Origin of the sequence: Virgisporangium aurantiacum (assembly GCF_016863635.1) — a bacterium.
GTDB classification, from domain to species: Bacteria; Actinomycetota; Actinomycetes; order Mycobacteriales; family Micromonosporaceae; genus Virgisporangium; species Virgisporangium aurantiacum.
Genome location: NZ_BOPG01000009.1, coordinates 56,378 through 418,559, shown reverse-complemented (window position 1 = coordinate 418,559; position 362,182 = coordinate 56,378). Strand labels below are relative to the sequence as shown.

At 70.9% G+C, this 362,182-nt stretch carries 342 protein-coding genes, 3 tRNA genes, 3 pseudogenes and 1 riboswitch (1 of these 349 only partly in view); of the genes and pseudogenes, 210 read left to right on the top strand and 138 right to left on the bottom strand.

All coding sequences use genetic code 11. The annotated features are described in order from the left end of the window. Positions 1 to 101 precede the first annotated feature (101 nt). The 6 genes from Vau01_RS07760 to Vau01_RS07735 are packed head-to-tail and all read left to right on the top strand — an operon-like array spanning position 102 to position 6,116. Positions 102 to 1,004, top strand: coding sequence for a Rossmann-like and DUF2520 domain-containing protein (locus Vau01_RS07760; RefSeq protein ID WP_203988594.1), 903 nt, complete (start codon positions 102 to 104; stop codon positions 1,002 to 1,004). Beyond that, positions 1,001 to 1,825, top strand: coding sequence for a pantoate--beta-alanine ligase (gene panC, locus Vau01_RS07755; RefSeq protein ID WP_203988593.1), 825 nt, complete (start codon positions 1,001 to 1,003; stop codon positions 1,823 to 1,825). Before Vau01_RS07760 ends, panC begins: the two co-directional genes overlap by 4 nt. 59 nt (positions 1,826 to 1,884) lie before the next feature. Continuing rightward, a complete protein-coding gene (locus tag Vau01_RS07750) occupies positions 1,885 to 2,790 on the top strand; it encodes a septum formation family protein (RefSeq protein WP_203988592.1) in 906 nt (301 codons plus the stop codon). Positions 2,791 to 2,848: 58 nt separating this feature from the next. After that, on the top strand, positions 2,849 to 4,453 hold the full coding sequence (locus Vau01_RS07745; RefSeq protein WP_203988591.1) for an L-aspartate oxidase: 1,605 nt from the start codon (positions 2,849 to 2,851) through the stop codon (positions 4,451 to 4,453). Then, the gene (nadC, locus tag Vau01_RS07740; protein ID WP_203988590.1) at positions 4,450 to 5,331 is read left to right on the top strand and encodes a carboxylating nicotinate-nucleotide diphosphorylase; all 882 of its coding nucleotides are present in this window, start codon (positions 4,450 to 4,452) and stop codon (positions 5,329 to 5,331) included. The genes Vau01_RS07745 and nadC overlap by 4 nt, the downstream gene beginning before the upstream one ends. Positions 5,332 to 5,342: 11 nt before the next feature. Further along, on the top strand, positions 5,343 to 6,116 hold the full coding sequence (locus tag Vau01_RS07735; RefSeq protein ID WP_203988589.1) for a type III pantothenate kinase: 774 nt from the start codon (positions 5,343 to 5,345) through the stop codon (positions 6,114 to 6,116). Positions 6,117 to 6,142: 26 nt separating this feature from the next. Here the strand turns inward: Vau01_RS07735 and Vau01_RS63240 are convergent, their stop codons facing one another. Next, positions 6,143 to 6,826: a hypothetical protein gene (locus tag Vau01_RS63240; protein ID WP_239151391.1), complete on the bottom strand. Its 684-nt coding sequence runs from the start codon at positions 6,824 to 6,826 to the stop codon at positions 6,143 to 6,145. Positions 6,827 to 7,279: 453 nt separating this feature from the next. Here Vau01_RS63240 and Vau01_RS07725 point away from each other — a divergent pair, with 453 nt between their 5' ends. Beyond that, positions 7,280 to 7,636, top strand: a complete 357-nt coding sequence (locus Vau01_RS07725) for a histone-like nucleoid-structuring protein Lsr2 (protein WP_203988587.1) — start codon at positions 7,280 to 7,282, stop codon at positions 7,634 to 7,636. Between the two features lie 306 nt (positions 7,637 to 7,942). Beyond that, the gene (locus tag Vau01_RS07720) at positions 7,943 to 10,468 is read left to right on the top strand and encodes an ATP-dependent Clp protease ATP-binding subunit (RefSeq protein WP_203988585.1); all 2,526 of its coding nucleotides are present in this window, start codon (positions 7,943 to 7,945) and stop codon (positions 10,466 to 10,468) included. A 65-nt stretch (positions 10,469 to 10,533) separates the two neighbouring features. On the opposite strand, the gene Vau01_RS07715 is transcribed toward Vau01_RS07720, so the two are convergent. Continuing rightward, complete coding sequence (locus tag Vau01_RS07715; protein ID WP_203988583.1) at positions 10,534 to 11,418, bottom strand: HhH-GPD family protein; 885 nt, start codon at positions 11,416 to 11,418, stop codon at positions 10,534 to 10,536. A 67-nt stretch (positions 11,419 to 11,485) separates the two neighbouring features. On the opposite strand from Vau01_RS07715, the gene Vau01_RS07710 reads away from it, so the two are divergent. Beyond that, positions 11,486 to 12,166, top strand: a complete 681-nt coding sequence (locus Vau01_RS07710) for a hypothetical protein (protein ID WP_203988581.1) — start codon at positions 11,486 to 11,488, stop codon at positions 12,164 to 12,166. Positions 12,167 to 12,172: 6 nt separating this feature from the next. Here the strand turns inward: Vau01_RS07710 and disA are convergent, their stop codons facing one another. Beyond that, positions 12,173 to 13,321, bottom strand: coding sequence for a DNA integrity scanning diadenylate cyclase DisA (gene disA / locus Vau01_RS07705; RefSeq protein WP_373320194.1), 1,149 nt, complete (start codon positions 13,319 to 13,321; stop codon positions 12,173 to 12,175). Between the two features lie 62 nt (positions 13,322 to 13,383). On the opposite strand from disA, the gene Vau01_RS07700 reads away from it, so the two are divergent. Continuing rightward, entirely contained in the window at positions 13,384 to 14,088 is a 705-nt protein-coding gene (locus Vau01_RS07700) for a hypothetical protein (RefSeq protein ID WP_203988579.1), read from the top strand. Here the strand turns inward: Vau01_RS07700 and radA are convergent. From radA to Vau01_RS07685, 3 genes are all read right to left on the bottom strand, one after another. Next, on the bottom strand, positions 14,072 to 15,475 hold the full coding sequence (gene radA / locus Vau01_RS07695; protein WP_203988577.1) for a DNA repair protein RadA: 1,404 nt from the start codon (positions 15,473 to 15,475) through the stop codon (positions 14,072 to 14,074). The genes Vau01_RS07700 and radA overlap by 17 nt on opposite strands. A gap of 27 nt (positions 15,476 to 15,502) precedes the next feature. After that, entirely contained in the window at positions 15,503 to 16,198 is a 696-nt protein-coding gene (locus tag Vau01_RS07690) for a copper chaperone PCu(A)C domain-containing protein (protein WP_203988575.1), read from the bottom strand. Positions 16,199 to 16,298: 100 nt separating this feature from the next. Next, positions 16,299 to 17,138, bottom strand: a complete 840-nt coding sequence (locus tag Vau01_RS07685; protein ID WP_239151390.1) for a UbiA family prenyltransferase — start codon at positions 17,136 to 17,138, stop codon at positions 16,299 to 16,301. A gap of 46 nt (positions 17,139 to 17,184) precedes the next feature. Between Vau01_RS07685 and Vau01_RS07680 the strand changes: the two genes are divergently transcribed. From Vau01_RS07680 to Vau01_RS07670, 3 genes are read left to right on the top strand one after another with little or no spacing between them, the layout of a single operon-like run. Further along, positions 17,185 to 17,898: a methyltransferase domain-containing protein gene (locus tag Vau01_RS07680; RefSeq protein ID WP_203988573.1), complete on the top strand. Its 714-nt coding sequence runs from the start codon at positions 17,185 to 17,187 to the stop codon at positions 17,896 to 17,898. After that, entirely contained in the window at positions 17,895 to 19,067 is a 1,173-nt protein-coding gene (locus Vau01_RS07675) for an acyl-CoA dehydrogenase family protein (protein WP_203988571.1), read from the top strand. Before Vau01_RS07680 ends, Vau01_RS07675 begins: the two co-directional genes overlap by 4 nt. Further along, positions 19,061 to 20,092, top strand: coding sequence for a type III polyketide synthase (locus Vau01_RS07670; RefSeq protein WP_203988569.1), 1,032 nt, complete (start codon positions 19,061 to 19,063; stop codon positions 20,090 to 20,092). Before Vau01_RS07675 ends, Vau01_RS07670 begins: the two co-directional genes overlap by 7 nt. Here the strand turns inward: Vau01_RS07670 and Vau01_RS07665 are convergent. Further along, positions 20,081 to 20,926, bottom strand: a complete 846-nt coding sequence (locus Vau01_RS07665; RefSeq protein ID WP_203988568.1) for a hypothetical protein — start codon at positions 20,924 to 20,926, stop codon at positions 20,081 to 20,083. The genes Vau01_RS07670 and Vau01_RS07665 overlap by 12 nt on opposite strands. Positions 20,927 to 21,294: 368 nt before the next feature. On the opposite strand from Vau01_RS07665, the gene Vau01_RS07660 reads away from it, so the two are divergent. Next, complete coding sequence (locus tag Vau01_RS07660) at positions 21,295 to 21,780, top strand: CarD family transcriptional regulator (protein ID WP_203904670.1); 486 nt, start codon at positions 21,295 to 21,297, stop codon at positions 21,778 to 21,780. A gap of 36 nt (positions 21,781 to 21,816) precedes the next feature. Next, complete coding sequence (gene ispD, locus Vau01_RS07655; RefSeq protein ID WP_203988567.1) at positions 21,817 to 22,503, top strand: 2-C-methyl-D-erythritol 4-phosphate cytidylyltransferase; 687 nt, start codon at positions 21,817 to 21,819, stop codon at positions 22,501 to 22,503. On the opposite strand, the gene Vau01_RS07650 is transcribed toward ispD, so the two are convergent. Further along, the gene (locus Vau01_RS07650) at positions 22,493 to 23,272 is read right to left on the bottom strand and encodes a TVP38/TMEM64 family protein (RefSeq protein WP_203988566.1); all 780 of its coding nucleotides are present in this window, start codon (positions 23,270 to 23,272) and stop codon (positions 22,493 to 22,495) included. The genes ispD and Vau01_RS07650 overlap by 11 nt on opposite strands. A gap of 96 nt (positions 23,273 to 23,368) precedes the next feature. Here Vau01_RS07650 and ispF point away from each other — a divergent pair, with 96 nt between their 5' ends. From ispF to Vau01_RS07635, 3 genes are read left to right on the top strand one after another with little or no spacing between them, the layout of a single operon-like run. After that, the gene (gene ispF, locus Vau01_RS07645) at positions 23,369 to 23,866 is read left to right on the top strand and encodes a 2-C-methyl-D-erythritol 2,4-cyclodiphosphate synthase (protein ID WP_239151389.1); all 498 of its coding nucleotides are present in this window, start codon (positions 23,369 to 23,371) and stop codon (positions 23,864 to 23,866) included. A gap of 44 nt (positions 23,867 to 23,910) precedes the next feature. After that, positions 23,911 to 24,750, top strand: a complete 840-nt coding sequence (locus Vau01_RS07640; protein ID WP_203988552.1) for a hypothetical protein — start codon at positions 23,911 to 23,913, stop codon at positions 24,748 to 24,750. 33 nt (positions 24,751 to 24,783) lie between these two features. Further along, entirely contained in the window at positions 24,784 to 26,145 is a 1,362-nt protein-coding gene (locus tag Vau01_RS07635; RefSeq protein WP_203988550.1) for an outer membrane protein assembly factor BamB family protein, read from the top strand. Here the strand turns inward: Vau01_RS07635 and hisC are convergent. From hisC to hppD, 4 genes are read right to left on the bottom strand one after another with little or no spacing between them, the layout of a single operon-like run. Continuing rightward, positions 26,142 to 27,191 carry a histidinol-phosphate transaminase gene (hisC, locus tag Vau01_RS07630; RefSeq protein ID WP_203988548.1) on the bottom strand — a complete coding sequence of 350 codons (1,050 nt, stop codon included), beginning with the start codon at positions 27,189 to 27,191 and terminating at the stop codon, positions 26,142 to 26,144. The two genes, Vau01_RS07635 and hisC, sit on opposite strands and share 4 nt — an antisense overlap. Then, on the bottom strand, positions 27,188 to 28,471 hold the full coding sequence (locus Vau01_RS07625) for an RDD family protein (protein WP_203988546.1): 1,284 nt from the start codon (positions 28,469 to 28,471) through the stop codon (positions 27,188 to 27,190). Before Vau01_RS07625 ends, hisC begins: the two co-directional genes overlap by 4 nt. Positions 28,472 to 28,502: 31 nt before the next feature. Further along, positions 28,503 to 29,204 carry an RDD family protein gene (locus tag Vau01_RS07620; RefSeq protein ID WP_203988544.1) on the bottom strand — a complete coding sequence of 234 codons (702 nt, stop codon included), beginning with the start codon at positions 29,202 to 29,204 and terminating at the stop codon, positions 28,503 to 28,505. Between the two features lie 56 nt (positions 29,205 to 29,260). Next, positions 29,261 to 30,409, bottom strand: coding sequence for a 4-hydroxyphenylpyruvate dioxygenase (gene hppD / locus Vau01_RS07615; protein WP_203988543.1), 1,149 nt, complete (start codon positions 30,407 to 30,409; stop codon positions 29,261 to 29,263). 101 nt (positions 30,410 to 30,510) lie between these two features. Here hppD and Vau01_RS07610 point away from each other — a divergent pair, with 101 nt between their 5' ends. After that, a complete protein-coding gene (locus Vau01_RS07610) occupies positions 30,511 to 31,002 on the top strand; it encodes an Lrp/AsnC family transcriptional regulator (RefSeq protein ID WP_239151388.1) in 492 nt (163 codons plus the stop codon). On the opposite strand, the gene Vau01_RS07605 is transcribed toward Vau01_RS07610, so the two are convergent. Beyond that, positions 30,945 to 31,964 (bottom strand): helix-turn-helix transcriptional regulator, encoded by a 1,020-nt coding sequence (locus Vau01_RS07605; RefSeq protein ID WP_203988541.1) that lies wholly within the window; start codon positions 31,962 to 31,964, stop codon positions 30,945 to 30,947. The two genes, Vau01_RS07610 and Vau01_RS07605, sit on opposite strands and share 58 nt — an antisense overlap. A gap of 92 nt (positions 31,965 to 32,056) precedes the next feature. On the opposite strand from Vau01_RS07605, the gene Vau01_RS07600 reads away from it, so the two are divergent. After that, positions 32,057 to 32,428: a VOC family protein gene (locus Vau01_RS07600; RefSeq protein WP_203988540.1), complete on the top strand. Its 372-nt coding sequence runs from the start codon at positions 32,057 to 32,059 to the stop codon at positions 32,426 to 32,428. A 1-nt stretch (position 32,429) separates the two neighbouring features. Next, positions 32,430 to 32,864, top strand: a complete 435-nt coding sequence (locus Vau01_RS07595) for a DUF3224 domain-containing protein (protein ID WP_203988539.1) — start codon at positions 32,430 to 32,432, stop codon at positions 32,862 to 32,864. 29 nt (positions 32,865 to 32,893) lie between these two features. Here Vau01_RS07595 and Vau01_RS07590 read toward each other — a convergent pair whose 3' ends face one another. Beyond that, positions 32,894 to 33,754, bottom strand: coding sequence for a TetR family transcriptional regulator (locus Vau01_RS07590; protein ID WP_203988538.1), 861 nt, complete (start codon positions 33,752 to 33,754; stop codon positions 32,894 to 32,896). Between the two features lie 112 nt (positions 33,755 to 33,866). Between Vau01_RS07590 and Vau01_RS07585 the strand changes: the two genes are divergently transcribed. Then, on the top strand, positions 33,867 to 34,787 hold the full coding sequence (locus tag Vau01_RS07585; RefSeq protein ID WP_203988536.1) for an ABC transporter ATP-binding protein: 921 nt from the start codon (positions 33,867 to 33,869) through the stop codon (positions 34,785 to 34,787). Next, complete coding sequence (locus Vau01_RS07580; RefSeq protein ID WP_239151387.1) at positions 34,784 to 36,421, top strand: ABC transporter permease; 1,638 nt, start codon at positions 34,784 to 34,786, stop codon at positions 36,419 to 36,421. Before Vau01_RS07585 ends, Vau01_RS07580 begins: the two co-directional genes overlap by 4 nt. A gap of 169 nt (positions 36,422 to 36,590) precedes the next feature. Here Vau01_RS07580 and Vau01_RS07575 read toward each other — a convergent pair whose 3' ends face one another. Continuing rightward, the gene (locus Vau01_RS07575; RefSeq protein WP_203988534.1) at positions 36,591 to 37,151 is read right to left on the bottom strand and encodes a hypothetical protein; all 561 of its coding nucleotides are present in this window, start codon (positions 37,149 to 37,151) and stop codon (positions 36,591 to 36,593) included. 76 nt (positions 37,152 to 37,227) lie between these two features. After that, positions 37,228 to 39,135, bottom strand: coding sequence for a DUF4012 domain-containing protein (locus tag Vau01_RS07570; RefSeq protein WP_203988532.1), 1,908 nt, complete (start codon positions 39,133 to 39,135; stop codon positions 37,228 to 37,230). Positions 39,136 to 39,255: 120 nt separating this feature from the next. Here Vau01_RS07570 and Vau01_RS07565 point away from each other — a divergent pair, with 120 nt between their 5' ends. From Vau01_RS07565 to Vau01_RS07520, 10 genes are read left to right on the top strand one after another with little or no spacing between them, the layout of a single operon-like run. Further along, complete coding sequence (locus Vau01_RS07565) at positions 39,256 to 40,332, top strand: polysaccharide biosynthesis protein (protein ID WP_275423923.1); 1,077 nt, start codon at positions 39,256 to 39,258, stop codon at positions 40,330 to 40,332. Then, complete coding sequence (locus tag Vau01_RS07560) at positions 40,329 to 41,066, top strand: class I SAM-dependent methyltransferase (protein WP_203988530.1); 738 nt, start codon at positions 40,329 to 40,331, stop codon at positions 41,064 to 41,066. Before Vau01_RS07565 ends, Vau01_RS07560 begins: the two co-directional genes overlap by 4 nt. Next, the gene (locus Vau01_RS07555) at positions 41,059 to 42,156 is read left to right on the top strand and encodes a polysaccharide biosynthesis C-terminal domain-containing protein (protein ID WP_203988528.1); all 1,098 of its coding nucleotides are present in this window, start codon (positions 41,059 to 41,061) and stop codon (positions 42,154 to 42,156) included. Before Vau01_RS07560 ends, Vau01_RS07555 begins: the two co-directional genes overlap by 8 nt. Beyond that, positions 42,153 to 43,361, top strand: a complete 1,209-nt coding sequence (locus Vau01_RS07550) for a glycosyltransferase family 4 protein (protein ID WP_203988526.1) — start codon at positions 42,153 to 42,155, stop codon at positions 43,359 to 43,361. Before Vau01_RS07555 ends, Vau01_RS07550 begins: the two co-directional genes overlap by 4 nt. Continuing rightward, positions 43,358 to 44,479: a non-hydrolyzing UDP-N-acetylglucosamine 2-epimerase gene (gene wecB / locus Vau01_RS07545; RefSeq protein WP_203988524.1), complete on the top strand. Its 1,122-nt coding sequence runs from the start codon at positions 43,358 to 43,360 to the stop codon at positions 44,477 to 44,479. The genes Vau01_RS07550 and wecB overlap by 4 nt, the downstream gene beginning before the upstream one ends. After that, positions 44,479 to 45,606 (top strand): glycosyltransferase, encoded by a 1,128-nt coding sequence (locus Vau01_RS07540; RefSeq protein WP_203988522.1) that lies wholly within the window; start codon positions 44,479 to 44,481, stop codon positions 45,604 to 45,606. The genes wecB and Vau01_RS07540 overlap by 1 nt, the downstream gene beginning before the upstream one ends. Next, complete coding sequence (locus Vau01_RS07535) at positions 45,603 to 46,856, top strand: glycosyltransferase family 4 protein (protein WP_203988520.1); 1,254 nt, start codon at positions 45,603 to 45,605, stop codon at positions 46,854 to 46,856. Before Vau01_RS07540 ends, Vau01_RS07535 begins: the two co-directional genes overlap by 4 nt. After that, positions 46,853 to 47,995 carry a class I SAM-dependent methyltransferase gene (locus Vau01_RS07530; RefSeq protein WP_203988517.1) on the top strand — a complete coding sequence of 381 codons (1,143 nt, stop codon included), beginning with the start codon at positions 46,853 to 46,855 and terminating at the stop codon, positions 47,993 to 47,995. The genes Vau01_RS07535 and Vau01_RS07530 overlap by 4 nt, the downstream gene beginning before the upstream one ends. Before the next feature lie 3 nt (positions 47,996 to 47,998). Continuing rightward, positions 47,999 to 49,270: a hypothetical protein gene (locus tag Vau01_RS07525; RefSeq protein ID WP_203988515.1), complete on the top strand. Its 1,272-nt coding sequence runs from the start codon at positions 47,999 to 48,001 to the stop codon at positions 49,268 to 49,270. Further along, entirely contained in the window at positions 49,267 to 50,139 is an 873-nt protein-coding gene (locus Vau01_RS07520; protein ID WP_203988513.1) for a glycosyltransferase family 2 protein, read from the top strand. The genes Vau01_RS07525 and Vau01_RS07520 overlap by 4 nt, the downstream gene beginning before the upstream one ends. 1,368 nt (positions 50,140 to 51,507) lie before the next feature. Here Vau01_RS07520 and Vau01_RS07515 read toward each other — a convergent pair. Further along, on the bottom strand, positions 51,508 to 53,307 hold the full coding sequence (locus tag Vau01_RS07515) for a nucleoside-diphosphate sugar epimerase/dehydratase (RefSeq protein ID WP_203988512.1): 1,800 nt from the start codon (positions 53,305 to 53,307) through the stop codon (positions 51,508 to 51,510). A gap of 173 nt (positions 53,308 to 53,480) precedes the next feature. Between Vau01_RS07515 and Vau01_RS07510 the strand changes: the two genes are divergently transcribed. Further along, the gene (locus Vau01_RS07510) at positions 53,481 to 55,058 is read left to right on the top strand and encodes a tyrosine-protein kinase domain-containing protein (RefSeq protein ID WP_203988510.1); all 1,578 of its coding nucleotides are present in this window, start codon (positions 53,481 to 53,483) and stop codon (positions 55,056 to 55,058) included. Positions 55,059 to 55,105: 47 nt separating this feature from the next. Here the strand turns inward: Vau01_RS07510 and Vau01_RS07505 are convergent, their stop codons facing one another. After that, the gene (locus Vau01_RS07505) at positions 55,106 to 55,756 is read right to left on the bottom strand and encodes an arsenate reductase/protein-tyrosine-phosphatase family protein (RefSeq protein WP_239151386.1); all 651 of its coding nucleotides are present in this window, start codon (positions 55,754 to 55,756) and stop codon (positions 55,106 to 55,108) included. 142 nt (positions 55,757 to 55,898) lie between these two features. Between Vau01_RS07505 and Vau01_RS07500 the strand changes: the two genes are divergently transcribed. The 5 genes from Vau01_RS07500 (at position 55,899) to Vau01_RS07480 (ending at position 59,950) form a co-directional block, all read left to right on the top strand. Further along, the gene (locus tag Vau01_RS07500; RefSeq protein ID WP_308440443.1) at positions 55,899 to 57,008 is read left to right on the top strand and encodes a DegT/DnrJ/EryC1/StrS family aminotransferase; all 1,110 of its coding nucleotides are present in this window, start codon (positions 55,899 to 55,901) and stop codon (positions 57,006 to 57,008) included. Continuing rightward, positions 57,005 to 57,622 carry a sugar transferase gene (locus tag Vau01_RS07495; protein WP_203988506.1) on the top strand — a complete coding sequence of 206 codons (618 nt, stop codon included), beginning with the start codon at positions 57,005 to 57,007 and terminating at the stop codon, positions 57,620 to 57,622. Before Vau01_RS07500 ends, Vau01_RS07495 begins: the two co-directional genes overlap by 4 nt. Then, complete coding sequence (locus tag Vau01_RS07490; RefSeq protein WP_203988504.1) at positions 57,615 to 58,259, top strand: acetyltransferase; 645 nt, start codon at positions 57,615 to 57,617, stop codon at positions 58,257 to 58,259. The genes Vau01_RS07495 and Vau01_RS07490 overlap by 8 nt, the downstream gene beginning before the upstream one ends. A gap of 5 nt (positions 58,260 to 58,264) precedes the next feature. Further along, a complete protein-coding gene (locus Vau01_RS07485) occupies positions 58,265 to 59,494 on the top strand; it encodes a hypothetical protein (RefSeq protein WP_203988502.1) in 1,230 nt (409 codons plus the stop codon). Positions 59,495 to 59,746: 252 nt separating this feature from the next. Beyond that, positions 59,747 to 59,950: a DUF397 domain-containing protein gene (locus Vau01_RS07480; RefSeq protein WP_203988500.1), complete on the top strand. Its 204-nt coding sequence runs from the start codon at positions 59,747 to 59,749 to the stop codon at positions 59,948 to 59,950. Position 59,951: 1 nt separating this feature from the next. Here the strand turns inward: Vau01_RS07480 and Vau01_RS07475 are convergent, their stop codons facing one another. Next, positions 59,952 to 60,503, bottom strand: coding sequence for a DUF6082 family protein (locus Vau01_RS07475; protein WP_203988498.1), 552 nt, complete (start codon positions 60,501 to 60,503; stop codon positions 59,952 to 59,954). Positions 60,504 to 60,713: 210 nt separating this feature from the next. Beyond that, positions 60,714 to 61,166: a hypothetical protein gene (locus Vau01_RS07470; RefSeq protein ID WP_203988497.1), complete on the bottom strand. Its 453-nt coding sequence runs from the start codon at positions 61,164 to 61,166 to the stop codon at positions 60,714 to 60,716. 180 nt (positions 61,167 to 61,346) lie between these two features. Between Vau01_RS07470 and Vau01_RS07465 the strand changes: the two genes are divergently transcribed. Further along, the gene (locus tag Vau01_RS07465) at positions 61,347 to 62,669 is read left to right on the top strand and encodes a hypothetical protein (protein WP_203988496.1); all 1,323 of its coding nucleotides are present in this window, start codon (positions 61,347 to 61,349) and stop codon (positions 62,667 to 62,669) included. Here Vau01_RS07465 and Vau01_RS07460 read toward each other — a convergent pair. Beyond that, the gene (locus Vau01_RS07460) at positions 62,653 to 63,096 is read right to left on the bottom strand and encodes a DoxX family protein (RefSeq protein WP_203988495.1); all 444 of its coding nucleotides are present in this window, start codon (positions 63,094 to 63,096) and stop codon (positions 62,653 to 62,655) included. The two genes, Vau01_RS07465 and Vau01_RS07460, sit on opposite strands and share 17 nt — an antisense overlap. A gap of 87 nt (positions 63,097 to 63,183) precedes the next feature. On the opposite strand from Vau01_RS07460, the gene Vau01_RS07455 reads away from it, so the two are divergent. Genes Vau01_RS07455 through Vau01_RS07440 form a run of 4 tightly spaced genes read left to right on the top strand, consistent with a single transcriptional unit; the run spans position 63,184 to position 69,991 of the window. Continuing rightward, positions 63,184 to 64,566, top strand: coding sequence for a class II fumarate hydratase (locus Vau01_RS07455; protein ID WP_203988494.1), 1,383 nt, complete (start codon positions 63,184 to 63,186; stop codon positions 64,564 to 64,566). Positions 64,567 to 64,576: 10 nt separating this feature from the next. Then, the gene (cysS, locus tag Vau01_RS07450; protein ID WP_203988493.1) at positions 64,577 to 65,986 is read left to right on the top strand and encodes a cysteine--tRNA ligase; all 1,410 of its coding nucleotides are present in this window, start codon (positions 64,577 to 64,579) and stop codon (positions 65,984 to 65,986) included. Next, positions 65,976 to 67,196, top strand: coding sequence for a 23S rRNA (guanosine(2251)-2'-O)-methyltransferase RlmB (gene rlmB / locus Vau01_RS07445; protein WP_203988492.1), 1,221 nt, complete (start codon positions 65,976 to 65,978; stop codon positions 67,194 to 67,196). The genes cysS and rlmB overlap by 11 nt, the downstream gene beginning before the upstream one ends. Positions 67,197 to 67,219: 23 nt before the next feature. Continuing rightward, entirely contained in the window at positions 67,220 to 69,991 is a 2,772-nt protein-coding gene (locus Vau01_RS07440; RefSeq protein WP_203988491.1) for a hsp70 family protein, read from the top strand. A gap of 65 nt (positions 69,992 to 70,056) precedes the next feature. Here the strand turns inward: Vau01_RS07440 and Vau01_RS07435 are convergent, their stop codons facing one another. Both Vau01_RS07435 and Vau01_RS07430 read right to left on the bottom strand, forming a co-directional pair. Continuing rightward, complete coding sequence (locus Vau01_RS07435; RefSeq protein ID WP_203988490.1) at positions 70,057 to 71,169, bottom strand: ABC transporter ATP-binding protein; 1,113 nt, start codon at positions 71,167 to 71,169, stop codon at positions 70,057 to 70,059. 156 nt (positions 71,170 to 71,325) lie between these two features. Then, positions 71,326 to 71,901: a TerD family protein gene (locus Vau01_RS07430; RefSeq protein WP_203988489.1), complete on the bottom strand. Its 576-nt coding sequence runs from the start codon at positions 71,899 to 71,901 to the stop codon at positions 71,326 to 71,328. Between the two features lie 97 nt (positions 71,902 to 71,998). On the opposite strand from Vau01_RS07430, the gene Vau01_RS07425 reads away from it, so the two are divergent. The 5 genes from Vau01_RS07425 to Vau01_RS07405 all read left to right on the top strand — a co-directional run bounded on the left by Vau01_RS07425 (position 71,999) and on the right by Vau01_RS07405 (position 76,063). Beyond that, the gene (locus Vau01_RS07425; protein WP_308440442.1) at positions 71,999 to 72,655 is read left to right on the top strand and encodes a DUF3159 domain-containing protein; all 657 of its coding nucleotides are present in this window, start codon (positions 71,999 to 72,001) and stop codon (positions 72,653 to 72,655) included. Between the two features lie 82 nt (positions 72,656 to 72,737). After that, the gene (locus tag Vau01_RS07420; protein ID WP_203988488.1) at positions 72,738 to 73,277 is read left to right on the top strand and encodes a GNAT family N-acetyltransferase; all 540 of its coding nucleotides are present in this window, start codon (positions 72,738 to 72,740) and stop codon (positions 73,275 to 73,277) included. Positions 73,278 to 73,445: 168 nt separating this feature from the next. Beyond that, positions 73,446 to 74,618 (top strand): elongation factor Tu, encoded by a 1,173-nt coding sequence (tuf, locus tag Vau01_RS07415; protein ID WP_239151384.1) that lies wholly within the window; start codon positions 73,446 to 73,448, stop codon positions 74,616 to 74,618. 68 nt (positions 74,619 to 74,686) lie between these two features. After that, positions 74,687 to 75,922: a phospholipase D-like domain-containing protein gene (locus Vau01_RS07410; protein WP_203988484.1), complete on the top strand. Its 1,236-nt coding sequence runs from the start codon at positions 74,687 to 74,689 to the stop codon at positions 75,920 to 75,922. Between the two features lie 65 nt (positions 75,923 to 75,987). Continuing rightward, positions 75,988 to 76,063 (top strand) — tRNA-Thr (locus tag Vau01_RS07405). Positions 76,064 to 76,105: 42 nt separating this feature from the next. Here the strand turns inward: Vau01_RS07405 and Vau01_RS07400 are convergent. Both Vau01_RS07400 and Vau01_RS07395 read right to left on the bottom strand, forming a co-directional pair. Beyond that, positions 76,106 to 76,468, bottom strand: coding sequence for a hypothetical protein (locus Vau01_RS07400; RefSeq protein WP_203988483.1), 363 nt, complete (start codon positions 76,466 to 76,468; stop codon positions 76,106 to 76,108). A 52-nt stretch (positions 76,469 to 76,520) separates the two neighbouring features. Next, on the bottom strand, positions 76,521 to 78,026 hold the full coding sequence (locus Vau01_RS07395; protein ID WP_203988482.1) for a S8 family peptidase: 1,506 nt from the start codon (positions 78,024 to 78,026) through the stop codon (positions 76,521 to 76,523). 164 nt (positions 78,027 to 78,190) lie between these two features. Between Vau01_RS07395 and Vau01_RS07390 the strand changes: the two genes are divergently transcribed. Continuing rightward, the gene (locus tag Vau01_RS07390; protein WP_203988481.1) at positions 78,191 to 81,025 is read left to right on the top strand and encodes an AfsR/SARP family transcriptional regulator; all 2,835 of its coding nucleotides are present in this window, start codon (positions 78,191 to 78,193) and stop codon (positions 81,023 to 81,025) included. On the opposite strand, the gene Vau01_RS07385 is transcribed toward Vau01_RS07390, so the two are convergent. Further along, positions 81,000 to 81,197: a hypothetical protein gene (locus tag Vau01_RS07385; protein ID WP_203988480.1), complete on the bottom strand. Its 198-nt coding sequence runs from the start codon at positions 81,195 to 81,197 to the stop codon at positions 81,000 to 81,002. The genes Vau01_RS07390 and Vau01_RS07385 overlap by 26 nt on opposite strands. 121 nt (positions 81,198 to 81,318) lie before the next feature. Between Vau01_RS07385 and Vau01_RS07380 the strand changes: the two genes are divergently transcribed. Next, the gene (locus Vau01_RS07380; RefSeq protein WP_203988479.1) at positions 81,319 to 82,065 is read left to right on the top strand and encodes an SDR family NAD(P)-dependent oxidoreductase; all 747 of its coding nucleotides are present in this window, start codon (positions 81,319 to 81,321) and stop codon (positions 82,063 to 82,065) included. Here Vau01_RS07380 and Vau01_RS07375 read toward each other — a convergent pair. Then, positions 82,062 to 82,850: a S1 family peptidase gene (locus Vau01_RS07375; RefSeq protein WP_203988478.1), complete on the bottom strand. Its 789-nt coding sequence runs from the start codon at positions 82,848 to 82,850 to the stop codon at positions 82,062 to 82,064. The two genes, Vau01_RS07380 and Vau01_RS07375, sit on opposite strands and share 4 nt — an antisense overlap. Before the next feature lie 700 nt (positions 82,851 to 83,550). On the opposite strand from Vau01_RS07375, the gene Vau01_RS07370 reads away from it, so the two are divergent. Continuing rightward, positions 83,551 to 85,008: a sugar transferase gene (locus tag Vau01_RS07370; RefSeq protein WP_239151383.1), complete on the top strand. Its 1,458-nt coding sequence runs from the start codon at positions 83,551 to 83,553 to the stop codon at positions 85,006 to 85,008. A gap of 117 nt (positions 85,009 to 85,125) precedes the next feature. Next, complete coding sequence (locus Vau01_RS07365) at positions 85,126 to 85,821, top strand: 3'(2'),5'-bisphosphate nucleotidase CysQ (RefSeq protein ID WP_203988679.1); 696 nt, start codon at positions 85,126 to 85,128, stop codon at positions 85,819 to 85,821. Here the strand turns inward: Vau01_RS07365 and Vau01_RS07360 are convergent. Further along, positions 85,791 to 86,117: an STAS domain-containing protein gene (locus tag Vau01_RS07360; protein ID WP_203988475.1), complete on the bottom strand. Its 327-nt coding sequence runs from the start codon at positions 86,115 to 86,117 to the stop codon at positions 85,791 to 85,793. The genes Vau01_RS07365 and Vau01_RS07360 overlap by 31 nt on opposite strands. A 91-nt stretch (positions 86,118 to 86,208) precedes the next feature. Here Vau01_RS07360 and Vau01_RS07355 point away from each other — a divergent pair, with 91 nt between their 5' ends. Together Vau01_RS07355 and Vau01_RS07350 are read left to right on the top strand one after the other, a co-directional pair. Beyond that, positions 86,209 to 86,940: a M50 family metallopeptidase gene (locus Vau01_RS07355; RefSeq protein WP_373320193.1), complete on the top strand. Its 732-nt coding sequence runs from the start codon at positions 86,209 to 86,211 to the stop codon at positions 86,938 to 86,940. A gap of 312 nt (positions 86,941 to 87,252) precedes the next feature. Further along, positions 87,253 to 88,947: a VWA domain-containing protein gene (locus Vau01_RS07350; protein WP_239151382.1), complete on the top strand. Its 1,695-nt coding sequence runs from the start codon at positions 87,253 to 87,255 to the stop codon at positions 88,945 to 88,947. Positions 88,948 to 88,980: 33 nt separating this feature from the next. Here Vau01_RS07350 and Vau01_RS07345 read toward each other — a convergent pair whose 3' ends face one another. Then, entirely contained in the window at positions 88,981 to 91,314 is a 2,334-nt protein-coding gene (locus tag Vau01_RS07345; protein WP_203988469.1) for a DUF8508 domain-containing protein, read from the bottom strand. A 66-nt stretch (positions 91,315 to 91,380) separates the two neighbouring features. Then, a complete protein-coding gene (locus Vau01_RS07340) occupies positions 91,381 to 91,737 on the bottom strand; it encodes a CBS domain-containing protein (RefSeq protein ID WP_203988467.1) in 357 nt (118 codons plus the stop codon). A gap of 52 nt (positions 91,738 to 91,789) precedes the next feature. Between Vau01_RS07340 and Vau01_RS07335 the strand changes: the two genes are divergently transcribed. Together Vau01_RS07335 and Vau01_RS07330 are read left to right on the top strand one after the other, a co-directional pair. Then, on the top strand, positions 91,790 to 92,869 hold the full coding sequence (locus tag Vau01_RS07335; RefSeq protein ID WP_203988466.1) for an NAD-dependent epimerase/dehydratase family protein: 1,080 nt from the start codon (positions 91,790 to 91,792) through the stop codon (positions 92,867 to 92,869). Between the two features lie 130 nt (positions 92,870 to 92,999). Further along, positions 93,000 to 93,956 (top strand): type IV toxin-antitoxin system AbiEi family antitoxin domain-containing protein, encoded by a 957-nt coding sequence (locus Vau01_RS07330; protein WP_203988465.1) that lies wholly within the window; start codon positions 93,000 to 93,002, stop codon positions 93,954 to 93,956. Positions 93,957 to 93,972: 16 nt separating this feature from the next. Here the strand turns inward: Vau01_RS07330 and Vau01_RS07325 are convergent, their stop codons facing one another. After that, positions 93,973 to 95,277: a hypothetical protein gene (locus Vau01_RS07325; RefSeq protein WP_203988464.1), complete on the bottom strand. Its 1,305-nt coding sequence runs from the start codon at positions 95,275 to 95,277 to the stop codon at positions 93,973 to 93,975. A 100-nt stretch (positions 95,278 to 95,377) separates the two neighbouring features. Here Vau01_RS07325 and Vau01_RS07320 point away from each other — a divergent pair, with 100 nt between their 5' ends. From Vau01_RS07320 to Vau01_RS07290, 7 genes and pseudogenes are all read left to right on the top strand, one after another. Continuing rightward, the gene (locus tag Vau01_RS07320) at positions 95,378 to 97,090 is read left to right on the top strand and encodes an NAD-binding protein (protein ID WP_203988463.1); all 1,713 of its coding nucleotides are present in this window, start codon (positions 95,378 to 95,380) and stop codon (positions 97,088 to 97,090) included. A 56-nt stretch (positions 97,091 to 97,146) separates the two neighbouring features. Beyond that, positions 97,147 to 98,358: a trypsin-like serine peptidase gene (locus tag Vau01_RS07315; protein WP_203988462.1), complete on the top strand. Its 1,212-nt coding sequence runs from the start codon at positions 97,147 to 97,149 to the stop codon at positions 98,356 to 98,358. Between the two features lie 10 nt (positions 98,359 to 98,368). Next, positions 98,369 to 99,076 (top strand): phosphatase PAP2 family protein, encoded by a 708-nt coding sequence (locus Vau01_RS07310; RefSeq protein WP_203988460.1) that lies wholly within the window; start codon positions 98,369 to 98,371, stop codon positions 99,074 to 99,076. Between the two features lie 35 nt (positions 99,077 to 99,111). Beyond that, positions 99,112 to 99,897, top strand: a complete 786-nt coding sequence (locus Vau01_RS07305; RefSeq protein ID WP_203988678.1) for a DeoR/GlpR family DNA-binding transcription regulator — start codon at positions 99,112 to 99,114, stop codon at positions 99,895 to 99,897. Between the two features lie 50 nt (positions 99,898 to 99,947). After that, positions 99,948 to 100,184, top strand: a pseudogene (locus tag Vau01_RS07300) (DUF3263 domain-containing protein); the annotation flags it as partial. 35 nt (positions 100,185 to 100,219) lie between these two features. Beyond that, the gene (locus Vau01_RS07295; protein ID WP_373320192.1) at positions 100,220 to 103,003 is read left to right on the top strand and encodes an alpha/beta fold hydrolase; all 2,784 of its coding nucleotides are present in this window, start codon (positions 100,220 to 100,222) and stop codon (positions 103,001 to 103,003) included. Then, complete coding sequence (locus Vau01_RS07290) at positions 103,000 to 103,869, top strand: ABC transporter permease (RefSeq protein WP_203988456.1); 870 nt, start codon at positions 103,000 to 103,002, stop codon at positions 103,867 to 103,869. Before Vau01_RS07295 ends, Vau01_RS07290 begins: the two co-directional genes overlap by 4 nt. Here the strand turns inward: Vau01_RS07290 and Vau01_RS07285 are convergent. Then, positions 103,866 to 104,264, bottom strand: a complete 399-nt coding sequence (locus Vau01_RS07285; RefSeq protein ID WP_203988454.1) for a PPOX class F420-dependent oxidoreductase — start codon at positions 104,262 to 104,264, stop codon at positions 103,866 to 103,868. The genes Vau01_RS07290 and Vau01_RS07285 overlap by 4 nt on opposite strands. A gap of 100 nt (positions 104,265 to 104,364) precedes the next feature. Continuing rightward, a riboswitch (SAM riboswitch) is annotated at positions 104,365 to 104,503 on the top strand. 15 nt (positions 104,504 to 104,518) lie between these two features. On the opposite strand from Vau01_RS07285, the gene thrC reads away from it, so the two are divergent. Together thrC and Vau01_RS07275 are read left to right on the top strand one after the other, a co-directional pair. Then, positions 104,519 to 105,799 (top strand): threonine synthase, encoded by a 1,281-nt coding sequence (gene thrC, locus Vau01_RS07280; RefSeq protein ID WP_203988452.1) that lies wholly within the window; start codon positions 104,519 to 104,521, stop codon positions 105,797 to 105,799. Between the two features lie 372 nt (positions 105,800 to 106,171). Then, a complete protein-coding gene (locus Vau01_RS07275; RefSeq protein WP_203988450.1) occupies positions 106,172 to 107,206 on the top strand; it encodes a GNAT family N-acetyltransferase in 1,035 nt (344 codons plus the stop codon). On the opposite strand, the gene Vau01_RS07270 is transcribed toward Vau01_RS07275, so the two are convergent. After that, the gene (locus tag Vau01_RS07270) at positions 107,203 to 107,742 is read right to left on the bottom strand and encodes an ArsR/SmtB family transcription factor (protein WP_203988448.1); all 540 of its coding nucleotides are present in this window, start codon (positions 107,740 to 107,742) and stop codon (positions 107,203 to 107,205) included. The genes Vau01_RS07275 and Vau01_RS07270 overlap by 4 nt on opposite strands. Positions 107,743 to 107,797: 55 nt before the next feature. Between Vau01_RS07270 and Vau01_RS07265 the strand changes: the two genes are divergently transcribed. Beyond that, entirely contained in the window at positions 107,798 to 109,057 is a 1,260-nt protein-coding gene (locus tag Vau01_RS07265) for an MFS transporter (protein WP_239151380.1), read from the top strand. 42 nt (positions 109,058 to 109,099) lie between these two features. Here Vau01_RS07265 and Vau01_RS07260 read toward each other — a convergent pair whose 3' ends face one another. Then, positions 109,100 to 109,597 carry a GNAT family N-acetyltransferase gene (locus Vau01_RS07260; RefSeq protein ID WP_239151379.1) on the bottom strand — a complete coding sequence of 166 codons (498 nt, stop codon included), beginning with the start codon at positions 109,595 to 109,597 and terminating at the stop codon, positions 109,100 to 109,102. A gap of 172 nt (positions 109,598 to 109,769) precedes the next feature. Between Vau01_RS07260 and Vau01_RS07255 the strand changes: the two genes are divergently transcribed. Together Vau01_RS07255 and groL are read left to right on the top strand one after the other, a co-directional pair. After that, positions 109,770 to 109,973 carry a cold-shock protein gene (locus Vau01_RS07255; protein ID WP_203988446.1) on the top strand — a complete coding sequence of 68 codons (204 nt, stop codon included), beginning with the start codon at positions 109,770 to 109,772 and terminating at the stop codon, positions 109,971 to 109,973. Between the two features lie 561 nt (positions 109,974 to 110,534). Next, on the top strand, positions 110,535 to 112,160 hold the full coding sequence (gene groL / locus Vau01_RS07250; RefSeq protein ID WP_203988445.1) for a chaperonin GroEL: 1,626 nt from the start codon (positions 110,535 to 110,537) through the stop codon (positions 112,158 to 112,160). Between the two features lie 72 nt (positions 112,161 to 112,232). Here groL and Vau01_RS07245 read toward each other — a convergent pair whose 3' ends face one another. Continuing rightward, positions 112,233 to 112,523: a hypothetical protein gene (locus tag Vau01_RS07245; RefSeq protein ID WP_203988444.1), complete on the bottom strand. Its 291-nt coding sequence runs from the start codon at positions 112,521 to 112,523 to the stop codon at positions 112,233 to 112,235. Positions 112,524 to 112,606: 83 nt separating this feature from the next. Between Vau01_RS07245 and Vau01_RS07240 the strand changes: the two genes are divergently transcribed. Next, positions 112,607 to 113,722, top strand: coding sequence for a dipeptidase (locus Vau01_RS07240; RefSeq protein ID WP_203988443.1), 1,116 nt, complete (start codon positions 112,607 to 112,609; stop codon positions 113,720 to 113,722). 23 nt (positions 113,723 to 113,745) lie between these two features. On the opposite strand, the gene Vau01_RS07235 is transcribed toward Vau01_RS07240, so the two are convergent. The 4 genes from Vau01_RS07235 to Vau01_RS07220 form a co-directional block, all read right to left on the bottom strand. Continuing rightward, complete coding sequence (locus Vau01_RS07235) at positions 113,746 to 116,046, bottom strand: S8 family serine peptidase (RefSeq protein WP_239151378.1); 2,301 nt, start codon at positions 116,044 to 116,046, stop codon at positions 113,746 to 113,748. Further along, on the bottom strand, positions 116,043 to 117,437 hold the full coding sequence (locus Vau01_RS07230; protein WP_203988442.1) for an FAD-binding oxidoreductase: 1,395 nt from the start codon (positions 117,435 to 117,437) through the stop codon (positions 116,043 to 116,045). The genes Vau01_RS07235 and Vau01_RS07230 overlap by 4 nt, the downstream gene beginning before the upstream one ends. 2 nt (positions 117,438 to 117,439) lie before the next feature. Then, a complete protein-coding gene (locus tag Vau01_RS07225; protein ID WP_239151377.1) occupies positions 117,440 to 117,772 on the bottom strand; it encodes a hypothetical protein in 333 nt (110 codons plus the stop codon). A 222-nt stretch (positions 117,773 to 117,994) separates the two neighbouring features. Beyond that, positions 117,995 to 119,020 carry an aspartate-semialdehyde dehydrogenase gene (locus Vau01_RS07220; RefSeq protein ID WP_203988441.1) on the bottom strand — a complete coding sequence of 342 codons (1,026 nt, stop codon included), beginning with the start codon at positions 119,018 to 119,020 and terminating at the stop codon, positions 117,995 to 117,997. A 150-nt stretch (positions 119,021 to 119,170) separates the two neighbouring features. On the opposite strand from Vau01_RS07220, the gene Vau01_RS07215 reads away from it, so the two are divergent. The 6 genes from Vau01_RS07215 (at position 119,171) to Vau01_RS07190 (ending at position 125,483) form a co-directional block, all read left to right on the top strand. After that, positions 119,171 to 121,201 (top strand): DUF6351 family protein, encoded by a 2,031-nt coding sequence (locus Vau01_RS07215; protein ID WP_203988440.1) that lies wholly within the window; start codon positions 119,171 to 119,173, stop codon positions 121,199 to 121,201. 14 nt (positions 121,202 to 121,215) lie between these two features. Next, on the top strand, positions 121,216 to 121,482 hold the full coding sequence (locus Vau01_RS07210) for an acylphosphatase (RefSeq protein ID WP_203988439.1): 267 nt from the start codon (positions 121,216 to 121,218) through the stop codon (positions 121,480 to 121,482). 10 nt (positions 121,483 to 121,492) lie between these two features. Then, on the top strand, positions 121,493 to 122,254 hold the full coding sequence (locus Vau01_RS07205) for an SDR family NAD(P)-dependent oxidoreductase (protein ID WP_203988438.1): 762 nt from the start codon (positions 121,493 to 121,495) through the stop codon (positions 122,252 to 122,254). A 172-nt stretch (positions 122,255 to 122,426) separates the two neighbouring features. Next, positions 122,427 to 124,031, top strand: coding sequence for an Hsp70 family protein (locus Vau01_RS07200; RefSeq protein WP_203988436.1), 1,605 nt, complete (start codon positions 122,427 to 122,429; stop codon positions 124,029 to 124,031). Beyond that, a complete protein-coding gene (locus Vau01_RS07195; protein WP_203988434.1) occupies positions 124,031 to 124,555 on the top strand; it encodes a hypothetical protein in 525 nt (174 codons plus the stop codon). Before Vau01_RS07200 ends, Vau01_RS07195 begins: the two co-directional genes overlap by 1 nt. 61 nt (positions 124,556 to 124,616) lie before the next feature. Continuing rightward, positions 124,617 to 125,483 (top strand): SGNH/GDSL hydrolase family protein, encoded by an 867-nt coding sequence (locus tag Vau01_RS07190; protein ID WP_203988432.1) that lies wholly within the window; start codon positions 124,617 to 124,619, stop codon positions 125,481 to 125,483. A gap of 167 nt (positions 125,484 to 125,650) precedes the next feature. Here the strand turns inward: Vau01_RS07190 and Vau01_RS07185 are convergent, their stop codons facing one another. The 4 genes from Vau01_RS07185 to Vau01_RS07170 all read right to left on the bottom strand — a co-directional run bounded on the left by Vau01_RS07185 (position 125,651) and on the right by Vau01_RS07170 (position 128,931). Continuing rightward, positions 125,651 to 125,881, bottom strand: coding sequence for a hypothetical protein (locus tag Vau01_RS07185; protein ID WP_203988431.1), 231 nt, complete (start codon positions 125,879 to 125,881; stop codon positions 125,651 to 125,653). A gap of 97 nt (positions 125,882 to 125,978) precedes the next feature. Next, positions 125,979 to 126,947 (bottom strand): GNAT family N-acetyltransferase, encoded by a 969-nt coding sequence (locus Vau01_RS07180; RefSeq protein ID WP_203988430.1) that lies wholly within the window; start codon positions 126,945 to 126,947, stop codon positions 125,979 to 125,981. A gap of 32 nt (positions 126,948 to 126,979) precedes the next feature. Further along, positions 126,980 to 127,666, bottom strand: coding sequence for a response regulator (locus Vau01_RS07175; RefSeq protein ID WP_203988429.1), 687 nt, complete (start codon positions 127,664 to 127,666; stop codon positions 126,980 to 126,982). Next, a complete protein-coding gene (locus Vau01_RS07170; protein WP_203988428.1) occupies positions 127,663 to 128,931 on the bottom strand; it encodes a sensor histidine kinase in 1,269 nt (422 codons plus the stop codon). The genes Vau01_RS07175 and Vau01_RS07170 overlap by 4 nt, the downstream gene beginning before the upstream one ends. A 134-nt stretch (positions 128,932 to 129,065) precedes the next feature. Here Vau01_RS07170 and Vau01_RS07165 point away from each other — a divergent pair, with 134 nt between their 5' ends. After that, positions 129,066 to 129,701, top strand: coding sequence for a DedA family protein (locus tag Vau01_RS07165; protein ID WP_203988427.1), 636 nt, complete (start codon positions 129,066 to 129,068; stop codon positions 129,699 to 129,701). Here the strand turns inward: Vau01_RS07165 and Vau01_RS07160 are convergent. After that, positions 129,677 to 130,657 (bottom strand): GlxA family transcriptional regulator, encoded by a 981-nt coding sequence (locus tag Vau01_RS07160; protein ID WP_203988426.1) that lies wholly within the window; start codon positions 130,655 to 130,657, stop codon positions 129,677 to 129,679. The two genes, Vau01_RS07165 and Vau01_RS07160, sit on opposite strands and share 25 nt — an antisense overlap. A gap of 79 nt (positions 130,658 to 130,736) precedes the next feature. Between Vau01_RS07160 and Vau01_RS07155 the strand changes: the two genes are divergently transcribed. Beyond that, positions 130,737 to 131,825 carry an NAD(P)H-binding protein gene (locus Vau01_RS07155; RefSeq protein WP_239151400.1) on the top strand — a complete coding sequence of 363 codons (1,089 nt, stop codon included), beginning with the start codon at positions 130,737 to 130,739 and terminating at the stop codon, positions 131,823 to 131,825. Positions 131,826 to 131,877: 52 nt separating this feature from the next. Here Vau01_RS07155 and Vau01_RS07150 read toward each other — a convergent pair whose 3' ends face one another. The 3 genes from Vau01_RS07150 to Vau01_RS07140 form a co-directional block, all read right to left on the bottom strand. Further along, positions 131,878 to 132,048 carry a hypothetical protein gene (locus Vau01_RS07150; protein WP_203988422.1) on the bottom strand — a complete coding sequence of 57 codons (171 nt, stop codon included), beginning with the start codon at positions 132,046 to 132,048 and terminating at the stop codon, positions 131,878 to 131,880. Positions 132,049 to 133,280: 1,232 nt separating this feature from the next. Beyond that, the gene (locus Vau01_RS07145) at positions 133,281 to 133,640 is read right to left on the bottom strand and encodes a PIN domain-containing protein (protein WP_203988421.1); all 360 of its coding nucleotides are present in this window, start codon (positions 133,638 to 133,640) and stop codon (positions 133,281 to 133,283) included. Beyond that, positions 133,637 to 133,813 carry a hypothetical protein gene (locus Vau01_RS07140; RefSeq protein WP_203988420.1) on the bottom strand — a complete coding sequence of 59 codons (177 nt, stop codon included), beginning with the start codon at positions 133,811 to 133,813 and terminating at the stop codon, positions 133,637 to 133,639. The genes Vau01_RS07145 and Vau01_RS07140 overlap by 4 nt, the downstream gene beginning before the upstream one ends. 536 nt (positions 133,814 to 134,349) lie before the next feature. Between Vau01_RS07140 and Vau01_RS07135 the strand changes: the two genes are divergently transcribed. The 13 genes and pseudogenes from Vau01_RS07135 to Vau01_RS07075 all read left to right on the top strand — a co-directional run bounded on the left by Vau01_RS07135 (position 134,350) and on the right by Vau01_RS07075 (position 147,514). Further along, positions 134,350 to 136,131 (top strand): AAA family ATPase, encoded by a 1,782-nt coding sequence (locus Vau01_RS07135; RefSeq protein ID WP_203988419.1) that lies wholly within the window; start codon positions 134,350 to 134,352, stop codon positions 136,129 to 136,131. 90 nt (positions 136,132 to 136,221) lie between these two features. Continuing rightward, positions 136,222 to 137,433: a helix-turn-helix domain-containing protein gene (locus Vau01_RS07130; protein WP_203988418.1), complete on the top strand. Its 1,212-nt coding sequence runs from the start codon at positions 136,222 to 136,224 to the stop codon at positions 137,431 to 137,433. 5 nt (positions 137,434 to 137,438) lie between these two features. Further along, positions 137,439 to 137,990: a flavoprotein gene (locus Vau01_RS07125; protein ID WP_203988417.1), complete on the top strand. Its 552-nt coding sequence runs from the start codon at positions 137,439 to 137,441 to the stop codon at positions 137,988 to 137,990. A 346-nt stretch (positions 137,991 to 138,336) separates the two neighbouring features. Next, complete coding sequence (locus Vau01_RS64565; protein WP_203988416.1) at positions 138,337 to 139,038, top strand: helix-turn-helix domain-containing protein; 702 nt, start codon at positions 138,337 to 138,339, stop codon at positions 139,036 to 139,038. Between the two features lie 154 nt (positions 139,039 to 139,192). Further along, positions 139,193 to 139,408: a hypothetical protein gene (locus tag Vau01_RS07115; RefSeq protein ID WP_203988414.1), complete on the top strand. Its 216-nt coding sequence runs from the start codon at positions 139,193 to 139,195 to the stop codon at positions 139,406 to 139,408. A 425-nt stretch (positions 139,409 to 139,833) separates the two neighbouring features. Continuing rightward, positions 139,834 to 140,562, top strand: a complete 729-nt coding sequence (locus Vau01_RS07110; protein ID WP_203988413.1) for a GntR family transcriptional regulator — start codon at positions 139,834 to 139,836, stop codon at positions 140,560 to 140,562. A 145-nt stretch (positions 140,563 to 140,707) separates the two neighbouring features. Continuing rightward, positions 140,708 to 141,166, top strand: a complete 459-nt coding sequence (locus Vau01_RS07105; RefSeq protein ID WP_239151374.1) for a hypothetical protein — start codon at positions 140,708 to 140,710, stop codon at positions 141,164 to 141,166. Between the two features lie 112 nt (positions 141,167 to 141,278). Then, entirely contained in the window at positions 141,279 to 141,599 is a 321-nt protein-coding gene (locus Vau01_RS07100) for a hypothetical protein (protein ID WP_203988412.1), read from the top strand. Continuing rightward, positions 141,596 to 142,018, top strand: a complete 423-nt coding sequence (locus Vau01_RS07095; RefSeq protein WP_203988411.1) for a hypothetical protein — start codon at positions 141,596 to 141,598, stop codon at positions 142,016 to 142,018. Before Vau01_RS07100 ends, Vau01_RS07095 begins: the two co-directional genes overlap by 4 nt. After that, positions 142,009 to 143,421, top strand: coding sequence for an FtsK/SpoIIIE domain-containing protein (locus tag Vau01_RS07090; RefSeq protein ID WP_239151373.1), 1,413 nt, complete (start codon positions 142,009 to 142,011; stop codon positions 143,419 to 143,421). The genes Vau01_RS07095 and Vau01_RS07090 overlap by 10 nt, the downstream gene beginning before the upstream one ends. Next, positions 143,418 to 143,796: pseudogene (locus Vau01_RS63220) on the top strand (DUF2637 domain-containing protein); the annotation flags it as partial. The gene Vau01_RS07090 and the pseudogene Vau01_RS63220, both read left to right, overlap by 4 nt. 190 nt (positions 143,797 to 143,986) lie before the next feature. Continuing rightward, positions 143,987 to 145,639, top strand: coding sequence for a replication initiator (locus Vau01_RS07080; protein ID WP_239151399.1), 1,653 nt, complete (start codon positions 143,987 to 143,989; stop codon positions 145,637 to 145,639). Positions 145,640 to 145,990: 351 nt separating this feature from the next. Further along, positions 145,991 to 147,514 (top strand): LacI family DNA-binding transcriptional regulator, encoded by a 1,524-nt coding sequence (locus Vau01_RS07075; RefSeq protein WP_203988667.1) that lies wholly within the window; start codon positions 145,991 to 145,993, stop codon positions 147,512 to 147,514. Positions 147,515 to 147,612: 98 nt separating this feature from the next. On the opposite strand, the gene Vau01_RS07070 is transcribed toward Vau01_RS07075, so the two are convergent. From Vau01_RS07070 to Vau01_RS07060, 3 genes are all read right to left on the bottom strand, one after another. Further along, positions 147,613 to 147,686: transfer RNA gene (locus Vau01_RS07070), tRNA-Pro, on the bottom strand. A 37-nt stretch (positions 147,687 to 147,723) separates the two neighbouring features. After that, positions 147,724 to 148,857, bottom strand: a complete 1,134-nt coding sequence (locus Vau01_RS07065) for an alpha/beta fold hydrolase (protein WP_203988409.1) — start codon at positions 148,855 to 148,857, stop codon at positions 147,724 to 147,726. Then, a complete protein-coding gene (locus Vau01_RS07060; RefSeq protein WP_203988408.1) occupies positions 148,854 to 149,726 on the bottom strand; it encodes a metallophosphoesterase in 873 nt (290 codons plus the stop codon). The genes Vau01_RS07065 and Vau01_RS07060 overlap by 4 nt, the downstream gene beginning before the upstream one ends. A gap of 62 nt (positions 149,727 to 149,788) precedes the next feature. Here Vau01_RS07060 and Vau01_RS07055 point away from each other — a divergent pair, with 62 nt between their 5' ends. Further along, positions 149,789 to 150,244 carry a GatB/YqeY domain-containing protein gene (locus Vau01_RS07055; protein WP_203988406.1) on the top strand — a complete coding sequence of 152 codons (456 nt, stop codon included), beginning with the start codon at positions 149,789 to 149,791 and terminating at the stop codon, positions 150,242 to 150,244. A 110-nt stretch (positions 150,245 to 150,354) separates the two neighbouring features. Here Vau01_RS07055 and Vau01_RS07050 read toward each other — a convergent pair whose 3' ends face one another. Next, positions 150,355 to 152,697 (bottom strand): transglycosylase domain-containing protein, encoded by a 2,343-nt coding sequence (locus Vau01_RS07050; RefSeq protein WP_239151372.1) that lies wholly within the window; start codon positions 152,695 to 152,697, stop codon positions 150,355 to 150,357. A 549-nt stretch (positions 152,698 to 153,246) separates the two neighbouring features. On the opposite strand from Vau01_RS07050, the gene Vau01_RS07045 reads away from it, so the two are divergent. Continuing rightward, the gene (locus Vau01_RS07045) at positions 153,247 to 153,570 is read left to right on the top strand and encodes a WhiB family transcriptional regulator (protein ID WP_203988403.1); all 324 of its coding nucleotides are present in this window, start codon (positions 153,247 to 153,249) and stop codon (positions 153,568 to 153,570) included. A gap of 25 nt (positions 153,571 to 153,595) precedes the next feature. On the opposite strand, the gene bagB is transcribed toward Vau01_RS07045, so the two are convergent. The 4 genes from bagB to tnpB all read right to left on the bottom strand — a co-directional run bounded on the left by bagB (position 153,596) and on the right by tnpB (position 158,111). Then, positions 153,596 to 154,639: an ArsA family ATPase gene (gene bagB / locus Vau01_RS07040; protein WP_203988665.1), complete on the bottom strand. Its 1,044-nt coding sequence runs from the start codon at positions 154,637 to 154,639 to the stop codon at positions 153,596 to 153,598. A 123-nt stretch (positions 154,640 to 154,762) separates the two neighbouring features. Beyond that, positions 154,763 to 155,737: an ATPase BagA gene (bagA, locus tag Vau01_RS07035; RefSeq protein WP_203988402.1), complete on the bottom strand. Its 975-nt coding sequence runs from the start codon at positions 155,735 to 155,737 to the stop codon at positions 154,763 to 154,765. Between the two features lie 17 nt (positions 155,738 to 155,754). Next, positions 155,755 to 156,792, bottom strand: coding sequence for an Rv0361 family membrane protein (locus Vau01_RS07030; RefSeq protein WP_203988401.1), 1,038 nt, complete (start codon positions 156,790 to 156,792; stop codon positions 155,755 to 155,757). Positions 156,793 to 156,806: 14 nt separating this feature from the next. Continuing rightward, positions 156,807 to 158,111 carry an IS607 family element RNA-guided endonuclease TnpB gene (tnpB, locus tag Vau01_RS07025; protein ID WP_239151371.1) on the bottom strand — a complete coding sequence of 435 codons (1,305 nt, stop codon included), beginning with the start codon at positions 158,109 to 158,111 and terminating at the stop codon, positions 156,807 to 156,809. 87 nt (positions 158,112 to 158,198) lie between these two features. On the opposite strand from tnpB, the gene sp36 reads away from it, so the two are divergent. From sp36 to Vau01_RS07000, 5 genes are all read left to right on the top strand, one after another. Next, the gene (gene sp36, locus Vau01_RS07020; RefSeq protein ID WP_203988400.1) at positions 158,199 to 158,372 is read left to right on the top strand and encodes a Sp36 family protein; all 174 of its coding nucleotides are present in this window, start codon (positions 158,199 to 158,201) and stop codon (positions 158,370 to 158,372) included. Beyond that, positions 158,369 to 158,833: a RidA family protein gene (locus Vau01_RS07015; protein ID WP_203988399.1), complete on the top strand. Its 465-nt coding sequence runs from the start codon at positions 158,369 to 158,371 to the stop codon at positions 158,831 to 158,833. The genes sp36 and Vau01_RS07015 overlap by 4 nt, the downstream gene beginning before the upstream one ends. 166 nt (positions 158,834 to 158,999) lie before the next feature. Next, positions 159,000 to 159,752, top strand: a complete 753-nt coding sequence (locus tag Vau01_RS07010) for an MBL fold metallo-hydrolase (RefSeq protein ID WP_203988398.1) — start codon at positions 159,000 to 159,002, stop codon at positions 159,750 to 159,752. After that, on the top strand, positions 159,749 to 163,324 hold the full coding sequence (locus Vau01_RS07005) for an adenylate/guanylate cyclase domain-containing protein (protein ID WP_203988397.1): 3,576 nt from the start codon (positions 159,749 to 159,751) through the stop codon (positions 163,322 to 163,324). Before Vau01_RS07010 ends, Vau01_RS07005 begins: the two co-directional genes overlap by 4 nt. Positions 163,325 to 163,375: 51 nt before the next feature. Continuing rightward, positions 163,376 to 165,175: a serine/threonine-protein kinase gene (locus Vau01_RS07000; protein ID WP_203988660.1), complete on the top strand. Its 1,800-nt coding sequence runs from the start codon at positions 163,376 to 163,378 to the stop codon at positions 165,173 to 165,175. Position 165,176: 1 nt separating this feature from the next. On the opposite strand, the gene Vau01_RS06995 is transcribed toward Vau01_RS07000, so the two are convergent. The 12 genes from Vau01_RS06995 to Vau01_RS06940 all read right to left on the bottom strand — a co-directional run bounded on the left by Vau01_RS06995 (position 165,177) and on the right by Vau01_RS06940 (position 178,894). Continuing rightward, positions 165,177 to 166,337, bottom strand: a complete 1,161-nt coding sequence (locus Vau01_RS06995; protein ID WP_203988396.1) for an acyl-CoA dehydrogenase family protein — start codon at positions 166,335 to 166,337, stop codon at positions 165,177 to 165,179. A 15-nt stretch (positions 166,338 to 166,352) separates the two neighbouring features. After that, the gene (locus Vau01_RS06990; protein WP_203988395.1) at positions 166,353 to 168,365 is read right to left on the bottom strand and encodes an ATP-binding protein; all 2,013 of its coding nucleotides are present in this window, start codon (positions 168,363 to 168,365) and stop codon (positions 166,353 to 166,355) included. A 31-nt stretch (positions 168,366 to 168,396) separates the two neighbouring features. After that, complete coding sequence (locus Vau01_RS06985) at positions 168,397 to 169,983, bottom strand: acyl-CoA carboxylase subunit beta (protein WP_203988394.1); 1,587 nt, start codon at positions 169,981 to 169,983, stop codon at positions 168,397 to 168,399. 2 nt (positions 169,984 to 169,985) lie between these two features. Continuing rightward, complete coding sequence (locus Vau01_RS06980; RefSeq protein WP_203988393.1) at positions 169,986 to 171,101, bottom strand: acyl-CoA dehydrogenase family protein; 1,116 nt, start codon at positions 171,099 to 171,101, stop codon at positions 169,986 to 169,988. A gap of 103 nt (positions 171,102 to 171,204) precedes the next feature. Further along, positions 171,205 to 172,881 (bottom strand): acyclic terpene utilization AtuA family protein, encoded by a 1,677-nt coding sequence (locus Vau01_RS06975; protein ID WP_203988392.1) that lies wholly within the window; start codon positions 172,879 to 172,881, stop codon positions 171,205 to 171,207. After that, a complete protein-coding gene (locus tag Vau01_RS06970) occupies positions 172,878 to 173,651 on the bottom strand; it encodes a TIGR03084 family metal-binding protein (protein WP_239151370.1) in 774 nt (257 codons plus the stop codon). Before Vau01_RS06970 ends, Vau01_RS06975 begins: the two co-directional genes overlap by 4 nt. A gap of 8 nt (positions 173,652 to 173,659) precedes the next feature. Next, entirely contained in the window at positions 173,660 to 174,271 is a 612-nt protein-coding gene (locus tag Vau01_RS06965) for a TetR/AcrR family transcriptional regulator (RefSeq protein ID WP_203988390.1), read from the bottom strand. A gap of 87 nt (positions 174,272 to 174,358) precedes the next feature. After that, positions 174,359 to 175,543, bottom strand: coding sequence for a MarP family serine protease (locus Vau01_RS06960; protein WP_239151369.1), 1,185 nt, complete (start codon positions 175,541 to 175,543; stop codon positions 174,359 to 174,361). A gap of 4 nt (positions 175,544 to 175,547) precedes the next feature. After that, positions 175,548 to 176,195: an NUDIX hydrolase gene (locus Vau01_RS06955; RefSeq protein WP_203988388.1), complete on the bottom strand. Its 648-nt coding sequence runs from the start codon at positions 176,193 to 176,195 to the stop codon at positions 175,548 to 175,550. Positions 176,196 to 176,298: 103 nt separating this feature from the next. Then, positions 176,299 to 176,802, bottom strand: a complete 504-nt coding sequence (locus Vau01_RS06950; protein ID WP_203988386.1) for a TlpA family protein disulfide reductase — start codon at positions 176,800 to 176,802, stop codon at positions 176,299 to 176,301. 80 nt (positions 176,803 to 176,882) lie between these two features. Continuing rightward, the gene (nth, locus tag Vau01_RS06945) at positions 176,883 to 177,692 is read right to left on the bottom strand and encodes an endonuclease III (RefSeq protein ID WP_373320198.1); all 810 of its coding nucleotides are present in this window, start codon (positions 177,690 to 177,692) and stop codon (positions 176,883 to 176,885) included. After that, positions 177,689 to 178,894: a CapA family protein gene (locus Vau01_RS06940; RefSeq protein ID WP_203988652.1), complete on the bottom strand. Its 1,206-nt coding sequence runs from the start codon at positions 178,892 to 178,894 to the stop codon at positions 177,689 to 177,691. Before Vau01_RS06940 ends, nth begins: the two co-directional genes overlap by 4 nt. Positions 178,895 to 179,207: 313 nt before the next feature. Here Vau01_RS06940 and Vau01_RS06935 point away from each other — a divergent pair, with 313 nt between their 5' ends. Then, a complete protein-coding gene (locus Vau01_RS06935) occupies positions 179,208 to 179,885 on the top strand; it encodes a Crp/Fnr family transcriptional regulator (RefSeq protein WP_203988385.1) in 678 nt (225 codons plus the stop codon). A gap of 1 nt (position 179,886) precedes the next feature. Here the strand turns inward: Vau01_RS06935 and Vau01_RS06930 are convergent, their stop codons facing one another. Together Vau01_RS06930 and eccCa are read right to left on the bottom strand one after the other, a co-directional pair. After that, positions 179,887 to 181,125, bottom strand: coding sequence for a S8 family serine peptidase (locus Vau01_RS06930; RefSeq protein WP_203988650.1), 1,239 nt, complete (start codon positions 181,123 to 181,125; stop codon positions 179,887 to 179,889). Between the two features lie 232 nt (positions 181,126 to 181,357). Continuing rightward, positions 181,358 to 185,146, bottom strand: a complete 3,789-nt coding sequence (gene eccCa, locus Vau01_RS06925) for a type VII secretion protein EccCa (RefSeq protein ID WP_203988384.1) — start codon at positions 185,144 to 185,146, stop codon at positions 181,358 to 181,360. Between the two features lie 107 nt (positions 185,147 to 185,253). Between eccCa and eccD the strand changes: the two genes are divergently transcribed. Then, a complete protein-coding gene (gene eccD / locus Vau01_RS06920) occupies positions 185,254 to 186,591 on the top strand; it encodes a type VII secretion integral membrane protein EccD (protein ID WP_203988383.1) in 1,338 nt (445 codons plus the stop codon). Between the two features lie 67 nt (positions 186,592 to 186,658). On the opposite strand, the gene Vau01_RS06915 is transcribed toward eccD, so the two are convergent. Next, on the bottom strand, positions 186,659 to 187,189 hold the full coding sequence (locus tag Vau01_RS06915; RefSeq protein ID WP_203988382.1) for an inorganic diphosphatase: 531 nt from the start codon (positions 187,187 to 187,189) through the stop codon (positions 186,659 to 186,661). An 87-nt stretch (positions 187,190 to 187,276) separates the two neighbouring features. Between Vau01_RS06915 and dacB the strand changes: the two genes are divergently transcribed. The 4 genes from dacB (at position 187,277) to Vau01_RS06895 (ending at position 192,497) form a co-directional block, all read left to right on the top strand. After that, complete coding sequence (gene dacB / locus Vau01_RS06910; RefSeq protein ID WP_203988381.1) at positions 187,277 to 188,674, top strand: D-alanyl-D-alanine carboxypeptidase/D-alanyl-D-alanine endopeptidase; 1,398 nt, start codon at positions 187,277 to 187,279, stop codon at positions 188,672 to 188,674. 72 nt (positions 188,675 to 188,746) lie between these two features. Continuing rightward, positions 188,747 to 189,796, top strand: a complete 1,050-nt coding sequence (locus tag Vau01_RS06905; RefSeq protein ID WP_203988380.1) for an Rv3626c family coenzyme F420 biosynthesis-associated protein — start codon at positions 188,747 to 188,749, stop codon at positions 189,794 to 189,796. 83 nt (positions 189,797 to 189,879) lie between these two features. Next, complete coding sequence (gene tilS / locus Vau01_RS06900) at positions 189,880 to 190,860, top strand: tRNA lysidine(34) synthetase TilS (protein WP_203988378.1); 981 nt, start codon at positions 189,880 to 189,882, stop codon at positions 190,858 to 190,860. Between the two features lie 74 nt (positions 190,861 to 190,934). Then, positions 190,935 to 192,497 carry a gamma-glutamyltransferase family protein gene (locus Vau01_RS06895; RefSeq protein WP_239151367.1) on the top strand — a complete coding sequence of 521 codons (1,563 nt, stop codon included), beginning with the start codon at positions 190,935 to 190,937 and terminating at the stop codon, positions 192,495 to 192,497. A 4-nt stretch (positions 192,498 to 192,501) separates the two neighbouring features. On the opposite strand, the gene Vau01_RS06890 is transcribed toward Vau01_RS06895, so the two are convergent. Beyond that, positions 192,502 to 193,467, bottom strand: a complete 966-nt coding sequence (locus Vau01_RS06890; RefSeq protein ID WP_203988375.1) for a GlxA family transcriptional regulator — start codon at positions 193,465 to 193,467, stop codon at positions 192,502 to 192,504. A 152-nt stretch (positions 193,468 to 193,619) separates the two neighbouring features. Between Vau01_RS06890 and Vau01_RS64560 the strand changes: the two genes are divergently transcribed. The 4 genes from Vau01_RS64560 to folE all read left to right on the top strand — a co-directional run bounded on the left by Vau01_RS64560 (position 193,620) and on the right by folE (position 197,480). Then, the gene (locus tag Vau01_RS64560; RefSeq protein ID WP_275423922.1) at positions 193,620 to 193,751 is read left to right on the top strand and encodes a hypothetical protein; all 132 of its coding nucleotides are present in this window, start codon (positions 193,620 to 193,622) and stop codon (positions 193,749 to 193,751) included. Between the two features lie 122 nt (positions 193,752 to 193,873). Continuing rightward, positions 193,874 to 194,443: a hypoxanthine phosphoribosyltransferase gene (gene hpt, locus Vau01_RS06885; RefSeq protein WP_203988374.1), complete on the top strand. Its 570-nt coding sequence runs from the start codon at positions 193,874 to 193,876 to the stop codon at positions 194,441 to 194,443. A 212-nt stretch (positions 194,444 to 194,655) separates the two neighbouring features. Continuing rightward, the gene (gene ftsH / locus Vau01_RS06880; protein ID WP_203988373.1) at positions 194,656 to 196,665 is read left to right on the top strand and encodes an ATP-dependent zinc metalloprotease FtsH; all 2,010 of its coding nucleotides are present in this window, start codon (positions 194,656 to 194,658) and stop codon (positions 196,663 to 196,665) included. A gap of 197 nt (positions 196,666 to 196,862) precedes the next feature. Beyond that, entirely contained in the window at positions 196,863 to 197,480 is a 618-nt protein-coding gene (gene folE / locus Vau01_RS06875) for a GTP cyclohydrolase I FolE (protein WP_203988649.1), read from the top strand. Between the two features lie 12 nt (positions 197,481 to 197,492). On the opposite strand, the gene Vau01_RS63215 is transcribed toward folE, so the two are convergent. Genes Vau01_RS63215 through Vau01_RS06855 form a run of 3 tightly spaced genes read right to left on the bottom strand, consistent with a single transcriptional unit; the run spans position 197,493 to position 201,742 of the window. Next, complete coding sequence (locus Vau01_RS63215; protein ID WP_239151366.1) at positions 197,493 to 200,156, bottom strand: hypothetical protein; 2,664 nt, start codon at positions 200,154 to 200,156, stop codon at positions 197,493 to 197,495. Between the two features lie 60 nt (positions 200,157 to 200,216). After that, the gene (locus Vau01_RS06860; protein WP_203988371.1) at positions 200,217 to 200,585 is read right to left on the bottom strand and encodes a hypothetical protein; all 369 of its coding nucleotides are present in this window, start codon (positions 200,583 to 200,585) and stop codon (positions 200,217 to 200,219) included. 32 nt (positions 200,586 to 200,617) lie between these two features. Further along, the gene (locus Vau01_RS06855) at positions 200,618 to 201,742 is read right to left on the bottom strand and encodes a hypothetical protein (RefSeq protein ID WP_203988370.1); all 1,125 of its coding nucleotides are present in this window, start codon (positions 201,740 to 201,742) and stop codon (positions 200,618 to 200,620) included. A gap of 343 nt (positions 201,743 to 202,085) precedes the next feature. On the opposite strand from Vau01_RS06855, the gene Vau01_RS06850 reads away from it, so the two are divergent. Further along, entirely contained in the window at positions 202,086 to 202,646 is a 561-nt protein-coding gene (locus tag Vau01_RS06850) for a hypothetical protein (RefSeq protein WP_203988369.1), read from the top strand. Here Vau01_RS06850 and Vau01_RS06845 read toward each other — a convergent pair whose 3' ends face one another. The 7 genes from Vau01_RS06845 to Vau01_RS06815 all read right to left on the bottom strand — a co-directional run bounded on the left by Vau01_RS06845 (position 202,647) and on the right by Vau01_RS06815 (position 211,153). After that, the gene (locus Vau01_RS06845) at positions 202,647 to 203,183 is read right to left on the bottom strand and encodes a hypothetical protein (protein WP_203988367.1); all 537 of its coding nucleotides are present in this window, start codon (positions 203,181 to 203,183) and stop codon (positions 202,647 to 202,649) included. Then, on the bottom strand, positions 203,183 to 204,316 hold the full coding sequence (locus Vau01_RS06840) for a M23 family metallopeptidase (protein WP_203988365.1): 1,134 nt from the start codon (positions 204,314 to 204,316) through the stop codon (positions 203,183 to 203,185). The genes Vau01_RS06845 and Vau01_RS06840 overlap by 1 nt, the downstream gene beginning before the upstream one ends. Beyond that, positions 204,313 to 204,789, bottom strand: coding sequence for a hypothetical protein (locus Vau01_RS06835; protein ID WP_203988363.1), 477 nt, complete (start codon positions 204,787 to 204,789; stop codon positions 204,313 to 204,315). The genes Vau01_RS06840 and Vau01_RS06835 overlap by 4 nt, the downstream gene beginning before the upstream one ends. Before the next feature lie 72 nt (positions 204,790 to 204,861). After that, positions 204,862 to 206,673 (bottom strand): MFS transporter, encoded by a 1,812-nt coding sequence (locus tag Vau01_RS06830; RefSeq protein WP_203988360.1) that lies wholly within the window; start codon positions 206,671 to 206,673, stop codon positions 204,862 to 204,864. A 64-nt stretch (positions 206,674 to 206,737) separates the two neighbouring features. Continuing rightward, the gene (locus Vau01_RS06825) at positions 206,738 to 210,481 is read right to left on the bottom strand and encodes an ATP-binding protein (RefSeq protein WP_239151365.1); all 3,744 of its coding nucleotides are present in this window, start codon (positions 210,479 to 210,481) and stop codon (positions 206,738 to 206,740) included. Further along, positions 210,478 to 210,840 (bottom strand): hypothetical protein, encoded by a 363-nt coding sequence (locus Vau01_RS06820; protein ID WP_203988359.1) that lies wholly within the window; start codon positions 210,838 to 210,840, stop codon positions 210,478 to 210,480. Before Vau01_RS06820 ends, Vau01_RS06825 begins: the two co-directional genes overlap by 4 nt. A 7-nt stretch (positions 210,841 to 210,847) precedes the next feature. Next, positions 210,848 to 211,153 (bottom strand): hypothetical protein, encoded by a 306-nt coding sequence (locus Vau01_RS06815; RefSeq protein ID WP_373320197.1) that lies wholly within the window; start codon positions 211,151 to 211,153, stop codon positions 210,848 to 210,850. Between the two features lie 380 nt (positions 211,154 to 211,533). On the opposite strand from Vau01_RS06815, the gene folP reads away from it, so the two are divergent. From folP to Vau01_RS06780, 7 genes are all read left to right on the top strand, one after another. Then, a complete protein-coding gene (gene folP, locus Vau01_RS06810; RefSeq protein ID WP_203988357.1) occupies positions 211,534 to 212,364 on the top strand; it encodes a dihydropteroate synthase in 831 nt (276 codons plus the stop codon). Continuing rightward, entirely contained in the window at positions 212,361 to 212,729 is a 369-nt protein-coding gene (gene folB / locus Vau01_RS06805) for a dihydroneopterin aldolase (protein ID WP_203988355.1), read from the top strand. The genes folP and folB overlap by 4 nt, the downstream gene beginning before the upstream one ends. Then, the gene (gene folK, locus Vau01_RS06800; RefSeq protein WP_203988353.1) at positions 212,726 to 213,247 is read left to right on the top strand and encodes a 2-amino-4-hydroxy-6-hydroxymethyldihydropteridine diphosphokinase; all 522 of its coding nucleotides are present in this window, start codon (positions 212,726 to 212,728) and stop codon (positions 213,245 to 213,247) included. The genes folB and folK overlap by 4 nt, the downstream gene beginning before the upstream one ends. Positions 213,248 to 213,274: 27 nt before the next feature. Further along, a complete protein-coding gene (locus Vau01_RS06795) occupies positions 213,275 to 213,790 on the top strand; it encodes a DUF3180 domain-containing protein (RefSeq protein ID WP_239151364.1) in 516 nt (171 codons plus the stop codon). 124 nt (positions 213,791 to 213,914) lie between these two features. After that, positions 213,915 to 215,252, top strand: a complete 1,338-nt coding sequence (locus Vau01_RS06790; protein ID WP_203988349.1) for an ABC transporter permease — start codon at positions 213,915 to 213,917, stop codon at positions 215,250 to 215,252. Between the two features lie 9 nt (positions 215,253 to 215,261). Next, a complete protein-coding gene (locus Vau01_RS06785) occupies positions 215,262 to 215,540 on the top strand; it encodes a hypothetical protein (protein WP_203988347.1) in 279 nt (92 codons plus the stop codon). Between the two features lie 40 nt (positions 215,541 to 215,580). Further along, positions 215,581 to 216,054: a hypothetical protein gene (locus Vau01_RS06780; RefSeq protein ID WP_203988345.1), complete on the top strand. Its 474-nt coding sequence runs from the start codon at positions 215,581 to 215,583 to the stop codon at positions 216,052 to 216,054. Here Vau01_RS06780 and Vau01_RS06775 read toward each other — a convergent pair. Continuing rightward, entirely contained in the window at positions 216,017 to 217,045 is a 1,029-nt protein-coding gene (locus Vau01_RS06775) for an ABC transporter ATP-binding protein (protein ID WP_239151362.1), read from the bottom strand. The genes Vau01_RS06780 and Vau01_RS06775 overlap by 38 nt on opposite strands. 2 nt (positions 217,046 to 217,047) lie before the next feature. Here Vau01_RS06775 and Vau01_RS06770 point away from each other — a divergent pair, with 2 nt between their 5' ends. From Vau01_RS06770 to Vau01_RS06760, 3 genes are all read left to right on the top strand, one after another. Then, positions 217,048 to 217,728 carry an ABC transporter permease gene (locus Vau01_RS06770; RefSeq protein ID WP_203988343.1) on the top strand — a complete coding sequence of 227 codons (681 nt, stop codon included), beginning with the start codon at positions 217,048 to 217,050 and terminating at the stop codon, positions 217,726 to 217,728. 14 nt (positions 217,729 to 217,742) lie between these two features. Beyond that, positions 217,743 to 218,411 carry an ABC transporter permease gene (locus Vau01_RS06765; protein WP_203988641.1) on the top strand — a complete coding sequence of 223 codons (669 nt, stop codon included), beginning with the start codon at positions 217,743 to 217,745 and terminating at the stop codon, positions 218,409 to 218,411. 168 nt (positions 218,412 to 218,579) lie between these two features. Beyond that, complete coding sequence (locus Vau01_RS06760) at positions 218,580 to 219,599, top strand: glycine betaine ABC transporter substrate-binding protein (RefSeq protein WP_203988341.1); 1,020 nt, start codon at positions 218,580 to 218,582, stop codon at positions 219,597 to 219,599. A gap of 14 nt (positions 219,600 to 219,613) precedes the next feature. Here the strand turns inward: Vau01_RS06760 and Vau01_RS06755 are convergent, their stop codons facing one another. After that, positions 219,614 to 220,081, bottom strand: coding sequence for a hypothetical protein (locus tag Vau01_RS06755; protein WP_203988339.1), 468 nt, complete (start codon positions 220,079 to 220,081; stop codon positions 219,614 to 219,616). Between the two features lie 205 nt (positions 220,082 to 220,286). Between Vau01_RS06755 and Vau01_RS06750 the strand changes: the two genes are divergently transcribed. Further along, entirely contained in the window at positions 220,287 to 220,592 is a 306-nt protein-coding gene (locus Vau01_RS06750) for a hypothetical protein (protein ID WP_203988337.1), read from the top strand. On the opposite strand, the gene Vau01_RS06745 is transcribed toward Vau01_RS06750, so the two are convergent. From Vau01_RS06745 to Vau01_RS06720, 6 genes are all read right to left on the bottom strand, one after another. Further along, a complete protein-coding gene (locus tag Vau01_RS06745) occupies positions 220,562 to 222,202 on the bottom strand; it encodes a hypothetical protein (protein WP_203988335.1) in 1,641 nt (546 codons plus the stop codon). The two genes, Vau01_RS06750 and Vau01_RS06745, sit on opposite strands and share 31 nt — an antisense overlap. Before the next feature lie 154 nt (positions 222,203 to 222,356). Next, a complete protein-coding gene (locus Vau01_RS06740; RefSeq protein ID WP_203988638.1) occupies positions 222,357 to 223,442 on the bottom strand; it encodes an NADH-quinone oxidoreductase subunit D in 1,086 nt (361 codons plus the stop codon). A 62-nt stretch (positions 223,443 to 223,504) separates the two neighbouring features. Next, positions 223,505 to 223,795, bottom strand: a complete 291-nt coding sequence (locus Vau01_RS06735) for a type II toxin-antitoxin system PemK/MazF family toxin (RefSeq protein WP_203988333.1) — start codon at positions 223,793 to 223,795, stop codon at positions 223,505 to 223,507. After that, positions 223,792 to 224,031 (bottom strand): hypothetical protein, encoded by a 240-nt coding sequence (locus Vau01_RS06730; RefSeq protein ID WP_203988331.1) that lies wholly within the window; start codon positions 224,029 to 224,031, stop codon positions 223,792 to 223,794. Before Vau01_RS06730 ends, Vau01_RS06735 begins: the two co-directional genes overlap by 4 nt. Further along, on the bottom strand, positions 224,028 to 225,008 hold the full coding sequence (locus Vau01_RS06725; protein WP_203988329.1) for an SAM-dependent methyltransferase: 981 nt from the start codon (positions 225,006 to 225,008) through the stop codon (positions 224,028 to 224,030). The genes Vau01_RS06730 and Vau01_RS06725 overlap by 4 nt, the downstream gene beginning before the upstream one ends. 34 nt (positions 225,009 to 225,042) lie before the next feature. Next, complete coding sequence (locus tag Vau01_RS06720) at positions 225,043 to 226,254, bottom strand: alanine racemase (RefSeq protein ID WP_203988328.1); 1,212 nt, start codon at positions 226,252 to 226,254, stop codon at positions 225,043 to 225,045. A 125-nt stretch (positions 226,255 to 226,379) separates the two neighbouring features. On the opposite strand from Vau01_RS06720, the gene tmk reads away from it, so the two are divergent. The 5 genes from tmk (at position 226,380) to Vau01_RS06695 (ending at position 231,133) form a co-directional block, all read left to right on the top strand. Further along, on the top strand, positions 226,380 to 228,515 hold the full coding sequence (tmk, locus tag Vau01_RS06715; protein WP_203988326.1) for a dTMP kinase: 2,136 nt from the start codon (positions 226,380 to 226,382) through the stop codon (positions 228,513 to 228,515). Continuing rightward, positions 228,512 to 229,702 carry a DNA polymerase III subunit delta' gene (locus tag Vau01_RS06710; RefSeq protein ID WP_239151360.1) on the top strand — a complete coding sequence of 397 codons (1,191 nt, stop codon included), beginning with the start codon at positions 228,512 to 228,514 and terminating at the stop codon, positions 229,700 to 229,702. The genes tmk and Vau01_RS06710 overlap by 4 nt, the downstream gene beginning before the upstream one ends. Positions 229,703 to 229,806: 104 nt before the next feature. Beyond that, positions 229,807 to 230,133 (top strand): YbaB/EbfC family nucleoid-associated protein, encoded by a 327-nt coding sequence (locus Vau01_RS06705; protein WP_203988324.1) that lies wholly within the window; start codon positions 229,807 to 229,809, stop codon positions 230,131 to 230,133. Positions 230,134 to 230,135: 2 nt separating this feature from the next. Beyond that, positions 230,136 to 230,441, top strand: a complete 306-nt coding sequence (locus Vau01_RS06700) for a hypothetical protein (protein WP_203988323.1) — start codon at positions 230,136 to 230,138, stop codon at positions 230,439 to 230,441. Beyond that, positions 230,441 to 231,133 carry a hypothetical protein gene (locus tag Vau01_RS06695; RefSeq protein WP_203988322.1) on the top strand — a complete coding sequence of 231 codons (693 nt, stop codon included), beginning with the start codon at positions 230,441 to 230,443 and terminating at the stop codon, positions 231,131 to 231,133. Before Vau01_RS06700 ends, Vau01_RS06695 begins: the two co-directional genes overlap by 1 nt. Before the next feature lie 137 nt (positions 231,134 to 231,270). On the opposite strand, the gene Vau01_RS06690 is transcribed toward Vau01_RS06695, so the two are convergent. Continuing rightward, positions 231,271 to 232,977, bottom strand: a complete 1,707-nt coding sequence (locus tag Vau01_RS06690) for a hypothetical protein (protein ID WP_203988321.1) — start codon at positions 232,975 to 232,977, stop codon at positions 231,271 to 231,273. A gap of 166 nt (positions 232,978 to 233,143) precedes the next feature. Between Vau01_RS06690 and Vau01_RS06685 the strand changes: the two genes are divergently transcribed. Next, positions 233,144 to 233,977 carry a PSP1 domain-containing protein gene (locus Vau01_RS06685; RefSeq protein WP_203988320.1) on the top strand — a complete coding sequence of 278 codons (834 nt, stop codon included), beginning with the start codon at positions 233,144 to 233,146 and terminating at the stop codon, positions 233,975 to 233,977. On the opposite strand, the gene Vau01_RS06680 is transcribed toward Vau01_RS06685, so the two are convergent. After that, on the bottom strand, positions 233,974 to 235,788 hold the full coding sequence (locus tag Vau01_RS06680) for a metallophosphoesterase (protein ID WP_239151359.1): 1,815 nt from the start codon (positions 235,786 to 235,788) through the stop codon (positions 233,974 to 233,976). The genes Vau01_RS06685 and Vau01_RS06680 overlap by 4 nt on opposite strands. Before the next feature lie 77 nt (positions 235,789 to 235,865). Between Vau01_RS06680 and Vau01_RS06675 the strand changes: the two genes are divergently transcribed. The 3 genes from Vau01_RS06675 to Vau01_RS06665 all read left to right on the top strand — a co-directional run bounded on the left by Vau01_RS06675 (position 235,866) and on the right by Vau01_RS06665 (position 238,162). Then, positions 235,866 to 235,939: transfer RNA gene (locus tag Vau01_RS06675), tRNA-Thr, on the top strand. A gap of 184 nt (positions 235,940 to 236,123) precedes the next feature. Next, positions 236,124 to 236,348 carry a hypothetical protein gene (locus Vau01_RS06670; RefSeq protein WP_203988319.1) on the top strand — a complete coding sequence of 75 codons (225 nt, stop codon included), beginning with the start codon at positions 236,124 to 236,126 and terminating at the stop codon, positions 236,346 to 236,348. Between the two features lie 26 nt (positions 236,349 to 236,374). Then, positions 236,375 to 238,162, top strand: a complete 1,788-nt coding sequence (locus Vau01_RS06665; RefSeq protein ID WP_203988318.1) for an ABC transporter ATP-binding protein — start codon at positions 236,375 to 236,377, stop codon at positions 238,160 to 238,162. Here the strand turns inward: Vau01_RS06665 and Vau01_RS06660 are convergent. Further along, on the bottom strand, positions 238,159 to 240,981 hold the full coding sequence (locus Vau01_RS06660) for an AfsR/SARP family transcriptional regulator (protein WP_203988316.1): 2,823 nt from the start codon (positions 240,979 to 240,981) through the stop codon (positions 238,159 to 238,161). The genes Vau01_RS06665 and Vau01_RS06660 overlap by 4 nt on opposite strands. Before the next feature lie 107 nt (positions 240,982 to 241,088). Continuing rightward, complete coding sequence (locus Vau01_RS06655; protein WP_203988315.1) at positions 241,089 to 241,901, bottom strand: methyltransferase domain-containing protein; 813 nt, start codon at positions 241,899 to 241,901, stop codon at positions 241,089 to 241,091. A 145-nt stretch (positions 241,902 to 242,046) separates the two neighbouring features. Between Vau01_RS06655 and Vau01_RS06650 the strand changes: the two genes are divergently transcribed. Genes Vau01_RS06650 through Vau01_RS06640 form a run of 3 tightly spaced genes read left to right on the top strand, consistent with a single transcriptional unit; the run spans position 242,047 to position 244,756 of the window. Beyond that, on the top strand, positions 242,047 to 242,505 hold the full coding sequence (locus tag Vau01_RS06650) for a MarR family winged helix-turn-helix transcriptional regulator (RefSeq protein WP_203988314.1): 459 nt from the start codon (positions 242,047 to 242,049) through the stop codon (positions 242,503 to 242,505). 3 nt (positions 242,506 to 242,508) lie between these two features. Then, the gene (locus tag Vau01_RS06645; RefSeq protein ID WP_203988313.1) at positions 242,509 to 244,080 is read left to right on the top strand and encodes an MDR family MFS transporter; all 1,572 of its coding nucleotides are present in this window, start codon (positions 242,509 to 242,511) and stop codon (positions 244,078 to 244,080) included. 43 nt (positions 244,081 to 244,123) lie between these two features. Further along, positions 244,124 to 244,756 carry a hypothetical protein gene (locus Vau01_RS06640; RefSeq protein ID WP_203988312.1) on the top strand — a complete coding sequence of 211 codons (633 nt, stop codon included), beginning with the start codon at positions 244,124 to 244,126 and terminating at the stop codon, positions 244,754 to 244,756. On the opposite strand, the gene Vau01_RS06635 is transcribed toward Vau01_RS06640, so the two are convergent. From Vau01_RS06635 to ku, 3 genes are all read right to left on the bottom strand, one after another. Continuing rightward, positions 244,741 to 245,976, bottom strand: a complete 1,236-nt coding sequence (locus tag Vau01_RS06635) for a cation:proton antiporter (protein ID WP_203988311.1) — start codon at positions 245,974 to 245,976, stop codon at positions 244,741 to 244,743. The genes Vau01_RS06640 and Vau01_RS06635 overlap by 16 nt on opposite strands. An 18-nt stretch (positions 245,977 to 245,994) precedes the next feature. Then, positions 245,995 to 246,945 (bottom strand): hypothetical protein, encoded by a 951-nt coding sequence (locus Vau01_RS06630; RefSeq protein ID WP_203988310.1) that lies wholly within the window; start codon positions 246,943 to 246,945, stop codon positions 245,995 to 245,997. Between the two features lie 114 nt (positions 246,946 to 247,059). Beyond that, positions 247,060 to 248,037 carry a non-homologous end joining protein Ku gene (gene ku, locus Vau01_RS06625; RefSeq protein ID WP_203988308.1) on the bottom strand — a complete coding sequence of 326 codons (978 nt, stop codon included), beginning with the start codon at positions 248,035 to 248,037 and terminating at the stop codon, positions 247,060 to 247,062. Between the two features lie 91 nt (positions 248,038 to 248,128). Here ku and ligD (Vau01_RS06620) point away from each other — a divergent pair, with 91 nt between their 5' ends. Next, positions 248,129 to 249,067: a non-homologous end-joining DNA ligase gene (ligD, locus tag Vau01_RS06620; RefSeq protein WP_203988306.1), complete on the top strand. Its 939-nt coding sequence runs from the start codon at positions 248,129 to 248,131 to the stop codon at positions 249,065 to 249,067. Continuing rightward, positions 249,060 to 249,962 carry a non-homologous end-joining DNA ligase gene (gene ligD / locus Vau01_RS06615; protein ID WP_203988304.1) on the top strand — a complete coding sequence of 301 codons (903 nt, stop codon included), beginning with the start codon at positions 249,060 to 249,062 and terminating at the stop codon, positions 249,960 to 249,962. Before ligD (Vau01_RS06620) ends, ligD (Vau01_RS06615) begins: the two co-directional genes overlap by 8 nt. On the opposite strand, the gene sigJ is transcribed toward ligD (Vau01_RS06615), so the two are convergent. Beyond that, positions 249,933 to 250,859 (bottom strand): RNA polymerase sigma factor SigJ, encoded by a 927-nt coding sequence (gene sigJ, locus Vau01_RS06610; RefSeq protein ID WP_308440440.1) that lies wholly within the window; start codon positions 250,857 to 250,859, stop codon positions 249,933 to 249,935. The genes ligD (Vau01_RS06615) and sigJ overlap by 30 nt on opposite strands. 102 nt (positions 250,860 to 250,961) lie before the next feature. Between sigJ and Vau01_RS06605 the strand changes: the two genes are divergently transcribed. The 3 genes from Vau01_RS06605 (at position 250,962) to Vau01_RS06595 (ending at position 253,706) form a co-directional block, all read left to right on the top strand. Further along, positions 250,962 to 251,822: a PI-PLC domain-containing protein gene (locus Vau01_RS06605; RefSeq protein WP_203988300.1), complete on the top strand. Its 861-nt coding sequence runs from the start codon at positions 250,962 to 250,964 to the stop codon at positions 251,820 to 251,822. Positions 251,823 to 251,992: 170 nt separating this feature from the next. After that, a complete protein-coding gene (locus Vau01_RS06600; RefSeq protein ID WP_203988299.1) occupies positions 251,993 to 252,619 on the top strand; it encodes a DUF47 domain-containing protein in 627 nt (208 codons plus the stop codon). Between the two features lie 73 nt (positions 252,620 to 252,692). Continuing rightward, positions 252,693 to 253,706: an inorganic phosphate transporter gene (locus tag Vau01_RS06595; protein WP_203988298.1), complete on the top strand. Its 1,014-nt coding sequence runs from the start codon at positions 252,693 to 252,695 to the stop codon at positions 253,704 to 253,706. Here the strand turns inward: Vau01_RS06595 and Vau01_RS06590 are convergent. From Vau01_RS06590 to Vau01_RS06575, 4 genes are read right to left on the bottom strand one after another with little or no spacing between them, the layout of a single operon-like run. Then, positions 253,703 to 254,896 (bottom strand): ComEC/Rec2 family competence protein, encoded by a 1,194-nt coding sequence (locus Vau01_RS06590; protein ID WP_203988297.1) that lies wholly within the window; start codon positions 254,894 to 254,896, stop codon positions 253,703 to 253,705. The genes Vau01_RS06595 and Vau01_RS06590 overlap by 4 nt on opposite strands. Before the next feature lie 12 nt (positions 254,897 to 254,908). After that, entirely contained in the window at positions 254,909 to 256,723 is a 1,815-nt protein-coding gene (locus tag Vau01_RS06585) for a gluzincin family metallopeptidase (protein WP_203988296.1), read from the bottom strand. Continuing rightward, positions 256,720 to 257,127: a hypothetical protein gene (locus tag Vau01_RS06580; protein ID WP_203988295.1), complete on the bottom strand. Its 408-nt coding sequence runs from the start codon at positions 257,125 to 257,127 to the stop codon at positions 256,720 to 256,722. The genes Vau01_RS06585 and Vau01_RS06580 overlap by 4 nt, the downstream gene beginning before the upstream one ends. 34 nt (positions 257,128 to 257,161) lie before the next feature. After that, positions 257,162 to 258,367, bottom strand: coding sequence for an AI-2E family transporter (locus tag Vau01_RS06575; protein WP_239151358.1), 1,206 nt, complete (start codon positions 258,365 to 258,367; stop codon positions 257,162 to 257,164). 171 nt (positions 258,368 to 258,538) lie between these two features. On the opposite strand from Vau01_RS06575, the gene Vau01_RS06570 reads away from it, so the two are divergent. Further along, positions 258,539 to 258,880 (top strand): GroES family chaperonin, encoded by a 342-nt coding sequence (locus Vau01_RS06570; protein ID WP_203988293.1) that lies wholly within the window; start codon positions 258,539 to 258,541, stop codon positions 258,878 to 258,880. On the opposite strand, the gene Vau01_RS06565 is transcribed toward Vau01_RS06570, so the two are convergent. The 4 genes from Vau01_RS06565 to Vau01_RS06550 form a co-directional block, all read right to left on the bottom strand. Beyond that, positions 258,871 to 260,637 carry a PrsW family intramembrane metalloprotease gene (locus Vau01_RS06565; RefSeq protein ID WP_275423921.1) on the bottom strand — a complete coding sequence of 589 codons (1,767 nt, stop codon included), beginning with the start codon at positions 260,635 to 260,637 and terminating at the stop codon, positions 258,871 to 258,873. The genes Vau01_RS06570 and Vau01_RS06565 overlap by 10 nt on opposite strands. A 61-nt stretch (positions 260,638 to 260,698) precedes the next feature. Continuing rightward, a complete protein-coding gene (locus tag Vau01_RS06560) occupies positions 260,699 to 261,190 on the bottom strand; it encodes a DUF402 domain-containing protein (RefSeq protein WP_239151357.1) in 492 nt (163 codons plus the stop codon). A 17-nt stretch (positions 261,191 to 261,207) separates the two neighbouring features. Beyond that, positions 261,208 to 261,642, bottom strand: coding sequence for a hypothetical protein (locus Vau01_RS06555; RefSeq protein WP_203988290.1), 435 nt, complete (start codon positions 261,640 to 261,642; stop codon positions 261,208 to 261,210). A gap of 76 nt (positions 261,643 to 261,718) precedes the next feature. Then, complete coding sequence (locus Vau01_RS06550; protein ID WP_203988288.1) at positions 261,719 to 261,934, bottom strand: hypothetical protein; 216 nt, start codon at positions 261,932 to 261,934, stop codon at positions 261,719 to 261,721. Positions 261,935 to 262,069: 135 nt separating this feature from the next. Between Vau01_RS06550 and Vau01_RS06545 the strand changes: the two genes are divergently transcribed. The 7 genes from Vau01_RS06545 to Vau01_RS06515 all read left to right on the top strand — a co-directional run bounded on the left by Vau01_RS06545 (position 262,070) and on the right by Vau01_RS06515 (position 270,661). Further along, positions 262,070 to 264,148 (top strand): ATP-dependent DNA helicase, encoded by a 2,079-nt coding sequence (locus Vau01_RS06545; RefSeq protein ID WP_373320187.1) that lies wholly within the window; start codon positions 262,070 to 262,072, stop codon positions 264,146 to 264,148. A gap of 92 nt (positions 264,149 to 264,240) precedes the next feature. After that, entirely contained in the window at positions 264,241 to 264,918 is a 678-nt protein-coding gene (locus Vau01_RS06540; RefSeq protein WP_203988286.1) for a COG4315 family predicted lipoprotein, read from the top strand. A 315-nt stretch (positions 264,919 to 265,233) separates the two neighbouring features. After that, positions 265,234 to 265,791, top strand: a complete 558-nt coding sequence (locus Vau01_RS06535; protein ID WP_239151356.1) for a sigma-70 family RNA polymerase sigma factor — start codon at positions 265,234 to 265,236, stop codon at positions 265,789 to 265,791. Further along, positions 265,788 to 265,967, top strand: a complete 180-nt coding sequence (locus Vau01_RS06530) for an anti-sigma factor (protein ID WP_203988284.1) — start codon at positions 265,788 to 265,790, stop codon at positions 265,965 to 265,967. Before Vau01_RS06535 ends, Vau01_RS06530 begins: the two co-directional genes overlap by 4 nt. Next, positions 265,964 to 266,683 carry a DUF4142 domain-containing protein gene (locus tag Vau01_RS06525; protein WP_203988282.1) on the top strand — a complete coding sequence of 240 codons (720 nt, stop codon included), beginning with the start codon at positions 265,964 to 265,966 and terminating at the stop codon, positions 266,681 to 266,683. The genes Vau01_RS06530 and Vau01_RS06525 overlap by 4 nt, the downstream gene beginning before the upstream one ends. 21 nt (positions 266,684 to 266,704) lie before the next feature. After that, the gene (locus Vau01_RS06520) at positions 266,705 to 267,577 is read left to right on the top strand and encodes a ferredoxin (protein ID WP_203988280.1); all 873 of its coding nucleotides are present in this window, start codon (positions 266,705 to 266,707) and stop codon (positions 267,575 to 267,577) included. Between the two features lie 3 nt (positions 267,578 to 267,580). After that, positions 267,581 to 270,661: an FAD-dependent oxidoreductase gene (locus tag Vau01_RS06515; protein ID WP_203988279.1), complete on the top strand. Its 3,081-nt coding sequence runs from the start codon at positions 267,581 to 267,583 to the stop codon at positions 270,659 to 270,661. Between the two features lie 69 nt (positions 270,662 to 270,730). Here Vau01_RS06515 and Vau01_RS06510 read toward each other — a convergent pair whose 3' ends face one another. Further along, on the bottom strand, positions 270,731 to 271,702 hold the full coding sequence (locus Vau01_RS06510) for a Gfo/Idh/MocA family protein (protein WP_203988278.1): 972 nt from the start codon (positions 271,700 to 271,702) through the stop codon (positions 270,731 to 270,733). A gap of 173 nt (positions 271,703 to 271,875) precedes the next feature. On the opposite strand from Vau01_RS06510, the gene Vau01_RS06505 reads away from it, so the two are divergent. The 3 genes from Vau01_RS06505 to Vau01_RS06495 are packed head-to-tail and all read left to right on the top strand — an operon-like array spanning position 271,876 to position 273,915. Next, on the top strand, positions 271,876 to 272,496 hold the full coding sequence (locus tag Vau01_RS06505; protein ID WP_239151355.1) for a response regulator transcription factor: 621 nt from the start codon (positions 271,876 to 271,878) through the stop codon (positions 272,494 to 272,496). A gap of 39 nt (positions 272,497 to 272,535) precedes the next feature. Beyond that, positions 272,536 to 273,324, top strand: a complete 789-nt coding sequence (locus Vau01_RS06500) for an NUDIX hydrolase (RefSeq protein WP_203988627.1) — start codon at positions 272,536 to 272,538, stop codon at positions 273,322 to 273,324. A gap of 36 nt (positions 273,325 to 273,360) precedes the next feature. Further along, a complete protein-coding gene (locus tag Vau01_RS06495; protein ID WP_203988274.1) occupies positions 273,361 to 273,915 on the top strand; it encodes a hypothetical protein in 555 nt (184 codons plus the stop codon). Here the strand turns inward: Vau01_RS06495 and mshD are convergent. Beyond that, entirely contained in the window at positions 273,860 to 274,732 is an 873-nt protein-coding gene (mshD, locus tag Vau01_RS06490; RefSeq protein WP_239151354.1) for a mycothiol synthase, read from the bottom strand. The genes Vau01_RS06495 and mshD overlap by 56 nt on opposite strands. 8 nt (positions 274,733 to 274,740) lie before the next feature. Continuing rightward, positions 274,741 to 275,442: a winged helix-turn-helix transcriptional regulator gene (locus Vau01_RS06485; protein WP_203988272.1), complete on the bottom strand. Its 702-nt coding sequence runs from the start codon at positions 275,440 to 275,442 to the stop codon at positions 274,741 to 274,743. Between the two features lie 199 nt (positions 275,443 to 275,641). Between Vau01_RS06485 and Vau01_RS06480 the strand changes: the two genes are divergently transcribed. The 6 genes from Vau01_RS06480 (at position 275,642) to Vau01_RS06460 (ending at position 279,738) form a co-directional block, all read left to right on the top strand. Continuing rightward, on the top strand, positions 275,642 to 276,556 hold the full coding sequence (locus Vau01_RS06480) for a hypothetical protein (protein WP_203988271.1): 915 nt from the start codon (positions 275,642 to 275,644) through the stop codon (positions 276,554 to 276,556). Between the two features lie 83 nt (positions 276,557 to 276,639). After that, a complete protein-coding gene (locus Vau01_RS06475) occupies positions 276,640 to 277,401 on the top strand; it encodes an LmeA family phospholipid-binding protein (RefSeq protein ID WP_203988270.1) in 762 nt (253 codons plus the stop codon). 67 nt (positions 277,402 to 277,468) lie between these two features. Next, complete coding sequence (locus Vau01_RS65170; protein ID WP_373320185.1) at positions 277,469 to 277,561, top strand: putative leader peptide; 93 nt, start codon at positions 277,469 to 277,471, stop codon at positions 277,559 to 277,561. A gap of 145 nt (positions 277,562 to 277,706) precedes the next feature. Next, positions 277,707 to 278,555, top strand: coding sequence for a sulfurtransferase (locus Vau01_RS06470; protein WP_203988269.1), 849 nt, complete (start codon positions 277,707 to 277,709; stop codon positions 278,553 to 278,555). 5 nt (positions 278,556 to 278,560) lie between these two features. Then, positions 278,561 to 278,872 (top strand): DUF1416 domain-containing protein, encoded by a 312-nt coding sequence (locus Vau01_RS06465; protein ID WP_203988268.1) that lies wholly within the window; start codon positions 278,561 to 278,563, stop codon positions 278,870 to 278,872. A 74-nt stretch (positions 278,873 to 278,946) separates the two neighbouring features. Beyond that, positions 278,947 to 279,738 (top strand): hypothetical protein, encoded by a 792-nt coding sequence (locus Vau01_RS06460; protein WP_203988267.1) that lies wholly within the window; start codon positions 278,947 to 278,949, stop codon positions 279,736 to 279,738. Between the two features lie 6 nt (positions 279,739 to 279,744). Here the strand turns inward: Vau01_RS06460 and Vau01_RS06455 are convergent, their stop codons facing one another. After that, complete coding sequence (locus Vau01_RS06455) at positions 279,745 to 280,107, bottom strand: DsrE family protein (RefSeq protein WP_203988266.1); 363 nt, start codon at positions 280,105 to 280,107, stop codon at positions 279,745 to 279,747. A gap of 24 nt (positions 280,108 to 280,131) precedes the next feature. On the opposite strand from Vau01_RS06455, the gene mtfM reads away from it, so the two are divergent. Together mtfM and Vau01_RS06450 are read left to right on the top strand one after the other, a co-directional pair. Next, on the top strand, positions 280,132 to 280,236 hold the full coding sequence (gene mtfM, locus Vau01_RS64555; RefSeq protein WP_275423920.1) for a small membrane protein MtfM: 105 nt from the start codon (positions 280,132 to 280,134) through the stop codon (positions 280,234 to 280,236). Beyond that, on the top strand, positions 280,230 to 280,802 hold the full coding sequence (locus Vau01_RS06450) for a heme-binding beta-barrel domain-containing protein (RefSeq protein ID WP_203988265.1): 573 nt from the start codon (positions 280,230 to 280,232) through the stop codon (positions 280,800 to 280,802). The genes mtfM and Vau01_RS06450 overlap by 7 nt, the downstream gene beginning before the upstream one ends. 21 nt (positions 280,803 to 280,823) lie before the next feature. On the opposite strand, the gene Vau01_RS06445 is transcribed toward Vau01_RS06450, so the two are convergent. Next, positions 280,824 to 281,321 (bottom strand): winged helix-turn-helix domain-containing protein, encoded by a 498-nt coding sequence (locus Vau01_RS06445; RefSeq protein WP_203988263.1) that lies wholly within the window; start codon positions 281,319 to 281,321, stop codon positions 280,824 to 280,826. A 294-nt stretch (positions 281,322 to 281,615) separates the two neighbouring features. Between Vau01_RS06445 and Vau01_RS06440 the strand changes: the two genes are divergently transcribed. Then, positions 281,616 to 286,055, top strand: coding sequence for a S8 family serine peptidase (locus Vau01_RS06440; protein ID WP_203988261.1), 4,440 nt, complete (start codon positions 281,616 to 281,618; stop codon positions 286,053 to 286,055). Between the two features lie 68 nt (positions 286,056 to 286,123). Here the strand turns inward: Vau01_RS06440 and Vau01_RS06435 are convergent, their stop codons facing one another. The 4 genes from Vau01_RS06435 to Vau01_RS06420 form a co-directional block, all read right to left on the bottom strand. Then, complete coding sequence (locus Vau01_RS06435; protein ID WP_203988259.1) at positions 286,124 to 287,218, bottom strand: cellulose binding domain-containing protein; 1,095 nt, start codon at positions 287,216 to 287,218, stop codon at positions 286,124 to 286,126. Positions 287,219 to 287,302: 84 nt separating this feature from the next. Beyond that, on the bottom strand, positions 287,303 to 288,412 hold the full coding sequence (locus Vau01_RS06430; protein ID WP_203988258.1) for a hypothetical protein: 1,110 nt from the start codon (positions 288,410 to 288,412) through the stop codon (positions 287,303 to 287,305). After that, the gene (locus Vau01_RS06425; protein WP_203988257.1) at positions 288,412 to 288,930 is read right to left on the bottom strand and encodes a SigE family RNA polymerase sigma factor; all 519 of its coding nucleotides are present in this window, start codon (positions 288,928 to 288,930) and stop codon (positions 288,412 to 288,414) included. The genes Vau01_RS06430 and Vau01_RS06425 overlap by 1 nt, the downstream gene beginning before the upstream one ends. A gap of 30 nt (positions 288,931 to 288,960) precedes the next feature. Further along, positions 288,961 to 289,800: an aminotransferase class IV gene (locus Vau01_RS06420; protein WP_203988256.1), complete on the bottom strand. Its 840-nt coding sequence runs from the start codon at positions 289,798 to 289,800 to the stop codon at positions 288,961 to 288,963. A gap of 141 nt (positions 289,801 to 289,941) precedes the next feature. Here Vau01_RS06420 and Vau01_RS06415 point away from each other — a divergent pair, with 141 nt between their 5' ends. The 9 genes and pseudogenes from Vau01_RS06415 to Vau01_RS06375 all read left to right on the top strand — a co-directional run bounded on the left by Vau01_RS06415 (position 289,942) and on the right by Vau01_RS06375 (position 296,135). Next, on the top strand, positions 289,942 to 290,382 hold the full coding sequence (locus Vau01_RS06415; protein WP_373320184.1) for a Fur family transcriptional regulator: 441 nt from the start codon (positions 289,942 to 289,944) through the stop codon (positions 290,380 to 290,382). Between the two features lie 4 nt (positions 290,383 to 290,386). Next, a complete protein-coding gene (gene ygfZ / locus Vau01_RS06410; RefSeq protein ID WP_203988254.1) occupies positions 290,387 to 291,460 on the top strand; it encodes a CAF17-like 4Fe-4S cluster assembly/insertion protein YgfZ in 1,074 nt (357 codons plus the stop codon). Next, complete coding sequence (locus Vau01_RS06405; RefSeq protein WP_203988623.1) at positions 291,457 to 292,293, top strand: beta-keto acid cleavage family enzyme; 837 nt, start codon at positions 291,457 to 291,459, stop codon at positions 292,291 to 292,293. The genes ygfZ and Vau01_RS06405 overlap by 4 nt, the downstream gene beginning before the upstream one ends. Further along, positions 292,286 to 293,200 (top strand): asparaginase, encoded by a 915-nt coding sequence (locus Vau01_RS06400; RefSeq protein ID WP_203988253.1) that lies wholly within the window; start codon positions 292,286 to 292,288, stop codon positions 293,198 to 293,200. Before Vau01_RS06405 ends, Vau01_RS06400 begins: the two co-directional genes overlap by 8 nt. 63 nt (positions 293,201 to 293,263) lie before the next feature. Next, positions 293,264 to 293,659 (top strand): annotated as a pseudogene (locus tag Vau01_RS06395) (helix-turn-helix domain-containing protein); the annotation flags it as partial. Then, positions 293,646 to 294,122, top strand: coding sequence for a hypothetical protein (locus Vau01_RS06390; protein ID WP_203988250.1), 477 nt, complete (start codon positions 293,646 to 293,648; stop codon positions 294,120 to 294,122). The pseudogene Vau01_RS06395 and the gene Vau01_RS06390, both read left to right, overlap by 14 nt. A 73-nt stretch (positions 294,123 to 294,195) precedes the next feature. Then, positions 294,196 to 294,510, top strand: coding sequence for a DUF2516 family protein (locus Vau01_RS06385; protein ID WP_203988248.1), 315 nt, complete (start codon positions 294,196 to 294,198; stop codon positions 294,508 to 294,510). Then, on the top strand, positions 294,507 to 295,391 hold the full coding sequence (locus Vau01_RS06380; protein WP_203988246.1) for an alpha/beta fold hydrolase: 885 nt from the start codon (positions 294,507 to 294,509) through the stop codon (positions 295,389 to 295,391). Before Vau01_RS06385 ends, Vau01_RS06380 begins: the two co-directional genes overlap by 4 nt. A gap of 9 nt (positions 295,392 to 295,400) precedes the next feature. After that, positions 295,401 to 296,135 (top strand): alanyl-tRNA editing protein, encoded by a 735-nt coding sequence (locus Vau01_RS06375; RefSeq protein WP_203988244.1) that lies wholly within the window; start codon positions 295,401 to 295,403, stop codon positions 296,133 to 296,135. Here Vau01_RS06375 and Vau01_RS06370 read toward each other — a convergent pair. Beyond that, entirely contained in the window at positions 296,132 to 296,887 is a 756-nt protein-coding gene (locus tag Vau01_RS06370) for a maleylpyruvate isomerase family mycothiol-dependent enzyme (protein WP_203988242.1), read from the bottom strand. The genes Vau01_RS06375 and Vau01_RS06370 overlap by 4 nt on opposite strands. Before the next feature lie 196 nt (positions 296,888 to 297,083). On the opposite strand from Vau01_RS06370, the gene Vau01_RS06365 reads away from it, so the two are divergent. Next, on the top strand, positions 297,084 to 298,070 hold the full coding sequence (locus tag Vau01_RS06365; protein ID WP_203988621.1) for a UDP-N-acetylmuramate dehydrogenase: 987 nt from the start codon (positions 297,084 to 297,086) through the stop codon (positions 298,068 to 298,070). On the opposite strand, the gene Vau01_RS06360 is transcribed toward Vau01_RS06365, so the two are convergent. Both Vau01_RS06360 and Vau01_RS06355 read right to left on the bottom strand, forming a co-directional pair. Beyond that, positions 298,054 to 298,827 carry a class I SAM-dependent methyltransferase gene (locus Vau01_RS06360; protein WP_203988240.1) on the bottom strand — a complete coding sequence of 258 codons (774 nt, stop codon included), beginning with the start codon at positions 298,825 to 298,827 and terminating at the stop codon, positions 298,054 to 298,056. The genes Vau01_RS06365 and Vau01_RS06360 overlap by 17 nt on opposite strands. After that, positions 298,824 to 299,576, bottom strand: coding sequence for an SDR family oxidoreductase (locus Vau01_RS06355; RefSeq protein WP_203988239.1), 753 nt, complete (start codon positions 299,574 to 299,576; stop codon positions 298,824 to 298,826). Before Vau01_RS06355 ends, Vau01_RS06360 begins: the two co-directional genes overlap by 4 nt. Positions 299,577 to 299,646: 70 nt before the next feature. Between Vau01_RS06355 and mshA the strand changes: the two genes are divergently transcribed. The 6 genes from mshA (at position 299,647) to Vau01_RS06325 (ending at position 304,697) form a co-directional block, all read left to right on the top strand. After that, entirely contained in the window at positions 299,647 to 300,978 is a 1,332-nt protein-coding gene (mshA, locus tag Vau01_RS06350; protein WP_239151352.1) for a D-inositol-3-phosphate glycosyltransferase, read from the top strand. Continuing rightward, positions 300,975 to 301,481 (top strand): type III secretion system chaperone family protein, encoded by a 507-nt coding sequence (locus tag Vau01_RS06345; RefSeq protein WP_203988237.1) that lies wholly within the window; start codon positions 300,975 to 300,977, stop codon positions 301,479 to 301,481. Before mshA ends, Vau01_RS06345 begins: the two co-directional genes overlap by 4 nt. Before the next feature lie 326 nt (positions 301,482 to 301,807). After that, positions 301,808 to 302,551, top strand: coding sequence for a phosphoglyceromutase (locus Vau01_RS06340; protein WP_203988236.1), 744 nt, complete (start codon positions 301,808 to 301,810; stop codon positions 302,549 to 302,551). Positions 302,552 to 302,582: 31 nt separating this feature from the next. Beyond that, complete coding sequence (locus tag Vau01_RS06335) at positions 302,583 to 303,716, top strand: sensor histidine kinase (RefSeq protein WP_308440439.1); 1,134 nt, start codon at positions 302,583 to 302,585, stop codon at positions 303,714 to 303,716. 35 nt (positions 303,717 to 303,751) lie between these two features. Further along, a complete protein-coding gene (locus tag Vau01_RS06330) occupies positions 303,752 to 304,438 on the top strand; it encodes a response regulator transcription factor (RefSeq protein WP_203988235.1) in 687 nt (228 codons plus the stop codon). A 121-nt stretch (positions 304,439 to 304,559) separates the two neighbouring features. Continuing rightward, positions 304,560 to 304,697 (top strand): hypothetical protein, encoded by a 138-nt coding sequence (locus tag Vau01_RS06325; protein WP_203988234.1) that lies wholly within the window; start codon positions 304,560 to 304,562, stop codon positions 304,695 to 304,697. Here the strand turns inward: Vau01_RS06325 and Vau01_RS06320 are convergent. Beyond that, positions 304,681 to 305,505: a DUF3109 family protein gene (locus Vau01_RS06320; protein WP_373320183.1), complete on the bottom strand. Its 825-nt coding sequence runs from the start codon at positions 305,503 to 305,505 to the stop codon at positions 304,681 to 304,683. The two genes, Vau01_RS06325 and Vau01_RS06320, sit on opposite strands and share 17 nt — an antisense overlap. 44 nt (positions 305,506 to 305,549) lie before the next feature. Here Vau01_RS06320 and Vau01_RS06315 point away from each other — a divergent pair, with 44 nt between their 5' ends. Together Vau01_RS06315 and Vau01_RS06310 are read left to right on the top strand one after the other, a co-directional pair. Next, the gene (locus Vau01_RS06315) at positions 305,550 to 306,494 is read left to right on the top strand and encodes a Ppx/GppA phosphatase family protein (protein ID WP_203988232.1); all 945 of its coding nucleotides are present in this window, start codon (positions 305,550 to 305,552) and stop codon (positions 306,492 to 306,494) included. 35 nt (positions 306,495 to 306,529) lie between these two features. Then, positions 306,530 to 307,330, top strand: a complete 801-nt coding sequence (locus Vau01_RS06310; protein WP_203988230.1) for a sugar phosphate isomerase/epimerase family protein — start codon at positions 306,530 to 306,532, stop codon at positions 307,328 to 307,330. Between the two features lie 6 nt (positions 307,331 to 307,336). On the opposite strand, the gene Vau01_RS06305 is transcribed toward Vau01_RS06310, so the two are convergent. Further along, complete coding sequence (locus Vau01_RS06305) at positions 307,337 to 307,870, bottom strand: CGNR zinc finger domain-containing protein (RefSeq protein WP_203988228.1); 534 nt, start codon at positions 307,868 to 307,870, stop codon at positions 307,337 to 307,339. A 114-nt stretch (positions 307,871 to 307,984) separates the two neighbouring features. Here Vau01_RS06305 and Vau01_RS06300 point away from each other — a divergent pair, with 114 nt between their 5' ends. The 9 genes from Vau01_RS06300 (at position 307,985) to Vau01_RS06260 (ending at position 316,007) form a co-directional block, all read left to right on the top strand. After that, positions 307,985 to 308,905: a proline dehydrogenase family protein gene (locus Vau01_RS06300; protein WP_203988226.1), complete on the top strand. Its 921-nt coding sequence runs from the start codon at positions 307,985 to 307,987 to the stop codon at positions 308,903 to 308,905. Between the two features lie 36 nt (positions 308,906 to 308,941). Further along, a complete protein-coding gene (locus Vau01_RS06295; protein ID WP_203988224.1) occupies positions 308,942 to 310,189 on the top strand; it encodes a hypothetical protein in 1,248 nt (415 codons plus the stop codon). A 36-nt stretch (positions 310,190 to 310,225) separates the two neighbouring features. Continuing rightward, entirely contained in the window at positions 310,226 to 311,578 is a 1,353-nt protein-coding gene (locus tag Vau01_RS06290; RefSeq protein ID WP_203988222.1) for an efflux RND transporter periplasmic adaptor subunit, read from the top strand. Beyond that, on the top strand, positions 311,575 to 312,264 hold the full coding sequence (locus Vau01_RS06285; protein ID WP_203988220.1) for an ABC transporter ATP-binding protein: 690 nt from the start codon (positions 311,575 to 311,577) through the stop codon (positions 312,262 to 312,264). Before Vau01_RS06290 ends, Vau01_RS06285 begins: the two co-directional genes overlap by 4 nt. Further along, entirely contained in the window at positions 312,261 to 313,445 is a 1,185-nt protein-coding gene (locus tag Vau01_RS06280) for an ABC transporter permease (RefSeq protein WP_203988219.1), read from the top strand. Before Vau01_RS06285 ends, Vau01_RS06280 begins: the two co-directional genes overlap by 4 nt. An 83-nt stretch (positions 313,446 to 313,528) precedes the next feature. Next, positions 313,529 to 313,777: a helix-turn-helix domain-containing protein gene (locus Vau01_RS06275; protein ID WP_203988217.1), complete on the top strand. Its 249-nt coding sequence runs from the start codon at positions 313,529 to 313,531 to the stop codon at positions 313,775 to 313,777. Between the two features lie 71 nt (positions 313,778 to 313,848). Next, positions 313,849 to 313,992 carry a 30S ribosomal protein bS22 gene (locus tag Vau01_RS06270; protein ID WP_444546020.1) on the top strand — a complete coding sequence of 48 codons (144 nt, stop codon included), beginning with the start codon at positions 313,849 to 313,851 and terminating at the stop codon, positions 313,990 to 313,992. Between the two features lie 145 nt (positions 313,993 to 314,137). Further along, on the top strand, positions 314,138 to 315,178 hold the full coding sequence (locus Vau01_RS06265) for an NAD-dependent epimerase/dehydratase family protein (protein ID WP_203988614.1): 1,041 nt from the start codon (positions 314,138 to 314,140) through the stop codon (positions 315,176 to 315,178). Further along, positions 315,171 to 316,007, top strand: a complete 837-nt coding sequence (locus tag Vau01_RS06260) for a lysophospholipid acyltransferase family protein (RefSeq protein ID WP_203988216.1) — start codon at positions 315,171 to 315,173, stop codon at positions 316,005 to 316,007. The genes Vau01_RS06265 and Vau01_RS06260 overlap by 8 nt, the downstream gene beginning before the upstream one ends. On the opposite strand, the gene Vau01_RS06255 is transcribed toward Vau01_RS06260, so the two are convergent. From Vau01_RS06255 to Vau01_RS06240, 4 genes are all read right to left on the bottom strand, one after another. Further along, positions 316,004 to 317,077, bottom strand: a complete 1,074-nt coding sequence (locus Vau01_RS06255; protein WP_203988215.1) for a hypothetical protein — start codon at positions 317,075 to 317,077, stop codon at positions 316,004 to 316,006. The two genes, Vau01_RS06260 and Vau01_RS06255, sit on opposite strands and share 4 nt — an antisense overlap. A 14-nt stretch (positions 317,078 to 317,091) precedes the next feature. Continuing rightward, positions 317,092 to 318,033 (bottom strand): HAD family hydrolase, encoded by a 942-nt coding sequence (locus tag Vau01_RS06250; protein WP_203988214.1) that lies wholly within the window; start codon positions 318,031 to 318,033, stop codon positions 317,092 to 317,094. 114 nt (positions 318,034 to 318,147) lie between these two features. Further along, entirely contained in the window at positions 318,148 to 319,233 is a 1,086-nt protein-coding gene (locus Vau01_RS06245) for a DUF5667 domain-containing protein (RefSeq protein ID WP_203988213.1), read from the bottom strand. A 187-nt stretch (positions 319,234 to 319,420) separates the two neighbouring features. Further along, positions 319,421 to 320,428, bottom strand: coding sequence for a sigma-70 family RNA polymerase sigma factor (locus Vau01_RS06240; protein ID WP_373320181.1), 1,008 nt, complete (start codon positions 320,426 to 320,428; stop codon positions 319,421 to 319,423). 464 nt (positions 320,429 to 320,892) lie between these two features. On the opposite strand from Vau01_RS06240, the gene Vau01_RS06235 reads away from it, so the two are divergent. The 3 genes from Vau01_RS06235 to Vau01_RS06225 are packed head-to-tail and all read left to right on the top strand — an operon-like array spanning position 320,893 to position 323,347. Then, positions 320,893 to 322,467 carry an AMP-binding protein gene (locus Vau01_RS06235; protein WP_203988212.1) on the top strand — a complete coding sequence of 525 codons (1,575 nt, stop codon included), beginning with the start codon at positions 320,893 to 320,895 and terminating at the stop codon, positions 322,465 to 322,467. Further along, entirely contained in the window at positions 322,464 to 322,697 is a 234-nt protein-coding gene (locus Vau01_RS06230; RefSeq protein WP_203988211.1) for a glutaredoxin family protein, read from the top strand. Before Vau01_RS06235 ends, Vau01_RS06230 begins: the two co-directional genes overlap by 4 nt. Positions 322,698 to 322,708: 11 nt before the next feature. Beyond that, a complete protein-coding gene (locus Vau01_RS06225) occupies positions 322,709 to 323,347 on the top strand; it encodes an HAD family hydrolase (protein WP_239151351.1) in 639 nt (212 codons plus the stop codon). On the opposite strand, the gene Vau01_RS06220 is transcribed toward Vau01_RS06225, so the two are convergent. Both Vau01_RS06220 and Vau01_RS06215 read right to left on the bottom strand, forming a co-directional pair. Beyond that, positions 323,332 to 323,976 (bottom strand): LuxR C-terminal-related transcriptional regulator, encoded by a 645-nt coding sequence (locus tag Vau01_RS06220; RefSeq protein WP_203988209.1) that lies wholly within the window; start codon positions 323,974 to 323,976, stop codon positions 323,332 to 323,334. The genes Vau01_RS06225 and Vau01_RS06220 overlap by 16 nt on opposite strands. Then, on the bottom strand, positions 323,967 to 325,304 hold the full coding sequence (locus tag Vau01_RS06215) for a sensor histidine kinase (RefSeq protein WP_373320180.1): 1,338 nt from the start codon (positions 325,302 to 325,304) through the stop codon (positions 323,967 to 323,969). The genes Vau01_RS06220 and Vau01_RS06215 overlap by 10 nt, the downstream gene beginning before the upstream one ends. Before the next feature lie 450 nt (positions 325,305 to 325,754). Between Vau01_RS06215 and Vau01_RS06210 the strand changes: the two genes are divergently transcribed. Genes Vau01_RS06210 through Vau01_RS06185 form a run of 6 tightly spaced genes read left to right on the top strand, consistent with a single transcriptional unit; the run spans position 325,755 to position 332,179 of the window. Next, positions 325,755 to 326,462, top strand: a complete 708-nt coding sequence (locus Vau01_RS06210) for a redox-sensing transcriptional repressor Rex (protein WP_203988208.1) — start codon at positions 325,755 to 325,757, stop codon at positions 326,460 to 326,462. After that, positions 326,459 to 327,727 carry a glutamyl-tRNA reductase gene (locus tag Vau01_RS06205; protein WP_203988207.1) on the top strand — a complete coding sequence of 423 codons (1,269 nt, stop codon included), beginning with the start codon at positions 326,459 to 326,461 and terminating at the stop codon, positions 327,725 to 327,727. The genes Vau01_RS06210 and Vau01_RS06205 overlap by 4 nt, the downstream gene beginning before the upstream one ends. Next, a complete protein-coding gene (gene hemC, locus Vau01_RS06200) occupies positions 327,724 to 328,638 on the top strand; it encodes a hydroxymethylbilane synthase (protein WP_203988206.1) in 915 nt (304 codons plus the stop codon). The genes Vau01_RS06205 and hemC overlap by 4 nt, the downstream gene beginning before the upstream one ends. Next, positions 328,635 to 330,215: a bifunctional uroporphyrinogen-III C-methyltransferase/uroporphyrinogen-III synthase gene (locus tag Vau01_RS06195; RefSeq protein ID WP_203988205.1), complete on the top strand. Its 1,581-nt coding sequence runs from the start codon at positions 328,635 to 328,637 to the stop codon at positions 330,213 to 330,215. Before hemC ends, Vau01_RS06195 begins: the two co-directional genes overlap by 4 nt. Before the next feature lie 10 nt (positions 330,216 to 330,225). After that, the gene (hemB, locus tag Vau01_RS06190; protein WP_203988204.1) at positions 330,226 to 331,206 is read left to right on the top strand and encodes a porphobilinogen synthase; all 981 of its coding nucleotides are present in this window, start codon (positions 330,226 to 330,228) and stop codon (positions 331,204 to 331,206) included. Between the two features lie 19 nt (positions 331,207 to 331,225). Next, the gene (locus tag Vau01_RS06185; protein ID WP_203988203.1) at positions 331,226 to 332,179 is read left to right on the top strand and encodes a TIGR03557 family F420-dependent LLM class oxidoreductase; all 954 of its coding nucleotides are present in this window, start codon (positions 331,226 to 331,228) and stop codon (positions 332,177 to 332,179) included. Here the strand turns inward: Vau01_RS06185 and Vau01_RS06180 are convergent. Together Vau01_RS06180 and Vau01_RS06175 are read right to left on the bottom strand one after the other, a co-directional pair. Next, entirely contained in the window at positions 332,168 to 333,178 is a 1,011-nt protein-coding gene (locus Vau01_RS06180; protein WP_203988610.1) for a GNAT family N-acetyltransferase, read from the bottom strand. The two genes, Vau01_RS06185 and Vau01_RS06180, sit on opposite strands and share 12 nt — an antisense overlap. 84 nt (positions 333,179 to 333,262) lie before the next feature. Then, positions 333,263 to 334,378, bottom strand: coding sequence for a lytic transglycosylase domain-containing protein (locus Vau01_RS06175; protein WP_203988202.1), 1,116 nt, complete (start codon positions 334,376 to 334,378; stop codon positions 333,263 to 333,265). A 40-nt stretch (positions 334,379 to 334,418) separates the two neighbouring features. Here Vau01_RS06175 and Vau01_RS06170 point away from each other — a divergent pair, with 40 nt between their 5' ends. The 4 genes from Vau01_RS06170 (at position 334,419) to Vau01_RS06155 (ending at position 340,040) form a co-directional block, all read left to right on the top strand. After that, on the top strand, positions 334,419 to 334,643 hold the full coding sequence (locus Vau01_RS06170) for an FmdB family zinc ribbon protein (protein WP_203988200.1): 225 nt from the start codon (positions 334,419 to 334,421) through the stop codon (positions 334,641 to 334,643). Between the two features lie 159 nt (positions 334,644 to 334,802). Beyond that, on the top strand, positions 334,803 to 337,439 hold the full coding sequence (locus Vau01_RS06165) for an adenylate/guanylate cyclase domain-containing protein (RefSeq protein ID WP_203988198.1): 2,637 nt from the start codon (positions 334,803 to 334,805) through the stop codon (positions 337,437 to 337,439). A 30-nt stretch (positions 337,440 to 337,469) separates the two neighbouring features. Continuing rightward, positions 337,470 to 338,531: a hypothetical protein gene (locus Vau01_RS06160; RefSeq protein WP_203988196.1), complete on the top strand. Its 1,062-nt coding sequence runs from the start codon at positions 337,470 to 337,472 to the stop codon at positions 338,529 to 338,531. Positions 338,532 to 338,570: 39 nt separating this feature from the next. Beyond that, a complete protein-coding gene (locus Vau01_RS06155) occupies positions 338,571 to 340,040 on the top strand; it encodes an alkaline phosphatase PhoX (RefSeq protein WP_203988194.1) in 1,470 nt (489 codons plus the stop codon). Here Vau01_RS06155 and Vau01_RS06150 read toward each other — a convergent pair whose 3' ends face one another. The 4 genes from Vau01_RS06150 to Vau01_RS06135 form a co-directional block, all read right to left on the bottom strand. Then, on the bottom strand, positions 340,041 to 341,072 hold the full coding sequence (locus Vau01_RS06150) for a 2-oxoacid:ferredoxin oxidoreductase subunit beta (protein ID WP_203988192.1): 1,032 nt from the start codon (positions 341,070 to 341,072) through the stop codon (positions 340,041 to 340,043). Beyond that, positions 341,065 to 342,909, bottom strand: a complete 1,845-nt coding sequence (locus tag Vau01_RS06145) for a 2-oxoacid:acceptor oxidoreductase subunit alpha (RefSeq protein WP_203988190.1) — start codon at positions 342,907 to 342,909, stop codon at positions 341,065 to 341,067. Before Vau01_RS06145 ends, Vau01_RS06150 begins: the two co-directional genes overlap by 8 nt. Before the next feature lie 148 nt (positions 342,910 to 343,057). Continuing rightward, entirely contained in the window at positions 343,058 to 343,675 is a 618-nt protein-coding gene (locus Vau01_RS06140) for a hypothetical protein (protein WP_203988188.1), read from the bottom strand. 2 nt (positions 343,676 to 343,677) lie between these two features. Next, on the bottom strand, positions 343,678 to 344,235 hold the full coding sequence (locus tag Vau01_RS06135; protein ID WP_203988186.1) for a hypothetical protein: 558 nt from the start codon (positions 344,233 to 344,235) through the stop codon (positions 343,678 to 343,680). Between the two features lie 37 nt (positions 344,236 to 344,272). Here Vau01_RS06135 and Vau01_RS06130 point away from each other — a divergent pair, with 37 nt between their 5' ends. From Vau01_RS06130 to Vau01_RS06100, 7 genes are all read left to right on the top strand, one after another. After that, a complete protein-coding gene (locus tag Vau01_RS06130; protein ID WP_203988176.1) occupies positions 344,273 to 344,650 on the top strand; it encodes an NADH-quinone oxidoreductase subunit A in 378 nt (125 codons plus the stop codon). Positions 344,651 to 344,698: 48 nt separating this feature from the next. After that, positions 344,699 to 345,166 carry a DivIVA domain-containing protein gene (locus tag Vau01_RS06125; protein ID WP_203988175.1) on the top strand — a complete coding sequence of 156 codons (468 nt, stop codon included), beginning with the start codon at positions 344,699 to 344,701 and terminating at the stop codon, positions 345,164 to 345,166. 53 nt (positions 345,167 to 345,219) lie between these two features. Next, complete coding sequence (locus Vau01_RS06120) at positions 345,220 to 345,666, top strand: SRPBCC family protein (RefSeq protein ID WP_203988609.1); 447 nt, start codon at positions 345,220 to 345,222, stop codon at positions 345,664 to 345,666. 32 nt (positions 345,667 to 345,698) lie between these two features. After that, a complete protein-coding gene (locus Vau01_RS06115) occupies positions 345,699 to 346,271 on the top strand; it encodes a DNA-3-methyladenine glycosylase I (RefSeq protein WP_203988173.1) in 573 nt (190 codons plus the stop codon). Between the two features lie 7 nt (positions 346,272 to 346,278). Further along, a complete protein-coding gene (locus tag Vau01_RS06110) occupies positions 346,279 to 346,791 on the top strand; it encodes a hypothetical protein (protein ID WP_203988172.1) in 513 nt (170 codons plus the stop codon). A gap of 103 nt (positions 346,792 to 346,894) precedes the next feature. Beyond that, entirely contained in the window at positions 346,895 to 348,205 is a 1,311-nt protein-coding gene (locus tag Vau01_RS06105) for a DUF1800 domain-containing protein (RefSeq protein ID WP_203988170.1), read from the top strand. A 13-nt stretch (positions 348,206 to 348,218) separates the two neighbouring features. Further along, positions 348,219 to 349,442 (top strand): DUF1501 domain-containing protein, encoded by a 1,224-nt coding sequence (locus Vau01_RS06100; protein WP_203988168.1) that lies wholly within the window; start codon positions 348,219 to 348,221, stop codon positions 349,440 to 349,442. On the opposite strand, the gene Vau01_RS06095 is transcribed toward Vau01_RS06100, so the two are convergent. After that, positions 349,429 to 350,208 carry an enoyl-CoA hydratase-related protein gene (locus tag Vau01_RS06095; RefSeq protein WP_203988167.1) on the bottom strand — a complete coding sequence of 260 codons (780 nt, stop codon included), beginning with the start codon at positions 350,206 to 350,208 and terminating at the stop codon, positions 349,429 to 349,431. The genes Vau01_RS06100 and Vau01_RS06095 overlap by 14 nt on opposite strands. 11 nt (positions 350,209 to 350,219) lie before the next feature. Next, positions 350,220 to 351,026 carry a PaaX family transcriptional regulator gene (locus tag Vau01_RS06090; RefSeq protein ID WP_203988166.1) on the bottom strand — a complete coding sequence of 269 codons (807 nt, stop codon included), beginning with the start codon at positions 351,024 to 351,026 and terminating at the stop codon, positions 350,220 to 350,222. A 228-nt stretch (positions 351,027 to 351,254) separates the two neighbouring features. On the opposite strand from Vau01_RS06090, the gene Vau01_RS06085 reads away from it, so the two are divergent. Beyond that, positions 351,255 to 351,422 (top strand): DUF3117 domain-containing protein, encoded by a 168-nt coding sequence (locus Vau01_RS06085; RefSeq protein WP_203934190.1) that lies wholly within the window; start codon positions 351,255 to 351,257, stop codon positions 351,420 to 351,422. Between the two features lie 178 nt (positions 351,423 to 351,600). After that, positions 351,601 to 353,097 carry a leucyl aminopeptidase family protein gene (locus Vau01_RS06080; protein WP_203988165.1) on the top strand — a complete coding sequence of 499 codons (1,497 nt, stop codon included), beginning with the start codon at positions 351,601 to 351,603 and terminating at the stop codon, positions 353,095 to 353,097. Between the two features lies 1 nt (position 353,098). On the opposite strand, the gene Vau01_RS06075 is transcribed toward Vau01_RS06080, so the two are convergent. Both Vau01_RS06075 and Vau01_RS06070 read right to left on the bottom strand, forming a co-directional pair. Beyond that, positions 353,099 to 354,043 carry a DNA-3-methyladenine glycosylase family protein gene (locus tag Vau01_RS06075; RefSeq protein ID WP_203988164.1) on the bottom strand — a complete coding sequence of 315 codons (945 nt, stop codon included), beginning with the start codon at positions 354,041 to 354,043 and terminating at the stop codon, positions 353,099 to 353,101. A gap of 39 nt (positions 354,044 to 354,082) precedes the next feature. Then, positions 354,083 to 354,784 carry an O-methyltransferase gene (locus tag Vau01_RS06070; RefSeq protein ID WP_373320179.1) on the bottom strand — a complete coding sequence of 234 codons (702 nt, stop codon included), beginning with the start codon at positions 354,782 to 354,784 and terminating at the stop codon, positions 354,083 to 354,085. A 64-nt stretch (positions 354,785 to 354,848) separates the two neighbouring features. Between Vau01_RS06070 and Vau01_RS06065 the strand changes: the two genes are divergently transcribed. The 4 genes from Vau01_RS06065 (at position 354,849) to Vau01_RS06050 (ending at position 359,431) form a co-directional block, all read left to right on the top strand. Beyond that, positions 354,849 to 356,096, top strand: coding sequence for a S1C family serine protease (locus tag Vau01_RS06065; RefSeq protein ID WP_239151350.1), 1,248 nt, complete (start codon positions 354,849 to 354,851; stop codon positions 356,094 to 356,096). 17 nt (positions 356,097 to 356,113) lie between these two features. Continuing rightward, the gene (locus tag Vau01_RS06060; RefSeq protein WP_203988160.1) at positions 356,114 to 356,554 is read left to right on the top strand and encodes a twin-arginine translocase TatA/TatE family subunit; all 441 of its coding nucleotides are present in this window, start codon (positions 356,114 to 356,116) and stop codon (positions 356,552 to 356,554) included. 38 nt (positions 356,555 to 356,592) lie between these two features. Then, the gene (locus tag Vau01_RS06055) at positions 356,593 to 357,597 is read left to right on the top strand and encodes a LacI family DNA-binding transcriptional regulator (protein ID WP_203988158.1); all 1,005 of its coding nucleotides are present in this window, start codon (positions 356,593 to 356,595) and stop codon (positions 357,595 to 357,597) included. Positions 357,598 to 357,841: 244 nt separating this feature from the next. Beyond that, the gene (locus Vau01_RS06050; protein WP_239151349.1) at positions 357,842 to 359,431 is read left to right on the top strand and encodes a glycoside hydrolase family 13 protein; all 1,590 of its coding nucleotides are present in this window, start codon (positions 357,842 to 357,844) and stop codon (positions 359,429 to 359,431) included. On the opposite strand, the gene Vau01_RS06045 is transcribed toward Vau01_RS06050, so the two are convergent. The 3 genes in view from Vau01_RS06045 to Vau01_RS06035 are tightly spaced (at most 18 nt apart) and all read right to left on the bottom strand, a layout consistent with a single transcriptional unit that may run on beyond the window. After that, positions 359,428 to 360,609 (bottom strand): Mrp/NBP35 family ATP-binding protein, encoded by a 1,182-nt coding sequence (locus tag Vau01_RS06045; RefSeq protein ID WP_203988155.1) that lies wholly within the window; start codon positions 360,607 to 360,609, stop codon positions 359,428 to 359,430. The two genes, Vau01_RS06050 and Vau01_RS06045, sit on opposite strands and share 4 nt — an antisense overlap. A gap of 18 nt (positions 360,610 to 360,627) precedes the next feature. Next, positions 360,628 to 361,257 (bottom strand): DUF1003 domain-containing protein, encoded by a 630-nt coding sequence (locus Vau01_RS06040; protein ID WP_203988154.1) that lies wholly within the window; start codon positions 361,255 to 361,257, stop codon positions 360,628 to 360,630. Further along, positions 361,250 to 362,182, bottom strand: the 3' portion of a protein-coding gene (locus tag Vau01_RS06035; RefSeq protein ID WP_203988153.1) for a magnesium transporter MgtE N-terminal domain-containing protein. The gene runs 339 nt beyond the window's last position; the window shows 933 of its 1,272 coding nt (coding positions 340-1,272); its start codon lies beyond the right edge, outside the window; its stop codon occupies positions 361,250 to 361,252. The genes Vau01_RS06040 and Vau01_RS06035 overlap by 8 nt, the downstream gene beginning before the upstream one ends.

Below are 362,182 nucleotides of genomic sequence, written 5' to 3'. Positions count from 1 at the left end.
CAAGGTCACCTGAGCAATACATCACTGACCGTGCCGGTGGACGGGCGGCAGCGCGATACTGATGATCTGACCGGTACCTCCTCGGTAAGGACTGGATCATCATGAGCGCTCCGCCGCGCGTTCACCCCGGGAACGGCGACAACAACGGGGTAACCGTCAGCGTGATCGGCGCCGGCCGCGTAGGTACGGCGCTCGCTGTGGCCCTCGCTGCCGCCGGGTACGGGGTCGTCGCCGTGTCGACGGTCTCGCACCGTGACCGGGTCGGCCGGCTGCTTCCGGGCACACCCGTGCTGCCGCCCGACGAGGCGGCAGTGGGTGAGATCGTCATCATCGCCGTCCCCGACGACGTGCTCGCCGGGTTGGTACGTGGGCTCGCCGCGGCGGGCGCGTTCCGGCCCGGCCAGTTCGTGGTGCACACGTCGGGCGCGCACGGGTTGGCCCCGCTGGAACCGGCCGCCGAACAGGGTGCCGAAACGGCGGCGGTGCACCCCGTGATGACGTTCACCGGTGAAGGCGGAGAAACGCGGGACGTGACGTTCGGCGTCACCGCCGAGGGGGCACCGGCCAGACGACGCGCGGCCCGGCTGGTCGCCGACCTTGGCGGGATCCCCGAGTGGATCGCCGAACCCGACCGCACGCTGTACCACGCGGCGCTCGCGCACGGCGCGAACCACCTGGTCACGCTCGTCAACGAGGCCCGTGACCGGCTGCGTGACGCGGGCGTCCGCGACCCCGAGCGGGTGCTGCGCCCGCTGCTCCAGGCCGCGCTCGACAACAGCCTCGCGCTGGGCGACGCGGCGCTGACGGGCCCGGTGTCGCGGGGCGACGCGGGCACGGTCGCCGGGCATCTGGCCGCGCTGGGTGCCACCGCGCCCGGTTCGGTGCCGCCGTACCTCGCCCTGGCCCGGCGCACCGCCGACCGGGCGATCGCCGCCGGCCGCCTGCGCCCGGCCGACGCCGTGCCGTTGCTGGAAGTCCTCGAAACCGCGAAGGAGCGCGTGTGATCGTCGCGACCACCCGGGAAGAACTGGCCAAGGCCCGGCAGGACCTGAGCGGACGGGTGGCCGTGGTGCCGACCATGGGCGCGCTGCACGCGGGGCACGTGAGCCTGCTGAAGGCCGCAAGGTCCGGTGCCGATCACGTGATCATGACCCTGTTCGTGAACCCGCTGCAGTTCGGGCCGAACGAGGACCTCGCGACGTACCCGCGCACCTGGGCACGGGACCTGGCCATCGCCGAAGCCGAGGGCGTCGACGTGATCTTCGCGCCGGCCGAGGCGGAGATGTACCCGAACGGCGCGCCGGCGGTGCGGATCGACCCGGGGCCGCTCGGCGGGATCCTCGAGGGTGCCAGCCGTCCGGGGTTCTTCCACGGCGTGCTCACCGTCGTGCTCAAGCTGCTGCACCTCACCCGCCCCGACGCGGCGTTCTTCGGCGAGAAGGACTACCAGCAGCTCACGCTGGTCCGCGCCATGGTGCGCGACCTGGACCTCGGCGTCGACATCGTCGGCGTCCCCACCGTCCGCGAGCCCGACGGGCTGGCGCTCAGCAGCCGCAACACGTACCTGTCCGCCGAGCAGCGGGTCACCGCGCTGGCGTTGTCGCGGGCATTGGCCGCGGCCGCCGCCGTGGGTGGGCAGGGCGCCGCGGCGGCCCGCGCCGCGGCGGGGGAGGTGTTCGAGGGGACGCCCGGAGCGTCGCTCGACTACGTCGTCGTCACGGATCCGGACCTCGGGCCCGCCCCCGAGCAGGGTCCGGCACGCATGTTGATCGCTGCCCGGGTGGGCACGACCCGCCTGATCGACAACGCTGCGTTGCGTCTCTGATGCGGGGCGGTTCGTACCTGTGCGCTAGCGTCGAGGTGACTCGACCGGGAGGGGTGCAGGTGCGGAACAGGCGTCTGGGCATGAGCGCGGTGGCCGTCCTCGGGGCGGCGACGCTGCTGTTGAGCGCCTGTGGCAACCCGCCGGGAACCGACGGCAGCCTCACCAACAACTGGAAGGCGATGCCGGAGGCCGCGATCCCGACCCCCGTCGCGGGCGCCTGCTACAGCGTCACCACCGACGACCCCGCCAGCGTCACCAAGTGGCCGGCGCCGGTCGAGTGCACCGCCGCCCACAGCGTCGAGACCGTGTTCGTCGGCCGGTTCACCGGCGACGAGGCGAGCCAGGCGTCGGCGCCGTCGAGCGGGTCGGCCGGTCGCAAGACCGCCTACGAGACCTGTGCCACCGAGGCCAAGACGTACCTGGGTGACGACTGGCGCAACGGGCGGCTCGACCTCTCGGTGGTGCTGCCGATCGCGCTGCACTGGCAGGGCGGCGCCCGCTGGTTCCGCTGCGACGTGATGGAGTACAAGGATCTCAACGACTACGACGTCGTGCAGCGCACCGCCAGCCTGAAGGGCGGCCTCAGCGGCGAACGGGCCGTCGGGCTCGGTTGCCTCACGGTCACCGTCACGTCCGACAACCGGGTCGACAAGATGATCCCGATCGCCTGCACCTCCGCGCACAACGGCGAGTTCGCCGGGGTCTACGACCTGCCCGACGGGCCGTACCCCAGCGGCGAGGCGGCCCGGAAGGCCCGCCTCGACGGCTGCGCGCCGGTGATCGCCACGTACGCGGGCGTTCCCAACGACTCCGAGCTCACGTTCCGCGTCGGGTGGATCTCGTCGCCGTTCAGCGAGGTCGAGTGGGGTCTCGGCAACCGGGGCGTGCGCTGCTACGCGCACAAGGCCACCAACCTCACCAAGTCGATCAAGGGTGCCGGCCCGAGCGGGCTTCCGGCCGACTGACCGGTCGAGTGACGGACGTCGTAGCGCGTTAACAAGCGGGTAATGATTCACTGAACGGATGGGTTCAGCCAAGGCCAGACTGGCCGGGCCGCCTCCCGGATGGGCAGAGCGCACCGACGTGGTCGTGGTCGGGTCCGGGATCGCGGGCCTCACCTGCGCTCTGCACCTGCGTGAGGCGGGTCTCCACGTCACCGTGGTCACCAAGGTCAACATCGACGACGGCTCCACGCGCTGGGCGCAGGGCGGGATCGCCGCGGTGCTCGACCCGCTCGACACGCCGGCGGCGCACGCCGAGGACACGCTGGTGGCCGGCGTCGGGCTGGGCAACCCGGCGGCCGTCGACGTGCTGGTGCGCGAGGGGCCGGCCCGGGTCCGCGAGCTGATGCGCTGGGGTGCGGCGTTCGACCGGCACCCCGACGGCTCGCTGATGCTCACCCGCGAGGGCGGTCACCACGCCAACCGCATCGTGCACGCCGGCGGCGACGCCACCGGTGCCGAGGTGCAGCGGGCGCTGCATGCCGCCGTGCAGCGCGACCCGTGGATCCGGTTGATCGAGCACGCGCTGGTGCTCGACCTGCTCACCACGAAGAAGGGCCGGGCCTGCGGGGTCACCCTGCACGTGCTCGGCGAGGGCGCGGAAGACGGCGTGGGCGCCGTGCTCGCCCGCGCGGTCGTGCTTGCCACGGGCGGCATGGGCCAGATCTACTCGGTGACCACGAACCCCGCCGTGTCCACCGGCGACGGCGTGGCGCTCGCCCTGCGTGCCGGCGCCGAGGTCACCGACCTCGAGTTCGTGCAGTTCCACCCGACCGCGCTCTACACCGCCCGGGGCGGTGCCCAGCAGCCGCTCGTCAGCGAGGCGCTGCGCGGCGAGGGCGGGTACCTGCGCGACGCCGACGGCACGCGGTTCATGGTCGGGCAGCACGAACTGGCCGAACTGGCCCCGCGCGACATCGTCGCCAAGGGCATCCACCGCGTGATGGCCGCCGAGGGCTCCGACCACGTGTGGCTCGACGCCCGCCATGTGGAAGACGTCACGAGCCGGTTCCCGACGATCACCGCGTTCTGCCGGGAGGCCGGGGTCGACCCGGCGCACGACCTCATCCCGGTGGCGCCGGCGGCCCACTACGCGTCGGGCGGGGTGCGTACCGACCTGCACGGGCGCACGTCGATCAAGGGCCTGTACGCGTGCGGCGAGGTCGCCTGCACGGGTGTGCACGGCGCGAACCGGCTGGCGTCGAACTCGCTGCTGGAGGGCCTCGTGTTCGGCCGGCGGATCGCGTCGGACATCGCGGCCGACCTGCCGGAACAGGGCGAGCCGGCGGACGCGCCGACGAACACCGCCGACGCGGTCGCCGCCTCGGGGCGGTTGCCGCTGCAGCGGGGGATGAGCCGCGGTGCCGGTGTGCTGCGCAGTGCCGAGTCGCTGAAGGAGGCCGCGGTGGCGGTCGCCGCCGCCGAAGCCGCGCCGGCGGGCACCGCCGCGTGGGAGGCCGCGAACCTGTACACGGTGGCCGGTGCGCTCGTCGCGGCCGCCACGAAGCGCGAGGAGACCCGCGGCTGCCACTGGCGCGAGGACTTCCCCGAGGCCAGCGACGCCTGGCTCGGTCACCTCCTGGTGTCGCTCGACGGCAAGGCCAAGTGGGAGCAGATCAAGTCATGACTCCGGAGATCGCGGCGCAGCTACAGGCCGCCGGGATGGAACCGTCCGCCGTGGCCGAGATCGTCGACAGAGCGCTGACGGAGGACGTGGGCAGCGGCGACGTCACGAGCCTCGCCACCATCTCGGCCGAGCAGCACGACGTGGCCGACGTGGTGGCCCGCGCACCCGGTGTGGTGGCCGGGTTGGCGGTGGCCGGTGCGGTCTTCCACGCGGCCGCCGCTAAACAGCGTCCCGTTGCCTTTGAAGCGCATGTGCCCGACGGCGCCGCGGTGGCCCGCGGCGACGTACTGGCGACGGTGGCCGGGCCCACCCGGGCTCTGTTGACCGCCGAGCGGACGGCGCTGAACCTGCTCTGCCGGATGTCCGGGGTGGCGACGCACACGCGGCAGTGGGCCGCCGCCCTGGCGGGCACGAAGGCGCAGGTGCTCGACACCCGGAAGACCACGCCGGGGCTGCGGGTGCTGGAGAAGTACGCGGTGCGGGCCGGCGGCGGCACGAACAAGCGGATGGGCCTGTACGACGTCGCGATGATCAAGGACAACCACAAGATCGCGGCCGGTGGGCTCACGGCGGCGTTCCGGTCGGTGCGCTCCATGTACCCGGATGTGCCGGTTCAGGTGGAGATCACCACCGTCGACGAGGCGGTGGAGGCGGTCGAGGCCGGCGCCACGTTCCTGCTGTGCGACAACATGGCGCCGCCGTTGCTGCGCCAGGTGGTGGCGGCCGTCGGAGACCGGGCGGAGCTGGAGGCGACCGGTGGGCTCACACTTGCCGAGGTTCGTGCGTTCGCCGAGACCGGCGTCGACTACCTTTCGGTCGGGGCGCTGACCCATTCGTCGCCCATCCTGGACATCGCGCTCGACCTGCGCCCTCGCTGAGGTGGCCTGCCTTGCTCCTGTGCATCGACATCGGGAACACGAACACGGTGCTCGCCACGTTCGAGGGCGACAAGCTCGTGCACTCCTGGCGCACGAAGACCGACGCCCGATCCACCGCCGACGAACTCGGCCTGCAACTGCGGGGCCTGCTGGCCGGTGACGCCGTGGAGATCACCGGGATCGCGACGTGCTCCACCGTGCCGGCCGCGCTGCGCTCGATGCGCTCGATGCTCGCCCGCTACTACGCCGACGTGCCGGCCGTGATCGTGGAGCCGGGCGTGCGCACCGGCGTGCAGCTGGCGATCGACAACCCGAAGGAGGTGGGTGCCGACCGCGTGATGAACACGCTGGCCGCGTACACGCTCTTCGGCGGGCCGGCCATCGTGGTCGACTTCGGCACCTCGACCAACTTCGACGTCATCTCGGCCCGGGGCGAGTTCCTGGGAGGGGTTCTCGCGCCCGGAATCGAGATCTCGGTCGACGCGCTGGCGGCCCGCGCCGCCCAGCTACGGAAGATCGAACTGGTCAAGCCGCCCCGCATCATCGGCAAGAACACCGTGGAGTGCCTGCAGTCGGGCGTGGTGTACGGCTTCGCCGGCCAGGTCGACGGAGTGGTGCGCGGCATCATCTCCGAACTGGGCGCGGTGAAGGCCGTGATCGCCACCGGCGGGCTGGCGCCGGTGGTGATCGGCGAATGCGCGACCGTGACCCACCACGAGCCGTGGTTGACCCTGATCGGCCTCCGGCTGGCCTTCGAGCGGAACGCCCCGGCCAGCCGTTCCTAGCGCCGGCGTCCGTTTGGACGCCGGTGTCAGTAGCTGCTGCCGCTGTTGGCGAAGATCGAGAAGCAGCAGCAGATCAGCCCGACGACCAGGGGCACCGCCATCAGCGCGATGGTGAGCCCGATGCCGTTGTACTTCTGCGGCGGCGTGCCGAGCGAGCCGGGCGAGAACGCGAACGCGGGCGCCCGGTACTCCAGTTCGATCGGCTGACCGCCGCCGACGTTCACCGCCAGGTCGGCCTTGCCGATCTGGCTCGGGATCAGGTACGGCACGTGGACGTGCACGTGGTACTGCCCCGGCGGCAACTGGATCGGCGTCCGCTTGCTCCACGGCACCTGGTACTGCTGGCCGTTGATCGTGACGACCGGCTTGAAGAACATCAGCAGGAAGGCGAGCGGGAAGAACTTGAGGGTCAGCGCGATTCCGTCGCCCCCGCCGCCGTAGCCGCCGCCGGGCGGCCCGTAGCCACCGCCGTAGCCGGGTTGCTGAGGTTGTTCGTAGCCGGGCTGCTGGCCGCCGTAGCCGGGGCCCGAGGTGGGCTGGCCACCGCCGTAGCCGGGGCCGGACGTCGGCTGGCCGCCGTAGCCCGGCTGGCCGCCGTAACTCGGGCCGGACGTGGGTTGGCCGCCGTAGGCGGGGCCGGACGTGGGTTGGCCGTAGCCGCCCGGCCCGCCACTCGCGGGCTGGTTGGGGTACTGCGAATAAGGAGGCATGCTCACAGCTACGGCATTCTGCCCGATCAGGCGCCGGTCTGGTGCACGCGGCCCGAGGTTGCATGCCCGGGCCGGCATTTTGTAACGCATTGCAATGCCGCCGCCACCGATTTGTGCGGTCAGATCGAGGTGAAGCTATTCCGCGTGCGCGCTGCGGTACCGGACGTCGAGTGCGTTTCGTCCGATCAATCTTTAGCGTCGCGGGGGCGTGGCGTGAGTGGGTTGTGGAACCGATCCTCGTCTATCATTATCCGGTGCGACGCGGACTCTGGTCAGCGGTCGCCCTGCAGTGTGCGGTGAGTGGCCCAGTGAGTACCACCCATCGTATTCGGTGGAGTTTCGTCCCCGATGGTACGCGGCGAGTATTTATGGAACTCCGGCTACTCAATCCCACCCGGCATGCGCTAAAGTTTTGCGCAATTGCGGGGAGTCCCCATTCGGGAAGGAATTGACGTGGCCAGGCGAACGATTCAGGTGCTCACTGACGACCTCGACGGCGGCGAAGCCGAGGAGACGGTGAAGTTTGGCCTCGACGGGGTTCAGTACGAGATCGATCTGTCGCCCGGTAATGCGGCGAAGATTCGTGACGTTCTCGCGCCCTACGTCGGTGCGGGTCGCAAGATTGGTCGGGGCGGAGTGGTCCCCGGCGGTCGTGCCGCCGCCGCCCGGGTGCGTGGCGGTGCCGCCGCCGACCGTGACCAGAACCGGGCCATCCGCGAGTGGGCGCAGGCGAAGGGCATCAAGGTGTCCGACCGCGGCCGCATCAAGCAGGAGATCGTCGACCGTTACCACGCCGAGGCGGGTCGGTAACGACGTTCCCGAGGTTCACAGCCCGTCCGGTGCCTCGGCGCCGGGCGGGCTCTGCTTATCCGAATCCCGACGCCCGCCCGCCGCCGTGCTGCTCAGCCTCACATTTCGCTCTGGGCGTACCCGGGCTCTTCCTGGAACATCCGCACCTGGCCTGCGGTTGGGCCGTACACCTGGTCAGTGCACAGGTAACGCGTTTGACTTAGTGCTCGCACCCGGCGAGATCGCAGGGTCGGCGGAGATAGAGTTATGGCACGGTCACGTCGGCAGGGCACGGCGTCGACGGACACGGCATGTGAGGGAGCAGGGATGTTCGAGCGGTTCACCGACCGAGCCCGAAGGGTTGTCGTCCTGGCCCAGGAAGAGGCCCGGATGCTCAACCACAACTACATCGGCACCGAGCACATCCTGCTCGGCCTCATCCACGAGGGTGAAGGCGTCGCAGCGAAGGCCCTGGAAAGCCTGGGAATCTCGCTCGAAGGTGTCCGTCAGCAGGTCGAGGAGATCATCGGCCAGGGGCAGCAGGCACCGAGCGGGCACATTCCGTTCACGCCGCGCGCCAAGAAGGTTCTGGAGCTGTCCCTGCGGGAGGCGCTCCAACTGGGCCACAACTACATCGGTACGGAGCACATCCTGCTCGGCCTGATCCGGGAGGGTGAGGGCGTCGCCGCCCAGGTGCTGGTCAAGCTCGGCGCCGACCTCAACCGGGTCCGCCAGCAGGTCATCCAGCTCCTGTCCGGCTACCAGGGCGGCAAGGAGCCGGCGGCTGCCGGCACCGGCGCGCCCGGCGAAACGGCGCCGTCCACGAGCCTGGTGCTCGACCAGTTCGGTCGCAACCTCACGCAGGGCGCCCGCGAGGGCAAGCTCGACCCGGTCATCGGGCGTGAGAAGGAGATCGAGCGGGTCATGCAGGTGCTCTCCCGCCGTACCAAGAACAACCCGGTGCTCATCGGCGAGCCCGGCGTCGGCAAGACGGCCGTCGTCGAGGGTCTCGCCCAGCGCATCGTCAAGGGCGAGGTGCCCGAGACGCTGAAGGACAAGCAGCTCTACACCCTCGACCTCGGCGCGCTGGTCGCCGGCTCCCGCTACCGCGGTGACTTCGAGGAGCGCCTGAAGAAGGTGCTCAAGGAGATCCGTACCCGGGGCGACATCATCCTGTTCATCGACGAGATCCACACGCTCGTCGGTGCCGGTGCCGCCGAGGGCGCGATCGACGCGGCGTCCATCCTGAAGCCGATGCTGGCCCGGGGTGAGCTGCAGACGATCGGTGCCACCACGCTCGACGAGTACCGCAAGCACCTGGAGAAGGACGCCGCTCTCGAGCGCCGGTTCCAGCCGATCCAGGTGGGCGAGCCGTCGCTGGCGCACACGATCGAGATCCTCAAGGGCCTGCGTGACCGCTACGAGGCGCACCACCGCGTGTCGATCACCGACGCCGCGCTGGTCGCCGCCGCGACGCTGGCCGACCGGTACATCTCCGACCGGTACCTGCCCGACAAGGCGATCGACCTGATCGACGAGGCCGGTGCCCGCATGCGCATCCGTCGCATGACCGCTCCGCCAGACCTGCGTGACTTCGACGAGCGCATCGCACAGGTCCGCCGCGACAAGGAAGGCGCGATCGACGCGCAGGACTTCGAGCGGGCCGCCCAGCTGCGCGACAAGGAGAAGCAGCTGCTGGGTCAGAAGGCGCAGCGGGAGAAGGAGTGGAAGGCCGGCGACCTCGACGTCGTCAGCGAGGTCGACGACGAGCAGATCGCCGAGGTGCTGGCGAACTGGACCGGTATTCCGGTCTACAAACTCACCGAGGAGGAGACCTCCCGGCTGCTCCGCATGGAAGACGAGTTGCACAAGCGCATCGTCGGCCAGAAAGACGCGGTCAAGGCCGTCTCCAAGGCGATCCGCCGTACCCGCGCCGGTCTGAAGGACCCGAAGCGGCCGTCGGGTTCGTTCATCTTCGCCGGCCCCTCGGGTGTCGGTAAGACCGAGCTTTCCAAGGCGCTCGCCGAGTTCCTGTTCGGCTCGGAAGACGCGCTGATTCAGCTCGACATGTCGGAGTTCCACGACCGGTACACGGTGTCGCGTCTGGTTGGCGCGCCGCCCGGATACGTGGGTTACGACGAGGGTGGTCAGCTGACGGAGAAGGTGCGCCGGCGTCCGTTCTCGGTGGTGTTGTTCGACGAAATCGAGAAGGCCCACCCAGACGTCTTCAACACGCTGTTGCAGATTCTGGAAGATGGTCGGCTCACCGACGGTCAGGGTCGCATTGTCGACTTCAAGAACACCGTCATCATCCTCACCACGAACCTGGGCACCCGGGATGTGGCGAAGGCGGTGTCGCTGGGCTTCCAGGCATCGGAAGACAGCGAGTCGAACTACGAGCGGATGAAGCAGAAGGTCAACGATGAGTTGAAGCAGCACTTCCGTCCGGAGTTCCTCAACCGTATCGACGACACCATTGTGTTCCACCAGCTTGACGAGAACCAGATCCTGAAGATCGTCGACCTGATGATCAACCGGATCGAGGGTCAGCTGAAGAACAAGGACATGGGTCTGGAGCTCACCGACAACTCGAAGAAGTTCCTGGCGAAGAAGGGCTACGACCCGGTGCTGGGCGCGCGGCCGCTGCGGCGCACGATCCAGCGCGAGATCGAAGACTCGTTGTCGGAGAAGATCCTGTTCAACGAGCTGCGTCCGGGCCAGATCGTGGTGGTCGACTGCGAGGGTGACCCGCACGACGTCGAGCACTCGAAGCTGGTGTTCCGCGGTGCCGACAAGCCCGAGCTCGTTCCCGACGCGGTCCCCGTCGACCTGGGCAAGGCCGTCGACGAGTAGTCCGCATTAATGCTGAAGGGGCGCCGGCCATGTGGCCGGCGCCCTTTCGCGTCAGCGGCCGCATTTCAGCGGGCGCCCGGTAGGGCGTACCGGCCGGGCTCGGGGGTCACCACCAGGCCGTCGGCCAGGAGGGTGGCCAGCGCCCGGTCGCGTTGGACCGCGTCCGGCCAGACGATGTCGAGGCGGGTGGCGGGAACCGGGGTGTCGGCGTCGCGGAGTACCGCCAGCAACAGGCCGCGGACCTGGCGGTCGGTGCCGGCGTAGGTCTGGGTGCGCTGGCCGGGCACCTCCGCCGGGGGCGAGCCGGCGCGGCGCCACGCGCACGTCGTCGCGACGGGGCAGGCCGCACAGCGTGGCGACCGGGCCACGCACACCACCGCGCCCAGTTCCATGAACGCCGCGCTGGCCCGGGCGGCGTCGGCCGCGGCCTCGGGCAGGAGGGCGGCCACGGCGTCCAGGTCGCGCTGGGTGGTGGCCGGGCCGGCCTCGGCGCGACCGCCGACCGCCCGGGCCACGAAACGCCGCACGTTGGTGTCGACCACCGGGTGACGCTGCCCGAACGCGAACGCGGCCACCGCCCGGGCCGTGTACGAGCCGACCCCCGGCAACGCCAGCAGCGCGTCGAGGTCGGACGGGATCTCGCCGCCGTGCCGCTCGACCGCCGCCACCGCGCACTCGTACAGCCGGAGCGCCCGGCGCGGATAGCCGAGCCGGCCCCACATCCGGATCGCCGCGGCCGGTTGGTCGGGGTCGGCGGCCATCGCGGCCGGCGTCGGCCAGCGCGCCAACCACGAGAGCCACGCCGGCGTCACCCGGCTCACCGGGGTCTGCTGGAGCATGATCTCGCTGACGAGCACACCCCACGGGGTGGTATCAGGCGAACGCCACGGAAGATCCCGGGCGGCCGAGTCGAACCAGAGGGTCACCGCACCGGCGAGCGAAACAGACATCGTCCGCGACGGTACAACGGCGCGCCGCCACAACGGACAACCAACCCGGTACTAACGTGAATCCATCATGAGACTGACGGTTGGGCCGTTGTCCCCGAACGTTTACTGGCGCCGCCGGGCTGTGGTGCTCGCCGGGGTGCTCGTGTTCGTCCTCATAATCGCCTACTCATGTTCGGGCGACGACGAGCCGGGCAAGAAACCGACGGCCAACAACCCCACGACCACGGGCGCGCCGACGGAGACGTCGACCGCGCAGGCACTGCCCACGATCACGCCGAACGCGTCCGACCCGACGTCGGGTCGGCCGGTGACGGGCGGCGGCGGCACGGGCGTCACCGGTGAGGGTGCCAACGGCGAGACCTGCACCGACACCGAGTTGCTGGTCACCGCCGCGGCCGAGAACGCGTCGGTCCGCCAGGGCGTGCCGGTCACGTTCTTCATCCGGATCAAGAACGTCTCGACGCGGACCTGTTCGCGCGACGTCAGCGCCCAGGCGCAGGAGCTGTACCTGGAGCAGAACTCGGCGAAGCAGTGGTCGTCCGACACCTGCAGCAATGCGTCCAACGCCGCCGACGTGCGCCGGATGCAGCCGAACGACTCGCCGCTCCAGTTCAACGTGCCGTGGAACGGCCAGGGGACCGCGCAGGGCTGCACCAACCGCAAACTGCTGAACCCGGGCACCTACCAGCTCCGGGCGCGCCTCGGGAACATCGTGAGCGAACCGGTGACGGTCACCGTCAACGCCTAGCGTTCTCTAGACGTAGCGCTCCAGGATCGAGGCCTCCGCCAGGCGGGACAAACCTTCGCGGACGCCGCGCGCCCGGGCGTCGCCCACCCCGTCGACCGCCTGCAGGTCTTCGACCGTGGCGCCGAGCAGCCGCTGCAGGCTGCCGAAGTGATCGACCAGCCGGTCGATCACCGGCACCGGCAGCCGCGGCACCTTGGCCAGCAGCCGGTACCCGCGCGGCGACACGGCCGCGTCCAACGCGTCGGCCGCGCCCGGATAGCCGAGCGCCTTCGCGACCGCGACCAGGTCGATCAGCTCGGTGGGGGACAGGTCGTCGAGCGCCTCGCACGAGTCGTCGGCCTGCCGGACCCGACGGCTGGCGTCGCCCGGCAGGTAGTCGCGGATCACCAGCGTGCGGTCGGCCTCGACGCCGGCCATCAGCTCCTCGAGCTGCAGGGCGAGGAGCCGGCCGTCGGTACCCAGTTCGACCACGTAGCCGGCGATCTCGTCGGCGATGCGCCGCACCATCTCCAGCCGCTGCACCACCGCCACCGCGTCGCGGACGGTGACCAGGTCTTCGATCTCCAGCGCCGACAGCGTGCCGGACACCTCGTCGAGGCGCAGCTTGTACCGCTCCAGCGTCTGGAGAGCCTGATTCGCCTTCGACAGTATTGAGGCCGAGTCATCGAGAACGTGACGCTGCCCGCTTACGTACAAACCGATGATGCGCATCGACTGGCTCACCGAGATGACCGGGAATCCGGTCTGCTTCGCGACCCGCTCCGCCGTACGGTGGCGGGTACCCGACTCGTCGGACACGATCGTGGGGTCGGGCATCAGGTGCACCGCCGCCCGCACGATGCGCGTGCCGTCGCTGCTGAGCACCACCGCGCCGTCCATCTTGCACAGTTCACGCAGCCGGGTGGCGCTGAACTCGATGTCGAGCGGGAATCCGCTACCGGTGCAGATCGACTCGACGATCTCGTCGTGCCCGAGCACGATGAGCGCGCCGGTGCGCCCGCGGAGAATCCGCTCCAGGCCATCGCGCAACGCGGTGCCGGGCGCCATCAGGGCCAGCGTGGCGCGCATCGGGTCGCCGGTGCCTACCGGGCTGCTGGACCAGACGACATCCGCGGCAGGCGCCGCCGGCCGCTGGGGTTCGCGCTCGATCGGCACTCGCACAGTCTACGGACCTGGAGCCACCGGGTTCCGTGGCGGGCCGCGTCACAGTCCGTAGAGTGAGCGGGCACTTCGGGGGAGGCATGGGTACGGGACACATGGTCGCCGGGGAACGGATCGAGTGGCGGCGGAGTTTTCCGCGCCACCAGGTGAGAGTGCTGGGTGGTTGCGCGGCCGGCGGCGCGTTGGTGGTCGCCGCGGCCTGGATGTTCTTCGGCGCCGAACCGGCCCGGCTGAACACCGGTGCAGCCAACCCGCTCGCGGTGGTTCCACAGTGGACCCTCGGGGCGGCGGCCGCCGTGGTGCTCGCGGCCGCGGCGCCGGTGCTGCGCCGCCCGATGGTCGCGGCGAGCGAGGGGACGCTGTTCGTGCGGCCCGGCGCGTACCGGACGCTCGAACTGCCGTGGGCCACGGTTGCCGGACTCGCCGGCGTGGCCACCCGGGGCGGCGAGTTCCTCCTGATCCGATTGCGCCCGCCGCCGGGAGGCGACGGCGCGGCGCGGCCGGGAGGCGACGGCGCGGCGCGGCCGGGAGGCGACGGCGCGGCGCCGCCGGCCGGGGCCGGCGAGCCGGCTCGCACCCGGGCGGGCCGGCCGGGGTTCTTTGACCGCACGGTGCTGCGCTCGGCCGCCCGCAGTTATCCGGCCGCCGCCGGCTACGACCTCGCCGTGCGGCTGCGCGACTTCGCCGGTGCCCCCGCCGCGAAGATGACCGCGCTCGCCGCGTACGCGCCCGAAGCCGTCGACATCACGTGCCGTCTGTAGCCGCCACCCCGGCCTGCGCCGACTCCCGCAGCGCGCTCGCGATGTCGGTGACCTCGCGGACCCGGAGCCCGGACGGCGTCGACCCGTTGGCCGCCGGACCGCAACCGGGTGGCACCAGCGCGTGCCGGAACCCCAACCTGGCCGCCTCGGCCAACCGGTTGCGCACGGCGCCGACCCGACGGATCTCGCCGGTGAGCCCGACCTCGCCGATCGCCACCATGTCGGGCGCCAGCGCCACCTCGTGGTAGACCGACGCCACCGCCAGCGCCACCGCGAGGTCGGCCGCCGGTTCGATCACCCGGATGCCGCCGACGGTGGACGCGAACACGTCACGGTCGTGGACGCGCACCTTGCCCCGCCGCTGCAGCACGGCCAGCACCAGGTTGAACCGCGACATGTCGAGCCCGCTGACGGTGCGCCGCGGCGTCTGCGTCGGGAACGCTCCCACCAGCGCCTGCACCTCGGTGACGAGCGCCCGCCGGCCCTCCATGTTCACCGTGACGCAGGTGCCCGGCACCGGGTCGGCGTGCCGGTTCAGGAACAGGCCGGACGGGTCGGGCAGGCTCGTGAGCCCCCGCTCGTGCATCTCGAAGCAACCCACCTCGTCGGCCGTGCCGAACCGGTTCTTCAACCCGCGGATGAGCCGCAGCGACGAGTGCTTGTCGCCCTCGAACTGGAGCACCACGTCGACCAGGTGCTCCAGCGTGCGCGGGCCGGCCACCTGCCCGTCCTTCGTGACGTGCCCGACGAGCACGACGGCGATGCCGCGCTCCTTCGCGACCGCGACCAGCGCCGCCGTGATCGCGCGGACCTGGGTGACGCCGCCCGCGACGCCGTCGCTGCCGCTCATGCTGATCGTCTGCACCGAGTCGAGCACCATGAGGCCCGGCTTCACCGAGTCGAGATGGCCGAGCACCGCTTCCAGGTCGGTTTCGCAGGCCAGGTAGAGGTTCTCGTGCAGCGACCCGATGCGCTCGGCCCGCAGCCGCACCTGGCTGGCCGACTCTTCGCCGCTGATCACCAGTGCCGGCGTGCTCTGGCCGACCGCCCACTGCTGCGCCACCTCGAGCAACAGCGTGGACTTGCCGACCCCGGGCTCTCCGGCGAGCAGCACCACGGCGCCCGGCACGATGCCGCCGCCGAGCACGCGGTCGAACTCGCCGACGCCGGTGGCGCGCGCGTGCGCGGGCTCGGCGCTGATGCTCGCGATGGGGCGCGCCGGCTCGGCCGGAGCGCGCACGGTGACGGACTTCCCGCCGACGACAGCGGCATTGGGCTTGGCCTCGATCACCGAGCCCCACTCGCCACAGTCGGGACAGCGCCCGACCCACTTCGGCGGGCGGAACCCGCACACGTCGCACTCGTAGGCAGCGCGCTTGTTCGTCACCCGCGGAACGCTAGCCGGGGGGTACGACTATTCGTGCTCGCCCTCGTCGAATTCCATCGGGCTACGCGCTGGCGGCGACATCGGTACCGCGATCGGCACGGGCGTGGTGATGGACGTGCCGTCGTCGAAGCGGAACGTCATCTGCACCGTGTCGCCCGGCTTGAGTTCCTCGCTCAACCCGCTGATCTGCAGGTACCGGTCGAGGCTCGGGTCGAGCACGACCAGGTCGTGCGCCGCGATCTCGATGTTGATCGTCGGGTTGGTGGGCGGGCCGGACGGCGTGGCCGACGCCGACGGCGTTGTGGACGCCGAACCGGAAGCGGACGCCGAGCCCGATGCCGAGGGCGATCCGGAGGCCGAACCGGACGCCGACGGCGCGGCCGTGGTTGGCGGCGTGGTCGGAGCCGGCGGGGTGACCCCGCGCCCGGCCAGCACCACCGGACCCGCGTCACTGGTGACGCCCACCAGGCGGATCGCCTTCTCGTTGCGGTTGATGATGCGCAGGTGCAGCGGCACCGAGTCGCCGGTCTCGTAGCCGGCCGGGTCGTTGTACTGGAACGACACGTTGCGCAGTTGCACCGTGCCGTCTTCCGAGTCGACGTTCACGCCGCTGATCGGCGGGTTCTGCCCCTCGGTCTGCGTGACCTGACCGGCGCCACAGCCAGAGAGCAGCAGCCCGGCCGCCATCGCGGCGGACGCGACGAAAACCGCCGCGCTCCGCATTTTAGAGCGAGGCATCTTCGAGCGGGTCACGTTGGATCCTCCTCCAAAGCCCAGAGCCGGCCGTTGTACAGCCTAGATGGGCACCTGGCGGCATATGCGCTTACCCCAAGACCCCGCCGGCGACCAGCAGCACCACGTCTACCAGGGCCACTCCCATGACGCCGCGGAAGGCCCAGTGCCGGGCGCTGCTCCGGCGTCCGAAATACGCTCCTGCCAGCAGGACCGTGGCGGCGAACGCGCCCGCCACGGCCTGGACCGGCCCGGGCGGCCCCGGCGGCCCGAAGATCAACAGCGCCGTGACGATGAGCAGCAGCACGCCCGACGCCGCGAGCGAGCCCTGCGGCCCGAACCGGTGCGGCAGGCCGCGCACGCCGGTGCGTTCGTCGTCGGCCATGTCCGGCACGACGTTGGCGAAGTGCGCGCCCACCCCCAGCAGCCCGCCGGCCGCGATCAGCCAGACCGGCACCCGGTCGCCCGCCACCAGAACCACGAACGACGGCAGCGCCGCGAACGACACCGCGTACGGCAGCGGCGAGAACACGGTGAACTTGACCGGCCAGTTGTAGGAGAGCGCCGACAGCAGGGCCAGGATCGCCACCGGCGCCGCCGTGAGCGAGGTGACCAGGGCGATCACCACGCACGCCAGCGAGGCCACCACGGCGGCGACGGCGGCGGCGCGGCGGGTGACGCCGCCGGTGGCCACCGGCTTGTCGGCGCGGCCCACCTGCGCGTCGCGGGAGGCGTCGATGGCGTCGTTGGCCCAGCCGATCGCCAGTTGGCTGGCCAGAACCGTGGCGGTGACCCCGACGGCCCGCACCGGATCGACGCCGGCACCGACGCACAGCAACGCGGTGACGGTGGTGACGGCGGCGGCCGGTTCGGGATGACTGGCGCGCAGCATCGCCAGCGGCCGGTTCAGCTTCAGCGGGGTCGTGGACACCGGGCAAGTCTGGCTGGCGAGACGTATTCATGTCAGGCTTCATCGCATGCCCTCCGCGTTGGTCCAGGTGAAGCGGCCACGGAACGACGTGGGGCAGTACGACGACCTCGCGGCCGAGTGGTGGGATCCCGACGGCCGGTTCGCGATGCTGCACTGGCTGGCGAAGGCGCGGGCCGCAATGGTGCCGCCGGCGGCGCGGCCGGGCGCGGTGCTCGTCGACGTCGGTTGCGGCGCCGGCCTGCTCGCACCGCATCTCAGCGGGTACCGGCACATCGGCGTCGACCTGGTCGCGTCGGCGCTGAAACAGGCGGCCGAACGCGGCGTGCGGCCGGTCCGGGCCGACGCCGCCCGGCTCCCGTTCGCCGACGGCTCGGCCGACGTCGTGTGCGCCGGCGAGATTCTCGAGCACGTGCCCGATCTGTCCACAGTGGTCGCCGAGGTGTGCCGGGTGCTGCGGCCGGGCGGCACGCTCGTGCTCGACACGCTCGCCGACACGGCGCTGAGCCGGTTCGTCGCGGTGACGCTGGCCGAGTGCGTGCCGGGTGTGCCGAAGGGCATCCACGACCCGGCCCTGTTCGTCAACCGGCGCCGGCTGGTGGCGGAGTGCGCGCGGCACGGCGTCCCGTTGCGGTTGCGCGGTATCCGGCCGGCGGTTCCGTCGCTGGTCCGCTGGATTTTCAATGGCCGCAAGGGGGAGGTACCGATCGTGCCGAGCCGGTCGACAGCGATTCTTTTCCAGGGCCGCGGAGTCAAACGATGACGTCATCAGCGGTCGAGGCCGCGGCCCGGCTCGTGCCGCGGTTCGCGGCGCGGGCCGCGCAATACGACGAGACGGGCACCTTCCCCACCGAGGACTTCGCCGACCTGCGCGCCGAGGGCCTGTTCGGCCTGATGGTGCCGACCCGGCTCGGCGGTCTGGGCGCGGGCTTCGCCGAGTACGCGAAGGTGGCCTACGAACTGGCCCGCGGCAACGGCGCGACGGCCCTCGTGTTCAACATGCACGCCTCGGTCACCGGCGCCCTGGCCGGGGTGCCCGACGTGATGGTGGAGGCGCTCGGCGTCCCGGAAAGCTTCTACGCGGCGCGCGACCGGGTTCTGGCCGCGGCGGCCGGTGGGCACTGGTACGCGGTCGCGATGAGCGAACGCGGCGTCGGGTCGCGGCTGTCGCAATTGTCGACGTCCTACACGGCGGTGCCGGGCGGTGGCTGGCAGATCAAGGGCTCCAAGACGTTCTGCTCCGGAGCCGGCAACAGCGACGCGTACCTGGTGGCGGCCCGCAGCACGGCGGATCCCTCGCTGGTCTCGCAGTTCCTGGTGCCTTCAAGCGCGCCCGGGTTGACGGTCGAGCCCACCTGGAACGCGCTGGGCATGCGGGCGACGTCGTCGCACGACCTGCACATCGACGTCACCGTGCCGGAAGACGCCCTCGTGGGCGCCGTGGAGGGGCTGGCGGTGCTCGTCGCACAGCTGATGCCGCACTGGATGGTCGCGAGTTACGCGGCCGTCTACGTGGGCGTCGCGCAGGCCGCGATCGACGCGGCCGTCGCCCATGTCCGCGACCGCAAGCTGGGCGGCCTGGCGTCGGTGCGGTCGCGGATCGGGCGGGCCGACGCCGCCGTGGCCGCGGCCCGCCTGGTGGTCGACGAGGCGGCCCGCCGGGTCGACGAGGCGCCCGGCGAGGAGGACACCAACCGCTGGGTGTGGCGGGCCAAGCTGCTGGCCGGCACCACCGCGGCCGAGGTGGCGGCGAGCCTGCTGGAGGCCGCCGGCACCAGCGCGACCCGCCGCGGCCATCCGCTCGAACGGCTGTTCCGCGACGCGCGGTGCGGGTCGCTGCAACCGGCGACGTCGGACGTGTGCGCCGACTGGCTCGGCGTCGCCGCGCTGGGCGGCGATCCGGAGACCGACGGCTCGGCACCGAGATGGTGACCGTCGCCGGGATCGGCATCGCGCACCCGCCGCCGTTCTCGCAGGCCGACCTCTGGCGCGACTACTTCGACCGGCACTACACCGGCGTGCAGCGGGGCTTCGCCAAGCGCATCTTCGAGAACGCCGGCGTGGTGACCCGGCACGGCGTGATCAACCCGTCCGTCGAGGACGTGTCGGGCTGGTCGACCCGCCAACGCATGGAGCGGTACCTGGTCGAGGCGCTGCCGCTGGCCAAGGAGGCGGTCGGCCGCGCGCTGGGCGCCGCCGGCCTCGACCCGTTGGACATCGGCCTCTTCGTCGTGTGTTCGTGCACCGGGTACGTCACGCCGGGGCTCGACATCCTGCTCGCCCGCGATCTGGGCATGGCCGCCACCACGCAGCGGCTGTTCGTGGGGCACATGGGCTGCTATGCGGCGCTTCCCGGCATGGGTGCGGCCACCGACTTCGTAGCGGCCCGCGGCCGGCCGGCCCTGGTGCTGTGCTGCGAGCTGACCAGCCTGCACGTGCAGCCGGCCACCCGCGACCCGCAGCAGATCATCGCGCACTCGCTGTTCTCCGACGCGGCGGCCGCGCTGGTGCTGATGCCGTCGGGCGCCGGGTTGGCGGTGCGCGAGGTGACGGCCATGACCGACACGACCACGTCGGACCACATGACCTGGGACGTCACCGATCTCGGGTTCCGGATGGGCCTGTCGCCGAAGGTGCCCGACGCGCTCTCGCTGCACGTGGCGCCGGTGGTCGACGAGCTGCTGGCCCGGCACGGCCTGGCGCGCGGCGACGTCGACGGCTGGGTGGTGCACCCCGGCGGCCCCCGCATCCTCGACGTCGTGCGCGACGAACTCGCGCTCACCGAGGGCGATCTCGCCGCGTCACGGCGGGTGCTGGCCGAGCACGGGAACTGCTCCTCGCCGACGGTGTTGATGATCTTGGACGCGGTGCGCCGCTCCCGTCCGGGCGGCCGCCGCGTGATGATGATGGCCTTCGGCCCCGGCCTGACGCTCTACGCGGCCCTCCTAGCGGACTAGGTTCGCCAGGTCCTCTTTCAGCTGGTTGACCGGTGTCGACGTCGACACCACCCGCACCACCGCCCAGTCGGCGCTCACCAGCAGGATCGTGCCCTGCTTGGGCGGCTGGGGCCCGAGCTTGGGCAGCCCCGGGATCGACTCGCGGAGGAGGCCGGCCGGGTCGAGCAGGCGCCGCACCCCGCGCGGTGCCGACGCGCTCGGCCGCGGTGACCCGCTCGGGTCGGTGCTGGCGCTCGGCCCGCCCGGGACGCCGGGTGCCGACAGGCCCGGCTCGGCGGACGCCGACGCGTTCGGATTGGGCGTGGTGACCACCAGGACGCTGACCCGCGGGTCGACCGACCCGGCCAGGTTGGTGATCACCTTCTCGCAGTCGCAGCCGTCGACGAGCACGATGACGGCCGGCGACAACTCGCGGATCGCGACGTCGACCCCGTTGGTGTCGCGCAACCTGAGGTCGGGCAGCGACAGCGGCCGCGCGTTGGTGGTGACGCTGCCGGCGTTCGGCGAGCCGTCGGGATAGCCGCCCGGCCACGCCACGGCGAACAGGCTGATGAGCGTGGCGACGACGGCGATCGCCATGATCGCCAGGGGCACGGCGAGCGAGGCGGACTCGCGGTTGCGCGGGACCGTGAGGCGGAGGCGGCGACGCCACCGGTACCGGCGGGCATCGCGCCGGAACTGCTTGCGGATCGCGTCTGACTCGTCGCTCAGCGCCGAGACGTCGTCGGGGATGATCACCGGCCCCCATTCGGGGGGCAGGCCGGAGACACCGTCGAACGGCCCACCGCCGCCCGGCGGCTGTTCGTCGCCGTTGCCTCCCCGAGGCGTACCCATTGACCGACTCCTTGCGCCCGTACCCAAGTGTCTGGCACCCGGCCGACACACGCCAGTGGGTGAGGGGGGTCGCGGTGACGGATGTTCGAAGACCGGGGTCACAATGCTGTCCGCGCATGGTGACTCTACGTGCATTGACCTGTCATAGTCGGTAGGAGACCGGGTGGGTCGCCGAAGCGGCCGCCCATAACGCTCTGACCAGCACTCCTACCTGTGCTCTGACCTGGTGGGAGCACTGTTCGTACGCCGTGTCAAGCGGGAGAAAGGGGACTCACACCCATCCTGACCTGCGCTAATGCGGCCGCTCAGGGTAGGAAGTCGGGGCCACCCCGTGTTACCCTAGACACAGCGAAAGGGGTTTCGAACCTATGGTTTTCAGTGTCGGCGAGACCGTTGTCTACCCCCACCACGGGGCCGCACTCATCGAGGCAATCGAGACCCGCGTCGTTAAGGGCGAGGAGAAGCTTTACCTCGTCCTGAGGGTTGCTCAGGGTGACCTTACGGTGCGGGTGCCCGCCGAAAACGCCGAGATCGTCGGTGTGCGCGAGGTCGTGGGAGAAGAAGGCCTTACCAAGGTCTTCGACGTTCTGCGTGCTCCTCACACCGAAGAGCCGACCAACTGGTCGAGGCGTTACAAGGCGAATCTCGAGAAGCTTGCCTCGGGCAACCCGCTCAAGGTGGCTGAGGTCGTGCGGGACCTCTGGCGCCGTGAGCGTGAGCGCGGCCTTTCAGCAGGAGAAAAGCGCATGCTCGCCAAGGCGCGAGACATTCTTGTCGGCGAGGTGGCGCTCGCTGAGAAGAGCACGAAAGACGAGGCGGAAGTCCTGCTCGACAAGGTCCTCACCGAGGCCTGAGCACGTCTTCTTCTCTGCAGGAACAAGGACCGCGACGTGACGGCGCAGATGCTGCGTGGTGACGTCGCGGTCCTTGTTCCTGCTGCGGGTGCCGGCGTTCGGCTGGGCCCGGGCATACCCAAGGCGCTGCGTGAACTCGCCGGTGAGCCGCTGCTCGTGCACGCGGTGCGCCGGCTGGGCGCGGCGCCTTCCGTCGGTCAGATCGTCGTGGCGGCTCCGGCCGGCGACGTCGAGGCCGTCCGCGAGTTGCTGGCGCCGGTTGCGGCGGTCGACGTGGTGGCCGGTGGTGCCAGCCGCCAGGCGTCGGTCGCGGCGGCGCTGAGGGCGGCCGACGCGTCCCTCGGCATCGTCCTGGTGCACGACGCCGCCCGGGCGCTCACGCCGCCCGACATGATCGAGCGGGTCGCCGCCGCGGTGCGCTCCGGGCTGCCCGCGGTGATCCCGGTGCTTCCGGTGGTCGACACGATCAAGCAGGTCGACGACGCCGGTCGGGTGGTCGGCACGGTCGACCGGGCGGTGCTGCGGGCCGTACAGACGCCACAGGGGTTCCTGCGAGCCGTGCTGGTGGCCGCGCACGAGGCGGCCGTCGACGAGCACACCGACGACGCGGGCCTGGCCGAGAAGCTGGGTGTGCCGGTGCACACGGTTCCCGGCGACGAGGTGGCGATGAAGATCACCCGACCGCTCGACCTGCGGATCGCGGCGGCCCTGCTTACTTCGTGAGGCTCACCGCGGGCGCCGCGTGCGGGCGCCGGCGCCAGACGAGGTAGGTGCCGATCACGCCGCAGGCGCCCAGAGCGAGCACGCAGCCACCGGCGACCTTGGCGCCCAGCCAGTCGCCGTGCATGGTGGCGGAGCCGAGCGCCGAGTACGCGAACGTCGCCGGCAGGGCGCCCAGCATCGTCCCCGCGATCATCTGCCGGGGCCGCACGGACGTCGTCCCGAACGCGTAGTTGCTGATCGCGAACGGGACGATCGGGATGAGCCGGCACACGACGACCGCCCAGACCCCGCGCCGGGCCACCGACGCCTCGATGAGCGCGAACCGGCCCCGCAGCTTGGTGGAGACGAAACTGCGCCCGAGCAGCCGCCCGACGAGGAAGGCCAGCGCGGCGCCGGCCGTGACCCCGGCCAGCACGTACATCGCGCCGGCCACCGAGCCGAACAGGGCGCCACCGGCGAACGCCAGCCAGGTGCGCGGCACCATCGCGGCCACCAGCAGGGCGCTGCCGACCACGGCCGCCACCGGCGCGAACATGCTGCCGCCGCGGGCGGCGTGCAGCAGCGTCTCGCGGTCGGGCCCGGCGATCAGCGCCGTGGCCAGGAGCATGGCCACCAACGTGACCAGGATCATGAACCGCAGCGCGGGACCGGTGGGACGGCTCCACTGCCGCCGCCAGGGCGGCGTTTTCCGCACGGATGCCACCGCGCGACGGGTCATGATCAGGGCCTGCCTGATCTCGTCACGGGCGCTGGGGAGGGAGCCGGGCACGTCGACCAGGGTAGACAGGCGATGCAGCTCACGCCGAATCTCCTGGTCAGAGCGTTGCGCGTGGGTCAGATAGATACTGCCGGTACGCTCCGGAGCGTGATCGTTCCGCTCGTCGGCGTAGGCACCGACGTCCACGCCTACAGCGCCGATCGCGAGTGCTGGGTCGCCGGCCTCCGCTGGGACGACGCGCCCGGGCTCGCCGGCCACTCCGACGGCGACGTCGTCGCCCATGCCGCCTGCGACGCGCTGCTCGGCGCGGCCGGCCTCGGCGACCTCGGTCTCAACTTCGGCACCGCCCGTCCCGAGTGGGCCGGCGCGTCGGGCGTGGCGCTGCTCGTCGAGACGGCCCGCCGGGTCCGGGCCTCCGGCTTCGGGATCGGCAACGTGTCGGTGCAGGCCATCGGCCGGTCACCCAAGATCGGACCGCGCCGGGCCGAGGCCGAGAAGATCCTCGGTGACGCCGTGGGCGCGCCCGTCCGCATCGCCGCCACCACCACCGACGGGCTGGGCTTCACCGGGCGCGGCGAAGGGCTGGCCGCCGTGGCGGTCGCGTTGATCTACGAGAATCCTTCATTGTCTACTGTGGACGGTTGACGCGTTGTTGTTCGCCGATGCGGGCGTCCGTTAGGTTGCTGAACGTGCCGAACAGCGTGCCGCCGCTACTGGTGGACCTCCTCGACGACGCCGCGATGTTCCCGCCCCGCGGTGCGTCGATCAATGACGCGCTGGACGGGCACCGCGAGGCCCGCTCGTCGTGGTACGCGCCGCTGGTGGGGCCGCTGCTGGTACCCGCCGACGAGGTCGGTGCGCTGTGGTCGCGGCTGCGCGACTCCGGCGACCGGCTCTCGATCGGGCTGGTCGGCCCGCTCACCGTGGTGGCGGGTGCGCTGGCGGCCGCGGGCGACCAGGTGGACGTCAAGCACATCGAGGCGCCGGTGGCGAAGCGCGGCGAAGACCCGATGCCCGGGCTGGCCGCGTTCCGGACGATCGCCGCCGGGCGGGCCGGGTACGCGGAGGTGCCGCTCACCTGGGGCCTGCTCGCCGCGCTCGACACGCTGGCCGGTGCGCGTGCGGCCGGTGAGCGGATCGCACCGAAGTTCCGCACCGGTGGCCTGGCCGCCGAGCTGTTCCCGACGCCGGTCGAGCTGGCCGCCGTCATCTGCGCGTGCCGCGACCGCGACCTGCCGTTCAAGCTCACGGCCGGCCTGCACCACGCGTTGCGGCACACCGATCCGGAGACGGGCTTCCTGCACCACGGGTTCCTGAACGTGCTCGCCGGCTCGATCGCCGCGGCCGACGGTGCGGAGGCGGCCGACGTGGCCGAGGTGCTGGCCACCACCGACGCGGTGCCGCTGGTGGAGACCGTGCGGGGCCAGCTGGCCGCCGAGCGTCCGCTGTGGATCGGGTACGGCACGTGCAGCATCGCCGAGCCGGTCGACGACATGCGCCGGCTCGGACTGCTGCTGCCGCCGGCGTAGTCGCTCAGGCCGGCGAGTTAGAGTGCTAGCCCGATGAGTCCTGTGCTGACGAGGCCCGCCACCTGGCCGCGCTGGGCCCGGTTCTCGGTGATCGCCCTGGCGGTCGTCTGTGTGCTGGGTGCGACGGCGGTGGTCGGCTACCGCGTGCTCCGGCCCGCCGAGTCGGCGGTCGAGGCCCGCGGCCCGTATCCCGACCGGCCGGCCGCCGAGCCGGTCCGGTACGGCGAGCTGACGTCGGCGCCGCTCATCGTCGACGGGCGGCTGCGCGTTTTCGCCGACGCCCGCCGGGTGTGGGCCGACACGTCGTTGACCAGCCGCACCGAGGCGACGCCGTTCTGGTCGATCCGGCGCTGGCCGGCGGAGGTCGCCGGCGTGGTCGCCGTCGAGGGCAGCTACGAGGGCGTCGCCCTGGTGATCGTCAAATTTTCGGACGGCGTCGTGCTGGCCGTGATCCCGAAGACCGGCCGCATCGCGTGGCAGGACCAGGCCCGGGCGAGCGAGGGGGAGACGTTCGACGGCCGGCGCACCGGCGGCGCGACCGTCTGGCGGCCGGTGGGGATCTTCACCGCGCGCTCGAACACCGACGGCGGGGCCGTGCTCGTCGTGGCCGGCGGCGACGAGGTGATCGCGTACAACCCGTGGACCGGCAAGCGCCGCTGGGAGTTCACGTTCCCCGAGCACCCGGGCTGCCACGACACCGACTGGACCAGCGAGACGACGTACATCGTCAAGGACTCGTGCGCGGCGCCGGCCACCCTCCAGATCTTCGACGTGGCGTCCGGCACGCTGATGAACACCTGGATCCCGCCGGGCGCCTCGGCCGGCCCGGCCGACGCGGCCAACTGGTACGTGGAGCCGATGTCGTGCGCGCGCGGGCACTCGGAATGCGGGCTGCTGAAGGCCACCGGCGGAAAGTCGGTCATCACCCCCAAGCAGGACTACGCCGGCGTCAAGGGCACGAGCGGCGGCGTGTGGCGGGTGAACTCCGACGGCGCCGTGACCCCGGAGAAGTGGGTGTCCGGGAACCGGACGTATCTCCAGGCCGGCTTGCTGATCGAGAACGCGGGCGACACCAGCGGCGTCATCTGGGCCTACGACCGCGCGTCCGGCCATCCCGAGTGGCACAGCAAGGCGGGATTCCGGCTGGTCGCGGTGGGAACGATCGGCGTGTACGCGATCGACGACAACCTGAACCTGGTGGTGCTGCACCCGGCGAGCGGTGTCGAGTTGTCGCGCACCGATCTCAAGAAGGTGCCCGACGAGCGGTGGGTGCCCGGGCTGGTGCACGTCGCCGGCCGGTTCGTGGCGGTCGAACGGCTCACCGGGGGACCACCCGAAGAGCCGGACGACCGCTACTTCCTCGGCTCGACGCCGGTGGTGCTGGCCGGCGTCTAAAGCGCCTTGGTTGCCGCCTCCAGGAACGCGTCGTTCTCGTCGGGCGTCCCCACGGTCACCCGGACGCCGTCGCCGGCGAACGGCCGGACGATCACCTTGTGCTCCTCGCAGGCCTGCCCGAACCGTTGTGCGTCGTCGCCCAGCGGCAGCCAGACGAAGTTGGCCTGCGTCTCCGGCACACCCGGCACGAGGTCGCGGACGGCGTCGAGGAGCCGCTCGCGCTCGGCGACCACGAGGCCGGCCCGGCGGGTCATCTCGGCGTCCGCCTTGAGCGCGGCGAGCGCCGCGGCCTGTGCGGCCATGGAGGTGGAGAACGGGGTGACGACCTTGCGGACGGCGGCGGCCACCTCGGGTGCGGCCACCAGGTAGCCGATCCGCAGCCCGGCCAGCCCCCACGCCTTCGACAGCGTGCGCAGCACCACCACGTTCGGCCGGTCACCGTAGGCCGTGAGGCCGTCGGGCACGTCGGGGTCGGTGACGAACTCCCGGTACGCCTCGTCGAGCACCACGAGCACCGTGGACGGCACCGCGTCGAGGAAGCGGTCGAGCTCGGCCCGCCGCAACGCCGTCCCCGTGGGGTTGTTCGGATTGCAGACGAAGATGAGCCGCGTGCGGTCGGTGACCGCCGCGGCCATCGCGCCGAGATCGTGCCCGTGATCCTTGGTGTTGGGGACGCGCACGCTGGTGGCACCGGCCGACGCGACGATGATCGGGTACGCCTCGAACGAGCGCCAGGCGTAGATCACCTCGTCGCCCGGCAGGCAGGTGGCCTTGACCAGGTGCTCGGCGAGCGCGACCGAGCCGCAACCGGTGACGATCTTCTCCGGGTCGGCCTTCGTGCGCGCCGCGAGAGCGTCTCGCAGCGCGACGACCCCCATGTCGGGGTAACGGTGAACGTCGGCGATCGCGGCCGTGAGCGCCTCGACGACGCCGGGCAACGGCCCGTACGGGACCTCGTTGCTGGCCAGTTTGATCGCGCCCGGAATCGCCTTGCCGGGTACGTATGCGGGAAGTGCGTCCAGGTCTGCCCTGGTGAGGCGGGTCATGCGGGCCGTCCCTGTTGATCGTGGTTGGGCTGGGTCTGCTGCTCCGGGGTCGGGCGGGGTTCGGCCTGCACCACCACGGTGACCGCCGACTTGTCGTGGAGCGCCTGGTGCATCGGCCGGTCGATGGCGGCCCAGAGGCAGTCGACGAACTGCAGGACGAAACCGAGGCCGAAGCAGGTCCACAGCAGGGTCGGCAGGCCGAGCGTGTTCCATCGCCGGATCGATCTTCTGAAGCCGAGCGCCTCGTCGCTCTCCAACCGCATGACCTTGATGCCGAGGAGCCGCTTGCCGAGCGTCTGGCCGTTGTTGGCGTGTGCCGGCACCTCGTAGGCGAACCAGAGCGCGGCGGCCAGAATCAAAATGATGATCAGCAGGGTTGAACTGCGCTCGGGCGGCTCGACCCCGGCGGTCGACTCGCCGGCGTAGAACCGGCGCGAGATCTCCTGCCAGAACGGCAGATTGATCTTGTAATACTGGTACACGAAATAGCCGTTGACCAGGATGTTCAGCCCGAGGACGGCTAGCGTGTCGACGAACCGCGCCACGAACCTGGCCCCGAGGCCGGCGAGCCGGTAGCCGTGCGGCCGGGGTGCGGGCAGCACCAGGCGTGGGTACGCGGGCCAGCCGGGCATGGGACCGCCGGGTTGGATGCCGGGCGGTGGCGGGGTGCCGTAGGGCGGCGTCATCGGGCCCTGCTGCCCGGCCTGCCCGGGTGCGAACGGCTGGTAGGGGCCGCCGGGCGGATAGGGACCCGGGGGTGGGCTCTGCGGTGGGGCGCTGATCTGGGCTGGAGCGCTGTTCGCGACGCCGGCGCCGTGGGTCGATGGAGCCTGGGACTGCGGATCCTGGGTCTGGCTGCCTTGGCCGGCCTGGGCTTGGCCGCCTTGGCTGGCCTGGGTCTGGCTTCCCTGGGTCTGGCTGCCTTGGCCGGCCTGGGCTTGGCCGCCTTGGCTGGCCTGGGTCTGGCTTCCCTGGGTCTGGCTTCCCTGGGTGTGGCTTCCCTGAGTGTGGCCGGCCTGGGTCTGGCCGGTCTGCGCCGGGCTGGCCTGAGCCGGGCTTACCGGGGCTGGGCTGGCTTGGGCTGGGCTGGCTTGGGCCGGGTTGGTCTGGGTCGGGCTGGTCTGGGCCGGGGGTGGGGGTGGGGTGGCGTCGGCGGGTGGGCCGGGTGGTGGGGTGGCGTCGGCCGGTAGGGGCTCGCCGAGGTAGCCCTCGCCGTCCCAGTAGCGTTGGATCGTCGGGTCGACCGGATCTCGGTACCAGCCCGGCGCGATGCCGCTCACGGGTTCGCTCCGCTCCACTCGTAGCGCTTGCTCACGCTGGCACCTTAACCACGACGGTCTTCGCGAACTTGTCGTGGAGGCACTGCCGGTAGGGCTGGTCCCACAGGCACCACAGCGGGTTGAGCAGGCTCAGCCCCGGCACGAGCCCGCCCAGGCCGCTGACCAGCCAGCGCTTGGCCAGCACCCCGCGGTCGAGCGGCAGGTTGGGGTCGAGCGGCGTCACGCGAAGTTTCATGATCCGCTTGCCGACGGTTTGACCTGTGCGCTTGCACATCTCCACGTCGTAGACGTACTGCGCGACGAAGGCCAGCAGGAAGACGACGAGTTCGCTGACGAGGACGACGACGAGGAACGAGAGCCCGCCCGTCGTGTTGCCGTTGGCGTCGGTCTCCAGGGAACCGAGGCTCACGACGAACACGACGATCATGATGGGAATGGCGATGATCGTGAGCACCCCGCCGACGATCAGGCCGTCGACCAGACGGGCGACCAGGCGCATCCACACGTCGGCGAGTTCCTGACCATTGGGTGCGGTCGGCTGTTGTGACGCGTACCCGGCGTTCTGCTGCCCGGCGAACCCGCCCGCCGGCGGGTACCCGGCGTGCCCGTACCCCGGCGTGCCGGGCGGCACCGCGTACCCGGCCGACGGCGGCTGGGTATGGCTGGCCGGCGGGTACTGCGGCCCCTGACCGTACTGGCCAGACTCCGGGTACGGGTATCCGTGCTGCGTCACCGGTCCATCCTCCCCCACCCGCACGAGTCACCGCCGCCCCGTGCGGGCCGGGACGGTCAGAGGTTGCCGCGGCGCTCCTGCTCGCGCTCGATCGCCTCGAACAGGGCCTTGAAGTTGCCCTTGCCGAAGCCCATGGAGCCGTGGCGTTCGATCAATTCGTAGAAGACCGTCGGCCGGTCCTGCACCGGTTTGGTAAAGATCTGCAGGAGGTAACCGTCTTCGTCACGGTCGACGAGGATGCGGCGGGCCCGCAGCTCCTCGATCGGCACCCGCACGTTGCCGATGCGCTCGCGCAGGGTGTCGTCGTAGTAGGCGTCGGGCGTCTCCAGGAACTCGACGCCGGCGGCGCGCATCGCGTCGACGCTGGCGAGGATGTCGCCGGTGGCCAGGGCGATGTGCTGGGCACCCGGCCCGCCGTAGAACTCGAGGTACTCGTCGATCTGCGACTTCTTGCGGGCGATCGCGGGCTCGTTCAGCGGGAACTTGACCTTGCGGGTCCCGTTCGCGACCACCTTGCTCATCAGCGCCGAGTAGTCGGTGGCGATGTCGTCGCCGATGAACTCGGCCATGTTGGTGAAGCCCATGACGCGCCGGTAGAAGCCGACCCACTCGTCCATGTGCCCGAGTTCGACGTTGCCGACGATGTGGTCGACCGCCTGGAAGAACCGGCGCCCGGGCGGCGTGACCATCGGCGCCCGGGCGACGAACCCGGGCAGGAACGGGCCGGTGTAGCGCGACCGGTCGATCAGCGTGTGCCGTGTGTCGCCGTACGTGTCGATCGCGGCGTACCGCACCACGCCGTGCTCGTCGGACCAGTCCTCTGGGACGTCGCGACCCCGGGCGCCCTGCTCGACCGCGTGCTTGTAGGCCACGTCGACGTCGGGCACCTCCAGCGCGATGTCGACGACGCCGTCGCCGTGCCGGGCGTGGTGCTCGGCCTCGGGGGTACCGGCACGCACACTCCCGGCGAAGACGAAGCGGGACGAGCCGGACTTCAGCACGTACTCGGCGACGTCGCGGTGGCCGGTCTCCGGACCCCGGTAGGCGACGAGGGTCATCCCGAACGCGGTGGAGTAATAGTGGGCAGCCTGCTTGGCGTTACCGACCACGAAGCGCACGTGGTCGATGCCCTTTACCGGAAACGGGTCGTTGTCGATGTCGTGGTCGACGGCGCCGACGAGTTCGTCCTCGATAGCACTGGTCATGTTATGAGGATTCCGGCGCGACGAACTATGGGCAACTGTGGCTATGATTGGTGGTCACCTTGTACAAATCGTCCGCCCTCCAACCCGTTGAGGTGTACAGATTGACCAGTAATCTGGATGATCTCGATGCTCGCCTGATCGCGTTGCTGGCGGCCGAACCCCGGCTCGGCATCCTGGAGTGCGCCCGCCGCCTGCACGCCGCGCGGGGCACGGTGCAGGCCCGGCTCGACAAACTCATCTCCCGGGGAGTGGTGCGCGGCTTCGGCCCCGACGTCGCGCCGGCCGCCATCGGGTTCGGAGTCACCGCCTTCGTGACGCTCGAAATCAGCCAGCGGCTCGGCCACGAACCCGTCGCCGCCCACCTCGCCGCCATCCCCGAGGTGCTGGAGGCGTACACGATCACCGGATCCGGCGACCTGCTGTGCCGGGTGGTCGCCCGCGACAACGCCGACCTCCAGCGGGTCATCGACCAGGTGGTGGGGCACGACGGCATCGCGCGCGCGATCACCAACATCGCGCTGGCCGAACAGATCCCCTACCGCGTGCTTCCGCTCGTGCGCGCGGCGGCGTCTCGAGCCGGAGCCGTGCCGTAGTACTCGGCGAGCCGCGCCACCGTGGCCCGCAGCATGTCGCGCAGTTCCGGCGGTTCGAGCACCTCGACCTCGGCGCCCAGCCGGAGCAGTTCGCCGTGCGCGTGCCGCACCGACTCGATCGGCACCACCGCGCGTGCCCAGCCGTCGGCGTCGGGCGGCTGGATCGTGTGCTGGGTGCCGCGCGCCATCGCCCTGGTCATCAGGTACGGGATCATCTCGACGCCGTGCGGCGACAAGCGGATCACCGCCTCCCCCCGGAACAACCTCCGTTCGAAGTCTTCGGCCCACTCCGTCCAGGTGGCGGCCAGGTCGAAGTCGGCGGGCCGGGTGAACCGCTCGTCGAGCACGGTGAGGTCGACGATCGCCGCCACCCGGTACGTGCGCAGGTCGTCGCCGACCCGGGCGACGAAGTACCAGACGCCCGCCTTGAGCACGATCCCCAGCGGATCGACCACCCGCTCGACAACGCGTGGAGCGGCGTGCCGCTCGTAGGTGAGGCGGACCCGGTGCTCGTCCCAGACGGCGCCGGCCAACGCCGCCAGGTGCGGGTTCGTCTCGGTGTCTCGGAACCAGCCGGCCGCGTCGAGGTGGAAGCGGTCGCGGACCCGCCCGACCTGCCGGTTGAGGGTCGCCGGCAGGGCCGCGCGCAGTTTCAGTTCCGCGGTGGCGAGCACCGAGCCGAGGCCCAGTTCGGCGGCCGCGGCGGGCAACCCGGCGAAGAAGATCGACTCGGCTTCCTGCTCGGTGAGCCCGGTGAGCCTGGTGCGGAAGCCGTCGACCAGCCGGTACCCGCCCCCGTGACCGTGCTCCGCGTACACCGGCACACCCGTGGCGCTGAGCGCGTCGATGTCGCGGTAGACGGTGCGCACCGACACGTCGAGTTCGTCGGCGATCTGCTGCGCCGTGAGCAGGCCGCGGTTCTGCAGCAACAGGAGGACGGACAGCAGTCGGCTGGCGCGCATGACGTTCAGCCTTTCGAACTCGACTGACAGAAGGTGTCAGCCGAGACTGCCACGCTGCTCCGTGATCACTCGAACGAACACGGGAGAAAATCATGACCGCCATAGCCCGCTACGTCGGCGTCTCCATCGACTGCGACGACCCTGCCGCGCTGGCCGACTTCTACCGCCACATGCTCGACCTCGAGGTGAGCTACACCACCGACGACTTCGTGTTCCTCGGCGAGATGGGACCGAACGGTATCGGCTTCGTGCGCGTCGCGAACTACGTGCCGCCGACCTGGCCGAACCCCGACGTGCCGAAGCAGGCGCACATGGAGTTCGGTGTCGACGACCTCGACGCCGGCGAGGAGGCGCTGCTCAAGCTCGGTGCCACCAAGCCCGACGAGCAGCCGCAGCCCGACCGGTGGCGGGTGCTGCTCGACCCGGCGGGCCACCCGTTCTGCATCTCGAACGCGGGGGCCTGACATGCCGAGCAGCACGACGCCGTTCACGGTCGAGGACTGGCAGCCGCACGCCGTGGAGGAGGCCGCCACCGGGGCGGGCGCCGAAGCCACCGCCGGGGCCGGCACCGACCTGGCGCTGGGCCGGGTGGCCTTCCGCAAGACGTACAAGGGCGACGACCTCACCGGCACGGCCGTTGCCACGATGCTCAACTGCGGCCAGCTGGCCTACACCGCGATGGAGCGCGTTACCGGGACGCTCGGCGGCCGGACCGGCTCGTTCGTGCTCGTGCACGGCGCCGCGCCGGGCGGCGACCGGCCCGACGTGGCCACCGGCGTGATCGTGGCCGGCTCGGGGACCGGCGAGCTGGCCGGCCTCACCGGCCGCATGGAGATCCGGCACGACGAGGACGGCCCGAGACTGTTCCTTGAGTACGATCATTCTCACAACGTCTCATAATATTTTCGAGACGGCGAGCAATTTTGCGATCAATTGAGATAGCGATACACCGTTGCCCGTGAGACGCCCAGCTCGGCCGCGATGTCGTCGACGTTGTGCGCGCCGCTGGCGTACATCTCCTTGGCCCTGGTGATCCGCTCACCGCTCAGCACCCGGGGGCGGCCGACCCGTCGGCCGCTCCGCCGGCTGCCGCCGTAAACGACGTTGGCCGGCGGCGGATCGGCGACCTCGGGCGCCAGAACGGGCTGGAAGCCGGGGCGCGGCCACGTCATGTCCATCCGTGGGGGTGGCTCCGGCAACCGGCTCGGCGGCCCGGCGGCCAGCAGGCTCAGCGTTCCGTTGAAGATGGCGGCGCGCAGGTCGGCCGTCGGCGCCTCGGCGAAGAACAGCACGGAATCGCCGAGGGTGCCCATGAGCTGCACCGCCCACACCTTGTCTTCCAGCGGCGCCGCCGGCCCGACGATGATCGCGATGACGCGGGCGGGCATGCGCATGAACCGTTGGTACGTCTCCTCGTGCGTGAAGATCGACGCGTCGGTGCGGGCCATGAGCAGCAGTCGCTGGTGCGCGAGGTAGGTGTCGAGGATGCCTTCGAGCAGTGCCAGCCGGGACGCCGGGAACGGCAGCGCCGCGGCCCGCTCGATGGCGTCTTCGATGGCGGCCACGAACGGCTCCATCAGCGCCTGGATGATGCGGTCTTTCGCCGGGAAGTGGTAGAGGATCGCGGCCTTCGTGACGCCCAGCCGGTCGGCCAGCAGGCGCAGGGTGGTGCGGTGGTAACCGTGCCTGGTGAACATCTCGATCGCCTCGGCCAGGATCCGTTCGCGCGTGCCCTCCGCGCCGCCCTCTTGCGGGCCTCCTGTTTCCGGTTCGGCCGTGACGTCGGTCATCTCAAAACTATAGCTGTTGCGCTGACCGCTGGGCAGGCGTAGCTTCGATGCGCTGACCGCCGGTCAGTTGGAACGAGGTCTCACCGACAACGAGGGAAGACGGAGAGGGACCATGACCACCGCCATCTCGGCCACCGACCTGGTCAAGACGTTCGGCCGCACCCGCGCACTCGACGGTCTCACCCTGTCCGTCGACACCGGCGAGGTGCACGGTTTCCTCGGCCCCAACGGGGCCGGCAAGTCCACGACCATCCGGGTGCTGCTCGGTCTTCTCCGGCGCGACTCCGGCGAGGTCCGGCTGCTCGGAGGCGACCCGGTGCGCGACGCGGTGCAGTTGCACCGGCGGCTCGCGTACGTCCCGGGCGACGTGAACCTGTGGCCGAACCTGTCCGGTGGCGAGGCGATCGACCTGTTCGGGCGACTGCGCGGCGGTGTCGACGAGGCGCGCCGGCGTGACCTGCTGGAGCGGTTCGAGCTCGACCCCACGAAGAAGTGCCGCACATACTCGAAGGGCAACCGGCAGAAGGTCGCCCTGGTGGCCGCGTTCGCGTCCGATGTGGAGCTGTTCATTCTCGACGAGCCGACCTCCGGGCTCGACCCGCTGATGGAGGCGGTGTTCCGAGACTGCGTGCGCTCGGCCAAGGCCGCCGGCCGCACCGTGCTGCTGTCCAGCCACATCCTCGCCGAGGTCGAGGCGCTGTGCGACCGGCTGAGCATCATCCGGGCCGGCCGGAACGTCGAGAGCGGCACCCTCGCCGACATGCGTCACCTCACCCGCACGGCGATGACCGTCGAAACCGAGCGGCCGGTGGAGAACCTCGAGTCGGCGGCGGGCGTGCACTCGGTCAGCGTGGCCGGTACCAAGGTGTCGCTCGACGTGGAACCGGGCGCGATGGGCGAGGTGATCGCGTACCTCACGCCGTACGGCATCCGCGATCTCACGAGCCGTCCGCCGACGCTCGAGGAACTGTTCATGCGGCACTACGGCGGCTCGGAGGCGCCCGAGGAGCGGCAGGCGGTGCCGGCGCGATGAGCGATCGCATGGGCAACTTCACGGGCACCGGTGCGCTGCTGCGGCTGGCGTTGCGGCGCGACCGGATCCAGATTCCGGTGTGGCTGTTCGCGCAGGCGGCCGTGCTGGGCGGCAGCGGGTCGAGCATCGTCGGTCTCTACGACACGCCCGAGGAGCGGGTCTCCTACGCCACCACCAGCGCGTCGAGTGTGGTGACGGTCGCGTTCAACGGCCCGACCTCCGGGCCGGCGCTGGGCGCGATCATCACCAACGAGACGCTGTTGGTGTCGGTGGTGATGATCGCCCTCATGACCACGTTCATGGTCGTGCGGCACACGCGGCAGAACGAGGAGACCGGCCGGGCCGAGATGGTCGGCGCCGGTGCGGTCGGGCGGTATGCGATGGTCGCCGCCGCGCTCTGCCTCGCGGTGCTCGCCGACGTGGCGTTCTCCGCGCTGTCCTTCCTGGTGCTGCTGAGTTTCGGCCTGTCGGCGTCCGGCGCGTTGCTGTACGGGGTCGCGCTCGCGCTCACCGGGATCACGTTCGCCGGGGTGGCCGCGGTCACCGCGCAGATCGCCGAGAGCTCGCGCGCGGCGAACGGGATCGCGGCGGCGTTCGTCGGTCTCAGCTTCCTGTTGCGGGCGGTCGGTGACGCCACGGGTGAGGTGGTGCGGAACGGGCAGTACGTGGAGAGCGCCTGGCCTTCGTACCTGTCCCCGATGGGCTGGGCCCAACAGGTGCGGCCGTTCAGCGAGAACAGGACCGCCTTCCTGGTGCCGTTGGTCCTCCTGTTCGGGGTGCTGCTGTACGTCACCACGATCCTGGCGGCGCACCGTGACGTCGGCACCGGCATGCTGCCGGTACGGCCGGGGCCGGCGCGGGCGCCCCGTTCGCTCGGCAGCCCGTTCGGGCTCGTGTGGCGGCTGCAGCGCGGCTCGCTCCTCGGGTGGGCCATCGGGCTGCTGATCCTCGGTGTCTCGTTCGGCGCCGTCGCCGACGAGGTCGACGACCTGATCAGCGGCAACGAAGACCTGGCCGAGGTCATCGAGCAACTCGGCGGCACCGGGAACCTGGTCGAGGGCTACCTCTCGGCGATCATCGGCATCGGCGTCCTGGTCGCGTGCGGCTACGTGATCCAGGCCCTGCTCCGGATGCGCACGGAGGAAGCGGGCGGCACCCTCGAGCCCGTGCTCGCCACGGCCGTGAGTCGCACCCGTTGGCTGGGCGCGCACGTCGTGTGCACGTCGCTCGGGCTCGTCGCCCTGGCGCTGCTGTTCGGCGGGTCGCTCGGGTTCGCCTACGGCGTCGCCTCCGGCGACGTGGGCGGCGAAACCGTCACCGCCATCGGAGCGGCGCTGGTGCGGGTGCCCGCCGCCCTCGTGATCGGCGCGATCGTGGTCGCGGTGTTCGGGATCGCGCCGCGCCTGGCGGTGCCCGTCTCGTGGGGTGTGCTGGCGGCGGCGTTTCTGGTGATGCAGCTGGGTGCGGTGCTCGACCTGCCGCAGGTGGTGCTCGACCTGTCGCCGTTCACCCACGTGCCCAACGCGCCGGCCGCCTCGGTCGAGGCGCTGCCGCTGGTGGTTCTGGGCGTCGTTGCGGTGGGGCTGTGCGGTGCCGGCCTGGCGGTGTTCCGCCGCCGCGACCTGGCCATGTGATCAGGCGGCGCCGGCGAGGCTGGGGCGACAAGCGTGGCGACGGCTGAGGCGACAAGCGTGGCGACGGCTGAGGCGACAAGCGTGCCGGGACCGGAGACGGCCCGGGCAAACGGAACGCCCGGCCGGTTCGAGTGAACCGGCCGGGCGCAGACGCGTCCTGTGTGCGCTTTTACCAAGCGCGCCAGGAGACACCCCAGCCGGGCGAGTCGCCGGCGGACAGCCAACGACCCACCGTGTTGTGAACCGCCTGCATGCCGGGCAGGCCACCCGTGGCGCCCGGGGCACCGTGGTCGAACCAGTCGCCGTAGCCGCCCGGGCCCATGTTGCGACCGAGGACCTTGACCTTGGCCTTCTCGTCCTCACCGGAGTCGAGGCCGTGGGCGACGATGACCGTGGTGCCCGCCACGTACGTGGGCACGCGGGTCTTGAACTCGCCGTCCTTGTTGGTCCAGACCTTTTGTCGGTAGGTGGTGAAGCCCGCGAACCAGTAGCCGTCGCGGGGGCGGACCTTGGTCACGATGATCACCGGTTCCCGCGCCCCGAACCCGGAGCCGTACACGCCGATGCTGTTACCGGCGCGAACCGTACCGGAACTGAGCGTCAGATCAGCCGGCGGTGGTGGGTAGTCGGGCGCGGCACTCGCCGCGCCCGGTGCGAGCAGGACACCGACGGCGGCCAGCAGGAAGGCCCCGACTGCGGCAAGCAGTGCCTTGGTGCGTTGAGTGCGCATCAAATCCCCTTAGGAAAGGTTTCTTAGGTTCTAACACGGAGAACCCGCGCCTAACTCACGAATCCGGCAAAACGGCTCACTTATCGCAGGGCTTGCCAGGGGTGATTGCGGTGCGCCATGGCGACACACCGGGCGTGGTCCAGACGACCGGGGTGACGGGTGTGTCCACTGTGGGCAGTGTGCCGGTCAGCAGCGTGACGGAGAGCGTCTTCCGGGTCCCCGGAGGCAGGTCGATGGTCACCACCGCCACCTGCCGGCCGCGCTCGAATCCGGAGCCGATCGGCGCGGAGGCGCCGTCGATGGACGCGTCGGCGATCGACCCGCCGGTCGGGCTGAACACCATCAGGTTGGTGCGCACCGTGTACGGGTCGCCGGAAAGTCCGAGCCCCAGCACCGACTTCGACAGCCCGGAACCGGGTGCCGACGAACCCAGCGTGACCTTCACCCGGAGTTCGCGCCGCCGGTCGTCGGTGCAGTCGCCGGTGGTGATCTCGGCCGACTGGGTCAGGTAGTAGCCGAGTTTCGCGCCGCTGCCGTCGTTGAGGAACAGGCCGACGCCCGGCTTCGCCCCGTCGTCGGCGGGCAGCGTGCCCTCCAGTCGGGTGCCGGCGAGCGCCTGCTGCTCGTCGGCGTCGGCGCTCCAGAACAACAGGCGTCGCTCCGTGACGGCGCGCATCAACGGCGCGGCCAGGCCGCGCGGATCGCCGGGCCGCCTCGTGAGGGCCTCGAACGTCGCGCGCGCGGCGGTCGCGAAATAGGCGTCCTGTTGCGCGGACGTCATCGTGCCGGCGTACACCTGCGACAGCAGCAACCGGACGGCCGAGTCGGCGGTCAGCGGCGGTCCGCTCGGCATCTGTACGGGACCGATGGCCGCCAACAGATACGACAGCGCCACCGGGTCGGTGGCGATCACCCCGTCGACGAGCATCCCGGTGCGCACCCGGTACATCTCGCGGGCCAACCGCGCCGCGGTCGGGAAGTCCGGGGTCAGGTTGATGTCGGCCGGATAGGTGCCCAGGCGTTCGGAGTAGAGGTCCTCGGCGTCCGGGTCCAGCGGCAGCACCGGTTGGTCGAACACCTGCAGGGCGCCCGCGGCGCTGCCCTGGTTCACGATGCTGACCGCGCCCCGGTTCGCCTCGACCACCACGAAAGCACCGGGCATGCCGCCGGTGGCGCGCACCTCGGCGTTGTTCTGGAACAGCATCAGGTACCGCCGCGGCGCGTCGGCACCGAGCACCGCGGGGAGCAGGCGGGTGACCCGCTCGATCGGCGCGAGCATGCCGGAAAGCTTCGACAGTCCGCCGTCGAGTTGGCTGATGGCCGTCCGCACGTCGGCGGCGAGCCCGCCGGTCGGCACGGCGGCGATCCGGTCGGTGGAGCGGTTCACGACGTCGACGCCCGTGGCGAGTGACTCGGCGGCGTGCGACAGCACACCGACGTCGATCGTGCCGACCGCCGGCGTCAGCCCGCCACCGGTCAGCGCCTCGGCGGCGTCGAGCAGCGGCGGGATCCCGTTGTCGGTCAGGTCGGCCAGCGTCGCGGCCAGCGTGCGCGCGGCGACCAGGTCGTCGCCGACCCCGGGCAGCAGACCGGCCGAGCGCCACACGACGCCGCTGGTGCGCTCGTGCGCGGCGCCGGCCTCCCGCTGCAGAACGCGCAGCGTGCCGCGCGCGCCCGGAAGGTCGCCGACGAGCACCTGCTGGCGCAGCGTTCCGACGAGCGCCGCTGCGGTGCGGAGGTTGCCGGCGGCCCGCCAGCCGTCGAATCCCACCCATCCGGCGCCGGCCAGAAGCGCCAGCGTCAGCCCGGCCGCGATCGCGACGTGCCGGCGGCGCAGGGGTCTCCGGCGCCGGAGACGCCGGAGGCGACGAATGAACGTCGGCCGTTGCGGCGTCGGGTCGCTGCGGCGCGTGCGCTTGAAGGCGATGTTCGGTTCGGTCGCGGGCGGGGTGAACGCAAACGGTGTTTCTGCTGAGCTGTCCACGCCGAGAGTTTATGCGCTTTAGTACGAAAGCTACGTTTAAGTCGCTTTTGCGTGTGTAACGTGAAGCTCGTCCGATCACTCCATCCCGCCGCCGTGAAGCGGTGGCAGACGGGAGGAATCGTGGGATCCCCAACGCTTGTCGGTGGCTTGCCCGGGCCGCAGGGCGAAGCTTCGCGGGCCGGGCTTGCCGGAGGTCGCTTCCTCGTCACCGGTGGCACCGGTTCGTTCGGCCGGACCATGGTCGCGCGACTGATCGCGGCGGGCGCCGCGGAGGTCCGCGTGTTCAGCCGCGACGAGGCGAAGCAGGACGACATGCGCCGGCACCTCGGCGACGACCGGGTGCGGTTCTACGTCGGCGACGTGCGCGACCGCGAGGCACTGTTCCGCGCCACCCGCGACATCGGCTACGTGTTCCACGCCGCCGCGCTCAAGCAGGTGCCGTCGTGCGAGTTCTTCCCGCTGGAAGCCCTGCAGACCAACGTTCTCGGCAGCGCCAACGTGATCGACGCGTGCGAGCGCAACGGCGTCGGAAAGCTGGTCTTCCTGAGCACCGACAAGGCCGTGCAGCCGGTGAACGCGATGGGCATGACCAAGGCGCTGATGGAGAAGGTCGCGCAGGCACACGCCCGCAACAACCCCGGCGCCCACACGAGTGTCTGCTGCGTGCGCTACGGCAACGTGATGTGTTCGCGTGGCTCGGTGATCCCGCTGTTCATCGAGCAGTTGCGGGGTGGCCGGCCGCTCACCGTCACCGAACCGGCGATGACCCGGTTCCTCATGACGCTCGCCGAGTCGGTGCAACTGGTGGAGCACGCGTTCATGCGCGGAAGACCGGGCGACATCTTCGTGCACAAGGCACCCGCGAGCACGATCGGCGACCTGGCGGTGGCCGTGGCCACGCTGTTCGACGTCGAGCCGAAACTGAAGCTGCTCGGCGTGCGGCACGGCGAGAAGATGGCGGAGACGCTCGCCAGCCGCGAGGAACTGGCCCACGCCGACGACCTCGGCGACTTCTACCGCATCCCGATCGACAGCCGCGACCTGAACTACTCGCTCTACTTCGACGAGGGTGAGTCCACAAAGGACCGGCTGTTCGACTTCACGTCGTCGACAGCGCGGCGGTTGGGCGTCCCCGAGATCATCGATCTTCTCAGGACGCTGCCGGAGATCCGGGCGCAGTTGGAGTTGGCGGCATGATCACCGAAGCGAAGCGGTATCTCCCGGAGAGCGCGCGCAAATGGATCAACGCCCGGCGGCTGCGCTCGATGCGTAGCCGCAACAGCCGGCGCTCGGTGGAGGAGGTCTTCGCCGACGTCTACGCCAACGGCCGGTGGGGTGGCGGCGGGCCGGGCTTCAACTCCGGGACGGGCTCGCGCGGCTGGGCCGCCGAAAGCTACGCCTCCTACGTGCGGGAACTGCTCGACATCAACGGCCCGCTGTGCGTGGTCGACGTCGGATGCGGCGACTTCGAGGTGGCGTCGGCGTTCGTCGACAGCGCCTACGAGTACATCGGGCTGGACGTCGTGCCCGCGCTCATCGAGCGCAACCGCGCGTTGTACGGAAGCGACAGCGTCGACTTCCGCCGCCTCGACGCGACCGCCGCGGAACTCCCCGAGGGCGACCTGTGCCTGGTGCGGCAGGTGTTCCAGCACCTGTCGAACGAACAGATCGACCGGATCCTGTGGCAGTGCCGGCACTTCCCGGCGGTGCTCATCACCGAGCACTGGCCGGCGCCGGAGCTGGCGTCCGAACCGAACGTCGACAAGCCGCACGGGCCGGACACCCGGCTCGACAGCGGTTCCTGGGTGGACATCCGGCAGGCGCCGTTCAGCTGCCGGCACGTGACGGAGGTGCTGTGCGTCCCCGCGCCCGCCCCGCTCTACCACCGCGGCGAGACCATCCGCACGTTCCTCTGGCGTCCCTATGGGTAACTCGATCGTCCTCAGTGGAGGGTCCGGGTTCCTCGGGTGGCACACCCGCGTGCTCGCCCGCGCGCTCGGGCTCCCCGCGCCGAAGCTGTTGAGCCGTGGCGATCTCACCCAACCGGCACGGCTGGCGGGGATCCTCGACGGCGCCGACCGCGTGCTGCACGTCGCCGGGGTGAACCGGGGCACGCCGGCCGAGGTGAAAGAGGGCAACGAGACGGCCGCGCAGGCGCTCGCCACCGCGATACAGCAGTGCGCGACCCCGCCGAAGACCGTCGTGTTCGCGAACTCGACCCAGGCCGGCAACGGAACTCCCTACGGCGACTCGAAGGCCGCCGCCGCCGCGACGATGGAGGACGCCACCCGCTGGTGCGGCTCGCAGTTCGTGGACGTCAAGCTGCCGAACCTGTTCGGCGAGCACGGCCGGCCGCACTACAACTCGGTGGTCGCCACGTTCTGCCGCACCCTGGCCGACGGCGGCACCCCGCAGGTACAGGAGGACAGGATCCTGGACCTCGTGTACGTGCAGGACGCTGCGCGGGCGCTCCTCGGCCTCCCGGAGGCGGACCTCGTACCCGGCCGCCGATCGGTGCTCGACCTCAAGGACACGCTGAGCGGCTACGCGGAGACCTACCGGAGGACGGAGATCCCCGCCCTCGACGGCCCGTTCGGGCTGAAGCTGTTCAACACCTACCGCTCGCACTGCTTCCCCGCGCACTACCCGATGCCGCTGCCGAGGCACGAAGACACGCGCGGCGGGCTGGTCGAGGCGGTCAAGTCGCACGGCGGTGGCGGGCAGGCGTTCTTCTCGACGACCCGGCCGGGCGTCACGCGGGGCGAGCACTTCCATCTGTCCAAAGTGGAGCGCTTCGTGGTGGTCAAGGGTGAAGCCGAGATCCGGCTGCGGCGGGTGCTGCACGACGACGTCACGATGTTCCGCGTCACCGGCGACGAGCCCGCGGTGGTCGACATGCCGACGATGTGGGTCCACAACATCACCAACGTCGGCACCGACGACCTGCTGACGCTGTTCTGGACCAACGAGATCTTCGACCCGGCGCGGCCGGACACCTATCCCGAGCGGGTGTCGCCGTGAAGATAGGCATCGTCAGCCAGTGGTATCCGCCGGAGCCGCCGAACATTCCGGCCGACCTGGCCGCCGAACTGACCGCCCGCGGGCACACCGTCCGGGTGCTGACCGGGTTCCCGAACTACCCGGGCGGCGCGCTGTACGAGGGGTACCGGCAGCGCTGGTCCACTGTGGAGTCACATAACGGGGTGACGGTGCGGCGCGTGCCGCTGTACACCAGCCACGACTCGTCGGGGCTCAAGCGGGCGGCGAACTACCTGTCGTTCGCGGCCACCAGCGCCGTCGCCGCGACGACGTTTCTCAACGGCGCCGACGCGGTGTACGTCTACCTGACGCCGGCCACCGCGTTCGCCGCGCCCGCACTTCTCAAGGCACTGCACGGGATTCCGTCGGTGATCCACGTGCAGGACGTGTGGCCCGACTCGGTCACCGCGTCCCCGCTGGCCCCGCGCGGCCTCGCCGGCCGCGCGATCCACCGCGCGCTGACCGCCGCGACCAACCAGATCTACCGCACCGCGTCGGCGATCGCGGTGATCGCGCCGTCGATGCGCGACCTCCTGGTCGCGCGCGGCGCGCGGCCGGAAAAGATCCGGGTGGTGCTCAACTGGGCCAACGAGTCATTGTTCCGGCCGGTCACGGCAAATGCCGATATCGGACGCCGGCGGCGCTGCACGTTCATGTACGCGGGCGCGATGGGTCCGTTCCAGAACGTCGGTGACTCGGTGTGCGCCGCCGCGGCGGTGTCCGACGTCGCCGATCTCGTGCTCGTCGGGTCCGGTATCGACGAGGACGCGGCGCGCGCGATGGCCGCGGACCTCAAGGCCGACAACGTGAGATTCCTCGGCCGCCGGCCGGCCGAGGAGATGGCCGCGCTCTACGCCGCCGCCGACTTCCAACTGGTGACGCTGCGGGACCTGCCGATGTTCCGCGGCACCATCCCGTCGAAGCTGCAGGCGGCGCTCGCGTGCGGATCGCCGGTGCTGGTGTCGGTGCCGGGGGACTGCGCCGAACTGGTCGAGCGGGAGGGCGTCGGGTTGGCGTGCCCGCCGGAGGACTGGCGCGCGCTGGCCGACCGGATGCGCCAGGCGGCGAAGCTGCCGCCGGCCGAGCGGGCCGAGATGAGCCGGCGGGCCGTCGAGACCTACCGGACGCGGATGTCTCTGAAGGCCGGCGTCGATGCCATCGAGGAGATGCTGGAGGCTGTCTCGTGACCCGTGTGATGACCGTCGTCGGAACCCGGCCGGAGATCATCCGGCTGTCGCGCGTGATCGACCGGTTGGACCGCACGCTCGACCACATCCTCGTGCACACGGGCCAGAACTGGGACCCGATGCTCAGCGACGTGTTCTTCAAGGAGCTCGAAATCCGTTCCCCGGAACGGTTTCTCGGCGTCGACACCAGTTCGCTCGGGCGCGTGCTCGGCGGCGTGCTGACCGGCGTGGAGCAGGCGATCCACGACTACCGCCCGGATGCCCTGCTGGTGCTCGGCGACACGAACAGCTGCATCGCCGCGCTGATCGCCCGGCGGATGAAGGTGCCGGTGTACCACATGGAGGCCGGCAACCGGTGCTTCGACCAGAACGTGCCCGAGGAGACGAACCGGCGCCTGGTCGACCACGTCAGCGACTTCAACCTCGTCTACACCGAGCACGCGCGGCGCAACCTCCTCGCCGAGGGCATCCATCCGCGGCGGATCCTGCACACCGGCTCGCCGATGCGCGAGGTGCTCGAACACTTCCTGCCCAACATCGACGCGTCCGACGTCGTGGAGCGGCTCGACCTGACGCCCGGCGGCTACTTCCTGGTGAGCGCGCACCGCGAGGAGAACGTCGACGATCCCGCGCGGCTCGCGCTGCTCCTGGACTGCCTCAAGGCGGTGCGGACGGAGTTCGGCCTGCCGGTGCTGGTCTCGACGCATCCGCGGACGCGTCAGCGACTCGGCGGCACCTTCGAGATGGACGGCGTCGACTTCCACGAGCCGTTCGGCTTCTTCGACTACGTGCGGCTGCAGACGCAGGCCCGGTGCGTGCTGTCGGACAGCGGCACGATCAGCGAGGAGTCGGCGATCCTCGGCTTCCCCGCGCTGACCCTGCGCGACTCGATCGAACGACCGGAGTCGCTCGACACCGGTTCGATCCTGATGACCGGGCTGGACGCCGACGGCGTCGTCGAGGCGGTGTCGGTGGCCGTCGAGTCGGAACTGCACCGGGTCACGTGTTCGCCCGAGTACCAGGTACGGGACACGTCGAGCCGGGTCGCGAACTTCATCCTGTCGACGGTCCGCCGGCACCACGAGTGGGCGGGAATCCGGCCATGTATCGCGTCCTGATGACCTCGCAGGTGTTCGAGCCCGGGTTCCGCGGCGGCGGGCCGGTGCGGTCGATCGCGCGCATCGTCGACACCGTCTCCGACCGGATCGGTGTGGCGCTGGTGACGCGCGACCGCGACCACGGCGGTGTGGAACCGTATGACGGACTGAGCGGCCGGTGGCTGCGCCGCGGCGGCGCGAACGTGTTCTATCTCGGCACGCGGAGCCTGCGGCAGTGGTTCGGGCTGCTTCGCGAGTTGCGCCGGCAGCGCTTCGACCTCCTGTACGTCAACAGCCTGTTCGCGCCGATGTTCACGATCCTGCCGGTGCTCGCCGTGCGGGTCGGGCTCATCGGCGCCGACCGGGTGCTGATCGCGCCGCGCGGCGAGCTGTCGCCGGGCGCGCTCGCGTTGAAGGCGACCAAGAAGCGGCTGTTCCTGAGGTGGTGGAGCGCGGTGCTGCGGGACATGGCGGTGATCTGGCACGCGTCGACGCCGATGGAGGCCGGCGACATCAGGTCGGTGTGCCCGTGGGCGTCCGTCGAGATCAACGAGAACCAGACGGCACTGCCGGACGAGCCCGAACTACCGTCCACAGTGAACACCGGACCGATCCGGCTGGTGTTCATCAGCCGCATCACGGCGAAGAAGAACCTCGACCTCGCGCTGTGCGCGCTGAGCCGGGTGGTGTCGCCGTTCGTCTTCGACATCTACGGACCGGTCGAGGACGAGCGGTACTGGGCCGAGTGCCGGTCGATCATCCGCGACATGCCGCCCAACGCGCGGATCACCTACCACGGCGAGGTGCACCCGGACCGGGTACGGGACACGTTCGCGAGCTACGACGCGTTCGTGTTCCCCACCCGGGGCGAGAACTTCGGGCACGTCATCGCGGAGAGCCTGTCGGTGTCGTGTCCGGTGGTGTGCTCGGCCGAGACGCCGTGGACCGAAGTGTTGAAGACCGGCGGCGGCACGGTCGTGTCCGACCTCAGCGTCAACGGGTTGCGGACGGCGTTGCAGCGGCTGGCCGCCGAGGGATCCGTCGAGCGGGCCCGGCGCCGGGTCGCGGCGGGGGAGGCCTACCGCAGTTGGCGCGCCGGGACGCGCGACGTGAACATCCTCGACCACGTGGTCGGCGAGTCGTCATGAGGCGGGTCGCGATCGTCACGCACGGGTTCCACACCGGTGGCGGCGTGCCCGCGGTCGCGCGATGGTTGCGCGCCGGCCTCACCGCCACCGGTCGGTACACAGTGGACATTCACGACCTGGCGACCTGGAGCCGCGACCCGAACAGCCGCCGGCTCGCCGTGCCGGGTACCTGGCGTCGACGCGATTTACGCGTGGCGGATACTGCTGCTGATCTGTCGCCGAGTGAGGCGACGAGAGACCCGTCCACATTCCACTGGGGCGCGAATGCGGTGGAGATCGAGTTCATGCGGTACCGCCCCCGAACCGGGCTGACCCGCGTGCTGCGCGAGTACGACCTGATCCAGGTCGTGTGCGGCACCGCGGCCTGGGCGGGGGTGGCAGATCGGGTCGGTCGTCCGGTCGTGGTGCAGGTGGCCACGTGGGCGGCCTGGGAACGGGCTGTTCAACTCTCGGCGGTCGGCCGGCCGCTACGAACCTGGAGGCAGGCGATGACGGCGATCACGACCCGGCTCGAGAAGTCGGCGACGAAGAAGGCAAGTGCGGTGCTCGTCGAGAACGACGCGATGGTCGCCGCGGTCGCGGAGACCGGGCAGCAGCAGGTCGTCAAGGCGCCGCCCGGCGTCGACACCACGCGGTTCCTGCCGCCGTTCGACGGCTGGCGGAAGGACGGGTACTTACTGTCGGTGTGCCGGCTCGGCGATCCCCGGAAGGGGCTGGACCGGCTCATCCGCGCGTACGCAGTGCTGTGCGCCGAGGCGGAGCCGGCCCCGCGGTTGGTGCTCGCCGGCAAGGGCCCGCTGCTGCCCGTCAACCGGGAGCTCATCGAGGATCTGAAGCTCACCCAACGGATCGACGTCCGCACGGACGTTCCCGACGCCGGCCTCGCCGAGTTGTACCAGGGCGCGTCGGTGTTCGTGCAGACGTCGCACGAGGAGGGGCTGGGCATGTCGGTGCTGGAGGCGATGGCCAGCGGGCTGCCGGTGGTCGCCACCGACTCGGCCGGTTCCCGCGAGACCGTGGTCGACGGCGTCACCGGCTGGCGGGTTCCGCAGGGCGCCGACGAGGACGTCAGCGCCGAGGTGGCCAAGCGCGTCCGGCAACTGCTCGTCGACGGCGAGGCGGCCAGCCGCCAGGCCCGCCGCCGGTGCCTCGACCGGTTCTCCGCCGACGCGACGCTCGACCTGTACCTCGGCGTCTACGAGAAGCTGCTGGGCAGCGGCTACGAGAGCCTGAAAGCGGGAGTCGAGTGAACTGCCCCACCTGCGGGGAACCGGGCGAGGTGGTCTCGGGCCGCTTCGACGGCTACGTCGAGGGTTACCGGGTCGCGATCGTCGAATGTGGACGGTGCCGGCTGCGCTACGCCGACCGGCTCGACGTTCCGGAGACGTTGTACGAGTCCATCTACCGGCACGCGGCCGTGCTGCCGGGGTACGACCGGTACGCCCGCTACGCCGGTGCGGTCACCCGCAGCCCGGAACCGCTCGACCTCCTCGCCGGGGCCGAACTGCCGTACCGCTTCGCCGCCGACGCGGTGCGGCTGCTGCCCCGCGACGCGGTGGTGGTCGACCTCGGCTGCGGCGAGGGCTACCTGACGTACGCGCTGCGCCGGGCCGGGTACACGTGCCTCGGCGTCGACCTCTCGCAGACGGTGGTCGACCGCGCCCGCCGGCGGTTCGGCCACGACGACTGGTTCGCGACCACCGCGGAGCTGGACCTCGCCGGTGCCGACCTGGTCCTCGCCCTGGAGATCATCGAGCATGTGCCGGACCCGGTCGGGTTCCTGCGCGACGCGATGACGTATCTCCGTCCGGGCGGGTCCGTCGTCGTGACGACCCCGAACCGCGACGCCAGCCCGGCCGACGCGATCTGGGACACCGACCTCCCGCCCGTGCATCTGCTCTGGTTCGGGTCCACCGCGATCCGCGAAGTCGCGCGGCGCGCCGGATGCGACGCCACGTTCCTCGACGCACCTCGGTACGGGCGGGCGCCGGCGCGCACCTGGCAGCCGCTGCTCACCGCCGACGGCCGGCCGTCGGCGGCGGTGCGGCGGGTCCGCGGGCTCGGCTGGCGGACGCGGAACCGGGTCTGCCGGTTCCTGAACAGCGGCCTGCAGCAGCCGTTCCGGGCGCTACCGGAGCCCGCCGGGAAAGACGCGCCGACCCTCGGGGTGGCGTTCCGGCCACAACCGGTCGAGGCCGGCGCGGCCCGCTCGGCGGCCGACGGCGGCGCGGCCCGCTCGGCGGCCGACGGCGGCGCGACCCGGTCGGCGGCTGACGGCGGCGCGACCCGCTCGGCGGCCGGCGCCGGCGCGACCCGCTCGGCCGCCGTCGGCGCGCACCGTTCAGCGGCCCGTTCCGCCGCACCGGATGCCGGGCGCGTCTCCGAATAGCTCATGCACCTCAGAGGCCTGGCCGGCGGTCGCCTGCCGACGCTCGCGGCGAACGGGGCGTTGCTGCTGAGCGGCGTGCTGTCGAGCGTGTGCATCTCGCGTGCGCTCGCGCCGCAGGGGCGCGGCGAGTACGTCACCTGGCAGGCCTGGGGTGCCGGGGTGGCGATCCTGGCGATCGGCGGGCTGCCGCAGGCGCTCGTGCTCGACCGGCGGCACCGCCTTCCGGCCGTCGTCACCGCGCTCGCGTCGACGCTGACGGCCGCGCTCGTGGTGGTGGCCGTCCTGGCCGCGACGCTGCATCCCGCGCCGTTGCTGGTGGTGGCGACGGTGCTCGTCGTGGTCGCCAACCAGGTGGGTGCGATCGGGCCGGCGCTCGCCCAGCGGGCCGGCCGGATGGGCGCCCAGTTCAACCTCGCCCGGCTGGCGCCGCAGGCCGCGGCGTTCACGGCGATCGCCGCGCTGCTGGCGACCGGCGACCGCACCGCGGCACACTGGCTGCTCGCCATCGCCGGCAGCCAGGCGGTGGTCGCCGTCGGCTGGGCGGCGGTCGCGCTGCGCCGGCTCCAGGGTTCCGGTGCGCCGCGCCGGCTCCAGGGTTCCGGCGCGTCGCGCCGGGTGCGCGGTGCCAAGGGCACGGGGCTCACCGCCCGCACATGGCACCTGTTCCCGGCGAACTTCGCCACGCAGGTGCAGTACCGCTTCGACCTCATCGCGGTCGCCGCCCTGTTCCCGCACACCACCGTGGCGTTCTACGCGGTCGGCGTCGCCGCGCAGGCGGCCGTGCTGGCGATGGGCCAGGCGAGCGGCATGTACCGGTTCGCCAACCGGTCGGGCCGGCTCACTGGCGGGCAGAGCGGCGGGCAGAGCGGCCTGCGCGACGAACTCCGGCACGCGCTCACCAACGCCGGCCTGATCGCCGTGCCCCTCGGTGTGTCGAGTCTGGTGTGGGTGCCGGCGGTCTACGGGTCGACGTTCGCGCCGGCGGGGCCGATCGTCACCGTGCTGTGCCTGGCCGGGGTCGTGCAGTCGGTGGACTATCTGCTCGTCCATGAGGTGCTGCGGCGTCGCACCGCGGCCACCCTGCTGCGCGGTCGGCTCCCCGGGCTGCTGACCGTGGTGACCGGGTTCCTCGTCGTGTGGTGGCTCGCGTTGCCCGTCGCGGTGCTGGGGCTGGCGCCGCTCGCGGGTTACGCCGTCTCGTCCGTCTCGTTCCTGCGCGCGCTCCGCCGGCCGGTGCCGGCGCCCGCGCCGCCCGAGTTGGTGGGAGTCAGATGATCACGGCGGTGGTCGTGCACTACGGACCGGTCGAGCCGACCGTCGACCTCACCCGCCGCATCGACGGGTACGCCGACGAGATCGTCGTGGTGGCGAACGACGGCCGGGCCCGGCCCGCCGGCCTTCCGTCCACTGTGGACTGGATGGTGGCGGACCGGAACCTCGGCTACGGTTCGGCGTTCACGCTCGCCGTCCGGGGGCGCGCTTCGGACGCCTACCTGTTGCTCAACACCGACATCGAGTTGCCGTACGCCGCCTACCGGCGCTGCCTCGACGTCCTGCTGTCCACATCGGACACCGGGATCGTCGCGCCGGTGCTGCGGTACTCCGACGGCACGCTGCAGTCCGGTGCCGCTCGACTGTCGCGGTGGCGGCGCGCGCCGCTGGTGCTCGTCGAGCCGGGCCCGGCTCCGGTCGAGTGCGAGTGGGTCACCGGTGCGGTGATGTTCATCCGGCGCGAGGTCGTCGAGACGGTCGGCATGGACGGCTCGTTCTTCCTCGGCGGCGAGGACGCCGACCTGTGCGTGCGCGCCCGCCGCGCCGGTTGGCGCGTGGTCTGCTGCGGCGACGCGGCGGCGGTGCACCACCGGTCGCAGGTCATCACCGGTCCACGGTGGACGTACTACTCGATCCGCAACCGCGTCTGGTTGGCTCGGGCCAACTTCGGCCCCGTGTCGGCGATCCTGTCCTGGCTCGGTAGCGTGCTGGCGCTGCCGCGGCTCGCCGTGGGCGACGCCGTCCGGCGCGGGAACTTCAGCGTGTCCCGGCTGGGGGTGCTGGCCCTGGCCCACGCCTGGATCCGCAAGCCGGCCCGGGCCGAGGGCCCGCGCGCCGACGAACCGTTGGCCGGCCGCGTCATCCGCTGGTGAGCAGCACCCGAACGGACCTGAGGGCGGGCCAACAACAACGCGATCAGGATCCATACGATCGTCGCGACCCGGTTGGCGGTAAGGGCCGGCAACCCCATCGAGGCGCCAAGGAGCAAGAGTGCGAGCCCGCCCAGCAGGTCGGTGGCCGAACCGTCCGGGCCGAGTCGCCACACGACCAACAGGTAGCTGAGCACCAGCGAATAGACGACCGCGCCGACCAGGCCGCCGACCACCAGCGCCTCGACCCAGCCGTTGTCGTACGCCACCGCGAGCCCTTGCACACCGACTCCAAACGACGGCGCCGCGTCGAGCACCGACTCCACCAGTGCCCGCAGCGTCGAGTCGTCCCCCAGCCGGCCGGCGGTGTACAGGTCGACCGCGCTGCTGCCGCCTGCCGGTGGAACGAACAGTCGAGCCAGATAGGTGCCACCGGTCCAGCGGGTCTCCGACCAGACGACCGCCGCAAGTGAGCCGATCAAAACGGTCGCGCCCACCCCGACCAGCCGCAGGGCACGCCGTCCCCGGGTACGCAGCAGCTGGAACAGTCCAATCGGAAGGCCGACGAGAAGGAACACCTTCGAGACGGTGAGGACGCCACCAGCCAGGATCACCGGCGTGACGAAGGCAAGTCGCACGGTGTTGGCGCGGTAGAGGAACACCGCGACGATCAGCGCAATGCCGTAGAACAACCCCGCTTCGGCCGGCTGATTGAAGATGCCGGTGAATCGACCGAGTTGAGCCGCCCGTTCCGCGACGGCCTGCGCTGACCCGTTTTCCCAGAAGCGCGCGAGTACCGGCGTGAGATCCATCGTGATCGACATGGTCGCCGCGACCGTGTTGACGACCGCCGCCCACACCACGATCCGGCACACGACCAGCAATGACTGGTTCAGATTCGAACAGCGCGTTGTCACGAACCAGACGGCACCGATCGTCGCCACGGGGAGGAGTACGTTGTCCAGCCCCGCGATGAGGCCACCCGACACGAAACCGGTCAGGTTCGGCGCGCGGTCGACACTGCCGACGATCGCGATGAACGCGAGGGCCGCCATGAGCACCGCGGGCACGATGAGCCGGGCCGGCGCCCGGCCGCGGATCCAGTTCAGCCGCAGCAGCCCGAATCCGAACGTGGCGTAGACAGCGATCTGTTCGGTGCGGACGCCCGTGACCGGTGTGTAGGGGCCCAGCGCCGCGACGGTCAGTAAGCCGACGATGCCTGCTGCGGGTGTCACCGCACGGGCGTGTCTTTCACGATGAGCGTCGGTGCGGATCGTCCTTGCCGTAGCACCCACGCAGACATCGTCGGTCGCGGCGGTTCGGCGAACTCCCCAAAAGGTACAAGTCCCCCATTGGGGTTGTCGTCGGGCGTCAGGCGTGGACGAACGCCGAGACGTCGCACAGCGCGGCCAGGTCCACCACCAGCTGGGCCGGATCGCCGTCCGGGTCGAGGTACTCGACCTTGCCCGGGTCGAGCGGCGGCACCTCCACCTGCGAGATCAGCTGGTGCAGCGGCCGCACGTCGCGTTCGCCGGCGCCGAACAGCTCCTCGTGCAGCTTCTCGCCCGCCCGCAGCCCGGTGTAGACGATCTCGACCGGGCGCGGAGCCTGCTCGATCAGCTGCCGCGCGACGTCGGCGATCCGTACCGGCTTGCCCATCTCCAGCACCAGCGCCTCGCCGTCGCGGCCGATGGCGGCGGCCTGGATCACCAGTTGCACCGCCTCCTGGACGGTCATGAAGTAGCGGGTCACCTCGGGGTCGGTCACCGTGACCGGTCCGCCGCTGGCGATCTGCGCGGTGAACGCCGTGAGCACCGAGCCGCGGCTGCCGAGCACATTGCCGAACCGGACGTTGAGGAAGGTGCCCGTGTGGCGGGTGCTCGCGTGCGCGGTGAGCCGTTCGGTGATCCGTTTCGTGTAGCCGAGCACGCTGGTCGGGTTCGCCGCCTTGTCGGTGGAGATGTTGACGAACCGTTCCACGCCGTGCGCGTGCTCCAGCATCGTCTGCGTCCCCCAGACGTTGCTCTTCACGGCCTCGCCGGGGTGGCTCTCCAGCAGCGCGAGGTGTTTCAACGCGGCCGCGTGGAAGATCACCTGCGGGCGTCGCTCGGCGAGGATCCGGCGGATGGCCGCGGTGTCGCGGAGGTCGGCGAGGATCAGGTCGCGGCCATCGAGAAGCGCACGGCCGTGCAAAGACAATTGGACCGCGTGCAGCGCCGACTCGTCGCGGTCGAGCATCATGAGCTCGGCCGGCGCGAACCGGTGGATCTGCCGGCACAACTCGGAGCCGATCGACCCGCCCGCACCGGTCACCAGCACGCGCTTGCCGGTCAGGTAGCCCGCGATCGCGTCGAGGTCGGTCTCGATCTGGTGCCGGCCGAGGATGTCGGTGATCTGCACGTCGCGCACGTCGCCGACGCTCACCCGGCCGTCGAGGAGTTCGCTCACCGACGGCAGCACCTTGAACTTCACGCCGGCCCGCTGCGCCAGGGCCTGCACGTCGCGCACCAGGGCACCGTCGGCGTTCGAGACCGCGAAGATCACCGTCGCGGCGCCCGTCTCCGCCGCTGCTTTCGGGATGTCGTGGCGGGTACCGAGCACGCTCACACCCGCGACGCGCAGGTGGCGCTTGGCCGGATCGTCGTCGAGCACCCCGACGGGCACGTAGCGGCAGTTCGGGTCGCCGAGCATCGACCGGATGAGTTGCTGCCCGGCGTCACCGGCACCGAACAGGAGGACGGGTGCGGCCGTGCGCGCGTCGGGGCGCCGGATCCGCTGCCGGTGCAGGCGCCGCACGTACCTGATCCCGAGCATGAGGACGAGCGTGAGCGGACTGCCCACCACGACGGCGCTCAGGGGTACGGGGCGGGTGGTGGCGAGCAGGGCGACCGTCATCATCGCCGCGGCGCACACCAGGACCGTGACGGTCACCGCGCGGACCTCCTCGAACGTGCCGAAGCCGTAGCGGCCCCGGTAGAGGAAGTGCATGTGACCGAGCATCGTGTGCCCGCCGATCGCGAGCACGATCATCGCGGCGGTACCGGCGAGCCGCTGCTGGGTGAGGTCCCATTCGAAGCGGGCGAGCACCGCGACGGTCAGCCCGATGCTCCACGCGACGGCGTCCACCGCCCACGTGAGCACGACCCGGATCCGGTTTCGGTGCTGCGGCATGGTTGTCGTCGGAAGCTGCATACATCCCCCGTTGCAAGACATGAGCCCTTCGTGCGATCAGTGCTATTCAGGTCTAACCGACGCTTAGTACTCGTGAAGGGCGTTCGCGGCAGACCGCTCCCATATAGTGTTCATTCGGACAAAGCAACCGCCTTCGGGGAGAGGTGCCGCCGATGGATGTCCGTGACTACCTGCGTGCCGTACGCCGGCAGTGGTGGATGGTGGTGACGGCGGTCGTGCTCGGGATCGGCGCCGGGGTCGGCGTCACCGCGATGACGCCACCCGAATACGCCGCCTCGGTCACGTTCTTCGTGGGCACGCAGACCAAGGGCGTGTCCGACGCGTATCAGGGCAGCCTGTTCTCCCAGCAGCGCATCAAGTCCTACGCCGACCTGCTCACCAGCGACCGGTTGGCGCGGGTGGTGGTCGGCCGGGAGCCGGCCGCCCGGTCGGCGACGCGGGTGCAGAACGCGATCACCGCCACGCCCGTCCCGGACACGGTCCTGTTGCAGGCGACCGTGACCGACCGGAACCGCAACCGGGCGGTGATGCTCACCCGCGCGGTGGCCGACGCGTTCGTCGACCTCGTGCGGACGCTGGAGACGCCGCCCGGCAGCACGTCGCCGACCGTGTGGGTGGAGGTGGTCGCCGGCCCGACCCTCGCCGACGAGCCCGTGTCGCCGCAGCCGGTGCGCAACACCGCGCTCGGCCTGGCCGTCGGGCTGCTGCTCGGTGTCGGCGGGGCGGTGCTGCGCGAGGTGCTCGACACCAGCGTGAAGACCGCCAGCGCGCTCGCCGAGCTCACCGGGTCACCGGTGCTCTCGTCGGTGCCGGCCGACAGCCGGGCCCGGCGGGCGCCGCTGATCGTCGCCGGCAGCGCCGGGTCCGTCCGGGCCGAGGCCCTCCGGCAGCTGCGCACCAACCTGCAGTTCGTGAACGTCGACGAGCCGGCGCGCACGCTGGTCGTCACCAGCGCGGTGCCGGGCGAGGGCAAGTCGACCACCGCCTGCAACCTGGCGATCGTGTTCGCCGAGGCGGGCAAGCGGGTGGTGCTGGTCGACGCCGACCTGCGCCGGCCGCGGCTGGCCGAGTACCTCGGGGTCGACGGCACGATCGGGGTCACCAACGTGCTGGCCGGGCAGGCCACGATCGGTGACGCGCTGCAGGAGTGGGGCACGAGCGGCGTCTACGTGCTGCCGAGCGGCTCCGTGCCACCGAACCCGAGCGAGCTGCTCGGATCCCGGAACATGGCCGCCCTGCTCGGATCGCTGCGGGACGGCTTCGACATGGTCATCGTCGACACGCCGCCGCTGCTGCCGGTCACCGACGGGGCGCTGGCCGCCACCCTGGTCGACGGCACGGTGCTGGTGTTCCGGTGCGGGAAGACGTCGGCGAACCAGGTGCGGTCGGCCACCGAGGCGCTGGCCGCGGTCGACGCCAAGGTGCTGGGCTGCGTCCTGAACATGACGCCGCGCAAGGGCGAGGCCGGGTACGCCTACTACGGGTACGAGCCGCTGGGCCGGCCCTGGTACTCGAAGGCCGCCGCCGCGGCGCGGTCGCCGCTGGCGGTCGTCTACCGCTCGTCGGAGGACGGCCCGGGTCCGGAGCCGGAGGCGGGTGCCCGCCCGCCGCAGCCGGTCGAGTCACCGGTGAGCCCCGCACCGGTAGCGGACCCGGACGACCCGACCCCGGTGACCGGCCCGCCGGCCGGTATCGGCCGCGCGAAGGTCCGGTCCTTCAACGCCGATTGATATAAACGACGCTCGATCCGTGCGCGTCGTATATACAAAACCGGCTGTCAGCCGGTCGCCGCCAGATCGGGGGCGGGCGTGGCGATCACCTCGGTCAGGGTGTCGATGGTGCGCTGGATCTCGTCGGCGCACTCGCGGAACTCCTCGATCGGGCCGCGCACCGGGTCGGCGAGGTCGTCCTCGGCGGGCGGCACCGACGGGAGCCGGTTGCGCACCGAGGCGATCTCGTCGAGCAGCGCCTGCAGGCGACGGGTCGACGAGTCCCGGGCGATGCCACCGGTCGCGAACGTCGTGCTGCGCCGGGGCCAGGTGCTGAGCGTCCCGACCGTGGTGGCCAGGCGGGCGAACTGGCGCAGCGTGAACGTCCGCCGGGCCACGCTGGGCAGCAGGTTCATGCAGGCGGCGCGCTGGTCGCGGGTCGCGGTGAGGATCAGGTCGGGCGTCGCGAGGATCGGCGGGGTCAGCAGCCGGCTGCTGAAGCGGTCGGCGTAGGCGCGTCGCTCGCGCAGCACGCCGGCAGCCGTCTCGTGCATCGGCAGGTCGGCCCGCGCGTGGGTGCCGGCGCTCGACACGGTCAACCGGGACCCGCGAACCCCGATCCGGTCGGCGAACGTGCGGTTGGCCAACCGCTCCGCCATCGCCGACCGGCACAGGTTGGCATGGCAGACGAAGAGCACCTCGAACCGGTCCTGCGTCACGGTTGCCACCTTCCTGCCGTTTGTCAGCCGAATCCGCGAGAAGTAGTCATGTGAGGGCATTTTGCCCTATTTGGTAGTTCAACGCGCCACCGCGTCAGACGATGTCCCCGTTGGTGTCTGCGCTGGAGAGGGCATAGAAAACGTGATCTTCCTGTCCGCACCGGACGTCGGAGCACTCGAGCAGGCCTACGTCGCGGAGGCGCTCGCCTCGGGCTGGGTCGCTCCCGCGGGTCCCGACCTCGACGCGTTCGAGCGGGACCTGGCCGACCGCGCCGGCGTGCCGCACGCCGTGGCGCTGTCATCCGGAACCGCGGCGCTGCACCTGGGCCTGCTCGCGCTCGGCGCCGGACCGGGAACGGCAGTGATCGTGCCGACGCTGACGTTCGCGGCCACCGCGAACGCCGCCGTCTACACCGGTGCCGAACCGGTCTTCGTCGACTGCGACCCGGCGACCGGCAACCTCGACCCCGCGCTGCTCGCCAAGGCCCTGAAAGAGCACGACGTGTCGGCGGTGGTTCCGGTCGACCTCTTCGGCCGCTGCGCCGACTACGACGCGATCCTGCCGATCTGCGACCGGTACGGCGTGCCGGTTCTGGAGGACGCCGCGGAGGCGCTCGGCGCCGTCTACGGCGACCGGCCGGCCGGGTCCTTCGGCTCGGCGGCGGTGTTCTCGTTCAACGGCAACAAGATCATGACGACGTCGGGCGGCGGCGCGCTGCTCTCGGAGTCGAAGCACCTGGTGGACCGCTGCCGGTACCTGTCGACGCAGGCGCGCCAGCCCGTCGTCCACTACGAACACACCGACGTCGGCTACAACTACCGCCTCAGCAACGTGCTCGCCGCCCTCGGCCGCGCCCAGCTGAAGCGCCTCGGCGAGATGATCGACCGCCGTCGCGCGATCCGCGAACGCTACGCGAAACTGTTCGACGGTGTGCCCGGCGTGACCCTGCTCGGCGCCGACGACCTCGGCTCGAACTGCTGGCTCACCACGGTCGTGGTGGATCCGGACGAGTCCGGCTGGTCGGCGCGGGAACTCGCCGCGTCGCTCGCCGGGCTCGACATCGAGACCCGCCCGATCTGGAAACCCATGCACCTGCAACCGGTGTTCGCGAAGGCGCGTTCGTACGTCACCGGTGCGGCGCAGCGGCTGTTCGAGACCGGGCTGGCCCTGCCGAGCGGGTCGTCGCTCGGGCCGGTCGACGTGGATCGGGTGCTCACCGCGGTCCAAAATTTTTTGGACGCGCGGCAGTGAGCTGGCCTACGGCAAAGCGCGCGATCGACGCCGTGCTCGCCGCCATCGCGTTGGCGGCGCTGGCGCCCGTACTGCTCGTGGTCGCGGCCGCGGTGGCAATCGCGCTGGGACGCCCGGTGCTGTTCCGCCAGAACCGGGCGGGCCGCGGCGGCGAGCCGTTCTCCGTGCTGAAGTTCCGCTCGATGCGCGAGCCCGACCCGGCGCGCGGCATCCTCAGCGACGCCGACCGGCTCACCCCGTTCGGCCGGTTCCTCCGCTCGACGAGCCTCGACGAACTGCCGTCGCTGTGGAACGTGCTGCGCGGCGACATGAGCATCGTCGGCCCGCGCCCGCTGCCGGTCGCCTACCTGCCGCGGTACTCCGCCGAGCAGGCGCGCCGGCACGACGTGCGGCCCGGAATCACCGGCCTGGCCCAGGTGTGCGGCCGCAACTCGCTCTCGTGGGAGGAGAAGTTCGCCCTCGACGTCGAGTACGTCGAGGACGCGTCGTTCGCCCTGGACCTGCGCATCCTCTGCGCCACCGTCGGCGTGGTGCTCCGCCGCGACGGAATCTCCGCGGCCGGTGAGGCGACGGCCGCCGAGTTCCGGGGAAGCCGGATGGCGGCCGATGTCTGATCCGCTGGTGATCATCGGCTGCGGCGGGCACGGCCGGGAGGTCTTCGGGATCGTCGAGGCCATCAACAGCGGTCCCGGCGGCGAACGCTGGAAGGTGCTCGGGTTCGTCGACGACTACCCGCGGGCGCAGGACATGGCCCGGGTCGGCCGGCTCGGCAGCACCTACCTCGGCACCACGGCCTGGCTGGCCTCGCTGGAGCGCGGCACCCACTACACCCTCGGCATCGGCGACCCCCAGGTGCGCTCGACCGTCGACCGGAAGATCGAGATCCACAACCTCACCCCGGCCACCCTGATCCACCCGGACTCGACCATCGGCGAGGACAACAGCCTCGATCCCGGCGTGGTGGTCTTCGCCGGCGCCCGGGTGACCACCGACGTGCGGTTGGGCCGGCACGTCCACCTCAACCAGAACTGCACCGTCGGCCACGACTGCGTGTTCGGCGCCTACGCGTCGGTGCACCCGCAGGCCGCGGTGTCGGGCTCGTGCACGATCGGCGAGCGGGCGATGATCGGGGCGAACGCCGTGGTGCTGCAGGGGCTTTCGGTCTGTCCCGGCGCGAGCGTCGGGGCGGGGGCGTGCGTCGTGCGCGATGTGCCGGCCGATCTCACGGTGAAGGGCGTGCCCGCACGGTGACCCGTGTGCTCGCGGTATGGCTCTTCGTGCTGCCCTCGATGGTCGGCTACGTGCGCCTGCCCACCGGCGGCAACGTGTACCTGCACACCGGCGAACTGGCGCTGCTCGGCACCGCGTTCCTGGCCCTGCCGGTGCTGGTTTCGCGAACCCGCGGCGGATCCCTGGGCGTCGGGACGGTGCTCACGCCCGTCGTGGCCCTGGCGCTGCCGGTGCTGTACCTGCTGGTGTGGCCGTGGCTCGGCGGCTCGCCGCTCGCACAGCCGTCGCTGGCCCTCGGGGTGTCGGCGGCCCTGTACGTGATCTGGGCGATCATGTACGCGCACCTGTTCCACGATGATCATCTGCTGGTCGAGACGTTCCTCCGGGTGCTGGTCGTCGCGTTGGCGGTGGCGTTTCTCGCGTACCTCGCCTGTATGACGGTGGGCCTGCGGTGGCTGGTACACACCCAGTACGGCACGCCCCGGCTGCAGGGGCTGCTGTCCGAGCCGTCCGGCTGGGGTCCGTTCCTGGGGGCGGCGATCCTGCTGGGCATGGACCGCCGTCGCTGGTGGCTGGTCGTCACCGGCGCCGTGGCCGCGGTGCTGACGAAGAGCCCGACCACCATCGCCTGCGTAGGCCTGGCCGTGCCGGCGTACCTGCTGCTGGCCCACCGCTGGCGCAAGCGGCGGGCGGCGATCATCATCGCCGTCACGGGTGTCGGCTGGTGGGCGTGGCTGGAGATCACGTCTGTGCGGGTCACCGACTCGGTGTCGACCGGCCTCAAGGACCAGATCGTCGCGCGGTTGGCGTCCGGGATCGCCAATATCCAGTCGGGCCAGACGCAGGGCCGCAACGACCGCTGGACGAGCCTCCAGGCAATCCTCGACGCGATGACCGGCCACGGCTGGTGGTGGACGGGGATCGGCCCCGGTTCCGAAAGCTACTGGCGCGACACGCTGGACGGGGTGCTGCCGAACTCGTTGCCGGTGTACGTGGCGGGCAGCTTCGGGGTCTTCGGGGTGGCGGCGCTCGGGGTGCTGCTGGTGCTCGCCGTGGTGCGGCTGCGCCGATCGGCGCTGTTCCCGCTGATACTGCCGTTCATGGTGGCGTCTTTGATCAATTCCGCGGGTGGGTGGGAGTCCTACAAGTACGCGGTGCTGGCAATGGCCCTCGCCTGTGGCACCCGCAGCGGCGACAGGCACAGCAATCCTCGCCCGGACACAGACGCTCAACGTCGACTTCCGACGAACGGCTGAATGTGATCAAAGATAACACTCAGTGGTGGACTCTGCCCGTTTTCGGGCCTGCATGCCGTTATGCTCCGCTGCGAAAGGGTGTCGCTTGGGTTCGGCTTAAGTCGATCATCAGCCTCCATGCCTGATCTGCGCCGTTGTCAGCCGGTGATCGACATCGCTGACCGACGGGACGTCGCATCGCTAGAAAGATCGATAGGCTTCGGCGAACACTCAAGGTAAATTGCTTGTGCGCCAACTTCAAAGGAGACTTTGATGGTTGTACCGGACATTAAGTTCAAATCGCCTAAAAGGTGCACCGGGGGTGCTTGCGTCGAAGTCGCCAGGTCGGTGGACAGCGTTCTCGTGCGCGATGGCAAAGACCGAGACGGCGACGTTCTCTCCTTCGGAAGCGTTGAGTGGATGAGCTTTCTTGAGGCAATCAAGGCGGGAATGGTTGCGCCCGTGGGCGGGCACTAGCCTATTCGCGTGATTGAAGGCGGCCGGCGTGGATCTCGTCGACGATTCGGGCGAACTGGCGCCGGCCGATCCTCCGCTCGCTCTCGTGGAAGATGGATCCGGCGGTCTGCCACCACTGCGCGATCTCTTCGTCCCGGAAGATGCGTTCGCAGGTCCAGCGGAGTTCTGATTCAGTCAACTTCTTGAGGCCGTATGCCATCCACATGTAAGTGAAGACCATGGACGAATAGGCCTCCACCTGGGCTCTCGCCGCGTTGCTCGTGTCGAAGCCCCAGGAGGCAAGTAGCCGCGGGTTGTTGATGGCGAACTGAATTAAGTCAGCCCGATGGTTACTTGCTGCTTCAATTCGTGATATTTCCGTCTGTTGCGCTTGAAAGTAGAGGGCGGCGGCCACACCGAGGAGGGCCAGGGTGGACAGGCCTGTCGCTAGGACGTTGGCAGCATCAGCAGCGCCGTCCTTCCACGAGACGTAAATGATCGAACCGATGATCGTGGCGGGCACGCCCGCCAGGAGTATTCCGCGCAGCAGCCACCGGAACTTGGCATTGAGCATGGCAATTCCTCGAGTCGAACCCTCCCCAGAGACTCATTGTGAGGGATGAATGCCCCTGTCGTCTGGCGTTCCGGTTCGTGCGCCGAGAAACTATTCAGACACCGCTGGAAAGATCTCCATGGCCAACACCAAGATCGCGGAGATCCCGGAACCACAGTATGAAATAGCTGCTCGCCTAAGCGAGGAGTTGATCGCCGAAGGGCGGATCGATCACTTGATCAGTTCGCTGATTGTGGTGATGAGGACGGTCAGCAGCACCGCCGTGAGGATGCCGGCCCCGGTCCAGGTGAAGGCGCGGTACGGCAGTGCCCGTAGGCGGCGCCTCGCGTGGCGGGGGGTGTGGCCGCGGGCGATCCGGGTCCAGTCGATCTCGAGGTGGTTGGGCCAGCCGGGATTGTCGTTCCAGGCGAGGTTGCGGCGGCCGATGGTCAGGTCGGCCAGGGTGAGATCCCGCTCGCCGGAAGGTGGCACCGACGGCGTCGGGATCCGAGAGGCCTGGGTCGTGCCGGGGATCCGGAACGGCAGTGGCGACTCGGGCGAGGTGGTCCAACCGGGCTCGGGCTGCAGGGTGAGGTCGAGGGCCAGGAGGGGGTCCGGAGCGCTCGCGACCGTGCTGGCCCACCCGGTCCGGCGGCAGCCGATGGCGATGCGACGGGTCCGCATGGGCGAGAACGGTATGCCGGCCGGCCGCGTGGTGCGGGCGGAACGCCCCGGTTGCACCTGACCGGGCGTGATCGCCTGGCCGGACCGGTGACCCGCCACGAATGACGTCGGGCAATAGCCATCGACACGGACCATTCGGGCTGACCCGTACCGATCGCCTCCGAGGCTAGCGTGATCAGCGTGGCGAAGCGGAGCGTCGGCAGCCGGATCGAGACCGGCCTCGGCTGCTTCGGCATCATCGCGCTGGGCGTCACGCTGGCGATCGTCCTCAAGTGGAACCCCTGGCTGGAGTTCAAGGGCTGGCTCGACGAGCGCACCAGCACCCTGTCCGAGCCGAAGGGTGCCTGGACCCAGCGGGTCGCCGGCCAACCCGACGCCGCCGGCATCACCGACACCGCCGTGGTGGCGTTCATGGGTGACATGGTCGAGTCCCGGGCCCGGAACAACGGCGAGTTCAAGTGGCGCAAGGAGACCGACTGGGCGGCGCTGGCCGGCCCGTCGTCCGGCGGAGTGGTGATCATCTCGAAGGTCAACGGCAAGGGCTTCGACGCCGTCGACCCGCTGAGCGGCGCCACGAAGTGGACGGACCCGGACGGCGACGGCGCCTGGACCTACCGGGACGCCGTCCTCACCGTCGACTGCCCCAAGAGCGGCTGCTCGATCGTCAACCGGAACCCGGACACCGGCGAGGTCCGCTGGAAGATCTCCACCGGAAACGCCATCCGGTCGATCAACGGCGACAACTCCGGCCGGGTCGGCCCGCGCAGTCTCGACGACAAATGGAACGACGTCCGCAACGCCGACCCCCAGCCGATGCCCCGCTACCTCGGTTACCTGTCCGACCGGAAGCTGCAGGTCCTCGACACCCAGGCCGGTCGGAAGGTGCGTGAGGAGAACGTCCCCAACGACTCCCGGGTGGTGGTGGCGGCCAACCGCACGGTGCGGGTGGCCGGCTCGGTCGCCAGCAACGGGTGCCGCATCGTGGTCTCCGGTCGCGAGGCCGGCGGCGGCCAGCAGCTCTGGCAGAAGGACGGCTACGACCTCAGGACCACGGGCGGCGCCGGTTGCGAACCCCGGAACGACCCGCCCGGCGGCGGCACGGTGTTGATCGCCACCCGGCTCGACCAGCGGCAGGTGCTCCTGTCGGCGGTGGACGGGCGCGAGCTCGCGGTGGCCAACCCGGGCGAGACGATCCTCGGCACCGACGGCGAGGTGGGGATCGTGCGCGCCGGCGACGGCAAGCAGATCCGGGCGATCCGCCTCGACGGCGGCGGCCAGGCCTGGGCCCGTCCGGTGCAGTCGAGCGCCAAGGTCGGCGTCACGCCGCACGCGATCTTCATCACCGACGCGGCGACCGAGCGCGTGGTGGCCCTCGACGGCGGGTCGGGCCAGGTGCGCCTCGACCTCGGCACGGGGGCCGAGGTCATCGGCGTGCACCAGGCCGGCGTCGTGCTCGGCCGCGGTCGCACGGTCGGTTTCAATTCATTTACCGGCGGGGCATGAGACCGCGGGGCATGAGACCGCGGGGCATGAGACCGCGGGGCATGAGACCGCGGGGCGTGAGGCGGTCGCGCCGGCGCCAGGTGATCGCGGCAAGGACAACCAGGTAGACGATCGGCAGCGCCGGGTTCTCGTCGACCACCGCGACGTTGGTGACGATCGCACCGACGACCAGCGCGCTCAACGCGGCCGCCGCCAGCCCGCACAGCCACGGGATCATCAGCCCGATGCCCCCGGCGACCTCGCACGCGCCGACGAAGTAGCGCAGCCAGTCCCCGGCACCGATCTCGTCGAACAGGTCGACCATCGTCGGGTCGCCGAAGAGTTTGGCCATACCGCCGCCGACGAACATCAGGCCGACCACGACCTGGACGACCCAGGTGGCGATGTTGGCGACCCGGGACGTGCGGCGGGTGGCGAGAGTGGTCATGGCTTCCTCCATCGTGTCGGTGTGTCACCAGGACGTCGGAGCAGGCCCGCGGATTTCGACACGACGGCGCAAGGCAATATGTAGGCCATGGAGTACCGGATCGAACGCGACACCATGGGCGAGGTCAAGGTTCCGGCGGATGCCCTGTACCGGGCGCAGACGCAGCGCGCCGTGGAGAACTTTCCGATCTCCGGCCAGCGGCTGGAGTCGGCGCACATCCGGGCGCTGGCCCAGATCAAGGGGGCGGCCGCCGCCGTCAACGCCGACCTCGGTGTGCTCGACCGGTCGATCGCCGACGCGATCGTCGCCGCCGCCGCCGAGGTGGCCGGCAACAACCACGACGGGCACTTCCCCGTCGACGTGTTCCAGACCGGCTCGGGTACGAGCTCGAACATGAACATGAACGAGGTGCTGGCGTCCATCGCCTCGGCCGCGACGGGCGGGAAGGTCCACCCGAACGACCACGTGAACGCCTCACAGTCGTCCAATGACGTTTTTCCCTCGAGCGTCCACCTGGCCGCGACCGCGGCGGTGACCACCGATCTCCTCCCGGCCCTCGACCACCTCGCCGCCGCGCTCGAGACGAAGGCGTCGGCGTTCGAAAATGTGGTCAAATCGGGTCGCACCCACCTCATGGACGCGACGCCCGTCACGCTGGGCCAGGAGTTCGGCGGGTACGCCGCGCAGGTGCGCTACGGCATCGAGCGCCTGCGCGCCACGCTGCCCCGCCTCGCCGAACTGCCGCTGGGCGGCACCGCCGTCGGCACCGGCATCAACACCCCGGCCGGGTTCGCCGCCCGGGTGATCGAGCGGCTGGTCGCCGACACCGGCCTGCCGCTCACCGAGGCGCGCAACCACTTCGAGGCGCAGGGCGCGCGCGACGCGCTGGTCGAGGCGTCGGGGCAGCTGCGGGTGATCGCGGTCGGCCTATACAAGATCGTCAACGACATCCGGTGGATGGGCTCCGGGCCGCGGGCCGGCCTGCGCGAGCTGGCGATCCCCGACCTGCAGCCGGGCTCGTCGATCATGCCGGGCAAGGTGAACCCGGTGGTGCCCGAGGCGGTGCGCATGGTGTGCGCGCAGGTCATCGGCAACGACGCCGCGGTCACGTTCGCCGGCAGCCAGGGCGACTTCGAGCTGAACGTGATGATCCCGGTGATGGCGTCGAACCTGCTGGCGTCGATCCGGCTGCTGTCGAACTCGAGCCGGCTGCTGGCCGACCGCTGCGTCGCCGGCCTGGCGGCCAACATCGAGGTGGCCCGCGGATACGCCGAGGGATCGCCGTCGATCGTCACGCCGCTGAACAAGTACATCGGCTACGACGAGGCGGCCTCGATCGCGAAGCAGGCTCTCAAGGAGAACCGCACGATCCGCGAGATCGTGGTCGAGCGCGGGCACATCAAGGACGGGAAGCTGACAGAGGAGCAGCTCGACGAGGCCCTTGATGTTCTTCGCATGACGCACCCGTAACCTAGAACGCGTGACCCTGAGGCTTTACGACACCGCTACCCGTTCGGTGCGCGACTTCACGCCGCGCGTTCCCGGCCAGGTGAGTGTCTATCTGTGTGGGGTCACCGTGCAGGCCGGGCCGCACATCGGTCATCTCCGCTCCGGGGTCAACTACGACGTGCTCCGGCGCTGGCTGCTGCGCGCCGGCTACGAGGTCACGTTCATCCGGAACATCACCGACGTCGACGACAAGGTGATCGTCAAGGCGGAAGCGAAGAACGTTCCGTTCTGGGCGCTCGCCTACACGAACGAGAAGATCCTCGACGCCACCTACGCGAAGCTCGGCGTCCTGCCGCCCACCTACGAGCCGCGGGCCACCGGGGTGATCACCGAGATCCACGAGCTGATCAAGCGCTTGATCGACAAGGGCCACGCCTACGTGGCCGACGACGGCAGTGGCGACGTCTACTTCGACGTCCGCTCGTTCCAGCGGTACGGCTCCCTCAGCGGCCAGCGGATCGACGAGATGGAGCCCGCCACCGACGCGCCGCAGCGAGCCAAGCGCGACCCGCGCGACTTCGCGCTCTGGAAGGGCGCCAAGGCCGACGAGCCGCCGGAGGCGCAGTGGGTGTCGCCGTGGGGGCCGGGCCGGCCGGGCTGGCACATCGAGTGCTCGGCGATGACGTGGCGGTTCCTCGGCGAGGAGTTCGACATCCACGGCGGCGGGCTCGACCTGCGGTTCCCGCACCACGAGAACGAGGTCGCCCAGTCGCACGCGGCCGGCATGCCGTTCGCCCGGTTCTGGGTGCACCACGCCCTGCTGCGGCTCGGCGACGCCAAGATGGCCAACTCGGTCGGCAACGTGATCTCGCTGGAGTCGCTGGTCGAGAAGGGCCTGCGGCCGGTCGAGGTGCGTTATTACCTCCAGGCGCCGCACTACCGGTCGGTCATCGAGTACAGCGACGAGGCGCTGTTCGAGGCCGCCGCCGCGTACCAGCGCATCGAGAACTTCGCCGTCCGCGCCACCGAGGTCGTCGGCGTGGTCGAGCCGGCCACCGAGTTGCCGGCGGAGTTCGTCACGGCCATGGACGACGACCTCAATACATCGCGCGCACTCGCCGTCGTGCACGAGGCCGTCCGTGACGGCAATGCCGCGCTCACGTCCGGAAAAGACGAGGAGACGCGCGCAGCGCTGGCCTCGGTACGGGCGATGACCGCGCTACTGGGGATCGACCCGCTCGATCCACAGTGGACCGACGCGGGTGGCCGGCTGGAGCCGGTGGTGGCCGCCCTGGTGGCGCTCGCCCTGCAACAGCGCACCGACGCCCGCGGTCGTAAGGACTGGGCGGCGGCCGACGCCATCCGCGATCAGCTACGCGCCGCCGGCGTCGTGGTGGAAGACACTCCCAACGGTCCAAGGTGGACGGTCGATGCCCGGTAACGATCAGCGCCGTAACAAGCGAACAACCAGCAAGAAGGGCGCCACGGTCGGCTCCGGTGGCAAGCGCCGCCAGTCGCTCGAGGGCCGGGGTCGCACCCTGCCCGCCGAGGAACGCCCATGGCACAAGGCCTACGAGGGCACGGGCGACATCCCGAAGCGCACCGCGTGGCGGCAGGACAAGGAACGCCGCGCCGCGGCCGCCGAGGGTCGGGCACCGAAGGCCGGCAGCGGCAAGGGCACGGCGTGGGAACGCGGCATCGGCGGCGGCGGGAAGGCGAAAGCCGGCGCGTCGAAGGCGGCCGGCAAGACCGGCGGCGGCCGGGCCGGTGCCGCGGGCGTCGCGCGCACAGCGGCGACCGACCGGGCCGCGGCGAAGGCGCGTCGCGCCGCGCAAAGCCGCACCCCCGGACGCGCTCCCGGCCGGCCGACCGGTCCACGGGTGGCGCCCGGGCGCAAGAGCACCCCGCCGAAGGACGTTCCGGAACTGCTCGTCGGGCGCAACCCGGTGGTGGAGGCGCTGCGCGCGCACGTGCCGGTCACCGCGCTCTACGTGGCGCAGGGCCTCGACATCGACGAGCGGGTCGCCGAGGCGGTCCGCACCGCCGGCGACCGGGGCATCCCGCTGCTGGAGATCAGCCGCGGCGAACTCGACCGGATGACCGGTGGGGTGCTGCACCAGGGCATCGGCGTCCAGGTGCCGCCGTTCGCGTACGAGGCGTTCGAGGACATGCTCGCCGCGTCGCTGGAACAGACGGCGCCGCTGCTCGTCGCGATCGACGGGCTCACCGATCCGCGCAACCTCGGCGCGGTGCTGCGCTCGGCGGCCGCGTTCGGTGCCAACGGCGTCTTCTTCCCCGAGCGGCGGGCGGCCGGCATCACCGCGACCGCGTGGCGCACCAGCGCCGGCGCCGCGGCCCGGGTACCGGTGGCCCGGGTCACGAACCTCACCCGTTCGATCAAGGCCTGCCAGCAGGCCGGGTTCATCGTCGCCGGGCTCGACGCCGACGGCGAAGTGTCGTTGTACGCGCTGGAAGCGGCGGTCGGCCCGATCGTGATCGTGGTCGGTTCCGAGGGTCGGGGCCTGTCCCGGCTCGTGGGCGAGTCGTGCGACCTGCGGGTCCGCATCCCGATGTCGTCCGACATCGAGTCGCTCAACGCGTCGGTCGCGGCGGCGGTGGCGCTGGCGGAGGTGGCGCGTAGGCGCGGTTGACCAGCGGGCGTAATCTCGGCGCGGTGACCGCTCCGCACGGCTACGCGATGGGTGTCGATCTGGGCACCTCGAACACGGTTGCGGTCGTCCGGTGGCCGGACGGCCGCACCCGGCCGCTGCTCGTCGACGGCGTACCGGTGCTCCCGTCCGGTGTCTACCTCGACGAGCACGGCCGCCTGCACGTCGGGCGGGACGCGCACCGGCTGGCCCAGGTGGAGCCGGCCCGCTACGAACCGAACCCGAAGCGCCGCATCGACGAGGGTGCGGTGCTGCTGGGTGACCGCGAGGTCCCCGCCGTGCACCTGCTCGCCGCCGTACTCGGCGGGGTCGGCCGGGCGGCGCTGGAGGCGGTCGGTCATCTGCCACCGGCGGCGCTCACCTACCCGGCCTCGTGGGGCTCGCGCCGGCGCGACATGCTGGTCGAGGCCGCCGCGCTGGCCGGTTGGCCACCGGTGAAACTGGTGCCCGAGCCGGTCGGCGCCGCCCGCTACTTCGCCGACGTGCTGCGCCGTCCCGTGCCGTTCGGGTCGTCGCTCGCGGTGTTCGACTTCGGCGGCGGCACGCTCGACATCGCGGTCGTCCGCAACGACGGCGCCCAGTTCTCCGTGCTCGGCTCCGGCGGCATCGAGGACCTCGGCGGGCTCGACATCGACTTCGCGCTCGTCGAGCACCTGGGCCGCATGATCTCCGGCACCCGTCCGGATGTCTGGTCGGCGCTGGCCAACCCCACCACCACGGCGCAGCGGCGCGACCGCCGGCTCTTCTGGGACGACGTGCGCGGCGCGAAGGAAATGCTCTCCCGGGTGGCGGTCGCCCCCGTGACGGTCCCGGGCCTGGACGCCGCGGTGCACCTCACCCGGGAGGAACTCGAATCGGTGGCGACGCCGCTGCTGCGGCGGGCGGTGCACGAGACCGGCGCCGTGATCCGCGCCTGCGGCCTGCGCCCCGACGCGTTGGCCGGCCTGTTCCTGGTGGGCGGCTCGTCCCGGCTGCCGCTGGCGGCGCGGCTGCTGCACCACGACCTCGGCATCGCCCCGACGGTGCTCGAACAGCCGGAACTGCCGGTCGCCGAGGGTGCGATCGCGGAGTTGGCCGCATCGGCCGCATCCGCCGCGCAGGCCGCGCCGGTCTCCGGGCCGGTCGCGGCGCCGGTGTCGGGGCCGGCCATGGCACCGGTGTCCGGACCGGCGGCGGGCCCGGTATCCGGCGGGCCCGGCACGACCACCTACGGTCCCACCGGCACCGGCGGGTATGGCCCGGCCGGCACCGGTGTGTACGGCCCGGCCGGGTACGGGGACCAGACCGGTGCCGGATCCGGGCCGATCGGTCCGGCGTCGCCGGCGCCGTACCTGTCCTCGGAACCGATGTCCGCCCCGCCCGGACCGATGGCCGCGCCGCCTCTCCCGGTCGTCTCTCCGCCGGCGCCCCGGCGGCTGTGGCAGCGGGCCGGGGTGCTCGCCTCGGCCGTCGGCGTGCTGCTCGTGCTCGCCCTGGTCGCGGCCGGCGGCTGGTGGTACTTCACCCGCGAGACGCCGGTCGACTTCGTGGCGCTCAAGTCCACCGGGCCCACCGTGCCCTACGGCGACGGCTCGCCCGACCGGGTCGCCAGCTACACGCTCGGCGACGTCACCTACCTCGCCTGGACGCGTGACAAGGCGGTCGACGTCGCCGCGGTCAACGTCGCCACCGGGAAGCGGCTGTGGCAGAAGCAGGCGCCCGCCGGCGCCGACGTCTGGGAGAAGATGTACGCCGGGCCGGCCGGCATCGTGCTGTTCCCGGGCTCGATCAGCTCGTCGGAGCCCGAGCCGATGTTCGTGCTCGACCCGGGCAACGGCTCGCCGAAGTGGCAGCGCGACGTGACCTCCAACGAGCGGGTCCTCTTCTTCGAGGCCGCGATCGTGGTGCAGTCCGAGGACGGCAAGTCGGTCAGCGGCCTCGACTGGCGCACCGGCAACCAGAAGTGGGGCCTCGGCAACCGCACCGACGACGAGAACAACGCGCTGGCCACCCGCAACGTCAAGGTCGAGGCCGGCGACGAGGCCAGCGTGGCGTCGATGAGCGGCGACCAGGTGCGGGTCACCCCGGGTGACGGTGCGCGGCTGCTCCAGTTCGACAAGGACCAGGGCATGCGGGTGGTCGAGGTGGCCAGCGGCAAGCAGCGGACGGTGACCGGTGTGGAGGTCGACTCGGAGACCCCGATCCTGGCCGCCGGTGACAAGGCGTACCTGGTCGTGGTCTCCAACGGGTACCAGGTACGCGAGTACGACCTGACCAAGCCGGGCAAGGCCCGCGTCATCTTCACCGAGGCGAACAGCGCCCGCAAGGTCACCACGCCGCCGGTCCTGTGCGGCGAGAACCGCCTCTGCTTCATCGAGCACAACGGGTCCGACGCCAAGTCGACCCAGGTGGTCGCCGTCGACACCGAGGCGGGGAAGCTGGCCTGGCGCAAGGCGGCGCCCGGCGTCAACAGGCTGGAGCCGATGGGCACCGGCGTGCTGGCGACCACCGACGGCTCCACCCCGGTCAGCCAGCTCTTCGACGCCGACGGCAACCAGGTGATCCCCGACGACGCGAAGGCCACGGTCGGCGTGCGGGTGAACCCGTCGAGCTCGCTGCTGTTCTCCCGCCAGTTCTCGACGTACGCCGACGACGTGGCCCTCGACGGCGTCACGATCGACGGCAAGCGCACCGCGCTCGGCTCGATCAACGTGTCCACGAGCAGTTGCTCGTGGAACGCCACGTTCCTGGTCTGCGCCGCGGAGAAGGAATGGAAGGTCTGGCGCTTCGCCGAGTGACCACCGGCGAAACGCCGGAGACCCAGGCCCGTGCGGGCCTGGGTCTCCGATCGCGGTGAATGAGTTTAGAGGCGCAGGCCCGTGACGCTGTGGAACGCGTGGTGCGAGTCGGTGCGCGGCCGCGCGTACACGGTCGAGCCGAGCTCGGGAGCCTTGCGCGGGTCGGTACGGATCGTGAACCGCTCGTCCTGGCCCTCCAGGGCCACCGTGCCGTAGACGTAGGCGTCGGAGCCGAGCTCCTCGACCAGGTCGACGACGATCGGCATGCCGGGGATCTCCTTCGACAGGCCGCCGCCGGTGCCCTCGGTGACCAGGTCGGTGTCTTCCGGACGGAACCCGACGGTCACCTTGCCGTCGCCACCCTCGCGGGCGGCCGCGACCTGCTCGCGGGTGAGCGGCAGCACCATGTTCTCGAACTTGCCGCCCTCGTCGGTGAGCGGCACGGTCTTGATGTTCATGGCCGGCGAGCCCATGAAGCCGGCGACGAACGCGTTGGCCGGCTTGTCGTACAGCGCACGCGGGGTGTCGACCTGCTGGAGCACGCCGTCGAGCAGCACCGCCACGCGGTGGCCCATCGTCATGGCCTCGACCTGGTCGTGCGTGACGTACACCGTGGTGACGCCGAGCTTGGCCTGCATGGTGGCGATCTGCGAACGGGTCTGCACACGGAGCTTGGCGTCGAGGTTCGACAGCGGCTCGTCCATGAGGAAGACCTGCGGGTGACGCACGATCGCGCGGCCCATCGCCACACGCTGGCGCTGGCCACCGGAGAGGGCCTTCGGCTTGCGCTGGAGGAAGTCGTTGAGCTGCAGCATCGCCGCAGCTTCCTTGACCCGCTGGTCGATCTCGGACTTCGGCGTCTTGCGCAGCTTCAGCGCGAACGCCATGTTGTCGTACACCGACATGTGCGGGTACAGCGCGTAGTTCTGGAAGACCATCGCGATGTCGCGGGACTTCGGCGGGAGGTGCGTGACGTCGCGGTCGTTGATGAAGATGCTGCCCTTGTCGACGTCTTCGAGGCCGGCGAGCATGCGGAGGCTGGTGGACTTGCCACAGCCGGAGGGGCCGACCAGAACGAGGAACTCCCCGTCGCCGATCTCGAGGTTGAGCGAGTCGACCGCCGGGCGGGTAGTGCCCGGGTAGATGCGACTCGCATCGCGGTAGGTGACCGTAGCCATGGTGGAACATCCCTTCACCGGCAGGAACGTGCCGGACGATCCGAGTAAAGGTTGGTCCCCGCACCTTAATCGCGAGATCGAGTTACCGCTAGCGCAGCACAGCGTCGATCTTGCGGCTGTGGGTGCACACCCGCAAGATCGACGCTGGGAGAATTGTCAGACAGTGACGCCGAAGTCGGACGCCACGCCGGCCAGGCCGGACGCGTAGCCCTGGCCGACGGCGCGGAACTTCCACTCGGCGCCGTTGCGGTACAGCTCGCCGAACACCAGGGCGGTCTCGGTCGAGTAGTCCTCGCTCAGGTCGTACCGGGCGAGTTCGGCGTTGTCGGCCTGGTTCACCACGCGGATGTACGCGTTGCGGACCTGCCCGAAGGCCTGCTTGCGGGTCTCGGCGTCGTAGATCGACGCGATGAACGCGATCTTGTCGACGTCGGCCGGCAGCCCGGCCAGGTTGACCTTGACGACCTCGTCGTCACCCTCGCCGACACCGGTCTTGTTGTCGCCGGCGTGCTCGACGGCGCCGTCGGGCGACTTCAGGTTGTTGAAGAAGATGAAGTGCTGATCGGAGAGGACCTTGCCGGTGGCGCCACACACGACGGCGCTCGCGTCCAGGTCGAAGTCTTCACCGGTGGTGGTGCGGACGTCCCAGCCCAGGCCGAAGAACACCGCGGTCAGCCCGGGTGCCTCCTTGCTCAGGTTGACGTTGGCCCCTTTGGTGAGGCGTACTGCCACGGCGGGCTCCTCGGATAAGTCGGTTGCCGTATTCCGCCGCCAGGCTAGTCCCCCCGGGCCAACCCGCGCAGGCACTGCCACTGGTTCAATAGCTCTCGTGAGGCAAGCCTTACCTGAGGACGAGAGCCTGGCCGGGCTGCTCGGCGGCCGGCGCGGCGCGGTCGACGCCACCCTGCCGGGGGTCGGTTACGTGATCGCCTGGGTGATCGCGGAGCGATTCGCGCCGGGTTCGACGGCAATTGCGGTGGGTTGTGCGGCCGCCCTCGCCGTCGGGGTCGCGGTTTCGATCGTGAGACTGCGGCGCGGGTCGGCTCCGCGGGCCGTCGTGCTCGGCCTGCTGGGCGTCGCCGTCGCGGCCGTGATCGCCCTGCACACCGGCCGGGCCGTCGACTTCTTCCTGGTTCAGGTGCTGTCGAACGCGGCGAGCGCGTTGGCGTGGGCGGCGAGCATCCTGATCCGCTGGCCGTTCCTCGGCGTCATCGTCGGCCTGGTGCTCGGCCAGCGGACCCGGTGGCGGCGCGACCCGGCCCTGCTGCGGGCGTACATGCGGGCCAGCTGGGTCTGGGTGGGGCAGTACCTCGTTCGGCTTGCGGTGTTCGTCCCCTTGTACATGGCCGACCAGGTGGTTGCCCTCGGCGCCGCCCGGGTGGTGCTCTCGTGGCCGCTGGTCGCGTTGTGCCTGGCCGCGAGCTGGTGGGTGCTCCGCCGGTCGCTGCCACCGGATCATCCCGGGCTGCGGCATCCGTCGGGTTAGCGCTTGCGTTCTGGGCTCGCGTTGGCGACGCTGTTCTATTGGCTGAACAGCCGAAAGATCGCCGAGGCGGGGAGGTGGGCGGATGCGGCTGGAATCCGAACGCCTGGTGCTCCGCCCGTGGACCCATCATCCCGACGAGCTCGACCGGCTCGCCAACCTCTACTCCCGTCCGTCGTTGGTGCGCTTCCTCGGCGTGGTGCGCGAACCCGTCGGCCGGATGGTCGACGACTGGGCGATCCGCATGGCTACCGATCCGCGGCAGGTCATCGCGGCGATCGAGGTCCGGGCAACCGGCGTGATCGCCGGCACGGTGCTGTTCAACCTGCTGCCGGGCGAGCACCACATGGAGGTCGGCTGGCACCTGCACCCCGACTCCGAGGGGCACGGGTACGCCACCGAGGCCGGCCAGATGGTCATCCGGCGCGGGTTCTCCCTCGGCGTGCCCGAGGTGTTCGCGCTCGTCGTCCCGAAGAACGTCCGCTCACAGCGGGTCTGCCGGCGGCTGGGCATGGCGCACCTCGGCCGCACCACCCGGTACCACGACACCGAGTACGAGTTGTTCCACCTCCTCTCGCGCCGGCGTAATTCGGTGGCGCGGGTGCGGCAGGCGGCCCGATCCTAGGTTCATGTTCGCGACGGCCACCGCTCTGATGGTGCTGTCGCTATCTCTATTCGACGGCGCACGACGCTGACCATTCCCCGGTAGCTGTTCCGGGGAGCCCGGCGGGGAATGGTGAGCGCTTCGCGCGGGTTCCCCGTGTGGCCGGATCGATCGAATAGGGAAAGGTCAATGAAGCAGGCGTTCGTGCGGACGAAACCGCACCTCAACATCGGCACGATGGGGCACGTCGACCACGGCAAGACCACGCTCACGGCGGCGATCACGAAGGTGCTCGCCGAGCAGGGCCGGGCCGAGTACACGCCGTTCGAGCGGATCGACAAGCACGCCGAGGAGACCCTGCGGGGCATCACGATCAACATCTCGCACGTCGAGTACGAGACGGAGACCAGGCACTACGCCCACGTCGACATGCCGGGCCACGCCGACTACGTGAAGAACATGATCACGGGTGCGGCCCAGCTCGACGGCGCGATCCTGGTGGTCTCGGCGCAGGACGGCGTGATGCCGCAGACCCGCGAGCACGTGCTGCTCACGAAGCAGCTCGGGGTCCGCTACGTGGTCGTGGCGCTGAACAAGGCCGACGCGGTCGACGACCTCGAGCTGCTCGACCTGGTCGAGCTGGAGGTCCGCGAACTGCTGGCCGCGCACGGTTACCCGGACGCGCCGGTCGTGCGGGTCAGTGGGCTGCGGGCCCTCGCCGGTGACCCGGAGTGGGTCGCCGCGATCGGTGCGCTGCTCGACGCCGTCGACGAGCACGTGCCGGTGCCCGACCGCTACCTCGACGCGCCGTTCCTCATGCCGGTGGAGAGTGTCCTGACGATCTCCGGCCGGGGAACGGTGGTGACGGGCGCGGTCGAGCGCGGGGTGGTCCGGCTCGGCGAGACCGTCGACGTGCTCGGGCTCGGCGGGTCGGTGCGCACGGTGGTGACCGGCATCGAGACGTTCGGCAAGCGGATGGAGAGCGCCGAGGCCGGTGACAACGCGGCCCTGCTGCTGCGCGGCGTCAAGCGCGACGACGTGCGGCGCGGCCAGGTGGTCGCGGCGGCAGGCAGCGTCGACCCGGCGTCGTTGTTCACCGCGCACGTGTACCTGCTCACCGCCGAGGAGGGCGGCCGGCGGACGCCGATCGTGTCGGGTTACCGGCCGCAGTTCTTCGTGCGGACCACCGACGTGGTTGGCGAGCTCGACCTGGGCGAGGCCGACCTGGGCATCCCGGGTGACCGGCTCGACGTCACGGTGCGGCTCGGCAAGCCGGTCGCGCTCGCAGCCGGGCAGGGCTTCGCGATCCGCGAGGGTGGCCACACGGTGGGCGCCGGCACGGTGACCGAGGTGTTGGCGTAGTTACGTTCCTCTATGCGAGGATCGTGACTCACGTGAAGGTGGGGGGCCTGACGGGGAGGTCCCCCACCATGCGTTTGTTGGTACTCGTGGCGGTGCTCACGGCGTCACTCATCTTTCCCACGAATGCGGCGAGCGCCGCCGATGCGCCGCACACCCAATTGATCTACAACGATCCGACCGGCGACGACGCCGCCAAGAACCGCATCTACACGCGGCTGATCGAACTGATCGACGGCGCCGAACCGGGATCGACGATCCGGATGGCGACCTACTACGTCGTGATGACCTCGGTGCCCGACGCGCTGATCGCGGCGAAGGGCCGCGGCGTCAACGTCCAGGTGATCACCGACGAGAAATCGCGGACCGAGAGCGCGACCACGTGGAGCCTGCTCGCCGCCGGGCTCGGCACCGACACCACCAAGGGCTCGTTCCTCATGTCGTGCCCGGCCAACCGCGGCTGCATCGCCGACCAGGCCGAATGGTCGATCATGCACAACAAGTTCTACCTGTTCACCCGCACGCTCGGCGTGAACAACGTGCTGGTGCAGACGTCGGCCAACCTCGGCGGCACCGCCTGGCGCGACGGCGGCAAGGGCTGGAACGACGCGCTGGAGGTCACCGGCAACGACGCGCTGTTCACCTCGTACACCGGCTACTTCGCCGACCTGAAGGCGAAGACGGTGAACAACAACTACTACGACACGCGGGTGCCGCTGCAGGCCGGCGCCGCCAAGGTCTTCTACTACCCGCGCGCCGGCTCCTCGGTGAGCGGTGATCCCGGCGAGAACACCGTGATCACGATGCTGAACAACACCGACTGCTTCGGCAACACGACCGTCGGCACGTCGGACAACCACCGCACGATCATCCGCGTCAACACGATGGCCATCAATCTGGCCTACCTCGCCGAGAAGCTGGTGGAGAAGGACGCCCAGGGCTGCTACGTGCTGGTGAACGTGCGGGTCGACCCGGCCGACGCCAACCAGATGGCCGCGCTGCGGATCCTGCTGCGCGCCACCAGCAGCGTCTACAACGGTGTGGTCGTGCGCTACTACTGCATGGCCGACCCGGTGTGGATCCACTCGAAGAACTGGTCGATCGAGGGCAAGTACTACGGCAAGGCCGACCGCAGGATCGCGTGGACGGGCAGCCTCAACTGGACCGGCGGCAGCCTGCGCGGCTCCGACGAGATCATGCTCCAGATGGAGACCAACCCCGTCTTCGACGCGCTGAAAGCCCAGTTCAACGCGACGGCCGCGGCGATCACGCACAAGCCCGCGAACGGCGCTGCCGTGGCCTGCTGAGGGGGTCGCTGCCGTGTGCCGCGCCGGAAATTCGGTGGGGCAGGTCGCGTACGATCGAGACGTATGCCGACGTGGCGCAACTGGCAGCGCAATCGACTTGTAATCGATAGGTTGCGGGTTCAAGTCCCGCCGTCGGCTCCACAAAATGGGCCCTGGCCAGCGGAAACGCCGGCCAGGGCCCGATTACGTCAGGACGGCAGGGGGCAGGGGTTCACGGGAGGCGCTGAAGGTGCTGATGCACCCGTACTTGATGAGGCACTGCTCGAACATGCGCTGGTAGAACGACCGGGTGACCGGTGAGGGTGTAGGGGTCTGGCTGCTGACGATCTCTTTCGGGAAGTAGAACCCCACGTTGTAGTCGATCCGGTCGTACTGCGGGCCGTCGTACCGGGTGATGACGGCGCCGTCGTAGCAGGCGCCGACATGGTGGGTCCACTTCAGGACGATGTCGTTGAAGATGAAGGATCTCCACTGGAGGCCCGACTCGACCCATCCGCACCGTTCCGGGAACACCGCCGCAACGTTGCCCGACGCCGACTGCTTCATCGCCTCGGCGAGGTTCGGGCTGAGTACGGGCTCGACGACGACGGGGCTCTTCTCATGTGTCTCCCTCCGAAGGTGAGTTGCAGAACTGAAGGCATGCGCTCTCGATCCGCCAGGTGGCGGTGGCGCTCCCCGTGGTTCCCGTCGCGTCGGTCGCGGTGACGGTCACGGTCCAGGTGGACTTGCCGGGGACCCGGCCGCTGATCAGGCCGGTGGTCGGGTTGATCGTCACTCCGGTCGGCAGACCGGTGGCCGACCAGGTGTAGGGCGCCACGCCGGCCGCGGCACCCACCTGCCGGGAGACGGTTCGCCCCGGGAGGCTGAGGAGTGCGGGCAGGCCGCTGACGACGGTCCGCGGCACGAACAACAGCCGGTTCGGCTGCAGGCCGTAGTTCGGGATCGCGCCGTGTATGGCGATATGGAGCACGTCGTTGGTGATCTCGGCCGCGGTCCGCGACGGGTGCAGAGACCAGACCAGCGCGGCGACACCCGACGCGAACGCGGTGGCCTGCGACGTGCCGGACCGTTCCCGCATCGCGGTGTCGAACTCGCTCGACGCGGAATTGATGTTGTTGCCGGGGGCGAACACGTCCACGCAGAAGCCGTGGTTGGAGTAGTCCGCCTTGCTGTCGTTGCCGCTGTTCTGCGTCGCGCCGACCGTGATGGCGTTGGTCATGTTGCCGGGCGAGAAGGCGCAGGCGTCGGCGTTGAGGTTGCCCGCCGCGACGGCGTACACGATGCCGTCCGCCATCGACCGCTCCAGTGCCAGGCTGACAACCGAACTGGCGCTGTCGGCGCTGATGCTCATGTTGGCGATGGCGCGTTCGCCGGGGTTGTGGTGGGCGGTCACCCAGTCGATTCCGGCCAGGACGCTGGCGGTGTCGGTGAGGCCGCCGCAGGTGAACACCTTGACGGGCACGAGCGACACACCTTTTGCCACGCCGAACAGCCGGCCGCCGATGATGCCGGCGACATGCGTGCCGTGCCCGGAGCAGTCGTCGGTGGACCCGCCGAAGATCACGTCCACACCGGGCTGGACCCGACCCCCGAAGTCGACGTGGCTGGCCCGGATTCCGCTGTCGATGACGTACACCCGGATGCCGTCAGCCGTCGTCGGGTACGTGTACTGGCTGTCCAGCGGCCAACTGGTTTCGTCGATCCGGTCCAGCCCGAAGTTCGGTGGAACCAGTTGGGTGTCCTGTTGCCGCATGACGCTGTTCTGCTGCACGTAGTCCACTGCGGGATCGGCGGCGAGTCGCCGTGCGGCCGCTTCGTCCAGGGAGACCTCGAAGCCCTGCAGCGCGTCGGTGTAGACGCGGCCGACCGTGCCGCTCTGCTTGTTCGACAGCGTTCGTGCCAGCGCGCCGACATCCGGCCGGGCCACCTTGTCCTGCTTGAGAACCACGATATAGCTGTTCCGGATCGCCGCTCCGGGCCGGGCAGGCAACAGCGTGCCCGGCGGTGACTCCGGGTCGGCCGCCATTGCGGGCTGCGCGGCTCCGGACAGGACGACAAGCGACGTCGCCAGCGCGGCAACACCGCGAAGATGCCTTGCTCTCAACGGGAGTTCCTCCTCGGACTGATCGCGCGAAAGCGCATCTGGACGCGCCCACTCAGCCAAGGATCTGGTCGGCGCTGGACGGCTAGTTGACGCTGTGTTGACGGTCGGAAATCGACCGGTTTGGATAGGGCCGGCGGTGGTTCGCTCGAGCCCGAGGCGGTGGCATGGAGGTCCGGTTGCTGGGTCCGGTCGAGGTGCACTCGGCCGGGCGCGTCCTCGACCCGGGCCGCCCGCAGCAGAGCGTGCTGCTGGCGGCCCTGAGCGTCGACGCGGGGCGCCTGGTTCCCGTGGACGCCCTGGTCGACCGGGTGTGGGGCGATGTCCCTCCCGAGCGGGCCCAGCGGATGCTGCACACGCTCATCACCCGGGCCAGGAGCCTGCTGCGGCAGGCGGACGACGACGGCGGTGCCGTGCGGCTCGTCCGGCGCGCCAACGGATATCTCCTGGACGCGGCCCCGGAGCAGGTCGACCTGCACCGCTTCCGGCAGATGGTCGGCCGGGCCGGGAATGCGGACCTGTCCGCCGAGCAGCGGGCGGCGCTGCTCCGTGACGCGCTCGCCCTGTGGCGCGGGGAGCCGCTGGCCGGGTTGGCCGGGCCGTGGGTCGACCGCAGCCGGCTCGCCTGGGAGCAGCAGCGGTCGGCCGTCGTGGTGGCCTGGGCGACGGCGGAGTTGGCCGCCGGCAATCCGGCTGCGGTGGTCGATTCCCTGGTGGAGGAGGCTCGCGGCTCGTTGGTCGAGCCTTTGACGGTCGTCCTGATGCGGGCGTTCGTGGCGCTCGGACGGAATCCCGAGGCTCTCACGTGCTACACGAACATCCGTGAGCGGCTGGCCGACGAGCTCGGTGTCGATCCCGGTCCCGAACTCCAGGCCCTGCACGGGGCCATCCTCCGCGGCGAACTCCGGCCGCCCACGGTGCCGCCCACGGTGCCGGACGCCGCGGCACCGACGGTCGACAGCGCCGATCACCCCGTCCGCACACCGGCGCAACTGCCGGCCGCAACCGCGGTGTTCGTGGGGCGTGCCGAGCAGCTCGGGCGGCTCGACAAGCTCGTGTCGGCCCGGCCGGTCGCGGGCACCGTGACGGTAGCGGCGATCGTCGGTGCCGCGGGGATGGGCAAGACCGCGCTGGCGGTCCACTGGGCTCACCGGGTCAGGGACCAGTTTCCCGACGGGCAGTTGTTCGTGAACCTGCGCGGGTTCGATCCGGCCGGTTCGCCGGTGCTGCCGGCCGAGGCGATCCGCGGCTTCCTCGACGCCCTGCGGGTGCCGCCGTCGTCCATCCCCACCGGCCTGGACGGGCAGATCGGCGTGTACCGCAGCGAGCTGGCCGACCGGCGGGTGCTGATCCTGCTCGACAACGCCCGCGACACCGAGCAGGTCCTGCCGCTGCTACCCGGTGCGTCCGGCTGTCTGGTGCTGGTCACCAGCCGAAGCCGGCTGATCGGCCTGGTCACCGAACACGCCGCCCACCCGGCAGCCCTCGGTCCGCTACCTGCGGCCGAGGCGGAGTTGGTGCTGGAGCGCCGGCTCGGTGCCGACCGACTCGCCGCCGAGCCGCGGGCCGTCGACGAGATCATCGACCGGTGCGGCGGGCTTCCCCTGGCGTTGACCATCATCGCCGCCCGGATCGTGTCCGAACCCACTTCCTCCCTGGCGGCGGTCGCCCGGGAACTGCGGGGATCCGGGCCGGGTCTCGACCCGTTCGACGGCGGGGAGCGGACGGCCGACCTGCGGGCGGTGCTCTCCTCGTCCTACGACACGCTCACCGCCGCGGCGGCGCGGCTGTTCCGGCTGCTGGCCCTGCACCCCGGCCCCGACATCGGCGCACCGGCGGCGGCGAGCCTGGCCGGGGTGCCGGTGCGGGAGGCCGGGCTGGCACTGGCCGAACTCACCCGGGCGCACCTGATCGACCAGCCCACCCCGGGCCGGTTCCGGTTCCACGACCTCATCCGCGCTCTGGCCACCGAACTGGTCGCCGGCCGCGACAGCCCGGAGCAGCAGAACGCCGCGACGCACCGCCTGCTCGACCACTACCTGCACACCGCCGGTTCGGCCGCCGAGGCCCTCTGGGAAATGCACGACACGGTCGGGGTCGGTGCGATGGCCGAGGGGGCAGCCCCGGAACAGTTCGCCGATCCGGACCGGGCCCGCGAATGGTTCATCGCCGAGCATCCGGTCGTGCTACGCGCCATCACGTTGGCCGAGAATGCCGGGTTCGACCACCACGTCTGCCAGCTTTCGTGGACCGTCGCCAGGTTCCTCGAACGGCGCGGACTCGGACACCAGGCCATGACCGTCCAGCACGCCGTCCTGGCCGCCGCGCACCGGCTGGCCGACCCGGCACTGATCGCCCGGGCCCACCGCGGCCTCGGCGTCGCCAGCGCCTACCTCGGCGACCTACCGCAGGCACGGACCCACTGGCAGCACGCCGTGGAACTCTTCGCAGACCTCGACGACCCCGTCGGCCAGGCACACACCCACAACAACCTCGCCTGGCTGTGCAGCAACCTCGACCAACCCCGGGAATCGATGGCCCACAAGCGGCACGCCCTGGACCTGTTCCGGGCGGCCGGAGAACAGGCCGAGGTGGCCGGCACGCTCGGCTCCATCGGCTGGAGCCACTACACGCTCGGCGACTACCAGCAGGCACTCGTCCACTGCGAGGAAGCGCTGGACCTGTTGAAACAGTTCGGAAAACGGCATGAGCAGGCCACCGTGACGCACACCCTGGGCCTGGTTCAGCACCGGCTGCGGAACTACCGGGAGGCGCGCCGCTCGTTCGAGCTTGCCCTCTCGCTGTTCCGGCAGTTGGGTGACCGGATGGGCGAGGCGGAGACGCTCGCGAGCCTCGGTGACACCTGGTTGGCGGAGCCGGACGTGGAGCAGGCGCGGGCCGCGTGGTCGGCCGCTCTGGCCATCCTCGACGAGTTCGGTCACCCCGACGCGAACGAGGTACGGGCCAAACTCACGGCTAGCCCGCTTCCTCGCGACGGGTGATCTCGGTGAGGTCGCGCCAGTCCCACGGGCCGACCTTGCACCGCTCGACGAAGTCCCGCGCCTCCTGCTCGGACGTGAACTGGAAGATCCCGGCGGTGCCGTCGGCGCCGCCCTGCCGGGCTTCCACCTCCCACACCTGCTCCACCCGCAGAAAGACATCGCGCCTGGTCATGGTGCCGAGACTGCCGTTCCACCAACGCCCAACCGTCTCCATGACGCTGCACACTATCGAACACCAGTTCTAGCCGCACCTGTTTCGACCCACGAATTGGCAGCGTGACAGGCTGTTGCGCATGTCCCGTGCTGTCCTTGTCACCGGCGCCTCACGCGGTATCGGCCGCGCCACGGCGCGTGCCTTCGCCGCGTCCGGCGATCGGGTCGCGGTCCATCACCGCGACTCCGCCGATCTTGCCGCCGGGCTCGTCGCCGAGTTGGCGGGCGAGGGCCATGTCGTGGTCCAGGGAGACCTCGGCGATCCGGCCGCGGTCAGAAATTTCGTGGACGCGGCAGCGCACGGCCTCGGCGGCGGTCTCGACGTGGTGGTGAACAACGCGGCGGTGTTCCCCCGGCACCCCATCGACAGCGGCGACTACGACGGGTGGCAGCGGGCGTGGCAGGAGACGATCGGCGTGAACCTGATCGGCCCGGCCAACGTCATCTGGTGCGCGGTCCGGCACATGCGGCCGGGCGGACGGATCGTCAACGTGTCCAGCCGGGGCGCGTTCCGGGGTGAACCGGAGCAGCCGGCGTACGGCGCCAGCAAGGCGGGGCTGAACGCGCTCGGTCAGTCGTTGGCGGTGGCGCTCGCGCCGAGGGGCATCACGGTCACCGCCGTGGCGCCCGGTTTCGTCGAGACCGACATGGCCAACGAGCACCTCAAGGCACCCCGCGGTGCGGAGATCCGGGCACAGAGCCCGTTCAACCGGGTGGCGCAGCCCGAGGAGATCGCCGCCGCGATCCACTGGCTGGCCTCTCCCGGAGCGGAGTGGGCAAGCGGCGCCGTCCTGGATCTGAACGGCGCCTCCTACCTCCGTACCTAGGGCAACCGGGCCAGTGCGGCGGAGATCGCCGACGCGAACGTGGAGACCTCGGTGTAGACGCCCGGGTAGTTGGCCCGGGCGCAGCCGCGGCCCCAGCTCACGATGCCCACCTGGGTCCAGGTGCCGTTGACCGACTTGATCATCGGACCGCCGGAGTCGCCCTGGCAGGTGTCGGTGCCGCCGCTGATCGGGCCGGCGCACAGCATCTCGCTGTCGCTGAACGCGTAGCCGGCGCGCCGGTAGTTGGTGCCGCAGACCGAGTCGCTGACGAACGGCACCTGGGCCTTGAGCAGGTAGCGGCTGGACGCCCCGCCCTCACGGGTGGCACCCCAGCCCATGATCGTGAAGGTGCCGCTGTTGTTGGCGGCGTTGGTGTTGTAGGCGATCTGACCGACCGGGAGATCGGCGGCCAGCTTGATCAGGGCGAAGTCGCCGTCGTCGCTGACGTCGTAGCCGCTGTACACGTACGTCGAGCGCGCCGTGTACGGGAAGCTGTTGCGGTCGACCGAGCCGGCCCGCGCCGTGTAGGCGGTGGTCGCGCCGGTTCTGCCGACGCAGTGCGCCGCGGTGAGCACGACCCGTGGGGCGATCAGTGAGCCACCGCACCCACCCAGATAGACCATGAAGGGGAACTCACCGGCGGCCGCGCGCGTACCGCCCACCACGAAGACCCCGGCGTCGCCGTCGGGGGTGGGTGGTTCCGCATAGGCGGCGGTCGGTGCGAGCACCAGCCCACCGAGGGCGGCGCCCAGAAGCACGGCACGCCGTACGAAGTTGAGGCCCATTGTCGCTTCCTCCCCTGCTCAGGACCTGATCGCATGACGATAGACATCGATGTATCGAGATCGGTAGATCCCGGCGGGTCCATACCGGCAGGGATGATCGACTATCTGCGCCCGAGGGGTTGCTCTCCGTAGTGGCGAAATCCCGGGAGCACACCCGGTCAGAATTGCTGTCAACTAATTGGCCATGAGAATCGCACTACGTCTGTTGCTCACGTTGAAGTCGCGTGCTAAAGCGCGACTAAAGATTGTTTTAAGGTGACCGTGACGCGTGGAAGTGTGGCGCTCGTCTCGTAACGCTGGTGAGCTGCGCAAACTACGGAGTGTAAGCAGAAATCCAGCGATCGGTATGCCCGACAGGACCGGCAATATCTACGTTCCGTCGCAATGTGCTTATCGTGCGTAGTGAAATCGGTGTTAATCGACAACCGTCAGCCCCGGTGAACACGGGTATTCACACACCGACTGTTGCGGGATGCCCGTTTTGTATATCAGCTATCCGCACAGTTTCGGGTGCAGTCCCGTTACAAGACGGTTGGTTTCCCTTAAGCTCATCGGCGTTCCTTCCGGGTGGCCCGCGCGATATCGCCGACCCTCCCATGTGGAGGGTCGAAGCACAGTTGAGGGGGCTTGCGTGGCGGCGACCGACATTGCGGCGAGTGATACCGCCGCATCCGTCAAGGTGCCAAGCGAGAAGACCACGGTGGTCCTCCCGCGGGCCCTTCCGCGGCCGACGGCGCTCACCGGTCCGGCGCGCTGGGTCTGGGAGACGAACTACATCCGCAAGCTGGTCGTGCTCGACCTGCTCGTCGGTGTGGTCGGCGCGCTGGCGGCCCTGCAGTTCCGGGTCGGTCCGGGTACGGAGTTCTCCAACCAGGTGATCATGGTCCTGGTCTTCCCGATGGTGTGGGTGCTGTCGATCGCGCTCGGCCGGGCGTACGAGTCGCGGTTCCTGTTCGCCGGCAACGACGAGTACCGGGCCGTGTTCCGGGGCGCGATCGGTCTCATCGCCGTGGTGGCGATGGGCGCGTACATCATCAACACCCAGTTCGCCCGGCGGTACGTGATCATCGCGGTGCCGGTCGTGCTGATCCTGACGATCGTCGCGCGGTACCTGATGCGGCAGCGGCTGCACATGTCCTGGGGTCGCGGCCAGCGGCTGCGCCGGGTGATCCTGATCGGTCACGGCGCCGCGGTCGTCCAGCTCACCCGCCAGTTGCGCCGCGAGCGCTTCCACGGCCTCGGCGTGGTCGGCGCCTGCCTGCCGGCGAACTCGCCGATGCACCGCGAGAAGGCCCGCGACGGCGCACCGCCGATCTACGGCACGTTCGACGACGTGGCCGCGGCCGTCCGGTACGCCCGCGCCGACACCGTCCTCGTCCTCTCCTGCCCCGAACTCGACGGCCCGACGCTGCGGCGGATGGCCTGGCAGCTGGAGAACGACAAGATCGACCTCATCGTGGCCAGCACGCTGGTCGACGTCGCCGGCGACCGCACCACGATCCGCCCGGTCGACGGCCTGCCCCTGCTGCACGTCGAGCACCCGAAGCTGCGCGGCATGCGCCGGGTCATCAAGGACATGTTCGACCGCGTCGGCGCGCTGCTCGGCCTGATCCTGATCTCGCCGCTGCTGCTCACGATCGCCGCGCTGGTGAAGTTCGGCCCCGGTGGTGGCCCGGCGTTCTTCCGTCAGGTGCGGGTCGGCCGCGACGGGCAGCAGTTCAACATCTTCAAGTTCCGCACGATGCACACCGACGCCGAGGCGCGGCTCGCCGAGATCATGAACCTCAACGAGCACGACGGCGCGCTGTTCAAGATGCGCAACGACCCCCGCATCACGCCGGTCGGCCGGTGGCTGCGCCGGTTCTCGCTCGACGAGCTGCCCCAGCTGTTCAACGTGCTGCTCGGGCACATGTCGCTGGTCGGCCCGCGGCCGCCGCTGCCGGCGGAGGTGGCCAAGTACCCGGCCGACATGCGCCGCCGCCTCGTCGTCAAGCCCGGCATGACCGGCCTCTGGCAGGTGTCCGGCCGATCCGACCTGTCGTGGGAAGAGTCCATCCGGCTCGACCTTCGTTACGTTGAGAACTGGTCGCTCACCATGGACCTGGTCATCCTCGCGCGTACGATCACCGCCGTAGCGCGGGTATCGGGTGCGTACTGAGGAGAAATAATCTTGGCTGAGCCAATCACCGGCGTCGCGGCCTCCGCGACGCCGGTTTCGTCTGTTCAGGACGGCGAACTGGCCGCCTGGTTGGCCGGCCGCGCCGGGGTCGAGCTCATGAAGCTCCGGGACGCGCTGGGCTTCGGCGATCCGGGTGCGTTGAAGGCGGCGGGTGACCGCCAGTCGCACGAGCTTCTGTTGGCCGAGCTGGCGCGGCTGCGTCCCGGCGACGCGGTGCTGTCGGAGGAGGGTCGCGACGACCCGGTCCGGCTCACCGCCGACCGGGTCTGGATCATCGACCCGCTCGACGGGACGCGGGAGTTCGGCGAGGACGGCCGCTCCGACTGGGCGGTGCACGTCGCGCTGTGGTCGCAGGGTGAGCTCGTCGCCGGTGCCGTGTCGCTGCCCGCCGCGGGCAGCGTCTACAGCACCGCCGGGCCGCTACCCGTTGCGCCGGAGGCCGGCGACCCGATCCGGATCGCGGCGAGCCGCACGCGTCCGCCGGCGTTCTTCGCCGGGCTGTGCGAACACCTCGGCGCGGTCGAGGTGCCGATGGGGTCGGCCGGCGCGAAGATCATCGCCGTGGTGTCCGGTGCGGTCGACGCGTATGTGCACGCCGGCGGGCAGTACGAGTGGGACTCGGCCGCACCGGTCGCGGTGGCGCGGAAGGCCGGCCTCCACACGTCCCGGATCGACGGAAGCCCGCTGACCTACAACCGCGCGGTTCCGGCGCTGCCCGACCTGCTCGTGTGCCGGCCCGAACTGGCCGATCGAATCCTCGGCTATTTGCAGGCGGCCTCGACCGAGTCGTAGACGTGCAGGGCGTCGCGCACGCCGACCACGGTCAGCAGGTTGAGAAGGAACGCGTTCGGCCGGGCGAGGCGGAGGAAGCCACCGGCGGCTTCACACGTCCGCCCGGCCACGACCAGCGTCGACAGGCCGATCGAGTCGCAGAACGTCAGGCGGCCGAGGTCGACGACGATCCGGGTGCGGCCGGCCTCGATCAACCCGTCGAGGGCGGCCTGTAATCGGGTGGCGGTCTCCATGTCGAGCTGGCCGTTGGGCTGCACGACCTGGCATGTGGGTCGGTCATCGACCTGGACATCCATGCTGACCCTCCGTAATGACTGATCCTCTAGATTAGGGCCACCGCGACCCTGAGTCATGTCGACCTTGCGCGGACGTGCGACCCTACGCGGCGTGCCCTCCGACTTTCTCGACCGTCTGTTCTCGGTCCAGCCCGAACCCGAGCGGCTGGAACTCGTCGTCCTCGGCGCGGCGCTGCTCGCGCTCGCGGTAGTGGTGTACCGGCCCACCTGGCGGTGGAGCCGGAACGTGATCACGATCGCGCACGAGGGCGGCCACGCCGTAATCGCGCTGTTGAGTGGACGCCGGTTGCAGGGCATCCGGCTGCACTCCGACACGTCCGGGCTCACGGTGTCGGCGGGCCGGCCGACCGGGCCGGGCATGATCATGACGCTGCTCGCCGGCTACCCGGCGGCGCCGATCGTGGGGCTGATCGGCGCGGTGCTGCTGACCGCAGGCCGGATCACGCTGATGCTGGCCTTCGCGCTGGTGATGCTGCCGCTCATGCTGGTGATGATCCGCAACCTGTTCGGCGTGCTGTCGGTGGTGACGGTGTGGGCCGCCGTGTTCCTGGTGGTCTGGTACGCGTCGGACCTGTGGCAGTGGGTCTTCGCCTACACGCTCGTCTGGTTCCTGCTGATCGGCGGCGTGCGCCCGGTGTTCGAACTGCAGCGGCAGCGGGCCCGGGGCCGGATGCCCTATTCCGATGCTGATCAAATCGGCCGGCTCACCCGAATTCCGCCGTTGGCATGGGTGGGCGTGTTTCTCACCGTGGCTGTTGTGGCGCTGGTTGCCGGTGGGTGGTTGCTGGCGCGGTGGTTGCTGCCCGGTGTGGAAGCCGTCTGAGGGAGCGCTCTCTGAGGCTTATGATCAAATTAACTAGCTGTAGCTGATTGGTGACCCTGACTAATGCCGGAAACATGACCGATCCTCCGATTAGCCGGCGTTTCCCCAGGTCAGGACGATCAACTAAAGAGAATTGAGATCGTTTCGTTATCTTTTTCGGATCGTACGGTCGGCTGAGGCACGTACCCCTAGTTAGCGATACGTTAAATCGCGCTCGGGTTTGATCCCGGGGGTTGTTTTATCGCCTACCGCAGATAGTGGTGAATCGCCGGCATGGGACGCCATAGACGGCCATCGAGATCGCGCACCGGGTTGCAGACCGCAGGCGTCGCCGTCGCGGTGGTGGCACTACTCGCCGGTGCCCTCTTCGGCTACCGCCAGTTCACGGCCGACGACGCCGCATCAGCCGGGTGCGACAACCCGCTGCGGCTGAGCCTCGCCGTGTCGCCCGAACTGGTCCCCGTCGCCCAGGCGACCGCGACCGACTGGGTGCGCAGCGGCGTGAGCGTCGCCGACCGGTGCATCGCGGTCGACGTCACGAGCGCCGACTCGGCCGACGTCGCCGCCGCGCTCGCCAGCAAGTCCGAGCTGAACCTGCCCGGCGTCACCGGCGCGCAGCAGGTCAAGGTCCCGAACGTGTGGATCCCCGAATCGTCGACGTGGCTGCAGCGGCTGCGCACGCTCGGGCCGAACCTGGCACCGAACGAGGCACCCTCCGTCGCGTCGAGCCCGGTCGTGGTGGCGGTTCCGCAACCCGTGGCCACCAACGTCTTCCAGTGGCCGCAGGCCAAGTTGACGTGGAAGGACCTGCTCAAGAGGATGACCACCGGCACCGGCCTGCGCGCCGGCATCGTCGAGCCCACCCGTGACGCCGCCGGCCTCGCCGGCCTGGTGTCGCTCGCGGTGGCCGCGAACGACGGTGGGGCGAACGCGCAGCAGACCACCGCCGCGGCGATGCGCGGGCTGGTCGTCGGCCGCTCCGCCGTCCGCGACGACCTGTTGCAGCGGTTCCCGCGCGCGGCCGACCAGGCCACGCTCGCGTCGGCGGTCTCCGCCGCGCCGCTGTCGGAGCAGACGGTCAACGCGTACAACGCGAAGACGCCGGCCGTTCCGCTCGCCGCGCTCTACCCCGACCCGACGCCCGCCGCCCTCGACTACCCGTTCACGGTCGTTCCCGGCGGCGACGCCGACCGCACCACCGCCGCCGAGCGGCTGCGGGCCGCCTTCACCGGCGACAAGTACCGCGACCGCCTGGCCGCCGCCGGCCTGCGGGCCGCCGACGGCTCCACCGGCAAGGGCTTCCCGGCCGCGCCGGGAGCGCCCGCGGCCGGCGGGCAAGGGGCCGCCGCGCCCAACCTCCAGGTCGTCGACCGCATCCTGAGCACCTGGACCGCGATGACCGCGCCGGCGCGCACGCTCTCGGTGTTCGACGTCTCCGGCTCGATGAACCGCACGGTGCCCACCGCGGGCAACCTGCCCCGGATGCAGGTGCTGCTCGAGGCGGCCAAGCGGGGTCTCTCGCTGTTCGACGACACCTGGGCCACCGGCCTGTGGATCTTCTCGACCGAGCTCGACGGGCCCGGCACCGCCGACTACAAGGAACTGGTGCCGATCGGCCCGCTGACCACCAACCGGCAGACGGTGCTCAACACGCTGAACGCGATCACGGCCACCCAGAACGGCGACACGGGTCTCTACGACACGATCCTGGCCGGCTACAAGCGGCTCAAGGACGGCTGGGAGCCCGGCATGGTCAACACGCTGATCGTGATGACCGACGGCGAGAACGACGACAAGAACGGCCTGAACCGCGACCAGTTGCTGAACGAGCTGGGCAAGATCAAGGACCCGGCGAAGCCCGTCCGGGTCCTGATCATCGCGTTCGGCCCGGACGTGGCCCCGGACGGCCTGAAGCCGATCACCAACCTCACGTCCGGCGGCGTCTTCGCCGCCCCGGACCCGGCGAAGATCGGCGACATCTTCCTCCAGGCCATCACGACCCGCTGACTCCGAGGCGGAGCCAGCGGGCCGCTCAGGGGATCAGAGGCGGAGGCGCACGACCTGGGGGTCGTGGTCGCTCGCCTGGTCGGCGTACTCGGCGTTGGTGTGGACCACGTCGTGGTCGAACCCGCGCAGCAGCAGCGGCAGCGAGATCAGGATGTGGTCGAGCACCTGCGAGTTGCCGTCGAACACGTACGTGTAGCGCTCGGCCGGCGGCAGCAGCCTCGGCAGGTCCCACATGAACAGGTCATGCGTGAGGATGTCGACGGTCTCCGAGAACTCGAAGTCGTTGACGTCACCGAGCACGATCACGTTCGCGAGCGGGTTGATCCCGCGGATGTCGTCGATGAAGCTCTTCACGATCGTCGCCTGGGCGTGCCGCTGCACCTCCGACGACCGCGTCGGCGGCTGGAACCGGCCGAACAACGGCTGGTCGCCGCCCTTCGAGTTGAAGTGGTTCGCGACGACGAACAGCGGCTTGCCGTTGAAGCGGAACTCGCCGGCGAGCGGCTTGCGGCTCGCCGCGAAGGCCGGGTTCGTCGGGTCGATCCGACCCGGTGACGCCGTGAGCGCGGCCCGGAAGAACCCGGTCCGCTCGACGCCGACCGCGGTGTCGGTGCCGCCGCCCGGACGGTCCACGAAGGACAGCCCGCGGTCGGTGCGGAACAGGAAACCGACCCGGATGTTGCCGCCGGGCTCGCCGCCGTCGGTCTTGTTGCCCGGGTCGATCTGGCGGAACTGGTAGGTCGGCCCGCCGGCCCGCGTGATCGCCGCGATCAGCGTCGCGTACGTCTGGTCGGCCGCGACCACGCCGTTGTCGGTGGCACCGTTGTTGTCCTGCACCTCTTCGAGCGCCAGCAGGTCGGGCGAGGCCAGGCTGGTGACGATGCCGGCGGCCAGCCGGTCGAACTTCTCGACCGGATCGCCCGGGTCGAGGTTCTCGACGTTGTACGTCGCGACGGCCAGTTCGCCGGGCCGCTGCTGGCGGGTCACCTCGCGCACCGGGCCACGGTCGACCACGGTCGGAGCCGCCAGCACGTTGAACTTGAAGTTGCCGAACGAGTAGTCCACCACCGCGTCGACCGGGCCGGGGAGGAAGTCGCCGGTGTCGGCGGCGGGCATCCGCGTGATGTTGTCGTCGAGGATGACGCGCTCGGAGTTCGGGTCGGCGTACGTGTACCGGATGCCACCGCGCACCGTGCGCGGCGAGCCCTGGCCACCCGGGAGCACGGTCAGCTCGCCGTTCGACGTGGTCGGCCCGCTGGCGACGGAGTCGACCACCCGGACCTGCATGCCCTCCAGCGACTCGTAGAAATCGAGCGCATTCGTCGTCACATTGAAGTTTGCCGAGGCCTCGACGTCACCCGGAGCGTCCGTGCGGACCGCGGCCGGAGCCCGCCGACCGCCCGGACCGACCAGAACCGGGGCCGGAACCTCGATCCCCCGTGCGACCACGGTGACCGTCGGGGAACCGAGCTGGGTGACGGTGAGGTTGTTGGCGTCGCCGCCCGGCCGGAACTCGCTGACCCGGCCGACCACCGAGACGCTGTCGCCGCGCGCCACCGCGGGCGCCGACGACGTGAAGACCAGGACGCCCTCGCTGGTGGCGGGGTCGCTGTCGGGAGCCGGGTCCTGGATGTAGAAGCCGCGGCTGTAGGTCGCGGTGACGATGCCGGCGACGCGCACCAGGTCACCGGTCAGGGGTGACACGTGCCCGGCGCCCTGCACCTCGCGGATCAGGCGGTCGGTCGGCTCCTCCGGCGGGCCGCTGCCGGCGTTGCGCGGGCTCGGCGCGGCCGACGAGAAGTCGGTGCCGTTCTGGTCGGTGTCGTTGCCGGCACCGCGCAGCGCCGCGGTGGTGTTGGAGAGGCCCGGCGCCGCGGCGGCGCCCTCGAAGTCGTTGGCCGTGCCGTAGCCGACGAAGTCGCGTACGCCCGGCGCGGCGTCGCAGTCGGCGCCGCAGCCGAGGGCGGCGCTCGCCGTGGACAGCGCGACCTTGCCGGCGGTGGCGCTCATCGCGATCGAGCCGGAAATGTCCGGCGTGGGCAGCGGGGTGGTGCCGCCGGCGCCGGCCCCCTCCTGCACGAGGAAGAAGCTGTTCGGCGCGATCGTGCCGGACAGGACGGTGACCTGCCACGTCGTACCGGCCGCGGAGGCGTACTGCACGCTCCACCCGGTGACGTCGACGGGGCTTCCGCTGCGGTTGTGCAGTTCGATGAAGTCGTTCGTGTAGGTGGCGCCCGAATTGCCACCCCCGCCGTAGACCTGGCTGATGACCACGTCGGGCGATGCCGCAGCCGCGGGGCTGACGGCGGCGAGACTCGCCGCGACGGTCGCGGCGGCCGCGGCCGCCGCGAGGGTTCTTCTCTGCATGAGGCGTGAATACCAGCCTCGATGCGGTGGGGTCGAGGTCGAACGGGTGAACGTAAGGGTAGGTAGTCAGGTGATCGAGACGATGCCGACCGGTTTGCCGCCTTCTGTTACCAGTAGCCTGCGCACGGCGTGTTCGCGCATGAGCCGCATCGCGTGGTCGACATCGTCGTCGGGGGTCACGGTCACCACGCCGCGGGAGGTGCAGCAGCTTGCCAGTGCCGTCGAGAACGGGTCGAGGTCCTCGGCGATGCCGCGGACCACGATGTCCCGGTCGGTCACCAGGCCGGCGATCGAACCGTTGTCGGTGACGACGACGACGCCCACGTCGGCGTCGCGCATCTGCTTGGCGGCGGCGGCCAGTGTCTCGGTGCTGGCGAGCGTGATCGGATCGCTGGTCATCACGTCGCGAACCTTGTCTGCCATGGGGGCCGCGGTACCCGCTTTGGCGATCCACTAACGGGGTAGGACTCCGGACATGCGGATCGTGGTGGTCGGAGCGAGTGGCAACGTGGGCACGGCACTGTTGCGGCGGCTCGCTGACGAGCCTGGTGTTGATCACGTGGTCGGTGTGTCGCGGCGGATGCCACCGGACTCGCCGCCGTACCAGTCGGTGGAGTGGTTCCCCTGCGACATCGGCGCCGACGACGCGGTCGACGGGTTGACGCGCGTCTTCGCGGGCGCCGCCGCCGTGGTGCACCTGGCCTGGCAGATCCAGCCCAGCCACCAGCCGCGCCTGTTGCACCGCAGCAACATCGTCGGCTCGCGGCACGTCGCGGAGGCGGCGGTGCGGGCGGGCGTTCCGGCCCTGGTGGTGGCGTCGTCGGTGGGCGTCTACTCACCCGGGCCGAAGGACCGCAAGGTCGACGAGAGCCACCCGCGGCAGGGCATCACCGGTTCGCTGTACAGCCAGCAGAAGGCCGCGGTCGAGGACATGCTCGACGAGGTCGAGGCCGCGAACCCGGGCCTGCGCGTGGTGCGGATGCGGCCCGGCCTGATCTTCCAGTACGAGGCGGGCGGCCAGATCACCCGCTACTTCCTCGGCCCGTGGGCGCCCGTCGGCCTGCTCGGCCGGCGCCGGGTGCCGCTGCTGCCGCTGCCGAAGTCGATGCGCATCCAGTGCGTGCTCGCCGGCGACGTGGCCGACGCGTACACCCGGGCCATCCGCTCCGACGTGCGGGGCGCCTTCAACGTAGCGGCGGAACCCGTGCTGGACCCGTCGACCATCGCGGGCCTGCTGCACGGCCGCGCGGTGCGCGTCCCGACGGCGCTACTGACCTGGGCCGCGGCTGCCAGCTGGGTGACCCGGCTGCAGCCGACGGACCCCGGCTGGATCTGGATGGCCACCCAGATCCCCTTGATCGACTCGATGCGCGCCCGGACCGAACTCGGCTGGGTGCCCCGGTACGACTCGCTCACCGCGCTGAACGACCTGCTGGCGGGCATGGCGGCGGGGGCGGGGACGCTGAGCCCCGCGTTGCGGCCGGGAGCCCTGTTCGCCGACCGGGTGTCGGCGGTGGCACACGGCCACTTCCCGGGCCACGGCAGCCCGTACTGATCAACGGGGAAGTACGTCCACGTGCTGGTGTGGACGAACTTCCCCGTTGTTCTTGAGTTATCCACAGGCGGTTATCCACAGGTTCGAGGCCGGTCTTCCACAGGGCCGCCGGCTCCGGCACCGTGGTCCGGTGCTCTCCGAGTTCACCCGTTCACAGGCCGGCGTCGTGTCGCGGGCGCAGGCCGTCCGCTGTGGGCTCACCGACTCGTCGATCGGGGCCCGGGTACGGTCCGGCCGCTGGCAGCGGATATATCCGGGCGTCTTCGCGACGTTCAGCGGCCCGCTGCCCTGGCGGGCGCGCCTCTGGGCCGCGGTGCTGTTCGCCGGACCGGGTGCCGTGCTCAGCCACCGCACCGCGGCCGAACTCCACGGTCTGGTGGCACGGGACGGTAGGCCCGTGCATGTATCCGTGCCGCACACCCGGCGGGTCAGGGCGCCGGCCGGGCTGGTGATCCATCGCGTCGTCGATCCGGGCCGCCTGCGCCATCCGGCCCGGGTGCCGCCCCGCACGTCGGTGGCGGAGACGGCGCTCGATCTCGCTCACACCAGCCGAACCCTCGACGAAGCGGTCGGGTGGCTGCTCACCGCGGTGGGCAGCCGGCTCACCACCGCCGACCGCGTCGGCGCCGCTCTGGACAACCGAGGCCGCATGCGGTGGCGACGGGACCTGCGAAAGGCACTCGATGACGCGGCGGCTGGTTGTCACAGCGTCCTCGAGTTCCGCTACAGCCGCTCCGTGGAACGCGCGCACCGGTTGCCGATCGGCATCCGGCAGTGGCGCCGCGCCGGCCGGTACGACGACGTCGCCTATCCCGAGTACGGGGTGCACGTCGAACTCGACGGGCGGCTTGCCCATCCCGACAGCGCGCGCTTCCGGGACCACCGGCGTGACAACGCGGCCGTGGTCGGCGGCGGGAAGGTGCTGCGCTACGGCTACGCCGACGTGGTCGCTCGTCCGTGCACCGTCGCGGCGGAGGTGGCCGGGGTGCTCGCGGCATCGGGGTGGGTGGGGCAGCAAGCGTTGTGTCCCGAATGCATCAACGGGGAAGTTCGTCCACATCAGTACGTGGACGAACTTCCCCGTTGATGGGGGGAGCGATGCCTCAGACCGAGTGGCGGGCGGTGTACTGGGCGCGGTGCTTGCCACCGGTCAGGCCGTCGGCCACGCCGCCGACCACGGGGATGCCCCGCGTGTCGGGGAGCGGCATGCCGCGGGTGCCCGACGGGCCGGTGAGGCCGCCGACGACGGGGAGGGCTTCGTCGCTGATCGGCAGGGACTCGGTGCCACCGGCGTCCTGGGCCAGGTTGTTCACGGTGCCGGTGGTCTGGTCCAGCGTGTTGCCGGTGGACGCGCCGGTCGCCGCCGTGCCGGGGGCGAGCAGGTTGTGCACCGGGATGGCCGGGGCACCCGGCAGCGTGTTCACGTTGGCCTTGGTGGGCAGCGTGCCGCCCTGCAGGACCTCGCCGACCACGGGCAGGCCACCGGCCGAGGGCAGCCCACCACCGGAGAGGCCGCCGCCGGAGAGGGCACCGCCGGGGAGGCCGGCCTCGGCGCGGTGCCGGCCGGCCCAGGCCGAGCCGCCGAACGTCGGCGCACCGAAGGACGGCGCCACCAGGGACTCCGTGCCGAAGGACCCGGACGGCCCGGACGGCAGGACGTGCACGGCGTCGCCGGCGAACTGGTTGCGGGAGGACTGGGCGGTCGGCGTCGTGTTGGCGCGGCCGCCGGACGGTGCGGACTGGGAACCCTGAGATCCGACCAGCGGGAGACCGCCGAGCGGCGACCCGCCGCCCAGGGGCGATCCGCCACCCAGGGGGGACCCGCCGCCGAGCGGCGATCCGGCACCCAGCGGCAGTTGGTCGCCCAGCGGGACGCCGAGTCCGTTGCCGGCCAGGCCGTCCTGCGCGAGATCGTCGCCGCCGCCCAGGGCGTCGCCGGCCATGCTGGTGCCGATCGGGAGGTTGCGCACCGGCAGGCCGGTGGCCTCCAGCGACTCTTGCGACTGCGCCGGCAGCGTGCGGGGCATGCCGAGGCCGTCCATCGGCACGACGTCGGTGATCGGCAGTGCCTGGAAGATGTCCGGCGTGCGCCCGTTGGCGAAGACGTCGCGTGGCTGCCCGTCCTGGGTGGGCGCGTGCACCACCGCTCCGAGTTCGCCGTTGTTGGTGCCGGAGCGCACCGGGCCGTTGCCGTCGGGCAGCAGTCCGACCGTGTCCCGCTGGCCGGGCGTGTCGACCGAGACACCGACCCCGCCGAGCCCATCGTCGACGTTCGCCGTGTCGGTGAGGCCGTGAAGCGACTGCGGGTCCGCGATCACGGGGTTGTCGGCATGCGCCGCCGTGCCGAGCAGCAGCGCACCACCGGCGATGCCCACGGTTCCAGCGGTCCGCCGAATCCACTTGTTCATTCGTGTTCCATCCGTCGCGTACAGGGTGCCGTACAGAGGTGACTAACGAACAAGTCGGGCAAAACGTTCTGCTGGAGGCTGACCGATAGGATCACCGTCGATGGCTCGCGCGACGTGGCTCACCCGGGCAGGGGTTCCCGGCCGGTACGTGCGGCGGCGCTCACCGGAACCAACGGAGCAACGGGGGCGTCCGGTTGCGGGTCACCTGATCGTGTGTGGCGACGATCCGCTCACCTACCGGCTCGCCAGCGAACTGGTCACCCAGCACGGCCGCCAGGTCACCGTCATCCTGCCCAACCGCCGGCGCAACCACGGGCCGCAGATCTCCCGCCTCGCCGTGCGGGTCATCGAGTCCGAGCGCCTCGACGCCGACGCGTTCCGGCGGGCGCGCGTGGCCACCGCCGACGCGGTGGCCGTGATGCGACAGGACGACGTCGGCAACATCCACGTGGCGCTGCAGGCGCAGGAGTTGAACCCGCGCGTCCACCTGGTGCTGCGCATGTTCAACCTCGGGCTGGGCCTGGGCGTGCGGACGCTGTTCCACGACTGCGTCGTGCTGTCGGACGCAGCGATGGCCGCACCCGCGTTCGTCGCGGAGGCGCTCGGCGAGGCGGCGCCGGTGCAGGTGCGGCTCAGCGGCCGGCGGGCGCTGCACGTCGTCGCCCGCGAGGCGGTGCCCGAGTCGCGGATCGTCTGCGCGCTCGCCGACACCCGGGGTGATCGCACCGTGCTGCTCCCGCGCGACCCGGCGTCGGCCAACCTCGTGCTGGCGCTCGCCGACACCGACGACGAGCCGACCACGCCCCCACGGCGCAAGGCCCGTCCGTGGGCCGCGATCGTGCTCATCGCGAACCGCAAACTCGTACAGGCGGCGCTGGCCCTCGTCGTCCTCCTCATTGCCGGAACCGGCGTCCTGGCCATGGTCCGCGGGGACCTGACCTGGTACGACGCCGCCTATCTCACGATTCTGGCCGCGCTCGGCGGCGCCGATGCCAACGTCGACGCCGGCGCCGTCGAGAAGATCCTCCAGACGATGCTCACGGTCGTGAGCATCGCGCTCATTCCGGTGGTGACCGCCGCGGTGGTCGAGGCCGTCGTCAACGCGCGGCTCGCGATCGCTCTCGGTGGACTGCGGGACCCCGTGAGCGACCACGTCGTGGTGGTCGGCCTCGGGAACGTCGGCACGCGGGTGATCCGGCAGTTGCACCAGCGCGGCATCCAGGTGGTGGCGATCGACAAGACCGACGACGCCCGCGGCGCCGCCCTGGCCAGGGAGCTCGACGTCCCGCTGATCGTCGGTGACGCCAGCCGCGAGGAAATCCTGCGGGCGGCCTCGGTGCAGACCTGCCGGGCGCTGGTGGTGCTGTCGACCGACGACGTCGTCAACCTGGAGGCCGCGCTGCACGGCCGGGCCCTGAACGCCGGCGTGCGGGTGGTGCTGCGGCTGTTCGACGGGGACTTCGCCGACCGGGTCGAGCGGGCGTTCCGCATCGACGTCTCCCGGAGCGTCTCGTACCTGGCCGCGCCGGCGTTCGCCGCGGCGATGCTGCAGCGCGACGTGATCGGCGCGATCCCGGTGAACCGGCGGGTGCTGCTGATCGCCGACCTTCCGGTCTGCGCGGGGTCGGCCGCCGTCGGCGCCCGGATCGGGACGCTCAATGCGATGGACGGCGTGCGCGTGATCGCCGTCACCCACAGCGGTTCGACCACGTGGTCACCCGGCGCCGACCGGCAGGTGCACGTCGATGACCGGTTGCTCCTGGTCACCACGCGCGACGGCCTCGGTCGGGTGGTTGCGGCAACTTCCGCCTGATCTCGTCGTTGACTTACTCGTAATTTCGGACAAAACGAGTGAGGGGCGGCCTCTTTATGCGGCGAACGTTCGGGTTGGCTGTGGCGCTGTGCGCGCTCATCGGCGCCGCCGGTGTCACCGGGGTGTCGCTCGCCGACACGCAACCGAACGCCGTGGTGCAGACGCCCGTCAGCGAAGCGGTGAAGCTGCCGCGGATCGGCGCGGTCGAGAGCGTCACCGGCGTGCTCGAGCGCCGCGGCCGGCTGGTACCGACCGAGAAGACGCTCACCTACCGGTATCCCGGTGCCTCGTACGTCAAGCTGCACTTCAACCGCGCGACGCTGCGGCCGGGCGACCGGGTCGTGGTCGCCGACCCGACCGGCACCGAGTCGTACGCCTACACGGCGGAGGACCTCGCCGCCGACCCGTGGGCGATGTCGATCAGCGGTGACACCGCCACGGTGCGGCTGGAGCAGGGCAGCTACGACCCGCTCGGGCTGCGTACCCGCCTCTCCGGGCTGGGGATCGGCGTCGACCAGGTGGCTCGCGGCTTCCAGGAGTCGGTCGGCGACGGCGCGCCCGAGGGTCCCACCCAGAAGAAGAACCGCGAGGAGAGCATCTGCCGCGGCTCCGACGAGAAGTTGGACGCGGTCTGCTACCGCTCGTCGCACCCGGTGCAGTACCAGAAGTCGAAGGCGGTGGCCCGGCTGCTCATCAACGGCGTCGAACTGTGCACCGCGTGGCGGATCGGCCAGGGCAACCGGATGCTGACCAACAACCACTGCACGTCGAGCGGTTCCGACGTGCGACGCACCGAGGTCTGGTTCAACTTCGAGTGCGTCCAGTGCAGCGGCAGCGCCACCCGCCGCGTCACCAAGGTCTACGGAGACCAGTTGCTCGCCAACGACGGGACGCTCGACTACGCGCTGTTCAGCGTGCAGAACTTCGGCGCCGTGTCGCAGTACGGCTACCTCGAGTTCGACCTGAGCCAGCACCGCACGGGCGAGGAGTTGTACATCCCGCAGCACCCGCGCGGCCAGCCGACCTCGATCGCCATGGACGACCCGGGCGAGCGCAGCGGCACCTGCGCGATCGACGACCCGCGGTACAACGGCTACGACGAGGCCACCGACGTCTCCTATTTCTGCGACACCGACGGCGGTTCGTCCGGTTCGCCGGTGATCTCGGCCACCACGCACAAGGTCGTCGCGCTGCACCACTTCGGCGGCTGCCCGAATTCGGGGGTCCGGGTCGACCTGATCAACAGGGACATCGCCAAGCTCCTGTAGAAAAGACACCATGAGACGACGGGGATGGCTGCTCGATGCCGTCCTCGTCGTCGTTCTGGCGGCGATCACGGCGCTGGCGTGGGCCGGCGTCACGCACGGCATCGACCTCGACGTCCGCGACTGGGCCGACACCCACCGCCCGACCCCGGCGTACGTCGCCGCCCGGGTGTTGAACTACCTCGGCCAGGGCACGCCGCTGTCGATCCTGGCGATGGGGCTCGCGGTGCTGCTGGCCTGGCGGAAGCACAGCGTGCGGCCGGTGCTGCCGGTGCTCGCCGCGTACCTGCTGCTCATGTTCACCGTCGGCCCGATGAAGGTGCTCACCGACCGGGCCGCGCCGCACAAGCCCGAGGGCGTGCCGAACCGCGAGGAGTTCTTCAGCGGCGGCATGTCGTACCCGTCCGGGCACACGGCCAACACGATCGTCTGGTACGGCGTCCTCGTCCTGTTGCTTTCCGCTCTTGCGCCGACCACCATGCGCCCCGCCGCCCGCCTCGCGCTGCGATTCGGCCCCCCGCTCATCGTCGCGGTCGTGACCACCTATCTCGGCTTCCACTGGATCACCGACACGGTGGCCGGGCTGATCGCGGGGTTGCTGCTCGACCGCCTGCTGCGGCGGGTCGATTGGGACGCGGTACCGCTGCACCGGGTGCCCGGAACCCGTCGGTTGGCGGAACGTGGGTGGTTTGGCAGGGTTCCTGACCTGGCCCTGCGCTAGGGTGCGCGAATCATGTGAACGCCTGGGAGGCCGCGTTGGACCGGTATGCGCGCTGGAACGCGCTGCTGGAGATGCTCACCGAAGACGGTCGGGTGAGCGTTGAGGAGGCGGCCGATCGGCTCGCGGTGTCGCATGCCACGATCCGGCGCGACTTCGACCAGCTCGCCCAGCAGCAGATGATCACCCGCACGCGGGGCGGCGCGGTCGCCAGCGGCGTCTCCTACGACCTGCCGTTGCGATACAAGACGGCCAAGCACTCGGCCGAGAAACAGCGCATCGGCGCGGCGGCCGCGGCCCTGGTGACGCCCGGGATGGTCGTCGCCCTGAACGGCGGCACTACGACCACCGAGGTGGCGCGGGCGCTGGCGGTGCGCCCGGAACTCACCGGCCACGTCGACGATGCTCAGCTCACCGTGGTCACCAACGCCCTGAACATCGCCAACGAACTGCTCGTGCGCTCGCGCATGAAGATCGTGGTGACCGGCGGCATCGTGCGGCCGCAGTCGTTCGAACTGGTCGGTCCGCTCGGCAGCGCGGTGCTCGGCGAGGTGACGTTCGACATAGCGCTGCTCGGCGCCGACGCGATCGACGTGCGGCTGGGCGCGGCGGCACACCACGAGGGCGAGGCGGGCATGAACGCGCTGATGGTCGCGCGGGCGCGGCGCGTGGTCATCATCGCCGACTCGTCGAAGCTGGGCGCGCACGCGTTCGCCCGCATCTGCGCGATCGAACGGGTCGACACGTTGGTGACCGACAACGGCGCCGGGCCCGACCGGATCGCGGAGTTCGAGGCGGCGGGCGTTCACGTCATCTGTGCGTGAGAATGAGTCACGTGAGTGACGAAGACGTTCCGGCGGAGTCCACTGTGGAGGATCCGCCGGCCGGGCTCGGCGAGCGGGCGCTGGAGATGCTGGCGTTCGAACGGAAGTGGTGGAAGCACGCCGGTTCCAAGGAACAGGCGATCCGCGACACGTTCGGCCTGTCGGCCACCCGGTACTACCAGTTGCTCAACGGGCTGCTCGACGATCCCGAGGCGCTCAAGCACGATCCGGTGCTGGTGGGGCGGCTGCGGCGGCTGCGGGCGTCGCGGGCGCGGCGGTCAGGGTAGTCCTCAGGACGGTCACAGCGATTTCCGCATACGGTGTGCAGGTGGTCAAAGCTCCGTGGTGGCGTCGTGTGCTGCCCAGAATCAGGTGGACCCGACGGCGCCTCGTGACCTTCGGCGTGGTGACCGTCCTGGTCCTGGGCCTGGTGGGCGTCGCGGCCTGGCCGGAACGGGCCAGCTACCGCACCGAGCAGCTCCGCATCCTGGTGCAGACCGGACCCGCCGGCGATCAGCAGGTCGACCTCGACGCGACGTTCTACGTCCCGCGGTCGGCGTCGCGGTCTTCGCAGGTGCCGGCGGTGCTGCTGGCACACGGGTTCGGCGGGACGAAGGACTCGGTCGCCGCCGACGCCAAGGACCTCGCCGACCTCGGTTACGCCGTGCTCACCTGGACGGCGCAGGGCTTCGGTAGGTCCACCGGCGAGATCCACCTCAACAGCCCCGACTGGGAGGTCCGCGACGCCCAGCGCCTGCTCGACTGGCTGGCCGCGCGTCCCGAGGTGCGCCGCGACGCCGACGGTGACCCGCACGTCGGCGTCGTCGGCGGCTCGTACGGCGGCGCGCTGGCGCTGATGTTGGCCGGGCTCGACAACCGGGTCGACGCGATCGTTCCGATGATCACGTGGAACGACCTGTCGCGGGCCTTCCTGCCCGAAGCCACGGGCCGCGGGCCCGAACAGGGTGTCTTCAAGAAGCAGTGGGCCGGGCTGTTCTTCGGTTCCGGTTCCGGCAGCGACCTGAGCGCGCTGCTCGGCGGCGGCGGCGACGGGCCGCCGTCGCCGGCCGGCTCGAACCCCCAATGTGGACGGTTCGCGGCCGACGTGTGCGCCGCGTACCTCTCGGTGGCCACCTCCGGTCGGCCCACCCAGCAGGTGATCGACCTGCTGCGCCGGTCGTCGCCCGCATCGGTCGTCGACCGGGTGAAGGCGCCGACGCTGCTGATCCAGGGCACCGCCGACTCGCTGTTCCCGCTCTCCGAGGGCGACGCCAACGCCCGGGCCATCGCCGCCACCGGCACGCCGGTGCGGGTCGCGTGGTTCAACGGCGGCCACGACGGCGGATCCGGCCCGCGGACCGACCGCGACCGGCTCAAGTTCCTTACGGCGCAATGGCTCGGGCACTACCTCGACGGCTCGGGGTCCGCTCCGTCGCGGAGCTTCACGTACTCGAGGATCACCGGGCTCGACGCCACCAACCGGGATCTGGTGGCGTCCGGCTACAGCGTCACCGATTATCCCGGTGTATCGGCGCCGGGCCGCTCGGTTCAGATCAGCGGGCCGCCACAGTCGATCGCGAACCCGCCGGGCGGCACGCCGGCGGCCATCTCGACGCTGCCCGGTGGGCTGTCGTCGTTCGTCGGCGGCACCGGACTCGACGTTCCCGGCCAGTTCGCCCGGTACGAGAGCCAACCGTTCGACACGATCGTCGACGTCGTGGGCGCGCCGACCGTACGGCTGCGGGCCGCGTCGCCGACGGGGGAGGCGGTGCTGTTCGTCAAGCTCTACGCGGTGGGTGACAACTCCAGCAGCCTGCCCGGTGGTCAGGTGGCCCCGATCCGGTTGACCGGGCTGCCGGCCACGCTCGACGGGGCGCAGCCCGTCACCGTGACGCTGCCGGCGATCGTGCACCGGTTCGAGCCCGGACACCGGTTCGCGATCGTGGTGTCCACATCGGACCAGGCGTACGCGACCCCGGCCGAACCGGCCGTGTACCAGGTGAGCGTCGAGGGTCAGGTCACTCTGCCCACTGTGGACGGTGCGCCGATCCGGAACCCGAACGTGGTGTGGTGGTACGCGCTGTTCGCGCTGCTGGCCCTCGTGGCGCTCGGTGTGGTCGCGGCCGTCGTGGTGGCCCGGATGCGCGCGCGGCGTTCCATCCGCGCGGTCGACGCCGAGCACGTGGACACGCCGCTGGTGGTTCGCGGGCTGCGCAAGGAGTACGCCGACGGGTTCGTCGCGGTGCAGTCGGTGAGCTTCACCGTCCATCGTGGACAGGTGGTCGGGTTGCTCGGCCCGAACGGTGCCGGAAAGACCACGAGCCTGCGCGTCCTGATGGGCCTCACCCGGCCGACGGCCGGCGAGATCCTCGTGTTCGGCCACCGCCTGGTGCCGGGTGCGCCGGTGCTGTCGCGCCTCGGCGCGCTGGTCGAGGGTCCCGGATTTTTGCCGCACCTCACCGGGTTGGCGAACCTGGAGCTGTTCTGGAAGGCGACCGGCCGCCCGGCCGAGGACGCCCGGTTCGAGGAGGCGATGGACATCGCGGGCCTCGGCACGGCCATCGACCGCCGGGTCAAGACGTACAGCCACGGCATGAAGCAACGGTTGGCGATCGCGCAGGCGATGCTCGGTCTCCCCGAACTGCTCGTTCTCGACGAACCGACGGACGGCCTCGACCCGCCGCAGATCGCCGAGATGCGGCAGGTGCTGCGCCGCTACGCGACCGACGGGCGGGCCGTGCTGGTGTCGAGCCACCTGCTGGCCGAGGTCGAGCAGACCTGTACCGACGTCGTGGTGGTGCACAAGGGCGAGGTGGTGGCTTCCGGTCTGGTGGCCGACATCGTCGGCGACTCGCCGACCGTCCAGCTCGATGTGTCCGATGTGGACGCTGCGACCGCGGTGCTCGACGCGCTCGGCGGGGTGCGGTCGGTGGTGCCCGACGGCGCGAGCCTCGTGGTCGACGTGAACGGCACGCCGCGCGCCGACGTGGTTGCGGCACTGGTGAACGCGGGCGTCGGTGTCGACCGGGTGGTGCCCCGGCGCCGGCTGGAGGACGCGTTCCTGGCCCTGGTCGGCGGCGACACGAAGGCGAGTGGTGAGCGATGAGCGTCTCGACGGATCGCGCGGCCGGTTACCGTCCGAACCGCACCCTCTCGTTCCCGACGGAGTTCCGGCGGCAGTTGGCCCGGCGCCGTACCCAGTTCGCGCTCGGGTTCATGGTCCTGCTGCCGCTGATCATCCTCGGCGCGTTCACCTGGAACCCGGGCGGCGGCGACAACGCGGAAAACGACGGCGACGGCTTCAGCTCGCTGATCGACATCGCCACCGCGGGCGGGCCGAACTTCGCTCTGTTCACGCTGTTCGTGTCGTCGGGGTTCCTGCTCGTCGTCGTGGTCGCGCTCTTCTGCGGTGACGCGGTGGCGAGCGAGGCGAGCTGGGGAAGCCTCCGGTACCTGCTCGCCGTCCCGGTGCCGCGCGCCCGTCTCCTGGCCGCCAAACTGCTCGTGGCACTCGCGTACAGCGCGCTGGCGATCCTGCTGCTCGCCGGCACCGCGTTGCTGGCCGGCACGATCTCCTACGGCTGGGAGCCGTTGCAGGCACCGGTCGGCGGTACGCTTCCGCCCGGCGAGGGCGTGCTGCGACTGCTCGCCGTGATCGGCTACATCTCGGTGACGCTGCTCGTCGTCGGCTCGCTGGCGTTCCTGCTGTCGGTGTCGACCGACGCCCCGCTGGGTGCGGTGGGCGGCGCCGTGATGATCTACATCGTGTCGAGCATCCTCGACCAGATCTCGGCCCTCGGCAGCATCCGCGATTTCCTGCCGACCCACTTCAACGAGGGCTACCTGGGCCTGCTGTCCTCCCCGATACAGACCGACGACGTGGCGCGCGGCACGGTGAGCGCCGTCGTCTACTCCACCGTGCTGCTGTCGCTGGCCTGGTGGCGCTTCCTACGCAAGGACGTCGTCTCCTAGACCTTGAACTCGGTGACCTTCTCCGGGTTCACCCGCACGATGAGCCGCTTCACCTCGGCCGGCTCGTCCGGGTTGGCGTTCGCGTCGCCGAGGTAGCGCTCCGCCAGCCGCGCCGGCAGCGCCTTCTCCGGGTCGTCGACCAGTTCGGCCGTCCCGCGGATGTCGACCGAGTGGTAAGGGTTCTCGCGGTCGGAGACGGTGAGGCTGATCCGTGGGTCGCGGCCGAGGTTGCGGGCCTTCAGCTTGTCGGCGGTCACCGAGATCAGGACCGCGTCGCCGTCACGCACGTACCAGACGGTGGAGGTGTGCGGCGCCCCGCTTGCCGTCAACGTCGCCACGACGGCGAAGTTGGGTCCGTCGAGCAGAGTGCGGGTCGCATCGTCGAAGATCGTCACCCTCCCAGTGTGCCTCGCCCGGGTGGCGACGGAGTGCTACACGTCACGCGCCGCTCGTAACGGGTGGTTGGTTCCGTTATGCTTACGCGCACAACTGAATACCTCATCCAGAGGGGCTGAGGGACCGGCCCGTTGACGCCCCGGCAACCGCCGCGCATACGTACCTCATCGTCGAGGCCAGCGCGAGGCAGGTGCCAATTCCGGCCCGTGGCACACCTAGTGCCCGGGAAAGATGAGCAGGAAAGGGCCTCATCGTGACCAGCACCCTCGGCACACCCGTGTTCTCCGACTCGCCCGCCCGCGATCTCGTCTGTCGTGGCTGTGGCACGCACTTCCCGCTCGCCGCGCAGCACGCCTGTTTCGAGTGTTTCGGACCCCTTGAGGTGGGCTACGACGCGGCCGCGCTGGCATCGGTCACCCGGGAACAGATCGAACGCGGTCCCAAAAATATCTGGCGGTACGCGGGCCTGCTGCCCACCGGCGCCGACCCGGCGTCGCGCGTGACGCTCAACCCCGGCTTCACGCCGCTGGTGCGGGCCGATGCCCTCGCCGCCACCGTCGGCCTGCGGGCGCCGCTGTACGTCAAGGACGACTCGGCCAACCCCACCCACTCGTTCAAGGACCGCGTGGTCTCGGTCGCGTTGACGGCCGCGCGGGCGCTCGGGTTCGAGCGTTACGCCTGCGCGTCCACCGGAAACCTGGCCAACTCGGTCGCCGCGCACGCGGCGCGGGTCGGTGCGCCGTCGGTGGTGTTCATCCCGTTCGACCTGGAGCAGGGCAAGGTCGTCACCACGGCCGTCTACGGCGGCGACCTGGTGGCCGTCGAAGGGTCGTACGACGACGTCAACCGGCTCTGCTCCGAGCTCACCGAGACCGACGAGTTCGAGAAGACGGCGTTCGTCAACGTCAACGTGCGTCCGTTCTACGCCGAGGGGTCGAAGACACTCGGCTTCGAGGTCGCCGAGCAACTGGGCTGGCGCATCCCGGCGCAGGTCGTGATCCCGATGGCCTCCGGTGAGCTGCTCACCAAGATCGACAAGGCGTTCACCGAGCTGGTCGAGACCGGCCTGGTCGAGGCGCCGGCCGACGGCTGGAAGGTGTTCGGCGCCCAGTCGGCCGGCTGCAACCCGATCGCGGTCGCGCTGCACGGCGACACCGACGTGATCACGCCGGTCAAGCCGACCGGCATCGCCAAGTCGCTGAACATCGGCGACCCGGCGGCCGGCATCTACGCCCTGGAGGCGGTCCGCCGCACCGGCGGCTGGATGGACTACGCCGACGACGACGAGATCCGCGACGCGATCCGCCTGCTCGCCCGCACAACGGGCATTTTCGCCGAGACCGCCGGCGGCGTCACGGTGGCCGTGCTGCAGAAACTGGTGGACGCGGGCCGGCTCGACCCGGACGCTGAGACCGTCGTCTTCAACACGGGCGAAGGGCTGAAGACGCTCGACGCGGTTGCCGAGCAGGTCGGGCCGACGTACCGGGTGCGGCCCTCGCTGCGTGCCGTCCGCGAAGCGGGACTGCTGGATTGATTTTTTCCGGCCGAGGCCTCACCGATGGTGAGGTATTTGTTGTGTGAGGCCGCGAAATCAGGCAGCTGTCACTCCTGGTGGGTCGGCTGTCCGTTTCCGGTCACTGTCCGGTTGGCGTCGCGATGGTCGCGTTCGGTGACCATCGCGCGCCCGTCGGTGGAAAGCCCAAGCGTCTGGTGGGCTTGACGTGGAAAGCGCACACGCGCAGGATGCTGCGTGCGGGAGGACGTATCGCCGCTCGGATCCCTCACCGGACCTGAGCGCCAGCGGCGCCGGAGGCGTTGTGCGAACGTCCTCTCGACCATTTTCTTGAGAAATGCGGTCAGGGTAAATGACTCGCGCTGAGCGGGTACCGGTAGCACCCTGCGGGGTATGCCGACCGCCACGCTGACTATCTCCTCCCTCCGTGCCGACGATCCGGCCGAGGTCGAGGCCGCACTCCAGGTCCAGGCGATCGCCCGGGCGCACGACGTTCCCGACTTTCCGCCCCCGTGCCGCCGCGCCTTCGAGACCGGGCTGCGATTTCCGTGGCCGGGCGAGGAGACGCACTGGTGGGTGGCCCGCGCGTCGGGCGGTGGCATCGTCGGTTGCCTCGAGGTGCAGATGCCGACGCTCGACAACCTGGAGAACGCGTGGGTGGCCGCCACCGTCCTGCCGGAGCATCGTCGGCAGGGCTTCGGGCGCGCTCTCTACGACCACGCGACCGCGTTCCTCCGCGAGCGGGGCCGGCGCCGCGTCATGGCGTTCACCGGCGAGACCCTGCCCGACGGCGGGGAGCCCCGCGACCCGGGTCCGACCGCGTTCGCCCGCGCCCTGGGCATGACGAGCGCGCTCCCCGAGGTACGGCGCCGGCTCGACCTGGCGACCCTCGACCGGGCCGGGCTCGACGGGATGCTCGCGCACGCGCGGGCCGCCGCGACCGGCTACAGCCTGGTGCGCTGGGGCGGGGTCACCCCGGAGGAGTACCTGGCCGACGTCGCGTATCTCGACGGCGACTTCCTCAACCAGGCGCCGCTGGGCGACCTCGCGCTGGAGGCCGAGAAGGTCGACGCGGCCCGGATCCGCGCGACGGACGCGGCCCGGATGAGGACCGGCCGGGTGGTCGTGAACACCGCCGCCGTGCACGACGCCACCGGCGACCTGGTCGCGTGGTCGGCACTGAGCCGCTCGGCGACCCACGTGGAGCACGCCGGCCAGGGCATCACGCTGGTGCATCCGGCGCACCGCGGGCACCGGCTCGGGCTGCTCACGAAGATCGAGAACCTGAACTACGGGATCGCGGAACTGCCCGGCCTGCGGTACATCGACACCTGGAACGCGTCGGTCAACGCGCACATGATCGCCATCAACGAGCAGATGGGCTTCCGCGCCGTCGACCTCTGGCACAACTGGCAGGTGGAAATCTAGGGCGCCCGGGTCACGTCCTCGTGCGCGACGACGAACACGGAGTACGGCTGGCCCTCGGGCGCCAGCGGCAGGTCGGCGAAGTGCTTGAGCACCGCGCCGAGACGGTCGCACAGGTCCTTGTACTGCTCCGGGGTCAGCCGTAGGCCGAGCCGGTACATGAGGGTCTTCTCGTCGAGGTCGACGCCGCGCACCTCGTCGACGAAGGCCTCGATCATCGCGGGCATCGAACCGGTCTCCTCCATCGCCCACGACTTGCCGGTGGCCAGGTAGGGCACCTCGCGGGAGCCGCGCTTGCCGCGCCGGGGCGGCCGCGCCTCCAGGAACCCGGTGTCCACCAGCGTGCGCACGTGATGCAGCACGGTGGCCGGGTTCGCGCCGAGCCGCTCGGCGATCTCCTTGTTGGTCAGTTCCTGGTCCAGGCACAGTCGCAGGATCCGCAGCCGCACCGACGACGCGAGGGCCTTCGCCTCGGCCTCGGTGGCGGCGCGGCGCTCGGGCCATCGACGGGCCGCTGGCTGGTACTTCGGTGCGCTCATCGCCCCACAGCGTAACTGGTTGACTTTTCCCAATCAGTCGGTGAGGCTGACGCCCGTGAACCGCCGCCTCGGCCTGCTCCGCGAGTACGACTTCCGTCAGCTGTTCGTCGCCGACACGATCAGCCAGGTCGGCACGCAGGTCACCCAGATCGCGTTGCCGCTGGTCGCCATCCTCGCGCTCGACGCGACGCCGCTCGAGGTCGGCGTGCTGGCCGCCTGCGAGACCGCGGCGTTCCTGCTCGTCGGGCTCCCGGCGGGCGCCTGGGTCGACCGCATGCGGCGCCGCAGCGTGTTGATCTTCGGTGACGCGGCCCGCGCCGTCCTGCTGGGTTCGGTGCCACTGGCGTGGTGGGCCGGGACGCTCACGATGCCGCAGTTGTACGCGGTCGCGCTGCTGCTCGGCGTCTTCACGGTGTTCTTCGACGTCGCCTACCAGAGCTACCTGCCGCATCTGGTCGGCCGCGAGAACCTGGTCGAGGGCAACGCCAAGCTGGAGGCGGTGCGCGGCGTCAGCCAGGTCGCCGGTCCCACCGTCGGTGGGTTGCTGGTGCAGTGGCTCACCGCGCCCGTGGCCATCGTGGTCGACGCGGTGAGTTTCCTCCTGTCGGCGGTATTCGTCGGACTGATCCGCAAGCGCGAGCCGAAGCCGACGGCCGCGCCCGACCGGCACCTCGGCCGGGAGATCGGCGAAGGGCTGCGGTTCGTGCTCGGCAACCGGTTGCTGCGGTCGATCGCGATGTGCACGGGCACGGCGAACCTGTTCATGTCGATCGCGATGGCCATGTTCCTGGTGCTGCTCGCCGACGACCTCGACGTGTCGGCCGGCACCATCGGTCTGCTCATGTCGACGGGTTCGATCGGCGGACTGGTCGGCGCGTTCACCGCGATGCGGATCGCGCGGTGGCTCGGGCAGGGGCAGACCATCGTCTACGTCATCGGGGTCACCGCACCCTTCGGTCTGCTGATGGCGGTGGTGCAGCCGGGGTGGATGCTGTGGCTCGGCGCGGCCGGGTTCGGGGTGACGATGTTCGGCGCGGTGGTCTACAACATCGCGCAGGTGAGTTTCCGCCAGGGTCTCACTCCCGAGCGCCTGCTCGGCCGAATGAACGCCACGATGCGATTCCTTGTGTGGGGAACGATGCCGCTCGGCGGTCTGATCGGCGGTGTGTTGGGTGCCAACGTCGGCGTGCGGGAAACCGTCATGATCGGCATGGCCGGTGCCTGCCTGGCGTTCCTTCCGGTGTTCTTCTCGCCCCTTCGCACCATGCGTGAACTGCCCAGAGGTGACGAACGGGAACCGGCACCTGTCGGCTAGCCGCAGACTTCGGTCAACGTGATTGACGAAAGGCCTGACTCTTTATGCCGGCCGCATCATCTCCAGCTCCATGAACGGCGCGAGGTAAGGATGCGGATGGCGATTGCCGGTTACCGAGAAACCGAGCTTTTGATACGCCCGGATGGCGCGGTGATTGCGCTCCATCACTTCCAGCAACAAGTCGCTCCGGCCGATCCGCTTCGACCATTCCGCCGCGGCGTCGACCAACCCTTTCAGCACCCCCTGCCCGCGGGCGTCGGGACTGACGTACGCCATCACGAGCCCGGCGTAGCCACGCTCGTCGACCACGCCCAGGTGCCCGACCAGCGCAGCGTCGGGCCGGTCCGCCAGTTGGGCGACGAACAGCGCCCGGTCGGGTTCGGTCACCCAGCCCTCGACACGGTGGTGGTATTCCCGTAGCCCCCGTGCGACCGCGCGGTCGAGGGTGTCGAGATACGCCAGTGGGGCGTCGGCCAGCATTTCCAGCCGCAAAGCCCACAGCCGGGGACCGTCATCAATGTGAGCCTGCCTGATGCGCACCCAGCTTTCCTACGTTGGCGGCATCCGGATTGCAACGTCGAAGTGTCCGAATCAGGGGAGTGCGGCGTTGGGAACGCTCGTGTAGCGTGCGTTTCGGCGCCGCGACCGCTGCGCCGGGCGGCGAGCCGGGAATGGGCACGGCGCCAGCACCACCGAAGTGAGGAAGTGCACCGTGGCACAGGGCACCGTCAAGTGGTTCAACAGCGAGAAGGGCTACGGTTTCATCGCGGTCGACGGAGGGCCGGACGTCTTTGTCCACTTCTCCGCGATCGAGATGGACGGCTACAAGCTGCTTGAGGACGGACAGCGCGTGGAGTTCGAGATCGCTCAGGGCCAGAAGGGGCCCCAGGCTGAGAAGGTACGCGTGCTCGCCTGAACCCCTGCTCGCACCACTGACGGGGCACCGTTTGCCGCCCTCAGGCACGAGGGGCGGAAGTCGGTGCCCCGCGTGGTATCTGCGCTGCCGCGTGCATGCAAAGGCAGACAACCAAACGTAGATCGAGATCGCTGTTTGCGGACGGAAAGTACGGCCACTTTCCCCGGAGGCAGCGATCTTTCCGTATTCCTGGGCAGATTCCGGGCCCGCGGGCCCGGTGACCGGGCGTGACCCGTTAACCGGGGACTCCTTGCACTCGACCGCCGAGAGTGCTAAACAAGAGCTTGGCACTCGCCGCTGTCGAGTGCCAACCAGGTCGGTGCGGTAGGGCCATCGATCGCCGGGTTCGCCCAGGGTTTGCTCACCAGAGTCAGCTCAGGGTGGCCGGGCGTTCGGGGCCAGTCGTCGCGGGCTGTCCGCCCCGGCCGGCGGGTTGTCGGGCACTGTCGCTCGGGTGTGAAGCCCGGGCTTCGTGTGCGCGCGACCCGGCGACAAGGTGGATACCTAGGCGGTGCGCTGTATTCCGGGCGGGCCGCGAACTGTCCAGGAGGACAACGCCGAATGGCCAAGATTATCGCGTTCGACGAAGAGGCGCGCCGCGGCCTCGAGCGGGGCATGAACGTCCTCGCCGACGCCGTGAAGGTGACGCTCGGCCCCAAGGGCCGCAATGTCGTACTCGAGAAGAAGTGGGGCGCTCCCACCATCACCAACGATGGTGTGAGTATCGCCAAGGAGATCGAGCTCGAGGACCCCTACGAGAAGATCGGCGCCGAGCTGGTCAAGGAGGTCGCGAAGAAGACCGACGACGTCGCCGGTGACGGCACGACGACGGCGACCGTCCTGGCCCAGGCGCTTGTCCGCGAGGGTCTGCGCAACGTGGCCGCCGGTGCCAACCCGATGGCGCTCAAGCGCGGCATCGAGGCCGCCGTGGCCGCCGTTGCCGAGCAGCTCGCCAGTCTGTCGAAGGAGGTCGAGTCCAAGGAGCAGATCGCTTCCGTGGCTTCGATCTCGGCCGGCGACGCGAGTGTCGGCGACATCATCGCCGAGGCGATGGACAAGGTCGGCAAGGAAGGCGTCATCACCGTCGAGGAGAGCAACACCTTCGGTCTCGAGCTCGAGCTCACCGAGGGCATGCGCTTCGACAAGGGCTACATCTCGCCGTACTTCATGACCGACGCCGAGCGCATGGAGGCCGTCCTGGAGGACGCCTACGTGCTGATCGTCGACTCGAAGATCTCCGCGGTGAAGGACCTGCTCCCGGTGCTGGAGAAGGTCATGCAGTCGGGCAAGCCGCTGCTGATCATCGCCGAGGACATCGAGGGCGAGGCGCTGGCCACCCTGATCGTCAACAAGATCCGTGGCACCTTCAAGTCGGTCGCCGTCAAGGCTCCCGGCTTCGGCGACCGCCGCAAGGCGATGCTGGGTGACATCGGCTTCCTCACCGGCGGTCAGGTCATCAGCGAGACCATCGGTCTCAAGCTCGACGGTGTCACGCTCGACATGCTCGGTCGCGCCCGCAAGGTCCAGGTGACCAAGGACGAGACCACGATCGTCGACGGCTCCGGCGACCAGGAGCAGATCGCGGGCCGGGTGGCCCAGATCCGCGCCGAGATCGAGAAGAGCGACTCCGACTACGACCGCGAGAAGCTCCAGGAGCGGCTCGCGAAGCTGGCCGGTGGTGTCGCCGTCATCAAGATCGGTGCCGCGACCGAGGTCGAGCTGAAGGAGCGCAAGCACCGCATCGAAGACGCGGTGCGTGCGGCCAAGGCCGGCGTCGAGGAGGGCATGGTCCCCGGCGGTGGTGTGGCGCTGGTTCAGGCCGGCAAGAACGCCTTCGAGAAGATCGACCTCACCGGCGACGAAGCCACCGGTGTGAACATCGTGAAGGTGTCGCTCGACGCCCCGCTGCGGCAGATCGCCGTCAACGCGGGCCTCGAGGGTGGCGTCGTGGTCGAGAAGGTTCGCAACCTCGAGCCGGGCAAGGGCCTCAACGCCGCCACCGGCGAGTACGTCGACATGCTGGCCGCGGGCATCATCGACCCGGCCAAGGTGACGCGTTCGGCGCTGCAGAACGCCGCGTCGATCGCCGCGCTGTTCCTCACCACCGAGGCCGTCGTCGCCGACAAGCCGGAGAAGTCCCCGGCCCCGGCGGGTGGCGCGCCCGGCGGCGGAGACATGGACTTCTGATTCTCGAGTAGTCCGCAGTACAAACCAACAGCGGGCGGGACGCGTATGCGTCCCGCCCGCTGTCGTGTTGTTCTATCCGGGTTGGTTGCGCCGCTTCTTCGCCATCGAGATCGGCGACGGGTCGCTGCTGCTACCGGTCGACGTGCGGCTCTTCGTCGCCGTCCGCTGTGCGGCACGGGCCGCTTCCTGTGCCGGTGACGGTGTCGGCGGCCGGCTCGACGGGCTCAGGTTCGGCTCGATGGAGGTGTCGCCGGTCATCCGCTCGCCCATGCCGGTCAGATCCATGTCGGCACTGGTGAGGCCGTTGGCACCGAGTGAGCCCGGTGCGTCGTCGGAGAAGTCGTCGGGTTGGTTCCTAGCCATGTGGTCTCCCCCTTCCAGGAACAGCCTCACCGTAGAACGCTCGCCGACGCCGTCGCGCGGATATCGATCTACTGTGGTTCCCCATGGACGAGCGCATCCGCCGGCTGCTGGCCGCGGCACCCGTTATCGACGGCCACAACGATCTGCCCTGGGCCCTGCGCCGGCGGCGACGCACCGACGACCCCGCCGTCGACCGTGACATGTCAGCCGACGGCCTGCACACCGACCTGCCACGGTTGCGGTCGGGCGGGGTCGGTGCGCAGTACTGGTCGGTGTACGTGCCGAGCCACCTGAACGGCCACGAAGCCGTCACGACGACGCTGGAGCAGATCGACCTCGTTCACCGGATGATCGACCGGCACCCCGACCATCTTGCGTTGGCCACCACCGCCGACGAGGTGGAGCGGGCCCGGAGCAACGGGCGGGTCGCGTCGCTGATCGGTGCCGAGGGCGGGCACAGCATCGCCGACTCGTTGGGTGCGTTGCGCGCGATGCACCGCCTCGGCGTCCGCTATATGACCTTGACCCACAACGACAACACCTCGTGGGCCGACAGCGCCACCGACGAGCCCGAACACGGCGGCCTCACCGACTTCGGTCGCGACGTGGTGCGTGAGATGAACCGGCTGGGGATGCTCGTCGATCTGTCGCACGTGGCACCGACGACGATGCACGCGGCGCTCGACGTGTCGACGGCGCCGGCGTTCTTCTCCCACTCCTCGGCGCGCGCCCGCTGCGACCACCCGCGCAACGTTCCCGACGACGTGCTCGAACGGGTCCGCGCGTCGAACGGCGTGGTGATGGTGACGTTCGTTCCGGGCTTCCTCACCGAGGAGTGCCGCGTGTGGATGGCCGCCGCGGTGAAGGCCGAGGCCGAGGTCGTCGTCGATGCCGCCACCGAGGAGGCCGACGCCGCCCGCGCGGCCTGGCTCGCGGCGAACCCGCGCCCGCCGTGCGGAATCGCCGACGTCGCCGACCACATCGAGCACGTCCGATCGGTGGCCGGTGTTGACTGTGTCGGCATCGGTGGTGACTTCGACGGCGTCGGCGCGCTGCCCGACGGCCTCGGCGACGTTTCGACCTATCCGGCGCTGCTCGCCGAACTGGCGCGCCGGGGCTGGTCCGACGCCGATCTCGCGAAGCTCACCTGGCACAACGCGCTGCGCGTGCTGCGCGAAACCGAGGCGGTCGCGGGCTGATCAGCCCATCGCGCGGGCCGCGGTCACCGCGGCCAGCGCGTCGACCTCGCCCGCGCCGCGGACGTTGCGCTCGTCGCCACATTTCCGGTGGACCCCGTGAGCCCGGACACCCGCGCCGTCGAGCGCAGTATGTCGGCGGTGCGTCCGATGTCTCCGACGAGGCGCGGGTTCGCCGACCACATCAGCGCGACCACACCCGCCACGTGCGGCGCGGCCATGCTCGTTCCGTCGAGTGCGCCGTAGCCGCCGCCCGGCAGCGCCGAGAGGATGTCGACGCCGGGAGCCATCGCGTCGGGTTTGCTGGCGCCGGGTACCGGTCCGCGGCTGGAGAAGTCGGCGATTTCCCGGTCCTCCGTCACCGCGCCGACGGCGAACGCACCGGGATCGGTCGCCGGTTCGTCGGTGATCGACCCGCACCGCGACCCGGTGTTGCCGGCGGCGACCACGACGAAGATGCCGGCGGCGGTCAGCGCGGCCACCGCCGGCCGGAGGACGCGTCCGTCGCAGCCTTCGAGTTCGGGGCAGCCCCACGAGTTGCTGAGCACGTGGGCGGCCCGGTCCGGCCGGCCGTCGCGGAACGGATCGCCGTCGTGGGGGAACGGGGCGAGCATGAACTGCAGGCAGTCCAGGTAATGCGACGGGCTGCCGAGGTTGCGGGCAAGGTTGACGCAGCCGATCCAGGTGGCGTCGGGTGCGACGCCTATTCCGTCGCGGCCGAGTGCACTGCCGAGCGTGTGGGTGCCGTGCCCGTTCTGGTCGGTGGGGCTGGTCGTGTCGTTCCACGGGTCGTACCAGGAGTCGTCGCCGCCCCGGAAACCCGGCGCCAGCGCGGGATGCGCACCGTCGACGCCGGAATCCGACGAGCCGACCACGATGCCGGCGCCGCGGGCGTCGGCGAACTCCCAGACCCGGTCGGCGTTCAGTGCCTTGACGTTCCACAGTGGACCGTCGGGTTTCGGCGCGTCGCCGCGCATCGGTTCCGGGTCACCCGGCAGCGGGCGCAGCACCGGGTTGGTGAGCACCCGGTCGACATCGGACCGTCGTTCCAGCCAGGCCCGCACCACCGGGCCACCGTTCACTTCGAGGCCGTTGACGAGGTAGTACGGCCGGGCGTCGACCTTCCACGTGCGCAGGTCCCGCCGGATCGCCACCTGGCTGCGTTCGGCGGTGTCGACCAGCCTTCGGTACGTCTGGCGCAGCCGCTCGGTCCGGTCGGTCACGGCGCTGAGCCCGGACAGGTCGGCCTGCTCCTTGAGCACCACGAACAGCCGATCGCCGGACAGGCCGGGCTGGCCGGCCGCGACGTAGACGGCGCCAACACCCAGGGCGAGCGCGACCACGAGCCCGGCGGCGACCGGACGTCGCATCGGTATGTCGATGTCGCCCGGCCCGAACGCCTGAGCGGCGATGCTGGCGAGCACCGCAGCCAGCGCCGTGATCAGGAAGGCGGCCGCCGTGGCGAGCAGTGCCCAGAAACCGACATCCGACGCGCCCAGCAGCGGGCTGGTCTCTTCCGGGTCGACGAACGTCAGCGGCCCGAACGCCGTCAGCGCTACCAGGACCGCCGTGCCGCGCCGCAGCACGTCGACCGCGAATCCCAGCATCGGCAGGACGCACAGCTGGATCAGTGGGATGCCCGGCTCGCCCGCCGCACCGGCGAGCGGCACGATCGCGACGCCCAGTACCAGCCCGACGCCGAGCGCGTTGGCATGCCCCCGCCAGCCGTTGGGCCGGTACACGCTGTACGCGTGGGCGGTCGGCTCGACGATGCGTCCGGCGAGCACGCCCAGCGCGATCGCGGCCGCGGCCGCCCCGACGGTCTCGACCACCCCGCCGAGCGCACCCACGTAGACCCACGGCACCAGCAGGACGAGCCCGAGCGCGGCGGCGGTCACCATCGCGGCGCGCGGATGCGCCCCGGTGCGGGCCGGTTCGGTGCGCTTCAGCCAGGGGAGCAGCAGGCACGCGAACGCAAGCGCAGCGAGTCCCCAAAGGTAGGCCTCGTGGAACCAGAGCGGTGCGGCCCGCGCCACCGCAAGCACCGCGGCGGCCGCGCCGGCCAGCGCCCAGGCCCGCATCGCCGCCGCGACGCCCGGAGCGAGCGGCAGCCGCATCAGGACCGCCGGCGGCACGGCGACCAGCACCGCGGCGACGATGCCGGTGAGCACCTGCGAGCCGTCGGAGCCCGGCTCGCCCCGGGTGAGGGCGGCGATCGCGTCGAGTGCGTACAACACGAACTGGGCGACGACGGTGACCGCGATGACCCAGCCGCCGACCAGGACAGCAAGGACGAAGTGCCAGAACGGCGGCCGGGGCTGGTTCACGCCGGTGAATCTACTGGTGGTGCGATCACCTTGCCGGGATTGAGGATGCCGGCGGGGTCCAGCGCGGCCTTGACCGCGTGGTGCACGCGCAGGCCGACCGGGCCGAGTTCGCGCTCCAGCCAGTCGCGTTTGAGCAGGCCGACGCCGTGCTCGCCGGTGACCGTCCCGCCGAGTTCGAGGCCGAGCGCCATGATGTCGTCGAACGCGCGGCGGCCGGCGGCGAGGCTGGCCGGGTCGGTGCGGTCGATGATGAGGTTGGGGTGCAGGTTGCCGTCGCCGGCATGCCCGACCGTGGCGACGATGACGCCCGTGCGCTCGCCGATCCGCGCGATGCCCTCGATGAGGTCGACGAGCCGGCTGCGCGGGACGGCCACATCGTCGACCACCACCGCACCGCCGCCACCCGGGAACGTGGTCGCGGCCAGGTGCTCCAGCGCGGGATGGGCGTTGCGGCGGGCGGCCAGCAGGGCGTCGGCCTCCTCGGCGTCCGTCGCCCGATGGACCTCGGCGGACCCGCAGCAGGCGGCGATCCTGTCGAGATCGTCCGCCGCCTTCGACCCGGTGTCGGCGGACGCCAGCAGGAGCGCGCCGACGCCGGTGTCGAGCCCCATCGGCCGGTACGCCTCCAGCGCGGCGACCATCGGGCCGTCGAGGAGTTCGAGCAGGCTCGGGGTGAGGCCGGCGGCGGTGATCCGCGCGACCGCCGCACCGGCCTCCGCCACGCTCGGGAACTCGGCCACCAGGGTGAGGCCCGGCTCGGCCTGCGGGCGAAGCTTGACGGTGACCTCGGTGATGACGCCGAGCGTCCCCTCGGAGCCGACGAACAGGCGGGCCAGGTCGTACCCGGCGACGCCCTTCGCGGTCTGCCGGCCGCAGCGCAGCACCTCGCCGTCGGCCAGCACCACGGTGAGCGCCAGGACGTACTCGGCGGTGACGCCGTACTTCACGCAGCACATGCCGCCGGCGTTGGTGGCGACGTTGCCGCCGATCGTGCTGGTCTCCCACGAACCCGGATCGGGCGGGTAGGTGAGGCCGTGCTCCCGCGCCGCCTCCCGGAGGGCCCGGTTGATCACGCCGGCCTGCACGGTTGCGGTGCGGTTGGCCGGGTCGACCCCCAGGATGCGGTTCATCCTGGTCATCGAGATCACCAACGCGTTGGCGCCGGCGTTGGCGCCGCCCGCGAGCCCGGTGCGGGCACCCTGTGGCACCACCGGGATCCGGTGCGCGGCCGCCACGGCGACGAGTCTTGCCACCTCGTCTGTGGTCGTCGGGCGGGCCACCGCGAGCGGCGGCGCAGAATCGCACAGGTCGGCCTCGTCGCGCTGGTAGGAGACGAGCAGGTCGGGGTCGGTGATCAGATCCGTGCAGGCCGCTGCCAGTGCTTCGATCACGCCTAGTTGCCGCCGGTGACCTGCAGCACCACCTGGTCGTCGGTGATCGACTGCACGGTGACGGTGAGACCGGCCACCTGGGTGCTGCCGTCGGCGCCGACCGGCACCGTGACCGTGTTGCCCTCGACGTCGAGCGTCACCTGCTGACCCTGGACACTCTGCAACTTGACGTCGACGCCGAGCACGCTGGCCGAGGCGTCGACGCCACGGTCCATGGTGACGGTGCAGGAGTTGAGGTTGCAGTCGACGTCGGCACCTTCGCTGCTGCAGCCGGCGAGAACGGATCCGGCAAGGGCGGCGGCAAGGGCAAGGGCGGCGAGACGGCGTCGCATCATGATTGCCGAGTTTAGCCGGGCAGCGCTCGTCACCTGGCCGCCTCGAGCGTCGCCAGTTCGCGGTAGAGGTTGTGGTGGGCTCGGTCGGTCCAGGCCGCTTTGTCTGGTATTACGCGGAACAACGTCGGACGATCGAGGAAGCTGCGCAACACGCGGGAGCGTCCGGCGCGGTGGCCGCGGCCGCCACCGGGTCGACGCTTGGTGGCAGGGCCGCGAGGAGGTTCACCGGCGTTCGGCGGCGATCAGTTCGGCTACCTGGACGGCGTTCAGGGCGGCGCCCTTGCGGAGGTTGTCGCTGGAGCAGAACAGCGCGAGCCCGTTCTCGGCGGTCTCGTCGGCGCGGACGCGGCCGACGTAGGTCGGGTCCTGGCCGGCTGCCTGCAACGGGTTCGGAATGTCGGTGAGGACCACACCCGGGGCGTCGGCGAGCAGGGCGAGGGCCCGGACCGGCGTGATCGGGTTGGCGAACCGGGCGTTGATCTGCAGCGAGTGACCGGTGAAGACGGGGACGCGCACGCACGTGCCGGACACCTTGAGGTCCGGGATCTCCAGGATCTTGCGGCTCTCGTTGCGGAGCTTCTGCTCTTCGTCGGTCTCGTCGGAGCCGTCGTCGACCAGGGAGCCGGCCAGCGGCAGCACGTTGAACGCGATCGGACGGGCGTACTTGTTCGGCTCGGGGAAGGCGAGGGCCGCACCGTCGTGGGTGAGCTTGGCGGCCTCGGCGGCGACCTTCTGCACCTGCTCGTCGAGCTCGGCCACGCCGTCGAGGCCGGAACCGGACACGGCCTGGTAGGTGGCGGCCACGAAGCTCACCAGGCCGGCCTCGGCGTGGAGCGGCTTCAGCACCGGCATCGCCGCCATCGTGGTGCAGTTGGGGTTGGCGATGATGCCCTTCGGACGGTTGGCGACCGCGTGCGGGTTGACCTCGCTGACCACCAGCGGGACCTCGGGGTCGAGCCGCCACGCCGAGGAGTTGTCGATCACCACGGCGCCGGCCGCGGCGACCTTCGGCGCGAGCTCCTTCGACGAGGCCTTGCCGGCCGAGAACAGCACGATGTCGAGCCCGGTGAAGTCGGCCGTGGCGGCGTCTTCGACCGTGATCTCGGTGCCCTTCCACGGCAGGGTTCGCCCGGCCGACCGGGCCGAGGCGAACAGCCGCAGCTCGTCCACCGGAAACTCACGCTCCGCCAGGATGGCGCGCATGACGCCGCCGACCTGCCCGGTCGCTCCCACAATGCCGATACGCATAGGGCCAGAGTCTACCGACGGTTCGCCGGTCGCCTCTCTCGGCGACAAATCAGCCGCTGCCGGTGATTTTTCTTCTCCGAGGGTGCAGGATGACCGTGACTCACGGCCGTCGATCCCGCCCGGTGGCCGGTGACCCGAGGTGGTGCGCCCGTGCGCAAGCTGCTCGCCGTCGTCGTCCTGTCCCTGTTCGTCGGCCCGGCACCGGCTCACGCGAGCAACGGCAGGGTCGACATCGACGTCGTCTCCAGCCCGAAGCCGACTCTGGTCACGGGCGGATCCGCGCTCGTGCGGGTCACCGGGACCGGCCAGGTCACCGTCCGGGTCGGTTGGCGCGACGTCACGAAGGCCTTCAAGATCCAAGCGGACGGGTCGAGGCTCGGCCTCGTCGACGGGCTCCCGCTCGGCAGCAGCGTGATCACCGCCTCCGTGCGCCGCGGGTCGCCCGCAGCGGTGCGGGTGGTCAACCACCCGGTGACGGGTCCGGTCTTCAGCGGACCGCAACAGGTCCCGTTCTTCTGCGAGACAACGGCGTTCGGTCTGGCACCCGCGACGCCGCCGAACTGCGCGGCGCCGCCGGTCGTCAGCTACCAGTACCGGACGACGCGGGGGACGTTCGCCGCGCTGCCCGATCCGGCCCTGACCCCGCCCGACGCGACGGTAACCACCGTGAACGGTCGAACGGTGCCGTACGTCGTCCGGATCGAACGCGGCACCGTCGACCGCGCGGTCTACGAGATCGCGGCCCTCTACGACGGGCAGGCGCCCAGCCCCACCCGCACGCACGACGCGTGGAACAAGCGGCTGGTCTACACGTTCGGCGGCGGCTGCAACGTCGGCTACCACCAGGGCGCCACCACCGGCGGCGTCCTCAACGACCTCTTCCTGTCACAGGGGTACGCGGTCGCGACGTCGAGCCTGAACGTGCTCGACAACAACTGCAGCTACGTCATCTCGGCCGAGGTCGCGATGATGGTCAAGGAGCACTTCGTCGAGACGTACGGCCCGCCGGCGCACACGATCGGCTGGGGCGGCTCGGGCGGCGCGATCCAGCAGTACGACATCGCCGACAACTACCCCGGGATCCTCGACGGCATCGTCCCGCAGATCTCCTTCCCCGACGCGGTCACCACCGGCGGCACGGTCGGCGACTGCCGCCTGCTGAACCGGTACTTCACCGCGACCCCCGGCTACACCGACGACCAGCGGAAGGCGGTGTCCGGGTACGGCGCGTGGGGTTCGTGCGTCAACTGGGACCTGGCGTTCGCGAGCCGCGGCAACGCCACCGAGGCGTGCCCGCCGGCGATTCCGGTGCAGTACCTGTACAACCCGACGACCAACCCGGGCGGCATCAAGTGCACCACCGCCGAGCAGTTGGTGACCCAGTTGGGACGCGACCCGGCCACCGGGTTCGCGCGCGGCTACAACGACAATGTGGGCGTCCAATACGGTCTTGATGCGTTGAAGGCCGGCCGGATCACGGCCGAGCAGTTCGTCGACATCAACGAAAAGGTCGGCGGCTACGACGTCGCCGGAAACGTGGTCGCGGCCCGCACCGCGGCCGACCCGCTCGCGTTGACCCGGTCGTACCGCAGCGGGCTGGTGCTCGCGGGCACGGGCGGCCTGGCCGCGACGCCGGTCATCGACCTGCGCGCGTACACCGACGCGGTGAACGACATCCACACCCGGTTCTGGAGTTTCACGGTGCGGCAGCGCCTGGTGGACGCGTACGGGCCGTCCGGCGCGGCGGGACAGGCGATGCTGGTGACGCCGCTCGGCACCGACCGGTCCGGGTACGCGCTCGCGTCCATGGACGCGTGGCTCACCGCGATCGCCGCCGACCGGCGTCACGGCGACGGCCGCGCGAAGATGCTCCGCAACCGCCCGGCGGACCTCCGCGACGGCTGCTGGACCGCCGCCGGCGAGCGCGTCGCCGAACCGTTGCGGTGGAAGGGGACCGGCACCTGCGACACGCTCTACCCGTCGTTCGCCGACACCCGGATCGCGGCGGGCGCGCCGTTGCGCAACGACGTCCTCAAGTGTCAGCTGAAGCCGCTGGACCTCACCGGGTTCACGACGGAGCAGAAGGCACGGCTGCGGGCGGTGTTCCCGACCGGCGTCTGTGACTACTCGCGGCCCGGCGTCGGGCATCGCGGGTTGGCGGGTGTGTGGCAGTCGTACTGAGTTAGGGTTTGCCCATGATCCGTCGGCGGGTTCTGATCTCCGGGCGGGTGCAGGGCGTCGGATACCGCGACACCTGCCGGCGGGTGGCCACCGAGCGCGGGGTCACCGGCTGGGTCCGCAACCTCGGTGACGGCCGGGTCGAGGCGGTGTTCGAGGGGACCGTGGAGCAGGTCGACGCGATGGTGGAGTGGGCGGAGCACGGGCCCGGTCTGTCGGCCGTCGCCGACATCGCGGTGCAGACCGAACCCGCCGAGGGATTGACCGAGTTCGTCGTGCGATAGGTGGGCGTCAATGGTGCGGTTGGACGGAACGGTCGCGCTCGTCACGGGCGCGTCGAGCGGCATCGGCGAAGCGACCGCCGAACAGCTTGCCGCGCAGGGTGCCGGGGTGGCGCTGGTGGCCCGTCGGGCCGACCGGTTGGAGACGCTCGCGGGGCGGATCCGTGACGCCGGCGGCACGGCGCTGGTGATCGAGGCCGACGTCACCGATCAGGAGCAGGCGATCGCCGCGGTCGAGCGCACGGTGGCCGAACTCGGCCGGCTCGACACCCTCGTGAACAACGCCGGGGTCATGCTGCTCGGTCCGGTGACCGACGCGCCCACCGAGGAGTGGGACCGGATGGTGCGCGTCAACCTGCTCGGCCTGCTGTACTGCGCGCACGCCGCGCTGCCGCACCTGGTGCGGGCGGCTTCGGACAGCCCGCGCCGCGTTTCGGACATGGTGAACGTCAGCTCGGTGGCCGGCCGGGTGGCCCGCTCGGGCAGCGGCGTCTACAACGCGACGAAGTTCGGGGTCGGCGCGTTCAGCGAGGCGTTGCGCCAGGAGGTGACGCAGAAGCACGTGCGGATCTCGCTGGTCGAGCCGGGTGCCACCGACACGGAACTGCGCGAGCACAACCGGCCGGAGGTCATGGAGGCGATCATGGCCCGGTTCAAGGGCGTGGAACGCCTGCAGGCGGAGGACATCGCCGACACGGTGCTGTACATCGTCACCCGGCCGCGGCACGTGGCGATCAACGAGCTTCTGGTGCGCCCGACCGAACAGGCCGGCTGACCGTCGTTTCCTGACCGTCGTCTCCTGACCACGTGCCCTGATCGGCTCGCCGAACCGGGCGGGTGACGCGGGCCGATCGCCCGATCGCCGCTCCCGAGCGGCGATCCTTATGCTGCTCGACGTGCCAGACGCTGCGCTTGGTATCGACTACGGAACGTCTAGCACGGTGGCGGTGATCCGCAGCCCGGACGGCCGCATCCGGCCGTTGCTGTTCGACTCGTCGCCGCTGCTGCCGTCGGCCGTGTTCATCAACGACGCCGGTCGGATCCTGGTCGGGCGTGACGCCGAGCGGTCCGCCCGGCTCGCGCCGGAGCGCTTCGAACCGCACCCGAAACGGCGCATCGACGACCTGGACGTTCTGCTGGGCGAGCGGGCGTACAGCGTCACCGATCTGGTGGCGGCGGTACTGGCCCGGGTGCGTGACGAGGTCGCGCGGACCCTGGGCGGGACGCCCCCGTCGGTGACGATGACGTGCCCGGCCACCTGGGGCGCGGCCCGTCGCCAGGTGCTGCTCGACGCGGCTGCCGCCGCCGGGTTGCCGCCGCCGACCCTGGTGCCCGAGCCGGTCGCGGCGGCGACGTACTTCGCCGCGGTGCTGGGGCACGCCGTCCACATCGGACAGTGCGTGGTCGTCTACGACCTGGGCGCCGGCACGTGCGACGTGAGCGTGGTGCAGCGGACCCCGGACGGCTTCCGCGACCTGTCCTGTCAGGGCCTCGACGACGTGGGCGGGATCGACCTCGACGCGCTTGTGCTTTCGCACGCCCGCACCGTGCTGAAACCTGAGCTGTGGCAACGCCTGTCGGCGCCACAGACGGTGGCCGATCGGCGGCACACCACGATGCTGTGGACCGATGCGCGGCACCTGCGCGAGGCGCTGTCGCGCGAGTCGTCGGGGAGCATGTTCATCCCGGCGGCCGACGAGGAGGTGCTGCTCACCCGTCAGCAGTTCGAGCAGGCCGCCGAGCCGGTGCTGCGGCGGACCGTCGACCTGGCGCTGAGCACGCTGCGGCAGGCGAGGGTGCAGCCGGGCGCCGTCGCCGGCTGGTTCCTGGTCGGTGGACCGACGCGCACCCCGCTGATCGCGACGATGCTGCACCGGGCGACGGGCGTGGCGCCGACGGTTCTGGAGGAGCCGCAACTGGTCGTGGCCGAAGGCGCGCTCCACCTCGCGGGGGCCGCGGCTGCGCCACCATCCGCCCCACCGTCCCCACCGTCCGCACCGTTCGCCGCGCCGGTGTCGGCTCCGCCCGGTGTCCCCGTGTCTTCTCCGCCCGGCATGCCCGTGTCGCCTCCGCCCGGCATGCCCGTGTCGCCGGGCGTCGCGGCGGGGCCGTTCGGCCCGGCTCCGATGTACGCGCCGCCGCCATACGCGACGCCGCCGTCCGAATCGTCGTGGCCGCCGACCAGTCCTGTCTCCGGGCCTCCCACCGGTGGGACCACCCCGCCGGTTGTCTCCGTGGCCATGGCCGCACCCGCTTCCGAGGCGACCGGCGCAGCCGTTTCCACACCCGCCCGGGCGGTCGGCACCGGGCTTGCCGAGCTGTACGGCGTCGTGGCGGCGGGGTTCGCCTCGATGGTGCTGCTGCTCATCTACGGCAACTGGGGCGCGCCCAGCTCCTGGCTGGTCGCCGGCCTGCTGATCGGCGCGGCCGCGGCCTGGCGGGCCTGGCGACTCGTGGGTCCCGGACCCCGTGTGGCCGACTGGACCGCGATCGTCCTCGCCGGGATCGGCGCCGTCGTGATGCTCGCGTACGCCGCGATGGAGGTGGCCTGATGGCCGAGTCGGTCAACTCGTACGCGGTGCTGACGTCCGTCTCCGCGGTGCTGGCCGGTGGGGCGACCGTCATCTGGGCGGTGCGGTCCGCGCGGTCGCCGGCACCGGTGCCCGGCGTCCGGGCGCCGAAGGTGCAGGCAGGGCCCGTGGAGTTCGGTGGCCTGGTCGGGCTCGTCATCGCCGCGGGCGCGCTGCTCACGGTTGGCGACCTCGGGCCGGTGCGACCGATCGAACAGGTGGCCGCGCTGGCCCTTCTGGTGGCGACGACCCTGCGCGTGTACCGGTTCAACCGCGCGGGACCCATGGCCGTCGACCGGTTCGGGGTGGCGCTCGCGCTGGTGCCGGCGACGGCTCTGCTGGCCGGCAGCGCGTTGGTGTTCATGCTCGACGCCCGCCCGTTCGACGAGTCGGCCCTCCAGTGGTGGGGTGGCTATCTCGTCGCCGGTGTGGTCGCGCTCGCGGTCGGGCTCCGCTGGCGTCACCTCGCATCGACCACGCAGAGTGAGATCAGCGCAACCCATTGACGTGGTTCACTGCGGCGGCGCAAACTCATCTCCCGCACCGTCCGCCGCCACGGGGGTTGCCATGGGTCGCACCTCACGCGTACTCGTTGCCCTGTTCGCCGCCACCACGATCGTCTTCGCCGGCCCGAGCGCGGCCGGCGCCGCCGCGCCCACCGGGCGGTACGTCGCCCTCGGCGACTCCTACACGTCCGGGCCGTTGATCCCGACCCAGGTGGACCTGAACTGCGTCCGCTCGAACCGCAACTATCCGGCCCTCACCGCGTCGGCGATCGGCTCCTCGGCGTTCGTCGACGTGAGCTGCGGCGGCGCGACCACGGGCGACATCCTGAACCCGGGCGAGGGCACGCTGGGCGTCGCGGTGCCGGCGCAACTCGACGCGGTCACCGCGGCCACGGCGCTGGTGACGGTCGGCATCGGGGGTAACGACATCGGCTTCAGCGACATCATCACCACCTGTGCCGAGGAGAGCGTCAACAGCCCGTTCGGCACCCCGTGCAAGAACCGGTACACGGCCGGCGGCACCGACCAGTTGCAGGCCCGCATCGCCGCCACCGCGCCGAAGGTGGCCGCCGTCCTCCAGGCCGTCCGGGCCAAGGCGCCGAACGCCCGCGTGGCGGTGGTCGGGTACCCGGCGATCGTGCCCGACACCGGGTACGGCTGCTGGCCGGTGGTGCCGATCGCCTACGGCGACGTGCCCTACCTGCGCGGCGTGGAGAAGTCGCTCAACGCGATGCTCGCCAACACCGCCGCCGCCAACGGCGCGCGGTTCGTCGACACGTACACGCCGTCGATCGGCCATGACGCCTGCCGGGGTTCGGGCACGCGTTGGGTCGAGGGCCTGGTGCCGGCCACGTCGGCGGCGCCGTTCCACCCGAACGCCGCCGGCGAGCGCGGCATGGCGACGGCCGTGACCGCGGGCGTCTCGTAAAGAGCTCGTAAGCAGCGAAGCGGAGGTGCCCTCGCCGGTCGAGGGCACCTCCGCCGTGCGCGGCCTCGCTACCCCTTTCAGGGTCTGGAGAGGAGCCGGTGATCAGCGCGCGCTTGAGCCGCGCCGCTCATCACGGAGGGTGGTGGAAACCGCAGCCGCGGCGGGCATCAGCCCGCGTGCCGGGTCTCCTGCGCGGCGTCGGCCGCGAGCGCCTCGGCGATGGAACGGTTGCGGTTGACATAGGAGTGCAGGGCGCGCTCGATGACAGCGGTCATGGTCTCGCCGCGAGCCTCGGCGATCGCGGCGGCCTGATCCCAGACGTGACCGACGCGGATGTTCCGCTTCGGGGTGACGCCTGTCCGGGGGCGTCCACGGCGCGGGATCTGCTGCTCGTTCACCCATTTACCGTACCACAAAAACGTCTTGATCAGAACCCTTAATTTCGCTGATCAAGGCCAGTTTCTGTACCACATAAATTGAGCCTGACCTGGGCGGCTACGAGGCTTCAAGCGCCCAGCGCACGAACCGCAGTCTCGACGTGAAGCCCGCCTTCTCGTAGACCCCGAACGCCCCCGAGCCGTTCGCCGAGTCGACCCGCAGGCTGGCGCGGCCGTAACCCCGATCGCCGGCCGCCCGCAACGCGTGCGCGATCAGCGCGCTGGCCACGCCCCGCCGCCGGTACTCCGCGAGGGTGCCGATGACCATGAAATGCGCGTCACGGATGCCGGTGGCCACGGTGTCGGCCTCCCAGTACATGGTGACGAGCATGCCGGCCGGAGCGCCGGTCGCCTCGTCGCGCATGAGGAAGCTGACGTCGGGCCGGAACGTGTGATTGGTGATCCGGTTCTGCCAGGCATCGGCGGTCATCGGTGCCGTACCCCAGTGGAACCTGAAGGACTCGTTCCGGATCATCCGGAACTCCTCGTCGTTCCGGTCTGACCACGGCTCGATGCGGAGACCGGCGGGGATCGGCGTGTCCCGGATCGCCGCGCCCAGCGGGTGCTCCATGTGCTGGTAGTAGCGGATCGGCGCGAAGCCGTGGAAGCCGAGGAGTTCGGCCACGCCGGCGGTGTGCTCGGCCTTCTGGACCTCGAGCACGAGTCGCAGCCCCGGGTGGTGGCGCTCGTGCAGGTCCTTCGACGCCGCCATGCCGGCCTTGAGGAGGGTGGTGCCGATGCGCCCGCGCCGGTAGCCCGGGTGCACCCCGCCGTCGATGAGGATCCGGTGGACGTCTTCCGCGACCGGCTTGTACCTGGCCTTCATGAAGGCGACCATCACGTCGCCGTCGAAGGCGGCGAGGCTGGCCCGCTCCAGGTCGGCGTAGGGGTCAACCAGTTCCTGGAAGGTGTCCTCCTCGGTGTAGTTCTCGCCGATCCGGTCGACGGCCTCGATGGCGGCGAGGAGGTCGGCCGACGCTTTCGCGTCTTCCGTGTTGAGGGGACGCCACGTCAATGCTTCGCGCATGCGGCCGACCGTATGGACCCCGCGCTCGGGCGTCACCTTGTTTTACCGGGTTCGCCGCCCGGGGTGACGAGGCCGGTCTCGTAACCGAACACGACGGCCTGCACGCGGTCACGGAGGTTGAGTTTCTGCAGGATCCGGCTCACGTGGGTCTTGGTGGTCTGCTCGGAGATGAACAGCGCCGCCGCGATCTCGGCGTTCGACATTCCCAACGCCAGGAGGCGGAGCACCTCGCGCTCGCGGTCGGTGAGGGCGTTGAGTGCGGTGGTGCCGGCCGGCCGGCGCGGCCGCGCCTCGACGAAGTTCTCGATGAGACGACGCGTGATGGTCGGCGCCAGCAGCGCCTCGCCGCCGGCGACCACCCGGACGGCGCGCAGCAGGTCCTCCGGCTCGTTGTCCTTGAGGATGAAGCCGCTGGCACCGGCCTGCAGGGCGGCGTAGATGTAGTCGTCGAGGTCGAACGTCGTCAGCATGAGGATCCGCGGCGTGTGGTCGCCGGCGCGGTTCGGTCCCAACAGTTCCCGCGTGGCGGCCAGGCCGTCGAGCACCGGCATGCGCACGTCCATCAGAACGACGTCGGGACGCAGGCTGCGGCACCGCTGCACGCCGAGTTGCCCGTTCTCCGCCTCGCCGACGACCGTGATGTCGTCCTGCGACTCGAGAATCGCCCGGATACCCACCCGGATCATCGACTGGTCGTCCACGATCAACGTGCGGATCACTCGGGACCTCCGATCGGCAGCCTCGCCACGACCCGGTAGCCGCCGCTGTCGCGGGCACCGGTCTCCACCATTCCGCCGGCCAGGCGGGCCCGCTCGCGCATCCCGCGCAGCCCGTGCCCACCACCGCCCGCCGTATTCAGGATCGGCAGCGTCGCCGCGTCGTTCTCGACGACCACGACCAGGTCGGGACCGTCGACGTCGACGCTCACCACCGTGCGGGCGCCGGGCGCGTGCCGGATGACGTTGCTCAGCGACTCCTGGATGATCCGGAACGCGGCGACGGTGACGCTCTCCGCGGGCGTCGCCGCCGGCACGGCCATGCGCAGCTCCACCGGAACGCCCGCCCGCTCGGCCGACTCGACCAGCTCCGCGACGCGGGCCAGGTCGGGCACCGGCGTCAGTTCGGCGTCTGCGCCTTCGTCCCGCAGGACCGCCAGCAGCTGCCGCATCTCGCGCATCGCCGATCGGGCCGCGGCGGCGATCTGCGTGAACTCGGCCTTGGCGGCCGGGTCGAGGTCGGGGAGACGGTAGGACGCCGACGTCGACTGCATGTGGATCACCGACATGCTGTGCGCGACGACGTCGTGCAACTCCCGCGCGATCCGGGTGCGTTCCTCGACGACCGCCCGCTGGCTCTGCTCGACCTCGACGTCGTGCCGCGCGTCGGCGAGCTCGCGGCGGATCTGCCGCCAGCGGCGGGCCAGCACGACGGCGCCCAGCACGATCACCGACTGGATCAGGTAGGCGAGCATGGCCCCCAGCCCGTCGCTGATCGACCGGCCGCGCGGATCGAGCAGCACCAGCAGGGTGAGGAGCACGACGCTCGCCCACCAGACCGACAGCGCCGTCCGTCGCGGGTACCGGCCGGCGATCAGCCCGACGTGCGCCATCAACGCCATCATCCCGATGACCGTCAGCGGCCAGGGCGAGCCCGAGTCGGGCGGGAGGGCCACCGACATGACGGCGACCGACACGAACTGCAACGCGGTGGCCGCCTTCGGGCGCACCAGGAGCAGCAGTAGCGCGGTGCTCTGCCCGATGCCCACCAGGAACGCGACCAGCGGGTTCACGTCGAAACTCTCGGCGGCGATCGCTACGTTGAGCGGCAGCGCCACCACTGCGAGCACGCCCGTGAACACCCACCACAACAACCACGACGTTTCGGGCCGCGCGTGGAGACGGGACGCGAGGCGACGCGCTGCGAACGCGCGGAGCGCGCCGACGCGGTCGCCGACCACCCGCCGCAGCCGCTCCGATCTCGTCACGCGGGCGACCCTACCGAGATCACCCGCGCGGCGGCGTCCAACTGGAGAGGTATCCGACCCCCTACGTCATGGTGACGTGCAATGCCTCCGCAGGCAGACGCCCCGACCCGAACCGCACGCCGACCCTTCGGCGCATGGACATCATGACCTCTCCGCTGCTGTACCCGTTGCTCACCGGGCTGACCAGCCTGGACGGCGTGCTGCCGATGATCCCGTCGGAGGCGGTGGTGCTGGCGGCCGGTGTCTACGCGCCGAGCATGCTGCTGGTGATCGTGGCCACGGCGTTGGGCGTCTTCATCGGCGACCACCTCGCGTACGGCCTCGCCCGCAGCGTCTTCGGCCCCCGGCTGATCGGCCGGTCCGAGCGGATCAGCCGGGCCGTCGCCGCGGCGGGCCGGCACCTCGATCGCCGGGCCGGGCTGCTGATCGTCACCTCGCGTTTTCTCCCGGGCGGGCGGGTGACGATGAATCTGGCCTGCGGATCGGCCGGGGTGCCGCTGTCGCGGTTCAGCCCGGCGTCGGCGATCGCGGCCGTCGCCTGGGCCGCGTACACGGCCGGGCTGGGTTACCTGGGTGGGGCGGCGTTCGCCGAGCATCCGCTGCTCGGCCTCGCGGTCGGTCTCGGCCTGTCGTTCGTGCTCGGCGGCGTCATCGAACTGGTCCGCCGGAATCGCGCGGGCGCCGCCGCGCGGAGCCGCGCGGCGACCGCTGTTCGACCGCGCCGACGCCGTCCGGTTGCCAGGCTTCACGCCCCGGTTGGCGGAGCCTGACTGCGGAAGGTCCGCCGGTAGGTGCCCGGCGTGACGCCGACGGTGCGGCCGAAGTGGCGGCGCAACGTGGTCGCGGTGCCCATGCCGGTGGCCCCGGCGATCGCGTCCATGCTGTCGTCGGTGGTTTCCAGCAGTTCCTGGGCCCGCCGGATGCGCTGGGTCAGCAGCCACTGCAGCGGGGTGGTGCCGGTCGCGGACCGGAAGTGGCGGCCGAGGTGACGGGTGCTCAGGTTCGCGCGGCGGGCCAGGTCGTCGACCGTCAGCGGCTCGTTCAACCGCTGGGCCGCCCAGGCGAGCAGCTCGCTGAAGGGCCGGTCGTGCGGCTCCGGAACGGGTGTGGTGACGAACTGGGCCTGGCCGCCGGGGCGGTGCGGCTGCACCACGAGCCGGCGCGCGATCGCGTTGGCGACGACCGAGCCTTGGTCGAGGCGGACCAGGTGCAGGCACAGGTCCATCGCGGCGGCCTTGCCGGCGGAGGTGAGCACGCTGCCCTCGTCGACGTAGAGGACGTCCGGGTCGACGTCGATCCGGGGGTACCGCGCGGCCAACGCGTCGGCGTAGAGCCAGTGGGTCGTGGCGCGGCGCCCGTCGAGCAGCCCGGCGGCGGCGAGGACGAAGGCGCCGGTGCACAGCGACGCTATGCGGGCTCCGGCCTCGTGGGCGGCCCGCACGGCGGCGACGAGGTCGGCCGGCGGGTCGACGTCGAGCTCGGCCCAGCCGGGAACGATCACCGTGTCGGCTTCTACGAGCCGGTCGAGGCCGTGGTCGGGCTCCAGCAGGAAGCGGCCGTCGGCCCGGACCGGCCCGGCGCCGCAGATCATCAGGTCGTACCGGTCGGCTACCGCGCTGAACAGCTCGTACGCCAGGGCCAGCTCGAAGTGGAGGATCCCGTCGGCGATGGCGATTCCGACTGTGCTTCTGTCGCCTCCTGTGCTCACGTCCGAAATTGTACGCATCTCGTCGTTCCGGACGCTCGTGCGGCGAGTCCGGGCCCGACACCATGACCGGGTGAAACTTTCAGGTCGCACCGTGACGGTGTACGGGGCGTACGGGCACACGGGCCGGTTCGTCGTGGCGGAGTTGGTCGATCGTGGTTTTGTTCCCGTGGTGGCGGGCCGCGATCCGGACAAGCTGGCGTTGTTTCCGGGCCTGGACGCGCGGCCGGCCTCGGTCGACGACCCCGCGTCGTTGGATCGCGCGCTGGCCGGGGCCGACGCGGTCATCAACTGCGCCGGGCCGTTCGCCGTGACCGCGGCACCGGTGATCGAGGCGGCATCGCGCGCCGGCATCCCGTACGTTGACGTCGCCGCAGAGATCGAGGCCAATGTCGACACGCTCCGCCGTTCTTCCGGCGCCTCTTCTGGCGCCTCTTCTGGCGCCTCTTCTGGCGCCTCTTCTGGCGCCTTCTCTGGCGCCTTCTCTGGCGCCTTCTCTGGCGCCTCTTCTGGCGCCTCGGATGCGTTGGTCGTGCCCGCGATGGCGTTCTTCGGCGGCCTCGGCGATCTGCTGGCGACCGCGGCGATGGGCGACTGGGCCGAGGCCGACGAGATTCAGGTGGCGTACGGCCTGGACCGTTGGCACCCGACGGCCGGAACCCGCGCCGCCGGCCAGGTCTCCCGCGAACGCCGCGCCGGCCGCCGAGTCCGCTTCAGCGGCGGCCAACTGGAGTACGTCGACCACGCGCTGCTGGCCCCGCAGGAGTGGATCTTCCCCGAGCCGATCGGCAGCCGCAAGGTCATCGCGGAGTTCTCGATGGCCGACATCGTGACCGTGCCCAGCCACCTGTCGGTACCGTCTGTGCGCACGTACATGACGGTCGAGGCGGCCCGGGACATAGCCTCGCCGGACACGCCGGCTCCGCCCGCGTCGGGGCCGTCCGAGCAGCGGTTCGTCGTCGACGTCGTCGTGCACCGGAACGGCCGGAAGCGCCGCGCGGTGGCGCGCGGCCGGGACATCTACGCCGTCAGCGCGCCGCTGGCCGTGCTGGCCGTCGAGCGCATCCTCGATGGCCGGACCCTGGCCGCCGCCGGCAGTGGCGTCGCATCGGCGGGCGCGGTGTTCGACGCGCGGGAGTTCCTGGACGCGCTGGCTCCGGCCGTCGTCTCCGAGGTGGGATCCCGGTAACCTCGTTGCGTGTCTGCGTTGTGCAGTACACGCAACGAGGGCACTACCGCAGTCAGCGTCGCGGACTCAGCCGGCAAGCTATCGCCGTGACGATGACGAGCAGGAGGAGCCAGGTCGCCAATGCCGTGCCTGGCTCCGCCTCGCTCAACGCGATGGCCGTCTGTATGACGGACAATGCGATGCCGAGAACCGCCAAGCGGCGTTGCTTCTCCGCCTCTTCCACACCGAATCCCTTCTGTTGTCGGACTAACAGTTCAGGGGATCGATCGTCGCGCACCCGCAGCAGAAATGTGTACCGCCGCGGGCCTGAGCCCTGTCATAACCAAATACAAAGCAACCGGTGTCACGTGCTTCTCCAGCGCGTATCGTGCGGTTGCCCTGGTCGCGCCTGGTGGCAACGCTGATTGCGCGCGTGTTTGTCAGTACGACACCCAGTTCCGCCACTCACCTCGCGCCACTGTCCGACTTTTGTTCATCCGGAGCGAGTGTGTCTTGGTACTGCAACGGAATGTGGCGAATGTGCCCGATCGCGCGCAGTTCGCGGACCCAACCCGACGCCTCATTGCGGGTTGGGAGATCAGCCCGCGTAACCGTTCAGGTGGTGCGTGTGCGTGCCCGTCGGAGGCGGCGTTGGCACGCTTACGAGTTCGGCTGTGGTCGCTCTGGTGCGAAAACTGAACTCGTAACAGCAGCGGCCACCCCGGGTGCGCGGCACTGAGCGGACACATTTTGTAGCCAGGACTGCAAAAAGTGCCCGCACAAGCCCAAAGCCACTCGTTCCGAGCCGATCAGGCCAACCCGCACGCCATCCACAACCACCACAGTTACCAGCCCGCAAAAGTCGATCTTGCAGTTGTGGTGCCGGGTTGCGGTGGCTTTATCACGTTTTGGCAGGCACCACAACTGCAAGATCGATTGAGGGACAACCTCAACTGCCGTTGCAGTAGGGCGAACGCCGGGTGTCAAGCTCGCTGGCCTCAACCCGAACGCGTGGACCCCTCGGGAACCGCGACACAGCTTCGTGTCGGTCGCCTCGGCGCTCGGCTTGTCGCTGGAGAACATCGCCGATCTCGTCGGCACTCCGGCACGGACGTGACGCAGAAGGCCAACCGCTGGAGACCCCCTGCAACGACTGAGGGCCACTCCCGATGATGGGAGTGGCCCTCTGACCTGCTGTCGGGGTGGCCGGATTCGAACCGACGACCTCTTCGTCCCGAATCAGGTTGTTACAGCCGTTGTGACCGGCGACTTCGGCGTATGCGCAGGTCATGGCGTTGGTGTGCGTTGGTCTGGCACGGCGTTCCGGGGACGATATCGGCGCTGCTGCCCCAAGCGTGCCCCAAGCGCGACCGCCTGATCAGTTCGCCCCGATCGCCGTCCCCGGCGGCGCGCGGCGATGCCGGCCGGAGGCCGCCAGCAGCCGCAGCGCGGGCCGGCCGCATTCATGCGGGTCGGTCAGAACGGCCAGATCGGTACGCCGGCGGGGTACTGCCAGGGCGAGCTGGTGACGATGACGCCCTGGGTGCTGCGCGCCTCGTACAGCACGTGCCGCACGACGACGGAGCCGATGCTCTGCCCGGTGTCGATGGCGGTCGACTGGTCCAGCGGGGTAACGATCACCTGGCCCGGGTCGAGCACGGGTCGCCAGGCGTCGCTCGTCGCGCCGAGCACGTTGTTCGCCTCAGCGACCGCGACGGCGGGCATTACGAGGGTGAGTTCGCCCCGGTCGGCCTGCTGCCAGAACTCGAAGAGGCGTCGGTTGCCTTGGAAGTAGGCGATGATCGCCGTGTGGTCGAAGATGCGGGCCTCGGTCACGCGGCTGGGTTGGCGTAGAAGCGGCGGGCCTCTTCGTCGGCTCGGCGCTGCTCGGCGTTGAACTCCTCGCGCTCTTCGGCCGTCAACTCAGGCAGCCGATCCCATCCCAATGCCTCGCGAACACGTTCCGCGTTCGGGCTCGGATGGGTCTGGTCCGGGGTCGCCTGACTCATGTCTCGACGGTACCAATCCCGGGGCGTTGCCCGTGAGCCCGAAACCTTCGATGACGGCATGGCCGTACCACCGGCGGGGACGGCTGCGTCGGCCTGGTCCTCATCGACCTCGGCGGCGGCCGGGGATGTTGATTCGGTGGCAAGCCGCGAAGCGGCGCGGCAGCTACCACCCCTGCACTCGACGGTGGTGGCCGGGGCTGGCGATCGACATGCATTGGAAGTTCGAGTTTGGCGGCTGGCCGGCCCGTCAGGCGGCTTACCGCCCCGGTGCCGCAGGCAGCCGGGGCGGATGACCGCTGGGCCGGGTTACCGCGCCAGGCCGCGCGGAGCGCGGCCCTTGATTGAGAAGAGGCGATTTCGGCAGCCAGGCGCTACTCATGCTCGGCACGCCGAATGAACAAACACGAAGATGCAGCCGTCTCCGCATACGATTTCGGGGCGCTCCATGCGGCGCCTTCACGTCTTCCCGCTCGGACCTAAGCCTGTAAACTGCGTCGCAACACACGAGCCCTTCCAATACTCGGGCAGGTTGACACGTGAGCGTCATTGTTCCTGGCTTCATGGTTTGCGGATACCGGAGTTTCTACTCAAAGCCTCAATATATTACCCCACTTGGAAACGTAACCGTGATTGCGGGCCACAACAACAACGGGAAGAGCAACATTTTACTCAGCGCGGAGAAATGGCTTCCGAAAATTGCAAAGCTAGCACAGGACTTGGAGATGTCCTCCCTAGATCGGCCGATCTTAGGTGATGGGGTGGATGTGCCGGAGGTCCGATTGGGCGTCGCGCTCGCCGGGGATAACGCCCAGTTGTTGGATTCGCTAGTTGGAATTCTGCCCAACGCCCCCAAGCCTACGGATGACGTCTATGCGGTACTGCGACAGCTCGTTGGGAGCCAAGCTCTCCGCCGAACAGACCGCGCCGAAGATTTGGTTTGGTTCCTGTTCCGGGAGGTTGACGGAAAGCTCAAAAGGGACGGCGAGCAATTGACACGACTGTCCGAAGAGTTCAGCGGTAGGGATGGCCTCGTGTCTTCTTTGAGTTCACGTCTCTTCCGTAATACATCCGATCTCACCTCGAATCTCGTCTCGGTCTTGGACAGGTGGCATTCGCTGATTCCAAATCCTGAGGTGGTAATGGTCCCTCCACTCCGGGCGATTTCACCAAGCACTGGCACCCCTGACCCCGACAAATTTGATACATCCGGGCTTGGCCTGCCGGGACTGTTACAAGCGCTTCAGGCTCCAACCGCCGATCGATACCGGCAGGATTCCGCACGGTTTCTGCGAATCAACAGGTTTCTTAAGGATGTTTTGGAAGACGATACTGCACAGATTCTGGTTCCCCACAACCGCGGGACAGTTCATGTGAGCCTTGGCGATCGAGTACTGCCGCTAGAAAACCTAGGTAGAGGAATCTCTCAGGCTACGATTCTTGCCGTTATTGCGACTTTTTACGACGGGCGACTGATCTGCATCGAGGAGCCTGAGATTAATCTTCACCCAATTCTGTTGCGTAGGCTTACTCGATACTTGGCGACGACCAATAATCAATACCTACTGAGCACGCATTCGGCGCACATGCTCGATGATCCTGCCGTCTCAGTCATTAGGATCGGATATTCGGTAGGCGAGGGGACGGTCACCGAAGCGGCACTTACTCCCGCACAACGTGCACGGGTTTCGCAGCACCTTGGTTACCGCGCATCGGATATTCTCCAAAGCAACGCGGTGATCTGGGTTGAGGGCCCTTCTGACCGGATCTATATCAACCATTGGATTTCTCAACGTGCACCGGAACTTATTGAAGGAATCCATTACTCGATCATGTTTTACGGAGGCAGGCTGATTGCGCACCTCACGGGTTCGGAGTCGGATTTCTATGACTACAATGTCGATGATTTCGTTAGCCTGGTTCGAATCAACCGCAACATGATCATTGTTATCGACTCGGACAAGCGAGTTGCCGAAGATGATATTAATTCAACCAAGCGACGCGTCGTGGAAAGTTTCGAAGAATCTGGCGCGATTGCATGGGTGACAGCGGGACGCGAAATCGAGAATTACATTCCGTGCGAGATCTTCAACGCGGCCGCCAAGGCGGTTCACAAGACTGTCGAGCCGTCCGCAGGCGATGGCCAATACGAAGACCGATTTGTCACTGTCAAAAAACGGCCCAATAAGGTAGGAATCGCCGAACGGGTGGTTGAGACGACTGGACAGCCAAGTGGCCTGTTCGATCTGGAGGAAATGATTGGCAGGATGGTCCAGTACCTTCGCACAGCCAACGACTTGCCGATCCCAGCGTTTTCGTAGCGAGAAATCATGGTCGTCGGTTCTTAATGCGTCCCATGCCGACGAAATAGGCGCATCCTTGTCGGCGGCCAGCTGTGGGATACTCGGTAGATGGTCTCCGGGTCAGTCGGTGAGAGGATCGCAGCGTACCGACGGAGGCGTGGGCTGAGTCAGGCTGCGCTGGCGGGCCTCGTCGGGCGGTCAGAGTCTTGGTTGTCGCAGGTCGAGCGCGGTGTTCGGTCGGTTGATCGGCTGTCGGTCCTGCTTGATATGGCCAAACTCCTGCACGTCGAGGTTGAGGCGCTGATCGGTCGCCCTTGGCGGTACGCGCCCAACGGTGGCGCGGTGCTCGACGGTATCGATGAGGTGCGGACGTTCTTCAGCCGGTACGACAGTCTTCTCGACGTCGGACCGGAGGAGCCGATCGCGCTGGAAGACTTCCGGGCGCAGGTCATCGGCACTCATGAGGCGTACCAGGCGGCCAGGTATCAGGAGGTTGTGGCTGGCCTTCCGGCGCTTCTCTCCTCGGCTGACGCGGTACACCGGACGGCTGCCGGCGACACTAGGCGGGAGGCGCTGCACGAGTACGTGTCGGCCTACACCGTGACGGCGAAGCTGCTGACGAAGATGGGCGTTAACGACCTGGCGTTGCTGGCTGCCGACCGGTGCGCCACCGCGGCCGTCGACGCCGATTCGCTCTCGGCGCGCGGGATGGCGGCGTATCAGGTCGTCTGCGCGCTGATGCGCAACGACCGGATCGAGGACGCTGAGCGGTTGGCGGTCAGCATGGCCGAGCTGGTGCAGCGTCAAGCGGGACCTGGGAAGCCGACCCTGTTGTCCGTCGGTGGCGCGCTCTGGCTGGCCTCTGCGATCGCGGCGGCCCGTCGGACCGATCGGCCTGAGGCGGACCGGCGGCTCGACATCGCAAGCGGGCTGGCGACGACGCTCGGCGAGGATGGCAACTTTGCGTGGACCGCGTTCGGGCCGACCAACGTCGCTTTGCACCGTGCGGCGGTGGCGGCCGAGCTGGGCGACCCGGGTGAGGTAGACCGTGTCTCCGAAGACATCGACCCGGCCCGGCTCCCGGTTGGCCTGAGTGGGCGTCGCTCCCAGATCCATGTGGACCTGGCGTGGGCGAACGTACAGCGCAAGCGTGACGCGGACGCGTTGCTCCATCTACTGGAGGCTGAGGAGATCGCGCCGGAAGCGGTCCGGTACAACTCCCGGGTCGGGGAGCTGGTGCGCGAGATGCTGGCACGACAGAAGAAATCCAAGACGAGTGCCTTGCACAAGCTGGCCGTCCGGGCTGGTGTGCTGGACTAGGCGGCGTGACCGAACCTGCCGTTTCGCTTGTCGTCTGCGGTGCTCCGTTGACCTCTCGGACACCGGATCTCGCGGCATCCCTCATCACCAGCGGCTACCAGGTGTCGGTCATCGCCACGCCGGCGGCGTCGGATTGGCTGGACGCCGACGCGGTCGAGGCTGTGACCGGCGCGGCTCCGAGATTGGCCTTCCGGGCGCCGGGGTCGGCGAAGAGCGATGTCGACCCGATGGCGATGGTGGTCTGCCCGGCCACCTTCAACACGGTCAACAAGGTTGCCGCTGGCGCGGCCGACAGCTACGCGCTCTCGTCGATCTGCTCGGCGATGGGCGCGCGGCTGCCGTTAGTCGTGGCGCCGATGGTCAACAACAAGTTGTGGGGCCATCCGGCGTGGAGCACCTCTCTTGACGTACTCCGCTCGGTCGGCGCAACCTTTGTGGATCTGCATACGGGCGACCATCGCCCCGTGGCGGTCGAGTCGGGAACCGGGCCGCAGGTAGTTGAGCGGTTCGACCCCCGGTGGCTGGCGACCGCAGTAGCGGCAGCGCTCAATCGCTGAACGAACCCGCACTTTTGTGCGGGCCTCCGGCCGTACCTCCGTGCTGGCCGCACCCGGCTGCGCCGCCTCGGGTGACTTATGCCTCACGATTCGTGTTCGTTGATCGGCACGAGTCGTAGGAGATGGTCTGCTTGTACGCCGCAGCGGACACCGCGAACGCTGGATGTTCCTCGTGTGCTGGCAAGGGCTGGAAGTACGTGACCACGAAGGCGGCCATCCGCTCAACTGCGGTGAGCTGCGAGTCGCCGGCGCCTCGCGAACGGCGTAGTTGCTTCGACTGCCAAGGCGCGGCGAGCAGGGTGACGCCTACGACGGCCAGGTCGGCGTGATGCTGGCACCGGGGCGGGTGACGAACAGCGACTTCTCCGGTTCGCAAGTCGCGCCCGTCTCGGTGCCTTCCAACGCTGAGGCGCCATCAACGGCGGGTGAGTCTTCGTCGTTCGAGGTGTTGAAGGGCCTCGGTCGTCGGCTGGCCGTCCGGCGGGAACAGCGCGGCATGACCCGCCAGGAGCTGGCCGACTGCGTGCACTACCCGGTGAAGGCCGTCAGCGACGTCGAGCACGGGTTGAAGCCGGGTCCTCGGGTCTTCTGGGCGCTGACGGACAGGGCATTGGGCGCGGACGGAAATCTGCTGGGCGACGCTGATCGCTGCCTGCTGATCTGGGCTGCCGCGATGCAGGACGAGTTGAGCCAGCATCATCACGCTGCCCGGAGGGCGGCTGGGCCGGGGCGGGCGATGCCGTCGCGGGCGCCGGTCGTGGATCGGGTGTTCGCGAACGAGCTGGGCGCGGTCTCGGTGCAGGGTCAGCGGCCGTCGGGGCTGCTGGCCACGGTCGAGCGGTGTCGCCCACGGACGGAGCGCGAGTTGGCGGCGCTCACCGATGCGGTCCGCCTTCTGATCCGCCGGACCGACTTCGCCGATCCCGAGATCTTCGCCGTCGTGTGGCAGGTCCTGCTGCGTCAGGACCCGCGTGAGGCCGCGTTGTTGAGCGCGGTCGCGATCGTCGAGCTGGCCCGAGCGCGGTTCCAGTCCAGGGTGCGGTTCTAGGGACGACGACCGCGGGCCGCGACAACTTTGATGAGACGGAGATCTTCACATGTCCACGTCGACCCGACGTTCTGTATCTGGGCGGGCTCCCGCTGTTTGTCCGCCGTGGTGCGATGCCGATCACGCTGACCCGGACGCGATTAATCACACGCGGTTGACCGGGGCCGTGTTGCGGGACCCCCACCTGAAGTCGGTCGCGGTCGAGATTGAGCTGGCCCGTAGCGGCAGCCGGCCACCCCGGATCGTGGTGTCGATCTTCAACCGGGACCCTTTGATGGCAATCTTCACCGACCTCGCGATCGAGGAGGCGCGTCGGGTGCATGCCGCACTCGGTGAAGCACTTCGCCTCGCCGACGAGACGGCCCGGTGACATCCGATGGGCGCGACTACCGCTGTGTACCTGGGTGCGGAGGCGGCTCGTCGAATCCGGGTCGCGCAGGTCGTGGTGGACGGGCATGCGATCGACGCGGCCACCGAGCGATGCGTGCGGTGCGCCGTGCCCGGTCCGTGTGAGGCGAGACGTGACGCGCTGGCGGTGCTCGGCTCCTACGGGCGGCTTCCGCGTCGGCGGCCCGGGGCGACCCGGCCGGAGGAGATTGTCATATCTGCCGGCGCGCCGTCGCGGTCGAGTGGTCCGTCGTTCGGCTGGTTGGGGCCGGTGACGGAGCAACGGGAACCGGTGACAGAGGACTCGGTTGGCGGTCGTCACCGTCAACCCGGGTTGTAGCCTGTGCGCACGTCTATTAACGTCTGGCTCCATCATGTTGTGGCATCCGTCAAGGGACGGTGACGTCGATGGCCCCTTTTGAGGCCAGAACACCCAAGTACATCCACGTTCTCAACACTCTGCGCCAGCGCATCGGGGACGGAACCTACCGGCCGGGCATGGCCTTGCCGTCGGAGAATCAACTCGCCGCCGAGTTCGGCGTCGCCCGAGCGACCGTGCTCAAGTCGCTGCAGTCGTTGAAACAGGACGGCTGGATCGAGTCCCAGCAGGGCAAGGCCAACTTCGTGCGAGGCCAGCCGACCGCGCGACGGACGGCGCCGGCACACACACGGGCCGCGCTGGAAGCAGACGAGTCGACGGCCGTCGAACTGCTGTCGGTGACGCCGGTGCTGGCCGAGCCACGGGTAGCCGCGCTGCTCAACATCGCGGAAGGGACGCCGGTCTACCGGCGCAGCCGTCGCACGGTCAGCGATGATGGGCCGATCGACCTGGTCACGATCTACATCCCGGTGGACGTGGCGGCGGGCTCCGATGTGGGCAAACCGGAACCGATCGCGGGGAGTCTGCTCGCGCATCTGGCTTCCCGTAAGGACATCCGTGGGGACTATGCGGTCGAGTGGACGACGGCCCGCCGGCCGACGCCGGAAGAGGCGGAGCTGCTGGACATCGGTAAGGACGACCCGGTCCTCGCGGTCATGATCGCCGCGTATACCGCCGCCGGCGACCCGGTGCTCGCATCGCTGCTGGTGCTGCCGGGTAGCCGGCACGAGATCGAGGACACCTACCCCCTCGCATAGCAGAACCACCTCCGACGCCCCGGTCCGAAAGGTCCGGGGCGTCTGTGTGTTCACCATCCGCAAACACCTATACGCATAAGCAACCGCCCTTGCTTGCTTGTGCGTCTAAGCAGTCGTACCGTTAGGTACAAGCTCACCGTTGTCGATGGAGGTCACACAGGTGGTTCCCAACTCGGTCCGCTACCCGGTGCCGTTCCCGTACGCGTTCCCCGCCGGCGCCCTATTCCTCGGCGTGGACAAGCAGGTCGACTACGACCGGATCAAGGAGGCAGACAACCAGGCCCGTGACGAGAACGGCGTGCTGCTCTGGGTCGTCACGATCATCGACCAGGACCCGCAGGCCGCCAAGTTCGGCCGCTCGCCGCAGGCCAAGGTGAAGATCGCCGCCCCGCAGCAGCCCGTCCCGCCGCCGGCGGTCGAGGTCGCGGGGATGTCGATCCGCCCGGTCGCGTTCGTCGACTTGACCGTCACCCCGTACAGCGACAGCAGCGGCTGCAAGGGCGACCGCACCCCGCACCGCTGTCGCGCCCGCCTCGCCTGGTCCTACCGCGCTTCGGCGATGGTCGCCCCGAGCGAGATTCCGGCGACGGCCAAGGCGGCGTAACCGCTGCGGTGCAACACATGTAAGGCCCCGTGATGCATCGCCAGGGACGGGCCCCTCCGGCTAGAGACTCGCCCGCCCCCGGCTTTCCCAACCCCTCGTCGAGAAGGCTGGAATGTCCACGCTACCGAACGCTGCCCCCGTCCCGTCGACCCCCGCCGAGCCCGTGCTCCCGGCGGACGCGTTCACCAGCACCGATCTCACGGAGATGCGGAACGCCGGGCTCATATTTGCCGGCGCGATCGCCGACATCTCCTTTCACCACATCACCGACCCCGGGTCCTGGTACTGCTTCGGCAACGCACCGGACGAGATGGCCCGCCTCCACGCCGCGCTGGACCAGATGGCCGAGGCCATCCAGGACGCCCGCGACTGGCTGACCGCCATCGAACGCCGCGTCCGCCGCGCCGTCGCCGGTCGAGGTGGTGCCAAGTGAGGACGCATCGCCGCACCGTCGCCGCGCTCGCCGCTCCCGGCGTCGACGCCGCCCGCACTCTCTACACCACCGTCCCCTCCGACGCGGTCCGCGTGGCGGCGCTGGTCGAGATCGCCGCTGCCGCCGCCGCGCTGGCCCGCACCGTGGTCAAGCTCCGCCGGCTGGATCCAGCGCTGATCGCGCCGCATGTCGTGGACCCGGTCGACCTGCGCGCCGTCCTCGGCCGGGGCCGGTGGCTGCCCACGATGACCCGACACGTCCCGGCTCCGCCAACCGGCCCGGTCGACCTGGCCACCCTCATGCCCGCCGCACTGCCCACCCGCCCGGCGAAGCGCGCCCGCCGCGTGGTCCGCCGTGTCGGGCGGCAACCGGAACTGCCGCTGTTCGCCGATCGAGACGGCGGTGACACGTGCCGCTGATCAACGTCATCCGTGGGGAGCGGATCGAGCCCGCGCCGTTCACCGTCCGCACCCCGTACCTGCGGGTGCCGCTGTGGCTGATGCTGGCCGGCTGGCTCTGCAAGGGCCTCTACCGCCTCGTCGTGGTCTACATCCGGTTCTGGTATGCCACCGTCCCGGCAACGGTGCTGGCGTGGCTGTATCACCGCTACGGCTGGCCCGGCCCGGTCATCGCGGTCGGCATCCCGACCGGACTGCTGACCGTGTGGCGACTGGTCGACCTGGCCTCGTTCCGCCGGTTCGCGTGGTGGCCGGTCCTCGGCCGCTGGCGGCGGATGCGCTACCGCCGGCACTGGCACGCCGCCATGGCCACCGCCAACCTCGCCGTCACCTTCAAAGAAGACACCTTCCTGCCGCTCCTCAAACGGGTACGCGTCGGCGCGACCGGCGACCAGGTCACCATCCGGATGATCACCGGCCAGATCCCGGACGACTTCGCCAAGGCCGGCGAACGCCTCGCCCACACCTTCGGCGCGATCGCCTACCGCGTCACCCCCGGCACTCGACCGGACCTCGTCGTCATGACGTTCCGCCGTAGTGACCCGCTCTCCGCGATCGTGCGGCCGTTGCCGGTCCCGGCGGCGCCGAACTTCAACGGGCTGCCGGTGGCGATGACCGAGGACGGCGACCCGTACCGGCTGCGCCTGTTCGGCACCCAGGTGTTGGTCGTCGGCGCGACCGGCGCCGGGAAGGGGTCGGTCATCTGGTCGTTCCTCCGCTCGGTCGCCGGCGGCATCTCCACGGGGCTGGTGGAGGTATGGGCGTTCGACCCGAAAGGTGGGATGGAACTCGGTGCGGGGGAGCGGCTGTTCGCCCGGTTCGCCTGTGAGGACTACAAGGCGATGGCCGACATGCTCGATGAGGCCTTGGCCACGGCTCGCCGGCGGGCGGCCCGGCTACGAGGTATCACCCGCCAGCACATCCCGACCGTCGACGAGCCGCTGATCGTCATCGTCATTGACGAGCTGGCCGCGCTCACCGCCTATCTGACCGAGCGGCAGTTGAAGGACCGCATCAAGGCCACCCTCGGCCTCCTCCTCACACAAGGCCGCGCGGTCGGTGTCCACGTCCTGGCCTGCCTACAGGACCCCCGCAAAGAAGTCCTGCCGTTCCGGAACCTCTTCCCCACGCGCGTCGGGCTGCGGCTGACCGAAGAGGCAGAAGTCGACCTCGTCCTCGGCGACGGCACCCGCGACCGCGGTGCCCTCTGCGACCGCATCCCACAATCCGCACCCGGCGTCGGTTTCGTGGTCCTCGACGGCGACCCCTCACCCGTGCGGGTGCGGTTCTCCTACCTCACGGATCCCGATATCCACGACCTCGCCAGCCGCTACGCGCCGGACGCGGCCAAGGAGGCGGCGTGAACCTGCACCGCGTCCGCTGGGCCGTCCGCGCCACGCTGATCCTCGGCGTCATCGCCTCCGTCGCCGCCAACATCCTCCACGCCAACCAAAACCCCATCTCCCAGACCATCGCCGCCTGGCCACCGCTGGCGCTCCTGCTGACCGTCGAACTCATCTCCCGCGTTCCGGTGCACCGCAGGGCATTGGCCGTCGTCCGGCTCGTCTCCACATCGCTCATCGCGGGCATCGCAGCGTGGGTCTCGTACGGACACATGGTCGGCGTCACCGCCCGCTACGGCGAAACCGGCGCCGCCCCCTACCTCATCCCACTATCCGTCGACGGACTCATCGTCGTCGCCTCCATCTGCCTCGTCGAACTCGGCGCACGCATCCGCGACACAGGCGAGTCGCTGGCGACCGTCCCGACAGGACAGTCCACACAGGACGAACCAACCAAACCCGTTACACACCAACAGCTCCCGACGTTGCCAGCGCTCGCGCTCGTTCGCACCGACAACGGAACGGAGCCACGGTGACCCTGACCGAACTACCGGTCCGGCCCGACTCTCGCGCGGCCCGGCTCGCCATGCCACGCGCTGTCGACGCCCTCAAGCAACTCGCGCAGGAACACGGCATCTGCGTCCGGCCGATCCTGCTGCGGCGCACCGATCTGACCACCGGCGGCACCCAGGTCATCGACCTGCCGTGCGGCGCCACCCGCGATGACAAATGCCCGCCGTGCGCCAAACGGGCGAGAAGGCTGCGGCAACAGCAGTGCCGGGAAGGCTGGCACCGCACCGACGAACCACTCCCCGAACCCGACGAACCGTCCGCCGGACAATGTGCGCTCATCGTCCTGCGGGCACACTTCGTCTTCGAACGCGGACGGATGGAGGAGGCGGCCCGCTGGGACCAGGTGGCCGACCTCGACGCCGCGATCGACGAAGTCGACCAAGCCATCACCGAATCCGGACTACGCGGCCGGCTCACCGCCCCACCGCCGGCGCCCGTCGACGCCGACGGCAACCCCCAGGAACACGAACCCGAACGCAAGACCCGACGCACCCGCTCAACGAAAAGGCGCCAGGACGCTCCGGACCTACCTCGGCACAAGGTGAACCCGTCGACCCTCGGCCGGCGGTTCACCGGCCGCGACGGCACCGTGTTTCAGCCGTCCACGTTCCTGACGCTGACCCTCGACAGCTACGGCCGCGTCCGCAACGACGGCACCCCGGTGGACCCCGACACCTACGACTACCGGCGCGCGGCCTGGGACGCCGTCCACTTCCCAGCCCTGCTCGACCGGTTCTGGCAGAACGCCCGCCGAGCCGCCGGCGCCAACCTCCAATACTTCGGCGCTGTCGAACCCCAACGACGGCTTGCACCACACGCCCACTTCGCCATGCGCGGCACCATCCCGCGTGACCTCATCCGCCGCATCGCCGCAGCCACCTACCACCAGGTCTGGTGGCCACCCACAGACGAAGTCCGCTACCCCGACCACCACGCACCCAGCTGGGACACCGACGCCAAGGCCTACGTCGACCCCGACACCAGGGAACCGCTCCCATCCTGGGATCAGGCCCTCGACGCCCTCGACGAGGACGAGACCGCCGAACCGGTCCACGTCACCCGGTTCGGACCACAGGTCCACGCAGAGGGCGTCCTCGCCGGCACCAAGCAGGCCGACAAGCTCATCGGCTACCTCACCAAGTACCTCACCAAGTCCGTCGACTCCTGCCACGCCGTCGAGACCAACGCCCAGCGGGGGCACCTCGAACGCCTCTGGCACGAACTCCGGTACGTCCCATGCTCACCCCGCTGCGCGAACTGGCTCCGCTACGGCGTCCAACCCAAGAAGGCCCGACCCGGCCAGCACCCCGGCAAGTGCAAGGCCAAGGTCCACCAGCGGACCACCCTCGGCATGGGCGGCCGGCGCGTGCTCGTCTCCCGGCAGTGGTCCGGCAAGACCCTCGCCGACCACCGCCACGACACCCGCGCCTGGGTCCGCTCCCTGCTCGGCATCACCACCACCCACGACCAGGTCGATGCGGTCGACGCGCCCGAGCTCGGCAAGCCGGCGCCGGTCGCCTGGGAGATGGCCCGCCCGGACGACCCCGACGTCGCGCCCCTGCAGCTCCGGCTCCTGCGAGCCGTCTCCGCCCGCATCCAGCAACGGGCCGAGATCCGGGCCGCGCTCGACAAGGCCGCTCAGGACCGAGATGGCCCCGACAAGTGACGACGAAGGGACTGGTTTGGAAGGCACGTCGCGTCCGCCCTTGTACCGCCCGATTGAAGTCGCTCGCCTGCTCGGCTGTTCCGAATGGTGGGTGAAAGAGCAGGCCCGCAAGCGCCGTATCCCGTTCTCCTGGATCGGCGGCAGCTACCGCTTCACCGACGACCACGTGAACGCGATCGTCGAGATTTTCGAGAAGCAGCCGACCTTCAGCGCCACGCCGGTGCCGCGGAAGCCAGCTACCCAAGGACGACCCGCCGAATCGGCAGACGCGACACAACTCAAGGCGCGGGCTCCCCGCCGACTCCGAAGCGCGAGCAATACAGCCGCCTAACCAGAAAGCAGGAAACGGGTATGGGATTCCCGGAGAACGCTGGAAGCTACTGGCGTGGGCGGTACTGGTCGGCAAACGGCAAGAAGGAGACCGTCCGGGATCCGGTGACGGGTCGGCCGGCCCGTTTCGACTCCAAGCGCGACGCCAAGCGTGCCGCTGACCTCGCGGAAGCCAAAGATGCACAGCAGGCCGAGCAGTCACGCCCGGGACCGGCCGACCCCAACATCAAGTTCGGCGACTACGTGCGCTCGTGGTACCAGGGCCAGGACCTGGCCCGATCAACGATGCAGAACTACAAGCGCCACATCGAGAACCATCTGCTTCCAGCCTTCGAGGAGGAAACGTTCCGGCAGATCCGCAACAAGGACGTGAAGGAGTGGGAGAAGAAGGAACGGGAGGCCGGATACGCCCCGGCGAGTATCAAGACCTGGCACGGCACGCTCCACCTCATCTGTGCCGATGCGCTGGAGGAGGGCGTGATCGACGTCAACCCGGCTGCGACCCGGCGCGGACGCGGAAAGCGCGCGGGAAAGCATGCCCAACGTGGGCCGGAGAAGGTCATCGTCTCCACCATGGAGCTGATCCTCCTTGGCGAACGGGCAAGCCTCCTGTCCGGTCGAGACGACGAGTTCGTAGCAGTGGTGACGAAGGGAACCACGGGTTGCCGCTGGGGAGAGCTTGTCGGCCTGGAGACGAAGTACGTCCGCCCTGCGAACATCCGCGTCGAGTGGCAGCTCTACGAACTCGACACCGGCGAGTTCATCCGCTGCCCACCCAAGGACGACTCCTACCGGACGATCGACACGCCCGACTTCCTCTCCCGCCTGATTCGAGAGCACATCAACCGGACGCAGCCAAAGCCGTGCCCATGCCACGGGCACACGTACGTGTTCAGGAGCCACCGTCCGGCAAACGGTGCGGCGAGGACGCCAGGCGTGAAACTCGTCGACGTGGCGCGGGCCGCCGGCGTGTCGACCGGCACAGTGTCGACGGTGTTGAACCGGCCCGAGGCCGTATCTCTCAGCAACCGCGAGAAGGTCATGAAGGCGATCGCGGAACTCGACTACGTCCGTGGCGGGCCGGCCGTCCGCGAACTCGCCTCACACTGGCGGCGGTCCGGCTTCGCGTCGTGGATCTTCCAGCCGGCAGCCACCGGCTCGTACCCGCCGGTCGGTGGTCGAGCGGCAAGGCCCGTGCCGATCCTCGGCAAGCCGTGGCCCGGCATCCCGGCCCGAGGTCGAGGCGCCGCCGCACGCGCCGAGGCGTGCTGGCTACCGATCGCCCCAGGGCTGACCCCGCACGGACTACGGCACTCCCACAAGACCGAGATGGACGAGATGGGCACCCCGAAGCGCCTCAAGGACGACCGCATGGGTCACCTCGACGGATCCGTCGGCGCCCGGTACTCCCACATCACCAACGCCATGCGCCAAGCACTCTGCGACGGCCTCACCCAGCGCTGGGAAGCGGCACTACGCGCTCGGAAGGCGATGGCACCGAGATCCGCCGTCGCCGTTCTTGATCGCCTGCTGCAGGCCCTGTGATGAGGTCTGCCCCAAAACCTGCCCCAAGAATGCCCCGCAACAGCATCAGAGCCGGTCCCCGAGAAACGGAGACCGGCCCTGAACTGCTACTTCATCTGTCGGGGTGGCCGGATTCGAACCGACGACCTCTTCGTCCCGAACGAAGCGCGCTACCAAGCTGCGCCACACCCCGAGCGTGCCGAGCAATACTAGCCCACCCCCCGCACGGGTCAAACTCGATACCCCGCGGGGTCGCCGAGGAACGCTGCCAGCCTCTGCTCATACCCCGCCGGGTCGACGTTCCAGGATCGGACATGGCCGCCGCCGGTGGTCTCGATCAGGGCGGCTCCGGAAGCGGCCGCGAACGCGCGGGTGGGCGAGGGGTCGACCACGCGGTCGTCGCCGTCGAGGAAGACGAGGGTGGGCACGGGAGGCTGGTAGGAGCGGAAGTCCAGGGATGCCAGTTTCGTGCCGATGCGCTGCTCGATCAACCGCATCGCCGACCAGGTCAGGGGTGCCGGCAGGCGGCGTTGGGCGGCCTGCATGCGTAGGGTGGCCGACCAGTCGACCACGGGGCAGTCGAGGATCAGGCCGGCCACGCCGGGGATCGCATCGTGGCGCAACGCGTTCAGGGCTACCGCTCCGCCCATCGACCAGCCGTACAGCACGATGCGCTTCGCGCCGGCCGAAACGGCGTAGGCGGCGGCGGCCTTCAGGTCTTCCCACTCGGTCGCGCCCAGGTGGTAGTAGCCGTCGGGGCTGGCGGGGGCGCCCAGGTCGTTCCGGTAGGAGATCACCATCGTGGTGACGCCGGTCGCGGCCAGGGTCGGCAGCACGCGGAGCGCCTCGACGCGGCTGGCGCCGCGGCCGTGTACGCCGATGACCCACGTGTCGGATCCTGGCAGCACCCAGGCGGGGAAGTGGCCCAGGTCGCCCGGCACGAAGACGGACGTGAACGGCAGGCCGTGCACCGACCGCGGGTCGCCCTCGTAGATCGATCCGCTGGTGTACGCCCGCAGCCCCGGCCGCAACTCACCCCGCAGCACCGACGTGACCTCGCGGACCACCAGGTTCCGCTCGACGCTCACCACGTCGCCGAGGATGGCGTGGCCGCCGCGCCAGGCCAGGCCCAGCGGGATCGGCCGCTCGGTGTCTTCGGTGCGCGAAAGCTCGATCAGGGAACCATCAACGGATCGCACGAGAAGCGGATACCAGCGAGCCGGCGTCAGCACCTGGGTCGCGAAGAACAGGCCGGCGCCCGCGGTGCCCGACGGCAGCAACACTGCCAGCCCGGCGGCCCCGAACGCCAGGCCGTAGCCGACGCGCCGGGGCCACCGTCGTAACGGGAGCGCTTCGGCCGTCACCGTGACACCAGCGTCAGGATCGACGCCTCCGGCGGGCACGCGAAGCGCACGGGCGCGGTCGGATGTGTCCCGAGGCCCGCGCTCACGTGCAACCACGACTCTCCATACCGGTGGAGCCCCCGGGCCATCCGCCGGGGCAGCTCGCAGTTCGTGGTGAGTGCCCCGTAGAACGGCACGCAAACCTGCCCGCCGTGGGTGTGCCCGGCGAAGATCAAGTCGAGGCCGTCGGCCACCATCGGGTCGAGCACCCGAGGCTCCGGCGAGTGCGTCACCCCGAAATGGAGATCCGCCGAAGGCTCAAGAGCAGCGGACACGTACCTGTCGCGGCCGATGTGGGGGTCGTCGACGCCGGCCAGCTCTATCGCGCGTCCACCCGCTTTGAGAACGCCGCGGGCGTTGTTCAGCTCGAGCCAGCCGGCGGACAGCAGCCCCGCGCGGAGATCGTGCGCCGGCAGCGGCGGGCCCTCGATGTGCTTCCGATCCCGCCGAAGGTAGCCGAGCGGATTCTTCAGCACCGGCCCGAAGTAGTCGTTCGACCCGAACACGAACGCGCCCGGGAATTCGAACAAGGGCGAAAAGGCCCGCAGCACCGCCGGCACGGCGGAAACGGAGGCCATGTTGTCGCCCGTGACGATCACAAGGTCGGGCTCGAGCGAGGCGAGCGAGGAGACCCAGCGCTGCTTCCGCGTCTGCGCCGGCGTCATGTGCAGGTCACTCAGATGGAGGACCCGCAACGGAGCCGCACCGGGCGGGAGGACCGGCACCACGACCCGGCGCAGCCGGTACCAGTTGCGCTCCACCAGGCTCGCGTACGCGGCCACGCCCAGGCCGAGACCAACGGTGCCGGCAGCCAAGGTCCTCAAGCGCATCCCGCAAGATTAGCTTTCAAACCCGCTCGCCATCGTCGCCTGTCCGACGGTACTTTCCGGCCATGTCCACAATGAAGGCGCGACTGGAGACGGATCTCCGCGCCGCGATGAAGGCCCGCGACGAGCTCGTCACGTCCACGCTCCGCATGGCGCTCACGGCCGTGAAGGCGGCGGAGGTCAGCGGCAAGGCGGCCCGCGAGCTCTCCGACGACGAGGTGCTCGGCGTGCTCACCAAGGAGGCGAAGAAGCGGCGCGAGGCGGCGGTCGCGTTCGCCGACGCGGGGCGTGACGCGCTGGCCACCAAGGAGCGGGCCGAGGAGGAGGTGCTCAGCGCCTACCTGCCCGCCCAGCTCTCCGACGACGACCTGCGCGAGCTGGTCGCGGGGGCGCTCGCCGCCGGCGGCTTCAGCGGGAAGCAGGGCATGGGCCCGGCCATGAAGGCGGCCCAGGCCGCGGTGGCCGGCCGCGCCGAGGGTGGTCGAATCGCGGCCGAGGTCCGCCGGCAGCTCGCGGTTTGAGCATTTTATTTATGACGGCGTGAGCGCGGCCCGGGCAGCGCGGATCGATCATGCAGCGACCCCCCAGGTAATGCACCTGGGGGGTCGCCTGTTTGTCCGGTTCTCCGGTGTCAGTCGTTCGGGCAGAGCCAGGGGAGCTGGGCGCAGCGCTGGTTGTCGCCCGGTCCGCCGCCTCCGCGTCCGCCGCCTCCGCCGCCGGGCGGCGGGCTGGCACCGGCCCCGCCACCGGCCGACGGGATGATCACGACGACGCCGCCCTTGACGGTGCTGCCTTCGGGATCGGTCTTCGCCGCGGTGCCCCTCGGGCACTCCGACGCCTCCGCCGAGCCGATCTCGACCTGGAAGCCGACCCGCTGGAGCTTGTTACGGGCGTCTTCGATCGAGTTGCACTTGACGCTCGGGATCGACTGCCGGGTGCCGAAGGCGATCTTCTGGCTGGGCTTCTCGAACCCCTGCTGCGGCTTTCCGGCCATCGCGTCGCGCATCGCGTACTCGACCGCGTCGTTGACGCCACCGGCGTGCTCGAAGCGCTCGTTGGTCTGCGGCCAGTCGGGGTCGGTGAAGAATCCGGCCATCGTGAGCGACTTGGTGGAGACGATCAGCGTTGCCGACTTCTCCTTGTCGGTGGTGCCGGTCTTGCCGAACACCGGGTGCTTGACGATGCCGCGGATGCCGCCGGCGGTGCCGCCGCCGCACTTGCCGTAGGCCGACTGGTCGCCCAGCGGGCACCGGCCGGCGTCGACCGCGCCGCGGGCCACGTCGGGGTCGACGACCTGCTTGCACGTGGGCTCGGCGCCCTCGAGCTTCTTGCCTTCCTTGTCGCGGAGTTCCAGCAGCGGCATCGGGCTGCAGTACTTGCCGTCGGCGGCCAGGGTCGCGTACGCGTTGGCCATCTCCAGCGGCGTCTGCGCGGTGACGCCGAGGGTGTAGGCGCCCCACTCGTGTGCCGCCTTGGCGAGGTTGGCGTCTTCGGTGTTGTGGAAGGACAGGCCGAGCCGCTGGGCGACGTCGACCACCTTCTCGGTGCCGATGCGCTCCTGCAGCGGCACGAAGTACGTGTTCACCGACTTGCCCAGGCCGGTCCACATGTTCACGACACCGGCCGACTTCTTGCCGGAGTTCTCCGGGCAGTAGAAGTGGGTTCCCGGGCAGGCCGCCGGGCTGCCGTCGTCGATGATGTACTTCGACTTGTACGGCGAGACCGCGTTGATCGGGTAGTCGAGCGGCAGGCCGCGTTCGAGGGCGGCCACGATGGTGAACATCTTGAACACCGAGCCGGCCTGGTAGCCGTGGATGTCGCCGCCGGCACTCAGCAGCGGCACGGTGGTGCGCGGCCAGTTGCCCCTGATCCCCTGGTTTCTCTTGTCGGGGTTCGTGTTGGGGCCGTTCTGGCTGTTGTCGTTGCTGAAGATGCGGTTGACCGCCATCGCCTGCACCCGGCCGGTGCCCGGCTGCACGCCGGTGAGCATCATCGCCTCGGACGCCTTCTTGCTCTTCATGACGTTCGTGACGCTGGACTGCGCCGCCGCCTGGGCCTGCAGGTCGAGCGAGCTGATGATCTTGTAGCCGGCCGAGCGCAGCTTGTTGAGCCGCTCGTAGCTGTCCTTGCCGAACTTCGCCTGATCGGCCCACCAGCGCACCAGGTAGTCGCAGAAGAAGCCGGCGTTCAGGTCGGGCCGCTGCACCTGGGCGCAGCCCTCCGGCGTGCGCTTGTTGACGAACGTGAGCGGCGTCGCCTTCGCCTCGTCGGCCTGCTGCTGGGTGACGTAGCCCATCTTCACCATCTGCGGCAGCACGTAATTGTCGCGCCGCTCGATGGCCCGGGGCTGCTTCCTCGGGTCGGCCGGGTCGAAGTCGCTCGGCGCCTTCACCAGGCCGACGAGCAGCGCCGCCTCGCCGAGCGTGAGGTCCTTCGCGGTCTTGCCGAAGTAGACCTGGCTGGCGGCGAAGATGCCGAACGCGCCGTTGCCGAAGGACGCGATGTTCAGGTAGCGCTCGAGGATCTGGTCCTTGCCGAGCTTCTTCTCGATCGCGAGGGCCCGCTTGATCTCGGCGACCTTGCGGGGGCCGGTGTCTTCGGTGGCGGCGACGACCTCGGACGGCGTCTTCGCCGAGTACGAGACCACCTGCCGCACGTACTGCATGGTCAGCGTCGAGGCGCCCTGGGTGTCACCGCCGCGCTGGTTGTTGACGAACGCGCGGGCGACACCCTTCATGTCGACGCCGTTGTGCTGGTAGAACCGCGAGTCCTCGGAGGCGACCATGGCCTTCCGGACGACCTCGGCCATCTCGGTGAGCGGCACGTCGCGGCGGTTCTCGTCGTACAGCAGCGCCAGCAGCGTGGCGCCGTCGTTCGCGTAGACCTCGGAGATCTGTGGCGAGGGGAGCACATCGACATCGGCCGGCAGGCTGTCGAATGTGTCGGCGCCCGCTTTGGCCGCCAGACCACCCATAGCTACGGCGGGAAACGCCGCCGCAGCCACCACCAAGCCTGCGAGCAGCCCGCATACAAGGAGCGACGCTCCGTTTGTAAGCAGGCTGTGATCGCGATTGCGCATCCACTTCACCGCCCCAGGGTACGTGACCTCATCGACGAGGCCGCGTCCTGAGTGGACGCCCCGTCGTTGGGATAGACGCACGGATGCACGCGGTTGGTTGGTCCTCAGGAGTCAATTCTCCGCCACATCTGGATCAAAAAACGGGCTTTACCGGCCAATCACCCAGAGGGCTGGAGTTTGGCCAACCGTCGGGATGACCCTCCACTGACGGTTGGCGGAGAAGAAAACGGCGGTTAACCTGGTGCAACAGCGTTGCGTAGTCGAGTGATTACAGAGCATGATGGCTCTACGGGGCCGGAAGTCATGGGACAGACAGCTTCGTCCGTTCGGGGCATTGTGCGGCCTGGCTTGACCGGGATCGGGGGGATCGGACCCGGTTTAGACCCAGCCGTCGCGGAACGCCCACGAACGTACTTGGGGGAGTACTAGGGGGGATAAGCGAGCATGAGCATGGTCGTCGACTGGCCGAGCCTGGCTGCGTGCCGGAACGGGGACCCGGACGCACTGTTCGTGCAGGGCGCTGAGCAGAACGTTGCCAAGCGCATCTGCCGCAGCTGCCCGGTGCGGATGGAGTGTCTGGCGGATGCGCTCGACAATCGGATCGAGTTCGGGGTCTGGGGCGGTATGACGGAGCGTGAGCGGAGGGCCCTGTTGCGCCGCCACCCCAACGTCACGAGTTGGCGGCGCACCTTCGAGGCCGCGATGCGTGACCGAGGCCTGGACAAGCCCCTCAGCGAGAAGGAACTGGTGAACGCCGGCTCCGTATAGGTTCCACCCGGCGGCGGGCTCTGCGTCAGCAGAGCTCGTCGCCGATTCGCCGAAGGCCGTCCAGGTCGTGGATGTCGGCGGCCTGGGTGGCTGCCGTCGCGACGGGCACGTGGGGATGCTCCAGCTTGAAGCGGGCGGCCTCGGCGGCCTGGCGCTCGGCCTGCTCGGCCAGCGTCGCGTGGACGCGCAGCAGGTCAGCTATCGGTGACGTGAGTTCCTCGGCCGCCGCCCGGGCGGCCGCCGCCGAGATGGCCGGCGCCGACACCGTGGTCATCCGGTTCAACACCAGCCCCGCCAGCGGCATGTTGTCGTTGGCCAGCCGGCCGGCGAAGTACGCCGCCTCCCGCACCGCGTCGGGCTCGGGCGTCGCCACCAGCAGGAACGCGGTCTCCCGGTCCTGCAGCACGCGGTAGGTCTGCTCCGCGCGGGCGCGGAAGCCGCCGAACATCGAGTCGAGCGCCGCCACGAAGCCGCTCAGGTCGGCCAGCAGCTGGGTGCCGAGCACCTTCGTGACCGCCCGTCCCACCACGCTGAACGACGCCGACACCAGGGTGAACACGCTGCGACCACCGGCCCGGGCGGGCGCCAGCAGCATGCGCAACATCCGCCCGTCGAGGAACCGGCCCAGCCGGGCCGGCGCGTCGAGAAAGTCCAGGGCCGACCGCGACGGCGGCGTGTCGACGATGATCAGGTCCCACGCGTCGCGGGCCCGCAGCTGGCCCAGCTTCTCCATGGCCATGTACTCCTGCGTGCCCGAGAACGTCGAGCTCATGGCCTGGTAGAACGGGTTGGCGAAGATCTCCTCGGCGCGCTTCGGGTCGGTGTGCGCGAGCACCACGTCGTCGAAGGTGCGCTTCATGTCGAGCATCATCGCGCTCAGGTCACCCGCGGCCCCGGCCACGCGGCGGGGGGTGTTGTCGAGCTCGGTGAGCCCGAGCGACTGGGCGAGGCGCCGGGCCGGGTCGATCGTCAGCACCACGGTGCTGCGTCCGTGCTTCTCGGCCGCCCGCAACGCCAGCGCGGCGGCCGTGGTGGTCTTGCCGACACCGCCGGCTCCGCAGCAGACCATGGTGCGGATCCCCGGGTCACCGAGGATCAGGTCGAGGTCCAGCTCGGGGCTCTCCGGACTGTCAGACTGCACATTGCGAGGGTATCCGTCGGATCACCGGGTCTGCTCGGCCGAGGAGCCGCATCACAGTGCCCGAGCGAGCCCGTCGTGCAGAAGCGCCGCGAGCCGGTCGAGGCCGTCGCGGGTCACCCCGCCCGCCTGCGCGGGCAGTTCGATCACGGGCAGCTCGAAGGCGTCGAGCCCGGCCCGCAGCTCCGTCTCGATCTCCAGCCGCGTCTGGTGGGCCCTGCCCTCGGCGACCAGGCCGGCCACGGTCTCCCGGTCGGCGGGCAGGCCGGCCGCGACCAGTCCCCGCTTCACCTCGGCACCGGTGACCTTCACGCCGGCGAGCACCGGCGGCCGGGTGGCGTTGACGATCACCCGCCCGAGCGGGATGCCGAGGTCGGTGAGCTCCGCCATGGCGTCGGCGCTCTCCTGTACCGGCATCTCCTCCAACAGCGTCACCACGTGCACCGTGGTCATCGGTGAGCGCAGGATCGCGGCGACGCCCTCGCTCTGCGTCTTGATCGGGCCGACCTTCGCCAGCCGGGCGGTTTCGGCGGTGACGTTGAGGAACCGTCCGATGCGACCGGTGGGCGGCGCGTCGAGCACCACGGCGTCGTAGACCCGGCGGCCGTCGGCGCTGCGCGTCACCGCCTCCTTGACCTTGCCGGTGAGCAGCACGTCGCGCAGCCCGGGCGCGATCGTGGTGGCGAAGTCGATCGCGCCGATCTTGCGCAGCGCCCGCCCGGCCACGCCGAGCTTGTAGAACATGTCGAGGTACTCGAGCAGCGCTTCCTCGGCGTCGACGGCGAGCGCCCGCACCTCACCGCCGGCCGCGGTCTTGGCGACCCGCCGCTCCTGGTAGGGCAGCGGGCCGAGCCCGAACAGCGGGGCGATGCCCTGCCGCCCCTCGACCTCGACGAGCAGGATGCGGCCGCCGTCGGCGGCCAGCGCGAGGGCGAGCGCGGCGGCGACGGTGGTCTTGCCGGTGCCACCCTTGCCGGTGACCACGTGCAGCCGGGCCGGCCAGCCGACCCCGCGCCCGTTGGAACTCATACCGCCAACCGTAGCTGTCAGCCGGCCTTGATCTCGCAGACGAGCCAGCCGTCGTCCTTCACCGTGGTGATGGTCAACTTCTGCTCGGCGGCCCGGTCGTCGCTGGTGCTGAACCGGACGGTGACGGCTACCGTGGCGGTCTCCTTGCCGGAGTTCTCGACCTTCGGCTCGTCCCAGGTGAACTGCGGATCGCGGTTGAACTTCGTGGCGTAGGCCTTGACCTCGTCGACCTTCTTCGTGATGTCGCCCTTGTCACGGGCCGACGAGCAGACGTAGCGGGCCGCCTTGGTCGCGTCCTTGTCCTTATATACAGCGGTGAGGAAGTTGGTGGCCGCCGCGGTCGGATTGGCCTGCCCTTCGCCGCCCGAGCGACCGAAGATCAGGAACGCGGTGATGCCGCCGCCGGCGATCACGACCAGCACCACCGCCGCGATCAGGCTGATGAGCAGCGTGCGCCGGCTGCGCGCGGGTGCGGGCGCGCCCGGGTAGGCGCCGGTGGGGTCGGGCCCGTAGCCGGCACCGGGATAACCGCTGGTGGGCGCGGGGAAGCCGCTGGTGGGGTAGGCGGCCTGGTTCGGGTCGTAGGGGGCGCCCGGTTGCCCGAACTGGCCGCCCGGCGGTGGTCCGTACGGCCCGCCCGACGACGGCGGAGGTCCGTAGGGTCCGCCCGAGGAGGGCGGCGGTCCGTACGGGCCGGCCGGAGCCGGCGGCCCGGAAGCGGGCGGCGGCGCGTAGGGCCCGGCCGGCGGTCCCGACGCCGGCGGCGGCGAGTACGGCCCGGCGGGTGGCCCCGACGCCGGTGGCGAGTACGGCCCGGCCGGCGGTCCCGACGCCGGCGGCCCGTACGGCCCGCCGGACGACGGCGGTGCCGAGGTCGGCTGCCCGTAGCCGGGCTGCTGGCCGGCGTTCGGGTCGTACTGGCCGGCGTTCGGGTCGTACGGCGGCTGCTGCGGTGGCGGGGGGAAGCCCTGGTACGGCCCACCCGACGTGGGCGGCTGGCCCGGCTGCTGGCCGTACGGATCAGCCGGCGGCGGGTACCCGGGTGGCGTACTCATCTGTCCGTTTCCTTTCAGTGAACTCTGAAGAGCTCGTGATTGGATGTCTCGCCTTGCGGCGGGACGGTCCCGGTCTTGCCCGCAGGCGCGGTGCCGGGTGGACGCTTCACGGCCACCTGCCCCGTGGTCGGGATCTTACGGTCGGCTCCACGTCCGTTCCAACCTTGCGGTTGCGGGTACACGGCCACTCCGGTACCCGTGATGCTGGCGAGTGCGGCGAGGTTGCGGGACGCGTTGAGATCGCGGTCCAGCCTCATACCGCATGCGGTACATACGAATAGTCGGACATGCAGCGGCAGTTTGGCTTTCACTGCGCCGCAGCCCGAGCAGATCTTGCTCGACGGATACCACCGGTCGGCCACGACCAGCCGGCCCGCGTTCCACACGGTCTTGTAGGTCAACTGCTGACGGATAGTGGCGAATCCGCAATCGGAGATGGCGCGGGCCAACCGCCGGTTGCGGACCATACCTGCCACGTTGAGGTGCTCGACCACGACAGTGCCGTAGGTAGCGGCCAGCCGCGAGGTGAGTTTGTGTAGTCCGTCGTGGCGACGGTTGGCCACCCGAGCATGGGCGTGGCAAAGTTCGGCCTTGGCTCGAAGCCACCGTTTCGACGGCTTCTGACCGGTGCGCCGGTCGGGCCCGATACGCCGGGACAGGCGGCGGGCGGTGCGTCGCAGATGCCGGCTCGCAGCGGCCAGATGCCGCGGGTTCGCGATCGTCTCGCCGGTGGACAGTACTGCCAGTTGTGACACGCCGACGTCGACACCGACGACGGCGTCCGGCCGGGCTGGAGTGCGTTCCGCCTTGTCGACTTCGCAGGCAAACGACACGAACCACCGGTTGCCGTCGCGCTTGACGGTGGCGGACAGGACCCGCGCCGTGCCGGCCTCGATGCGACGGGCCAACTTCCGGGCTGACTCGTGCAGCCTGAGCATGCCGAGCCGAGGCAGGGTGACGTGCCGACGGTCCGCCTCGATCCGAATCGCGCCGGTGGTAAAGGTGCACGACAGCGGGTCGCGGTGCTTCGATTTGAAGCGGGGGAACCGCACCGACGGACCCTTACGCTTCCCGGACTTCGAGTCCCGCCACGCATCCAACCCGCGGACCAGATTGCGGATCCCCGAGGTCAACTCACCGGTCGCGATGCCGTAGGAACGTTCGGCCTCCCGCTGATCCAGTTGCATCTTGACCAGGCCGAGTGCCCAGTTGAAGGCCTTCCGCGACGCCCCTGCGTGGGACACCAGTGCCCGCTGCTGGGCCGGGGTCGGATCGAGCGCGAACCGGTACCCCTGGTTGACGATCACGGTGGGTCCCACCCAATCACCTGTCGATGGGCTTGCAACTCCTCGGGAGAGTGTGGGGGTCAGCGTATCCCGCGTCGCCCACCCGATAAGGTCTCGGTTATGCAGAAGTGGGAGTACGCCACCGTGCCGTTGCTGGTGCACGCCACGAAGCAGATCCTCGACAACTGGGGTGAAGACGGCTGGGAGCTGGTCCAGGTGATTCCGGGTCCGAACTCGGAGAACCTGGTGGCCTACCTGAAGCGGCCGTTGCCCAACCCCGGAGACGCCCGATGACCGATCCCTTCGCGCGGCTCGCCGAACTCGGTCTCGAACTGCCCCCGGTCACCGCGCCGCTGGCGGCGTACGTGCCGGCCGTGCAGACCGGTAATCACGTCTACGTGTCGGGCCAGGTTCCGATCGCCGACGGCAAGGTGCTCGCCACCGGCAAGGTCGGTGCCGAGGTCACCACCGAGGAGGCCGCCGCGCTCGCCCGCCGGTGCGCGTTGAGCGCGCTGGCCGCGGTCGACGCGCTGGTCGGCCTAGCCCGCGTGGTGCGCGTGGTGAAGGTGGTCGGCTTCGTGGCGGCGGCGCCCGGCTTCACCGACGTGCCCACGGTGATCAACGGTGCCAGCGAGCTGTTCGGCGAGGTTCTCGGCGAGGCCGGCCGGCATGCCCGGAGCGCGGTCGGCGTGGCCGAGCTTCCGCGGGGCGTCCCGGTCGAGGTCGAGGCGATCTTCGAGGTCGAGGCGAGCTGAGAGTTCGCTGAGAGCGCACTGTCGTTGATCCTGCAGTTTGCCCACCGCAAACCACAACAAATAACCGCGAAACCGGGCAACGAGCCAGCAAGATCGGCGTTCAGGGGGGCCACGGGCCGCCGATCGGACGGCAGCGGCGTCATCTCGCGCCCGTAACATCGCTGGCATGGTGGGCCACGTCACCGCGCCTGCGGCCGCTCTGCTCGACTCGTTGCCCTCATGGGCGACGCTCGTGCGGGCGCCCAACGCCGGGCCGATGACGCTCGACGGCACGAACACCTGGCTGCTGCGTGCCCCCGGCAGCGACGCCGGCTACGTGGTGGTCGATCCCGGCCCGCTCGACGAGGGTCACCTGCAGGCCGTCGCCGCCCACGGCCCGGTCGAGTCGATCCTGATCACGCACGGCCACTTCGACCACACCGAGGGCGTGCCGCGCCTGGCTGAGCTCACCGGCGCTCCGGTGCTCGACTTCGACGGCACGTTCGAGGCCGGCGGCCTCACCGTGCAGGCGATCGACACGCCCGGCCACACCGGCGACTCCGTCTGCTACGTCGTCAACGACGAGGCGGTGCTCTCCGGCGACACCATCCTCGGCCGCGGCACCACGATCGTCGCCTGGCCCGACGGCGACCTGGGCTCCTACCTGGCCAGCCTCGACACGCTCCGCCGGCTGGGCGCGCTGCCCGTGCTGCCGGGTCACGGTCCACCGCTGGCCAACTGCGCCGCGGCGGCCGTTTATTACCGGAACCACCGGGAAGCACGCCTGGAACAGGTGCGGAGTGCGGTCGCCGCCGGTGCCGAGGAGCCGATCGACGTGGTCCGCACCGTCTACGCCGATGTCGACGAGGTGCTGTGGCCGGCTGCCGAGGCCACGGTGCGGGCCCAGCTCGCCTACCTGAAGGAACGGGATAGACCGTGACGTGCCCGGTCTGCGGAACCGTCGCGGTGCCAGGGGCGCGGTTCTGCCACAACTGCGGATCGGCGCTGCCGGCCGCCGCGTCGTTGCCGGCCACCGAGCGCCGCGTCGTCACCGTGCTGTTCGGCGACCTGTCGGAGTTCACGGCGTGGGCCGAAGACACCGATCCGGAGCGCGTGGGCGCGGTCACCGACCGGGTGCTCGCCGCGCTCGCCGGCTCCGTGCGCACGTTCGGCGGGCACGTCGACAAGCTCACCGGCGACGGCATCATGGCGGTCTTCGGCGCGCCCGTCGCGCATGAAGACGATGCGGAGCGCGCCGTGCGGGCGGCGCTGTCGATGCAGCGCGCGGTGCGCCGGGTCCTCGACGACGAGCGCGGCGGCGGCGCGCCGCTCGGGCTGCGGGTGGGCCTGAACACCGGTCCGGTGGTGGCCGGCGTGCAGGCCGACATCGAGTACACGGTCATCGGCGACACGGTGAACACCGCGGCGCGCCTGGCCGACGCGGCGGCGGTCGGCGCGGTCTACGCCGGCGCGACCACCTCGGCCGGCACCCGGCACATCGCCTCCTGGCGGGGGCTGCGGCCGCTGCGGCTGAAGGGCAAGCGCGAGCCGGTGGCCGCGTTCGAACTGCTGGGCCTGCTCGACGCACCCGGCACCCGGTCCGGCATCGGCGACGAGGCGACGTTCGTGGGTCGCGAGCCCGAGCTGGCCTGGGTGGCGAGCCGGCTGGCCGACACCATCGACCGGGGCGAGCCGCGCACGCTGGTGGTCACCGGTGAGGCGGGGCTGGGCAAGACCCGGTTCGCCGGCGAGGTCGAGCGGCTGGCCGCGGGTTACCCGGTGGCAACCGGCGGGTACGTCGTGCCCTCCGGCGCGCGGGTGCTCACCGTCCACTGCGCGGCGTTCGGTGAGCTGAGGCGGTTGGCTCCGCTGGCCGACCTGGTGCGGGCGGCCATCGGTCTGCCGGCCGACGGCGCCCAGGTGGGCCGGGCCCAGGCCGAGGAGCGGTTGCGGCGGCTGGTCCAGCGTCTCGAGCGCGGCCGGCGGCGCGACTCGCCCGGCGTCGCCGTCACCCAGCTGCTGACCCTGCTGGGATACGGCCGCGGCGAGGACCACGGCCCCGACGACGGGTACGCGTTGACGCGCGACGGCCGTCCCGCCGGTCCGGGTGACGACCTCGACCTGGAAGCCACCCCGGCCGCCGTCGCCGAGCTGCTGTCGGCGCTGGCCACCGAGAGTCCCCTGGTGGTGATCGTCGACGACCTGCACGACGCCACCGCCGAGACGGTCGACGGGCTGGCCGCCACGCTCGAGCGGCTCACCGGTCCGGTGCTGGTGCTCATGCTGGGCCGGCCCGAACTGGTCCGCACGGCCGGCATCTTCACCCGGCTCGCCGACGCGGAGGTCTACGCGCTGCCGCCGCTGCGCGGTGCCGACGCCGCCCGCCTGCTCAGCGCCTACCTGTCCGGGGGGCGGTTGAGCGCCGCCGACACCGACAAGCTGCTCGCCACCGCCCAGGGCAACCCGTTCTACCTGGCCGAGCTGATCACGCTGCTGCGCGAGCGCGGCGCGCTCACCAGCATCGCGGTGCCCGAGCACGGTCCGGCGCGGTCGCACGGTCCACTGTGGAGGCTGACGTCCGGCTCGCTCGGCGGCCGGCTGCTCTCCCGCGACCTGGCCGCGGTGCTCGCCGCCCGCATCGACGCGCTGCCGCCCGACGCCCGTGCGGTGCTCCGCGACTCGGCGGTCGTCGGCGACACCGTGCCGGCCGGCGCGGTCGAGTCGCTGCAGCAGGCCCGGTCGATGGCGGCCCGCCGGCCGGCGGCCGTGGCGGCGGTCGAACTCGAACGGGCCGTCGACGAACTGCTCCAGCGCCGGATGCTGCGCCGGGTACGGGGCGGGTACGCGTTCGCCACCCCGCTGCTGCGTGAGGCGGCCTACGCCGGAATCGGCAAGAGCAACCTGGCCGAGCGGCACGCCGCGCTGGTGCACTGGGCGATCGGCGGCCCCGGTCGCGGCGACGACGCGTTCGTCGCCGAGCACGCCGAGCGGGCGTCCGCGCTCGCCGAGGTGGTGCGGCTGCGGCCCGACGCGCCGGCGCGGGCGGTGGCCCCGATCGGGCTGGCGGCGCTGGCCCGGCTGGCCGAGCGGGCGCTCGCCGGTGGCGAGCCGGCGCAGGCGGCCCGGTACTCCGAGCGGGCGGCGGCGCTGGGCGGCGGCCTGCTGTCGGCACCCCAACGGCTGGTGCACGCCCGGGCATTGTTGCAGCTGGGACGCGTCCCGGATGCTCTTCAGTACGCGGAGAAGATTGCCGCCAATGCGACCGATGCCACGGTTCGCGCCGGTGCGCTGCTGCTGGCCGGACGCGCGTACGAGGCGAACCGGGAGCTCGACCGGGCGCGGGCCGCCTGGAACGAGGCCTTCGACGCGGCCACCGCCGCCGGACTGCCGGGTGAGCGGGCCGCGGTGCTGCGCCGGCTCGGCATGGCCGACTACCGGGCCGGCCACCTCACCGAAGCCACCGAGCGGTTCCGGTCGGCGAACCAGATCGCGGTCGCCGCCGGCGACCGGCGCAACGAGGCCTGGTCGTTGCAGGACCTGGCCTGGGTGACGGTCACCCGCGGTGACTTCGTCGGCGCCGACGTCTCGATCCTGCGGGCCGCGCGGCGATTCGCCGAACTCGGCGATCCGGTCGGCCGGGCCTGGCTGCGCGGCACCACCGCGTTCGCCCGCCTGCTCGCCGGCCGGCTCGCCGAGGCGCGGCGGCTGGCCACCGCGTTCCTGCCGTTCGGGGAGCGGGTCGGTGAGGTGTGGGCCGTCGGCACGTTGCGCGCCGTCGGCGCCTACGCGGCCGCCGAACTCGGTGACCTGGCCGAAGCCGACGCCGCGGCGCGGCGCGCCTTCCGCGACTTCGAGGCCGCCGACGACGACTGGGGACGCGGGTTGTCGCTGGTGGTGCGCGGCGTGGTGGCCCGCGGGCTGGGCGAGCCGGCACACGCCCGAGACCTGCTCGACGACGCGTACAACTGCGCGACGCGCACCGGGCACCCGCTGCTCATCGGCATGGCCGGCACGGTGCGCGGGTTCGTGCACCTCGATCTCGGCGACCCGGTGGCCGCCGCGGCCGACGCCGACCTGGTGCTCGACCGGATGCGGTCACACAACGTGCTGCCGGCGACGCGGGTCGGGCCGCGGGCCCTGCGTGCCCTGGCCGACCTGGGTGCCGGCGACACCGGCAAGGCGCTCGCCGAACTGGGCGACATCGCGGCGGCCGCGGCCGAGCCGTCGCTGCTGTTCCCGCGCCGGCAGGCGGTGGCCGGGTACGCGCAGGCGCTGCTCGCCGCCGACCGGCCGACCGACGCGCTCTGCTGGGCCCGCCGGGCCGTCGACCTGCCGGCCGAAGACGTCCGCAGCCGGGTCGTGGCCGGCCGGGTGCTCGCCGCCGCGCTGGCCGCGGCCGGTGACCGGGCCGAGGCGTTGACCGTCGCGGCATCAGCCGTGCGCGAAGCGTACGGAACGCAGCAGATCTCGGAACGGGTTGCCGCCGACGCGACACTTGCCGCTGTCGGCTGAGTTACCGATCTGGCGTACGTTGTCAACGTGACCGCCGAGCGGGTACCGACGGTGCCGGGTTTGACCGGCCTGTCCGTGCTGGCCAGGGGCGGTTACGCCACCGTGTACCGGGCGATGCAGGAGTCGGTCGGGCGGCTGGTCGCCGTCAAGGTCGAGAACGGGATCCTGGAGAACGAGCGCGACCAGCGCCGGTTCATGCGGGAGGCCCGGGCAGCAGGGCGGATGTCGAGCCACCCGCACGTGGTCGACCTGTTCGACGCCGGCGTCACGATCGACGGCCACCCCTTCCTGATCATGGAGCTGTGCCAGGGCTCGTACTCCGAGCGCATGCGGCGGATGCCGTTGCCGCCGGCCGAGGTCCGCGACGTGGGCGTCAAGATCGCCGACGCCCTCGCCGACGCGCACGAACTCGGCGTGCTGCACCGCGACGTCAAGCCGGCCAACATCCTCATGACGCACTTCGGCGAGCCCGCCCTGGCCGACTTCGGCCTGGCCGTCGTCACCGAGAACCGCGACATCTCGATCACCCTCGACGTGCTGACGCCGGCCTACGCGCCGCCGGAGATGTTCAACCACGCGCCCCCGGCACCCGCGGCCGACGTGTACTCGCTGTGCGCCACCCTGTACGCCCTGCTGGCCGGCCGGCCGCCCCGGTGGCCGAACTCCCGCGACCCGAGCCTGGCCTCGCTGGTCGACATGTTCGCCGACCCGATCCCCGACCTCCCCCACGTCCCGCGCGACCTGATGGGCCTCGTCCTGCGCGGAATGTCCAATGTGGACGCCGCCCGGCCGCGCGCGGCCGAGTTGCGGGACCTGTTGCTGGCGATGGAGCTGGGCGCCGTTTCGCCCCACGCGATCCCGACGGGCATGCTGCGGCACCAGTCGGCGCCGGGTGCCGATGACGCGGACAGCGGTGAGACGCAGGTGGTGAACCCGGGGGGACCGCTCGCCCCGGCGGCGCCACCGACGGCGCCGGTGCTGTCGGTTCCACCCGCCGCCGGTTGGCCGGGGGCGCCCGGGATGCCGGGCCAGCACGGTGTGGCCGGATCGCCGGGGATGCCCGGACCGCTCGGGCCGCCCGGTTCGCCGGGGATGCCCGGACCGATCGGCATGGCCGGTTCGCCGGGAATGCCCGGCTCGCCCGGTGTGATCGGCTCGCTGGGGATGCCCGGCTCGCCAGGTGTGATCCGATCGTCCGGCGTGGCCGGGTCGCCCGGTGACTTCGGTTCGGCCGTTTCGCCCGAGGTCGGCTCGCCCGGGTTGGGCTTCGTGCCCGGCGGCCGCGGCGGCGTGCGGTCCGCGTCCCCTCATGAGGGTGTGGCCCGGCCGACGCGGACGCCGCGCCTGCGCCGCCTCCTGATGGCCGGAATCGCCGCCGGCTATCTGCTGGCGCTGGCCGCCGTGGCCGTCGCCGGCATGCGGATGGGCTCCGCCGACCCGGCGACGACGTTCGTGGCCGCGCCGGTGAAGTCCAGCCCGACGTGCCCGCTGTCGCCGGCCGGCACCGCGCAGTGCGTGCAGCAACCGGAGTGCTTCAACGGCGTCACCGTGCAGGGCGGCGTGGCCCGCGCCGCCGCAGTGGCGTGCACCGAACCCCACGTGTGGGAGGTCTTCGCGACCGCGCCCCTGCCGGAGGGCCTCGACACCGCGTCGCACACCACGATCAAGCAGAACCAGCAGGTCCGCCAGGTGTGCAGCGCCACCAACGCACGTGCGCTGAACACCCAGCAGAACTGGCAGGTCGAGGTGCTGCCACCGTCTCGCGAGCAGGTCCGCAACGGCGACCGCACCTACCGCTGCCTGGCCGGCACCCCACCCAGCAAACTCCGCGACTCCCGCTTCGTCCGCTGACTTAGTAGCTCTTTTCCTGGCCGAGTACGTGTTGGGCGATGAAGTTCAGGATCATCTCGCGCGACACCGGGGCGATCCGGCCGGCCCGCGCGCCGCCCAGCAGGGTTGCCACGCCGTACTCGGTGGTCATGCCGTTGCCGCCGTGGACCTGGATCGCCGTGTCGACCGCCAGGACGCTGGCCTCCGACGACGCGTACTTCGCCAGGTTGGCGGCCACGCCGGCCTCCAGGTCGCGGCCGGTGTCGTAGACGGACGCGGCCTTCGCGATCGCCAACCGGGCCAGTTCGACCTGGGCCCAGGCGTTGGCCAGTTGGTGGGCGACGCCCTGGTGGGCGCCGATCGGGCGGCCCCACACGTTGCGGGTGGCGACGTACTTCGCGGCCTTCTCCAGCGCGTACCGGGCCGTGCCGGCGCCCATCGCGGCCACCGTGATCCGCTCCGGGTTCAGGCCGCTGAACAGGGCCGGCAGGCCCGCGTCGGCACTGCCGCCGACCAGGGCGGACGACGGGACCCGCACCTCGTCGAAAAATACCTGGAACTGGTTCTCCGGCGAGACGATCTCCATCTCGATCTTGCTGCGCGACAGCCCGGGGGCGTCGGTGGGCAGGAGGAACAGCGCGGGCTTCAGCTTGCCGTCGCGGGAGTCGGCGGTGCGGGCGACCACGAGCATGTGGTCGCACTCGTCGACGCCCGAAATGTAGACCTTGCGGCCGGTGATGAGGTAGTCGTCGCCGTCGCGGGTGGCGACCGTCGACAGCTTGTGGAAGTTGGAGCCGGCCTCGGGTTCGGTGATCGCGAAGCAGAACTTCACCGTGCCGTCGGCGATCCCGGAGAGGAATCGCTCCTTCTGGGCCGAGGTGCCGTGCTTGGCGACGATCGTGCCGGCGATCGCCTGCGACACCACGAGCAGGAGCAGCGGGCAGCCGGCGGCGGCCAGTTCCTCGACGACGATCGCCAGCTCGGTGATGCCGCCACCGCCGCCGCCGTACTCCTCGGGCAGGTTGACGCCGAGGTAGCCGTGCTTGCCCGTCTCCGCCCACAGTTCGTGGGTGTGCTCGCCGGCCTTCGCCTTTGCCACGTAGTACTCGTGCCCAAAGCGACGGCCGAGCGAGGCCACCGAGTCGCGCAGCAGGGTCTGTTCCGGGGTGAGGTCGAAGTCCATGAGGGGTGGACCTTTCTAGTCCGGTGCGAGCACCGCCAACAATGCACCGGCCTCCACCTGAGCGCCGGTCTTGACCTTCAGATCTGTGATCACGCCGCTGGTGGGTGCGTGCACGGCGTGTTCGAGCTTCATCGCCTCCACGGTGAGCAGCAGGTCGCCGGCCGCGACCCGTTGGCCGGGAACCACGAGCACCCGCACCACCGAACCGGGCAGCGGGGCGGTGAGCGTGCCCTCCGCCGTTTCGGTGCCGGGCGGCGGGAACCGGGGGAGTTCGGTCAACTCGACCGAGCCCTCGGCGGTGTCCACATAGGACACGTCGCCGACCCGGTCGACGTCGAACGTGTACCGCACGCCGGACACGTCGAGCACGACGCGGGCCGGTGTCGCCGAGACGATCGCGACGTTCGAACTTCCGTCGAGTTCCGGGGTGGCGCCGGGCAGGCCGACGTCGTCGCGTTCGACGCGGCGCACCGTCCAGCCGCTGAGTGCGCCCGTGCGGTCGAGCCGGTACGCGACCTCGAACGTGCCGCTCGGCGCCTCGTACGCGACGGTCTGTGGCACCGACGGGATGTTGCGCCAGCGGGCCGGCAGCGTCGCGAGCGGCGAGGCCTCCTGGCGCGCGGCCGACGCGGCCAGCGCCGCCGCGAGGCACGACAGGCGCAGACAGTCCACAGAGGACAGCAGCGGCGCGAAGACCTCGGGATGCCCGTCGAGGAAACCGGTGTCGAGGTCACCGGCCACGAAGGACGGATGCCGCAGCACCCGCACCAGCAGGTCGCGGTTGGTGCCGACGCCGTGGATGCGGGCCCGCGCCAACGCGGTGGCCAACTGGCGGGTGGCCTCGTACCGCGTCGGCGCCCACGCGACGAGTTTCGCGAGCATCGGATCGTAGTGGACGCCCACCGCAGAGCCCGCCACCACACCGGAGTCGAGCCGCAGCCCGGGTGTGACCATCGGGCCGAACTCCTGGTCGACGCCCGGAAAGTCGAACCGGTGCAACGTGCCCGTGCGGGGCAGCCACGCGCACGTCGGGTCCTCGGCGTAGATGCGCGCCTCGACGGCGTGCCCGCGCAACGGCGGCGGCCCGGAGTACGGCAGTTTCCCGCCCTCGGCGACCAGCAACTGCAACCGCACCAGGTCGATGCCGACGACCAGCTCGGTGACCGGGTGCTCGACCTGCAGCCGCGTGTTCATCTCCAGGAACCAGAACGACGAGTCCGGCTCGACCACGAACTCGACCGTTCCGGCGCCGACATAGCCCACCGCGCGAGCCGTCGCCACGGCCGCGGAACACAGCTTCTCCCGCAGGGCGGGGTCGACAAAGGGAGACGGCGTCTCCTCGATGATCTTCTGGTGCCGCCGCTGGATCGAGCATTCCCGCTCGCCGAGCGAGATCACGGAGCCGTGCGAGTCGGCGATGATCTGGACCTCGATGTGGCGGGCGCGCTCCACGTAGCGCTCGCAGAACACCGTCCCGTCGCCGAACGCCGACTCGGCCTCGTACCGCGCCGACGCGACGGCGTCCGCGAGATCCGACGCGTCGCGGACCAGGCGCATGCCGCGGCCGCCGCCCCCGGCGGACGCCTTCACCAGCACCGGATAGGACTCGACGTCGAGGGGGTCGTTCCAGGTCGGAAGCGTCGGCACGCCCGCGTCGGCGACGAGCTGCTTGGCCTCGATCTTCGAGCCCATCACGTCGATCACCTTGGGCGGCGGGCCGACCCACAGCAGGCCGGCGTCCTGCACCGCCTGTGCGAACGCGCCGTTCTCGGACAGGAACCCGTAGCCGGGGTGGACGGCGTCGGCGCCGGCCCGCCGGGCGGCGTCGACGAGCAGGTCGCCGCGCAGATAGGTCTCGGTGGGCGAGTTGCCGGGCAGGCGGACGGCGTAGTCGGCCTCGGCGACGTAGGGCGCGTCGGCATCGGCGTCGGAGTGGACCGCCACGGTCTCCACCCCGACCGCACGGCAGGTGACGATGATGCGGCGGGCGATCTCGCCACGGTTCGCCACCAGCAGTCGTCGGATCATGCTCTGCAAACCTCACATGTTTTTCTGAGCATCACATTCGGAATACGCCAAAGGGTGGCCGGCTTTCGTGCGGACTGTCCACAATGGACAGGCATAGACCGAGGATCGTGCGCGTGTCGCGCGGGTCGATCACCCCGTCGTCGTAGAGCCGGCCGGAGAGGAACAGCGCCGCCGACTCCGCCTCGATCTTCTGCTCGACCATGGCGCGCATGGCCGCGTCCTCGTCCTCGTCGTAGGTGCGGCCCTTGCCCTCGGCGGCCTGCCGCGCCACGATCGACAGCACGCCGGCGAGCTGGGTGGGACCCATCACCGCCGACTTCGCGTTCGGCCACGCGAAGAGGAACCGGGGATCGTAGGCCCGGCCGCACATGCCGTAGTTGCCGGCGCCGTACGAGGCGCCGATGTTGATGGTCAGGTGCGGCACCGTCGAGTTCGACACCGCGTTGATCATCAGGGCGCCGTGCTTGATGATGCCGTTCTGCTCGTACTCGCTGCCGACCATGTAGCCGGTGGTGTTCTGCAGGAACAGCAGCGGCGTCCGCGACGAGTTCGCGAGCTGGATGAACTGCGCCGCCTTCTGCGCCTCGGCGGAGAACAGCACGCCGCGGGCGTTCGCCAGCACGCCCACCGGGTGGCCGTGCACCGAACCCCAACCGGTGACCAGGGCCGTGCCGTACAAGGGTTTGAACTCGTCGAACTCGCTGCCGTCGAGCACCCGGGCGAGGATCTCGCGCGGGTCGAACGGCACCCGCAGGTCGGCCGACGGGATCGCGAGCAGGTCCTCCAGCGGGTACTTCGGCTCCGTGCCGCCGGGAACGGACGGCTGACGCCACCGGGTCCGCGCGACGCAGGCCCGCGCGAGGCGGATCGCGTCGCGCTCGTCCTCGGCGACGTGGTCGGCCAACCCGCTACGGCTGCCGTGCATGGCGGCGCCGCCGAGCGTCTCGTCGTCGACCTCCTCGCCGGTGGCCATCTTCACCAGCGGCGGACCGGCCAGGAACACCTTCGCCTGATCGCGGACGAAGATGGTGTAGTCGCTCATCCCCGGCACGTAGGCGCCGCCGGCCGTGGCGTTGCCGAACACCACCGCGATCGTCGGTACACCGTCGGCCGAGAGCCGGGTCAGGTCACGGAATCCGCCCCCGCCGGGAATGAAGATCTCCGCCTGGGTGGGCAGGTCGGCGCCGCCCGACTCGACCAGGTTGATCATCGGCATCCGGTTGATGCGCGCGATCGCGTGCGCCCGTTGCGTCTTCTTCAACGAGTACGGGTTGACCGAGCCGCCCCGCACGGTCGGGTCGTTGGCCACGATCACGCAGGCCACGCCCTCGACCAGCCCGATGCCGGTGACCAGGCTCGCGCCGACCGCGTAGTCGGTGCCCCAGGCCGCGTAGGGAGCCAGTTCCAGGAACGGGCTCTCCCGGTCGAGCAGGAGGTCGACGCGCTCGCGCGCGAGCAGTTTGCCCCGGGCGTGGTGCCGGGCCACGTACCGCTCACCGCCGCCCGCGCGGGCCTGGTCGGCCGCCGCGTCGAGTTCGGCCAGGCGGTCGAGCATCGCTTTTCTGTTTTCGGCGTACGCCTCGGACCTCGGGTCGAGCGAGGTCTCCAGTGCCACCATGTCTAGACCCCCAGCTGTCTAGCGATGATCTCGTTCATGATCTCCGTCGTACCGCCGCCAATGCCCATGATCCGGGCGTCCCGGTAGTGCCTCTCCACCTCGGCGTCGCGCATGTAGCCGAAACCGCCGTGCAGTTGGACCGCCGCGTCGACGACGAAGTCGCAGGCCTCGACCGCGGTGTTCTTCGCCATCGCCACCTCGCTAACGACTGGCTCACCGTTCTCGACACGCGCCGCTACGCTCTGTACGTACGTGCGAGCGACGTCGACCCGGCGGGCCATCTCCGCGAGCCGGTGCCGCACCACCTGCCGGCTCGCGAGCGGCCGGCCGAACGTCTCCCGTTGCCGGGTCCAGGTGAGGGTGAGGTCGAGGCAGCGCCGCGCGGTCGCCACCGCCTGCGTCGCCAGTGACAGCCGCTCGCTGGCGAAGTGCCGCATGATCTGCGCGAAGCCGGTTCCCTCCGCGCCGACCAGGTTCGCGAACGGCACGAGCACGTCGGTGTAGGCGAGTTCGGCGGTGTCGGAGCAGTGCCAGCCCATCTTGTCGAGCCGCCGGGTCACCCGGAAACCGGGGCTGTCGGTGTCGACCACGAGCAGCGAGACGCCCTCGTGTCCGGCGCCGCCCGTACGCACGGCGGTGACCACGAAGTCGGCGCGGGCGCCGCTGGTGATGAACGTCTTGCTGCCGGTCAGCAGATACCCGCCGTCGGTTCGCACGGCCCGCGTCCGCAGCGACGCGACGTCCGAACCACCGTCGGGCTCGGTCACCGCGAGCGAACCGATCTTCTCGCCGGCCAGTGCCGGCCGCACGTAGCGGTCGATCAGCGCCGGATCGCCCGCCGCGACGATGTGCGGCACCGCGATGCCCAACGTGAACAGCGCCGCGATCACGCCCGACGACCCACCGGCCAGGATCACCTCTTCGGCGACGGCGAGGGAGTCGAGCAGCGTCCCGCCGCCGCCACCGACCTCCGCCGGGAACGCGACGCCGAGCAGCCCGGCCTTGCCGGCGGCCAGATGCAGCGAACGCGGCACCTCGCCGGCGCGTTCCCAGTCGTTCAGAAACGGCACGATCTCGCGTTCGGTGAACCTGCGCGTGAGCTCACGGAGCTCTTTCACGACAGCACCTCGCTCCGCGAGTTGCTGTCTCGGAGCCGATCCGCTCGCGTCGCGAGCGCATCGGCTCCGCTGAGCCGGATGGTGACCTCGCACAAGTGCTCGGTCACAGCAACCTCACCGGGATCTCGACCAGCCTGGCCCGCAACAGTTCGCCGAGCGCCTTCGCCTGCGGGTCGAACCGGGTCGACGCGGCGACGCCGCCGGCACCGAGCAGCCCGCTCAGCACGAAGTTCACCGCGCGCAGGTTCGGCAGGTCGTACCGCTCCACCGGGATCGTCGCGGCCTCCGGCAGCAACGCCTTCACCCGGTCGACGGTGAGAAAACCGCGCAGCCACTCGTATCCGGCGTCGTTGCGCGCCCACACACCGAGGTTCGCGTCGGCACCCTTGTCACCCGAGCGGGCCCCCGCGACCGTCCCCAGTGGACGCAACGCCGTGGGTTCCCACGGCGCGGTCGTCGGTTGCGGTCCGCCGTAAGGCTTGCGCGCAGTCGTGGTTTTTGAAGGCGGGGTGACGGTGACGCGCGTGCCGTCGGCCAGTACCGCGGTGTGCGGGACGTCCTGCTGCGGCACGGCGACCGCCTCGAACACGCCGTACGGCGCGGCGTCGCCGGGCGGCCCGAGCATCGTGCAACCCGGGTAGCTCGCCAGTGCCAGTTCCACGGCGGCCGCCGAGAACGCGCGTCCGGCCCGCTTCGGGTCGGCGTCCTTCAGGTGGACGTGGAGCAGCGCGCTGCCCGACTCCGTGTCGGTCGGGTCGGCGTGGTCGGTGCGGGCGAGCCGGAACTCCAACCCGTCCTTGCCCACCGCACCCGTGAGCTGTTCCCGGATCAGGTCGGCCTTGTCCTCGATGGACAGTCCACAGAGGACGAACGTGACGCTGTTACGGAACCCGCCGAGCGTGGTGACGCCCACCTTCACCGTCGGCGGCGGCGGGCTGCCCCTGACGCCGCTGACCTTCACCCGATCGGGGCCCACATCGTCGAGCCTGACCGAGTCGAGGTGGGCCACCACGTCGGGACCGAGGTAGGCGGGACTGTCCACTTCGTACAGCAGTTGCGCGGTGACCGTCTCGACCGTCACCGCACCACCGGTGCCCGGGTGCTTGGTGATGACGCTCGACCCGTCCGCCTCGATCTCGGCGATCGGGAAGCCGGGTCGCCGGGCCCGGTCGGGGAGTTCGGTGAAGAACGGGAAGTTGCCGCCGGTCGCCTGGGCGCCGCACTCGACGATGTGGCCGGCGACGGTGGCACCGGCCAGCGCGTCGAGGTCGTCGCGGGTCCAGCCGAAGCGGGCGATGGCCGGGCCGATCACCAGTGAGGCGTCGGTGACCCGGCCGGTCACCACCACGTCGGCACCCGCCCTGATGCACTCGGCGATGCCGAACGCGCCCAGGTAGGCGTTGGCCGTCAACGCGTTCCGCGGCACGGCGGCGTGCGTGCGCACGTCGTCACCGTCGACGAAGGCGACGCGGACCTCGCGGCCGAGCCGTCCGGCCAGTTCGCGCACGGCGGACGCCAGCCCGGCCGGGTTGACGCCGCCCGCGTTCGTGACCAGCGTGACGCCGCGGTCGAGCGCGGTGGCGAGGCAGCCGTCGAGCTGGCGCAGGAACGTCTTCGCGTACCCGAGGGCGGGGTCCTTGCCGCGGTCGCGGCCGAGAATGAGCATCGTGAGTTCGGCGAGGTAGTCGCCGGTGAGGACGTCGAGGTCGCCGCCCTCGAGCATCTCGCGCCAGGCGCTGAACCGGTCGCCGTAGAAGCCGGACGCGTTGCCGATCCTCATCTTTTCGCTCCGGGTGGGCCGGCGAACGCCTGTGCCACCTCGAGCCACTCGGTGGCGACCGGCCCGGTCGTCTTGATGGCCAGCTCGTCGGGGTGCCGTCGCTGCGTGACCAGCAGACAGAAGTCCAGCGCGGGCCCGGAGATCTGCTCGGGCGCGTCGTCGGGGCCGAACGTCCACAGTGAACCGTCCGGTGTGGACAGTTCGACGCGGAACTCCGCCGCCGGCCGGGGCCGGCCGTGCGCCATGAACCCGTGCCCGATCGTGCGGTAACCGAGGTGGGCGACGTGTCGCAGCCGCGGCGTGAACCCGCGCTCGATGCCCAGCGTGTCGGCGACGTCGAGGCCGTGCGCCCAGGTCTCCATCAGCCGCGCGGTGACCATCGACGTCGGCGACATCGAGGTGCCGAACCAGAGCACCTTCGACGCCGTGGTCGCGGTGAGCGCGGTCGCGAGGTCGGCGCGGCCCTTCCGCCACCGGTACAGCACTTCCTGCGGCGGGCCGAGGAACGTCTCGGTGGCGCGGTCGACGAAGCCCGGGTCGGTCGCGCCGGGCGCGGACAGTTGGGCGAGGAACGCGTCGGGATCGGTGACGGCGGTCAGCGCGATCCAGTCGGTCCAGGCCAGGTGGGCGATCTGGTGGGCGATCGTCCAGCCGGGGGCGGGGGTGGGCCGGCTGAAGTCGTCGGCGGGCAGGGCCGCGACGATCCGGTCCAGGTCGGCGGACTCGGCGGCGAGGTCGGCGAGCACCCGGGCGAGGGTGGGGTCGGGCACGGCGGCTCCTAGCTGGCGTTCAGAACGGTGGCGAGCTGGTCCTTCCAGACGGCGAGCAGCGCCGCGCGGCGGGCGGAGTCGTCGGTGAGCAGGTTCGCGACGCCGAGACCGCGCATCAGGTCGAGCGTCGCCTGCACGGCTTCGCGGGCGCCGGGTGCCGACTCGTCGGCACCGAGCAGGTCGACGGCCAGCCGGTGCATCTCCCGCCCGACCTTGGCCTCCAGCGGGATGAGGGCCCGGCGCAGGTCCGGATCGGTGCGGGCGGCCACCCAGACCTCCAGCGCGGCGACGAACAGCGGACCGGTGAAGCTCGCGGCCAGCATGTCGAGCACCCGGTCGTGCCGGTCGTGCTTGGTCAGGTCACCGAGCGCGGCCGCCTCCGCCCGGAGTTCGGCCGCCCGGAGCTCGGCGAGATGCTCGACCGCGGCGAGGACGAGCGCGGCGCGGGTGGGGTAGTGGTGCAACTGGGCACCCCGGGAGACCCCGGCCCGCTCGGCGATGACCGTGGTGGTCGCCCCGGACCAGCCGTGCTCGACCAGGCAGTCGACGGTGGCGGCGAGCAGGCGCTGCTGGGTGAGCCGGCTCCGTTCCTGCTGCGGCGCCCGGCTGGTGGCGGTCACCCGCTAAGCCTGGCGGCGAACAAACAATCAGTCAAGCCTGACTGTTTTAGATCCGTTCCAGGAATCGGGCCGCGCGAGCCGTCAGGATCAGGCGCACTCGCCGGTGCTGGTGGCGTTCGTCGCCCCGCGGCCGGCGTCGGCGACCTTGGTGGCGGCACCCGCGGTGACCGCGAAGCCCGTCTCCTGATCGTCGGCGGCGGCGGCGAAGATGATCCCCAGCACCGCGCCCTCGGAGCTCATCAGCGGTCCGCCGGAGTTGCCGCTGCGGACCAGGGCCTTGATCGTGTAGACCTCGCGGGTCACCTGGCCGTTGTCGTAGATGTCGGGGCCGGTGATGTTGCGGACCTCGCGGACCCGCGCCTCCTGGGCGTCGTACGGGCCGTCGAGGGGGTAGCCGAGCACCACCGCGTCGGCGCCGGTGGACGCCTGCTTGGGGGCGAAGTTCAGCGGCGTGGCCTTCAGCTTCGGCACGTAGATGACGGCGAGGTCGCGCTCGGGGTCGTAGACGACCACCTTGCCGTTGAGGCTGCCGCTCTCGGTCTCGACCTTCACCGTCTTCGTACCGGCGACCACGTGGGCGTTGGTCATCACCCGTTCCGGCGCGTACACGAACCCGGTGCCCTCGATGCGACGGGAACAGCTCTGCGCGTTGCCGAGCACCTTCAGCACCGACGGCTGCGAGTTCCTCACCACCGGTGAGTTGGCCAGCGCCGGGTTGGGGGCGGGCACCTCGCGTTCCCGGGTGGGGCCGAACCCGTCGAACACCCGCGGGAATCCGCGCGTGTTCACGGTCTCCTGCAGCGCCTCCGACAGCGCGCGCGCCTTGTTCGGCATCGCCTTGTCGACGACACCGAGGATGATCGAGTTGTTGACCGCCCGGGCCAGCCACGGCAGCGACGACTGGCTCAGCGGCGTCGCGACCAGCCAGATGACCAGCAGCACGGCGACCACCGACACCACCGCGCCGCCGGCGTCGTCGACCCGTTGCGCGCCGCGGTGCCGGATCGCCCCGCGCAGGCGGGAACCCAGAAAACCAGCGACGGCCTGGCCGAACACGGCCAGGCCGAAGATCACGATGATCGAGACGAGCACACGTTTGGCGTCGGTGTCGAAGCGGTCGGCGAGCAGCGGACCCAGTTGCAGACCGACCAGCGCACCGCTGAAGAACCCGGCGAACGAGAGCAGGCCGACGACGAACCCCTGCCGATAGCCGTTGAAGGCAAAGATCAGCAGGAGTCCGATGAGGACGAGATCGACCACGCTTCCGTTCACCTTGTCAGCGTAGAGGGACGGCGCTCGTGTCCGGCAGGTCCTCGATCCGGTCTGTCGGCCAGGGCCGCGCCCACCCGCCGAGTTCGAGCAACGTCGACAGGACGCCGGCCGTGAACCCCCACACGAGCATCGGCCCGGCCTTGAACGCGGGCCCGACGAACCCGCTCGGATGCCGGATCCGCAAGCGGTTGTCGGGGTTCACCAACTCGGCCACCGGCACCCGCCGCACCGCCTCGACCTCGGCCAACGCCACCGGCCGCACCGGATGCGGCGCGCGCCACCAGGCCAGCACCGGTGTCACCAGGAAGTTGCTGACCGGGATCCACAGCGTGGGCAACTCCGTGACCACCTCGACGGTGTCGGCATTCAGACCGACCTCCTCCTCGGCTTCGCGGAGCGCCGTCGCGGCCGGGCCGTCGTCGTCGGGATCGGATGCCCCACCGGGGAACGCGGGTTGGCCCGCATGGCTGCGCATCGTGGCCGCGCGCTGGAGGATCAGCACGTCGGGGCCGTCACGCTCGGTCTCGCCGAGGAGGACGAGGACGGCGCTGGCCCGGCCGTCGGCGGGCGTCGGCAGACGGGTCCAGGTGGACGCGTCGGACCCGCGGGCATTGGTGAGCAGCGGCTCGAACCAGTCGGGAAGCTCCGTCACGACCGGACCTCGCGGAGCGAGGTCCGGTCTCGGAGTGGATTCGCTCGCTCCGCGATCGGATCCACTCCGCTGAGCCTGATGGTTCCCTCGCACAAGTGCTCGGTCACGGTGCCCCCAGGTACTCGCGGGCGATCCGCTCGAACCCGGCCGTGTCGAGCGCGCCGGCGCGGTGGGTGTAGACCACGGTGCCGTCGGCCGTGAGGAACAGCGTGACGGGCATCGGCAGGCTCCCCAACGCCTTGTGAAGTTTGCCCTCGCGGTCGTAGAGGTTGGGGAATCCCAGCTTGAGGTCGTCGACGATCGAGCCGGCGCCGGTGCGGGAGTCTTCGGTGTTGACGCCGAGCACGAGCACTGTTCCCCGCTGGGCGTAGGTGTTCAGCGCGGGAAGCTCGGTGCGGCACGGCGCACACCACGACGCCCACAGGTTGACGATCGCGGGCCGGTGCAGCTCGCCGATCTCGACCTTGTCGCCGCCGGCGAAGCAGGCCAGGGCGACGTCGGGAACCTTCTGGTTGCTGGCGGTTTCGACGTTGACGCCCGGCGAAGCCGAGGCGGCGGATGTCGCCGCCGGCACGCACGGGGCCCCGGTGCCCGAATCCGAGGTCACGGGCGGGGCGGACCCATCCCGTCCCCTTGAACAGCCGGAAGTGACGACGAGGGTGAGCAGCGCGACGACCGCAACCACCCTCACAGCGCCGGCTCCTCTGATGCGCCCTCCTCCGAGGTGGCGCCCTCGGGCACGGGCGCGCCGGCGGCCCGGGCGAGCTCGGCGACGCGCGGGCCCTTGAGCAGTTTCGCGGCGACGGCCGGGTCCTTGGGCCCGAGGCCGTAGGACGGGCAACTGCGCGTGATCGTGCAGGCACCGCACGCCGGCTTCCGGGCGTGGCAGACCCGGCGGCCGTGGAAGATGACGCGGTGGCTGAACATGGTCCAGTCGCGCTTCTCGATGAGGCCGGCCACGGCGACCTCGATCTTGACCGGGTCGGTCTCGGTGGTCCAGCCGAAGCGGGTGACCAGCCGCTGGAAGTGCGTGTCGACGGTGAGCCCGGGTACGTCGAACGCGTTGCCGAGGATGACGTTCGCCGTCTTGCGGCCGATGCCGGGGAGCGCGACCAGCGCCTCCATGGTGTTCGGCACGACGCCGGCGTGCAGGTCGACCAGCGCCTGGCCGAGCTTCATGAGCGCGTCGGACTTCGCCCGGAAAAAGCCGAGCGGCTTGAGCAGGCCCTCCAGTTCGGCCCGGTCGGCGGCGGCGTAGTCGGCGGCGGTCGGGTACCGCGCGAACAACTTGGGCGTGGTCTCGTTGACGCGGACGTCGGTGGTCTGCGCGGACAGCAGCGTGGCCACCGCGAGCTCGAGCGGACTCGAATGGTCGAGCTCGCAGTGAGCGTCGGGATGGGTAGCCGCGAGTTCCCGCGCCATGCGGCGGGCACGCCGCTTCAAGCCCAGCAGCGTCTCGGTCACGCAAGCCAGGGTACTTCGGCGGTACGACGTTATTTCGGCGCGGTGATGGTGCCGTCGGCGGCGATGGCCGGACCCGTGGTCGGGAAGTCCTTCTTGGTGAGGTCGCTGATCGTGGTGATCGCGCGCTTGTTCGGGTCGGCCTTCGGCACGCCCGGCGACACGATGTTGGTGGGGATCAGCGTGCCGCCCGCCCAGGTGCCGTCGGGGTTCAGGCTGACCTTGATCACCGCGGTGACGCCGAGGATGCCCGAGTAGTTGAGCGTTCCGCCGTAGCCGACGAAGTTGCCCAGGCTGTAGGCGATCAGCCGGCCCTGGTAGAACTCCATGCCGCGCACCACGTGCGGGCCGTGCCCGACCACCAGGTCGGCGCCGGCGTCGATCACGGCGTGCGAGAACTTGATCGGGTCGCACCGGTTCTCGCCGACGTAGTTCTCGGTGCCGGGCTTGACGCGGGTCTTGTCCGACCCCTCGGCGCCCATGTGCACCTGCACCACCACGATGTCGGCCTGGCTGGTCGCCTTCTTGATCAGCGCCGCCGCCGTGTCGGTGTTCGTGCAGACGTTCGACCAGCGCTCGTACGGCGAGAACCCGACGACCGCCACCTTGACGCCCTTGACCTCCTGCACCGTGATCTGGTCGGTCCAGCCGGTGTACTTGATCCCGACGCCGTCGAGCGCCTGCTGGGTGTTCTTGTAACCCTTGTCGCCGTAGTCGTAGGCGTGGTTGTTGGCCAGGTTGACCAGGTGGGTGCCGGCGTCCTTCAGGTTCTGCACCGTGGCGGGCGGGGTCCGGAACGCGATGCACGACGTGCTGTTGGCGCCGCACTTCGTCACGCCGGTGTCGTCGGTGATCGTCTGTTCCAGGTTCATCATCTGGAAGTCGGCCTTGAGCAGCGGCGCGACACCGTCGAACATGCCCTTGCCGTTGTTCGGCGCGAACCGGCCCGGCATGCCCATCACCACGTCGCCGGTGGCCGACATCGAGATCGGCTCCTTCGCCGGCGCGGACGAGGCGGGCGCGTTCGGCGTCTTGCCGTCGCCGGTGTTCGTGCCCGTTTCGCCGGCTTCGTTGCCCTTGTCGTCGCCCGACAGCAGGGTGGCCGCGGCGGCGGTGCCGGCGCCGACGAGCAGCACCGCGAGGATGGTGAGGATGATCGCGGTCCGGTTGATCCCGGAGCGTCGCCTGCGCTGGGCCGGCGGCGGTGGTGCGGCTGGCGGAGGCTGATTTCCGTACATACCGGACGTGGGGTCGGATGGCGGACCGTACGTCGGGCCCTGATACGGTCCCGGCGTGTCGTACCGCTCGGCCGGATAACTTCCGCTAGATTCGGGCGAACGGTACACACCGGGCGATTGTTCGCCCCAACCCGGCTCGTCGTCGCCTCGGCGGCTTCCGTACACACCCATCGCGCGGACACTAGCGCAACCGCGCCACTCGTGTGCCCGCTGTTCGACTGATGACGGACGCACTGCTGGGCGACGTTCGTTATCACGCCCGTTGTGCATAAACTGATCTGGCGCGTTTCGCGCGGGATTCGAGGTAGGCGCGATGGATGATGTACTGGCCCGTAGCGGCATCTTCCAGGGGGTGGATGCCGATGCTGCCGAGTCGTTGGCGAAGGAGTTGGAGTACGTCGAGGCCCGCAAGGGCGAGGTCGTCTTCAACGAGGGCGACCCTGGCGACAGCCTCTACATCGTGCTGTCCGGCAAGATCAAGTTAGGCCGGCGCGCCGCCGACGGGCGACAGAACCTCCTGGCCCTCACCGGCCCGAGCGACATGATCGGCGAGTTGTCGCTGTTCGATCCCGGTCCGCGCACGGCGACGGCCACCGCTGTCACCGATGCCCGGCTGGCCCGGCTGCGCAAGACCGCGCTGCGTCCGTGGCTCACCAACCGGCCCGAGATCGCCGAGCAGCTGCTCCGCGTGCTGGCCCGGCGGCTGCGACGCACCAACGACGCGCTGGCCGACCTCATATTCACCGATGTCCCCGGCCGGGTCGCCAAGAACCTGCTCCAGATGGCCGGTCGCTTCGGCAACCGCGACGGCGGGGTTCTGCGGGTCACCCACGACCTCACGCAGGAGGAGCTGGCCCAGCTCGTCGGGGCTTCGCGGGAGACCGTGAACAAGGCGCTGGCCGACTTCGCGTCCCGCGGGTGGCTCCGGCTCGACGGCAAGTCGGTGATAATCCTCGACCCGGAGCGGTTGGCCCGGCGCGCCCGGGTCTGACCTACCGCAGGTGGCGCGGGGAGCGCCGGTACCGGCGCAGGTAACCGCGTCGGTCGGCGTAGACGGCTGTCAGCAGCAGGCCCAGCGCGAGCATGGGCGGGCCGAGTACGCCCGCCACCGTCACGGCCGCCACCCGGCGGTCCGGCCGGTTGGCCGCCGTCTTCTCGGGTTCGGCCACCGGGTTCGCGGCGTCGGTCGCCTGGTTGCCGGCTCCGGCCGGGCCGGCCGCGCCCGGTACGCCGCCTGAGCCGGCGTTCGGCTGGCCACCGGTTGCGGGCTGGGCCAGCGACCGCACGTCGGTGAGCGGGTTCCCGGCCACCTCGGGCAGCTTCGTGGTCACCGCCGCCAGGGGGTCGACCAGGCCGAAGCCGTAGCGGTCGTCGCGGCCCGGCGGGCCCAGGTCGCTCGCGGTGGCGATCAGGTGGTTGATGACGTTGGCCGCGTCCAGCTGCGGCAACCGGGCCCGCACCAGGGCCGCGGTCGCGGTCACCAGGGGAGCGGCGAAGCTGGTGCCCTGCACCCGCCAGTAGCCGCCCGGACGGGCGCCGACCAGGCTCGCCGCGGGCGCGCTGAGCACCGTCTCCGGGCCGGTGAGCGCACCCGGCCAGAGTTCGTCGCCGGCCGGGCGGTCGAGCCAGGTCTGCCCGGGCGAGGAGCTGTTGCGCAGGCCCGTCACCGCGACCACGCCCGGCTTCCGGGCCGGGTACCAGACCCGCAGGTCGGCGCCGGTGGTCTGGGCGATGTTGCCGGTGCACGCGATCACGACCACGTCGCGCGCGGCCGCGTACTCGATGGCCGACGCGAGCAGGTCGCTCTGCGTGACGCCGCCCAGCGACAGGTTGACCACCTGCGCCCCGTGGTCGACCGCCCAGCGCAGCCCCTTCGCGACCACGGACGCGTCGTCGTACCGGTTCTGCTTGTCGAGCACGCGCACCGGCAGGATCCTGGCGTCGGGCGCGATGCCCACCACGCCGTCGGCGTCGCGCTTGCCGGCGATCAGCGCGGCGACGGTGGTGCCGTGGCCGACCGGGTCGACCCGCCCGTCGGTGGAGCCGTCGACCAGGTCGATCCCGGGAAGCACCTGGCCGGCGAGGTCGGGGTGGGTCGCGTCGACGCCGGAGTCGAGGATCGCGACGGTGACGCCGCTGCCGGTGGAGTACTGCCACGCGGCGACCGCGTTCAACGCCCCGAGCTGCCACTGTTCGTTGCGGACCGAGTCGGCGCGGGCGGGTGCCGGCATCAGGACGGCCGGCACCAGAACAGCACCAATCGCAGTCAGCGTCGCCAGGAGAATGGCGATGAACGCGGACCGACATTGATCGATGAACACACGCACGGCGCGTCCATTCTGACGGCTCCTCGCCACAACGACGAGACGGTCGTCTCTGACCGCTGTCGATGCGTGCGGGCATTTCCGGGCAAAACAAATCGCTACGCACCGTCCGGTCACATAAAGCCGTCCGAACGGCCCGCTACGGCGGTGGCAGATAGGCGAGCTGTACCAGGCGCACGCCGTCTCGCCGGGTGATCAGCCGGCCACGGCCAGGCGGCAACGGACCGGGCCGCACGTTGCCGACCAGAACGCCCTCGTCGCGGTCGCCGGACATCACCACGGCCGGGCCGGAGAGTTCCCGGATGCGCTGGATCACCTGCTCGTACATGGCCCGCGACGCGCCGCCGCTGCGCCGGGTGAGGATCACGTGCAGGCCGATGTCGCGGGCCTGCGGCAGGAAGTCGAGCAGCGGCAGCAGCGGGTTGGTGGGCCCGGTGCTCACCAGGTCGTAGTCGTCGACGAGCACGAACAGCTCCGGCCCCGACCACCACGACCGGCCGCGCAGCTGGTCGGGGGTGATGTCGGGACCGGGCAGCCGGCGCTGCATGTACGAGGCGGCCGTCTCCATCAGCTCGGTGGCCTGCCGGGCGCCGGTGCCGGTGCCGATCAGGTGGTCGCCGGTGATCGCGCCGAGCAGCCCCCGCCGGTAGTCGACCAGGATGACGCGGGCCTGTTCGGGCTTGAACCGCGCGACGACCGTGGCCGCCAACGCCCGCAGGAACGAGGTCTTGCCGCAGCCGCTGTCGCCGAAGAGCAGGAGGTGCGGCTCGGCGGCGAAGTCGACGCACACCGGGCGCAGGTCGTCTTCGGCGATGCCGACCGGCAGCATCAGCGGGTCGCCGGTGATCGCGGCGATCTCGTCGTACGGCACGAGTTCGGGCAGCAGCCGGACCCGGGGCGCGGGCGGCCCGGTCCAGGCCGCGGCTATCGCGGTCGTCAGGTCGGCCGCCGGCTTCGCGGCCAGGAAGTGGTAGCGGTCGGTGGTGATGCCCCGACCCGGTGCGAGCGGCACCGCGGCGGCCGTGCGCCGGTCGACGTCGGAGTCGCCCGGCTCGCCCAGCCGCAGCTCCAGCCGGGTGCCGAAGAGATCGCGGAGGCTCGGCCGGAAGTCGTTCCAGCGCAGCGCGCCGACGACGACGTGTATCCCGTACGCCAGCCCGCGGGTGGCGAGGTCGGTGATGGTCAGTTCGAGCTCGTCGTAGTCGGCGCGCACCGTGGCCCAGCCGTCGACCACCAGGAACACGTGGGCCCGGTGCGCGGTGTCGAGCGGCTCCCGCTCGCGCTCGGCGAGCAGCGTCACCAGTTCGGCGACGGTGCGGCGCACGGCGGTGATCTCCTGCCGGCCGGCCACGCCGCCGACGTGCGGCAACCCCGCGACGGAAGCGAGCGTGCCGCCGCCGAAGTCGAGGCAGTAGACCCGGGCCTCGGCCGGCGTGTGGGTCAGGGCCAGGCCGGTGACGATCGTGCGCAGCAGCGTCGACTTGCCCGTCCGGGCCGAACCGACCACGGCGACGTGGCCGCCGCTGCTCTCCAGCGGCAACCACAACGTGTCGCGACGCTGTTCGAGCGGCTTGTCGACGTGCGCGACCGGCACCTGCAGCGCGCCGTGCAGGTCGGGGTTGACGGTCGTCAGCCCGCGGGCCGGGTCGACCCGGAGCGGGCCGAGCAGGTCGTCGAGCCCGGGCGGGGCGTCGAGCGGCGGCAGCCAGACGCGGTGCGCCGGCGGGCCGAGCGGCGCCAGCCGCGCGACCAGGACGTCGAGCAGGCTGGCATCACTCGACGGCACGGGCGGCGCCGCGCCCGCCGGCGGCAGCGCGACATCGTGCGTCGTGTATTCCAGAACGGGGCGGCGCGGAGACCCGGCGGCCACGGCCGGCGGAACGTACGGCCCGGACGCGTACGCGGCCCGGAACCGCACCAGCGGCTCGGTGACGCACTTCAGGTACGCGTGGCCGGGCGTACGGGGCAGCTCGTACGCGTCGGGCACGCCGAGCACCGCCCGCGACTCCAGCGCCGAGAACGTGCGCAGCCCGATGCGGTAGGAGAGGTGCGTGTCGAGCCCGCGCAGCCGACCCTCCTCCAGCCGCTGCGACGCCAGCAGCAGGTGCATGCCGAGCGACCGGCCGACCCGCCCGATCTGCACGAACAGGTCGATGAAGTCGGGCTTGGCGGTGAGCAGTTCGGAGAACTCGTCGCACACGATGAGCAGCGTCGGAAGCGGCCCCAGCGGCATGCCGCCGCGCTCGTAGTCGTGGATCGACGCGAAGTTGCCGGCCCGCCGCAGCAGTTCCTGCCGGCGCAGCACCTCGCCGTTGATGGCGTCGGACATGCGGTCGACCAGCGTCAGCTCGTCGGCCAGGTTGGTGATCACGGCGGCGACGTGCGGCAGCCGGTCGAGCGAGACGAACGTGGCCCCGCCCTTGTAGTCGATCAGCACGAAGTTGAGATTGGCCGGCGGGTGGGTGGCGGCCAGCCCGAGCACCAGCGTGCGCAGCAGTTCCGACTTGCCCGAGCCGGTCGCGCCGATGACCAGCCCGTGCGGGCCCATGCCGTCGAGCGCGGACTCCTTCAGGTCGAGGTCGACGGGCTGGCCGTCGGTGCCGACGCCGATCGGCACCCGGAGCCGCTCGCGCGCCGCCCGCTGGGTACGCGGCCCGTCGAACACCGCCGCGTCGGCGATGCCGAGCAGTTCGGTGAGCCCGGTGGTGCGCCGCTCGGGCGCCTCGCCGCGACCGGTGACCGGCAGCCGCCGCGGCGCCAGCCGCCGCATCAACGCCTGCGCCTCCACCCGGCTGAGCGTGTCCGGCACGCCGACGTCACCGGTGTCGCCCACCGTCGTGGTGACCAGCCGTCCGGCGTCGGTGTCGAGCCCGATCGAGTACCGGTCGAGCAGCCTGGGCAGCGGGGTGTCGAGGTCGAGCACGGTGACGCCGGCGATCGCGCGGTCGGCCGCGAGGAGTTTGGCGCCCGTCGGGTCGCCGCCGTCGAGCACCACCACGACGTGCGGCCCGTCGATCACGCCGCCGTGGCCCGGCCGGGAACCGATGACGTCGGCCAGCCGCTGCTCCAGGTCGGCGACGCCGGTGGCGACCAGCCGCACCGGACCGGCACCGTCGACCCGGGTCGGATGCTGCGCGTGCGGCAGCCACTTGACCTCTTCCCACTCCGCGCGCCGGTCGGGCGCCGGGCACACGGCGACCAGCAGGTCGACCGGCGCGTGGAACGTGACCAACTGGGCCAGCGCCGCCCGCACCAGCCCGCGCGCGCCGTCGCCGCGCACGAACACGCGGGCGAAGCCGCGCAGCGACACCGCCACCGGCAGGTCGGGCACCACCGAGTAGGCGTCGAGGAACCGGCGCAGGGTACCGGCGGTCACCGGTTCCAGCTCGTCGAGGTCGGCGGTGACCGGCGCGAGCAGCGGGGTGGCGAGCGTCTGCGGCCCGGACCCGACCCGCACGACCGCGAAGTCGGAGTCGCCCGGCCGGCGTTCCCAGAGGCGGAAACTGTCGGCCGCGCACCAGAGCTGCTCGGGCGGCGGGTGGCGGTACGTCATCGCGGTGCGCTGGGCGGTGATCGTCGACCGGACCTGACGCCGCAGCACGGCGAGCTGACGCAGGTAGTCGCGCCGCATCGCCATGAGCTCCGCCCGCCGCGGCTGCCCGCCGCCGCCCCAACTGGTGGCCAGCATGCCGAGCGTCGACAGGCCGAAGAACGCGCCGATGACCAGCGAGTACCGGTCGCCGCTGCGGCCGGCGAACAGCAGCGCGGTGGCCACCGTGCCGAGCAGCATCGGCAGCACCTGCAGCGCACCCTGCCAGCGCGACCCGACCGGCTCCGGAATCGCCGGTGGCGGCGGCACCACGAGGTCGCCGGCCGGCAGCCGCGGCGCCGGCCGACGGGCTCCTCGGCGCACGACGACGACACCCATCGACACCTCCCCAGGTAACCGAGTGATCTCGGTCAGTCGATGATGAGGAGACTGTAAGCGACGGCTGGGACACGTGGGGTACCCGGATCCGTGGTAAACCTCTTCGCGTGCTCACCCGGATAACCGTGGCTTCCGCGCAGCGGCGGGTCGATGTCGTGCTGCCCGACGAGGTCCCCGTCGCCGAACTCCTCCCCGACCTGGTGCAGCGCGCCGGCGACGGCCTGGCCGACCGGGGCCAGCAGCACGGCGGCTGGGTGCTGCACCGCTTCGGCGGGCCGAAACTCGCGGCCACCGACTCGATGGCGAGTGCCGGCATCGCCGACGGCGAGGTGCTGCACCTGGTGCCGGCCCGCACCGACTGGCCGGAGCCCGAGTACGACGACGTGGTCGACGCGGTCGCGATCGGCGCGCGCGGCCTGGGCGCCCGCTGGAGCGGCGGAGCCACCCGGGTCGCGGCGGTGGCGGCGGCCGGGCTGATCCTCGTCATCGGGCTGATCGGCCCGCTCGGCGCTGGCTTCGCGCACGACCGCTGGGCCGCCCTGAGCCTGGCCGCGGTGCTGCTGGCGGCCGGGATCCTGGCCACCCGCGCGTACGCCGAGCCGCTGGTCGGCGCGGCGCTCGCCGCCTACTCGCTGCCGGCCGCCGCCCTGGGTGGCTGGCACCTGCTGGAATCGGGTGCTGACACCGCGTCACATATGCTTGTCGCCGCGACGGCGCTCACGCTCTGGTCGGTGGCCGGCGCTCTCGGCGCCGGCGCCGGGCAATGGATCTTCATCGCCGGCACGGCCGCGGGTCTGCTCGGCGTGGTCGGTGCAAGTGCGTCATTTGCGACGGGCACAGCGCGGGCCGCCGCACTGATATCCGTCGTGGTGGTGGGCGGGGTCACGGCCGCCCCGTCGCTGGCCGTGCGCCTCGGCCGCCTCCCGATGCCCGTGGTGACGCCCCCACCCGGCGCCACCGGCACCACCACCCCGGCCCAGCAACCCGATCGCGACCGCGTGCTCGCCGCGGTGGCCAGGGCCGACGCCATGCTCACCGGCCTGCTCGCCGGCCTGGCCGTAACGGCCGTGGCGGCCGGCTGGGCGTTGCAACCCGCCGGGCTGGCCGGCCCGCTGCTCACCCTCGTGGCCGGCCTGACGCTGCTGCTGCGGGCGCGGCTGCTCGTTACGGTCCGCCAACGCGTGCCCCTGCTGGCCGGCGGTGCCGCGCTCCTGTTCCTGCCGTTCGCCTCCGGCACTTGGACCTTGGGCCGGCTCGCCGCCCCGATGCTGGCCCTGGTGGTGGTGGGGTTGGCCCTGGCCGGCGCCCGCTACCGCCGCCGATCCCCGTCGCCGTACCTGGGCCGGGCCGCCGACATCCTCGACACACTCTGCCTGGTATCGGTCGTCCCGCTGGCCGCGGCGGTGCTGAACCTCTACGCGGCCATGCGCGGCCTGTCCGGCTGACGCCGCTCGATCCGCGTGGCGCCAGATTTCGCCTTTGGGATCGATCGCCTATTCCAGACAAACGGCGTCAGGGGTGGGTGCGGACGCCGGGCTCGTGGTACGTGCCGGCGGCGATCGCCTCCGTGTAGCGCTGCCGGGAGGCGACGATCTCCGCCTCGGCCTCGACCCGCCCCACCCACGTGGCGCCCTCGACGCTCTTGCCCGGCTCAAGATCCTTGTAGACCTCGAAGAAGTGCTGGATCTCCAGCCGGTCGAACTCGGCGATGTGGTGGATGTCGGTGAGGTGCCGGTGCCGGGGGTCCTCCGCGGGCACGCAGAGCACCTTGTCGTCGCCGCCCTTCTCGTCGGTCATCCGGAACATGCCGATGGCCCGGCACCGGATGAGGCAGCCCGGGAACGTCGGCTCGGAGATCATGACGAGCGCGTCCAGCGGGTCGTCGTCCTCGCCCAGCGTGCCCTCGATGAACCCGTAGTCGGCCGGGTACTGGGTGGCCGTGAACAGGGTCCGGTCCAGCCGGATCCGTCCGGTCTCGTGATCAACCTCGTACTTGTTCCGATGTCCCTTCGGAATTTCCACCGTGACGTCGAAAAAGTCCATCCGTGCCCCCTGCCGGTACCGGCGTCCGCTTGTCGCACCCGCGGGCTAGTGTCCCTGATGCGCGTGGACGGGGTGGAGGGAAGGCCGATGTCATTGCAGCGGGGCACGATCGTCGCGGCGGTCGTATTCGCCGTGAGCCTGGTCGTGTCCGGCGTGGGCACGTGGCGGGTCGACGACGTGGCCGGCCTGCTCAACGGCGGTCCGGCCACCGGCTGGCGGGCCGGCGCCGCCCCGAAGGATCTTGCGGTCCTGCCCGCCGCCGCCGCGGCCGCGCCGGTGCCCGACGCCACACAGGTCGCCGCGAAACTGCAGCCGTTGTTCGGCGACTCCGCGCTCGGCACCAACGTCACCGCGCACGTGATCGACGTGGCCACCGGGCAGGTTCTGTTCGGTCGGGGCTCCGACACGCCGACGGTTCCGGCGTCCACCATCAAGCTGGTCACGGCCGTGTCCGCGCTGGCCGCGCTCGGCCCGAACCACCAGTTCGTCACGAAGGCGGTGGCCGGCGCGGCCGCCGGCGAGGTGGTGCTGGTCGGCGGCGGCGACATGACGTTGTCGGCCGGCGAAACCGGCACCTACCCGGAGGCGGCCACGCTGCCCGACCTCGCCGAACAGGTGAAGAAGGCGCTGGGCGGCACCCCGCCCACGAAGATCACGTTCGACATCTCGATCTTCCAGGGCTCGGCCGTCGGCCCGTGGGACGCCGACATTCCGCAGGCCGCGCGCGTGGTCGGCCCGATCGTCGGTCTCACCACCGACGGCGCCCGGGTCGACCCGAAGGTCGGTCCCCGGGGTTCGACCCCGCGCGTGGCAAACCCCGCGGCCATCGCCGCGCAGGCGTTCGCCAAACTGCTCGGGGTGCCCACGAGCGCGGTGGCCCTCGGTACGGCGCCGCAGGGCGCGAAGGAGCTCGGCGCGGTGAAGTCGATGTCGCTGAGCCGCCAGGTCGAGCTCATGCTGGTCGAGAGCGACAACATGATCGCCGAGGCGCTGGCCCGGCACGTCGCTATCAAGAAGGGCAAGCCGGCCACGTTCGAGGGCGGCGCACAGGCCTCGATGGCACAGATCGCCGAGCTCGGGTTCGCCCCGGCCGAGCTGGCCCTGGCCGACGGCAGCGGCCTGTCCCGCGGCGACAAGGTGAGCCCGTCGCTCCTGGCCGAGCTGGTTGCGCTCACCGCGAAACCCGACCGGGCCGACCTCCGCGCGGTGCACACCGGGCTGCCGGTCGCCGCGTACAACGGCACGCTGTTCAACCGGTTCAAGAAGGCGAACGCGGGCGCTCCCGCCGCGGGGATGGTGCGGGTCAAGACCGGCACGCTGCGGTCGGTCAGCGGGGTGGCCGGCATCGTGTACACCGCCGAGGGCCGCGAGCTGGCGGTGGCGATCCTGGCCGACGGCGTCGTGGCCGGCGATGCGGGCACCCTCGCCGCGCAGGACGCGCTCGACCGGGTGCTCGCCGCGCTGGCCTCCTGCGGGTGTAAGTAGAGACCCGGACTCCACCCCGATCTTTGTGATCATCACCGGGGGTGTGGGCACGCCGCGGGTACGGTGGTGTGCATGGTGCAGTTTGTCGATTGGGATCTCGCCGCTTCCACCGCGGGTGCGCTGGGCAAGTCCGGCCCCAAGGTGAGCCTGGAAGAGGCCGCCGAGGCCGTCGCCGACCTGCGCCGCCTGGCCGACGAGGCGTCGGTGCACGTCGCCGAGTACACGCAGTTGAAGGGGCCGGAGTCACCGGTCCGGGTGGTCGACCGGAAAGACTGGGCGGCCGCCAACATCGCCGGCCTGCGGGAGGTCATCAACCCGCTCGCCGAGCGGCTCACCGGCGGCAAGAACCCCGGCGCGATCGGCACCGCGGTCGGCTCCCGGCTCACCGGCGTGCAGGCCGGCACGGTCCTCGCCTACCTCTCCGGCCGGGTGCTCGGCCAGTACGAGGTCTTCTCCTCCGACCCGGGCCAGCTGCTGCTGATCGCGCCGAACATCGTCGAGGCCGAGCGCCGGCTGGGTGCCGACCCGCACGACTTCCGGCTGTGGGTGTGCCTGCACGAGGTCACCCACCGCACCCAGTTCACCGCCGTTCCCTGGCTGCGCGCCCACTTCCTCGGCGAGGTGCAGGCGTTCGTCGACGCGTCCCAGCTCGAGAAGGACGAGATGCTGCTCCGCCTGCGCCGGGGCATCTCCACGCTGGCCGACGCCGCCCGCAACCCCGACAGCCGCGCCTCGGTTCTCGACATCGTGCAGAGCAGCGCCCAGCGCGCCGTGCTCGACCGGCTCACCGCGCTGATGACGCTGCTGGAGGGGCACGCCGAGTTCGTCATGGACGGCGTCGGCCCCGAGGTGGTCCCCACCGTCGCCGACATCCGGCAGAAGTTCAACCTCCGCCGCGAAGAGGCCAACCCGGTCGAGAAGGTCATCCGCCGGCTCATCGGCATCGAGGTCAAGATGCGGCAGTACGCCGAGGGCCGCAAGTTCGTCCACGGTGTGGTCGAGCGGGTCGGCATGGCCGGGTTCAACAAGATCTGGCAGTCGCCGCTCACCCTGCCGCGTCTCAACGAGCTCGGCGACCCGGGCGGATGGGTCGCCCGCGTGGTTCCGTCGCTCGCCGCATAAGCCATGACCGAGCGCTTGCGCGAGGGCATCATTGGGCGGAGTCCTCCCGGTCAGGGCGGCTCACCACGGAGTGGGGAGCCGGCATGACCGGCCCCTCGCGCGAGGTCGCCGCGGTTCGGCTGGCGGTCCGTCGGGCGTTGGAAGCAAGCGGACGCGGTAGGCACGGCGTTCTCGTCGCCTGCTCCGGCGGCGGCGACTCGTTGGCGCTGGCCGGCGCGGCCCGGTTCGTCGCCTCGCGGCTGGGGGTGGCCTGTGGCCTGGTCACCGTCGACCATCAGCTGCAGGAAGGGTCCGCCGAGCGGGCCGCCGAGCTGGCATCGTGGGCGCGTTCGGAGGAGTTCTCCCCGGTGCTGAGCGTCGCGGTCGAGGTCGCCGGCCGGTCCGGTGGTCCGGAGGCGGCCGCCCGGGAGGCCCGGTACGAGGCGCTGTGCAAGGCCGCCCACGACTGCGGCGGCGCCACCGTCCTCCTCGGGCACACGCAGGAAGACCAGGCGGAGACCGTGCTCCTGGCGCTGGCCCGGGGCGGCGGCCCGCGCGGGTTGGCCGGAATGCCGGCGATCCGGGAGGTCGACGGGATCACGTTCCTGCGGCCGCTGCTCGGGCTCACCCGGGCCGAGGTCCGCGCGGCGGGCGCCGAGATGGGCCTGAAGGCCTGGGAGGACCCGCACAACGCCGACCCGGCGTTCGCGCGGGCCCGCGTCAGGTCGGCGCTGCCGGTGCTGATCGACGTCCTCGGTGCCGGCGTCGTCGCCAACCTGGCCCGCACGGCGGCGCTGGTCGCCGACGACACCGCCGCCCTCGACGAACTCGCCGAGCGGGCCGTGTCGGTGGCCCGCGTGCCCGCCGGCCTTGCCGTCGACGTGCTCCTCACGCAGCCGGCCGCGCTCCGCACCCGCGTGCTCCGGCTCTACGCCGCCGAACTGGGCGCGGGCGCCCTGTCCCAGCGGCACATCGCGGCCCTCGACACGCTGGTGACCGACTGGCACGGCCAGGGGCCGGTGGGGTTGCCCGGTGGGGTCCTGGTCGGCCGCAGCGGTGGGCTGGTGGCGCCGGTTCGGGGTTAGATGGCCGCGTGCCCGCCTCTCAGAATTTCGGTCCTCACACCCGGCGTAAGCCGCTCCACGCACCGCGCGGTGTGGTGGCCACCAGCCAGCCGCTCGCCGCGTCCGCCGGGCTCGCCGTGCTGCGTCAGGGCGGCAACGCCGTCGACGCGGCGATCGCGACCGCAGCCGCCCTCGCCGTCGTCCAGCCCGGTTCGAACGACATCGGCAGCGACCTGTTCGCGCTCGTCTGGGACGGATCGGCGCTGTACGGGCTCAACGCCTCGGGCCGGTCGCCGGCCGCGCTGACGTTCGAGACCGCCCACGCGGCCGGCGTTCCGGCCAGTGCCGCCCTGGGCGGGGCGCAGGCCGACGCGGTTTCGACGATGCCGGCGCGGGGCTGGCTGCCGGTCACCGTGCCGGGCGCGCCGGCCGGCTGGCGCGACCTGCACGCACGGTTCGGCCGGCTGCCGTTCCCGGCGCTGCTGGCCGACGCCGCCCACTACGCCGAGCACGGGTTCCCGGTGTCGCCGTCGGTGGCGCACTACTGGGGCCGTGGGCTGGCCGCCGTCCGGTCAACGCTGGAGGGCCGGCCGGAGCACGCGGAGTGGCTGCGGGTGTTCGCGCCGGGCGGCCGCGCGCCGGCGGCCGGCGAGCTGTTCCGCAACCCCGACGCCGCCCGCACGCTGCGGCTGATCGGCGAGACCGGCGCGGAGTCGTTCTACCGCGGCGACACCGCGTCGGCGCTGGTCGGTTTCGCCGGTGGCACCGGCGGCCTGCTGAGCTCCGCCGACCTGGCGGCGCACGAGTCGACCTGGGTCGACCCGATCTCGGTGCGGTACCGCGACCACGAGGTGTGGGAGATCCCGCCGAACGGGCAGGGGATCGCGGCGTTGCAGGCGCTCGGCATCCTGGCCGGGTTCGACCGGCCGGTGGGCGTCCACGAGCAGATCGAGGCGATGAAGCTCGGGTTCGCCGACGCGCACGCCTACGTGGCGGATCCGGCCGCGATGCGCGTCCACCCGGATGCCCTTCTCGATGCCGATTACCTGGCGCGGCGCCGAGGCCTGATCACCGACAAGGCCGCCACGCCCGAGCCGGGTGACCCGGCCCGCGGCGGAACCGTGTACCTGTGCACCGCCGACGCCGGCGGCATGATGGTCAGCCTGATCCAGTCGAACTACATGGGCTTCGGGTCGTACGTGGTGGCGCCGGGCACCGGGTTCACGCTGCAGAATCGCGGTGCCGGGTTCGCGCTCGACCCCGACCACCCCAACGCGGCGGCGCCGTCGAAGCGGCCGTTCCACACGATCATTCCCGGGTTCCTGACCCGCGGGGGCGACGCGGTGGGCCCGTTCGGGGTGATGGGCGGCCACATGCAACCACAGGGCCACCTCCAGGTCGTCCTGTCCACTGTGGACGACGGCCTCGACCCGCAGGCGGCGCTCGACCGGCCCCGGTGGTACTGGCACGCGGGCCGTTCCGTGCAGGTGGAATCCGGGTTCGACGGGGTGGACGACCTGCGGGCGCGTGGGCACGAGGTGACGGTGGTGCCGGAGCCGGCCGGGTTCGGCTACGGGCAGGCGATCTGGCGCACCGCGTCCGATGGCCTGGTGGCCGGCACCGAACCGCGCGCCGACGGCGTCGCGCTGGGGTACTGACCGCTCACACGCCTCTCACGCCGCCGACCGCGCCCCTGAACGTGCTCCGGTAGGCCTGCGGCGTGGTGCACATCCGCTGGGTGAAGTGGTGGCGCAGCGTGGCGGCGCTGCCGAAGCCCGCGCGGGCGGCGATCGCGTCGATGCCGAGGTCACTCTCTTCGAGGAGGCGACGGGCCAGCAGGACGCGCTGGTTGGTGAGCCAGTCGTGCGGCGTGGCGCCGGTTTCGGCGCGGAACCGGCGGGCGAACGTGCGCGGCGCCATGTGCGCGCAGGCGGCGAGCGTATCGACGGTGTGCGGCTGGTCGAGGCTGCCCAGCACCTCCGCGAGCAGCGGTTGCAGGGTCGGTGCCTCGACGGTGGGCGCCATCGGCGTCTCGATGAACTGGGCCTGGCCGCCGTCGCGGTGCGGCGGAACGACCATGCGGCGGGCGAGCGCGGTGGCGACCGCGCTGCCGTGCACCTCGCGCACCAGGTAGAGGCCCGCGTCGATGCTCGCGGCGGTGCCGGCGCTGGTGATGATGTTGTCGTCGGCGACGTAGAGGACGTTCGGGTCGACCTTGGCGTTCGGGTAGCGGGCCTTCAGCTCGTCGGTGTGCCGCCAGTGGGTGGTGCAGCGGCGGTCGTCGAGCAGGCCGGCTGCGCCGAGAGCGAACGCGCCGGTGCAGACGCTCATCACCCAGGCGCCGCGGTCGGCGGCCCGCCGTAGCGCGTCGAGCGCCTCCTCGGGCGGCTCGAATCCGTTCTCGTACGGGGCGACCGCGACCAGATCGGCCCGGTCGATGACGTCGAGATCGTGCTCCGGATGGATGCTGAACCCGGCGTGCGTGCGCACCGGCTCGGCGCCCGGACTGCAGAGGGCGAAGTCGTACTTCGGCAGGTCGTCGCGGTCATAGCCGAAGATCTCGGTGAGGACACCGAGTTCGAACACCGCGAGCTCGGGAAGTGCCAGAACAGCGACCCTGGTGAGCATGTGACCCAGGATACCCGCGCTTGGCAGGATGTTGAAGATGTGTGGCATCACTGCCACTGTCGTTCGGTTGTTGCGAGGCGCATGCTTATTGACAACAGACCGGTGCGCACCGGCCAGATCCCCAGAAAACACCTATCTAAGGACTGGCCACCATGGAACTCCTCCTCCTCTCCGTCTTCGTCGTCCTCGCCCTCGCGTCCGCCCTCGGCTGGGCCGTCGACTCCCGCGACGGTGCCGACTGGTCACCCAGTGCCGATGGATTCCGGGTGGACCGCTGGCACTGACCATGACATTCCGTATACGTGGAAGGCCCGGCCTCTTCGCAGGCCGGGCCTGTTTGGTTCCGTTCCGTGAAAAGCGCCACCCGCGGCCCGCTCATACATCTTGATGGGGCAGGCTTGCCCCCATGGCCGAGGGGACCTGGTACGCCGGCGACATCGATCGCGTCATCGTCACCGAGGAACAGATCCGCGCGAAGACCGACGAGCTGGCCAAGCAGGTGGCCGCCGATCACGCCGACGCGGACTCGCTGCTGCTGGTGGGCGTGCTCAAGGGCGCGCTGATGTTCATGGCCGACTTCGCCCGGGCGCTGGGGCGCTACGGGCCGCCGGTCGAACTGGAGTTCATGGCGGTGTCGTCGTACGGGCAGGGCAGCTCGTCGTCGGGCGTGGTGCGGATCCTCAAGGACCTCGACCGCGACATCACCGGTCGGCGCGTCATCGTCGTCGAGGACATCGTCGACTCCGGCCTCACGCTCTCCTGGCTCCTGAAGTACCTGGCGGGCCGCGGTGCCGCGTCGATCGAGGTGGTGACGCTGCTGCGCAAGCCCGACGCGGTGCGGGTACCGCTCGACGTGCGGTACGTCGGCTTCGACATCCCGACGGAGTTCGTGGTGGGTTACGGGCTCGACTACGCGGAGCGTTACCGCGAACTGTCCGACGTCGCCGTGCTGAAGCCGGCGGTCTACCAGCGCTGAATCCCTCTTTGATGGGTGAGGCCTGATTCGCCCGATTTATGCTGTGAACCGGCTGAGACTTCCACCGGAGGGGTCAACCGGCGATCCACGCCACCTGAAACGACGGTGTACCGTCAAATAACCGGTTGCCGAGGGCGGCATCGGGCCCGGATCTGCCGGGATGGCTGGCTTACCGATCGGGAGGGGCCGGGCGCGCGGCGCTCGACGACGATATGGAACGTACTCGCTTGTTCCGCCGACCGCTGGTGTGGATCATCCTGGTCATCGCTGGCGCTGTCGCCCTGAGTTACCTGATTTCGGGCGGACCCACCTACACCAAGTGGGACACCTCCGACGTACTGAGCAACCTGCGCTCCGGTAACGCGAAGACGGTGCTTCTCGAAGACAAGGAACAGACCCTCAACCTTGTCCTCAAGGAGAAGCGCACGGTCAAGGGCACCGAGACCGATCGCATCCAGGCGTCGATTCCGGCCCAGTCGATGGACGAGTTGCAGGCCGAGCTCGACGAGCTCAAGGCCGCCGGCGTCATCGACAAGTACGACATCAAGGTCACCAAGGACAGCATCTTCGTCAGCCTGCTGGTCAACCTGTTGCCCATCGCGGTGCTGGTGATCCTGTTGCTGCTGTTCATGTCGCAGATGCAGGGCGGCGGGTCGCGGGTCCTCAACTTCGGTAAGTCGAAGGCCAAGCTCATCTCCAAAGACATGCCGAAGACCACGTTCGGCGATGTCGCTGGCGCCGACGAGGCCGTCGAGGAACTGCACGAGATCAAGGACTTCCTGCAGGCACCGGCCAAGTACCAGGCGCTCGGCGCGAAGATTCCCAAGGGCGTGCTGCTGTACGGGCCACCCGGTACGGGTAAGACGCTGCTCGCCCGGGCCGTCGCCGGCGAGGCCGGGGTGCCGTTCTACACGATCTCCGGTTCCGACTTCGTCGAGATGTTCGTCGGTGTCGGCGCGTCCCGCGTGCGTGACCTGTTCGAGCAGGCCAAGACGAACGCACCGGCGATCGTCTTCGTCGACGAGATCGACGCGGTCGGCCGTCATCGTGGCGCCGGTCTCGGTGGCGGGCACGACGAGCGCGAGCAGACGCTGAACCAGCTCCTTGTCGAGATGGACGGCTTCGACGCCAAGGGCGGGGTCATCCTGATCGCGGCCACCAACCGGCCCGACATCCTCGACCCGGCGCTGCTGCGTCCCGGCCGGTTCGACCGGCAGATCGCCGTCGACCGCCCCGACATGGAGGGCCGCAAGGCGATCCTGCGGGTGCACGCGAAGGGCAAGCCGTTCGCGCCCGACGTCGACCTCGACTCGGTGGCCCGCCGCACGCCCGGCTTCACCGGTGCCGACCTGGCCAACGTGATCAACGAGTCGGCGCTGCTGACCGCCCGTGAGAACAAGCGGGCCATCGTCAACGACGCGCTGGAAGAGGCGATCGACCGCGTCATCGCCGGTCCGGAGCGCAAGACTCGCGCGATGAGCGACCACGAGAAGAAGATCACCGCGTACCACGAGTCGGGGCACGCCCTGGTCGCCTGGGCGCTGCCGCACTCGGCACCGGTGCACAAGGTGACGATCCTGCCGCGTGGTCGGTCGCTCGGTCACACGCTGGTGCTGCCGACCGAAGACAAGTACACGCAGACGCGCGCCGAGATGATCGACACCCTGGCGTACGCGCTGGGCGGGCGGGCGGCCGAGGAACTGGTGTTCCACGAGCCCACCACCGGCGCCGGCGACGACATCCAGAAGGCCACCGGCCTGGCCCGCGCGATGGTCACCGAGTACGGCATGAGCGCGAAGCTCGGGGCGGTGAAGTACGGCAAGACCGACGGCGAGCCGTTCCTCGGCCGCACCGTGGGGCACGAGCGCGACTACTCGGAGAAGATCGCCGCGGAGATCGACAACGAGGTGCGTGCGCTGATCGAACTGGCCCACGACGAGGCCTGGGAGATCCTGGTCGAGTACCGCGACGTGCTCGACAGCCTCGTGGGCGAGTTGATGGAGCGCGAGACGGTCAGCCAGGCCGACATGGCGCGCATCTGTGCCCGCGTCGAGAAGCGGCCGCCGATGGCGCCGTACAACGTCAACGGGCGTCGGCGCCGGCCGGCGATCGGTTCGAACGGCTCCGAAGCGGCTGCCCTGCCCGCTCCGCCGGCATCCGGCGAGGGTTCCACGGTCTCCGTGGGCAGCAAACCCTCCGATGGTTCGGACGGCGACCACTGACCAGTTCCGCACCCGGCCGTCCCGCTGCCACCGGCAGCGCGGACGGCCGTTCCACATCCTCTGCCGGGCGTTCCGATTCCGCGTCCTCCGCCGGGCGTTCCGCTTCCGCGGACGGCCGTTCCGCGTCCTCTGCCGGTCGTTGTAGCGCGACCGAGCCGGATCCCGACGATGGCCTTCCGCCGGTAGAACTCGACTATCTGGCGGCCCGCATCATCAACGGCCGGCACGCCGGCGGCCCGGTGGAGAAGGCCGTCGACCTGCCGCGCATCGAGGCGGCGGTCCGCGAGATCCTGATCGCGGTGGGCGAGGACCCCGACCGCGACGGCCTGCGGGAGACGCCCGCCCGGGTGGCGCGGGCCTACGCAGAACTGCTGGCGGGCCTGCGGGTCAACCCGCGCGACGTGCTGACCACCACGTTCGAGGCCGACCACGACGAACTGGTGCTGGTGCGCGACATCGAGGTGACCAGCCTGTGCGAGCATCACCTGCTGCCCTTCCACGGTGTGGCGCACATCGGCTACGTTCCCGGCCCCGACGGCCGGATCACCGGCCTGTCGAAGCTGGCCCGTCTGGTCGAGGTGTTCGCACGCCGCCCACAGGTGCAGGAGCGCCTGACGGCGCAGATCGCCGACCTGCTGATGGACCGGCTGAAGCCGCGCGGGGCGATCGTGGTGCTCGAGTGCGAGCACATGTGCATGTCGATGCGCGGCGTCCAGAAGGGCGGCTCCCGCACGGTGACGTCGGCCGTCCGCGGAATGCTCCGCGACGACGCGAAGTCGAGGGCAGAGGCGATGAGCCTCATCATCCGAGGCTGATCCACTTTCCGGCTATCCGAACACCTCGAAGATGGTCCAGAGCGTGCTCACGAACGCCGGCGTGCCCGCGATCAGGCTGATCAGCATGCCGAGCACCGGTGTCCGCCGCGGCCGTAGTCCACTGGGCTCCTGGTAGGCGAACCCGATCGTCAGCCAGGCAAGCGCAAACGACACGAAGACCAGCATCACCCCGCACGGCACCGCGGCAACCGGCGCAATCCCGTCCTCGACGACGAGCATGAACAGCAACGGCACCTGCGCGAGCGCGAACAGCACCGCATACGAGAAGTAGATGATCCCGTTGCGCGCCCCCGGCGACCGCTTGATCCGCGCGTCAATGTCGGACAGTTCTGCGTCGGCCCGCTGGAGCGTCGTCCGAGCCTCCCCGATCAACGTCATCGCCGCCTCCGGCAACCGCGGATTCGCCGACGGCGGCCCGAGGCCGGTGCCGGGGGGAGCGCTGATCACCGGGAAAGCCCCGGTGTTGACGGTCGGGTACGAGCCCGTGTTCACGTGCAGCGGGTTCGGCACCCCGGAAACGGGTGGATGTCCGCCCGGTCCCGATACGGGTGGGTACCCGCCCGGTCCCGAGACCGGTGGCCTCCCTCCCGGTCCGGATACGGGTGGGTATCCGCCCGCGGGTGGTCTCCCTCCCGGGCCCGATACCGGCGGATATCCGCCCGCGGGTGGCCTGCCTCCCGGTCCTGACACGGGTGGGTATCCGCCCGCGGGTGGCCTGCCTCCCGGCCCCGACACCGGCGGAAATCCGCCCGCCGGTGGTCTCCCTCCCGGCCCTGACACCGGTGGGTGCCCGGGGTGTTGTGACCGGTCACCAGCCGGCTGCGGGTACGGAGCCGGACCATCGGGCCGCGGCGGACTGGTCACCTGCACCTGTCCCGGCCCGGCCGGGTTCCGGCCGTACGCGGCCGGCCCGGGCCAGCCCGACGTGTTCGGATGCTGCGGTGCGGGTCCCGGACGAGGCGTCACCACGGGAAAGCCGCCGGTGTTGGTCCCGGGATTGACCATCTGGCCGGTCGGAATGCTGCCGGTGACCGTCGGAAAGCTCCCGGTCGTCGACATGACGGCCGCGTGGGCCGCGGCCCGCTGCAACGCCACCTGCGCCAGCCTGCCGAGGGCCGCATCCGCCGCACTCAGATCGGCCGCCGTGGGCCGCAACGGCACCGGCTGCCCGTCGCTGACCATGTCGCCGATCCGGTTCTGCTGGATGGCGATCTGCCGACGCGCCGTCGCCAGTTCCGCCCGCACCCGCTTGACGGCCGCGGTCTGTTCCGTCACCACCTTGGCCGCCTGCCGCCGGACGGCGTCCAGCCGCTGCGCAGCCCCGACGTAGTCCCGCCACCGCTGTGGCGACGGCGCCCACATCGGCGGTTCCACGGTGCCCGGCTCCTGCTCCGCCAGTTGGGCGCACACCCGCCTGATCACGTCGGCCGGCGGTTCCGGGTCGAGGTACACCGGTGCGTTGAGGCGGGCAGGTCCGACGCCGGTGCCGGAGTAGGTCGCCCCGGGCGGATCGCCGACCCACACGTAGGGATTTCGCAGCGACACCTGCGTGCTGTGCGGCAGCGGTGCCTGGGTTGTCTCCGCGGTGAGCGGAGGCGGCGGCCAGCCGGCAACGATCAGATGCAGCCGGTGCGCGACACCCACCCGGGCAAGGTGGGCGATGCGGGCGAGGTCGCTGCCGTCGGTCAGTTCGGGCAGCGAGGCGATGACGAGAACGAAGTACCGGTCGGGGGGTGGCCCCTTGACCGTGTCGGTCGGGTCGCTGTTGGACTCGCCGCCGTTTCCTTGCGCGGTGCCTTGGGCGTTCCCCTGCGCAGTGCCCTGCGCTTTTCCTTGCGCGGCGCCCTGCTGCGCCGGGCCTGGCTCTGTGATTGCCTGTTCCGCCGCGGCCTGCCCTGTCGTGGCCTGCCCTGTCGTCGCCTGTTGTGCGGTCCCCTGTTGCGCGGCTGTCTGTTGCGCGGCTGCCTGTTGCGCGGCTGCCTGTTGCGTGGCTGCGTGTTGCGCGGCTGCCGGCGGAGCGGCTGGCACGGCGGCCTGGTGCGCCGCCTGGCCGGCGTCGGCCGGGCGAGCCACGGCGCCAGCGGGTGGCGTGCTCCGGATCCAGTTGTCGGCCTCGATCAACACCGACTGCATGCCGCCGTGGTCGGTGATCGGTGCCGGCAGGTTCGGCAGACCGGCGAACGCGGCGATCGTGTCACCCTCGCCGGCGGCGTCGATGACCCTGACGTGGAGCGCTCCCGGAATCGCCGCCGCCACCAGCCGTAGCAGCACGCTGCGCAACAGGCCGGCGACCCGGGGGTCACGCGCGTCGGCGTCGATGGCCAGGTGGCCGGTTCCGAAGAGCGGAGCGATCGCCGGGAACGCCGCGTCGTCAAGCGGATGTGCCATGCCGAGCCGGAGGAAGGCGGGTACGCCGGAGCCGCCGGCGGGGGTGGCGGCCGAGACCGCGTCGAGGCCGGAACCCAGCCAACCGGGCACCAGATCGGCCGCCGCCGTACGCAGACGCGCCGCCAGTTCGTGCTGCTCGGCGTACTGCTCGGCCGGTGCGCTGGACGGCGAATACCCGTCGACCGCGCTCGCCGTCGCCGCGATCGCCGCAGCCGCCTGCCGGTGCAGCACAGCAGCCCGCTCGACCCGCGTGCGCAGCCGTGCCACGACACCCTCCCTGCCGAGTCCTTGCCCGGAACGGTAACCTAACCCGCCGGTCGTATCGGCTCACCGGCGGATGGCTGGCACACCTCCGGCTCCATTGTCCGGGTCGGTGTAGTCGGACCGCGAGGCAGGGCCGGCTTCCTCCAAATGCGGCACTCCGTTCGGCCCGAACAGCTGTTGGCGCAACTCCTCCGGGTCCAGCTCGGTCAGCTTCTGTGCGCTGCGGCGGAGCGTCTCGGCATGCTGGGGATCGTCGAGCAACTGGTGCGGCGACACCGTGCCGCTCGCGAGCAGCCGGCCGATCTCGCGCAGCGCGGGGTCGGAGTGCTGGCTGAGCGCGGTGAATACCTTGGCGCGGTGCGCCAAGACCTCGTCGTGGAGGTGTTGGTCGAGGCTGAAAAAGGGCGAGGAGAACCCATTGGGGACGCTCATCGGCGCACTCCTTGGTTGAGAACGGGTGAGACTCAGGTGTAAGCGGGGGCCTGGCCACCACCCCCGGTGGGCAGGCTGTAACCGGGTGCTCCGGCTGATGCGAGGCTGGGCAGCGGTCCGTTCGGATCGATGACGCTGAAGCCGTCGATGCCCGCCGTGAACGCCTTGGCTCCCGACTCGGCGATCTTGATGCAGTCCAAGATCTTCATGCCGACCTCGATGAGCTGCCAGATCTTCCCGACGGCCATGGTGAGGTTCATGGCGGCCCCCAAAGCCATTCCACCGCGTGTCGCGAGGGTGAGTTCGAGCAGCGCCATGGTGGCGATGTCCGCCGCGACGACCACCATCCCGGCGACCGCCTCGGCGAGCTTGTACGTGTTCTCCGCGACGCTGATGTACTCGGCCGACAGTTCGTCGAGCTTCGTGTTGGCGCGGTTCAGCGCGTCGCCGATGTTTGCCAGGTCGCGCCGGCTCGCGTCGGCGGCATTGCCGGTCCACACGAACTGGGAGTCGATGCTGCCGCTCCGCACGTTCGCACTCATCGTGAGGGCGGCGACCGCCAGATTCCGGTGGACGTCGGCGCAGGCCCGGAAGCCCGCCCAGTCGCCCAACCAGGGCTTCAGCCACTCGACGAAGATGTCTATCGGCCGGTTCCCGATGCCGAGCTTGGCGGCCAGCCCGGTTGCCTCCCAGATGACGTTCCGGACGTGGCTGGTAGGGCTCAGATACGAGTGCCACTTCATCTCGAACCGGTACTCACCCGAGTAGTCAGGCGGGGCGGTCATGGCGTTCTGCGGCTCACCACGGTCGGCGAAGCCGAGGCTGCCCATGTCGGGTTGGGTTGTCGGCCACGCGATCACGGGCAGCTTGTCGTCGAAGGCAGCGGCCGCAGCGAGATCGGTGCTGCGGTAGGAGACCAGTGCCGAGCCCATGCCCGTGGACTGCGTCTTGGCAGCCGAGTCCAACGTGTGGAAGAACTGGCTCACCTGCTTTGTCGCCTCGCGGTGACCCCCCATGACCAGGTTGATGATGCCTTCGCCAGGACCAAGCTGCGTGTGCCTGTCCACGTAGCCGCGACCGGCGGCGGCGTCCTCCCCCAACCGGTCCAGCTGGCGTGGTAGGCCAGCCAAAGCGGCGACGTCAACCGAGAAGCCCATCGTCGTCCTCCCCAGGTCGAAGCGGGCCGTCGAGGCGGCCCGCGTCGGGCAGTTCCATGGAACGGTTCGGGTCGGTGGGCAGACAAGGGGCAATCAGTTCCTGTGGATAAGTTCAGTTGAAATCGGTCTAAATACATGTGGATAAGTCGATCGCACAGGATGTGCGACGAGCACACCGCCGTCGCCTCCAAGATTCTCCGGTCGGGACACCCGCGGTCCCGCCAGGCCTCACGGTGGGGTGAGGGAGGCGCGGGCGCGCCCCGGCCGGCGCGCCCGCAGGCCGCCCATTGGTCGCGAGCCGCCCGTCCGTCGACAGCCGGTGACGAGTCGTTACGGTGGATGCGTGGAACCCGATCCCCAGCGGGAGCGCGACACCCCCGGCGACCGCCCAGACTGGTCGCCGTACGACGAGGCCGCCGCGCAGGAAGACGCCGAATGGCGCCGCAACCGACGCCGCCGCTGGTGGGCAATCCTCGGCGTGTCTTCCCTCATGCTGTGCCTGGTAGGCAGCGCGGTCGGCTACATCCTGTACGACCGCGCCACCCGAATCGACCGCAGCACACCCGCGATCGTGGTGGAACAGTACATATACACGATCTTCGAAGACAGAAACCTTGATGGAGCCGAGGTTTTCGAGTGCCGCGACAGCAGTTCACGAGAGAGCATGCAGGCTCTATTGGCGGACATCGAGGAGCGCGAGACCAGGTACAACATCGTCATCAAGGTGTCGACTGCCAATTACGCAAGTTCTGTCGTTGGCGACAACGCGGAAGTGTCCGTGTCGCTGCGGGTCGACGTTCCGGAGGAGGACGGAAGGCCGTCGAGATCGACGCAGCAATGGCAGTTCCAACTTCGAGATGAAGATGGGTGGCGGGTCTGCGGGGCGGCCAAGCAGGAGCCGTGATCACTCGACCCAGGCGTTGTCGGCGGAGATCTCCAGGGCTTTGGGCATTCGGCCGGTCCAGGCCCATCGGTACCAGTCGAGTTCGTGCATGACCAGGAGGGTGGTTCGGCCGCCGGCGGATTGCCTCAGTTCGCTTACGGCGCGCAGGCCCCGGTCGAACCCGGGGGTGGGACCCGGGGCCAGGCAGACGATGCGGCCGCCCGTCACCGAGGCCTTTTCGTCGGCCGGAACCGGCCATCGGGTTTCCGGCCCGGCGTGGTCGACGCGGACCTCGGACGTGGGTACTTCGATCCATACCCGGGAGATGGGTACGAGCGGCGCGAAGACGTCGACGTCCTCCGCTTCGGCGCGATACCAGTCGTGTTCGGTGAGGACCGGGACCAGCGTCCGTCCGTCCTGAACAACAGTGGAATCGGCCCGGAGGTCGCGCCGCCACCCCAGCCCCGGTCGGCCCACGACGACCCGATGTCCGCGGACATCGGGCCAGTGCGCGGCCCTGGTGGCGACGATCGGCTCCGGTTCGATTGCGCCGCGCACTACGACGTTCCCTCCCCGAGCGGTGCGCCCGCGTCCCGCATGAAATTTTCCGGGTTGACGGCGCCGTTGCTGCTCCGGTCGCCATCGAGGTGGACCTCGAAGTGCACGTGCGGGCCGGACGAGTTGCCGCTGCTGCCGGAGAGACCGATCACCTCGCCGGCGGCGACGGACTGGCCGAGACGCACAGCGGGCTGCTGGATCATGTGGCAGTAGCGGGTGACGACGGCGCCCGCGTGCAGGATGTCGACGAACCAGCCGCAGCCCTTGACCTGCGGCGAGCCGTCGCGGTCGCAGCTGATCGAGACGCCGTTCAGGCGGGCGTCGCATCGCATTCTGACGACCGTACCGGCTGCCGCGGCGTGGATCTGGGTACGTTTGTCGGCGGCGATGTCGACACCGTGGTGGGTCGGCCGGCCGGCGGTGCGGAAGCCGGACACGATTTTGCCGCGCACGGGAGCGGTCCATCCCGAGGCCGAGATCTCGCCGGCGCTGACGCACCGGAGATCCACGGCGCCGCCCGCCGCCCGGGCCCCACCGTTGGTGAGGACGTTGACAGTCAACGACGCGGTCGGCTCGTGCTGCGCGTACGCGTCCGGGTAGGCACTGCGCTGGACGCGTTGCGCGGCGACGGTCAGAGCCTGCCGCTCCCAGCCCTGGATCGTCAGGAGCTTCTCGTAGAATTTCCGCGACGAATACTGCGGATCCATGATCTGCTCGGCGGTTCCCCAACCCTGGCTCGGCCGTTGCTGGAAGAGGCCGAGCGAGTCGTGGTCGTTGCGCGCGCCGAGGTTGCCAACATTGATGAGACGGGACTCCTGCATCGCCGTCGCCACGGCGATCACCCAACCCCGCGGCGGAACCTTCATCTGCTGCCCGACCTGGACGATTATCGCGGCGTTACGCATCTGTTCGTCGCCCAGTTGGCCGGCCCGGGGAAGCTTGGCGGCCCGCGGGTCCACCATCGCCCCGCCACCGCAGTTGTACCCGTAGACGTCGGTATCCTCGTCGAAAAGACCACCGAGGAAGAACACCGAAACGCCACCGCCACAACAGAGCAGCAGGAGACCGGCGGTCAAGGCGACGGCAAGCGCGACGCGTCCACGGCGGGGTTCAATCGTGGCGTCACCGCTCATGACCGCTCCCACGACACGGCATCGACCAACCAACGACCATTGCTCACCAGCAGACGGAGTTTCAGCGTTCCGGGTGTCACCGGGACATCGACCTCGGCGAGCTGACTGTCGCGCGGCCGCACGGTGGCCGGACCCCGGACAGATTCGGCCGGCACCGACGTCGGGTCGACGTCCTTGAACTGTTCGAGGAGGCGCTTGGTCGAGTAGGGCTCGAGGCTCTTGACCCACTGCGCGCTGGTCATGCCGGTACTTTTCACCCAGGCGTTGGCGAAATCGAGAGCCACCTTCTCGGGCGCGGGGACGCCGGGAATCGCGCTGATGGAGGGCGAGTCCTCGGTCGTGGCGACGCTGTCGTCCCCGAGTATTTCGGACGAGCTAGCCGACACCTGCAGCGGCGGTGGCGGCCCGGCAGCCTCGAACGGTTGCGGCCCACTGATGACCCGCGCCACACCGACGACGATCACCACCAGCACGACCCCGATGACCGCCAACCCGTAACGACTGCCGAGGAGGCGAAGGATCCGTCGTGCCACGCCACCCTCCCGTCATCGCCGAGCCGGCTCGGACTCCGGCCGATACACGGGCGCCTCCCGCGAACTCGGCCGGTAGATGGCGTAGCTGGGTGCCCCTTCGTCGTCTGGTTCGGTCCACCGGCGGACCTGTGCCGGCGCGGGGGATGGTGTGTCGTCCCTGGCCGGGCTGTCCTCCGGGCGCGGGGTGGGCTGCGAGATGGAAGTGTCTTCGTCGCGCGCCTCGGGCCTGGCCTGCGTCTGGAGGACGATCGGCGAGGCTTTCGAACCACGACCGGCTGCGGCGTCGTGGCCCTCTTCGGCTTCAGCCTTGCGGGCTTCCCTGAAGAAGAGCCGTTGCCAACCACCCAGGCTCGCGATGGGATTGGACGAGGTCTTTCCACCCAGCTGGGTGATGCGTCGGTAGGGCCTGAGTAGCATCCAGCCGACGATTCCGGTTAGTAGAATGAGGACAACCTGGAGCCAGCCGGGAATAGTTGGCGTGGTGATGATGAGGTTGACCGCCAAAAGGTAGATGGCGGATCCGGCGCCGAAAATCACAATATTGAAGGTCGCCGCCACGACCACGTTGGCCAGGCGCCGAATCCCTGAACTGGCTGGGCGAAGCAAGCCCACCGTGCCAAGTACGGGTGCAGCGATTACGGCCCATCGGAAGATCATGAATCCGAGAAGAACGAGTAACGAGGCCGCGATGTCGAACAGCGCGAAGAAGATTGCCGCAAGAATGGCGATGAAGCCGGCGCCGATGCGGTCCATCCCCCTGACGCCCTTCAGGTGTTCATATGCTTCCGGGTCTTCGGCTTTTATCTGCTGGGCAACCCTGTTCCAGTTGTTTGCCTTGCGGTCGATGATTTCCTGGCGGAACTTCTGATCGGCACGCATCTTTTCGAGTTCGTCCCAAGAGTATGACTTGGCGTCATACAAGATCGGGCCGTACCGTTGCGCCGTTTCACTCTCAGAGGATCCGAGCAGGCCTCGTAGCCAGTTTCGATAGAGAAGCCCCTGTGTCGCTGTGTCGCTCGCTCGCTGGGCGGGTGCTCGGTTGTCTGCGCAGGCTTTGGGGTCCAGATTCCGGCACCGATCTTCCGGGAGGGACTCATCTCGCGGTCCGATAGCCGTGTGTACAGCATTGAGGGACGCGGTCAGGGTCCCGTCGGCGAGATTCGCGGATTGAACGGGCCAGCGAGCCAATGCGGTGACGGCCACCATGATCAGGAGTGCCCAACCCACCGTCGTCATGGTCGCGCTCATATCCGATTGTCGTGAGCGCCAGAGAAGGTAGAGGCCGACAACGGCTAGCGTGACTCCGCCGAAAACAGTGAATACCTTCTTGTAGACCGCCTGTGTTGCGGTCTCCACGAGTGGATCTGCCCAACCCCACATGGAGTCAGGCACCCAGGCCTTCTCGCGCAGCGCGTTGGAAGCTCCGATTACCGATGACGCGAGAAGAAACTCTCCGTTCGCAACGGTATTCTCGAATTTGAAGTCGGGATGCAGTACCGCTGGAACGCACTCGGTAGTGGCGTCGTATGTGGTGTAGTCGTAACCCGCGTAGCCGTACTTCGTGTACATATCTGGGCGGCCACTCGCACGGAGGTTCTCGGCGGGCATGGTGGCGAACCAGCCGGCCATACCTGAGTCCGGCGCAGACGGAGTCGGGGCCTTCACGCAGTCAACCTTGTCGGCGCCCAGCTCGGGAAGCCCCTTTACACACCCGTCCCACAATGAGGGGTTGCGCCACTGCTCGGTCGAGCAGGGATTTGGGGCTGTAGGGGGGTCGCCGGGTGCGGCGGCTGCTGGGGAGACGCCCCCAAACAGGGTGGACATCGCCAGCACCACCGCCGCCAGCAGGCCCCCAGCAGCCCGTCTAGCGCCTCGTCCACCCGTCACGTCACGCCTCCACTTCGGTGTCGCGCGTTTTGTGGGTTGCCGGGTCCATGGGGCCGAGGGCCAGTGGGTCCTTCGGGCCGACCAGGACCGGATCGGTCGTCGACGTCGGTGTCGTGTCGAGGTAGGTGAGGAGGTCGGGGACGTACGAGACGTCTACTCGGATCTTCTGTACCCGGGCGTCGACGTCTCGCATGACGAACTCGCGGAAGCCCAACCGCTGCGACGACGATGCGTCGACCTGCGACAGCGACGCCAGCGTCTGCTCGTAGCCGACGCCGGTGGGAACGCGCAGGAGGCGAAGCGCCTCGGACGCGATCTCGGTGTCTTCGGCGATCCGGCCCACGAACACCGTGGAGACGAGGTTCTGGACGTCCAGGCCGAGGATGTCGCGGGGGTTCTGGGACGCGACCATCGCCGCCAGGTTCCACTTGCGGGAGTCTCGGGCCAACCGTACGAGGAACGACCGGCCGGAGCGCCAGCCCTCCATGAAGTGTGCCTCGTCGAGACCGACCATCTTGCGCCGGTACATGTCGCCGCCGTAGCAGCGGCGCACCGCCAGGCGGTGGGCCGTGTGCAGCATCGGCAGGGCCAGGGCCTCCTCGGCCGACCAGTATTCCCGCTCGATCTTCAGGTCGGGCAACCGCAACCCGGCCATCGTGATGACGGTGAGCGCGGCGTCGGAACCGAGCGAACCCGACGGTGGCTTGCCGAAGAACAGCATCGCCAGCGGCATCTCGGCCGCGTCCAGCAACAGGTTGCCGAGTTCCGCGGCGTCGGGGTCGCCCATCTCGCGGAGGATGCGCACCACATCGTCCAATGTGGACGTTTCCTCGGCGGGGACCTGCCGGGCGGCGTGTCGCAGCAGCGTGGCCGTGGAGGCTTCCCTGGCCACCTGCGGCGGCACCAGCATCATGCAGATGTCCTGCACCAGCATGCGCCGCTCGGCGCGGGCGTTGGACACCGCGATCTCGAACTCGCGGTCACCCTCCGCGCCGACCGCGAAGTGCATCCGCTGCGGCGTCGGGATCAGCGCATACGGCGCCAGCGTTCCCTGCTCGGAGCCGGTGAGGTTCAGCACGTGCGAGTACGGCTTGAGTTCCGGCATCTGGCACAGCCTGGCCAGCGGACCGGACGGGTCGAGCAGCGTCACCTGGACACCGCGCCGCGCCGACAGATACCCGAGCGCGCCGATCAGGGTCGACTTACCGCCGCCGGGCTCGGCCACGAACACCGAGAGGCCGGACCGCTCGCGCACCTCCATCGGGAAATGCAGATCGAGGAATACCGGACGGCGTGAGGTGCCGGCCGTGCGCCCGATCAGGTCGCCGCGGCGATCGCCCACAGTGGACGCCGCCTGCGGCAGCGCCGCCGCGAACAGCTTGATGGGCATGCGCCGCAGGTAGCCGGTGTTCGCCAGCGGCTCGCCCGGGATGAACTCGCGGGCCAACCAGTCCTGGTTCTTCGGGTGCTGCAACGAGACGCGCATCTCGCGGCTGTACAACTGGGTGAGCCGGCGGGCCCGTTCCAGGCACTCTTCCCGGGTGCGACCGCTCACCGCGATGCGGTGCCAGCCGTGCGCCCGCGACGAGTCGACCGGAAGCCCGGTGGTCATGTCGTCGCCGATCGTCAGCGCGCGCTTGGCGAGCCGCTCCAACTCCGGCGGCGAGTCCATGCCGTGCTCGGCGTAGTCCTGTTGCTGCGACCGGATCAGCCGCAGCCGGTGCTCCAGGTTCTTGAACGAGTCGCCCGGACCGAGAATGTCCACTCTGGACGACAGCTCCATCGCCCACGGCAGCCGCTCGTGGAAGTGCAGCCACGGCTCGTGCCGCTCCGGAATCTCCAGCGGCTCCATGCGTCCGACCGCGAGCACGGCCACGTGCCGTTCCTCGCCGGTCATCCGGTTCACCAGCTTGACCGTGGAGCCGTACGGGGTGCGGTACCGCTCGATCTGCTCGGTCAACGCGAGCAGGTCGCCCCGGTCCCAGGAGCCGTGCTCCACATTGGACACCGAGGCCGGCGGCGTCATCCCGAGCGCGACCGACCGGAACAGCAGGAACTCCAGTTCCTCGGCGGTGACCCGCCGCCCGCGCATGCCGAACGCACCGAGCACCTCGTCGAACTGCTCGACGGTGCGCGACATCCGGCGCCGCTCGTTGTCACCGATGCCGCGGTTGAACAGCTTGCCCATCCGTTCGGCGAACGTGGCACCGAGGGTGCGCCGCGCGAACGTGATGCCGAGGTACGTCTGCCCTTCCGCGTGGTTCAGCGCGATCAGGTGCTGCTGCGCGGCGACCAGATGGTCGGCCCACGACGGCGCCCCGTTCACCGGCGGGAGCGGGCTCGCCGTGTGCGCGTCGATCGTGCGGGCCCACTGGTCGGCCGGGAACGGCCGGGTCGTCCGGCGCAGGTGGACCCGGAACCCGGCGAGGCCGGAGTACTGCTCGGAAATGGCCAGCAGCAACGATTCCCGGTCGGCGTCGGGCCGGAACGACCACCGGATCTCCGGCAACCGGTACCACGCCGTGACCGCGTTCGGCGTGAACGTCAGGTGCCCGGCGATCTCCGTGATGGCAAGCTCCACCGAGGGATCGCGGTCCTTGTGCTTCGGCTTCGGCGCCTTCTCGACCGCGGTGCGCCGCGACCGCTTCGGTTCCGCGGCCTTCTCCCGCGGTCGCTTGGCCGGAACGGGTTCCCGCGGCGGCGGCGCCGGTACCGGCTCGCGCGCCGGCGCCGGCAGCAACGCCGTCGACGGTTGCGGCACGTCGTAGATGAAGCCGTCGTCGTCGGGATCGGGCAACGGCAGGGGCGCGTACCCGGGCTGGGCCGCCGGATAGGTCACCGGCGCGGCGTATGCCGGTGGTTGCGGTGGCGGCGCCGGTTGCGCTTGTTCGGCGGGACGCGGAAAGGCAACGGGACGCGCGTGCGCGGGGCCGAACGGGACGACCGGTGTGGCGAGCGGCGATCCGGGCTCGTTCCACATCGGTGGCGCCGGTGCGTAACCGGGCGGTGCGGTGGGTCCGTTGGTGGTGGGTGCGACCGGATACTGCGGATACTGCGGAACCGGCGGCGCGGGTGGTGCGAACGCCGTGGGTTCGGGGCGTGCGGTCGGCACGTGTGAACCGTTGCGGCCGTTGGTTTGCCGGGCCGGCGCCGCGTGTGGACCGACCGCGCTGCCCGACAACGGCGTCGCGACCGGTGCCGGCGGCGATCCGAACATGGACGGCGCGGGCGGCGGCGGAAGCGGTGGCGGCGGCAACGGCGCCGGCGCTTCGCGAAACACCGGAACGGACGGCGGAGCAACCGGATGCTGCGGGAAGGGCTGGGCGACCGGGGGACGGGCGACCGGAGGCTGGGCGACCGGAGGCTGGGCGACCGGAGGCTGGGCGACCGGGGCGTACGCGGCCGGGTGCGGCGGTTGCGGAAGCGGCGCCGGATGCCCGACCGGTTCGTCGTGCAGCGGCGGAAGCTGGAGGGGATCGATGGTCGGCAGGCCCGACGGGTCGGTGCCCGTCCACCAGCCGGCCTCGTCGCGTCCGTTGCGGGGCCGGGCCGGTGTGCCACCGGGCTCGCCGCGCTTGAAGAGGCCGAGGAACGGGGAGTCGACGTCGGGTGGGTTGGTGGGCGCCGCGGGCCGCCCTTCCGGTCCGTGGAAGACAGCGACCCGGCCGTCGTCGGCAGCGGCCTGTAGGCCGCCGTCGTAGTCGACGGAGAACGTCTCCTCGTCGCCGCCGTAGCGGGTGGTCATACGAGCTCCTCCCGAATGCGGATGCGGCTGGCGACGAGACGGGGCTCGCGCTGTTCGGTACGGGGTTCCCGGGTGCGGCGCCAGTCTGTCAGCGCAGTGCGGATAACCATTCGTGCCGGCCGATCCGGATCGACGTAACGGAAGACGAGCGACGTGGAGACGATCGCCAATGCGATTTCCCACGCCGGGAAGAGCTCGACTTTGAAGGTGAACATGTAGTGGATGAATATGTAGAGCGGTACCAGGAGCATGAACAGGCCGTACTGCGCGTACGGTAACTGCACCGGCAGGGTGTACCCGGGTGGGCCGAGGTAGACGAGCCGTGCCCGGTAGATGTCGTCGTCGGTGCGCAGCCGCATCGCTGGCCTACTTGAAGACCACGTCGATCAGGGATTCTCCGACGAAGAACAGGGTCGCCGCACCGGCGATGAACGCGAGCCCGATGATGGCGATCGCGGAGCTGGTGAGCACCCGCGACACTTCGCCCTTGCTCGCGCGGCCGATGAAGATGACGCCCAGCACCGCCAGCAGGATCGGTGCGATTTTGCTGGCGAAGAACGAGAGGATCCCGTCGGTGTCGACCTCGCCGCCACCGGGCGGATCGGGTGCCGCCAAGCCGTTGGATAGTCCGCCGCTGGAAAGAATGCTGTCTGCCAGGTGGCCATTTGCGATTGCTACGAGTCCGTCCACCGCTGGGGACAGCACCCACAGCGCCTGGCCGATCTCCACGACACTCATCTCTGCCTTACCTCCCCGGTACGCGAGGGCCTCTCAACCTCCGCGTACAGCCTTGCCGATCGGACCGCTGAGAGGTGGTAACCCCTCGTCGTGTCGCCTCGGCCTGACCGCTACCCAGGGGCTGTTTCAGGCACAGTGTGTATGCCCCGTTTCACCCTCCGAATACCGGTCACGAACAGAGCGTACGTTGCTCTTGTCCTTTCCAACAAGGTGACGACATCGTCACCGCCAGCCTGGCACGACCGTTTTGTCCAGCCTACCGCCACCCGGTCATGTCGATGATCAACACGACCAGGAAGGGTAACGTTCGTACCGTGACCGACCCGTTGACCGCCGTGTCACCCGTCGTCGTCGGTGTCCTCAACGTAACCCCCGACAGCTTCTCGGATGGCGGTCGCTATACAGGGATAGACGCAGCAGTAGCTCACGGGGTTCAAATGAACACGGAGGGTGCCAACTTCGTCGATGTCGGCGGGGAGTCGACCCGTCCCGGAGCGGAGCGCGTCGACCCGGAAACCGAGCGTGCCCGGGTGGTTCCGGTGATCGCGGCGCTCACCGCCGCGGGCGTCCCCACCTCGATAGACACCACGCGCGCGAGCGTGGCCGCGGCCGCGCTGGCCGCGGGCGCCGCCGTGGTCAACGACGTGTCGGGGGGACTCGCGGACGCCGACATGGCGCGCGTCGTGGCCGACGCCGGCTGCCCGTGGGTGCTCATGCACTGGCGCGGCCACTCCGCCCGGATGCGCGAGTTGGCCGTGTACACCGATGTGGTCAAGGAGGTCTGTGCGGAACTCGGCGCGCGGGTCGACGCGGCGATCGCCGCGGGCGTGGCCGCCGACCGGCTCGTCCTCGACCCCGGCCTCGGGTTCGCGAAGTCGCCGGAGCACAACTGGCGGCTGTCGGCCCGGCTCGACCAGCTGGTGGCGCTGGGCTTCCCGGTGCTGTTCGGCGCGAGCCGCAAGTCGTACCTGGGTAGCCTGCTCGCGGACGCGCGCGGTCCGCGTCCGGTAGACGAACGCGCGGCCGCGACCATCGCGACCACCCTGCTCGCGATCGACGCCGGGGCCTGGGGGGTGCGGGTGCACGACGTGCGCGCCAACGTCGACGCGATCCGGGTCTGGCAAGCGACGAAGGCGGCCCGATGAGCGACCGGATCGTGCTCACCGGGCTCACCGCCCGCGGCCACCACGGCGTCTACGACTTCGAACGCGCCGACGGCCAGGACTTCGTCGTCGACGCCACCCTCGACCTCGACCTCGCCGTGGCGGCCACGAGCGACGACGTGCGCGACACCGTCCACTATGGAGAGCTGGCCGGCCGGCTGGTCGCGGTGGTCACCGGGGAACCGGTGAACCTCATCGAGACGCTCGCGGCCCGGCTCGCCGACGAGTGCCTCGCCGACACCCGGGTGCGCGCGGCGACGGTCACCGTGCACAAGCCGCAGGCGCCGATCCCGCACGCGTTCCAGGACGTGGCGGTCACCATCCGGAGAGAACGGAGAGAGCGGTGACCACGGCCGTGCTGTCGCTGGGCAGCAACCTCGGCGACCGCGTCGCGCACCTGCGCGCCGCCGTCGACGGTCTGGGCGACGAGCTGCTGAGCGTCTCCGGCGTCTACGAGACCGAGCCGTGGGGCGACCCGGACCAGCCGCGCTACCTGAACGCCGTGGCGCTCGTGCTCCGGCCGGGCGCGTCCGCGGAGCACTGGCTGAACGTGGCTCGCGTGATGGAGACCCGGGCGAACCGCGAACGCGACCCGGAGCGCCGGTTCGGCCCGCGCACCCTCGACGTCGACGTCATCACCGTGAGCGCCGACGACGGGACGCCCGTGGTCAGCGCCGATCCCGACCTCACACTGCCGCACCCACGGGCGCACCTGCGCGCGTTCGTGCTGCGGCCGTGGCTCGACATCCAGCCCTACGCGGACCTGCCCGGCCACGGGCGGCTGTTCGACCTGGTGCGCGCCGACCCGGTGGCGTCCGATCTGGCCGGCCTCCGGGCGCGTGACGACATTTCCCTGGAGACTTGACGGATGCCCCCACCCGACGATCGGAAGATGCGTCCGACCAACGCGTCGACGCTCATAGTCGCCGGCCTGGCCATGGCCGCCCTGTCGTGGCTCGCCATCAGCCGGTTCTACGGCGACTTCCCGAGCATCCCGGTGCTGCCCGGCCTGACCCTGCTCGCCCTGGCCGGCCTGGAAATCGCCGCGGCCGTCAACACCAAGAACCGGATCGACCGCAAACCGGGCACCGAACGCGTCGACCCGTTGCTGGTGGCCCGGTATCTGGTGCTGGCCAAGGCGTCGGCGCTCGCCGCCGCCTTGTTCACCGGCCTCTACGCCGGCATCTCGATCTGGCTGGTCACCGAGCAGGGCCGGAACGCCCACGCCGAAGACGACCTGCTGCCGGCCGTGATCGGCACGATCGGCGGCGTCATGCTGGTGTTCGGCGCACTGTTCCTGGAACGGGCCTGCCGGGTGCCACCGCCGCCACCGTCGAGCGACCCGTCCGCGCCGGGGTGGGCCGGCGACGGCGCCGAGCCCGACGCCCAGGAAGAAGCCGGCGCCTAATCGTTCCTTAATCGTGTCCTAACCTGCTGTAGCGATGGCATCGCACGAATGTCGCCAGGGGGTGACCGGGAGCCGGATCCGCGGGTACGGTGCGTCCAAATGGCCAGCGGGTGGAGGCGGCGGCGTGAGTTACGACGACGGGTTTCGTGACAGTCCCGCGTTCCGCGACAGCGCCGCCTACCGCGAGAGCGTCGGGAAACACTCCGACGAGGAGGTCACCCAGCGGTCGTTCCTGCCCGGGAGTTACCCGGTGAACGGGTACCCGTCGAACGGGTACGGCACCGAGACCACGCTCGGTCTGCGCGAGCAGGAGTACGAGACGCTGCCGCCGGCGCCCGAGCCGGCCGCGCCGGAACCGCGTCGCCAGCGGCCGCCCCGCGACCGGCTCGGCGTCCACTTCGCCTGGGAACTGGTGCTGCTGCTCGCCGCCGGCGGCGTCGGCTTCCTGCTCTGGCGGGCCGAGCCGGCCACGCTGCGCGGCCAGGGCCTCGAAGACCTGTGCATCCAGGTGGCGATCGTCGGCATGGTCACCGTCGCGATGGGGTTGAGCCTGCGGGCGGCGGTGCCGAACCTCGCCCTCGGCCCGATGGTCTTCGCCGCGGCGATGTTCTTCGCCGAGAACTCCGGGCGCGGCGTGCTGGTCACCGCGGGGGTCACGGCGCTGCTCGCGGCCGCGGCCGGTGTGGTGATCGCGCTCGTGGTCACCGCGTTCCACGTGCCGTCGTGGGCCGCGAGCCTGGCCGCCGGACTCGGTCTCATCGTGTGGATCCAGGACCACCGCAAGCCGGTCGCCGTGGTCAGCGGCGCCTACGACCCGCACGACCACGCGGTGTTCATCGTCGGCGGCTTCGTCGCCCTGTCGGTGCTCGGCGGTGTGCTCGGGCTGGTCGGCAACCTGCGCCGGGCGACCGGGCGGTACCGGCCGGCCGGTGATCCGTCGCTGCGTGGCGGCGGGGGAGCGGTGTCGGCGGCGCTCGCGCTGATCGGCTCGTCGGTGTTCGCGGCCGGCGCCGGGGTGCTGCTCGCGCTCAACAACCGGGCGATCGCGCCCACCGAGAACGGCATCGGGCTGACGCTGCTCGCGCTGGGCGCGGCCCTGCTCGGCGGCACGTCGATTTTTGGACGCCGGGGCGGGCTGTTCGGCACCGTACTGGCCGTCGGCGGGCTGGTGCTGCTCTCCCACTACCTCGCCGCGGAGGGCCGCGGGATCAGCGTGTTCGCGCTGGCCGGCGCCGCGCTCGGGGTGGGCCTGCTGGTGAGCCGCCTGGTCGAGGCCCTGGGCCGGCCGAAGCCGGAACCCGAACCGGTCGTGACGCCGGCGGAGGTGGAGTACGAACAGCGGCCGCTCGACATCCCGCCCGACGTCCAGTGGACCGGCGGCCCGGCCGAGGCGCACCCGTGGGAGCCGGAAGACGCTCCCCGTCCGGCGGAGCGGTGGGACGAGCGCTGGGCCAGCCATTAGGGTTGGTTCATGACCGACAGCGTTGCGGAACTTGACGACCAGCCCACCGAGGAACTGCGCAAGCGGGCGTTCGCCAAGGCCCGTAAGCACGGCGACATCGGGTTCTTCTGGTCGATCGTCCGCCACCTGCCGCACGCCGACGACGCCGAGTCGCTCGACGGATCGCTGGGCTCGGTCGGCGCGAGCATCGACGACGCGGTGGCGCTGTGGCGCGAACTGACCGGCCACGGTTACGGGGAGTCTGAGCCGCTGTTGCGCGCCGCATTCATCGACTACCTACAGAAATAGGCTCCGTTTAGGAATCGATGCCGGGGGACATCACCCCGCCATGGCATTCTCCCGTCGGGGTTACCGCACCGCGGCGAGCATCGGAGCTTTCGTCGCTTTCATTCTTGTGCTGATATTCGGCAGTCCCTGGTACCGGGACTGGGTCGACGACGCGAACCGCGGGCTGCTGCTCGAAACGCTGGCCTGGCCGGCGTGGTGGATCGACGACGACGTACCGCTGCGCGACCTGGTGGCCGCCAGCCTCAAGGCGATCCTCCTCGTCGTGTTCACGTTCGGCTTCATCACGCTGATGGCCGGCTCACAGCTCTCCCGGGCCCGCGGCGGCGTTGCCGCGTTCCTGGCCGGCTGGGCCTCCTACATCTTCGCCGCGGCGCTGGCCGCGCTGATCACCGCGGCGATCTACACCGACCCCGGGCCCGGTGGCGCCGTGGTCATCGCGACAACCGGCTCCAGTTACGGCCTGATCACGGGCTGGATCATCGGGTTGGCTTCGATGGCTGGGCGCCGTCCGTAGTAACCACCTCTGGTTGCTGCCCTGGCTGCGGAGCGGCCAGGGCAGCAACTATGTCGTCGACAGTGAGTAACCCTGCGGGCGTCCCATTTGATTGGACGACCACCTGGCTGCTGCCCTCCCGCAGCATCACCGCGAGCGCCTCCTGAAGCGTGGATTCGGCCGCGACCGACGGTGCCACCGCGCCCTCGGCGGGCCTCAGCTTTTCCCGCGGGATCGGGGTGACCGCGAGCAGTTTGATGCCGCGGTCGCCACCGACGAACTCGCGGACGAAGTCGTTGGCCGGCGACGCGAGCAACTCGGCCGGCGGAGCGAACTGCTGGAGCCGGCCGCCCTCGCTGAGCACCGCGATACGGTCGCCGAGCCGCACGGCCTCGTCGATGTCGTGGGTCACCAGGACCACCGTCTTGCGGACGGTCTCCTGCAGCCGGCGGAACTCGTCCTGCAGGCGGGTGCGGACGATCGGGTCGACCGCGGAGAACGGCTCGTCCATCAGCAGCACGACCGGATCGGCCGCCAGCGCGCGGGCCACGCCGACCCGCTGCCGTTGGCCACCGGAGAGCTCGTGCGGGTAGCGGTTGCCGTACCGGGCCGGGTCGAGGCTGACCAGCGACAGCAGCTCGTCGGTGCGTTCCTTGATCTTCGCCTTCGGCCAGCCGATCAGCCGCGGCACCGTGCCGACGTTGGTGCGGATGGTCTGGTGCGGGAACAGGCCCACGTTCTGGATGACGTAGCCGATGCTGCGGCGCAGCTTGTCGACGTCCTGGCGGCCGACGTCGGTGCCGTCGATGCGGATCGTGCCGCCGGTCGGCTCGATCAGCCGGTTGATCATGCGGAGCACGGTGGACTTGCCGCAGCCGGACGGTCCGATGAGGACGGTCGTCTCGCCGGCGGCCAGGTCCATCGACAGGCCTTCGACGGCGACGGTGCCGTCTGGATACTGCTTGCGGACATTCTCAAGATTGATCGGGGCGGCCGACCGGGTACCGTCCACGTATGTCCTTTCTCGCCGAAGCTGAGGCGGGCAATCCCTGGTTCTCGTGGCAGTACGTGCAAGACAACGCCGAGACTATTCGGACCGCGCTGATTGAGCACGTCAGGTTCACCGTGGAGGCGATGGTAATCGCCGCCGTCCTCGGTGTGGCCCTGGCTGTGGTGGCGTACTGGTACCGGCCGTTGGCGACGCCGATCCTCGGAACCACGAGCGTCCTCTACACGATTCCCTCGCTCGGGCTCCTGGCAATTGCCGGCCCGTTAATGCCGACGCTCCGCTCGGCGGTGGTGTTGGCACTGGTCATCTATGCGCTGCTGGTAATTGTTCGTAATACATTAACGGCTTTGTTGCAGGTGCCACCCGAGGTGAAAGACGCGGCCGCCGGTATGGGCTACGGCCGGTTCGCCCGGTTGTGGCGGGTCGAATTGCCGCTGTCGTTACCCGGGATGCTCACCGGCTTACGGCTGGCGACGGTGTCGACTGTGGCGCTTGTCACCGTCGGGGCGATCGTCGGCAACGGCGCCCTGGGCAGCCTGCTGATGTCAGGCTTCCGGAACAACTTCTACAAGGCCCAGATCAGCACGGCGGCGCTGCTGTGCGTGGCGCTGGCGCTGGTTCTCGACCTGATCCTGCTCTTGTTGGGCCGGTTGCTGACCCCGTGGCGGTCGCGGAGGGCATCGTGAGTGCTTTCGAGGACATGATCAAGTGGCTCAATGACCCGTTGAACTGGACGAACCCCGGCGGGATCATCGAACGGTTGCAGGAGCACCTGCTGATCATGGCCGGCGCGCTGCCGCTCGCGGTGGCGATCGCCTGGCCGATCGGCATCAGCCTCGGCCGCAGCCGCGTCGGCGGCAACCTCGTGGTGCTGCTGTCGAACGTCACGCAGGCGATTCCGGTGCTGGCGCTGTTGACCGTGCTGCCGCTGACGGCGCTCGGGTTCGGCAAGCCGTCGGTGATCGTCGCGCTGGCGGTGTTCGCGATCCCGGTGCTGCTGGCGACGTCGTTCACCGCGATGCGCGAGATCGACCCGGAAATCCGCGACGCCGCGCGCGGGATGGGGCTGTCGAGCTGGCAGCGGCTGTGGGGAGTGGAACTGCCGCTCGCGGTGCCGTACCTGGCCGCCGGGTTCCGCACCGCCGCGGTACAGGTGGCCGCGACGGCCGCGCTCGCGTCGTTCGTCAACGGCGGTGGGCTGGGAACGATCATCGCCGCCGGGTTCGGGCTCGGGCTGGCCGCCGCCGGCGGCCAGATCCTCGCCGGGGGCCTGCTGGTCGTCGGTCTCGCTCTTTTCGTGGACGGGATGGGAGCACTCCTGCAACGCGCGGTGACGCCGCGGCAGCTGCGTAAGGCGAAGCGCGCCTGATCTTTCAGTGTTTTCCTCGTCACGGTGACGTGGCCGACTTGTGATGCCGTTGCGGTTGCCGCGTCCGGCCTTGCGCGCTTGTCTGGTTCTTGAGCGGGCGTCTCATCGTCGCCCGTCGGACACGCGGCCGCCGCTGACTGGGGCGAGCCGGGACACGGAAGGCGGGCGATGGTGGATACCACCCTGCGAAACCGGACATTAAAGACAACTGCGGCATTGGCGTTGGCTTTTGCGACCTTCGGCCTTGCCGCCTGTGGCGAGTCGGGCTCGTCGGGCACCAAGGCGCCCGACACGGCGTCCGGGGCCGGTTGTGCCCCGGTCGCCGGCACCCAGCTCGTGGTGCTCGACGACGACAAGAAGCTGCAGACCTCCGACAACATCATCGCGGTGGTCAACAAGGCCAAGGGCGGCGACGCGGCGCTGATCGCCGCGCTCGACAAGGTCGCCGACGCGCTCGACACGCCGAAGCTGATCGCGTTGAACAAGGCCGTCGACGTCGACCGCAAGACGCCGAAGGTCGCCGCCACCGAGTTCGCCACCGCGCAGAAGATCACCGATGGCCTGGCCAAGGGCGCCGGCGGCAAGATCGTCATCGGCGCGGCCGACTTCAGCGAGAACCAGACGCTGGGCGCGCTCTACGAGATCGCCCTCGACGCGGCCGGCTTCGACGCCTCGGTGCAGCAGATCGGCAACCGCGAACTGTACGAGCCGTCGCTGGAGAAGGGCGAGATCAACGTCGTCCCCGAATACGCCGGCACGTTCACCGAGTTCCTGAACAAGAAGCTCAACGGCGCCTCGGCCACGCCGGTCGCGTCGGGTGACATCGAGAAGACCGTCACCGGGCTGAAGCCGCTCGCCGAGAAGGCGGGTCTGGTGCTCGGCAAGGCGTCGAAGGCGGCCGACCAGAACGCGTTCGCGGTCACCAAGGCGTTCGCCGACAAGAACGGTGTGAAGACTCTCAGCGAGTTCGCGTCGAAGTGCTCCGGCACCGCGACGGTCCTCGGCGGACCGCCGGAGTGCCCGCAGCGCCCGTTCTGCCAGCCGGGCCTGGAGACCACGTACAACCTGAAGGCCGGCAAGTTCTCGTCGCTCGACGCGGGTGGCCCGCAGACGAAGACCGCCCTGACCACCGGCGCCATCACGATCGGTCTGGTGTTCTCCTCGGACGGGGCACTGGCCGCCGGCTGATCGTTAGATCTTCGTTACGTGTCCTCGGCGGGCGTGGCAGGGCTAGATCTGCCTCTGTAGGGTAGGCAGCCATGTCGGCCGAGGACACGTACAGGCGTCCATCTCAGGCACCGTCGGTCTTGTTGTGGATGGCCATCGGGCTCGCGTCCCTGGCGGGTCTGCTCATCGTCGCAGGTGGCGGCGGCCTGGGTGATGGCCTGCTGTTGCGGGCCGGCGGCCTGCTGATCGTCATCTCGGCCGCCCTGGCCGGCGTGTCGCAGCTGCTGGCCCGATCCGCCGGCGGCGGTCAAGCCGGTGCCGGCGTGGAACGCTACGTCGGCCACGAGATCGAGACGCTGCGGTCCGACGTCCGGGCCGACATCACCCACGCGGCGAAGACCACCCACCGGGCGCTGGCCGAACAGGTCGCGGGCCTGGCCGACACGGTCGAGGCGCTGCGGGGCCAGATCGAGGTGCTGCGCAGCCACGTCGAACGCAACCACCTCGCGGCACCGGCCGCCGCGCCCGTCGGTACGCCCGCCGCTGCGCCGGCCGGTGCGCCCCCGGGCGTTGCCGGTGTGTACCGGGCCGCACCGCCAGCTGCCCGCCCGGCGCCTCCTGCGTCTCGCCCGGGGCCTCCTGCCGCGGCCCGCCCGGTGCCTGCTGCCGCCCGTGCGGCTGCGGATACCGAGCCCTCTGGCGCGGTGTATGCCGCTGCCGCGGTTCCGGGTGGCCCTGCTGTTGCTGCCGCTGCCGTTCCTCATGCTCCTGTTCCTGGCCCGCCCGGTCCTGGCGTTCCTGTTCCTGGCGTTCCTGTTCCTGGCGCGCCCGGTCCTGGGGTTGCCGGTCCTGGGGTTCCCGTTTTTGATGCCGGTCCTGGTCCCGGCGGTGTTCCTGGTCCCGGCCAGCGTCTTCCCGGCCCGCGTCGCGGCGACGAGCCCTCGGGTGGTTGGCAGGCGCAGCCCGTGGCACCGGAAGGCTGGTCAGGTGGCGCCGCGCGCGAGCCCCAGTTGAATGCCGAACCCCGCGTCCCCGAGGTTTCCCCCGACATGCGGCCGCCCGACCGCTGGGCCCCGCCGGCCCAACCCGATCGCCGCGACGACCGCTTCGGCCCCGACCAGACCGGCGGCCGCCGCGGCGGCGACCAACCCAGCGGCCGCCGTCGCCGCGACGACTTCGACGACGATGATGCCCAGTACTGGTCCGACCTTCGGGCCGGAACGGAGCAGGCGCGCGCCAACAATGAGGGTTGGGGCAACGAGCCGGTCCGCGGCCAGGAGATGGGCCGGCCCGCCGAGCCTGTCCGCGGTCCGGAGTTGGGTCGAGCTGCCGAACCGGTGCGTGGCCCGGAGTCGGGCCGGATCGCCGAGCCGGTCGGTGCCGAAGCGGGGTTTGGTGGCGATGCGGGGTTTGGTGGCGATGCGGGGTTTGGTGGCGACGCGGGGTTTGGTGGCGACGAGCCGGGCATCGACGCCGGCCGTGGTGGCGAGCCGGGCCCGGGTGGCCAACCGATCCGTGGCGCTGGCGGGCGCATGGCGCTTCCGCCGTCCCCCGCCGGCGGGCCGCCGCCCACATGGGCGACTGGACATCCCGAGCGGGCCGAGGAACCCGCCCCCGCACGGAGCCAGCCGACCGAGTATCGCGGCACCCGGTACGGCCGCCCCGCATCCGGTGGCGAGTACAACCATCCCGCGAGCGTTGGCGAGCCGGGCAGCCCGCCGCCGGCCGGTGGTGAATATGGGCGGCCCGTCTCCGGTGCGCCGCAGGGCCGTCCGTCCGCCGGTGGCGAGCACGGGCGGCCGGTCTCCGGTGCGCCGCACGACCGCCCGGCCGGCGGTGGCGAGTACGGCCGGCCCGCGGCTGCGGCCGAGTACGGGCGGCCAGCGGCTCCGGCGGAGTATGGGCAGCCGACGGCTCCGGCCGAGTACGGCCGGCCCGCTGCTGCGGCGGAGTATGGCCGGCCGGCTGCTGCGGCGGAGTATGGGCAGCCTGTGGCTCCGGCCGAATACGGGCAGCCTGTGGGCGCGGTCGAGGGTGGCCGGGCCTCCGGTGGGGGCGAGTATGGGCGGCCTGCGGGTGCGGTCGAGGGTGGCCGGGTGTCCGGTGGGGGCGAGTACGGGCGGCCGGGTGGCGCGGGCGAGGGTCGCCGGTCGGGTGGGGCCGAGTATGGCCGGGCCGCTGGCGGTGGTGAGTATGGCCGTGGTGGCGGTGCCGGACCTGAGCGGCCGGTGTCCGGGGCGGAGTATGGGCGTCCGGCTGGTGGGAACGAGTACGGGCGTGCGGCCGGCCCGGAGAGCAACCGGCCGATCAGTGGGGCGCAGTATGGCGGCGGTCGCGGCGCCGGTGGTGAGTACGGCGGAGCGAGCGCGAACGGCGGCGAGTACGGGGGTCGGGCGGCGGCTGGTGCCGGTCAGTACGAGGGCCAGGCCGGCCAGTACGAGGCCCAGGCCGGCCAGTATGTGAACCAGGCCGGAGAGTATGAGGGCCAGGCCGGCCAATACCAGGGCCAGGCTGGGCACTACGAGGCCCAGGCTGGGCAGTACGAGGCCCAGGCTGGGCAGTACGAGGGCCAGGCTGGGCAGTACGAGGGCCAGGCTGGGCAGTACGAGGGCCAGGCTGGCCAATACGAGGGCCAGGCTGGGGAGTACAGCGGGACTGCGGACGAGACCGAATACGGGCGGCTCCCGACCCGCGAACGGTACGAGGGTGGCTTCGACCCTAACCGGTATCAGCGGCACGAAGACGAGGAGCCGACCGGGCGCCGCACCAGGCGGTGACCTACTTGTCGATGTCGCCGACCACGAAGAACATCGAGCCGAGAATGGCGATCAGGTCGGGGACCAGGCAGCCGGGCAGCAGCTTGGTCAGCGCCTGCACGTTGGAGTAGGACGCGGTGCGCAGCTTCAGCCGCCACGGGGTCCGGTCGCCGTGGGAGACCAGGTAGTAGCCGTTGATGCCCAACGGGTTCTCGGTCCACGCGTAGGTGTGGCCCTCGGGGGCCTTGACCACCTTGGGCAGCCGCACGTTCACCGGGCCGGTCAAGGAGTCGACGCGGTCCAGGCACACGACCGCCATGTCGAGGGACGCGTAGACCTGGTCGAGCAGCACCTCGAAGCGGGCGTGGCAGTCGCCGGTGGTGCGGGTCACCACGGGCACGTCCAGCGAACCGTAGGCCAGGTAGGGCTCGTCGCGTCTGAGGTCCATGTCGAGGCCCGACGCTCGCGCGACCGGGCCCGACGCACCGAACGCCGCCGCGTCGGCGGCGGAGAGTACCCCCACGCCGACCGTGCGGGCCATGAAGATCTCGTTGCGCCGGATCAGCTTGTCGAGGTCGGGCAGGCGGCGTTGGACGTCGGCGATCGCCTGCCGGGCGCGGCCGGTCCAGCCGGACGGTACCTCCTCCTTCAGTCCACCGACGCGGTTGTACATGTAGTGCATGCGCCCGCCGGAGGCCTCCTCCAGCACGGCCTGGATGGTCTCGCGCTCGCGGAACGCGTAGAAGACGGGCGTGATCGCGCCGATCTCGAGCGGGTACGAACCGAGGAACATCAGGTGGTTGAGCACGCGATTAAGCTCGGCCAGCGCGGTGCGCAACCAGACGGCCCGTTCGGGGACCTCGAGGCCCATCAGCCGTTCGACGGCGAGCACCACGCCGAGTTCGTTGTTGAACGCCGACAGCCAGTCGTGGCGGTTGGCCAGCACGATGATCTGCCGGTAGTCGCGCACCTCGAACAGTTTCTCGGCGCCGCGGTGCATGTAGCCGACGACCGGATCGCAGCTGACCACGCGTTCGCCGTCGAGCACCAGTTTCAGGCGCAGGACGCCATGGGTCGACGGGTGCTGCGGGCCGATGTTGAGCACCATGTCGGCCGTATCCAGGCCGGCACCGGTGCCGACGACCAGCTCGGTCGGTGAAGAGGTCACGGCTACAGATCCTGCAGGATGCGTAGCGCCCGCGACACCCGGTGCATCGTGTCGGTGTCGGCGACCTCGACCCGCTCGACGAACCAGCGCTTCAGCGGTGACGACAACCGGTCGGGCATCACCACGAAATCGCCGAGCCCGACCGCCAGCGGGGAGTCGCGCAGTTCGGCCCGGTCGGTGACCTCGGCGACGATCAGCACCGGAACCTCGGTGTCGTTGAAGATGTCGGAGCTGATCACGAGCCCGAGCCGCTCACGGGCGCCTCGAATGATCCAGACCTCGCCCCGCCTCACCTAGCCAACTCCACGCCCACCTGGGCGTACTCCTCCTCGTCGGCCAGGGCCAGGGCCTCGTCGTCGAGCCCGGCCCGGCGGACGGCAGCGGCGTGCGCGGCGAAGATCTCGCGCAGCGCGCGTTCGCGGGCGGCCCGGTCGATCCAGGCGGACAACGAGACGCCGTCACGCTCGGCCAGCGAGCGGGCGTCGGAGATGGTCTGATCGGTGAACGAGATGGTCACCTTGGCGGTCATGCAGAAGAGAATACCGCGGGTATGACCGATTGGCATACCGACAAGGACAGATCGAGGGGCTGCACCACCCACCAGTGGCCGCCCAGCCCCTCTGGATCGGTCAACTCGGCCGCGGCCGAGGCCAGGGCCAGCGCGTGAACGTACCCGGTCGGGTCGTCGTGCGCCTGGCTGTGCGGCGGCCGGCGGCCGTGGACGCCGAGCGCCCGCAACGCCGTCCGCTGCGACACCACTCCCGGCTCGATGCCCGCGACCAGCGCACCGGCGGCGGCCACCGCGTCCATCGCCACGTACGCGCTGACGTCGCAGGATCCGTCGGGCACGGGGTCGACCCGGCGACCGTCGCGGTAGCCGGCAAGAGAACCGAATACGGGACGCGCGTCGCGCAGATGCCCGTAGTCGACCGCGACGGCCAAACCGCGCGAAACGGAAGCGACCGCGTCCGCCCACGCCTCGTCGCGCAGCCGGCCGATCTCGGCGCGGGCACCGGTAACCGCCGGGTGCGGCCACCACTCCCGCAACCAGCGTTCGTCGGTGCGGGACACCCGGATGCCCGGCCGCCCGCTCACGTGCAGGTACCGCGGCGTCGCGCCGACCGCGACATCGACCGGCACGTTGTCGAGCCACTCGGTGGCGATCAGCATCCCGACCGTGCCGGACGGGATCGAGGGGCCCCAGGTGATGCCCGCGTCGAGGCCCGCGGGACGCGGCCCGACCTCGACCGCCGTCCGCCGGAGGCGCCGCTGGAGATCGTCGGGAAAGGCGGTGCCCAGCGTGGTGAGCAGCTCGCCCCGCCCGGCACCCACGTCGACCACGTCGAACGGGTCGGGCCGGCCGAGCGCCTCGTCGAGCCGGGCGATCAGCCGCGCGACCGCGCTCGCGAACAGCGGCGACGCGTGCACGCTGGTACGGAAGTGCGCCGCCGGCCCCGGACCCGGCCGGGTGAAGAAGCCGTCCGGCCCGTAGAGGGCCTTCTCCATGGCGGCACCCCAGCGCACCAGCGACCACCACCCCTCACAAGAAAGCTCTGCCCTCGCCGCGGTACGTGGGCCACCGGTCAACCACGTCGGCACCGGAGACCGCCTGGAGAGTATTTACGTGCTCGCAGAGTTCACCGGCCTTGGCGTGCCGGAACCAGACCCGGTCACCGATCTTCAACGAACGGGCGCCCGGACCGATCAGCGGGGTCTGCACCTCACCGGCCCCCTCCTGGCCGATCAGGCGTAGCCCGGCCGGCAGCACCGGCCGCGGCAGGCGGGTCGGGCCCGCCTCGCCGGAGGCGACCCAGCCGCCACCCAGCACGGTCGCCAGGTCGGGTGTGGGCTTGCGCACAACGGTCATCCCGAAGAAGGCCGCGGGCTGCGGACGCCACGCCCGGTAGGCGTCGAACAGGGTCGGTCCGTACAGGCCGGAACCGGCGGCGACCTCGGTCAGCGCCGGATCGGCCGACGAGGCCGCGATGCTGCCCGTCCCGCCGCCGTTGACGAATTCGAGGTCCGCGTGCGCGCGGACCGCGGCCACCGCGGCGCCCCGACGCTCGATCAGCTCGGCCCACGACCGGCGCTGGATCGTGCGGATGGCCAGGGCACGCAGCGGCCGACCGGCCGGCCGGTCGCCCAGCCCGGCGATCTGCGCCTCGTAGGACATGAGGCCGACGAGCCGGAAGCCCTTCCGCGCCGCCACGGCCGCGGCCAACGCGTCCGCCGCCGACGCTGCGTGGATGGGCGACCGGCGCACGCCGACGTGCATCCCGGCGGGCTTCCAGGAGGCGTCGAGGTCGAGGCACACCCGGATCGGGGGACGGGCACCCGGCGCCACGACGGAGTCGACGAAATCGAGCTGCTCAACGTCGTCCACCATGATTGTGACCTTGGTGGCGGCGGCCTCGTCGGCCGCGAGCGCCTCGATCGCGGCCCGGTCGGCGGTGGGGTAGCCGACCACGGCATCGTCGGTGACACCGTCGCCGACCAGCCACAACGCCTCCGGCAGCGTGTAGGCGAGGACGCCCTGCCAGCCGGGCCGGGCCAGCACCCGCCGTAACGCCTCGCGGCACCGCACCGACTTGCTCGCCAGCCGCAACGGCTTGCCGGCGGCGTTGGCGGCCATGGCGTCGGCGTTGGCGTCGAACGCGTCGAGGTCGACGATCGCGACGGGGCTGGAGAGGGCGGCGGTGGCGCGGTCGAAACGGTCGCGCCGGTCGCGGGCGGTCTGAACGGGGGTCGCCATGCGAGCACGGTAACCGGCACCCCCAGGTGCGGCGCTAGTATGCAGCGACGAGCCTGGGGGGAGGTTCTGCCATCGCCGGGAGCACCGACGATCCGGCCGGTGTAGGCGCCGGCCGTTCCGCTGCCATGCCCGAGGACCCCTGGCCACACCTCGCACCGGGTGAACCACCGGAGATCGAGGACGACCCGGACAGCGAGTCCACCACCCGCCGGATCCACTCCGGCGACGGAGATCATCTCACCGGTTTCGCCGAGCTCAAGGCGATCCTGCGCATCCGGGCGTTCCGCCGGCTGTGGGCCGTACTCGGGCTGTCTGCGCTGGGCGACTGGCTGGGCCTGCTCGCCACCGCCACCTTCGCCGCCGAACAGGTCGACAACTCGCTCGCCAAGGGCGCCGCGTTCGGCTCGGTGATCGCGGTCCGGCTGCTGCCGGCGCTGGTGTTCGGCGCGATCGCGGGCGTGTTCGCCGACCGGTTCGACCGCCGGTACACGATGGTCGTCTGCGACCTGCTGCGGTTCGTGTTCTTCCTGACGATTCCGGTGGCGACGCTGGTCAGCGACAATCCGGCGCTGGTCGTCGGCTGGGCCGCGGTCGCGACGTTCGCGATCGAGTCGGTCTCGATGTTGTGGACGCCGGCCAAAGAGGCCGCCGTTCCCAACCTGATCCCGCGGGCGCGCCTGGAGACGGCGAACCAGATCAGCCTGGCCACCACCTACGGCCTCACGCCGATCGCCGCCGCCCTGCTGCTGGCGCTGCTCACCACGGCCCTCGACAAGGTCAACCCGCCGGCGTGGGCCGCGCCCACGAACGTCGCCCTGTATTTCAACGCGTTGACGTTCCTGGCCACCGCGCTCACCGTGTTCTTCGGCATCAAGGAGATCAGCGGAAACCGGTCGGCGCAGCAGCGCGACCGGCGGCCCGGCCTCCTGAAGGAGTTCGTCGAGGGCTGGCGCTTCATCGGGCGGACGCCGCTGGTGCGGGGTCTCGTGCTCGGCATCTTCGGCGCGTTCGCCGGCGGCGGCGTCGTGATCGGCACCGCGCAGTTCTACGCGCGCGAACTCTACGGCGGCGACTCCGCGTTCTTCCTGCTCTTCGCGATGCTGTTCGTCGGCCTCGCGAGCGGCATCGTCGCCGGACCGCGGCTGATCGGCGCGCTGTCCCGGCGGCGCTGGTTCGGGCTCTCGATCGTCCTGGCCAGCGGCTCGGTGGTGCTGCTGGCGCTGGCGCCGCAACTGGCCTTCGCCGTCGGGTTCACGCTGTTCGTGGGCGTCGGCGCCGGGATGGCGTTCCTGTCCGGCACCACGCTGCTCGGCGGCGAGGTCGACGACGAGCTGCGCGGCCGGGCGGTCGCGGTGGTGCAGACCGGTGTGCGGGTCGTCCTGATGCTCACCATCGCGTTGTCGAGCACGCTCGTCGGCGCGGGTGGGCGGCGGGCCATCGAGTTCGGGTCGCTGACCCTGCACGTGTCGACCTCGCGGATCCTGCTGCTGGTGGCCGGCGTGCTCGGCGTGCTGGCCGGCATCGGCGCGCTGCGGCAGATGGACGACAAGCCGGGCGTCCCCGTGCTCGCCGACCTGTGGGGGTCGCTGCGCGGGCGTCCGCTCAGCCCGGCCGAACCGCACCCCGTCCACGGGATGTTCGTGGTGTTCGAGGGCGGCGAGGGCGCCGGCAAGTCGACGCAGGTGCGGCAGCTCGCCGAGGCGCTGCGCCGGTCGGGGCGCGACGTCGTCGTCACCCGTGAACCCGGCGCCACCGAGGCGGGCGCCCAGATCCGCCGCATGCTGCTCGACGGCGACGCGCTCTCGCCCCGCGCCGAGGCGCTGCTGTACGCGGCCGACCGGGCGCACCACGTCGCCACGGTCGTGCGGCCGGCGCTGGCCCGCGGCGCGATCGTGGTGAGCGACCGGTACGTCGACTCGTCGCTGGCCTACCAGGGCGCCGGGCGCACCCTGCCGGTCGGCGAGGTGGCCTGGCTGTCGTCGTGGGCGACCGGCGGCCTCAAGCCCGACCTCACCGTGCTGCTCGACCTCGACCCGTCGGTGGGGCTGCGGCGGGCGGAGTCGCGCGGGCGCGGGGTCGACCGGCTGGAGAGCGAGTCGCTGGCGTTCCACGAGCGGGTACGGTTCGCGTTCCTCGATCTGGCCGCCGCCGAGGCCTCCCGGTACCTGGTGGTCGACGCCGAGCGCGACCCGGAGCAGGTGGCCGACGTGGTGCTGGAGAGAATCCAGGCGATGCTGCCGGCACCGGAGGTGAAAACGTGACGGCTCCCGTGTTCGCTCAACTCGTCGGGCAGGAGCCCGCTGTCGCGGCGCTGAGCCGGGCCGCAGCGGCGGCCGCCGCGGTGGTGGCCGGCCGGTCGGTGGAAGCCGGTGCCATGACCCACGCCTGGCTGTTCACCGGGCCGCCCGGGTCCGGCCGGTCGGTGGCGGCGCGGGCGTTCGCGGCGGCGCTGCAGTGCCCGAACGGCGGCTGCGGCGAGTGCGCGGCGTGCCACACCACGCTCGGCGGCACCCACGCCGACGTGCGGTTCGTGGTGCCGGAAGGGCTGTCGATCGGCGTCAACGAGATGCGGGCGCTGGTGCTGCGGGCGGCCAGTTCGCCCACCCAGGGCCGGTGGCAGGTGCTGCTGGTCGAAGACGCCGACCGGCTCACCGAGCAGGCCGGCAACGCGCTGCTCAAGGCCGTCGAGGAGCCGCCGGCGCGCACGGTCTTCCTGCTGTGCACGCCGTCCACCCATCCCGACGACATCTCGGTGACCATCCGGTCGCGGTGCCGGGTGGTCACGCTGCGCCAGCCGCCGGCGGAGGCGGTCGCGTCGGTGCTGCAGTTCCGCGACGGGGTGCCGGCCGACACGGCGGCGTGGGCGGCGTCGGCGTCGCAGGGTCACGTCGGGCGGGCGCGGCGGCTCGCGAACGATCCGAAGGCGCGGCAGCGTCGCGAGGCGGTGCTGGCCATCCCGCGCAAGCTCACCGGCATCGGTGCCTGTTTCGACGCGGCGAGCGCGCTGATCTCGGCCGCCGAGGCCGAGGCCGCGAACGCGACCACCGAGCTCGATGCCCGCGAGAAGGTCGCGCTGGAAACCGCGTTAGGTGCCGGGGGGACGGGCAAGGGCGCGGCCGGCGCGGCCCGCGGCTCCAAGGGACAGCTGAACGACCTGGAGCGCCGCCAGAAGACGCGCGCCACCCGGTCCCAGCGTGACGCGCTCGACCGCGCGCTGGTCGACCTGGCCGGCTTCTACCGCGACGTGCTCGTGCGAACCATGGACTCCTCCGTGCCGCCGGTGCACGGCGACCTCGCCGAGCAGGCCACCGCCGCCGCCCGGGCCTGGACGCCCGACTCCGCCCTGAAACGGCTGGAAGCCGTGCTGGCCTGCCGCACCGCGATCGACGAGAACGTCAAGCCACGGATCGCCGTCGAATCGATGATGCTCACTCTCTGGCGAGGCTGATCTTCTTTATCCACAGCGCTGCCAAAGAGTTATCCACAGGTTTTCGCTCGGGGTTTCGGCGTCACCCTCAGGTGTCGTACGGTTTCGCTCCGGGAGGCGTGCGCATGGGTCGCGAGATCGACGAAGCCTGGATCGAGGAAGCGATCGAGCGGTACCGCCGCATCGAGGATCGGGCGGCCGAGTTCGATCGGGCGGCCAGGTCGATCGATGTCAGCGTGCACTCGCCCGACGGTCTGGTCGAGGTGGTGGTCTCGGCCGACGGCACGATCAAAGACGTCAGGGTCGGCTCGCTGGCGGGTCGAACGAGCGCCGACGTGTCGCGGTCGGTGCGTGATGCGGTCTCGGCGGCCGCCGACGCGGCGGCGTGGGCGCGCAAGAAGCTTCAGGCGGAGACGTTCGGCGAATACAAGCCGTTGGCACCGGGAGGGTGAGCGTGCGTATCGGTCAGTTGGCAGACCGGCTCGAAGGTGCCGGCAACCGGCTCGCGGCCGGTGCCGGTGCGCTGGCCGACACCGATCCGGGTGCGTCGGTGTTCGGCGCCGACCAGCCGGGCCGGCTCGGTGCCGTCGGTCGGGCGCTCCACCAGCGGTGCAGTGCGGCCCTCGGCGGGCGCGAGCGCGAGGCCGCGGCCCACGGCGCCCGCCTGGTCGACGCGGCCGACCTGTTACGCACCGCCGCGTCCCGGTACGAGAGCACCGACGCCGAGGCCCGGTCCCGCCATCACATCGAGGGGCCGTGATGGACGTTCTCGACCGGGTGGCCGGGCCGGGGCGTGACCTGCTGAGTCGGGTCGACTCCGTGCTGGCCGCCGGTGGCGCGCCGGCCGATCACCCGGTCTGGCCGCTGCTGCGGCGGGTCGGCGCGCTGCCCGGCGACGTGCTCGACGCGTTCTGTGCGCTGGTGCCCGAGCAGGTCACGGCGGCCGGTGCTGCGGTCCGCGGGCGGGCGGAGGCGTACGTCGACGAGCGGGCCGACCTGGCCGCCGCCGTCGCGGCCACCACGTGGGAGGGCGACTCCGCGGCCGCGTTCGGCCAGCGCTGGACGGCTCTCGGCGGCCACCTGGGCAGCGAGGTGGCGCCCGACGCGCCGGGGCTGGCCGGTCGGCTGGCCGCCACCGCGTCCTACCTCGACGACGTGGCCGGGTGGATGCGGTCGGCCCGGCGCGACCTCGCCACCGAGGTGGCGACGGCGCTCGGGTCCATGGAGGCGGTGCGGGTCCGCGCGCCCGCCACGGGCGGCCCGGGCGACCCGGCCCGGTCCGGCCCGGCCGCTGCCACGATCGGTGCCGTGGTCCTGGCGGTCGCCGACCGGCAGGCCGGCGCAGCCGAAGAGGTGCTTGAGCGGTGGGCCGGCCGCCTGACCGACCTGCCGTACCGCCCGTCGACAGACCCCGTCGGCCGCACCGGCACCGCCACCCGCGCCGCCGTCTGACCACGGCGGCAACGGGCGATCGAGGGGCGCCGCACGGCGGGCGGTCGCCGGCGCATCCTGTGCGGGCGCCGGCCCGCCGGCCGGTTGCGGCGCTTCCTGCGCAGGCGGCGGCCCGCGTCTGCATCGGGCTTCCGGCGTCAGGCGATGGGTGGGTCGGCCCGGCGCCGGGCGAGGATCAGCAGGAACCGGCCCACCAGGAGTAGCACCACGCCGGCGCCGATGGCGGCGCTCAGCGCGGTTCCGGTCACCGGGAGGCGGCTGCCACCACCGGTCGGTTCTTCGCCGTGCGGGGGCGGCGTGCTGGCCGACGCGCTCGGCGGGGCGACGGGCTCCTCACCGGCGTCGTCGCCGTATCCGTCGTGGCCGCGGGTCGGGCCGGCACCGTCGCCGCGGCCCTCGGTGGTGGGTGCCGGCGGGGCGGTGGCGGCGGCCTCGAGCACGCCGAGCGCGAGGTCGACGAGCGTGGTGGTGCCCTCGCCGCGCACCGCGAGCAGCTTCACCCGCAGCGAGATGGCCTTCGCGTGCACACCCGAGTCGGTGACCTCCTTGGCCAGCTCGCCGCCGGTCAGCCGGAGGACGAGCGACGTCTGCGTCGGCGTGGCCGCCAGCCGGCGACCGCCTCCGACCAGGCCGCCGACCGCCGGTACGCCGGCCATCTCGGGCAGTCCGGGCACGCTGGGCGCCGAGGCGGAGCCGGCGCTCTCCGGCACCCCGGTGTCGTTGCCGCCCTTCAGGCTCTCCAGCACCGTGCCGAGCACCGGCACGGCCGAGGCGCCACCGGGGACGGCGTTCAGCAGTTCGGGGAGGGTGTTCTCGGGCAGCATCGGCATGCCCGGCATCGGCTGCGTTCCCGGGCCCGGGATGGCGAAGTCGAACGAGCGGTTGGCTTGGTCGAGCTTCACCGAGCGGCCGTCGGGGAGGTCGAGCGCGACGATGGGCGACTGGTAGTCGACCACCGAGGTCGCGGCCGAACCCGTCGCCACGACCCGCAGCGAGACGGGGTTGAACACCCGGGCGCGGAGCGCCTCGAAGATCGCCACGTTGGTGAGTCCGCCGTTGCTGACCGCCTCGGCGCCGGTGCTGCCCCGGTGGCGGACCAGCGCGGCGCGCGTCCCGGTGGTGAGGTTGTCGGCGGCCGCGACCAGCGTCCGCCGGCCGGGCAGCACAGCGGCGTCGGCCAGGGCCGCGGTCGACTCGGCATCGGCGCCGGCGTCGTGGTCGCACTGCCCGGGCGTCTCGTACGCCGAGCGCGCGGTCAGGTTGCCGGTGCCGGCGCGGGCCGGGCCGAGCGAGATGCGGCTCGGGTTGACGGCCACCGGCTCGGCGCTGGGTGGGGCGAGGCGGTACGCGGTCGCGTCGAGCGGACCGGTCGGCGGGGCGAACCCGAACACCTTGCCGACGGCGTAACGGCCCTGCGCGGCGGCCTGCCCGGCGCTGCCGGAGAAGCCGGCCCGGCTGCTGGCCAGCGTCAGGTCGACCGCCGGCGGCAGGGCGAGCCCGAGTGGGCGGAGGTCGAGCAGGCGCAGCGTCACGAGGTCACCCGCTGCGGCGGCGCTGAAGCCCGCACAGCGTCCCGGATCGGCCGGTGCAGCGGTGGCCGGCGCGACGGCCAGGCCCGGCGCGGCGGCCGTCGCCATGGCCGCGACCGCGACCGCGGCCGAACCGACGCGCCAGGTCCGCGGCGCGGCTGCGGCCCGCAAGGCCGCCACGGTCCGCGGCTTGGCCGCGGCCCGGGAGGCTGCGGCGCGCGAGGTCGCCACGGTCCGCGGCGCGGTGCGCGGCCCGGCCGGCGCGGGTGCGAGTTCCGCGGGGTGCCGGAACCATCGGGACAGCGGGTTGCTCATGCAGGGGGCTCCTCGTCCGTTGAACGGCGCGGTCGAGGGCACCAACGAAAAGCGGCGGAACGGAGTTACGCAGACGTCCCCGCATGAGCAACGATGCACCCGAAAAAACGGATACGCCCGATTTGCTACCACTTGGGCCGATGTTAGGGCGGGATAGAGTGTGCCGATGGCGATGCTGTGCGCGGTGAGCTTCAACCGGTACGGGCGTCTTTACTATTTCGACCCGGGCGAGTTCCGTCCCGACGTGGGCGACAAGGTGCTGATCCCCACCGACGACGGGCCCGAGGTCGCCGAGTGCGTCTGGGCGGCGCAGTGGGTCGACGACGCCGGTGATCCGCCGCGCCTGCTCGGCCTGGCCACCGACGACGACCTGCGCCGCGACGAGACCCTGCGCAAGCGCAAGGCCGAGGCGAAGGTCGCCGCGAAGAAGCTGATCCGCGAGCACGACCTGCCGATGAAGGTCGTCGCGATCGACCACGTGCTCGACACCGGCGCCGGCCAGGGCCCGCGCACCACGATCTACTTCACCGCGCCGCACCGCGTCGACTTCCGGTCGCTGGTGCGCGACCTCGGCGCGACCCTGCACTGCCGGGTCGAGCTCCGGCAGCTGAGTGCCCGCGACTCCGCCCGCGTTCAGGGCGGAATCGGCTCCTGCGGGCGCGACCTGTGCTGCGCCACGTTCCTCACCGACTTCGAGCCGGTGACCATCCGCATGGCCAAAGACCAGGACCTGCCGCTCAACCCGCTGCGCATCTCGGGCGCGTGCGGCCGGCTCATGTGCTGCCTCAAGTACGAGCACCCGCTGTACCAGCAGTTCCAGGCGGTCGCTCCGACCGTCGGCACCCGGGTCTCCACGCCCGAGGGCGACGGGCGCGTGGTCGGCCATTCGGTGCCGCGCGACGCGGTGATCGTCCGCATGGACGCCGACGGCTCCCGCTGCGCGTGCAGCCGGGCGAGCGTGTGCGGCCCTCGCAAGTCGCACGACGAAAAGTACAACTAGGAGATCCGGATCGGCCCGTCCGCCAGGTGGCACTCGATCTTCCGGTCGGGCTCGATCCACGGCGCGTGCGGCGCCGCCGACGGGTTCGCCCGCCACGCCCGGCCCACGCGGTCGACCCCGATCGGGTAGATCGTCAGCGACCCGTCGCGGTCGATGTGGATCCGCAGGAACGACTTCGCGTCGAAGATCCCCTGCGCCGCGAACAGCTCGTTGACGTTGACGTCGAACCCGCTCGCCACCAGCAGGTACAGGCCCACCAACTGGCTCGACACCAGCATCGCCGGCGGCAGGTAGATCACCAGCGCGGCCAGCAGCGGAACCGGAAAAGGGTGGTCGTAGAACGGAAGTTCGAGCCACAACCGCGCGCCGCCGAAGCCGAGCGCCAGGTGCGCCAGCCCGTGACCGCTGCCGAGCAGCCAGTGTTTCAGCCCCCGCGCCTCGCCGTTCGACGGCATCGCGAATGCCATCGTCGCGCCGAGCACCACCACGATCATCGCGACCAGCGGGATCGTCACCAGGCTCTGCGTCACCCCGTTGCCGATCCGCTGCATCGCGTTGCTGTAGCCCAGCATGAGCAGCAGGTGCACCAGACCGATCATCGTCACGAAGCCGAAGTTGCGCTGCGGTAGCCGGGCGAAGATGCCGGCCGCGAACCGCCGCGAGGTCGCCGTGGTGGGAAATGTGGCCCGCCGTTCGTAAACCGCTTTGGGACTGGCGTTGCGCACCCGGGTCTGTGCCGGCGGCACGGTCAGCTCCGCGGGGAGCCGGTGCGTCGGGTACAGATAGGCACCGCCGCCACCGCAGGTGATCAGCTCCCGGTCCGGGCCCGAGTAGCGGGCGTAGTGGTGCAGGTCGCCGGCGAGCATCACCCGGATGTCGGCCCCGCGCGGCCGCAGGATCTTGCGGATGAAGTAGTCGATCGTGTCGTACGCCGACGCCGCGTGCTCGGCCTCGACCCAGTCCGGCTTCGGCGGGCAGAGGATCACCCGGTCGCCGGGCCGGATCTCCTTGGCCACGGTGCGGAAGTAGGCCATCTGCGGCTCGTCGAGGTACGCCCCGAACTGGACGTCGATCGCGAGCAGCCACCACCGGTGCGGCAGCCGCAACGCGAAGTACGACCGCTGCTGGCGCGTCTCCCAGGCACCCACGTGGCTGGCCTCGGTGCGGGCGAACAGCCGCAGGAACGCGGTGAGCCCGTCGTACCAGTCGTGGTTGCCGGGCAGCGCGTACAGCGACGGCGCCTTCTCGCCGGGTGGAACCTCGGGCAGCGCCGACCGGTACGGCCCCTCGAACCGGTCCTGGTACTGGCGTCCGCTCGCGGTCGGGTAGACCTGATCGCCGCCCATCACCACCACGCCACCGCGCGGAAGCTCGTGGCCGCCGACGTGCAACGACGGCTGGGCGAGCAGGTACGCGATCGAGTACGTGGCGTCGAAGCCGTCGCCGAGGTCGGCCACGTAGTCGAGCCACAGCTCGTCGGCGCCATCCTCGTCGTAGAGTTTCGCGGGCAGGCCGCTCTGCAACTCGCGCTTGTCGAGGTAGGCGCCGAACAGTTCGGCCAGCACCACCCGCACCGCGGTGCCGGCCAGCAGTCCCGGGCTGAGCCACGGCACCGGTGCCCGCCGCGTGTACCCGATCTGCTCGGGCGTCAGGTCCTTGGGCCGGCCGGGCCGCTCACCCGCGTCGGGCGCCGGAGCGTGGCCACCGCCGGTCGCGGCACCGGCGAGGCTCTGGTCGGCGCCCGCCGTAAGCGGGCCCACGCTCGCAGGTTCGGCCTTGTCGGTGGCTTCTTCCGGGACGGGCTCAGTCACGTCCCAGACCGTACCGCCGCGTGACGGTAAACCCCTCGACCAAGCCCGGCAGGAGTCCAGTAGACTATTGGACTGTTGCCTCCTTAGCTCAGTCGGACAGAGCGACGCACTCGTAATGCGTAGGTCGACGGTTCGATTCCGTCAGGAGGCTCAGCGAAGGCCCCGACCGGCACACCGCCGGTCGGGGCCTTTCTCGGCGTCCATGCGGTCGTGATCTGGCCGTCCGCATGATCAATCTATGGCCAACCTATGACCCGCCCGTGAGCCGCGGTGTCATGCTTCGCCGCGCCTCGCCACCGACCCGGCGGGGACGACGGCGAACCCGAGGAGGCCCCATGTTCAACCCGCGCACGGCGCTCAACGCGATCGGCGACCGGATGCTGGCCAAGCTGCTACCGGCCACGACCGCCTCGGCGGCCATCTGTCCCGGTCGCAACATCGGCCAGTCGGGCAGCTGCCTCTACTTCTGCTACCAGAGCAGCTCCGGCGACCACACGACGAAGTACCGCTGGTGCTCGAACGACAGGCGCTGCGCCGTTCAGTGCTACGACTGCTGCTGACTCCGACCGGGGTGCGGTGGCGGCGCATGCGCCTGGCGTGGGGGCTGGTCTGGCGGGCCGGCCCCCACGTCCTGCTGGGTAGCTTCACGTTGGCGGTGCTCTCCGGTGGGTGGCCGGTGCTCGCCGCCTGGCTGACCAAGCTGGTGATCGACGAGTTGAGCCGGCCGGACGGCGACCGCGGTGTGCTGATCGGCCTGGCGACCGGTTTGGCGGTCGTCGGGCTGCTGACGGCCACCCTGTCGCACCTCGACCGGTACCTCGATGCCGAACTGCGCCGTCAGATCGAGCTTGCCTGCAGCGACCGGCTCTTCGCCGCCGTCAACCGGTCGCTGGGGTTGGGTCCGTTCGAGGATCCGCGCTTCCACGATCGGCTGCGGGTGGCGCAGACCGCCGGACAGGGCGCCGCCGGCCAGCTGGTCCTGCCCGTCGTCGCCATCGCACAGGCCGGCACCACCGTGGCCGGCTTCGTCGCCACCCTCGCCGTGGCCTATCCGGCCATGGCCGGCATCGTGCTCGCCTCCGCCGTGCCGGCGGTGGTGGCCGAGGTGCTGCTGCGCCGCCGCCGCGCCGGGCTGGAGGTGGGGTTGAGCCCGCTGCGACGCCGGCAGATCTTCTACGCCGGGTTGCTCACCAACGTCGGCGCCGCCAAGGAGGTGCGCCTGTTCGGGCTCGGTGAGTTCCTCCGCGGGCGGCTGCTGACGGAGGTGCGGTCGGCCAACGCGGCCGAGCGCCGCCTCGACGGCTGGGAGCTGCGGATCGAGACGTGTCTCAGCGCCCTGTCGGCGGGGGTGGCCGGTGCCGGCCTGGTGTGGGTGGTGGCCCGGTCGGCCGGTGGCGGCAGCGTCGGTGACATCGCCGTCTTCATCGCCGCTGTTGCCGGCGTACAGCTCGGAATCGCCGGCATGGTCGGGCTGGTCGGCTCGGTCTACGAGTCGCTGCTGCTGTTCGGCCAGTTCGAAGCCGTCGTGACCGCCGGGCCCGACCTGCCGTCACCCGCCCGCCCGCTGCCGGCGCGACCGCTGCGCGGCGGTATCACCCTGCGCGACGTGTGGTTCCGCTACGACGCGTCGCATCCGTGGGTGCTGCGTGGCGTCGACCTGTTCCTGCCGCACGGCGCGGAGGTGGCCCTCGTGGGCCTCAACGGGTCCGGCAAGTCGACGCTGGTGAAGCTGCTGTGCCGGTTCTACGACCCGCAGCGCGGCTCGGTCCGGTGGGACGGCACCGACTACCGGGAGATCGACGTCGAGAAATTGCGTGGACGCGTGACCACGGTGTTCCAGGACTGCGTCGCCTACGACTTCACCGCGGCGGAGAACATCGCGGTCGCCGACACGACTGCGCTCGGCGACCGGTCGCGCGTCCGTTCCGCGGCGCGGATGGCGGGCATCGACCAGACCCTCGCGGCGTTGCCCCGCGGCTACGACACGATGCTGAGCCGGGCCTTCTTCGATGCGGACGATGAATCGGCGGGGGTGCTGCTGTCCGGAGGCCAGTGGCAGCGCGTCGCGCTGGCCCGCGCCTACCTGCGCCGCGACGCCGAGCTGGTGATCCTCGACGAGCCCAGCACCGGTCTGGACGCGGAGGCCGAGCAGGCGCTGTACGCCGACCTGCGCCGCTACCGGGTCGGTCGGACCAGCGTGCTCGTCTCGCACCGCCTCAGCGCCGTTCGGCACGCCGATCTCATCGTGGTACTGGCCGACGGTCGGGTGGCCGAACAGGGTACCCACGCCAGCCTGATGGCGGCAGACGGCACCTACGCCCGGCTGTTCACCGCACAGGCCGCCGGGTACCTCGCCGACGAGCCCGTCGCCTAGGCCGGGCGGTCGAGTTTGGCGCGGACCTCGACGGCGTCGGGGTGGCCGAGCCGGTCGAGGATCTTCAACGCCTCGTGCCAGGCCCGGCGGGCGCCATCGGTGTCGCCGTGCGCGTGCCGGGCGTCGCCCAGGTGAGCGGTGGCGGTGGCGGTGTAGAAACTCTCGCCGGTCTGCCGGAACAGGTCGAGGGCGTGTTCGTAGCAGTCGACGGCGGCGGCGTGATTGCCGAGGCGGTGCTCGGCGTAGCCGAGGCTGTCCCAGGTGTGGGCGGCACCCCACCGGTCGCCGGTCTCCAGGTGGATGGCGAGCGCCTCGCGGCAGTAGGTCACCGCCGTTCGCTCGTCGCCGATCTGCGCGGACAGCCAACCGATCCCGTTGAGCGCCTTCGCCACGTCGGCCGGGTTGCCCGCGGTCCGGAACAGGTCGAGAGCGTGCCGCGCGTGGCGCAACGCGTCGTCCAGGCGCCCCTCCCGGTCGTAGGCGATGTTGATGCCGAGGTGGGCGTATCCCTGACTGGCGTGGTCGCCCAGCGCGCCGAACAGGTCCAGTGCGCTCCGGTAGTGGCCGCGTGCCTGCTCCAGGCCGCCGCGCCCGAGGTGGGCCACGGCGAGACCGCGGTGGGCGTGTGCCTGCCCGGCCCGGTCGTCCGATCGCCGTGCCGCCGCCAGGGCGACGTGCTGGATGGCGATCAGGTCGTCCCAGCGGCCCTGCCGGTTCAGGAACTGCGTGATGGTCCAGGCGAGCTGCCAGGCATGCGTGTCGAAGCCGGCCCGCGCGGCCATGGCGACGGCGGCGAGCAGCACGGGTTGTTCGACGGTGAGCCAGGCCAGCGCGCGGTCGCCGTCGGCGAGGCTTTCCGGCGAGACGTCCGGTGCGGCCGTGGCCAGGCTGTTCGGGTCCATCCGGTGCGGGTCCCGCAGGACGGCCGCCGCGTGCGCGGTGCGCAGGTAGTGGTCGAGCATCCGGTGCACGGCCGCGCGCCGGTGCGCGGCGTCGTCGATCGCGTGTGCCTGCTCGACCGCGTACGCCCGCAGCAGATCGTGCAATGTGTACCGACCCGCGAGGTGCTCGGTGACCAGGTTGACGTCGGCCAGCTCGGCGAGCAGCCGCCGCGCGACCCGCTCGTCGGTGCCGGCGAGGCTGGCCGCCGCGGCGACGCCGATGTCCGGGCCCGGATGCAGGCCGAGCAGCCGGAACAGGCTGGCCGCCGGCGCACCGACCCGCGCGTACGACCAGGAGAAGACGGTCCGCACGTCGCTGGCCGGATCGGCGCCGCGCAGGCTGTCCAGACCACCGGGGGACCCGCACAGCTCGTCCGCGAGCACGGAGAGCGGGAACTCGGGGTGGGCGGCGACCCGGGCCGCGACGACCGCCAGGGCCAGCGGCAGGCCGGCGCAGCGCGTCATGATCATCTGCGCCGCCTCCGGTTCGGCCGTGACCCGGTCCGGGCCGACCCGGCGGGTGAACAGCTCATGCGCCTCGGCGGCCGACAACACACCGAGGCTCAACAGGTGGACGGCGTCGGTCACGACCAGGCCGAACAGCCGATCGCGGCTGGTGACCACCGTCACGCACCGCGACGTGCCGGGCAGCAACGGACGGACCTGCGCCACGTCCCGGGCGTTGTCCAGGACGATCAGCGCCCGCTTGTCAGCCAGGAGGCTGCGGTACATGCCGATCCGGGCGTCGAAGCCGTCCGGGATGCGTTGTGCCGGCACCTGCAGCGATTCGAGCAACCCGCGAACGGCCTCCGCGGCACTCATCGGGGCCCGGTCCGGGCTGAAGCCCCGGAGGTTCACGTAGAACTGACCATCGCCGAAGTGTTCCACCACCCGGTTGGCCCAGTGAACGGCCAGCGTCGTCTTGCCGATCCCGGCCGGACCCTCGATCACGGCGACCGCCGCCCGCGCGGGGTCGCCGTCCGGAGACAGCAGGGCGTCGAGCCGACGCAGCTGTTCCACCCGGCCGGCGAGCACCGCGAAAGCACCGGGCAACTGGCGGGGCACCGTCGGCGCGCCGCGCGGTTCCACCACCGCGGGGGCGACCGCGGTGGCGATCGCCGTGGCCAATACCGGGTCGTTTCGCAGGATGCGATCGCGCAGGCAGGACAGTTCCGGCCCGGGATCGAGACCGAGTTCGTCGGCCAACCGCTGCCTGACCTGGTCGAAGACGCGCAACGCGTCACGCCGCCGGTCCGACAGGTACAGGGCGGTCATCAACTGGCCGGCGAGCTTCTCGTGCCAGGGATCCTGCGCGCTCAACTCGGCCAGCTCACCCACCACCTCCACGGCCCGGCCGAGCTTGATCTCCATCTCCGCCCAGCGGAGCCGGACGGTCGTGCGGCGCTCGTTCAACCGCTGGGCGGCGGCCGCGATGGCGGGCGATTCGAGACCGTCCAACGCCGGGCCCCGCCACAGCGACAGGGCATCGCCGAGCAGCTTCACCGCCGTCTCGTCCGAACCGCTGACGGCGTGCCGCTCGGCCTCCCGCACCTGCTGCTCGAAGACGTCCACGTCGAGCTGTCCCCGATCGGCCGGCAGCCGCAGGCGGTACCCGCTGCCCTGGGTCTGGATGAGACCACCGGCATCGCTGTCGACGTCGCGCAGCAGGCGACGCAGTCCGGCCACCCTGTTCTGCACCTGTACCCGGGCGCTGGCCGGCGCCTCGTCACCCCACACGAGATCGATCAGCCGGTCCACCGGCAACACCCCGTCGCGCTCCAGCAACAGCGCGGCCAGCAGAGCCTGCGAACGTGGACCCGCGACCGGGACCGCGACACCGTCCACGAACGCCTGGACCGGACCCAGAAGCCCGAACATCACCGATCGCGACACAGCATCCGCCCCCCGTGGCCTGCGCATGATCATCTATATCCGATCAAGGACCGACCGGCCATCGACCATGTCGCCAGGACAACCCGGACCGATCAGCGGCAGCCGCGGGCCACCCAGATCGTCAGCACCGCGAGGAACTCGTCGCGGTCGCCGGCGTGATCGATGGCGTTGAACCAGGCGTCGCGGACGTCGGGGGGTACCACGTCGGCTTCCGGGGGGACCGTCGGGTTGAACATCGGTAGGACGTGGCCGACCTGCGACGGGTGGGTGAAGTAGCAGACCACCGGGATCGCGATGACGTCCCGCAGCCCGGCCCGCACCAGCCGGCGCCGCAGGGTGCGGCCCATGCCCAGGTGGTGCTGCTGCCAGCGGCCCGTGAAGTAGGCGCGCACCGCGTCGATGAGATCGGCCGGCAGGCCGTCGACGGCGACGGACTCCCAGTCGGTGTCGACCACGCAGACCCGCCCGCCCGGCCGGGTGACCCGGACGAGTTCGGCGATGGCCCGGTCGGGGTCGTCGACGTGCTGCAGCACCCGTTCGCAGCGCACGCCGTCGAACGAGGCGTCGGGAAAGTCGAGCGCGGCGACGTCACCGTTGATGTACCGCACCGGGCTGCCGTCGTGCCGGTCGGCGGCCGCGGCCACGGTGGCGGTCGAGTGGTCCAGCGCCACCACGTCGGCGCCGGCCTCGGCCAGTTCGCGGGCGACCTCGCCGGTGCCGCACCCCGCGTCGAGCAGGCGCCGGCCGGAGATCGGGCCCATCGCGTCCCACGCGACCCGCCGGACCCGCTGGATCTCCGGGTTCGTCGCCATCGACTCCAGTGCGCCGATCAGCAGGGCCAACATCGGCTGCGGAACGTCATCAAGCTGGGCGAACGGCGTACGGGCGAGTGGTTCGGGAATCACCCGGCCATTCTCAAGCCCGGCAAACCCACTCCGCTGAGCGTGGTCGCCCATCCGACAACCGGGTACGTGATCTAAATCCCGTTGCCGATCGGTGGTTGCGGTTGGATGCTTGTGTCAAGCAAGTATATGAGACGAGGAGACGCGCATGAGCGGCCGGGAATCTGATGAGTACGCGGCGATCAGCCGTGAACTCGGTCAGTTCATGCGTCGCATGATGCGGGTCCAGAGCAAGCGGGCCGATCCCGACGGTCCCGCGCTCGACCGGGCGGCCTTCCAGCTGCTCCACCGGCTCGTGGCCGACGGCCCGGCCCGGTTGTCGACGCTGGCCACCGACATGGTGGTCGACCTGTCGGTGGTGAGCCGGCAGATCGCCGCGCTGGAGGCGGCCGGCCTGGTGGTCCGCACGCCGGATCCGGCCGATCGCCGGGCGAGCCTCATCGCGGCGTCGGATGCTGGAACTGATCTCTTCAACCGTAAGCGTGCGCGTTTCCAGGAGTGGCTGCGCACGATGCTGGCCGACTGGACCGAGGACGAGCGAACCGAGTTCGCCCGCCTCATGAAGCGGTTCAACGAGGCCATGGCAAGTCACGACGAGGGGAAGTAAGACATGGTGACCACCACGTTGAGCCGCCGGCAGTTAGGGCTGCTCATGGCGGGTCTGATGACCGGCATGCTGCTGGCCGCGCTCGACCAGACCATCGTGGGCACGGCGCTGCCGACGATCGTCGGTGAGCTCGGCGGCATCGAGCACTACTCGTGGGTGGTGACGGCCTACCTGCTCGCCTCGACCGCTTCGACGCCGCTGTACGGGAAGATCAGCGACCTCTACGGCCGCCGCCCCGTCCAGTTGTTCGCGCTCACGACGTTCCTGATCGGCTCGGCGCTCGCCGGGTTCTCCCAGGACATGACCCAACTGATCATCTTCCGCGGCATTCAGGGCCTGGGCGCCGGCGGCCTGATGACGATGGCGTTCACGATCATTTCGGACGCCGTTCCGCCCCGCGAGCGCGGCCGTTACCAGGGCCTCTTCGGCGCGGTGTTCGGCCTGTCGTCGGTGGTGGGCCCGCTGGCCGGCGGCTACTTCGCCGAGCACGACTGGCGCTGGATCTTCTACATCAACCTGCCGCTGGGCGTGGTCGCGATCGCGCTGTGCGCGGTGGTGCTGCGGTTGCTGCCGGTGCACCGGCGTGAGCACAAGATCGACTGGTGGGGCGCGCTGCTCCTGGTGAGCGGCGTCAGCTCGCTGCTGCTCGGCCTCTCGTGGGGCGGCACCGAGTACGCGTGGGGTTCGGCGACGATCATCTCACTGTTCGTGGCCGCCGCCGTGCTGCTGGCCGGTTTCATCGTGGTCGAGACGCGGGCGTCGGAGCCGATCCTGCCGCTGCGGCTGTTCCGCGGCCGGTCGTTCTCGCTGGCCACCGGCGCCACGATGGTGCTCGGGTTCGCGATGTTCGGCTCGATCATCTTCGTGCCGCTGTACCTGCAGATCGTCAAGGGCGCGACGCCGACCGAGTCGGGTCTCCTGATGCTGCCGATGATGGTCGGCATCATCGGTGCCTCGGTGATCGCGGGACGCGTCATCAGCTCGATCGGCCGCTACAAGTGGTTCCCGGTGGCCGGTACGGCGCTGATGGCGGCCGGGTTGGCGCTGTTCGTCGGGCTGCACGTCGACACACCGCTGTGGCAGGCGTTCATCTACATGGCCGTGATGGGCATGGGGCTCGGCATGGCGATGCAGCCGCTGGTGCTGGCGGTGCAGAGCAAGCTCGAGATGCGCGACATGGGCGCCGGCACCTCGACGGCGACGTTCGCCCGTTCGCTGGGCGGCGCCCTCGGCGTGGCCGTGCTCGGCGCGCTGCTGAACAACCGGCTCGCGGCCGAACTGCCCTCGGGCGGCAGCGGCGGCTCGATCTCGATCAACGAACCGTCGAAGATCCTGGCCATGCCCGACCAGGTGCGGGAGATGATCCAGGAGGGCTTCACCGCGGCACTGCACCCGGTGTTCCTCACCGCCGCGCTGGTCACGCTGGTGGCCGTGGTGCTGAGCCTGCTCCTGCCCAACCACGAGCTGGCCGGTGCCCGGCCGGCGCCGGAGGCGGACAAGCCGCGCAGCGAGGAAGAGGAAGCGGCCGAGGCCGAACTGGCTGCCGCGAAGGCCGAGGCTTCCGCGGTCGTTTAGGGGGTTCGCCGGGCACTCCGACGCGATGGCTATTGTCGTTGGGGTGTCCGGCGCCCTGTTCCCTCCCGGCACCGCCCGTCGTACGAAGCGGGCGGTGCTGTTGACCGTCGCCGTTCTGCTGCTGGCGACGGTGATCTGCGGCGGAGGGGCCGTGCTCGCCGCGAACCTGCTCGGCCTCACCGGCTGCGAGCCGCGGCCGCCGTACGTCAGCGCCGTTCAGGAGGACGTGCGCCGGGTCGGCTCGCTGATCCCCGCACTGGGGAACGGCAACCCGAGCGGCGCCGCGAGTGGCAGCGCAAGCGCCAGCGCCAGCGGGAGCCCCAGCGCCAGCGGCGCACCCGGCGACGGCAGCGCCAGCCCGAGTGCGGGCCCCAGCGGCGTGGTCGCCGTCCACTACCACTTCCGCGACTCGGTGCCGCACACCTGCCCGCAGATCGCCACACTCGGCACGGTCTACGAGGGCTTCGCCCAGTTGACCCCGGAGCGCGCCGAGGCGCTGCGCGGGCTCCGGTGGACGCCGGCCGACGCTCCCGACGTCCCCGATGATCTTCAGCAGTTCGCCCCGGCGAACGCGGCCTGGCAGCGGAGCGCGGACCTCGACACGGCGACCGGCGCCAAGGTCTGGTACGACCAGGCCTCCCGCACCGCGTTCTTCAGCTACTACGCGACCGACTGATCGGGCGTCCGTTCGTGGCGGCGGTCGAGCCGTGCCATGACCGGCGTGGCCGACACGCCGTGCACCACCACCGAGACGATCACCACGAACCCCACCAGCGCCCACAACTCCTCGGCCTGCGGGAACGAGACCGCCGCGGTCGCGTACGCCAGGTAGTAGAACGAGCCGATCCCGCGGATCCCGAAGAACGCGATCACCAGGTGTTCGCCCTTCGTGCTCGGTGACCCGCGCAGCGACAGCCAGGCCACCAGCGGACGCAGCCCGAACAGCAGCACCAGCCCCACCACCGCCGCGCGCCACGTCAGCGCCGACAGCAACCCGTTCACCACGGCGCCGCCGAGCAGTAGCAGCAACAGGACGGTGAGCAGCCGCTCGATCTGCTCGGCGAAATCGTGCAGCACCTGGTGGTAGCTGTGGCTCCGCTCCGAGGACCGGATCGACACCGCGCACACGAACACCGCCAGGAACCCGTATCCGCCGGCCAGTTCGGTGACGCCGTACGCGAAGAACGTCACCGCCAGCGCCACGAAGCCCTCGGCGTGCCTGGCCAGGCGTACGGCGTCCTTGGTCGCGCGGAAGAACAGCTTGCCGAGCAGCCACCCGGTGCCCAGCCCAAGCAGCAGGCCGACCGCGAGCTTGTAGACGACGTCGACGGCCACCCATTTCAGCAGGCTCTCGTGCGCCGCCACCGTGATCGCCAGGTAGACGAACGGGAAGGCCAGCGCGTCGTTCAGCCCGGCCTCCGAGGTCAGCGCGAACCGCACCTCGTCTTCGGAGTCCTCGTCCTCGGTGGGCTCGCCGACCTGGACGTCGGAGGCGAGCACCGGGTCGGTGGGTGCCAGCGCCGAGCCCAGCAGCAGCGCGGCCGCCGGCGCCAGGCCGGCCCACCACCAACCGAGGACAGCGGTGCCGGCGATGGTCACCGGCATCGCGACGGCGAGCAGCCGCCAGGTCGACGACCAGCGGCGCCAGCCGACGGGACGGTCGAGCTTGAGCCCGGCACCCATGAGCGCGACGATCACGCACACCTCGGCGAGGTGCTCGGTCAGTTCGACGTGCACCAGCGGATCGGGGACGGGCAGGTCGAGCGGCAACGCGAACACGAGCATGCCCAGCCCGAGAAACGCGACCGGCAGCGACAGCGGGCGTCCCTCCAGCAGGCGCGGCAACAGCCCGGCGAGCAGCGCCGCGACACCCGCGATCGCGAAGACCAGATCCACGGGTTACTTCGTCCCCACTCAGCCGTCGACGAAACGGCCGATCGCGTCGAGGTACTGCTGGGGGCTGGGCGTCGTGAACACGTGGGTCGCGTCGACCGGGACCATCTTGGGGCATTTCATGACTTCGCCGGAGATGTGGGCCTGGTGGATGCGCCGGCCGGTGCGGGCCTCGTACAGGGTGATCGTGAACTCGCCCCGGAACATCGGGAGCGTGGTCGGCCCGGGCCGGGACCGGTTGCTGTAGGGGCACTGGCTGACCGGTTCGTGCGGGTCGCCGTCGATGGTGATGCACGCCACCGCCTGGATCACGGCCGGGTTGCTCGACGTCCACGCGTCGGAGAACGGATTCTGCTCGTCGTAGATCGCCTGCACCGTGCTCCACTTGCCGCTGAGCTGCTGGTTGTAGTCGGTGGTGAAGACGACCGTCGGGTGCGGCGCGCCACCCTTGTAGGCCGGTGCGTCGGGGAACATCATGCCGTCGCAGGCCGGTGAGAATCCGGCCGCGCTGAACGGCAGCTCGCTGGACTCCGGACCGAACGAGCGGACCACCAGCCACGCGACGAGCGCCACCGCCACCGCGCCCGCACCGGCGAACAGCAGCAACCGGCGGTGGTTGCGGCCGGCCGGCGACTCCGTGCTGATGCGGGCGAAGACCTGTGCGGACAGCGGGTCGAGCGACGACGGCCCGACGCCATCCACCATCGTCTCCAGTTCCGGCGGCAGCACGCGGCCGGCGAGCAGGGCCTCGTCGATCGCCTCGGCCCAGCCGACGGCGGCGGTGACGAGGTTCTCGCGGAGCCGGGTGCTGCCGAGGATGGCGCGCCGGGTCGCCGTGAGCTGCGCCGGATCGAGCTGGGTGAAGCCGACCACACCCTCGGCAAGCTGGTTGTCGGCGCTGCCGGCACCCGGGACGGCACCCCGCGCGAGCGCCTCGACGAGCCGGCAGGCGATCGTTGCCGATCGTGCCAAACGTACTGCCGGCTCCATCGTCTGAACTCCTGTGGGCGTCTCGGATCAACGCCCCAAACATATCCGCGATCTTGGAGCGATCCGGCCACCCTCAGCCGCGAAAATGCCGTGAGTTCACGCAGACTTCCGAGCCCGGGTCGTCTTCTTGGCGGGCTTCTCCGCGGCGTCGGCGGTCGCCTTCTTCGCGGGTGCGGCCTTCTTCGCGGGTGCCTTCTTCGCCGGAGCGGCCTTGGGTGCGGCGGCCTTCGGAGCGGCCGCCTTCTGGGCCGACTTCGCGGCGCTGATCGGCGTCGTCCCGTCGTCGCCGCCCTCACCGCGCGCGGTCCGCGCGCGTTCGACGGACGCCCGCAGCGCGGCCATCAGATCGACCGCCGCCGACGGTGGCGCCTCGGCCTCCTCCGGTTGCACCACCTCGCGCCCGGCCGCCTTGGCGTCGATGACCTCCTGCAACGCCTCGCGGTAGTTGTCGGAGTACTGGTCGGGCTCGAAGTCGCCGGCCATCGACTCGATCAGCGAGCCGGCCATCGCCAACTCGGCCGGGCGAGCCTCGATGTCGTCGCCGAGGAACTCGAAGTTGGGTTTGCGCACCTCGTCGGGCCACAGCATGGTGTTGAGCACCATCACGCCGTCGCGCACGCGCAGCGTCGCCAACTGTTCACGCTGGCGCAGCGCGACCTTGACCACGGCCACCCGGTCGGTGCGCTCCAGCGCGTCGCGGAGCAGCACGTACGGCTTGGCGGCCGTCTTGTCGGGCTCCAGGAAGTAGGACTTGTTGTAGTAGATCGGGTCGACCTGCTCGGCCGGCACGAACTCCAGCACGTCGATCGCCCGGCTGCTCGTGAGCGGAAGATCGGCGAAGTCGTCGTCGGTGAGCACGATGATCTCGCCGCCGCCCAGGTCGTAGCCCTTGGCGATGTCGTCGTACGACACCTCCTCGCCGCAGACCGAGCAGGTGCGCTTGTACTTGATGCGGCCGCCGTCGGTGCGGTGCACCTGATGGAACCGGATGTCCTTCTCCTCCGTGGCCGAGTACAGCTTCACGGAGATCGACACGAGCCCGAAGGAGACCGCGCCCTTCCAGATCGCCCGCACCCCGAACTCCCTCCACCGGCTCTTCCCCCGACCCAGAATCCCATCCGTTTCCCCAGGATGCGAGGCCTATGGGCGATCTATCGTGGACGGCGTGCCCGGCACGCCCTATCAGCCAATGCTCGCCACGGCCGGACAATTGCCGGTCGGCGGCGGATGGGCGTATGAGTTCAAATGGGACGGCGTGCGCGCAATCGCGCAGATCTCCGACGGATCCCTGCGGCTGTTCGCCCGGCGCGGGCCGGAGATCACCGTCGCGTATCCGGAACTGGCCGGGCTCGGTGCCGCGGTGGGGCGCGACGCCGTGCTCGACGGCGAGGTGGCGGTGCTCGACGAGAAGGGCCGGCCGTCGTTCCGCTCGCTCGCGGAGCGCATGCATGTCCGCGACGCGGGGCGCGCGGCGCGATTGGCGCGCTCCCTCCCCGTCACCTATCTGATCTTCGACGTGCTCGCTCTCGACGGCGTCGAGGTGTGCGGACGGCCCTACACGGAGCGGCGGGCGCTGCTGGCCGACCTCGGCCTGGTGTCGGACCACTGGCTGGCGCCGCCCTCGTTCGACGACGGCGGCGCCACCGTGTCCGCCGCCCGCGAGTACACGCTGGAGGGCGTGGTCGCCAAGCGGCGCACCTCGCTCTACCGGCCCGGTACGCGCAGCCCGGACTGGATCAAGGTGAAGCTCGAGCGCACCGGCGACCTCGTGGTCGGCGGCTACCGGCCGGGAGCGCGGGCGCTGGGCGCGCTGCTGGTGGGCGTCCCCGGGCCGAACGGCCTGGAGTTCCGCGGACGGGTGGGCGGCGGGATCTCGGCGGCCTCGGAGCGGGAACTGCTCGCCGTGCTCGGGCCGCTGATCTCGCCGTCGTCACCGTTCGCCGCCGACCTGCCACGGGAGGATTCGCGCGGCGCCGTGTGGGTACGGCCGGAGATCGTGGTGGAGTTGAAGTTCTCCGAGCGTACGGCCGATCTCCGGTTGCGCTTCCCCCGCTTCCTGCGTCTGCGCACCGACAAGGCCCCCGACGAGGTGTTCGATGAATGACCGGGTTCGCGTGCGGGTCGACGAGGTGGAACTCGAACTGTCGAACCTGCAGAAGGTGCTGTACCCGGCGGCCGGGTTCACCAAGGGCGAGATCATCGACTACTACACGCGGATCTCGCCGCATCTCCTGCCGCATCTGCGGGACCGGGCGCTGACCCGGATCCGGTATCCGAACGGCGTCGACGGCGTCAACTTCTTCGAGAAGAACCGGCCGGGCGGCACCCCCGACTGGGTGCGGTTGGCGACGCTGCCGGTGCCCGGCTCGACCAAGGTCGACCGCGAGACCATCGACTTCGTCGTCTGCGACGACCTGCCGACGCTCGTGTGGCTGGCCAACCTTGCCGCGCTGGAACTGCACACTCCACAGTGGAAGGTCGACGCGGCCGGGCCCGACCTGCTGGTCGTCGACCTCGACCCGGGGCCGCCCGCCGGCCTGGCCGAGTGCTGCGAGGTCGCCTGCCTGATGCGCGAGCGGCTGGCGCTCGACGGGATCGACGCGTATCCCAAGACGTCGGGCAAGAAGGGCATGCAGTTGTGCTGCCCGGTGTCGGGCAACCAGACGTCGGAGGAGGTCAGCGGCTACGCCAAGCGGGTGGCCGAGGAATTGGCCGCCGCGCACGGGCGGCTGATCACCGCCCGGATGACGAAGAGCCTGCGCCCTGGCAAGGTCTTCATCGACTGGAGCCAGAACGCGGCGGCCAAGACCACGGTGGCCCCGTACTCGCTGCGCGCCCAGCCGATGCCGACGGTCAGCGCGCCGCTGACCTGGAACGAGGTCGAGGCCGGGCACGTCGTGGCGACGGACCTGACCGCACCCGCCGTACTGGACCGGGTCGACGACTGGGGCGACCTGCTGGCGCCGCTGCTAGAGCGCGGCCCCGAGGTCCCCGGGTAGCACGTTCCGCGCCGGGTCCACGGCGGGTACGCGCGTGAGCTTGGCCGGGTTGAGCTGGTCGAACAGGGCGGTGATGCGACCGTCGGCGATCGCGAACGTCGAGACGAGCCGCTGCGGCGGTTCGCCGAACTCCAGCAGGAAGCCCAGCGATCCGTTGACCAGCACGGGCTCGGCGCGCATCGATCCCGTCCGGGCGGTCTTCTCGAAGATGCCGAACACGAACCGGGCCACCTTGTCGGAGCCCTCGACCGCGCGCAGGCCCGCCGAGACCACCCCGCCACCGTCGCCGACCGCGATGACGTCGGGCGCGAGCAGGGCGAGCAGTGCGTCCAGGTCGCCACCGCTCACCGCGGCGAGGAACGCGTCGGCCACCCGGCGTTGCTCGGCGAGCGTCGCGGTGTGGCGCGGGCGACCCTCGGTGACGGCCCGGCGGGCCCGGGTGGCGAGTTGCCGGGCGGCCGCGCCGCTGACCCCGAGCATCGCCGCGATCTCGTCGAACGGCACGGCGAACACGTCGTGCAGCACGAACGCGACGCGCTGCTCGGGCGTCAACGTCTCCAGGACCACGAGGAGCGCGAACGTCACCTCGTCGGCCCGCACCGCGACGTCCTCGGGCGACGGGTTCCCCGACTCCGGCAGCCGTTCCACGATCGGCTCGGGCAGCCACGGCCCGACGTACGCCTCGCGGCGCACCCGGGCCGACCGCAGCACGTCGAGGCAGATCCGGCCGGTCGTCGTGGTCAGCCAGCCGCGCAGGTCGCGGATCTCGGCCCGGTCGGTGCCGGCGTAGCGCAGGTAGGCCTCCTGCACCGCGTCCTCGGCCTCGGCCCGGCTGCCCAGCATCCGGTAGGCGACCCCGATGAGGTGGTCCCGGTGCTCCTCGAAAACCTCGGTCACGACAGGCCCCCCGGTCGACGTCATCCCGAATGGACGGTAGACGCGGCCAATTTGTGACGCGTCTCCGGGCCGTTCATTCGGACATTAAGTCAGAATCACTACATGTCGGGCAGTTCGCCTTCGATCGTCGACGGGTTCACCGCGACGGCGGTCGTGGCCGGCCTCGCCGCCCTCAGCGTGTCGACGGCCGCCGCGACCTCGGTCGTGCGCCGGGAACGCAGCTACCATCCGCGCGCCCATGCCAGCCGGTTCGACGGGTGCCGCAACCCGCTCGGTCGCGCGCTGCGGTACGGCTGCGCCGGCCTGTCGGTCGGTGTCCAGGTCGGACCGCGCGGGCGCATCCACGTCGTCGACACGGGCGAGCCGCTCAGCCGGCTGGTGCTCGACCCGTTGCACGCCCGCGTCCGCGCCAAGGGCCGGGTGTACGGCGACGACGCCCGCTTCCAGCCGTTCACCGTCGTGCTCGAGGCGGCCGAGGGCGTCGCGCCGTCGCACGTCGTCGACGTGCTGGACGACGAACTGGCCGGCTACACCGACATGCTGAGCCGGTGCGTCGCCGGCACGGTGCAGCCGGGACCGGTGCTGGTCGCGCTCGCCGCCGCGCCCCGCGCGATCCTCGACGCCCGCCACAACCGCCTCTACTTCGGCGAGGGCACGCTCGCCGACGTCGACCGGCGGGTGGCCACCTCGTCGGTGCCGCTGGTGGGGGAGCACGTCGCGTGGCGGTTCGGGTGGGACGGCCGGGAGGAGATGCCCGCGGAGGAACGCCATGTGCTCACGACCCTGGTCCGCCAGGCGCACGCCGAGGGCAAGCGGGTGCGCATCTTCGGCGTCCCGGAGACGCGCCGCGCGGTGCGGCAGGCGTTCTGGCGGGAGTTGCACGACGCCGGCACGGATCTCGTCGGCGCCCGGGAGGTCGGCGCGCTGCGCCGGTTCCTGCGCGGCCGTCCGGCGCACCGCTGAATGGCACAAAAGCCCTAGAAGTGACCGCTCAGGTGAACACGAAGTGAACAGAGAATGGCCAGCTAGCGACCGGGAAGGGGCGAACAGCGAAAGGATTCGCGTGAACGTACAGTGAGGCCCGGAAGATCGCCCGCCGCCGCATTCGGCGCAGTACATACGAGGTGGCCGCCGTGCGCCTGAGACTCCGTCCCAATGACGACTCGTTCTACGAGTTCTTCACCAAGGCCGCCGAGAACATCGTCCGCGGCACCGAGTTGCTCACCGAACTGGCGATGCCCAAGGCCGACGTGCAGTCGGTGAGCGAGCGGCTGGTCGAGGTCGAGCACGACAACGACGCGCTCACCCACGAGCTGTACAACCGCATCAACTCGAGCTTCGTCACCCCGTTCGACCGGGAGGACATCTACCAGCTCGGCTCCCAGCTCGACGACGTGGTGGACCACCTCGAAGCGGTCGGCAGCCTGCTGTACCTGTACGGGTTGACCAGCCTGCCGTCGCTGCCCCGCGAGATGCACGAGATGGTGGCGATCCTCGACCAGCAGGCCCGGCTGACGGCGAAGTCGCTGCCGGGGCTGAAGGCGATGAAGGGCCTCAAGGACTACTGGGTCGAGTGCAACCGGCTGGAGAACGAGGGCGACCGGGCCTACCGCATGCTGCTCGTGCGGCTGTTCTCCGGCGAGTACGACGCGCTGACCGTCATGAAGATGAAGGAAGTCGCCGACGAGCTCGAGGCGGCGTGCGACGCGTTCGAGCACGTGTCCAACACCGTCGAGACGATCGCGGTCAAGGAGTCGTGAGCGAGCACTTGTGCGAGCGAACCATTAGCTCAGTGCGTCGCGAACGCATCGCGGAGCGAAGCGGAGCGATCGCGTGAGCGCTGAGCTCATCGGGGTCATCGCAGTGATCGCGGTGGCCATCGCATTCGACTACACCAACGGCTTCCACGACGCGGCGAACGCGATCGCGACCTCGGTGTCGACCCGTGCGCTGACCCCGCGGGCCGCGCTGGCCCTGGCCGCCGTCGGCAACCTGCTCGGCGCCTACTTCGGGCACGGCGTCGCCGAGACGGTCGGCGGCGGGCTGGTGAGCCCGCCGGAGGGCCAGAGCCTCGCGTACCTCGGCGTGGTGTTCGCCGGCGTCGTCGGCGCCATCATCTGGAACCTGATCACCTGGTACTTCGGGCTGCCGTCCTCGTCGTCGCACGCGTTGTTCGGTGGGCTGGTCGGTGCGGCCCTGTTCGCCGGCCTCGGCAAGGTGCACTGGGACGTCATCACCAAGAAGGTCCTGGTGCCGATGGTGGTCTCGCCGGTCGTCGGTCTGATCCTCGGCTTCATCGTCATGCTGGCGCTGCTGTGGATCGTGCGGAAACGCAACCCGGGCAAGCTGAACCGTGGCTTCCGGATCCTGCAGAGCTTCTCGGCGTTCGCGATGTCGGTCGGGCACGGCATGCAGGACGCCGCCAAGACCATGGGCATCATCGCGCTGGCCCTGTACGTCGGCGGCTTCCAGGACGACCAGAAGCACATCCCGTGGTGGGTGTTCATCACGTCGGCGACGGTGCTGGCGCTGGGCACCTACGCCGGTGGCTGGCGGATCATCCGGACCCTCGGGCGCAAGGTGATCGACCTCGGCCCGGCCGAGGGCTTCGCCGCGGAGACGGTCGCGAGCTCCGTGCTGTACTTCAACTCGCTCGTGCTGCACGCCCCGATCTCCACCACCCACACGATCACGTCGTCGATCATGGGGGTGGGTGCGACGAAGCGGTTGCGAGCGGTGCGGTGGGGCGTCGCCGGCAACATCGTCGGCGCGTGGATCCTGACGTTTCCCGGCGCCGCCATGTTCGCCTGCCTCGCCTACCTGATCACCCACCCGCTGTTCAACTAGGTGACGACCGTTACCTCTTTCCACAGGCCGCGCGGGTGGCAGCGAACCCCCTCGACGGTCGGGGCGGCGGCCGCGTCCTCGATCGAGGAGACGACCTGGCGGGGCGCCTTCAGCAGCGCGTCGACCAGTTCCTTCTTCGGGATGTGCGCCCACCGGTCGATCGGACGAACGGACAACAGCGAGGTGACGTCGCGGAGCACCTCGTCGGCCACCTCCACCGGCGTGCCGTTGTGGCTGCCGTGATGGCTGATCTTGTACAGCGTGGTGCGGCCGAGCAGCGACCGCACGTCGGCGTCGTCGAGCAGCGGCCGCCAGGCGCCCCACTGGGCGTCGCCGGGGAAGAGGAGTAGGGCGTCGCCGACCTGCAGCAGGAAGATCACGCTGGTGTTGTTGACGGCCCGGTCGAGCAGTGACGCCGCGGTCAGCGTGTCGACCGGTTCCTCCTTGAACGATTCCCGCAGCTTGTCGTCGACCGCCAGGTGCTCGTACCGGCGCTTGAAGTCGTCTGCCGACACCGCATAACCGGGGAAGAGGTCGGCGCCGGTGGCCGGGGTGCTCAGTTCGCCCGCCCGCAACCAGCGCTGGTTCTTCGGCGGATCCATGACGGCGAGGTCGCGCGGATCGCGGGGCGGCCCGAGGAAGTAGACGCAGCCGCCGCGCACCCCGGGCAGCGGGTGCGCCTTCGCGCCCTGCGCCGAGACGTAGCGGCGCTTCGGCCGGCCGGCGAATCCGTTCTGCAGCACCCACATCGCGTCGTCGTTGCTGAGCGAGTTCATCACGAACGCGGCCCGGTCGTCCTCGCCGCCGGTGGCGAAGTGCCCGTGCAGGCTGAGCGCGGCGGCCTGCTGGCGGTTGCGCAGGTTCACCGCGTCCTCGTCCTCCGGATCCTCGACCCACGGCAGCCACACCTCGCCGACCTCGACGTCGTGCCACCGCTCGTTGTCGAACCCGGCGATGTGGTCGCGGTGGCGGTGGGTCGCGACCACGACGTCGAGGCGGGCGCGGCTGTCGGAGTCGGCCGCGATCGTCGCGATGATGTCCTCGACGATCGAGTCGAGGTCGTGCGTGCTCGCGCCGTGCATGTGGACGCCGCAGTCGACCAGCATCCGCCACGGCCGTCCGCGCTTCGGCACCGTCACGAGGAACGCGTCACCGAAACCGACGTTGTACATCCGGACGGTCGCGGTCACGGCACACCCCTCCTAGACTGCGCTGTCGATACGGGCGAAGTTGAGCGACTGGGTCACCCGTGACCCGGTCTCGACCCAGGGGACGAGCAGGTCGTGGCCGTCGAACTGGGCGACCCACTGGCGCGTCGCCACCAGCCGGGCCACCCCGGCGTCGGTCGCGTCGGTCGCGGTCGGATCGGTGGGGACGGCCTTCGTGATGACGTGCCGCACCCGGCCGGTCGCGTCGGCGACGACGGTGGCGCCGCCGCGCAGCGGCACCCCGCCCAGCGCGGAGCTGAACTTCTGCTGCACGTCGACCGGCGCGCTGTGCAGGTACCGCACGGCGACGTCGACCCGCAGCTGGCCGTTGGCGCCGTGCCGGAACGCCGCGTGGAACCCGTCGACCTTGATCTTTCCCGGCCCGGCGAGCCCCAGCTTCTTCAGGTTGGCCAGCGCGTACTGGTGCAGTTTCGCCGCCGCCCAGGCCGGGTCGAACACCGGACGGGTGGTGGTGGCCTGCGCCTCGCCGCGCCGCTCGCGGAAACCGACGGCCGTGTCGAGCACCAGCGCGTTGATCACGTCGCGGTCGATCGGCGGCAGCCCGAGGTCGGCCGCGTCGGGCCATGACAGCGCCTCGTCGGCCAGCGACGACACCGCCGACGGGTAGATGCCGCGGCGCCGGAAGCCCTCGATGAGCGCGGCGCGCAGGCCGTCTTCGTCGGACGGGTACAGGTCGCGGTCGGCGGTGACGATCGACCGCAGGAAGTCGCTGAACGTGACGTCGACCGGCGGCAGGTACTGGAACGACCGGATGCACATGGTGAGGATCCGCTGCGCGGCCGTGCGCGCCTCGGCCGAGACCCGGCGGACCAGGTCGGGGTGCAGGGCACCCTTCGGCAGGACGCCGGAGCCAGCCGTGGCGATGCGCAACAGGTCGGCGATCGCGGTCTGGTACGCGGTGAAGAACCCGTCGAAGATCGCCGCGACCAGGATCGATCCCCGCCGGTGCGGCTCGAACGTGCGGTTGATCAGCGCCGGGTCGGGCGGCTGGCCGATCGCGCTGCGCAATGCCTGGCCCATGCCGCTGCCCTCGCCGAACTGCTCGGCCAGTTCCACCAGCGGCGTGTTGGTGGTGAGGTCGGTGCGGTTCTGCTGGATGTACCGGTCGACGATGTCGGGCAGCGTGAAGTGCTGGAACAGCGCCACCGCGTCGGCGAATCCCTCGTGGAACGCGTAGACGTCGAGGTTCGTGGGCTCCTTGTACCGCTCGCGCAGCCGGTGCACCAGGGCATGGGTCGCCTCGTGCACGATGATGTCGTGCGAGAGGCAGGTGAACACGGTCTGCCCCGGCAGGTTGCGGCCCGGGTTCTTCTCGTCGGCGCGGAAGTACCCGAACTGCAGCGTGCCGTCCATGTCGGGGTCGAACATCGCGTTGCGACCGCGGAACGCGTGCGGGAATGCCCGTAGCCGCTTGTCGCCGCGCCACCGGAACCGCCGCCCGAGCGCCCGCTCGAAATTCTCCAGCAGGGCACTGGTGACCGCGTAGACCATCTGCTGGTGGAAGCGCGGGTCGCGTTCGCTGGGGTGCAGGCCGTCGAGCAGCAGCACCCGCGGATCGTCGAGGTCGACCGGCTCGTAGTAGCAGCCGGTCGCGCTGTCGTAGTCGATGACCTGGATCAGTTCGCCGCTCGGGCCGGGCCGCAACGGCTCGTACGGCACCGAGATCGTCGTGGTCTCCTGGCCCGAGAGCCGGGCCACCATCGGGTCGAACGCGAACACCTGCAGCGGTCGCCGGTCGGGCTCCGGATAGCGGGTCAGAGCCGCTTCGGCGACCGCTGGGGTGGTCATCCCTTCAGCCCGCTCACGGCGCTCTTGATCAGCTCGGTGAGCTTCTCCGAGTTCGGGTTCTCCAGCCGCGTCGAGCCGTCCTTGTTGATGAACAGCACGGTGCCGCGTCCCAGGGACTTGTCTTTTGTGATCTTGATCTGTTCCTCGCGGGCATCGATCACCATGCCGGGCTTCATGTCGTTGAGGAAGCTCTTCACGGCCTTGGCCAGCGCGACCACCGCGACGGCGCCGAGGATGATCGGCACCACCGCGAATCCGTGTGCGGGACCGGCCGGGATGGCCGCGTCGGCGCCTTCCTGCTTCAGTCGGTACAGCGCCTCGTCGGCGTCGGGGTCGCTGGGTTCGAAACCGTCCCAGCGGAATTCAACGATGGACTCATCGGCCATGACCGACAGCGTATCCATCCGGTGCCGGTCCGTAGGGTCCCGGAACCGACACTCAGCTGGGTGCTTCCGAGGCCACGACCACCGAGTCGGGCGGCGCCTCCCGACGCTTGAGGACCAGGAACCGCACCGCCGTGTTCAGCACGGCGATGATCGGCACGGCGACGAGCGCACCCGTGATGCCGGCCAGGATCACGCCGGCCGCGATGCCGACGATCACCGCCAGCGGATGGATCGCCACTGCGCGCCCCATGATCAACGGCTGCAGGACGTGGCCTTCGAGCTGCTGCACCGCGATCACGATGATCAACGCGATGAGCGCCGGCAACGGCCCCTGCTCAACGAGCGTGACCAGCACCGCGATCACCCCGGAGAGGGTCGCGCCGATGATCGGCACGAACGCGAACAGGAACACGAGCGCGGCCAGGGGGATATACAGGCTGACGTCCAGGAAGTACAGCCCGATGCCGATGCCGAGGGCGTCGATGAAGGCGACCAGCACGGTGGCGCGCACGTAGGCGCCGAGCGTCGCCCAGGCGGCGATGCCCGCGTCGTGGACCTGCTCCTCGGCCTGCTTCGGGAAGATGCGTACCAGGAAGCGCCAGATCTTGTCGCCGTCGCGCATGAAGAAGAACGTCGAGAACAGCACCAGGAAGAACGCGGCCAGCGCCTCGATGGTCGCCGTGGCGGTGGACTGGGCGGTGCTGACGAACCGGTCCTGGTTGTCGGTGAGCCAGCCCGTGGCGGTGTTGATCCCGTTGTCGATCTGCTCGGTGTCGAGGTTCAGCGGGCCGTCCTGCAGCCAGTCGCGCACCTGCTCCGCGCCTTCGGCGGCGTTCTTGGCCAGTTCGTCGAACTTGTCGACGATCTGCGTCACCACCAGCGTCAGCGTGCCGATCACCGCGAGCAGGCCCGCGACCAGGACCACTCCGGCGGCCAGCGACGGCGGGAACTTCGCCCGGTTCCGCAGGAACCGCACCGGCGGCGAGAGCAGCGCCGACAGCAGCAACGCGATCGCCAGCGGGATCACGACGTGCGACAGCCGGCCGAGCATGTAGACGACACAGACCAGGGCGGCGGCCAGGATGATCAGCCGCCACGAGTAGGCGGCGGCGATCCGGAGTTCCTTCGGTACCTCGGAGTCGTCGCGGCTGGAGACGGACGGCGCCGTCGCGATGGGCGGCTCGGTGCGGATGCCGTCGTCTTCCGGCTCCTCGATGCCCTGCTTGGCGACGATCTCCGGGCCCCCGAGCGATTCCACGGTGGCCTCCTGCTCGCGTGCGCGCATGGTCGCCCGGGTCGCGGAGTAGACGCGACGGAGGCTTGACCCCACTTGCTGCAACCGGCCCAACTCAAACCCCTTAAGACCTGCGGATTCTCGCCGCGTTCACCGTAGCGTGCCAACGAAAGGCGGCGGTGTACCGTCACTGCCGTGAGTCACCCTGACGAATCCGGCGAAGACGGACTTCCGATCCGCCTTCTCCACGACCGAATTCTGGTCCGTCTCGAAGGCGCCGAGGGCGAGCGCCGCTCGTCGGCGGGAATCGTCATCCCGGCGACCGCGTCGGTCGGCAAGCGGTTGTCGTGGGCCACGGCGGTCGGGGTCGGTCCGAACGTCCGCATGGTCGTGTCGGGCGACCGCGTGCTCTTCGACCCGGACGAGCGCTCCGAGGTCGAGTTGCACGGCCGCGACTACATCCTGCTCCGCGAGCGCGACGTGCACGCCGTGGCGGCCCGCCGGGTCGAGAACGACTCCACCGGGCTCTACCTGTAGGTCGGGTACCCCCCGTACCCGGGTATCGGCGGCGGTGCCATCGGCGCCAGCCGCACCGGCACCGGCACGACGGGTTGCTCGGGTGACGCCACCGCACGCACCACGCCGTCCGGGAACGCGACGTGGTACTGGTAGCCGTCCCACATCGCCTGCGGCGCGGCCGGATCGCGTCCGGTGAACACCCGCCGGTACGCCATGATCGACTCCAGCAGCCGCCGCTCCTCGGCGACCGTGGCGTTGATCTCATTCGGCCTGGTTCCGAGGCCGCGGTGCATGCGGTCGCGCAGGAACGCGAGCCGGGTGAGGTCGAACTGGTAGGCGTTCATCGCCTTGGCGCCCTCCGGCCCGGCCACCCGTTTCGCCCACTGCCGGGCCGACAGCCGCCGCCCGATCGTGACGAGCGTGGCCACCTCCGGTGGCGACAGCCAGCCGGCCCGCACGTATTCGGGCAGGATGCGCTCGGCGAGGCGGCCCTCCGCGGCCCGCAGCCACAGCGAGTAGCCGACCATGCCGAGGAAGATCGGGATCATCACGGCGAAGTAGCCGTAGAGGAAGATCAGCGGCTCCTCGGTGGTCTGCACCAGCACCGACATGCCGTTCCACGCCCCGTGCAGGATCATCGCGGCGAGCAGGCCGGCGATCGGGGCCAGGATCCGCACCGTCTTCGACGGCGACCGCACCGCGAGGCCGAGCCCGATCGCCGACATCGAGGTGAACAGCGGATGGGCGAACCCGCTCATCAGAATCCGGGCGAAGAACAGCACGACGACGCCCTGCGCGCCGCCGAGCGCACCACCCTCCTCGGCGTTCTGGGCGTAACCGAGCCCGCCCAGGTACAAAATGTTCTCGGCGAACGCGAAGCCGGTGGCCGAGAGGCCGCAGTAGACGATCGAATCGATCGTGCCGGAGAACGCCCGCCGGCGCCGCCAGAACAGCAGCAGCGGGCCGGCGAACTTCATGATCTCCTCGATGAACGGCGCGCCCACCACCGTCACGAAGTGCTCCGACAGGTCGTTGCGGTCCAGCAGAATGGCGACGCCCGTATTGACCAGGTACGCCACGAACGTCGCGACGCAGGCGCCCCACGCGAAGCAGAAGGCCAAGTACTTTACCGGCTCGGGCTCGTACCGGTCGAGCCACAGGAACGCGTAGACCAGCAACGGCACCGGAATCACGGCGCTGACAATGCCGACCGCGAGCGCCGCCGCCCCAATATTGACGCCGACGATGATCAGCAGCGCCAACCCGCACAACCCGACGAACGCGCAGAGGCTGATCAGCTGCAACAGCCGCTTCCACTGCATCGACTTGGGTGGCGGCGGCGCGGCCGCCCAGGCCTGTGCCGCGGTGTCGAACGCCGGCCCCGCCATCTGCGGCACGACGCCGGTCGCCGACCCAGGCTGCCCCGACGCGGGCGCACCGGGGTACGGCTGGCCCGATGCCGGTGCCCCGGGGTAGGGCTGGCCGGACGCCGGTGCCCCGGGGTAGGGCTGGCCGGACGCCGGTGCGCCCGGGTATGGCTGCCCCGACGCCGGTGCCCCGGGGTACGGCTGGCCCGATGCCGGTGCTCCGGGGTATGGCTGCCCCGACGCTGGCGCGCCCGGGTACGGCTGGCCGCCCGTGTGTTCACCCGGGAACGGCGCGCCCGAGGCCGGCCCGGCCGACGGTGGCCCGGACGAAGGCCCGCTGGCCGGACGCTCCCACGGAGACTCGGGCGAGGGTGGCCCACCCTGGTGCGACGCCGGCGGCTGAGTCATGCCCGCAAGCCTACCGACGACCCCTGGTCATCGCGTTCCCTGATCGACGAGGCTCACCGCCCTAACCGATCCGGGCGAGCCACTCGTGCGACGCGACGTCGAACGGCTCCGTCCGGTTGCGCACCGCCGTCGCGAGCCAGGCGAACGACGCCTCCGCGGCCGCCACCACGTCGGCTGGGTAGTCGTACTTGACGCGGTGCGCGGCGAACTCGTCCTCGTCGAGAAGTTCGACGGCGCCCCACCGACGGCGACGCACGTCGAGGTCGAGGTCGATCATGGTCACCTCGTCGGTGCTCGGCCACTGCGGCACGGTGGTGATGTCGCAGTAGATCTCGGTGCGGTGGGGTTCGGCGTTGAACGAGGCCGTCCACCACGCGTCCCGGGGCATCAGGATGACGAACGGCGTCTTCGGCGGACCCTGGTCGTCGGCGCCCCGGAACATCGGAACGTCGCCGCCGATGCCGACCCACACCCCGTACCCGTCTTCGCCGAGCCGGACCGCGGTGTGGTTCCAGTGCAGCGACCCGTCGTACTTGCGGTACGTCACCCGCATGGGCTCTCCTTCGGGCGTCATGCCGGACCGGCGGCGAGGTCGACGATCTGGCCCGGCGGCAGGCGACCGGGTGCGGACCGGGCATCGGTGGTGGCGTAGTAGGCGCGATGGGTCTCGGCCGCCCAGGCGGCGTGCGCGCGGCCGGGGTCGTCGTCGAGGTCGCCGGCGGCCGGCAGGTTCGCCACGCCCGCCGCCTCGACCTCGGTGAGCGGAAGCACCCGGACCGCCGGCAGCGCGGTGAGCAGACCGAGCCGGGCGCGGGCGGCCTCCTCGCCGCGGACGGTGGCGTGCGCGGCGAGGAGCGCCACGGCGGGCACCCCGACGAAGAGGTGCTGCGCCGCCGTCTCGACGATGAGTTCGGCCACCCGCGAGTCACCCCGGGCGAACGACACCATCCCGGCCTGGTCGAGCACCACGCCGAGACGGCCGATGCCGCCGGCCGTGACGGTCATGCCGGCTCCCCACTTCGTGGTGAGCCGCCCTGGCCGGGAGGGCTCTGCTGAATGGTGCCCTCGCACAAGTGCTCGGTCACTCCGCGGCGCCGAGCGCCGACAACGTGCCGCGGACGCGTTCCCGGCCGGCGGCGGTGACCTCGAACCCGACCGCCCGCAGCACCGCCTCGGTGGCGACGGCCCGGTTCATATGTGCCCGTAAGGCGTCGGCCACGACGGCGGAGGCGTTGGGGGCGGTGTAGAGGTAGGCGGCAACATCATCGGGAAGGCTGACGGTTACCCGTTTGGTCATACCTGGATCATACGCGAAGGCCATGCCAAGTACGATCAGCCCGCCACACCGCCGCGCGCAACCCGGAATCCCGGGCCTGTGGATAACGTGTGTCGCCTGTGGATAAACGATTTCCTGTCGGTGGGAGCCGGTACGGTGCCTGACGTGACCGCCGCTCCCGTCAAATCCAAACCGACCACCGTCCGGCCCCGTCGATCCGACACCACGCTCGCCAACCTGTTGGCCGCAGCGGTGGGTGCCGTGCCCGGTGGCGCCGACCGGCCGGGTCAACGGGCGATGGCCGAGGCGATCGCCGACGCCGAGCGGTCCGATCGGCACCTGCTGGTACAGGCGGGCACGGGCACGGGAAAGTCGCTGGCCTACCTCGTCCCGTCCCTGCTGGTCGACGGTCCGGTCGTCGTCTCGACGGCCACGCTCGCGCTGCAGTCCCAGCTCATCGACCACGACCTGCCGCGGCTGGCCGACGCGGCCGAGCCGTTCCTCGGCCGGCGCCCCTCCTTCGCCGTGCTGAAGGGCCGCCACCACTACCTGTGCCTGGCGAAGCTGGACGACAGCACCGAGGAGGAGCCCGACGGACTGTTCGACGCCGGGTCCGGGCAGGGCGGTAGCGGCGGCGTGAAGTGGCTGGGCGCCGCCGGCCGGCTGGCCAAGCAGATCGGTCGGCTCCGGGAATGGGCGCTGGAAACGGAGACGGGTGACCGCGACGAGCTCGACCCCGGCGTCGACGACACCGCGTGGCGACAGGTGTCGATGCCGGCGCGGGAGTGCGTCGGCGCCCAGCGTTGCCCGTTCGGCACCGAATGCTTCGCCGAGGCGTCCCGGGTGCGGGCCCGGGAGGCCGACATCGTGGTCACCAACCACAGCCTGCTGGCCTTCGACATGCTGGCCAACCGCCACATCGTGCCGCCGCACCGGCTGCTGGTGATCGACGAGGCGCACGAGCTGGCCGACCGCGTCTCCTCGGCGGCGCAGGCCGAGCTGACGCCCGACGCCGTCGAGCGCACCGCCCGTCGGGCCCGCAGCCAGATCGGCGCCGACGACCACGACGCGCTGTCGGAGGCGGCCGACATGCTCGCGATCGGTCTCGTCGAGGCGGCGCCGGGGCGCATCACCACCGGCCTGCCACCGGCCCTGCGCGACGCGCTCACGCTGCTCGACTCGGCGGCCCGCCGCGGGTTCGACGCGATCGGCGACACGAAGGCCGACGACTCCGATCCGGTGCGCAAGCAGCAGGCGAAGACGGGCCTGGCCGAGCTGTCCGACACCGCACAGCGGTTGCTGGCCGAGGCCGATCACGACGTCGCCTGGATCGACCGCGACGACCGCGGGCGGAAGGCGGTGGTGGTCGCGCCGCTGTCCGTCGCCGGAACCCTCGCGTCGCACCTGTATCCCGACCGCACCGTGGTCGCCACGTCGGCCACGCTCGCGCTCGGCGGCCGGTTCGACACCATCGCCCGCAGCCTGGGCCTGCGCGACCCGGCCGGCGGGGCCGGCAACGACGAGGGCAAGGCCGCCGACGCCCCACCGTGGAGCTCGCTCGACGTCGGGTCGCCGTTCGACTATCCGAAGCAGGGCATCCTCTACGTCGCCGCGCACCTGCCCCGTCCCACGCAGTCCGGGCTGTCCGACGCCGCCGCCGACGAACTGGTTGACCTGGTCTCCGCGCTGGGTGGCCGCACGCTGGGGCTGTTCTCGTCCCGGCGCGCCGCCGAGCGGGCGGCCGAGGTGGTGCGCGCCCGCACCGGCCTCACGGTGCTGTTGCAGGGTGAGGAGGCGTTGCCGATCCTGGTCCGGCGGTTCCGAGACGAGCGGGAGAGCTGCCTGTTCGGCGTCATGTCGCTCTGGCAGGGCGTCGACGTACCCGGTGACGCCTGCCAGCTGGTCGTCATCGACCGGCTGCCGTTCCCGCGTCCCGACGAGCCGCTGGCGGCCGCGCGATCGGCGGCCGTCGACGCCCACGGCGGCTCGGGCTTCGCCGCGATCAGCGTGCCGATCGCGGCGGTCCGGCTGGCGCAGGGGGTCGGTCGGTTGATCCGCTCGCGCACCGACAAGGGCGCGGTGGCCGTCCTCGACTCGCGGCTGGCCGCCCCGCGTGGGTACGCCACCTACCTGCGTGACTCGCTGCCGCCGCTCTGGTACACCACCAAGCCCGACGTGGTGCGGGCGGCCCTGCGGCGGCTGGCGGCACCCGCGGAGCCGGCCGGGAACTCCTAGCGACGACAGTTTGACTATGACGGGAACTACGCCGCCCACCAGCGCGTACCTCAAGTCGACCAGCCCGGGCCGAGAATAATGAGGAGACGGGCATGAATTCCGCCGGTGTAATGCAGAGGCGTGGATTCCTGGCACTTGTACTGCTGGGCGCTGTGCTCCTGACCGTCTACCTCGTACACGCCCGCTTGGGCGGTGGATCCGGCCGCGGTGAGGCGAAGGCGGCCGGCGCGGTCTCCGCGGCCGAGCCGTCGGCGTCGTCGTCGCCGAACGGACCCGCCTACAACGCCGGCGGCGGTGACGGGTACGGCGCGCCGGCTGCGTCCACGCCACCGCCGGCCCCCGGTTCGGCGTCGGCCGGCGCCACGCCCGTCGGTTTCAAGACCACGTCGCTGACCGGCAAGGACATCAGCAAGATGGGCAACGTGGTGGTCGACAGCGCGGGCTGGACCACCTACCGCTTCGACCTCGACACCGCGAACCCGCCGGCGTCCACGTGCTACGACGCGTGTCTGCGCTCCTGGCTGCCGATCCTGGTCGACGGCACCCCGACGGTCATCGGCATCGACCCGGCCAAGGTCGGCGCGATCGAGCGGCCCGACGGCGGGCGCCAGGCGACCATCGGCGGCTGGCCGCTGTACCGGTTCATCGGCGACAACGGCCCGGCCAAGTGGAAGGGCCAGGCGGTCAACAATTCGTGGTGGGTCGTGCAGTCGACCGGTCAACGGAACGTGAGCTGTCTCCCGGCGGGAGCGGTCGCACCGCAGGGATGATCGTCGCCGAATCAACCAGGTTAACGGGCACGTAACACGCCTGATCACACCGGGGGTGCGACAAACGGGGTCGCAGGGCGGTTCCGGTGCAAGTTGCACAGCGTCCATTCTTAAGTGACTCAAAGTTATGGAAGGCCCGGCTCCGAGCGGAGCCGGGCTTTCGGCGTCAACGGGCGCTTTTCCCTGTCTTAAGTTCGACACAGCAGTCCGATTTGTCCCTCAGAAGTGGCGTATCCATTTCACGGAAAGGTTCGACGAGCGCGATTCGACGACGTTCGACGGACGACGAACATGACGCGACGAGAGGAGGCGATCTTGTCAGTCTCAGCGGTGGCCACCATCGAGCCCGCGACGCGCACCCCGCGTGACCGGGATGAGCTGATCCGATCGCTGTACGCCGAGCACGCCGGCCCACTGCTGGCCTTCACGCTCGGTCTTACCGGAGGCGACCGGCACAAGGCCGAGGACGTTGTCCAGGAGACGCTGGTGCGGGCCTGGCGCAACGCCGACAAGCTGCACATCGAGGAGGGCACGTCACTGCGGCCCTGGCTCGTGGCGGTGGCCCGCCGGATCGTCATCGACAACCACCGGCGGCGGAAGGCTCGCCCGACCGAGGTTGACGACGCCGTCCTCGCGACCCTGCCGGCGCCCGACGAGATCGAGCGGATCACGTCGTCGGTGGCCGTGCAGCGGGCGCTGCGTTCGATCGGACCGGCGCATCGCGAGGTGCTCTTCGAGATGTACTTCCGCGGCGGCAACGGCGAGCAGGCCGCGGCCAGGCTCAACGTGCCGGTCGGAACGATCAAGTCCCGCGTCTACCGTGCGCTGCGCATGCTGCGCGCCGAGTTGGAACAGCAGGGTGTGATCAAATGACATCCGTTCACGTCGATGTGGCCGCGTACGCCATTGGTTCGCTGGATCGCGACGACGCGGACGACTTCGTCGGTCACCTGGACAACTGCCCCACCTGCCCGGCCGAACTGGAATGGCTCTCTCAAATCGTGCACCTGATGACAACCACCATGTACGCGTACTCGGAGGCGTCGTGAAGCGCATCCTCGCCGTCGTCGCGCTGGGACTGATCAGCGCCGGCCTCGTTCTCGGTGCCTCGCCGGCACAGGCCGAACCTGGCGACGAAGATGCTCCGAAGAGTTTCGTCCTCCCGGATAACGCCAGCACCGCCGACTTCGATGAAGCCGACATGGTGTTCCTGGACAAGGTCAAGCAGGCCGGACTCTGGGAGATCCCGATGGGTGAACTGGCCGAGCAGAAGGGCCTCAGCAAGCGGACGAAGGAGGTCGGCAAGCTGATCGCCGCCGACCACCGGGTGCTCGACGACGACGTCACCCGGGTCGCCGCGCGATTCGGCCACCCACTGCCCTCTGCGGCGAGTCTCCAGCAGCAGGGGTGGATGGACGAGATCAGGGGCGCGAGCGGCAAGAAGATGGACGAGTTGTTCGCGCAACGCCTCCGGTTCGCGCACGGCGTGGTGTACGGCGCCATCGCCCAGGTGCGCGCCTTCAGCCGCAACCCCCTGATGCGCGACTTCGCCAAGCAGTGCGAGCTCTTCGTGCACCGGCACATGTCGTTGCTGGAGAGCACCAACGAGGTCGACATGGGCGCCATGCCCCCGCCCGTCGTGGCGAAGGGCAACGATCGGGCGGAAGGCTTCAAGAAACAGCCGTTGATGATGATCGCGTTCTTTGCCGTGACCGGTGCCATAGGCATTGCCGGTGTCGTTCGAGGCCTTCGCGGCACCGTCTGATCCAGGGGACATCGCAGACAGATGGACATCGATCCAATTCACTACCTGGCGGCCACGCTCGGGTTCGCCTCGGCGTCGCTGCTGTGGCTCGCGCTGCTGGCCGGCCTCGCACTGTCGCGCGGCTGGGCGATGACGAAGATGAAGCACACCACGATGCTGACCATCCACGGTCTCCTGGCGACCCTGGGCCTGACGCTCGCGGTCGTGCACGGCTTCTCCCAGCTGACGCCGACGACCGGCACCGTCGAGCTCATCGACGTGGTGGTGCCGTTCACCAACGACATCGACCCCTGGGGCATCGGTGCGGGCGTCCTCGCGATGGAGGTCATGATCGCGGTGGCGGCATCCATCGGGATCCAGAAGAAGCTGGGCTTCCACCGGTGGCGGGCGCTGCACGGCACCGTGTTCGGTGCCTACACCGCGATGACGGGGCACATCCTGATCTCCGGTGCGGAGACCGGCTACACCTGGGTCGCCATCGTCGTGGTGCTGCCCTGGCTCGCGGTGATGGTCCTCTGGCTCACCGGCAACGGCGCCAAGGCGTTCAAGAACCGGTTCGTCGGCCGGCGGAACAACCGCACGGCGACCATCGAGGTCAACCCGGTCTACTGCGCCCGGTTCGGTTTCTGCGAACAGGAGGCTCCCGAGCTTTTCGCGCTGCGCAACGACGGTGGGCTCGCGTACCACGCGATCGTCGACGAGGACAAGCTCGAGGCGGCCATCGCGGCGGCCCGCGCCTGCCCGGCCCGCGCGATCGCGCTCAGCCACAGCGGCGGCGGTGACCCGCGGTCGATTCCGCTGCGCCTGGTTGCGCCGACCGATCCGCCGGTGAGCCCGGCGCCGCGCAACTGGCCGCCGAGCGACCACACGTACCACCGCAACGGGAGGCGTTGATCTATGTACGTCGACTTCGACGTGCGTGACCGGATCCTGATCGTCGGCTCCGGCGCGTCCGGCCTGTCGTGCGCCACGGAACTGCGCCGGATGGGCTTTGCCGGCGAGATCGTGGTGATGGGCGACGAGCCCGAGGGTCACTACGACCGGCCGGCGTGCTCCAAGGGCATCCTGTCCGGGCAGAAGCGCCCGAGCGACGTCATCACGCCGCTCGATCCCGACCTCGACGTCATCTGGCGGCTCGGCCGCCGCGCGGTGTCCTGTGACCTGGAGCGCCGGGTCGTCGAGGCGCACACCGGTGAGTCGATCTTCTTCGACGGCCTGGTGGTCGCGACCGGCGCCCGCGCCGTCGTCCCCAACGACTGGCCCGACGACCAGCCCGGCATGCACGTGATCAGCGGGCTGCAGGCCGCCTGGAACCTGCGGCGTGACCTGCGCACCGTCAAGCGGGTGGCCGTCGTCGGCGGCGGGGTCACCGGGTGCGAGGTCGCCTGCGCGGTGAAGGACATGGCCCGCCAGGCCGTCATCATCGAACCCCGTCCGTTCGTGATGGGACGCGCGGTGGGCAGCGTGATCGGCCACATGGTCGCCGCCTCGCACAAGCGGCACGGCATCGAGATCGCGTCCGGTGGCCGGGTGACCGGCCTGGAGTACAACCGGAACCAGTGGCACCTGACGCTGAAGGACGGGTCGACGGTCGACGCCGACATCGTCGTCGGCACCATGGGCGAGCGCCCCGACCTGACGTGGCTCGACGGCACCGGCATCGACACGAGCGACGGCGTCCTCTGTGACGCGTCGCTGCGCGTGCTGGACACCAACGGCGACGCCGTCGACGGGGTGGTGGCCTGCGGTTCGATCGCCCGGTGGCCCAACCCGCGTGGCAACGGCAAGCCGCAGAAGGTCGGCCAGTGGATCGCCGCGCAGGAACAGGGCATCGGCGCGGCTCGCGCGCTGATGGCGGGCGGACGGCCGGTCCCGGCCGTCTCGATCCTGCCGCGCTTCTGGACGCACCAGGGCGGCCTGCGCATCGAGGTCTGCGGTGAGGTAGACCCGAAGGCAGACATCGAGGTGCACGAACTGCGCCCGGGCAAGAAGGACCCGGCGAAGAGCGGCGTGCTGGCCACGTACACGCGCAAGGGGAAGCTGATCGGCTCCGTCGCGGTCAACGCGCCGCGGCTGTTCACGAACACGGCCCGCATGATGCGGCTCGACGAGCCGTCGGTCACCGTGCTCCCGCCGTTGCCGGCTCCGGTGTCGCCCGGTGTCGGTCCGCTGGAGGCTCCCCCCGTGCGGCTGGCCCTCGGTGCGGCGCCCGAGCCGGCACCGATCCCGGGCCAGTTCGCGCTGCCGTCGTCGGCAAACTACGGCGGACCCGAGCCCGGCTACGGCCCGGAGCCCGCGTACGGCCCCGAGCCGGCCTACGCCGGTTACGGCCAGGCCGGATACGACGCGGCGTACGACCGCGCCGGCTACGAGGCGACATACAACCACGCCGGCTACGACCCGATGTACGAGCGGGCCGCCTACGCCCAGGGCTATGAACAGGGCTACGGCCAACCCGACTTCGAGCGTGGCTACGGCCCGGCGCCCTACGACCCGGGCTACGAAGAGCGGTACGCCAACACCGGCCCCGACGTCACCTACATGCGTGGCACCGACGAGACCGGCAACCTGCCGGCGATCCGGGCAGACAGTGGGCACCCGCTGGTGCAGGAGTACCAGTACGGCAAGACGCGCGGCTTCGGCCCGCCGCCCCGGTCGGCCAACGGCCCGGCGGCCGGTTCGGGCTACGGCCCGACGTCCGGACCCGGCTTCGGCGCCGGCTTCGGCAGTGCGGCGTACGCCACGCCGGGCTACGGCCAGTCGGAGTACGACCGACCGGCAAGCGCCCGTCCGCAACTGGCCATCGGCGCCGGCCCCGAACGAAGCCCCTACGAGGGCTACGACCAGGCGGGCCACGGTCCCGGCTACCAGAACTACGAGTCCGGCGGCTACAACCGGGGCTACAGCCAGGCTGGCCAAGGCGGCTACGACCACGGCGGTCAAGGCCACAGTGGCTACGGCCAGGCCGCCGATGACCGCGGCGGCTATGACCGCAACGGCTACGACAGCGGCGCCTACGGCCAGGCCGGCTACGGCCAGGGTGGGTACGGCCAAGGCGATGACCGCGGCGGTCACGACCGCAACGGCCACGACCGTGGCGCCTACAGCCAGGCTGGCCACGGCCAGGGTGGCTACGGCCAGGCCGGCGATGACCGCGGCGGTTACGACCGCGGTGGCCACGACCGTGGTGCCTACAGCCAGGGCGGTTACGGCCAGGGTGGCCAGGGCCAGGGTGGCCAGGGCCAGGGTGGGTACGGCCAGAGTGGTTACGGCCAGGCTGGCGATGGCCGCGGCGGTTACGACCGTGGTGGCCACAGCCAGGGTGGCTACGGCCAGGCCGGCGATGACCGTGGCGGCTACGACCGTGGCGGCTACGACCGTGGCGGCTATGACCGCAATGGCTACGACCGCGGCGGCTACGAACAGGGCGGCTACGACCGCGGTGGCTATGGCCAGGGTGGTCATGACCGCGGCGGCCACGACCGGGCCGGCGATCACGGTGGCTACGACCGCGCTGGCCATGACCGCGGCGGCTATGACCGTGGCGGTTACGGCCAGGGTGGCCAGGGCCAAGGTGGCTACGACCGCGACGATTACGGCCAGGGCGGCTACGGCCAGAGCGGTTACGACCGGGCCGGCGACCGCGGCGGCTACGCCCAGGGTGGGCAAGACCGTGGCAGCTACGGCCAGGGCGGCCATGACCGCGGCGGCTACGCCCCCCAGGGCGGCCAAGACCGTGGCGGCTACGGCCAGGGCGGCCACGACCGCGGGGGCTACCCCCCGAGTGGCCATGACCGCGGGGGCTACTCCCAGGGCGGCTACGACGGCGGTGGCTACGACCGGGCCGGCGACCGCGGCGGCTACCCCCAGGGCGGCTACGACCGCGGTGGCTACCAGCGGAGCGCTTACGATCGCGGCGGCTACGAGCCGCCCCACGACGACCGCTACTGGCAGCCCCGCCTGGCGCACGTCAGCTGATCACCCGCGCGATCTTGGACTCCTGAAGGGCCTGGAGCACCGCGAGGAGTCCAAGATCGCGCCGAGAGGCTAGTACGTCACGCCGATCTCGGCGCGTACGCGGTCCAGCGTCGTCAGGACGGACAGCGTTTCGGCGTGCGGCATTACCGGGCTTTCGACCAGGCCGGCGCGAAGACAATCGTGGACTTCGGCCGCCTCCAGGTGGTAGCCCGTACCGTCCACCGGGAAGTCTCGTACCTCGACGGAGTCGCCGCGGTGCAGGATCACCTGGCGGGTCATGAAGAACTTCGCCGGTAGCTCGATGAAGCCTTCCGATCCGCTGATCACCGCGATGGTCGGAGTCTGGCCGACCAGCGAGCACGTCAACGTTGCCACCGCACCCGACGCGTACCCGAACACCATCGCCGTGTTGCGGTCGGTCTCCTGCGGGCCGAGGTCTGCCCAGGCCCGGATCTCGTCGGGCGGGCCGAGGAACAGGTGCGCGATCGTCACCGGATAGATTCCCACGTCGAGCGTGGCGCCGCCGCCCAGCGCCTTGGCGTGCAGACGGTGGGTCGGGTCGTCGGGCGCGGGAAAACCGAAGTCGGAGTGGACGCTGGTGACGCGCCCGATCGCGCCGTCGCGGACCAGGTCCAGGGCGTGGCGGACGGCCGGGATGAAGCGCGTCCACATGGCCTCCATCAGGAATACCTGGCGGACCCGGGACAGTTCGACGAGCGTCGTCGCACCGGCGAGGTCGAGCGCGATCGGCTTTTCGGTCAACGCCGCCTTACCCGCGTTGAGGACCGTCGATGTGGCGGCCACGTGGGCGGAGTGTGGGGTGGCCACGTATACAACATCGACGTCCGGATCGTCGACAAGTCCCTGCCACGATCCGTACGCCCGCGGGATCCCATGCGTGCCGGCGAACGCCTCGGCGGCCTCGTCGCTGCGGGATCCGACGGCCACCACCTCGGCGTCCGGAAGGAACTTCAGATCGGTGACGAACGTGGCGGCGATGCCGCCGGTCGCCAGGATTCCCCAGCGGATGGGATCGGTCATGCCCAAACGCTAGCGGATCTCGAACCAGTCGGGCCTGGCCTGCGTGGGGCAGGTATAGGGGCGCTAAACGCCCCATCGGGCAGCCGTTGAGCCCATGTTGAGCGTGCGCTGAGGCAGCCCGGTCAGGGTTGACGTACTGACCCCGGAAGGCACCCTTCATGACCGTTACGACCATGGACCAGTTCACCGTCTACATTCACGCCGACGATCCGATTCTCCGCGCCGGGCTGGCCACGCAGCTTCGCCCGCGCTCCGAGGTTCGCGTCATCGACGCGCCCGATCCCGGGCGCACCACCGTCGCGCTGGTCGTTGCGGACCGCGTGGCCGAACCGACGCTGCGCACGCTGCGTTCGTTGCAGCGCCTCGGCGCCCGGCTGGTGCTCGTGGTCGCCGAACTCGACGACTCCGATCTGGTGGCGGCCGTCGAGGCCGGGGTGGCCGGCGTGGTGCGCCGCGCCGAGGCCAGCCCCGACAAGCTCGTGCAGGTGGTGCGGGCCGCGGCGGCCGGCGACGGCGCCCTGCCGCCCGACCTGCTCGGCCGGCTGCTCAGCCAGGTGGGCAAGCTGCAACGCCAGGTGCTGTGGCCCCGCGGCCTCACGTTCGGCGGGCTCGCCGAGCGCGAGATCGAGGTGCTCCGGTTGGTGGCCGACGGCCTCGACACCGCCGAGATCGCCACGAAACTGTCGTACTCGCAGCGCACGATCAAGAACATCCTCCACGACATCACGAGCCGGCTGCACCTGCGCAACCGCTCGCACGCTGTCGCCTACGCACTGCGGCACGGGCTTATCTAAGATCGCTGGGTGGATCTGGAATTTCCGCTGCCCGGGCGCATGGTCGAGCAGGCGCGGCAGTTTGCGGCCGGGGAGCAGCAGCCGGTCGAGGCGCGCCTGGCGAGCACGGTCGTCCTGGTGCGGCCGGCCGAGGCCGGCTACGAGGTGTTCGCGATCCGCCGCGTGACCACGATGGCCTTCGCCGCCGGCATGTACGCCTTTCCCGGCGGTGCCGTCGACGCGCGCGACTTCACCGTCGAGCTGGATTGGGCGGGTCCGCCCCCATCGGCGTGGGCGGCCCGGCTCGGGCTCGACGAGGCGGCCGCCAAGGCCGTGCTGTGCGCCGCCGTGCGCGAGGTGTTCGAGGAGTCCGGCGTGCTGCTCGCCGGTCCCGATCCGGCCTCCGTGGTCGGCGACGTCAGCGGTGACGACTGGGAGGCGGCCCGGGTCGCGCTGATCGACCGCAGCATCGGGTTCGCCGAGATGCTCGCCGGGCGTGGCCTGGTGCCCCGCACCGACCTGCTCGCGCCGTGGTCGCGTTGGGTGACGCCGGAGTTCGAGCCGCGCCGTTACGACACCTACTTCTTCGTCGCCGTCCTGCCGGCCGGCCAGCGCACCCGTGACGTCGGCGGCGAGGCGGCGCTGATCCGCTGGGCCACGCCGTCGGACCTGTTCGACGAGTCGCTGCCGATGCTGCCGCCGACCCGGTCGACGCTGCGCCAGATCGGCGACCACCACACGATCGCCGCGGTGCTCGACGCGGCCGAGGCCCGCGACGCCGCCACGCCGGTCCAACCGCGGGTCGAGTTCACCGAAGACGGGAACGGCACGCTGATCGTCCCCGGTTAGCGGGGCAATCCCGGCATATCGGGTATTTTTGTCGATATGCGGTACATGTGGTACTGGCAGGGTCTCCGCTGGGCGCCCGGAGGCCTTCTCCTGCTGACCACCGCCACCGTCACGGTCGTGCCCATGCCGTGGCCGGTCCGCTGGGTCGTCTGGCTCGTGGCGGTGGTCGGCTCGGCCCGGATGCACAGCCTCGCCGGGCGCTACTACGCGCGCACCTTCCCGAACATCCGGCCGGGCCGGCTCACCCACGGCGGCATCCTCGCCAGCGGCCTGCTCATCGCCGCCCTGGTGATCGACACCGTCTGGACGCCGCCGGTGCTGGTCACGGCCGTGGTGGGCGCGGCGGTGCTGCTCGGCTACGGCCTCGCGACGGGCGGCGGCCGGCCGCACCACGTCGGCGGGATGGCCGTGCTGATGGCCCTGGCGCCCCTACCGGTGATCGGCGTGGTCGACGACGCGCGGCAGCGCGTGCTGCTGTGGCTCTTCGCGTGCGGGGTGCTGTACCCGGTGCTCGCCGTGCTCGACCACCGCGAGCTCACCCTGAAGCGCCGCCAGTGCGCAGGTAGGTTACGTCGGACGACCATGGTGTGAACCCGAGCTTGTCGTACAGCCTCATCGCCCGCGGGTTCGACTCGTCGACGTAGAGCATCGCGGTCTCGACGCCCCGGTCGCGCAGCGACACCAGGCCGGCGATCGCGAGCGGCCGCCCGAGCCGGAGGTCGGCCGCGGACGGGTCGACGCCGAGCACGTAGATCTCGCCCAGCCCGTCCGGGTGGATCTTCGTCCAGTGAAAACCCAGAATCGTGGACCCGCGCACGGCGAGCAGGAACCCCGACGGGTCGAACCACGGCTCGGCCATCCGCTGTCGCAGGTCGGCGAGCGTCATCCGGCCCTGTTCGGGGTGCGTGGCGAAGGCCCGCGCGTTGACCCGCAGCCACGCCTCGTCGTCGTCGCCCGGCACGAACGTGCGGATGCTCACCCCGTCCGGAAGCTCTACCGGCGGAAACGCGGCCGAGAGCGGCCGACGCAACCGGTGCAGCACGCGCGTCCGCGCAAACCCGAATTCCCGCGCGAGCGCCGCCGCCGCCGGATGATCGCCGTGCGACCACACCTCCAGCCGGCCGCCGGCAGGATCGGCGGCGGCCACCGCCGCCCGCACCAGCGCCCGGCCGAGGCCGTGCCCGCGCCGGTGCGGCGCGATGATCAGTTCGGCCGCGCCGTCGTGGTCGAGGTGCGCGTAACCGTCCCGGCCGCCGTTCAGGAGCAGGTGGACGCCGGGAAGCGCGAGCCTGAGCACGGTCTGTTCGGACAGCGGCGGCGTGCCGTCGACCGCCTCCGCTTCGGCGGTGAGTTCCGCCACAGCGGTGAGCTGGTCAGGGGTCAACCGGTCGGCGTGCGTTACCTCCACCCCGGCAGTTATACCCGTGCGGGCTCCGAATCAGGCAGGGCGCGCGTGGGCGGGACCACGAACTTGTAGCCCACCTGGCGGACGGTGCCGATCATCGACTCGTACTCCGAGCCGAGCTTGGCCCGCAGCCGCCGCACGTGGACGTCGACGGTGCGGGTGCCGCCGAAGTAGTCGTAGCCCCAGACCTCGCGCAGCAGCTGGTCGCGGGTGAAGACCCGGCCGGGGTGCTGGGCGAGGAACTTGAGCAGCTCGAACTCCTTGTAGGTGAGGTCGAGCGGGCGGCCCTTGAGCTTGGCGGCGTAGGTGTCGGGATCGATGGTCAGCTCGCCGGCCTTGATCAACCCGCTGGTGCTGGCGGTGGCGGCGTTGAGCCGGCCGACCGCGAGACGCAGGCGGGCCTCGACCTCGGCCGGACCCGCGGTGGCGAGCAGAACGTCGTCGACGCCCCAGTCGGTGTGCAGGGCCACCAGCCCCGCCTCGGTGACGACCGCCACCAGCGGCACGCCGAGCCCGGTGGCCCGCAGCATGCGGCAGGTGGACCTGGCCTCGGCCAGTTCGGTGCGGGCGTCGACCATCACGGCGTCGGGCGTGGGGCCGTTCATGAGCGTGCGGACGTCTCGCGGTGCGGTCCGCACGGTGTGTGGCAGCAGGTCGAGGGCGGCGAGCACCGACGGTGCATCGGCCCGAGTCGTCAGCATGAGAATTTCCACGCGACACCTCCGTCCCCGGGAGTTTGGGCGGGTCTGTTCGATCGGCCCGGCGTCAATGACGGGTGGCGGGAGCGGGCCACGTGCTCGCTCGTTCTGACGTAGAGGATAGTGCAGAGCCCGACCTTTCTGTTTCGGTAGTTCGTTCCAATCCGTTCGCGGCCCGGTGTTCAAGATCACGAGGGTCTGGCACCATCGGTGCGTGCCACCGTCCGAACTACGCGCCGACGACGGCTATGCCGCCCTCGACCCCGACGACCTGCCCGGCCCGGACGCGGGGGAGGGCGACGACCGTCCGCTCGTCCAGGCGCCGGTGCGGCGGCTGGTCTCGCTCGGTGTGGTCGGGCTCGCCGGGTTGCTGACGCTCGCGCTGGCCGTGGGCGTCCAGTTCGACCACCAGGCGTTCGCCCTGGTCGTCTTCGGCGTCCAGGTGCTGTTTGTCGTGGTCTGGACGATCGCCGCCCAGCCGCCGGCGCCGAAGGTGGTCGGCCTGGTCGGTTTCCTGGTGGCCATCGGGGCCGACTGGTTCGCGTTGACCGAGCGACCCCCGTCGCTGGCGCCGATGGCGTACGTCACCGCGGGCGGGTTCGTGCTGGCCGTGATCGGGCAGTTGCTGCGCCCGGCCGGACGGGTGCGGGTCACCGAGTCGCTCGGGTCCAGTCTGATGGTCGTCCTCGGCGTGGTCGCATACGCGACTCTGATCGTGCTCAGCCGGGTGCCGCTGGGCACGCAGGTGATCAGCGCCTGCGTGGTCGGCGCGGGCGCGGCGCTGCTCGTCGCGCACCTCACCGATCTGGCCGCGCCGATCCTGCGGGTCGCGCCGGCGGTGCCCCGGGGCGGGATCGGCGTGATCGTCGGCGCGATGGTCGGTACCGGCGTCGCGGGCCTGGTGGGCTACCTTCTGGACGGGTTGCAGACGCTTCCGACCGCTTTCGCCGGCCTGGCCGCGGCGGTGATCGCGCTGATGATCGACCTGTCGGTGAACTACGCGGACGCCGGGCGGCGACTGGCCGGTGCGGTGCCGTCCTGGTGGCTGGTGCGCCACATGCAGGGCCCGCTGACGGCGTTCGCTCTCGCCGCCCCGGTGGCCTACGTGGCCAAGCTGATCCTGGCGTGAGGGTTGTAACTTTTGACCTCTGGGTAACGCACCGGCGGGCCGATCGGCCCGCCGTTTGACGATTCAAGGTGAGGGGTCAGGCTGTGGGACGAGGACGCAAGATCGGCATCGCGCTGCTGGTCATGCTGGTCCTGCTGCTGGGCCTCGTGATCGTCGCCGACCGTGTCGGCGCCGGCGTCGCGGAGGACAAGCTCGCGGAGCAGGCCGCCATCGAGTTGAAGAACAACGGCGCCACCACGGCGAGCGAGCCGAAGGTCGAGATCGGCGGGTTCCCGTTCCTCACCCAGGTGCTGGGCGGCAACTACGAGCGCATCACGATCACCGCCGACAAGCCGCAGAGCGACGACATCAAGCTCGAGACCATGACGATCGTGGCCACCGACGTGAAGGCGGCGGCGAGCGACCTGCTCAACGGCCGCGGTCCGGTCACCGCGAGCAAGATCAGCGGCACCGCCACGATGAGCTGGGACACCGTCCGGTCGCTGATCACGCTGGCCAACCTGCCGGTGCCGTTCGACCCGGCGCAGCTCGAGGTGAAGGTCACCAACAACAACGTCGAGCTGCGCCTGCCGATCGCGCTGGCCGGCTACAACACCAAGCTCGTCGCCAAGGGCACGATCACGGTAGCCGAGGGCAAGGTGAACCTGAAGCTGAGCGACATCCAGGCCGAGGGCGTCGAACTGCCCCGCGCCGCCCAGTCGCTCCTGAACACCATCAAGAACCGGCTGACCGCCACGATCCGGACGCCGAAGATGCCGTACACGCTGACGATCCAGAACATCGAGACCGACGCCAACGGCGTGCGGGTGACGGCCACGGCCGCGAACGTCGAGCTCGTCAGCTGACGCCGTGTCCAGCCACTAATGGGCAGGGTGACCGGGGTCTCGTGGCCGATTGTCACGGGCGGTCGCGATGCTAGGCTTCTCCGCTATGAGCATGCTGCTCACCAAACGCCGCGTGGTCGACCTGTGCCGCGTGGGCTCCTGCCTGTGTTGCCGTCACTGACGACGGCTGACGTTTCGGGCACTCCGAAAAGCGGCTAGCCGCCGTCATCACCCGTATCGCCACAGCGCATCGCCATGCGCGGCCGGGTGTTGCTCCGGGCCGCGCGGCACGTCATCGCACTACCGCCGCATCAGGGAGAGACAGCATGAGTCGGGAAGACGTTCTGGTCACGGCCGATTGGGCCGAGAAGAACCTCAATGCCGGAAACGTGGTGTTCGTCGAGGTCGACGAGGACACCACCGCCTACGACGGTGGCCACATCCAGGGCGCCGTGAAGATCGACTGGAAGACCGAGCTGCAGGACCAGGTCCGCCGCGACTTCGTCAACAAGGAGCAGTTCGAGGCGTTGCTGAGCCGCAAGGGCATCGGCAACGACGACACCGTGGTGCTGTACGGCGGCAACAACAACTGGTTCGCCGCGTACGCCTACTGGTACTTCAAGCTGTACGGGCACGGCGACGTCAAGCTGCTCGACGGCGGCCGCAAGAAGTGGGAGCTCGACAACCGCCCCTACACCAAGGACGTTCCGAACCGGCCGGCCACCAGCTACACCGCGCAGCAGCAGGACCTGTCGATCCGCGCCTTCCGCGACGACGTCGTGAAGTCCATCGGCGTGCAGAACCTCGTCGACGTGCGCTCGCCCGACGAGTACGCCGGCCGCCTCCTCGCGCCGGCCCACCTCCCGCAGGAGCAGGCGCAGCGCCCCGGCCACGTGCCCACCGCGCTGTCGGTGCCGTGGAGCAAGGCGGCCAACGAAGACGGCACGTTCAAGTCCGACGACGAGCTGCGCAAGATCTACGGCGAGGCCGGTCTCGACGACAGCAAGGACACGATCGCGTACTGCCGCATCGGCGAGCGCTCCTCGCACACGTGGTTCGTGCTGAAGGAGCTGCTGGGACACCAGAGCGTGAAGAACTACGACGGATCGTGGACCGAGTACGGCTCGCTGGTGGGCGTCCCGGTTGCCGTCGGCGACGAGCCCGGGAAGGCGTGATCACCATGACCACTCAGGACGGATGCGGCGCGCCCGACCAGGCCGCCCCGCTGCCGGCGTCGGTCGACGTCGAGAAGGAGACCGTGATCACCGGCGTCGTGCAGGCCGGTGACACCCCGGTCGGCGGCGCCTACGTGCGGCTGCTCGACGCCAGCGGCGAGTTCACGGCGGAGGTCGTCACCTCGGCCGCCGGCCAGTTCCGGTTCTTCGCCGCGCCCGGCACGTGGACGCTGCGCGCGCTCAGCCGGCAGGGCAACGGCGGCACCACCGTCGCCGCCGACCGCGGCGTCAACGAGGTCGCGCTCGCGGTCGCCTGAGACAGGCGGCCCACGGAAGCCAAACGGCGCCCGTCACCCCGTGGGGTGACGGGCGCCCTGGCATAGTTGCGGCCGTGAAACTTCGGAAGCCGCGCCTGTGGATCACGATCGGCGCCGTGCTGTGGGCCATCTTCCTGGTCGCGGCCGGCACCTGGTCGGCGCGTAACGGTGAGCCCACCGTTCGCGAGCAGACCACGATCGTCGAGGCGCTGCCCACCGTCGACCGGGCGGTCGCCGCGGTGGTCACGGCCGCGGCCGGGCCCCGGGCGGTCGTCGGTGTCGGTGGTTACGAGCGGACGGAGTCGGCCTGCGACGCCGGCAACCGGACGGGCGAGCGGTACCACCGGGTCGCCACCGTCTTCGTCACGCCGGGCACCGAGGGCGACCTGGTCGACCGGGTGGCCGCCGCCCTTCCGCGCGACTGGGACGCGCTGGTGCGGCGCGGCGGCGACCTCCACGAACTGCGGGCCGACGCGGGTTTCTACGTGCGGGTGACCGGCTCGGTCGTGGCACCGGGCGAGGCGCGGTTCACCGCCGACACCGGGTGCCGGATCCGCGGCGGCACGCTGCCGCAGCCACCCGCCGCGGGCAGCCCGCCCAGCGCGGCCGACCTGCTCGCCCGGCTCGGCGTCGCGGGCGCCGGGCAGGCGTCGTTCGCCGTGCGGTGTGCGTCCAGGAGCGAACTGAGCGCGATCACCGTGAGCGCGCCGAGGCCTTCGGGGCCGTTGGCCGGCGCCCTGCCCGCCGGCGTGGAGCCGATCGTGAAGCGGGAGGACCTGCTCGTGTTCACGGCCGGCGGGGTCGGGTACGCGGTGCGGCTGCGCGCCGAGAACGTGCAGGTGACGGCGGCGAGCGGGTGCCAATGAAGAGGCTCAGTAGACCAACGCCTGCGCGTTCTCGGCGGTGATCTCCTCGACGAACACGGCCGCGCCGGCGATGCGCACGCCGGCGATGACGTCGGCGGGCGTGATGTCGCGGCGGGCGGCGCACTGGGTGCACAGCGTCACCGAGCCGGCCGCCAGGATCGCCGCCAGCAGGTCGGGCAGCGGCGCCGCGTGCGGAAGGGTGAATTCGGCGGCCCGGCCCGGCAGCGCGAACCAGGCCGACTCGCCGGTGAGCCACAGCGACACGGGCACCCCGGCGGCGGCCGCGGTGGCGGCGACGGTGAACGCCTGTGAGCAGCGCTCCGGCGCGTCGGTGCCGGCGGTGACCTTGACGACCAGGGTGCGAGTCATCAACCCAGATTAGGATCGTTTCCGATGTGGACCGTCGTCGGGTTCGTGCTCCTGCTCGTCGCGGGCTTCGGAGCGCTGGCCGGAAGTCTGGTCTACTTGGCTGTCCGCCTGTCGAGAGGGAAATGGTGAGCATCGACCGTCCGCCGTGGGAGGGTGTCGCGCCCGTCGACCCGTACCCGTACGAGGAGACCCACGACCTGCGGCACGGGCCCGATCTGCACCCGGCGCTGCTGGGGCTGCTGCCCTACGTGGGCCTGTGGCGCGGCCGGGGCCGCGGCGGGTACCCGACGATCGACGACTTCACCTACGCGCAGGAGGTGCGGTTCAGCCACGACGGGCGTCCGTTCCTCGCCTACGAGTCGCGCACCTGGATCCTCGACGACGAGGACAAGCCGGTGCGGCCGGCCGCGCGCGAGGTCGGCTGGTGGCGGGCGCGGGAGAACTCCGACGAGATCGAGGTGCTCATCACCGAGCCCACCGGCGTGATGGAGCTGTACTTCGGCACGATCGACGGCTTGAAGATCGAGATGGCCACCGACGCGGTCGTGCGTACGCCGACGGCCAAGCCGGTGGCCGGTGCGCACCGGCTCTACGGCATCGTCGAGGGTGCGCTCGCCTACGTGATCGAGTTGGCCGCGATGGGCCAGCCGCTGCAGTCGCACCTGAGCGCGCGGTTGGAGCGCGTCGGCGGCTGAGTTCTCGGGCCGCGGCCGGAGCTACGGCGTCACCAGGCGGTAGCCGACTCCGCGGACGGTATCGATGGAGAGGCCGCCGCCGGCGTCGCGCAGCTTGCGCCGCAGCCGTTTCACGGCGGAGTGCAGGATCGAGTTGTCGCCCAGGTAGGCGCCGCCCCAGACGGTGCTGAACAGCCGTTCGTACGGCCACACCCGCACCGGGTCGCTGCCCAACTGCACCATCAGTTCGATTTCCAGCCGGGTGAGCGGCAGCGCCGCGCCCTGCCACCGCACCTCGTGGTCGTCGATGTCGATGACCAGCGACGGCTCCTCGTCGCGCGTCGCGAGGCCGGGCAGCACCGGCTCCCGGGCCGTGCCGGTGAGCATGGCGCGCAACGCGTCGAGGTCGGGACACATGAGCACGATGCCGCCGCCGTCGAGCTGACGGGCGACCCGTTCGCGCACGCCCGGATCGGGTGACACGCACACCAGCAGGGGCAGCCCGAAGCCGGTGACCTCCTCGAGGCTCGCTGCTGTCATGAGCACCACCCGCCCTGCCGCCCCGTTGATGAACCTCAATTCGACGTTCGCCAATGACAGCCAACCCTTTTGATGATCTATTGGCAACCCTTGCGCGCCCGTGTCGCGGACAGAAAGGGTTCGCCCGGACAGGGTGCCGCCCGATTCGTGCCATCGAACTGCCCATCGGGCGCCATTGATCGCTATCTACCTCGCCAGGAACATGTCGGTCAGGGACGACTCGGTGTAATCGGGCCGTTCCGAAGTTCTCCGCGGATTCGGAAATCCCGGCGCGGAGACCCCAGGGGAGGAAGCATGCAGTTCGCAACGGGCAGGCCGGGCAGCCTGCCACGCGGCCCAGCCGCGGCCGGCGCCGGCAGGGGACAGCCGGACGCGCGGCGGGGGTCGCGACTCCGGCGGTTCGCCGCCGCCGGAACGGCGCTCGTCACGAGTGTCATGACGGTCGCGGTCGTCGCCTCACCGGCCGCCGCGGCCACGGCCAGCATCGACAAGCAGGTACTCGACGAGCTGGCGAAGAACGGCACCGCCCGGTTCATGGTGGTCCTGAACGAGAAGGCGGAGCTTTCCGGCGCGGCCGGCATCAGCGCGAAGGTCGCCAAGACCCAGCACGTCTACCAGCAGCTGACCTCGACGGCCACCCGCAGCCAGGCCGGCCTGACGGCGCTGCTCACCAAGAACAACGTCCAGTTCACGCCGTACTGGATCTCCAACGTCGTCGCGGTGACCGGCGACCGGAGCGTGCTCGACGCGGTCGCCGCCCGGTCCGAGGTCAAGAAGATCACGGCGCCGAAGTCGGTGCCGATGATCGAGCCGACCGCGAAGGTCGACGGCGGACCGGCGACGATGGCCGCCGAGTGGGGCGTCACGAACATCAACGCCCCGCAGGTGTGGACCGACTTCAACGTCCGGGGTGAGGGCGTCGTCGTCGGCAGCATCGACGGCGGGGTCGACTACGACCACCCGGCGCTGGTCGGCAAGTACCGGGGCAACCTCGGCAACGGCACCTTCGACCACAACTACAACTGGTGGGACCCGTCGCACAGCTGCGGCAACCCGTCGCTGGCGCCGTGTGACGACACCGATCACGGCACGCACACGATGGGCACGATGGTCGGTGACGACGGAGCCGGGAACCAGGTCGGCGTCGCGCCCGGCGCGAAGTGGATGACCGCCCGGGGCTGCGAGACCAACTTCTGCTCCGAAGAGGCGCTGCTCGGCTCCGGCCAGTTCATCACCGCACCGACCGACCTCAACGGGAACAACCCGCGGCCGGAACTGCGTCCCGACATCGTGAACAACTCGTGGGGCGGCAACTCCCACGACGACTGGTACCTCGACATCGTGAACGGGTGGACGAGCGCCGGCATCATGCCGATCTTCGCGAGCGGCAACGCGGGCCCGGCCTGTGGCACCGCCGGCTCGCCCGGCGACTACGACAACTCGTACAGCGTCGGCGGCTACGACATCAACAACAACATCTACAACAACTCCAGCCGGGGCAACGGCACCCAGCTGAAGCCGAACATCTCGGGCCCGGCCGTGAGCGTGCGGTCGAGCATCGACGGCGGCGGCTACGCGGCGTTCACCGGAACCTCGATGGCCGCACCGCACGTGGCCGGCACGGTCGCGCTGATGTGGTCGGCGGCGCCGGCCCTGAAGAACAACATCGCGGCGACCCGCCAGATCCTCGACGACACCGCCCGCGACGTGAACTCGCTCGGCTGTGGCGGCACGGTCGACGACAACAACAACTTCGGTGAGGGCCGCGTCGACGCGTACCAGGCCGTCGTCAACTCGCCGCGCGGCCCGAACGGGCGCGTGGTCGGCACGGTGACCGACGCGGCGACCGGCGCACCCATCGCGGCGGCCACGGTCGCCAGCGGCGACGCCACCGCGGTGACCGGCTCCGACGGCCGGTACTCGCTGAACCTGCCGGTCGGCGAGCACACCATCACCGCGTCGAAGTACGGCTACGGCACGAAGTCGGTGACGGTCAACGTCTCCGAGGGCGCGGTCGTGACGACGAACTTCGCGTTGTCGGCGACGCCGTCGGTGACGGTCAGCGGACGCGTGCTCGACGGCTCCGGCCACGGCTGGGGTCTCTACGCCAAGCTGACGGTGGCCAACAGCCCGATCGGCGCGATCTTCAGCAACCCGATCACCGGTGCCTACTCGTTCACGGTTCCGGCCGGCGCCACGTACGACGTGACGGCGACCGCCGTGTACCCGGGCTACACCGCCAGCACCGTCCAGGTGGTGGTCGGCAGCACGCCGGTCACGAAGGACATCACGCTGACGGTGGCCGCGGCCTGCACCGCGCCGGGCTACGGCAAGGACACCTTCCTGTCCGAGACGTTCGACGCGCCGACGATCCCGGCCGGCTGGTCGACGGTCAAGCGCAACGCCGGCGGCGCCCAGTGGGAGTTCAACGACCCGGGCGGCGACGGCAACCTGACCGGTGGCGAGGGCAACTTCGCCGACGGCGACAGCGACGAGGCCGGTGCCGGCACCACGACCGACACCGACCTGATCACGCCGACGGTGAACCTCACCGGCGTCTCGGCACCGGTGCTCACGTTCAACAGCGATTTCCGTGACCTCGGCAGCGAGGACTTCACGGACGTCGACGTGTCCGTCGACGGCGGTACCACCTGGACCAACGCGTACCACCAGGTGGACAGCCGGCGCGGGCCCAAGGTGGAGACGGTTCCGCTGCCGGCGGCCGCCAACCAGGCCAACGTCAAGCTCCGGTTCCACTACTTCGGCACGTTCGACTGGTGGTGGCAGGTCGACAACGTGCGCGTCCTCAACGACGCGTGCGAGCCGCTGCCGGGTGGCCTGGTGGCCGGCTTCACGACCGACTCGCTGACCGGCGGTGCGCTCACCGGCGTCGTCGTCGCCAGCGACGAGCGGCCGACGGAGCAGGGCGTCTCGGTGGCGACGCCGGACGACCCGAACATCCCGGACGGGTTCTACTTCCTGTTCTCCAGCCTCACCGGGGCGCACTCGTTCACCGCGACGAAGACGGGCTACGCGGCCACGTCGAAGTCGGTGGCCGTGGTGGCCAACTCGACCGTCCGGGCGGACTTCGCCCTGGGCGCCGCGCGCGTCACCGTGACGCCGACCGCGGTCGAGAGCTACCAGACGCTCGGGCAGACCCGGAACTTCAACATCACGGTCCGCAACACCGGTAACGCCCCCGCGCAGGTCGAACTGTTCGAGCGGGACGGCGGGTTCGAGATCCTGAAGGCCAAGCAGGGCGCGGCCCTGCAGCGGATCGCGATCCCCGGCGGCATGTCGCCGGGCCGGTTCAACCCGAACGCGCCGAGGCCGATCAGCCAGCCGCAGAACCAGCCGTGGGTGGCCGACGCCTGGACGCCGATCGACAACCAGCCCGCCGCGGGCGCCGACCAGGCGGCCGCGTGGCTCGACGGCAAGGTCTACGCCGTCGGTGGTGCGAGCACCGCCGCCATGACCAACGCCTTCGTGTACGACCCGGCGGAAGGCGCGTGGGCCGAGCTGCCCGACCTGCCGACCGCCCGGGAGAAGCCGCAGGCGGCGGCCGTCGACGGCAAGCTGTACGTGTTCGGTGGCTGGAGCGTCGCCGGTGACCCGGTGGCGAGCGTCGACGTGTTCGACCCGGCGGCCAACACGTGGAGCACGGCGTCGGCGCAGAACCCGTCGCCGGTCGCGGCCGGTGGCGCCGCGGTCGTCGACGGAAAGGTCCTGCTGGTCGGTGGCTGCACCACCAGCGACTGCGACACCACCGGTGACACGGTGCTCTTCGACCCGGCGAGCGGGTTCACCGAGGTCGCGGCGTACCCGCACCCGGTGTCGTGGATCTCGTGCGGTGGCATCAGCGGCAAGGGTTACTGCGCCGGTGGTCTCAACGGCGAGGTGACCTTCACCGACGGCTTCGCGTACGACGCGGGCGCCAACTCGTGGTCGCCCATCGCCACGATGCCGGAGGACCGCTGGGCGGCGGCCGACGCCGCGGCCGGTGGCCAGCTGGTGATCGCGGGTGGCGTCACCGACGGTCGCAGCACGCTGACCAACGGGACGATCTCGTACGACCCGGCCTCCAACAGCTGGGCCACGCTGCCGAACGCCAACGTGGCGACCTACCGCGCCGCGGGCGCGTGCGGTTTCTACAAGATCGGTGGCTTCGAGTCGGGCAACATCGCCAGCGCGACCGCGGAACACCTCGGTGACCTCGAGAACTGCTTCGAATCCAGCGAGGTTCCGTGGCTGTCGGAGGACCCGCAGACGTTCACCCTCGCACCGGGCGCCAGCCGCACGGTGAAGCTGACGCTCGCGGCCACCACGGCCGCCGGGGTGACCCAGCCGGGTGACTACTCCGCGCAGCTCGGTGTCCGGGTGAACAGCCCGTACCCGGTCGCGTCGGTGGGCGTCAAGATGCACGTCCTGCCGCCGGCGAACTGGGGCAAGATCAGCGGAACGGTGACCGGCCAGGGCTGCGCCGGCGCGGTACCGCTGCAGGCCCAGATCGAGATCGGGCTGTCGTCGAACCCGGAGATCTCGTACCCGTTGCGCACGAAGACCGACGGTACGTACGCGATCTGGCTGCCGAAGGGCCGCTACGACGTCATCGTGTCCAAGGACGGTTGGCGTTCCCAGGTCAAGCGGCACGTGGTTCAGGCCGGCTTCGCCGAGGTGCTCGACTTCTCGCTGAAGCCGTTCGTGGCCTGCCCCAGCCTGGCAGGTGGTGTGTAAGCACTGAAATTCAGGCAGCGCCCGGGATCCGATCTGGATCCCGGGCGCTGCCCTTTTCGCTACGGGGCTCAGGCGACGGTGCAGGTCACCTCCGGCGTGCCGTTCGACCCGGTCCACGAGGCGAGGAAGCCGAAGGTGGCGGTGGCGCCCGGTGCCAGCGACGCGTTCCAGCCGGCGGGCCGGGCGGTCACCGTCGTTCCGGACTGGGTCAGGGTCGTGCCCCACGACTGGGTGACCTGCTGTCCGTTGGCGTAGCGGATCGTCACGGTCCAGGTCGAGGTGGTGCCGGTCGTGTCGTTGCGGACCGCGACCTCACCCTGGAAGCCGCCCTGCCACTGGCCGGCGACCTTGTACGTCGGCGTGCACCGGCCGGTCGGCGGCTGCGAGGTCGACGGCGACACCGAGGGTCGGCTGGAGGACGGGCTTCCCGACGGCCCGGGCGGGGCGATGCCGTCGAGCAGGCGAGTGAGCGGGGTGTAGTACTTGGCGGCCATCTTCCGGAAGCCGGCGTCGTTCGGGTGGACGCCGTCACCGGTGTCGGTGGTGATGTTGAACCCGGTCCACTGGTCGACCACGACGATCGGCGACTGGCTGGTGGTCAGGCCGTTGGCCCAGCCGGGAATCGCGGCGTTCAGGTTGACCACGGCCTGCGTGCAGGCGGTGCACGCGGGCGGACCCATCGGCAGGATCTGGGCCACGATGATCTTCATGTTCGGGTTGTTGGCCCGCATCTGGTTGACGAGCGTGGTGTAGGCGCCCAGCACGGTGCTCACCGGCGTCTGGCCGCCCCACATGTCGTTGGTGCCCAGGTGCATGATCACGATGTCCGGGTTGGTGGCCGCCAGCCACGGCGGCAACTGGTTCTGGCTGGCGATGCCGGTGGCGAGGAAGCCGCTGTGACCCTCGTGGTTGTCGTCGTAGGTGAAGCCGCAGCCGTCGCCGCGGGCGGTGCCCACGAAGTCGGTGTTCGTGTAGCCGGCGGCCTGCAGTTGCTGCCACAGGTAGGCCCGCCAGCAGCCGGGCGCGGCGGTGATCGAGTCGCCGAGGGCCATCACCTTGGCGGGTGCCGCGGCCGGCGAAGCGGGCTGCTGAGCCACCACGAAGCCGAGCGCCGAGACGAGCACAGCGAGGAACGCGTACAGGATGGATTTCCGGAGCGCCATACCGACACCAATCGAAGGGGGTGAATTGGGCGGCCAGTATGAGTTTCGAATGAAATCGATGACAATCAACTGAACGTCCCCGCTTCAGTACCAGGTGCGGCCTCCCGGCACGAGCACCTGCGTCGGCGCCGGCAGTTCGGGGGTCGTGACGGAGTGCCCGTCCGGGGCGAGAACGCCGGCCCGAACCGGTTTCCGGGTCACCATGTGTAGCCCGGTTCCGCCGTACGCGACCGGCTCCCAGCCCATCTCGTAGGGAATGCTCTTGGCGTCGATCAGGGCGCCGGAGGCCAGGTTGAACTCCAGCAGCGCGAGGGCCCGTCGATCCGCGTTCCGCACGATCAGCCCCAACATGCCGTCCGTCGACAGGAGGGCCGGGCTGGTCGGGTCGTGCTGGATCGACAACCCCGGCTGCAACATCGCGCGGGAGTCCACGGTCAGCAGCGGACGCACGTCGCCCGTGGCCGGATCGGCCAACTGCAGCGGTTGCTGCTCCGTCCACGCGGTGCTGGGGGCGAGGAGGAGTTCGCCGCTGGGCAGGACGGCGCACGCGTACAGGTCGGCGGGCGGCTGGTAGGTGACGATCGTGAGATCGCGCAGGTCGACGCGGGCGTACTCGGACCTGCCATTCCCCCGCGGACCCCACATGACCAGCCAGCGGTTGTCGGGCGACCAGGTCATCGGCGACCACAGGCCCGCTCCAAGCCGCGGTTCGAACGGCGTCGGCGGTTCGTCGCTCCGCAGGTCACGGACCTTGTACCCGCCATCCCCGCTGAACGGCGCCACCAGCAGTTCGCCGTTCGGCGACAGCGACGGCACGCCCAGGTCGCCGAGGTGGTCGAGGCTGTACTCGAGGCCGCCCCACTCCATCTGGAGCACCATGCGGCTGCACGGCGTCCGGCAGTTCAACCGGTACGCCAGCCGGGCCGGACCGACCGCCGCGGTGGGCAGGTCGGCCAGCATCGGCGCCGACGCCAGGACCGGCTCCGACCGGCCCGGGAACGGCGGCCAGTCCGGGCCGGGACCGCCGACCGGCGCCCAGGTGACGGCCGCGGCCAGGGCGAGCGCCGTGGCCACGAGGGCGGCGCCGCCACCCGTCCGGCGGCGCCGGGACGCGCGGGCCGCGGCCAGCGCCCGGTCCGGGTTCGAGTAGTCGGGGACGTCACGGGCCAGGTCGTCGAGCAGCTCACGCACCATCACGTCACCTTCCCGAGGTCGGCCGCGGTGGCCCGCAGCCGGGACAACGCATCCGACGTGGTGCTCTTCACCGTTCCCGCGGAGCAGCCCAGCGCCTGCGCTGTCTCCTCGACCGTGAGGTCGACGTAGTAGCGCAGCACCACGACGGCGCGCTGCCGCGCCGACAACCGGTTGAGCGCCTGAACCAGCACGAGCCGCCGGTTGACCTGTTCGGTCTCGTCGACGCCGGTCGGGTGTTCGCCGACGGTCACCGACACGCAGTCGGCCCGGCCGACACTCTCGTACCGGCGGCGGCGCCACCAGGTCGTGCGCTCGTTGACCATGATCCGGCGGACGTACGGCTCCGGGTCGCCGCCGGCCACCAGGCGGGGCCACCGGGCCGCGGCGCGGGCCAGCGCGATCTGCACCAGATCCTCGGCGAGCTGGTGGTCACCGGTCAGCAGGAACGCGACCCGGGACAGCGCATGGCCGCGCTGCAGCACGAACTCGCGGAAATCGCCGTCCCGATCCACACCCATCTACACGCCGCCGGGGCGGCCGGGGTTGGGTCAGAGGGGAAAACCGAGAAGCTTCGCGATCCGGGCGGTTTCGGGGCTCGGGCCCAGGGGGACGCCGTCCAGCGCGCGGATCTCGGCCGGCCCGCGTACCGACGAGGTGAGCCAGACACCGTCGGCGGTGTGCAGGTCGGCCGGGCGCACCAGCCGCTCGGTGGCGGTCCAGCCGAGTTCGCCGGCGTTCGCCAGCAGGTAGGCGGCGGTGGTGCCGGCGAGGATACCGGTCGAGGCCGGTGGCACCGTGCAGAGGACGCCGTCGGTGAGCCAGACCAGCGTCGACGTCGGCCCCTCCAGCGCGTACCCGTCACCGGAGACCCAGAGCACGTCGTCGGCCCCTTCGGCCGCCGCCCAGCGCTGGCACGCCATGTTCACCGCGTACGACAGGGTCTTGGCGCCGGCGAGCAGCGCCGGAAGGGCGCTGCGCGCGTCGACCGGATAACCCAGCGACAGCGTGCGGACCGCGACCCCCTCGCGGCGTCCGCGCAGCTGCCCCGGCTTGATCCCGGTGAGGGTCACCCACACCGTGGGCGGTCCGCCCGACTCCGTCCCGCGCGAGCAGGCCAGCCGGAGCGCGCCCTCGGCGTCCCGCGGCCACTCGGCGATCGCCTCGGCCGCCAGGCCCGCCAGCGCCGACCGCGCCGGCAGCGCGATCTCCAGCAGCTCGGCGGACCGGGCCATCCGGTCGAGGTGCGCGTCGAGCTGCCACAGCGACCCGGAGCGCAGGTGGATCGTCTCGAAAACGCCGTCGCCACGGACGGCGGCGAGGTCGTCGGCGCGGAGCACCGGGGTGTCGGCCGGGACCACGCCACGACCCAGGACGGCTACGACAGTCACAAGTCCAGCAGCCTAACCACCGAGGAATACCATCGGCGGCCTTGGGGCCGGCGCTGCCTGGACTGAGGAGCGCAGGGAGCGCAGCGACTGGAGCGACGAGGGAAGGCGGCGCCTCAGAGGCCCCAAGGCCCGCGCTCGCGGATGCGAGCGCATTATTGCAGGGTGGCTTCGGACACTTTGGCTCAAGTGCTACGCGAACGTGGTCTCCGCCTGACCGCGCAGCGTCAACTCGTCCTGGAAGCGGTCTACGACCTGGGGCACGCCACCCCTGACCAGGTGCACTGCAAGGTCGCCGAGACCGCCGCCGGCGTCAATATCTCCACCGTCTACCGCACGCTGGAACTGCTGGAGGACATCGGGCTGGTCACGCACACCCACCTCTCGCACGGCGCGCCGACCTACCATGCCGCGCTCGAGGAGCAGCACGTGCACCTGGTCTGCCGGGGCTGCGGCCGCATCGACGAGGTGCAGCCCAGCGCCCTCGACGAGGTGTCCGCGCGGCTGAAGGACGACCGCGGCTTCCAGCTCGACGTGGGCCACGTCTCGTTCTTCGGCAAGTGCAAGAGTTGCGCGGGAGGATAGCGGGATGAGCACCGCGATCGACATTGCCGCCCTCGATCCGGCCAGCCGTGACGCGGGGGCGGTCGCCCACTACGGCGACCCGGTCCGCGAACAGCGCCTCCTCGAAGAGGGCGTGGGCCTGGTCGACCGGTCGCACCGCACCGTCATCGCGGTGCCCGGCGACGACCGGCTCTCCTGGCTGCACAGCCTCACCACCCAGCACCTGGAGAAGCTGCGGCCGGGCCAGGGCACCGAACTGCTCGTGCTCTCGCCGCACGGCCATGTCGAGCACCACGCGATGGTCACCGACGACGGCACCACCACCTGGCTCGACACCGAGCCGGGCAACGGTGACCTGCTGGTGTACCTGGAGCGGATGCGGTTCATGATGCGGGTCGAGCCGGTCGACGTGACCGCCGACTGGGCGGTGCTGTCGCTGGTCGGCCCCGGTACCGACGACGCGCTCAAGTCCCTCGGCGTCGACGAGGAGCTCGACGAACCCGACACCCTCGACGTTCCCGGCGCGAAGTTCGCACAGGGCACCCAGCCGCCGCGCCCGTCGACGATCTACCGCGTCGCCTCTCTCGGCGACAAATCAGCAACAGTGGCGAAGTTCGGCGCGGGCTGGGTGCGACGGGTCGGGAACGGCGCCGACCTGCTCGTCCCGCGTGCCGAGAAGGACCGGATCGACATTCCGCGGGCGGGGCTCTGGGCCTACGAGGCCGTGCGCGTGGCGGCCAGGCGTCCGCGCTACGGGTTCGAGACCGATCACCGCACCCTGCCGGCCGAGGCCGGGTTCACCGCGCCGGCCGTGCACCTGGAGAAGGGCTGCTACCGGGGTCAGGAGACGGTGGCCCGGGTGCACCACCTCGGCCGTCCGCCGCGCAAGCTGGTGCTGCTGCATCTCGACGGGATCGCCACCGACGAGCTGCCGGCCCCGGGCACGCCGATCACGCTGAACGAGCGCGCGGTCGGGTTTGTCGGCACCGCCGTGCGGCACCACGAGCTCGGCCAGGTCGCGCTCGCGCTGGTCAAGAACAACGTCAAGGACGACGCGCAGTTGCGCATCGGCGAGTCGACGGCGCAGATTGACAGCTGATGGCAACCACCTTGATCACCGTCGCGCCCACCGGCGCGGAAGTCAGCAAGCGTGACGCGCCGGCCCTGCCGGTCACGCTCGACGAGCTGGTCGTCGCCGCCAAGGAGTGCGAGGCGGTGGGCGCCAGCGTCATCCACATCCACATCCGCGACGACGAGGCGAAGCCGACGCTCGACCTCGGCCGCCTCAAGGAGACGACGAGGGCGATCCGCGAGGGCACCGGGCTGATCGTGCAGCTGTCCTCCGGCGGCGCGGTCACCGACCCGGAGGAGCACCGCCTCGCCGTGCTCGACGCCGCGCCCGACATGGCCTCCTGCACGATGGGCACGGTCAACTTCGGCGACGACGTGTTCATGAACCGCTGGGCGTTCATCGTCGAGTTGCACACCCGCATGCAGAGCAAGGGCATCGTGCCCGAGTACGAGATCTTCGACCTGGGCCACCTGGCCGCGCTGGAGCGCCTGCTCAACAAGTACGGGCTGCCGGCCGGCGGGCACGTGCACGTCGACTTCGTGATGGGCGTGCCCGGTGGCATGCCGGGCACCGTCGAGGCGCTCGTGGCCTGCAAGGCCGCTCTCACCAACCTGCCCGAGGGCACCACGTTCTCGGCCACCGGCATCGGACGCACCACGCTCCCGGTGCTGATGGCCTCGCTCGCGGCCGGCGGGCACCTGCGGGTCGGCATGGAGGACACCGTCACCTACGCCCGCAGCCAGCCGGTGGAGAGCAACGCCCAACTCGTGGCGCGGGCCGCCAGCTTCGCCCGGTTGGCCCAGCGCCCGCCGATGGCTCCGGCCGACGCCCGTCGCCTGCTCGGAATCGCACGTGGCTGACGCGTACCAGGGCGGCGAACTCGTCGCCGAGGTCCTCCGGTCGGGGTTCGTCGAGAGCTGGCATCACGGGTCGGTCGCGGTGCTCGATGCCGCGGGCGCGGTGGTCGCGTCGGTCGGCGACATCACGGCGCCGGTGTTCCCGCGCTCGTCCAACAAGCCGCTCCAGGCCGCCGGGATGCTGCGCGCCGGGTTCGAGCCGGCCAGCGCCGCCGAACTCGCGCTGGCGGCGGCCAGTCACCGTGGTGAGCGATTTCACGTGGACGCGGCGCGCGCGATGCTGGAGCGCGCCGGGCTGCCCGAGACGCGGCTGCGGTGCCCGGCGACGACGCCGTTGAGCGATCCGTGCGGCGAGTTCAGCCGGGCCAGCAACAACTGCTCCGGCAAGCACGCCGCGATGCTGGTCACCTGTGTCGCGGCCGGCTGGCCGGTCGACGGTTACTGGGAGCCGACGCACCCGCTGCAGGTCACGATCCAGGAGACCGTCGAAGAGCTGGCCGGCGAGCCGGCCGGTGGGGTGGGCGTCGACGGGTGCGGTGCGCCGGTGCTGGCGCTGTCGCTGCGTTCCCTCGCCGACTCCTACCGCCGGCTGGTGGAGACCGGTGACCGGGTCGCCGACGCGATGCGGGCGCACCCCGAGTACGTGTCCGGCACCGACGCCCAGGCGTACGACACGGTGCTGATGCGCGCCGTACCGGGGCTGCTGGCCAAGGGCGGGGCCGAGGGCGTGCAGGCGGTGGCCGTCCCGGGCGTAGGTGCCGTCGCGATGAAGATCGACGACGGTGCGAAGCGCGCGCTGATGCCCGTCCTCTCATGGGCTTTTTCGAAGCTCGGCCTCGACGCGCCGACGCCGGCCGAGCCGGTGCTCGGCGGGGGCGATACGGTGGGGGTTGTCCGCTCCGTCCTGTGACGTCTTTAACGGTAGCTAGCGTTTTGCTTGCAAGAGCTAGCACCGCGAGCTAGCGTCGGTGGCGTGAGTGACGAGACGGAGAAGCCGGAACCGGGCGAAACTCCGCGCGATGTCGGCGGGTTCATCCGCGACCTTCGCCGCAACGCGCGGATCTCGTTGCGGCAGCTGGCCCAGCAGGCCGGCGTCTCCAATCCTTACCTCAGCCAGATCGAACGTGGGCTGCGCAAACCGAGCGCCGAGGTGCTCGCCCAGCTCGCCCACGCGCTGCGGGTCTCCACGCCCGCCATGTACCTCAAGGCCGGGTTGCTCGACACGAAGGACAACCCGGGCGTGCTCGCGGCGATCGCCACAGATCCCGATCTCACCGTGGCGCAGAAGCAGTCGTTGACCCAGATATACGAAACATTCCGCCGGGAGAACGCCCGGTCGAAGGAGGAGAACACGGATGTCGACCCAGTCAGCTAACACCCGTCGCTACCCGAACCCGCTCTACGCGGCCGCCGGTGCCGGCGACCTGGCCTACCAGCAGCTGCGTCTGCTGCCGGCGAAGGCGGTTGAGCTCGGCGGCCGTGTCGTGGCCCTGCGCCCGGTCGTCGCCGACGCCGTCACCAACGTGGTGGCCGAGCCCGCCCGGCGCGTCGACGTCGACAAGCTGCGCGACGCGGCCCTGCGCAACGCCGAGGTGCTGCGCACCCAGGCCGTCGCGGTCTACAACGACCTGGTCGCCCGGGGCGAGAAGGTCGTCGGTGGCCCGTACAAGGAGCTCGAGCCGGCCGGTGACGTGGTGCCGTCGGTCGTCGCGGAAGACGGCGAGCCGGCTCCGGCCACCACCACCGGTGCCACCGCCGCCGGCGGCCCGGGCACCGGCAAGAGCCCGGCCAAGGCGGTCAAGAAGACCCGTCCCGCGGCCGTCAAGCAGTAACAAATAACACCTAGGCACCCGTTCCTCCGGCCTGTTGGGCAAACCGGGGGGACGGGTGCCTAAGCTTCTGTACATGGTTGATGCCGCCCCGCTGTTCTACATGGACGTGCGCTCCTCGATCGACTACGCACTTCTCGTGGTGGCGCTCATCATCGAGGCGTTCGCGTTCATCAACTGTCTCACCCAGCGCTCCGACTCGTTCGGGGCGATCGGCACCCTGTCCAAGGGGCTGTGGCTGGTGATGACCGGCGGCGCGCTGTTCGTCACGGTGCTCTCGCTGTCGGCGCTCAGCCTGCTGGGGTTCATCGCGCTCACTGTCGCGGCCGTTTACCTACTCGACGTGCGTCCCGCACTGCGCGACGCCGCGGATGGACCGTCTTCCTGGTGACTTCTGATTTTCGCTGGCCACCTCCGCCCGACGGGCGGCCGGATCAGCCGTCGAACAATCGCGGCCCGCGCGGCGGGCGGCCGACCCTCCCGCTCCCGCCCACCACGCTGGTCGGCACGCCGCACGGCGTCGAGCTGGAGATCTTCGGGACCGGTCCGCCGGATCCGGTGACCGTGTTCGCGCACGGGTTCGGCCAGGGGATCGGGGAGACCCGCCCGCTGGGCAGCGGCGTGCAGGGCCGGAAGGTGTTCATGCATTTCCGCGGCCATGGCCGCTCGGGTGCGCCGGCCGGGCCGTGGACGTACCTGGATCTCGCCCGTGACCTGCGGGCCGTCGCCGACCTCACCGGGGCGACCCGGGCGCTCGGGGTGTCCCTCGGCGCCGGTGCGCTGGTTCGGCTGCTCGCCGACAATCCCACCCGGTTCGAGCGGGTGGTGTTCTTCCTGCCGGCGGCGCTGACGTCGCCCGGCCCGGACGCCGGCGAGCGGTTCGAGGCGCTGCTGGCCGCGGCCGAGGAGCAGGACCCGGGCGGTCTGGCCGAGGTGATCTCGCTGGAGGTGCCGCTGCAACTGCGGGCGACCCCGACCGGGTGGGCGTACCTGCGGCAGCGGGTGGAGCAGATCGTCCACTTCGGGTTGGCGCCGGAACTCGCGTCCCTGGCCGACGAGGCGCCCCTGACGTCGGTGGACGCGCTACGCGCGGTGACCGCCGAGGCCCTGGTGATCGGCTGCAACGACGACGACGTGCACCCGGCTTCGGTGGCCGTCGAGCTCGCCGACCTGCTGCCAAAGGCCGACCTGCACCTCTACGACAAGCCGAACGTGATGTGGAACGAGCGCGCCGACGTACGCACCCGGATCGCCGATTTCCTGAATCGTTAGGGTGGGCCCATGGGTGTCACGCATCACGGCCGTACCCACCGGCTCGACCTTCTCGACCCGACGCTGCGCGAGTTCTCCTGCACCGTCCTGGCGTCCGACCCGGAGACCGGGATCGTGCTCGACCGGTCGGCGTTCTACCCGGGCGGCGGGGGCCAGCCGCCGGACCACGGCGTGCTGCTGTGGCAGGGCGTACAGACCCGCATCGTCGGCACCCGCAAGGGCGACGACCTGTACCTGCTCCCCGCCGAGGGTGACCCGCTGCCGCCGGTCGGCTCGGCGGTGACCGGTGCGATCGAAGACGAGCGGCGCTCGCTGCTGATGCGCACCCACTCCGGGCTCCACGTCATGTGCGGGGTGGTCTTCCGCGACTTCGGCGCGCTGGTGACGGGCGGCAACATGGAGCCGGGCACGGCCAGGATGGACTTCAACCTGCCCGAGGTGCCGTCGGACTTCAAGACGCGGCTCGAAGACCTGATCAACGCCGAGGTGATCGCCGACCGGCGGGTCGACGTGCGGGTGCTCGAACGCGACGAGGCGTTGGCGCTCCCCGACATCATCCGCACCCAGTCGAACCTGATCCCGGCCGACGAGCAGGAGATCCGCATCGTCGACATCGTGGGCCTCGACGTGCAGGCCGACGGTGGAACGCACGTCGCGTCGACGTCGCAGGTGGGCAAGGTGCAGATCGTCAAGGTCGAGAGCAAGGGCAAGGCCAACCGCCGCGTGCGGCTGCGGTTGATCTAACCGGTGCGCAGGGCCTGGAGGAGACGCGGGTCGCCGGCGACCTCCAGCACGTCGTACGGCACCCGGCCGTAGAGCGCGAGCAGCAGGTCGCTGGCCGAACCGGTGGCCTGGGCGCGCTCGTGCGGGTGGTCGTCGTCGAGCAGGGTGTCGGTGTCGAGGAGCGCGATCCCCTCGCCGCGCAGCCGCACGTACCAGTCCTGGCCGACGTCGGCGGCGTGCAGCGCGGCGATCCCGCGTACCCCGTCGGTGGAACCCTTGCGCTTGCCGCCCGGCAGCAGGCTGTCGATGACCTCCGTGATGCCGTCGACGGCGAGCTTGGCCTCGATCGGCTCGGCCGGTCCGCTGGCGACCTGCGCGTCCCACCGGTGCACCGCGGTCTCGATCGCGAGCCGCCGGTGCCAGTACGAGGCGACCTTCGACTGCGGCATCGGGTTCCAGGCCGGCAGGTCGGGGTCGACCTGGTCGAGAATCCGGATCACGTCGCTGAAATGCCGGTCGAAGTAGGTCAGCGGGTGACCGGACTCCGCCTCGATGTGGGCCGGCTCCGGCTTCGACACCACGCCGCGGGAGATGTGTTGCGTCACCCGCTGGTAGACGGCGCCGACGTGGAACGCGAGTTGCCGCAGTTTCCAACCGGGGCAGGTGGGAACGTCGGAGTCGGGGTCGCCGGCCTCGATCGCGGTGTGGAGCGCGGCACCTTCCGCGCGCAGGGCGGCGAGCCAGGAGTCCTTGTTGCCGTGTGGTTTGCTCATCGCATCCTCGCCCCCTACGCGGCTGTCCGACCGCGGTTACCCGCGGTAGCGCGTCGTGGGAACCCAGCGTAGAGGATCCCCGCGCCACCAGCCGCCGGTGACCTTGGTGCCCCGGCGGTTCCGGCCGGAAACCTGCCGCTGGTCGGACGTCATTACACTCCCCGACGTGACCGTGACCTTCGCCGAACTGACCACGATGCGGGTCGGTGGGCCGGTGGCCGAACTGGCCGTCGCCACCTCCGCCGCGCACGCGGTCGACCTGGTGCGCGAGGCCGACGCCGCGAAGCGGCCGGTGCTCGTCATCGGCGGCGGGTCCAACCTGGTCGTCGGCGACGTCGGCTGGGACGGCCGGGTCGTCCGGATCGCCACGACGGATCTCGACATCGACGGTGACCTGGTGCGCGCCGGCGCGGGCGTCGACTGGGACGTGCTGGTCGAGGCGACGACCGCCGACGGGCTGGCCGGGTTGGAGGCGCTGTCCGGCATTCCGGGCTCGGTGGGCGGCACGCCCGTGCAGAACGTCGGCGCCTACGGTGCGCTCACGTCCGACGTGCTGGAATCGGTGTCGGTGTTCGACCGGGAGACCGGCGACGTCGAGTCGTGGGGGCCGGAGCGGTGCGGGTTCGGCGTGCACCGGCAGTCGGTCTTCAAGCACACCGACCGCTGGGTGATCCTCGAGGTCACCTACCGGCTGCGGCGCAGCCCGCAGTCGGGCCCGGTGAAGTACGCGGGCCTGGCCCGGCACCTCGGGATCGCCGAGGGCGGCACGGCACCGGTGGCCGACGTGCGGGCCGCCGTGATCGAGGTGCGTCGCAGCAAGGGCATGGTGCTCGACGCCGACGACCACAACACGTGGAGCGTCGGCTCCTTCTTCCTCAACCCGGTGCTGCCGGAGTTGCCGGCCGCGATCCCGGCCGACTGCCCGCGGTACCCCGACCCGGCGGGCACGAAGGTGCCGGCCGCGTGGCTGATCGAGCGGGCCGGGTTCGCGCCCGGCTACGGGCGCGAGTTCGGCACCGGGACGGTCGCGTTGTCGACCCGGCACACGCTCGCGGTCACCAACCGGGGCGGTGCCACCACCGCCGACGTGATGAAGTTCGCGGCGCACGTCCGGGAAGGCGTCGAGACGCGGTTCGGCGTCCGTCTGACGCCGGAGTGCCACCTGGTCAACTGCTCGTTCTGACGGCGTCCCACGGCACGGTGAGCTCGCCGAGACGGCGGGTGTCGGCGACCGGCCAGCCCGCGTCCTTGACCAGCCGCACCGCCCGCAGCCAGCGCTGCCGCACCCCGAACGACGCGTAGGGCGCGGCGGCGGCCCAGGCCGAGTCGAGCGCCCGCAGCAGGTCGTGCACCGGGTGGCCGGGAACGTTGTGGTGGATCAGCGCCTTCGGCAGGCGCTCGGCGAACACCGCCGGACCGTCCAATGTGGAGAGACGGGCGGCGAACGTCAGGGTCTGCGGGCCGTCGCGGTCGAGGCAGATCCAGGACGCGAGCCGGCCGGGCTCGTCGCACGTCCCCTCGACGACCGCACCGTCCGCCGCCAGCGCGCCCACCATCGCGGCCCACGCACTGTCCACATCGGACTCGTCGTACTGCCGCAGGACGTTCATCGCCCGCGCCAGCACGGGTCGCAGCCCGGCGAGTTCGAAACCGCCGCGGGCGAACGTGAGGCCGGGCGGCTCGGCGGAGGCCGCGGCAAGAGCGACCCGGGCCGGATCGATCTCCAGCCCGACCACCCGCACGTCGGGCCGGACGGCGCACAACCGCCGGTACAACTCGACCGTGGTCACCGGGTGCTCGCCGTACCCGAGGTCCACCACCAGCGGATCCTCCGCCGACCGCAGCAGCGGACCGAACCGGGCGGCGATGAACCGGTCGACCCGCCGCAGCCGGTTCGGCGCGGTGGTCCCCCGGGTCGGCCGCCCGACGGGACGACTCACTTGATCCGATGCACCTTGTGCTGCGCGGCCTGGGCCAGCGGACGGATCACGAGCCGGTCGATGTTCACGTGGTGCGGACGCGTGACGGCGAACGCCACCACGTCGGCGATGTCGTCGGCCACCAGTGGCTCGGCGACGCCCTCGTAGACCGCCGCGGCCTTGTCGGCGTCGCCGCCGAAGCGCTTCACCGCGAACTCGTCCGTGCGGACCATGCCGGGGGAGATGTCGATGACGCGCACCGGCCGCCCGCTCAGCTCCAGCCGCAGCGTGTCGGCGACCGCCTTCTCGGCGTGCTTGGCCGCCGTGTACCCGCCGCCGCCCTCGTACGTGACGAAGCCCGCGGTGGACCCCATCATCACGATCGTGCCGGCGCCCGACGCCACCAGCAGCGGCAGCAGCGCCCGGGTGACGCGCACCGTGCCGACCACGTTGATCTCGTACATGGCCCGCCACTGCTCGACGTCGGCCTGCTCCACCGGGTCGGCGCCGAACGCCCCGCCGGCGTTGTTGACCAGCACCGTCAGCGGCGCGTCCAGCCCGCTCACCACGTCGGCGAGCGCCGTCACGTCGGTGTCGGACGTCACATCGCACCGCACCGGCACCGCGCCGGTCTCGGTGGCCAGCGCCTCCAGCCGGTCGATCCGCCGGGCCGCCGCCACCACCGTGAAACCCTCGGCCGCGAGCCGCCGCGCGGTCGCCGCGCCGATTCCGCTCGACGCGCCCGTCACAACCGCCACGCCCTGAGTCATGACCGAATCCTGCCAGTGCCCGCTGTTGCGCCGCACATCTGACAAGCCTCATTTCGGTTATTGGCCCGCGTTGGGGGAACATGTTTGGTTGGTGACCCGAACGAATGGAGCGGCTGTGCGATTGCCTAGACGTGTGGCGACCCTGTCGGTACACACCTCGCCGCTCGATCAACCGGGCACGGGTGATGCGGGCGGGATGAACGTGTACATCGTCGAGGTGTCGCGCCGGCTGGCCGAGGCGAACGTCGAGGTGGAGATCTTCACCCGCACGACGTCGAGCGAGCTGCCGCGCTGCGTCGAGATGCATCCCGGCGTCACTGTGCGGCACATCACAGCCGGTCCGTACGAGGGGCTGAGCAAGGAGGAGCTGCCGGCCCAGCTGTGCGCGTTCACCGCCGGTGTGCTGCGGGCCGAGGCCACCCAACCGCCCGGCTGGTACGACCTCGTGCACTCGCACTACTGGCTGTCCGGGCAGGTCGGCTGGCTCGCCACCGACCGCTGGGGGGTGCCGCTGGTGCACACCGCGCACACCCTGGCGAAGGTCAAGAACCTGATGCTGGCCGAGGGCGACACCCCCGAGCCGAACGCCCGGGTGATCGGCGAGGAGCAGGTCGTGGCCGAGGCCGACCGGCTGATCGCGAACACCCCGACCGAGGCGCGCGAACTGCTCGACCTCTACGACGCGTCGCCCGAGCGGGTGTCCGTGGTGGCGCCGGGTGTCGACCTCGACATCTTCACGCCGTCGAAGGACGCCGGCGCCCGCGCGGCCGCCCGCCGCGCACTCGGCCTGCCCACCGACGGGTACGTCGTGGCGTTCGTGGGCCGGATCCAGCCGTTGAAGGCGCCGCACGTCCTGCTGAGGGCCGCCGCCGAACTGGCAGCGACGGATCCGGCGGTGGCCGAGCGCCTCACGATCGCGGTGTGCGGCGGCCCCAGCGGCACCGGCCTGAGTCGGCCCACCGAGCTGATGGAACTCGCGGCGTCGCTCGGCCTGGCCGGCCGCGTGCGGTTCCTGCCGCCGCGCCCGCCGGGCGAACTGGTCGACGTCTACCGGGCGGCCGACGTGGTCGGCGTGCCCAGCCACAACGAGTCGTTCGGGCTGGTGGCGCTGGAGGCGCAGGCGTGCGGCACGCCGGTGGTGGCCGCCGCGGTCGGTGGGCTGGTCACCGCGGTCTCCGACGGCGTGTCCGGGGTGCTGATCGACGGGCACGACCCGGCCGACTGGGCGCGCGTCCTCGGTGATCTTCTCCGCTCGCCGCGCCACCGCGCCGAACTGGCGAGCGGCGCGGCCGCACACGCGACCCGGTTCTCCTGGAACGCGACCGCGACCGGACTGCTCGCGGTCTATCGCGACGCGATGTCCGAACATCGCGCACGGTTCGCGCTGGCCGGCGTTTCATGAAGACCACACGGGACGACGTGAGCAAGCTGATCGAGCGGGCCTGCGCCGAACGCGAGCTGCCCTGCGAGCCGACCGGCGAGCACTCCTACGTGGTGACGCTGCCCGGCCAGAACAAGCTGAAGACGGCCTGCAACCTCATCGTCGGCGAGCACGCCCTCCGGGTGGAGGCGTTCGTGATGCGCCAGCCCGACGAGAACCGCGAGGAGCTGTGGGCCTGGCTGCTGCAGCGCAACTCGCGCATGTACGGGGTCGCGTTCTCGATCGACGCCGCCGGTGACGTATATCTGACCGGACGCCTGTCGTTGCACGCCGTCACCGACGACGAGCTCGACCGGCTCCTCGGCGCGGTGGTCAGCTACGCCGACGAGAGCTTCAACCCGATGCTGGAGATCGGGTTCGGTACCGCGATCCTGCGTGAGTGGAAATGGCGGGTATCACGCGGTGAATCCCTGGCAAATCTCAAAGCATTCGAGCATTTCGTCGAGCGCCACCTCAATGACTGAGGTGTGTCGGAATCGCCGTGTTTATATACCGGCGACGCGCCGTCCTTCTCGGTAGGACGACCGACTATGACTGGACTTACAGTCGGTTGTCGTTGTTGACAGGCCGACCTACAGTCTTAGGCGGGTCTTAGACCGACCAGGGGGTGGGGAGTCGACAGGCCCGTACAGCGGGTGCGGCCGGGCGGGGCGCCCCGCTGGCGTAGGCGGCTGACGGGTGGTGCGTGCTGGGGGTGTGCGCCACCCGCGGCCGCCGTTTCTGTTTGTACACCCCAGTGTTCAAGCCCCGGTGGCTATTCGGCCCCGTAGCCGCGATTACAGTGAGCGGCATGGGCACGCTGGTACTGCTACGGCACGGGGAATCCGAGTGGAACGCCAAGAATCTGTTCACCGGCTGGGTCGACGTCGACCTGACGGCGAAGGGTGAGGCCGAAGCCCGCCGGGGCGGTGAGTTGCTGCGCCAGCACGATCTGCTGCCCGACGTGGTGCACACGAGCGTCATGAAGCGGGCCATCCGCACCGCGGAGCTGTCGCTGCTCGCGGCCGACCGGCACTGGATCCCGGTCAAGCGGCACTGGCGCCTCAACGAGCGCCACTACGGTGCGTTGCAGGGCAAGAACAAGAAGCAGACGCTGGAAGAGTTCGGCGAGGAGCAGTTCATGCTCTGGCGCCGCTCGTACGACGTCCCGCCGCCCCCGATCGCCGACGACGACGAGTACTCGCAGTTCGGTGATCCTCGTTACGCCACGCTCCCGCCGGAGCTGAAGCCGCGCACCGAGTGCCTGAAGGACGTCGTCCTGCGGATGCTGCCGTACTGGTACGACGCGATCGTGCCCGACCTGCTCGACGGGCGCACGGTGCTGGTCGCCGCGCACGGGAACTCGTTGCGGGCGCTGGTCAAACACCTCGACGGCATCTCCGACGAGGCGATCGCCAAGCTGAACATCCCCACCGGGATCCCGCTGCGGTACGACCTCGACGCCGGCCTCAGGCCGGTCACCGTCGGCGGAGAGTACCTCGACCCGGAGGCGGCCCGGGAGGCCGCCGCCGCGGTCGCGAACCAAGGCCGCTGACCAGGCAACCTTCGGGCCCTACCATCGCGGTGTGAACTGGGACCGCGTGACCACCCTGTTTGCCGGAAAGGGCCGGCAGATCCCGCATGCCCGCCTCCCGGAAGCCGGGCCCGAAGGTGGAGATCCGATGCCGCCCAACCTGGCCCAGTCCAGCCTCAACTCGCTGACCGTCGGCGTGCTGGTGCTGGACGGCGACGACCACCCGGTGCTCGCCAACCCGGCGGCCCGGGAGATGGGCCTGATCCGCTCGTCGTCCGACGCGCACACGATCGTCCGCACGCTCGCCGGCCAGACCCGGCGCAGCGGGGTGACCCGGGTGGTCGAGCTCGACATCCCGCGCGCGAACAGCGACGCCGAGCCGCTGGGCGTGCACGTACGGGCGATCGACATCGGTGGTGGGTACGTGGCCGTCGAGGCGGCCGACGTCACCGAGGCGCACCGGGTGGCCCGGGTCCGGCGTGATTTCGTGGCCAACGTCAGCCATGAGCTGAAGACGCCCGTCGGCGCGCTGCAGCTGCTCAGCGAGGCGCTGCAGGACGCGCTGAGCGGCGGCGAAGCCGGCGACAGCGTGCCGGACGAGGAGGCGGTGGCCCGGTTCGCCGACCGGATCCGGCACGAGTCGGCCCGGCTCAGCCGCCTGGTCAGCGAGTTGCTCGAACTGTCGCGGCTGCAGGGCGCCGACCCGCTGCCGGAGCCGGAGCCGTGCTCGGTCGACCGGATCATCGCCGAGGTGATCGACCGCAGCCGTACCGCGGCCAACGCCAAGGAGATCGAGATCAAGGCGCTCGGGGAGCGCGGCCTGGTGGCGTACGGCAACGAGGGGCAGCTCGTCACGGCGGTGGCGAACCTGGTGGAGAACGCCGTCGCGTACTCGCCCGAGGGCACCCGGGTCGACGTCGAGTCCGGTGCGACCGACGAGGCGGTGTGGATCGCGGTGCGCGACGAGGGCATCGGCATCGAGGCATCCGACCTCGACCGGATCTTCGAGCGGTTCTACCGGGCCGACCGGGCCCGGTCCCGGCAGACCGGCGGCACCGGCCTGGGCCTGGCCATCGTCAAGCACATCGCCACCAACCACGGGGGGCGGGTGGACGTGACGAGTACGGTCGGAAGAGGGTCGACGTTCACATTACGGTTACCTTCCCGTTCATCTGAGCAGGGATGATCGCAGCCGGATCCGGGGTTTCGGAAGGAGTCGGCGTGGCACGTGTGCTGGTGGTGGAGGACGAGTTCTCGTTCTCCGATGCACTCTCGTACATGCTGCGCAAGGAGGGCTTCGAGGTCTCCGTCGCGGAAACGGGTACGGAGGCGCTCACCGAGTTCGACCGCACCGGCGCCGACATCGTGCTGCTCGACCTGATGCTGCCGGAGATGTCCGGTACCGAGGTCTGCCGCCAGCTGCGGCAGAAGTCACAGGTGCCGATCATCATGGTCACGGCGCGGGACAGCGAGATCGACAAGGTGGTCGGCCTGGAGATCGGCGCCGACGACTACGTTACGAAGCCGTACTCACCACGCGAGCTGGTGGCGCGGATCCGGGCCGTCCTCCGCCGGCATTCGAAGGACGCCGGAACGGAGACGGGCCCGCCGACGCTGTCGGCCGGTCCGGTGCGCATGGACGTCGACCGGCACGTGGTCACCGTCAGCGGTTCCGCGGTGCAGCTTCCGCTGAAGGAGTTCGAGCTGCTGGAGCTGCTGCTGCGCAACGCCGGCCGGGTGCTCACCCGCGGGCAGCTCATCGACCGCGTGTGGGGCGCCGACTACGTCGGTGACACCAAGACGCTCGACGTCCACATCAAGCGCCTCCGCTCCAAGATCGAGCCGGAGCCACCGACGCCGCGTCACATCGTCACCGTGCGTGGTCTCGGATACAAGTTCGAGCCGTAGATCGCCAACACCTGACGGTTCGTCCTTTTGGGCCGAAAGTCTGATTGTCGGGATGCCGCCCGACCGGTGAAGGTAGCCTCTGGGTCTCTTTGACCAAGGCCAACCGAGCGATGGGGACGGCATGGACTTCGACTTCGGCAACTTCTACTGGACCACCGCCGACACCGTGTCGGCGCTGGTAGCAGCTGGTGGCGCGATGATCGGCCTGTCCATCGACAGAATTTACCGGCGGCTGGCCGCCATCAAGCGCGGGGCCTGAGTTTCAGCTGCTGCGGCGGTGACGCCGGGTGCGGTGCCACCAGGCCCAGTTCGGCCCGCTTCGCGCAGAGTTCGGCGAGCTTCGAGAACGCGGGCTTGCCGATCAGCGCGGTGAGCTCGGGCTCGTACTCCAGGTACAGGTGCTTCGAGCCGACGTGCGCCTCCGGTGACGACGTGCACCACCAGTGCAGGTCGTGGCCGCCTTCGCCCCAGCCCCGCCGGTCGAACTCACTGAGCGTGGTGAGCAGGATCTGTGACCCGTCGGCGCGCTTCGACCAGTCCTGATCGCGCCGGATGGGCAGCTGCCAGCACACGTCGGGCTTGTACTCCAGCGGGTGGACGCCGTCGCGCAGGGCCTGCCCGTGCAGCGCGCACCCGCCGCCGCCGGGGAACGTCGCGTCGTTGTGGAACACGCACGGGCCGTTGGAGCCCTGCGTCGCGGTGCGCCGGGCGGGGGTCTCGCCGTCGATCGTGTCCATCTCGGTCCAGTTGCTGAACCCGCGACGGTAGTGCTGCCAGGTGAGCGGGGTGAGCCGCTTGACCGCCTTCTTGACCCGCTTCTCGTCGTCTCCGTCGGTGAAGAACGCCCCGTGCGAGCAGCAGCCGTTCGCGGCCTTGCCCGGGACGATGCCGTGGCAGCCGCGGGCGAAGATGCACGTCCACCGCGACAGCAGCCACGTGAGGTCCGCACGGATCACGTGGTTCTCGTTGGCCGGATCGGTGAACTCCAGCCACTCCCGGGGAAAGTCCAGGTCGACCTCGAGACTGCGCGGGTCGTCGGGGTCGTCCACCGAGACGGAGATTTCCATCGCCACAGCGTACGTCCACACCCGCTCGCGATTACGTTAGGCGTATGCGTCTCGGGGTCCTGGATGTCGGCTCGAATACGGTGCATCTGCTCGTGGTCGACGCGCACCACGGCGCGCATCCGTGGCCCGCGTATTCGGAGAAGGCCGAGTTGCGGCTGGCCGAGCGCATCGGGTCCGATGGAGAACTGACCAGATCGGGCGCCGACGCGCTGTGCGAGGCCGCGGCGAAGGCCCGCGACGCGGCCGAGAACTACAAGACCGAAGACCTGCTGGCGTTCGCGACCTCGGCGGTGCGCGACGCGTCGAACTCGGCCGAGGTGCTGCGCCGGGTCCGCGCGGAGACCGGCGTCGAGCTGCAGGTCCTGTCCGGCGAGGCCGAGGCGATCATGACGTTCCTCGCCGTGCGGCGGTGGTTCGGCTGGTCGGCCGGGCGGCTGCTCGTCCTCGACATCGGTGGCGGATCGCTGGAGATCGCCGGCGGCATCAACGAGGAACCCGACCTCGCGATGTCGCTGCCGCTGGGCGCCGGCCGCCTCACCCGGGAACGGGTGAAGGTGTCCCGGATGGACGACGAGGCGCCCGACCCCGAGCGGGTGGAGGCGCTCGTCGAGCACGTCGACAAGCGCATCGCCGCGGTCGCCTCGAAGCTCAACGACGCCGGTTTCGACCGGCCGGTGTGCACGTCCAAGACGTTCCGGACGCTGGTGCGGCTGGCCGGCGGTGCCCCGTCGGCGGCCGGTCCGCGGGTCCGCCGCACGATGACCCGACGAGCGCTGGCCCAGGTGCTCTCGTTCATCCGGCACATCCCGGCCAGCAAGCTGGCGGCGATGGAGGGGGTCAGCGCCGGCCGGGCACACCAGATCCTGGCCGGCGCGGTGGTCGCCGAATCGGCCATGCGCCAGCTCGACATCGACGAGATCGACCTGTGCCCGTGGGCGCTCCGGGAAGGCGTGATCCTGCGCCGGTTGGACGTTCTCGAATCGGCTTGAGGGGCCGTTCAGGTCGCGGTCTGTAGGCTTGGCCTGTGAAGTCCCGGGTGCCCGTTCTCCTGTCGAGCTCGTCGGTCTTTCCCGAGCCAACGGCGGCGGCCTTCGAGCTGGCCGCGGGCCTGGGCTACGACGGGCTCGAAATCATGGTCTGGACCGACCGGGTGAGTCAGGACGCCGGGGCGCTGCGCGGTCTCTCCGACCACTACCGCATGCCGATCCTGTCGATTCACGCGCCGTGCCTGCTGGTGACCCAGCGGGTGTGGAGCCCGAACCCCTACGAGCGGTTGCGTCGCAGCGCCGAACTCGCCGAGACGCTCGGCGCGCCGGTCGTGGTCGTGCACCCGCCGTTCGCCTGGCAGCGCGAGTACGCCCGCGACTTCACCGCCGGCCTCGCCCGGCTGCGCGAGGCGCACCCGAGCGTGAAGTTCGCCATCGAGAACATGTACCCGGTTCGGGTCGGCAAGCGGCAGATCGTGCCGTACGCGCCCGGGTGGGATCCGACGGTCGCCGGGTTCGAGCACTACACGCTCGACCTGTCGCACTGCGCCGCCGCCCGCGGCGACTCGATCGACATGGCCGACCGGATGGCCGGCGGGCTCGCCCACGTGCACCTCGGCGACGGCACCGGCGAGGGCCGCGACGAGCACCTGGTGCCCGGTCGCGGCACGCAGCCGTGCGGCCCGCTGCTGTCGTCGCTGGCGGGCCGGGGCTTCACCGGCTCGGTGGCGGTCGAGGTCGCGACGCGCAAGGCCGCCAGCCGTGGCGAACGCGAGGCCGACCTGGCCGAGGCCCTCCGGTTCGCGCGAACGCACCTGGGCACGACCGTCACCGCTTAAGGCCGGCTAAGCGTCGACCATCGCGAGCGCCTTCTTGCGCGCGCGGTGTGCGGCGACGTGCGACCGCGTCGCGCAGCGCTCGGAGCAGAACCGCCGGCAGTTGTTCGACGACGTGTCCAGGTACACGTTGCCGCACCGCTCGTCGGCGCAGACGCCGAACCGGGCGCTGCCGAACTCGCACAGCCACACGGCCAGCCCCCAGACGCCGCCGGCCACGTACTCGGCACTCACCGAGGCGCCCCGCCCGGTGACGTGCATGTGCCAGTCGGCGGTGTCGTGCCCGGAGATGCGGGGCTGCACTGGGAACGACACGAGGAGGGTGTTGAGCTCGGCGACGGCGTCGGCGTCGCGCCCGGCGGAGCCGTGCTCGAACACCTCGCGCAGCCGCTTGCGGGCCCGCCGCAGGGAGTGGAGGTCGCGCTCGGTGGCCTCCTTGGCCTCCCAGCTCTCCGGGCCGAACATCGCCACCATGTCCGCCATATCGGTCAATGGCGCATTCACCAGGTTGACCGCAGTGTGGGCGTAAGCCTCGAAGTTCACGCGCCAACGGTAACCACTATTCATTGCGTAAGCGATACGCAACCAAGTGTCCCTTACCGACGTGTAACACCAGCTAAACGCGCTCGCGAGTTAGCAGGCAGGTACGCTCCGGGCATGCTGCGCAAGGTGATTCTTGCCGCCGCCGGCTCCCACCGGGTCGAGCGGCTCGTCGAAAGTGCCCCGGTCAGCCGGAATGTGGTGCGTCGCTTCATCGCCGGCACGGGGTCGGACGACGCGTTGCGGTGCAGTCGCGAACTGGTCGACAACGGCCTCGCCGTGACCATCGACCACCTCGGTGAGGACACCACCAACCCGGCGCAGGCCGAGGCCACCGCGAACGAGTACCTGACCCTGCTCGACGCGTTGCACGCCGCCGAACTGACCCCGGCCGCCGAGGTGAGCGTCAAGCTCTCGGCGCTCGGCCAGGTCTTCGACGACAAGCAGGCATACGAGCACGCCCGCAGCATCTGCGCCCGGGCCAGCGAGGCCGGCACCACGGTGACCCTCGACATGGAGGACCACACCACCACCGACTCCACCCTGGAGATCCTGCACAAGCTGCGGGTCGACTTCCCGACGGTGGGAGTGGCGGTGCAGGCGTACCTGCGCCGGTCCGAGGCCGACTGCCGCGACCTGGCCGTCGACGGCCTGCGGGTGCGCCTGTGCAAGGGCGCCTACCGGGAGCCCGAGTCGGTGGCGTTCCAGACCCGGCTGGAGGTCGACAAGTCGTACGTGCGGTGCCTGAACGCGCTGATGGGTGGCACCGGCTACCCGATGGTCGCCACCCACGACCCGCGCCTGATCGCGATCGGTGAGGACCGGGCCCGCTGGTTCGACCGCAGCCCCGACGAGTTCGAGTTCCAGTTGCTGCACGGCGTGCGGCCCGACGAGCAGCTCCGGCTGGCCGGGCTCGGGTACACGGTGCGGGTCTACCTTCCGTACGGCACCGAATGGTACGGCTACATGATGCGTCGGATGGCCGAGCGCCCGGCGAACAGCGCGTTCTTCGTCCGGGCGCTTCTGTCTCGCGGCTGAGGGATCCGTCCGTAAAAGTCCCGCGTACCCAGGGGTGTGAATTTACGGATCCGGTCGGCCCTGGCCGTCGGTGCGGCGCTCGTGTTGCTGGGCGGACCGGCGGCCGTCGCGACCGGCAGGTTCGGACCCGCCGGGCGGGCCGCCGGGATTCCGGCCGCCGCGGGGGCGGCCGCACCGGACGGTGACTCCGACCCGGCCGCCGCGCGGGCCACCGAGGCCATCACCGCCGCGACCGGCGTGCAGGTCGCGGCCGTGAACCGCGGCGACGCCACCGCGTTCCTCACGCCCGTCGAGCAGCCGTTGCAGGAGGCGATGCGGCGCCGGTTCGAGGCGCTGCGCGCGGTCCGGGCGACCGACTTCGCGGCGCACCTGGACGGGCCGCCGAAGCCGGAGGCCGGTGGCTGGCGGGTCACCGTCGAGCTGACGTTCTGCGCGGGCGCGCCGGGGTGCGGCGCGGCTCCGGTGCTCGTCCCGACGCTCTGGACGGTGAACGGGGAAGGCGCCCATCTGGCCGAGTGGGGGAGGTCCACCCGCTACGGACCGCGGCCGTGGGAGGTCAGCGAGCTTCAGGCCGCGATCGGCAACCGGGTGGTCGTGGCGGCGTCGCCGCGGTACGCGTCCCGTCTTCAGGCGACGCTGCAGGCGGCCGAGAAGGCCGCCGAAAAGGCCGACCGCTACGCACGCTGGCGCCCGCCACCCTCGCGCTACGTGGTCTACCTGGCCGGTGCCGACGAGTGGTCGACCTGGTACGGCGTCAAGCAGCCGGCGTGGGCCGCCGGGTACGCCATGCCGATCACGCCCCAGCACACCGAGATCGTGCTCAATGCCGCCCGCATCGACGGCGGCGAGGCGCTCAACACGTTGACCCACGAGTTCTCGCACGTGAGCACGCTGGCCGGGGTCCGCCGCAACTACACCGACAGTTGGCTGCTCGTCGAGGGCATGGCCGAGTACGTGACGCACGTGGGCAAGCCGACCGGCACCTACCCGTGGCTGGGCGGCACCCGCGCGTACGTCGGCAGCGGCAAGTGGCCCGGCACCGCGGCGCTGGCCGCGCCGGCCGAGACGGCGAGCGTCGGCGACGCCACCGGCCGGTACGGGGTCGCGTACTTCGCGGTGCGCCGGCTCTCCGAGCGGTTCGGCGAGGACAAACTGCTCGCGTTCTTCGCCGCCGTGGCGCGGGACGGACGACCGGCGGAGCAGGCCGCACCGGAGACGTTCGGGGTGCCGTGGGCGGACGCCGCCGCGGACTGCGATCGATACGTCCGATCCGTCGTCGGCTGAAGTTCTTCTCAGGTACGGCGCACTACCATTCGCGGGGTGCGACGTCCTCCCTCGGTCGTGGCCGCCTTCCTCGTGATCGCGGCGGTGCTGGTCACGGCCGCGTCCTGTTCCGACGACTCCGACGACGTCGGCCTCGGCACCGCCGGCCGCGCCGACGTCACGGAGGTCGTCGACGCCCCGGCCACGGTCACCGCCCGCGCGGTCGCCACCCTCAGCTCACCGGCCGAAGGCACGCTGGGCCTGCTCGCCGTCGAGCCCGGTGCCACGGTCGCGCCCGGCCAGGTGCTCGCGGTCATCGATTCGCCGAAGGCGCAGCAGCAGCTCGCGACGGCGGAGGAGGCCCTGAATGCCTTGAGCCGCGGCGGTTCCTCGGTGGGCGGGGTCAAGGATCTGTCGGCCGCGCAGGGCCGCACCGATCAGGCGGCCGCCGCGGCCTTCGCGCAGGCGCGCGAGGCCGCGAACAAGATCACCGATCCGGGGACGCGCACCGCGCTGCTCACGCAGGTCGACGCCGCCGAGGCGGCCTACAAGGAGTCGTCCGCCTCGGCCCGGGCCCTGATCACGTCGGTGCAACGCGGGCTCGCCAGCGTCAGCCAGGCGATGAACGCGTTGACCGCCGCCCAGCGCACCCAGGCCAAGGCCGCCTACGACCTGGCGAAGTCGACGGTCGACGCGCTGACGCTGCGGGCGCCGGTGGCCGGCGTCGTCCAGTTGGGTGGCCCGGCCACCACGGCCGGACCGTCGATCACCGATCTGCTCGGCGGCAACGCGGCGGCGCTCGGCGCGGCCGGTGCGGCGGCCGGCGCGGCTCCGCAGGCCGCCGCCACCGGTCCCGGAATCGACCCGGCGCCCGCCGTCGGCACCCGGGTGAGCGCCGGTACCACGATCCTCACCGTGGTCGACCTCACCGGGCCGGGCCTGCTCGCCGAGGTCGACGAGACCGACGTGCTGCTGGTCACGCCCGGCATCAAGGCCACCGTCGAACTCGACGCCGCGCCGGGCGCGCGGTACGAGGCGACGGTGCGCTCGGTCGACCTGCTGCCCAGCGCGTCGGCGCAGGGCGGGGTGTCGTACCGGGCGCGCCTGGCGCTGGGCGCCGGCACGTTCGCCGACGGGCGGGCGGCGCCGGCACCGCGTCCGGGGATGAGCGCGGTGTCCCACCTGTCGGTGCGGTCGGCCGACGACGTCGTGGTGGTGCCGGCGGCGTCGGTGTTCAACGCCGACGGGCGCGACCAGGTGTGGGTGGTGCGCAACGGCAAGGCCGAGCGGATGCCGGTGACCGTCGGCGTGGCGGGTACCGACCTGGTGCAGATCACCGACGGGGTGAACGAGGGCGACCGCGTCGTGGTGCGCGGCGCCGACCAGGTGCGGGCCGGCCAGAAACTATGAACGCGGCCTTGGTGGCACAGGACCTCACCCGCACCTACGAGCTGGACGGGGTCACCGTGCCCGCCCTGCGCGGCGTGACGCTCGAGGTGCCGACCGGCGGGTACGTGGCGCTGCTCGGGCCGTCCGGTTCGGGCAAGTCGACGCTGATGCACCTGCTCGGCGGCCTCGACCGGCCCACCAGCGGCACGCTGCGCATCGGCGGCCGCGACGTCGCGGACCTCGACGCCGGACAGTTGGCGAAGCTGCGCAACGAGACGATCGGGTTCGTGTTCCAGGCGTTCCACCTGCTCGCCCGCACCACCGCCGTCGACAACGTGGCGCTGCCGCTGGTCTACCGGGGGGTGCGCACGGGGGAACGGCGTCGCCGGGCCGCCGCGATGCTGGGCCGGGTCGGCCTCGGTCACCGGCTCGACCACCGGCCCAACCAGCTCTCCGGCGGCGAGCAGCAGCGGGTGGCGATCGCCCGCGCGCTGGTCACCGAGCCGGTGGTGCTGCTCGCCGACGAGCCGACCGGCAACCTCGACCAGGCGACCGGGCGGGCGGTGCTCGACCTGCTGGAGGAGATCAACGCCGAGCGCTCGGTGGCGCTGGTGATGGTCACCCACGACCGGGAGGTCGCGGCCCGGGCGCGGCGACAGATCGAGATGCGTGACGGCGTGGTCGTGAACGATTCCGAGGCCTCGTGAGGGTCGGCGAGGCGTGGCGGGTGGCCCTGGGCGCGCTGCGGGCGAACCGGCTGCGCAGCGGCCTGACCATGCTCGGCGTGATCATCGGCGTCGCGGCGGTGGTGATCCTGGTGGCGATCGGCACCGGCACCAAGCGGAAGGTCGAGCAGCAGGTCGAGGGCCTCGGATCCAACCTGCTGGTGGTGGTGCCGGGCCGGGTCGAGTTCGGCGCGGCGCCGGCCGTCTCCCGCCTCGGCATGTCCGACGTCGAGGCGGTCACCCGCATCGTCGGCGACCGGAACCGGGTGGCGGCGAGCGTCGCGTCCGGCGAGACCGTCCGGGCCGGCACCAGGGACATGTTCACGAGTGTGCTGGGCACGCTGGAGACGTCCACCAATGTCTTTGTCCGGGATGTGGCCCGCGGTAGCTACCTCACCCGCACCGACGTCGACACGCAGCGGCGGGTCGCGGTGCTGGGCGCGACGGTGGCCCGCAACCTGTACGGCGACCGCGACCCGGTCGGGCAGCAGATCAACATCGCGGGGGTGCGGTTCCGGGTGATCGCGGTGTTCGCGCCGCTGGGGCAGAGCCTCGGCGTCGACCGGGACAACGAAGTACACATCCCGCTGACCACCGCGCACCGCGTCTTCGGCACCACGCGCATCGACGCGCTGGCGATCCGCGCGCCCAACCGGGACACCATCGACGACCTGGGCAAACGCATCGTTACCGAGCTTTCGCGGCGGCATCCGGAGACCGAGTTCAGCGCGGTGACGCAGGAGCAGATCCTCGGCGTGCTCGGCGACATCCTGGGCATCCTCACCGGCGTGCTGGCCGCGATCGCGGGGATCTCGCTGCTGGTCGGCGGCGTGGGCGTCTCGAACATCATGCTGGTGTCGGTGCGCGAGCGGACGCGCGAGATCGGTCTGCGCAAGGCCGTCGGGGCGAGACCCCGGGACATCGGGACGCAGTTCCTGCTGGAAGCCGTGCTGCTGACCTCGCTCGGCGGCACCATCGGCATGGCGCTCGGTGTGGGCACGTCGCTGCTGGTGTCGGCCCTGTCGCCGATCCCGGCGGCGATCACCTGGTGGTCGCTGGCGCTGGCGTTCGGCGTCTCGGCGGCGGTGGGGATCATCTTCGGTGTGGTGCCCGCCCAGCGCGCGGGTCGGCTCGATCCCGTGGTGGCTCTGCGCACCGAGTAGACACGAAATGTGGTGAAAAGCCGCGCCCGTCACACCAGTCCGGCTACCTTTCTAGTACGTAGACGGACGGGTACGGAGGAGTCATGACCGCAGCACCTCAAGGCGACGCCCGGATCGAATCCAGGTCCGAGGCTCGCAACGACGAGCGGCTTGGCGACGTCCGCTTCCTGACCGTCGCGGAAGTCGCGTCACTGATGCGCGTGTCGAAGATGACGGTGTACCGCCTCGTCCACTCGAACGACCTCACCGCCGTGCGGGTGGGCCGGTCGTTCCGGGTGCCCGAGCACGCCGTGCACGCGTACCTGCGCGGGGCGTTCCGCGAAACAGCCTGACCAGTTTCCCTATCCGGTGGCAGGCGGGCTACCCTGGAGCGCGCAAACTATTTCGTCGTGCCCGGCGTCAGATGCCGGCGAGTACGCGCGTACGCGTTAAGGGGAACATTCGTATGGGCTCGGTCGTCAAGAAGCGCCGCAAGCGTATGGCCAAGAAGAAGCACCGTAAGCTGCTGCGCAAGACCCGCGTCCAGCGTCGCCGTCTCGGCAAGTAACAGATAGCCGGAGCCCGTGAGCGACGGGAAACCGAGCAGCAGACGTCGCGCTGACAAGGTCGCCGCTGTCGGCGACAAATCAACCGTTTCGGCGCGCGGCACCTCGTCCCGTCGTAAGGCCGCACCCAAGGCCCCCAAGCCTGTCGTGCTCGTCACCGGCGTCGGGCGGTATCTGGGCGCGCGGGTCGCGGCCCGGCTGGCCGGTGACCCCGCGATCGGCCGGGTCATCGGCATCGACGCGAACCCGCTGGCCGATGTCGACATGGCGGGCGTGGAGCTGCACGAGGCGCAACTGCGCACCGGTGAGCTGCTGAAGCTGTTCGGTACCGCCGACATCACCGCGGTGGTGCACCTCGCCGTGGCCACCGCGCCCGATGGGCAGCGCGGTGGCCGTGCCGCGATGAAGGAATCCAACGTCATCGGCACGATGCAGCTGCTGGCCGCCTGCCAGCAGGCGCCGCTGCTGAGCAAGCTGGTGGTGCGGTCGTCCACGGCCGCGTACGGTGCGTCGTTCCGCGATCCGGCCGTCTTCACCGAAGACACCGAACCGAGAGACGTGCCGCGCGGCGGCTTCGCGCGCGACGTCCTCGACATCGAGGGCTACGTGCGCGGCTTCTGCCGTCGCCGGCCCGACGTGGCCGCCACCGTGCTGCGGTTCGCGCCGTTCATCGGCCAGCAGGCCGACACGCGGCTGTCGCGGTACTTCTCCATGCCGGTGGTGCCCACCGTGCTGGGTCGCGACCCGCGGCTGCAGTTCGTGCACGTCGACGACGCGCTCGAGGTGCTGCACCGGGCGATCGTCGGCACCCATCCCGGCACGTACAACGTCGCCGGCCGCGGCGTCCTCACGCTGAACCAGGCGATCCGCCGCGCCGGCCGGATCGCCGCGCCCACGCTCGAACCCGGCCTCAGCGGGGTCGCGGCGTTCGCGAAGCGGTCGGGCATGCTCGACTTCTCGCTCGACCAGCTCGACCTGTTCGTGCACGGCCGGGTCGTCGACACCTCGGCTCTGATCGAGGAGTTCGGGTTCGAGCCGCGCACCACCGCCGAGGCGTTCGACGAGTTCATCCGGGCACAGCAGCCCGGCCCGCTGCGGCCGCAGCGCCTCCGCGAGGCCGAGAAGCTGGTGCTGGAACAGATCCGCCGCGTCCGCGGCGCAATTAGGCAGAGTAGTAGCGATGACTGACATCTGGGACGAGCGGGTCGCCGGCGTGATCGCCGCCCTGCGGCACCGGCTCACCGGCGACTACGAGGTCGACGAGTTCGGCTTCGACAAGCACATCACCGACTCGGTGTACCTGCCGCTGCTGCGCCCGTTGTTCCGTAACTGGTTCCGCACCGAGGTCTCCGGTACGGAGAACATCCCGGTCGACGGTGGCGCGCTGATCGTCGCGAACCACTCCGGAACGATCCCGCTCGACGCGCTCATGCTCAGCGTCGCGGTGCACGAGGCGGCCGAGCGCTACCTCCGCCTGCTCGGCGCCGACCTGCTGTTCCGTATGCCGGTGCTGTCGGAACTGGCCCGCAAGGGCGGCGGCACGCTGGCCTGCGGCCCCGACGCGGAGCGCCTGATGGGCAACGGCGAACTGGTCGGCGTCTTCCCGGAGGGGTTCAAGGGCGTCGGCAAGCCGTTCACCGACCGGTACAAGTTGCAGCGCTTCGGCCGCGGCGGCTTCGTGTCGGCGGCGCTGCGCACCGGTGTGCCGATCGTGCCGGCCGCGATCGTCGGTGCCGAGGAGAGCTACCCGATGCTGGCCAACGTGAAGCCGCTGGCCAGGCTGTTCGGGCTGCCCTACTTCCCGGTGACGCCGACGTTCCCGTGGCTGGGCCCGCTGGGCATGGTCCCGCTGCCCAGCAAGTGGCTGATCGAGTTCGGCAAGCCCATCGAAACCAGCCACCTCAGCGACGACGTCGACGATCCACTGGTGATCTTCAACCTGGCCGACCAGGTGCGCGAGACCATCCAGCAGTCCCTCTACGAACTCCTGGAACGCCGCCCCGACCCGTTCTCCTAGGTAAGTTTGCCGAGGTCGAGGGCGAACCACTCGACGGCCTCGTCGGAGCCGGTGGACCACCACACGGTCGAGCCGCGGGCCTGTACCGTCGCGACGGCGGTGGCCAGCACCGCCGAGCGGCCGGTGGAGACGTCGAACAGCATCAGTTTCAGCGTGCCGGTGCCGGACGACGTGGTCTGTGCCAGCACCTCGAACCGGTCGATCAGGGCCACGTCGAGCACCGCCGACGAGATGGTGCCGGCCGCCATCCGTTTGCGGTCGGAGCCGTCGGGGCGCATGACGTCGGTGCGGGCCGGTTGGCCCGCCGCGCCGAGGATCATCACGCGGCACCACACGGGGCCGCAGTTCACCAGTTCGTTGGCCGCGCCGGAGACGGTCCGGCGCTCGCCGGTGACCAGGTTGCGCAGCTCGACCGAGCCGCCCTGGCTGCCGCCGGCGCTGGTGAGCCACGGCCACGCCGACAACGCATAGGCGCCGTCGACCGACTGGACGGCGACCCGCCCGCCGCCCAGCGGCACCGACCTGACCTCGGTCGACTGCGTGCCCTCGCCGGCGGCGGCCCAGTGCACCCGGCCCTCGATGATCACCACGTCGTACTGGGAGTTGAAGAAGATCACCGCGCCGGTGTCCGCCGTCAGCACCGACGCGCCGCCGGCCCGCCACGACGCGCGGTACAGCACCGAGGTGGCGGCGGCCGCGTCGCTGTTGGAGGAGACCATGAACACGAGGTCGTCACCAGCGGTGGCGAAGCCGTTGAACTGCGGGTTGTCGCCGGCCGGCCGGCGCAGCACCTCGCGCTCGGCCGAACCGGACCGCACGATCAGCCGCAGGTGGGCGCCGTCGCCGGTGAGCGCGGTGCCGACCGACGTCGCCGGGTCGAGGTGGAACAAGGGCGTGTACGCGCGGCCGTCGCCGAGCCGGCCCGGCGACCGCACGATCGACGCCGACGGCCAGAGATCGGTCACGGCGGTCTCGGCCGTGGGCGGTGGTGGTGGCGCGGCGGGTTCGGGCATGGTCAGCAGCCGGCCGGCGGCCAGCACGGCGACAACCAGGCCGACCGCGCCGGCCACACGGGAACGGTTGGTCACAGGGCCTTGCGCACCGCGTCCGCTACGAGGGTTCCCCGGCTGCGCCGCCGCCGGTGCAGCGAAAGCCCGGCCACGGCGGCACCGGCCAGAATTCCGGTGCCCAACGCCGCCGGCACCGCGACCCGCGCCGCCTTGCGGCCGGTGCGGAAGTCGCGGAGTTCCCAGCCGCGCCGGCGCGCCTCGCGGCGCAGCGCGGAGTCGGGGTTGACGGCGACGGCGTGCCCGACGATCGACAGCATCGGGGTGTCGTTCACCGAGTCGCTGTAGGCCGAGCACCGTTCGAGGTCGAGCCCCTCGGCGGCGGCCAGCGCGTGGATCGCCTCGGCCTTCGCCGGGCCGTGCAGCATGTCGCCGACGAGGCGGCCGGTATACTCGCCGTCGCGGATCTCGGCGACCGTGCCGAGCGCGCCGGTGAGCCCGAGCCGCTGCGCGATGATCCGGCCCAGTTCGACCGGCGCGGCGGTGACCAGCCACACCCGCTGCCCGGCGTCGAGGTGCAGCCGGGCCAGCGCGTGGGTGCCCGACCAGATGCGGTCGGCCATCAGCTCGTCGAAGATCTCCTCCGACAGCCGCTCGAGCTCCTCGACCCGCCAACCCTCGACGAACGCCAGCGCCGCGGCCTTCGCAGCCGTGACGTCGCCGCCCTGCTCGGCCGCGATCACCCGGAATTTCAACTGTTTCCAGGCGAAGCGGACCATGTCGCCGGTGGTGACGTACTTGCGCCGGGCCATGCCGCGGGCGAGGTAGTAGATCGACGCGCCCTGCATCATCGTGTTGTCGACGTCGAAGAACGCGGCGGCGCTGGGGTCGGCGGGAACGGTGAGGGCGGCCTCGACCTCGGCGGCGGCCCAGCCGGCGGCCGTGGTGATCAGCCGCTTTCGGGGCTCGGACCGGGTTCGGCGCCAGGAACGCTTCGTGTTGGCAGGCAGCTGAGTCATGTGTTCTCGGCCTCCCTTCCGCACGCGAGCCTAACCGAGCCGTCACCCGTCCCGAGCCGGACAAGATGAACGGCGCCCGGCGAAATGTCGCCGGGCGCCGTTGTGATCGGTGAACTAACCGAACAGGCCCTCGACGGCCCGCTTGATGCTGTCGATCACGCCGCCGTCGTCGGACTCGCTCTCGCCGGCGTCGGGCGTCGCCGAGGCGCCGGCCTCGGCCGACTCCGAGGGGCCCGTCACCGCGTTGCGTCCGCCCACGGTGGGGGCACCGGTCGCGGGCGGTGCCGGCCCGGTCGGCTTGGCGGTCGCCTCCGGGGCCTTGTCGGGCCCGCTGCGGGAGGCCGGTGGTGCGGCATTTCCGCAGACGACCGGCAGCGCGCCGAGTTCGTCGGTGGGCACCTGCAGGTCGGGACACTTGATGGTGTTCTGCAGCCCGCTGGCCCGCTCGCTGATCCGCTTGAGCAGGTCGACCGACTCGGTGGCCCGCACCTTCGCCGGACCGTCGAGCCGGTTGGCCAGGTTGGCCAGGATCGGCTGCTGGTCGCGGGTGAACTGCTGGACGGCCTGCAGGCCGGCCACCTCGCCACGGTCGACCGCGGCGGTGGTGAGCAGCCGGGAACCCTCCCGCATGCCGGTGTCCATGTCGTCGAGCACCGGGTCGAGCTTGTTCACATCGCCGCCCAGCGCGCCGGCCTCGGCCAGCCGCTTGCGGGCGAACTCCAGGTTCAGCTGGCCCCGGCTCACATCGGAACCGGCGAGGGCCAACTGCGCCTGCTCGGCCGACCGCTTGACCTTGTACAACGTGTCGCCCGGCATCGCGTCACCGCTCGCGGCGGAGACACCGAATGCGCCGAACGAGCCCGCAGCGATCGTCGCGATGATCGCGCTGCGGGTGCGGCCGCTCGGCAACAGGTCGCCGAGCTTGCGCCGCTGCGGTGACTCGACGTCGGGCTCGGACGCGGTCGCGCCGATGCCCTCCCGTTCGATGCGGGCCATCAGGCTCGCGCGCAGTCCGGTACGGAATTCGGGATCCACCTCGACGACCAGCGGTAGAGTCGTTACCCGCTGGCCGATGGTCACCATTCCGGTCAGGTCGCTGTCCCCGTCCGACCAGGAATGATGCCGGCGGGCGCCGGCCGCTTCGTCGAGCAGTTGGGCAAAGCGCTCGGCGCGCCGGCTGGGAAACACTGGCGTGATCACCGGGAGCACCCCCCTTCGCTCTGATTGACGTCAACGGCGCGGAACGGGCCGAGCGGGCAGAACCCAAGCGGCCAGGACCGGCGGGCGCCTGGCCGCCGGTCGTACCCGTTCCAACGGAGCCGAAAGGCTGGGGTTACGGCGGACCGTTCCCCGAACGAGTGGCGCGTGACCGGCGTCACCGCCGTCGTCATGACTTGAAGCCCTCCGGGAGCAATCGGGCCAGCGCTCGCACCGCGCGGTACTGCAGCGCCTTGATGGCGCCCTCGTTCTTGCCCATCGCCTGCGCCGTCTCCGCCACCGAGAACCCGTGCAGGAACCGGAGCACGATGCACTCCTGCTGCTCGGGGTTGAGCTGCTTCACGGCGGTGAGCAGGGCGACGTTGGTGATGTGGTCGACCACGGCCGCTTCCGGGCTGCCCTCGGGGCCCCGGTCCTCGCGGTCGGCGTCGAGCACGTCGCCGGTGGTCACCTCGAGCCGGTAGCGACCGGACTTGAAGTGGTCGGCGACCAGGTTGCGGGCGATCGTCACCAGCCAGGCGCCGGGGTCGCGGCCCTGCCAGGTGAAGCTGCCGATGCGCTTGAGGGCGCGCAGGAACGTGTCGGCGGTGAGGTCCTCGGCGAGTTGCCGGTTCCCGACGCGGAAGTAGATGAAGCGGAAGACCGTGTCGAGGTAGCGGTCGTAGATCTGGCCGAACGCGTCGGCGTCGCCGGCCTGGGCGCGTTCGACCAGCACCCACACCCCGGCGGCGGCGTCGGTGGGGTCGGGCCGCGTCTTGACCGCCGCGGGTTCCGGCTCCGGCGGCTCCGGCTGGGCGGGCACCTGCGATCCCCCGCGGCCCGGATCCAGGCCCGTATGCCCGTGGCCCAGGGAGTCGGAATGGTCTCGCTGCGGATGCGGGACCGGCGACGGCTTGCCGCCGAGGCGAGCATCCGCCGCCTTCGAGTTCCCGCCGGGGGTGTACGGCTGGGACTGGTCGCCGACGCCGGGTCGGTTACGGGTGCGGGGGACGCCGTTGCCGCGCTGGATGCCCGTGGACATCATGAGGCCGGCGTTTTCGAGCCCGGCCTTCCAGGCGTCGGCCATGGCGTACCGCAGGGTGTTCAGGCCTCGGGTGAGGACGGAACGGGCAGCGAGCACCTCGGGGCTTAAACCCGTGACGCCCGCCAGGCCCGTCGTGGACGGGATCGACGTCACAGATCCGCCTTCCGGTCGCTTGCAGGATCGATCGAGAGGTAGAAATCTCCCAACAGCCTCAAGAGGTCAGCTTCCGGTAAAAAACATGGCATTGCGGCCTCCTCGGTCTGAGGGGGATCGGAACACAACAAAAGGGGTGAGCCGACCCGCCGATACTAGGGCCGTAGTCACCCCCGTGTGGGAAGTCCGCTACACGGAGGCCCATCGTGAACATCTGCCGCTGTCCGTCGTCGCACATCGGGTGCGATTCGACCTTGCGACACGCCGCATTGTCTTGGTGACACGCCGTTTCATGAGCGTTCCGCTAGGTCCTGATCACGCTTCGAATTTGGGGTCGCCCGAGCGGGTGAGTCGGAAGGTGGACCGGCGTGTCGGTTTCTAAATAAGCGGCAATTCGGACAAAAGGTAATACTGGTTGGATCTGACTGTCCGGCGGACCCCAGCGGTGTGCCAGACTCGCGACCGTGCCCGAGGTACGCAACGTCGCAGACCTCGTCCGCCGTGCCGCGGACACCCGTCCCGACCATCCCGCCCTGCACTGGCACGACCGGGTCATCACCTGGGCCGAGCTGAACCGTCAGGTCGACGAGCTGGCCGCCGCGCTGTCGGCGCTCGACCTCGGTGGCGGCCGACCCGCGGTCGATGGAGCTCAACATCCGCCCCGCGTGGCGATTGCGCTACCCAACGTGCCCGAGTTTGCCGTCGCGTTGTTCGCCGCGCTGCGCGCGAACCTCTGCGCGGTGCCGGTCAACCCCGGCTACACCGCCCGCGAGCTGGCCCACCTGCTGAGCGACTCGGGCGCCGCCGTGCTGATCGGCACCCGCGACGTGCTGGCGATCGCCGGCGAGGACGCCCCGCCGCACACGTTCGCGCTCGGCGCGCTGCCCCGCGGCGATGTCTCAAAGACTGCACCGGTTCCCGAGCCGGTCACCGGTGGCGAAGACCTGGCGGTGCTGATCTACACGTCGGGCACCGCCGGCACGCCCAAGGGCGCGATGCTGAGCCACCGGGCGCTGCTCGCCAACCACGAGCAGCTCGCCGCGCTCGATCCGCCCCCGGCCGGCCCGGACGACGTCGTCCTCCTCGCGGTTCCGCTCTTCCACGCGTACGGCCTGAACTCGGGGCTCGTGGCCGTGGCGTACCACGCCGCCACCGGGGTGCTGGTCGAGCGGTTCGACCCCGCCGACTCCCTCGCGCTGGTCGCGCGGCGCGCGGTCACGGTGGTCGCCGGGGTGCCGACGATGTACGTCGCCTGGTCGCTGATGGGGGAGCGGCTGGCCGACAGGTTCAAGAGCGTGCGGCTGGCGGTGTCCGGAACGGCGCCGCTGGAACTGGCCACCGCCGAGCGGTTCACCGCGGCCACCGGCCAGCCCATCCACGAGGGGTACGGGCTCACCGAGACCGCGCCGGTGGTCGCGTCGACGATCGTCGGCACGGCGTCGGGGGGCAGGCGCAAGCCCGGCTCGATCGGCCGGCCGATCCCCGGTGTCGAGGTCAAGCTCGCCCTCGCCGGCGGCGGCGAGGTGCTGGTCGACGGGCCGCTCGACGATGACGACTACGACACCGACAGCCCCGGCACCCCCGGCACCGACCCGGGCGAGGTGCTGGTGCGCGGTGCGAACCTGTTCTCCGGCTACTGGCCCGACGGGCGCGACGGCCCCGGCGCCGACGGCTGGTGGCACACCGCCGACGTCGCGTACGCCGACGCCGACGGCGACCTGTTCCTGGTCGACCGGTTGACGGAGCTGATCCTGGTGAGCGGCTTCAACGTCTACCCGCACGAGGTCGAGCAGGTGCTGTGCGCGCACCCGGCGGTGGCCGAGGCCGCCGTGATCGGGGTGCCACACCCGTACACCGGGCAGGCCGTGAAGGCGTTCGTGGTGCGGTCCGGCGAGGTCACCACGGACGAACTCGTCGCGCACGCCGAGAAGAACCTGGCCCGGTTCAAGTGCCCGGCCGCGATCGAGTTCGTGTCGGACCTGCCCCACTCGGCGACGGGCAAGGTGCGCAAGGGCGAACTCCGGAACGGCGTCGCGTGAGGATCACCCTGTACACCCGGGCCGGCTGCCACCTCTGCGACGACGCCAAAGCGGTGCTCGATCGGGTTCGCGAGCAGACCGGCGAGGGCTACGCCGAGGTCGACATCGCGACCGACCCCGAGCTCACCGCCGAGTACGGCGACCGCATCCCGGTGATCCTGCTCGACGGAAGGGAGCACGGCTACTGGCGCGTCGAGGAGCACCGGCTGCTCCGTGACCTTGTTGGATAGCCTTGCCGACCGTGGCTCACCTCGTCTGGGACTGGAACGGCACCCTGCTCAATGACCTCGAACCGGTGGTCGAGGCGACGAACGCGGCATTCGCCCTCGTGGGCGGGCCGGTGGTCGACGCCGACGAGCACCGGCGCGACTTCCGCCGCCCGATCGTCGACTACTACGCGTACGTCCTCGGCCGTCCGATCGACGCCGCGGAGTTCGTGCGGCTCGACCGCGTGTTCCACGACACCTACCGGACCCGCCTGGTCGACTGTGCCCTCGCCGACGACGCGATCGAGGCGATCAACGCCTGGCCCGACACCCAGTCGCTGCTCTCGATGTTCTTCCACGACGAACTGGTCCCGGAGGTCACCCGGCGCGGCCTGGTCGACCGGTTGGCGAGGGTCGACGGCCTGCGCGCCCAGGTGGGTGGCGGCCACAAGGCCGAGCACCTGAAGGAACACCTGGCCGCCCTGGACGTGGCCGGGGAGGACACGGTGCTGATCGGCGACTCGATCGACGACGCGCATGCGGCCGACGAGGTGGGCGCGGCGGTGGTGCTCTACACGGGCGGGTTCACCGATCCGGAGGTGCTGCGGGCCAGCGGTTACCCGGTGGCCGACACCCTGATCGAGGCCATCAAACTGGCTCAGCCCTTGAGGTAGGCGAGCACGGCCAGCACGCGACGGTGCTGTTCGTCGTCGGGCGGCAGGTCGAGCTTCGTGAAGATGTTGCGCACGTGCTTCTCGACCGCGCCCTCGGTGACCACCAGGTGCCGGGCGATCGCGGTGTTCGAGCGGCCCTCCGCCATCAGCCCGAGCACCTCGCGTTCGCGCGCGGTGAGGCTGCGCAGCGGGTCGCCGCGGCGGCGGCGGGCGAACAACTGGGCGACCACCTCGGGGTCGAGGACGGTGCCGCCACCGGCGACGCGGGCGAGGCCGTCGAGGAAGTCGGCGACGTCGGAGACGCGGTCCTTCAGCAGGTAGCCGATGCCACCCTTGCCGTCGGCGAGCAGGTCGTCGGCGTAGGAGACCTCGACGTACTGGGAGAGCACGAGCACCGGCGTACCGGGCACCTTGCCCCGGGCCTCGACCGCCGCCCGCAGCCCCTCGTCGGTGTGCGACGGCGGCATCCGCACGTCGACGATCGAGATGTCGGGCTTGTGCTCCAGCACGGAGGTGACCAGCGACGGACCGTCACCTACCGCGGCCACCACATCGTGTCCGCTCTCCACGAGCAGCCGGACGAGCCCTTCCCGCAGGAGGACGGCGTCATCGGCGATCACTACACGCACGGCAGCTCCGCGAGCAGTCTGGTGGGTCCCCCATCGGGGCTGTCGATCGTGAGTACACCACCGGCCGCACGCACCCGGTCGGCCAGGCCCGCGAGTCCGTGCCCCTTCGAGACGTGCGCACCGCCGACGCCGTTGTCGCGGATCTCGATGAGCAGGTAGCCGCCGTCGCGCTCCAGCGACACGTTGCACTCGGTGGCGTGGCTGTGCTTGGCGATGTTGGTGAGCGCCTCGGCGATCACGAAGTATGCGGCGTTCTCCACCGCGGCGTCGAGGCGGGGCCGGGCGTCGGTGGTGTTGTCGAGACCGGGCCAGTCGACCTCGACCGGCACGATGCTGCGCCCGGCGAGCGCCGAGACGGCCGCGACCAGGCCACGGTCGGCCAGGATCGGCGGGGCGATGCCGCGCGAGAGCGCGCGCAGTTCGGCCAGCGTCTCGCGGGTCTGTGCCAGGGCTTCGTTGACGGTGGCGCGGGCCGCGTCGGGGTCGATGTCGAGCTGGTGCTGGGCCCGGCCGAGGTCCATCGCGAGGCGCACGAGCCGCTGCTGCGGTCCGTCGTGGATGTCGCGCTCGAGCCGGCGCAGCGCGGTCGCCTCGGCCGAGACGGCCGCGGCGGTCTGCGCGCGGGCCTCGACCGTCTGCTCCTCCAGGTCGGTGATGCGGTCGCGCAGCCCGGCGACGGAGTAGAGCATGCCGCGGGCGGGTAGCGCCCGGAGCATCGCGGCGCCGCGGGCGACCGGCGGCAGCGTGATCAGAAACACCAGGCCCATCGAGAACTGGACGGTGACGTTCACGAACATCGTGTCGGGCAGCCCGAGCAGTTGGTGGAACTGCTGGTCGTCGGGGCCCTGCGGGATCGCCCAGGCCCAGATCGGGTAGGAGACGCCGCCGAGCGCGCCGGCCCACCAGGTTGCCAGCAGGATGAACGAGGCGAGCGAGGTGCCGAACGCGACGATGCCGTGCCCGAGGTCGAGCCAGTTCTGGCCGTCGGTGAGCGGGGTGACGATGCGCCGCCACCAGCCGGAGTCGGGCGGCGGCTGCTTGTAGTTCACCCGGGCTGCGGGCACCTGGAGGACGCGGGCGAGCATGGCGCGCTCGCCGTTGGCGAACCAGCGGGCCAGGTACATCGCGGCGAACAGCACGGGCAGGCCGAGCAGCGTGACCACGTTGGCCGCGCCGACCATGAACGAGCAGAAGAGCACGACGAAGCCGACCAGCCCGTACGGGAACGCGACCAGCACGTAGAGGGTGTCGGCGAGCATCCGGCCGAGCCACGTCGGGCGGTGGAGAGCGGGTGCGGTGGGCATCGGGAACGGTGCGGGCCTGGTCATGACTCGACGGTAGGCATGTGTCCGTATTCCCCCCATCCGGTGACCTGCCCAGTTCCCGGTAGTGCTGGCCTTACCGTACCGGTGGACGTGCCCCGCGCGGTCGCCCGCACCGCCGTCCGGAATTTCAAAAAAGAGGCGTTTTTCCTCCGCATTAGTCGGATTTGCGCATAATGGATGGAGGCGCTCACCTGCGCCTGAAGGGTCGAGAATGAAGGGCACTTTTGTGCCGCGGGGGCATCTCTCGATCTTCCAGTGTGCGGGTGGGCGCCGTTTTTGTGACGAGGTGGAGGAGTTGTCCCTCGTAGGGCCGGGCACCGCGGTTCAAGATCGCGATTTGTGCACGGCTTCACAAGTGCCTAGGCTGGCAGGCGCGTCGAGCTACCAATCGTGTGGTAGTGCTCGTCCAAATCGGAGTACACCGGTACGCACCGGTCAGATTCTCGGAGTCTCATGAGTCAGCGCGCAAACGGGTCAGGGTTCGCCACCGGTGGTCCGGAGTTTCCGGACCTGCCCGAGGCGACCGTGGCTCGGCTCCCCGAGTACCTGCGTGCGCTCCACAACCTCGCCGACGACGACCAGGACACCGTCTCCAGCGAAGGTCTGGCGGCCGCCGCTGGCGTCAACTCGGCGAAGCTGCGCAAGGACCTCTCCCACCTCGGCTCCTACGGCACCCGCGGGGTCGGTTACGACGTCGGGCTGCTGATCGAGCAGATCGAGCAGGTGCTCGGCCTGCACGAGTCGCGGGCCGTCGCCCTGGTGGGAATCGGTAACCTCGGCCACGCGCTGGCCGGCTACGCCGGGTTCGCCACCCGTGGCTTCCACATCGCCGCCCTGTTCGACGCCGACCCGTCCCGGGTGGGTGAGCGCGTCGGCGGAATGAGCGTTCGCGACATCGCCGACGTGGAGGCGGTGGTGGACGCGGAACGCATCTCGATCGGGGTCATCGCGACGCCGGCACACGCCGCGCAGCGGGTCGCCGACCGTTTGGTCGCGGCGGGTGTGACGAGCATCCTGAACTTCGCGCCGTGCGTACTGGTAGTGCCGGACGGCGTCGATGTTCGCAAGGTCGACCTTGCCATCGAACTGCAGATCCTGTCGTTCCACGAGCACCGGAAATCGGCGCTGACGGCACTTCCGGCTAAGGCGGTGGGGCAGTGAACGTTCTCGTGGTCGGCATCTCCCACCGGACGGCGGACGTCGGTGTGCTCGAGCGGGTGACGCTCGCACCGGGCGAACTGCCCACGGTGCTGGCGCTCCTGCTCGACCAGCCGTACGTGCGGGAGGCGCTGGTCGTCTCGACCTGCAACCGGGTCGAGGTCTACGCGGTCGTCGCGTCCTTCCACGGTGGCCTCTCCGACGTCGGCACGGTGCTCGCCGAACGGGCCGGCGTGCCGGTGTCCGAACTGGCCGACCGGCTGTACGCGCACTACGGCAGCGACGCGGTGAAGCACGCCTACCGGGTGGCCGCCGGCCTCGACTCGATGGTGGTCGGCGAGAGCCAGATCCTCGGCCAGCTCCGCGACGCCTACACGGCGGCGGCCGAGCACGGCGCCACCGGCCGGATGCTGCACGAACTCGCCCAGCAGGCGCTGCGGGTCGGCAAGCGGGTGCACGCCGAGACCGGCATCGACCGGGCCGGGCAGAGCGTGGTCACGGCCGCTCTCGACCTCGGCCTCGGCGGCGGGCCGGCCACCGGCAAGCGGGCCCTCGTGCTCGGCGCGGGCGCGATGGGCGCGCTGGCGCTGGCCACGCTGCACCGCGCCGGCGTCACCGATCTGCTGGTCAGCAACCGCACGGCGGCCAGGGCCGTGCACCTCGCCGCCACCTACGGCGCCACCGTCGCGCCGGTCGACGACCTGCCCGCCTTGCTCGGCGAGGTCGACATCGTGGTGTCGGCCACCACCTCGCCCGGCCAGGTGATCACGTCGGTGCCGCCCCGCGCGAAGCCGCTGCTGATCCTCGACCTGGCGGTGCCGCACGACGTCGACCGCTCGGTCGGTCGCCACCCCGCGGTCACGCTGATCGACATCGACCGGCTGCGTGACAGCGGCGCCACCGCCGGCGCGGGCGACGTGGCGCTCGCCGAGGACATCGTCAACGCCGAGGTCGACGCGTTCGTCGCGTGGCACCGCGGCTCCGACGTGGCACCCACCGTCGCCGCGTTGCGGTCCCGGGCCGACGACCTGGTCTCGGCCGAGCTGCGGAGGCTCGGCTCGCGCGGCGGCCTCACCGACGCGCAACGGGCCGAGGTCGCCAAGTCGATGCACCGCATCGTCCAGCGGCTGCTGCACGAGCCGACCGTGCGGGTGCGGCAGCGGGCCGGCCAACCGGGCGGTGAGCAGTACGCGAATCTCCTGCGGGAGCTGTTCGACCTGCCCGAACCGCTCGACGTGCCGGGCGCTCTGGAAGCGGGTCCTGAATGATCAAGCTCGGTACACGGGGGAGCAAGCTCGCCCTCGCGCAGTCGACGCAGGTCGCGGAGGCGCTCACCAGGGCCACCGGACAGCAGGTCGAACTGGTCGAGATCGTCACCGCCGGCGACAGGTCGAACGCACCGGTGGCGGAACTCGGCGTCGGCGTCTTCGTGTCCGCGCTGCGCGACGCGCTGACGGCGAAAGAGGTCGACTTCGCCGTCCACTCCTACAAGGACCTGCCGACCGCGCCCGCCGACGGCCTGGTGATCGCCGCGGTTCCGCCGCGCGCCGACAGCCGCGACGCCCTGGTCGCGCGCGCCGGCAGGACGCTGTCCGATCTCGGCACCGGCGCCACCATCGGCACCGGCGCCGTCCGCCGGATCGCCCAGTTGCACGCCCTGCGGCGGGGCCTCACGCCGGTCCCGATCCGGGGAAACGTCGACACGCGGATCCGCAAGGTCCTCGACGGCGAGCTCGACGCCGTCATCCTGGCGCGGGCCGGCATCGTCCGGCTCGGCCGCACCGACGAGATCACCGAGACCCTCGACCCGCTCACGATGCTGCCGGCCCCCGCACAGGGCGCGCTGGCGGTCGAGTGCCGGTCCGATGACGTCGAGACCGTCGCGCTGCTGGCGGCGCTCGACGACGAATACTCCCGCGCGGCCGTCCTGGCCGAGCGGGCGCTGCTGGCCACGCTCGAAGCCGGTTGCTCGGCTCCGGTCGCGGCCCTGGCCGAGGTCGCCGAGGGCGACGACGGGCCGGAGATCTATCTGCGCGGTGCAGTGTTCAGCCCGGACGGGACGAATACCATCCGGCTGTCGCGCACCGGTACGCTCGCTGATCCCGCGGAGGTGGGCCGTGCGCTGGCCCGCGACCTGCGCGAGGAAGGCGCCGATCAGTTAATGGGAGACCAGGAATGACCCGCACCCGCAAGTCGGTGGGCCGCATCTCGTTCGTCGGGGCCGGTCCGGGTGACCCGAGCCTGCTCACCCGCCGCGCGTTCGCGGCGCTGACCTCCGCCGACCACGTGCTCTACGACCGGGACGTACCCATAGCGCTGCTCGACGCGATCAAGGCCGACGCGGAACCCGACGCCCAGTTCAGCCCGGCCGAGGGCGGCCCCGGTGACGTGGCCAAGGTGCTCATGTCGGCGGCCCGGTCCGGCCTGCGCGCGGTGCGGCTGGTCGACGGCGACCCGTTCGCGGTCGAGCCGGTCGTCAAAGAGGTGCAGGCGGTGGCGCGGACGGCGGTGCCGTTCGAGGTGGTGCCGGGGGTCGGGCACGCGGCCGGTGTCGCGACGTACGCGGGCGTGCCGCTGAGCGGCGTGCGGGTCACCGCCGACGTCGTCGACGTGCAGGAACTGGACTTCGAGGCGGTCGCCGCCGGGGTGGCCCGCGGGTCGGTGTCGCTCTCGGTCGACGCCGGTGATCTGGGCGCGCTGCGCGACGGCATGATCGCCGCCGGCGTCGACCCGACGACGCCGGTCGCGCTGACCGGCGACGGCACCGGCGACACCCAGTACACGTCCACGACCACGGTCGACGGGCTGGTCTCCTCCGCGCTCGGCGCGGCCGGCCGCCTGGTGGTGCTCATCGGCGCCGCCATCCCGTCCCGCGACAAGCTCTCCTGGTGGGAGAACCGGCCGCTGTACGGCTGGAAGGTGCTGGTGCCGCGCACCAAGGAGCAGGCCGGCGTGATGAGCGACCTGCTGCGCTCGTACGGGGCGATCCCGTGCGAGGTGCCGACGATCGCCGTCGAGCCGCCACGCACGCCGGCGCAGATGGAGCGCGCGATCAAGGGCCTGGTCGACGGCCGCTACGCCTGGACGATCTTCACCTCGGTCAACGCGGTGCGCGCCGTCTGGGAGAAGTTCGCCGAGCACGGCCTCGACGCCCGGCATTTCGGTGGCGTCAAGATCGCCTGTGTGGGCGAGGCGACGGCCGACGCGGTGCGCGCGTTCGGCATCCAGCCCGAGCTGATCCCCGCCGGTGAGCAGTCGAGCGAGGGCCTGCTGGCCGAGTTCTCGCCGCACGACGAGGTGCTCGACCCGGTCGGCCGGATCCTGCTGCCCCGCGCCGACATCGCCACCGAGACGCTCGCCGCCGGCCTGGTCGAGATGGGCTGGGAGGTCGACGACGTCACCGCGTACCGCACGGTCCGCGCGGCGCCGCCGCCGGCCGAGATCCGCGACGCGATCAAGACCGGCGGGTTCGACGCGGTGCTCTTCACCTCGTCGTCGACGGTGCGGAACCTGGTCGGCATCGCCGGCAAGCCGCACGCCCGCACGGTGGTCGCGGTGATCGGTCCGAAGACGGCCGAGACCGCCGTCGAGTTCGGCTTGCGGATGGACGTCCAGCCGCCGCACGCCTCGGTGCCCGACCTGGTCGAGGCGCTGGCGACGTACGCCGTCGAACTGCGCGAGAAGCTGGCCGCGATGCCGGCCAAGCAGCGGCGCGGATCCAAAGTGCAGGGTCCCACCGCGCTGCGTTTCAGATAGGATTTCATCGATGTCTTTTCCGCAGGTTCGCCCGCGGCGGTTGCGTACGTCCGCGCCGATGCGCCGGTTGGTCGCCGAGACCCGGATCCACCCGGCGCAGCTCGTGCTGCCGATGTTCGTCAAGGAAGGGCTCACCGAGCCCCGGCCGATCGCGTCGATGCCGGGCGTCGTCCAGCACTCGCGTGACTCGCTGCGCAAGGCCGTCGTCGAGGCGGTGCAGGCCGGTGTCGGCGGGCTGATGCTCTTCGGCGTGCCGACGTCCAAGGACGAGGTCGGTTCGGGCGGCTGCGACCCGGACGGGATCCTGAACGTCGCGCTCCGCGACGTGATCGCCGAGGTCGGCGACGCGACGGTCGTGATGAGCGACCTGTGCCTCGACGAGTTCACCTCGCACGGCCACTGCGGAGTGCTCGCACCCGACGGGTCGGTCGACAACGACGCGACGCTCGCGGTGTACGGCGACATGGCGGTGGCGCAGGCCCGCGCCGGCGCCCACATGCTGGGCACCAGCGGAATGATGGACGGCCAGGTCGGCGCGGTTCGGACGGCGCTCGACAACGAGGGCTTCCAGGACGTCTCGATCCTCGCCTACACGGCGAAGTACGCGTCGACGTTCTTCGGCCCGTTCCGCCAGGCGGTCGAGTCGTCGCTGCAGGGCGACCGGATGACCTATCAGCAGGACGGCGCGAACGGCCGGGAGGCGATCAGGGAGACGCTGCTCGACCTCGCCGAGGGCGCCGACATCGTGATGGTCAAGCCGGCCCTGCCGTACCTCGACGTGATCTCCGACGTGCGGGCGGCGGTCGACGTGCCGGTGGCTGCGTACCAGATCTCGGGCGAGTACTCGATGATCGAGGTGGCCGCCGCCAACGGCCTGATCGACCGCGAGCGCGCCATCCTCGAGACGCTTACCTCGATCCGCCGGGCGGGCGCCGACATCGTCCTCACCTACTGGGCCGTCGAGGCGGCGGGGCTGGTTAGCCGCCGCTGAGCCGGGTAGGTGATCCGGTATGCGTATCGGATATTTCCTGTCCAGCGAGGAGTACACCCCGGCGGAGCTGATCGACCAGGCGAAGCTGGCCGAGGAGGCCGGGTTCGAGGGCCTGTGGATCTCCGACCACTTCCACCCGTGGGTCGACGCGCAGGGGCAGAGCCCGTTCGTCTGGTCGATGATCGGCGCGCTGAGCCAGGTGACGCGGTTGCCCGTCACCACGGCCGTCACGGCACCGATCATGCGCATCCACCCGGCGATCATCGCGCAGGCCGCCGCGACGAGCGCGGTGCTGCACGAGGGCCGGTTCGTCCTCGGCGTCGGCACCGGCGAGGCGCTCAACGAGCACATCTTCGGTGACGCGTGGCCGCGCGCGGGCGTGCGCCTGGCGATGCTGGAAGAGGCCGTCGCGCTGATGCGCGAGTTGTGGGACGGCGGGTTCGTCGACCACGACGGCGAGCACTACGTGGTCGAGAACGCCCGCATCTACACGCTGCCGGCCGAGCCGCCGAAGGTCTACGTCTCCGGGTTCGGGCCGAAGGCGATCGACCTGGCCGCCCGGATCGCTGACGGGTTCGTCAGCGTCCAGCCGAATGCCGACCACGTGAAGCGGTTCCGCGACAACGGCGGCGGCGGCAAGGTCGTGCAGGGCGGGTTCAAGGCCGCGTTCGCGCGTTCGGTGGACGAGGGTGCGCGCATCGCCTATGAGAAGTGGCCCAACTCCGGGGTGCCGGGCGAGCTGTCGCAGGTGCTGCCGTCGCCGCGGCACTTCGAGCAGGCCGCCCAACTGGTGACCCCGGACATGGTGAAGGAGTCGTTCGTGTGCGGCCCCGACGCCCAGCCGCACCTGGAGATGATCGGCACGTACACCGACGCCGGCTTCGACGAGGTCTACGTGGCGAACTCCGGGCCGAACTACCGCGAGCTCTTCGACCTCTACAAGCGCGAGGTACTGCCGAAGCTAGGCAAGTGACGGGCCGAGCTTGCGCAGGAGGTCGGGCACGTCGGCCTCGTACTCGCGCCACTCGCGGTCGGGCTGGAAACCCAGGTCGGCGTTGACCTTGAGCATCGGGTCCTTCTCCAGCGCGTGCCACGTCTGCACCTCGGCGAGCTTCGGCTCGGCGGCCCGCAGCTCGAACAGCATGCGCGCCTTGATCGCCCGGCCGATGCCGTTGCCGCGGTGCTCCGGCACGACGATCGTGTCGTACTGGTCGGCCCGGCCGGGCCGCTGCCGGGGCACCACCACCTCGGTGAGCCCGGCGACGTCGCCGCTGGACTCGTGGACCGCGAGCACGATGTACGGCTTGAGCCCGCGCCCGTTCAGCGTGGCCAGGCTGGCCCGCAGCCGCTCCGGATCATAGGAGCTCGGCCGCAGGTCGAGGTCGCCGTCGCCGTCGTCGCGGACCGACTCCTTGGCGGCCGCGTACGCCGCGAACAAATGCTCGGGCGGGCCGCCCGGGTAGTACTCGACCCGGTAGCCCGCCCCGATGCCCTGGGCCATCCCGCCGAGCTTCAGCCAGTCGACCGACGCCAGGTCGAGCACGTTGCGGATCTCCGCGTACGCCCAGCGGAAGCCGTGCCGCTCGTAGAACGCGATCGACGGCGTGTCGCCGATCGCCTCGACGCCGAGCGACGGGATGCCCTCGTCGTGGGCGCGCCGGGCCACGGCCAGCAGCAGGGCGCTGCCGATCCCCTGGCCGCGGGCATCGGGGTGGACGATCAGATCGATGACACCGATGTCGTCCATCAGCAGGACGTTGGCCTGGCCGAGCAGCCGGTCGTCGAGCGGGTCGGGCGCGATCCAGCACGCCCGCCGCTCGCCGGGCATCGTGCAACACAGATACTCTCGGTAACCGTCGACCTGCCATCGCGGATCATCCGGAACGTCGACGTCGCCAGCGGCATTGAGCAGGTCGATCACCGCGGCCACCTCGGATTCAGGCGCTGTTGCGGGACCCCACTCCTGAACCATCACCCGTACAGCTTGCCGATCGTCGGCCGATCGCGGAAGAGTCACGACCAGACAACTTACGGTGTCGGTCGATCATGATCTCCGTCAGGCCCGGCTCTTGATCCCGTAGTCGTTCGCCGCGTTGAACACATTGGTCGCATAAACTTCGACGTTGTTGTATGCCAGGATGGCCGCTTTCCAGCCCTGAGCTGTGGCGAGGTTCCGGCCACCGGAGCACAGGTAGTTCGCCGAGGCGAGCGCGGCGTCGTCGATGTCGTGCGGGTCGGCCACCCCGTTGCCGTCGGCGTCGACCGACCACTTTTTCCACGTCGACGGGATGAACTGCATCGGGCCGATCGCCCGATCCCACACCTCGTCGCCGTCGAGCACGCCGTCGTCGGTGTCCTGGATGGCCTTGTTGTTGTTCGTTCCGTCGAGCGCCGGACCGTAGATCGGCGGGCTCGACTTGCCGTCGTTGTTCAGCGTGGCGTTGCCGAGCTGCCCGTGATTCGACTCGTTGCGGCCGATTCCGGCGAGCGTCGTCCAGCGCAGGTTGCAGCCGGGGTTACTCTGCGCGACGGTCAGCTCGGCCGACGCGTACGCCTCCAGTGCCACCAGCGGGATGTTGGTGCGCACCGCGAGCGGCGCGGCCCAGGCCGCCAGCGTGTCGGCGGCGTTCTGCTGGCCGGGCGGAACGGCCGACGAGTCGTCGTCGGGCAGCCCTGGGTCCTTGCCGTCCGCCGGCGCCTGGCCGGGCAGCTCGGCGCCCTCGGACGGCACCGAGCCGTCGTCGGACGGCTCCGTGATGACCGGTTCGTTGCCGGTCACCTGCGGCAGCCAGGCGCCGCCCGCGAACGCGACCGCGACCAGGAGCGCCATCATCAGGCCGGGCAGCACCATCCGGCCGGCCGGACGGCGGGCCCAGGCCTTGGTGGCCCGGCCGCTCCGGGCGGCGCCGCTGCCGACGGCGGTGAACACGCGGGTCGGCGCGAGCCGCGACCGGCGGTGCGAGCGCACCGGTGGCCGGCTCGGCGTCCACAGGTCTTTTTCCCGCTGGGTCCGTTTTGTGAGACTCACCTTTTTAGTCAGATTTACCGGCGTACGCCGGACCAGGCTGACCTTCGGGATCGAATTTTTGACCAGGCTGACAGGCGCGCCCTCCCCAACACGCTGTTTGGGCGCGGACGGGCGGATCAGCGGGGGCCGGTCGATGCTCGCCACCCGTCGAGTATTACCGATGCGGCGGCCTACCCTGTATGCCATGCCCCGTTACGACTATCGCTGCCGCGCGTGCGGTGACACCTTCGAGCTCAACCGCACGATGAGCGAGGCGAACGCGCCCGCGCCGTGCCCCGCCGGCCACGACGACACGGTGAAGCTGCTGTCGACGATCGCGCTCACCGGCCGCGGCGGCGGATCGGCGCTGCCCGCACCGGGCGGCGGCGGTGGCGGCGGTTGCTGCGGCGGCGGGTGCGGCTGCGGCTGAAGCCGGCCTGACGTTCGGCAACCGCAACCGAACGGTCGACATCGCGCGTGCCGCGACCCTCGTTTCCACGTTGCGTCCGCTGCCTGAACGTCCGATGCACGGCGACGCGACCGGTACGGCACGATGATCGCGCGCCTGGCACGGAAGGCGGAGGTTCTGGTGTCGGTAGCGATGCACCTGCCCAGCGGGCTGGTGACGTTCCTGTTCACCGACATCGAAGGCTCAACCCGGTTGGCCCGCATGCTCGGTGCGCAGTACCGCAGCATGCTTGCCGACCATCGCGACGTGCTGGGCGTGGCGTTCGCGGGCGCCGGCGGCGCGCGCGTGTCGGTCGAGGGCGACTCGCTGTTCTACGCGTTCCGCGACGCGGCCGCCGCCCTCGCCGCCTGCGTACAGGCCCAGCGCGACCTGCTGGCGCGGGAGTGGCCCGGCGGTCACCCGCCGCGGGTGCGGATGGGCCTGCACACCGGCCCGGCCGAGCCCTACCACGGCGAGTACGCGACGCCCGTGGTCCACCGGGCCTCCCGGATCGCCTCGGCCGCCCACGGCGGACAGGTCCTCTGCTCGGCCGCCGTCGTCGGCGCGGTCCGGCTGCCCGGCGTGACATTCGCCGACCTCGGGCTGCACCGCCTGCGCGGCTTCGACGACCGGGAGCGCCTCTACCAGGTCGTCGCGCCCGGGTTGGCGCGCGAGTTCCCGCGTCCCCGGGGCGTGGCCGCGGTCGCGCACAATCTGCCCGTCCCCGTCACCGATTTCATCGGCCGCGGCGCCGAGCAGCGCGATCTCCGCGCGCTGCTCGAACGCCAGCGCCTGGTCGTGGTGCTCGGGCCCGGCGGCGCCGGAAAGACCCGGCTCGCGGTGGAGCTCGCGGCCGGTCTCGTGGCCGACTATCCCGACGGCGTGTGGTTCGCCGACTTCGCGACCGCGGCCGACGCCGACCTGGTCGAGGTCTGCCTGGCCGACGCGCTGGGCCTGCGGCCGGAACCGGGCCGGCCGGTGCTCGACACGCTCGCCGACCACATCACCGGCCAGCGGCTGCTGCTCGTGCTCGACACCTGTGACGCGTTCCCGGCGGCGGTGGCGGCACTGATCGGCCGGCTGCTCGCCCGCGGGCCGGGCGTCACCGTGCTCGCCACCAGCCGCGAACCGCTCGGTCTGCTGGGCGAGCTGATCTGGCGGATCCCGCCGCTGGGTCTGCAACCGGTCGGGTGGAAACGGCCGGGCGACGCGGTGACGCTGCTGATCCGGCGCGCGGAGGCGGCCCGGGGCGGCCGGCCGGTCGCCGCGTCGGAACTGGCCGACCTGGCCCGCGTGGCGGCCGCGATGGACGGGCTGCCGCTCGCCCTGGAACTGGCCGCCGCCCGGCTGAGGGTGTTCTCGGCGGCGCAACTGGCCGCCCGGGTACACGACGTGCTCGCCGTCACCGACGCCGGTGTCTCCGCCGCGTCCGTGCCGGCCCGGCACCGCACGATGGACACCACCGTCGACTGGTCCTACCGCACGCTCCCCGCGGCCGCGGCCCGCCTCCTGCGCTGGCTGTCGGTGTTCGCGGGGCCGGTCGACCTGGCCACGGTCGAGATGGTGCTCGGCGCCGACCCGGTCGGACCGGTGACCACGCTCGTCGACAAGTCGCTGCTGCAGGCCGACGGAGCCGGATTCCGGATGCTCGACCCGATCCGGTCGTACGCGGGGCGGCGGCTGGAGCAGGCCGGTGAGGAGCGGATCGCCCGCAACCGGCACGTCGCCTGGTGCCGGCTGGCCGCCCGGCAGGCGTACCTCGACGCCGACGGCCGGCCGGTGACGCTGTCGCTGCGCGCGCTCGACCCGATCGCCGACGAACTCCGGGCCGCCCTGCGCTGGACGGCGAGCGAGGGCAGCGCCCGGGCCGGGCTGAGCATCGCCGGCGCGCTCGACCAGTGGTGGCGCGAACGCGGGCTGGCCCGGGAGGGCCGGCGGTGGCTGCGGCTGCTCTACGACCGGGTCGTCGGATCGGGCGAGTCGGTGCCGGACGCCGAACTGGCCGGCGCCTACCACGTGCACTCCGTGCTGGCCGGCGTCGACGGCGAGTACGCCGAGGAAATGGAGTTCTCCCGGCGCGCCGAGGACGCCGCGTACCGGGCCGACGACCCCGCGCTGCTGGTGCGCATCCTCTCCGGGCGGGGAGCGCCGCTGCTCGACGTCGGCCGGATCGACGCCGCCGAACGGGTCTGCCGCGACACCATCTCCCTGGCCACCCGCGAGGGGGTCGCCGGCGACGCGTTGTTCGCCGTCTACACCCTCGCCGAACTGCTCTGGCTGCGCAGCGACCTGGACGCGGCGGCCACCCTGCTGGCCAACGCCCGCCCGCTGGAGGCCGGCCGGCCGGTGGAGCGTGGCCGGCGCACCGTCGACATGATCCTCGGCCTCGTCGCGCTGAAGCGGCGTGACCTCGTGGCCGCCCACGAGCACCTGGTGGTGGCGCTGCGGTCACGGGTGGTGAACGGGTTCCTGTCCCGGGCCGGCGAGACCCTCGGCGCGATGGCGGTGCGGTGCTCGCTGGGCGGTGAGCCGCTGCTCGCGGCCCGCCTGTTCGGGGCGGCCCAGGCGGCGCGCGCCCGGTTGAAGACGAGCAGCGGCATCCTCGGTCCGTACTGGGTCGAGCACGAGGCGGCGGTGCGCGGGGTGCTCGGTGACGCGGTGTTCGACTCGGCCTACGCCGCCGGTAGCGCGTTGACCATCGAGAAGGCGGCCGCGGTGGCGCTGGCCGTCGAGCATCCCGACCTGGCCATGAGCTCCGCACGGTTTACCACTGCCTGACCGTTGGGCGGGCACCGCTAGGGTGGCATCGTGCCTCTGGACCTCCGCACCCGGTGGGCGGCGCGCCCGCGGTCCCTGGTGACTCGGGTCCGTTCCGTGAACTGGCGGCCGATCCTGGTGGCGTTGTTCGTCGCCGTTCTCCTCGGCCTGGCCGGTGGATCGGTCGGGCAGTGGCTGGGCTGGCGCACCGCCGGTGCCCTGCCCACCGACGCCGAGGCGGAGGCGATCGCCCGCCTGGCGATCAACGGGCCGGTGCCCGAGCCGGAACGGCGCGACGAGTTCTTCGGCTACGACCCCGACGGCACCTACGGTCCGGGCTACGTGCGGTTCGTCCTGCCGGCCGATCCGGCCTCGGCGTCGTTCCCGTGGCTGGCGAAGGACGTGCGGGTCCGGCTCGACACCGCCGGGTGGGCGGTCGACAAGACCTGGGCCGGCGACGGCCCCGACGCGAAGAGCGACCCGTCCCGCCGGTCGTCGTCCGACCGGGCCGAGCGGGTCGACGGGCTGATGTTCGTGGCCGACAAGGGCGACTGGCGGGTGCGTTACCTGGCCGGCCCCGGCGACGAGGCCCGGCTGGAGATCGTGCGGCTCGCACCCATCGCGGTGACCGCGGGCGGCGCGCTGGGCGGCCTGCTCTCGGCCGTCGCCGGCTGGCTGATCGGGCTGCGGGCGACCCGCCGGTTCGGCCACCTCGGCCCCTTCGGGAAGCGCGCCGCGCGGTGGCTCGTGCTGGCGTCGGTCGTGGGCATGCTGCCGTTGCTGCTGCTGACGCTGATCCGGCTGGTGGCCGGCCACGCGCAGTTGAGCAGCCCGCAGATCCCGCTGTGGACGGCGTTCGCCCAGCCGCTGCTGATGCCGCTGGCCGTGGCCGCGGTGATCCTGCTGGGGGCGGCGGCGGCCGTGGTCGTCGGCGCCCGCCTGCCCGAGCCGGCGCAGCCGGCACCCGTCAGCGCCCGACAGGCAGAGCCGGCGACGCCGGCACCCGCCGTCGCCCGCCAGGCCGAGCCGGCGCAGCCGGAGCAGCCGGCACCCCTTGAGCCCGCCCTCGAAGGTGAATCCGAGGTGAACGGAGCATTGCGCGAGGGCGACTGAGTCTCCGAGGATCGACGGAACTCTGACATGGGAGTACTCATGGTCGATCTTCAAAGACGAAGTGTCCTCCGTGGAGCGGTCGCCGCGGGCGGCGCGCTGGTGGCCGGCCCGTTCGCCGGTTTCGCCGCGCGGGCCGACGCACACGGCCGGCCGCCGGTCGAGCGTCCACCCCTCGGCCCGATCCCGGACGAACGCGACGGCACCGTGCGGCTCTGGCTGCCGCCCGGCTTCAAATACCGCTCCTTCCACGACACCGAAGCCCCGGTGACGCTCGACGACGGCACCGCGCTGCCCGGCCGTCACGACGGCATGGCCGCTTTCCGCGGCCCGCGCGGCAACTTCATCCTGGTCCGCAACCACGAGATCAACGGCGCCACGGCGGCGTTCGGCCCGGGGACGCCGTACGACCCGATGGGACCGGGCGGCACGACCACGGTCGAGGTGACCCGCTACGGCCAGGTGGTCCGCGGCTTCACCAGCCTCAACGGCACCCAGATGAACTGCTCCGGCGGCCCGATGCCGTGGGGATCGTGGATGACCTGCGAGGAGACCGTCAACGGGCCCGACGTCGGCCCCGACTTCACCGGCGGGTCGAACGTCGCGCTGACCCAGCGGCACGGGTTCGTCTTCGAGGTGCCCGTCAGCGGGAGGTCGGAGCGGGAGCCGGTCACCCGGGCCGGCCGGTTCGCGCACGAGTCGGTGGCGTTCGACCCGCACGAGGGCGCGCTGTACCTGAGCGAGGACAACTTCGGTTGGCCGTCCGGCTTCTACCGGTACGTGCCCCGGCGCAACCCGATGCGCACCGGCCGCCTCGACAACCAGGGCCGGCTGCAGATGCTCAAGATCAAGCGTCGGAACAACCTCGACCTGTCGATCACCCAGCAGCGCGGCGCGCGGTACCAGGTGGAGTGGGTCGACATCGACGACCCGGCGCCGACGTTCCCGTACACGCCCGGAACCCCGGCGACGACGCCGAACGACACGGCGCTCACCTACGTGTCGCGGCAGGGCTGGGCGCAGGGCGCGGCCTACTTCTCCCGGCTGGAAGGCACGATCTACGACCGGGGCACGGTCTACTTCACCTCGACGCAGGGCGGCGGCCCGGCGGAGACGTCGCTGGGCCCGATCGCCGACGGCTACGGCAACGGGCACGGGCAGGTGTGGGCCTACCACACCCGCTCGCGCACGCTGAGCCTCGTCTACGAGTCACCCGGGGCGGACGTGCTCGACTTCCCCGACAACGTCACCACGAGCCCGCGCGGCACGCTGGTGGTCTGCGAGGACAACACCAACGACAACTACCTGCGCGGCCTCACGCCCGACGGCGACCTGTTCGACATCGCGCTGAACCGATTGGTGAGTTCGCTGCCCGGCAACGCGCCGCGGTTCAACGACGAGTTCGCCGGCTCCACGTTCTCGCCCGACGGCCACACCCTGTTCGTGAACATCCAGGCCAGCCGCGGGATGACGTTCGCCATCTGGGGCGACTGGCGCAAGATCGGCGTTTAGCTACAGGATCGTCCAGGTGTCGCCGCCCCCGAGCAGGGCAGCCAGCTCTGTCTCGGGGTCGCCGGCCATCTTCGACCTCGCCGTGTCCAACTGCTCGCGGACGATGGTGTCGTACGAGCTGCGGGCCACCTTGCGGAAGACGCCGATCGGCGTGTTGCGCAGGTCTTCGCCGGGCAGGCGGGAGAGGGCGAACGCGTACGCGGGCTCGTCGACCGTCTCGTCGTGCACGACGATCTCGCCGGCGTCGACCGACTCGGTGGGCACCACCCGCAGGCCGAAGCCGCCGGGCGGGTTGATCACCGACCACTGCTTCTCGACGCCGAACGTGAGCGGCTGCCCGTGCTCGAGCCGGATCGTGTAGTCGTCGCGGGTCGCCGGCTCCTTCAACGTGTCGAACGCGTTGTCGTTGAAGATGTTGCAGTTCTGGTAGATCTCGACGAACGCGGAACCCTCGTGCTCGGCCGCCGCCCGCAGCACCGACTGCAGGTGCTTGCGGTCGGTGTCGAGCGTGCGGGCGACGAACGTGGCCTCGGCGCCCAGCGCCAGCGAGATCGGGTTGAACGGCGAGTCGGCCGAGCCGACCGGCGTCGACTTCGTGACCTTCCCGATCTCGGACGTGGGCGAGTACTGGCCCTTGGTCAACCCGTAGATCTTGTTGTTGAACAGCAGGATCTTGAGGTTGACGTTGCGCCGCAGCGCGTGGATCAGGTGGTTGCCGCCGATCGACAACGCGTCGCCGTCACCGGTGACCACCCACACGCTCAGGTCGGGACGCGACACCGACAGGCCGGTGGCGATCGCCGGCGCCCGGCCGTGGATCGAGTGCATGCCGTACGTGTTCATGTAGTACGGGAACCGCGACGAGCAGCCAATGCCGCTGACGAACACGATGTTCTCGCGCGGAATCTGTAGTTCCGGCATGAACGACTGCACCGCGGCCAGGATCGCGTAGTCGCCGCAGCCCGGGCACCAGCGCACCTCCTGGTCGGACTTGAAGTCCTTCATGGAGAGCTTGAGCGGGATCTCAGGCATTCTTCACGACCTCTTCCAGCATGGTCTCGAGCTCGGCCGCGGTGAACGGCAGGCCGCGCACCTGGTTGTAGCCAAGCGCGTCGACCAGGAACCTCCCCCGGATGACGTGGGCCAACTGGCCCAGGTTCATCTCCGGGATCACCACCCGGTCGTACCGGCGCAGCACGTCGCCCGTGTTCTTCGGCATCGGCGCCAGGTGCCGCAGGTGCGCCTGCGCGATGTTCACGCCGCGGGCCCGCAGCGAGCGGCAGGCCGCGCCGATCGGCCCGTACGTCGACCCCCACCCGAGGACGAGCACCTCGGCCTCGTTCGACGGGTCGTCGACCTCCAGGTCGGGCACCTCGATCGCCTCGATGCGGGCGGCCCGGGTGCGCACCATGAAGTCGTGGTTGGCCGGGTCGTACGAGATGTCGCCGGTCTTGTCGGCCTTCTCCAGCCCGCCGATGCGGTGCTCCAGCCCCGGTGTGCCCGGCACGGCCCACGGCCGGGCCATCGTCTCCGGGTCGCGCAGGTACGGCAGGAACCTGCCGTCGTCGCCGTTCGGCTCGGTGGCGAACTCGACCCGCAGGTCGGGCAGCTCGGCGACCTCCGGCAACCGCCACGGCTCGGAACCGTTGGCGATGTACCCGTCGGAGAGCAGGATCACCGGCGTGCGGTGGGTCAGCGCGATGCGGGCGGCCTCGATCGCGGCGTGGAAGCAGTCGGACGGCGAGTTCGGCGCCACCACCGCGACCGGCGCCTCGCCGTGCCGGCCGAACAGCGCCATGTTGAGGTCGGCCTGCTCGGTCTTGGTGGGCAGGCCGGTCGACGGGCCGGCCCGCTGCACGTCGACGATCACCAGCGGCAGTTCGAGCGCGACCGCGAGCGAGATCGTCTCGCCCTTGAGTGCCACTCCCGGCCCCGACGTGGTGGTGACGCCGAGGGCGCCGCCGTACGAGGCGCCGAGCGCCGCACCGATCGCGGCGATCTCGTCTTCGGCCTGCACGGTGGTGACGCCGAACCGCTTGTGCTTCGACAGCTCGTGCAGGATGTCGGACGCTGGCGTGATCGGGTACGCGCCGAGGAACACCGGCAGCTTCGACCGCACGCCGGCCGCGACCAGGCCCAGCGCGAGCGCCATGTTGCCGGTGATGTTGCGGTAGTGGCCGGGCGGCATCTTGGCCGGCTTGACCTCGTACCGCACCGCGAAGTCCTCGGTGGTCTCGCCGAAGTTCCAACCGGCCTTGAACGCGGTGGCGTTGGCCCTGGCGAGCTTGGGCTTCGAGGCGAACTTGCGGTCGAGGAAGTCGAGCGTCGACTCGTACGGCCGGGAGTACATCCAGGAGAGCAGCCCGAGCGCGAACATGTTCTTCGCCCGCTCGGCGTCCTTCTTGGAGATCTCGTGGTCTTCCAGCGCCTTGACGGTCATGCTCGTGAGCCCGACCGGGTGCACCGTGTATCCGCTGAGCGAACCGTCGTCGATCGGGTTGCTCGCGTAGCCGACCTTGGTGAGGTTCCGCTTGGTGAACTCGTCGGTGTTGACGATGATTTCCGCACCACGCGGAAGATCGGGCAAATTGGCCTTGAGCGCGGCGGGGTTCATCGCCACGAGGACGTTCGGGGAGTCACCGGGCGTCAAGATATCGAAGTTCGCAAAGTGGACCTGGAAGCTCGACACCCCGGGCAGCGTGCCGGCGGGTGCGCGAATCTCCGCGGGGAAGTTCGGCAGGGTGGAGATGTCATTACCCAGTTGGGCCGTTTCCGACGTGAACCGATCGCCGGTGAGCTGCATACCGTCGCCTGAGTCGCCAGCGAACCGGATGACGACATGATCCAACTGGCGGACCTGTTTGGTCACGGGACGTAGACCTCCTCATGCCGACACCCGGGGGGTGGTCGAGGGCCGGCGCGGCGGGATTCGGGGTATCGGCGGCGGTGCCGGCCCCGCGTCAGTGATTCACTGCCAGCGTACGTCGGCGGGCACAACCGAGAGTGCCGCGTATGAGCTAGATCGCGGAATCGGGGACCCCCGTGGTCGGCTCCTCCCAGCGGCGGCGCATGGGCAGGATCACCATCGCCGCAACCGTCGTGAACACCCCGACGATCGACACCAGGACCGGGAGCACCGACAAAGGTTGACCGATTCTTGACCCGACGCGGTCGGGGTTCGGACCGCCGGCCGGCGCGGATTCGGCCACGGTGACGGCGGGGTCACCCTGATCGGTGGTTCCGGCCCGGTCGTCGGGACGCCCGTAGACGAGGACCGAGTAGGACGCCTGCCGCTCCGCCGGGTCCTGCCCGGCCGGGGTCAGAGTTCCGTGGACGCTGCCCAACAGTGGCGCCTCGGCGCGGGCCGCATGCGTCACCACCAGGGCGAACGTCAGCGTCAGCCGCTGGCCGGCGGGCACCCGGCCGACCTGGCAGCGCTCCCGTTCGGCCGATATCCGGACCCGGGTGACGCACTCCGCCGGCACGGTCGCCACCTCCACACCGGGCGGCGTCACCACGTCGAGGGTCCCGTCGGCCTGCACCGGTCCGGTGTTCGCCAGGCGCACCTCCAGCCGCGAGGTCTCGGTGGCCGCGTTCGGGTCCACCGGGTCGGCGGGGAGGAACGGGTCGCTCACACTCAGGTCGATGTCCGGGTCGGCGGGCCGGGTGGAAAGTCGAGGCCGAACGTCGTCGCGTCGGTGGCCGTCCGGTCGTCCGGTCCGGTACCGGTGGCCGCGCGCACCTGCACCGTTCCGGTGGGCGGGTCGCGCCACAGGCCCGGCGCGACCGTCACGTCGACCGTGATCGTGACGGTGGCCCGCGGCGCGATCGGGCAGACCACCGACAGGCCGTCGGCATCGCACCCGGGCGCCGCCGAGCGCACCAGCGTGACACCGGGCGGCAGCGTCACCCGGGTGGTCGCGGTCACCGGCGGGATGCCGGTGTTGCGGACCCGCGCGGTGAGCCGGTACGTCTCCGCCGCGCCCTGCCAGTAGCCGGCGCCGATCGGGAGGTCCTCGGCCGTGACGGCGACCGCCGGCGGCGGAGGCGGCGGGTCGGACGGGCTCGTGCTGACGGTCGGATCGGGATCGGGCGCGGGCGCGGCGCGTCCCGGATCGGGGTTGATCGAAACCGCGGCCGAAAGGATCGCGATCAGCCCGCCCACGACGGCGGCCACAAGCCGCCCTCTTGCCATGGGGGCACGATAACCGTCGGGTCGGTACGCTGCGAGCGTGACGGGTTACCTGGGGTCGTACGCGACGCTCGGACTCACCCTCCTGGGTGCCGTGGTGGTGTTCGTCGGTGCGTTCACGGCGAACCGGGTACTGCGGCCGAACCGGCCGACAGTGGGTCCGGGCAAGTTCGACACGTACGAGTGCGGGCTCGACCCGGTCGGCGGCGACTGGGCGCAGGCGCAGATCAGGTACTACGTGTACGCGTTCCTCTATGCGCTGTTCGCGGTCGAGAGCGTGTTCCTGTTCCCGTGGGCGGTGGTCTTCGACCGGCCCGGGTTCGGCACGGCCGCGATCGTCGAGATGGCGATCTTCGTGGCGGTCCTCGCGCTGGGTCTGCTGTACGCGTGGCGCAAGGGCGTACTCCGCTGGACCTGATGGGTGGTCGGTTTCACACCCGGAACGTCTTCGTGCCACGATCGGGACATGACGTTGCTGTACGTCCTCCTCGGCGCACTCGTGGTCGGCGCGGTCGCATTCGGGGTCGCGGTGCTGGTCACCGGCTCCGATCCGGGCCTGGCCGCCGACGTTCCCGAGGGATCCTCGGTCCCGTTGCCGGGGCACCGGCCGCTGGCCGAGCAGGACTTCCAGGCGCTGCGTTTCGACACGGGCCTGCGCGGCTACCGGATGTCGCAGGTCGACTCCGCGTTGCGCCGGGCCGCGTACGACGTCGGATACAAGACGGAACTGGTCGCGGTGCTGGAGGCCGAGGTGGCGGCGCTGCGCGAGGGGCGCCAGGACGACGCCGACGAACTGCAGAAGGCCCGCCTGGCCGCGCTGGGCGAGGCGGACAAGCGGGTCGCCGAGGCCGCGGAGGAGCCGGCCGAGGACGAGACGCCCGAGCCGGTCGACCTGACGAAAAAAGAGGATTCCACGGTCGGTGAACGCTCGTGACCTCGGACGGGTCACAACCCGCGCCCGGGCTCGGCGATGCCGCCAGCCCGGGAATGGGTGAGGTCACCGCGACGGTGATCGTCAACGCCCCGGCCGAGCGGGTCTACCAGGCGTTCGTCGCCTGGGAGCGGCAGGGCGAGTGGATTCCGTTCACCCGGGTGCGCATCGTCTCCGGCGACGGTGGCGAGGGCTCGGAGATCGAAGCGGTCACCCGGGTCGGTCCCGCGGTGCTCCGCGACGAGATGAAGGTCGTCAAGCTCGACCCGCCACGTACGGTGCGGGTCGTCCACTACGGCAAGGTGCTGCGGGGGCCGGGCGTGCTGCGCTGCACGCCGATGGACCGGGGCCGCACCCAGGTGGTCTGGCACGAGTGGTTCCACCTGCCCGGCGGCACCGCCGGCAAGGTGGCCTGGCCGCTGGTGTGGCCGGGCTCGAAGGTCAGCCTGACGACGGCGCTGAAGCGGTTCGCCAAGCTCGTGGAGGCCGGCCGGCTGCCGTAGTTCCTGTCGTACCCCGTGGCTATCTTTCTCGGGTGAGCGATCTGGTGGTGGGTTCAGACGGGCTGGCCCGGTGCGGATGGGGCAGCTCGTCAGACCTGTACATGGCCTACCACGACGACGAGTGGGGCCGTCCGGTCCGCGACGACGGGCGGCTCTTCGAGAAGATCAGCCTGGAGGCGTTCCAGTCCGGGCTGGCGTGGATCACGATCCTGCGCAAGCGGGAGAACTTCCGGGCCGCGTTCGCGGGGTTCGACCCGGTAGCCGTGGCCGAGTTCGGCGAGGCCGACATCGAGCGGCTGCTGGCCGATACCGGCATCGTGCGCAACCGGCAGAAGATCGAGGCGACGATCCACAACGCCCGGGTGCTGGCCGACCTGCCCGTGCCGCTGAGCGACCTGCTGTGGTCGTTCGCGCCGTCGCCGCGGGCGGCCCGGGTCGCCTCGTTCGCCGACATTCCGGCGGTCACCCCCGAGTCGAAGGCGATGGCCAAAGACCTGAAAAAGCGCGGGTTCCGGTTCGTCGGGCCCACCACGTCGTACGCGCTGATGCAGTCGATGGGCATGGTCGACGACCACCTCCTGGGCTGCCACGTTCCCGTGATGTGATGTACGGATGGCGCATTGGGCGGTGGTGTTCCCGGCCGAACGGCTCGACGAGGAGCGGCTGTTCGCGAACGAATCCCTGCCGTTGCCTTCTCCCGGCCCCGAGGCCGGCGACGTCGTGCTGCTGATCGCCGGGTCCGAGCTTTTCGGGATCGGGCGGGTCCGCACGGCGGGGGAGGTGCGCTACACGCACCGGCTGCTCGACGAGCCGCTGCCCGTCGGCGACCTCAAGCTGGACGGGCCCGGCGTCCATCCGCTGGAGCCGTCGGTGTTCGAGGCGTCGGCCGGCGTCGTCGACCCGTACCTGCGCACCGACGGGCCGAAGCGCACCTGGCTGGTGAGCATCGACATGCCGATCGAGGCGGCGAGCCCGGCCGAGGCGGCCCGCCTGTTCTGGTCGTACGTGTACGAGTTGGGGCCGCAGGAGCTTCCGGCGTTCGTCAGCCCCACCGGCAACGAGCTGGCCATGCAGGCGTTCGTGCTGGGCGTCGAGGCGAACCAGGACCCCGAGGAAGACGACTGATCCACAGAGCGTCCACAGAAAGGATGCCGACGAAAGCGGCATAACTGTACGTGCCGGGCAGCTTTCCCCAACCGGGTCATCGTCCGGCGTTACGGTCAGGGGCATGGCGACCCGTTCGGATCTCGCTCATCTGCTCCGCCGGGCCGGGTTCGGCCCGCGTGCCGACGAGGTGGACGCGGCCGAGAAGGCCGGCGTCACCGCCACCGTCGACGCCCTGCTGGCGCCGCCGGCGCCCGACACCGGCGCGGCCCGCACCCCGCCGCCGACCACCGCCGATCCGGTGGCGGCGCTGCCCAAGGAGGCCACCCGCGAGCAGCGCCAGGCCGCCCAGAAGCAGCAGCGCGAACAGGTGACGGCGCTGACCGGCTGGTGGGTCGACCGCATGGTGCAGGCGGATCACCAGGCCCACGAGAAGCTGACGTTCTTCTGGCACGGCCACTGGGCCACCTCGGTGCAGAAGGTGCAGTTCCCCCAGGTGATGCTCGCCCACCAGCAGAAGCTGCACGCGCTGGGCCTCGGCGACTTCGGCGTCCTGGTGCACACGATGGTCAAGGACCCGGCGCTGATCTGGTGGCTCGACGGGCACAAGAACACCGCCAAGGCCCCGAACGAGAACCTGGCCCGCGAGCTGATGGAGCTGTTCACGCTCGGCATCGGCAATTACACCGAGGCCGACGTCAAGGCCGGTGCGCGGGCGCTCACCGGGTGGGCGGTCGACCGGTCGAAGAACCTCGCGGTGGTCAACGCCAAGCGCTACGACCCCGGCGAGAAGACCATTCTGGGACGCGCGGGAGCATTCGGCACCGACGAGTTCGTCGACATCCTGCTCGGGCAGGAGGCCGCCGCGAAATTCGTGACCGCCCGCCTCTGGTACCGGTACGCGTCGCCGTCGCCCGTTCCCGCCGACACCCACCAGCGGCTCGTCGGCGCCTACGGCAGCGGCCGGAACATCACCGCCGTGCTCAAGGCGCTGTTCACCGACGCGGCGTTCGCCGGCACCCGGGGCCAACTCGTGAAGCAGCCGGTGGAGTGGGCGGTCGGCGCGATGCGGCAGTTGGGCGTGCGACCGGGCGAACTGCCGGCGGCCGAGCGGCAGCAACTGCTGCGCAGTCTCCGGGAACAGGGCCAGATCCCGTTCGACCCGCCCAGCGTCGGCGGCTGGCCGGCGGGCACGGCGTGGCTGACGACGTCCGGCACCCAGTGGCGGCTCCGGGCCGCCGATCTGCTGGCCGCCAAGGCGTCACCGGCAGTCACCGACAAGCTCGCCGCCGTCCCGGCGGCCCAGCGCCCCGACGCCCTGGCGAACCTGCTGGCGATCGACGGCTTCACCGACCGCACCCGGGCGGTCCTGACCGAACAGCCCGCCCGCATGCTCGCGCTCGCGCTGGCCAGCCCCGAGTACACGGTCCAGTGAAGGGAGCCCGGACATGGACCTCGTGACCCGCAGGAAGTTCCTCGTCGCCAGCGGCGTCGTCGGTGGCACGGCGCTGGCCGCCGGCGCGGGCGCCTACACGCTCGGCCAACTGCTGGAGACGACGTCGTGGAAGCCGATCGGCGGGCCGCGCACGCTCGTGCTGATCACGCTGTACGGCGGCAACGACGGGCTGGCCACGGTGATCCCGTACGCGGATCCCGCCTACGGGAAGGTCCGCGGCGAGCTCTCCTACACCGGCGAGCAGGTGTTGCGGCTCGACGACGCGATGGGCCTGAGCCCGTCGCTGAAGAACTTCAAGAAGCAGTTCGACGCCGGCCGCCTCGCGATCGTCCGCAACGTCGGCTACCCGAAGCCCGACCGGAGCCACTTCCGCTCGATGGACATCTGGCAGACCGGGCAACCCGCGCGGCCGGGTAGCACCGGCTGGCTCGGCCGCTGGCTCGACACGGTGCCCGACGGCGACCCGCGGCACGCGGTGACGTTCGAGCGGGTCCTGCCGCCGGTGCTGGCCGGCGCCACCCGGGCCGGTGCGGCCGTCACCACCACCGGATCGTCGCTGCCGAAGGGCTACCAGCCGGCGGTGCTCACCGCACTGGGAAAGGCCACCGACGAGAGCCCGCTGCAGGCCCGGGCCGCCCGTGCGTTCGCCGACCTGGTGCAGGTCGACCGCATGGTGCAGGACCTGCCGGAGGCGCCCGACGAGCAGACCGGCTCACCCGGCACCGGCACCGGCGGCCGGACCGGCCTGGCCGCCCAGCTGGAGGTGATCTCCCGCTGCGTCGAGGCGGGCGTGGCGACCCGGGTCTTCTCGGCGTCGCTGGGCGGGTTCGACCTGCACGCCGACGGCCGCGAGGCCCAGGAGAACCTGCTCACCGAGCTCGATACGGCGGTCGGCGGGTTCGTCGACCGGATGTCGCGCTCCGAACGCGGACGCGGCGTGGTGGTGGCGATCTACTCGGAGTTCGGCCGCCGGGTGCGGGCCAACGCGTCCGACGGCACCGACCACGGCACGGCGTCGGACGTCTTCCTGCTGGGCGCGCCGGTCAACGGCGGCCAGTACGGCGAGCCGCCCAACCTCACCGACCTCGACGACGGCGACCTGAAGTTCACCACGGACTTCCGCGACGTCTACGCGTCGCTGCTGGCCGGCGTGCTCGACACGGATCCGGGCAAGGTGCTCGACGGCTGGAAGGGCACCGTTCCTAGGCTCCTGTGAACTGTGGCCGTTGCTTGTTGACGAAGGCCGTGGTCGCGGCGCGGTGATCTTGTGTGCCGCCGCACGCCGCCTGCGCCTCGGCTTCCACGGCGAGGGCGTCGGCCAGCGTCGCCGTCGCAGCCGCGGCCAACTCGCGCTTGATCTGTCCAAGGGCGACGGTCGGACCGGACGCCAGCCGCGCGGCCAGTTCCTGTGCTCGGGGCAGCACCTTTTCGTCGTCGTCGACCAGGTAGCTGAGCAGGCCCAGGCGGTGCGACTCGGCGGCGTCGACCGGCTCGGCCAGCATCAGCAGCTCGGTGGCCTTGGCGTGGCCGACGATGCGGGGCAGCGTCCAGCTCGCGCCGGAGTCGGCGGCCAGGCCGACGTTGGCGAACGCCATCAGGAAACCGGTCTTCGGCCCGCCGACCCGGAAGTCGGCGAGCAGGGCCAGCGACGCGCCGGCGCCGGCGGCCACGCCGCGCACCGCGGCGACCACCGGCCGGTCGAGGCCTGTGAGCGCGAGCACCAGCGGGTTGTAGTGCTCGGTGACCGTCGACAACGGGTCGGGCCCGTCCAGCGCCGCGACGTGTTCGCGCAGGTCCTGCCCGACGCAGAAGGCCCGGCCGGCGCCGGTGAGCACCACGGCGCGGCAGGTGCGGTCGGCCGCGATCTCGTCGACGGCGGCCTTGAGCGCGAGCTTCAGCGGGACGTCGAGGGCGTTCAGGGCGTCGGGCCGGTTGAGCGTCAACGTGGTGACGGCGCCGTCCTTCTCGACCAGCAATGTCATGATCTCTCCTTTTACGCGGGCACCGGCGGGCGCTGGGCGTTGTCGAGGCAGCGGTCGACGAACCGGTCGGCCGGTGGCCGCAGGCGCGTGGCGTGGTGGTCGAAGAACCCGGCGGCGGTGGTGCCGGGCCACCGGTCGGGCAGCAGGACCGGCGGCAGTTGCGGGTCGCGGAAGAGGAACGTGCGCCAGCGGTGGACCAGCGTGAACCGGGCCAGGTAGGCGGCCTCGTCGTCGGCCGGCGGGTGCTCGACGAGCTGCCGCGCGTCCCGGACGAACCGCTCGTAGGCGGCCGCGAGCTCGGGGAGGTTCCAGGCCCGTCGCACGAGTGCGGCGGCGCCGGGCAGGCCGCCGGAGTGTCCGGCGGTGAACCGCTCGAATCCGATCCCGGCGTCGTCGAGCAGGTGCTCCACCTCGTCGGACGGTCGCGGCGCCACCCAGGTGCCCCCGTCGATGCTGCCGTAGCCGAGGAAGCCCAGCGTCGCGGCGAGCCGTTGCCGCTCGGCCCGGGCCGTCGGCGCCTCGATGACCAGCAGATCGAATTTTCCGTCCCAGGCCAGCCGGCCGGTGCGATAGATGCGGGCACTGGAGTCGTCGAGCCGGCGGGTGGCCTTCGGGGTGAGCAGGTAGCCCGGTCCGCTCGAGAGCCGCAGCGGGTGCAGCCAGCCCTGCCGCACCATCCGCGAAACGGCTGTTCGCACTGCTGGGGCGGCAATGCCGAGGGGCGCGAGCAGGCGCACGAGAGCGGCGACCGGAGCGCGACCGCCACGCGGACGCAGGTAGTCGCCGTACAGGTCGAAGAGGGCCGACCGTGCCTGCATGGGCGCTCATTGTGACAGTTTCGCCGGTCACGTGCCATATCACTGTCACAACGAAGCCGCGTCGGTTTGGGTCTTGGGGCCATTATCAGCGAAAATCAAAAGTTGGCACGTAACCGACGGGCTCACGGCTCGCCGGAAAGTGGCACGTCGCATGTGGGTGCGGGCCTGCGAGGGGAACCGCCGCGCCTGGGTGACTTAGCTCGACTGGCTGATGTGAGGGGAGACAAGATGGCGGCCATGAAGCCGCGGACGGGTGACGGTCCGCTGGAGGTCACCAAGGAGGGCCGGGGCATCGTCATGCGGGTGCCGCTGGAAGGTGGCGGCCGACTGGTCGTCGAGATGACTCCGGATGAGGCGAATGCGCTCAGCGAAGCGCTGAAGACCGCCACCGGCTGATCTCGGCTCGAACCGCGGCTCGTACGGGGATACGTGCCGGCGCGCCTTCGATCTGCGATGGTGCGCCGGCCGTCCGTCTGTCGGCTGTTTCGTTGTTGGGCCGGATCCGAACGTTCGTCGCCCGCCGTGGCCCGGCGGGTGACCACTGCCGCCCGGAATCGGGCACGGGAGAAACCTGATGCTGGACCTGCGCTTCGCGCGCGCGGTACCGCGTTCCGCCACGGTGGTGGCGCTGGCCGTCGCCAAAGCGGCCGCACCCGAGGATGACGCCGAATCCGACGAGACGGGCGATCTCGACGTACTCGGCACCCCACCGGCCGGCGTCGACGCGGACGAACTCGCCGCGTTCCTGCGCGAGGTCGAGCACAAGGGCAAGGCCGGCTCGGTGCAGACCTGGGTGCGGCCGCTGCAACCGGTGACCCGGCTGCTACTCGCCGGCGTCGGCACGGGCGACGAGGCAGGCTGGCGCTCCGCCGGCGCGGCGCTGGCCCGCAAGGCCAAGGGCGAGGAGCGGCTGGCCGTGCTGCTGCCGCCCGACTGCGGCGAAGCCGAGGTGCGCGGCCTGGCCGAGGGCCTGTGGCTCGCTTCGTACCGCTTCAGCCTGACCAGCGACGACGATGACGGCCCGAAACTGCGCTGGGTGACCCTGGTGACCGGCGCCGAGGCGAGCGTGGCGGACGCGCTGGAGACGGCCCGCACCGCGGCCCGGATGACCATGCTGGCCCGCGACCTCACCAACACCCCGAGCGACCGCAAGACCCCGGAGTGGATGGCCCGCCAGCTCGTCCGCGAGGCCCGGGACCTCACCGGCGTCACCGTGACCGTGCGCGACCCGGCCCAGCTGGCGGCCGAAGGGTTCGGCGGCGTGCTCGCGGTGGGCGGCGGCTCGGCGAGCGGCCCGCGGTTCGTCGAGATCTCGTGGCGCCCGCGCGGGGCGAAGCGGCATGTGGTGCTGGTGGGCAAGGGGATCACCTTCGACACGGGCGGGGTCTGCATCAAGACCCGCGACGGCATGAAGCTCATGCGCAAGGACATGGGTGGTGGCGCCGCCGTGGCGGCGGCGACGTTCGGGGCGGCGGCCCGCCGGCTGCCGGTGCGGATCACCGCGCTGGTGCCGCTGGCGGAGAACATGGTGAGCGGTGCGGCGATGCGGCCCGGCGACGTGATCCGCCACTACGGCGGCATCACCACCGAGGTGCGCAACACCGACGCCGAGGGCCGACTGATCCTCGCCGACGCGCTGCAGTACGCGGTGCGGCGCCTGCGCCCCGACGTACTGGTGGACCTGGCCACCCTCACCGGCGCGCAGAGCGTTGCCCTCGGCAAGCGCACCGCCGCGCTGTTCAGCGACAACGAGGCGCTCGCCGAGGAACTGACCGCCGCGGGCGCCGACGCCGGCGAACGCATGTGGCGGCTGCCGCTGCACGACGACTACACCGAGGCCCTCGACGGCGACGACACCGACCTCGTCAACTCCACCGAGATCGGCGGCGGCGCGATGATGGCCGCGCTGTTCCTGCGCGCGTTCACCGGCGACTACCGCGACCGCTGGGCCCACCTCGACATGTCGGCACCGGCATGGTCGGACAAGACGGACGGCGACCTCTCCAAGGGTGCGACCGGCTGGGGCGTCCGCACCCTCCTCCGCTGGCTGGAGACCCAGGCCGCCAGCTGACTCACGCCGCCTGATCCGCCATCCGCGACTGCCGCTTGCGGACGCCGAGCGCCGTTCGGCACAGGTACGCCCACCAGCCGACGTACGGGCCGTACCGCGCGCGGAGCTCGGCCGGCGACGGCGCCCCCGATCCGTAGATCTCGGCCGCGACCGAGGTGAACTGGGCCATCTCCAGCGGGACGTCGTCGGGCCGGCCGAGCACCCGCAGCAGGATCGCGTTGGCGGTGAACGTGCCGATGCCCCGGACGCCGAGCAGCATCGCCCGCGCGTCTTCGTACGGCGCGGTGCGCAGGGCCAACTCGTCGAGCCCGGCGACGCCGCCGAGCACCTCGGACAGGCGCAGCGCCCGCTGGGCGTTGCCGGCGAACGTGAACAGCCCGTCGGGCCCGAGCTCGACCAGCTCGGCTAGGCCGGGGAACGCCACGTACGTCTCGCCCTCGAACGTGATGCGCCGGCCCAGCTCCGACGCGATGCGGGCCTTGCGCGCGGTGGCGAACCACTGGGTGGACCGCTGGGTGAGCGCGAAGTACGTGGCACCCTCGGCGAGCGAGGTGAACCGCACCTGGTGCAGCCCGGCGACGTACGGCAGCAGCTCGGCCACCGGCGGATCGTCGGCCGCCAGGGCGAGCAGCGGCCGGAGATCGTCGCCGAGGCTGAGCCAGGCGCCGACCCGGTGTTCGAGCTGCCGGGCGCCGGTGGTGGAGAGCGGATGCTCGGAATGGACGGCGAGCCGAACGCCGGGCCGGCCGTCGGGGCGCTCGCTGACCTCGACCACGACGGCCGCCCGTGGCTCGTCGGGATGGACCAGCCCCTTGCGGACGCGATCGACCATGATCGACTGGTCGCCGGCGGACGGGCGGAAGCCGGACATGGCGGCGAGCGACGCCGGCAGGGAGTACGGGGGGACGGCTGCGAGGAGCGCGGTGTGCGCGAGTACGGGGCTCATGCGTCCAGGTTCGACAGGGGGTACGACAAAATGCACGCGTCAGCGGCGTACCGCGCAGGCCAGCCCGTCGGGCGTGGGGAGGAAAGCCGGTAGCCAGCCGTCCTCGTCGCGCAGGGACTTCAGGACGTCGCGGAGCGCCACCGTGCCGGGATCGCGGGCGGTGGGGTCGGTGAGCCGGCCGTTGCCCCAGGCGTCACCGAGAACAAGCAGTCCGCCGGGACGCAGCAGGCGCCCGGCCGCCACCGTCGCCGCCGCGTACTCCAGCCGGTCGTGGTGCACGAACACCAGGTCGTAGACGCCGTCGGCGAGCCGGGGGAGCACGTCGCGGGCGCGGCCGGTGATGATCCGGGTACGCGACTGGGCCAGGCCCGCCGCCGCGAACACCCGCCGGGCCACCCGCTGATGCTCGGCCTCCACGTCGATCGTGGTGAGGACCCCGTCGGGACGCATGCCGCGGAGCAACCAGAGCCCGCTCACGCCCGTCCCCGTGCCGATCTCGACCACGGCGCGGGCCGCACCGGCCGCGGCGAGCAACCGGAGCGCGGCGCCCGCGGCCGGGCTGACCGACGCCAGTCCGAGCTCGTCAGCGTATTCACGGGCGGCCGTGAGCAGCGGATCCTCCGCGACGTAGCCGTTGGCGAAGTCCCGGACGTGCGCCTCGAACCGCGCGGTGATCGCGCACCTCCTCCCGTCCCGGGCCGAGCCTAGTGAGCGTTCGTGGCAGATGGGGTGCGCGCCCACGTGCAATGCTGGACAGGTGTCACCGGCCGGCGGTGGCATGCCGGTCGATGAAGGAGCCCCGATCGTGACGGACGGATCGCCCTGGCGGCGCGACGCTGGGCAGGCCCGTGAGGTGTGGTGGTCCGACGCGTTGACCGATCCGTGGCGGGATCCGCAGGCTTCCGCGGTGGTCTACGCGCCGCCGCAACCCGGTGCCGCACCGCCCGTTCCGCTCGAGACGCCGCCGCCCCCGCCGCGTCGCGGCATCGGCCTGATGCTGATGGTGTCGGTGATCACCGCGCTGCTGGCCGGCGCGCTCGGCGGCACGCTCGGTTACGTGTTCGCGCTGCGGGGCGGCGGTGGAACACCCCTCGGCGGCGGGTCCAACCTCGGCGGCAGCCCGCCCGAGGCGGCCAACCGGGCGCCCGAGTCGCTGGCCGGTGTGGTCAAGAAGGTCCTGCCGAGCGTGGTGACGATCCGGGCCCGGGCCGGCAACTCCGGCAGCCTCGGCTCCGGCTTCATCGTGTCGAACGACGGGTACGTGCTCACCAACGACCACGTCGTCGGCGGGCCCAACGGCGGCGCCACGATCACCGTCACCTTCTCCGACGGCCGCACCGCGCCGGCGCGGCTGATCGGCACCGAGACCGAGTCCGACGTCGCGGTCCTGAAGATCGATCAGACCGGCCTGCCGCCGGTCGAGTTCGCCGACTCCGACACGATCCAGGTCGGCGACCCGGTGATCGCGGTCGGCGCGCCGCTGGCACTGTCGAACACCGTCACCTACGGCATCGTCAGCGCGACCGACCGGCCGGTGGTCGCGGGCGAGAGCAGCAGCCCGCGGTACTACGCCGCGATCCAGACCGACGCCGCGGTGAACCAGGGCAACTCCGGCGGCCCGCTGTTCGACGCGGCCGGCCGGGCGGTCGGCATCAACTCGGTGATCAAGTCGCTGTCCACCGACCAGCAGACCGCGGGCAACGTCGGCCTCGCCTTCGCGATCCCGATCAACCAGGCGAAGCGGCAGGCGCAGGACATCATCGAGCGGGGCAAGGCCCGCCGTACGGTGCTCGGCGCGTCGACCGATCCCGCCTACAACAGCCCGGCCGGCGGCGTGAAGCTGGCCAACGTCACCGCCGGTGGGCCGGCCGAGCAGGCCGGGCTCAAGGCCGGCGACGTGATCCTCCGGCTGGAGGACGACCCGCTGGAAGACCCGGAAGACCTGGTGGCCCTGGTCCGCAAGTACCCGCCGGGCGCGGTGGTCAGCGTCAAGTTCCAGCGCGGCGGCGCCGACCAGAGCGCCTCGGTGACGCTGGCCGCGGACGCCAACTAGGTCGTAGGCTTCAGCACGTGTTCGAGAACCTCGGTGGCCTCGAGATCATGGCGCTGATCCTGCTGGCGCTGTTCATCATCGGCCCAGACCGGTTGCCCAAGGCGATCTCCGACACCATGGGCTTCTTGCGGAAAGTGCGGGGGATGGCGCGCAACGCCACCAGCGACCTCTCCCGCGAACTCGGCACGAACATCGAACTGGAAGACCTGCACCCGAAGACGTTCTTGCGCAAGCATCTGCTCAGCGAGGCCGAGGAAGAGGCGCTGCGCAAGCCGTTCCAGGAGGCGTACCGCGAGGTCCGGAAGACCACCGACAGCGCGTACAACGAGGTCAAGAGCACGGCCGACGCGTTGAACCTCGACAAGGACAAGAGCGAGACCACCCGTTCGGTCACCGGCGCGACCGCCGGTTCGGAACCGGCCCCCAAATCGGCCGTCCGGTACGACGACGCAACATGACGTAAGTCGCTTGCGCTTGTTGTCGTAAGATTGCGTCCATGACGCGTCGCCTTGCTGAAGTGGCGAAGAAGGTCGGGGTCAGCGAGGCCACGGTCAGCCGGGTGCTCAACGGCAAGCCCGGTGTCTCCGAGAGCACGCGCGAGGCCGTGCTCACCGCGCTCGACGTGCTCGGCTACGAACGGCCGACCCAGTTGCGCGGCGACCGGGGCCGCCTGGTCGGCCTGGTGCTGCCGGAGCTGCAGAACCCGATCTTCCCCGCGTTCGCCGAGGTGGTCGGTGGCGCGCTGGCCCAGCAGGGCTTCACGCCGGTGCTGTGCACCCGCACGGCGGGCGGGGTCACCGAGGCCGAGTACGTCGAACTGCTGCTGTCGCACCAGGTCAGCGGCATCATCTTCGCCGGTGGCTTCTACGCGCAGGCCGACGCGCCGCACGCGCACTACGGTCGCATCGTCGAGCGCCGGCTCCCGGCGGTACTGATCAACGCGGCGATCGACCAGCTCGACTTCCCGCGCGTCTCGTGCGACGACGCGGTCGCCGTCGAGCAGGCGCTCGGCCACCTGCTGGCCCTCGGCCACACCCGGGTGGGCATGGTGCTCGCGCCGCCCGACCACATCCCGTCCCGGCGCAAGGAGATCGCGTTCCGCGAAACGGCGACCGCCGCCGGCATCAAGCTCGACGACGACCAGTTCGAGCACGGCATGTTCTCCATCGAGAGCGGCCAGGCCGCCGCCACCCGCCTGATCAAGCGCGGCATCACCGGGATCGTCTGCGCGAGCGACCCGCTGGCGCTCGGGGCGATCCGGGCCGCCCGCCGCACCGGTCGTTCGGTGCCCGGCGACCTGTCGGTGGTCGGCTACGACGACTCGGCGTTCATGAACTGCACCGATCCGCCGCTGACGACGGTCCGCCAGCCCATCGAGTCCATGGGCCGCGCCGCGGTCGAACTCCTGGTGGCCCAGATCGACGGCGCCGCCATCTCGACGGACGAACTCCTCTTCGAGCCCGAACTGGTCGTCCGCGGCTCCACGGCTCCGGCCCGCTAGCCCCTCACGTCCGTCGATCTTGCAGTTGTGGTGCCAGGCTCGCCCTGTTTTGCGACGCTTTGTAGGCCACCACAACTGCAAGATCGACGGCTGGGTAGCGCATGTGCGCCGCGCTGGTCGGGGGTTGCGGGCTGAACAGCAGTGCGGTGCGGGGTTTTGTGGATTTCTTGCGGGGATGTGTTTACTTCTTGTGGGGACGCGGCCTAGCCTTTTGGCTAGGCCGGACCCAGAGAGCAGGTACTACGTGTCGACTCAGGCATGGTGGCCCGGTGCGGCCATCTACCAGGTGTACGTGCGCAGCTTCGCCGACGGCAATGGCGACGGCGTCGGCGATCTCGCCGGCCTGCGGTCGCGCCTGCCGTACCTGGCCGAGCTCGGCGTCGACGCCGTATGGGTGACGCCGTGGTACCCGTCTCCGATGGCCGACGGCGGCTACGACGTGGCCGACTACCGCGCCATCGACCCGGCGTTCGGCACGCTCGCCGAGGCGGAGAAGCTGATCGAGGAGGCGCACTCCGTCGGCATCCGCATGATCATCGACATCGTTCCGAACCACGGGTCCACCGACCACGCGTGGTTCAAAGCGGCGCTGTCGGCGGGGCGCGGCTCGCCCGAAAGGTCGCGCTTCATTTTTCGGGACGGGCGTGGAGCGGACGGAGCTGAGCCCCCGAACCAGTGGGAGTCCATCTTCGGCGGGCCGGCGTGGACCCGCACCGCTGACGGCCAGTGGTACCTGCACCTGTTCGATCCCGGCCAGCCCGACTTCAACTGGCAGAACCCCGACGTGCACGCCGAGTTCGAGGACGTGCTGCGGTTCTGGCTCGACCGTGGCGTCGACGGCATCCGGATCGACTCCGCCGCCGTCCTCATCAAGGACTTCGACCTCGAACACCCCGAGTCCTACACCGACCGCGACGGCATCCACGAGATCTACCGGAGCTGGCGCCGGGTCACCGACTCGTACCCCGACGACCGCGTGCTGATCGGCGAGCTCTGGCTGCCCGACCACGAGCGGTTCGCCGCGTACCTGCGCCCCGACGAACTGCACACCGCGTTCAACTTCATGTTCCTCAGCGCTGCCTGGGATCCGGCCGTGCTGCGGTCGTGTGTGGACGCCACGCTGGCCGCGCATGCCCCGGTGGCGGCGCACGCCACCTGGGTCCTGTCGAACCACGACGTCACCCGGCACGTGACCCGCTACGGCCGGCCCGACACCACGTTCTCGTTCGGTGGCAAGCTCTTCGGCACCCCGAGCGACCTCGAACTCGGCACCCGGCGGGCGCGCGCCGCGGCGTTGCTGGCGATGGCCCTGCCCGGCGGCGTCTACGTGTACCAGGGCGAGGAACTGGGCCTGCCGGAGCTGGAGACCGAGATTCCCCACGAGCTGCGCCAGGACCCGTTCTATCAGCGGTCCAACTACACCGACCCGGGTCGCGACGGCTGCCGCGTGCCGATCCCGTGGAGCGGCGAGGCGTCACCCTTCGGCTTCTCCCCGGCCGACGCCCACGACCCGCCGTGGCTCCCGCAGCCCGCCGACTGGCGCGCGTACACGGCGACGGCGGAGGCGGCCGACCCGGACTCGATGCTGAACCTCTACCGGGCGGCCCTGAAGCTCCGCCGGGCCGAGGACGCGCTGGGCGCGGGGGAGATCACCTGGCGGGACGACGCCGCGGAAGGCACCCTGTCGTTCGACCGCGACCCCGGCTTCACCTGCGTCGCCAACCTGAGCGCCGACGCGGTGGAGCTCCCGCCGCATACCGAGGTACTGCTGACGAGCATTCCGCTGGAAGACGGCAAGCTTCCGAGCGACGCCACCGCCTGGCTACGGCGCTAGCGACCGGCCGGGCGGAGGCCCAACCGCTTGCCCACCAACGAGTCACGCCGGACGGCCAGGGTGTCGGCCACCGCCGTCAACGCCTTCGCCGCCGGCGACTCGGGGTCGGCGAGCACGATCGGGGTTCCGGCGTCACCCGTCTCGCGGACCTTCGGCTCCAGCGGGATCTGGCCCAGCAGCGGGACCTTCGCGCCGATCCCCTGGGTGAGGGAGTCGGCGACGGACTGGCCGCCGCCCTCGCCGAAGACGTTCATGCGGGTGCCGTCGGGCAGCTCCAGCCACGACATGTTCTCGACCACGCCGATGATGCGCTGGTGGGTCTGCAACGCGATCGCACCGGCCCGCTCGGCCACCTCGGCGGCGGCCTGCTGCGGCGTCGTGACCACGAGGATCTCCGCGCTGGGCAGCAACTGGGCCAGCGAGATGGCCACGTCGCCGGTGCCCGGCGGCAGGTCGAGGAGCAGCACGTCGAGGTCGCCCCAGTAGACGTCGGCGAGGAACTGCTGCAGCGCGCGGTGCAGCATCGGCCCGCGCCACACCACCGCGGCGTTGCCCGGGGTGAACATGCCGATCGAGATGACCTTGATCCCGAGGGCCGCCTGCGGCGGCATGATCATGTCTTCGACGCGGGTCGGCCCGCCGTCGACGCCCAGCATGCGCGGCACCGAGTGCCCGTAGATGTCGGCGTCGACCACGCCGACCGACAGGCCGCGCTTGGCCAGCGCCGCGGCCAGGTTCACGGTGACGCTCGACTTGCCGACGCCGCCCTTGCCGCTGGCCACCGCGTAGACGCGGGTACGCGACTCCGGCTGGGCGAACGGGATCACCGGCTCGGCACCACCACCGTGGCCGTGCCCCTCGTGGCCGCCACCACCGCCGCCGCGCAGCCGGGCCTGCAGCTCCTGGCGCTGCTCGGCGGTCATCGCCCCGAAGTCGATGTCGACGGCGGTGACGCCGGCGACCGACGTGGCCGCGGCGGTGATGTCTGTGCGCAGCTTGTCTTTGAGTGGGCAGCCCGACACGGTGAGCAGGATGCCGATGTGGGCCACCCCGTCGGGTCCAACCGACACCGACTTGACCATGCCGAGTTCCGTGATCGGGCGCCGGATCTCCGGGTCCTGGACGTTGGCCAGCGCGGTGGTGACGGCCTCGTCGAGCGTTGGTGCAGGGGCTGACATTCCAGCCATGCTACCCACCTACCGACGGGGCGCCGGCTCGTCCAGGACCTCGTCGTCGTCGTAGCCGTCGGCCGCGGCGTCGGCGTCGGCGATCGGCTCGGAGAGCGACGTGCTGGCGGCGCGCACCTGCTTGCGTATCTCCTTGCGGTCGGCCTTGCTGCGGCGGTGCGCGGCGTCGTCGAGTTCCTCGGCCATCCGGGACAGCTCGCCGCGGAGGAAGTCGCGGGTGGCGACCTCACCCATCGCGATCCGCAGCGAGGCGATCTCCCGGGCCAGGTACTCGGTGTCGGCCTTCTGGGCCTGCGCCCGTCGCCGGTCCTCCTCCATGGTGAGGCGGTCGCGGTCGGCCTGACGGTTCTGCGCCAACAGGATCAGCGGCGCCGCGTACGAGGCCTGCAACGACAGGATCAGCGTGAGGAACGTGAACGTGTACGGGTCGAACCGCATGCCCTTCGGGGCGACCGTGTTCCAGACGATCCAGGCCAGGATGAACACGGTCATGTAGACGAGGAACCGGGCCGTGCCCATGAACCGGGCGATGCCCTCGGAGAGCCGGCCGAACGCCTCCGGGTCCCAGCGCGGGAGCGAGATGCGACGCGGGTCGCGCGGCTGGTCGAGCCGCTGCCGGTCGGAAGCACGGTCAGCCATGGGAGACCCCGAGGTCGCTGGAGGCCACCACGCTGTCGCGGTCACGCCAGTCGCGGGGCAGCAGATGGTCGAGGACGTCGTCGACGGTGACGGCGCCGACCAGCCGGTCCTTCTCGTCGACCACGGGCATGGCGACCAGGTTGTAGGTGGCCATCCGCTGGGTGATCTCGCCGAGCGGCGCCGACGGCAACAGCGGGTCGAGGTCACTGTCGATCATGCCGCCGACCAGCGCCGACGGCGGCTCACGCAGCAGCCGCTGGAAGAACACCACGCCGAGGTACCGGCCGGTCGGCGTGGCCATCGGCGGCCGGGCCACGAACACCTGTGCCGCCACGGCGGGTGCGAGCTGGGGCTCCCGGATCCGGGCGAGCGCCTCGGCGACGGTGGCGTCGGGAGCGAGGATCACCGGCTCGGACGTCATCACCGAACCGGCCGTGCCCTCGGTGTAGGCGAGCAGTTGCCGCACCGGCTGGGCCTCGTCGGGCTCCATGAGGTCGAGCAGCGCCTCCTGCTCACCCTGGGGCAGCTCGGCGAGCAGGTCGGCCGCGTCGTCGGGGTTCATCTCCTCGAGGATGTCGGCCGCGCGTTCCGGTGCCAGCGCCGCGAGGATCTCGATCTGGTCCTGCTCGGGCAGCTCCTCCAGCACGTCGGCGAGCCGCTCGTCGTCGAGCGCCTCGGCCACCTCGAACCGGCGCTTCTCGCTCAGGTCCTGCAGGGCGTTGGCCAGGTCGGCCGGGCGCAGGTCGTGCAGCACCGCGAGGAGGCCGGCGATGCCGTGGTGGTCGCCGACGCCGGTGAGGCCGCGCAGTTCCGACCAGGCGACCTGGCGGAGCTGGCCGCGCCGGGTGAGCCGGCCGGTGTACTCGCGGATGGCCACCCTGGTCAGCGACCAGTTTCCGGCCCGGTCGAGCTCCATCGCGACGTC

Excerpts from the sequence above, each read along its gene's own strand:
- Vau01_RS06450 (WP_203988265.1), top strand. The coding sequence starts at position 280,230 with ATGGTGAGCATCGACCGTCCGCCGTGGGAGGGTGTCGCGCCCGTCGAC.
- tmk (WP_203988326.1), top strand. The coding sequence starts at position 226,380 with ATGCCCGAGGACCCCTGGCCACACCTCGCACCGGGTGAACCACCGGAG.
- Vau01_RS06505 (WP_239151355.1), top strand. The coding sequence starts at position 271,876 with ATGGACCAGTTCACCGTCTACATTCACGCCGACGATCCGATTCTCCGC.
- Vau01_RS07600 (WP_203988540.1), top strand. The coding sequence starts at position 32,057 with ATGACCGCCATAGCCCGCTACGTCGGCGTCTCCATCGACTGCGACGAC.
- Vau01_RS06785 (WP_203988347.1), top strand. The coding sequence starts at position 215,262 with ATGACCGACAGCGTTGCGGAACTTGACGACCAGCCCACCGAGGAACTG.
- Vau01_RS06095 (WP_203988167.1), bottom strand. The coding sequence starts at position 350,208 with ATGACATTGCTGGTCGAGAAGGACGGCGCCGTCACCACGTTGACGCTC.
- Vau01_RS06555 (WP_203988290.1), bottom strand. The coding sequence starts at position 261,642 with ATGACCGTCACGGCCGGCGGCATCGGCCGTCTCGGCGTGGTGCTCGAC.
- Vau01_RS07490 (WP_203988504.1), top strand. The coding sequence starts at position 57,615 with ATGTCTGATCCGCTGGTGATCATCGGCTGCGGCGGGCACGGCCGGGAG.
- Vau01_RS06915 (WP_203988382.1), bottom strand. The coding sequence starts at position 187,189 with ATGGACTTTTTCGACGTCACGGTGGAAATTCCGAAGGGACATCGGAAC.
- Vau01_RS06270 (WP_444546020.1), top strand. The coding sequence starts at position 313,849 with ATGCCGGCGAGTACGCGCGTACGCGTTAAGGGGAACATTCGTATGGGC.
- Vau01_RS07030 (WP_203988401.1), bottom strand. The coding sequence starts at position 156,792 with ATGAGTACGCCACCCGGGTACCCGCCGCCGGCTGATCCGTACGGCCAG.
- Vau01_RS06890 (WP_203988375.1), bottom strand. The coding sequence starts at position 193,467 with ATGCTCACCAGGGTCGCTGTTCTGGCACTTCCCGAGCTCGCGGTGTTC.
- Vau01_RS07225 (WP_239151377.1), bottom strand. The coding sequence starts at position 117,772 with ATGATGCGACGCCGTCTCGCCGCCCTTGCCCTTGCCGCCGCCCTTGCC.
- Vau01_RS07480 (WP_203988500.1), top strand. The coding sequence starts at position 59,747 with ATGGTTGTACCGGACATTAAGTTCAAATCGCCTAAAAGGTGCACCGGG.
- Vau01_RS07590 (WP_203988538.1), bottom strand. The coding sequence starts at position 33,754 with ATGACCGACGTCACGGCCGAACCGGAAACAGGAGGCCCGCAAGAGGGC.
- Vau01_RS06760 (WP_203988341.1), top strand. The coding sequence starts at position 218,580 with ATGGTGGATACCACCCTGCGAAACCGGACATTAAAGACAACTGCGGCA.
- Vau01_RS06820 (WP_203988359.1), bottom strand. The coding sequence starts at position 210,840 with ATGCGGCTGCGCACCGACGACGACATCTACCGGGCACGGCTCGTCTAC.
- Vau01_RS06455 (WP_203988266.1), bottom strand. The coding sequence starts at position 280,107 with ATGACTCGCACCCTGGTCGTCAAGGTCACCGCCGGCACCGACGCGCCG.
- Vau01_RS07050 (WP_239151372.1), bottom strand. The coding sequence starts at position 152,697 with ATGGGTGGTCTGGCGGCCAAAGCGGGCGCCGACACATTCGACAGCCTG.
- Vau01_RS06515 (WP_203988279.1), top strand. The coding sequence starts at position 267,581 with ATGTACGTCGACTTCGACGTGCGTGACCGGATCCTGATCGTCGGCTCC.
- Vau01_RS07055 (WP_203988406.1), top strand. The coding sequence starts at position 149,789 with ATGTCCACAATGAAGGCGCGACTGGAGACGGATCTCCGCGCCGCGATG.
- Vau01_RS06210 (WP_203988208.1), top strand. The coding sequence starts at position 325,755 with ATGAGTCAGCGCGCAAACGGGTCAGGGTTCGCCACCGGTGGTCCGGAG.
- Vau01_RS06690 (WP_203988321.1), bottom strand. The coding sequence starts at position 232,977 with ATGAGCAACCCGCTGTCCCGATGGTTCCGGCACCCCGCGGAACTCGCA.
- Vau01_RS06770 (WP_203988343.1), top strand. The coding sequence starts at position 217,048 with ATGTCCTTTCTCGCCGAAGCTGAGGCGGGCAATCCCTGGTTCTCGTGG.
- bagA (WP_203988402.1), bottom strand. The coding sequence starts at position 155,737 with ATGAGTTCCAACGGGCGCGGGGTCGGCTGGCCGGCCCGGCTGCACGTG.
- Vau01_RS06345 (WP_203988237.1), top strand. The coding sequence starts at position 300,975 with ATGAAGACCACACGGGACGACGTGAGCAAGCTGATCGAGCGGGCCTGC.
- mtfM (WP_275423920.1), top strand. The coding sequence starts at position 280,132 with ATGTGGACCGTCGTCGGGTTCGTGCTCCTGCTCGTCGCGGGCTTCGGA.
- Vau01_RS07670 (WP_203988569.1), top strand. The coding sequence starts at position 19,061 with ATGGTGACCGTCGCCGGGATCGGCATCGCGCACCCGCCGCCGTTCTCG.
- Vau01_RS06170 (WP_203988200.1), top strand. The coding sequence starts at position 334,419 with ATGCCCCGTTACGACTATCGCTGCCGCGCGTGCGGTGACACCTTCGAG.
- Vau01_RS06975 (WP_203988392.1), bottom strand. The coding sequence starts at position 172,881 with ATGAGGATCGGCAACGCGTCCGGCTTCTACGGCGACCGGTTCAGCGCC.
- Vau01_RS07460 (WP_203988495.1), bottom strand. The coding sequence starts at position 63,096 with ATGACCACTCTCGCCACCCGCCGCACGTCCCGGGTCGCCAACATCGCC.
- Vau01_RS07160 (WP_203988426.1), bottom strand. The coding sequence starts at position 130,657 with ATGCGTACAATTTCGGACGTGAGCACAGGAGGCGACAGAAGCACAGTC.
- Vau01_RS06425 (WP_203988257.1), bottom strand. The coding sequence starts at position 288,930 with ATGGGTGTGGATCGGGACGGCGATTTCCGCGAGTTCGTGCTGCAGCGC.
- Vau01_RS06465 (WP_203988268.1), top strand. The coding sequence starts at position 278,561 with ATGACCACTCAGGACGGATGCGGCGCGCCCGACCAGGCCGCCCCGCTG.
- Vau01_RS07540 (WP_203988522.1), top strand. The coding sequence starts at position 44,479 with ATGACCTCGCAGGTGTTCGAGCCCGGGTTCCGCGGCGGCGGGCCGGTG.
- Vau01_RS06645 (WP_203988313.1), top strand. The coding sequence starts at position 242,509 with ATGGTGACCACCACGTTGAGCCGCCGGCAGTTAGGGCTGCTCATGGCG.
- Vau01_RS07715 (WP_203988583.1), bottom strand. The coding sequence starts at position 11,418 with ATGTCTGTTTCGCTCGCCGGTGCGGTGACCCTCTGGTTCGACTCGGCC.
- Vau01_RS07745 (WP_203988591.1), top strand. The coding sequence starts at position 2,849 with ATGGGTTCAGCCAAGGCCAGACTGGCCGGGCCGCCTCCCGGATGGGCA.
- Vau01_RS06510 (WP_203988278.1), bottom strand. The coding sequence starts at position 271,702 with ATGACCGATCCCATCCGCTGGGGAATCCTGGCGACCGGCGGCATCGCC.
- Vau01_RS06045 (WP_203988155.1), bottom strand. The coding sequence starts at position 360,609 with ATGTCAGCCCCTGCACCAACGCTCGACGAGGCCGTCACCACCGCGCTG.
- Vau01_RS06375 (WP_203988244.1), top strand. The coding sequence starts at position 295,401 with ATGGGTGTCACGCATCACGGCCGTACCCACCGGCTCGACCTTCTCGAC.
- bagB (WP_203988665.1), bottom strand. The coding sequence starts at position 154,639 with ATGGTCTGCTGCGGAGCCGGCGGTGTCGGCAAGACCACCACGGCCGCC.
- Vau01_RS06435 (WP_203988259.1), bottom strand. The coding sequence starts at position 287,218 with ATGGCGCTCCGGAAATCCATCCTGTACGCGTTCCTCGCTGTGCTCGTC.
- Vau01_RS07080 (WP_239151399.1), top strand. The coding sequence starts at position 143,987 with ATGCCACGCGCTGTCGACGCCCTCAAGCAACTCGCGCAGGAACACGGC.
- Vau01_RS07130 (WP_203988418.1), top strand. The coding sequence starts at position 136,222 with ATGGTCTCCGGGTCAGTCGGTGAGAGGATCGCAGCGTACCGACGGAGG.
- Vau01_RS06365 (WP_203988621.1), top strand. The coding sequence starts at position 297,084 with ATGCGGGTCGGTGGGCCGGTGGCCGAACTGGCCGTCGCCACCTCCGCC.
- Vau01_RS06585 (WP_203988296.1), bottom strand. The coding sequence starts at position 256,723 with ATGACCACCCCAGCGGTCGCCGAAGCGGCTCTGACCCGCTATCCGGAG.
- Vau01_RS07515 (WP_203988512.1), bottom strand. The coding sequence starts at position 53,307 with ATGCCGCAGCACCGAAACCGGATCCGGGTCGTGCTCACGTGGGCGGTG.
- Vau01_RS06650 (WP_203988314.1), top strand. The coding sequence starts at position 242,047 with ATGAGCGGCCGGGAATCTGATGAGTACGCGGCGATCAGCCGTGAACTC.
- Vau01_RS06415 (WP_373320184.1), top strand. The coding sequence starts at position 289,942 with ATGCGAGCGCATTATTGCAGGGTGGCTTCGGACACTTTGGCTCAAGTG.
- Vau01_RS07270 (WP_203988448.1), bottom strand. The coding sequence starts at position 107,742 with ATGAGCGCACCGAAGTACCAGCCAGCGGCCCGTCGATGGCCCGAGCGC.
- Vau01_RS07595 (WP_203988539.1), top strand. The coding sequence starts at position 32,430 with ATGCCGAGCAGCACGACGCCGTTCACGGTCGAGGACTGGCAGCCGCAC.
- Vau01_RS07710 (WP_203988581.1), top strand. The coding sequence starts at position 11,486 with ATGAGACTGACGGTTGGGCCGTTGTCCCCGAACGTTTACTGGCGCCGC.
- Vau01_RS06260 (WP_203988216.1), top strand. The coding sequence starts at position 315,171 with ATGACTGACATCTGGGACGAGCGGGTCGCCGGCGTGATCGCCGCCCTG.
- Vau01_RS07390 (WP_203988481.1), top strand. The coding sequence starts at position 78,191 with ATGGAGGTCCGGTTGCTGGGTCCGGTCGAGGTGCACTCGGCCGGGCGC.
- hemC (WP_203988206.1), top strand. The coding sequence starts at position 327,724 with ATGATCAAGCTCGGTACACGGGGGAGCAAGCTCGCCCTCGCGCAGTCG.
- Vau01_RS06780 (WP_203988345.1), top strand. The coding sequence starts at position 215,581 with ATGGCATTCTCCCGTCGGGGTTACCGCACCGCGGCGAGCATCGGAGCT.
- Vau01_RS07760 (WP_203988594.1), top strand. The coding sequence starts at position 102 with ATGAGCGCTCCGCCGCGCGTTCACCCCGGGAACGGCGACAACAACGGG.
- Vau01_RS07015 (WP_203988399.1), top strand. The coding sequence starts at position 158,369 with ATGACCGATCCCTTCGCGCGGCTCGCCGAACTCGGTCTCGAACTGCCC.
- Vau01_RS07455 (WP_203988494.1), top strand. The coding sequence starts at position 63,184 with ATGGAGTACCGGATCGAACGCGACACCATGGGCGAGGTCAAGGTTCCG.
- Vau01_RS07575 (WP_203988534.1), bottom strand. The coding sequence starts at position 37,151 with ATGCGCACTCAACGCACCAAGGCACTGCTTGCCGCAGTCGGGGCCTTC.
- Vau01_RS07100 (WP_203988412.1), top strand. The coding sequence starts at position 141,279 with ATGTCCACGCTACCGAACGCTGCCCCCGTCCCGTCGACCCCCGCCGAG.
- Vau01_RS06730 (WP_203988331.1), bottom strand. The coding sequence starts at position 224,031 with ATGACCGCCAAGGTGACCATCTCGTTCACCGATCAGACCATCTCCGAC.
- Vau01_RS06250 (WP_203988214.1), bottom strand. The coding sequence starts at position 318,033 with ATGACTCAGCTGCCTGCCAACACGAAGCGTTCCTGGCGCCGAACCCGG.
- Vau01_RS06275 (WP_203988217.1), top strand. The coding sequence starts at position 313,529 with ATGACCGCAGCACCTCAAGGCGACGCCCGGATCGAATCCAGGTCCGAG.
- ftsH (WP_203988373.1), top strand. The coding sequence starts at position 194,656 with ATGGAACGTACTCGCTTGTTCCGCCGACCGCTGGTGTGGATCATCCTG.
- ygfZ (WP_203988254.1), top strand. The coding sequence starts at position 290,387 with ATGAGCACCGCGATCGACATTGCCGCCCTCGATCCGGCCAGCCGTGAC.
- sp36 (WP_203988400.1), top strand. The coding sequence starts at position 158,199 with ATGCAGAAGTGGGAGTACGCCACCGTGCCGTTGCTGGTGCACGCCACG.
- groL (WP_203988445.1), top strand. The coding sequence starts at position 110,535 with ATGGCCAAGATTATCGCGTTCGACGAAGAGGCGCGCCGCGGCCTCGAG.
- Vau01_RS07375 (WP_203988478.1), bottom strand. The coding sequence starts at position 82,850 with ATGGGCCTCAACTTCGTACGGCGTGCCGTGCTTCTGGGCGCCGCCCTC.
- Vau01_RS06605 (WP_203988300.1), top strand. The coding sequence starts at position 250,962 with ATGTCGGGCAGTTCGCCTTCGATCGTCGACGGGTTCACCGCGACGGCG.
- Vau01_RS07510 (WP_203988510.1), top strand. The coding sequence starts at position 53,481 with ATGGATGTCCGTGACTACCTGCGTGCCGTACGCCGGCAGTGGTGGATG.
- Vau01_RS06855 (WP_203988370.1), bottom strand. The coding sequence starts at position 201,742 with ATGGGCTTCTCGGTTGACGTCGCCGCTTTGGCTGGCCTACCACGCCAG.
- hpt (WP_203988374.1), top strand. The coding sequence starts at position 193,874 with ATGGCCGAGGGGACCTGGTACGCCGGCGACATCGATCGCGTCATCGTC.
- Vau01_RS06100 (WP_203988168.1), top strand. The coding sequence starts at position 348,219 with ATGGACCTCGTGACCCGCAGGAAGTTCCTCGTCGCCAGCGGCGTCGTC.
- eccCa (WP_203988384.1), bottom strand. The coding sequence starts at position 185,146 with ATGGGTGTCGTCGTCGTGCGCCGAGGAGCCCGTCGGCCGGCGCCGCGG.
- Vau01_RS06665 (WP_203988318.1), top strand. The coding sequence starts at position 236,375 with ATGCGCCTGGCGTGGGGGCTGGTCTGGCGGGCCGGCCCCCACGTCCTG.
- Vau01_RS06285 (WP_203988220.1), top strand. The coding sequence starts at position 311,575 with ATGAACGCGGCCTTGGTGGCACAGGACCTCACCCGCACCTACGAGCTG.
- nadC (WP_203988590.1), top strand. The coding sequence starts at position 4,450 with ATGACTCCGGAGATCGCGGCGCAGCTACAGGCCGCCGGGATGGAACCG.
- Vau01_RS07140 (WP_203988420.1), bottom strand. The coding sequence starts at position 133,813 with ATGAGTCAGGCGACCCCGGACCAGACCCATCCGAGCCCGAACGCGGAA.
- Vau01_RS06495 (WP_203988274.1), top strand. The coding sequence starts at position 273,361 with ATGCGGTACATGTGGTACTGGCAGGGTCTCCGCTGGGCGCCCGGAGGC.
- Vau01_RS06860 (WP_203988371.1), bottom strand. The coding sequence starts at position 200,585 with ATGAGCGTCCCCAATGGGTTCTCCTCGCCCTTTTTCAGCCTCGACCAA.
- Vau01_RS07560 (WP_203988530.1), top strand. The coding sequence starts at position 40,329 with ATGATCACCGAAGCGAAGCGGTATCTCCCGGAGAGCGCGCGCAAATGG.
- Vau01_RS06565 (WP_275423921.1), bottom strand. The coding sequence starts at position 260,637 with ATGACTCAGCCGCCGGCGTCGCACCAGGGTGGGCCACCCTCGCCCGAG.
- Vau01_RS06765 (WP_203988641.1), top strand. The coding sequence starts at position 217,743 with ATGATCAAGTGGCTCAATGACCCGTTGAACTGGACGAACCCCGGCGGG.
- Vau01_RS07720 (WP_203988585.1), top strand. The coding sequence starts at position 7,943 with ATGTTCGAGCGGTTCACCGACCGAGCCCGAAGGGTTGTCGTCCTGGCC.
- Vau01_RS07290 (WP_203988456.1), top strand. The coding sequence starts at position 103,000 with ATGAGCGTCTCGACGGATCGCGCGGCCGGTTACCGTCCGAACCGCACC.
- Vau01_RS06085 (WP_203934190.1), top strand. The coding sequence starts at position 351,255 with ATGGCGGCCATGAAGCCGCGGACGGGTGACGGTCCGCTGGAGGTCACC.
- Vau01_RS06725 (WP_203988329.1), bottom strand. The coding sequence starts at position 225,008 with ATGGAGAAGGCCCTCTACGGGCCGGACGGCTTCTTCACCCGGCCGGGT.
- Vau01_RS63240 (WP_239151391.1), bottom strand. The coding sequence starts at position 6,826 with ATGCCTCCTTATTCGCAGTACCCCAACCAGCCCGCGAGTGGCGGGCCG.
- Vau01_RS06325 (WP_203988234.1), top strand. The coding sequence starts at position 304,560 with ATGGACTTCGACTTCGGCAACTTCTACTGGACCACCGCCGACACCGTG.
- Vau01_RS06135 (WP_203988186.1), bottom strand. The coding sequence starts at position 344,235 with ATGGCAAGAGGGCGGCTTGTGGCCGCCGTCGTGGGCGGGCTGATCGCG.
- Vau01_RS07680 (WP_203988573.1), top strand. The coding sequence starts at position 17,185 with ATGCCCTCCGCGTTGGTCCAGGTGAAGCGGCCACGGAACGACGTGGGG.
- Vau01_RS07675 (WP_203988571.1), top strand. The coding sequence starts at position 17,895 with ATGACGTCATCAGCGGTCGAGGCCGCGGCCCGGCTCGTGCCGCGGTTC.
- Vau01_RS07665 (WP_203988568.1), bottom strand. The coding sequence starts at position 20,926 with ATGGGTACGCCTCGGGGAGGCAACGGCGACGAACAGCCGCCGGGCGGC.
- Vau01_RS06040 (WP_203988154.1), bottom strand. The coding sequence starts at position 361,257 with ATGGCTGACCGTGCTTCCGACCGGCAGCGGCTCGACCAGCCGCGCGAC.
- dacB (WP_203988381.1), top strand. The coding sequence starts at position 187,277 with ATGTCATTGCAGCGGGGCACGATCGTCGCGGCGGTCGTATTCGCCGTG.
- Vau01_RS07060 (WP_203988408.1), bottom strand. The coding sequence starts at position 149,726 with ATGCGCTTGAGGACCTTGGCTGCCGGCACCGTTGGTCTCGGCCTGGGC.
- Vau01_RS06195 (WP_203988205.1), top strand. The coding sequence starts at position 328,635 with ATGACCCGCACCCGCAAGTCGGTGGGCCGCATCTCGTTCGTCGGGGCC.
- Vau01_RS07520 (WP_203988513.1), top strand. The coding sequence starts at position 49,267 with ATGATCACGGCGGTGGTCGTGCACTACGGACCGGTCGAGCCGACCGTC.
- Vau01_RS06795 (WP_239151364.1), top strand. The coding sequence starts at position 213,275 with ATGCGTCCGACCAACGCGTCGACGCTCATAGTCGCCGGCCTGGCCATG.
- Vau01_RS07325 (WP_203988464.1), bottom strand. The coding sequence starts at position 95,277 with ATGAACAAGTGGATTCGGCGGACCGCTGGAACCGTGGGCATCGCCGGT.
- Vau01_RS07690 (WP_203988575.1), bottom strand. The coding sequence starts at position 16,198 with ATGCGGAGCGCGGCGGTTTTCGTCGCGTCCGCCGCGATGGCGGCCGGG.
- Vau01_RS06550 (WP_203988288.1), bottom strand. The coding sequence starts at position 261,934 with ATGACCAAACGGGTAACCGTCAGCCTTCCCGATGATGTTGCCGCCTAC.
- Vau01_RS06340 (WP_203988236.1), top strand. The coding sequence starts at position 301,808 with ATGGGCACGCTGGTACTGCTACGGCACGGGGAATCCGAGTGGAACGCC.
- Vau01_RS06695 (WP_203988322.1), top strand. The coding sequence starts at position 230,441 with ATGGACGTTCTCGACCGGGTGGCCGGGCCGGGGCGTGACCTGCTGAGT.
- Vau01_RS07475 (WP_203988498.1), bottom strand. The coding sequence starts at position 60,503 with ATGCTCAATGCCAAGTTCCGGTGGCTGCTGCGCGGAATACTCCTGGCG.
- Vau01_RS06430 (WP_203988258.1), bottom strand. The coding sequence starts at position 288,412 with ATGGTGCGTGAGCTGCTCGACGACCTGGCCCGTGACGTCCCCGACTAC.
- Vau01_RS07525 (WP_203988515.1), top strand. The coding sequence starts at position 47,999 with ATGCACCTCAGAGGCCTGGCCGGCGGTCGCCTGCCGACGCTCGCGGCG.
- Vau01_RS07105 (WP_239151374.1), top strand. The coding sequence starts at position 140,708 with ATGGAGGTCACACAGGTGGTTCCCAACTCGGTCCGCTACCCGGTGCCG.
- Vau01_RS06080 (WP_203988165.1), top strand. The coding sequence starts at position 351,601 with ATGCTGGACCTGCGCTTCGCGCGCGCGGTACCGCGTTCCGCCACGGTG.
- Vau01_RS06120 (WP_203988609.1), top strand. The coding sequence starts at position 345,220 with ATGGGTGAGGTCACCGCGACGGTGATCGTCAACGCCCCGGCCGAGCGG.
- Vau01_RS06720 (WP_203988328.1), bottom strand. The coding sequence starts at position 226,254 with ATGGCGACCCCCGTTCAGACCGCCCGCGACCGGCGCGACCGTTTCGAC.
- Vau01_RS07335 (WP_203988466.1), top strand. The coding sequence starts at position 91,790 with ATGCGGATCGTGGTGGTCGGAGCGAGTGGCAACGTGGGCACGGCACTG.
- tuf (WP_239151384.1), top strand. The coding sequence starts at position 73,446 with ATGAAGCAGGCGTTCGTGCGGACGAAACCGCACCTCAACATCGGCACG.
- Vau01_RS06110 (WP_203988172.1), top strand. The coding sequence starts at position 346,279 with ATGGCGCATTGGGCGGTGGTGTTCCCGGCCGAACGGCTCGACGAGGAG.
- Vau01_RS07320 (WP_203988463.1), top strand. The coding sequence starts at position 95,378 with ATGGCTCGCGCGACGTGGCTCACCCGGGCAGGGGTTCCCGGCCGGTAC.
- Vau01_RS07420 (WP_203988488.1), top strand. The coding sequence starts at position 72,738 with ATGCGGCTGGAATCCGAACGCCTGGTGCTCCGCCCGTGGACCCATCAT.
- Vau01_RS06990 (WP_203988395.1), bottom strand. The coding sequence starts at position 168,365 with ATGATCCGACGACTGCTGGTGGCGAACCGTGGCGAGATCGCCCGCCGC.
- Vau01_RS64560 (WP_275423922.1), top strand. The coding sequence starts at position 193,620 with ATGGAACTCCTCCTCCTCTCCGTCTTCGTCGTCCTCGCCCTCGCGTCC.
- Vau01_RS06940 (WP_203988652.1), bottom strand. The coding sequence starts at position 178,894 with ATGTACGGAAATCAGCCTCCGCCAGCCGCACCACCGCCGCCGGCCCAG.
- Vau01_RS06905 (WP_203988380.1), top strand. The coding sequence starts at position 188,747 with ATGGTGCAGTTTGTCGATTGGGATCTCGCCGCTTCCACCGCGGGTGCG.
- Vau01_RS07310 (WP_203988460.1), top strand. The coding sequence starts at position 98,369 with ATGAGACGACGGGGATGGCTGCTCGATGCCGTCCTCGTCGTCGTTCTG.
- Vau01_RS06830 (WP_203988360.1), bottom strand. The coding sequence starts at position 206,673 with ATGTCCACCCTGTTTGGGGGCGTCTCCCCAGCAGCCGCCGCACCCGGC.
- Vau01_RS07580 (WP_239151387.1), top strand. The coding sequence starts at position 34,784 with ATGAGCGATCGCATGGGCAACTTCACGGGCACCGGTGCGCTGCTGCGG.
- Vau01_RS07360 (WP_203988475.1), bottom strand. The coding sequence starts at position 86,117 with ATGGATGTCCAGGTCGATGACCGACCCACATGCCAGGTCGTGCAGCCC.
- Vau01_RS07075 (WP_203988667.1), top strand. The coding sequence starts at position 145,991 with ATGGGATTCCCGGAGAACGCTGGAAGCTACTGGCGTGGGCGGTACTGG.
- Vau01_RS07110 (WP_203988413.1), top strand. The coding sequence starts at position 139,834 with ATGGCCCCTTTTGAGGCCAGAACACCCAAGTACATCCACGTTCTCAAC.
- Vau01_RS06520 (WP_203988280.1), top strand. The coding sequence starts at position 266,705 with ATGGACATCGATCCAATTCACTACCTGGCGGCCACGCTCGGGTTCGCC.
- hemB (WP_203988204.1), top strand. The coding sequence starts at position 330,226 with ATGTCTTTTCCGCAGGTTCGCCCGCGGCGGTTGCGTACGTCCGCGCCG.
- Vau01_RS07315 (WP_203988462.1), top strand. The coding sequence starts at position 97,147 with ATGCGGCGAACGTTCGGGTTGGCTGTGGCGCTGTGCGCGCTCATCGGC.
- Vau01_RS07210 (WP_203988439.1), top strand. The coding sequence starts at position 121,216 with ATGATCCGTCGGCGGGTTCTGATCTCCGGGCGGGTGCAGGGCGTCGGA.
- Vau01_RS07400 (WP_203988483.1), bottom strand. The coding sequence starts at position 76,468 with ATGAAGCAGTCGGCGTCGGGCAACGTTGCGGCGGTGTTCCCGGAACGG.
- Vau01_RS06995 (WP_203988396.1), bottom strand. The coding sequence starts at position 166,337 with ATGGACTTCGACCTCACCCCGGAACAGACCCTGCTGCGCGACTCGGTG.
- Vau01_RS06150 (WP_203988192.1), bottom strand. The coding sequence starts at position 341,072 with ATGCCTGAGATCCCGCTCAAGCTCTCCATGAAGGACTTCAAGTCCGAC.
- Vau01_RS07010 (WP_203988398.1), top strand. The coding sequence starts at position 159,000 with ATGGTGGGCCACGTCACCGCGCCTGCGGCCGCTCTGCTCGACTCGTTG.
- Vau01_RS07340 (WP_203988467.1), bottom strand. The coding sequence starts at position 91,737 with ATGGCAGACAAGGTTCGCGACGTGATGACCAGCGATCCGATCACGCTC.
- Vau01_RS06300 (WP_203988226.1), top strand. The coding sequence starts at position 307,985 with ATGCTGCGCAAGGTGATTCTTGCCGCCGCCGGCTCCCACCGGGTCGAG.
- tilS (WP_203988378.1), top strand. The coding sequence starts at position 189,880 with ATGACCGGCCCCTCGCGCGAGGTCGCCGCGGTTCGGCTGGCGGTCCGT.
- Vau01_RS06935 (WP_203988385.1), top strand. The coding sequence starts at position 179,208 with ATGGATGATGTACTGGCCCGTAGCGGCATCTTCCAGGGGGTGGATGCC.
- Vau01_RS07385 (WP_203988480.1), bottom strand. The coding sequence starts at position 81,197 with ATGACCAGGCGCGATGTCTTTCTGCGGGTGGAGCAGGTGTGGGAGGTG.
- Vau01_RS07410 (WP_203988484.1), top strand. The coding sequence starts at position 74,687 with ATGCGTTTGTTGGTACTCGTGGCGGTGCTCACGGCGTCACTCATCTTT.
- Vau01_RS07535 (WP_203988520.1), top strand. The coding sequence starts at position 45,603 with ATGAGGCGGGTCGCGATCGTCACGCACGGGTTCCACACCGGTGGCGGC.
- Vau01_RS06355 (WP_203988239.1), bottom strand. The coding sequence starts at position 299,576 with ATGACTCAGGGCGTGGCGGTTGTGACGGGCGCGTCGAGCGGAATCGGC.
- Vau01_RS07275 (WP_203988450.1), top strand. The coding sequence starts at position 106,172 with ATGCCGACCGCCACGCTGACTATCTCCTCCCTCCGTGCCGACGATCCG.
- Vau01_RS06315 (WP_203988232.1), top strand. The coding sequence starts at position 305,550 with ATGCGTCTCGGGGTCCTGGATGTCGGCTCGAATACGGTGCATCTGCTC.
- Vau01_RS07555 (WP_203988528.1), top strand. The coding sequence starts at position 41,059 with ATGGGTAACTCGATCGTCCTCAGTGGAGGGTCCGGGTTCCTCGGGTGG.
- Vau01_RS06840 (WP_203988365.1), bottom strand. The coding sequence starts at position 204,316 with ATGAGCGGTGACGCCACGATTGAACCCCGCCGTGGACGCGTCGCGCTT.
- Vau01_RS07205 (WP_203988438.1), top strand. The coding sequence starts at position 121,493 with ATGGTGCGGTTGGACGGAACGGTCGCGCTCGTCACGGGCGCGTCGAGC.
- Vau01_RS06440 (WP_203988261.1), top strand. The coding sequence starts at position 281,616 with ATGCAGTTCGCAACGGGCAGGCCGGGCAGCCTGCCACGCGGCCCAGCC.
- Vau01_RS06390 (WP_203988250.1), top strand. The coding sequence starts at position 293,646 with ATGTCGACCCAGTCAGCTAACACCCGTCGCTACCCGAACCCGCTCTAC.
- Vau01_RS06320 (WP_373320183.1), bottom strand. The coding sequence starts at position 305,505 with ATGGAAATCTCCGTCTCGGTGGACGACCCCGACGACCCGCGCAGTCTC.
- Vau01_RS06185 (WP_203988203.1), top strand. The coding sequence starts at position 331,226 with ATGCGTATCGGATATTTCCTGTCCAGCGAGGAGTACACCCCGGCGGAG.
- Vau01_RS06445 (WP_203988263.1), bottom strand. The coding sequence starts at position 281,321 with ATGACAGCAGCGAGCCTCGAGGAGGTCACCGGCTTCGGGCTGCCCCTG.
- ligD (WP_203988304.1), top strand. The coding sequence starts at position 249,060 with ATGAATGACCGGGTTCGCGTGCGGGTCGACGAGGTGGAACTCGAACTG.
- hppD (WP_203988543.1), bottom strand. The coding sequence starts at position 30,409 with ATGACCAGTGCTATCGAGGACGAACTCGTCGGCGCCGTCGACCACGAC.
- Vau01_RS07345 (WP_203988469.1), bottom strand. The coding sequence starts at position 91,314 with ATGCAGAGAAGAACCCTCGCGGCGGCCGCGGCCGCCGCGACCGTCGCG.
- Vau01_RS65170 (WP_373320185.1), top strand. The coding sequence starts at position 277,469 with ATGCTAGGCTTCTCCGCTATGAGCATGCTGCTCACCAAACGCCGCGTG.
- hisC (WP_203988548.1), bottom strand. The coding sequence starts at position 27,191 with ATGACCCGCCTCACCAGGGCAGACCTGGACGCACTTCCCGCATACGTA.
- Vau01_RS06370 (WP_203988242.1), bottom strand. The coding sequence starts at position 296,887 with ATGAGCAAACCACACGGCAACAAGGACTCCTGGCTCGCCGCCCTGCGC.
- Vau01_RS07660 (WP_203904670.1), top strand. The coding sequence starts at position 21,295 with ATGGTTTTCAGTGTCGGCGAGACCGTTGTCTACCCCCACCACGGGGCC.
- Vau01_RS06930 (WP_203988650.1), bottom strand. The coding sequence starts at position 181,125 with ATGCCGGCACCCGCCCGCGCCGACTCGGTCCGCAACGAACAGTGGCAG.
- Vau01_RS07635 (WP_203988550.1), top strand. The coding sequence starts at position 24,784 with ATGAGTCCTGTGCTGACGAGGCCCGCCACCTGGCCGCGCTGGGCCCGG.
- Vau01_RS06740 (WP_203988638.1), bottom strand. The coding sequence starts at position 223,442 with ATGGTGCTCAACATCGGCCCGCAGCACCCGTCGACCCATGGCGTCCTG.
- Vau01_RS06500 (WP_203988627.1), top strand. The coding sequence starts at position 272,536 with ATGGTCGAGCAGGCGCGGCAGTTTGCGGCCGGGGAGCAGCAGCCGGTC.
- Vau01_RS07380 (WP_203988479.1), top strand. The coding sequence starts at position 81,319 with ATGTCCCGTGCTGTCCTTGTCACCGGCGCCTCACGCGGTATCGGCCGC.
- Vau01_RS07245 (WP_203988444.1), bottom strand. The coding sequence starts at position 112,523 with ATGGCTAGGAACCAACCCGACGACTTCTCCGACGACGCACCGGGCTCA.
- Vau01_RS06670 (WP_203988319.1), top strand. The coding sequence starts at position 236,124 with ATGTTCAACCCGCGCACGGCGCTCAACGCGATCGGCGACCGGATGCTG.
- Vau01_RS06105 (WP_203988170.1), top strand. The coding sequence starts at position 346,895 with ATGGCGACCCGTTCGGATCTCGCTCATCTGCTCCGCCGGGCCGGGTTC.
- Vau01_RS07220 (WP_203988441.1), bottom strand. The coding sequence starts at position 119,020 with ATGCGTATCGGCATTGTGGGAGCGACCGGGCAGGTCGGCGGCGTCATG.
- Vau01_RS06180 (WP_203988610.1), bottom strand. The coding sequence starts at position 333,178 with ATGGTTCAGGAGTGGGGTCCCGCAACAGCGCCTGAATCCGAGGTGGCC.
- Vau01_RS07195 (WP_203988434.1), top strand. The coding sequence starts at position 124,031 with ATGGCCGAGTCGGTCAACTCGTACGCGGTGCTGACGTCCGTCTCCGCG.
- Vau01_RS06705 (WP_203988324.1), top strand. The coding sequence starts at position 229,807 with ATGGGTCGCGAGATCGACGAAGCCTGGATCGAGGAAGCGATCGAGCGG.
- Vau01_RS06470 (WP_203988269.1), top strand. The coding sequence starts at position 277,707 with ATGAGTCGGGAAGACGTTCTGGTCACGGCCGATTGGGCCGAGAAGAAC.
- Vau01_RS07585 (WP_203988536.1), top strand. The coding sequence starts at position 33,867 with ATGACCACCGCCATCTCGGCCACCGACCTGGTCAAGACGTTCGGCCGC.
- Vau01_RS06155 (WP_203988194.1), top strand. The coding sequence starts at position 338,571 with ATGGTCGATCTTCAAAGACGAAGTGTCCTCCGTGGAGCGGTCGCCGCG.
- Vau01_RS06055 (WP_203988158.1), top strand. The coding sequence starts at position 356,593 with ATGACGCGTCGCCTTGCTGAAGTGGCGAAGAAGGTCGGGGTCAGCGAG.
- Vau01_RS07180 (WP_203988430.1), bottom strand. The coding sequence starts at position 126,947 with ATGCGCGAAGCATTGACGTGGCGTCCCCTCAACACGGAAGACGCGAAA.
- Vau01_RS06215 (WP_373320180.1), bottom strand. The coding sequence starts at position 325,304 with ATGACCAGGCCCGCACCGTTCCCGATGCCCACCGCACCCGCTCTCCAC.
- Vau01_RS06660 (WP_203988316.1), bottom strand. The coding sequence starts at position 240,981 with ATGTTCGGGCTTCTGGGTCCGGTCCAGGCGTTCGTGGACGGTGTCGCG.
- Vau01_RS07190 (WP_203988432.1), top strand. The coding sequence starts at position 124,617 with ATGGGTCGCACCTCACGCGTACTCGTTGCCCTGTTCGCCGCCACCACG.
- Vau01_RS06540 (WP_203988286.1), top strand. The coding sequence starts at position 264,241 with ATGAATTCCGCCGGTGTAATGCAGAGGCGTGGATTCCTGGCACTTGTA.
- Vau01_RS06530 (WP_203988284.1), top strand. The coding sequence starts at position 265,788 with ATGACATCCGTTCACGTCGATGTGGCCGCGTACGCCATTGGTTCGCTG.
- rlmB (WP_203988492.1), top strand. The coding sequence starts at position 65,976 with ATGCCCGGTAACGATCAGCGCCGTAACAAGCGAACAACCAGCAAGAAG.
- Vau01_RS07240 (WP_203988443.1), top strand. The coding sequence starts at position 112,607 with ATGGACGAGCGCATCCGCCGGCTGCTGGCCGCGGCACCCGTTATCGAC.
- Vau01_RS07435 (WP_203988490.1), bottom strand. The coding sequence starts at position 71,169 with ATGGCTACGGTCACCTACCGCGATGCGAGTCGCATCTACCCGGGCACT.
- Vau01_RS06075 (WP_203988164.1), bottom strand. The coding sequence starts at position 354,043 with ATGAGCCCCGTACTCGCGCACACCGCGCTCCTCGCAGCCGTCCCCCCG.
- Vau01_RS06685 (WP_203988320.1), top strand. The coding sequence starts at position 233,144 with ATGGCGATGCTGTGCGCGGTGAGCTTCAACCGGTACGGGCGTCTTTAC.
- Vau01_RS06985 (WP_203988394.1), bottom strand. The coding sequence starts at position 169,983 with ATGGTGGCACTGGAGACCTCGCTCGACCCGAGGTCCGAGGCGTACGCC.
- Vau01_RS07470 (WP_203988497.1), bottom strand. The coding sequence starts at position 61,166 with ATGCGGACCCGTCGCATCGCCATCGGCTGCCGCCGGACCGGGTGGGCC.
- Vau01_RS06125 (WP_203988175.1), top strand. The coding sequence starts at position 344,699 with ATGACGTTGCTGTACGTCCTCCTCGGCGCACTCGTGGTCGGCGCGGTC.
- Vau01_RS07605 (WP_203988541.1), bottom strand. The coding sequence starts at position 31,964 with ATGCGCGCCAGCCGACTGCTGTCCGTCCTCCTGTTGCTGCAGAACCGC.
- Vau01_RS07165 (WP_203988427.1), top strand. The coding sequence starts at position 129,066 with ATGGACATCATGACCTCTCCGCTGCTGTACCCGTTGCTCACCGGGCTG.
- Vau01_RS06825 (WP_239151365.1), bottom strand. The coding sequence starts at position 210,481 with ATGACCACCCGCTACGGCGGCGACGAGGAGACGTTCTCCGTCGACTAC.
- Vau01_RS06385 (WP_203988248.1), top strand. The coding sequence starts at position 294,196 with ATGGTTGATGCCGCCCCGCTGTTCTACATGGACGTGCGCTCCTCGATC.
- Vau01_RS06560 (WP_239151357.1), bottom strand. The coding sequence starts at position 261,190 with ATGCGGGTGACGTACCGCAAGTACGACGGGTCGCTGCACTGGAACCAC.
- Vau01_RS07365 (WP_203988679.1), top strand. The coding sequence starts at position 85,126 with ATGAAGCTCCGGGACGCGCTGGGCTTCGGCGATCCGGGTGCGTTGAAG.
- Vau01_RS06580 (WP_203988295.1), bottom strand. The coding sequence starts at position 257,127 with ATGGATACGCTGTCGGTCATGGCCGATGAGTCCATCGTTGAATTCCGC.
- Vau01_RS06090 (WP_203988166.1), bottom strand. The coding sequence starts at position 351,026 with ATGCAGGCACGGTCGGCCCTCTTCGACCTGTACGGCGACTACCTGCGT.
- folB (WP_203988355.1), top strand. The coding sequence starts at position 212,361 with ATGAGCGACCGGATCGTGCTCACCGGGCTCACCGCCCGCGGCCACCAC.
- Vau01_RS06750 (WP_203988337.1), top strand. The coding sequence starts at position 220,287 with ATGCCGCTGCCGCGGTTCCGGGTGGCCCTGCTGTTGCTGCCGCTGCCG.
- Vau01_RS07045 (WP_203988403.1), top strand. The coding sequence starts at position 153,247 with ATGAGCATGGTCGTCGACTGGCCGAGCCTGGCTGCGTGCCGGAACGGG.